We start from the raw sequence: 408,056 nt of genomic DNA, 5'->3' as shown, positions 1-408,056 counted from the left end.
CGTCGTGACTGCGTGCCTTTTGAAGAATGAGCCTGCGAGTTTGCGGTGTGTTGCGAGGTTAACCCGTGTGGGGAAGCCGTAGCGAAAGCGAGTCCGAATAGGGCGACATAGTAGCGCGCTCAAGACCCGAAGCGGAGTGATCTAGCCATGGGCAGGTTGAAGCGGCTGTAAGAGGTCGTGGAGGACCGAACCCACCAGGGTTGAAAACCTGGGGGATGACCTGTGGTTAGGGGTGAAAGGCCAATCAAACTCCGTGATAGCTGGTTCTCCCCGAAATGCATTTAGGTGCAGCGTCGTGTGTTTCTTGCCGGAGGTAGAGCACTGGATAGGCGATGGGCCCTACCGGGTTACTGACCTTAGCCAAACTCCGAATGCCGGTAAGTGAGAGCGCGGCAGTGAGACTGTGGGGGATAAGCTCCATGGTCGAGAGGGAAACAGCCCAGAGCATCGACTAAGGCCCCTAAGCGTACGCTAAGTGGGAAAGGATGTGGAGTCGCAGAGACAACCAGGAGGTTGGCTTAGAAGCAGCCACCCTTGAAAGAGTGCGTAATAGCTCACTGGTCAAGTGATTCCGCGCCGACAATGTAGCGGGGCTCAAGCGTACCGCCGAAGTCGTGTCATTCCAGCATGAGGGCCAACGCCCGTTGGGATGGGTAGGGGAGCGTCGTGTGCCGGGTGAAGCCTCCGCGGAAGCGAGGGGTGGACGGTTCACGAGTGAGAATGCAGGCATGAGTAGCGATACACACGTGGGAAACGTGTGCGCCGATTGACTAAGGGTTCCTGGGTCAAGCTGATCTGCCCAGGGTAAGTCGGGACCTAAGGCGAGGCCGACAGGCGTAGTCGATGGATAACCGGTTGATATTCCGGTACCCGCTTTGAAACGCCCAGTACTGAACCCATTAATGCTAAGGCCGTGAAGCCGTCCTGGAGCCTTCGGGCAAAGGGGAGTGGTGGAGCCGCCGGTCCAAGGTGGTAGTAGGTAAGCGATGGGGTGACGCAGGAAGGTAGTCCAGCCCGGGCGGTGGTTGTCCCGGGGTAAGGGTGTAGGGCGTTGTGTAGGTAAATCCGCACAACATTAAGTCTGAGACCTGATGCCGAGCCGATTGTGGTGAAGTGGATGATCCTATGCTGTCGAGAAAAGCCTCTAGCGAGTTTCATGGCGGCCCGTACCCTAAACCGACTCAGGTGGTCAGGTAGAGAATACCGAGGCGTTCGGGTGAACTATGGTTAAGGAACTCGGCAAAATGCCCCCGTAACTTCGGGAGAAGGGGGGCCATTCCTGGTGATCATCTTTACGGTGTGAGCTTGGGGTGGCCGCAGAGACCAGCGAGAAGCGACTGTTTACTAAAAACACAGGTCCGTGCGAAGCCGTAAGGCGATGTATACGGACTGACGCCTGCCCGGTGCTGGAACGTTAAGGGGACCGGTTAGTCACATTTCGGTGTGGCGAAGCTGAGAACTTAAGCGCCAGTAAACGGCGGTGGTAACTATAACCATCCTAAGGTAGCGAAATTCCTTGTCGGGTAAGTTCCGACCTGCACGAATGGCGTAACGACTTCTCGACTGTCTCAACCATAGGCCCGGTGAAATTGCACTACGAGTAAAGATGCTCGTTTCGCGCAGCAGGACGGAAAGACCCCGGGACCTTTACTACAGTTTGATATTGGTGTTCGGTTCGGCTTGTGTAGGATAGGTGGGAGACTGTGAAGCTTGGACGCCAGTTCAGGTGGAGTCGTCGTTGAAATACCACTCTGGTCGTGCTGGATGTCTAACCTGGGTCCGTGATCCGGATCAGGGACAGTGTCTGATGGGTAGTTTAACTGGGGCGGTTGCCTCCTAAAGAGTAACGGAGGCGCCCAAAGGTTCCCTCAGCCTGGTTGGTAATCAGGTGTTGAGTGTAAGTGCACAAGGGAGCTTGACTGTGAGACCGACGGGTCGAGCAGGGACGAAAGTCGGGACTAGTGATCCGGCGGTGGCTTGTGGAAGCGCCGTCGCTCAACGGATAAAAGGTACCCCGGGGATAACAGGCTGATCTTCCCCAAGAGTCCATATCGACGGGATGGTTTGGCACCTCGATGTCGGCTCGTCGCATCCTGGGGCTGGAGTCGGTCCCAAGGGTTGGGCTGTTCGCCCATTAAAGCGGTACGCGAGCTGGGTTTAGAACGTCGTGAGACAGTTCGGTCCCTATCCGCTGTGCGCGTAGGAGTCTTGAGAAGGGCTGTCCCTAGTACGAGAGGACCGGGACGGACGAACCTCTGGTGTGCCAGTTGTCCTGCCAAGGGCATGGCTGGTTGGCTACGTTCGGGAGGGATAACCGCTGAAAGCATCTAAGCGGGAAGCCTGCTTCGAGATGAGGACTCCCACCCCCTTTGAGGGGTTAAGGCTCCCAGTAGACGACTGGGTTGATAGGCCAGATGTGGAAGACCGGTAACGGTTGGAGCTGACTGGTACTAATAGGCCGAGGGCTTGTCCTCAGTTGCTCGCGTCCACTGTGTTAGTTCTGAAGTAACGAACAGCTGTGTTCATATCCGGTGGTTCAACTTCATAGTGTTTCGGTGGTCATTGCGTGAGGGAAACGCCCGGTTACATTCCGAACCCGGAAGCTAAGCCTCATTGCGCCGATGGTACTGCAGGGGGGACCCTGTGGGAGAGTAGGACGCCGCCGAACAATCTTTAGATAAATCAGGGAAGCCCCTGCACCTTCACGGTGCGGGGGCTTTTCTGCGTTCAAAAACAAGTTGTCCAGCCCGGCCCGGCCCTTTCGGGCCTAGGGCCCGCTACAGCCGACCCGCCGCCTTCAATGCCAGGTATGCATCCGCCAGCGCCGGGGCCAGCTTCTCCGGTGTGGCGTCAACGACCGTCACGCCGTATCGCTGCAACTGCTCCGCTGTGCGGCGTCGGCCGGCCTGGGCCTGGCTGCCTGCTGCTGCTTCGTAGACCGTGTCCACTGTTCCGCGTCCGCCGGCCATTTCCTCTACGTGCGGGTCGGCCACCGACGCCACGACGACCGTGTGCCGCTGGGTGAGTTGGGGGAGTACGGGCAGCAGGCCTTCCTCGATCGCTGCCGCGTCGAGTGTCGTCAGCAGTACGACCAGCGAACCTCGCCTGGCGTTTCTCAGTACCGCTGACGTGAGGCCGCGGGCATCCGTCTCCACCAGTTCGGGTTCGAGCGTGGCCATCGCGGCCACCAGGGCGGGCAGCACGTCACCCCCCGACCTGCGGGCCACCTGGGCCCGGATCCTGCGGTCGTAGGCCAGCAGGTCCACCCTGTCGCCCGCGCGTGACGCGAGTGCGGCCAGCAGGAGTGTCGCGTCCATCGAGGCGTCCAGGCGCGGGATGTCGCCGACGCGGCCGGCCGACGTCCGGCCGGTGTCGAGGACGACGAGGATGTGCCGGTCGCGTTCGGGGCGCCAGGTGCGTACGGCGACCGCTGACTGGCGTGCGGTGGCCCGCCAGTCGATGGAGCGGGTGTCGTCCCCGGGTACGTACGAGCGCAGGCTGTCGAATTCGGTGCCCTCGCCGCGGGTGAGGACGCTGGTGCGGCCGTCGAGTTCGCGGAGCCTGGCCAGTCGTGACGGCAGGTGCTTGCGGCTGGTGAAGGGCGGCAGCACGCGGACCGTCCACGGCACCTGGTGGTTGCCCTGCCGGGCCGCGAGGCCGAGCGGTCCTACCGAGCGCACCGTGACGCGGTCCGCGCGCCGGTCGCCGCGGCGGTTGGGGCGCAGCAGTGTGGTGAGTCTGCGGCGTTCGCCTGCCGGCACGGTCAAGGTGTGGCGGGACGCGGCCTGTTCGGTGCCTGCCTGCCAGCTGCTCGGCGGCCAGGCGTCGCGGAGTTGGGCGCGGAGAGGGCGGCGGGAGGGGTTGGTGACGGTGAGCTGTACCTCGGCGCCGTCACCGAGTCGAACTGAGGTGTCACCGCTTCGGGTGAATTGGAGCTTTTGCACTGGCGCGGCCAGGGCGTAGTCGCACAGAATTGCGAGGGACAGGGGGGCTTCGACGGCAAGGATCCCGGTCCAGCTGGGGGCGAAGAGGCCCACGGGGATGGAGCCGAGGGCCGCCAGTAGCGCGGTTCGTCCGGTGAGGGCCATGGGTCATCGCCTCATCGGGGGACGGGGACATGGGCGAGGAGCGCGGTGATGACGGAGTCCGCTGTGACTCCCTCCATCTCGGCCTCAGGGCGGAGTTGGACGCGGTGGCGCAGCGTGGGGAGGGCGAGGGCTTTCACGTCGTCGGGGGTGACGTAGTCCCGGCCGGTGAGCCAGGCCCAGGCCCTGGCGGTGGAGAGCAGGGCGGTGGCGCCTCGGGGCGAGACGCCGAGTGTGAGTGAGGGGGATTCACGGGTGGCACGGCAGATATCGACCACATAGCCGGCGATCTCGGGTGAGACCGATGTCTTGGCGACGGCGGCGCGGGCTGCTTCCAGGTCTGCGGGGCCTGCGACGGGGCCTATCCCGGCGGCTTTGAGATCGCGCGGGTTGAAGCCGTCCGCATGGCGGGTGAGGACGTTGATCTCGTCCTCGCGGCCCGGCAGCGGGACGGTGAGCTTGAGGAGGAAGCGGTCCAGTTGGGCTTCCGGGAGGGGGTAGGTGCCTTCGTACTCGACGGGGTTCTGGGTCGCCGCGACGAGGAACGGGTCGGGCAGCGGGCGCGGGGTGCCGTCGACGGTGACCTGCCGCTCCTCCATTGCCTCCAGCAGTGACGACTGGGTCTTGGGCGGGGTGCGGTTGATCTCGTCGGCCAGCAGCAGATTGGTGAAGACGGGACCGGGCTGGAAGGAGAACTCTGCGGTCCTGGAGTCGTAGATGAGCGAGCCGGTGACGTCGCTGGGCATCAGATCGGGGGTGAACTGGACGCGCTTCGTGTCGAGTTCGAGGGAGGCTGCGAGTGCTCGTACCAGGAGGGTCTTCGCGACTCCGGGGACTCCTTCGAGCAGGACGTGACCCCGACACAGGAGAGCGACGACAAGACCGGTGACGGCGGAGTCCTGGCCGACCACCGCCTTCGCGATCTCGGTGCGCAGGGCCTCCAGGGAAGCGCGGGCGCTGTCCGAGTTCACAGCGGTCTCAGGGGTCGGGGCACTCATGAGGTGCGTACCTCTCTTTCGAGGGCGTCGAGTTGGTCGGCCAGGCGGACGAGAGCGGCGTCCTCGGCCGGTGCCTGGCCGAACAGCAGAGCTGACGGGTTCACGGAGGCGTGGGGGAGCCGCGCGGAGACGGCGGCTGTCAGGACGTGGGGGGAGTGGGCGTCCGCAGGCGGGACGCCGAGAAGAGAGGCGAGCCGTTCCCTGGTCGCCGAGCGCAGTGCCGTTGCCGCGCGGTCCCTGGCGTTGGTCTTGCGGTAGAGGCGGGCGCGGCCCTCGGTGGCTTCCGAGGCGCGGATCGCTACGGGGAGCCGTTCCGGGACGAGCGGGCCCAGCCTGCGTGCTCGCCAGACGGCGGCGAGTATCGCGGCGAAGAAGAGCTGGAGGGTGCCCCAGAGCCAGCCGGAAGGGATGAGGTCGATGAAGCTCTTTTCGCCGTCATCGCCGTTGCTGTTTGCCGAGGGATCAGTGAGCGAGGGGAGGTACCAGACGAGATGAGGCCGGGAGCCGAGGAGTTGAAGGGCCAGCGACGCGTTGCCCTGCTTGTCGAGGCGTTCGTTGTAGAGGAGGTCGGGCGAGCCGAGCAGCACGGTGTCGGCTGTGCCGGCGTCGGTGTCCGTCCCCGTGCCGGTGATGAGCAGGCTGGGCAGTCCGTCGCTCGGGTAGCAGGCGTTCGTCCTGCTGGTGTCGTCGGTTGTGCTGTCCGTCGTGTAGCGCTCGCCGCCGATGTCGACGGTGCCCGCGCGGCGGGCGGCGGGGAGGGCGCAGCGGGGGGCGCGGGCGGAGACCTGGGCGGGAGCGTCCGTGCGGACGCCGGGGGCGAGTATGCCGACCGAGGCGGGTCCGGCGCCGAGGAGGACGGTGCGGCCTCCGGAGGACGCTGTCGCGTTGTGCAGCGACCGTTGCTGAGCGGGAGTCAGCAGGTCGGGTGTGGTCACCAGGAGTGTGGTGTCCGGGCCGGTGGCCGCTGTGGCTTCGCGGAGTGTGGTGGCGACATCGACGGAGACGCCACTGGCCTTGAGGAGTTCGGCGGTGGCGCGGCTGCCGAACTGGTCGGCGGAGCGTGGGTCGAGCCGGCCGTGCTTCTCACCGGAGTTCAGGGCGGCCAAGGTGATGCCGGCGATCAGGAGGATGACGAGGGCCAGCAGGAGTCCGCGGCCTCGGGTCCAGATCTGCCGGGCCGTCGGGGAGATGGATGTGGCCGGGGGCGCGGCGACGGGGGGAGCGGGGTCGGTCAGGGAGGTCATGGGGCGGTTCCCCCCGCTCCGGCGGCTGCCGGGCTCAGTTGGGGCTTTGCCCGTTGCAGAGCGAGGTCGAGTTCCCGCATCCGCAGGTATGCGTCCTGGTCGGCTGTGCGGCCGCCGTATGTGACGGCGTCGAACTCGCGGGCTGCGGTTCGGAGTCGGTCGGCGTGTGCGGGGAGCGGGTGTCCGGCGTCGAGGGCTGCTTCGACGGCGGTGCGGCCGGGACGCGGGTCGAGCAGGGCCCGTTCCTCCAGGGAGCGGACGACGGCTCGCATCCGTTCCTGGAGGGCCTGGTTCCAGCGTCCGGCCGCCGCGTGTGCTTCCGCCGCGGTGCGGTGCTCGGCGGCGCTGCGGGGGCCCTCGTCGAAGAGCGTCCCCGCAGTGCCGGGTATGCGGCGGGGGGTGCCGAGGCGCCACCAGAGGGCGGCTGCCAGCGCGAGGACGAGTACGGCGACGGCGATGAGTCCGAGTGTGCCGCCGGGGGTCGCGCCGGAGGCGGAGTTGAAGAGGTCGTCGACCCAGTCCCAGAACCGGTCCAGTGCGCGGCGGAGGAGGCTGGGGTCGTTCTGGTGGTACAGCGGCTTGGACAGTTCGCGTCTGGCAGCTTCACGGGCCGGGTCGCGCGGGGTGTCCACCGGGATGTCGCCCCGCGCGCCCGCCATGAGCCATGCCGCTGCCGTCTCCCCCGTGATGGACACCGTGTCAGTACCCCGAAGGACCCTGGTCCGGACGGCCGTTGCCGTCCGGTGTGAGGCCGGCGGCGCGGGCCAGCTCCAGGTCGAGGGCCTCGCGCCGGATGCGCTGGTCCACGTAGAGGAGCACGGTCACGCCGGCGGAGATGGGGTAGGTGATCGCGGCGGCGATCACGGATCCGATACCGGTGATGATCATGAAGGGCCAGCCGAAGTCGGGCGTGGTGCTGCTGAACAGCCCGTCGAGGCTCTCACCGTCCACGGCCGAGGCGATCAGGCTGAACGGCACGGCGATGATCATGGAGACCATGAAGGTCAGCACCAGGGTGAGCAGCAGGATGCCGAAGGTGCGCCACCAGGCTCCGCGTACGAGCTTGGCGGAGCGGCGCAGCGACGGCAGGATGCCTTGGCGCTCCAGCATCAGGGCGGGGGACGCGAGGGTGAGGCGCACCCAGAGCCATACGACCACGACCGAGGCGGCGAGTCCGCCGAGGACGGCGAGCGCGGCTGCTCCGCCGCCGCCTCCGGCCAGTGTGCCCACCAGCACCCCGGGCAGGATGCCGACGCCGAGGATGGCGGCGTACATCACCGGCAGCAGCACGGTCAGCCCGAGCAGTTGCGGGATCCGGGGCCTGGCCTCGTGCCAGGCTTCGGAGAGCGACACGGAGCGGCCCAGTACGGACCGGCTGATCACCACGGTCAGCACGGCCGTGGTGAAGAGCGTGCCGATCAGGGTGATGACAACGGAGGGTACGAGGGCGAGCAGGCTCGACTGCATGGAGTCGACGGCCTGGTTCAGCGCCTCGGACGGCGAGGCGTTCGGGTCGATCTCGGTCGGGTCGGGCAGCAGGTAGTGCTGGGCGAGCAGGTCGCAGATCTGGGTGACCACGGCGACGGCGATGGTCACGCCGAGCACGATGCGCCAGTGGGCGCGCGCCGTGGAGACGGCTCCGTCGAGGAGTTCGCCGACGCCGAGCGGGCGGAGCGGGATCACGCCGGGCTTGGCCGCCGGCGGCCGTCCCCAGAAGGGGCCGGGGCCGCCAGGGCCGCCGGGGCCCGGGGCGCCGCCCCAGCCCGGTGCGGGCCTGGGCTGCGGGACGGGACCCGCGCCCTGCTGGCTCGGCGGGGCCCACTGTCCTGGTGGCGGCTGGGTCGCGGACCAGCCAGGAGGCGAACCGGCCTCGTCGGTGGGGCCGGCGGGGCGGGGCACGCCGCTGTTCTGGCCGTCGGACGGGGCAGATCCGGGCGATGCCCAGCCCGGAGTGTCGTTCACGGTCGTCCACCTCGTGGATTGGTTGCGGGGCCGGCTCGGCGATCGGGCGCTGCGGGAGCGTCCTTTCGCGTACCGGGCGGCGGGCTGGCAGCCATCGTGCCACGCGTGGGTGCCTGGTGGGCCGGGCGCGGTATCTCCTTATCACCCTGTTCCCCGCCACTCGTTGCCTTCAATGTCGGTGCCGGAGCGGGCAGACTGGGCGGATGGCTGATCAGTACGTACAGAAGCCCGTCGGCGCAGAGCCGTCCATGCTCCCCACGCTTCGCTGGGACGAGCCGCCGGAGGGGCCCGTGCTGGTCCTCCTCGACCAGACGAGACTGCCGGTCGAAGAAGCGGAGTTCGTCTGTACGGACGTGCCTGCCTTGGTGCAGGCGATCCGGACGCTCGTCGTGCGGGGTGCGCCGGTGCTGGGGATCGCCGGTGCCTACGGGGTGGCGCTCGCGGCGGCGCGGGGCTTCGACGTGGAGGACGCAGCGGAGATCCTGGCGCAGGCGCGGCCCACCGCGGTCAATCTCGGCCTCGGCGTACGGCGGGCCCGCGACGCGTACCGGGCCGCTGCGGACAAGGGCGCGGATCTGGAGCAGGCGGCGGCTGCCGCGCTCGCCGAGGCGAGGCTGCTGCACCAGGAGGACGCGCAGGCCAGCGCCCAGATGGCGGAGGCCGGGCTGACGCTGCTTGACGAGCTGCTGCCGGGCGGCAACCACCGGATCCTGACGCACTGCAACACCGGGGCGCTCGTCTCGGGCGGGGACGGTACGGCGTTCGCCGTCGCGCTGTCCGCGCACCGGGCGGGCCGGCTGCGGCGGCTGTGGGTGGACGAGACGCGTCCGCTGCTCCAGGGCTCCCGGCTGACGGCGTACGAGGCGGCGCGCAGCGGGATGGCGTACACGCTGCTCACGGACAACGCCGCCGGTTCGCTGTTCGCGGCGGGGGAGGTCGACGCGGTCCTGGTGGGCGCGGACCGGATCGCGGCCGACGGTTCGGTGGCGAACAAGGTGGGGAGCTATCCGCTCGCCGTGCTCGCCAAGTACCACAATGTGCCGTTCGTCGTGGTCGCCCCGACCACGACGATCGACCTGGAGACGCCGGACGGGGCGTCGATCGAGGTGGAGCAGCGGCCTGGGCAGGAGGTGACGGAGCTCACGGCGCCGCAGCTCGCGTCGGCGGGGGCGGAGGCGACCGGGATGCCGGTCGCGCCGCTGGGGACGCAGGCGTACAACCCGGCGTTCGACATCACGCCGCCGGAGTTGGTGACGGCGATCGTGACCGAGCACGGGGTGCTCTCGCCGGTGACGGGGGCCGCGCTCGTCGAGCTGGCGGCCAGGTCACGTCGAGTGACGACCGGTTGACGGGGCTGCCCGCAGGCGTCCCGTTTGCGGTCCGAACATCCATAAACCCTGTTCACTCCACTACCGTGTGGGGGCGATGGGGAGTGAGCCCCGTTCATCGGTGCACGTCGTCGCTGTTCAGTGAGACAAATCACGCATGTCTACGCAACGGAAATGAAAATGGGATGATGTCGATATGAAGGGACGCGTCCTCGTCGTCGATGACGACACCGCACTGGCCGAGATGCTCGGGATTGTGCTGCGTGGTGAAGGGTTCGAGCCGTCGTTCGTGGCGGACGGCGACAAAGCGCTTGCCGCATTCCGTGAGGCGAAGCCTGATCTGGTGCTGCTGGATCTCATGCTTCCCGGCCGGGACGGCATCGAGGTGTGCCGGCTCATCCGGGCCGAGTCCGGGGTGCCGATCGTCATGCTGACGGCCAAGAGCGACACCGTCGACGTGGTTGTCGGTCTTGAGTCCGGCGCCGATGACTACATCGTCAAGCCGTTCAAGCCCAAGGAGCTGGTGGCGCGCATCAGGGCGCGGCTGCGCAGGTCCGAGGAGCCGGCTCCGGAGCAGCTGACCATCGGCGATCTGGTCATCGATGTGGCAGGGCACTCGGTGAAGCGGGAGGGGCAGTCCATCGCTCTGACGCCGCTGGAGTTCGACCTGCTCGTCGCGCTGGCCCGTAAGCCGTGGCAGGTGTTCACCCGTGAGGTGCTGCTGGAGCAGGTGTGGGGGTACCGGCACGCCGCGGACACCCGACTGGTCAATGTCCATGTGCAGCGGCTGCGTTCCAAGGTCGAGAAGGACCCGGAGCGGCCCGAGATCGTGGTGACCGTCCGTGGTGTCGGCTACAAGGCAGGACCGAGCTGACATGTCCGGCGGCAGCGCTGCTCCGAAGCCCGGGGGGCCGGGAGTCCGTACGGGGCGGACTGCCGGTTCCGGACGGGTGTCCGCCTGGTTCGGCCGGCCCGGCAGGCTGCTCCAGGACGGTGCGCCCGGCGGGCCCGTCGTGCGGCTCCTGGTGCGCTGGGTGAGGCGGCCGCTGCTGCCCGCCGTGCGGCTGTGGCGGCGCAACATCCAGCTGCGGGTCGTCGCGGCGACGCTGCTGATGTCGCTCGGTGTGGTGCTGCTGCTCGGGTTCGTGGTCATCGGGCAGGTGCGCAACGGCCTGCTGGAGGCCAAGGAGAAGGCGGCGCAGAGCCAGGCGGCCGGTGGTTTCACCGTGGCGCAGGAGAAGGCCGACGCGCCCGCTGCGCCGGGTACCAGGGGCGACAGCGGCTCGGGCGGTACGCCGGGCCGTAACTCCTGGCGGACCGAGCTGGTCGAGCAGCTCGCCAGCGGTGGCCCCGGTGCCTTCAACGTGGTGGCGCTCAGCGGCGACGCGACGGACCCCGGATCCACCAACCGTGCGCCGCGCGCCTCGGGCGGGGTGGACTTCGGCAGCATCCCGGCGGATCTGCGGGCCCAGGTCGGCGGCGGCAAGGGCGAGTTCGAGCGGTACGCCCAGATCAAGTACACGGACGCGTCCGACGCGCGGAAGCCGGAGCCCGGCCTGATCATCGGCAAGCGGCTCAACGACGTCGACCGCAATTCCTACGAGCTGTACTACCTCTTCCCGCTGAACCAGGAGGAGCAGTCCCTCAACCTGGTCAAGGGCACCCTCGCGACGGCGGGTCTGTTCGTCGTCGTGCTGCTCGGTGCCATCGCCTGGCTGGTGGTCCGGCAGGTCGTCACCCCCGTACGGATGGCAGCCGGCATCGCCGAGCGGCTTTCCGCGGGGCGCCTCCAGGAGCGGATGAAGGTCACCGGCGAGGACGACATCGCGCGGCTCGGCGAGGCGTTCAACAAGATGGCGCAGAACCTCCAGCTCAAGATCCAGCAGCTGGAGGAGCTGTCCAGGATGCAGCGGCGCTTCGTCTCCGACGTCTCGCACGAGCTGCGGACGCCGCTGACGACGGTGCGGATGGCGGCCGACGTCATCCATGACGCGCGGATGGACTTCGACCCGGTGACGGCCCGCTCCGCGGAGCTGCTCGGGGACCAGCTCGACCGTTTCGAGTCGCTGCTGTCGGACCTGCTGGAGATCAGCCGCTTCGACGCGGGCGCGGCGGCGCTGGAGGCCGAGCCGATAGATCTGCGCGAGGTCGTACGGCGGGTCATCGGCGGCGCCGAGCCGCTGGCCGAGCGCAAGGGCACCCGGATCCGGGTCGTCGGTGACGAGCAGCCCGTGGTCGCCGAGGCTGATGCCCGCCGGGTCGAGCGGGTGCTGCGCAATCTCGTCGTCAACGCCGTGGAGCACGGCGAGGGCAGGGACGTCGTGGTCAGGATGGCCGTCGCGGGCGGGGCGGTCGCCGTCGCCGTACGCGACTACGGCGTGGGCCTGAAGCCCGGTGAGGCGACCCGGGTGTTCAACCGCTTCTGGCGCGCCGACCCGGCCAGGGCGCGCACCACGGGCGGCACCGGACTCGGTCTGTCCATCGCCGTCGAGGACGCGCGGCTGCACGGCGGCTGGCTCCAGGCGTGGGGGGAGCCGGGCGGCGGTTCGCAGTTCCGGCTGACCCTGCCGCGCACGGCGGACGAGTCGCTGCGCGGCTCACCCATACCCCTGGAACCCGAGGACTCGCGGCGCAACCGCGAGCGGTCGGCGGTCGGCGACGCCCAGGAGAACCCGCACCGGCTGGCGAGCGTGCCGGCCCAGCCGAGGCTGGACCGCTCGGCGCTGCCGGTGCCGCCCCAGCCGGACCGCAACGCGACGTCGGTCGACCCGGCGGCGCTGCCCGGCAACGGCTCGCGGGTGGTCGCGCGGCCGACGGGCGAGCGGGCGGGCGACGGGTCCGCCGACGACTCCGTGCGCGATGCTGTAGGTGAACGTGACACTGCACGCCGGGCATCGGAGCGGGAGGACACGACTCGTGGGCGCTGACCGCCGCCGGGGAGGCACAAGGGGCGTGCCGCGCCTGCCGGTTCTGCTGGCGGCGGTGTCCCTGACACTGGCCGGCTGCGCCACGATCCCGCACAGCGGTGACGTGGAGCCGGTCACGCAGTCCCCGCACGGGGAGTCCCAGGTGCGGGTGTACGCGGTGCCGCCCAAGGAGAAGGCGGGTCCCGACGAGATCGTGGACGGCTTCCTGGAGGCGATGACGAGTGACGACCCCGACTTCGCGATGGCCAGGAAGTATCTGACGAAGCAGGCGTCGAAGGACTGGCGTCCCGAGGACAGCACGACGGTGCTGCAGGACGCACCCGACCGCGCGGACGCGGACGGGACGGGGCAGGGCGGTGGTTCGGGGCTGAAGTACCCGCTGTACGGCGAGCGGATCGCCGAGGTGGACTCCGCGCACTCGTACCAGCCGGTCACACCGACCTCGTACAAGGGCACCATCCATCTCGTGCAGCAGAAGACGGGCGACACCAAGGAGTGGCGCATCGACCAACTGCCGCCGGGGCTGGTGCTCGGTGAGTACGACTTCCAGCGCAACTACCGCTCCGTGGACAAGTACTACTTCGCCTCCGGCCGTAAGCAGCTGGTCGCCGATCCGGTCTACATCCGGCAGCGGATAGATCCCACGACCCGGATGGACCCGTTCACGCAGGCCGTCAAGTCGCTGCTCGACGGGCCGACGAACTGGCTGAAGCCGGTGGTCGATTCGCCGTTCCCGACGGGTACGCAGCTGGCGCGCGGCACCAGATCGCTGGAGTTCGACGACCGGAACGCGCTGAAGGTGCCGCTCAACGAGAGCGCGGCGAAGGCGGGCCGGGCGCAGTGCCGGAAGATGGCGGCGCAACTGTTCTTCACCCTGCGGGACCTGACGTCGACCCGGGTCGGGCAGATCGAACTGCTCGCGGGCGGTTCGTCGTTGTGCGTGCTGAGCGAGGACCAGGCCGCGGAGTTCGCGCCCGACCAGGGCACGGGCGGCGAGGACCCGTACTTCGTCAACGCCCAGGGGCGGTTGGCGCAGCTGAAGATCGACGGTTCCGACCCGGTCGTCCCCGACCCGGTGGCCGGGCCGTTCGGTGACGGCAGGACGAAGCTGGACACGGTCGCCGTCGCACGCGACGAGCGGCGCGCCGCCGGGGTGGGCGGCGGCGGCAAATCGCTGTACGTGACGTCGATCGTCAACGACGGCGATCCGGTGGAGCCGCTGCTGAGCAGCGCGGCCAAGCAGCCCAAGGACCGGCTCTCCGCGCCGAGCTGGGACGGCGGCGGTGACCTGTGGGTCGCCGACCGGGATCCGGCGAAGCCGCGGCTGCTGCGGTTCGCCGGGGGCGTGGCACCGCCGAAGGAGGTCCCGGTCGACGGGCTCGACGGGCGGCGGATCGAGGCGCTGCGGGTGTCGGCCGACGGGGTGCGGATCGCGCTGCTGCTGACGCAGGAGGGCCGGACGAGCCTGGAGATCGGCCGGGTGGAGCGGCACGGCTCGGGCGCGGACGAGACGGTGTCCGTGGTGGAACTGCAGTCCGCGGCGCCGCAGATGGAGACGGTGACCGCGGTGTCCTGGGCGGGTCCCAGCCGGCTGGTCGTCGTCGGCAAGGAGTCCGGCGGTGTGCAGCAGGTGCGTTACATGCAGACCGACGGGTCGACGTCGGCGGCCGGGGTGCTGCCGGGGCTGAACCAGGTGACGGCCATCGCCGCCGCCGACAACGACGAGCAGCCGGTGATGGCCGACTCGCAGGACGCGGGGATCGTCCAGCTGCCGTCGGGCGCCAATTGGCAGACCATGGTGGAGACGGGCTCCTCGCCTGTCTATCCCGGGTGAGCCGGGCTGTTCACGGGGTCGTCGAGAGGGTTGTCCACAGGGCTGGCCGGATCCTCCCGGGGTTGGCACAGTGAATGCCATGCGGGGCTGGTGGCGAGAGATCAGCGGTCTGGTGCTCCCGGTCGCCTGTGGGGGCTGCGGCAGTCCCCGGACGGCGCTGTGCGAGGACTGCGGCCGGGCGCTGTACGGGATGTGGCCGTGCCGGGTGCGGCCGGTGCCGGAGCCGGCCGGGCTGCCGGCGGTCCACGCAGCGGCGCCGTACGAGGACGCGGTACGGGCGGTGCTGCTCGCGCACAAGGAGCGCGGCGCGCTCGGCCTCGCGGGGCCGCTGGGCAGGGCTCTGGCCGGGGCCGTGGAGGCCGCTGTGCCGCCGGGTACGGGCGTGGGGCCGCTGCTGCTGGTCCCGATGCCTTCGACGCGGCGCGCGGTGGCGGCGCGCGGGCATGACGCGGCGCGCCGGATCGCGCTGGCGGCCGCGGGTGAGCTGCGGCGGGCCGGCCGGGACGCCCGGGTGCTTCCGGTGCTGCGGCAGCGCCGGGTGGTGGCCGATCAGGCGGGCCTCGGTGCCCGTCAGAGGCAGGCGAACCTGTCCGGGGCGCTGGAGGTCGCCGTGGGCGGCGCGAGGCTCCTGGAGAGCGGCAGAGCGGTCCTCGTGGACGACGTCATGACGACCGGCGCGTCACTGGCCGAGGCGGCCCGCGCCCTGCATTCCGCGATACGGCCGGGCATTCCGGGATTCGGTCAGGTGAGCGCCGCGGTGATCGCCGCACCGCCCCTGTCCTTCGAAATAAACCGGAACTGATCAGTATTTTGCATCTCCGCAGGTAAACCGGGCAGAGAAACACCTGAACGGGCGTACGCGCTGGTAGCGGGTGCCGACACCCCTCCAGGAGGGCTATGTTCGGTTGTAAGGCTTGGCGAAAGCCGGTACAGCCGTCATTAACGGAGTTCCTCGCTTCTTGGGGTGGAGACCTTGCCGATGGGGAAGGGGAGGTGAAAGTCACCAAGTCCGAGACTCCGGTGACAACTGGGGTCTGGTGCAACAGTGGGGACGCCCCGCAGCGAAGCGGGGCGATCCGGGAACGGAGTTCTGCGTGGACATCGTCGTCAAGGGCCGCAAGACAGAGGTGCCTGAGCGGTTCCGCAAGCACGTGGCCGAGAAGCTGAAGCTGGAGAAGATCCAGAAGCTCGACGGCAAGGTGATCAGCCTGGACGTCGAGGTGTCCAAGGAACACAACCCCCGTCAGGCGGACCGCTGTGACCGGGTGGAGATCACCCTGCGCTCGCGTGGTCCGGTGATCCGGGCGGAGGCCGCGGCAGGCGACCCGTACGCGGCTTTGGACCTGGCCACCGGCAAGCTGGAGGCGCGGCTGCGCAAGCAGAACGAGAAGCGCCACAACCGTCGCGGCGCCGGCCGGCTGTCCGCCGCCGAGGTCGTCGATGTCGTCCCCGGCGTGGCCGAGTTGAACAGCGACGGCGAGACCGCGGCCGAAGAGGCGGCGCACGCCGTCCCGACCACGATGGTCGGTTCCCTGCAGGTGCAGGGCGAAGGTCCCCTGGTGGTACGGGAGAAGAACCATGTCGCGGCGCCGATGACGCTCGACCAGGCCCTTGAGGAGATGGAGCTGGTCGGACACGACTTCTACCTCTTCGTCGATTCCGACACCAAGGAACCCAGCGTCGTCTACCGGCGCCACGCGTACGACTACGGCGTGATCCACCTCAGGACCGACCCGCTGGCCGGTTCCGACGCGGAGGGCGCCGGCGGCCATCTCGGCGGCTGAGAAGGGCGTGTGAACGGCTGAGACACGGCTGAGACACGGCGGGGAATCGGCTGAGATCTGCCGGTTCCGAAGGTGCCCCTGAGTGCTCATTACGACCTCGGGGGCACCTCTGTGCGAGCGAGGCACCAATAACCGCCGCCCAGGCATGAAATCATGGCGTCGCAAGACAACAGGTGGTCTGCGAACAGCGGTTGGCCGGCTCATCCGAATGCGGACCACGACCTTCAGGTGGAGGAACGATGGCGGACAGCTTCGGGCCGGTGCACGCGCACAGTGCCGACGAGACGGTCGTTGGTACGGGGCCCGACGCCGACGCGGAACGGGAAGGGTCCCGCAAGGAACCCATCCGGGTCCTCGTCGTCGACGACCACGCGCTGTTCCGCCGTGGTCTGGAGATCGTCCTCGCCCAGGAGGAGGACATCCAGGTCGTGGGCGAGGCGGGCGACGGGGCGGAGGCCGTCGACAAGGCCGCCGACCTGCTGCCGGACATCGTGCTGATGGACGTGCGGATGCCCAAGCGCGGCGGTATCGAGGCCTGCACCTCCATCAAGGAGGTGGCCCCCAGCGCCAAGATCATCATGCTGACGATCAGCGACGAGGAGGCCGACCTCTACGACGCGATCAAGGCTGGCGCCACCGGCTATCTCCTGAAGGAGATCTCCACCGACGAGGTGGCCACCGCGATCCGGGCCGTCGCCGACGGCCAGTCGCAGATCAGCCCGTCCATGGCGTCCAAGCTGCTGACCGAGTTCAAGTCGATGATCCAGCGCACCGACGAGCGCAGACTCGTGCCCGCGCCGCGGCTGACCGAGCGGGAGCTGGAAGTCCTCAAACTCGTCGCCACGGGCATGAACAACCGGGACATCGCCAAACAGCTGTTCATCTCCGAGAACACCGTGAAGAACCACGTGCGCAACATCCTGGAGAAGCTGCAACTGCACTCCCGCATGGAGGCCGTGGTCTACGCGATGCGGGAGAAGATCCTCGAAATCCGGTGAGGGCCGCCGCGGTCATGTGACGGCCGGCGGGGTCAGGCGACCGCGCGGACCAGCTCCGCCGTCAGCTCCGAGCGGTCGACCCGCTCGATCCGTACCGCGTCGCACCCCACCCACCGGGCGGCCTCCAGCAGCGCCTGCGCCATCGGCGCGACCGCCTTGGGGCCCTCCAGCGAGACCTGCTTCGCCACCAGCGTGCTGCCCTCACGGGCCGGGTCGACCCGGCCGAGCAGCCGGCCGCCCGCCAGCAGCGGCATGGCGAAGTAGCCGTAGATCCGCTTCGGCTTGGGCACATACGCCTCCAGCCGGTGCGTGAAGCCGAAGATCCGCTCGGTACGGGCCCGCTCCCAGATCAGCGAGTCGAACGGCGACAGCAGTGTCGTACGGTGCCGTCCGCGCGGGACGCTCGCCAGCGCCTCCGGATCGGCCCAGGCCGGCTTCCCCCAACCCTCGACGGTCACCGGCACCAGACCGCAGTCGGCGATCACCGCGTCGACCCACTCACCCTTCAGCCGGTGGTAGTCGGCGATGTCCGCGCGCGTCCCCACACCGAGCGAGCGGCCGGCGAGCCGCACCAGCCGGCGCACGCACTCCGCGTCGTCCAGGTCGTCGTGCAGGAGCGCGTCCGGCACGGCGCGCTCCGCGAGGTCGTACACCCGCTTCCAGCCGCGCCGGCCCGTGCACACGACCTCACCGAACATCAGCGCGCGCTCGACGGCGACCTTCGACTCCGACCAGTCCCACCACAGGCCGCCGTTCTTGGCGCCGCCCAGTTCCGTCGCCGTCAGCGGGCCCTCGTCGCGCAGCTGCTTGATCACCGTCTCGTACACCCCGTCCGTCAGGGCGTGGTTCCAGTGCGGACGGGAGCGGTAGGAGCGGCGCCGGAAGGCGAAGTGGGGCCACTCCTCGATGGGCAGCACACAGGCCGCGTGCGACCAGTACTCGAACGCGTGCGGCGGGGTGGGCGCCGCCGTCCAGTACGCGTCCTCGACCGGTTTGCGGCCGACGGCGCCCAGGCGCGCGTAAGGCACCAGCTCGTGCGAGCGCGCCAGCACCGAGATCGTGTCCAGCTGGACGGCGCCGAGATGGCGCAGCACTCCCCGCACGCCGCCACGGCGGTCGGGGGCGCCGATGAATCCCTGCGCGCGCAGCGCGATTCGGCGGGCCTCGTCGGCGGACAGCTCGGCGGCGGCGGGCGGCACAGTCGTCATGATGGGCACGATAGACGCCGCCACTGACAACGGGCCTGGCGGTTACGCCGCGTCCGACGGCAGGTACGGGTGCGGGCCCGGCAGTCCCAGGTCGGACGGGAGCAGCGAGCCTATCCGGACGTCCCGCAGCGTCCCCCGGTTGAGCAGGGCGGCCCGCAGCACGCCCTCCATCACGAAGCCGGCCTTCTCGGCGACGGCACGCGAGCCGGTGTTGCCGACCTCGGCCCGCCACTCCAGGCGCTCGGCGGCCAGCGCGGTGAAGACCCAGCGGGCCACGGCGGTCACGGCCTCCGTGGTGAAGCCGCGCCCCCGGTACTCCTTCGCCGTCCAGTAGCCGGTCTCCCAGATACCGGACTGGCTGTGCGCGTTCACCGCGCCCATCAGCGGCCCCCCGCCTATGGGAAATACCCCGAAGGTGCACATCGTCCCGGTCTGCCAGCCGTCCGGGACGAGCTGCTCGACGAAGTACTGCGCGTGCTGCCGTTCGTACGGTGAGGGAATCGTCACCCAGCGCTGGATCTCCGGGTCCTGGCAGATCGTGTGGACCGCGTCGACGTCGTCCGGTGTCAGCGTGCGCAACAGCAGTCGGGGGCTGGTGAGGGTGAGGGGTTCCATACTCGGATTCTGCTGTCGGAGATCGCCGGATGCGAGCACTTTTCGTATCTCACCGGCACCTTCCGTGCGTTCCGCGCGTTCTTGATACGGGTAACAGCAGGCCCCTTCGACGGCGGCCCTCCCGGCGCAGCCCGGTCCTCGCTTACGATGGCCGATGCGGTGGGGTCCGCCTGCCGTGCCCGTGCCCGTGTCCATACACGATCCAGTGCCAGGCCCGACCGGCAAGGAGACCAACCTCAGTGTCCGTCTTCAACAAGCTCATGCGTGCAGGCGAAGGCAAGATCCTGCGCAAACTGCACCGCATCGCGGACCAGGTCAACTCCATCGAAGAGGACTTCGTCAACCTCTCCGACGCCGAGTTGAGGGCGCTCACCGACGAGTACAAAGAGCGCTACGCCGACGGTGAGAGTCTGGACGATCTGCTTCCCGAGGCGTTCGCGACCGTCCGTGAGGCGTCCAAGCGAGTCCTCGGCCAGCGTCATTACGACGTCCAGCTGGCCGGTGGCGCCGCGCTGCACTTCGGCCATGTCGCCGAGATGAAGACCGGCGAGGGCAAGACCCTCGTCAGTACGCTCCCCGCCTACCTCAACGCGCTCACCGGCAAGGGCGTCCACCTGATCACGGTGAACGACTACCTGGCCGAGCGTGACTCCGAGCTGATGGGCCGCGTCCACAAGTTCCTGGGACTTGAGGTCGGCTGCATCCTCGCCAACATGTCGCCCGCGCAGCGCCGCGAGCAGTATGCCTGTGACATCACGTACGGGACGAACAACGAATTCGGCTTCGACTACCTCCGCGACAACATGGCGTGGTCGCAGGACGAGCTGGTCCAGCGCGGTCACAACTACGCGATCGTGGACGAGGTCGACTCGATCCTCGTGGACGAGGCCCGTACGCCGCTGATCATCTCCGGCCCCGCCGACCAGGCCACGAAGTGGTACGGCGACTTCGCCAAGCTCGTCACCCGGCTGTCCAGGGGCGAGGCGGGCAACCAGCTCAAGGGCATCGAGGAGACCGGCGACTACGAGGTCGACGAGAAGAAGCGCACCGTCGCCATCCACGAGCCCGGTGTGTCGAAGGTCGAGGACTGGCTGGGCATCGACAACCTGTACGAGTCGGTGAACACCCCGCTCGTCGGTTATCTGAACAACGCCATCAAGGCCAAGGAACTCTTCAAGAACGACAAGGACTACGTCGTCATCGACGGCGAAGTCATGATCGTCGACGAGCACACCGGCCGTATCCTCGCGGGCCGCCGCTACAACGAGGGCATGCACCAGGCGATCGAGGCGAAGGAAGGGGTGGACATCAAGGACGAGAACCAGACCCTCGCCACGATCACCCTGCAGAACTTCTTCCGCCTCTACGGCAAGCTCTCCGGCATGACCGGTACGGCCATGACGGAGGCCGCGGAGTTCCACCAGATCTACAAGCTGGGCGTGGTGCCGATCCAGACGAACCGGCCCATGGTCCGCATGGACCAGTCCGACCTGATCTACCGCACCGAGGTCGCCAAGTTCGCCGCCGTCGTCGACGACATCGCCGAGAAGCACGAGAAGGGCCAGCCGATCCTGGTCGGCACCACCTCGGTCGAGAAGTCCGAGTACCTCTCGCAGCAGCTCAGCAAGCGCGGTGTGCAGCACGAGGTGCTCAACGCCAAGCAGCACGACCGGGAGGCGACGATCATCGCCCAGGCCGGCCGCAAGGGCGCTGTCACGGTCGCCACGAACATGGCCGGCCGTGGTACGGACATCAAACTCGGCGGCAACCCCGACGACCTCGCCGAGGCGGAGCTGCGCCAGCGCGGCCTCGACCCCGTCGAGCACGTCGAGGAGTGGGCGGCCGCCCTGCCGGCGGCGCTGGAGCGGGCCGAGGGCGCGGTCAAGGCCGAGTTCGAAGAGGTCAAGGACCTCGGCGGGCTCTACGTCCTCGGTACGGAGCGGCACGAGTCGCGGCGTATCGACAACCAGCTGCGCGGCCGTTCCGGACGTCAGGGCGACCCCGGCGAGTCCCGGTTCTACCTGTCGCTCGGCGACGACCTGATGCGGCTGTTCAAGGCGCAGATGGTCGAGCGCGTGATGTCGATGGCCAACGTCCCCGACGACGTCCCCATCGAGAACAAGATGGTGACCCGCGCCATCGCTTCCGCGCAGTCGCAGGTCGAGCAGCAGAACTTCGAAACGCGTAAGAACGTCCTCAAGTACGACGAGGTGCTGAACCGCCAGCGCGAGGTCATCTACGGCGAGCGCCGCCGCGTCCTGGAGGGCGAGGACCTGCACGAGCAGGTCAGGCACTTCATGGACGACACGATCGACGCGTACATCCAGGCGGAGACCGTCGAGGGCTTCGCCGAGGAGTGGGACCTCGACCGGCTGTGGGGCGCGTTCAAGCAGCTCTACCCGGTGAAGGTCACGGTCGACGAGCTGGAGGACGCGGCGGGCGACCGCGCGGGCATCACCTCCGAGTTCATCGCCGAGTCCATCAAGGACGACTGCCACGAGCAGTACGAGGAGCGCGAGGCGCAGCTCGGCTCGGACATCATGCGTGAGCTGGAGCGGCGTGTGGTGCTCTCCGTGCTGGACCGCAAGTGGCGCGAGCACCTCTACGAGATGGACTATCTCCAGGAGGGCATCGGCCTGCGGGCGATGGCCCAGAAGGACCCGCTGGTCGAGTACCAGCGCGAGGGCTTCGACATGTTCAACGCCATGATGGACGGCATCAAGGAAGAGTCCGTCGGCTACCTGTTCAACCTGGAGGTCCAGGTCGAGCAGCAGGTCGAGGAGGTGCCGGTGCAGGACGAGGCCGAGCGCACCTCGCTGGTCAAGGAGGACGCCGTACCGGCGGGCTCCGGCCGTCCCGAGATCCGCGCCAAGGGTCTCGACGCGCCGCAGCGCCCCGACCGGCTGCACTTCTCCGCCCCCACGGTGGACGGTGAGGGCGGCGTCGTCGAGGGCGACTTCCAGAGCGCCGAGGCCGGCGGTCCGACGCGGTCCACGTCGGACGGTCTGACGCGCGCCGAGCGGCGCAAGGCGCAGAAGACGACCGGTGGCCGCCGCCGCAAGAAGTAGCCGGCAGCGAGCTGGGTCCACAGGGCCGGGCGCACGTCCTTCGGGGCGTGTCCCGGCCCTGTGGTCTGTTCCCGGGCCCTCGGGCGCCGGCCCGACCGGTCCGAGCCGGTCGGGCCGGATCAGACCCGTACGCCGCCGATCTCCACCGCCGCGCAGCGCCAGCGCAGATCGGCGCCCTGTTCCAGCCGGAAGGCCATGGCCCGCACCTGCTCGCCCGCCGCGATGCTGGCGGCCGCCTCGATGACGCCGTCGCGTGGCGAGAAGCCCCGGCAGGCCCTGACCACCGGCAGGGTGCCGGTCGCCCTGAGCGGGGTGCCGGGTGCGAGCAGGACAAGCTGCTCGTACGCTTCGCCGACCGTCTGGCCGAGCATCCAGTGCACCGGCTTCCGGCCGCTGAGGACGGCGAGCAGCCGCTCGGCGAACAGCTGGTGCGGCGGGAGGTGCGGGCGCCGCCGCGGGGATCCGGTGCCGGGCCTGCGCGGATCGCGCCGGCCCGGGGGCCGCGCTCCCGCGACCACCCGCGCCGCCGTGGCGTCGGCGCCGCCGGTGCGGGTGCCGGGTCGGTTGTCGGACCGGTTGTCGGTTCGGTTGTTGGTGCCTGTCGTGCTCACGCAGATCGCCCCCGTTCTGCCCGCCCGGCCGAATACCGGGCGGTAACTTGTGTGGGCATCTTCTACGGGGCGCGGAGGGAGCATCGCAAGGCCGGTGCGCGCACGGAGCAAGGCCGGGCAGTATCACCTATCCGAGTGGCGGGACCGCCGTATCGGGCCAGGCCCGAGGGCCGGACGCGGCACCCGGTGGACGCCGGGGTGCTCCGTCCGCGTCACCCCGAAGAGGGACCGTCGCACGTATCCTTAGACGTTCTTCCGGCGTTCCACCCGGCCACGAAAGACTACGAAAGCGGTCCGCTCATGCGCGTCTACGTCCCCCTGACGCTTCCCGGCCTCGCCGAGGCGCACAAGACGGGCGAGCTGGGCCCCGGACCGCTGACCGCCTACGCCGTGACCCCGGGACTGCGCGAGTGGTACGTCTCCGACGACATCGAGGAGCTGGAGTACGCGGCCCTCAACCGGGCCGCGGCGGCCTCGCTGCGCCGGCTCGCCGCCGCCCCCGACATCGCGCGCCGGCGCGTGGTCGTCGCCGTCGACGTACCGGACAGGGAAGCGGTCTCCGACCCCGACCGGGGGCTGGACGCAGCCGCGCTCGGCGAGGTGCGGATCGCCGCCGCCGTGTCGATGACGGCCGCGGCCGCCGTGCACGTCGACGCGGACGAGGCGGACGCGGACGTGACAGCGGCCGCTGCGGCGCTCGGCGCCGCGGACCACGGCGACGACGACGCCCGCTTCACCGTCGACGGCGCCGAGGACCACGAACTGCTCTGGTACGGCGTCCAGGAGATCCCCAACCTCATCGCCTGACCCGCCCGCCCGGGTGCCCGCTGTCAGACCCTGCCGGTACCGTTTTCGGCATGGGGACGCACACCACACATCTGGTCTGGGACTGGAACGGCACGCTGTTCGACGACATGCAGGCGATCATCGGCGCGACCAACGCCGCGTTCGCCGAGATCGGTCTGGAGACGATCACCCTCGACCGCTACCGCGAGCTGTACTGCGTACCGGTGCCGGTCTTCTACGAGCGGCTGATGGGCCGCCGTCCCACGGCGGCCGAATGGCTGCTCATGGACGAGACCTTCCATCGCCACTACACGGAGCGGCGCGCCGCCTGCGGGCTCACCCAGGGTGTCGAGGAGCTGCTGACACAGTGGCGGGCGGCGGGCCGCAGCCAGTCGCTGCTGAGCATGTACGGGCACGAGGAGCTGGTGCCGGTGGTCCGGGGCCACGGGATCGAGGGGCACTTCGTCCGGGTCGACGGGCGTACGGGACCGTCGGGCGGCAGCAAGGCCGAGCACATGGAGCGCCATCTGGCCGCGCTCGCCGAGGGCGGCGCCATATCGGCCACGCGGACGGTCGTGATCGGGGACGCGCTGGACGACGCGCTGGCCGCCGAGCACGTGGGCGCGCGCGCCGTCCTGTACACCGGGGGCTCGAACAGCAGGGCGAGCCTGGAGGCCGCGGGGGTGCCGGTCGTGGACAGCCTGAGGGAAGCCGTGGACACGGCCCTGCGCCTGGCGAGCTGAGCCGTTCGCCTCGACCGGCCGGCGGGAGCCGCCGGCCGGTCGCCGGTCGACCGCCTCCGGGCGGTGTGCCGGACGGGACGCGCCCGACTCCGTGTCGCTGTCCAGAGTGTCAAAGTTCGGGCCCGCTTTTGTACACATGCGGCTCGTGACCGCGCCCCTGTGAAGAGGGATAGCCTTGGGGCCGTGATCAGCGCGATACGCCGAGGGGGCAGCGAAGCCCCCGGTGCACGCCCGGAGCGCCACAGCGTCCGGGTGATCGCTGGTCCCCCGGATCCGGACCCGAAGCCAAAATTGGCCAATAACGTCCCGGACATCTCTCATCGCGGCATAACGTCGTCCCCGACCGGAAACCCCGCGTCGTGGCGTCGTGCCGCTTCTTTCACCGACGTCACGCAACGGCGCGCGACAGGAGCCAGAGAAGAACATGCAGACCAAGCTGGACGAAGCCAAGGCCGAACTGCTCACCCGGGCGGCCCGGGTCGCTGAGAACAGCCCGGCGGGGGGAACCGACAGCGGGGGCGGACCCGGCGAGGACACGCTGTTCGCCTACCTCCAGCGCTACTACCTGCACACGGCCCAGGAGGACCTGGCCGACCGCGACCCGGTCGACGTCTTCGGGGCCGCGCTCTCCCACTACCGACTGGCCGAGAATCGCCCCCAGGGCACGGCCAACGTACGGGTGCACACGCCGACCGTCGAGGAGGACGGCTGGCTCTGCTCGCACTCCGTCGTCGAGGTCGTGACCGACGACATGCCCTTCCTCGTGGACTCCGTCACCAACGAACTCTCCCGCCAGGGCCGAGGCATCCACGCCGTCGTGCACCCGCAGATCACCGTGCGCCGCGACATCACCGGCAAGCTGCTGGAGGTGCTGCCCGGCGGTCTGCCGCCCGGGACACAGCGCCCGCACGACACCCACGTCGAGTCCTGGATCCATGTCGAGGTCGACCGCGAGACCGACCGCGCCGACCTCAAGCAGATGACCGCCGATCTGCTGCGCGTCCTGTCCGACGTCCGCGAGGCCGTCGAGGACTGGGAGAAGATGCGCGAAGCCGCGCTGCGCGTCGCCGAGGAGCTGCCCGGCGAGCCGATGGCCGACGATCTGCGCGCGGAAGAGGTCGAGGAGGCGGGCGAACTGCTCCGCTGGCTCGCCGCCGACCACTTCACCTTCCTCGGCTACCGCGAGTACGAGCTGACCGAGGCCGACGCGCTGACCGCGGTGGCGGGCACCGGCCTCGGCATCCTGCGCGCCGACCCGCAGCACGGCGACGACGAGGACCACCCGGCCAGCCACTCCTTCAGCAGGCTGCCCGCCGACGCCCGTGCCAAGGCCCGCGAGCACAATCTGCTCATCCTCACCAAGGCCAACAGCCGCGCCACCGTGCACCGCCCCAGCTACCTCGACTACGTGGGCGTCAAGAAGTTCGACTCCAAGGGCAACGTCATCGGGGAGCGCCGGTTCCTCGGGCTGTTCTCGTCCGCCGCGTACATCGAGTCCGTACGCCGGGTGCCGGTGGTCCGCCGCAAGGTCGCCGAGGTGCTGGAAGGCGCGGGGTTCTCCCCGAACAGCCATGATGGCCGCGACCTGATGCAGATCATGGAGACGTACCCGCGCGACGAGCTGTTCCAGACGCCCGCCGACCAGCTGCGGACCATCGCCACGAGCGTGCTGTACCTCCAGGAGCGCAGGCGGCTGCGGCTCTTCCTCCGCCAGGACGAGTACGGGCGCTACTACTCCGCCCTGATCTATCTGCCGCGCGACCGCTACACCACCGGGGTCCGGCTGCGGCTCATCGACATCCTCAAGGACGAACTCGGCGGCACCAGCGTCGACTTCACCGCCTGGAACACCGAGTCGATCCTCTCCCGGCTGCACTTCGTCGTGCGCGTACCGACCGGCACCGAGCTGACGGAACTGACCGAGGCCGACGCCGACCGCATCGAGGCCAGGCTCGTCGAGGCCGCCCGCTCCTGGGCCGACGCCTTCGCCGACGCGCTGAACGCCGAATGCGGCGAGGAGCGCGCGGCGGGGCTGCTGCGCAGCTACGGGAACGCGTTCCCCGAGGGGTACAAGGCCGACCACTCGCCGCGCTCGGCCGTCGCCGACCTCGTCCATCTCGAAGCGCTCGCCAGGACCGAGAAGGACTTCGCCCTCTCGCTGTACGAGCCCGTCGGCGCCGCCGCCGACGAGCGCCGCTTCAAGATCTACCGGACGGGTGAGCAGGTCTCGCTCTCCGCCGTCCTGCCGGTCCTCCAGCGCCTCGGTGTCGAGGTCGTCGACGAGCGCCCGTACGAGCTGCGCTGCACCGACCGCTCCCTCGCCTGGATCTACGACTTCGGTCTGCGGCTGCCCAAGAGCGCGGCGGGCAGCGCCCATCTCGCCGAGGACGCGCGCGAGCGGTTCCAGGACGCCTTCGCGGCCGTGTGGACCGGCGCCGCGGAGAACGACGGCTTCAACTCCCTCGTCCTGCGGGCGGGCCTCAACTGGCGCCAGGCGATGGTCCTGCGGGCCTACGCGAAGTACCTGCGCCAGTCCGGGTCCACGTTCAGCCAGGACTACATGGAGGACACCCTCTGCAACAACGTCCACACCGCCCGGCTGCTCGTCTCGCTCTTCGAGGCCCGGATGTCGCCGGGCCGCCAGCGCGCCGGCACGGAGCTGATCGACGGTGTGATGGAGGAGCTGGACGGAGCCCTCGACCAGGTCGCGAGCCTGGACGAGGACCGGATCCTGCGCTCGTTCCTCACCCTCATCAAGGCCACGCTGCGGACCAACTTCTTCCAGCTCAGGGACGACGGCAAGCAGCACAGCTACGTCTCGGTGAAGTTCGACCCGCAGGCCATCCCCGACCTGCCGGCGCCGCGTCCCGCGTACGAGATCTGGGTGTACTCGCCGCGCGTCGAGGGCGTCCATCTGCGCTTCGGCAAGGTCGCCCGTGGCGGGCTGCGCTGGTCCGACCGGCGTGAGGACTTCCGTACGGAGATCCTTGGCCTGGTCAAGGCCCAGATGGTGAAGAACACCGTGATCGTGCCGGTCGGCGCCAAGGGCGGCTTCGTCGCCAAGCAGCTGCCCGACCCGGCCGAGGACCGGGACGCCTGGCTGGCCGAGGGCATCGCCTCGTACAAGATCTTCATCTCGGCGCTGCTCGACATCACGGACAATCTCGTGGCGGGCGAGGTCGTGCCGCCGACCGACGTGGTCCGGCACGACGAGGACGACACCTATCTGGTCGTCGCCGCCGACAAGGGCACGGCCAGCTTCTCCGACATCGCCAACGAAGTCGCCGTCGCGTACAACTTCTGGCTCGGTGACGCCTTCGCCTCCGGCGGCAGCGCCGGCTACGACCACAAGGGCATGGGCATCACGGCCCGCGGCGCCTGGGAGTCCGTCGAGCGGCACTTCCGCGAGCTGGGCCACGACGTGCAGTCCGAGGACTTCACGGTCGTCGGCGTCGGCGACATGTCCGGTGACGTGTTCGGCAACGGGATGCTGCTCTCCGAGCACATCCGGCTGGTCGCCGCCTTCGACCACCGGCACATCTTCATCGACCCGAAGCCGGACGCCGCGACGTCGTACGCGGAGCGCCGCCGGCTCTTCGAGCTGCCGCGCTCGTCCTGGGCCGACTACGACAAGAAGCTGCTGTCGCAGGGCGGCGGTATCCATCCCCGTACGGCCAAGTCGATCCCGGTCAACGCGCAGGTGCGTGAGGCCCTCGGTATCGACGAAGGGGTCACGAAGCTGACGCCGGCCGACCTGATGAAGGCGATCTTCCAGGCCCCGGTCGACCTGCTGTGGAACGGCGGCATCGGTACGTATGTGAAGGCCACGACCGAGACCCACGCGGACGTCGGCGACAAGGCCAACGACGCGATCCGGGTCAACGGCGAGGACCTGCGGGCGAAGGTCGTCGGCGAGGGCGGCAACCTCGGTCTGACCCAGCTCGGCCGGATCGAGTTCGCCCGGCGCGGGGCGGGCGGCGAGGGCGGCAAGGTCAACACCGACGCCATCGACAACAGCGCGGGCGTGGACACCTCCGACCACGAGGTGAACATCAAGATCCTGCTCAACGGCCTGGTCACCAGCGGTGACATGACCGTCAAGCAGCGCAACAAGCTGCTCGCGGCGATGACCGACGAGGTCGGCGGGCTCGTGCTGCGCAACAACTACGCGCAGAACACGGCCCTCGCCAACGCCGTCGCCCAGTCGCCCTCGCTCCTCCACGCCCACCAGCGCTACATGCGCCGGCTGAGCAGGGACGGACACCTCAACAGGGCGCTGGAGTTCCTGCCCACCGACCGGCAGGTGCGCGAACTGCTCAGCGCGGGCAAGGGGCTCTCCCAGCCCGAGCTGGCGGTGCTGCTCGCCTACACCAAGATCACCGTCGCGGACGAGCTGATCCACACCGGGCTCCCCGACGACCCGTACCTGCGCAAGCTGCTGCACGCGTACTTCCCGGTGCCGCTCCAGGAGCGGTACGCCGAGCAGATCGACGCGCACGCGCTGCGCCGCGAGATCGTCACGACGGTGCTCGTCAACGACACCGTCAACTCCGGCGGTTCGACCTTCCTGCACCGGCTGCGGGAGGAGACGGGCGCCTCGATCGAGGAGATCGTCAGGGCCCAGACGGCGGCCAGGGAGATCTTCGGTCTGAGCGGGGTCTGGGACGAGGTCGAGGCGCTGGACAACAAGGTCGACGCCGGCGTCCAGACCCGGATCAGGCTGCACTCGCGCCGGCTCGTCGAGCGCGGTACGCGCTGGCTGCTGGGCAACAGGCCGCAGCCGCTGGAGATCGCAGGGACGATCGAGTTCTTCGCCGAGGGCGTCGCGCGGGTCTGGGCGAAGCTGCCCACGCTGCTGCTCGGTGCCGAGCTGGAGTGGTACCAGAAGCTCCTGGAGGAGCTGACAGGGGCCGGGGTCCCGGAGGAACTGGCCCTGCGGGTGGCCGGGTTCTCCTCGGCCTTCCCGACGCTCGACATCGTCGCCATCGCCGAGCGCACCGAGCAGGACCCGCTGGATGTCGCCGAGGTGTACTACGACCTCGGGGACCGGCTGCGGATCAGTCAGCTGATGGACAGGATCATCGAGCTGCCGCGCGCGGACCGCTGGCAGTCCATGGCCCGCGCCTCCATCCGCGAGGACCTGTACTCGGCGCACGCCGCGCTGACGGCGGACGTGCTGTCGGCCGGTGACGCGAGTGCCAGCCCCGAGGAGCGGTTCAAGGCCTGGGAGGAGAAGAACGCGGCGATCCTGGGCCGTTCGCGTTCGACGCTGGAGGAGATCCAGAGCTCGGACTCGTTCGACCTGGCGAACCTGTCGGTCGCGATGCGCACGATGCGGACGCTGCTGCGCACCCACAGCTGACGCGAGGGGAGGCGCCCGGCACACCGCCGGGCGCCTTCCGCTTTTCCCCTGTCGGTGCTGCTCCGTCAGCGCAGGTGCAGGCCCAGTTCCTTACGCGGGCGACCGCCCGCCCACAGCCGGCGGCAGGACAGTGCCGTCGCGGCCAGCAGGAGTGCGTTCCTGGTCGCCACGACCGCGCAGCCGAGCGGGGTGACCGCCATGACGTCCCCGTAGAGCAGCGGGAAGGCGAGTGCGCTCAGCGCCGAGGCGGGCAGCAGGAGCAGGGCCACCGGGCGCTGGGTGGTGTGCCGTGAGGTGAGGCAGACCGCTGCCAGGCCCAGCAGCCAGATCAGATACTGCGGGCTGATCACCCGGCTGGTGACGGTGAACAGCAGTACGGCGGTCAGTGCCGCGTCGAAGGGCGTGGCCGCCGTCCAGCGCGCCGCCCGCACCCGCCACAGCAGCAGCCAGCAGAAGGCGAGCGCGGTCAGCAGCAGCGCAGCCCTGGCCACGTCCGGCACCTGGGGTCCGGTGAACTCGAAGGCCCCGTACCGGTAGGAGACCGTGCCGGACCAGCCGGCCAGCTTCGCCAGCGACAGGGCCGTGCCGCCGACCGACTCGATCTGCACGCCGCGGCCGTCCTGCTGCCGCAGGAAGTCCAGCGGGTGCGAGAAGAAGAGCGCCAGCACCGCGAACAGCGCGCCCGCGCTGACCGCCGCCGATGTCCACACCGCCCGGGTGGTGCGGCCGGGGGCCGTGCCCAGCAGGGTCAGCACCGGCCAGACCTTCGCCAGCGCGCCGATCCCGGCGAGCGTGCCGCCGAGCCGCGGCCGGCGGCGCTGCGCCAGCAGGGCGAGGACGGCGAGCGCGGTGACCTGCACGTCGTACCGGGCGAGCGGGATGTGCAGCAGCAGCGGCAGCCCGCACACCCACAGCCAGGCCCCCGCGGCGCCGGCGCCCGCGCCCGCCTGGTCGGCCCAGGCCCCGTCGAGCGGTGATCCCGAGCCGCGGCCCGCACGGGCGAGCGCGCAGGTGACGACCGCGTCGGCGAGCAGCGTCAGCGCGACGAACGCCTGGAAGTACGTGAACCACGGCAGCAGCGCGGGCGACAGGAGCACGGCGCCCGCCCCCGGCGGGTACTGCCAACTGGCGTCGCCCGAAGGGAAAGCGCCGTGGCTGAGCTGCCCGTACCAGCCCCGGTAGAGGTCGTACACCTCGGCGCTGACCCCGCCACCGCCGAGGTCGTCCTGGACGAGCAGGACGGCCATCGCCGCCCTGGTCACCGCCCAGACCCCGCCGAGCGCGAGCCAGGGGCGCGCGCCTGCGGCGGCCGGCCTGCCGTCGAAACCGACGGTCAGCAGCGGCCCGAAGCCGGGCGGCGGCGCTACGGAAACGGGGACTGGGATGCCGGTCGTGCCGGTCCGACGGTTTGTCATCGACCGGCAGCCTAGACCGTTTTGTCGCTATTTCTTCTTCTTGCCCGCTGCGGCGGGCCCGCCGGTGAACTGCTCGTACGCCGCGACGACGTCCGCCGCCGGGCCGTCCATGCGCAGCGTCCCCGACTCCAGCCACAGGGCGCGGTCACACGTCTCGGTGATCGTCTTGTTGCTGTGGCTGACGAGGAAGACCGTGCCGGCCTCCTCGCGCAGTTCCTCGATCCGCTCCTTGCTGCGCTTCTGGAACCTGGCGTCGCCGGTCGACAGGGCCTCGTCGATGAGCAGCACCTCGTGGTTCTTGGCCGCGGCGATGGAGAACCGCAGCCGGGCGCCCATGCCCGAGGAGTAGGTGCGCATCGGCAGCGAGATGAAGTCGCCCTTGTCGTTGATCCCGGAGAACTCCACGATGTCGTCGTAGCGTTCGCGCACCTGCTGGCGCGACATGCCCATCGCGAGCCCGCCGAGCACCACGTTTCGTTCGCCGGTCAGATCGCCCATGAGCGCCGCGTTGACGCCGAGGAGCGAGGGCTGGCCCTGGGTGTAGATCTTGCCCCGCGACGGCGGCAGCAGTCCGGCCACCGCCTTGAGCAGGGTCGACTTGCCCGAGCCGTTGGAGCCGATGAGCCCGATGGCCTCGCCCTTGTACGCGGCGAAGCTCACCCCGCGTACCGCCAGCACCTCCCGCACGCCGGGGGCGCCGCGCCGCGAGACGATCCGGCTGAGGGCGGAGGTCGCGGCCCCTCTGCCGCCCCGGGTGCCGTGCACCTTGTACGTGATGTGGACGTCGTCCACGATGACGGTGGGGACCCGGTCGGCCGGGAACGTGTCGTTGGGCGTCGTCTCAGCCACGTCCGTACTCCTCCTCGGCCTTCCAGAAGAACAGGAACCCGCCGAATCCCAGCAGCACCGCCCAGCCGAAGGCCAGCGGCCACACGTGCGGCGGCAGCTTGTCGGGGCCGAAGCTGCTGATCAGCGCGTAGCGCATCAGGTCGATGTAGATCGCTGTCGGGTTGCAGTCCAGGGCCACGCCGACCGCGTGCGGCACCTTGTCGATCACGTTGTCGATGCTGTACATCACGCCGGAGATGTACATCCACGTGCGCAGCACGAACGGCGTGAGCTGCGCGATGTCCGGCGTCTTCGCGCCGAGCCGCGCCACGATCATCGACAGGCCCGTCGCGAACATCGACATGAACAGCAGCGCCGGCACGGCAAGCAGCCAGCTGAAGGTCGGGTACTGCCCGAAGGCGAGCAGGATCGCGAACAGCGCGCAGAGCGAGAAGAGCAGCTGCTGGAGCTGTTGCAGCGCCAGCGAGATCGGCAGCGCGGCGCGCGGGAAGTGCAGGGCCCGTACGAGCCCGGTGTTGGACGAGATCGCCCGGGTGCCGGCGGTGACGGCGCTGGAGATGAAGCTCCAGATGAACACGCCCGTCACCAGGAACGGGATGAAGTCCTCGACGCCCTTCTTGGTGCCGAGCAGCACCCCGAAGATGAAGTAGTAGACCAGCGCGTTGAGCAGCGGCGTCATGATCTGCCAGATCTGGCCGAGCTTCGCCTGGCTGTACTGCGCCGTCAGCTTCGCCGTGGCGAAGGCGGTGATGAAGTGCCGCCGTGACCACAGCTGCCGTGCGTAGCTGGTCAGCGTCGGGCGGGCCCCGCTGACGGACAGACCGTACTTCGCGGCCAGCGCCGCCGGGTCCAGTTCCTCGTCGGCCGTTGCGGGCCGTGGCGGGGTGGGGGGATGGGTCCGTGCGATCGTCTCGCTCACTGGAGTCGCTTTCGACGTAGCTGAGTCTTCGCGGGCGACGGCCGGGAGTGACGGATGTTGCGATGGAACGGATCCGTATCGTCGCAACGCTGAGAGTAGGACGGTTTTACGTCGCAACGCAACCGTTCCGTCGTCAAGGTATGCTCAAGTCCTATGAGCCCGGACCCGCGCACCTCACGCCGCGTCCCCGCAGGAGCAGCCGTGCTCCGGGAAGACGTGACCGACGCCATCCGCGCCGCCGTCTTCGAGGAGCTGGCAGCCGTCGGATTCGCCCGGATGTCGATCGAGGGCATCGCGCGCAGGGCGGGTGTCGGCAAGACGGCCGTCTACCGCCGCTGGAAGTCCAAACTGGCGCTGGTCCTCGACCTGATGTCCGTCTTCGCCGACCAGGGGTTGCCCGCCCCGGCGACCGGATCGCTCTACGGGGACGTGCGCGCGCTGCTGGAAGTGGGCTCGCACGCGCTGCGCCACCCGGTGGCCTCGCAGGTCATTCCCGATCTGCTGGTGGAGTCGGCCCGGCACCCCGAGATCGCCGACACCATCAAGGCGGCCCTCACGGACGGCCAGCGCGGCATCGCCGCCGTCATCGTCCGTGAGGCGGTCGAGCGCGGCGAGCTGCCCGCGGCCACGGAGCCCGACCGGCTGCTGGACCTGACGGTCGGGCCGCTGTACTGGCGGCTCGTGGTGGTGCGCAACAAGCTGCCCAAGGGCTATCTCGACGACCTGGCGTCGTCGGCGGTGGCCGCGCTCAGTCGAGGCTGAGCGCCTCGCGGCTCTCCCCGTAGGCCGTCGCCGCACGGGCCGGCGCCGGGTGCGTCTGGTGCGGCAGGAACACCGGCCGAGGCGCCGGCCTGCGCTCCTCCTGCGGCAGCGGTACGGGCAGCCCGGCCGTCTCGCCCAGGAAGACATGGCGCACCACGCGCTCGGCGGCCTGCCCGTCGTCGTACGGACAGAAGCGGGTGCGGAACGCCGTCCGCAGCTGGCTGGAGCGCGAGCCGCGCCAGTGGTCGCTGGTGAAGATGTCGATCAGCTCGTCCTCGGTGCGGGCGACCGCGCCCGGCGGGAACGCCCGCAGGTCGAAGTAGGTGCCCCGGGCCGCCTCGTAGGCCGGCTGGTCGTCGCAGTGGATGACGATGGGCCGGTCCAGGTTGGCGTAGTCGAACATCAGCGACGAGTAGTCCGTGACCAGCGCGTCCGACGCCAGGCACAGCGTCTCGACGGACGGGTGCGCCGAGACGTCGATGATCCTCGGGTGCGGCGCGTGCGGCAGCGGCTCGCCGTAGCCGGGGTGCGCCCGGGTCAGCAGCACGAAGCGCGGGCCGAGGCACCGGACGACGCGCTCCAGGGCGAGCGGCAGGTAGTGGCTGCGCCGGTAGTCGCGCCGGGTGGGCGCGTACAGCACGGCGGTGTACCCCTCCGGGATGCCCAGCGTCTCGCGCAGCCGCGCCACGTCGGCGGCGGTCGCCCGCTGGAAGACGTCGTTGCGCGGGTGGCCGTATTCGAGCGTCGTGAAGCCCGCCGGGAAAGCCTTCTCCCGCACCAGGGTGGAGTGGCGGTTGGCCGAGAGGGAGAAGTCCCAGGTGTCCGCGTCGTCCAGGAGCCGCGCGATGTCGGCCGGCCCGGCCGCAGCGGGCCGGTCCAGCAGGTCGAGGCCGACGGACTTGAGCGGGGTGCCCGGATGCGTCTGGAGCAGGAGCTGTCCGGGCCGCTTGGCCAGCGGCAGGGCGGTGTTGGTGACGAGGTAGCGGGAGCGCGCCAGCGCCGTCCAGTAGCCGAAGGTGCCGGGGCGCAGCCGCCGCGTCCCGGTGGGGACGGTGTGCTGGAGCGCCGGTTCCACCAGCCAGGCGGTACGCACGCGCGGCACCAGCTCGCGCACCTTCTCCTCGATGGCCGCCGGATCACCGGCGTAACCGCCGTGCGCCGCGAACACGGCTCGGTCGGAGCGTACGGGAAGCTGCCGCTGTACGCGGTAGTGCAGCCGCAGCGCCGCCGTACGGGCCAGCCGGCCGAGCCCGGCGGTCAACCGCCCGGCGTGGCCGCGCAGTTGGCGTGCGGCCCGGAGCGTCAGATACGTCCGGTGCGCACCGAGCCGCAGCAGCGCGTGGCGCAGCCGGGCGGCGCCGGGGGTGCGGTAGCGGCGGTGGTGGGCGCGGGCCCTGCGGAAGAACTCGGCACGGCGTGACATCTGGCCCTCCGTCGCGGCCAGCGCCGCGAAGTGGTCGAGCATGCGGCGGTGCAGGACCGGGCGCCAGCGGGCGAGTTCGGGCCGCTCGTCGAGGAAGGCGAAGACCCGGTCGTACTGGGCGAAGAGGTCCAGATGCGTGCGCTCGCGCGCGGTGCGGTGCCTGCGGTCCCGTACGCAGACGCGGTCCAGCGTCGCGATCGTGCCGGCCGTCATCAGCACGGGGTAGGCCCAGGCGATGTCCGCGTGCCGGCCCGGCGGGAAGGTGACGCCCTCGCGCTCGATGAACTCCCGCCGGTACGCCTTGTTCCAGGCGGCGAGCAGCGTGGTCAGCAGGGCGGGCCGGTTCGCGAGCTGGAAGGCGGCGGGGCCCTCCTCGGTGAGCGGTGCGACGACACCGCCCCGTACGCTCTCGCCCGTCCAGTACGTACGGGCGTGGTCGTGGACCAGGACGTCGGGCCCGCCCGTCTCCTTGAGCCGGTCCGTGATCGCCTGGAGCGCGCCGGGCACGAGCGTGTCGTCGCCGTCGAGGAAGATCAGATAGTCACCGGTCGCCCGCGCGATCCCGGCGTTGCGCGCGGGCCCGAGACCGCCGTTGGCGGGGAGGTGGACCGCGACGACCCGGCGGTCCTCCGCTGCGAACTCGTCGACGATCGCACCGCACGCGTCGGGCGAGCAGTCGTCCACGGCGATGAGTTCGAGATCGTCGTAGGACTGGGTCAGTACCGACCGGAGGGACTCCGTGAGGTACGCCTGGACCTGGTAGGCGGGGACGATGACACTGAACCGGGGCATGGCTCTGGAACGGCGCGGGCGGCGGCCTGGTTACGCGGGCCATGGCATACGGGGGACCGGTCGCCCTGACCGGCCCCCCGTACTGTCACCCGCAGGTGTGAGCCCTCACCTGTATGTGTGAGGGCGCGTCCGCTACTTGACGGCGCCCGCCATCACACCGGAGACGAACTGGCGCTGGAACGCGAAGAACACGATCAGCGGGATCACCATCGACAGGAAGGCGCCGGGCGCCAGCACGTCGACGTTGTTGCCGAACTGCCGTACCTGCTGCTGCAGCGCCACGGTGATCGGCGGGTTCTTCGAGTCGGCGAAGACCAGCGCGACCAGCATGTCGTTCCAGACCCAGAGGAACTGGAAGATGCCGAGCGAGGCGATGGCCGGACCGCCGAGCGGCATCACGACCCGGGTGAACAGCCGGATCTCACCTGCCCCGTCGAGCCGCGCCGCCTCCAGCAGCTCCCGCGGGATCTCCGCGAAGAAGTTACGCAGCAGGAAGATCGCGAAGGGCAGGCCGAAGGCGACGTGGAAGATCACGACACCGAAGGTCGTCTCGAAGATGCCTATCTCGCCGAACAGTTTGGAGACCGGGACCAGCGCCACCTGGACCGGGACCACCAGCAGTCCGACGACCACCAGGAACCACCAGTCGCGGCCCGGGAAGTCCATCCACGCGAAGGCGTAGCCGGCGAGCGACCCGATCACCACGACGAGGAGCGTCGCGGGGACCGTGATCAGCACGGTGGAGAGCAGCGAGTTGGTGATGATGTCGTTGTCGAGGAGGTGTGAGTAGTTCTCGGTGGTCAGCTGACTGGGTGCGGTGAAGACCTTCCACCAGCCGCTCGCGTTGATGTCCTTGGAGTCACGCAGCGAGGAGATCAGCAGCCCGATCGTCGGCATCAGCCAGAACAGGCCGACCAGGATCAGGACCACGCGCACCGCACCACCGCCCAGCCGGGCGGCTATCCGGGCCGGGAGGGACTGTTCCGCCTTGACCACACCGTCGGCCGCGGTCATCGGCGCGTCTCCCTTCTCATGCGTCGTACGTTGAAGAGCATCACCGGGATGACCAGCAGGAGCAGCAGGACGGCGATGGCGCTGCCCACGCCGAGATCGGCGTCCGTGCCGAACGACGAGCGGTAGAGCTGGAGGGCCAGCACGTTCGCGTCGTCCTGCGAGGAGCCCGGCGCGATGATGAAGACCAGGTCGAAGATCTTCAGCACGTTGATCATCAGGGTGACCATGACGACGGCGAGCACCGGCGCCAGCAGCGGCACGGTGATCCGGCGGAACACCTGCCACTCGTTGGCCCCGTCGACCCGCGCCGCCTCCAGCAGCTCACGGGGCATGCCCGCGAGACCGGCGGCGATCAGGACCATCGCGAACCCGGCCCACATCCACAGATAGCTGCCGATGATGGCGGGGGTGACCAGATTGGGCCCCAGCCAGTCGACGCCGTTGTAGGGCTCGCGGAAGTTGGAGGCGGGCAGCCGCAGTTGGGCGCCCGCCGCCGAGTCGGGGAGGCTGAAGGTGCCGTTGTCGGCGGCCGTGGCCGTCGCGACGACCTTGCCGTTCTTGACGGCCTCCACCTTGATGCCCTTGAGGCCGAGTTCCTTGTTGTCGATGATGTTGGGCTTGCCGCCGCCACCGGGGGTGAAGTCCAGCCACGCCGTACCGGTGATCTTGCCGTCGGCCGGCTTGGCCGCCTCGGCGGGCTTCGCGTCGGACGGCATCTTCCCGGGTGCCACGCCGACGAGCGGCAGCTGGACGGGGCTGCCGGCCTCGACCGGCTGTTTGGTGACGAATGATCCGCCGCCGCCCGCCTTCAGCGGATGGACCGGCAGCGGATGCGCCTTGGGGTAGCCGGCCGACTCGGCGAACGTGTCGTGCACGCCCACCCAGACGGCGTTGGCGACACCGCGCGCCGGGTCCTGCTCGTAGACCAGCCGGAAGATGATGCCCGATGCGAGCATCGAGATCGCCATCGGCATGAAGATGACCAGCTTGAAGGCCGTTCCCCAGCGCACCCGTTCGGTGAGCACGGCGAAGATGAGACCGAGGGCGGTGGCCACGACGGGCGCCACGATCACCCAGATCACATTGTTCTTGACCGCGGTCAGGATCGTGTCGTCGGTGAATATCTCCACGTAGTTGTCGAAGCCCGCGAAACCGCTGCCGGACTTGTCGAAGAAGGACCGGTAGACCGAGAACCCGATCGGGTAGACCACGAGCGCGCCGAGCAGCACCAGCGCGGGCAGCAGGAAGCCGACCGCGATCGTTTTACGTGTGCCTGTCACGCTCTTACGTTTGCCTCCGCCGGAAGGCGCCGGCTTCTCGCCGACGCCTTCCGTGACCACAGCAGTCATGCCGTCAGCTCTTGAACGCCTTGGCCGCGTCGGACTCCAGCTGCTGCTGGGTCCCCGCGACGTCCTTCGGGTTCTTCAGGAAGTCCTGCAGGTCCTTCCACTCGCCCTTGCCGGGCGTACCGCCGAACGACTGCGGCATCTGGTCGGACATGTCGAAGCGGAAGTCGTCACCCGCGTCGATGAGGGCCTTCGCGATGCCCCGCTGGACGTCGTTGGGGTAGGCGGCGCCGTCCAGCGCCTTGTTCGGCGACACGAAACCGCCGGCCTCGGCCCAGATCTTCGCCGCGTCGGTCGAGGCGAGGAAGGTCAGCAGCGCCTGCGCGCCCTTGGAGTCCTTCAGGACCACGGCCGCGTCACCGCCGGTGACCACGGGCGGCGTGGTGCCGGCAGCGGGGAACGGGAAGATCTTCGCGTCCGTACCGACCTTGGCGTCCGTCTCGGCGACGTTCGCCCCGGCGAAGTCGGCGGCGGCGACCATGGCCGCCTTCGGCGCGTCACCACCGGTGAAGGTCTGGGTGACCGAGGCGGGGAACTCCGTCTGCAGCGCGCCGTCGGCGCCGCCGGAGATCAGGCTCGGCTTGCCGAAGAGCTGGCCGAGCGTCGTCAGCGCGTCCTTGACGGAAGGATCGGTCCACTTGATCTTGTGCTGGGCGAGCTGGTCGTATTTCTCGGGACCCGCCTGGGAGAGGTAGACGTTCTCGAACCAGTCGGTGAGGGTCCAGCCGTCGGCGCCCGCCACCGAGACCGGGGTGACACCGGAGGCAGAGATCGTCTCGGCGGTCGAGAGGAACTCCTTCCAGGTCTTCGGGACCGTGGCGCCCGCGTTCTGGAAGGCCGCGTTGTTGTACCAGACGAGCGACTTGTTGGCGGCCTTGAAGTACACGCCGTACTGCGTGCCGTCCACGGCGCCGAGGTCCTGCCAGCCCTTGCTGTAGTTCTTCGCCAGCTCCGCCTTGGCCTCGGGGCCCGCGGGCTTGACCCACTTCTTCTCCACGGCCTGCTGGATCGCGCCGACCTGCGGGAGCATCGCCAGATCGGGCGGGCTGCCGCCGGCGATCTTCGTACCGAGGAAGTTCACGATCGGGTCCTGCGCGGGCACGAAGGTGACCGTCGCGCCTGTCCTGTTCTGGAACTCCTTGAGGACCTTGGTGAAGTTCGCCTGCTCGGGCCCTGTCCAGACCGCGGCGATCTCCAGCTTCACGCCGTCCAGCTTCGGCAGTTGGACGCCCGCGGCCGACGGCTCCTTGCTCGCGCTGTCGCCCGACGCCTTGCCACCTCCTCCGTCGTCGTCCGAGCCACCGCATCCGGTCAGCGCCACAGCGCCTGCGGCCACCAGTGCCACTGCCGCTCTGCGGGTGCCAAGAGCCCTGCGTGCCTTACGAGTTGTGCGCATTACTTCCCCGTCTCTCCCGTGCGCGTACGAATCTACGCATGCGGAACCGGCGTTGCCGTCGGTCCGTGCCGACAGTCCTACGCCGGGTACCCAGGGGCCGCAATACTGTGCCCGCGGTCAACTCGTTGATCGTAATGGGCTCGTGACGTGGCTCGACGCGCCGTTCGACCGCGAATACTGCGGTGGACGACGGCCTTACCCGGCGATCTTCACGGATGGGCCGGTGTCAGCGGTGCGACCGGCACCGCGTCGACCGAGCGGGCCGCGCGCTCCAACGCGCTGGCCAGCAGGGCCAGATCGGTCGGCCCGTTGCCCAACTCCCTTACCGGGCGCCGGGTCGGCGGGTCGCCCATGCGCTCCCACTCCAGCGGCAGCACCGTCGGCCGCAGGGTGGCCGTACGGGGGATCCGGCCGGTGACCCGGCCGCCCTGGAACGGGACCACCCGGCCGTCCGGATAGCCGAGCCTGCCCCGGCCGGGCGCCGGGTCGTCCGGTCCCGGAGCGGTGGGCGGCGCGTCCAGCACGGCCCGCAGCCGGGTGCGCTGCGCGAGGTCCGTGTCGCTCGTCCGGTCCGGGGAAGCGGAAGCCGCCACCAGATGCACCCCGAGCCGCTCGCCGTCCCTGGCGACCGCCTCAAGAGCCCGTACGACGGAGCCCGCCGCCGGGCGGCCGGGGCTGCCGAGCGCGGGCGCCACCAGCGCGTCGAAATCGTCCACCAGGACCACGAGCCGGGGGAGCGGGGTGGGTGAGCCCGCGGCGCCGGGCTGCGCGGGCGCCGTCCGGCCGGAGGTCGTCCTGAGCCGCATCGTGCTGCCCGAGCCCGGCGTCTCGATGTCGCCGCGCTGGTCGCTCGGCGGGCGCTGGCCGATCATCCGGTCGGAGACCTCCCGCCCGGTGTGCCACTCGGCGAAGTCGAGGTGGCCCAACAGCTCGGCCCTGCGCTTCAGTTCGGCGCCGAGCGCCTGCGCGAACTCCCGCATCCGCAGCGGGTCGGAGGCGATCAGGTGCTCGGTGACATGGGGGAGTTCGGTACAGACCCCGAGGCCTTCCCCGCCGCGCTGGCCGCCCGCGCCGTCCACCAGCAGCAGACCGAGCCGGTCGGGCCGCCCGGCAGCCGCCAGCGAGGCGGCGACCGAGCGGAGCAGTTCCGTACGGCCGCTGCCCGCCGGGCCCTCGATCAGCAGATGCGGGCCCTCCACGGTCAGATCCACGCTCACCGGGCCGCGCGGCCCGGCGCCCAGCACCGCGGTGCAGTCGCCCGTGCTGTCGGCGGCCGAGGCCCAACGCGCCATCAGCGAGGCGGGGGTGGCCCTCGCGAGCCCCAACTCGTCCAGCAGCCTGGCTGATTGAGGCAGCGCGGCGGCCGGACTCCGGTCGTGCGGCCCCGCGGTCGTACGCAGCGGGGCCAGCGCGCGGCCGAAGCGCTCGGCCCAGGCCGGCGAGACCGCGTCCACCACCGCGACCGTCCCCTCGCCGCCGCCCCGGCCCACGGCGGCCGTACGCAGCAGCCGCAGCGCCGTCGCCACATCACCGCTCAGCAGCGCGACCGTGCCGCACTCGCGGAAGGGCAGCGAGGCAGCGCACGCCGCCTCGTAGGCCGCCGCGATCGGGAAGAGGGACGAGGCGGCCGGGGTCTCGGCGAGGCAGAGCAGATGGATACCGACGGCCGAACCGGCGCCGGCCAGCCGGGCCGTCGCCTCGCGCAGCGCGGCGGAGCCGGGATCGCCGTCGACGATCAGGACCGTACGGGGCCCGGTGTGCGCGGCGGCGGCCTCGGCCACAGCGGCGGGCGACGCCGATGCCCAGCCGGGGCCCAGCGGTCCGTCGTCGAGACGCCGGGACAGCTCGGCCGTCCTGGCGGCGGCCTGGTCCCGGTCGTAGGCCAGCAGCAGCCGGCAGTCCTGGCCGTGGGCGGGCCGCAGATGCGGCAGCCAGCCGAGCCAGCCCCACTCATCGCGATGCTGCTCCACGCTCCTGGCCCGGTCCGTGCTGATCAGGACGATCTCCAGATCGGACGGTGAGTGCAGGGCCGCGAGCTGGGCCACCACCGACCGCGCGAGGCCGGTCAGCCGCTCCCTCGGCCCGGCAAGACCGAGCGACCCGGCGGCGCGCAGCCCGGCCGTCACCGGCACGGCTGCCGCCGCGCCCTGGTCCCGTCCGTCGGCCGTGCCGAGCCGGACGACAAGCGCCTCCGGGTGCCGGCTGTCGCGCTCCCAGAGCCGGGGCCCGGGGCCGAGCGCCGTCAGCAGGATCTCGGCCGGATCCGGCCACAGCTCCGCCCGGCGCACCGGGCCTTCGGACACGGCCCGCCGGGGTCCCGGCACCGCTTCCGGTACGTCGTCACGGCCGCCGGCCAGCCGCCGCGCCCAGGCGCCGAGACCGCCGCGCCGCCTGGCCGCCGCTTCCGACAGCTCCGTGCCGCGCGTGGGCGTGCCCTGGCGGCGCGAGCCCGGGTCCCTGCTGTGCGACTGCGCGCCGTCGGCGGGATCCGCCGGGTCGGCCGCCGCCGCTCTGCTGTGCGCCGGTGTGCCGTCGCCCGCCCGTGGGTCGGGGATACGCGGCTCCGGCACCCGGGGGGAGCCCGGCGCGCTGCCGTACTGCCCGGTGTGCGGCCCGGTGTCCCTGCTGCCGGTGTCCCACCCGGACGTGTCCCTGGCCGCCGCTTCCCTGGCTGCCGCGTCTCTAACGGCGGCGTCCCTGGCCGCCGACGAGAAGTCGGTGCCGCTGCCGTGGGTCTCGGTGGGGGAGCCGGGGTTGAACGCCGGGACCGTACGCCCCCCGCCGTGGCCGCCCGGCACCGGCGCGGCACCCGGGCCCGCGTCGGACCCGTACGGCGGGCGGCCCTGCCGGGCCTCCTCCTCGGCCGCGGGGCGCGCGACGCGCAGATGTCCCTCGCCGTCCGGGGCGGTCGGCAGCGCGACCGCGCGCTCGCCCCTGGTGAGCCGCAGCGCGGACTCGCCGAGCCGCAGCAGCGCGCCGGGCGGCAGCGGGACGGGCAGCCGGCCCACCTCGACGCCGTCCAGCGCCGTGCCGTTCGTGGAGCCGAGGTCGGCGACCGAGATCGTGCCGTCGTCGGCGACCGTCACCGCGCAGTGCAGCCGCGAGACGTCCGGGTCGTCCAGCGGGACGTCTGCGTCGGCCGAGCGGCCGATCCGGATCTGCCCGCCGTGCAGCAGATGGACACCGCCCGCGTCGGGCCCCGCCACCACATGGAGCTGGGCGGGCGCGGACTCCGTCGGGATGTCGTCGTCACCGGGGACCTGGAGCGACAGCACGGCCCCGTCGATCAGCGGCGGCTCACCCAGGGCGCAGCGCTGCCCGTCGAGCCGCTCACGGCCCGCGTAGAGAATGACCGAATTTGATGCGTCAGGACCCGAGACCGCGGTGGCGAGAGCGGACGCGACGGCGGCGAGCGCCGTACCTGCGGGGGCGGTGACGAGCACGTCACACACCTGCCCGACAGCGTGGCCGCTGCGCGGCGCGAGGACGGTCAGCCGGATCTGCATCGCCGTCAGCGGTCCCTTCTGCGCGGGGTGCGCGGCAGGGGAACTGCCCTGTGATTCCCCCCACCACGCACGGACGCGTCGTCCGGTACAGGTCGGCACGTCCGGTGTGATCCCCAACTCCACCCGTCACGTGCTGGGGGCATCCTCGCACCTGCCACTGACAACACGCCCGGGGGCCACAATTAAGTGATCTTGATTGGTCGGCTGTGGGTGCAAAAGTGCCTGCTTGGGATCATCCCTGTCACCCTGGGAACGGCCGTTCGGCAACCATCCGGGCGGCCCCGGCGTCTTTCCGACCTACGAACGACACGTTCGGCGGCACTAAAGTGGGCCGGACACCCTGGACGACGGGGACCATGGAGCGATCACGATCAGCAGGGAGCGCATGACGTGCGGCCGGTAGGCAGCAAGTACCTGCTCGAGGAACCGCTGGGACGCGGCGCCACGGGCACCGTCTGGCGGGCCAGCCAGCGGGAGACCGCGGGCGCCGAGGCGGCCGTCGCGGGCCAGCCCGGCGAGACCGTCGCGATCAAGGTCCTCAAGGAGGAGCTGGCGAACGACGCGGACGTGGTGATGCGGTTCCTGCGCGAGCGCTCCGTCCTGCTGCGGCTCACCCACCCCAACATCGTGCGCACCCGCGACCTGGTCGTGGAGGGCGATCTGCTCGCCCTGGTCATGGACCTCGTCGACGGCCCCGACCTGCACCGCTACCTCAGGGACAACGGCCCCTTCAGCCCGGTCGCCGCCTCGCTGCTCACCGCGCAGATCGCCGACGCGCTCGGCGCCAGCCACGCGCAGGGCGTCGTGCACCGGGACCTGAAACCGGCCAACGTACTGCTCAAAATAGACGGCGAGCAGATGCACCCGATGCTGACCGACTTCGGCATCGCGCGCCTCGCCGACTCCCCGGGGCTGACCCGGACCCACGAATTCGTCGGCACGCCCGCCTACGTCGCACCGGAATCGGCCGAAGGCCGGCCGCAGACCTCGGCCGTCGACATCTACGGCGCCGGCATCCTGCTCTACGAACTGGTCACCGGACGCCCGCCGTTCTCCGGCGCGACCGCGCTCGAAGTGCTCCACCGCCATCTCAGCGAGGAGCCGCGCCGCCCCAGCACCGTGCCCGAACCGCTGTGGACCGTCATCGAGCGCTGCCTGCGCAAGGACCCCGACCAGCGGCCCAGCGCCACCAACCTCGCCACGGCCCTGCGCACCGTCGCCTCCGGCATCGGGGTGCACTCCACCCCGGCCCAGATCGACGCCGCCCTCGGCGTGGCCGCGCTGCTCGCCCCCGACCCGTCACCCGCGACGGTGCCCGAGATGCCGGGCGCCGCCGACCCGACGCAGGTCCTGCCGAGCAACGCCGGTTCGTACGACCCCAACGGCGCGACGAGCGTCATGCCGTCCACCGGGGCCGGCGCACCGCCCGGAAACCCGCCGGGGATGCCCCCGGTGCCCGCGGAGCCCGAGGGCCCGCACCCCTGGCAGAGCCAGCTCCAGGCGGCACGCGACCGCAACGAGCAGACGCAGGTCCAGTACCTCGACCCGAGCCAGGACCCGCTGCGCCACCGCCCGCACCGCCAGCAGCCGCCGCAGGGCGGCCAGGGCCAGGGCTACCAAGGCCAGGGCCAGGGGCAGGGCGGCAGGGGCCAGCAGCAGCGACCGCCGCAGCGGCAGCAGCAGTACCCGCCGCAGCAGCAGTACGCGCCGCAGGCGCAGCCCCAGCAGCAGCGGTACGCACCGCCCCCGCAGCAACAGCAGTACGCGCCGCCGCAGCAGCAACGGCCCCAGCAGCCGGCCCCCCGCCCGCCGCGCGAGTCCCGGCAGCGCAGCGCCAACCCGATGCGGATCCCCGGCCTCGGCTGCCTCAAGGGCTGTCTGGTCGTGATCGTGCTGATCGTGGTCGCCGGCTGGCTCGTCTGGGAACTGACCCCCCTCCAGGACTGGGTCGACCAGGGCGAGGGCTACTGGCAGGCGATCGGCGACGGCATCTCGAAGGTGTCGGGCTGGATCTCCGACCTCGGCAGTGCGAGCGGGACGAACTGACGTCCCGGCCATGCACTGACGCTGTAGCTATGTCGACTTCTGCGGGGGTAATTCGCCCGTAGAAGTGAAGGTTGGCGCCGTCGTGGGCACGGAACACCCCGATACACGCGTACTTTGATGGCAAAGCCAGCCGCTGAGGGAGCAGTCTTGGCACGGAATATCGGCAGCCGGTACACCGCACACCAGATTCTGGGACGCGGCAGCGCCGGCACGGTGTGGCTGGGCGAGGGGCCCGAGGGCGCCGTCGCCATCAAGCTGTTGCGCGAGGACCTCGCGTCCGACCAGGAGCTGGTCGGCCGCTTCGTCCAGGAGCGCACCGCCCTGCTGGGCCTCGACCACCCCCGGGTGGTCGCCGTACGCGATCTCGTCGTGGACGGCAACGACCTCGCGCTCGTCATGGAACTCGTACGCGGCACCGACCTGCGCACCCGTCTCGACCGGGAGCGCAGGCTGGCGCCCGAGGCGGCGGTCGCGATCGTCGCCGACGTCGCCGACGGCCTCGCCGCCGCCCACGCGGCCGGGATCGTCCACCGTGACGTCAAGCCCGAGAACATCCTGCTCGACATGGAAGGCCCGCTGGGCCCCGGCGGCGCACACCCCGCGCTGCTCACCGACTTCGGTGTCGCCAAGCTGATCGACACCCCCCGGCGCACCAAGGCGTCCCGGATCATCGGCACCCCCGACTATCTGGCGCCCGAGATCGTCGAGGGGCTGCCGCCGCGCGCCGCCGTCGACATCTACGCCCTGGCCACCGTCCTGTACGAACTCCTCGCCGGATTCACGCCGTTCGGCGGCGGCCACCCCGGCGCCGTCCTGCGCCGCCATGTGACGGAGTCCGTCGTCCCGCTGCCCGGCATCCCCGAGGAGCTGTGGCAGCTCCTCGTCCAGTGCCTGGCCAAGGCCCCCGCATCCCGGCTGCGCGCCTCGGAACTCGGCGCCCGGCTGCGCGAACTGCAGCCGCTGCTCACCGGCATCCCGCCGCTGGACGTGGACGAGCCCGACGCGGAGCCCACCGAGCAGCCGCACGAGGAGCCGCGTCCCGGTACCGCCGAGACCGGCGAACCGCGCCGCAGGGGCGCCGTACCGCTGGTCCCCGGCGCCTCTCCCGACTCCAACCGGGACACCCACACGAGCATGCGCGTGCCGGGCCCCGACGAGCTGGCGGGCGGCGCGCGCGGTACGGCCCGCGCGCCGCGCAGCAGCAGCCAGCGCCGTCCCGGCTCGGCCCGGCACAAGGCGGGAGCCGTGCGCAAGCGCCGGATCACCCTCGGCGCCGCAGCCGTCCTGGTGGTCGCGGCGCTCGGCGTGGGCGGCTGGCTGGCGACGAGCGACGACGGCGGCGGGAGCCCGCAGGACTCCAAGCAGACGACCTCGCCGGCGCCGTAGTACGGCCCTGCGGTAAGGGGTGCCGGACGGCCCGTCGTACGGGCCGGGGACAGCGGTGGGGCAGCGGGGGGAGGGGTTCTTCCGCTCAGCCGTTACGCTGGACCCGTGGCAGTCGTCGATGTATCCGAAGAGCTGAAGTCCCTCTCCTCGACCATGGGGTCGATCGAGGCCGTCCTTGACCTGGACCGGTTGCGGGCCGAGATCGCCGTGCTCGAGGAGCAGGCGGCCGTTCCTTCCCTGTGGGACGACCCCGATGCGGCGCAGAAGATCACCAGCAAGCTGTCCCATCTGCAGGCCGAGGTCCGCAAGACGGAGACGCTGCGCGGGCGCATCGACGACCTGGAGATCCTTTTCGAGCTCGCCGACTCAGAGCACGACGCGGACGCCCGCGCCGAGGCCGAGTCCGAGCTGGAGGCGGTGCGCAAGGCGCTGGACGAGATGGAGGTCCGCACCCTCCTCTCCGGCCAGTACGACGAGCGCGAGGCGCTGGTCAACATCCGCGCCGAGGCGGGCGGCGTGGACGCCGCCGACTTCGCCGAGCAGCTGCAGCGGATGTATCTGCGCTGGGCCGAGCGGCACAACTACGGCACCGAGGTCTACGAGACGTCGTTCGCCGAAGAGGCCGGCATCAAGTCGACCACCTTCGTGGTCAAGGCGCCCTACGCGTACGGCACGCTCTCCGTCGAGCAGGGCACCCACCGGCTGGTGCGCATCTCGCCGTTCGACAACCAGGGCCGCAGGCAGACCTCCTTCGCCGGCGTCGAGGTGCTGCCCGTCGTCGAGTCCAGCGACCATGTCGAGGTCGACGAGTCCGAACTGCGCGTGGACGTCTACCGCGCCTCGGGCCCCGGCGGACAGGGCGTCAACACCACCGACTCGGCGGTGCGGATCACCCACATCCCGACCGGCATCGTCGTCTCCTGCCAGAACGAGCGCTCGCAGATCCAGAACAAGGCGAGTGCGATGAACGTCCTCCAGGCGAAGCTGCTCGAAAGGCGCCGTCAGGAGGAGCAGGCCGAGATGGACGCCCTCAAGGGCGACGGCGGCAACTCCTGGGGAAACCAGATGCGTTCGTACGTCCTGCACCCGTACCAGATGGTCAAGGACCTGCGCACGGACTTCGAAGTGGGCAACCCGCAGGCGGTACTTGACGGCGAGATCGACGGCTTCCTCGAAGCCGGAATTCGCTGGCGCAAGCAGCACGACCGCTGATCTCCCCGCCGGCCGACATCGGCCGGCCACCAAGTCGACCGAGGAACTGCCGCTCTGGAAGCGGCAGTTCCTCTTTGTGTCACAGTTACATCAGGGCCTGCCGGACAACCGTCGCGATTCGGGTCATCGCGCGCGCAACCGCCTTGACGCGTATATGAAAACTGGGAAAGCTGGCGCGTGGCATGCGTATTCCTGGGGCGCGTGCGGGCGGGGGAGACCAGTGAACAGACCCCCAGCAGCCGCTGCCCCGGACGCTGCACCAATGACGAATGAAGCTACTGGGGGTACCAGGCAGATGACCAAGAAGACGCGGATCCGCGTGGCGCGCGTAGCGGCCGGCGCAGTGATCGCCGCGGGTGCTTCGCTGACAGCGGCGGGCGCGGCGTCGGCCGCCGGCCTCGTCGACCTCGGCGCCTCCGCCAAGGTGGGCGCCACGACCGTACAGCTGGGCGCCGGTGGCGCGCTGGCGGACGACGACCCGACCGGCCCGCCGACCACGATTCCCGACCCGCCCACCGAGGAGCCTCCGACCGAGGAGCCGCCGACCGAGGAGCCTCCCACCGAGGAGCCCCCGACGGAGGAGCCTCCCACCGAGGAGCCCCCGACCGAGGAGCCGCCCACGGAGGAGCCGCCGACCGAGGAGCCGCCCACCGGCTCCCCGACCGACGAGCCGACCAAGCCGTCCGAGCCCAGCACCTCGCCCACCCAGGGCGCGGGTACCGGTGGCGGCGGCAACAGCGCGGACCCGGGCACCTGCACCGTCTCGCTGGACGGCGTGGAGTGCGCGGACAACACCGACACCGACTCCGTGGGCTCCAAGCCCGTGCAGCAGGGTGCGGCCAAGGACGAGCTGGCCGAGACCGGTGCCGGCGAGACCTCGTTCCTGCTCATCGGCGCCGCGGTGATGATCGCCGGCGGCGTGGGCTTCCGTTTCCTGCCCCGCATGAACCGCGGTGGCGGCACGGCCGCCTGAGTGGAGACGTAACTCACAGCGAGCGGTACAGCTGACAGAAGGGCCCGGACGCGAGGCGTCCGGGCCCTTCTGCGAAATCCGGCAGTGCGCGGCAGTGCGCGCGGCGCGCAGGCAGCGCTCAGGCGGTCTGGTGCGTCGCCACCAGTGCCACGGCGGCCAGCAGAAGCAGCAGCATGCTCAGCAGCGCCACCGGGCTCAGCCCGCTCAACGGCCCGCCTTCCTGCTGGAGCCGCTCCCTGCTGGCACGGCAAACGCGGCAGCGGCCCTCGCTCACGGGCCCCGCGCAGTTGGCGCACACCAATCTGTCGTAGGTCATGCGCTTTCCTCCTCACCGCGCGGCGTCAGCCGCAGACAGTGTTCCTTCTCCGCACAACGCTCCGGGAAACGCGACCGTTCCCCTTACCACTGTGCCAGTTCCCGCCGGATTCGGCGCGGCCGACCCGATTCCGTACGGTCCGCCAGGGGTGGCGGGCGCCCCACATTCGTGATAATCCGCCCAACTCCGGTCGCGGACTGCGCGGGCCAGTCCGGGTCGCGTAAGGTCACGCTCACCTACTCCCGGCCGACCGTGGTGCATCTCGTGATCCGATTCGACAACGTCTCCAAGACTTACCCGAAGCAGAACCGTCCCGCGTTGCGCGATGTCTCCCTTGAGATCGAGAAGGGGGAGTTCGTCTTCCTGGTCGGTTCGTCCGGTTCCGGCAAGTCGACCTTCCTCAGACTCGTCCTGCGCGAGGAGCGCACGAGTCACGGCATGGTCCATGTGCTCGGCAAGGACCTCGCGCGGCTGTCCAACTGGAAGGTGCCGCAGATGCGCCGCCAGCTCGGCACCGTCTTCCAGGACTTCCGGCTGCTGCCCAACAAGACCGTCGCCGAGAACGTGGCGTTCGCGCAGGAGGTCATCGGCAAGCCGCGCGGGGAGACCCGCAAGGCCGTGCCCCAGGTCCTCGACCTGGTCGGCCTCGGCGGCAAGGAAGACCGGATGCCCGGTGAGCTGTCCGGTGGTGAGCAGCAGCGCGTCGCCATCGCGCGGGCCTTCGTCAACCGCCCCATGCTGCTGATCGCGGACGAGCCCACCGGCAACCTGGACCCGCAGACCTCCGTCGGCATCATGAAGCTGCTGGACCGGATCAACCGCACCGGTACGACCGTCGTGATGGCCACCCACGACCAGAACATCGTCGACCAGATGCGCAAGCGTGTGATCGAGCTCGAAGGCGGCCGGCTCGTGCGCGACCAGGTACGCGGCGTCTACGGCTACCAGCACTGACGCTGCCCGTCGAGCACTGACCGTCCAAAGCTGAAAGGACGCCATGCGCGCCCAGTTCGTCCTGTCGGAGATCGGTGTAGGTCTCCGCCGTAACCTCACGATGACCTTCGCAGTCGTCATCTCCGTAGCCCTCTCGCTCGCCCTGTTCGGCGGCGCGCTGCTCATGCGCGAGCAGGTCAGCACGATGAAGGACTACTGGTACGACAAGGTCAACGTCTCCATCTTCCTGTGCAACAAGGGCGATGCGGCGAGCGATCCCGCGTGCACCAAGGGCGCGGTCACAGGCGAGCAGAAGGCCCAGATCGAGGCCGATCTGAAGAAGATGAGCAACATCGTCGAGTCCGTCCACCACGAGGACTCCGACGAGGCGTACAAGCACTACCGGGAGCAGTACGGCGACACGGCCTTCGCCAGCACGATCACCCCGGACCAGATGGAGGAGTCCTTCCGCGTCAAGCTCAAGGACCCCGAGAAGTACAAGGTGGTGGCGACCGCCTTCGCCGGCCGGGACGGCGTGCAGTCCGTCCAGGACCAGCGCGACATCCTGCAGAACCTCTTCTCGCTGATGAACGGCATGAACATCGCCGCGCTCTGTGTCATGGCGCTGATGCTGGTGATCGCGCTGATGCTGATCGTCAACACCGTGCGGGTGTCGGCGTTCAGCAGACGGCGCGAGACCGGCATCATGCGGCTCGTCGGCGCCTCCAGCTTCTACATCCAGACGCCGTTCATCATGGAGGCCGCGTTCGCCGGACTGATCGGCGGTGTGGTCGCGTGCGGAATGCTCATGCTGGGGCGGTACTTCCTGATCGACAGCGGTCTCGACCTGTCCCACAAGATGGAGCTCGTCAGGTTCATCGGCTGGGACGCGGTGTTCTCGAAGCTGCCGCTGGTGCTCGCGATCGGTCTGCTGATGCCGGCAGTTGCGGCTCTCGTCGCACTGCGCAAGTACCTCAGGGTGTGACAAGCGCCCCTGGCGTGGTGTCGCCAAGCTCCGGTCCGTCGCGCTGCGTTGTCCTAGACTCAACGCCATGTCCGGATCGGAGTCACCCCATTTCGGGCCCCGCGGAGTCCGCCGCGGGGCGGTCCTGACATTGGTGTTCGCGAGTGCGCTCGCCACCGCCGCCGCGACCAACTCCCTGCCGCAGGCCGATTCGACGCCGCCCGTCATCCCGACGCGCGCCGTCGCCTCGACGGTCGACAGCGGCGAGGTCGCCGCGGCTGCGGCCAAGGCGATGGCCGACGGCAAGTCGGGCACGGAAGCGGCCGAGGAGGTCGTCAGCCGCAGCGGGGACCGCTGGGGCGCCGTGTACGACAAGGGCGAGTACGAGGAGTTCGAGCAGGCCCTCGACGGTGAGTACACCGGAGTGGGCCTCAGCGCCCGGCGTACGGCCGGGGGGCTGATGGAAGTCACCCGGGTGCACCCCGGCGGCCCCGCCGCGGGAGCCGGTATCAGGGCGGGCGACACGGTCAGGGACATCGACGGCGCGGATGTGGCCAGCCGGCCCGTCACGGACGTGATGGCGCTGCTGCGCGGCGACGCGCTGGGGGAGGGCGGGGCGGGCAAGAGCGCCGGCGCCGGTACTCCCGTCGTCCTCGGTCTTGAGCGCGCGGGACACCGCTGGACCCGTACGCTGCGCCGCGCCCGGCTGTCGACCGAGTCCGTCACGGTCGGCAAGCTGACCGGCGGGGCCCGGATGATCAAGGTCGACGCGTTCACGAAGGGCTCGGGCGAGCAGGTGCGCGACGCCGTACGGGACGCGCCGCGCGGCGCCGGCATACTGCTCGACCTGCGGGGCAACGGCGGCGGGCTGGTCTCGGAGGCGGTCAAGGCCGCTTCGGCCTTCCTCGACGGCGGCCTCGTCGCGACGTACGACATAAAAGGCGCCCAGCGGGCGTTGTACGCGGACCCGGGCGGCGACACCGGACGCCCCGTGGTGGTGCTGGTCGACAGCGGCACGATGAGCGCGGCCGAGCTGGTCACCGGCGCCCTCCAGGACCGCGGACGATCCATCACCGTCGGCTCGCGTACGTTCGGCAAGGGCTCGGTCCAGATGCCGAGCACGCTGCCGGACGGCTCGGTCGCCGAGCTGACCGTCGGCCATTACCGCACGCCCGCGGGGCATACGGTCGACGGCAGGGGAATCACCCCGGATCTCGCGGCGAGCGACCATGCCGGACAGCAGGCGCAGACGGTCCTCAGCGGCCTCGGCGGCACGGCGTAAAGAAGTTGCGCCGTAGTGAGAAAATGGCAGGACTATGGCAAAGGAAAAAGGGCGCAAAATCATCGCCCAGAACAAGAAGGCGCGGCACGACTACCTGATTCTCGACACCTACGAGTGCGGTCTCGTGCTCACGGGCACGGAAGTGAAGTCGCTGCGTCAGGGGCGGGCGTCGTTGACGGACGGGTTCGTCCAGATTGACGGACATGAGGCATGGCTCCACCATGTCCATGTTCCTGAGTACAGCCAGGGAACGTGGACGAACCACACCGCACGGCGTAAGCGCAAGCTGCTGATGCACCGGGCCGAGATCGACAAGCTGGAGTCCAAGTCGCAGGAATCGGGTCACACGATCGTGCCCCTCGCCCTGTACTTCAAGGACGGCCGGGCCAAGGTCGAGATCGCGCTGGCCAAGGGCAAGAAGGAGTACGACAAGCGCCAGACGCTGCGGGAGCGGCAGGACCGGCGCGAGACGGACCGGGCCGTCTCGGCGGTCAAGCGCAAGCAGCAGGCCTGACGCCGCGCGCCCCTGGTGGGAATACGGTGGCCCTCGGCCCTGTTGATCACGTACGATGGGTCGTGCACCTCGTAGCGGGTGCACGAGTTGAAAACAAAACATGGGGATGATCGGTTTCGACAGCGGATGTCGAAGCAGGGGAAGCGAGCCGAGAAAGCGGCAATGATCTCGTTAACCATATGTCGCAAAAAACAATCGCCAATTCTAAGCGCGATTCCTCCGCCTTCGCACTTGCTGCCTAATTAGCAGCTAGCGAAGACTCCGCGGAGTGTCAGCCCGGGAGTGTTCCCGACCCGGATCCTGGCATCAGCTAGGGGACTAAACCTGTAGGCCCGGTCACGGGACTTGCAGGGAAATCAAACAGTGACTGAGCCCGTCGGAGACTTGTCCGCGTGATCTCCGGGGCCGAGAAAATCGCAGCGGACTGCGCTCGGAGAAGTCCTGATTCCGCACCGTTGGACGCGGGTTCGATTCCCGCCATCTCCACAAACCCCATGTGAGGCCGAGGCCCCGCTGCCCACCCGGCAGCGGGGCCTCAGTCGTGTCCGGGCCTCCGGGGCCGGCCCGACGGCGACATCACGCACAGTGCGCCCCGAGTGCGGTACGTCATCACTACATGGCTGGACGTGTGCGAGACGTCCCGCCTATCGTGGTGTCGTCTCGTGACGTCTTGAGGTTGATGCATGCAGAATGAGCGCCTCCGTGCCGCGTTACTCGAACGCGGGCTCACCCTGGACGAGTTGGCGACCACGATCGACGTGGACGCCAAGACCGTCGAGCGTTGGGTCACGACCGGCCGTACGCCGTACCGGCGGCATCGGTACGCCGTCGCCGCGCAGCTTGGCCTGGACGAGACCTATCTGTGGCCGGACGCGCTGACGCCTGATCAGATCGCGGGCGCGTCCGAGAGTGAGATCGTCACTGTCTATCCGCACCGCTGGTCAGTGCCGTCCGACCTGTGGCGGCGCATGTTCGAGACGGCGGAGCACGAGATCGGTGTCCTGGTCTTCAGCGGCCTCTTCCTGTCCGAGGACTCCGGTATCCACAGGGTCTTACGCGCCAAGGCCGATACGGGCGTACGGGTGCGGATACTGCTCGGTGACCCCAACAGCGCCGCCGTGGCCCAGCGAGGCACGGACGAGGGCCTTGAAGACGCCATGGCCGCGAAGATCAGAAACGCTCTCGTGATGTACAGGCGGTTACGGAACGTCGAGGGCATCGACTTCCGGCTGCACGAGACGATCCTGTACAACTCGATCTATCGGGCGGACGATCAACTGCTCGTCAACACCCACATCTACGGCTTCCCGGCGGCGCAGGCCCCGGTGATCCATCTGCGCAAGGTCGCCGGGGGCAGCATGGTCACCAACTACGTGGAGAGTTTCGAGCAGGTCTGGGGTCGAGCGCAGGAAATGGAGTGACGAGGGAAATGCCGACGCGATTCGACTACTTCGACGATCCGAGCGCGCCTACGGCCAACAGCATCGTCCCGTCAGCGAATGTCGTCGTGACCGACGACGCGGGACACATTCTCATGATCCGCCGTAGCGACAACGGAAACTGGGCTGTGCCCGGCGGCGCAATGGATTTTGGAGAATCCATCACGCAAACTGCGGTGCGCGAAACCCTCGAAGAGACCGGAATTCACTGCCAGATCAACGGACTGGTCGGGATCTACACCGATCCGCGGCATGTCATCCACTACACCAGTAATGACGAGGTACGGCAGGAATTCTCCATCGTCTTCACCGCGCGGTACCTCAGTGGTGATCCGACCCCGAGCGACGAGTCTCGCGAAGTGGCGTGGGTGCCACGCCACAAGGTGGACGAACTGAAGATGGACCGCTCCATGCGCCGGCGCGTCGAGGCGTACGTGCAAGGCGAGGGGCTTCCCCAGCTTGGGTGACGACTGGCTCAACACGGCAGCCGACGTCTTCTCCTCCATCGGCACCGTCGGTGCCTTCGGCACGGGATTCGTTCTTCTCCGGCGTGAACACCGCCGCGAGGCAGAGCGCGACGAAGAAGCCCGCCGCGCTCAGGCGGCGCGAGTCAGCGCGTGGGTCGAGGCGTACCGTCGGGACGACGGCACCCGAGACCTGGCGCTGCACGTCCACAATGCGAGTGACATGCCCATATACGAGGTCGACCTCCCGCTGCCCGCGCCGGCCGGAGAAGAGTCCCGCACCGAGTTCATCGGTCTCGTTCCGCCCGGCCAGACCGTACGCCGTCCCGCACCGAGCGAATGGCTGCGCTCGTACGTCGAGCCTGAGCCGGTGGAGATCGAGTTTCTCGATAGTGCCGGCTGCCACTGGAACCGCGACGAACAGGGGAAACTGGTCCGTTCGCGGCGTGCGGTCATCTGACGAGGAGAGTCTCGACGCGCCGTGCTGAATCCACGATGTGTGAGGTCGCCTCGGTGATGGATTCGGCGACGACATCCGTGGGGCCGTAGCGCGTCAGGATCTCGGACAGTCGTTTCTCGACGTTGACCGGCTCGCCGTCCGGTGTTGTGGTCATGTCGCAATAGATCAGGGCGTCGGCGAGCAGCCCTTCGACAGGTTCGAACTCCGCGGCGAGTTCACCGCCGAGGCTGCGGTTGCGGGCCTCGATATGGGCGCAGGAATGATAGGCGACCAGCGAGCACACGCGGAGGTCGGCGTGTTCGGTGTCACGGAGGAAGCGGGCTCCGTCGAGAGGGTGAAAACCTGTCGCTACGAGCTTGGGAGCGTAGCCAATGTCGTGCAGCCATGCGGAAGCGATCAGCAGATCGGCCTCATCGCCCACGATGTGTGCGATGGTCTCGGCTTTACGGCCGACGCCTTGAGTGTGCGCCCAGCGGCGCGGAAGCGGCTCTGCGAGCAGGTGCTCGGCGAGTTGTTGCCACCATGGGACAGATTTCACGCGTCGAGGCTACCGTTGTCGGGTCACTTCACGAAGCGTCCTCTCCCCTGACGCGTCTCGATCAGTCCTGCGTCCTCCAACACGGTGAAGGCTTGCCGGGCGGTCCAGCGAGAGACGCCGTAGTCCTTCGTCAGATCGGCCTCGCTGGGAAGCACGTCGCCTCGTCGTAGCTCACCGCGCTCGATCGTGGCGCGCAGGTCCGTCGATATACGGCGGAAAGCCGGTGCCGGGGACTGCGGACTGTCCGGCGACGAGGCGAGGCGTCCGCGTCCGGGCATGGTGACGAGTAAGCCTTCGTTCTCAAGGTCTGCGAGCGCTCTCCGCACCGTGTTGCGCGCGACTCCGTACTCCGACCCGAGTTCGGCCTCACTGAGCAGTTGGGTACCCGGTGGGAACTCTCCCTCGGTGATGCGGCGGCGCAAGGCGTCTGTGATGGTCTTGTACGCGCCCCACGGTGTTGCCCGCGAGCCCACTCGTACCGTCCTCTTCTCGTCGGGCAGTCGCCCGACAACGGTGTATGCCGCGATGCTCATCAGTCCACTCATTGCGGATGATCACTGAGAGCTCTCTGGCGCGTTGTTGTCAGTGCACATCGCCCAGACCGATTTGCCGGGCCCATTCCGGTCACTCACTCCCCATTGCCCATCGGTGAGTGCATCCACCAAAGCCAAACCCCGCCCGGATTCGGCGTCCGTGGACGCTTCTCGAAGCTCCGGCTTGCTGTCGTTGGCGTCGTGCACCTCGATCCGTACACCGGCCCGAAGCCGTTGGAACTGCGTCGCGATCAAACGCCCGTTGGGCGGGTGCGCGTGATTGACAGCGTTCGTGACCAACTCGGAGACGATCAACTCGGCAGTCTCCGTGAGCTGCGGTAGTCCCCATGCGTCAAGGTGTTCGGCGACGAACTGACGTGCTTTGCCTACTGATCGAGGGCTGCGCGGCCACATTTTAGTGACAACGGACGGACGTTCTTCGCGGACCGTGGTCGGACCTTCGGCGGTCATCGCCGTGCCCCCGTCCAGCTGTTCGGGCAACAGTTGGAATCCATCAAGATCGGTGCTCCTTCGCGGCATTGAACCTGTGCCACGAGGGTCTGCTCGATGTCGAGTCGCGGACACCGCGTCTTGAGGGACGTCTAGGGATTTCTTGGCTACGCTGAGGTCGTTCGCATCCTGAACAAGGGGGACAGCGTGAACGACGTGCTCCGTCGTGCCCTGATGTCCGCCGGCCTCGACTACGCCGATGTCGCCGCGCGACTCCTGGTTGATCCCAAGACCGTGGAGCGGTGGTGTGCGGGGCGCCTCCCCTACTCGCGTAACCGCGTCGCGCTCGCCGCCCTGGTCGGCCGCAACGAGCACGAACTGTGGCCCACCGCCGGGCGCCTCCGCCCCCGCGTCCCCCTTGGCGGCGAGATTCGTACGGTCTATCCCCACCGCTGGGCCGTGCCGCGTGAAACCTGGCTCAGACACTTCTCGTGCGCCGAACGCGAAATCGGCATCCTCGCCCACAGCGCACTGTTCCTTGCCGAAGACCTCGGGATCACCCGCACTCTCGCCGGCAAAGCGAGTGAAGGGGTCAAGGTCCGATTACTGCTCGGTGACCCCGACAACCCCGAGGCGGCCTCGCGCGGTGACAACGACGGAAACGGCGATGCCATGGCGGCCCGCATCCGCAAGGCACTTGTCCTCCTTCGACCGGTCACTGCCCTGGTCGGCGTCGAACTCCGCCTACACCGTGCCGCGTTGTACAACTCCATCTATCGTGCGGACGACGAATTACTTATCACTCCCCATATCTATGGTCAGCCTGCGGTGAATGCGCCTGTCCTGCATGTCCGCCCCACTGCGGACGGCATGCTTGCCACGCCCTACGTGGAGAGCTTCGAACGCACATGGCTCGGGGCTCGGGTCGTCAAGTGCTCAAGCTGATCGGGGGAGTGTTCAGTCAGATCGCTGAACCTGGAATTTCAATCGGAATTTCCGAATTTCGATTTCTCGATTTTTGGCGAGTGATTCCCGAGCCTGGGCTGTTTGCGGAACGATGACCGCTCTGCCGGTGTACGGGTGGAATCATCCGCAACTCCCGCTGAGGGCAAGACGGGACGCCGGGAGCGGTCCACCGCGTTGTGCGGGCTGCTGCACGTGCCTGGGCCCTGGATCGTCGCGAGTGTCGCCGTGCCACTGTGACGTCGGGTAACACCGTGAACAATGATCGACTGCCGGTCGAATAGCCGGTGACCTCGACCACAGTGAACGGAAGGGACAGAAGTGGTCCGAAGAAACCAATTCCTGTCACCACGGCCGCAGTTGAGATAAATACTTGTCAGTAAGAAGTCGCCCCCGGATGGTTGCACGCATCCTTGTCACAGCATTGATGCACAGCAACCTGTCAAGCAGAACTACCGGCATCACTGGCGTGCGCTACATTCGTGGTCCGGGTGCAGTGTGGTAGGGGGCGGTCGGTCAGGTGGGGGCCTGATCGTCGGCATTTCCGGTCAGCCGTGCACGCACCCATGGGACATTAAGTGGGGGATGTGCACACCTGTGGAAAACTGGCGAGAGAATGCCCGCACGGGGCATATGCATGAGCCGAGCGATGTCACCATCGAACTCGACGGTCTGGGGCGTCAGCTCTCCGAGCTGCCTTCGGGCCCGAAGCACCCGCAGAAATCAGGTTCTGCGGAAGATGTAGATCAGGAAAGCTCCGACGGGCCCGTTTTTGTCGACGCTTCCGGGCGTCGGAGCAAGAAGTTCCGCCGGGCCGGCTGGATCCTGGCAGCGGTCTGCGCCTGCTACGCGGTGACGCTGGTCGTCGCGCTGATGGGCGGCAACTCGAGCGCGCCGTGGCTGAACATACCCGGGGTCAAGGTCGACAAGAAGTCGGACTCCGTCAAGGTCGAGAAGCCCGCTCCCTCGGGCAGCGCGGCCGACGGCGTGCTGCCGGGCGGTCCTTCGCTGCCGGTGCCGACGGACTCCAACGGCTCCCCGATCCCGGGGTCTTCGGCCAGCGCGACGACCGGGGCCTCGGGTATTCCCGCCCCCGGCGCGTCGGGTTCGGCGAAGCCGCCGAAGCAGACCGCCGGAGCGCCGGGGAAGCCCGATCCGGGCAACTCCGTGCCGGCGGGCGGTTCCGACCCGGGTGGTCCGACGACGACGGACGCTCCGCCGGAGACCACACCGCCGGTCGAGACGCCGCCGGACACCCCGACACCGCCTGTCGAGACGACGGACGCGGGTACCGAACCCGCGGGCCCGCCGGCCGGCGACCCCCAGGCCATGGCCGCGGAAGGCGCTCAGTAGATGACTTCAACCGGCACGCGGGGCCGTAAGCGCAGCGGCGGCCCCGTCAGGAGACGCAGGCTGCCCATGAGGTACCTGCTTCCGACCTTTCTGCTCGTCGGCCTGGTGGCGATGATGTTGCTGCGCGGCTACGTGCACAACGAGATCATCCCGGACCACCGGGTGCGGCCACCTGCCTCCATCAGCCAGGTGCCCGACGACATCATCGAAGGCGGCCCCGTCATCGATTCGCGCGACAAGACGGCCAAGCCCAAGTCGCTGACCATACCGAAGCACAAACTTGTCCTCACCTTCGACGACGGCCCGGACCCGACCTGGTCGCCCCAGGTCCTCGACGTGCTGAAGAAGTACGGCGCGCACGCGACCTTCTTCGTCACGGGCACGATGACCTCGCAACACCCCGAGCTGGTCAGGCGCATGGTGGCCGAGGGGCACGAGGTCGGGGTGCACACCTTCGACCATCCCGACCTCTCCTACCAGTCGGCGTCCCGTATCAAGTGGGAGCTGTCGCAGACGCAGCTGGCGCTCGCCGGCGCCGCCGGGATCCGCTCCTCGCTCTTCCGGCCGCCGTACTCCTCGTTCGCCGACGCCATGGACAACAAGTCCTGGCCGGTGACGCAGTACATCGGCACCCTGGGCTACATCACGGTGCTCGACAGCACCGACAGTGAGGACTGGCAGCGCCCCGGCGTCTCGAAGATCATCGAGAACGCGACGCCGAAGCACGGCGACGGCGCCGTCGTCCTGATGCACGACTCCGGCGGTGACAGGTCCCAGACCGTCAAGGCGCTCGAGACGTTCCTGCCGCAGATGCAGAAGGACGGCTACTCCTTCGACACGGTGACCCAGGCGCTCGGCGCGCCCAGCGCCCACACGCCGGTCACCGGCATCGACAAGTGGAAGGGCCGCGCGTTCATCGGCGCCGTCAGCTTCGCCGACCGGGGCACCGACGTCCTGATCGCCGGGCTCTCGGTGGTCGGCTTCCTGGTCATCCTGCGCTTCGGGCTGATGCTGGTGCTGTCCTTCGCGCACTCGCGCAAGGTGCGCCGCCGCAGGTTCCGCTGGGGCGCCCGCATCACCGAACCCGTCTCGGTCCTCGTCCCCGCGTACAACGAGCGGGAATGCATAGCCAAGACGGTCAACTCGCTGATGCAGAGCGACCATCCGATCGAGGTCATCGTCATCGACGACGGCTCAACGGACGGTACGGCGGACATCGTCGAGGCGATGTGGCTGCCGAACGTACACGTCGTACGCCAGGAGAACGCGGGCAAGCCGGCCGCGCTCAACAACGGCATCGCGCACGCCAGTTACGACCTGGTCGTGATGATGGACGGCGACACCGTCTTCGAACCTGCCACCGTGCGTGAGCTGGTGCAGCCCTTCGGCGACCCGCGCGTCGGCGCCGTCGCCGGCAACGCCAAGGTCGGCAACCGCAACTCGCTCATCGGGGCCTGGCAGCACATCGAGTACGTGATGGGCTTCAACCTCGACCGCCGCATGTACGACCTGCTGCAGATCATGCCCACCATCCCGGGCGCGATCGGCGCCTTCCGGCGCACCGCGCTGGAGCGGGTCGGCGGGATGAGCGAGGACACCCTCGCCGAGGACACCGACATCACCATCGCCATGCACCGCGACGGCTGGCGTGTCGTCTACGCCGAGAAGGCGCGTGCCTGGACCGAGGCGCCGGAGTCCGTACAGCAGCTGTGGTCCCAGCGGTACCGCTGGAGTTACGGCACGATGCAGGCGATCTGGAAGCACCGCCGCTCCTTCATCGAGCGGGGGCCTTCGGGACGCTTCGGCCGGGTCGGCCTGCCACTGATCGCGCTGTTCATGATCGTGGCGCCGCTGCTCGCGCCGCTGATCGACCTCTTCCTGATCTACGGCCTGATCTTCGGGCCCACGGAGAAGACCATCATCGCCTGGCTCGGCGTCCTGGCGTTCCAGGCGATCTGCGCCGCGTACGCGTTCCGGCTCGACAAGGAACGTATGGTGCATCTGATCTCGCTGCCGCTCCAACAGGTCCTGTACCGCCAGCTCATGTACGTCGTGCTGGTGCAGTCCTGGATCACCGCGCTCACCGGCGGCCGGCTGCGCTGGCAGAAGCTCCGCCGTACCGGCGCCGTCCAGGCCCCCGGCTCGATCCCCACCCAGCGCGGTCACAGTGCGGGCGCCGACAGGAGGCCGGTGGGATGACCACCCCCTACGAAGCAGGCGGCACGGCCGCGCCCTACCCGAGCGCCGGGGCGCCCGCGCCCTATCCGACCGCCGGGCCGACGGCGCCGTACGTCCAGCGGCCGGGGCCCGTGCCGCACGCGCGGCACAAGGCGGGGCCCAGGGGCCCCGACCCGACGCTCGCGCAGCCACCCGTGGCCGCCGAGGGCGAGGCGCCCAAGGCGTCGGGCCGTGACCGCTACCTGGATCTGCTGCGGGCCGTCGCGCTGGTGCGGGTCGTCGTCTTCCACATCTTCGGCTGGGCCTGGCTGACGATCCTCTTCCCCTCCATGGGCGTGATGTTCGCGCTGGCCGGCTCGCTGATGGCCAGGTCGCTCTCGCAGCGCACCTCGTGGAGCGTCATCCGGGGCCGACTGCGCAGGCTGCTGCCGCCGATGTGGGCGTTCGCCCTGCTGATCGTGCCGCTGCTCTTCGTCTCCGGCTTCAAGCCGGCCAGGGACGAGGGCATCTGGGGCCTGATCAAGCTCGCCAACTGGATCTTCCCGCTGGGCGCGCCGCCGTATCCGGACCCGGCCGGGTCCCCGGTGAGCTGGATGGACTCCAGCTGGGCCGACCAGGCGGCCGGACCGCTCTGGTACATCCGGGCCTATCTCTGGTTCGTGCTGGCGTCCCCGCTCCTGCTGTGGGCCTTCCGCAAGGTGCCGTGGGCGGCGCTGGCCTTCCCGATCGCCCTCACGGCCGTGATCACCACGGGTGTGGTGAACATCCCCGGTGAAACCGGTCTGGCGCTCACGGACTTCGGGGTCTACGGCAGCTGCTGGGTGCTCGGCTTCGCCCACAACGACGGCCTGTTCAAGAAGGTCCCGCGCTACATCACGGTCTCGCTCGCCGCCTTCGCGATGGCCTTCGCCCTCTGGTGGGCGCAGGGGCATCTGGGCGACGAGGGGTGGAACTTCGACGAGATGCCGCTGGTGCAGGCGATCTGGTCGCTCGGGTTCGTCGCCATCCTGCTCCAGTACTCGCCGTCCTGGCAGAAACTCCCGGGCAGGCTGGCCTCGTACGACTCGGTGATCACCCTCGCCAACAACCGGGCCGTGACGATCTATCTCTGGCACAACCTGCTGATCATGGCGACGTTCCCGCTGCTGGACCAGCTCTACAACGTGCCGGGCATGGACCGGTTCAACGGCGCGCTGGACGCCTCGTACTCCACGCTGCCGCTGATCCTGATCTGGCCGATGATAGGGATCATGATCATCGCCGTCGGGTGGGTGGAGGACCTGGCGGCCAAGCGCAGACCGCGGCTGTGGCCGAACGGCGTCAAGTCCGGCAGGGCGAAGGGCGGCGGCAAGCCGCCCGCCCCCCGGGAGCCGCAGCCGGCCGCCGGCGGCTCGCACACGCACAAACGCTGACGGGCCGCGCGGGGCGGGCCGTACGAGGCGGGCGGGCCGCTCCGGTGGGCTGTACGGGCATCCGTACGGCCCGCCGCTCGGGCGCCAGGTCCGCAGTAACCCACCCGAAACACCCGTACCGCGAGCGGGACGGGAAAATGGTCATCATGAACGACCAGCCGCACGGCCCCCTCGCCGGATTCACCATCGGAGTCACCGCAGCCAGACGCGCCGAGGAGTTCGGCGCGCTCATCGAACGCCGTGGCGGCGCCGTGCTCCACGCACCCGCCCTGCGGATCCTGCCGCTCGCCGACGACACGGAGCTGCGCGCCGCCACCGAGGAGCTGATCGCCAAGACGCCCGACGTGGTCGTGGCGACCACGGCGATCGGCTTCCGCGGCTGGCTGGAAGCGGCCGGCGGCTGGGGCGACAGGCAGGAGCTGCTGGACTGTCTCGGCGGCGTCGAACTGCTCGCCCGCGGGCCCAAGGTGAAGGGCGCCATCCGGGCCGCGGGACTCACCGAGACCTGGTCACCCGCCTCCGAGTCGATGGCCGAGGTACTGGACCGGCTGCTCGACGAGGGCGTCGCGCACCGCCGGATCGCGCTCCAACTGCACGGCGTACCGCTGCCCGGGTTCGTCGAGGCGCTGGAGGCCGGGGGCGCCGATGTCGTCGTCGTCCCCGTCTACCGCTGGATGCCCCCGGAGGATCTGGCCCCGGTCGACCGGCTCATCGAGGCGACCGTGGCGCGCGCCCTGGACGCTGTCACCTTCACCAGCGCGCCCGCCGCCACCGCGCTGCTCTCGCGCGCCGAGGAACGGGGCCAACTGGCCGGACTGCTCGACGCGCTGAAGGGGGACGTACTGCCGGCGTGCGTCGGGTCCGTCACCGCCACGCCGCTGCGGGAGCGGGGCATCGGAACCGTCCAGCCGGAACGTTTCCGCTTGGGCCCGCTCGTCCAGGTGCTCTGCGACGAACTGCCGGGCCGCGCCCGTACGCTCCAGGTCGCCGCGCGGCGGCTGGAGATCCGCGGGCACGCCGTGCTGCTCGACGGCGAGCTGCGCCCCGTACCGCCCGCGGGGATGGCGCTGCTCGGGGCGCTGGCCCGGCGGCCCGGCTGGGTCGTCCCGCGCGCCGAGCTGCTGCGTGCGCTGCCCGGCGCCGGCCGCGACGAGCACGCAGTCGAGACCGCGATGGCCCGGCTGCGCACCTCGCTCGGCGACCCGCGGCTGATCCAGACGGTCGTCAAACGCGGCTACCGGCTGGCCGTTTCGGACGAGTAGGGCCGCTTGCCGCTTCGGGTGGCGGGGTACCGGCCGTGCCACGGGGAAGGCACTCTGAGAGTGAACGGGCCGGCACCACAGGTGAACCCGAGGCGGTGGCAGGGACATGGCGGCGGGCATGAGCTCGTACGAATGGCGGTTCGACTCCGGGCGGATCTGCCTCGATCTGGTGGCCACCGAGGAACCGACGGCCAAGGGACACTCACAGCTCACCGACGCCGACCAGCTCGCCCACTGGCTGACAGCCTCGGGGCTCGTGCCGGCGGGCACCGCCCTCACGGGCGTCGACGCCCGCTGGGTCGGCCGGTTCGCCGAGCTGCGCGACAGCGTCGGGCAGCTCGTACGCGCCGAGATCGACGGCAGGCAGGCGCCGCAGGCCCTGGAGCGGATCAACGAGCTGGCCGCGGGGGCGCCGCCGGGGATCAGGGCGGTACGGGACACCGGCGGCGCGCTCGTACGGGCGCTGAGCGCCGCACCGGCCTGTGAGGCGCTGCTCGCCGCCGTGGCGAGGGACGCGGTGGAGCTGCTGACCGATCCGGAGGCCGGAGCGGGGCTGCGGGAGTGCGAGGGCGACAGCTGCCGGCGTGTGTATCTGGACACATCGCGCGGCCGGCGCAGGCGCTGGTGCTCCAGCGAGGTGTGCGGAAACCGCGAGCGGGTCGCCCGGCACCGGCGCAGGGCCGCACTGGCCCGTACCTGACCGGCGTACCTGTCGGGGCGTCCGACGGGGGCGTCGCGCCGTCAAGAACCTGAAAAGTTTTCCGCCCGCCGTTGAGTGCTACTTGATGTTCCTCCGTAGTGATGGGGGAGAAGCAGTCAAGAAGGTCTCGACCGGGAGGTTCAGGTGCGCAAGGATGCGGCCGTGGCCGATGACCGTCCTCAACGGGCCCGACACCGGAGCGAGGCACCGCGCACCGACCTCTCCGTCCCTGACGAAGAGCTGATGCGCGCCCTGTACCGGGAACATGCCGGACCGTTGCTGGCTTATGTGCTGCGTCTCGTGGCGGGCGACCGCCAGCGTGCCGAGGACGTCGTGCAGGAGACGCTCATCCGTGCCTGGAAGAACGCCGGTCAGCTCAATCGGGCTACCGGCTCTGTCCGCCCCTGGCTGGTGACGGTAGCTCGACGTATCGTCATCGACGGCCACCGCAGCCGGCAGGCCCGGCCGCAGGAGGTCGATCCGTCGCCGCTGGAGGTCATGCCCGCGGAGGACGAGATCGACAAGGCGTTGTGGCTGATGACGCTCTCAGATGCGCTCGAAGATTTGACCCCGGCGCACAGGGAAGTGCTCGTAGAGACGTACTTCAAGGGGCGCACGGTCAACGAGGCTGCCGAGACGCTCGGCATTCCCAGCGGGACCGTGCGTTCACGGGTGTTCTACGCACTGCGTTCCATGAAGCTCGCTCTGGAGGAGAGGGGGGTCTCGGCATGACCACGCACGATCAGTACGGACTGGACGGCGAGGGCACTGTGCACGACGCGGTCGCCTCCTACGTGCTCGGCATTCTTGACGAGGCCGATGCCGTCGCCTTCGAAGCGCATCTCGCGGCGTGCGAACTGTGCACGGCGAACATGGCCGAGTTCTCGGGCATGGAACCGATGCTGGCCATGCTCGCCGACACCCCGGAAACCTTCGCCACCGCCGAGCCGCAGGCCCCGGCCGCCGACCCGTTCCCGCGGCAGGGCGGCTTCCCGCCGCGGGCCGTGCCGCTGCCGCCGACCCCGTCCGTCTCGGTGAAGCCCAGCGACCAGCTGCTGAACCGGCTGGTCGACGAGGTCGCCGTCAAGCGGGCGCAGCGCAAGAGGCGCGGGTTCTACCTGATCGCCGCCGCCGCCGCGCTGATCATCGGCGGTCCGACGATCGCGATCGTCGCGACCTCGGGCGACGACCCGGTCCGCAACGAGGCCGTGGTCCAGCCGTCCGGTGGTCCCACCGACGCCGAGGCCTTCGCCAAGATGCCGGACAAGGTCTCGGGCACCGACCCGGCGACCAAGGTCAGCGCCACCATCGGGTTCGAGGAGCGCGGCTGGGGCACCAACGCCGTTCTTGAGCTGAAGAACGTCAAAGGACCGCTCAAGTGCAGTCTGGTGGCCGTCTCCAAGTCGGGCGACGAGCAGGTCGTCTCCTCCTGGTCGGTGCCGCAGTGGGGGTACGGCATCCCCAGCAGCCCGCACGAGGTGGCGCAGAAGCCGCTGTACATCCACGGCGGTGCGGCCATCCAGCCCAACGACATCGACCACTTCGACGTACGGACATTCGACGGCAAGCGTTTGGTCCAGGTCGGCGCCTGACATACCCGCCCCCTTCGCGTACGGTTGACGGCTGCCCGACGCACGTCACGAAGGGGGCCTCGGTGGCCGCGCAGGATGCCGCTGTTGAATCCGCAGGACCCGCCTCCGATCCCGGACGCGACACGGGGAACGACTCCGTGCGCGACCGCGAGATCGGTGTCGAACAGGACCATCTGGATCAGGTCTACCGCCGCCTCGAGGAGAAGATCCACGAGGCGGAGTTCCTGATGAAGGACGCAGCCAAGCGTGGCCAGGTCGGCACGCCCGGCGCACTCGCCGAAAGGGACGCCCAGGTCTTCAGGGCCGGTATCCACCTGAGCCGGCTCAACAACGAGTTCGAGGACTTCCTCTTCGGCCGGATCGACCTGCTCCCGGGCAAGGACGGCGACAAGGGCCCCGACGGCGCGTACACCTCGGTCGAGCCGGCCGACGAAGCCGTACGCCCCGACAACACGGCGGACATCGCCGAGACGCTGCACATCGGCCGGATCGGGGTCCTCGACTCCGACTACTCACCGCTGGTCATCGACTGGCGCGCGCCGGCGGCGGCCCCGTTCTACCGCTCCACGCCCGTCGACCCCGGCCGTGTCGTACGGCGCAGGGTCATCCGCTCCAAGGGCCGCAAGGTCCTCGGCGTCGAGGACGACCTGATGCGGCCCGAGCTGACCGCCTCGCTGGACGGCGGCGCGCTGCCCGTCATCGGGGACGGCGCGCTGATGGCCGCGCTCGGCCAGGCCCGCAGCCACACCATGCGGGACATCGTCTCCTCGATCCAGGCCGAGCAGGACCTGGTGATCAGGGCCCCCGCCGCTTCCGTGACCGAGGTCGCGGGCGGCCCCGGCACCGGCAAGACCGCCGTCGCGCTGCACCGCGCCGCGTATCTGCTCTACCAGGACAGGCGCAGGTACGCGGGCGGCATCCTCGTCGTCTCACCGACGCCGCTGCTCGTCGCGTACACCGAAGGCGTGCTGCCCTCGCTCGGCGAGGAGGGGCAGGTCGCGATCCGCGCGGTCGGCTCGCTGGTGGACGGCGCGGAGGCCACGGCGTACGACGATCCGGCCGTGGCCCGGATCAAGGGCTCCGCGAACATGCTGAAGGTGCTGCGCAAGGCCGCCAGGGGCGCGCTGGAGCCCGCGCCGCACGCCGGTGACCAGGGAGGCCGGGGCGCGCGTGGCCGGGGCAGGGGCGGCGCCCAGGGGCGTCAGCAGGCGCCCGGGGCGGGACAGCTGGCCTTCGGTGAGACCGAGGCGTCCGGCGCGGCCGGTGACGACGGCGACGAGACGCCCGGCAGGCCCGTGGCCAGCGACCGGCTCAGGGTCGTCGCGTTCGGCCGCAGGCTGGAGCTGGAGGCCGACGAGCTGAACCGCATCCGGCAGTCCGTGCTCGGCGGCACGGCCCCCGTCAACCTGCTACGGCCGCGCGCCCGCAAGCTGCTGCTCGACGCCCTGTGGGCGAAGTCGGGCGCCGCCGCCCGGGCCGGCGAGTACGCGTCGCGCGGCGACGCGGAGCTGGCGGCGGAGCTGCGCGGCGGCTTCGACGACGACGTCACGTCCGAGGACAGCTTCCTGGAGTTCGTGGACGCCTGGTGGCCCGAGCTGACCCCGCGCGGGGTGCTCGCCGCCATGGCCGACGAGCGGCGGCTCGGCCGCTGGGCCCGGCGCATCCTGGGCCAGGGCGAGATCCGCCGGCTCGCGCGCTCGCTGCGGCGGGTGGGCCCGGACGGCACCGGACCGCTCTCCGTGCACGACGTGGCGATCCTGGACGAGCTGGAGACGCTGCTGGGCGCACCGCCCAGACTGCGCAAGCAGCGCAGGGAACTCGACCCGCTGGACCAGCTCACCGGGCTCGAGGAGCTGATGCCCCAGCGCGAGGAGTCGCAGCGCGAGCGCGCCGAGCGGCTGGCGGCGGAGCGCACCGAATACGCGCATGTCATCGTCGACGAGGCTCAGGACCTCACCCCCATGCAGTGGCGGATGGTCGGCCGCAGGGGCAGGCACGCCACCTGGACGGTGGTCGGCGACGCCGCCCAGTCGTCCTGGTCGGACCCCGAGGAGGCGGCCGAGGCGCGCGACGAGGCGCTCGGCACCCGGCCGCGCCGCAAGTTCACCCTGACCGTCAACTACCGCAACCCCGCCGAGATCGCCGAACTGGCCGCGAAGGTGCTGGCGCTCGCCATGCCGGGGATGGAGTCGCCGACCGCCGTGCGCTCCACCGGCGTACAGCCGCGCTTCAGCGTCGTGCGGGACGACGACCTCGCCTCGGCCGTACGGGACGAGGCGGCCCGGCTGCTGGAGCGGGTCGACGGCACGGTGGGTGTCGTCGTCGCGATGCACCGGCGCGAACAGGCGGCGCGCTGGCTCGCCGGGCTCGGCGGACGGGTCGTCGCCCTGGGCAGCCTGGAGGCCAAGGGGCTGGAGTACGACGCGACGGTGGTGGTCTCGCCGGCCGAGATCGCGGACGAGTCACCGGCGGGGCTGCGGGTGCTCTATGTGGCGCTGACCAGGGCGACGCAGCAGCTCACGGTCGTTTCGGCGGCCCGCGACGAACCCGACGCGGAGGGAGTACCCGACCTCCTGCGGGATTGACTTCGAGTCAACTCGCGCGGAGGGGATCACTTCCCGGAGTGTTTTGTTAGATTGGTAGTGGCACCGACTCGATCCAAGCCCCCGGGCCCAACCTTCGTCGCTTCGAGCGACCACTTGCCGCGAGGCGAGCATGGCGGGTCGGTGCCACCTTCTTCTTCACCGGTACGACAGTTCTTCACCAGCACGACAACGGGCCCTCACCGCGAAGCGGTGGGGGCCTGCTTCTGTTGGAGGCGCCGCTGTTACGCTCTCTCGCCTGACGGAAAATGCTTTCCGAAAAAGTTGGACTTTACCGATTACCGGGTGGTAGGTGCGACGATCGGAAGGCTCCGCGCGACGTCGGTCGGGCGGAGTGGCAATGAGGCTCAGGGAAAGCAGAGGAACTCGGCATGGCAACGGCGCCAAGCGTCTCGTACTCGATGACGGTCCGTCTGGAAGTGCCCGCTAGCGGTACAGCGGTGTCGCAGCTCACCACAGCCGTGGAGTCCTCCGGCGGCTCGGTGACCGGCCTCGACGTGACGGCGTCCGGGCACGAGAAGCTCCGGATCGACGTCACGATCGCCGCGAGCTCCACCGGGCACGCGGACCAGATCGTGGAGCAGCTGCGGGGCATCGAGGGGGTCGTGCTCGGCAAGGTCTCCGACCGTACGTTCCTGATGCACCTCGGCGGCAAGATCGAGATGCAGTCCAAGCACCCCATCCGCAACCGTGACGATCTCTCGATGATCTACACGCCGGGAGTGGCCCGGGTCTGCATGGCGATCGCGCAGAACCCCGAGGACGCCAGACGCCTCACCATCAAGCGCAACTCCGTCGCCGTCGTCACCGACGGCTCGGCCGTGCTGGGCCTCGGCAACATCGGCCCCATGGCGGCGCTGCCCGTCATGGAGGGCAAGGCGGCCCTGTTCAAGCGCTTCGCCGGCATCGACGCCTGGCCGATCTGCCTGGACACCCAGGACACCGACGCCATCGTCGAGATCGTCAAGGCCATCGCCCCCGGCTTCGCCGGCATCAACCTCGAAGACATCTCGGCGCCCCGTTGCTTCGAGATCGAGGCGAGACTCCGCGAGGCCCTGGACATCCCGGTCTTCCATGACGACCAGCACGGCACGGCCATCGTGGTGCTCGCCGCCCTGACCAACGCGCTGCGCGTGGTCGGCAAGGAGTTCGGTGACGTACGGGTCGTCATGTCCGGCGCGGGCGCGGCGGGTACGGCCATCCTGAAGCTGCTCATCGCGGCGGGCGTCAAGCACGCCGTCGTCGCCGACATCCACGGTGTCGTGCACGCGGGCCGCGCCGACCTCGTCGAGGCGGCCCCCGAGTCGCCGCTGCGCTGGGTGGCGGACAACACCAACCCCGAGGGCATCACCGGCACCCTGAAGGAGGCCGTGGTCGGCGCTGACGTCTTCATCGGCGTCTCGGCCCCCAACGTGCTGGACGGCGCCGACGTGGCCGCCATGGCCGAAGGGGCGATCGTCTTCGCGCTGGCCAACCCGGACCCCGAGGTGGACCCCGGGATCGCCCGCGAGACGGCCGCTGTCGTGGCCACGGGCCGCTCCGACTTCCCCAACCAGATCAACAACGTGCTGGTCTTCCCCGGCGTCTTCCGCGGCCTGCTGGACGCCCAGTCGCGTACGGTCAACACCGAAATGATGCTGGCCGCTGCCAAGGCCCTCGCCGATGTCGTCACCGAGGGCGAACTGAACCCCAACTACATCGTTCCCTCGGTCTTCAACGACAAGGTCGCGGGAGCGGTCGCGGGTGCCGTTCGGGAAGCCGCGAAAGCGGCAGGTGTGACGGTGGCCACCTCGGTGTCCGCCTGACACGTCCGCTCTGCCCGATCTGTCCGGCGCGTCGCGATTCGCGGGGCCGCTGGGCCCCGTCTAGGGTGGCGGACCATGAGCCCGCCACTCCTCGGAGGTTTCAGGGCCTTCAGGGGGCTAAGGGGTTCCCAAGGTGTCTCCACAGGAGTGACGCCGGTGGGTGCCGGATTGGCTTTCCCGCCGCTGGTGGGGGCAGGATGCGTATTCGGGCGCGAGGGTCTGTCAGCAGACCCGGGTCCGGGGACTGTCCGAGGGCCCTGGCAGCATCGGCTTCGATCTCACGCCTCACAGGCAAGAAGAACACGGGAGTAACAACATGAACCGCAGTGAGCTGGTGGCCGCCCTGGCCGACCGCGCCGAGGTGACTCGCAAGGACGCCGACGCCGTGCTGGCCGCCCTCGCCGAGACCGTGGGCGAAATCGTCGCCAAGGGCGACGAGAAGGTCACCATCCCCGGCTTCCTGACCTTCGAGCGCACCCACCGTGCCGCTCGCACCGCTCGTAACCCGCAGACCGGCGACCCGATCCAGATCCCGGCCGGCTACAGCGTGAAGGTCTCCGCGGGCTCCAAGCTCAAGGAAGCCGCCAAGGGGAAGTAACCCAAGGCAGTACCGGCCAGTACGGCCGGTACGCAGTAAAAGCACCACAGCAGTACGCAGGGGCGGCCACCTTCTCAGGTGGCCGCCCCTGTGTCGTTCGCCCGTCAGAAAGCCGTACACCGGCCGTGACGGACGGTCATACCAGCGCGCCGCCCGGCAGCTCGACCTTCGCGCCCAGCTCGATGAGCTTGTCCATGAAGTTCTCGTAGCCGCGGTTGATCAGGTCGATGCCGTGCACCCGTGACGTGCCCTGCGCCGCCAGCGCGGCGATCAGGTACGAGAAACCGCCGCGCAGGTCGGGGATGACCAGATCCGCGCCCTGCAGCCGGGTCGGCCCCGAGACGACCGCCGAGTGCAGGAAGTTGCGCTGCCCGAAGCGGCAGTGCGAACCGCCGAGGCACTCCCGGTAGAGCTGGATGTGCGCACCCATCTGGTTCAGCGCCGACGTGAAGCCCAGCCGCGACTCGTAGACCGTCTCGTGGATGATCGACAGCCCCGACGCCTGGGTCAGCGCCACCACCAGCGGCTGCTGCCAGTCGGTCTGGAACCCCGGATGGACGTCCGTCTCCAGCGCGATGGCGTTGAGCGAGCCGCCCGGATGCCAGAAGCGGATGCCCTTGTCGTCGATCTCGAAGGCGCCGCCGACCTTGCGGTACGTGTTGAGGAACGTCATCATCGACCGCTGCTGCGCGCCGTGGACGTAGATGTTGCCCTCGGTGGCCAGCGCGGCCGAGGCCCAGGACGCGGCTTCCAGCCGGTCCGGGATGGCCCGGTGGTTGTAGCCCTCCAGCCGGTCGACCCCGGTGATCCGGATCGTCCGGTCGGTGTCCATGGAGATGATCGCGCCCATCTTCTGCAGGACGCAGATGAGGTCCTCGATCTCCGGCTCCACCGCCGCGTTCGACAGCTCCGTGACACCCTCCGCCAGCACGGCGGTCAGCAGCACCTGCTCCGTCGAACCCACCGACGGGTACGGCAGCCGGATCTTGGTGCCGCGCAACCGCTGCGGGGCCTCCAGATACTGGCCGTCGGCCCGCTTCTCGATCGTCGCGCCGAACTGGCGCAGCACGTCGAAGTGGAAGTCGATCGGCCGGCCGCCGATGTCACAGCCGCCGAGACCGGGGATGAAGGCGTGTCCCAGCCGGTGCAGCAGCGGCCCGCAGAACAGGATCGGGATACGCGAGGAGCCCGCGTGCGCGTCGATGTCGGCGACATTGGCGCTCTCGACATGGGTGGGGTCGAGGATCAGCTCGCCGGGCTCGTCACCCGGGCGGACCGTCACCCCGTGCAGCTGCAGCAGCCCCCGTACGACACGCACGTCGCGGATGTCGGGCACGTTGCGCAGCCGGCTCGGACCGCTCCCGAGCAGCGCGGCCACCATGGCCTTCGGCACCAGGTTCTTCGCGCCGCGGACGCGGATCTCGCCCTCCAGCGGGGTCCCACCGTGGACAAGCATTACATCGTCTGTGCCGGTCATGAATCTCGCGTTCCGGAGTGGGCGGGCGGGTGGCCAAGGAAAAGGGTAAGGGGCCAAGGCCCCTGTCCCGTAAGGCCGAGGAGGCCCCAAAGGTGTAATGAATTGGGCATAACACGTTCTGTTCGTGATCACTGGCTGACAGTGACCGGGCGGTTCCGGGAGCGGCTGTGCGCTCCCGGTGCGACGGTGCGCCCTGAGCTGCGCGCACGCACACTCTGCATCTCGTGCCCCGGATAAGGCCAATGTGCGAGATCATGGCTCGCATGACGGAGGTGTCCTCGCTCACAGGGCGGCTGCTCGTTGCCGCACCCGCCCTCGCCGACCCGAATTTCGACCGCGCCGTCGTCCTCCTGCTCGACCACGACGGCAAGGGCTCGCTCGGCGTGGTCCTCAACCGGCCCACCCCCGTGGACGTCGGGGACATCCTGGAGAGCTGGGCCGACCACGCGGGTGAACCGGGTGTCGTCTTCCAGGGCGGTCCCGTCTCGCTCGACTCGGCGCTCGGCCTCGCCGTGATCCCCGGCGACGAGGGGCCGCTCGGCTGGCGCAGGGTGTACGGCGCGATCGGTCTCGTCGATCTGGAGACCCCGCCGGAGCTGCTGGTGAAGGCGCTCGGCTCGCTGCGGATCTTCGCCGGGTACGCGGGCTGGGGCCCCGGCCAGCTGGAGGACGAACTGAAGCGGGGCGCCTGGTACGTCGTGGAGTCGGAGCCCGGCGACGTGTCGTCCCCGCGCCCCGAGGGGCTGTGGCGCGCGGTGCTGCGCAGGCAGCGCGGCGAACTGGCCATGATCGCGACGTATCCCGACGACCCGTCGCTCAACTGACCTGAGCGATGGGTGAGCGGCCGGCTGCGGAGAGCACGGCCCCGGAGAGGCCGGGTCGGCTCATGCGTGGGTACCCTTGACGACTATGAGCACTCTTGAGCCCGAGCGCGGGGCAGGTACGGGCACCCTCGTGGAGCCGACACCACAGGTGTCGCACGGCGACGGCGACCACGAGCGCTTCGCCCACTACGTTCAGAAGGACAAGATCATGGCGAGCGCCCTGGAGGGCACTCCCGTGGTGGCACTGTGCGGCAAGGTCTGGGTACCGGGGCGCGACCCCAAGAAGTACCCGGTCTGCCCCATGTGCAAGGAGATCTACGAGTCCATGGGCCCCGGCGGGGACAAGGACAAGGGCAAGGGCGGCAAGGACAGCAGCAAGAAGTAGTGACGTAGCTGTTGCTCTTCCGTCTGGTGACGGCCCTCGGGGACGCGTGTGTCTGCGCGTCCCCGAGGGCCGTGCGCATGCGTATCTCGCGTCCGTACCTCGGGTGAAGGACTGATGAACATGACCGCCGTGACCTCTTCCGGGACTTCTGCCGCGACAGCGGCGGATCTCATACCGGCCGCCCGCACCGTCCGTACGGAGGGGACCGGACGGCTGGCCGTCGACGCGGGGACGCGGCTCACGGCCGGGCCCGGCACCGAGGGCGTCGCGCGCTGGCTGCGGGCGAGCGTCGGCGCGGCGACGGGACTGCCGCTGGAGCCCGAAGAAGCCGGCGGCGCGGGCGGGGTGGATGGCGCGGGCGGGGTGGACGGCGCGGTCGGGGTGGGCGGCGCGGTCGGGGTGGACGGCGCGGTCGGGGCCGCCCGGATCGTACTGAGCATCAGCCCGGACGTCGAGCGGGCGTCAGGCCCCGAGGGCTACCGCCTCACCGTCCCCGCAGCGGACGGGACCGGCCCGGCGCGGGACGTCACGATCGAGGGCGGCAGCGCGGCCGGTGTCTTCTGGGGCGCCCAGACGCTCCGTCAACTGCTGGGCCCCGAGGCGTACCGGAGCGCGCCCGTCACCCCCGGGCGTGGCTGGGAACTGCCGGTGGGCACCGTCGAGGACAGCCCCCGCTTCGCCTGGCGCGGCCTGATGCTCGACGTGGCACGGCACTTCATGCCCAAGGACGGCGTGCTGCGCTATCTCGATCTGCTCGCCGCCCACAAACTGAATGTCTTTCACTTCCACCTCTCCGACGACCAGGGGTGGCGGATAGAGATCAGGAGCAAGCCCAGGCTGACGGAGACCGCGGCCTGGCGCTCACGCACCAAATGGGGCCACCGCGCTTCCGACTTGTGGGACGAGAAGCCGCACGGCGGTTATTACACGCAGGACGACATCCGCGAGATCGTCGCCTACGCGGCCGAACGGCATATCGCCGTCGTCCCCGAAATCGACATCCCCGGGCACTCGCAGGCAGCCATCGCCGCGTATCCGGAACTGGGCAACACCGACGTCATCGACACGACCTCCCTCACCGTCTGGGACAACTGGGGCGTGACTCCGAACGTACTCGCCCCCACTGACATCACCCTCCGGTTCTACGAGGACGTGTTCGAGGAAATCCTGGAGCTGTTCCCTTCGACCTTCATCCACGTCGGCGGCGACGAATGCCCCAAGGAGCAGTGGAAGGACTCACCGACCGCCCAGGAGCGGATTCAGGAACAGGGCCTCGCGAACGAGGACGAGTTGCAGTCCTGGTTCATCCGGCACTTCGACAGCTGGCTCGGCGTCAGGGGCCGGCGGCTCATCGGCTGGGACGAGATCCTGGAAGGCGGACTCGCACCGGGCGCCGCCGTTTCCTCGTGGCGCGGATACTCCGGCGGCATCGCGGCGGCCAGGGCGGGCCACGACGTCGTCATGTGCCCGGAGCAGCACGTCTACCTGGACCACCGGCAGGCGGCGGGCGACGACGAGCCGATTCCCATCGGGTACGTCCGCACGCTGGAGGACGTCTACCGCTTCGAGCCCGTACCTGCCGAACTCACCGATGCCGAGGCCGCGCACGTCCTCGGTACCCAGGCCAACGTCTGGACCGAGGTGATGCAGGACCGCTCCCGCGTCGACTACCAGGTCTTCCCGCGGCTCGCCGCGTTCGCCGAGGTCGCCTGGTCGGCGCTGCCCGCGTCCGCCGACCGCGACTTCGCCGGGTTCGAGCGGCGGATGGCCACGCACTACGCGCGGTTGGACGTCCTCGGCGTCGGATACCGGCCGCCCGGCGGTCCGTTGCCGTGGCAGCGGCGGCCCGGTGTGCTCGGCCGTCCGCGCGAGGGACAGCCCCCGCGCGGCTGACGAAGTCCGCGCCGGAACCGTGAGGATAAGTCGTACAAGGACTGCCGAAGGGTGGCATTCCGGGTGTGCCGCCGAAGGCGGGCGAAAGCGGACCTACACCCTGGTCCGGGACGGATACGCCCTTCGTGGACCCTCGCGTCGGGCGGCCCTCAACATGTGCCAGAGTTGCCACGTCCGGCCTGTGAGCACGTACGGTACGGCACACAGGCGGGACAGCCGGGACACCGGAAAGGGGCAGCTGGGTTGACCACGCACGCACCGCAGACGGCGCAGTCCGTGACGCTGCCGGCCTCGCTCGACGAGGCCGTGGCGGCGCTGACTGCCATGCCTGCCGCCGTACCCGTCGCGGGTGGCACGGACCTGATGGCATCGGTCAACAAGGGCCTGCTGCGGCCCGCGGGACTCGTCGGCCTCGGCAGGATCAGCGAGCTGCGCGGCTGGCACTACCAGGACGGCCACGCCCTCCTCGGGGCCGGGCTCACCCACGCGCGCATGGGCAGGCCCGACTTCGCCGCCCTCATCCCCGCGCTCGCCGCGTCCGCGCGCGCCGCGGGGCCGCCCCAGATCCGTAACGCGGGCACCCTCGGCGGCAACATCGCCACCGCGGCCCCCACCGGCGACGCCCTGCCGGTCCTGGCCGCCCTGGAGGCCGATCTCGTCGTCGCCGGCCCCGGCGGCTCCCGGCGCGAGATCCCGGCGACCCATCTGCTGGCGGGCCGCGAGATGCTGGAGCCGGCCGAACTCATCGGCTTCGTACGCGTCCCGCTGCTGCACGCCCCCCAAGTCTTCCTCAAGGCCACCGGCCGCACGGGCCCCGGCCGCGCCACCGCCTCGGTGGCCGTCGTGCTCGACCCGGCGCGCCGCGGAGTGCGCTGCGCCGTCGGCGCGATCGCACCGATGCCCCTGCGCCCCCTTGAGGCGGAGCGCTGGATCGCTTCACTGATCGACTGGGACGGCGCACGCGGGCTCGCCCAGGAGGCCCTGGTGGCCTTCGGCGAGTACGTGGCGGCGGCCTGCATCCCGGACCCGGCGCCGCCGGCCGACGGCGGAGAGCCCCCCGCCCCGGCGCCCGCCGTACTGCATCTGCGGCGTACCGTCGCAGCCCTGGCCCGACGAGCACTGGGGAGGGCGCTGTCGTGACCACCGAAGAGAATTCCGGCTCCGGTCCCAGGTCGGGCCCGGGCCCCGGGCAGGGCCCCGACGAACAGGGCGGCTGGCGGCCCGTACCGCACGGCGGCGAGTACGACGCCGAGGCGACCGCGTTCGTGCAGCTGCCGCCCGAGGACGCCATGGACGCCCCGCTGGCGGCGCCGGGCCACGGATACGTACCCCCGCAGATCGTGCCCCTGACGCCCGACCCGTCGGTGGCGGGCAGCTGGGCCCAGCAGCCCCTGGACCAGGGCGACACGGGCGGTGTGCGCTGGCCCGAGCCGGGCGCCGAGCACCACCCGGCGGCCGGCCACCACCCGGCGCAGGCCGTGCACGACGGCTATGTGACGGGGCAGTGGGACTTCGGCGCGGCGGGCGCAGGACAGGACACCGGCGAGCGGCCCGCCGACGTCACGGGACAGTGGCGGATCCCGGTCGCCGAGGGCGACCTGCTGGACGAATCGGGCGAGTACAGCTCCGGGTTGCACACGTCCCCCTGGAGCGCGGGCTCGGCGCCCGCGACCCTGCCGGGCGGCGCTCCCGCCCCGTGGGCGACGCAGCCGGAGCCGGAGCCGCAGCCCGAGGCGGCCGAGCCCGGCGTCGAGGAAGCCGTACCCGACCAGGAGGCGGGCCCCGAACCCGAATCCCTCCAGGAGCCGGTTCAGGAGCCCCTCCAGGAGCCGCTCCAGGAGCCGCTTCCGGAACCCGAGCCCGAGGCCGCCCCCCTCACCAGCAGCAACGACAGCGCCGAACACGCCGCGAACTCCTACGTCCTGCGGGTCAACGGCGCCGACCGGCCCGTCACCGACGCCTGGATCGGCGAATCGCTGCTGTACGTACTGCGCGAGCGCCTCGGCCTCGCCGGCGCCAAGGACGGCTGCTCGCAGGGCGAATGCGGCGCGTGCAACGTCCAGGTGGACGGCAGGCTCGTCGCCTCCTGCCTCGTACCCGCCGCCACCGCGGCGGGCTCCGAAGTGCGTACGGTCGAAGGCCTCGCCGTGGACGGCGAACCGTCCGACGTCCAGCGGGCGCTGGCCAACTGCGGCGCCGTCCAGTGCGGCTTCTGCATCCCCGGCATGGCCATGACCGTCCACGACCTGCTGGAAGGCAACCACGCCCCCAGCGAGCTGGAGACCCGCCAGGCCCTCTGCGGCAACCTCTGCCGCTGCTCCGGCTACCGCGGGGTGCTCGACGCGGTGAACGAGGTCGTCGCGGAACGCGCGGCGAGCTCCGAAGCCGCTGCCGCCGCCTCCGAGGAAGCCCGCATCCCGCACCAGGCACCGGCAGGGGCGGGCAGCGCCCAGGCACCGCACCCGAACTCGCACGACGGAGGCATGGCGTGAGCAACGACGCGGCCACCGAGGCCCCGACGCTCGAAGGTCCCCAGCAGGAACCGCCGGCGCACGGCCTCGGCGCCTCGCTGCCGCCCGCCGACGCCCGCGCCAAGACCGAGGGCACCTTCCCCTACGCCGCCGACCTGTGGGCCGAGGGCCTGCTGTGGGCCGCCATCCTGCGCTCCCCGCACCCGCACGCGCGCATCGTGTCGATCGACACGGCCGCCGCGGCCGAAATGCCCGGCGTACGGGCCGTGGTGACCCACGAGGACGTCCTCGGCGACCCGGCGTACGGCAGACACGTCGTCGACCGCCCCGTCTTCGCCTCCGAGGTCGTACGCCACCACGGCGAGGCCATCGCCGCCGTCGCCGCCGACCACCCCGACACCGCGCGGCTCGCCGCCGCGGCCATCGCCGTCGAGTACGAAGTACTCGACCCGGTCACCGACCCGGAGAAGGCGTTCGCCGCCGAACCGCTGCACCCCGACGGCAATCTGATCCGGCACATCCCGCTGCGCTACGGCGACCCCGACATCCAGGGCGAGGTCGTCGTCGAGGGCCTGTACCGCATCGGCCGCCAGGACCCCGCGCCCATCGGCGCCGAGGCCGGCCTCGCCGTACCGCGCCCCGACGGCGGCGTGGAGATCTACACCGCCTCCACCGACCCGCACACCGACCGCGACCTCGCCGCCGCCTGCTTCGGCCTCGACCAGGACCGGGTGAAGCTCGTCGTGACCGGCGTCCCCGGCGCCACCGGCGACCGCGAGGACCCCGGCTTCCAGATCCCGCTCGGCCTGCTCGCCCTGCGCACCGGCTGCCCCGTCAAACTCGCCGCCACCCGCGAGGAGTCCTTCCTCGGCCACGCGCACCGCCACCCCACCCTGCTGCGCTACCGCCACCACGCGGACACCGAGGGCCGGCTGGTCAAGGTCGAGGCCCAGATCCTGCTCGACGCGGGCGCCTACGCCGACTCGTCGTCCGAATCCCTGGCCGCGGCCGTCGCGTTCGCCTGCGGTCCGTACGTCGTACCGCACGCCTTCATCGAAGGCTGGGCCGTACGCACCAACAACCCGCCCTCCGGTCACGTACGCGGCGAAGGCGCCATGCAGGTCTGCGCGGCCTACGAGGGCCAGATGGACAAGCTGGCCGCCAAACTCGGCATCGACCCCGCCGAGTTGCGGCTGCGCAACGCCCTCGCCACCGGCGACATCCTCCCCACCAGCCAGACGGTGACCTGCCCGGCGCCCGTCGCCGAACTGCTGCGCGCCGTACGCGACTACCCGCTGCCGCCGCTGCCCAAGGACACCCCGGAAGCGGCCTGGCTGCTGCCCGGCGGCCCGGAGGGCGCGGGCGAACCGGGTGCGGTACGGCGCGGCGTCGGCTACGCGCTCGGCATGGTCCACATGCTCGGCGCCGAAGGCGCCGACGAGGTCTCCACGGCCACGGTCAAGGTCCACGACGGCATCGCCACCGTCATCTGCGCCGCCGTCGAGACGGGCCAGGGCTTCTCCACGCTGGCCCGGCAGATCGTGCAGGAGACGCTCGGCATCGACGAGGTCCACGTCGCGTCGGTCGACACCGACCAGCCCCCGGCGGGCGCCGCCGCGCACGGCAGACACACCTGGGTGTCGGGCGGTGCGGTGGAGCGGGCGGCCAAGATGGTCCGTACGCAGCTGCTCCAGCCGCTGGCCCACAAGTTCGGCATGTCGACCGAACTGCTGCAGATCACCGACGGCAAGATCACCTCGTACGACGGCGTGCTGTCCACCACCGTCATGGAGGCGATGGACGGCAAGGAATTGTGGGCGACGGCCCAGTGCCGCCCCCACCCCACCGAACCCCTCGACGGCTCGGGCCAGGGCGACGCGTTCGTGGGCCTGGCGTTCTGCGCGATCCGCGCGGTCGTGGACGTCGACATCGAACTCGGCTCGATCCGGGTGGTGGAGATGGCGGTCGCGCAGGACGTCGGCCGCGTACTCAACCCGGCGCAGCTCGCCACCCGTATCGAGGCGGGCATCACCCAGGGCATCGGCACGGCCCTGACGGAGAACCTCCGCACCACCCGCGGCCTGGTCCGCCGCCCGGACCTGACGGGCTACGCCCTGCCGACGTCGCTGGACGCCCCGGACATTCGCATCGTCAAACTGGTCGAAGAACGCGACGTGGTGGCCCCCTTCGGCGCCAAACCGGCGAGCGCGGCCCCGGTGGTCACATCCCCGGCAGCGGTCGCCTCCGCCGTCCGCGCCGCAACGGGCCGCCCGGTCAGCAGACTCCCGATCCGCCCGCAGGCAGCGGTGGCTGTTCCCAACTCGTGACCGTATGAATCCCGTTGCATCTGCAATGTTGGGATGCGCGTTGTCGCCGGTGCTCGCTACAGTGATCGATGCAGCGGTCGGGCAACGGGGAGGAAGCGCAGTGCTGGACAACGGGGCAGGCGGAGGAGCGCCGGCGGGACCGGGTGGCATCTTCGGGATGGTCGAGTCGATGGCGCAGAACGCCATGGACATGATGGTCGACCTCACGGCGATGGACTCGTTCAAGAGCCGCGTCGACGAACTACTGAACATCCTGAACGACTCGCAGGCGGCCCCCACCAAGATGGGCCAGGACCGCATCGCGCGCGCCAAGTTGGGCGGCGATTTCGCGGAGGCGGAGTTCTTGTACGCGGCCTACAGCACGGTCCATGACCAACTGGAGACTCTGTCGAAGGTATTGGGCCTGCAGATCGAGAGCATGCACCTCGCGGTACTGGCGTCGCAGGCGAGTTACGACAACCTCGACGACGACGTCAAGCAGAAGATGCAGGCGCTGAACACACAGATCGACGCGCACTATGACCAGTCGCGTGATCCGTATGCCAAACACCACGGTGGCAGCGAATTCAGATCAGCCAGTGGGCACACAGGGGGATGACGAGACATGCCTGAGGCACCAGACGGAGGGAAGTCAGGACCGGGAAGCACGCCCTTCGAGTCCATGACGCATGAACAGCTGAGGGCCCTGTTGTCCTCGGCCGACATGAGTACGGCGATGAGCCTCGCGGGGAAGCTGACGGCGGCGGCGAAGACCATCTACGACATCGGTGACGAGCTCAAGACCCGGGTCCAGCTGGTCAATTGGGAAGGCACGGGAGCCGAGGCCTTCAAGGACTGGGGCGACCAGACGGCCAGCGCCACCTTGAACCTGTCGGAGTACGCGAGCAACGCCGGCAAGTGGATGGAAGACGTCTCCCAGGCCATCGCCGAGGCGCACGCCAACATGCCGCCGCAGTCGGACACGGACGACGCCAAGGCGGCCCTCAAGACGGCCAACACCAACTTGGACGCCCTGAAGGACCCGGCGAACCGGCACGACCCGGACAGACAGACGCTGACCGCGACGTACCACACCAAGGCGACGGGTGCGGAGGCGCAGTTGGAGTCGACACGGCTCCAGGCGGCGCAGCAGATGCAGAAGCTGGCGCAGACGTACGTACAGTCGGGTACGCAGATAAACAGGTTCGAACCGCCGACGTTTCCGCCGCCGGCGGGTTACTTGGGCGACGATTGGCGCCAGCCCGAGAGCTATGTGGGTGCTGAGCGTTCCGCATACACGGGTGGAGGCATGGGAGGCGCGGTCGGCAACGCCATGTACTCCGACGGTGGTTCTTCCGGCGGGTCGAAGCACTACCAGCCTCCTGGCAGCGACAGTGCACTTGGCGTGCCCGTAGGCGGCAGCCACGGCGGCTCGCACGACGTCCCGAACAAGGGGCATGTGCCGCAGGATCCACCTGTGCACCTGGGCATCGACAGTGTGGACACAGCGCCTCCCGGGACGCTGCCGTCGGCGCACTCGACGACGCCTCCACCCAACATGAACCAGGTGGCTCCCCGCCCGGAGGGTCCGCCGCTGCCGCCGCCCGGAGCCATACCACCCGCCTTCGGCGGCTCGTACGGCCAGCAGGGCGGCGGGAGGCCCGGGGCGATGGCCCCGGGACGAACGTTTCCCGGCGGTGCCGGTGGCCGGCCGCCGGCGCTCGGTACCGGTGGGCTCAACTCGCGTACGCCGCTGGGACGTGAGTCCGGAATCGTCGGCGGACGCCCGGTGCAGTCTCCTTCCGGCCGCCCGCCGAACAGGATCCCGCGCGGCATGGTGATCGGCGGCGAAGAGGGCAACGGCCGACAGATGATGGGCCGTGGCATGGCCGGTGGCGGTATGGGCCACGGTGGCGCCGGCGGCGCCGGCAGCGGTATGGCGGGCGGGCGTCGGCTCGCCTCCGAGACCGGCGGTGTGGTCGGCGGCCGTCCCCAGGCGGGCGGAAGGAACAGTGCGCGGCCGTTCACTCCTGGTGGGTCAGGACTGGTCCGCGGTGCGACATCAGGATCGGGTACGGGCACAGGCTCGGGATCCGGAGCGATGGGGCGCGGCGGCATGGCCGGAGCGGGCCGTGGTCGAGGCGGGCACGGCGAGGAGGAGCACGGCGAGCGTCCCGACTACCTGACAGAGGACGAAGAGACCTGGCAGCAGGGCGACCGTCGGATTGTGCCACCTGTCATCGACTGATCTCGTCCGTACCGAGTGGGTTGAGGGGAAATGCGTAGTAGTCGCGGGCGGTCGCTCGGATCCAAGTCTGCTGTCGCGTCCGCCCTGGGGCTGTTGCTGTTCGCTACGGCAGCAGCCCCCGCGCATGCGGACACGGTGCGTCAGCGGCAATGGCATCTGGACGCCATGGAAGCCTCCGCTGTGTGGAAAATCAGCACGGGCCGTGGGGTCACAGTCGCGGTGCTGGACTCGGGTGTGGATGACTCCATCGCCGACCTTCGCGGACAGGTCCTGAAGGGAGAGGACCTGTCCGGGCTCCCGGGAGATGAGAGCAACGACATCGACAACCACGGCACCGGAATGGCCGCGCTGATTGCGGCCACGGGTGAGCGGGGGGCGTTGAACGGGTCCTACGGTCTCGCGCCGGGTGCCAAGATTCTGCCCGTCCGCGTGCCTTACGCAAAGGAGCGCTTCGGCAAGGGGGGAATCAAGGACAACTTCGCGCAGAGCATGAGCAAGGCGATCCGGTTCGCCGTCGACCATCATGCGAAAGTCATCAATGTTTCGGTCGGAAATGTCGCAGGCGGCCCTGAACTTGATGACGCCGTGAAGTACGCCCTCGGCCATGATGCGCTCGTTTTTGCCGCAGCAGGTAATGGCGCAAAAACGGGCAACCGCCCGGAATTCCCCGCAGCGACGCCGGGCGTTGTCGGCGTCGGCGGCCTCACTAAGAAGGCCGCGCATCTCCCGGTGTCCAACTTTGGTCCCCAGGTGGACATTTCGGCGCCCGGTGAGGACATCTTCAATGCCTGTGCGGGCGGTAGCGAGATCTGCGAGGGCAGCGGCACCAGCTCCGCAACGGCCCTCACCTCCGCCTCTGCCGCTGTCATCTGGTCCAAGCATCCGGACTGGACGAACAACCAAGTACTTCGCGTCATGCTCAACACCGCCGGTGGCGCCGAAGACGGCGCCAAGCGCAGTGACGGGCTCGGCTACGGCGCCGTACGCCCCCTCCAGGCCCTGAACGATCCCGGCGACCCCGGTCCCGCCGACGAGTACCCTCTCCCCGACCTCGCCGCCGCCGCGTCCAAGTCGCCCTCCGCGCCCGCCTCCCAGCCCGCAGCCGGGCCCAAGGGCGACAGCACGACGCAGCCGGCCGCCGTCGCGGCGTCCGACAGTGGCGGGAACACCGGTCTGTGGGTGGGCATCGGTATCGGCGTGGTCGTCGTCATCGCCGCCGCGGCCGTGGCCCTGCGGGTCAACTCGCGCCGCCAGGCCGCCGCCACGCCTCCGCCCCCGCCGCCGTACGCCTCGTACCCGCCGCCCCAGGGCCCGTCCCCGTACGGCTACGGCCCGCCCCAGCAGGGCAGCCCGCCGCAGTACGGGAGCGCACCCCAATACGGCGGCGGCGCACCTCAATACGGCCCCCCGCCGGCCGGACCCCCCACCTCACCACCCACGCCACCGCCACCGCGGCAGTAGCAGTGCCCGTGCCTGTCGAGGGAACCGACAGACACGGTGCGACCAGTTCGATTCTCACCAACGGGGAAATCATGTCGTTCGACGAAGAATGGGCGTCTGTCCGAAGCGCTGCCGCCGACAACACCAAGATGCGGCTCGACAGCGCGGCCCGTGGCGACGGGGGCGGGGGAGGCGGTGGGGGAGCCGCCGACTACAAGGTCACCTCGCCTGATCTGCGGTCCATCGGGAATGACGCCCAAGGGCTCTTCCACAGCTTCGAGACCGACGCGTTCCACGCGGGCGCGAAGACGGACACCGCAGCCAACGCGCTCAACTCGGACGGCTTCGCCACCGGTTCCGCCCTCTGGGCCGCCTGGGACACCTGGCGGAGCCAAGCGGAGACCCTGCTGAGCGCCTGCGCCCATATCCACAATCATCTCGAAGACACCGTGGTCAGCCACAAGAACCACGAAGAGACCCTGATCAGCAACTTTTCCATGTCCCAGATCAACAAGCACTTCAAGTGAGGGCCGCGCATGTTGAAATTTGAGCAGGTCCTTCATGCGAACCTGAGCGGTCTCGACGGAGCGGTGAAAGACTGGGACGCGACGATCACGAAGCTTGCCACGATCGAGGAATCGGCAGGCGACATGAAGGCGAAGGCCGACAAAGCTGATTGGGCAGGGGAGAACGCCGGCGTCACCCGCGATTTCGTGCGGAAGACGGCCAAGGAATTCGGTGACGCGAAGACGGAAGCGAGCAGCATCCGCAACATTCTTCGGGATGCGCACACCGAGTTCGCGGAGGCCAAGAAGAGCCTCGGCACGGTCGTGGACGAGGCTCCCGCCAAGGGGATACGAATAGACCCCGACGGTGTCGTCAGCTATCTGATCCACCCGGACCGCAGGCCCAAGGACTACGACGGTCCCAAGCCCACGCAAGAGCAGTTCGAGGCCACCAGGTCCGCCATCAAGTCGGCCGTCGACCGGGCCAACGACGCGGACGAGATCGCGTCGCGTGCGCTGCGTACGCTCGTGGGCAAGGACAAGAACGACTTCTCGGGGACCGACTACAACTCCCTGAAGGCGGCGTCCAAGGCGCAGGACGCCGAGGACGCCAAAGCGGCGGCGGCGATCGTGGCCAAGGGGGATGACGCGACTCCCGCCGAGATCCAGCGGCTCAACAAGTTCCTCACGGACAACAAGGGCGACCAGTACTTCGCCGAGCAGTTCGCGCTGGATGTCGGTGCGAAGGGAAACCTGGAGTTCTGGGCCGACATGGGCGACCCGAGTGACGGCTCGCGGCTCGGCGCCGACCACCAGGACATGCTCAAGGAACTCCAGAAGAACTGGAGCCTGACGCTGGCCAGTGCCACGCACTCGGACAGCCCGGCGATGAACCAGTGGAAGACCGACATCATCAACGCGGGGGACGACCCGATCCGCACGCGGGCGACGTCGCCGTACGGCTTCCAGGTCATGAGCAACCTGATGCGGTACGGGAACTTCGACTCCAAGTTCCTCCACGACTACGGCGACGCGCTGGTGGTCACGGAGAACAAGATGACGAAGAACGGCATGGGCAAGCCCAGCATGTTCTGGACGTCCAGCCTCGGCGGCATGACACATCTGAATTGGAGCGGGACCGACATCGGGCGCGACCCGATGGAAGGGTTCATGGAGTCACTCGGCCACAACCCCAAGGCGTCCGCCGACTTCTTCAACAGCAGTATCGACCTGACGCCCGGTGACACGACGGACGACAAGAAGCTCGATGCCTTCGACTACTTCACGAAGGACCGGGACTGGCCGAAGGACGTCGTCGACGGCGGCGAGAGCAACAAGTTCGGCTACGACAGCCTCGGCCACGCCCTGGAGTCGGCAACCCTGGGCCACTCGTACGACGACCCGAACGCCGCGCTGATACGGACCGACGACGGCGCCAAGGTGATGGAGAAAGTCGTGGCGCAGTACGGCGGCGACGCCGAACTGCTCAAGAAGCAGGAGTCGTTGTCCGACAGCCTCGGCAACATGGGGGCCGGATACATCGACGACTTGGACTGGGGACTCGACAAGAACGCCGACGACAGCGTCTTCGCACCGGGCAAGAACACCGGCTCGCACGCCGAGTTCGGTCGCGCCGACGCCCGCGGGTTCCTGAGTTCGCTCGGCCAGCATCCCGACGCCTACGCCTCTGTCACCGACGCCCAGCGGATCTACACCACTTCGGTGCTTGAGGCACAAGTGAATCCGGACGGCACGATCACCAACGAGGGTCTCGCGCGGCACGCGGTGAACATCGGTGCGCAGACGCAGGGCATCCTCGACCAGTCCCGCGCGGACCAGATCGGGGCCGAGTACGGCAAGACCGCCGAGGACTACTCGAAGGCCATGGAGAAGAAGTCGGGCTGGATCGATCTGGGCGTCGGCGCGGCCGTGGGGGCAGGCGCCGCGTTCCTGCCGATCTCGGCGCCGGCCGCCGGCGCGGCGGCGGTCCTCGTTCCGCTCGCTGTGGAGAACGGCCAGGGAGTCATCGAGCAGTACGCGGGTCAGATGATGGGCGACTGGTCGGACGCTTCGCAGGACAAGTACACGGACGGTCTCGGCGACAAGGCCCACCAGGAGCGCGCCGCGGTCTTCAAGGCGGGCGAGGAGAACGTCGAGGTCCCCGCCAGCGTCTTCATCGACCGGCACAACCTCAACCATGTCGGCAACGGCAACTTCGCAGAGGATCTGCGGCAGAGCGCCCAGGACGGATACAACACCGGAAATCTCCGGGAGGTTCAGCAGGGAAATCAGTCCCAGACCGGCTGAGGCTGATGGTGGCAGGCGATGGTTCAAGCTGATCGATAGGAATTGACGTGCGCGCACGGAGGGCAGTCGGGGCCGCCGGGCTGGTTGTCGGTCTCGGGGCAGGCGTTCTCGGCTGCAGCGGTGACGACGACGGTTCGCAGAAGACGATTTCGGCGTCCAAGGTCTGCGGCGGGGCGCTTTCGCCGCAGGCCGCGAAGTCGCTGGATTTCCTGACGGGTTCGAAGGAGTACCTGCCGTCCAGCGGCAGCGAGGCCGACCTCTCGGGGAGTGCCGCCGATCTGGCGGACGGATACGTTGCCGGGGTCGACGCCGACGACCTTCATGTGCGGACGACAACCGCGTGTGCCGTCCCCAACCTCAAGACGGTCGGCACTTCCGACGTACGCGTGCAGTTCAACTTCGCCACGGCCGAGGAAGCCGACAGGCAGACTTTCTCGGAACACACCCGGTACGAACTAGGCCGTGCCGCGTTCGTCAACTCTGACTGGGCGTACCTCTATTTCGACTGCGTGAGCCCCAAGTTCAAGGGCAGTACGGCGAAGCAGCCGGCCATCGTGAACTCGATCCTGTCGAACGCAGCGCTCAGTCAGCACCGGAACGAGCCGAAGGGCACTCAGCGTCAGATAAACGAGGCCAACCTGACGGTGCTCAACTCGGTGGCCCTCAAGGTCGCGACCAAACTCCAATGCGAGAACAACGCGGGCCTCACCGCCAACCCGCCCCTCCGACCCGCCCCGGACGCCGGGTAACGGCGTTGGAACATCCGGCGGGCCGCAGGCGTCGCCCTGTGGGTCGACGCGAACTCACTTACGGGGGAACGAACGCATGTCGTTCGACAAAGAGTGGGCGTCTGCCCGCAGCACAGCCACGGACAACGTCAGCATGCGACTGAACAGCGCCCCGGCCGATTCCGGCGGGGGCGGCGTCAGCAACGCGAACCTGGATGTGAATCAGGACAAGCTCGGCACGCTCGGGTCTGCCGCGTACAAGCTCTACGACGAGCTCAAGGTCGTCGGCAATGTGGCGGAGCAGTCCACCGCTGAAGCGGCGCAGATGATGACGGTCAGTGCGTTTCTGACCGGTGCCGCCATGAGTACCGTGCACGACACCTGGGACTCGCAGCTCCGCACGCTGCTCGACGCCTGTGCCAACATCTCCAACCATCTTGACTACAGTGCCTCGTCGCATGAAAAGCAGGAGAAGAAGATTCAGGCGGCACTCGGTGTCTCCAAGATAGACGAATACTTCAAATAGAGAGCGGGGAAGCCGTGTTGTCGTACAACGATGTGTATCTCGCCCCGCTCGACAAGATGAAGGCGGCGGCGGACGACTGGTCGGAGATGAGTACCCGGCTCGAGACGCTGGCCAAAGAAGCCCATTCAACGATGGGCGACAAGGCCAAGGACGAGTACTGGCGTGGAATCAACGCCGATGTGACGAAGCCGTTCATCGACAAGACGGCCAAGGAGTTCGACGACGCGGCGAAGGCAGCCAAGGGGATCATGCAGATCCTCAACGACGGCTATGCGGCGTTCAAGAAGGCCAAGGACGATCTCAGGCACCTCGCCGAGACCGAAGCCGGGTCACAGGATCTGATCGTCGGTCCCCACGGGAAGGTCAGGGCGGTCGATCCGGTGGAGAACCAGCCCGGAGCCGGACTGAGCCCGGGTTACTTCGCCTCCCTCAAGGAGCAGGACGCCAAGATCGCCGCGTTCCAGAAGCGCGTCGATGCCATCGTGGAGACCTGTGACGACGCGGACGTGTCGACGGCCAACGCGCTCAAGGCCAACATCACCGGGGACCAGCACAACTTCAGCGGGCCCAAGTTCACCAGCCTGGACGCAGAGGAGGCGCAGCGCGCCGTCGATCTGGCGAAGAAGGGCCGCGACCTCAGTCACACCGAACTGCTGCAGCTCAACGAGCTGCTGGCCGACAACAACAAGTCTGTGGTGTTCTCCAGGAACTTCTACGACGGTGTCGGCGGGCCCAAGAAGGCGCTGGAGTTCTTCGGGCAGCTGTCGGGTGATACGTATCCCGACGGGAAGCTGGACAAGCAACGGCTGAAGGACGTCCAGGCGTTGCAGAAGAACATGGGGCTCAACCTCGCCACGGCCACGTCCGTGCCGAAGGGTGACGACGGCAAGTGGGGTCAGCGCTGGTCAGACGAGCTGCGGAAGCTCGGCACCCAGCACATACCGCTGACCCCCAACTCCATGTACAACAACACCAGCCCGTACGGGTACCAGCTGCTCAGCGGACTTCTCCGGTACGGGAACTACGACGCGAAGTTCCTCGACCCGATCGCCGAGCATGTGGTGGCGCTGCACGCCAAGGACCCCATGATGTTCGCCGACAACAAGATGCTGAACGGTCTGGTGACGAATCCGTACAACCCGTCAGGCCTGAACGGTGCCGGGTACGACCCGGTGAACGGGGTGCTGGAGGCGCTCGGGCACAGCCCGGAGGCGTCAAAGCAGTTCTTCATGGATTCACCGCAGGCGTACAACGAGGACGGCACGGTAGCGACTGGCGGTCTCAAGGACTCCGACGGCAAGCCGGTCAACAGCTATCTCGACTTCTTCGCCGACAAGGACTACGAGTCGTTCAACGACTCGGCCAGCACCGACCCGGACGTCATGAAAAAGTACATGAACGCGACGACCGACTCGTTCGGTCACGCGCTGGAGTCGGCGACGCTGGGCCACGCCTACGACGACCCGCACGCCACGCTTGTACGGAGCGACGACGCAGCCACGATCATGGAACAGGTTGTCGTGAAGTACGGCGGCGACGCAGGACTGTTGAAGTCGCAGGAGGCGCTGTCGGACAGCCTGGGCCGCATGGGCGCTGCGTACATCGACGACATCGACTGGGGTCTCGCCGACAGGGCGGACGGCAGCAGTTTTGAGCCGCCTCCGGGCAGCCATGGTCACGCCGAGTTCGAGAAGGTCGACGCCCGTAAATTCCTCAGCTCGCTCGGCCAGCACCCGGATGCATATGCCGACGTCAGTCACGCCCAAAGCGTCTACACCAGTTCGGTGCTCGAAGCGCAGACGGGGCCGCACGGCCTGGACGCCGGAGCGGCGCGCGAAGCGGTGCGGATCGGGGCGGAGACGCAGGGGGTCCTTGATCACTCCCGGGTGGCACAGATCGCGGCGGAGGGTGCCAAGGAGGCCGACGACTACTCCAAGGCGGTGGATCAGCGGTCCGGCTGGGTCGATCTGGGGGTGGGGGCGGCGGTCGGGGTAGGCGCGGCGTTCCTGCCGATCACGGCGCCCGCAGCCGGAGTTGCCGCGGTTCTGGTGCCTCTCGCCCTGGACAACGGCCAAGGAGTGGTCGAGCAGTACGCCAGCCAGATCACGGGCGGCTGGCTCGACGCCTCCGCCGACCACTACAGCGACGAGCACGACGCCCGCCTCCACGAGGCGGAGACCGACGTCTACATAGCCGGAGAAGTGAATTCCCAGGCCGCGATGGGGGCTTACGTCCAACGCCACGGGATTGATGTGAATGGGACGCTCGGTGAGGACCTCGTTCAGGCGGCGACTCTGGGCTACAACACCGGAAACCAGCGCGGAGGACAACAGGGGAACAGTCCTGAGGTGGGTTGAGATCTCTGGCGCGACGTGGACGGGTATCGAGTGCGAGGGATGAGTGTGAACGTGCGGCGAGTGATTCGGACCGGCGCCTTGACGTGTGCTTTGAGCGCTGTTCTTCTCGGCTGTGGAGGGGGCGATGACGAGGACGATTCGCCCAGGACGATCGCCGCGACGAAGGTGTGCGACGGTCGCTTGTCGTCGTCGGCGGCCACCTCGGTGGAGTTCCTGACGGGGGAGAAGCGGTTGTCCCCGATCGGCAACGGTCGTGCCGACGCGTCACTCGCCAAGGCGGCCTCGGCACTGTCTGATGGCTATGTGCCCGGCGAGGGTAGTGAGACCGACACCAAACCAGCGTGCTTGATCGTCAATCCGGAGGGTGGCAGCCCGGATCTCCAGATCGGCTTCGGCATCACGTCTGCCAAGGCCGCAGACGGACCGGCGGCAGACACGTTCGCGACGTACGAAGTGGGGCGGACCGCTCTTATCGGTATTGCGCGTTCATACCTCTATTTCGACTGCGTAAGCCCCAAGTTGGACGGCAGTACGCACGAGAAGCCGGCAATTGTGTTCGGGAAGCTGACCAACCATGCGGAAGGACTGGGCCGTTACGAGCCGGCGGGCGGACCTGACCAGGTGCGTGCGGCAAATCTGACGCTGCTGCACTCCCTCTCCCTGAGCATGGCCGAGGAACTTGGTTGCGCGGGCGGTGCGGGTCTCGACGCCAGGCTGCCTCCGAAGCCCGCCACTGCCGCGAAGGAAGAGGAGTGAACTGTGCGTGCATGGAGGGCGGTCGGGGCGGGTGGGCTGATTGTGGGTCTGGGGGCGGGTGTTCTCGGCTGCGGCGGTGACAAGCCTGCTGAGCCCAAGACGATCGCGGCCGGTGCCGCGTGCCACGGTGCCGTTTCCCCGGAGGCGGCGAAGTCGGTCGAGTTCCTGACCGGCGTCAGGAAGTTCGCGCCGGATTCCCCGGGAGACGATCCCGCCAAGGCGGCTTCCGCTTTGGCTGACACGTATGTGCCGGGGAAGGCGGGCAGTTCGGCCGAGCAGGCGTGTTCGATCGACGATGCGACGCGGGTCGGGAATGCGTACCTCAGCATCGATCTGCGCTTCGGGTCCGAGGACGAGTCGAACGGGGTGGGTGCCTCCGCCGATCTTGTGCGGTACGCGGTGGGCCGGAGCGCCTATACCAAGCCCGGTTTCGCCGACCTGTACTTCGACTGTGTCAGCGGCAAGCTGCCCGGAAGTACGAAGAAGAAGCCGGCGATCGTCGCGGCGGCGTTGCAAACCGGTCCTACGGTGCGGGGCAAGTATCAGCCGAAGAGTGCGTCAAAGGCGCTGGGCGAGGCCAATCTGGTCGTGGTGAACTCCGTCGCGCTCAAGGTGGCGCAGGAACTCGGCTGCGCCGGCAATGGCGGGCTCGAAGCGAAGTTGACCCTCAAACCCGCCGAGGGCGAGTGATCGTGCCTGGCGGAGCCAGGCGGCTGGTGGCGGCCGTCGGGGGCGGGGTTCTTGTTGTGGCGCTTGTGGCGTGCGGTGGGGGTGGTGGGGGCTCGGCCGGGGTGGCGTCCGGCCTGTACGGCGACGTCGTGGCGTGAGGCCTGAGGGGGGAGCCTTGACGCGGCTGCCGTCGCGGGTATTCGGGAGTACGCGCACGACGCGGTCGTGTACGAAGTCTCCGGCAAGGGCGGCGCAGAGGCGGCCCTGGTTTCGGTGGGGGTGGGGGGGGGGCTCGGCGCGACTATGGCGTCCCGGCACCGGAAAGGTCGGCAGCTCGTGAAGGTCGATTACGCGTGGGACCGGCTTCCGTTCCCTGAGCGGGTGCCCGAGGCGGCCGAGGCGGGCACGTCCGTCGCGCACGAGACCGACGAGCCCCGCACACTCCAGTACGTCGACTGCCGGCGTCCCGACCTTGTGGAGCCGGGTTAGCCGATGGCCGCTCTGCGGGGGAGCGTCGATGCCGTCGGGGGTATCGATGTGCGGTCCGGGAGCAAGGTGCTCCAGACCGTTGCCGCGAAGCTGCCGCCCGCCCTGCACTGCGCGAACAAGATCGTCTTTCCGCCGCTGCCCACGGTGGATCCCGATCTGGTCTGAGGCCGCGGGCCGCGACAGTCGGCAGTCCGCTCCGAATGCCCTATTTGAGGCTTATCTCTATATTGGTAACGGGATTGATCGGGTCCGGTCCTCGCCGGGTCCCCCGCCGTGTCCGATGAGGAGAGCCAGCCCCCATGAGCAATCTGTTTGTCGTCGCCTACGACGACCTCGCCACCGCCCAGCAGGTCCGGGACAAGCTCCTGTCCATGAACCGGGAGTACCTGGTCGAGCTGGACGACATCGTCGTCGTCGAGCGCCGGGCCAAGGACGGCAAGGTCAAGCTGCACCAGACCGTCAACCACGCCGCCACCGGGGCCGTGGGCGGGGCGCTGTGGGGGAGTGTCATCGGGCTGCTCTTCCTCGTGCCGCTCCTCGGCGCGGCCGTGGGCGCAGCGGCAGGGGCCGCGGGTGGGGCCGCCACCGACACCGGGGTCAACGACGACTTCATGCGGGAGCTCAGCGAGAACCTGCGCCCCGGCGCCGCCGCCGTCTTCGTGCTCGTCAAGCAGGCGGCCCGCGACAAGGTCGTGCCCGAGCTCGCGCAGTTCGGCGGTCAGCTCGTCCAGACCTCGCTCAGCCATGACGAAGAGAACCAGCTCATCGACATGGCCAAGGCCGCCCGCGCCGGTGCGGCCGCCCACACCGCAGTGACGGGATGACGCCCCTGCGCCATGCGGAAAACGCCGAACGACCGGACCCCCGAGCGGTCAGGTCGTTCGGCGTGGTGGAGGCCGTGGCGGGAATCGAACCCGCGTAACTCGCTTTGCAGACGAGCCCCTGAGCCATTCGGGCACACGGCCGAGCGCTTCACTTCCTTGACCGTACGGCCGTCGTGCCGTCCGGCTCAAGGGTGACCGGCGCCCTGCCATACGACCGCCATACGCCGTTCACAGTGCGGCGGCTCCGGTCGTACGACCAAGGGACCAGCCGTGCTCCGACTCGCGACAGGGGTCACCGGCCGCTGAGCCCCTTACGCTGACTCCATGACCGCCCTGGAACCGCGCGACGCCGATGTCGTGCACGCCGATGTGATCCGCGCCAACGCCGTCGAGGGATTCGCTCCCCCGGCCGAGCGGCGCGAGTACGTCGACGACACCGGCGGGGTGCTGGGGAAGACCCATCGGGCCCTGAGCATCGGCATCGTCTCGGTCGTCCTGCTGATCGCCTTCGAGGCGACCGCCGTCGGTACGGCGATGCCGGTGGCCGCGCGGGAGCTGCACGGCATTCCGCTGTACGCGTTCGCCTTCTCCGCGTACTTCACCACCAGCCTCTTCGCGATGGTCTTCTCCGGCCAGTGGGCCGACAGGAACGGCCCGCTCGCGCCGCTGGCCACCGGGATCAGCGCCTTCGCGGCCGGGCTGGTCATCTCGGGGACGGCGTCCTCGATGTGGCTGTTCATCCTCGGCCGCGCCGTCCAGGGGCTCGGCGGCGGGCTCGTCATCGTCGCGCTGTACGTCGTCGTCAGCCGGGCCTACTCCGAGCGGCTGCGGCCCTCGATCATGGCGGCCTTCGCCGCGAGCTGGGTGGTCCCGTCCGTCGTCGGGCCGCTCGCCGCCGGGACGATCACCGAGCACCTCGGCTGGCGGTGGGTCTTCCTCGCCATCCCCGTCCTGATCGTCGCGCCGCTGGTCCTCGCCCTGCCCGCGATCCGCCGGATGGCGGCCGGCCCCGCCGACCTCGCCGCCCCCGTACGCGCCTTCGACCGGCCCAGGATCCGGCTCGCCCTTGGCATCTCGCTCGGCGCCGGGCTCCTCCAGTACGCCGGGCAGGATCTGCGCTGGCTCTCGCTGCTCCCGGCCGCCGCGGGGGTGGCGCTGCTCGTGCCCGCCGTCCTCGGCCTGCTGCCGGCCGGCACCTGGCGGGCGGCCCGCGGGCTGCCGTCCGTGATCCTGCTGCGCGGCGTGGCGGCCGGGTCGTTCATCGCCGCCGAGAGCTTCGTACCGCTGATGCTGGTCACCCAGCGCGGTCTGTCGCCGACGATGGCGGGCTTCTCGCTCGCGGCCGGCGGCGCGACGTGGGCGCTCGGCTCGTACCTCCAGTCACGACCGCGCATGGAGCGGCACCGCGAGCGGATGATGGCGGCCGGCATGGTGCTGGTCGCCGCGGCCGTCGCCGCGGCGCCGAGCGTGCTGATCGAGTCCGTACCGGTCTGGACACTCGCGGTCGCGTGGGGCGTCGGCTGCCTCGGCATGGGCGCGGTGACCGCGTCGACGAGCGTGCTGATGCTCAAGCTGTCGGCGCCGGAGGAGGCGGGCGCCAACTCCGCGTCCCTGCAGATCTCCGACGGCCTGTCGAACGTCCTCCTGCTGGTGGTCGGCGGCGTGGCCTTCGCGGCCCTCGGCGGCGGCGCGGTCGGGGAAGCCACGGTGCACGCGTCGGACGCGACGGCCGCGCACCCGGCCGCCTTCGTCGGGGTGTTCCTGCCGATGGCGGCGGTCGCGCTCGCGGGGGTGTGGGTCGCCACTCGGGTACGGACGCTCCAGCCGCAGGACGAGGCGTAGGGTCCTGCGGCGCCGGTGTGACTCCGGTCGCGGGGCGGCGGGTCGCGCCGGCTGGGGTCCGGGTGCCACTCCGGGCTTCTCGGGGACGGACCCGGCAACCGCACGCGCAGGCCGTCGCGGGTGCCGGTGGGACTCCGGCCGCCCGGCCGGGTGCGGGTCGCTGTCCGGGCAGCCGCAGGTGGAGGGCCTGGTGGTGGTCGCGCCGGCCGGGGGCCGGTCTCCGCCCGCCGGTGTGACTCCGGTCGCATCCCGGGCCCCGTCCGCGTTCCTACGAGGTCCGCGCCGCGCCCCCGGTAGGGTGGCCCGGTTGTCGTACGCAGTAATCCCCGCCCGCGCCACCCACGTCCGAACCGGAGACCGTGACTACTTCCGCCTCCCCCTCCCATCACCTCTCACCCGCCTTCCCCGGCCGGGCCCCCTGGGGTACCGCCAACAAGTTGCGCGCCTGGCAGGAGACGGCGCTGGGGCGGTATCTCGAGGAGCAGCCGCGTGACTTCCTCGCCGTCGCCACCCCCGGCGCCGGGAAGACGACCTTCGCGCTGACCCTCGCCTCCTGGCTGCTGCACCACCACGTCGTGCAGCAGGTGACCGTCGTCGCGCCGACCGAGCATCTGAAGACGCAGTGGGCCGATGCCGCGGCGCGGATAGGGATCAAGCTCGACCCCGACTACAGCGCCGGGCCGGTGAGCAAGGAGTACCAGGGCGTCGCCGTCACCTACGCGGGCGTCGGCGTGCGGCCCATGCTGCACCGCAACCGCTGCGAGCAGCGCAAGACCCTCGTCATCCTCGACGAGATCCACCACGCGGGGGACTCCAAGTCCTGGGGCGAGGCCTGCCTGGAAGCGTTCGAGCCCGCCACCCGCCGGCTCGCCCTGACCGGTACGCCGTTCAGGTCCGACACCAACCCCATCCCCTTCGTGGCGTACGAGGAAGGCAACGACGGCATCCGCCGCTCGGCCGCCGACTACACGTACGGATACGGCAACGCCCTCGGCGACGGCGTCGTCCGGCCGGTCATCTTCCTCAGCTACAGCGGCAACATGCGCTGGCGCACCAAGGCGGGCGACGAGATCGAGGCCAGGCTCGGCGAGCCGATGACGAAGGACGCCATCTCGCAGGCGTGGCGCACCGCGCTCGACCCGCGCGGCGACTGGATGCCCAATGTGCTGCGCGCCGCCGACCAGCGGCTCACCGAGGTGCGCAAGGGCATTCCGGACGCCGGTGGCCTGGTCATCGCGAGCGATCAGGAATCGGCGCGCGCCTACGCCAAGCTGATCAAGGAGATCACCGGTACGAAGGCGACGGTCGTCCTCTCCGACGACACGGGTTCGTCCAAGCGGATCGAGGACTTCGACGCGAACGAGGACCGCTGGATGGTCGCCGTCCGCATGGTGTCCGAGGGCGTCGACATCCCGCGGCTCGCCGTGGGCGTGTACGCGACGACGATCTCGACGCCGCTGTTCTTCGCGCAGGCCGTCGGCCGTTTCGTACGGTCCAGGCGGCGCGGCGAGACCGCGTCCGTCTTCCTGCCGACCATCCCGAACCTGCTCGGCTTCGCGGGCGAGATGGAGGTCGAGCGCGACCACGTGCTCGACAAGCCCAAGAAGGCCGGCGAGGACGACCTGTACGCCGAGTCCGAGAAGGAGATGGCGGAGGCCGAGAAGGAGCAGGACGAGGACACCGGCGAGGACGACCAGATGTCGTTCGAGGCGCTGGAGTCCGACGCCGTCTTCGACCGGGTCATGTACGACGGCGCCGAGTTCGGCATGCAGGCGCATCCGGGCAGCGCCGAGGAGCAGGACTACCTCGGCATCCCCGGGCTGCTCGAACCCGACCAGGTGCAGATACTGCTCCAGAAGCGGCAGGCGCGGCAGATCGCGCACAGCCGCAAGAAGCCGGACGACGAGGCGGATCTGCTGGAACTGCCCGCCGAGCGGCGGCCCGTCGTCTCCCACCGTGAACTGCTGGAGTTGCGCAAGCAGCTGAACACCATGGTCGGGGCGTACGTCCACCAGAGCGGCAAGCCGCACGGGGTGATCCACACGGAGCTGCGCCGGGTGTGCGGCGGGCCGCCGAGCGCCGAGGCGACGGCGGGGCAGCTGGGGGAGCGGATCAAGAAGGTCCAGGAGTGGGCCACCCGGATGCGGTGAGCGGGACGGTCGGCGGCGCGCCGCCGTCGTCCTGTGGCGCTGCGCCCGCCGTCGCCCTGCGGCGGTGACCCGTTGTCATCCTCCATGCTGTGAATTGTCACGAAACATCGGCATTCGGTCGGACTCGAAGCCCGAATAGCCACCAACTGCCCTTCGATGCCCGGATTCTGGACGAGGTCTTCCGGTGAGCGGTGCCGGTCGATAATCTCGCGGAAATGTAAACGCGCCGTGGCAACGCAGCCTCGGAGCGCAGCCGGTGTGCCAGATTTTGTCGGCGGCCTCTCGCGTGCGTCGCCGTGGGACCGGTGCCGCCACCTCGCGGGAAGGCCGCCGTCACACACTCCGAAGGGGGAGGGCGTCGTGACCGCGGAGACATCTCAGACGCTCGACAGAGGACTGCGTGTCCTCAAACTGCTCGCTGACACCGACCACGGCCTGACCGTCACCGAGCTGTCCAACAAGCTCGGCGTCAACAGGACCGTCGTCTACCGACTTCTCGCCACACTGGAACAACACACGCTGGTACGCCGCGACTTGGGCGGCCGGGCCAGGGTCGGCCTGGGTGTGCTGCGGCTGGGCAGGCAGGTGCATCCGCTGGTACGGGAAGCCGCCCTGCCCGCGTTGCGCTCGCTCGCCGAGGACATCGGCGCCACCGCGCATCTGACGCTCGTCGACGGTACGGAGGCGCTGGCCGTCGCCGTCGTCGAACCCACCTGGACCGACTACCACGTCGCCTACCGGGCCGGCTTCCGGCACGCGCTGGAGCGGGGCGCCGCGGGCAAGGCCATCCTCGCCGCCCGTGGCAGCACCCTCACCGAGCCGAGCTGCACCCTCACCCACGGCGAGCTGGAGGCGGGCGCCAGCGGCGCCGCGGCCGCGCTGATCGGGGTGACCGGCATAGAGGGCAGCGTGGGGGTGGTGATGCTCGCCGACGCCGTACCGGAACGGGTCGGTCCGCGGGTGGTCGACGCCGCCCGCGAAGTGGCCGACGCACTGCGCTGATCGGGGGACCGGCGGCGGCCGATAGATTGGCACCGTGTTCTCTCGTCTCTCGCGCCCCCTCGGCCTCACCCTGTGTGCCCTCCCGGTCGCCGCGCTGCTCGTCGTCGTCGGTCTCGCGCCGCTGCCGTACGCCGTGGCGGGACCCGGGCTGACCGCCGACGTGCTCGGCGCGGACAAGGGGCAGCAGGTCATCACGATCACGAAGTCGCCCACCCGTAAGACCAAGGGGCAGCTGCGGATGACGACGATCGTGGCGACCGGGCCCTCGGAGGACGTCGACTTCGGAGACGTGCTCGACGGCTGGTTCCGTACGGACCGCGCCGTGCTGCCGCGCGACTCCGTCTATCCGGCGGGCCAGTCGGACAAGCAGATCCTGAAGCACAACACCAACGACATGGTCGAGTCGCAGAACGACGCGGTCGACGCGGCGCTCGGCTATCTCGGCCGGAGCCCGAAGAGCGTCGACATCAGCCTCCATCTCGCCGATGTCGGCGGCCCCAGCGCCGGACTGCTCTTCGCCCTCGGCATCGTCGACAAGCTCGACGGCAACGGCTCGGGCGGCGATCTGACCGGCGGCCGCACCATCGCCGGTACGGGCACGATCGACAGCTCCGGCAGGGTCGGCGCGGTCGGCGGTGTCTCCCTGAAGACTCAGGCGGCGTCCCGCGACGGGGCGACGGTCTTCGTCGTCCCGAAGGCGGAGTGCGGGGAAGCGGGCTCCGAGCTGCCGAAGGGAATGCGGCTGATCCCCGTCACGACGCTGAAGGGCGCGGTGTCCGCGCTGCGGGCGCTCGGCCGGGGAGCGCACGTCCCGAGCTGCTGACCTCGGCGTCGCCGCCCCTGCCGTCGCCGTTCTCGGTGGCGCCGGTCGGACCGTCGCCGCTGCCGCGCCCGCCGAGGCCGCGCCACACCGGGAACACCAGCGGGCTCAGGGTCGCCAGCAGATACGCGCCGCCCATCACCAGCAGTGCCGGACCGAGCCCGGCGCCCGAGACCAACAGCCCCGCCGTGAGGCCGCCGAGCGGCATGGTCAGCTCGCCGCCCGCCGTCAGCGCGCCCGACACCCGGCTGCGCAGCGCCTGCGGCACCCGCTCGTACGTCACGGTCGTCAGGATCGGGTTCAGCGCCCCCGCGGCCAGACCGGCGGCGCCCATCGTGACGGCCAGTGCGATCGTGGAGTCCGTGAGACCGGCCGTCGCGTACCGGGGCGCGCCGCACAGCACCACGCACACCGCGAAGACCGCGTAGCGCGAGAAGCGGTGCCCGAACGCCCCGTACAGCAGCGCCCCGAGCAGTCCGCCCGCGCCCCACACCGCCGAGACGACACCGAGCGCCGTCGGGCCGCCGAGATCCTGCTCGGCGTGGACGGGCAGCAGTACGGCGACCCAGCCCTGGTCGAGGCCGTTCATCACCATCACCATCAGGACGACGGCCAGCAGCAGCCGTGCCTTGAGCAAGTAGGCGTAGCCCTCGCGCAGTTCGGTGCCGTACGTCCGCAACGAGACCGGTGCGGCGGCTTTGACGGGTTCGGCGGAACGTATCCCCCGTAGCCCGGCGGCGACCAGCAGCGCCGAGACGCCGAAGGACGCGGCGTCGACGAGCAGCGCCCACTGCGCGCCCAGGACCGCGATCAGCACACCGGCCACGGCCGCGCCGATCATCCGGGCCCCGCGCTCGACGGCGTCGAAGAGGCTGGCGGCGCGGGGGAGTGTGGTGCCGGCGTGGGCCGCCAGGTCGGGCACGAGCACATAGCGGGCGGTCTTGCCCGGTGTGTGGACCAGGCCGACGATGCCGACCAGCGCGCACAGCGCCCAGAACGGCAGCATCCCGGCCCGGTGGAGCAGCGGTACGGCCGCCACGGCGACGGCGCAGATCGCGTCCGTACCGATCGAGACCCGCCGCCGTCCGATGCGGTCGATCACCGGGCCGCCGATCACCGCGGAGACGACGATCGGGAGGGTGGCGCAGAAGGCCACGACGCCCGCGCGGCCCGCGCTGCCGGTGGTCTGCAGGACGAACCAGGGAATGCCGACCGCGCTCACCGCGGTACCCGCGGCGGAGACGGCGTTGGCGCCCAGCACCGTGGTCAGCGGTACGCGTGACGCCCTCGGCTCAGTTTCGCGTCCCCCCGGCGCGCTCATGCCGTTCGGACCAACTGGCTCGCCGCTCCCGGGTTGTTGACGAGGCGCAGCCCCAACTCGACCAGCGCCCAGCCCAGTCGGGGGCGGATCAGCCGGGCCGGCTGCCGGTCGCCGACCACCTGGCGGTACGTGGCGTACGCGGCGGCATCGGCGCGCAGTTCGGCGGAGCGTACGGCGTGCAGCTGGAGTGTGGTGTGCGGATTCATGGCGGTGGTCCCTTCAGTTCTTCTTCAGCGGAAAGGCGTGCACGTGGAGGCGGACCTGCGCGGTGTTCTCGTCCGCTTCCCGCAGGGCGCGGTCGCGGTAGCTGTCGATGAGCGCGTGGATCTTGCCGTCCAGCTCGCCCAGGAGTCCGGGCGTCATGCGCAGGGTGAAGTCGCTGAGATCGGCCTTGCTGGACCACTCCTCGGACCAGTCGTGCCGGGTGCCGAGGAAGGTGCCGATCTCCTGGCCGTGCATGGTGGCGACCGAATGGACGAGCACGTCCAGGGCGCCGCGCACCTCGGGGCTCGGGTTCTGGTACAGCGCGGCGTCGACCATGACGCCGCTGTGGGCCGCCTTCCACCAGCGCTCCCTGCCCTTGCCGCGCTCCGGATCGTCCTCTACGAAGCCGTGGGCGGCGAGCTGGCGCAGGTGGTAGCTGGTGGATCCGCTGGACTCGCCCATTTCCTCGGCCAGTTGGGAGGCGGTCGCCGATCCGTTGTGGCGCAGGCTGGTGAGCATGCGCATCCGCAGCGGGTGGGCGAGGCCCCGCAGGGAGCGCGGATCCAGCTTGTGCAGCTCGGGCTCCTGCGTGCTGTCGGGGCGGGCGCTGTCGTCGTCGGGACTGTCGGCGGGGGTGCTGTCGTCGGGCATGGCTCAACAGTAGAGTTGCAAAGACATCATTGCAAGGATTCTTTGCAGAGATTCTTTGTAACTTTCCCCGGCTCACCCGTTCGGCTCACCCGTTCGGCTCAGCCCGCCTTGATGAACCCCGCCTTGATCAGCCACTCCTTCGCCACGTCGTGCGGATCCCGCCCCGCCACGTCCACCTGCGCGTTCAGCTCCTGCGCCAGCGGTGTCGTCAGCCGCTTCGACAGCGGATCGAGCAGCTGGGCGATCTCCGGGTGCTTCTTGAAGGTGGCCGTGTGCAGCGCGGGCGCCGCGTCGTAGATGGGGAAGAAGTGCTTGTCGTCGTCCAGGGTGTCCAGGTGCATGGCCTTGATCCGGCCGTCCGTCGTGTACACCTCGCCCAGCAGGCACGAGCCGCCCTTGGACACCTGGGTGTAGATGATTCCGGCGTCCATCTTCTTGATGTTGCCGGCCGGCAGCTTCATGCCGTACGCCTTCTCCATGCCGACCAGGCCGTCGTCGCGCGCCGCGAACTCGTTCTCCACACAGATCGTCACGGCCGACGGGTTCTTCTTCGCCAGCGCCGCCACCTGGGAGAGCGTCCTGAGTTTGTACTTCTTGTTGTTGGCCTGGCTGATCCCGAGCGAATAGGTGTTGTTCAGCGTGGACTTCGGCAGCCAGGTCACGCCGTGGGCGACGTCGGCGTTCCGTACCGCCTCCCACTGCCTCTGCGGGTTCTGGACGGGCTTCGCGTTACCCAGATAGGTGATCCAGGCCGTGCCCGTGTACTCGTACATGGCGTCCGCGTCGCCCTTCACGATCGCCTCGCGCGCGCTGATCGAGCCCGGCAGGTTCGTCCGGTCGAGTACCTCGGCGCCCGCCGCCTTGAAGATCAGGCCGATCATCTCGCCGAGGATGATGTTCTCGCTGAAGTTCTTCGACGTGACGGTCAGCGACGCGCCCTTCAGCGGCCGGCCGATGCCCAGCCTGCCCGGCACCACGTCGTCGACCAGCGGCGAACCGCTCTTCAGACCGCACCCGGACAGCAACGGCCCGCTCAGCAGCGCCCCGGCCAGCACCGGCCCGGCGAACCGGATCAGCCGGCGCCGCATCACTCGTCCTCCAGGCCGCGCGGGGTGAGGACGACCTCGACCAGCGAAGCCAGCCAGTCGATGATCAGCGCCAGCGTCACCGTCAGCACCGAGCCGATGATCAGGACCGGCATCCGCTGGGTCTGGATCCCGGACGTGATCAGGTCACCGAGGCCGCCGCCACCGCCGAACGTCGCCAGCGTCGCCGTACCGACGTTCAGCACCAGCGCCGTCCGCACGCCCGCGAGGATCAGCGGCACCGCCAGCGGCAGCTCGACCCGGCCGAGCGTCCCCGCCGCCGACATGCCGATGCCGCGCGCGGCTTCCACCAGATCCGGGTCGATGGCGCGCAGCCCGGCCACCGTGTTGGAGAGCACCGGCAGCACGGCGTAGATCACCATGCCGGTGATCGCCGTCGAAGGGCCGATGCCCAGCCAGATCACCAGCAGCGCCAGCAGCCCGATCGCCGGGGTCGCCTGGCCGATGTTGGCGAGGGCCGTCACCGCGGGCGCCGCCTTGGTCAGCCTGCGCCGGGTCAGCGCGATGCCCACCGGCAGCGCGATGAGCAGCACCCAGAAGGTGGAGATCGCGGTGAGCCGGACGCTCTGCCACAGCCGCAGCTGGACGTTGCCGCCCGACAGCGAGTTCTCGGCGATGGAGTCCAGCTGGATGTTGGTGATCCACAGGATCGTCGCCGCCAGCACGACAGCGACCACCAGCGGTACGGCGACCAGCTTCTGCCAGGTGATCCGCCGCTTCGGCGCCGTCGGCACGTACGCGGTCGGCTCCGCCTCGTCGTTGAAGCGCTCGGGCCGCTCAGGCCCCTCCGGCCGCTCGGGGACCTTGGCCGGGGCGCTCATCCGACACCGCCGTCTACCAGCCCCTGCTGCTCGTGCTGGTGCTCGAAGGCGGCGCGGCGGTCCGCCTCCAGCATCTCCTGCACGGAGGCCATCAGCGTCTCCATGTCCACGACGCCGATGTACTCGCCGCGCCGCCCGGTGACCGCGACCCGCCCGCCGCTGTCGGTGAGCACCGCCTCCAGCGCGTCGCGCAACGTCGCGTCCCTGGTCACCGTGTCACCCACCAGCTGTCCCGCCCGCGCGAGCGATCCCTTGGCGCGCGCCAGATCGCCGCGCCGCAGCCATTTGTACGGGCGGTTCGCCCCGTCCAGCATCAGCAGCTCGTTGTGCGGTCCGGCGCGCAGCGTGGCCGAGACCGCTTCGAGCGGGTCGTCGACCGACACCGTCGGGAACTCGGCGACGCCGACCTCCCGTACCCGGGTCAGATTGAGCCGCTTCAGCGCCGCCCCCGCCCCCACGAAGCCCGAGACGAAGTCGTCGGCCGGGTTGGTGAGGATCGCCTCGGGGGTGTCGAACTGCGCGATGTGCGAATGCTCGCGCAGCACGGCGATCCGGTCGCCGAGTTTGATCGCCTCGTCGAAGTCATGGGTGACGAACACGATCGTCTTGTGCAGCTCGTGCTGAAGCCTGATCAGCTCGTCCTGCAGATGGTCACGGGTGATCGGGTCGACGGCGCCGAACGGCTCGTCCATCAGCAGCACCGGCGGATCGGCGGCGAGGGCCCGCGCCACCCCGACCCGCTGCTGCTGGCCGCCGGAGAGCTGGCGCGGATACCGGCCGTGGAACTCCCGCGCGTCGAGCCCGACCAGATCGAGCATCTCCTCGACCCGGGCGCGCACCTTCGCCTTGGACCAGCCGACCATCTTCGGTACGAGGGCGATGTTCTCCGCGACGGTCATGTGCGGGAAGAGACCGGACGACTGGATGGCGTAGCCGACCTTGCGGCGCAGCTTCACCGGGTCGATCGACGTGACGTCCTCGTCGCCGATCGTGATCCGGCCGGACGTCGGCTCGATCAGCCGGTTGATCATCTTCAGGGTGGTGGACTTGCCGCACCCCGAGGGGCCGACCAGGATCACCGTCTCGCCGGGCTTGATGTCCATGGTGACGGCGTCGACGGCCGGCTCGGGGGTGCCCGGATACCGCTTGGTGAGGGCGTCCAGTTGAATCCCGGCGCCGGCCATCGAGGAACGGGACGCCTCGGAACCGCCGGAGGCGGAACCGGTGGAAGCAGAACCGGTGGAAGCAGAACCGCCGGAGGCAGACCCGCCAGCGGCAGAACCGGTGGAGGCAGAAGGGCCGGAGGCGGAACCGGTCGTGTCAGGCACGGATCCCCCTGGGAATGGTCAGCCGGCCGAGCAGGATGTACGCGGCGTCGAACAGCAGCGCGAGAATGACGATCCCGATCGTCCCCGCGAGCACCTGGTTGATCGCGTTGGCGCTGCCCAGCGAGGCGATCCCGCGGAAGATCTCGTTGCCGAGGCCGGGGCCCGACGCGTACGCGGCGATGGCCGCGATCCCCATCAGCATCTGGGTGGAGACCCTGATCCCGGTGAGGATCGGCGGCCAGGCGAGCGGCAGTTCCACCCGGAGCATCCGGGCGGCGCGGGACATCCCGATGCCCTTCGCCGCGTCCACCAGCGCCGGATCGACACCCCGCAGCCCGACGACGGCGTTACGGACGATGGGCAGCAGCCCGTACAGCGTCAGCGTGATGACCGTGGGCGGTACGCCGAGCCCGACCAGCGGGATCAGCAGACCGATCGCGGCGAGCGAGGGGATCGTGAGCAGGGAGGCGGTGGAGAGGATCGCGAGGTTGCCCGCCCAGGGGCTGCGGTAGCTGACCACCCCGATGAGCACCCCGAGCGCCGTCGCGATGACCATGCACTGGAAGACCGCGCTGACATGCTGCAGAGCGTCGGTGATCAGCTGCTGGTGCCGGTTGCCCAGGTACGCCCAGAAGCTCACGCGCTCTCCTCGCCTCGGGGCCCGGTCGGTCAGTCCCCGTCCGCCGCTGCCTGTTCCACCAGCGGGATGATCCGCAGCGGTACGGGGTTCTCCATGACGATCGCCGTGGAGGCCCGCACGATGCCATCAAAACCGACAACCAGATCGATCACCCGCTGAAGATCGGCGTTGGAGCGCGCCACGAGCCGGCAGAGCATGTCCCCCTGCCCCGTCGTGGTGTGCAGTTCGAGCACCTCGGGCACGGTGTCCAAGTGGGCCCGTACGTCCGTGCCTTGACCCTGCTTGATCTCCAGCGTGGCGAAGGCCGTGACGGGATAGCCGAGCGCCGCCGGGTCGACGTTCGGCCCGAACCCCCTGATGACGCCATTCGACTGAAGCCGGTCGAGCCGCGCCTGTACGGTCCCGCGCGCTACCCCCAGCCGGCGCGAGGCCTCCAGCACGCCGATGCGCGGCTCGCGTGCCAGCAGCACGATGAGCCTGCCGTCCAGCGCGTCGATACCGGAACCGCTGTCCATACCCGCCGCCTCCCTCGAAAACCCGTGGCCAGCTCTGCGCAGGGCACCCTGTGCAGATAGCCCGGCCATTGTCGCTATCCGCTGTACAAAGTGCCCAGCGAATACGAGAACTGTTGCGCACCTTGTAAAACGGGGAGACGCTGAGCCCATGGCAGACACCTCGATGCACACCGACACCGCTTCTGTCCCCACCCCCGACACCGCCCCTGAGACCGCGCGCGAGGCCGATCCCTTCCCGGTCAAGGGCATGGACGCGGTCGTCTTCGCCGTCGGAAACGCCAAGCAGGCCGCGCACTACTACTCCACCGCCTTCGGCATGAAGCTCGTCGCCTACGCGGGCCCGGAGAACGGCAGCCGCGAGACCGCGAGTTATGTCCTGACCAACGGTTCGGCCCGCTTCGTCTTCACGTCCGTCGTCAGGCCCTCCTCCGACTGGGGCCGGTTCCTCGACGGCCATGTCGCCGAGCACGGCGACGGCGTGGTCGACCTGGCCATCGAGGTCCCCGACGCGCGCGCCGCGTACGCGTACGCCACGGAGCACGGCGCCACCGGGCTGCAGGAGCCGTACGAGATCAAGGACGACCACGGCACGGTCGTGCTCGCCGCGATCGCCACGTACGGCACCACCCGGCACACCCTCGTCCAGCGCACCGGCTACGACGGCCCGTACCTGCCCGGGTACGCGGCGGCCGACCCGATCGTCGAGCCCGCCGCCAAGCGCACCTTCCAGGCCATCGACCACTGCGTGGGCAACGTCGAACTCGGCCGGATGAACGAGTGGGTCGGCTTCTACAACAAGGTCATGGGCTTCACCAACATGAAGGAGTTCGTGGGCGACGACATCGCCACCGAGTACTCCGCGCTCATGTCGAAGGTCGTCGCCGACGGCACGCTCAAGGTGAAGTTCCCGATCAACGAGCCGGCTGCGGGCAAGAAGAAGTCGCAGATCGACGAGTACCTGGAGTTCTACGGCGGCGCCGGCGTCCAGCACATCGCGCTCGCCACGAACGACATCGTCGCTTCCGTACGCGCGATGCGCGCGGCGGGCGTCCAGTTCCTGGACACCCCCGACTCGTACTACGAGACGCTCGGCGAGTGGGCGGGCGAGACCCGGGTGCCGATCGAGACGCTGCGCGAGCTGAAACTGCTCGTCGACCGCGACGAGGACGGCTACCTCCTGCAGATCTTCACGAAGCCCGTTCAGGATCGCCCGACAGTCTTCTTCGAAATGATCGAAAGGCACGGTTCCATGGGCTTCGGCAAGGGCAACTTCAAGGCGCTCTTCGAGGCGATCGAACGTGAGCAGGAGAAGCGCGGCAATCTCTGACGCGCCCCACCCTCGCGAACGGCCACCGGCGGCCCCCCACGGAAACTGACCTGTGGGGGGCCGCGCTGTCGATTAGGGTGCGACCCATGGCCAGGATGAACGACGTGGGCGGCATGCAGGGCTTCGGCCCGATCGACACCACCGACGACACCGAACCCTTCCACGCGGACTGGGAGGCGCGGGTGTTCGCCCTCAACAGGGCCCTCATCGCCGAAAAGGTCTTCAACCTCGACGAGTTCCGCGACGCCGTCGAATCCATGCCGCCCGCCGCGTACTTGGCCGCCTCGTACTACGAGCGCTGGTTCTACGGCATCCGTACGCTGCTGGAGCGCAAGGGCGTCGTCGCGGCCGGGGAACTCGATGAGTGACCCGGGCGGCCGTGGCCCCGCCGGCACCCCCGACCGCTACCCGCCCGGTACGGCCGTACGCACCAGCCGCCACGACCCGCCGCACCACACCCGCCTGCCGCGCTACGCCCGGGGCAAGCGGGGCACGGTGGTCGAGCCGGAGGGCCGGTCGCCGCTCTCCGACGTCAACTCCCAGGGGCGCGCGGACCCGCCGCTGGAGCAGGTGTACGCCGTGAGCTTCGCGGCGAGCGAGCTGTGGGGCCGGGGCGAACACCACGTCGTGCTCGACCTGTTCGAGAGCTATCTGGAGGACGATCCGCAGTGAGCGGTACGCACGACGACGCACTGATCTCCCGTCAGGTACGGCGCATGGAAACCCTGTTGGAGGAGCGCGGGATCGTCTCGGGCGAAGCCCTGGACGAGGTCATCGACGGCTTCCTGGCCGGTGCTTCCCCCGCCAACGGCTTCCGGGTGGTGGCCAGGGCCTGGACCGACGACGCCTTCCGCGCCCGGCTGCTCGCCGACGGGACGGCGGCCGTCGCCGAACTCGGCATGTCGGCCGGGGGAGTGAACCCGCAGCGGCTGCGGGTCGTCGAGAACACCCCCGACACCCACAACGTCATCGTCTGCACGCTGTGCTCGTGCTACCCGCTGCGGCTGCTCGGCCCGTCCCCGAGCTGGTACAAGAGCGAGGCCTACCGCTCGCGCGTGGTCCGCGAACCCCGGGCGGTCCTGGGCGAGTTCGGGCTGACGCTCCCCGACGCCACGGAGATCACGGTCTGGGACTCCACGTCGGAGACCCGCTACATGGTGCTGCCCCGCAGGCCCGAGGGCACGGCGGGGCTGGGCGAGGAGGCGCTGGCGGGACTGGTCACCCGCAACGCGCTGATCGGCACCGCCGCGCTCTGAGCAGCCCGCTCCCTCAGAACCGCCGCTCTCTGAGAACCGCCGTGCGTGCACCGGCGGTTGAGGGGTACTCGGTCTCTACGGCAAAAGAACGCGAACCGTAGAAGACCTGACTCTGAAGGGGGTTTTTGTCATCGCGAAGAAGACAAGCCAGACCGGAGAAAAGGCCGCTACCGCTGCCGGTAAGTCGCTGAAGGACAAGAAGGCGACCAAGGCCAAGAAGACCGCGTCAGCCAGTGCGGTCTCCCAGGCGCCCAAGAGCAAGGGCACGACCGGCAAGAAGGCAGCCACGGCCGCCGCGAAGGTCCTGAACAGCAAGAAGGCGACCAAGTCGGAGAAATCCGCCGCGGCGAGCACGCTTGCGCAGGTCGCTTCGAGCGGCAAGAAGAAGTGACCTGCGGCTGACCGGGCTGCACGCCTGGCCGGACCGACAGCGCCGAAGCCTCCGACGGGATTCCCGTCGGAGGCTCGTCGTGTGCCGGGCCGCGCCGTGCCGCTGGGCCGGTGCGGCGGCTAGCGGAGGGCCGACGCCGGGGCCGGTGGTCCCGCCGGTCCCGCCGCGCCGGACTTGGGGGCCGGTACGTCCGGCTGTGGTGCGACCGGCGCCACGAACCCCGGCCCTTCCGTCAGCGGATCGGCCTGCGGTGAGGCGGCGGCGCCGGGCGGGGCCGCGTTGCCCGGGGCGCCGCCGGTACCCGTGTCCGCCGTACCCGCCGAAGTGTCGCCGCTGTCACCCGACATGTCGGCCGGACCGCCCGCCGCCGGCTGCCCCAGCGCTTCCCTCGCCTCCCGCGCTCTCGGTGCCAGCAGCGGCGAGAAGTGCGGGTTGGTGCGCAGCGCCTGGTCGATGTGGCGGCGCGCGGGGCCCGTCATGCCCAGGGTCCGCTCGATCTCACCCCGGTGGTACGCGAAGAGCGCGCTCTGCGGCCCCTTGTCCGTCGCCTTCGTCGCGTACGGCAGCGCCTGCGTCGCGTCGCCCGCCCGGAACAGCGCCCAGCCCAGCGCGTCCGCCATCTCCACGCTGTGGTGGCCGCGGCCCCACTCCGCCGTCAGCCGGTCCACCGCGGCCTGCGGGTCGCCGTGGTCGGACTCGTACCGGCCCAGGACCAACTCCTCGTCCACGCCGTTCCGCTGGGCACGCGCCACTTGGGACCGCAGCGCCGCGTACTGGCTCCGCGCGTCGCCGTCCAGCCCCGCCGCGTCGTACAACTCGCCCAGCTCCAGCGAGTATTCGGGCAGCGGCAGCCGCGCGATGGCCGACTGGTACGCGCCGTACGCCTCGTCCGTCCTGCCCAGCGCGGCCAGCGCCCGCGCCCGGCCGGCCAGGGACGGGTAGTGGTCCTTGGCCGCCTGGAGCGCCGCGTCGTAGTGGGCCAGAGCCTCCTTCGGCTCGCCGCGCTCCCAGGCGAGTTCACCCAGCTCGTGCAGGGCCGCGGCCTTCTCCGTCGGGGTCGTGGCGCGCTCCATCGCCTCGGTCGCCTTCGCCGCCGCGTCCTCGCGCCAGCCGCGCGTGCGGAAGACGTCGGCGGAACGGGCCAGCACCTGCGTGCCCGACCGCAGCTTCGTGAGCTTGTCCAGCGCCTTGCCGGCCGCCGGATAGTCGCCGAGACCGTCGTACGCGTCGATCAGCACCGGATACGCGTCCCACTGCTTCGGCTGCCGCGCGCCTACCTGCTCGCCCCACTTCTTGGCGGTGGCGAAGTCGTTGCGGGCATTGGCGAGCGCGCCGAGCCCGACCAGCGCCTCCGTGTTCCCCCGCGCGGCCGTCCGCACCTTCAGCGAGCGCCGGAGCGCCTGCTCGGCCTTCGGGTAGAACGCCGGGTCCGCCCGCCGCTTCCCGCTCTCCACGTACGCCGAGCCGAGCACTGCCCACGCCTGGTCGTCCGCGGGATGCTCGCGCACCCGGGTCTCCTTGTCGTGGACGAGGGCCGTCAGATCCGCCGGCGAGGCGGGCGCCCCGGCGTCCGCCGCCGCCAGCGCCCTGGCCTCGGGGCCGGCCGCCGGTGGCGACCCCTCGTCCTTGTCGGGGACGAACACGAGGACGCCGACGACCAGCACAGCGCCCACCCCCGCTGCCAGCGCCGCCCTTCGGACCTGCCTGACCTGCTCCGTCTTCATGGCGTTCATACGGATTACTGTGCGTCAATACGACGAACACACCCGGTGTTGTGCTGTGGATCGCTTTCGGGTTCACACCGATGGCCCCGGGTGCGACTCTTGGATCATGGACAATCCTGACGATCTGCTCACCCGACTCCGGTCGGCCCTGCCCGAAGAGGCCCTGATCACCGATCCGGACGTCATGGCCTCGTACGCGCACGACATGGCGAGCTTCTGCGCGGCGGGCGCCCCCGCCGTGGTCGTCCTGCCCCGTACGGTCGAACAGGTCCAGCACGTCATGCGCACCGCGACCGCCCTGCGCGTCCCGGTCGTCCCGCAGGGCGCGCGTACCGGTCTGTCCGGCGCGGCGAACGCGTCCGACGGATGCGTCGTCCTGTCCCTGGTGAAGATGGACCGGATCCTGGAGATCAACGCGGTCGACCGGATCGCCGTGGTCGAGCCGGGCGTCGTCAACGCCACGCTCTCGCGCGCGGCCGGCGAGCTGGGGCTGTGCTACCCGCCCGACCCGTCGAGCTGGGAGACCTGCACGATCGGCGGCAACATCGGCACCGCGTCCGGCGGGCTGTGCTGCGTCAAGTACGGCGTGACCGCCGAGTACGTCCTCGGCCTGGACGTCGTCCTCGCCGACGGCCGCCTCCTCAGCACGGGTCGGCGCACCGCCAAGGGCGTGGCGGGGTACGACCTGACGCGGCTTTTCGTCGGCTCGGAAGGCAGCCTCGGCGTCGTGGTCAAGGCCGTCCTGGCCCTGAAGCCGGCCCCGCCGCGGCAACTGGCCCTCGCGGCGGAGTTCCCCTCGGCCGCTGCCGCCTGCGACGCGATCTGCCGGATCATGGAGGGCGGCCACACGCCGTCCCTGCTGGAGCTGATGGACCGTACGACGGTCCGCGCCGTCAACGCGCTGGCCGGTATGGGCCTGCCGGAGACCACCGAGGCCCTGCTCCTCGCGGCCTTCGACACCACGGACCCGGCGGCCGACCTGGCGGCCGTGGGCGCACTGTGCACGGCGGCAGGCGCGACGGAAGTGGTCCCGGCCGACAACGCAGCCGAGTCGGACCTGCTCCTCCAGGCGCGGCGGCTCGCCCTGCCGGCCCTGGAGGCCGTGACCGGCACGACCATGATCGACGACGTGTGCGTACCGCGCTCACGCCTCGGCGACATGCTGGAGGGCATCGACGCCGTCGCCCGCAAATACGGGCTGACCATCGGCGTCTGCGCCCACGCGGGCGACGGCAACACCCACCCCACCGTCTGCTTCGACCCCACCGACCCGGACGAGTCCCGCCGCGCACGCGAGTCGTTCGACGAGATCATGGCCCTCGGCCTGGCGCTGGGCGGCACGATCACGGGCGAACACGGCGTCGGCGTCCTGAAGAAGGAGTGGCTGTCCCGCGAACTGGGCCCGGTGGGGCTGGAGATGCAACGAGGCATCAAGCAGACCTTCGACCCGCTGGGCCTGCTGAACCCGGGCAAACTCTTCTGAACGGCCCGGTGTCCCGCCGGGTTATTCGGTGGCCCGTGTTTTCGGCCGCCCGGTAGGTTCCTGCCGTGGCTGACGACGGCATGACAGAGATCAGCCCCGCGGACGCGGCAGACGCGGCGGTGATCGCCCGCATCCACCTGACGTCCCGGGTGGCGACCATGCCGTATCTGCCCCCGCAGACGCGCGGTCACGACGAGGTCGCCCGGTGGATCGAGGATGTCGTGCTCCCGTCGTGCCGCACATGGGTGGCGGTGCGCGCCGGCGAGGTCGTCGGCTACGCCGCCCTTGAGGGGGACATGCTTGAACACCTCTACCTACGACCGGAAGCCCGCCGCAGGGGCATCGGCACGCTCCTGCTCGACCAGGTCAGACGGCACAGCCCCGACGGGGTGTCGCTGAGGGTCTTCCAGCAGAACACCGATGCCCGCGCGTTCTACGAACTCCACGGCTTCACGGTCCTCGACACCAACGACGGCCGCCGGAACATGGAGAACCTGCCCGACATGACGCTGCGCTGGAGCCCGGACGGCGCCCGCTGACCCGCGTCAGCGCCGCGGCGGGCCGAGCCCGTACGAGTGGTCGCGGGCGCGTCCGGCTTCGCCGCGGTCGGTGTCTGGCTACGTTGCTGGCGACCGGAGCCGGCTTTCGTGAAGGACACCCATGACCATTCCAGCGCTGGACCACGCGACGACCCGTTACTCTCTCGCGCACGCCTACTGGATGAGCCGGGCGGCCGGGCTGGCCACGCTGGACGAGGACGGCATCGAGGCCCAGGCGCACGCGTGGGGATTCAGCCGGGTGCGGTACTTCGAGTCGACGCACACGATGCCGTTCCCGATCGAGGACACCCAGGCGTACGTGATGGCCAGTGACCGGATGATCGTCACGGGGTTCCGCGGTACCGAGGTGGCGAAGATCCGCGACTGGCTCACCGACGTCAACACCCCGCCCGTGCCGGGACCGGGGAACAAGGGCTTCGTCCACTACGGCTTCCACCAGGCCCTGCAGTCCGTCTATCCCCAGGTCCGGGACAGCATCCTGGAGTTCCGGGACCAGGGGCAGAGCGTCTGGTTCACCGGTCACAGCCTCGGCGCGGCGCTGGCGATGCTGGCGGGTGCCCGGCTGTACTTCGAGCAGCCGCGGCTGCTCGCCGACGGCGTGTACACCTTCGGCCAGCCCCGCACCTGCGAACGGCTCCTGGCCGGCGCGCACAACAAGGCGTTCGCCGACCGGTGTTACCGCTTCGTCAACAACAACGACATCGTCCCCCACCTGCCGCCCGAGCCCGCGTACACGCACGTCGACGCGCTGCGCTACTTCGACGCGACCGGCCGCCTCCACCAGACCATGCCGCTGGTCGCTGCGCTCCAGGACCGGGTCAAGGGAGTCGCCACCGACCTGTTCGCCCCGGAGACCGACGCGGTCAAGGACCACCACCTGCCGAACTACATCGCGGCGTTCGAGAAGAACCTCACGACATGAGGCGGCGCCCTAAAGCCAGTTCGCCCAGCCGAAGGTGAACAGGTAGGCCCGGCGCAGCGCCTGGGTGCGGGGGAGGGCTCTGAGGAGCATGACCGCCAAAGTCACGACGAACAGCGCGGCGAAGGCTCCCGCCACCAGAAGACCGGTCGCGGGAGCCACGAGGAAACCGGCCAGCACACTGACCAGTAGGACGACCCCGGCGCCGAAGTGCGCGGTGCGGAGGTCGGCGCGTAGTGCCTCGCGGGCTGCTGCGCGGCCCGACGCCAGGTCGGCGTCGTACCGTTCGCGCGCCGCTCGCGGGTCCGCGTCCGGGCCCTCGGGCCACTCCCGCACCGTCGCCCCGCGGCTCAGCGCAGGCGGGACGACGACAGGATCGAGGTCAGGTGGGCGACCACCATGAGCCAGGTGATCGCCGTGATGGCCAGGACCGCGATGCGGGTCGGTTCCAGGCCGCCGATCATCGCGTCGGCCACCGCGACCACCAGGAGCAGCAGGGACGCCTCGATGCCGTTCGTGATGCGGTGGATCTTGAAGGCCGAGGCCAGGCGGCGGGCCGAGGCGAGGCCCTCCGAGCGGGGGCGGGTCGACTCGTCGTCCGCCACCGGCAGGCCGCGGCGCGCGCGGGCCACGTCGACCAGGTCCGTGGACGCCTTCAGCAGGACGATGCCGAGTGCGGCGGCGAGGCCGACCGAGATCCACAGGTTCGAACCACCGTGCGCCGCGCGGAAACCCGCGCCGATCAGCAGCGCCGCGTCGGCCAAGTACGCGCCCAGGCGGTCGACATAGATGCCCGCCGCGCTGTTCTGCCCCTTCCAGCGGGCGACTTCGCCGTCCACGCAGTCGAACAGCAGGAAGAGCTGGAACAGCACAGCGGCGAGCACGGCGCCCCACAGCCCGGGGATGGCGAGGGCGAAGCCCGCCGCGACACCGCACACCACCATCGTCCACGTCAGGGCATCGGGCGTCACCCGCGTACGCACGAGCTGTCGCGTGGCGTGCAGCGAGATACGCCTCATGTACAGGCGGCCCGCCCAGTGTTCGCCGTTGCGGCTCTGAAGCTTTGCGTTCGGCTGGCAGACCTCGCGGAGCTCTGTCAACGCAGGGGCGATCGCCATGGCTGTTTCCTCTTCACCTGCGGTTCGGCAAACGGTCGCCCCAGGTTAGAGGAACCGCCCCGCCGCCTCTCCGCTGCCCCTGGCTCCCGAACAGCGGCTCGCTCCCGAACACCCCCCGCACCCGCGCCCCTTCACACCTCACCGTCCGCCGACTCGTCCGACGGCCACGGGTCCCGCAGCCACAGGTCGTCCGCCGGCATCGGCGTCAGCAGCCGGGACAACCCCTCGTCGATGCCGAGCTGCGCCGTCTCCGTACCCGGTGGCACGATCCGCAGCGTCCGCTCCACCCACGCCGAGACCGCCGCCGACGACGCTTCGAGCAGCGCGTCGCCGTCCGGCGACGTCAGCGCCAGGGACAGCACGCCCCGGCCGCTCACCTTCGTCGGCCAGATCCGTACGTCGCCGTGGCCGCACGGCCGGAACACGCCCTCCACGAGCAGCTCACGCGCGAACGTCCAGTGCACCGGATTCTCGCTGCCGATGTGGAAGGTGATGTGCACGGCGTACGGATCGCCCGTGCGATAGGTCAGCCTCGCGGGTACGGGGATACTGCGCTCGGGTGACAGCACCAGGTCGACTTCCAGCTCGCGTTCCACCACGGTGTCCATGCGAGGCACTTCCTCTCCAGATACTCCCGTTACTCCGGGCGAAGGCCCAGTGGCGGGCCGTATCTACTTAGAGGGCGTACCCCCGCCGCTATGACGCGACTTTCGGCATGAAATTCTCTGCCGGTGCCTCCGCTGCTGTTCAACGATGACGATGTCCGCGCCCGGCTCGACGCGGCGACCGCCGTACGCGCCGTACGGGCGGCGATACTGGCCGGACACGAAGGCACCCTCCACGCGCCACCGCGCGTGCGCGCCGACATCGGCGGAGGCCATCTGGTCTTCACCGCCGGACGCCTCCGTGAGCAGGGCGTCCTCGGTTTCCGTGCGTACGTCACCCGCGCCGACGCCGAACAGCTCGTGGCCGTGTGGGGCTCCGACGACGGCGATCTGCGCGCCCTGGTGCACGGCTCGGAGCTGGGCTCGCGGCGGACGGGCGCCATCGGCGCCGTGGCCGTCGACACCCTCGCCAGACCCGAACCCGTCGCGCTCGGCATGGTGGGCGCCGGTACCCAGGCGTGGGCCCAGCTGTGGGCGGTGCGCGAGGTCCGGCAGATCACGGACGTCGTCGTGACGGCCCGTCATATCGAGCGCGCCGAGAGCTTCGCCCGCAGGGCTGCCGACGAACTGGGCCTCACCGCACGCGCCGTCGCCGGGGTCGAGGAGGCCGTACGCGACCGTGACGTGGTCGTCGTCGCCACCGACAGCCGCGTGCCCGTCCTCGAAGCGGACTGGATCGCGCCCGGCACGCATGTCACGACGCTCGGCCCCAAGACCCTCTCGCGCCACGAGGTGCCCGCCGCGCTGGCCGACCGGGCCGCGGTGCTCGTCACGGACTCGGTCGCCCAGGCCGCCGGCTACCCCGAGCCGCACGTCCTGCCGGTCGACCGGATGGTGGACCTCGGCGCCGTCCTGGCGGGGGCCACCCCGGGCAGGACGGACGCCGAGCAGATCACGCTGTTCTCGTCGGTAGGTCTCGCCGGTACGGAGGTGGCGGTGGCCGCCGCCCTGTGGGAGACGGCGCGGCACCACTGACCCGCCACCTCACCCCACCCGGCCGCGACAGCCCGCCGACCCCCGCGACCGCGCTACGACTGGCTGACGTTGACGGCGAACCAGTCCACGCTCATGCCCGCGCCCGAGCTGATGTCGGCCGACGGCGAGGTGCAGCCGCAGACCTTGTTCGGGTACGAGCCGCCGATCGCGACGTCGAAGATGGCGAAGAAGCCGTGGTCGACGGCGGCCTGCCAGGTCGCGGTCGAGACCTCGCTCTGGTTCACGGCGAACGTCTGGACCCCGTCCAGGTAGAACCGCAGCTGCTCGGCAGCGGCGTTCGTGCGGTCCACGATGACGGAGTACGTGTGGTAGCCCGTCTGGCAGCCGTCGCACGGCTGCAGACCGCTGCTGATGCCGTCGGGGTCGTGGCACTCACCGGCCCACTGTCCGCAGTGGAAGGTCGTCGAGTGCTGGCTGAGCCCGTTGACGTCCTCCATGATGTCCAGCTCGCCGATGCTCGGCCAGTTGGTCGCGCTGACCGGCCGCGCGTCCGCCCCCATCGCCCAGAAGGCGGGCCAGTAACCCAGCCCGCTCGCCGGGTTGGGCTGCTGGAGCGAGGCGCTGATCTCGACCTGGCCGCCGGCCGGTGCGCCGAAGTCGGTGCGTTGCGTCTCGACACGGCCGGAGGTCCACTGCCCGGCGGCGTCCTTGATCGGCTTGATCACCATATGACCGTCGCCGTCCTGGTAGACGTTGTCGGTCGAGTCGGTGGAGACCTCGATCTCGCCCGTACCCCAGTTACCGGCGCCGCCGGGGTAGCTGGTGCCGAGGTCGTACAGCCAGTCCGCCCGGTTCAGGCCGGTGCCGGCCGCGCCGTTGAAGTCGTCCCGGAAGACGGTGGTCCAGTCGGCCGCCGCCGAACCGGCCGTGTCGGCCGAAACGACGGGGGCGGTGCCGGCGGACGCCGAGGTGGCCGTGAGGCCGACGAGTCCGGTCAGGGCGAGGGACAGGGCGGCGAGGAACGCCGGCAGACGACGGCGGGGAGTTCGTGCCAAGGGGGCCATGGGGGGCTGCCTTCGGTTGTGGGGGGAGTGGAGCGGGGGGTGGGGGAGGAGAGGGGGTCGGGAGTGGGGGAGTTGGTCTTGAGAGCGCTCTCACCATCGACTGTCATGCACCTGATACAAAGGGGTCAAGGGGTCGGACCGGCTTTTGCGGGGAAGTACTGACGTCGGTGGATAGCACACCCTGGCGAGCCAACCCCCGAATGCGGTCGATGTGTTGGTCTCTTTCTTCCGCCTGGTGCGTTCTTCGTTAATGTCTCCCTTGGACACGGCGCTTGGTGAGTGGAACGGAGTTGGGGTCAGTGGCTACTCCCCCTGGTGACGGTGGGACCGCACCCCGGGAAGGGTTTTATCCGGACCCGTCGATCCCCGGGTACGTCCGGTACTGGAACGGCGCCGCCTGGGTGCCCGGTACGAGCCGGCCCGCCCCCGAGGGCAGCGGCGCAGCCCCGCAGCAGCCGGATCCCGCGGCCCAGGGCCAGCCGGGGCGGGGACCTGCCACCCCTGCGGTCGAGGAGACCGGGCCCGTCTTCTTCGACGAGGACCCGCCCGAGGACCCCCGCCAGGAGCCCGCTTCCGTGTGGCAGGCCGACGTCTCCCGGCAGACCGGCTTCGGCGGCGAGCGCGACCACCGCGTCTCCTGGGGTGCGCCGGACCCCCGCGTGCCCGGCCCGGCGCAGAGGGCCGCCGACACGCCCCGTACACCCCACACGCCTCATACGCCCCGTGCCATCGCGCCGCCGGCGTCCGGCGACGGCGAAGGCGAGCCGCCGAGTGACGGTACGGTCGCGATCCGCGCCATGCGACGCGGCATCAGCCCCGGGCGCGGCGCCGGGATCGGCGCCGGCCGGCCGGAGGCGAACCGCCCGCAGAACGCGGACCCGGATCAGAACCCGGACCAGGCCCCGGGCCGGAACCAGCCGCCCGCCGTGGACAGCACCATGGCCATCCGGGCCCTGCGCGCCGCCCGCCGGGCGAAGGGCGAGGAGGAAGCGCCCCCGGCCTCCGCGGCGTCACCCGCGCCGGACCGGCCGCAGCTCCCCGCACAGTCCCAGCAGCCTCGCCGGCCGCAGGAAGCGTCCGCCCCCTGGGCCCGGCAGGTGCGCGAACTGGCGCAGCCGCCCGCCACCCCGGCGCTCCCGGCCGCCTCGTCGGGCCCCGCCGTCTCGTCGGGTCCGGCCGGACCGGCCGCCGCGCGGGGACCGGCCGGCGCCGAGCCGCCCGTCGTCCCGTGGAAGCCGCCGGCCGCCGACCCGTTCCTGCAGATGGCGCAGGCCCAGGCCGCGTCCCGCCCCGCGGGCCTCGGCAAGCGGTTCCTGGCGCGGCTGATCGACACGGTCGTGCTGGGCGCGATCGTCGGCGCCGTCGCCGTACCGCTCGCGGCCAAGGCCAAGACCCATGTCGACGAGAAGATCGACGCGGCCAGGCAGACCGGCCGTACGGTCACGGTCTGGCTGCTCGACGGCACGACCGGCGGCTACCTCGGCGCTCTGGTCGGCGCGCTGCTGGTCGTCGGGATCCTCTACGAGGCGCTGCCGACCGGGAAGTGGGGCCGCACGCTCGGCAAGAAGCTCTGCGGTCTGCGGGTCTGCGGCATCGAGTCGCACGAGGCCCCGGGCTTCGGCGCCGCGCTGCGCCGCTGGCTGGTCTACAGCGTGCTGGGGGTGCTCGTCGTGGGCGTCTTCAACGTGCTGTGGTGCCTGTTCGACCGCCCGTGGCGGCAGTGCTGGCACGACAAGGCGGCCCGCACCTTCGTGGCCAGGTGACTCCCCGGTGACCTCGCGCTGACGACCGTTCGTCCGAACGGCGGGTGCTGCCGTTGCGGGCGCCTTCCGCGCGCGGTGCACTGCCCTCATGAGCAACGATCAGCCGACGCCCGGTCAGTCGCCGGATGACGACCCGTTCCGGAAGAGGCCGCAGCCCCCGCACGAGCCGACGCCCGGGTCGCCGTACGGCGGTGACTCACCCCCGCCGTACAACCCGAACGAGTTCGGCGGCGGCGGCCCGTACGCGGGCGGTCCCTACGGCGGCGGAGACCCCGCCGGCGGTGGCGGCCCCTACGGCGGCGGTCCGTACGGCGGCGACGGTTCGGATCCGCTCAGCGGGATGCCGCCGCTCGCGCCCTTCGGCAGGCGGCTGCTCGCCCGGATCATCGACGCGCTGATCATCCTGATCCCGCTGGCGATCATCTCGCTGGCGGTCGGCGGCTTCCATGTGTCGACGTCGAACGGCAACAGCGAGTGGGACAACTTCAACGACCAGGTCAACACCGGCAGGCAGTGGCTCTGGTCGCTGATCTCGATCATCGCGTACGTCGGCTACGACACGCTGATGATCAGCAGGTCGGGGCAGACCCTCGGCAAGCGCTGGCTGGGACTGCGGGTGGGCATGCTCAACGACGGCACGCTGCCGAAGACGAACGCCTCGCTGCTGCGCGCCGCCGTGCTGTGGCTGCCCGCGCTGCTCTGCTGCTACTGCATCTGGTGGCTCGTCATCATCGTCACGATCCTGGCGAGCCGGCCCTACAAACAGGGCTGGCACGACAAGGCGGCGAGAACGGTGGTCGTCGTAGCGAACACCTAGAGCTGGGGGAGTCGGAGAACCGGAGCGAAGAGGGGCCTACCGGCGCACGGAGTGCGGCCGGCCGACCGCGGCGACCTGGGTGCGCCGCGAAGAAGGCGCCGGAGCCGCCGAGGCAGGGGCCCCCATGGACGTCTGGGCGCTGTCGGCGGTCGCCGACTCCTGCGCCGCCGCCTCCGTACGGCGTGGCATCGGTACGGTCACCGCGACGAGCAGGCCGAGCGCGAGCGCGGCCAGTGCGATGACGGCCACGCCGATGCCGGACGTCGTACCGGAGAGAAGCAGCATGGCCAGCGTCGAACAGATGACAGTGGCGGAACCGTAGGCGAGCTGTGCGGCATTCGGACGCGGCATGGCTGTATCCGTCCCTCGGAACGTCTGTATGGGTGTCTCGCGTATCTCGGCACCAGGTCGCACTACGAAGCGACTCTACGACGGTGGATGCCCGACTGGCACGTGTAGTAAGCGTGACCTAACCCACGGTGCCGGTGCACGGGGGGCGCATCGATTCACGCGACCCCCCAACTTCGGGGGACAGTGCGCCCGTGTCGGACATGGTGGACGTCCGGATAGCGGAAATGGACTACTACATAGTGCACTTGCTGTGCACAAGTCAAGACTGTCTTTTCTCCGCCAACTCCGGTCGAATAGCGCCACTTATGTCGCGCATACGCGCGCGGATCCCCCAACTCCCGGTCCGCGAGCAGCGAGCGCGGGGGAGGATCAACCATCAAGTGATCAGCAATCGACGGGCGAGACGTTTCGGGGCGGTGTTCGTGGCCCTTGCCGCGACCGCGGCGACGGCGTCAGCCTTCTCACCGGCCCAGGCCGAGGCGAACCCCACCTCCGGATCGGCCCAGATCGAACGGCACGACCCCCAGCCCCAGAAGGGCCTGGTCGACCACGATCTCGACGGACCCTTCAGCAAGAAGCAGGCGGCCGAGCGCAAGGCCGCGATGGACAAGGTCCTGTCCGGCCGCGCGAAGCTGGAGAAGCACGGCGGCTCGCAGGTCGTGAAGCTCGGCAGCAAGAAGTACGTCGAGCTGGGCCGCGAGAAGACCGACAAGATCTTCACCATCCTCGTGGAGTTCGGCGACCAGGTCGACGACACCACGATGTACGACCCGGACGGCGCCGGGCCCGAGGCGCCGGTCAAGAAGTACGGCGGCACCCCCGGCCCGCAGCACAACGAGATAGCCGAGCCTGACCGCAAGGTGGACAACTCCACCGACTGGCAGGCCGACTACAACCAGCAGCACTTCCAGGACCTCTACTTCGGTGAGGGCAAGGACAAGAAGACCGGCAAGCAGAAGAACTCGCTGAAGACGTACTACGAGAAGACGTCCTCCGGGCGCTACTCGGTCGACGGTGAGGTCACCGCCTGGGTCAAGGTCCCCTACAACGAGGCCCGTTACGGCTCGAACTACTGCGGCGACACCAACTGCAACAACGTCTGGGACACCGTCCGCGACGGCGTCACCGCCTTCGCGGCGCAGCAGAAGGCCGCGGGCAAGACCGACGCCCAGATCAAGGCGGACCTCGCCCAGTACGACCAGTGGGACCGGTACGACTACGACGGCGACGGCAACTTCAACGAGCCCGACGGTTACATCGACCACTTCCAGATCGTGCACGCCGGTGAGGACGAGTCGGCGGGCGGCGGCGCCGAGGGCACCAACGCCCTGTGGGCGCACCGCTGGTACGCGTACGGCACGGACGCGGGCGCCACTGGTCCGGCGGACAACAAGTCCGGCGGTACCCAGATCGGCAACTCCGGCATCTGGGTCGGCGACTACACCATGCAGCCGGAGAACGGCGGACTCGGGGTCTTCGCCCACGAGTACGGCCACGACCTCGGCCTGCCCGACAACTACGACACCGCGGGCGGCGAGAACTCCACGTCGTTCTGGGACCTGATGTCGTCGGGTTCCTGGCTGGGCACCGGCAAGAACGCGATCGGTGACCTGCCGGGCGACATGACCGCGTGGGACAAGCTGCAGCTCGGCTGGCTCAACTACGCCGAGGGCAAGGCGGCCACCAAGTCGACCGCCAAGCTGGGTGTTTCGGAGTACAACACGAAGAACCCCCAGGCGCTCGTCGTCGAGCTGCCCAAGAAGTCGGAGACCACGACCGTGGTGAAGCCCGCCGAGGGCGCCACCCAGTGGTGGAGCGACTCGGGCGACAACCTCAAGAACACCTTGACGCGTGTCGTCGACCTGACCGGCAAGTCGACCGCGTCCCTGGACCTCCAGGGCTGGTGGGACATCGAAGAGGGCTACGACTACCTGTACGCCGAGGCGTCCACGGACGGCGGCGCCAACTGGACCGTGCTCGACGGCACCGCCGACGGTGCGCCCATCGGGCGTGACGGCAGCGACAAGCCGGCGCTGAGCGGTACTTCGGGCACGTACAAGCCGCTGTCGTACTCGCTCGACGCCTACGCGGGCAAGAAGTTCGACCTGCGCTTCCGCTACCAGACGGACGGTGGGGTGGCCCTGAAGGGCTTCGCCGCCGACACGATCAGCGTCAACGCCGACGGCGCCGCGCTGTTCACCGACAACGCGGAGACCGCGGACCCGGCGTGGACCGCGGCGGGCTTCTCGCGTATCGGCGAGTCCTTCAGCAAGGAGTACGACCAGTACTACATCGCTGAGAACCGTCAGTACGTCTCGTACGACACCACGCTGAAGACCGGCCCGTACAACTTCGGCTTCACCGCGCCGAAGGACGGCTGGGTCGAGCACTACCCGTACCAGAACGGCCTGTTGATCTGGTACTGGGACACCTCGCAGAAGGACAACAACACCAGCGTCCACCCGGGTTCGGGTCTCATCCTGCCGGTCGACGCCCACCCGAAGCCGCTGAAGTGGTCCAACGGCACGGTGATGCGCAACAGGATCCAGGCGTACGACTCGGCCTTCAGCTGGTGGCCGACGCCGGGCTTCACGCTGCACAACGCCAACGTCCCGACCAAGATCAAGCCGCTCGGCGGGCTCACCGCCTTCGATGATCACAAGGGCACCTACTGGGACAAGGGCAACCCGGGCGGCAGCGTCCAGGTTCCTGACACCAACACCAAGATCAGCATTGTCGACCAGCCGATCAGCGGGTCGACCATAACGGTCAAGGTCGGTCCCTCCACCCGATAATCCGTATCACCGCAGGTCAGAGCATGATCGGCCGTCGCCCTCTAGCGGGCGGCGGCCGTTCGTGTTTAGGTGCGTCTACGGATCTCTTATTGACACGGCGTCTCACGGCGCCTCCCGGGGGAGAGGAAAACCATGGCAGGTGGAGGCTTCAGCAAGCTTCCGAACGGCAGCGTGGTGGTGGCACTGACCCTGCCGAGACCCGCGGCCGATGGCGGCACCGTACGGGTGCTCGTCCATGCCGGAAATCGCGCCCGCGCCCTGACCAGGCTGCGGAATCTCGGCTTGCGCGCGGTGTATCTGCGCGGTAACGCGGAGCCACCGACGCTGGACGAGATCACGGCCGTCCTGCACCATCCGGACGGCCTGCTGTGGCGGGGCACCCCGGAGTGCCAGGAGGAGCTGTGGCAGCCGATACGGGCCCTGCTGCGGCCCCGGGCGGCCGTGGCCAGGGCAGGCCACTGAGACCCACCGACAAGGCCCCCGGCGGCGGCGGAGCGACCTGGGCGGGGCGCCCCTAGGCCGGGCGGACCACCGGCTTGCCGCTCAGTTCGACACCGGCCTCGGCCAGCTCCTCAAGGGCGCGCTCGGTCGTCGCCTCGGCGACACCCGCCGTCAGGTCCAGCAGCACATGCGTACCGAAGCCCTCGCGGGCCGCGTCCAGTGCCGTGGCCCGTACGCAGTGATCCGTCGCGATGCCGACCACGTCGACCGCCGTGACATGGTGCGACCGCAGCCACTCCGCCAGGCCCAGACCGTTCTCGTCGGCGCCCTCGAAGCCGCTGTACGCGGCCGAGTACGCGCCCTTGTCGAAGACCGCGTCGATCGCGCCGGACGCGACGGCCGGGGCGAAGTTGGGATGGAAGCCCACGCCCTCCGTGCCGGCCACGCAGTGGACCGGCCAGGTGTGGACGTAGTCCGGCGTGGCCGGGGGCTTGGCGAAGTGGTTGCCGGGGTTGATGTGGTGGTCGCGGGTGGCCACCACATGGCGGTAGCCGGCCGTCGACTGACCTATCAGGTCGGTGACCGCGGCGGCGACATCGGCGCCCCCGGCCACCGCGAGGCTGCCGCCCTCGCAGAAGTCGTTCTGCACGTCGACGACGATCAGTGCGCGATGCATGGCGGAAATGTCCTCACGTGGGGTTCGGCCTTGACCGGTGGTTTCGAGCCTAGAGTTCGCGACCGCCTTGCGGGAGGGGGATCGACCTCTCTTCAACGTCTCGATGCCTGCCCCGGAAGCGGGTGCCCATGCCGCAACCGGCGCACATCGTACGTATTGTGCTCAGACACGGCCGGTCACCCACCTCGGGCATATGCGCTCGTCAGATGTATTCCGTCGGGATGACCGGCTCGCCCCTGGAGAGCTGGATCGCCGACATCGGCAGTCCCGCGCGGGCCGCGATGTGCCGCTCGCGCACCGCGTCCAGCGGCTCGCGCGCGACGACTTCGCCGCCCTTGACCAGCTCGACCAGCAGCTGCCTGTCCAGCAGGTCGGCGGGGACAGGGCCGGTGCCGAGGACCTCCGCCTCCGCGTACCCCTCGGCGTCCAGCCGGCGCGCCGCCCACTTGCGCCCGCCGATCGAGGTCTTCCCGCCGGTGGACTTCTTCGCCACGGGCTGCAGCGGCGCCTTCGGGTCGGCGGACTGCGCGCGGGCGACGATCTTGTAGACCATCGAGCAGGTGGGCTGCCCGCTGCCGGTGACCAGCTGCGTACCGACGCCGTACGCGTCGACCGGGGCCGCCGCCAGTGAGGCGATGGCGTACTCGTCCAGGTCGGAGGTGACCACGATCTTGGTGTTGACGGCGCCCAGCTCGTCCAGCTGCTGGCGCACCCGGTGCGCGACCAGCAGCAGGTCGCCCGAGTCGATCCGTACCGCGCCCAGTTCGGGCCCGGCGATCTCGACGGCCGTCCGCACCGCCTCGGTCACGTCGTACGTGTCGACCAGCAGCGTCGTGCCACGGCCGAGCGAGTCGACCTGCGCCTGGAACGCGTCGCGCTCGCTGTCGTGCAGCAGGGTGAAGGCGTGCGCGCTCGTGCCGACGGTGGGGATGCCGTAGCGGAAGCCCGCGGCGAGGTCGGACGTGGTGTCGAAGCCGCCCACGTACGCGGCGCGCGAGGCGGCGACGGCCGCCAGCTCGTGCGTACGCCGGGCGCCCATCTCGATCAGCCCGCGTCCGCCGGCCGCCGCCGACATCCGGGAGGCCGCGGCGGCGATGGCCGAGTCGTGGTTGAGGATCGACAGGATCACGGTCTCCAGCAGGACGCACTCGGCGAAGGAACCCTCGACCCGCAGGATCGGCGAGCCGGGGAAGTACACCTCGCCCTCCGGGTAGCCCCAGATGTCGCCGCTGAAGCGGTAGGAGGCCAGCCATTCGAGTGTCGGTTCGTCGACGATCCGCTGCTCCCGCAGGAAGCCCAGCACGTCCGCGTCGAACCGGAAGTTCTCCACGGCGTCCAGGACCCGGCCGGTGCCCGCGACGACCCCGTAGCGGCGCCCCTCGGGCAGCCGCCGGGTGAAGGCCTCGAAGACCGAGCGGCGGTCGGCCGTACCCGCTCGCAGTGCCGCCTGCAGCATCGTCAGCTCGTACTGGTCGGTGAAGAGCGCGGTCGACGGCACGTCCACCGGGAGCCCTAGGTCCGGAGTGTTCATATTTTGATGCTACCCCCAATACTCGTCAGAGTGACGATTTCGATGGTCCGTTTGTGCGACAGGGGCTCCTGGGTGGCAGCATGGACCTGTGGGCGCCCGCGGCGCCGCGAAGATCCGGCAGGACCGGCGAGAGAAGAAGGTCGTCCCGAACCGTGAGTGTTGCTCCGACTGAGATCGAACTCCCTGAATCCGCACAGGAGACCTCCGTCGTCCCGGAGCCGGACGTCCCCTGGCTGACGATCGTCCACAACGACCCGGTCAATCTCATGAGTTACGTGGCGTACGTCTTCCAGACCTACTTCGGCTACTCCAAGGACAAGGCGAACAAGCTGATGCTCGACGTCCATCACAAGGGCAGGGCCGTCGTGTCCAGCGGCAGCCGCGAGGAGATGGAACGCGACGTGCAGGCGATGCACGGCTTCGGCCTGTGGGCGACCCTCACGCAGGACCGCGACTGATGGCCGGGCACTTCGAGGCCGTACCCGGCGGCGGCGCCGCCGTCGCGCTCGACGAGGTCGAGATCTCCATCCTGCGCTCGCTCGCCGTCCAGCTGCTGGAGCTGATCGGCCCCGCCGACGAGCCGGCCGAGGGCACGGACCCGCTCGCCGCGCTGTTCACCGAAGGCCCCAGCGAACCGCCCGCCGACCCGGCGCTGGCCCGGCTGTTTCCCGACGCCTACGGGGACGACGACGAGGAACTGCGGGAGTTCTCCTCCGAGTTCAGGCGCTTCACGGAGAACGACCTGCGCGACCGCAAGCGCGCCGACGGGGTCGCCGTCGTCCGCTCCCTGGACGCGCTCACCGCGTCCGGCGCCGGTGACGCCGTACTGAAACTGACCCCCGACGAGTGCGCCCACTGGCTCGGCGCCCTCAACGACCTGCGGCTGACGATCGGCACCCGGCTCGACGTCACGGACGAGGACGAGGGCGGCGAGCTGTACCGGCTGCCCGACTCCGACCCGCGCAAGCCGATGGTCATGGCGTATCTGTGGCTCGGCGCGCTCCAGGAGACGCTCGTGGAGACGATGATGCCCTGACGGGCCGCGCGGTTGCCCGAAATGAACCCTTCGCCATGATAGGTCCTGAGTGCTGACCGCACGGCGAAAGGGCACTCCACGATGACCACACCCGTCGAGAGCGACGAGACCGGCCGGCCGGGCGAGGACGACGAGGGCTACGCACGCGGGCTCGGCAGCCGGCAGATCCAGATGATCGCGATCGGCGGCGCGATCGGCGTCGGTCTGTTCATGGGCGCGGGCGCCAACATCGCCAAGGCGGGGCCGAGCATCATCCTGATGTACGCCCTCGCCGGCGTCGTCATCTTCTTCATCATGCGGGCGCTGGGCGAACTGCTGCTCTACCGCCCGGTGTCCGGCTCGTTCGCCGAGTACGCGCGCGAGTTCCTCGGCCCGTTCTTCGGCTACGCCACCGCCTGGACGTACTGGCTGATGTGGGTGGTCACCGGCATGGCCGAGCTGACGGCCGCCGCGATCTACATCCACTTCTGGTTCCCGCAGATCCCGCAGTGGGTCAGCTCGCTCGTCTTCCTGCTGGTGCTCTTCGGGGTGAATCTGATCTCGGTGAAGATCTTCGGCGAGGTCGAGTTCTGGTTCTCGATGATCAAGGTCACCGCCATCATCGGCATGATCGTCATCGGGCTCGGCGTCCTCACCCTCGGCTTCTCCGACGCCGGTGCCACCGCGGCCCCCGGCAATCTCGTCTCGCAGGGCGGGGTCTTCCCGCACGGCATCGGCTCCAGCCTGATGACCCTGCAAGGCGTGATGTTCGCCTACCTCGCCGTCGAGGTCGTCGGCGTCACGGCAGGCGAATCGCAGAACCCGGAGAAGACCCTCCCCAAGGCCATCAACACGCTGCCCTGGCGGATCATCATCTTCTACGTCGGCTCGCTGACCGTCCTGCTCGCCGTGGTCCGCTGGACCGAGTTCTCCGCCGGCGTCAGCCCCTTCGTCTACGCCTTCGAGAAGATCGGCATCCCGCTCGCCGCCGGCATCGTCAACTTCGTCGTCCTCACGGCGGCCCTGTCGTCCTGCAACTCCGGCATGTACTCGACGGGCCGGATGCTGCGCGCGCTCGCCGTCAACAGCGAGGCGCCCAAGGCGTTCGGCAGACTCAACTCGCGCCGCACCCCCGCCTTCGGCATCAGCGTCTCCGTCGCCCTGATGGGCATCGGCGTCATCCTCAACTACCTCGTCCCCGAGAAGGCGTTCGGGTACGTGACGTCGGTGGGCACCGCCGCCGGCATCTGGACCTGGATGATGATCCTCGCCAGCCACATCCGCTACCGCCGCGCCGTCGAAGCGGGCCGGCTGCCCGCCTCCGCGTTCCCGGCCCCCGGCGGCGCGGTGCTGAGCTGGGTCGCCCTCGCCTTCCTCGCCTTCGTCACCTGCCTGATCGCCTACGACCACGAAGCGCGCGTCTGCCTGTACGTGGGCGCCCTGTGGGCCGTGGGTCTGGTGGGCGGCTGGCAGCTGCTCAAGCGCCGCACCGTCACCACCGGGGAAGAGGCGGGCGCCTACGCACCCGTCGAGTAGGGCCTACCCGGTGGCCCGGCCCTCGGCCGTCCTATATTTCACTCATGCTGACCATCACCCAGGCTCTGTACGACCAGATCGTCGCGCACGCACGCCGCGATCATCCCGACGAAGCCTGCGGCGTGGTCGCGGGACCCGAGGGCTCCGACCGGCCCGAGCGGTTCGTCCCCATGCTCAACGCGGCACGCTCGCCCACCTTCTACGAATTCGACTCGGCGGACCTGCTGAAGCTCTACCGCGACCTGGACGACCGCGACGAGACCCCGGTGATCGTCTACCACTCGCACACCGCGACCGAGGCGTACCCGTCCCGTACGGACATCAGCTACGCCAACGAGCCCGAGGCGCACTACGTGCTGGTCTCGACCGCCGACAGCGACGGTCTCGGCCCGTTCCAGTTCCGCTCCTACCGGATCGTGGACGGCAAGGTCACCGAAGAGGACGTCACGGTCGTCTGAGAGACTGACCCCCTACCCGAGGCGGCAGGAGCCAGGAAGCCGGTGCGAGTCCGGCGCGGTCCCGCCACTGTGACCAAGCGAATCCGCTTGGCAGCCAGGAACTGACCTGCCGCCCTTCTTCCACCAGCCAGGGGACGCGGAAATCCCCCCGGAGGAGTGCTCAGCCATGCCGTCAGTCCCGCCCACGCTCCGCCGCGCGCTCATAGCCGCCGCGCTCCCCGCCCTGCTGGTACCGGTCGCCGCGTGCGGCTCGACGGACAAGCCGGCGGCGAGCGCCGCGAAGGCAGCCGCCCCCGGCTTCCCCTACACCGTCACCAACTGCGGTGTGAAGACGACCTACCAGGCACCGCCCCGGCGCGTCGTCACCATGAACCAGCACGCCACCGAGGTCATGCTCGCGCTCGGCCTGCGAAAATCCCTGGTCGGCACCGCCTACCTGGACGACACGATCTCGCCCGCCTACGCCGCCGCGTACAAGAGCGTGCCGGTGCTCGCCAAGGAGTACCCCTCCAAGGAGAAGCTGCTCGCCGCCGATCCCGACTTCGTCTACGGCGGCTACGCCAGCGCCTTCGACGCCAAGGACGGCCGCGCGCGCGACGACCTGAAGGGCGCGGGCATCGACACCCGGCTCAACATCGAGAGCTGCACCAAGGGCGCCGTCACCATGGACGACGTCTACCAGGAGGTACGGGAGGTCGGCCGGACCTTCGGCGTCCCCGACCGCGCGGACAAGTGGATCGCGCGGGCCCGCGCCACCGTCGCGGGGACGGCCGCCAAGCTCAAGGGCGTCAAGCCCGTCTCCGTCTTCGTCTACGACAGCGGCGACAAGACCGCCTTCACCGCGGGCGGCGCCGGCATCGGCAACGAACTCATCACCCGCGCGGGCGGCGCCAACGTCTTCGCCGACCTGGACAAGTCGTTCGGCGACGCCACCTGGGAACAGGTGGTCGCCCGCAAGCCGCAGGCCGTCGTCATCTACGACTACGGCTCGACGACGGTCGCCCAGAAGGAGAAGCGGCTCACCGACGACCCGGTGCTCGCCGACGTACCCGCGATCAAGAACAAGCGGTTCGCCGTGATGCCGCTGTCCAGCGTCGTCCTCGGCGTACGCGCCCCCGACGCCGTCGCGAAACTCGCGGCCCAGCTCCACCCCGGAACTGTGAAGTAGCGCCGTGCCCCGCACCACCCCGCCAGGCCCGTCCGGCATATCGGGCGCACCGGTCACGCCCGGCCCGCGAGGGCACGGGCGGCTGCGCTACCCGCTCGTGCTCGGCTGTCTCGTCGCCGCGCTCGCCGTCGCCGTCGTCGCCGGGCTCGCGCTCGGCTCCGTACGGATCGGGCCCGGCGAGGTCGTCGCCGCCCTCACCGGGCGGGCCGCACCGAGCCCGTACCGGACCATCGTCCTCGACGTACGGCTGCCCAGGGTGCTGCTCGGCGCGATCGTCGGCGCGGGGCTCGCCGTCGTCGGGACGGTCCTCCAGGCGCTGGTGCGCAACAAGCTCGCCGACCCGTTCCTGCTCGGCATCTCCTCCGGCGCGTCGACCGGCGCCGTGGCCGTGCTCGTCCTCGGCATCGGCGGGGGAGTGACCACCACCGTCGCCATGCCGGCCGCCGCCTTCGCCGGCTCGCTCGTCGCCCTCGCCCTCGTCTACAGCCTCGCCCGCAGGGGCGGCGCCATGACCGGCGGCAGGCTCGTCCTGGCCGGGGTGACCGTCTCGTACATCCTCTCCGCGCTCACCACCCTCCTGCTGGTCGTCGCCGCCCGGCCCGAGCAGTTCCAGGAGGCCCTGTACTGGACACTCGGCGGTCTGGGCAGCGCCCGCTGGGGCACGCTCGTCCTGCCCGGCGTCGTCCTGCTCGCCGGGACGGCGCTGCTGATGACCCTGGCCCGGCCCCTCGACCTGCTGCTGGTGGGGGAGGAGGGCGCGAGCGTGCTCGGTCTGAACGCCGGGGCGTTCCGGGCGGCCGTCTTCGTCGTCGCCTCGCTCGTGACCGGCGTCATGGTCGCGGCGAGCGGCGCCGTCGGCTTCATCGGACTGCTCGTACCGCACGCGGCCCGCGCGGTCGTCGGCGCCGGACACCGCGGCCTGCTGCCGGTCGCCGCGCTCGGCGGGGCCGTGGTGCTGGTCGTCGCCGACCTCGCCGCCCGTACCGTCGCAGCGCCGCAGGACGTCCCCGTCGGTGTCCTCACCGCGCTCATCGGCGGCCCGTTCTTCCTGTGGCTGATGCGCCGCCGTCCCGAAGGAGCCCCCGCATGAGCGCCGAGCTGCGGGTGGAAGGGCTGTCCTACTCCGTGGACGGCCGTGAACTCGTCCATGCCGTCGACCTGACGGCGGCCCCCGGCGAGACGATCGGGCTCGTCGGGCCCAACGGGAGCGGCAAGACCACCCTCCTGCGCTGCGTCTACGGCACGTTGCGGCCCACCGCGGGACACGCCCTTCTCGACGGCGCCGATCTGCACACCATGACCCACAAGGCCCGCGCCCAGCGGCTCGCGACCGTCCCGCAGGACGGACAGACCGACTTCGAACTCACCGTCCGTGAAGTCGTCGCCATGGGCCGCTCCCCGCACAAGCGCTTCTGGGAGGCGGACAACGCGGCGGACGCCGCCCTGGCCGACGCGGCGCTCGACCGGGTCGGCATCCGCCCGCTCGCCGACCGCACCTTCCCGTCCCTGTCCGGCGGCGAACGCCAGCGCGCGCTCGTCGCCCGCGCCCTGGTCCAGCAGCCGGCCCTGCTCGTGCTGGACGAGCCGACCAACCACCTCGACATCCGCTACCAGCTCGACATCCTCACGCTGATCAGCCGGTCGGGGACCACCAACCTGCTCGCCCTGCACGACCTGAACCTCGCCGCGTACTACTGCGACCGGCTCTACGTCCTCCAGGCGGGCCGCGTCGTGGCGTCCGGCACACCCCGCGACGTCCTCACCCCCGGGCTGCTGGCCGCCGTCTACGAGGTGTCGGCCGAGGTCAGCACCCACCCCACGACCGGCGCGCCGACCGTCACATATCTGCCGTAACCGGGACAGCTTCCAGCAATCCGTCCAACTGGCGAACGTGCCTCGTCCACCAGTCGAGATCGCTTACCTGGATGCGAACCGGGAATCGATACGATGACCTCATGGTTCCCCAGGACGTGAGCGACAAGACGCCGAGCACACCGCTGCTCGTGGCGCGGCTGCACGTCGACCTGTGCCGCCTCGCCAGCGCCATCTGTCCCGGCGGCGCGACCGCCGGCTGACCGGCCCCGCCCGGCTTCCCGCCGCTCCAGGCACCAGCCGCACCCGCACCACCCCGAACTCGCCCCACCCCCGCGCGCGGGGGCCCGAGCCGCGCGCCACCCTTCCCGGACAGTGCACCGTCCCCCTGACAGGAGCCGAACGCCATGGCCATCGAGGTCCGCATCCCGACCATCCTCCGCACCTACACCGACGGAGCCAAGGCCGTCCAGGGCAGCGGCGCCACCCTCGCCGAGCTGTTCGCCGATCTCGACACCCGCCACGCCGGCATCCGCGGCCGCCTCATCGACCCTGCCGCCGACAACCAGCTCCGCCGCTTCGTGAACGTCTACCTGAACGACGAGGACGTCCGCTTCCTCGACGGCGTCTCCACCCCCGTCTCCGACGGCGACAGCGTGACGATCCTGCCCGCCGTGGCCGGCGGCGCCCTCGAAGCGCACGCGGTCTGATGCGGTACGACACCCCGCTGGCCGCCGTCGGCAACACACCCCTGGTGCGGCTGCCGCGGCTGTCGCCCTCGGACGACGTGCGGATCTGGGCCAAGCTGGAGGACCGCAATCCGACCGGCTCCGTCAAGGACCGGCCCGCGCTCCACATGGTCGAACAGGCCGAGAAGGACGGCAGGCTCACCCCGGGCTGCACGATCCTGGAGCCGACCAGCGGGAACACCGGCATCTCGCTCGCCATGGCGGCCAAGCTCAAGGGCTACCGCATCGTCTGCGTCATGCCGGAGAACACCTCCCAGGAGCGGCGCGACCTGCTCGCCATGTGGGGCGCCGAGATCGTCTTCTCACCGGCGGCGGGCGGCTCCAACACGGCGGTGCGCGTGGCCAAGGAGCTGGCGGCCGAGAACCCGTCCTGGGTGATGCTCTACCAGTACGGCAACCCCGACAACGCGGGCGCGCACTACGCGACCACGGGCCCCGAGATCCTCGCCGACCTGCCCTCCATCACGCACTTCGTGGCCGGACTCGGCACGACGGGCACGCTGATGGGCGTCGGCCGCTTCCTGCGCGAACAGCGCCCCGGCATCCAGATCGTGGCGGCCGAACCGCGCTACGACGACATCGTCTACGGGCTGCGCAACCTCGACGAGGGCTTCGTCCCCGAGCTGTACGACGCGTCGGTCCTCACCACCCGCTTCTCCGTCGGCTCGGCCGACGCGGTCACCCGTACCCGCGAACTCCTCCAGCTGGAGGGCATCTTCGCCGGCGTCTCCACGGGCGCAGCGCTGCACGCCGCGATCGGTGTCGGCAAGAAGGCCGTGAAGGCGGGCGAGAGCGCGGACATCGCGTTCATCGTCGCCGACGGCGGCTGGAAGTACCTGTCGACGGGGGTCTACACGGCAGCGACGACGGAGGAAGCGATCGAGACGCTGCACGGGCAGCTCTGGGCGTAGCCGCCGTGTCGCCTCCGGCGGGGGTGCGGGTCTGGGTTGCGGGTTCGCCGTCGGGCGCGGTTTCTTGGTTGCGGGTCTTGGTTGCGGGGTTGCCGTCGGGCGCGGGTTCGGGTGCGGGTTGCGTTGCGGGGTTGCCGTCCGGTGCGGGTTCGGGGTTGTGGTTGCTGTCTGTGCCGGGTGTCGTTCCGGGGTCGTGTCCTGCGCTGCATGATTTACGGCGCGTACTCGTCTGACGCGGAGCCACCGCCGAGATGCGCCACAAATCACGCTCTACGCTCCGGACACCACCCCTGCACGACCCCCTTCACTCAGCCGTCCGGATGGGGTGCTCCCGGCCACCGGCGGGCGTCCCACGCTCAGCCCGCCAGGCGCTGGATCCGCTTCCACAGTTCCCCGTCCGCCTCGCCCGCGCGGCGGCGGAAGTCCTTCAGCCGTACGTCGCGCAGCTCGTCCATCTCCAGGAAGCTGGCGCGGCCCTGCGCGTCCTGCACCATGCCCGGCGGCAGCGCGATGACGCCGGGCCGTTCCGTATGACCCTTCGTCGTGATCTTCGCGACCTGCGCCGACCGGCCGCGTACCGACAGGACCAGGCACGGCCGGTCCTTGGACCCCGGGCCGTCCTCGAACGGGACCATGGCCCACCAGATCTCACCCGGCCGCGGTGCGCGCGGGCCCGTACGGCCGGGGCGGCCCGGTGGGCGGGTGCGGCCGCCGGGGCGGCGCGGGCTGCGGGCCCTGCCGTCCACGACCGACGCGATCGCCCCCAGCAGCAGTACGGCGATCAGTGCGAGCCACCACCACGTATTCATGTCACCGAAGGTACCCGCGCCCGAGCCCGTCACCCGCGTGCGCGCCGTCCATCCGAACCGGTGACACAGCAGGTGAGTTCCCCCACAACGCGGGGTCCTGGGGAAGCGACCAGCCGTTTCGCGCCTTACGCTCGACAAACTGAACGACCCCCGTCGCCCACCGTCCACGCACGGAGGTTCACGCTCCATGAAGCTCACCGTCGTCGGCTGCTCGGGCTCCTTTCCCGCCGTGGGATCGGCCTGCTCCAGCTACCTCGTAGAGGCCGACGGCTTCCGGCTGCTCCTCGACATGGGCAACGGCGCCCTGGGCGAGTTGCAGCGCCATGTCGGTCTCTACGACCTCGATGCCATCTTCCTCAGTCATCTGCACGCGGACCACTGCATAGACATGTGCGGCTACTTCGTCGCCCGCTACTACCGGTTCGAGGGCGGGCGTTGCGACGCGATCCCCGTCTACGGACCCGAGGGCACCGAGGAACGCCTCACCACCGCGTACGCCGACACCCCGACCGACAAGTCCATGAGCGAGGTCTTCGACTTCCACACGCTCAAGCCGGGCTCGTTCGAGATCGGGCCGCTGTCCGTGCGTACGGAGAAGGTCGCGCACCCCGTCGAGACCTTCGGCATCCGCGTCGAGCACAACGGACGCTCCCTCACGTACTCGGGCGACACCGGCGTGTGCGAACCGCTGGTCGAGTTGGCCGAGGACACCGATCTCTTCCTGTGCGAAGCCGCCTTCACCCATGGCAAGGAAGACATCACGGGACTCCACCTCAACGGACGCGAGGCCGGCGCACACGCCGCCCGCGCCCGCGCCGCCCGGCTCGTCCTCACGCACATCCCGCCGTGGACCGACGCCCAGCGGAACCTCAACGACGCACGCGCGGTCTACGAAGGTCCGGTCGAACTGGCCGCGCCCGGCGCGGTGTACGAGATCTGACGCTCACACAGCGCGAGAAGCCCCGCGTCCCCCAAAGGGGAGCGGGGCTTCAACGTGTGCGCTGCGGCTACGCCTTGGTGAGGTCCTCGACCTCTTCCTCGGGCTCGCGGCCCGGGGTCTTGAGGTCGAACTTGACGATGACGAACCGGAAGACGACGTAGTAGATCGCCGCGAAGACCAGGCCGATCGGGATGATCAGCCAGGGTTTCGTCGCGAGGTTCCAGTTCAGGGCGTAGTCGATGGCTCCTGCGGAGAAGTTGAAGCCGTCATGGACGCCGAGCCCCCAGGTGACCGCCATGGAAGCGGCGGTGAGCACCGCGTGCAGGACGTAGAGCAGCGGCGCGATGAACATGAACGAGAATTCGATCGGCTCGGTCACACCGGTGACGAAGGACGTCAGGGCCAGCGAGAGCATCATGCCCGTCACGGCCTTGCGGCGCTCGGGGCGCGCGGTGTGCGCCATGGCCAGCGCGGCGGCCGGCAGGCCGAACATCATGATCGGGAAGAAGCCCGCCTGGAACATGCCGGCGGACGGGTCACCGGCGAGGAACCGGGTGATGTCGCCGTGGACGACCTCGCCCGCCGAGTTGGTGAAGTCACCGAGCTGGAACCAGGCGACGGTGTTGACGAACTGGTGCATCCCGATCGGGATCAGGCCGCGGTTGACCAGACCGAACAGCGCGGAGCCGCCCGAGCCCAGGCCGGTCATCCACTCGCCGAAGTTGGTGATGCCGTCGCCTATCGGCTCCCAGACCAGACCGAAGAAGACACCCATGACCACGCCGACGAAGGCCATGATGATCGGCACGAGCCGGCGGCCGTTGAAGAAGCCCAGCCAGTCGACCAGCTTGGTGCGGTGGAAGCGCTGCCAGAGCACGGCCGACAGCAGGCCCATGATGATGCCGCCGAGCACCCCGGGGTCGTTGTAGACGGCGGGGGTGTCGGCGCCCTTGTTGATCACCGCGTCGGCGACCGGGAACGCCTGCAGCACCTTCTGGTACACGAGGAAGCCGACGACCGCGGCGAGCGCGGTCGAGCCGTCCGCCTTCTTGGCGAAGCCGATCGCCACGCCTATGCAGAACAGCAGGGGCAGGGCGCCGGTGAGGGAGCTGCCCGCCTTGTCGAAGACGTCGGCGACCCGGTCCCAGCCGAGACCGTCCTTGCCGAAGATGTCGGGCTGGCCGAGACGGACCATGATGCCCGCGGCCGGCAGGACCGCGATCGGCAGCTGAAGGCTCCTGCCGATTTTCTGCAGTCCCTGGAACAGACCGGAGCCGCGCTTTTTGGCGGGCGCCGGGGCCGCTTGCGCGGTGGCCGTACTCATCAACTTCCTCCAGCGAAAAGGAACGCGGCGCCGCGGCCACGTGGTCTACACCAATCAGTGGTGTAGACCAGTTGTAACACGGTAGGGGTTGCATAAGGAACCGTCGAAAACCTCTGTTCCCGACATCGCGTCCAACTCGTGACCAAGGCCCCCCGACCGATGTCGGGGGGCCTTGACGGCAGTGCTGAACTGGGGTTATTCCTTGGTGTTCGCCTGCTCGATATCGTCCTCGACCTCGTCCGGATCGCGGCCCGGGGTTTGCAGATCGAGCTTCACGATCACGAAGCGGAAGATCGCGTAGTACACCACGGCGAAGCACAGCCCGATCGGAATCAGCAGCCAAGGCTTCGTCGCCAGGCTCCAGTTGATGACGTAGTCGATCAGTCCCGCCGAGAAACTGAAGCCGTCCTTGGCGCCCAGGCCCCAGCTCACGAACATCGAGACACCGGTCAGCACCGCGTGGATCGCGTACAGCAGCGGGGCGACGAAGAGGAACGAGTACTCGATCGGCTCCGTGATGCCCGTCACGAACGAGGTGAGGGCGACCGAGAGCATCAGGCCGCCGACCGCCTTCTTCCGATGCGGCTTGGCGCAGTGGTAGATCGCCAGCGCGGCGGCCGGCAGCGCGAACATCATGATCGGGAAGAAGCCCGTGGTGAACTGGCCCGCCGTCGGGTCGCCCGCGAGGAAGCGGTTGATGTCGCCGTGCACGACCGTGCCGTCGGGCTTGGTGAAGTCGCCGAACTGGAACCAGACGAAGGTGTTCAGGAACTGGTGCAGCCCGAACACCAGCAGCGCGCGGTTGGCGATACCGAAGATCCCCGAGCCCCACGCCCCCAGGTCGACCAGCCACTTCGAGAAGCTGGTCAGCCCGTCGCCGACCGGCTCCCAGGCCCAGACGGAGAGCGAGGCGACGAGCAGGCCGACGAAGGCCATGATGATCGGGACGAGCCGGCGGCCGTTGAAGAAGCCCAGCCAGTCCACCAGCTTGGTGCGGTGGAACCGCCGCCACAGCCACGCCGTCAGCAGGCCCATCACGATGCCGCCGAAGACGCCCGGGTTCTGGTACCCGGCCTGCGTCACCGTCGTACCGTCCGGGGTCACGCACACCCCGCTCCAGATGCCGGCGCCGGTGAACTTCGAGCCGCCGTCGCAGTCGACGGGGAACGCGTGCAGCACCGCGTAGTAGACGAGGAAGCCGGTGACGGCGGCCAGGGCCGTCGAGCCGTCGGCCTTCTTCGCCATCCCGATCGCCACGCCGATGCAGAAGAGCAGCGGCAGGCCGAGCGAGGAGTCCAGCAGGGCGCCGCCGGCGGACGCGAAGACCTTCGCGACGTTGTCCCAGCCGAGCCCGTCGGAGCCGAAGACGTCCGGCTGGCCGAGCCGGTTCAGGATGCCGGCCGCAGGGAGCACGGCGATCGGCAGCTGGAGGCTGCGGCCCATTTTCTGCAGCCCCTGGAACAGCACGTTCCACCACCGCTTGCCCCGTGCGGCGGCGCCGGTCGTGCTGTCGGAACTCATCGGCGTCCTCCCCGGACGTGCGAGCGAGACGAAGTGGTGTAGACCAGTTGCGGTAGGCTCCCGGTGCTCGTCATCTTCAGCTACGCGACGATGACCCGCCCGCGAAGATGGGCCAACCGTGAGTTAACGTGACAAAACGGGCCATCGCTGGGCCGCGACAGAGCTTTTCGAGAGTCAGGGAGAAAGACATGGCCACCAAGGCTGAGAAGATCGTCGCCGGACTCGGCGGGCTGGACAACATCGAAGAAGTCGAGGGCTGCATCACCCGGCTGCGCACCGAGGTCATCGACCCCTCCCTCGTCGACGACGCGGCGCTCAAGGCCGCCGGGGCCCACGGAGTGGTCAAGATGGGCACGGCGATCCAGGTCGTCATCGGCACCGACGCCGACCCGATCGCCTCCGACATCGAAGACATGATGTAGCCGCACGCACCGGCCGGGAGTCACCCGCAGGGGGCCTGTTCCGAACCGAGGAACAGGCCCCGACGCATGTCCCGATAGGGTCGGAGCCATGTCTCGAATCGACGGCCGCACCCCCGACCAGCTCCGCCCCGTGACCATCGAACGCGGATGGAGCAAGCACGCCGAGGGCTCCGTCCTCATCTCCTTCGGCGACACCCGCGTCTTCTGCACCGCCTCCGTCACCGAAGGCGTACCCCGCTGGCGCAAGGGCAGCGGCGAAGGCTGGGTCACCGCCGAGTACTCCATGCTGCCCCGCGCCACCAACACCCGCGGCGACCGCGAATCCGTACGCGGCAAGATCGGCGGCCGCACCCACGAGATCAGCCGGCTCATCGGCCGCTCGCTGCGCGCCGTCATCGACTACAAGGCGCTCGGCGAGAACACCGTCGTCCTCGACTGCGACGTACTCCAGGCCGACGGCGGCACCCGCACCGCCGCCATCACCGGCGCGTACGTCGCCCTCGCCGACGCCGTCAGCTGGGCCCAGGGCAAGAAGATCATCAAGGCCGGCCGCAAACCGCTCACCGGAACCGTCGCCGCCGTCAGCGTCGGCATCGTCGACGGCGCGCCGCTCCTCGACCTCTGCTACGAGGAAGACGTGCGCGCCGACACCGACATGAACGTCGTCTGCACCGGCGACGGCCGCTTCGTCGAGGTCCAGGGCACGGCCGAGGCCGAGCCGTTCGACCGCGCCGAACTGAACCTGCTGCTCGACCTCGCCACCGCCGGCTGCGTCGACCTGGCGGCCCTGCAGACCAAGGCACTCGAAGAAACCCTCGGCAACTGACACGGTCCGAAGGTAAAGAGGGAACCAAGAGAAGCCCTCGGGCGTCATTACAGGTACGGGCGTACGGGTTGAACCGTGCGCCCGTCCACACACCCGGGGGAGACCAACCACCATGCCAACGCGCCGCCGAGTCGCAGCAGTTGTCACCGCCACCCTGCTCACCATGGGCACGGCGGCCGGCTGCGGAGCCCTCGACAAGGCCCTGGACTGCGTCCAGACAGCCGACTCCATAGCGAACAGCGTCGACAGCCTCCAGACGGCCGTCGCCAACGCGGGCAACGACCCCCAGCAGGCCGACCAGGCCCTCGACAACATCGAGAGCGAACTGTCGAGCCTCAAGGACAAGACCGACAACGCCGACCTCAGCAAAGCGGTCGACGACCTCGACAAGAGCGTCGACAACGTCCGCAAGGCGATAGCCGACGGCGACAACACCCCCGACCTCACCCCCGTCACCGACGCGGCCGGTGAAATCGGCAAGGTCTGCACACCCGGATAATCGAGGCATGACCCGCCTGATCCTCGCCACCCGCAACGCCGGGAAAATCGTCGAACTCCGAGCCATCCTCGCCGAAGCGGGGCTGCCCCACGACCTCGTCGGCGCCGAGACGTACCCCGAGATCCCCGACGTCAAGGAAACCGGCGTCACCTTCGCCGAGAACGCCCTGCTCAAAGCCCACGCCCTCGCCCAAGCCACCGGCCACCCCGCGGTCGCCGACGACTCAGGACTCTGCGTGGACGTCCTCGGCGGCGCCCCCGGCATCTTCTCCGCCCGCTGGTCTGGCACCCACGGCAACGACCAGGCCAACCTGGACCTGCTCCTCGCCCAACTGTCCGACATCGCAGCCCCCCACCGCACGGCCCACTTCGCCTGCGCGGCAGCCCTGGCCCTCCCGAACGGCACGGAACGCGTGGTCGAAGGCCAACTCCGCGGCACCCTGCGCCCGGCCCCGTCCGGCACGAACGGCTTCGGCTACGACCCGATCCTCCAACCGGACGGCGAGACGCGCACCTGCGCGGAGCTGTCCCCGGCGGAGAAGAACGAGATCAGCCACCGCGGAAAGGCATTCCGCGCGCTGGTCCCGGTGGTACGCGAACTGCTGGGCTGAGCAGCAGGAAAGGCCGCCCCGCTGGTGCGCCGGGGCGGCCTTCCGTCTGTGCGGCCGGTGGGATTCGAACCCACACGGGATTTCTCCCACTGGGACCTAAACCCAGCTCGGCTGCCAGTTACGACACGGCCGCGTGCCGCCTACCATGCTAACGGGCAGGTGGCGGCGAAGGCACGTGGCTAACCGGCGTCCGCCGAACGGGCGCGCCGGTTACGGCACCAGGTGTCCGTGAGCGCGTGGCAGTTGGGACACAGATACCGCAGGTTCTCGGCGCGGTTGTCGAGCCAGTCGCCGTTGATGTGGTCGATCTGGAGGGTGATCGGCCGGTCCAGCCAGCTCCCGGTGTTCCCGCAGGACTCACAGCGGTACGGGACTCCTACCTCCTGCAGGGCCTGATGGAGCCGGTCGCGGTTCGTACGGGGCGAGCCCTCGGGGAGAACGACGAGCGTGCGAGTGGCGACCGGCCTCGGTTCGCGGTGACGTACCGTCGCCCAGCCGCGCCGCTTGAAGTGGCTCGTGTCGAGTGCGAGCCGGCGGGCGGCCTCGCGAACCCGACGATGGTTCGTGGCGCGGACCGGGAGGCCGAGCGCCCGCATCACATCGGCGTAGCTGCCGGCCCGCGGGACCGCTTCGCGCAGCGCTGCCTCCGGGATCGCGAGCCGCGCGTGGCGGAAGTGCGCCGTGTCGATCCCGTACTCCTTGAGCATGCGGCCGAGCGCCGCGCGGGACCGGCCGTCGTCGGGGACGCCGAGTGCGCGTGCGACACCCCGGATGCTGTCGGCGGTAGCGGCGGCTGCCGTGAGTTCCGCGGCGCTGAACGGCAGTTGGAGCCCCGCCCGGTGCATGCCCGCGAAGTGGCTGACGTCGATGCCCGCCGCCGCTATCCGCCGCGATATGTGCGACAGCGTGCCGGACGCGGGGCGCGCGCCCAGTTTCAGCGCCACTTCACGCAGCGTCGACGAGTCGGCTGCCGCTGCCGCGATGGCCTCGTCGGGGTACGTCCGCCCCGGGCTCCGCCGTCGGAAGTGGCTCGTGTCGAGGCCGAGCGCGGCCACGTGGCGCTGGAGCGTACGGCGCCGGCCGCCGCTCTCCCGCAGGCCGAGGCGGCGGGTCAGCTCCGCCCAGCTCACCGACGCGGCGACAGCGGCGCTCAGCCTGTTCCGTTCGTCCTGCCCGGACATGGCGCTCCGTTCCGGCCGTACGTTCGCGGCCCCGTACGGAGTAACGAATCCCCCGTCCCGCCGTCACGTGTCAGAACTTCGGTTCCACCACCTGTGCGTGGGCCAGTTCCGCTGCTTCTTCCTTCGACTCCACCGACGGGGGCGAGCCCGCCAGGGGCTGGCGGGCCGTCTCCTTCATCACCGCCACCGCGATCACCCCGACCAGCGCCGCCGCCATCGCGTAGAACGCCGGCATCAGGTTCGTGTCGGCCAGGGCGATCAGGCCTGTGATCACGAAGGGGGTCGTGCCGCCGAAGAGGGACGCCGAGATGTTGTAGCCGACCGAGAGGCCGCCGTACCTCGCCTCCGTGGGGAACAGGGCCGGGAGCGCCGCCGACATGGTGCCCAGGAGGCAGACCAGGGAGAGGCCCAGCATGGCCAGGCCGACGATGATCGCCCAGACCGCGCCGTCGCGGATCAGCAGGAACGCCGGCAGCGACAGGACGAGGAAGCCGAGCATGCCCGCCATCAGCAGCGGTTTCCTGCCGTAGTGGTCGCTCAGCCGGCCGACCTGGTTGATGACCAGCATCTGCGCGACCATGACGCCGAGCAGGATCAGCAGCCCGTGGGTGTCGCCGTAGCCCAGCTCGTCGGTGAGGTACGTCGGCATGTACGACAGCAGCATGTAGTCGGTGACGTTGTACGCGCCGACCAGCGCGATGCACAGGATCAGCGTCGGCCAGTAGCGCCGGAAGATGTTCGCCAGGTCGCCCTTGGCGCTGGTCTCGACCGGGTCGGCCGCCTCCGACGCGCGGACGTTCTCCGCCTCCAGCTTCTGGAAGGCGGGCGTCTCGTCGAGCCTCAGCCGCAGGTAGAGGCCGACCATGCCCAGCGGGCCGCCGACCAGGTACGGGATCCGCCAGCCCCAGGAGTCCAGGCTGCCGTCGCCGAGCACGGCGGTCAGCAGCGTGACGAGGCCCGCCGCGCCGACGTACCCCGCGAGCGTGCCCATCTCCAGGAAGCTGCCGAAGTAGCCGCGCCGCTTGTCGGGGGCGTACTCGGCGATGAAGGTGGACGCGCCGCCGTACTCACCGCCGGTCGAGAAGCCCTGCACCATCCGGAGCACGATCAGCAGCACGGGGGACCAGAAGCCGATCGAGTGGTACGACGGGATCAGTCCGATGCAGAAGGTGCCCGCCGCCATCATCAGCATGGTGAGCGAGAGGATCTTCTTGCGGCCGATCTTGTCGCCCAGCGGTCCGAGGACCATGCCGCCGATCGGCCGTACGAGGAACGCCACGGCGAAGGTGGCGAAGGACGACAGCAGCTCCGTGGTGTCGTTCCCCGACGGGAAGAACACCCGGCCGATCGTGGACGCCAGATAGGCGTAGATGCCGAAGTCGTACCACTCCATGGCGTTGCCGAGGGCCGCCGCCTTGACCGCGCGCTTGACCGCCGCGTCGTCGGTGACGGTGATGTCCGACCGCCGCAGCTTGGGGTTCTTGCGCTGCTTGATCGTACGGAAGAGCGTGGGGTGGCGCCTGACCGCCGCTGGGTCGGCCATCTCCTCGTCGTCCGGGCCGGCCATGGTGTGGTTCCTTCCCTCGGCTGTCGCACGTCCAAAGGAACCTTCTGCGCGGCCTGAGCGATCGCAAACCGGAAGAGTGCCGACCGGAGCCCCGCCGGGGCGGGGCTCCGGCCGCAGAAGGTGTCAGATCCCGAGGTCCTTGATGATCTTCGCTACGTGGCCGGTGGCCCGCACGTTGTACAGCGCGCGCTCGACCTTCCCTTCCTCGTCGACGATCACGGTGGACCGGATGACGCCGGTCACGGTCTTTCCGTACATCTTCTTCTCGCCGAACGCTCCGTACGAGTCGAGGACGCCTTTCGAGGGATCCCCGACCAGCGTCACCTTCAGGTTCTCCTTGTCCCGGAACTTGGCGAGCTTCTCGGGCTTGTCGGGGGAGACCCCGATGACGTCGTAGCCCGCGCCCGTGAGCAGGTTGAGGTTGTCGGTGAAGTCGCAGGCCTGCTTCGTGCAGCCGGGGGTAAGCGCAGCCGGGTAGAAGTAAACGATGACTTTGCGCCCCTTGTGGTCGGCGAGCGACACGTCGTTGCCGTCCGCGTCGGGCAGGGTGAATGCGGGGGCGGTGTCGCCGGGGTTGAGTCGCTCGCTCATGGTTCTCCGTAAGTTGTCCGGTGGTGTGTCCGGTGGAGGTACCGGTACGCGGCCGAGCGTAATAGGGGGTGCCGTCAGGTGCGGTGGCCGCTGAGCTGACAGACTGTCGGCGAAGAACTACAGGACACGACGACGGAGGCAGCGCGGTGTCGGAATCCAGGACCCCGGCGCAGATCGAGGCGGACATTGTCCGCAGGCGCGGGAAGCTTGCCGAAACGCTCGACGAGATCGGGGTGCGGGTGCACCCGAAGACGATCGTGGGCGACGCCAGGGCCAAGGTGGCTTCGACGGTGGATCAGACGGCCGGGCGGGCGTTCGTGGCCGTGAACAAGACGGTGTCGGACGTGCGGGCACAGTTCGTTTCGGACGACGGTGCGCCGCGTCTTGAGCGAATCGTTCCTGTGGTGTTGCTGACGGTGGGTGTGGTGGGGCTGTTGACGTTCGCGTCGGTGCGCCGCCGCCGCTGATGACCCCTCTGGCGTATCGGGTCGTCGCGGACAGGTAGGTTCGTGGACGTGAGCGACAACACCCACGACACCTCCCGTGACGACAAGCTGCCCATCCGGATGCTCCATGACCGTGTGCTGGTCAGGACCGACATCCCGGAGGGCGAGCGGCGTTCGTCCGGCGGCATCGTCATTCCCGCGACGGCGGCCGTGGGCAGAAGGCTGGCCTGGGCGGGAGTGGTGGCCGTCGGACAGAACGTGCGCACGGTGGAGCCGGGGGACCGGGTGCTGTACGACCCGGAGGACCGCGCCGAGGTCGAGGTGCGCGGCGTGGCGTACGTACTGATGCGGGAGCGGGATCTGCACGCCGTGGCCGCCGACCGCTTCGAGGGCACCCAGGACTCCACCGGGCTGTATCTGTAGTTTGCTACGGTTGAGGGACCCCGACGAGACGCGCCGTACCGGGTGAACCGAAAGACGACGCACCTGTTGTCCGCGTCGTTCTGTCGGAGGTGGCCGTCATGGCCTGGGTTCTGCTTGTTGTCGCCGGTGCGCTGGAAATCGCCTGGTCGATCGGGATGAAGTACACGGACGGGTTCACCCGGCTGTGGCCGAGCGTGTTCACCGCCGGCGGGATCGTCGCGAGCATGCTGTTGCTGTCGCAGGCCGCGAAGACGCTGCCGATCGGTACGGCGTACGGGGTGTGGGTGGGCATCGGGGCCGCGGGTGCGGCGGTGCTCGGCATGGTGGTGCTGCACGAACCGGTGACCGCGGCCCGGATCTTCTTCGTCTGTCTGCTGCTGGTGGCGGTGGTGGGGCTGAAAGCGACCTCGGGTCACTGACAGCCCCGCCTTCGCGTGCGGGTCAGAAGGTCAGCCCCGGCAGGCCGCCGGTGCCGCCTCCCGTGCTCGGTCCCTCGTTGGCGTTGCCGCCGCTCCCGTCACCCCCGGAGCCGTTCCCGCCGTTGCCCCCGCCGCCGGTGTCGCCGCCCCCGTCGCCTCCGGTGCCGCCGTCCCCCGTACCGCCGTCGGCCGTACCGCCGCCCGTCGGGTCGGTGCCGCCGGTGGTGGGGCTGCCGGTCTGGCCGCCGTCGGGGCTTCCTGTCTGGCCCTGGGTCGGGGTTCCGGTGTCGCCGCCGCCCGTCTGGCCCTGTGTCTGGTCGCCGGTGTCACCGCCGGTCCGGCCTCCGGTCCCCGGGTCCTGCGACTGCGTCTGGCCGGGGTCGGACGGCTCGTCCGACGCGTTGTCCGGGGGCGGCTGGGTCGCCTGGGCGCCCTTCTGGAGCTTCAGGTGGAACGTGCTCGCCGGCGTGCCCTTGAGCGCGTCGGCCGTGTACTGGCCCCAGATCTGGGCGGGCGGGCCGCCGCCGTTGATCCGCTCCTGGCCGAGCGCCCCGTACAGCGGCTTCTGCTTGGCGGTCTCCGGGTCGGCGCCCATGATGGCGACGACGGTCGCGAGGTCCGGGGTGTACCCGGCGAACCAGGCGGCCTTGTCGTCCTCGGCCGTGCCGGTCTTGCCGGCGGCGGGCCGCCCGGCGCTCTGCGCCGCCGTACCCGTACCGCCGGAGCTCTCGACGACGCTGCGCAGGATCGACGTCGTCGTGTCGGCGGCCTGCCTGCTGACCGCCTGCCGCGTCTTCTGCTCGGGGAGCTTGAGCGCGCTGCCGTTCTTGCTGATCCGGGTGACCAGGGTGTACGTGCCGTGCTTGCCGTGGTTGGCGAGCGTCGCGTACGCCTCGGACATGTCGAGGACGCTCGCCGTGGCCGGGCCGAGCGCGATGGACGGGGTGGCCGACAGGTCGGGGGTGGTCGCCGGGATCCCGAGGGCGACTGCGGTGTCCTTGACCGTGCGCGGGCCCACGTCCTCGGCCATCTGCGCGTAGACGGCGTTGACGGACTTGTCGGTGGCCTTGCTGACGGTGATGTCGCCGTACGACACGTCGTCCTCGTTGGACGGCGCGTAGCCGGTCGGTCCGTCCGGGCCCTGCACCATGCGCTGATTGGTGCCGTCGTAGCGGGTGTTGGGGGTGATGCGGGCGCCGTCCTGGGTCTCGGACCGGTTCTGCACGGCCGAGGCGAAGACGAACGGCTTGAAGGTGGAGCCGACTTGGAAGTCGCGGCGGGTGGCGTTGTTGACGTACTGCTTGGTGTAGTCGATGCCCCCGTACATGGCGACGACCTTGCCGGTCGCCGGGTCGACGGAGGCGCCGCCGACGCGGACGTTGCGGTCGGCCTTGCGCTTCTTCGGGTCGAGTTTCGAGGTGACCTGGTCGGTGACGGCCTGGGTGAAGGCGTCCTGCTTCTTGCGCTCCAGCGTGGTGACGATCCGGTATCCGCCGCTGGCCAGGGTGTTCTCGTCGATGATCTTGTTGGTGGTGAGGTAGTCCTTGACCGCTTGGACGATGTAGCCGCGCTGTCCGGAGAGTCCGGCCGTCGACGGCTTGAACTTGCCGGGGGTCGGGAAGGTCAGCGTCGCCCGGTCGGCCTGGGTGAGCCAGTCCTCCTTCACCATGCCGTCGAGCACGTAGTTCCAGCGGGCGAGCGCCGCGGCCTTGTTCTCCGGGTGGGCGACGACGTCGTACTCGCTGGGCGCGTTGAGCAGTGACGCGAGATACGCGCCCTGCGCTGTGCTGATGTCCTCGACGTCCTTGCCGTAGTACGCCTGGGCCGCCGCCTGGATGCCGTAGGCGTTGCGGCCGAAGTAGCTGGTGTTCAGATAGCCCTGGAGGATCTCCGCCTTCGACTGCTCGCGGTTGAGCTTGATCGAGATGAAGAATTCCTTGAACTTCCGCAGGACGGTCTGTTCCTGGCCGAGGTAGTAGTTCTTCACGTACTGCTGCGTGATGGTGGAGCCGCCCTGGGTGCCCTTGCCGGTCACGGTGTTCCAGGCGGCGCGTGCCATGCCCTGCGGGTCGACGGCCGGTTCGTTGTAGAAGTCCCGGTCCTCGGCGGCGAGTACGGCGCGCTGGACGTGCTTGGGGATCTGCGCGAGCTGGACGTTCTCGCGGTTGATCTCGCCGTCACGGGCGATCTGGGTGCCGTCCTCGTAGAGGTAGACGTTGGACTGGGCGGTGGCTGCGGCGTTGGCCGACGGGATGTCGACGGTCTTGTAGCCCACGATGAAGCCGATGACGAGGATCACGGCGAGGGTGACGATCCCGCCGAGCCACATGCGCCAGGTCGGGAAGAGCCGGCGCCAGCCGGTGCGCTTCGGCCGTTTGCCCTTCTTGCCGGCCTTGCCGGACGGGTCCGGCGCCGGCCCGCCCTCGGTGGGGTCCCGGGGGGCCCACCCCTGTTGCTGTGGCTCGTCGCTCATATGTGGGAAGACTCCTCGGCCGCCGCCGGCGGTTCACTCTCCGGCGTAACGGTGTCGTATCAGGCGAATCGCGTTACACCCTGAAGAAACGCTGCCGAGTGCGATGAAACACGGGCAGCGGGGAGGAATCAGCTCCGGGTGAGCAGGAGTCCGCCCCGGCTGAGCACGAATCCGCCCCGGGTGAGCAGGAATCCGCCCCGGGCCGCACCGCATTCCCGTACGGGTGACCTGGCGGATAATCCCTCGCGCCGCTCGGCTCCGCCGGACTAGGCTCGTGCGCTTTGGTGCCTGGACGGGCGCTTTTCGCTGTCCGCAGGGGCCTCGACCGGGGGAGGAAGCGCCGTGCGGCTGTACTGGCTGGTGGCCAGGGGCGGGTTCCGCCGCTACGCGACGTACCGGATGGCCACGGTCGCGGGCGTGTTCACGAACACCGTCTTCGGTTTCATCATCACCTACACCTACATCGCGCTGTGGCACGAGCGGCCGCGACTCGGCGGATACGACCTGTCACAGGCGATCACCTTCGTCTGGCTCGGCCAGGCCCTGCTGATGACCTGCGAGATGATGGGCGGCGGCTTCGCCGACGAACTGATCGAGCGGATCCGCACCGGCAACATCGCCGTCGATCTGTACCGGCCCGCCGATCTCCAACTGTGGTGGCTGGCGGGCGATCTGGGCCGAGCCGCGTTCCATCTGATCGGCCGGGGCGTGGCACCGATGGTGCTCGGCTCGCTCGCCTTCGAGCTGGCGCTGCCGGTGAACCCGCTGACCTGGCTGGCGTTCCTGCTGTCCGTGGCCCTCGGTGTGGTGGTGAGCTTCGCGATCCGCTACCTCGTCGCGCTGTCCGCGTTCTGGCTGCTGGACGGGGCCGGCGCGGCGCAGATCGCCGGTCTCGCCGGGATGTTCTTCTCCGGGATGCTGCTGCCGCTGACGCTCTTTCCGGGGCTGCTGGGCGAGGTGTCGCGCGCCCTGCCCTGGGCCTCGATGCTCCAGATCCCCGCCGATGTCTTCCTCGGCAAGAGCACCGGGTGGGAGCTGGTCCGGGCGTACGCGTTCCAGGCGGGGTGGGCGGCGGCGCTGCTGGCGGCCGGGCGCGCGCTGCAAGGAGTCGCGACGAGGAGAGTGGTGGTCCAGGGTGGCTGAGTCCGGAGTGGCTGGAACGACCGAGTGGGTCGCGGGGGCGGCGGGGCCCGCCGGTGAGGTGTGGGTTCCCCGGTCGACGCGGTGGGCCGCGCTGCGGGACGGCCTCGGCGCCTACCTGCTGATCGTCAGGATGTGGCTGCGGTCGACGATGGCGTACCGCGCGTCGTTCGTGATGACCGCGTTCGGCAACTTCGCCGCGACGGCCTTCGACTTCGTGACGATCCTGCTGATGTTCAACCACGTGGACACGCTGGGCGGTTACTCGCTGCAGGAGGTCGCCTTCCTCTACGGCACGTCGACGGTGGCGTTCGGTCTCACCGACCTGACGGTGGGCTCGATGGACCGGCTCGGGTCGCGGGTGCGGGACGGCACGCTCGACACACTGCTGCTGCGCCCGGTGCCGGTGCTCGCGCAGATGGCGGCCGACCGGTTCGCCCTGCGGCGGTTCGGCCGGGTGCTCCAGGGCGCGCTGGTGCTGGGCTACTCGCTCGCCGTGCTGGACGTCGACTGGACGCCGCTGCGGGTGCTGATGGTGCCGATGATGGTGGTGTGCGGCGCGGTGATCTTCGGTGCGGTGTTCGTCGCCGGCGCGGCCTTCCAGTTCTGGGCGCAGGACGCCTCGCAGGTGCAGAACGCCTTCACGTACGGCGGGACGACGCTGCTCCAGTACCCGCCGGGACTGTTCGCGAAGGACCTGGTGCGCGGGGTGACGTTCCTGGTGCCGCTGGCCTTCGTCAACTGGCTGCCGGCGCTGTATGTGCTCGACAGGCAGGACCCGTTGGGGCTGCCGGAGTTCGTGGCGTTCCTGCCCCCGGTGGTGGCGGTGGTGTGCTGCGCGCTGGCCGGTGTGCTGTGGCGGGCGGGGCTGCGGGCGTACCGCAGCACCGGCAGCTGAAGACGGATCGAACGGCGACGGCGAGGAGGAGTGGGCATGGGTACGAGCGGTGCGGAATTCATCGAACTCGACGGGATCGAGAAGGTCTTCGACGTCCGGCGCAAGGTCGGCCGGCTGCGCCGCGAGAAGCACCAGGTGCGGGCGGTCGACGGCATCAGCTTCCGGGTGCCGCGCGGCGAGATGGTCGGCTACATCGGCCCGAACGGGGCCGGCAAGTCGACCACCATCAAGATGCTCACCGGCATTCTGACCCCGAGCGCGGGCCGGCTGCGGGTCGCCGGCATCGATCCGTCCCGGGAGCGTACGAGGCTCGCGCAGCGCATCGGTGTGGTCTTCGGCCAGCGGACGACGCTCTGGTGGGACCTGCCGCTGATCGACTCGTACCGGCTGATGCACCGGATGTACCGCGTCCCGGACGCGCGGTTCCGGGCCAATCTGGAGCGCTGTGTCGAACTGCTCGACCTGGCCGACCTGTTGGACGTACCGGTACGACAGCTCTCCCTGGGCCAGCGGATGCGCGGCGACATCGCGGCGGCCCTGCTGCACGATCCTGAGGTGCTGTACCTGGACGAGCCGACGATCGGGCTCGATGTGATCTCCAAGGCCAAGGTGCGGGAGTTCCTGCGGGAGTTGAACGCCGAGCGCGGCACGACGGTGCTGCTCACGACACACGACCTGACGGACATCGAGATGCTCTGCAAGCGGGTGATGGTCATCGACCACGGCCGGCTGCTGTACGACGGTTCGCTGGCCGGGCTGCACGAAGTCGGTGAGAGCGAGCGGACGTTGGTGGTGGACCTGGAGCGCGAGCTGCCGCCGATCGAGGCGCCGGGGGCCCGGGTCGTACGGGTGGACGGGCCGCGGCAGTGGCTGGCGTTCCCCGCGACGCAGTCGGCGGCGCCGCTCGTGGCGCGGGTGGCGGCCGCGTATCCGCTGGTCGACCTGTCGGTGCGGGAGCCGGACATCGAGGCCGTGATCGCCAAGATGTACGCGGACCGATCGGCTGTGTGACGTGCGCCTCGTCGGCTACTAGTCTGCTGACATGACCGATGAACGGGGCGAGACGCGCGCTTCTGATGCCGAGCGGGAACAGGTCGCCGAGCGCTTGCGCGAGGCCGTGGCCGAGGGCCGGCTCGACATGGAGGAGTTCGACGAACGCCTCGGTGCGGCCTACCAGGCCCGTACACACGGTGAGTTGACGCCGCTGGTGCGCGACCTGCCCGCCCCGGGGACGACGACGGACCTGGCCCGCAGGCCGGGCGGGGACGCGGCCCGGCACGAGGGCGGCGACCGCTGGGCGGGTCTGGTCGGGCGGGGAAAGGCCACCTCCGGCGGGGCGTTCGCGTTCTGGGGCGGCTTCGGCCGCAAGGGCGGCTGGACCGTGGGCCGCAAGTTCACCGCGGCCGTGTTCATGGGCGGCGGCGAGATCGATCTGCGCGAGGCCCGGTTCGAGGACCGGGTGACCGTGATCCGCTGCTTCGCCCTCATGGGCGGTGTCGGTGTCGTCGTACCGCCGGACATGGACGTCGAGGTCACCGGCTGGGGCTTCATGGGCGGCTTCGGCGAGTCGGGGAGCAGCGCCGAGGGCGGCATCAGCGCCGGTTCGCCGAAGGTGATCGTGACCGGGTTCGCGCTGATGGGCGGGGTCGGGGTGGACCGCAAACTGCGGCAGGCGGACAAGCGGCGGCTCAAGGAGCAGCGGGAGCGGGACCGGCTGGAGAAGAAGAGGTCGCCCCGCAAGGAGTTGTAGCCGGTACGTGGCCGGTGGCCGGTAGGTGGCCCGTGGCCGGTGCGCGGCCTGTAGTCGGCACGGGCCTGTGGCCGGTACGTGGACGGTGGCCGGTGCGCGCGGGCCTGTGGCCGGTACGTGGTCCGTGGCCGGTGCGCTGTCCGTCGTAACCGCCGTCAGAGCTGTGTGGCCGCCGCCTTGCCCGTGAGCTGCGCCAGGTCGACGGTGTGCGCCATCGCCTCGTACCCGGCGTCGTTGGGGTGCAGCCCGTCGCCCGAGTCGTAGCGGGGCGCGAGCCGGTCGGGGGCGTACGGGTCGCGCAGCGCCTTGTCGAAGTCGACGACGGAGTCGAAGATCCCGCCCGCCCGGATCGCGGCGTTCACCTGGTCCCGTACGGCCCTCTGGCCGGCGTCGAAACCGATGTGGCCGCCCATCGGGGTCAGCGTGGAGCCCACCACGCGCAGCCCGTGGGCGTGTGCGCGCCGGGTGAGCGCGCGGAGACCCGCGGTGATCCTGGACGGGTCGCGCTGCTGCCCGCGCAGGATGTCGTTGATGCCGAGGTCGATGACGACGGTCCTGACGCCGGCCCGGTCGAGCACGTCGCTGTCGAAGCGGGCGAGGCCGCTCTGGCCCGCGCCCCTGGCGAGTCCGTCGTTCAGCAGCTGGTTGCCGCCGATGCCTTCGTTGAGCACGCCGTAGCGGCTCTCGCGCAGCCGGTCGGCGAGCACGTCGGGCCAGCGGTGGTTGCGGCCCTGCGCCGAGCCCTGGCCGTCGGTGATCGAGTCGCCGAAGGTGACGACGGCGCCCCGCGCGCGCTGGTTCAGGACGTCGACGCCGGTGACGTAGCGCCAGTGGGTGGTCGGCCGGGTGTACGCGGCGCCGCCGGCGTCCTCCGTACGGTCGCCGGTCGCGAGGTACGAGGTCTGCTGGGCGTGCGCGTGGTAGGTGACGGAGCCACCCGCGACCGGTGTGTACAGCGTCACCAGCAGGTCGCTGTCGTCAGGGACGCGCAGCCGCACCGGGTCGCTGACGATCTGCCGGCCGGGGGCGACCGTCACGACCGCGTGGCGGCCGAAGGTCAGCCGCCGCATGGTGCCGGTGAGGGCCTGGGCGCCGCCGCTGCGGCTGCCGGGGTCGGACCGCTGCGACTGCTGCGCCACGGAGGCGTGGCCGATCATGAGGGGCGCGGAGCCGAAACGGTTGGAGAAGGTGATCCGGGCGCCGGTGCCGCCGATGCTGGTGTGCACCACGTTGCGGATGGAGCGGCCGGGGAGCCCGTTCGGCAGCCCCGGCTCGGCCCCCGCGGGCGCCGCCGCCCAGGAGCCGACCCAGGCGCCGGACGCCGCGGGCGCCGCCCTGCTCAGCCGGTTATGGGTCTCGCCGGGGTTCTTCGACTGGTCGGTGGCGCGCAGGGGCGAGGGGCCGAGGAAGGTGAACCCGGCGAATATGGCTGCACACACCAGGGTCACTACCCCGACGAGCGACCCGAACAGGGCATATCCGTGTCTTCTGGTCATACCCCCGGCTCCCCTCACTCTTCACTGCTCTGACAATCATCCGACATGACGAGGGAACTCGTCGTGCGCCCCGGGAGTACCTCAAGAGGGACAATGCGTACGGGCAGGTCTTACGGGCAGGTCTGAGGAACGAATGCGTACGCGGACGGGTGGAGCGCATGGAACGTACGAATCCGGTCGAGGCGTCAAGAGACGGCGCCCCGGCGGACGCGGGCACAGGGGAAGAGGCCGCGGAGGCCCCGGAGGTTCCCGGCGCGCCGAATTCCGCGGGGCCGGGCTCGGTGGGGCCGGGGTCCGGAGGGTCAGGGTCTGGTGGCTCGGGGCCCGGTTCAGGACGGTCGGGGCCCGGTTCAGGAGGGCCGGGGCCCGGGGGGCGGTCGCCGCTGCCGGCGTTCTCGTACACGGCGGCGGACGAGGAGAAGCGCCGCGGTGTGCGCCGGATGAAGACCACCGCCACCGGCCTGTTGCTGCTGGTCGCCGTGGTCTACGTACTCGCGACCTGGGCGAAGAACTCGGGCGTGGGCGGCTGGCCCGGCTACGTCGCTGCGGCGGCCGAGGCGGGCATGGTCGGCGCGCTGGCCGACTGGTTCGCCGTGACGGCGCTCTTCCGCTACCCCTTGGGCGTGCGCATCCCGCATACCGCGATCATCCCGAACAAGAAAGACCAGCTCGGGACGTCGCTCGGCGCGTTCGTCGGGGAGAATTTCCTCTCCGCCGACGTCGTACGGGCCCGGCTGCGCGCCCTCGGCATCGGCGGCAGGCTCGGCGCCTGGCTCGCGGAGCCCGACCACGCCGACCGGGTCACCGCCGAGCTCTCCACGGCGCTGCGCGGCGCCCTGACCGTGCTGCGCGACTCCGACGTCCAGGCGGTCGTCGGCGAGGCGATCACCCGCAGGGCGAACGCGGCCGAGGTCGCGCCCGGCATCGGCAAGACCCTCGACAAGGTCGTGGCGGACGGGGCGCACCACCGCGCCGTCGACCTGATCTGCTCGCGCGCGCACGACTGGCTGGTCATGCACGGCGACTCGGTGATGGACGCGGTGCAGGGCGGCGCGCCCGGCTGGACGCCGCGGTTCGTGGACCGCAAGATCGGCGACCGCGTCTACAAGGAGCTGCTGCGCTTCCTCACCGAGATGCGCGACATGCCCGCCCACCCGGCGCGCGGCGCCATCGACCGCTTCCTGGTGGACTTCGCGGCGGACCTGCAGTCGGACGCCGAGACGAAGGAGCGCGTCGAGCGGCTGAAGTCGGATCTGCTGTCGCGGCCCGAGGTACAGGACGTCATCGCCTCGGCCTGGTCCTCCGTACGCGCCATGATCATCTCGGCGGCGGACGACGACCACAGCGAACTGCGCCTGCGGGCGCGCGCCTCGCTGCTCTCGCTGGGCGCGCGGCTGGCGACGGACAGCAGGCTCCAGGGGAAGCTGGAGGGCTGGATCGAGGACGCCGCCGCGTATGTCGTCTCCACGTACCGCTCGGAGATCACGTCGCTGATCTCGGACACGGTCGCGAGCTGGGACGCGGACGACACGTCGAAGAAGATCGAGGCGCACATCGGTCGTGACCTGCAGTTCATCCGGATCAACGGCACGGTGGTCGGTGCGCTGGCGGGGCTGGTCATCTACTCGGTCACGCAGGCGCTGGGTGCGTGAGAGTCGCGGGTGAGAGCACCGGGCGTGAAAGCACCGGGCGCGTGAGCGGATCCTCTTGATCCGCTCACGCGCCCGATCACCATGGGGGAGTTGCTCTTAGATACGGAGCGGACCCCATGGGCGTTCAGCGGCGGTCAGGAATTCTGCGCGCGCCGGGTGACGGCCCAGGAGGCGGCGGCGACGGTGCCGGCGGAGGCGAAGACCGCGGGCCAGGCGCCGAGCTTCTTCGCGAGCGGGTGCGACCCGGCGAAGGCGGCGACGTACGCGCTGCTCAGGGCGACGGTCGCCTTCGTTCCCGCGGCCTGCTGCCACTGGGTCGCAGCGACGGCGCCGGCGGCGAGCAGCGCCACGCCGCCGAGGGGGCGCTTCTTCGTCCAGCGTGCGACGGCGTAGCCGCCGACGAGCCCGCCTGCCGCGACGGCTGCGGCCGGAATCTTGGCCATGTTGTTTCCCACCCTTGTCTGGCTGTCTGTTCTTGGTCGCTGTCGAGCGTAACGAGGAGCGGAAGGTGCGGAACGCAACGGGGGACGCAAAAGAACGTAACAGTGAGTGACGGTTGGTTACCCGTCCATGACGGCCGGGCACGGAACCGGCATGCCAAGAACCACTGCCGCGGACGCGGCCGTCAATCGTCTGGCCCGTAGCCAATTACGGCTGGCCACCACCCGCCAGTTGCGGGCCACCGGGCTGAGCCCGAGCACCGCCGCCCGCCGCTGCGCGAGCGGCGGGCCCTGGCAGCGGCTGCTGCCGGGGGTGGTGCTGATACAGACCGGCGACCCGGACGCGCGGCAGCGGCTGCTGGGCGCGGTCCTGTACGCGGTGACGGCGCGCGGCGCGGGCGCCTGCCCGGTGGAGGGGGCGGAGGCCGGACCGAGCGCCGGACCGAGCGTTGGGCCGAGCGCCGGGCCGGGCGCCGGGCCGGGCGCGATGTCCGGGGCGACGGCGGTGCTGACGGGCGAGGCGGCGCTCGCGCTGTACGGGGTGCGGGGAGTGGCGACGGACCGCGCCGAGGTGCTGGTCGCGTCCCGCCGCAGCCTGCGCGACACCTCGTACGTCCGGCTGCGCCGCACCACCCGCTGGCCGCCCACGCTCCTCGTCAACGGCATCCCGTGCGTACGCCCGGTCCGTGCCGCGTCCGACTTCGCGCGCCACGAACCATCGGCGGACCGGGTGCGCGCGGTGCTCGCCAACACCGTCCAGAGGGCCAGCTGTCATCCGGAGGATCTACGTGCCGAACTCCGCGCGTCCCACGCCCTGCGCAACCCGGCGCTGCGCGCCGTCATCCACGAACTGCGCGTGGGCGTACGGTCGATCGCCGAAGGCGAGACCCGCGACGTCCTCACCGCTGCCCGCGTCCCGCCTGCGCTGTGGAACCCCACCCTCCTCACCGCCTCGGGCGCGTTCCTGGCGAGACCCGACGCGTACTGGCCGTACGCGGGGGTGGCGTTGGAGGTCGACTCGGAGGAGTACCACCTGGGCATCACCGCGTACCGCGCGACGCTCCGCCGCCGACTGCTCCTGGAATCCCACGGCGTGGACGTGGTGAGCGCGGTCCCGGCCCTGGTCCGCGACCACCCGCAGGAGCTGGTGGCGGCGGTCCTCACCAAACTCCGCCTGGCGGAAGCCCGCAAGGACCGCCCGTCGGTGGTGGTACGCCCGCACCCCTGACCGGAACCGCCGCCCGCGCCGCCCCCCGAACCTCAGCCCTCGGCGGGCATTCGTGGCGGGTCCGGCCGGAACCGGCCCATGGCGATGTCGATGAGCTTCGAGGTCGACTCCTTGTCGAAAATCAACCCTCGCGCCCCGTCAGGGAGAACGATCCCGTCGACCCGCAACTCGGGTGTCCCGCCGGCGCCGTCCGCCTCGTAGGCCTTTTCCGACGCTTCGACGAAGTCCCGGTAACGCATCGTCCTGACCGCCGAGTCGAACCTCTCGCTCCGCAGACCCGGCACCTTCGAGGCGAGCGCGAGCAACTCGCCGTCGGTGAACCCGTCGACTTCCTCAGGGGGCTGGTTCGCGTAGAGCACGTCGTGGTACTCCGCGAATTTCCCCTGTTCCAGAGCGGCGCGCAGCGCGTTCACCGCCTTGACCGACCCGTGTCCCCCCAGTCTGTCGTCCAGGAAGGAAGCCAAGGTGTACTGGACCCTCAGTTCGCCCTTCCGCACGGACGCCATGATCGTCTTGGCACCCCCGGTCAATTCGAACTCCTGGCAGACCGGACAACGGGGATCTTCGTACAGCATGAACGCATGCTCGGCGGCCGAATCGCCCACGGTGATGGTGGTCCCGTCCCGCTCCAGCCGCTCAGCCGACCCCTCCGCCGAGACAGCAGCCGCCCCACGCCCGCCGCGCCCCTCACCAGACCGCGCCCTGTCGGGGTCACGCGCCCCGCACCCCGCGACACAGACCAACGCCAGGACCCCCGCCAGCAACGCGGCGCCACGTACCGGTCTTCGTCTTCCCACCTGCATCAACGATGCCCTCCCCATGAGTAGTTCGCGTACCGTACCGGCTCGCGGGGATCACCGACGAACCGATTACAGCGGCGGATGATCACCCGTGGCGCCGTCGACGAGCTCACGCAAAATATCCATATGCCCGGCGTGCCGCGCGGTCTCCTCGATCATGTGAATCAGCGCCCACCGCATCGACACGGTCTCGCCCCGCCAGGACGTCCCGACATCGTCGAGCGCCAGCTCCGAGATCACCTTGTCGGCCTCGGTCCGCGAACGCCCGTAGAAGTGCACGATCTTCGCGGTGCTCTCGTCGGGCTCGACGCTCATGTCCTCCCCGGCCTCGGGATCGAACCACAGCGTCTCGATGCCGCGCCCGAACGTCTCGCAGAACCACCCGTACTCGTTGCACGCCAGATGCTTCACCAACCCGAGCAACGACGTCCCCGACGGCGTCATCCGCCGCCGCACCTGCTCCTCGTCAAGCCCGTCGAGCTTCCACAACACCGCGTCACGATGCCGGTCGAGACTGACGTACAGACTTTCCTTCTCGTCGCCGGTAGCCGGCACACGTCGCATCATGCGGGGGAAGCTAACAGCCCCACCCCCCACCCAACGCCACCCGCCCCCACCTGCCAGCCCTCACACCCGCGGATGCCTCCCCGAGAGACCAGTCGGGGGACCTGTCGATCTCCGGACCCACGGGTTAGTTCTGTTCCTGCTGCGCCTCCGTGGCGGTGGTCAGTATGAGGCTGGCGTCGGCATAGAGCTGCCTGTCGTGGAAGGCGGATGCGATGTTAAGGACGGCTTGCGCGTCGCGCCTGCCGGCACTGGTGAGGACGGTGTTCGCTTCCTCGTCCAGTCCTGCTGAGCGACACGCTGAGACGACAATTGGGACGTCAGCCGATGGGAGTCTTGTAGCGGCACTCCACAGCATGATGAATGCGTCCCTGTCACGGCCCTCGGAAAGATAGCGCCGCAAGGTGCCGAGCTCAGCCCACTGTTCTTCAAGCTGCGTTTCAGGGTGCCGGTCCCCCGCGGGGAGGGGGACCGGCACCCTTGCCCGTGCCGTGAGGGCAGAAAAAGAGCGCCCGGACGCATAGCGAACGGTCCGTGGCTTACGGGGAGAGCGCCGAACGCGCCGCGAAGCCGGCTCTGGCGGAGGCTGCGGAGCGACAACGGTGGTGACCGCCGGTACGTCGGAGGGAAACCCGACCGTGCAGCAGGCGCAGTGCTTCTCCAGTGCGTGAACCCGCATCTCAAGGAGAGCGTCGAGAGTGTGCGGCACCGTGTGCCCAGACGCGAGCGCGTCCTCCCTGACCACCTTGTAGAAGCTGGTGAGTAGCTGGATCTCCGGCACTCGCCCGCCATTCAGGTGGTTGGAGAGGGTCGAGTACGACTGATTGGCGCGGTGGGCGATCATCTCCTGCGTCTCTTCGCTGCACTCCCGCAGGGCACGGAGGGCCGTGACGAACCGTCGGTGTGCCTCGGTGCAGTGGGCAGGAAGCTCTTTCCACTTCCGGGGTGGTCTGTGCGGCAAGAGAGCTCCTCCAGGCATGCAGGGGACGCAACACTAAACACTTCTGATTGTCCGTCAGCATGCCTTGAGCGGGAAGACATTCAACTTTTCCATTACCCCTCGAAACTCCCCAGAGACTGGCGCAAGGGCCTTACGCCAGGCAAGGCTTGAGCTCTCGCTGGAACCGTCATGGCTCAGGTCTTCTCTGGTTCTAGTGCGGTGTTCACGCAGGTCTCGACACTGAGGTAAGGGGAACGTGATGGCTTTGCCCTCCTGGACAGATAAGAGCTACGGCACGATGAAGCGCGCCGCCCTGTGGCTGCTCGCTGAGATCGGTGAGGGCAACGTCTTCACCAAGGAAGACATCAACGTGGCCTTCCCCGGCATCAGTCAGGCGGACCGCCGGGTACGGGATCTGCGCGATCATGACTGGCAGATCGATACCCACCGCGAAGATCTGTCACTTGGACAGCACGAGCTGAGGTTCGTAAAGCAGGGAGCGCCCGTCTGGGAGCCGGGGAAGGCCACCAAGTCAGGACTCTCGGTGACTCAGACCCAGCGTCGTGAGGTGCTGGCAAAAGACGGGCATCTCTGCCGGTCCTGTGGCATCGCCCCAGGGCAGACCTATGCCGGCTCTTACGAGACGGCGCAGCTGGACATTGCCCGTCGGAGGGTGAAGCAGCCGTCGGGTCCCGACACGGTCGAGCTTGTGGCTGAATGCAACCGTTGCCGTGTGGGTGGGCGGGGACAGGCTGTGGACCTTGGAGCGCTGCTGAACGGCATCCAGGGGCTGGGTGCTCTTGAGCGGAAGATGCTCACCGGGTGGGTGTCGGCCGATCAGCGCGAGTTCAGCTCCGTGGAGAAGTTCTGGGCCGACTACCGTTCCCTGCCGGCCGAGTCCAGGACCAAGGTCCGTGAGGCGCTCTTGCGCCCTGCCGACTGACTTTTACTCCTGGTGGGAGGTACGTCTGATTCCTCCCACCAGGAGCGTCAACTGAGCCGTCTAAAGCCCGATATGAGGAGAATGCAGAGTGAGTAACGACTTCGGCCGGCCGCCCCGCGCCACCGAGAACCAGGACCTGGTGGAGCAGCGGCTCAAGGAGCTCGCCTCCGGTTCCGGTCTCCAGGAGACCTTGACGATCGAGTGGCGTACCAAGCCGCACGTTGTCCAGGTCATTGATATGCCGGTTGAGTCGCTCTACTACAATCCCGGCACCCATCGCATCCGTGCCCAGCGGAGTTTCGACGCGGCACGCGACCGGGCGCTGGACGCCGATCCGTGGACTCCAGAGAGCCAGGACTACCTTGAGTACCTGCTCCAGGCGGAGCCGTCCGACCCGGCGAAGCGGGACAAGGACTTTGAGGATCTCAAGGAAAGCCTGAAGGACTTCCGGCAGAACGAGCCGGGACTCATCACCCGTGACGGTGTACTCGTCAACGGCAACACCCGTGCGGCGGCGCTGCGCGAACTGAGTGTTGCTCACATCCGTGTTGGCGTACTGCCCGAGTCCTGCACCTGGGCGGACATCAATGCCGTGGAGCTGTCTCTGCAGCTCCGGCATGACACACGGCGTCCGTACTCCTACATCAACCGTCTGCTGACCATTGATGAGGAAGTATCAGCCGGCCGTCCACTTGCTGACGTTGCCAAGGAGTTCAGAATCCGCCCGGCGACGGCGGAACAGGACCTCTGGGTGCTGTCGTGCCTGCGAGACCTGACCGAGCGCTCCAAGTCGGATCAGGCCCAGCTGCGGCTGATGGACTTCGAAGACGCCCAGGAGAAGCTCCGAGAACTCCACCGTGCCTACAGCAAAGAGTCCAAGGGCGACCGGGAAAAGGCAGATCTCCTCAAGGAAAACCGCCTCGCCGCGATCGTGATGGATTTCTCCAAGACTGACGTCCGGCTTATTGAAACGGACTTCAGGCGCCGTTACCTGGAACACCGTCTGCCGGAGGATCTCAAGGCGGCGCCGGCCGAGACGGTCGAGCGCAGAATCCCTGGAATCAACCGGCCAGTACGGTCTGCGTCACCGGATGTATCCGCTGCCCGTTCGTTCACCGACGCCGTGCTGCGTGCCAAGGCGGTCGAACGGGCGGTAGACAGCGTTTCCACGGCGGAGCACGAGCAGGCTGCGGCTGTGTACAAGCAGGCGAAGCGTGCCCTTGAAGATGCGCTGGAACCTGCGGGCAAGGACGCCAGGGTTCGTAAGCGTAAGCAGGCTGCCCCTGACCGTCTCCACGATGCCTGCCAGGACATCGACCAGTGCATCACGGACATGGCGCTGGCCCGGGCCTCTCGCAGTCTCGATGAAGAAACCTTTGATGAAGCCGTCCTCGCTCTGCGGACCAGTCTCGACAGGCTCGCCCGCGCGGCCTCTCAGAGCATCGAGGTGCCGGGCGACGGTGTGGCATGGCTGGTCGATGCCCTGCGTCCGGAGGCGTCGTGACGGAGTTGGCAGAACCGTCTCTGCGGATCGGTTTCGACGTATCGCGCACCAAGGCAGTGCTGCGCGCAGCTGAGACGTATCGTGCTGAGCTAACGCGCTTGGCGGCTCATTTCCCCTCGGGCAGCCAGCGCGGGCCCGTCACCCTTGAACTGCCCCTCGATGATTTCCTGGTGGGCATTGACGTCCTCGCTGACTGGTCAGACGGGGAGTCAGTCCAGTGGGATGACGATCTTCTCTCCCTGGTCAGCAGCGTTCTTGAGGACGCGGACCAGGCCGAGCAGCAGCTTCACCGGCCGTTCGACGCCGTGCCGCCGTTGGCTGGTCAAGCACTGGACGAGGCGATCGGCCCAGACTGGCGCGCGGACCTTACCGACTTTCAGCGAAGGGACATCGCACGCTTGCTCTCGATGCAGCACGGCGCCAATTTCAGTGTGCCGGGGGCGGGGAAGACCCGTGTCGGCCTGGCGCTGTATGCCGCGATGCGCGAGCGGAGAGAGGTCCGTCGGCTGCTCGTCGTCAGCCCCAAGTCTGCTTATGAGTCCTGGCTGTTTGAGAGTTCTCATTGCTTTGAAGAGCCGCCGCTCACGGTCGTCATGGAGCGGAGCCCTGACCCCAGCGCGGAGATCCTCATTGTCAACTACGAGCGTCTGGACCGGTCCCTCACCGCGCTCGCCGTCTGGCTCCGGGCGGCGCCTTCGATGGTGATCCTGGATGAAGCGCACCGAATGAAGCTCGGTGCTCGGGGGATCTACGGCGGTGCCTGCATGGCTCTTGGCCCACTGAGCAGGCGGCGGCTCATCCTCACTGGGACACCCGCTCCGAACGGGGCACGGGACTTGGAGAACCTGCTGTCGTTTGTGTGGCCTGGACACGGTCGCCGTGTTGTCACGCAGGCGGTTGCGGGAGGCGACCTCGCCTATGCAAGTTCCGTGTTGAGACCGCTGTTCACCAGAACTACCAAGAACGAGCTGGGACTGCCGCCCTTCGAGACCCGTATCAGGTACCTGCAGATGCCTGTCCTGCACCGGGAGGTGTACGACGCGCTCGTAGGCCGGTTCACGGCTCGGGCGGAGGCATCGCGCTCTGATTTTGATGCTCTCGGCAAGGCGATGCTGCGGCTGCTCATGGCAGCGACGAGTCCTGCGTTGTTGGTTGAGGGCGGTAGCAGGTATGAGCCGCTGACGTATCAAGTACCGCCGCTGGAGGTGCCGGAGAATGAATCTCTGTACTCACTCATGCGGATGCTTCCGCAGCACGAACTCTCTCCGAAGTACAAGGAAGCGGTAAAGATCGTCGGAGAGAACGCAGCGGCCGGCCGCAAGACTCTGGTGTGGACAACGTTTGTCCGGAGCCTCACCACGATGGAGCGCATGTTCGCGGCGTACCAGCCCGCGGTTGTCCACGGAGGTACGCCCGACCGTGAGGAGCAGCTCCGTCGCTTCCGCGACGACCCTGACTGCCACGTCCTGCTCTCCAACCCGGCGACTTTGGGTGAAGGCATCAGCCTGCATCAGGTATGCCACGACGCGGTCTATGTGGACCGCGACTTCATGGCTGGCCGGTTCCTGCAGAGCCTGGACCGTATCCACCGGCTGGGGCTGGCACCCGGCACGGAAACGCGGGTGACCGTACTAGCCGTTGAAGGAACGATTGACGAGATCGTAGCGATGAGGCTCGAAGAGAAGCTGAAATTCATGGGCCAGATCCTTGATGACCCGTCCGTTCAGCAACTGGCGGACTTGGAGGAAGAACCGTCCGCCGCCGCCGGCATGGATATGGCAGACGTTCGCGCGCTTCTGAGCCATGTCGATGCTGTCGCCGCTCGGTGAGGACACCCGCCGTGCGGCGCCGCCTTGGCTGGTGAGGAGGGGGGCTGGACCTGCTCAGACGCGGCAACTCTGATCAGGTCCAGCACCTGGCATCGATTTCTGACGCCTACGGATACGCCGTCGGAACTGTCTGGGGTATGCCGTCAGTCGTCGAGGTCTCAGCCTGAAGCAGCGCATGAGCGAGGCTTCGGCCCACAGCTTCGGCCACGGGCGGCGGAAAGGCATTGCCTACCTGCCGGTAAGCAGACGTCTTTCCGCCTGAGAATATCCAGTCAGCCGGGAAACTCTGGAGAAGTGCCAGCTGCACGACGGTGAGCTTCACGGGCAGGGTTGCTCCTGGGAGTGGCGGGTCATCGGCGACGCTGGATCCGTTCACCCCCATCCTCGACCAGGCGTGGCGTGCGCGAGACGGACCGAGGTCGGCGCCGCCATGCTTACGTGAACCGCCGCATAGCGTGGGGGCGATACGCGTCGCACTGTCAGCCCACTGGCGGGCGAGTTCCCAGCCGCGTGACGCCATCGACTCGTAGAGCACCGAGCCGACCGTCGGGGCTGTCTCAGCACAGCTAGCGGGCTCTGGCCAGCTGAAGTGGGGGAAGGTGTCGGTACGCAGGGCGACGAGTACTGCCCGGGGCCGGAGTTGAGGTACTCCGTAGTCGCAAGACCGGAGGAGGCGCCAGCTTGCTTGGTATCCGTGAGCTGCGAGCTCCCGCAGGACGCCTGACCGGTATGAGCTGAACTTGGCCTGCAGGATGCCTTTGACGTTCTCCACCATCACTGCTTTGGGCTTCAGTGCTGCGGTGAGCTTCAGCAGGGCAGGGAAGAGATCACGTTCGTCGTGGGCGCCAAGCTGCCTGCCGGCCAGCGAGAATGGTGGGCAGGGCACCCCAGCGGCAAGCAGTCCGACGTCTTCGCCGCCTGTCCGCAGTTGGCTTGGTTCGAGAGACCGCACGTCCGCGTGCAGCACGTTCCAACTAGGCCTGTTTCTGCGGAGAGTGGCGACCGCGTCTCCATCAAGCTCGATCAACGCTGTGTGTGCGAAACCGGCGCGCTCCAGTCCGAGGGCCTGCCCTCCTGCCCCTGCACAGATTTCTACGCATCTGAGGTCGACGTCGGCTGGCCTGCCGTTTGTCTGAGTCATGCGGGAAGTCCCCTTCGCTGCGCCGCACCGAGCGGCGGATGCCGTGGTCTGTTCGCAGCTTGCCGCCACTTGCCGCGGCAAGTGGCGGCAAGCTAAGATCATCACTCGAAGGGTGCATCGTTGGAGAATTTGTTCGACCTAAGGCTGTGTGTTTGATGCCAACTGGCGATCTGGACTGGCGCAATGTGGAGCTGGGCACGCGGGTTCGGGTCGCGCTCTGGCTGCGCGACGAGATCGGCGTGCGGGGGACGTTCTCGAAAGCGGCGCTGCGTGCTGCGATCACTGGCGCTGAACAGGTAGACCGGCGCATGCGTGATCTGCGGCCGGCGGGCTGGGTGATCAGAACGAACAGGGATATGCCGAGTCTCCAGCCCGACCAGCTGTACCTGGAAGAGATTGGGCTGCCGGTCTGGGAGCAGGAGCACCGGGCGGCGGGCTTGCGTCAGATCAGTGCCAAGACGCGTCGCTATGTGTACGAGCGGGACGGGCACATGTGCCGCCGATGTGGGATTGCGGCGGCCGAGGCGTACCCGGAAGAGCCCGGCTCTCATGCCCGGCTCACGCTTGGCCATGTGAATCCACATGCGTCAGGGAGTGCTGCGAATGCTGAGGATCTGATCACGGAGTGCGCTCGCTGTAATGAGGCGGTGCGAAATCTCACCGGCGTCCAGATGGGGCGTGACCAGGTCTGGGACCGGGTCGGGCAGCTCCCCCTCAAGTACAAGAGGGAGCTGCTGGCGTGGATGGCAGGCGATGTGCGGCCGTTGAGCCCGGCTGAACGCGCGTGGGGGATGTACCGACAGCTTCCCGCCGCGGTCCGGGAGCAGATGCAGCAGGATCTTCGGGACCTGCTGCGGTCGTGACGGGGAAAGTTGTTCAAAGCGGATGAAATCGGTTGAAGGGCTCAGTTGCTGAGTGGTGCCCTGGCTGTCAGTGGTGCCTGTGATACTTCCTGGTCGTAGTGTGTGCCGAGACCCACCCTTTGGCTGGTCTCCAGCACCTCTGCGAGACTTGCACGTTCGTATTGAGTCAAGCCAGGAGAAGTCGATGAGCCCCAGTGATCGCGATCTGACCGTGATCGAGATCTGTGCCGGAGCAGGCGGCCAGGCACTTGGACTGGAGAAGGCGGGCTTTGAGCATCGCCTCGCAGTCGAGATCGACTCAAACGCGGTGAAGACGCTGAAGCTGAACCGCAGCCACTGGGACGTGAAGACGGGGGACGTAGCCGATCTGGCTACCTGGAATCCTCAACTGCCCGAGTACAAGGGTATTGATCTGCTGGCTGGCGGCGTGCCCTGCCCGCCGTTCTCCATCGCGGGTAAACAGCTTGGTGCGACTGACGAGCGCGACCTGTTCGCCTGGGCCGTTGAGCTTGCCGGCACGATGCAGCCAAACGCACTGATGCTGGAGAATGTCCGTGGCCTTTCCGCCCAGCGGTTCTCCGCCTATCGGCAGCATATGAAGGATCGACTTGAGGAACTCGGCTACTGGTCCGACTGGCGTCTCCTCCACGCGGCGGACTTCGGCGTTCCCCAACTACGGCCCCGCTTCGTGCTTGTGGCTCTGCGAGATGCGGACGTTCCGTGGTTTCACTGGCCTACGGAGGAGCGTACAAGCAAGACGGTTGGTTCCGTACTCCGCAATTTGATGGCAGAGAATGGATGGCCGGGGGCTGATGCCTGGGCGGCACGAGCTAACGACATCGCCCCCACTATCGTCGGTGGATCAAAAAAGCACGGTGGTGCTGACCTCGGACCGACGCGAGCCAAGCGAGCATGGGCGGAGCTAGGGGTGGATGCCATGGGAGTCTGGGATGAGGCGCCTGACGCGACGTTCCCCGTGGACGAGAGCCCGAGGCTTACGGCGGACATGGTTGCCGTGCTGCAAGGTTGGGATCCGAAAGAGGGTTACGAGTGGGACTTCAGCGGACGTAAGACGAGCAAATACCGGCAGATCGGCAATGCGTTTCCTCCGCCGGTCGCCCGCGCGGTTGGTACGAGTATCGCCAGGGCTCTGAGGCATGAAGGCGTGAAGCGCGACAGGGAAACAGTCGCGTCTGAGGTTCTGCACGACCCTCTGTACAGGGCGTTGCATAGCGCGGACGGGTTTGCCACGGTTGCTCAGCTTCAGAAGGCTATCGGTGGAAAGTTCGAACCTGGTGAGTTCGAGCGCTCCATCGCCCATCTGGCACGTGATTTCATCATTGAACATCAGGAGCTGGAGGACGTCCGGTCGTACCGGCTTGCAGGATTCAAGGGCTTTGTGGGCCAGGCTGACCACGAACGGCATCTTAAGTTTGCCGAGATGCGAGCAAAAATCAGCTAGCGGTGACGGCCACTTTCACGTTGAGTGTTTGTTGCGCCGGACAGCGGCTCCGATCGCGGACGCGCATTCGCCGGGTGACTCGTGCTCCCAGAACCGGAGCACGGTCCATCCCGCCTCTCCAAGGCGTCTGTTGGTGTCGCGGTCACGGGCCATATTGCGAGCTACCTTGTCCGACCAGTACCCCACGTTTGTCTTCGGGGGCACATAGTGGTCGGGGCAGCCGTGCCAGTAACAGCCGTCGATGAACACCGCTACCTTCGCCGGGCGGAAGACCATGTCAGCTGTCCGGCGTAGGTCTGGCAGCGGTTTGGCAGCTACTCGGTACCGCAGTCCCTGGGCATGAACGAGGCGTCGGACGACCTGTTCTGGCTTGGTGTCCCGGCTCTTGATCGCCTGCATGTTCCGGCGTCGCGCTGCGGACGAAGCCCATGATCCGTCGGGCGGGGTCCATGGTTCGGGATCCGGCACTGTCGTCTGCTCTCCTCGGAGTCGTGCGGCCTCAGACCGAGCCGGTCCCGCCGCCCACACTGCCCGCCTCATCTTGCTTGTCACTCAGGGCGATCCACTCGCCAGGCCGCAATGAGATACCACGAGCGGCTGCCTGGTCGCGCGACTCTACCCAGTCGCCGCACAGCAACGTCAGCCCCTCCTCGGCTGCTTCGTCCCGTGCTTGCCTGGCACGGCGCATTGGGTCGCCATTGCCTGCACCTACGGTGAGAATGACATTCCGGGGAATGATCCGTCCCTCGAGAAAACGGAACATCATCAGCAGACGCTTCACCTGTCCAGGCTTTTCTGCGAGTACCTGGTCCGCTTGTTCCTCAGTAAGAAATGTGAGGGGATTGACAGGAAGAGCTGTCCAGTCGTAGAGGGGGACTGACCATTGGTCACGTGCTTGTGCGGCGAGACCACGCTTGCCGTCATTGTTGCCTGCCCCTCGGTACAGCCAAGAGCGGTGGGTGCGGACAAGCCAAGTGCGGTGCCGGTTCCTGGTGAGATCTATCTGAGTACAGATACAAAGCTGACAGTGAGCCTCGGTGGGAATCGTCCAGTTTTTTCCGATGGTGGCTTTGATGTCCACGGGAATCTCGGAAACCAACGTATCGAGCGGCTTGCTCTTCGGGAGGCTGAATACCCGCAGGACTTCGTACTCCAGCTTCGCACCGACGGAGGCCCGTTCTCCGGGATGCACCTTAGGGGACCGCAGATCGAAGCGGCCGGTTCGCGCTCCGTCGAGCACGTAGTCGATGGAGTTGCGGATTGCCTCGGTGTAGAGCTCCGCGACGTGGTGATCTAAAAACCAGGCGAGGACAGCCTGTAGTTGCACGTCAGCCACCGGACTCAGGAGTGGGTGCTCCCCATTCTCGGTATTTGTGCATGTTTCGCCTAGTTGCTGCAGGACTAGTGACGCCATCGGGGAAGTTGTGCTCCCGCTCTGCTTGTTGCCGGTGTATGGAGCTCAGATAGCTTCGATGATTGCTTTGCCTTGCTGAGCCGAGTCAATGGTACGGAAGCGCACCATGGGCTGGCGTAGGGCGGTCGGAGCGGCCGCTGGGATAAATGACGCCGCCACGATGATCTTGGCTGGATCTGCGGTGCCGGCCGGGAGGACTTCTCCGGGCGCACCGAGCCCGGGTTCTGCTACTAGGTAGAGCAACACGGCCCCGCGCCGAGGCTGGTGGAACTGTGTGGCGAAAGGGTCGTCATCGGTAGGCAAGCGAAGCCCGGCGATTCGCTCCGCTGACTGTCGATGAGCGACGCCGGACACCCGGTTGAAGACACCACGGCCGTTTCGGCTTCGCTCCACCAGAGTGAGTGGCTGCGAAGCTCCGAATTTGGCTGCCACGCTTGTCTTGCCGGAAGTCTGAGGAAGGATTAGCGCCCAGTCATCAGTGGCGCAGCCGGCGTCACTGGCGTCTTTGAGATAGGCGAGATGAGGCGCGAACAAGTCTGGGCGGCCCCAGGTGAGGGCGCTCATGACGGCCAGCAGCTTGTCGTGGTTGAGGACCGTGGCCCGCGCGGGGTAGCTGGTGAAGTTACCGCGGTCTGTATCGCTCAGCGTGACGAATGCGATCACGTCCGCGCTGAGGGACTCAAGGCTGGGCAGCCAGGTCTCCGTGTTATGACGGAGATCATCAGCGCTGGTCGGATAGGCCGTAGGCTCTACCCACTGGCCGGGTGACCTGATCTCAACGACCTCTGCGTTGTACATCTTGTTGCTGCCGCTCGGCTTGAGCCACTGAAGGTGCTGTGAGACCAGCGGAGGGATCTGGGCGGGTGTCACTTGAGGTTCACCGTCGACCAGTTCGGCGTACTGCGACAGTTGCGAGCGGAAGTTCTCTTCGTCTCGGCAGATCGCCTCGAACGCCTCGTACAGGTCGACCGTTTTTGTTTTGGTCAAAAGCTCTTCACGACCGACGTACAGGCGCACCAAATCTCGGTACCCCGGGCGGAAGCCGAACCACCGGCCCATCTGCATGAGGGTGTCGGCCTGCCGCGTCGTACGGCGGTAGTAGGTGATGGTGAGTCCCTCAACAGTGAAACCGCGGGAGAGTTTGGTTCCGCCGACAAGGATCTTCCATACGTTGGGAGTCCGATCGAAATCCAGACCCACTGAGCTGAAGTAGCTGTCAGTGTCGCCGTTGACGACGATAACTGGGTGGCCGCCTCGATTGATGAGCTGGCGAGCCCGGGAGACATATGGCTTCAGGCCGGCGTATGAGTCCGGTGTGGGGAGGGCCTTCGAGACGTAGCGCGAGAAGTCTGTGGCAAGTAGAGCGGCAAGCCGGTCGTGCCCCTCTTGGCCCGTGTAAGCAGCCTGATGCCACATAGTGGTGATTCGCTGGGCGAGTTCCGCATGGTCATCCATTTTTACCGACTCGTGCACGAGCATCGTGTGGTGCCGGAAGGGACCGTCGTCGACGTCGCGCTCAGCACGGTAGAGCTTGAGGGCGCCACTCAGAACGTAGGCGTCCATGGCTTCCTGCAGGAGATCGCCTGTGTCTTCGCAGATGCTCCGAACATGGGTCTCCTCGGCGGTGCCGCCGGGGTTCAGGTCGTGAAAGTCCTGGACACCCATATAATTGGTCGGCCGTGGTAGCGAGATAAGGAAGTCTCGCGGGAAAATGTCCTCGGCGTCGCTAGGGTCAATGAATACGTTAGCGAAGGGCGTAGCGGTGTAGCCAACATACTGAGCACGCGGCAGAAGCCGGAGAAGCTGGGAAATCAAGCCGTTAATGGTGGTTCGGTTTGTCTGGCCTGACTCCCACTTGGTGGGGTTTGAAGTGTTAACTGATGCCTGATCGGATTCATCGTCGATAATTAGTACCGGAATCTCTCCAAGAAGACTCTGGATTTGCTTCAGATCTGTCACTAGTTTAGCCAGGACTGACTTGTTTTTCTTGACGACCATGACTCGGGCGGCGGCTCGGTGGAGGTTGCGTGGATCGTATAGGGGAATCTTCGGCTCGCGCTTCTCAAATTCCAGTGCGCGAATTCCCTGGAAGAGGCTCTTGTAGTCGTCGCTGCGAGTAGTGAGACGTTCAATATCGAAGGCACCGAGAGCTGAGGGGCGGCCCCCGTGAGAAACGAACTTCGGCCAGTCCTCGTCGTCCCCGACGTAGTCGATGCCGACCAGGGTGTCCAGGTCGCCAGGGTCCGCGCCCCGCAGAATGTTTTCCTGACCGATCAATTCCATGTCAAGGCGGCGCTGCGTCTGGGCTCGCAGGAGATTCAGGGTGCCTGCAAGAACAATCACCAGGCGGTAGCCGGCGTCAATGGCTTTAGCCGTCACGCCGGTGAAGTTGGCGGTCTTGCCCGACTGTACGTATCCGACGACCAGCCCCTTGGCTTGCCTTTGCTCTTCCTGTTCTGGATCGGTCAGGCGCTCCACCACGGCACTGCTTGCCTGATCAAGCCCTGCGATCGCTGCCGCGCTCCAGCCTTTGGCGCGGAGCGTGTGTTCGTAGGCAGGCCAGTAGAAGGAGCGCGCTGCAGCGCGTTCTTTCGTATACCAGTGTGTAAATTTCTCAGAGACGACTGCCGGTCTAGGTTCTTTTGAGATTTCAATCGTGTGTGTCAATGTTTTGCATAGAGCTTCCCCGAACCCAAGCAATCGATATTGATCAGAGCGCCGCTCCTCGGTGCGTGCGGCACTCGATGACCAGGTAGGTCGCTCCTCGAAATCCCATTCCGTAAGTTTTCTTTCCCAGAGTGCGGTCAGGCCGCTCTCAGGCTTAGCGATCTGTGATTCGAAGGATTGTTCGCTCAGATCGGCTCCGGGAAAGTCATCTTCGGCGGCCAGTTGAATCCATTTCGCGAAGGTCTTGGGGCCGCGAAGCATTCCGCTGAGCGCCGCTGTATGGATCTCGACCAGGTTGTCGGTCATAAGGCACGCCTCTTCAGTTGGTGTACCGGTCACGCTGTACGTTGACAGCGGAGAGCAAGATACTGTTCCAGTAATCAACCTGATCGCTTCGCTTCTTCTCCCAGCGGGCGAAGCCGAACAGTTCCTCCAGCATTAGATAAAGGAGGGTCTTGAGTACAGGAGCATCGTTAGATCCGCCATGCTGGCCGACGTTGAAGACATCGCGGTGATCTCTGTTGAGCTGGATAATCCGGTTTTCGCGGTCTAGCTCGAAGAAACGGTGGGCGGGAAGAGTATCCCAACTGATTGAGATTGCATCCTCGCCGCGTTTTTCGGGCAATTCTTTGCGGATCGCATCTTTGATGCGCGGATCGAATCCCTTGCCCGGCGGAATCACCGGTCTGCGAGTGATCTCGGTACGAGAGGAGCCTTCACGATAGACGGACTGTGCGTCTTCCAGATATGTATGGAAGCTCCGCCCCTCGGTGTCTACCGCCTTCTCGATACCTCGCGCAAACGCCTGTGTGGCTGTGACGCCCTCCTTTTTCACGTCGAGGCTGAAGACGCTGTTACGCCGGGGAGGGAGGTCGAGTTCAATCCGCGCGAGGTTGAGGCGGGTGTCCTTGCTGCCTCGTTGGCCGTTCCAGCCGCCGGCTTGGACCAAGCGGTTGTTGCGGTAGAAGTAGAAGCCCTGGCGCTCAGCCAGCGGACCGATCAGCTTGTACTCAGCGCGTGGTGATTTGGCTGGCCAGATATGGGCCCTCAGCCGCAGTTCGCCGATGCCCTCGACCGGCGCGGTGAACTCGCTTGGGTAACCCCTCTTGCCTGGCACCCGGTAGTTGAACGGGTCGAGGGGCTCCACCCCGGTGTGGTCCAGTTCGTCGCCTGTGTGGACATCTTCGATCACGATATCGATGTTCAGGGCGCCCCTGTCGAGGAAGCGGTGGAGGTACAGACCGAGATGTGTTTCCAGCTTCTGGATGGCCTCGGACAGGAAGCGGTCGGTCTGGCTGCTCTCTACTGTTTCAAAGGCTCGCACCTTGTCCCAGCGGACGATCGTTCCGTGCCACTGGATGATGCCGTCGTAGCGGTCGATGAGCGTCTGCGCGTAACGAGGCGTGACGGTGTCACAGCGATAGCCGTCGGCGAGGGAAGCTGAGGTCAGCTGCCGTCCAGCGGCTCGGCTTGTCTTCGTCGTACTGACGACGGTGAGCGCATCCGAGTGAGATAACGACGCTGCTTTCAGTCCAGTGCCGTACATGCCAAGAGCCTGGTCGTCGTACGCCCTGCGCCTGCCAACGGTCATTGCCGCGTCAAGGTCGGCATCCTTCATTCCGTGGCCGTCATCGACAATCAGAAGACTCAGCAGTCGATTGTCGTCGCGGAGGAAGTGCACGACGATGTTCTGGGCGCCGGCGTCAAGTGAGTTGTCGATGAGGTCGGCGACCGCCACCTCAAAGCCGTAACCCTGGTTCTTTAGGGCGTCCACGTACCCCGAGTCGGGCGGGAGCCGTTTACTCCCGCTCGTAGGGACCTCGTACTCCCAGTCGGCAGCAGGCTCTTGGCGCATGACTCTCCTCCCACACAGGAGACTGGGCCTGCGTGGGGGGAGTTGCAGCCCGTCAATTGTTCAGCGTTGACCTGAAGTTACTGTAAGGCGCGTACTGAGGACAGGCAGTCGACGGAATCTGCCGCTACTACGTCTTAGACGGCGCCGTGGCATTCGCGGTAGGGGTGGCCTGAGCCGCACCAGCAGGCGGCGTTTCTGGCTGGGGGCCAGGGGGTGGCTCGGCCTCGGGCTGCCAGGGTTGTGGCGTACTGGGGGAGGAGGTACGGGTCCGAGGGGGGCGTGGCTTCCGAGGCGGCGAAGGCCTCGTACGAGGGGACCGTGCCCGTGACGATGCCGAGGTTGGGGGTGCCTGCCGCTGCCAGTTCGCGGAGGGACGTCTCCAGGGCCGACAGGTGGGCCTCGCGGGACGGGTATTCCGCGGAGAGGGTCGGGTACGCGGCGAGGAGTTCGGTGAGTTCCGGGGCCGGCCAGTGCAGGACCGCCACCGGGAAGGGCCGGGACAGGGCCGTGCGGTAGGAGCCCAGTTCGGCGCGGAGGCGGGTGATCTCGGCCTGGAGTTCGGCGGGGTTGTCGGAGCCCAGGGTCCACAGGCGCTTGGGGTCGTGGAGTTCGTCCAGGGTGACGGACGCCGGGTTGACGCGGTCGGCGAGGCCGTCCCAGTCGTCGTGGGCCAGGCCCAGCATTCTGCGCACCCGGTGGCGGCCGATCAGCAGCGAGTGAGTGGGGTACGGGACCTCCTCGCCCGGGGTGAGGAGCAGGTTCAGGGCCGTGGTGAACGAGTCGTGGGCCGCTTCCAGCTCGTCGTGCTTCTCCAGCGTCTCGGCCAGGATCTCCCAGGGTGCCGGGTCCAGCGGCTCCGCGGCGCGCAGTCCGTCGATGATCACCCGGGCCTCGGCGTCGTGGCCGTACTCCCAGAGGTTGGCGGCCTGGAGCGCCTTCACCAGCTGGGGGTGTTCGGGGGAGGCCGCAAGGAGGGTGTCGTACAGGCCGGTGGCACGGTCACGGGCGTCGGCCAGCTCCAGATGGGCGGCGGCCTGGAGGAGCAGGGGCTCGTGGTCCTCGGGGTACCGGGCCGCCGTGCGCAGCAGGCGCTCGGCTTCCGTGATGTGGTCGGCAGACATGTCGGGGCGCATGGTCAACACGGTACTGCTGCCCGAGGGCCGGGGCAGGTGTTGTTCCCGTCCGGGGCGTTACCTGTCGGTCCGCCGGGGTGAGGTGAGGTGAGGGGAGGTGGGGAGGAGGTGGCGGTGTGGTGGGGGGCATATTCGGGTGGGGGGTCGTTCGTCCTGTCCCCGTAGTGTGCTGCCGTGTTCCTACAACGTCCCCATCTGCTCTGGCTGCTCGTCCCCTTCGTGCTCTTCCTCGTGGCCGTCCCCTGGGTCAACCGCGTCGACCCCGTCATCGCCGGCGTTCCCTTCCTGCCCTTCTGGCTGTTCGTGTCCACGCTCCTCACCCCCTTCGCCGTCTGGCGCGCCTACCGCGGCGATCAGCGGCTGATCGAGCAGCGCGAGCACCAGCACCGGCACCAACCGCAGTCGCCGGAGGACGGCGAGTGAACGCCGCCGTCGCCACCTCGATCTTCGGGGTCTTCATGGTCGCGACCGTCGTGCTCGGCCTGCTCGCCGTACGCGGCCGGGGCGGGAAGACCGGCGGGATCGCCGAGTGGTCCGTGGGCGGGCGCAGCCTCGGGGCCGTGTTCATCTGGGTGCTGATGGCCGGCGAGGGCTACACCAGTTTCAGCTATCTGGGTGGCGCCGGCTGGGGGTACGACTTCGGCGCGCCGGTGCTGTACGTGGTCGCGTACATGTCCTGCGGGTACGCCGTCGGTTACGTCGTCGGGCCCATGCTCTGGAGCTACGCCCGCCGCCACCAGCTGGTCGGCATCACCGACATGATCGCCCACCGCTTCGGCCGGCCCTGGCTGGGCGCGCTGACCGCGGTGCTGGCCACCGTCTTCCTGCTGCCGTACATCCAGCTCCAGATCACCGGCATGGGCGTGGTCGTCTCGACCATCTCGTACGGCGCGATCAGCCTCAACTGGGCCTATTTCATCGCCTTCGCCGTGACCACCGGCTTCGTCGTCGTGAGCGGGCTGCGCGGCAGCGCGTGGGTGTCCGTGCTCAAGGACGTCATGGTGATCGGGACGCTCGCGTTCCTCGCCGTCTACGTCCCGCTGCACTACTTCGACGGGTACGGGCCGCTCCTCGACCGCGTCGTCGCGGAGAAGCGCCAGTGGCTGACGCTGCCGGGGCACGGGCACAGCGGGATGGGCAGCGCGTGGTTCGTCACCACGTCCCTGATGAACGCGCTCACCGTGGTGATCTTCCCGACCACCGTCGCCGGCTACCTGGGCGCGCGCAGCGCCGACGCGCTGCGGCGCAACGCGATCTGGCTGCCCGCCTACAACGTGCTGCTGTTCGTCCCGATGCTGCTCGGACTCGCCGCGCTGTTCGTCGTCCCCGGCCTGGCCGGCGCCGAATCGAACCTCGCGCTCTTCAAGCTGGTCGTCGACTCGCTGCCCGCCTGGGTGGTGGGGGTGGTCGGGGTCGCGGCCGCACTGTCGTCGGTCGTGCCGATGGCCGTGTTCATGCTGGTCATCGGGACGATGTGGGGACGCAGCGTGCTGTCGCTCGTACCGCGCTGGCAGGCCAGGCAGAAGGGCGCCGCACAGGTCGTCGTGGTGGTCGCCGGTGTGGTCGCGCTCGTCATGACGTACGCCGTACCGAACACGCTGGTGCGGCTCTCGCTCATCTCGTACGAGGGGATGGCGCAGCTGCTGCCGATGCTGCTGCTCGCGCTGGTGTGGCGGCGGCTGACCCTGACCGGCGCGCTGAGCGGGCTCACGGTCGGGGTGGCGCTGGTGTGCGCCCTGGTCTTCACCGACCACGATCCGGTCCGGGGCCTGAACGCGGGGATCGTGGGGCTCGCCCTGAACCTGGTGGTGGCGGTGGCCGTGACGTACGCGGGGCCCGCCGATCGTCGGGGCCCCCGGCCGGACGGTGACGTGCTCGCCGACACCGGCGCCGGCGTGCTGCGGGACGAGGCGGGGGCGGCTGCGCGCGGGTAGCCGTCCGCACCCGTTGCGCGCGGGTAGCCGTGCCCACCGGCCGGGCGACTCCTCCGGGCGACTCCTCCTGGCAACTCCTTCGGGGTACGCGAGGGCCGTCGTGTATAACGGCTGGAGGACACCTGAGCACACCTGAGGACACCCACGAAGCGAGAGGGGGGCACCCACCATGGCCGGCAGCGCAGCGCTACCGACACGGCCCCGGCTGCCCCGGCGGCTGCCCAACCCCACCGGGCTGCTGCTCTTCGTCCTCACCGAGGTCCTGCTCGTCGACGCCGGCAGCCTCTCCGCCGCCGTCGCCCTCGCCGCCACCGCGGCGGTCGGCAGCGCGCTCGTCGTGTGCGCCGTCATCTCCGCCCGCGCTGTGCCCGCCGTACCGCGTCAGCGGGTACGTACGGCCATGCGCGACCGCGAGCAGCGCACCGCCTTCCTGCCGCAGCGGGATCCCGACGCCCGGGGGCGTACGAGGCCCCGAGCGCCCGGCCGTCGTCTTCCGACGGCCGCGTAGGGGCAGTGCGACCAGCTAGCTGAGCTGCCTGACCCCCCGCGGGTCGTCATGCCGAGTTGTCTGTCCATCCGGCACGACGAGACCCCTCGGAGGGCTCCCATGTCCTGGCTCATGTCTGTGTTCGCCAGTCTGGTCACCAATTTCGCCGATCTGCTCCAGCCGCTGTTCCACGCCTCGTCGGCCGCGGCGGCGATCGTCATCTTCACCGCCTGTGTACGCCTCGCCATCCACCCGCTCTCCCGCGCCTCCGCCCGTGGCCAGAAGGAGCGCGCCAGGCTCCAGCCGCAGCTCGCCGAACTGCGCAAGAAGCACGGCAAGGACCGTGAGCGGCTGCAGAAGGCGATCATGGAACTGCACGCGGAGGAGAAGGTCTCCCCGCTCTCCGGCTGCCTGCCGGGGCTCTTCCAGATGCCGGCGTTCTTCCTGATGTACCACCTCTTCTCGCGCAAGCAGATCGGTGACGGGCCCAACGGGCTGCTCGACCACCACCTCTTCGCCGCCCCGCTCGGCGACCGCTGGAGCGACGCGCTGGCGCACGGCGGGCTGTTCGGCGGGGCGGGGCTCGTGTATCTGGCGCTCTTCGCGATCGTCGCGGGTGTCGCCACGTTCAACTACCGGCGGATGAAGATCCAGCTCGCCAAGTCGCCCGCCCCGGCGGCCGCCGGACCCGACGGGGCGCCCGTCGCCGGGCTCGGGGCCATGACGAAGCTGATGCCGCTGATGTCCTTCGCGACGCTGTTCACCGTCGGCTTCGTACCGCTGGCCGCCGCGCTGTACGTCGTGACGAGCACCACATGGACGGCTTGCGAGCGGTACTTCCTCTACCGCGACATGCCCGCCGTCGGAGCCCTGTCGCCCGCCGTCTGACACCGGCCGGGCGGGTGGCCCGGTTCCGGCCGGGGCTGCGGTCGCTCACCGGCCGGGGGTGCGGACCCGGTCCACGGTGTGAATCGGCCCTTGCACAGTGATCGGATGTCTTGGACGATCGGACGATCCCGCCGACGGCCGCACCCGTCGGCCGGGGCACGTGCGACCAGAGGGAGTCAGATACATGAAGCTGCTGCGTGTCGGTACGGCAGGCGCCGAACGGCCGGCGCTGCTCGACCAGGACGGTACGACCCTGCGCGACCTGTCGGGCCAGGTCACGGACATCGAAGGGGCGCTGCTCGCCGACGGCGACGCGCTCGACCGGATCAGGGCGGCCGCGGCGGCGGGCGAACTGCCCGTGCTGGAGGGCGGCGCCGGGCAGCGGGTGGGCCCGCCGCTCGGCCGGATCGGAAAGATCGTATGCATCGGGCTGAACTACCACGACCACGCCCGGGAGACCGGCGCGGAGGCCCCGCCCGAGCCGATCATCTTCTTCAAGGCGCCGGACACAGTCGTCGGACCTGATGACACCGTGCTCGTACCGCGCAAGAGCGTCAAGACCGACTGGGAGGTCGAGCTGGCGGTCGTCATCGGCCGCACGGCCCGCTATCTGGACTCGGCGGAGGACGGGCTCGCGCACGTCGGCGCGTACGCCGTGTCCAACGACGTCTCCGAGCGCGAGTTCCAGATCGAGCGCGGCGGCACGTGGGACAAGGGCAAGAACTGCGAGACGTTCAACCCGCTCGGCCCGTGGCTGGTCACGGCCGACGAGGTGCCCGACCCGCAGGCACTGGCCATGAAGCTCAGCGTCAACGGCCAGGTCCGGCAGGACGGTACGACGGCCGACCAGATCTTCCCGGTGGGGGAGGTCGTGCGGTACGTCAGCCAGTTCATGACGCTCTACCCGGGCGACGTCATCAACACCGGTACGCCGGCGGGTGTGGCGATGGGACAGCCGGAGCCGAAGCCGTATCTGCGGGCCGGTGACGTGGTGGAGCTGGAGATCGAGGGCCTTGGCCGGCAGCGCCAGGAGTTCAAGGACGCGTAGCGCCCTTGGCGGGGGCGGCGGCAGGTCCGGGGGCGGCGGTCTCGTCCCCGCCGCCCCCGGACCTGCCGGACCTGCCGGTTCCGTCGCCCCCGTCCGCCCCCAGGCTCTCGCTGCTCCACGCCGCCAGCAGCCGCAGCGCCTGCTCCGACGGTGAGCCCGCCTCCGCCGTGTGGATGCCGAGCGTCTGCTCCGGGTCGTCGTTCGGGGTGAACGCCTCGTAGTTCAGCGTGAGATCACCGACCACCGGGTGGTGGTACACCTTCACCCCGTGCGAGTGGCGCAGTACGTCGTGGTCCGCCCACCAGTGCCGGAAGTCCTCGCTGCGCAGGGACAGTTCGCCGATCAGCTCGGCGAGCTGCGGATCGTCCGGGTGCCGGCCCGCGTACAGGTGCAGGGAAGCGACCATGCTGCGGCCCGCCTGGTCCCAGTCGCCGTACATCGCGCGGGCGCCCTCGTCGAGGAACGCGAAGCGCGCCATGTTGCGCTCGCGGTGCGGCAGCGCGTCGAAGTCGGTGTACAGCGCGCGGGCCATCCGGTTGGCTGCGAGTACGTCGAGCCGGCGGCCGAGCACCAGCGCCGGGGTCTCGGTGATCGTCTCCAGGACCCGGTACAGGCCGGGGCGCACCCGCTGCGGCGGCAGCGGCCTGCGGCGGGTACGGGTGGGCCTGGCGAGGGTGAAGAGATGGCCGCGCTCGGTCTCGTTCAGCCGCAGCGCGCGGGCGACGGCGTCCAGCACGCTCTCGGAGACATGCAGATTGCGGCCGCGCTCAAGACGTACGTAGTAGTCCATGCTCACGCCCGCGAGCTGCGCGACCTCCTCGCGGCGCAGCCCCGGCACCCGGCGGCTGCCGGGCTGCGGGGGCAGGCCCGCTTCCTCGGGGGTGATCCGGGCGCGGCGCGAGCGCAGGAATTCCCGCAGCTCGGAGTTGCCGCCGCCCGCCGCCGCGCTGCCGTTCGCCGTGCCGCCCGTCCCGTTGTCGCCGCCCATGGTCCCAGCGTAGGCACGGCCCCCGGCCGGCGCGCCTCACGAGAGGGGTTCTGCCGGACCCCCGGTACGCCGGGCCCGGGGCACGGGCAGGTCACTCTCCGCCGTGGCTGAGGGGGCCGTCGCGTGGTTGCCTGGAAGCACGGGCCGAGCTCTTCGGACGTGACAGACAGGACATCCCATGACTGAGTTCAATCTCATCACCACGTCGTTCAACGCGAAGTCCACGGCGGCCGACGTCGTGGCAGGCGTCGACCTCACCGGCCGCCGCGCCGTCGTCACCGGCGGTGCCTCCGGCATCGGTGTCGAGACGGTACGGGCCCTCGCAGGGGCGGGCGCCGAGGTGACGCTCGCGGTGCGTGACGTCGAGGCGGGGCGGCGCACCGCCGACGACGTCACGGCGACCACTGGCAGCAAGCAGCTCCACGTCGCACCGCTGGACCTCTCCGACCAGGCGTCGGTCGCCGCGTTCGTCGCCGGCTGGGAGGGGCCGCTGCACATCCTCGTCAACAACGCGGGCGTGATGTACACACCCGAGCGCCGGACCCGGGAGGGCTGGGAGCTGCAGCTCGCCACCAACCACCTCGGCCACTTCGCCCTGACCACCGGGCTGCACGCGGCGCTCGCCGCCGCAGGACGGGCCCGTGTCGTGTCGCTCAGCTCCGTCGGGCATGTGGAGACACCGGTCGACTTCGACGACATCAACTTCCGTCGGCGCCCGTACGACCCGGCGGTCGCCTACGGCCAGTCGAAGACGGCCAACGCCCTGTTCGCCGTGGAGGCGAACCGGCGCTGGTCGGACGAGGGGATCACGGTCAACGCCGCACACCCGGGCGCCGTCCTGACGAACCTGACGCGTCACATGAGCACGGAGGAGCTGGACGCGGCCGTCGCCTCGGGCTACGAGTTCAAGACGCCCGAGCAGGGCGCGGCCACATCCGTGCTGCTGGCGACCTCGCCCCGGCTCGAAGGCGTGGGCGGCCGGTACTTCGACGACTGCAACGAGGCCGCCCGTTACGTACCGGGCGGCCCGCGCAAGGGTGTGGCCGACCACGCCCGCGACCCGGAGGCGGCGGCGCGGCTGTGGCAGGTGTCGCTGGACCTGCTCGCCGCGGCCTGAACCGGCGGCGTGAACTCGCGGCGTGAACCGGCGCGCTGTACTGGCGGCGTGAACCGGCAGCCTGAACTGTCAGTCGTTCAGCAGCTGCGTCAGGGCCGCTACGACCATCGCGTGGTCCGCCGTCTGGGGCAGTCCGGAGACGGTCACGGTGCCGATGACACCGGCGCCACGGACCGCGATCGGGAACGAACCGCCGTGCGCCGCGTACGCGTCGGGGTCGAGCCGGGACGACTCCTCGAACGTCGAGCCCTTCGCGCGGAAACGGCTGCCGACCAGCAGCGAACTCTCGCCGTAGCGCTCGACCACCCGGCGCTTGCGGTCGATCCAGGCGTCGTTGTCCGCGCTGGAGCCGGGCAGGGCGCAGTGGAAAAGCTGCTGGGCGCCGCGCCGGATGTCGATCGCGACGGGGGCTTCGGCGGCGCGCGCCGCTTCGGCCAGCAGGCCGCCGAGCCGCCAGGCGTCCTCGTACGTGAAGTGGGGGAGCACCAACTCCCGCTCCTGCGCTTCGATTTCTTCGACCGAGAAGGTGGGTGCGGTGTTCATGAGCGGGCCTCCAGGGTGACGGTGATGCCTTCGCGCGCCGAGCGGCGGGCCGCCTCCAGGACGTCGAGCGTCGCCGCCGCCTCGTACGCGGTCACCGGCGGTGCGGCGCCGTCGCGCAGCGCCGTGGCGACCGCCGCGTAGTACGCCGGGTAGTCCCCGGCCTCTGTCCTTACGGGAGTGCCGCCGCCCGTCAGCGGCGACTCGCCGGCGCCGAGCCGGCCCCAGGCCGATTCGGGCTCCTCGCCCCAGCTCTCCCCGGCCACCGGGCGCCTGCCCTCGCGCAGCTCCGCCTCCTGCGGGTCGAGGCCGTACTTCACATAGCCGGCCGCCGAGCCCAGCACCCGGAAGCGCGGGCCGAGTTGGGCGGTCGTCGCGCTCGCGTACAGATGCGAGCGGACCCCGCTCGCGTGCGTGATCGCGATGAACGTGTCGTCGTCGGCCTCGGCCCCCGGCCGGCGTACGTCCGACTCCGCGTAGACCCGTACCGCCGGGCCGAACAGCGTCAGCGCCTGGTCGACGACATGGCTGCCGAGGTCGTACAGCAGTCCGCCGATCTCCTCGGGCGCACCCGACTCGCGCCAGCCGCCCTTCAGTTGGGGCCGCCAGCGCTCGAAACGGGACTCGAAGCGCTGGACGTCACCGAGCTGACCGGTCTCGATCAGCCGGGCGACCGTACGGAAGTCGTTGTCCCAGCGGCGGTTCTGGAAGACCGAGAGCAGCAGTCCGCGCTCCTCGGCGATGCCTGCCAACTCCCGCGCCTCGGCGGCCGTTCCGGCGATCGGCTTGTCCACGACGACCGGCAGTCCCGCCTTGAGCGCGGCGGTCGCGATCGGCACATGGGTCTTGTTGGGGGAAGCGATGACGGTCAGGTCCAACTCGTCCGCGCGCGACCACAGTTCGTCGGGCGATCCGGCGAAGCGGACGTCGGGGAACTCGGCGCGTGCCTGCGCCCTGCGCTCCTCGCTCGACGTGACGATCGTGTCGAGGACGAGTCCGTCCGTCGCGGTGATCAGCGGGGCGTGGAAGACGGACCCCGCGAGGCCGTAGCCCACGAGTCCGACGCGCAGCGGGGCGCGGGTGTCAGTCCCTGTCTCAGTCATGCCTCCACTTAAGCAACGCTGTTGCCAAAGTGCAAGAGCGGGGGACAATGGCCGGGTGGAGAGCGCGGAGAGAAGCGACGGGGTGGCCGGGAAGGACAGCGCCGCAATCGGCGGGAAGGGCGGTACGGCAGCGGCCGGGACGAGCGGCGCGGCAGCCGGCGAGTGGGCCGGGCCCGGGGCCAATCTCCCGGTGCTGCGCGGGCACAACGCGGCGCTCGTGCTCGACCTGCTCCGTGCGGCGGGGGCCGCCGGTATCAGCAGGCTGGAGCTGGCCGAGCGCACCGGGCTCACCCCGCAGGCGGTCAGCAAGATCACCGCGAGACTGCGCGCCGACGGGCTGGCCGCCGAGGCCGGCCGCCGGGCCTCCACCGGCGGTAAGCCCCGTACGGTGCTGCGCCTCGTGCCTTCGGCCGCGCACGCCGTGGGGCTGCACCTGGACCGCGACGAGCTGACCGCCGTCCTGGTCGACCTGGCGGGCACCCGGGTCGCGGTCAGGACGAGCCCGCTCGACCTCGGCGCGGGCGCCGAGCGGGTGGTGGCGGAGGTCGCAGCGCAGGTCGCGGCGGTACGGGCGGACGCGGTACGGGCGGACGCGGTACGGGCCGACGCCGCACCGGCTGACGCGGCGGGGGCAGGGGTGGCGCGGCCGGCGCCCGCGTCCAGTGGCGTGGGGGAGCCGCTCGGCGTCGGGGTCGCCATGCCGGGCCCCCTCGACCACACCACCGGCGTCACCCGCCGGATCACCGGCTTCCCGCAGTGGGCGGGCTTCCCGCTGCGCGCCACCCTCGCCGACCGGCTCGGCCTGCCGGTCGTCCTCGACAAGGACACCAACGCGGCGGCCCTGGGCCTCGCCCCGCGCGGCCCCGGCGACTCCTTCGCCTACCTGCACCTCGGTACGGGGCTCGGCGCGGGACTCGTGCTCGACGGCGTACTGCACCGGGGCGACCACACCGGCGCGGGCGAGTTCGGTCACCAGGTCGTCCAGCTCGACGGGCCGCTGTGCCACTGCGGGAACCACGGCTGTATCGAGGCGCTGTGCCTGGCCGCTGTGGCGCGCGGCGAGCCCGCGGAGGCGGCGCGGGTGCTCGGGCACGGGGCGGCGAACCTCGTCGAACTGCTCGGCATCCACCGGGTGCTGCTCGGCGGCAGGACGGTCGACGCGCACCAGGAGGACTTCGTACGGGGCGTGGCGGCCGTCCTCGCCGCTCGCGCCAGGGACGGCGCCCCCGTGCCCGTCGCCGCGGCGGGCGGCGGCCCGCATCAGGTGGCCGAGGGTGCGGCGCAGCTCGTCCTGGCGCCGGTGTTCGGGCGGAGCAACGGGACGAGACTGGGCCGTTAGGACGTATTCGTATGACTGTCTGACCCCTTGCTGGTCGTGGCTGCGGGGGCGGTCCGCACGGGCGTGGCAGCGTCGGGGGCTGACACCCGTCCAGGGCCCGCTGCCGACCGCCCGCGATCAGCAAAGGCGACTCCCCATGCGACTGCGTCACGCCGCTCTGACCATCGGAATCACCGCCGCCGTCCTCGCGCCGCCCGTCGTGGCCGCGCAGGCGCAGGCACACGCGCCGGAACAGGCACGGGCGCAGGCCCACGCACCCGCGCCGGGCTGCGGCAAGGAGTCGGACCGCGCGTTCCCCATCAAGACCCGGATCCACGGCGGCCCGGACAGCTACCGGGCCGGCGGCGGCCCCGGCACCTGGTACCTCGACCTCACCAACACCACCCACGCGCTGTGCCGCGACATCCACCCCGTCGTCGTGCTCACCGACCGGGAGCGGGCCCTCACCACGGCGCAGGTACGGCTGGAACTCACCGACCCGAAGGGGCACTGGCGTCCGCTGGCGCTGGAGAAGTCCGACGAGGACGAGACGATCGGCGTCCTCGACGCCCGTACCGCCGGATTCGTCGTACCGCCCGGCGGGACGGTCACGGTCCGCGCCCGATTCGTCTTCACCGGCGCCGCGCGGCCGAACGAGATCGCCGTCAGCGCGGCGACCGTGCAGCGCCGGGGTGACGACGGTGACTGGGTCGGTGAGTCCAACGCCTACCGCTTCGCGGTGGTGGAGAAGGGCGACGAGCCCGAGGACAGCACGGCATCGGGCGACACGGACACCGGAACAGGCACCGACACCGGAACAGGCACCGACACCGGGACGCCCCGAGGCACGGACGAGACCGCCGGTCCGACGAACGACAGCACGAACGACAGCACGGCCGACGGCTCCGCCGCCCCCACCCGCCCCGGCACCCAGGAACCCGGCACCCAAGCGCCAGGCAGCCACGAGCCGTCCGGCCGCCCCTCGGGCGACACCGCCTCGCACGCCCCCGGCCTCCCCGAACTCGCCAGCACGGGCCTCGGCGGCCTGCTCGGCCGTACCGCGGCGGGCGCGGCGCTGCTCGTCGCGGGCGTCGCGCTGTTCGTAGGCATCCGCCGCCTGCGTACCGTACGGCGCTGACCTGGCCCGCTCCGGCCCGTCCCACCGCCACGTGCGAACATCCCCCCGTGGACTACCCCTACGACCAGGCACCTGGCGCACCCGTTCGCTCCGGGATCCCTGAGCACGGCCGGATCCCCAAGTACTACGCGGTCAAGGCGCATGTCGCGCTGCTGATCGACGAGTTGGGCGAAGGGGGCCTGCTGCCCACCGAGCGCGACCTCGCCGTGCGGTACGAGGTGTCACGCGAGACCGTGCGGCAGGCGCTGCGCGAACTGCTCCTGGAGGGACGGCTCCGCCGCCAGGGCCGGGGCACGGTCGTCGCGGGACCGAAGCTGGAGCAGCCGCTGTCGCTCGCCAGCTACACCGAGGGGGTCCGCCGCCAGGGCCGCACCCCGGGCCGTGCGCTGATCTCCCTCGACCGCTTCCCCTGCACCCCCGCACTGGCGGCCGAGACCGGCGCCGCGCTCGGTGAACCCGTCTGGCACATGGAGCGGGTGCTGCTCGCCGACGACGAGCGGGTCGGCCTGGAGAGCACGTACGTCTCGGTGGCCCGGGTGCCGTCCCTCGACACGGACTTCGATCCGGACTCGTCCTTCTACGGCTATCTGAGCGACCGGCTCGGCGTCGCCTTCGGGGACGCCGACGAACGCATCGAAACGGTCCTCGCCACCCCGCGCGAAGCCCTGCTCATCGGCACGCCGCCCGCTCTCCCCATGCTGCTGATCCACCGGGTCTCGCGGGACACCGACGGGCTCCCCCTGGAGCGGGTGCGCACCCTCTTCCGGGGCGACCGGTTCAGCTTCTCCGCCCACCTGGGCACGCCCCGCCAGGCCTGACGCCAGGCCTGACGCAAGACCTGACGCCGGGGTCCCACGACGGTTCCTCAGGAGCCGCCGTGTATAACGAGAACGTAACGGGTCTGGTCCAAGCTTGGGGCGTCGTTCACCGTCCCGTCGCCGACCGGACCGCCGTGAGCCACCCGTCGCGAGGAGCGTTGCCGCCGTGAGAGTCATCGTCGTAGGAGCCGGCGTGGTGGGAACCATGCACGCCTGGCACGCAATCAGCCGTGGTCACGAGGTCGTACAGATCGAGCGCGAGAGTGAGGCGCGCGGGGCTTCGCTGCGTAATTTCGGGCAGATCTGGGTCAGTGGCCGTGCGGGCGGCGAGGAGCTGGAGACGGCCCTGCGCGCCCGTGAGCTGTGGGAGGAGATCGGCGGCCGGGTGCCCGGCGTCGGCTTCCGGGCCAACGGCTCGCTCACCCCCGTACGCACCGAGCTGGAGCTGGCCGTCGCCGAGGCGGTGACCGCACGTGCCGACGCCGGTCCGCGCGGCCACAAGCTGCTCGGCGCCGACGAGGCGCGCGCACTCAACCCCGCCCTGCGCGGCGACTTCACCGCGGCGCTGTGGTGCGAGCGGGACGCGGCCGTCGAGCCGCGCACCGCCCAACTCGCCCTGAAGGAAGCCCTGCTGGCATCCGGGCGGTACAGCTACCTCGGCGGGCGCGAGGTCCGCGAGGTCATCGAGCCCGGCCGTACGGGGTCCGGCGCGGGCAGCGGTCCGGCCGTACGGGACGACCACGGCGATGTGCACACCGGCGACGCCGTCGTGCTGTGCACGGGCGCCTGGCTCGGCGGGCTCGTCCGCGAACTCGCCCCCGAACTGCCCGTACGGCGCGTCCGGTTGCAGATGATGCAGACCGACCCGCTCGGCGAGGAGCTGACCACGTCGGTGGCCGACGCCGACAGCTTCCGCTACTACCCCGCGTACGCCGGAGAGGCGCTCGACGCGCTCAACTCCGGTCAGCCGCAGACCCCCGTCGCCGACGAACACCGGATGCAACTGCTCATGGTGCAGCGCCTCGACGGCGGGCTGACCATCGGCGACACCCACGCCTACGACCACCCCTTCGACTTCGACCTGCTGGCCGATCCGTACGAACACCTCACGACCGTCGTCGAGTCGTTCGTCGGACGGCCGCTGCCGAGGATCCGGCGGCGCTGGGCCGGGGTGTACGCGCAGTGCGTCGACACCAGCCGGGTCGTCCACCGCGAGCAGGTACGCGACGGGGTGTGGCTGGTGACGGGGCCCGGCGGACGCGGGATGACCTGCGCGCCCGCCATCGCCGAGACAACCGCGAACGAACTGGGCTGGTGAGGAAGTTGACCGACACGATCTCGTTGGTCGTGCTCGACATGGCGGGCACGACCGTCGCCGACGGCGGACTGGTGGAGCGCGCGTTCTCCACCGCCGCACAGAAGCTCGGCGTCGAGCCCGGCTCGCCCGACCACGACGACAAACTGGCCTACGTACGCGCCACGATGGGCGAATCGAAGATCTCCGTCTTCCGCCATCTGTTCGGTACGGAGACACTGGCCCAGCAGGCCAACGCCGCCTTCGAGGAGGCCTACGGCTCCCTCGTCGACGACGGTCTGATCGAGCCGGTACCGGGCGCGGCCGACGCCGTGGCGCGACTGCGGGAGGCCGGCCGTACGGTCGTGCTGACCACCGGGTTCGCCCGCGTCACCCAGGACGCGATCCTCACGGCGCTCGGCTGGCAGGACCTCGCGGCGCTGACCCTGTGCCCGGCCGACGCCGGGGGCCGTGGCCGCCCGTACCCGGACATGGTGCTCGCCGCGTTCCTGCGGACGGCGGCGGCCGACGGGGTGCGCCAGGTCGCCGTCGTCGGCGACACCTCGTACGACATGCTCAGCGGTGTCCGCGCGGGCGCCGGGGTCGTCGCGGGGGTGCTGACCGGGGCGCACGACGAGGACGCGCTGCGCGGCGCGGGCGCCACGGACGTCCTGGCGTCGGTCGCCGACCTGCCCGCGCTGCTCGACCGCAGGGACGGCACGCGATGACCGCCGCCGCGGTGACCACCGACCCGACGAACGCCGACAGCGGCATCCGCTTCGAGCGGGTGAGCGTCACGTACGGCACGCAGACCGTGCTCGACGGGTTCGACCTGAGCGTGGAGCCGGGCGAGGTGATGGCGCTGCTCGGCCCGTCGGGATCGGGCAAGACCACCGCGCTGCGGGCCGTCGCCGGGTTCGTCAGGCCGGCCGCCGGGCGGGTGTTCATCGGCGGCCGGGACGTCACGGCGCTGCCGCCGTACCGCAGGGGCATCGGCATGGTCGTCCAGCAGTACGCGCTGTTCCCGCACATGAAGGTCGAGGCCAACGTCGCCTTCGGACTGAAGGCGCGGCGCGACCCGAAGGTGCCGAGGTCCGAGATACCCGGGCGGGTCGCCGAAGCGCTGGAGCTGACCGGCATGGCGGCGTACGCGCAGCGCTACCCGCGCGAGCTGTCGGGCGGCCAGCAGCAGCGCGTCGCCATCGCGCGTGCGCTGGCGATCCGGCCGCGGGTGCTGCTGCTCGACGAGCCCCTGTCGGCGCTCGACGCCCGGCTCCGCTCCGGCATGCTCGGCGAACTGGCCCGACTGCACCGGGAGTTGCCGGACGTCTCGATCCTGTACGTCACCCATGACCAGGTCGAGGCGCTGACCCTCGCCGACCGGATCGCCGTCATGGACCAGGCCCGGCTGCGGGACTGCGGCACACCGCAGGAGCTGTACCGCACGCCCCGCACGGAGTTCACCGCGTCCTTCGTCGGCAACGCGAACCTGCTGCCGGTACGGGTGGCGGTGGGCGGCTCCGCCGTCACCTTCGCCGGCACCCGGATCGAGCTGCCGACGGGCACGGCGGCCGAGGGCGCCGCTGCGACCCTGTGCGTACGGCCGCATCTGGTCGGCCTCGGGGAGGGCCCCAACGCGCTGCGGGGCACGCTCGCCGAAGTGCAGTGGCGCGGCTCGACGCACCGGCTGTACGTGGACGTCGCCGGGCACCAGGTGAAGGCGGACGTACGGGAGCTGCGGGTCACCCCGGAGCTGGGGGACGACGTCACGGTGCACTTCGCCGCCGAGGACGCGGTGCTGCTCCCGATGGGCGAGGCCGCCGACGCGTCCAGGGGCGCGGCGGCCGCAGTCGCCGAAAGCGCGGCGGCGAGCGTCGGCGCGGGCGCGGGAGGCGGGCGCGATGTCTGACGTCACGTCCGCCGTCGTACCGCCCCCGCTCACCGACGTGTCACCGCCTGCCGCGCCACCGCCCGCCGCCCCGCCGCCTCCGGTCCGCGCCACCGAAAAAGCCCGGCGTCTGCTCTGGGCGCTGCCGCCCGTCCTCGTCCTCGGGCTGTTCTTCCTCTATCCGCTCGCCCTCGTCGTCCAGCAGTCCTTCACCCTCGACGAAGGCGGCCACTCCCTCCAGCCGTACGCCGACGTCTTCGCCTCCACGGCCTTCCGCGACGCGCTCACCACCACCGTGTGGCTGGCCGTGGGGTCCACCGCCGGCTGTCTTGTCCTCGGCTTCGTCCTCGCGCTCGTCATCGCCTTCGTGCCGTTCCGCGGCAGCCGCGCCGTCGCGCGCTTCATCGACGTCTTCCTCTCCTTCCCCTCCTTCCTGATCACGCTCGCGCTGCTGTTCGTCTACGGCACCGTCGGCATGGTCAACGGCGTCTGGACCGATGTCACCGGCGCCGCGTCGGGACCCGTCCAGTTCCTCACCACCCCCTGGGGTGTGCTGCTCGCCGAGATCACCTACTTCACCCCGTTCGTGATGCGGCCGCTGCTCGCCGCCTTCTCCCAACTCGACACCGCACAGCTCGAAGTGGCCTCCTCGCTCGGCGCGCGGCCCGCCAGGATCGTGCGCCGGGTGATCCTCCCCGAGGCGCTGCCCGCGCTCGCGGCCGGCGGGAGTCTGGTGCTGGTGCTGTGCCTGAACGAGTTCGGCATCGTCCTGTTCACCGGCGCCAAGGGCGTCACGACGCTGCCGATGCTCGTCTACAGCAAGGCCATCCTCGAATCCGACTATCCGGCCGCCTGTGTGGTCGCCGTCGTCAACGTCGCGATCTCGGTCGGTCTCTACTCCCTCTACCGAATGGTGAGCCGCCGTGTTGGTGCATAGCCGCGGCGGCCGGTGGACCGCCTGGGCCGTGTTCTTCGTCCTCTTCCTGCCCCTGTTCGCGCTGCCGCTGCTCGTCGTACTCGCGGCCTCGCTCGCCACCCACTGGTCCGGTGCCTTCCCCTCGGGGCCGACCGCCGCCAACTACAGCTCCGCCGTGCGCGGCGACTCGCTCCAGGCGCTCACCACCAGCCTGGTCACCGCCGTCGCCGCGAGCCTGCTCGCGCTCACCTTCGGGAGCTGGGCGGCGCTCGCGGGAGCCGCGCTCAAGGAGCGCGGCCGGCGGACGCTCGACGCGCTGTTCATGCTGCCGGTCGCCGTGCCGTCGGTGGTCGTCGGACTCGCGGTGCTCGTCGCGTTCAGCAAGCCGCCGGTCCTGCTCAACGGCACCCGGTGGATCGTGATCCTCGCGCACACCGTCCTCGTCACGGCCTTCGCCCACCAGTCGGTGTCCGCCGCCGTCACCCGGCTCGACCCGATGTACGAACAGGCCGCGGCCTCGCTCGGCGCGCGGCCCTCGTACGTGCTGTGGCGGGTCAGGCTGCCGCTGCTGCTGCCCGCTCTCAACGCGGCGGCCGGGCTCTGCTTCGCCCTGTCCATGGGCGAGTTGAGCGCCACGATGACGCTCTACCCGCCCGACTGGATGCCCCTGCCGGTGCGGATCTTCACAGCGACCGACCGCGGCTCCCTCTTCACCGGATCGGCCGTCGCCGTGGTGCTGATGGCCACCACGCTGCTCGTCCTCCTCGGCCTGTCCCGGATCAGAACCAGAGCCACGTTCCGCTGAAACCACGTACCGCTGAAATCACGTACCGCCGAGGCGGCTTCTCGCCGCTCGCACTCATGGGAGAACACAACGTCATGCGCACCTTTATCAAGCCGCTCGCCGCCGTCAGCGGCGGACTCGTCGTGGCCGCCTCGCTCACCGCCTGCGGCGGTTCGTCGGCCGCGTCCGACGCGAAGACCGTCACCGTCTACAGCGCCGACGGCCTCAAGGGCGAGAACGGCGACGGCTGGTACGACCAGCTGTTCAAGGACTTCGAGAAGAAGACCGGCATCAAGGTCAAGTACGTCGAGGGCGGTTCGGGCGAGGTCGTGCAGCGCGCCGTGCGCGAGAAGACCAACACCCAGGCCGATGTCCTGGTCACCCTCCCGCCGTTCATCCAGCAGGCCGACAGCAAGGGGCTGCTCCAGTCGTACGAGCCGGCCGGCGTCGACAAGGTCGGGGCGGGCGACAAGTCGGCCGACGGCAGGTGGACCTCGGTCGTCAACAACTACTTCGGCTTCGTGCTCAACAAGAAGGAGCTGACCACGCCGCCCACCACCTGGGAGGAGCTGCTCGACGCGAAGTACAAGAACAAGCTCCAATACTCGACCCCCGGGGTCGCGGGTGACGGCACCGCCGTCGTCATCCAGACCATGCACGACTTCGGCGGCAAGGCGCCGGCCATGGACTATCTCAAGAAGCTCCAGGCCAACAACGTCGGCCCGTCGTCCTCGACCTCCAAGCTGGCGCCCAAGGTCGACAAGGGCGAGATCCTGGTCGCCAACGGTGACGTCCAGATGAACTTCGCCCAGGCCACGTCCATGCCGAACCTCGCCATCTGGTTCCCGAAGAAGCAGGGGGCGGCCCGGCCGTCCACCTTCGCGCTGCCCTACGCGGCCGGACTGGTCAGCAAGGCCCCGCACACCGCCAACGGCAAGAAGCTCCTCGACTTCATGCTCAGTGAGCAGGAGCAGCGGCAGGTCACCTCGATCGGCGGCGGCTTCCCCGCACGCTCCGACATCAGGCCCACCGACGCCAACGCCACCGCGCTGGGCAAGCTCCTCGACGGCGTCGACGTCTTCCAGCCCGACTGGACCGACATCGACAAGAACCTCGACTCGTACATCGACGCCTGGAAGTCCGCCACCGGCAGCTGAGCCGCGGCTGTCCGCGCTGGTTAGGCTGGGCGTGTCGCACATGGTCGTCGCAGAGCGGAGAACACTTCAGTGGCAGAGCGCAAGCCGGTCGAATCCTGGCTCACCGACATGGACGGTGTCCTCATTCACGAAGGGGTTCCGATCCCGGGCGCAGCCGAGTTCATCAAGCGACTGCGCGAGTCGGGCAAGCCCTTCCTCGTGCTGACCAACAACTCCATCTACACCCCGCGCGACCTTCAGGCGAGGCTGTCGCGGATGGGGCTCAGTGTGCCCGTCGAGAACATCTGGACGTCGGCGCTCGCGACCGCGAAGTTCCTCGACGACCAGCGTCCCGGCGGCACCGCGTACGTGATCGGCGAGGCCGGGATGACCACGGCGCTGCACGACATCGGGTACATCCTCACCGATCACGAGCCCGACTACGTCGTGCTCGGCGAGACACGTACGTACAGCTTCGAGGCGCTGACCAGGGCGATCCGGCTGATCAACGGCGGGGCGCGGTTCATCTGCACCAACCCCGACGAGACGGGTCCCTCGGCCGAGGGACCGCTCCCCGCGACCGGCGCCGTGGCCGCGCTGATCACGAAGGCGACCGGCAAGGAGCCGTACTTCGCGGGCAAGCCGAACCCGCTGATGATGCGTACGGGGCTCAACGCCATCGGTGCCCACTCGGAGACCAGCGCCATGATCGGTGACCGGATGGACACGGACGTACTGGCGGGTCTTGAGGCCGGCATGGAGACGTTCCTCGTGCTGACCGGGGTCACGACGCCGGCCGACATCGACCGGTATCCGTTCCGGCCTTCGACCGTCGTTGACTCGATCGCCGATCTGGTCGATCGCATCTGAGCACGTCAGAGGCGCTTTTACGCTCCTGGGCCGATCCCTGCGGATGCGGAAACGGGCGGCGCGGGTGAATCTTCCTCTATCAGGAGGTTCACCATGCGTTCAAGATTGCTCGCTCTCCGTGCCGCAGGGATGATCGCCATACTCGTGGCGGCCCCCGCGATAAGCGTCACGGCCGCCCAGGCTCACGACGGTGTGAGCGTCACGGTCACCCCCTCGACCATCGCCCCCGGCGGCGAGGTCCAGCTCAAGGTCGACGGCTGCAAGAAGAACTGGGCGAACGTCTCGTCCGACGCGTTCGTCGCCGATGTGGATCTGTCCGGTGGCAAGAACCACGACAGGGACCACGGATCGCGGCTGCCGCTCTACGGCTCCGCCACCATCAGGTCTTCTGCCGACAAGGGCAGCTACGAGATCAACGTCAACTGTGACGGCCACGACCATTCCGGCGTCGGCAACGTCCAGATCGTGCACAAGTCGGACCATCACAACGATCACTCCGGGGACCACTCGTACCCGCAGCCCGTCGCTCCGGTCGGGGCAGGCGGTGGCGGTACGGCGACGCTGGCGTCCGGTGACCAGTCTGACAGCCGGTCCGACGCCCAGAATTCCGCCCAGGCGAGCGGTGCCGGGACCCAGCACGCCCTGATCGGTCTGGTGCTCGCGGGTGTGGCCGCGGTCGCCGTCGCCTTCAGGAGTGCGCGTCGCGAGCGTGCCGCCGGCCGGAACACGGACTGACGTGTCCGCCGGGAAGGGTGTGGCGGGATCCGGCCGGCTGATCACCGGTGTGGCCTGGGCCGTGCTGCTGCTGGGTCTGTGGCTGTGGGGACGCGGTGTCGCCGACGGCTCGGGCTTCGGCAGCTCGGCGCCGACCACGGGCGACGTGGCCGCTGTCGGCCGGCCGCTCGGGGTGCCGATGCCGCCGGCCAGGGCGCCGCTCGATCCCGCGAAGCCGGAGCGCGTGGACGTCCCGTCCATCGGGATCACCGCGCCTGTCGTCTCCCGCGGGCTCGACGCCGCGGGAGCCGTCGACCCGCCGCCGTTCTCGGCGCCGGGCACGGTGGGCTGGTACGGCCGGGGTGTGCAGCCCGGCGCCAAGGGCGCCGCACTGTTCGTCGGCCATGTCGACACCGAGACCCGGCCCGCGGTCTTCTACGGCCTGAGCGCCGCCAAGGCCGGCGAGAAGGTCCGGGTGACCAGGACAGACGGTTCCGTCGCCGAGTTCACCATCGACGACGTCAAGGTCTTCAGCCGTAAGCACTTCGACGCGAAGAAGGTCTACGGGTCGCACGACAAGTCGCGGGCCGAGCTGCGGCTGATCACGTGCGGTGGCACCTTCGACCGCAAGACGAACGAGTACACGGCGAACGTCGTGGTGTCCGCCTATCTGACGGCGGCGAAGACGTGACCCGCGAAGAGTAACTGCCCGCCCTTTCCGGGTGAGAGACCGTCCGTGCGGGGAATCCGATCCCCCGCACGGGCGGTTTTCGCCGCGCTCGGCCGCCCGGCGGGTGTGCCAGGATGAATGCGCCCGGTCCTGTCCCCGGGTGTCGAAGCGCCGAGGGGGAGTGGATGTACCGCAGGAATCCCGGTCGCCGCAGTGGGCGGACCGTCGCCCGGGTGGGGGCGGCCGTCGCCGCCGCCTCGGTGGTGCTGGTCTCCGGGTGTTCGTCGGGCGGCGACGACGGCGGTGACGGCGGAGAGCGGCCGCAGATCGGCCAGCGGCCCAAGGCGGACGATCCGTACTGGGTCAACCCGGACGGCAGCGCGGCCCGGCAGGTCGCCGCGTACAGCAAGAAGGACACCGACGACAGCGCCAAGAACGCGGAGCTGATCAGAAAGATCGCGGACCAGCCGGCCGCCGAGTGGATCGGCCCCGACAACCCCCAGGGCCAGGCCAAGGGGTTCACCGAAGCGGCGGCCAAGGCCGGCCGCGACGCGCTGCTGGTGCTCTACAACATCCCGCACCGCGACTGCGGCCAGTTCTCCCAGGGCGGCGCGTCGGACGGTGACGCGTACCGGAAGTGGGTCGACGAGGTCGCGAACGGCATCGGCGACCGGCGGGCGACCGTCGTCCTCGAACCGGACGCCGTGCTGCACCTGGTGGACGGCTGCACCCCCGACCAGTTCGGCGAGGAGCGCTACGACCTGCTCAAGGGGGCCGTCGAGCGGCTCAAGAAGCAGCCGGCCACAACGGTCTACCTGGACGCGGGGAACGCGGGCTGGCAGAGCCCCGACGCCCTGTACCAGCCGCTCCAGCGGGCCGGTATCGCGGAGGCGGACGGCTTCTCCGTCAATGTGTCGAACTTCTACCCGACGCAGGCCAGCCGCGACTTCGGCAAGAGCCTGTCGGCGAAGGTGAACAACAAACCGTTCGTCATCGACACCAGCCGCAACGGCAACGGCCCCTACTCCGGCGGCGATCCGAACGAGAACTGGTGCAACCCGCCGGGCCGCGCCCTCGGCGAGCCGCCCACGACGAAGACCGGCGACCCGCTGGTCAAGGCGTATCTGTGGATCAAGCGTCCGGGGGAGTCGGACGGCACCTGCAAGGGCGGTCCGAAGGCAGGCGAGTGGTATCCGCGGTACGCGCTGGAGCTGGCGCGCAACTCCGAATAGCGCTGCGCCCCAGTGAGTTGCCCCTGGGGCGCACCGCGAAGTCCGGCTTACGGCACGTTGACCCAGACGCCCTTCGACGGCGTCCCCTTGGCGTCCGTCACGAAGAGCATGTACCAACCGGACGGCACCAGCGCGCTGTTGTCCGGGACGGTCACCTCGATGCCCTCCGCCGTCTTCTTCATGTCCAGCGCGACCGAGCGCTGTTCGACGTCCGTCACGTGTGTGACGGCGCCGGGGCGCATCAGCCTGGCCGTCTTCACGGACGACGGGTCCTTGACCGTGAAGAGACCCGAGTCGCCGCGCTTGACCGTCTGCGGACCGCCCGTCACCTCGGGGCGTGCGCCCTGGAAGAGATACGGCGGGGTGTAGATCTCGATCCGCTGCTCGAAGACGCCCGGCTTGGTGTCGGCCTTGTCGGCGTAGAGCGAGTCCCCGCCGAAGACCAGCACCCGGCCGTCCGGCAGCAGCAGCGAGCCCGAGTGGTAGTTGCGGCCCACGGCTGGATCGGCGACCCGGGTGTACTTGTTGGTCTTCGGGTCGTACACCCGCGCCTGGAGGACGTTGGAGCCGCCGCGCCCGCGGTAGTCCGCCGAGCCGCCGGTGACCAGGACCGTGTCGTCGGGGAGCAGGGACGCGCTCGGGTAGCGGGTGCCCTTCTCCAGGGAAGGCCCGTCCGTGAACTTCGGATCCGCGTCCTTGAGGTCCACCAGCCGGGACTTGTCACTGGACTTGGCCGACTCGCCGACCCCGCCGCCGCCGATGACCATGAACTTCTGGTCCTGGGCGGGCGGCAGCATGACCGTGGCCGACGTCTCCATCCGGTCGGCGTCGCCGAGGCCCGGGATCTTGTCGAACTTGTTCGTCTTCAGATCCCAGATGCCGGGGTCGCGGCCGACCTTCGCCGGGCCGTAGCCGGCGTTCGAGCCGCTGTAGAAGAGTTTGCCGTTGTCCATCAGGAAGATCGCCGGGTAGGTGGGGAACTTCCTGATGATCCCGGTGTACTTCCACTTCCGGGTCTTCGGGTCGAAGATCTCGTCCTTGCCCGGCACGATCTGGCCGATCTCGTCCAGGCCGGAGAGGGCGAGGACCTTGCCGTCCTTGAGCGTGGTCAGCGTCGGGTACCAGCGGGCCTCGTTCATCGGGTCGACGGTGATGTACTTCTCCGCCAGCGGGTCGAACTCGTAGGCCTCCCTGATGCCTTGGAAGTCCTTCTTGTCCAGGGCGAGCTTCTGCGCGATGCCGTAGACGTTCCGCGCGTCGGAGCCCTTGAGGCCCTGGACGCGGTAGTTGTCCTCGGTGCCGGTCTCGTACTTCGTCCCTGACTTGCGGGCCTCGACGTAAATGCGGCCGAGACCCGGGTCGTTGCGGACGAAGGCGCCGGTCGTCTTGTCGAAGACCTTGGTGGCCTTCTCCACGAGGACGGGGTCCTTGGAGACGAACGTCTTGCCGTTCTCCTTGCCGGTGAACACGGTTCCCGCCGGGAGGGTGATCGGCTTGTCCGGGTCCTCGTTGTGGACGACCATCAGGCCGCCCGCCTTGGTGACGTCGCCCTTGAGCTTCTCGTACCGCTTGGTGCCGCCCGCCACCAGCAGGTTGCCGTTGGCCAGTTGGACATGGCCCGAGCAGAACATGTCCTTGGGCGTGGGGATCATCTTGTACGTGTTGGCCGCCGGGTCGTAGAGCACCGACTGGAACTTGCCCGCGTCGAAGTTCTGCTGGTTGTTGCCCGAGCCCGCGATCAGCAGCACCTTGCCGGTGTGCAGCAGTGAGGCGTGGATCGTATTGATCTTGAACTTGGCGGGGACGTCCAGGAAGTCCCAGTGGCCGTTTGCCTCCTTGTAGGAGGCCTGGTTGATCTTGTAGTGGTGGTACTGGTCCGAGCCGAAGCGGTACATCGCCGGGCCGTTGAACCCGGCCACGACCAGGACCACCGCCGAGACGATGGCTATCCGACGGGCGCGGATCTTACGGTGGTCGCGCCGGACGGGAGTCGCGCTCATTTCTTACGTCCCCCAAGGGAGATCTGGATCGTCTGTTCGTCGATGGATGCCGCAGGACTGCGCTCGTACCGCTCCCACGGATAAGCCTGCTGCGGGACGCGCGGCCCGGGATCCGGCTCGGCGGCATCCGGCGCCGGGGGTGGGAGCGCTGCCTTCGGCCGCTTGCGGTCCTGCCGCATGCTCCAGCGCCAGATCAGGATCGGTACGGCCGTGATCAGCAGGGCGAGCGAGGCCCAGGTGATCATGGCCGGGTGGCTGTGGCCGTTGAAGAACGACGCGGTCAGCGACCCGCCGAAGACCAGGATGAAGAAGAGGTGGATCCGGAACGTGCCGAAGAGGGTGTCCGGGCTGGACGAGTCGCCCTTCGGCGTCACCACGAACTTGCTCTTGCGGCGCAGGACTGCGTCCAGCAGCGAGCGGGCGTAGATCGGCGCCGACAGCGCCGACATCGCCATACCGGCGAGGCCGCCCGAGCCCTCGGGTTCGTGCGGGGAGACGTTGTGCCGGCGGTTCCAGATGTACAGGCCGATCTGGAGCGCCGTCGCGTTGCCGTACAGCATCATCCAGATCGCCGGGTCGATCTCGACACCCGAAGCGCCCATGCCCAGGAACAGCGCGCAACTCAGCGCGGCCAGGATCCAGTTGAGCGCCGACATCGGATAGAAGATGATCATCATCGTGTAGTTGAAGAGCTTGCCGACGGGCAGCGAGTAGAAGCCCTTCCAGTACTGCTTGATGATCGTCTCGTACGTGCCGCGCGACCAGCGCAGCTGCTGGGTGAAGAAGTCGGTCCAGGCGGACGGCCCTTCACCGACGGCCAGCACGTCGGGCGTGTAGACCGAGCGCCATTTGCGGCCCGACGCCGGGTTGGTGGCGCGGTGCATCTCGAAGCCCGTCGCCATGTCCTCGGTGATCGAGTCGTAGAGCCCGCCGATCTGCTGGAGCGCCTTGATCCGGACGGCGTTGCTCGTGCCGACGAACATGGGCGCGCCGTAGCGGTTGCCGGCCCGCTGGATCAGGGCGTGGAAGAGAAACTGCTGCGACTCGGCCGCCTTGGTGACGAACGAGTCGTAATTCCCGTACACCTGCGGTCCGATGACAAAGCCGACGTCCGGGTCGCGGAAGTAACCGAGCATCCGCTCCAGGTAGTTGGGCGCCGGTACGTGGTCGGTGTCGACGGAGGCGAAGAAGTCGTACGCCGAACCGTGCGCGTCGAGCCAGGCGTTGTAGTTGCCGTGCTTCGTCTTCGCGCGGTGCGCGCCCTTGGCCTGGTTCCAGTGCGCGACGCCCTTGCGGGTGAAGTGGTGCACGCCGAGCCGGGCGCAGACCTCTTTGACCGCCGGGTCGTCGCCCTCGTCCAGCAGCCAGACGTGCAGCAGACCGCGGTGCCGGATCCTGACCGCGGCCTCCAGCGTCTTCGTCACCATCTCCAGCGGTTCCTTGCCCGGCACGAAGGAGGTGAGGAAGGCGACGCGGGTGCCGGTCTCCGGCACGACGGGGATCGGATCGCGCGCGACCAGGGTCGCGTGCGCGTTCGACAGCACGTTCAGCGTTCGAAAGAGTTCGATCAGGCCGATCGAGACCAGCATGACGATGTCGAGCACCAGCAGCGTCGGGTTGTGCAGGTTCGGGTCGCGCTTCGTCCAGTGCTGAGGCTGCATCAGCCAGGCGAACAGGCCGAGCGAGAGCAGCGGCGCGGCGCCGAGCAGCAGGGCGGCGCGTATCCGGTGCGACTCCTGCGAGAGCAGCGAGCGGTACTGCACGGTGTACGGCTTGGCCGGGTCGGGCGTGGTCAGCGGCCCGGCGAGGCGGCTGTAGTGCTCGTAGTCGTACCGGGGGAGTGCGTCGGACTTCCGCTGCCGGTGCCGCGAACCGCCGTGTCCGAGCTGTGAGGGTATTCGGAGCTGGGTGGTCCGGGAAGAGTCGTTGTCCTGCCGGGCGCCCTTGGGCGTCGACGTCATGAGCAGTCCCCCTGCACGCATACGCGCTGCGTGATGGTCGGTCGGTTCACCCGGGTACGGCCCCCCTCAGCCACCGGCCCGGACGTCTCGGTGGCGGAGCCACCCCCGTTGAAGATAACGAAACGCGCGCCTCCGGTTGCATGACTCGCGTCACTTTGCCGGTCCGGCCGCGCTGCCGGCCGCAACGGACGAGGCCCCCTCACATCCCGTGAAGGGGCCTCGACTGTGCGTGCGCCGCCAGGGACTCGAACCCCGGACCCGCTGATTAAGAGTCAGCTGCTCTAACCAACTGAGCTAGCGGCGCCTGCTGACCTGGACAACTCTACCCGATCGGCAGGGGTGATCCAGCCGGTAAATGCTTGATGATGCCTGTTGGATGGTCTTTTATTACCTTTGATCCGTCAAAATGCAACTTGTCAGGACAGTTGAGACAATTACCCCGTGCAGCAGCTGTGGCAAAGGATCTTGATGAGTGGAGGGGATCGCATGACCGTCCCGGTCTTCGAAGAGTACGAGCCCGCTCTCGACTGCCCCTGCGCCGGATGCGCCGAACAGCGGCGCGATCCGGCCCGGGGCCTGTCCGCGCGTACCGGAGGCCGTGCCGCGCACAGCGCCCGGCAGGCGCTGGTGCTGGTCACCGCCGCCGGTATCGTCCTGGGCGGTACGGGAGCGGGCGCCGCGCAGGCGGCAGGACCGGGTCATGTCCCCGCACTCGGCAGAGCCGACGAATCGACGGCCGACGGTACGACGGCGGCCGGCAGGCCGGCCGCCGAGCCTGATCCCTCGACCCCGCAGGGCGACAGCGGTCCGCTGCACGGCCCGCCGACCTCGGGCCCCGGCGCGGGCCAGCCGGGCACGCTGCGCAAGAGCACCCGCGCCGAGATCATCAACCGCGCCAAGCGGTGGGTGAGCGCGAAGGTGCCGTACAGCATGAACAGGTTCTGGTCCGACGGATACCGGCAGGACTGCTCGGGCTTCGTCTCGATGGCCTGGAACCTGACGGGCAACGAGTGGACGGGCAGCCTCGCGAAGTTCGGGGTGAAGATCGCGCGGGCCGACCTGGAGCCCGGCGACATGCTGCTCTTCCACAACCCGGCCGACCCGAGCAAGGGCTCGCACGTCACGATCTTCGGCGGCTGGACCGACTACACGCACTCGACCTACATGGCGTACGAGCAGACCACGCCGTACACCCGGGTGCAGCCGACCCCGATGGCGTACTGGAGCAACTCCGACCGCTACGTGCCCTACCGGTACAAGGGGCTGACCGAGGGGAACGCGGGCGCGGCGAGCAGTACGAAGGGAACGCCGTTCCCCGGCGCGAAGTCCTTCGGGCCAGGCGCCGACAACAAGTACGTCACCCAGCTCGGCAAGATGCTGATCGACCGCGGCGCCAAGCGCTACTACAAGACGGGCCCCGGGCCACGCTGGAGCACGGCGGACAAGAACGCGACGAAGGCGTTCCAGCTCGCCCAGGGCTGGCGCGGCGCCGAGGCGGACGGGCTGCCGGGCATCGACACCTGGCGGTATCTGGTCGACCACCTGGGCAAGGACATCGCGCCCGCCGGCGCGGGCGGCAGCCCCGGCAAGAGCGCGGCGGGCGGTACGGGAACGAGCGCGGGCGGCAAGGGCGGTTCGGCCGGTACGAAGGCGCCGGCGTTCCCCGGTGCTCGCTATTTCCGGCCCGGACAGTCCAACAAGTACGTCGAGCAGCTCGGCAAGCAGCTCGTGAAGAAGGGCTTCGGCAAGTACTACGTCTCCGGACCGACCCAGCGCTGGGGTGAGGCGGACCGGCGCAATGTCCAGGCGTTCCAACGCGCCCAGGGCTGGGGCGGCAGCTCGGCGGACGGCTACCCCGGAGCCGAGACCTGGCGACGACTCTTCGCATGACGGAGGCAAGGATGACAACGATGACCTCGCGCCCGAGCGGTGACGGGAGCGAGCCGCTCGGCGCGATGCCGCTCGGCACCGGGCCGGACGTGACGGACGTGACGGACGTGACACAGGCGACGGCCGCGACCCCGGTGGCCGGGGAGCCGGCGGCCGAGGCGGACGTGCCCGCTGCTCCGGCCGCCGCGCCGGTCGCCGAACCGTTCGTACCGGACCAGCAGAGCGAGACGCCGACTCCGGAGCCCGTGGTGGCCGAGGCGCCCGCCGAGGAGCGCCCGCCGGTGAGCGAGCCGGTGGTGCGCGAACTGGTGTCGGGCGAGCCGGTGACGGGCGAGCTGGTCGTGAGTGAGCCGGTGGTCGGTGAGCCCGCGGTGGACGAGCCGGTGCTGACCGAGCCGGCCCCGCGTGAGCCGGCGCTGAGCGACACCGCGGTGATCGAGGCCGTCGTCGACGAAGCGCCGGTGGCTGAACTCCCCTTCGGTGACGCCCCGGTGCACGTCGTGCCGGTCAGCGAGAGCCGGGTCAACGACACCCGCGCCGCCGACGGGCGTACCACCCGCTGGAGCCCGCTCATCGTCGGCGAGAGCACCCACGAGATCCCGGTGCACCTGCTGTTCAGGGACGAGGCGCGGGCCGTCGCCGGGCAGCGGCAGGGCACCGGCGAGCAGCCGAGGGTCCGCCGGGTGCCCGCGCCCGCCGGGGTCGGCGCCGTGCCCGCGCGCCCCGCGACACCCGTCGACACCCGGCTCGTGGAGCGGGCGGGGCCCGTACTGCCGGGCTGGGCCGCCGCGTTCGTCGGTCTGTGCGCGCTCGTCGGCTGCGCGGCCGTGCTGTGGTGGGCCGGGGCTGTCCCCGCCGAGCTGGTCCGGATGGCGCGGCTGTCGTCGCATCCGTACCACGGCATCGGGATCGGGCAGTGGGTGCTGCTCACGCTCGGTGTGCTCGTCGTGCTGTTCACCTTCGGCGGGCTCGGCCGCGGCCGGGTGGGGCACGCCTGGGTGCTGACGCTGTTCGGCGAGTACCGGGGGAGTGTGCGCCGTACGGGGCTGCTCTGGGTCAGCCCGTTGCTGCTGCGCCGCCGGGTGGACGTACGGCTGCGGCATTGGCGGAGCGAGCCGATGCCGGCCGTGGACGCGAACGGCACGGCGCTGCGGGTCGTCGTGCTGGTGGTGTGGCGGGTCATGGACACCGTGCAGGCGACGCTCGGCGTCCGGGACCACGAGGAGTATCTGCGCGAGCAGGTCGAGGCGGCCATGGCGCGGGTGCTCTCGCAGCTCCCCGCCGACGCGTTCCACGAGACGGTGCCGACCCTGCGTGACGCCGAGGCCGTCGGCGCCGCGCTGACCAGGATGCTGTCGGCCGAGTGCCGGTCGGTCGGGGTCGACGTCTTCTCGGCGCAGCCGACGCGGATCGAGTACGCGCCGGAGATCGCCGAGGCGATGCAGCGCAGCCGGATCGCGGCGCTGGACGCCCGGCACCGGGACAGCGTGCTGACGGCGGTGGTGGACGCCGTGGACGACACGGTGCACCGGCTGACCTCGCGCGGCCTGGTCGAGCTGGACGACTACGAGCGCAAGGCGCTCGTCAAGGACCTGACGGTGGCCTTCTACACGGGGCGGCACGCGGGCGCCGACCGATTCTGACAACGGACCGCAGTTGTTATGGACATGGTCAAGGTTCGTTAATACTCTGAGGGTTGGTCTAGACCGCAGAATCGGGTCTGCGGTCGGGCTGCTCCACCGTTCCGCCGTTCAACCGTTCCATCGCTCGAAGGTCCCACTGCACGCGTGCAAGACGGCTCACCGAACTCCCCACGTTCTCTGGAGCGAAGCATGCGAAGAAGCAAGATAGGCGCGGCCCTCGTGGGCCTCGCGGTCACCGGTGTCACCCTGCTCGCCACCGGCAGCGCAAGCAGCCACGGCTACACCGACTCACCCATCAGCCGCCAGAAGCTCTGTGCCAACGGCACGGTGCAGAACTGCGGCAACATCCAGTGGGAGCCGCAGAGCGTCGAGGGGCCCAAGGGCTTCCCGGCGGCGGGTCCCGCCGACGGCAAGATCTGCGCGGGCGGGCTCAGCCAGTTCGCCGAGCTCAACGACCCGCGTGGCGGCACCGGATGGCCCACCACCAAGGTCACGGCGGGCCAGAGCTACAACTTCCGCTGGCAGTTCACCGCACGGCACGCCACGACCGACTTCAAGTACTACATCACCAAGAACGGTTGGAACCCGTCGCAGCCGCTCACCCGGGCGGCCCTCGACACCCAGCCGTTCCTGACGGTGCCGTACAACAACCAGCAGCCGCCGGCGACGCTCTCGCACTCGGGAGTGCTGCCGCAGCGTACGGGCCGGCACATCATCCTGGCCGTCTGGACGATCGCCGACACGGCGAACGCCTTCTACGCCTGCTCGGACGTGCAGTTCTGACGTCCGGGCCGGGTGCCTGGCGGCTCAGGAAGCGTGACAGCTGACGAAGCGTGACGGCTTCCGACGCGTGACCGAACGGCCTCGGGGAGTGCGGCGACGGTGCCGCGCTCCCCGAGCGCCGTTCACCCTGCGGCGCCTGCCAGTTCGGCCGGGCGGCGGCGCAGCGCCAGGGCCGCCGGGACCACGGCGGCGACCACGGCGATCAGCCCGCAGGCGGCCACCACCTCGCCCAGCGCGGCCCACGGCAGTACGGGCCCCGACGGCACCCGCAGCACGGCAAGCGCCGCCCACATCCCGGCCAGGTTGACCCCGGCCACCAGCAGTCCGAGCACGGCCCCCACCACCACGACCGTCAGCGCCTCGGCCGCGACCAGCCGCAGCACCTGCCGGTCGGTCGCGCCCGCCAGGCGCAGTACGGCGAGGTCGCGGACCCGGTCGGCGGTCGCCATGACCAGGGTGTTGGCCAGCGCGATGGCCGTATAGAGGAGTGCGATGCCGAGGACCAGCAGAAAGCCGATCCGGGTCCGGGCGTTCGTCTCCGGGTAACTGGCCCTGATCCATTCCTCCTTGCTGAAGACCCGGCCCTCGAACGGCGGGAGCGCGCGGCGCAGTCCTGCCGCCACGGCGGCGGGATCTCCGGTGACCCGGACATCGACCCGGTCGACCGGTGCGCCCGCCGCGTTGCGCGGGGTGACATAGACGCCGTTGCCACCCGTGCCCGTGCGCAGGACGGCGGCGATCCGCAGCGTCGTCCGCGTACCGTCCGCGCGCCAGATCGCGACGTGCTGCCCGACCGTGTGCCGGGCCCACTCCTCGTTGACGATGATCGAGCCGTCGTCCAGATCGCTCACCCGGCCTGCGGCGACCGGCAGTCGGGCGGTGTCGGCCAGGGCCGCAGGATCGGCGGTGGCACGCGCGTCGGATTCGATGAGCGCCACTCCGTCCTCCAGTACGTAGACGGCCGTGGCCGCCGTGGGGGAGACCTCGGCGCCCGGCACGGCGCGCAGCCGTTCGACGGTCCGCGCGGCCAGACCCGTCCCGCTCGTGCTGGCCGGGGAGTCCGTCGCCGCGACCACGAAGTCGGCCGTCGTCCGCGCGCGGGTCTCCGACGCCTTCGCCGCGTTCAGCGTCGCCGTCGCGCCGAGCAGCGAGCCGGTCAGCCCGACCATGACGAGCACGGGCGCCGCGACCGCCGCCGTACGGCGCAGGCCGGCCGCCGCGTTCTCCCGTACGAGCATGCCCAGCGCGCCCGGCAGCCTGGCGGGCAGCCAGGCCACGAGCCGGGTCAACGGCCCTACCAGCAGCGGGGAGAGCAGGGCCAGCGCGGTGATCAGCAGCATCGGTCTGCTGGTGTACGTCTTGCGGTGCAACAGCTCGCCGGGGCCGGTCAGCAGCGTGCAGGCCAGCAACCCGACGCCCGTGAGCAGCAGCCCGCCGCCGAGCACCCAGCGGCCCCACGTCATGGTCCCGCTGTCCACGGACGCCTCACGCAACGCCTCGGCGGGAGCGACCCGGCCCGCGCGCCAGGACGCGGCGACCACTCCGCACAGCGCCACGGCCACCCCGCTCCAGAAGGCCACGTGATACGGCCAGCCGGCGTCGCCGACAGCGAACCAGGGCGGCGCGATCCCCTCGTCCACCAGCCACTTCGCGAGCAGCGGCGCGGCCCGGCCGCCGAGCAGACAGCCGGTGGCCGAAGCGGCGACGCCCACCAGCAGCGCCTCGGCGGCCACCGTCCGCCGGAGCTGGCCGGGCGTCGCCCCCGCCGTACGCAGCAGCCCGAACTCGCGGCGCCGCTGGGCCACGGCGAAGGCGAACGTCGAGGCGACGACGAAGACGGAGACGAAACCGGTGACCCCCGCGGCGGTGCCGAGCATCACGTTCACCGTGACGAGCGCCTCGCTGTCGCGGTCCGGGTCGGGGTCCGCGTACGTCCGCTCGTCACCGGTCAGCACCCGTACCCCGGGACTGCCCGCGACCTTCGCCCGTACCGCTCCGGCATCTGCGGCGACGGTCAACTGATACACGGACGGAGCCAGTTCGGCGGCGCGTGCGTCGGTGAAGAAGAGCGCCCGCTCGATACCGAGGTCCCCTACGGTGCCCACGATCCGTACCGTGCCCTGGTCGGTCCGTACCCGCTGCCCCGGCCGGGCCCAACTGCCGGTGGCCACCGCCTCGTCGGCGCTCACCGGGGCCCTGCCCCGGTCGACGCGGTACGGCGCGAAGGCGGCCGTCGACCACGGACGGCCGACCAGACCGGCCGGGCCGCCGACCGCGCGTACGGGGAACGACCGGTCCTCGACCGTACGGCCCAGGCCCGCCAACTCCCGCACCAGCCCGGCCGGTACGGGCCGTGGCCTGGCCAGCGGGCGTACCCGCTCGCCGGCCGGGGTCGGCACCCGCAGGGTGTCGGGGCCCTTCACCACCACGGGGGCCTCGGCGAACCGCTCCGGATGGCGCGCCGGCGCCGCAAGACTGGCGGCGAGGGCCAGGCCCGTCGTGGCGATGAGCCCGACGCCCAGGGCGAGGGCGACGAAGGAGCCTGCGAAGCTGGTCCACCGGCCCCGCAGGGTCCGCAGCGCGACGCTCAGCACGCGACGGCCTCGGCTTCCTGTCCGGCCATCCGCGCGGCGACGGACTCGGCGGTCGGAGCGAGCAGTTCGCCGCCGAGCCGGCCGTCGACGAGGAAGACCACGCGGTCCGCGTACGAGGCGGCGACCGGGTCATGGGTGACCATGACGACCGTCCGCCCTTCGCCGTCCACCATGTCCCGCAGCAGCGCCAGCACGTCACGGCCGCTGCGGGAATCCAGCGCGCCCGTCGGCTCGTCGGCGAACAGCACCTCCGGGCGGGTAATCAACGCACGTGCCAGCGCGACGCGTTGCTGCTGCCCGCCGGACAGCTCGGAGGGCCGGTGCCCGGCCCGGTCGGCGAGCCCCACCTGGTCGAGTGCTGCCCGTACGGCGGCCCTCGGCACGCGGCGGCCCGCCAGCTTCAGCGGCAGCGCGACGTTCTGCGCCGCGGTCAGCGCGGGCAGCAGGTTCAGGGCCTGGAAGACGAAGCCGACCCGGCCCCGGCGCAGCAGCGTCAGCTTGGTCTGGGACAGGCCGGTCAGCTCCGTACCGCCGATGGTCACCGAGCCCGAGGTCGGCCGGTCGAGCCCGGCCGCGCACTGCAGAAGCGTCGACTTGCCGGACCCGGACGGGCCCATCACGGCGGTGAACGTGCCGGTGGGGAAGGACAGCGAGACGTCGTCGAGCGTGGTGACCGCACTGTCTCCCGAGCCGTACACCCTGCTCACCGCCCGGAGTTGGATCGCGTCGTTTGCCATGGCTCCACTCCACAGGCCCGGACCGCCGGGCACACCAGGGCAGGGCCGAGTCCTGGGGTAGGGCAGGCCCTACCCCGGCCGCACCGTCCAGTGGGATGGCCCGCGCGCCGACCCGCCTTCTACGGTGCTGGTATGCGCTCCCGAACCGTGTGGCAGGCCCTGGCCAGGCCGGACTTCCTGCTCTCGCCGTGGCCATGGCGCTGCGCCGGCTATCTGCTGAGCGGAGTCCCCGCCGGGGTCGTCGTGCTGGTCGTCGCGGTGGTGCTCGGGGTGGTGGGCGGCGTGCTCGCGCCGGTGCTGATCGGGCTGCCGCTGCTCGCCGCGCTCGCGCTCGGCGGGCTGCCGGTCGCCGCGCTGGAGCGGCGCAGGACCCGGCTGGTCGACGCACGGCCGCTGACCGATCCGCACCGCAGGCCCGCCGAGGCGGGGCTGTGGCCCTGGGTACGCACCCGCTGCCAGGAGCGGGCGACCTGGCGGGAGTTGGGGTACGCGCTGCTGTTCGCGCTCGTGCTGTGGCCGCTGGACGCGCTGGCCTTCGCCTTCGGCGCCGGGCTGCCGGTCGTCCTGATCGGCACGCCCGTCGCCCTGGCCACCTGGGGGGACGGACAGGAGGTGCGGGTGGCCAAACTGTGGACGGTCACCACTTGGCCCGCGGCGGCCGGCAGCGCCGTGCTCGGTGTGCTGCTGCTCGCCGTCTGCTGCTACGGGCTCGGTGTGATCGCCGGTGCGCGCGCCGAGCTGGCCCGGGTCCTGCTGGCGGAGCGCGCGTCGCCCCTCGACCGGCGGGTGACCGAACTGGCCAGCTCCCGGGTGCGGTTGGTCGACGCGTTCGAGGCGGAGCGGCGCAGGATCGAACGCGATCTGCACGACGGCGCGCAGCAGCGGCTGGTGGCGCTCACCATGACGCTGGGGCTCGCCCGGCTCGACGCGCCGCCCGGTCCGGTCGCCGACCGGCTGGACACGGCGCACCGGGAGGCGTCCCTGGCGCTGGAGTCGCTGCGTGAGCTGATCCAGGGCATCCACCCCAGGGTCCTCACCGACTACGGTCTCGCCGCCGCCGTGACGGACGCGGCCGACCGGTCCGCCGTACCGGTCGACGTGACACTGGAGTTGGCCGGGCGGCTGCCGGAAGCGGTGGAGGCGGCGGCGTACTTCGTGGTGTGCGAGGCGCTGGCCAATGTCGCCAGGCACAGCGGTGCGAACCGGGCTTCGGTGGACGGCGGTTACCGCGCGGGCCGGCTCGTGGTGGAGATCGAGGACGACGGCGTGGGCGGCGCGCGTAGCGACGGCGGGAGCGGACTGACGGGTCTGGCCGACCGGGTGTCCGTACTCGGCGGCAGGCTGGCCCTGTTCAGCCCCCAGGGCGGCCCCACCCGACTGCGTGTGGAGATTCCGTGCACACCGTACGAACCTCCTGGTAACTCGTATGGAAAATAGCTCCGTTCGGGTGCGAGTTGGGGTCCGGGGGGTTTGCCCGCGGCGTGAAATGGGGGACGATTCCGGAGCCGGTCACCGCGCGTAGACCCGTACGGCGAACGGTTCGGCAAGGCTGAGGGCGCCCCGTGTCACAGCACGGGGCGCCGCCCCGTCCCCCACCGGAGGAATCGAATGCACAGACGTCTCGCGCTTCCGCTCGCCGCAGCCGTACTCGCCCTTCCCGCAGCGCTGTTGTCCACCGGCCAGGCATCGGCCGCGCCGGCCGACAAGCCGCAGGTGCTCAGCAATCTGACCCAGCCGACCGCCGCCAGCCGTAACGCCTGGGTCGCCGCGAACAACGACAAGGGCGCCTGGTCCGCGTACGCCTTCGACTGGTCGACGGACTACTGCTCGACCTCTCCCGACAACCCGTTCGGCTTCCCCTTCGCGACGTCGTGTGCGCGGCACGACTTCGGGTACCGCAACTACAAGGCGGCCGGCCAGTTCGACGCCAACAAGGCGCGGCTCGACACCATGCTCTACACGGATCTGAAGCAGGTCTGCACGGCCTACAGCGGTGCGACGAAGGCGACGTGCGACGCGACCGCCTGGACGTACTACCACGCGGTCGACATCTTCGGTTCGACCCCCGCGGTGGACGGCAACCGCTCGGTCGTCTGACACGGCCCCACCCGTGGCCGTGAGGAAAGGGCCCCGCACCGTCACCGGTGCGGGGCCCTTTCGTCGCGTGCGCCGCCAGGGACTCGAACCCCGGACCCGCTGATTAAGAGTCAGCTGCTCTAACCAACTGAGCTAGCGGCGCTTGCCGACCCGGAAATAATACCCTCAGAAAGTGAGTGACAACGCCACGGGCGCCGCCCTGCGGTTCAGGGTCTCGGCGGCGGCGCGCAGCCGGTGGGCGTGTTCCACCGGGAGGGAGAGCGCGAGGCAGCCGACAGCGGCGCCCGCCGACAGCGGGACCGCGGCGCAGACGGTGCCGACCGCGTACTCCTGGAGGTCGAGCACCGGGACCGTGGCGGGCTGGGCGTCGAGCCGGGAGAAGAGCTGGCGCTCGTTGGTGACGGTCCGCGAGGTGAGCCGGGCGATCTTGTGCCGGGCCAGATGGTCCCTGCGACCGTTCTGGTCGAGCTGGTTCAGCAGGCACTTGCCCGCCGCGCTGGCATGGGCCGCTGAGCGGAAGTCCACCCACTCCCGGACGGCCGGGGTCCTCGGCCCCGCGGCGAACTGGGTGACCCTGACCTCGCCGTCGATGTACCGGCTGACGTAGACGGCCGCCCCGACGGTGTCGCGCAGCGCCGACAGGGTCTCCTGGAGCTTGGCTTCGAGCGCCTGCCGGCGGGTGGCGTCCGAACCGAGCAGCACCAGCGAGGCACCGGCGGCGTACGCGCCGTCCGGCAGCCGTTCGACATAGCCCTCGCGGCGCAGCATGCGCAATATGGGGGCCAGATGGAGCGGCGGCAGTCCCGATTCGCGGGCGATCACGGTTTCCGTGACCCCGCCGCCGTGCTGGGAGACCGTTTCGAGAACGCGCAGGATGTAGCGGACCGAGTGGAACGACGCGGTCGGCTCCCGTTTCAGCACCACGGCTCCCCCTCGGGGCTCTCGGTTGCCCGTCTCTCACGATAACGGCCAATCCCGTGCGGTGGGGCGGCTGTTGGGGAAAGAATGACGCGGCCCCGCACCGTATGCGGGGCCGCGTCGTCGTGGCATATGCCACACGGTAATTCGCGAGCGCTGTTTTACAGAACGGCGCTGAGGAATTCCCTGGTGCGTTCGTTCTCCGGGTCGGAGAATATTTTCTCCGGGGTTCCCGACTCGACGATCCGCCCCGAGTCGAACATCAGCACCTGGTCCGAGACGTCCCGCGCGAAATTCATTTCGTGCGTCACGCAGAGCATGGTGATATTCGTCGTCCGCGCGATCTCGCGCAGCAGATCCAGCACCCCCGCGACCAGTTCCGGGTCGAGCGCCGACGTCACCTCGTCCAGCAGCAGGATCTCCGGCCGCATCGCCAGCGCGCGGGCGATGGCCACCCGCTGCTGCTGGCCGCCGGAGAGCTGCGAGGGGTGCGCGTCGACCTTGTCGGCGAGACCGACCATGTCGAGCAGTTCACGCGCCCGGGTCTCGGCCTCCTCCTTGCTGACGCCGAGGACGTTGACCGGCGCCTCGGTGATGTTCTGCAGCACCTTCATGTTCGGGAAGAGGTTGAACTGCTGGAAGACCATGCCGATCTTCTTGCGGGACTCGCGCAGCTGCTTCTCGCCCGCCGGCTTCAGCCCGCCGCCGGAGGTGCGCATGTGGGACAGCGGCTCGCCGTCCACCCAGATCACCCCGTCGCTGACCTTCTCCAGCGTCATCAGCAGCCGCAGGATCGTGGTCTTGCCCGAGCCGCTGGGGCCGATGAGCGTGACGTGCTCGCCGCGCCGCACGGCGAAGTCCAGCTGGTCGAGGACCACATGGTCGCCGTAGCGCTTGACGACCTGGTCGAAGTGGACGAGCGGCCCCCCGGGAGCCGCGTCCTGCGGGGACGAGGTTTTCTGCAGCGGCAGAGGGTCAGTGGCCAAGGCTCTTCTCCAGCTTTCTCATCAGCAGCGAGGTCGGGTAGCTCGCGATCAGGAAGATCAGTCCGGCGAGGGTGAACGCCTCCGTGTACTGGAAGTGGTCACCCGCGTACTTCCGCGCCTCGAAGACCATCTCCTGGACCGTGATGACCGCCAGGAAAGGGGTCTCCTTGAACATGGAGATCGCGTAGTTGCCGAGGGCGGGCAGTACGTTGCGCACCGCCTGCGGCAGGATCACGGCCTGCCAGGTCCGCCGTGGTGACATCGACAGCGCGCGGCAGGCCTCCCACTGGCCCTTCGGCACACCGTCGATCCCGGCCCGGTACACCTCGGAGGTGTACGTCGCGTAGTGGATGCCCAGCACGATCACCCCGATGACCAGGGGTTCCGTGGAGGCGAACACCGCTGCCGCGCCGACCAGTTGCACCAGCAGCGGGGTGGAGCGGATGAACTCCATCACCGCGCGGACCGGCACCGTCACCCACCGGGAAGGGGCGCGTCCCGCCACCGCGATGGCGAGGCCCAGTACGGCGGCGACCAGGGTGCCGAGCACCGTCGCCAGCAGGGTGATCTTGAACCCGTTGAGCAGCAGGGGCAGTGCGTCCCATGCCGCGTTCCAGTCGAACTTGCTCATTGGGCCGCACCTCCGGTGAGCGCCGGGTCGCCGGCGCTGCGGCTGCGCAGCAGACTGCGCTTGTCCGGCCGCTGGCCGAGCCTGGCCCTGGCCGTCCGTTCGAGCAGGTTCATCAGCATCGTGAGGATGTAGGCGAGGACGAAGTAGAAGACCAGCAAGGTCGCGTACGAGGTGAGGGACTCACCCGTGCGGTCCCTGATCTGCTGGATCACGGTCATCAGGTCGGCCGCCGAGATCAGCCACAGCAGCGGGGTCGCCTTGAGCAGCTGGATCAGCAGGTTGGTGAAGGACGGGATCATCTGGGCCCACGCCTGCGGCATGATCACCCGCGTCATCCGTTTGTACGGGCTCATGTTGAGCGCGATCGCCGCCTCCCACTGCGCGCGCGGTACGGCGTTGACGCCGCCGCGTACGACCTCGGAGCCGTAGGCGCCGAAGTTCAGCCCGAAGGCCACGACACCGCAGATCATCGAGGTGAGTTGATATCCCGTCAGCTGGGGCATCGCGTAGTAGAGCCAGAACAGCTGGACATACAGCGACGTGCCGCGGAAGAACTCGACGACGATGCGCGAGACCACCCGTACGACCGCCAGCCGGCTGCCCGCCATCAGGCCCAGCAGCAGCGACAGGACGAAGGCGAGGGCCGCGCCGAGCAGCGTGGCCTGGACCGTCACCCAGAGTCCTGAGCGCACCTGGGGAAGGTCGTTGGAGAATGTGGTGAAGAAGTCGCCCATACCGGCTCGGTCCCGTCATCCCTTGCAGAGGTCGGCGGTCTTCAGGGTCGCCGGTGGGATCTCCGTGGCGCCGAAGCCGTACGGCGTCAGCAGCTCCACATAACGGGACTTGTCCGTGACGATCTTCTTCAGTTCCCTGTTGAAGGCGTCCCGCAGGTCCTCGTTGCCCTTCTGGAAGACGGCGCCGCCCGGGCTGTACTGGGGCTTGCCCTTCAGCTCCGGCACGAAGGCCTTGGTGACCTCCGTCTCCGGGTTGGTCTTGGCGAGCCAGCGCAGCGAGATGCCGGTGAGCAGGAACGCGTCGATCCGGCCGCTCTTGACGGCGTCCGCGCCGTCCTGCGGCTTCTGCAGCGTCTTGATCTTGCCCGAGTCGATGCCCGCGCCCTCCGCGTACGAGGACTCGACGGCGCCCGCCATCACACCGATCGTGATGCCGGCCTGCTTGGCGGACGGCAGGTCGGTGACGTTCTTCGGGTTGCCCTTCTTCACCATCATCGCGGTGGGGGAGATGAACTCCGGCTCCGAGAACAGGGCGTTGGCGCAGCGCTCGGGCGTGATCGCCATACCCGCGCTGACGACGTCGTACTTGCCCGCCTGCAACCCCGGGATCAGACCGTCGAAGTCGGAGAGCGTGGGCTTCAGTGTGTCGACACCGAGGGCCTTGAATATCTGCTGGTGCAGCGCGGGGGCCTCGCCCTTGAGCTTGCCCCCCTCGGTATAGCCGTACGGCGCCTCGTTGGCGTACGCCACCCGGACGAACCCCTGTTTACGAAGCTTGTCGAGCGCTCCTGAGCCGGTGCTCGCGCCGCTGTCGGTCTTGCTGCACGCGGCCAGCGCACCAGGTACGACGAGCAGTCCACCGACGGCCGCGGAGCGGCTGAGGAAGCCCCGGCGGGACAGGTTCGGGAAGTCAGCCATGGATCGAAATCTCCTCGGATCGGGACAACGTGGTCAGACGCTGCGGACAATGGGGGGCACCTGCCCGACTCCGGATTTCTAAGCGTGACCCCTGGGGGGTGTAACCAAACAGTGCCCGGAAGGAGACCTTCCTGTGGCCTGATCCGATCGGTCCGCGTGGTGGCGTGTGCGATCAGCCGGGGCCGGGCAAGCTGCGAGGATGTCAGAGCGCTATGTGCAGGTATCACTCGACAAGCGCGGGGTCCAGTGCACCGCGAAGCTCCTCGACGACCGGGCGCCGGTCACATGCGCCGCCGTGTGGGAGGCGCTGCCGCTCGGTTCGGACGTCTACCACGCGAAGTACGCGCGCAACGAGATCTACGCCCTGTTCCCGGCGTTCGCCGCCGAGGAACCGCCGCTGGAGAACCCCACCATCACCCCCATCCCGGGCGATCTGTGCTACTTCACCTTCTCGGAGGCGGAGCTGGGCGCCGCCTCGTACGGATACGACGAGCAGGCCGTACGGGGCCGCCGTACGGTCGTGGACCTCGCGCTGTTCTACGAGCGGAACAATCTCCTGATCAACGGCGACGTGGGCTGGGTCCCCGGCATCGTCTGGGGCTCCGTGGTCGAAGGGCTCGACGCGATGGCGGAGGCCTGCCAGGACCTCTGGCGGGCCGGCGCCGTGGACGAGACGCTCAGCTTCCGGCGGGCGTAGGGGCCCCGGCGGGCGCGGGGATCCGGGCGGCGCCCGACTCGTACAGCGCGTGCGCGGCGCGCAGCACCAGCGCGTCCGCGTGCCGTGCGGCGACCAGTTGCAGACCGATCGGCAGCCCGTCCTCGTCCACCCCGCAGGGCACGGTCGCGGCCGGCTGCTGCGTCAGGTTGAACGGGTACGTGAACGGCGTCCAGGACGTCCAGCGGCCACCCCTGCCCCCGGGCGTCTCGGCCCCCGCCTCGAAGGCGGTGATCGGCAGCGTCGGCGTGACCAGCAGGTCGTACGTCTCGTGGAACCGGCCGAGCCGCCTGCCGAGATCCATCCGCGCGTCCACCGCCGTCAGATAGTCGAGCGCGCTCGCCCGCTCCCCCTCGGCGACGATCTCCCGCAGCCCCGGATCCAGCAGCTCGCGCTGGTCGGCGCCGAGCGGCTGCGCCACCCTGGCCGCCCCGCTGAACCACAGCGTGTGGAACGCCGCCACCTGGTCCGTGCTGTCCGGATCGGCCTCTTCGACGTACGCGCCGAGCTCGGCGAGCCGGCCGACGGCGCGCCGTACCGCGTGCGCCACGGCGGGGCGTACCGCGACCTGCCCGCCGAAGGTGGGCGAATACGCGATCCGCAGCCCCCGCACCCCGCTGTCCAGGGCGCCGCTGACGCCGGGCGCCGGGGCCAGCTGCGACCAGTCGCGCCAGTCGGCCCCGCTGATCACGTCGAGCAGCAGCGCCGCGTCGGCCGCGTCCCGCGTCATCGGACCCGCGTGCGCGAGCGTGCCGAACGGGCTCGACGGATACAGCGGCACCCGCCCGTACGTCGGCTTCAGCCCGAAGATCCCGCAGAACGAGGCCGGGATCCGCACCGAACCTCCGCCGTCCGTACCGATCGACAGTGGCGCTGCGCCCAGCGCCACCGCGGCGGCGCTGCCCCCGCTGGAGCCGCCCGAGGTGCGCAGCAGGTCGTACGGATTGCGGGTGACGCCGGTCAGCGGCGAGTCCGTGACGCCCTTCCAGCCGAACTCGGGCGTCGTCGTCTTGCCGACGAACACGGCGCCGTGCTCCCGCAGCCGCGCCACCGACGGCGCGTCCTCGTCCCACGCGCCGGCCGCCGAGACGGTCCTCGACCCGCGCAGGGTGGGGCCGCCGCGCTGGAGGATCAGGTCCTTCACCGAGACCGGCACCCCGTCCAGCAGCCCCTGCGGCTCCTTTCTGAGCCACCGCGCGGTGGACGCCTCCGCCTGCGCGAGCGCCGCGTCGGCGTCGACCCTGGTGAACGCGTTGACCAGCGGCTGTACCGTCTCGATACGGTCCAGCACGGCGCGCGTCGCGTCCACGGGCGAGAAGTCGCCCCTCTCGTAGCCGGCGACGAGCTGCCGCGCCGTGAGGTCGGTCAGGAACGTCGGATCAGTCATGGCCGGTCACGTACCCACGTTTCTTGTCGACCACGTTCGTGAGGGGCTTTCCGGCGGACCAAAGTTCGTACAATTCGATGAACTGCTCTCCCAGCCGGTCGCGCCAGCCGACGGTGTCGCCGCTCATGTGCGGGGAGACGATCAGCCCCGGCACGTCCCACAGCGCGCTCGCCGCGTCCAGCGGCTCGTGCTCGAACACGTCGAGCGCCGCGCCCGCGATCCACCGGCTGGTGAGCGCCGCGACCAGGTCGTCCTCGACCACGAGCTGCCCCCGCCCCACGTTGATGAAGCGCGCCGACGGCTGCATCAGCCCGAAGAGGCGCGCGTCGAACATGCCGCGGGTGTCGTCGGTGAGCGGCGCCGCGCAGATCACCCAGTCCGCACCGGCGAGCAGCCGGGGCAGCTGCTCCGGACCGTGGATGCCGCGCCGCGCCGTCCGTCCGGTGACGGCCGTGGTCACCCCGAGCGCCTTCAGCGTCGCGGCGACGGCGAGCCCGATGGGGCCCGAGCCGACGACGGTCGCGCGGCTGCCGCTGACCCGTATCCCCTCGCGGTGCCGCCACCGGTGCCGGCGCTGCAGCTCCAGGGTCCCGGGGAGATCCTTCGCCATGGCGAGGACGAGCCCCGCGACGTACTCGGCGATGGGTTCCTCGAAGATGCCGCGCGCGTTGGTGACGATCGTGTCGGACGCGATCAGCTCGGGGCACATCAGCTTGTCCACACCCGCGCTCGCGGTGTGCACCCAGCGCGGCCTCGGCCCGTCGCCCGGCCACGCGTCACGGACCGCTCCGGAGCTGAAGTCCCAGACCAACAGGGCGTCCGCATAAGGGAGTTGTTCGGCGAGATTGGACTCGTCCGCGTACCGGACGGTGGCCCGCCCGGTGAGCCGACCGAGCCGCGGCGGCGGGTCGGTCTCCAGGACGAGGAGGGTCGGATCAGCCATCGGGTCGAACCCCTTCGGTGCGGTGTGGGGGAGCCGGAGCCGGCGCTGCGGCGGGTGCGCAGATTTCGCTCGGGAAAATTCGATGCAACGTCTGACTTGTACGGATTGACCACGCTCGCACCGTGCTCCTACCTTCGTCAACAAGACCCGATGACCGGCTGCTCCGCGACCGGTCCGTAAGGGGGCCAGTGTTGAATGTCTCCTTTCTTGGCGGGCCGCAGCCGCAGCGTGGTGTGGGTGTGGTCGCTCCTTTCGACTTCGCCCTCGACCGCGAACTGTGGCGCTGGGTACCCGACAACATCTCGCTGCGGCTGACCAGAACCCCGTACGTGCCCGTCGAGGTGTCCCTGGACCTCGCCAGGCTGGTCAGCGAGCACGAAACCCTCGACGAGGCGGTACGGGCGCTCGGCGCCTCCGAACCCGAAGTCATCGCCTACGCCTGCGCTTCGGGCAGCTTCGTCGGCGGCCCGGCCGGCGAGCGCGCCATGTGCGAGGCGATGACCCGGGCGGGCGACGTCCCGTCGGTCACCACCTCCGGCGCCCTCGTCGAGGCGCTGGCCGAGCTGGGCGCCACCCGGATCGCGCTGGTCACGCCCTATACGGAGTCGGTCACCCGCTCGCTTGAGGAGTACCTGGCAGAGGTGGGGGTAGCCGTCACTGGTCGCGCTTTTCTGGGGCTGACCCGGGACATCTGGAAGGTCCCGTACCGCTCGGTCATGGATATGGCGCGGCAGGCCGTCGTAGGGGCGGCCGACGCGCTCTTCATCAGCTGCACCAACCTTGCGACGTACGACGTGATACCGCAGCTGGAGGCCGAACTGCGCATACCCGTGCTGTCGGCCAACCAGGTCACCATGTGGTCCGCACTGCGCAAGCTCGGCGCACACGCCGTCGGTCCGTACCAGCGACTGCTGCTCGACCCGCCTCCGGCGCGGCCGGTGCTGTCGGAGCCCGTGCTCCAGGTACAGGAACCGGTGCTGCCCAAGCAGATCCAGCCGCCGGAGCAGCCGCCGGACGAACAGGAAGGCTGGACATGACGACCGTCGGACTCCTCTATCCCGGGTACTCCGCGGAGGACGACTATCCGCGCATCGAGATGCTCTTCGACAGCGACATCAGGCTGCCGCTGTTCCACACGGAGATCGGCGAGGACGCCCACCGCGTCGACGCGCTGATCCGGATGGGGGCCGACGAGCGGCTCGCCGAGGGCGTCGAGGAGCTGCGGCTGGCAGGCGCCGACTCGGTGGTCTGGGCCTGCACGAGCGGAAGCTTCGTGTACGGCTGGGACGGCGCGCACGAGCAGGTGCGCACGCTGGCCCTGGCGGCCGGACTCCCCGCGTCCAGCACGTCGTTCGCCTTCGCCCACGCGATCACCGCGCTCGGCGCCGAACGGGTCGCCGTCGCCGCCACGTACCCCGAGGACGTCACCGGCTACTTCACCGACTTCCTGAAGGCGTCGGGCGCCGAGGTCGTGTCCGACCGGGCCAGCGGCATCATCACCGCGGCCGAGGTCGGCACCTGGGGCCGCGACGAGGTGCTGGAGCTGGCCAGGGCGGGCGACCACCCGGACGCCGAGGTCGTGCTCCTGCCGGACACCGCGCTGCACACGGCGGCGTACCTGCCCGAGCTGGAGGAGATCCTCGGGAAGCCGGTCCTCACCGCGAACCAGGTCACGGTCTGGGAGGGTCTGCGGCTCGCTGAGCGGCAGGCCTGGGCCCCCAAGCTGGGCACGCTGTTCGCGAAGCGGGTGTCGTAGGCCCTCCCAGCGGTCCGGCGGTCCTCCTGTCGCCTCGCCTCACGTCGCCTCACCTCGCCTCGCCGGGGAATAACCGGAGCACCCCTCCTGTTACGCGGGAGTTATCCGTAATTCCCGCGCAGGAAGGCTTCACCCGTGGACGACGCGATCAGTGGCACGGACATCCGCGGCACGGCACTGGGGACCGCACCCGTACCGCTGTCCGTACTGGACCTGGCCACGGTGGGCAGCGGCACCACAGCGACGGAGGCCCTGCGCAACAGCGTCGCGCTCGCGCAGCTGGCCGAGCGCAGGGGCTACCACCGGCACTGGCTCGCCGAGCACCACTCGATGCCCGGCATCGCCTCCTCGTCCCCCGCGGTGATCCTCGCCCATCTCGCCGCCCACACCGAGCGCATCCGGCTCGGCTCGGGCGGCGTGATGCTGCCCAACCACGCGCCGCTGGTGATCGCCGAGCAGTTCGGCACGCTCGAAGCGCTCGCGCCGGGCCGTATCGATCTCGGCCTCGGCCGCGCCCCCGGTACCGACGGCGCCACGGCCGCGGCGCTGCGCCGCACGGACCGGCCCGACGCGGGGGCCGACGACTTCCCGCAGCAGGTCGCCGAGCTGACCCGGTTCCTGGACGACGACTTCCCCGACGGCCACCCGTACTCCCGTATCCACGCCGTGCCCGGACCGGTGCAGGGGCCGACGGGACGGCCGCCGATCTGGCTGCTCGGCTCCTCAGGGTTCAGCGCCCAGCTGTCCGGGATGCTCGGACTGCCCTTCGCCTTCGCGCACCACTTCTCCGCGCAGAACACCATCCCCGCGCTGGACCTCTACCGCGAGTCCTTCCGCCCTTCGGTCTTCCTCGACGCGCCGTACGCGATGATCGGCGTCGGCGCCTTCGCCTCCGAGACCGAGAAGGAGGCGCGCCGCCAGGTGATGACCGGCGCCCTGTCGATGGTCCGGCTGCGCACCGGCCGCCCCGGGCTCGTGCCGACGCCCGAAGAGGCCGAGGCGCACCCGTGGAGCCCGATGGAGGAGGAGTTCGTCAACAGCTGGCTCGGCAACCTCATCCACGGCACGGCCGACGAGGTCAGGGCGGGCCTTGACGGGCTGCAGAAGCGAACGGGCGCGGACGAGATGATGATCACGGCCAACGCGCACGGGGTCGAGGCGCGGCTGCGGAGCTACGAGCTGATCGCGGACGAGTACGGGCTGCCGACGGCCTGACGGGTCGGCCGCTTCCGCTGCTGGCGGTGCTGGCGGTGCTGGCGGTGCTGGCGGTGCTTGCGATGCTGGCGGAACCGCGATCTGCCCTCGGCAGACTGCGGTTCCGCTCGCGGCAGCCGTCGCCCACACTCGGGCACATGAGACTTCTGGTGATCGGCGGATCGGTATTCCTCGGACGGGCGTTCGTCGAGGAGGGACTGCGACGTGGTTGGGACGTGACCACTTTCAACCGGGGGAAGACGCAGTCCGACCCGGCGGGCGCGCGGAGCGTACGCGGCGACCGGGAGAGTGAAGAGGACCTGGCGCGGCTGGCCGAAGCCGGCCCGTGGGACGCGGTCGTGGACGTCTGCGGCTATGTCCCCAAGGTCGTCGGAGCCTCGGTCGCCGCGCTCGCCTCCGCCGCCGCCACCTACCTGTTCGTCTCCTCCATCAACGCGCGCCCCGGCTGGCCCTCCGAGCCGGTGGACGAGAACTCGCCCCAGCACGGGGGCGATCCGCAGGCGGGACCCGACGACGGCGACTACGGCAAGCTCAAGGTCGGCTGCCAACTGGCCGTCGAACAGGGCTTCCCCGGCCGCTCGTTGATCCTCGAACCCGGCCTGATCATGGGCCCGCATGACCGCGCGCAGCGGCTCACCTGGTGGCTGTCGCGCACCGCACAGGGCGGCCGGGTGGCCGCGCCCGGCGCGCCGGACAACGAGATGCAGCTGATCGACGCACGGGACATCGCGATCTTCGGCCTCGACCGGATCGAGGCCGAGGACTCGGGGACGTACCTGGTCAGCGGTACGCCCGCGAACACGACGTGGGGCGAGTTCCTCGACCTCTGCCTCGCCGAGACCGGCCGCAAGGCCGAACTGGTGTGGGTGCCCGACGAGATCCTGACCGAGCACGAGATCGCGGTGTGGACCGAACTGCCCTTGTGGGCACCGCGCGAGGGCGAATTCACGGCCGTCTGGCGGCCCAGCTCGGCGAAGGCGATCGGGGCGGGTCTGCGCTGCCGCCCGGTCGCCGAGTCCGTACGGGACACGGCGAGTTGGCTGTTCGGGCCGGGCGGCATGGACGAGGCGTTCGGTCCGTCCCGTACGGGCCGCGAGGCGAAGGGCATCAGCCCGGAGCGCGAAGAGGCGCTGCTCCGGGCGGCTGCGGTGGTCGGTGACCAGCGGTGAGGGGGCGTCCCTCAGAAAATGTTGGCCCACCTGTGGGATGAGATGTTGTTGTTGAGCGCCTGGCCCGAGCCGGAGCCCGTGTTCGCGTCGAACGCGTAGAGACGCAGATCCGACAGACCTACACCGTTGGCGACGCCTCTCCGGGCGCCCGTGTAGTTCAGCCCCCAGTACACCCATACGTCATCCAGGGCGCCGGGGTAGCCGTCGTTGTGGAGCGAGCTGACCTGGTTGCGGCACGAGCCCCAGTCCGGAGCCTCGCCGGACCAGTCGTCGCACCAGTTGGTGTATCCGGTGTCGTAGTAGACATGGAGGAACCCGGTGGCGGCCGGGGCCGGGGGAGCGGATTCGGAGGCCTGTGCGGTGAGGGGCGCGACGCCCACGGCCAGTGCCGCGATCGCCGTGCCGATCAGGAGGGTGTGTACCTTGCGCATGTCTTCTCCTCGTTGGGTCCTCGTTGCGGTTGTCCCGCAGCTGTCGCGCGGTTTTCTCGCGGTTACGAATCCGTGCCGGCTGCCGAGGTGACGGCGCGGGCGCGGGGCAGTGCGGCGTGCTGGAGGCGGAGCCTGGTCTCGACGGCGGAACGGTGCTGCCGCCGGAGCTTGTCGGCGTACTGCCGGTCCAGCTCATCCGCCGTCCTGGCCAGACCCGAAGTGATCGCGCACCGGGCTTCGGCGACGGCGAGCCTGACCTCCTCCGTCCGGGGCAACGGGTGCTCCGGCGGAGGCAGTTGAGCCCGCAGCCGGGCCGGGCTCGGGTAGGGGTGGCCGGCCTTGCGCATACAGGCGGCCCAGGGCTTCACGGCCTCGGCGAACCGGGGGTCGCCGTTGACGTCGGACTGTCGCATCCCGGTCAGGCTGTCCTCGGTGAACTCTGCCTGGAACCACTCCTGGAGGTTTCCGTACAGGGTCCGGTCGGCATCCGACTGGCAGCCCCCGGAGCTGCGCTGGGCGACCATGCCGTCCGGGGCCTTCGCCGTCACGCCCTCCATTCGTTCGCCGTTGGCCGCTTTGAGTGCTGCGGCCCTGCGTCCGGACGGCAGAGCGCGGAAGTAGAGCTGGTTGGGATCGGTCGCCCGCACCCGGGCGAGCGCGCGTTGGATGTCGCTTCCGTATCCGTGCTCACGGGCCCAGGCCACGTCGTCGATGACGTAGGGGAATTCCCGGGCGTCCGGGACCGGGTTCTCCTTCACCGGCAGATAGACGAATCCGTGCCTCGCCATACAGTCGCGGAGCAGGATCTGGTCCGCCGTGAACAGCAGACTCTTCTCGCGCGAGGTCGGTTCGCGCGCCGGTTGCCGCCCGGAGCCGGCGGACGAGTGAGAGGCGGTGGAGTGGGACGGTGGGTCGGAGACCGCGTGGACGACCGCCGGCACCGCCAGGGCCGCGCAGGCCACGACAGCGCCGACAGCGACAAGCCGGCGTCCCCCGCCCGCACTTCGCAACAGTGCCATGACCGCTCCCCCGTGACGTTTCCCTGGTTGGGCCGGTGCCGTACGGCCGTCTCCCCACCAGGGTGCGGTCCGGCCGACCGGAGCACGAGGCGTTTCAGCGAGGCCTGAAAAGCTCAGGTCAGCGCCTTGCCGGCGGGGATGCGGCCGTGCAGCAGGGCGGCGCCCAGCGGGGTGAGGGAGTGCAGGACGTGATTGCCGATGCGCCGGCTGTGGACCAGGTTGGCGGCGGCGAGCGCGTGCACATGCTGGCTGGCGGACGCGGGGGAGACACGGAGTCTGCGGGCGAGTTCGCCGGTGGTGGCGGTGTCGTGCAGGGCGGCGAGCGTACGGGCGCGGGTACGGCCGAGGATGGCGTGCAGAGCCTGCGGGGTGGTCCCGGTCACGCTGTCGGAGGTGTCGTGCCCGACGGGGTAGACCAGGACCGGTGGTAACTCCGGGTCGGCCAGGGACACGGGCGTACGCCAGCAGAAGTACGAAGGGACGAGCCGCAGTCCCCGCCCGGCGAGCCGCAGGTCGCGGTCGAGTGGATAGTCCGCGTGCAGCACCGGCGGCTCCCAGCGCATGCCGGGGCCGAAGGAGCTGAGCAGTCCGTGCACGCCGCCGTCCCGCAGGGCCCGTGCGCGCAGGGCGCGGTCGCCCTCGGCCAGGGTCTGGGCGTCCGTCCAGTCCGGGGCGATCACCGCGTGGTGGACGGTACGGACGGCGGCGGCCAGGTCGGCCATCCGGTCGTGGTCGCCGCCCGCGAGATCCCGCAGCCAGGGCCGGGGCGGGGTGCGGCGCGCGGTCACCCCGCCGCCCAGTTGGCGCAGTTCACGCCGCAGCCGCCCCGGGCGGGTGGCCCGTATCGCGTCGAGGCCGCAGTCGAAGCCCGCAGCCGCCGCGGCGGGGGTCAGAAAGTCGGGCGTGTAGCCCCTGTTCGGGGTCAGCGCTGCCAACAGCCACACCGATCGGGTCAGTTGCCGTTGTGCGACCACGTCGAGGGCGCGGCGGCGCCAGGTGCGGAAGACAGGTGCGCCCCGCCCCGGACAGTGCAGCTGCTGCAGGCCGAGCACCGTCTCCCATAACGGATCGAGTTCCGTGGCGACCTGGACGCGTGCCAGATCCTCGGCGGTGAAGTGAAGACGTAACACAGCCTTGTTCCCCCCAATGCGCTGCGTGTCATTACTGCGGCGCTCGCGCCGACCGTCACGACATGTGTAGCGCGAAAAGTTTGTTCAGTGTCCTGGAAGGGACGGTGAACAAACGGATCGGAACAATCGGCCACCCCCGCAGGTGCCGACCGCGGTACGGGACTGCCGCTCAGCGCACGCCGGCCGGGGCCGCCTCGATGCCCTGGGCGTAGCGGAAGAGACCCGTCGGGTCGTAACGCCGCTTGACCTCGGTCAGCCGCCGGTAGTTCGCGCCGTAGTACGCGGACCGCCACGGCCGCAGATCGGGGTCGGGGAAGTTCACATAGGCCGCGTCCGTGCCCAGTTGGCGGCTCAGGGTGTGGTGCGCCGCCCGCGTCTGGTTCACCAGCTCGGCCGCCTCGCCGTCCGGCGTACCGGCCTTCCAGTGCGCGCCGATGTCGATGACGAACGTCGCGTCCCGGTGCGGGAACGCGGTCTCGCCGGGGCCGGGCGCGTCGCTCCGTACGCCCATGGCGAAGAGGGTGATGTAGCCGGTGCCGCCGGACGGTCCGGGGCGCCAGTCGCGTACCCACCCGATGACGGACTCGACCGTGTGCGGCTCCAGCCACCGGTCGGGGACCAGCGACTTCGAGGCCATCGCGCCCACCTCGGGCGCCGCCATCAGAAAGTCCTGGGCCGCCCAGAACTGCCGCTCCTCGATGACCAGCCGGTCCATCTCCAGGTCCAGCACCCCGGCCAGAGCGCGGCGCAACTCGTCCTCCGTGCCGAGCCGTTGACCGAGCACATTGAGTACGGGCGCGCCGCTGCCCGGGTGCGAGAAGCCGACCCGTACGTCGAAGTCGCCCGCCACGTCGGCCCGCAGGGCATCCTGCAGCTCGGCCATGACGCGGACCCCGGCGTCGAGCCCGAAGGTCAGGTCGAAGACCGTGGCCCGCAGCTCACCGACGGGGACGGCGTCGAAGGTGAAGCCGGTGTTGATACCGAAGTTGCCGCCCGCGCCGCCCCGGCAGGCCCAGAACAGATCGGCGTTCTCCCGCTCGCTCGCCCGCACGACACTGCCGTCGGCCAGCACCACCCGGGTCGACAGCAGCCGGTCGCATGTCATGCCCCACTTACGGTCGTTGAAGCCGAGCCCGCCGCCGAGCGTCAGCCCGGCGACCCCGACGCCCGGACAACGGCCGCCCGGAAAGTACAGGTTGGCCGCCCTGGCCGCGTACACGTCCGAGTTGGTCGCCCCGCCGGCCACCGTCAGCGTCCGGCCCCCGGTCACCGCCACCTGCCGCATCCGCCGCAGCTGGATCAGCAGCCCGCGCGTGGTCGAGTACCCGGCGTAATTGTGCCCACCGGCCCGCGTCGCCAACGGCACCCCGTGCTCCCCGGCCCACCGCACGGCGCTGCGCACATCCCCCTCGGTCGCACAGGCCACGATCCCGGCGGGCCACACGTCGGCGTACCGCAGATTGTCGGGGACGGCGAGCAGGCCGTACTCGTCCTGGCCGGGCCGGTAGAGTCCGGCCGCCGGACTGAGCTGCTTGCGCAGCGCGCTCCAGGCGGCGGCGCCGGGCACGGCGGACCGCGCCACGGCCGCCCCCGCACCCCGGGCGGCAACCCCACCCACGATCCCCACGGCCGCGGCCCGGGCCCCCAGCCGCAGCACGTCACGTCGACCGGTCACAGAAACCCCTCTCACGATGACCGCGCACGATACGCAGTGTCACCATGATGGCGAACTCCAGTGACGGACCGTCAGTGCCGCACCGCCCAGCTACTTCGCGGTCTCAGCGGCGCGCGCCGAGAGCGCCGAGACCTCGGCCGCCGCACGCCGGTCCCGCCCGGTGAGCTTCCAGGCGGCGAGCCGCGCGGCCATGGCGGGCGTCGGCGGGAAGACGCCGAGCTGCCCGAGCATGGTCATGTCGTCCCGCACGGCCTCGTGCCCGACCACCTTCCCGTCGCGCACCGTCAGTACGTGGATCTGCTCGTAGTCGATCTCACGGCCGGTCGGCGGGACGATCTTGTCCAGCTTCTCGTCACGAAAGAGCACGAACGGCCCGGTCTGCCGCCCCTGCATCCGCACCCGGACGAACACCTGACCGCGCTCGGCGTCGACACCCGTGTCGAGAACGGGGAACCGCAGACCGTCGAAGGCCGAACGCATCCACGCCCCGGAGGCAAGCACCCCGGCAGGACCGGGGATCGCACAGGCGACGGGCGAGTTGAAAGACTCCCGATTACGAAAGTCAGCGCCGACAACCTCGGCGGCAAGCGCCGCGTCGCCGGTCTCGATGACCTTGAAGAGGGAATGCGCGCTACCGATGGCACTGTCGGCCATGGGAACTCCTGCGGTGAGGTGCGATGAGTGGGGGTGACCTCGTCAACTCAGGCCAACGAGAGCCCCATTGAATCACCGCACCAAGCGCGAAGCGGTCAGACGCGTAGTCGAGCCTTACGTCAAGGAGATGACGCACCAGACGACCTTTCCGCCCGTGGGCAGAAGGCAGTAGTCCCATTCCTTTGAGATCTCGCCCACGATCAGCAGCCCTCGGCCGCTCTCCGCGTCCTCGGAGGGGCGGGCGTTGGCGATGGGCGGACGATCGCTGGGGTCGGCCACTTCGGCGATGAGCTGGGATTCGTCATGGCGCAGGGTCAGTGTGAGGGATCCAGCCGGCGTCTCCGGAGGAACGTGCTGTACGGCGTTGGACACCAGTTCGCAGACGGCCAGTTCGGTCGTGTCGATCTTCTCGTCGGCCACCTGCCAAGCACGAAGGACGTCACGCACATGCCGCCTGGCCCACGGCGCCGCCTCGGCTTTGGCGTCGAGTACGAGCGTGCTGACATGGGGCTCAGCCATCATGGTCTGCCTCGCCGCGCGTCGTGGTGGCGACGAACACGCTGCCCTTGATCCTCGCGGCCAGCTCGTCGCGCATGAACGCCGCCAGCTCGGGTTCGGGGTGGAAGCTGTCCATGCTCACGGACACGACCGCGGGCGCCGCTTCCGACCGGCAGGTTTCCACCATGTCGTGCCACACCTGCAAGCGATGGCCGGGGCCGTCCTCCTCGAAGATGTCCGCCAGTTCGAACCCGCCCTGCCCGGCGAAGTCCGCAAGCGTCTGGCGGGCTCTCCGCACGGTCGCCTCGTCCATGGTGTCGAGGACGCGGAAGTAGCCGTACAAGCGGGGCCGGGGCGTTGCTGTCTCCATGCCGTTGCTCCTGTGCTTCGAGGGGCTGAGGACACACGCAGCATGGGCGGCGCAGCGAGCGGATCGTCATGGCGGCGCCGCATGCGAAGTTATGCGTGAGCTGCATGGACAGCCGGACATCAGCTGCTTACCGTCCGTAGGCTTGGCATCGCACATCGCACATCGCTCCGCGCCGCCTTGGGGTACGAAATGGCACAGCAACAGATTCGGATCTGCCCGTGCGGCACACGACTGGCCCGCGACAACCGAGGCACGCTGTGCGGCGCGTGCGGGCGGCGGCAGACGAGCGCGGATGTCAGCCAAGCGCCCGATGTGCCTGCGGATTTCTGGCAGGACGAACGGTTACGTGAGGCGCTGGAGGCCTGGCACATCGGCCGTGTCTTCTACGCCTACCGCACACACCCTTGGCATGGCCGAGCGGTGTCGCAAGAGGTTCTTGCCGGATGGCTGGGGCTGACGCAAGCGCAACTGAGCCGCATGGAGAGCGCCGACAGTCCGCCGCACGACCTTCGTAAGCTCATGAGATGGGCGCATGGCTTGGGTGTGCCTGCCGACCTACTGTGGTTCAAGCTGCCCGGCGATGCTCAAGCCCGGAGCGTCAACGTGTCCGGCAGCCTGTCCGACCCATCGGCGGCATTCGCTGACCAGCCGAGCGACACCGCGAGCAGCACGGAGCACGAAGCCATGAGCCCACTCAATCGCCGGTCGGTACTGAAAGGCGGCATTGCCGCCGCAGCCCTGTCGGGCCTCGGCCGGGAGGAACTCCAGCGCGTCACCGCCGCGCTCGCGGATGCCCGGCGCCACCTGGACAAGCCGGTCGTCGATTACTTCCGTGGCCAACTCGACGCCGCCAAGCGGGACGACGGCGCACGCGGCCCACGCCGGACGCTGCCGGTGGTACTCGGCCTGCTCGCTGTGATCGACCACCACGCGCGCGATGTGAAGCCTGCCGTGCGGCGGGAACTGCTGTCGGTCGGTGCGGACGGGGCCGAGTTCGCCGGATGGCTCTATCGCGACGTGCATGAGCCGACCAGCGCCGGGTTCTGGTACGACCGAGCGATGGAATGGGCGCAGGAAGCGGACGACCCCGCGCTGCAAGGGTACGTACTGCTGAAGAAGTCGCAGATGGCATACGACAGCCGCGACGCGGTACGGGTCCTGACCCTCGCCCAAGCCGCCCGGCACGCTCGCTGGCAACTGCCGCTGCGCGTCCAGGCCGAGGCCACGCAGCAAGAAGCACTCGGGGCAGCCATGGTGGGAGAGCCCTTGACGGCTGTCCAGGACAGACTCGCGGCGGCCGAGGCGCTGCTCTCGCAGGCAGCCGACGACCCATCAAGTCTTGGTGCTTACTACACCGAGCACACTTTGCTGCTTCGCAACGCTGTGAGCTACACAGAGGCCGGCAAGCCAGGCATGGCTGTCGAAGTGTTCAACGAAGCCATGCGCGCCGGGACGCTCTCGGTGCGGGACGGTGGCTTCTTCAACGCACGGCGCGCATCCGCCTTGGCACTGAGCGGTGAACCTGACGAAGCGGCCCGCGTGGGTGCCGTATCCGCCACGGTCGCTCGTGCGATGAAGTCGGAACGCACGGTGCGCGTACTCAACGAAACGCTGCAAGCCCTGGCGCGGTGGGACAGCCGGCCGACGGTACGTGAGTTCCGAGCGTCGTTGCGGGCGGCTTAGGCCGTCAGCCAGTCGGTGACGGTGCGGATGACGAATGCCTGATACTCCCGGCTCTTGGGGTCGAGGTACTGCGGATCGTCGTGCATGGCGAAGCCATGTTGCGAACCGGGTACTTCGACGAGCTCGCACGGCGCGTTGAAACGGGGGACCGCCGCGCGGGACGACTCGACGGGTACGAGCGTGTCGGCGTCGCCGTGCACGATGAGTGTCGGTGCCTGCACGTCGCCGAGGGCTTCCTGGGGCTTGAGCCAGAACACCTCGTTGAGCAGCGGGCGACCGTGCTTGAGGGTCGGCGTGAACTGGATCGCGCCCTGCTTGTTCAGCTCTGCGGCCATCTCGTCGCTGATGTTGTCGTCCATCCAGTACGAGCGGCTGTCGATGGTGCGCTGCTTGTAGTCCAGCTGCGGATTGAACAACACCAGGCGGGAGACCTCGGCCGGTCGCCGGGCGGCGTAGTACGCGCAGATCCCGCCGCCGAAGCTTGCCCCGAGGAGCGTCACGTTCGGAGTGTCGACGCGGGCGCGGGCGAATGCCAGCATGACGCGGATGTCGTTGAGGACGGCCGCGAGGGTCAACTCCTCCTGTCGGCCTTCGCTCTCACCATGCGCGCGGAGGTCGAAACGCACCGAGGCGAGGCCTGCGGCGGCCAGACCGTCGGCGAGGCGCCCGAAGAAGCCGCCCTCTTCGCGTGTGACACCGCCACCGTGCACGAGCACGACGGCCCCGCCGGGATGCTCGCGGGGCATCACCAGGGTGCCTGCCAGGTGCAGACCGTCGAGGGTGCGAACCGTGACGCTGGATGTCGGCATGAGCAGCAGCGTACGGCGCGTGAGGGAAGGCCGACAGGACGCCCGGAGCGTCACGCGCCAGCGTCTGTTGCGGGCGTGGCTCCCCATGCGGTCAGGAGATCCGCCGTTTCGGGGTGGGGGTCGTGGTTTGCCCACCTCAATGGGGTCCAGCCTGTGCCGTGGTCCTCGGGGAGGTTCGGGTCGGCGCCGTGGGTCAGCAGGGTGCGGACCGTTTCTGTGTGGCCCCAGGAGGCGGCCGCGCACAGTGGGGTGCCTTCCGCGCCCGGGCCGGTGCTTTCGGTGTTCGGGGTGGCGCCGGCCAGGAGGAGCAGGTGGGCGATCTCGGGTTTGCCGTTCACGGACGCCTCGTACAGCGGGGTGGTGCCCTGGCTGTCCGGTCGGTTCGGGTCGATCCCGGCGCGGAGGAGTGTCTTCACAGCGGTGGTGTCGCCCTCCAGGATCGCTGCGAAGAGACGTCGGGTGAGCTTCTTTCGCCGCCGTTGGTTCATGGGAGCCGAGGCTAACGATCGGGCATGCGGTCGGGCCACTCATATCCCGACGGCGACGACGGCGGTGGTCAGACGCGTTGGGGGGTGATGACGGGTGTCCGTGCGGTGTCTCTCGTGCGGTCTGTCAGGAGGCGGGTGATGCGGTCCGGGGACACCGCGCGGGAGTAGAGCCAGCCCTGGCCCGTGTCGCAGCCGATGCCGCGCAGGCGTTCCGCCTGGCCTGCCGTTTCGACGCATTCGGCGGTGACCGTCAGGCCCAGGCGGTGGGCGAGTTGGACCAGGGCCTCGACGATCATCTCGTCCGCCGGGCTCGGGTGGGCGCCCTCGTCGTAGCGGAAGCCGCGGACGAAGGAGCCGTCCAGTTTCAGGACGGAGACCGGGAGACGGCTGAGGTAGGCCAGGTTCGAGTAGCCCGTGCCGAAGTCGTCGATGGCGATCCGTACGCCCATCTCGCTGAGCGCTTGCAGTGCTTGGAGCGGGCGGCCCGCCGAGCCCATCACCGCCGACTCCGTCAGCTCCAGTTGGAGCAGGGCCGGTGACAGGCCCGTCTCGGCCAGGATCTCCGCCACGTCGGACACCAGGTCGGAGTCCCACACCTGCCGTACGGCGACGTTGACGCTCACGAACAGGGGCTCGTCGTCCGGGTGTTCCTGTTGCCACTGTCTGGCCTGGCGGCAGGCCGTACGCAGCACCCAGCCACCGAGCTGCACGATCGAGCCGTCCTCCTCGGCGATGCCGATGAAGCGGTTCGGCGCGAGGGTGCCGAACTGGGGGTGGTTCCAGCGGACCAGGGCCTCCACGCCCCGTACGGTCCCGTCGGCCATGCCCACCAGCGGCTGGTACTCCAGTACGAACTCCTCCCGCTCGACCGCGGGACGCAGGGTGGAGGAGAGCGCCTGACGGGTCATCCGGTGGGCGTTGCGCTCCGGGTCGAAGAGCGTCCAGCGGGCCTTGCCGTCCGCCTTCGCCCAGTACAGCGTGGTGTCGGCGGCCTGCATCAGGGCGGTCGGTGTCGTGCCGGCCGCGGTGCGTTCGACGACGCCGATCGAGGCGGAGACGGAGAGCCGCTGTCCGGCGAGGTCGAACGGGAGCTGGAGCGCGGCCAGTACGGAGCGGGCGAGGGCGGTCAGCTGTTCCGTGCCGGTGGAGTCCTCGACGAGGATGCCGAACTCGTCGCCGCCGAGGCGCGCGACCAGGTGGTTACCGCTGCGGGTGCGGCTGTCGTGGTCGGCGCACTCGGTGAGCCGGCCCGCCACGGCGGCCAGCAGCCGGTCGCCGACGCGGTGTCCGAGGGTGTCGTTGACGGCCTTGAAGCCGTCCAGGTCCAGGTAGCAGAGACCGATCCGCCCTGTTCTGCCATCGGCGCCGCCCTCGCCGAAATCGCCGAACTCACCGGCCGTCTCGTCGTTCTCGTACGGCGAGGCGCCCAGCGTCGAGGACAGCCGTTCGAAGAACAGCGCCCGGTTGGGCAGCCGCGTGACCGGGTCGTGCATCTGCAAGTGGCGCAGCCGCGCCTGGAGTTCGCGCCGGTCGCTGATGTCGGCGATCGACAGCAGCACGCTCTCGCTCTCGGGTACGGGCGCGACGGTGACCTCGGCCCACAGCGCGCGGCCCTCCGCGTGCTTCAGCCGCCGGGTGCAGCGGAAGCGGGCCCGCCGGCCGCCCAGCACCTCGTGGTACGCGTGCCACGTACGGGCGTCCGACGCCAGGTCGACCAGGTCGGCGGCCGGCTGCTCGCGCAGCGCGGCCGGCTCGGTGCCGAGCAGTTCGCCGAGCGCTTCGTTGGCGCTGACGACGGCGCCGTCGTGGTCCAGCACTGCCATCGCGAGCTGGGCGGCCTGGAACGCGGCGCGGTAGTCGCGCAGCTCGGACGGTGTTCGGGCTGCCGCCGATCCGCCTGCCGTCGCTCTGGCCGTGGCTGTTCTCCCTACCGGGTGACGCTCCGTAACGGACGGGGGTGTGTCACCGACGGACGGCTGGGTGTCACCGGGCGCTGCGACTGCCGCTGATCGCGGCCCTTCGGAGGTTGCGCTCACGGCTCGCTCCCGCGGTGCAGTCGTGTCGTACAGGGGTGGTCGGGCCTTTCGGGGCCGGGAAAGTGTGCCGATCATAGAGGTTTTGAGGGGGCCCGTTCCAGCTCCGTCGTGATGAACGGGATAACGGAGCGCCGACGATCTGTCATCGGACGATCGTTTCTGCGCGGCTGTGGCCCAGGCCGGCCGCCTCGTGATCGGTTGTGACTTTCCGTGTAACCCCGGGGTGTCGGGCTCCCCACTCGATTGGGGCATTGGAACAGGGCATTCCATCCGAAACCAGAACAAGGTGGGTGAGGTGTCCCGCATTCCGTAGCCGGAGGTCGACGTGGAGCGTCAGCAGACACCCGGGGGAGTGGACCGGCCGCGGCTGCGCAGCGTCGCGGCCGCCCTGACCTCCCTCATGGCGCTCGCCGCCACCTCGCTGGTCGCCGGGCCGACCGTGGCCGCGACGCCCACGTCGATGGGTGCCTGCGCGCTGCCCAGGACCCCCGTGCACCACTCGGCGGGGCTCGACACCTGGAACAACGCCTACCCCCGCCCCGACCACGCGCTCGACGCCGTGATGATCTTCCTGTCCTTCCCCGACTCCCGGCCGCTGACCGAGCCGCGCGACCTGGTCGCCGACCACTTCCCCGCCACCAGCCAGTTCTACGAGCGGGCCTCGTACGGGAAGTTCGCGCTGCGCGTACACCCGGGGAAGCGCTGGCTGACGATGCCGCACCCGTCGACCTCGTACCGCATAACGCGTGACTGGGACCCGGTGGACCGCGCCGCGTATCTGCGCGACGCGCTGCGCGTGTCCGACCCCGGCGTCGACTTCTCCAAGTACGACCTGGTCTATCTGGTCGCCGACCCGGACGCGCCGGGGGTCGACTCGGACGCCACGAAGGTCGTCAACTTCGACGCGCCGATGCGGGCGGACGGTACGGACATCAAGCGCGCCGTCACCGTCTTCGAACGGCATCCGCCGGACCGCAATGTGCTGGCCCACGAGACCGGGCATGTCTTCGACCTGGCCGACCTCTACCACCGGCCGGCCGACGGCAAGGGCGACTGGGACACGTACGTCGGCGACTGGGACGTGATGGGCAGCCAGTTCGGCCTCGCGCCCGACTTCTTCGGCTGGCACAAGTGGAAGATGGGCTGGCTGGACCCGCGCCAGGTGCGCTGCGTCCGGCCGACCGGCACCACCCTGCTGACGCTGGAGCCGATCGCGGCGGCGCCGGCTGTCGGCGGGCGCGCCGGGACCCGGCTCGCGGTGGTCAGGACCGGCGCGGAGAGTGCGGTGGCGATCGAGGCGCGGGCGGCGACCGGCAACGACGCGCACACCTGCACCGAGGGCGTGCTGATCTACAAGGTGCGCGGCGGTACGGCGTCGGGCGGCGGGCCCATCGAGGTGGTGGACACGCATCCGCACAGCGAGGCGTGCTGGGACCGGTCGGTGTATCCGCCGCTGGCCGACGCGCCGCTGGGGGTGGGCGAGACCTTCACCGTCCCGGGGAACGGCGAGCGGATCACGGTGGAGGTGGCGGACCGGACGTCGACCGGCGCGTACACGGTGAAGATCACGACGAGCCCGCCGGAGTAAGCGATGGCAGGACGGGAGAAGGCCCCTCGCCGGAGCGAGAGGCCTTCTCCCTGTCTGTGCGCCGCCAGGGACTCGAACCCCGGACCCGCTGATTAAGAGTCAGCTGCTCTAACCAACTGAGCTAGCGGCGCTTGCTGACGTCGTAGACCTTAGCACCCGGATCGGCCGGAAGAAAAATCGGTTACGGAGGCCGCATCCGAGGCCGTATGCCGTGGTCAGGGCGGGTCCGGCGGAACGGTCACGAGCAGGAGCGCGGCAGCCGCCCCGCCGTTGTGGCGAGCGTCGCACGGGCCGCCGAGCGGACCGCCCGCACACAGGCCCACAGCAGCACCTCGGGCCCCGGCAGCCAGGGGTGCCGGGTGTCCGGCGCCACCACCCAGCGGGGTCCCGCGGCGGCCCCGGTCGCGCCCGGGGTGAGCGGGGGTACGGTCACGGCGTCGCCGGTGCCGTGGCACAGCAGCGGCGGTACGCCGGCCTCCTGGCCCTCGTCGTCGGCCGCGCAGCCCCACTCCTCCCAGGACAGCAGGGCGGGTAACCGCTGGGCGGTGCCGGGGGCGGCGAAGAGCAGCGTCCTGCCCCGGTGCACCGCGACGGGCCCCGACCCGGGGCCCTCGCCCCAGAGCCGGTCCAGCATCCGGCGGCCGAACATCGCGGGGGTGTTCACCACGTCGAAGGCGGAGCCGCAGGGCAGCACGCCGGGTGCGGTCGGCCGGGCCGCCCAGAGGGAGAGGGTGGACCGGGGACAGGGACCGGCCGAGGCGAGCCAGTCCGCACCGGCAGGGGTGACCTGACCGGTCTGGTGGGAGCCCTCGTCGCGGAGGAGGCCGAAGATGTCGGTCCGGCGCTCGTCGTCACTCGTGCCGGGGCTCAGCGGGGATTCATCTCGTAGCCATGCGGTCATGGCAACAAGATCTACCGGCAGTAACGGTTCTGTATCTGAGAGTTTCCCGAAGCCGGGACAGAGCGCGGTGCCCGGGGGTAACCTACGTCCCGGCATATGCCATATGAGTGGTTGGCGGGCCGGTCAGGGCCCGCCACGAGACCTGTCACAGGCGGCCACGGGGCCGCTCGGAGGCAGTCGCCGTGCCGGTGACGGGTGACGGCCGGGTCGCCCGGCCGGTCACTTCTCCGCGAGACCCTCGCCGCGCAGCAGGTCACGGCCGAATTCGACCATCCGCTTCGCGTAGTCCTCCGTCCACTCCGCGCGCTCGGCGATGTCCGCGGCCGTCAGCCGGTCGAACCGCCGCGGATCGGCGAGCTGGGCCGCCGCGACCGCCTGGAACTCGACGGCCCGGTCGGTGGCCGCGCGGAACGCGAGCGTCAGCTCCGTGGCCCGGGTGAGCAGGGCGGCGGGGTCGTCGATGGACTCCAGGTCGAAGAAGTGCTCCGCGTCGGCCACCGCCTCGGAGGGCTCGAAGAGGAGAGGCGCGGGCCGCAGCCGCCGCCGCTCGCTCCGCTCGGGATCCCGCATGTGTTTTCCTCCTGCTCGTGCCTGCCGATGTCGGTCAGGTGCTGCTCGGCCACCGTCCATTGTCCAACCCGGCGCAAGTACGCCTCATGGGGTCCAGTTCACCCGGTGTGCGGAAAGGTGCGCCAGCACCGCGTGGTTCGCTTCCCAGCCGTCCGGGAATTTGACCGTCACGCCCAGCTGGACCGGTTCCGTCGAGGGGTGTTCGTCCAGCAGTTCGGGGACGCCGGCGCGGCAGACCACGATGCAGGCGTGGCGGTGGCGGGAGGCGAGGACGCAGAGGCGGCCGGTCTCCAGGTGGAAGGCCGTGGCGTCCGGGCGGCCCGACAGCGGGTGCAGGACGACCGTGACGTCGAACTCGCGGCCCTGCAGACGGTTCGCCGTGTCCACGGCGACGCCGGTCACGCCCAGCTCGGCGAGGGCGGCGCGGACCGCCGCCGCCTGGTCGCGGTGGGCCGTGCCGACCGCGATACGGTCCGCCGTCAGCGGGACCGGTTCGTCGGAGCGTTCGCTGGTCGCCGCGCCGCCGCGGTCCAGCAGGCGGCGGACGACCGTCGCCACCGCCCGTACCGCCTCGGGGTCCGTACGGGGTGTGCGGCGGGCGGGCAGCTCCAGCAGGCCCCAGCCGGAGGCCGCCGCCTCGTCCAGCACCCGGTCGGGGCCCGAGCCGTCGGACGGGACGGTGAAACCCAGCAGCCGGTCGCCGTCGCCGGTGCCGCTGCGGAACGGGGTGTACGGGTAGAACGCGGCCGACACCAGCGGCGCCGCCGACGCGGGCAGCCGCCAGGAGACCGGCAGCCGGTGCTGCGGCAGCTCCGGGTTGTGCGCGAGGAGCGTCGAGACCGCGCTCGCCGAGGGGTCGTACGACAGGCCCGCCCACTGCTCGGCGCCCACCACGCTGAACGGGTCCAGCTGGCCGGGATCGCCGACGAACAGGGCCCGCTCGAACAGCCCGGCGACGGCCAGCAGCGCGTCGGACCGCATCTGGTACGCCTCGTCCACGATCGCGTGCCGCCACGGCTCGACGCCCTGCACATGCGCCCACTTCGCGGCCGTGGAGACGACGACGTCGAGCCCGGCGAGATCGGCGGCCTTGGCCGACTTGCGGACGCCCGGCAGCTCGTCCAGCACCTTGTCGTACGGATCGGGGTCGTTGCTGTGCAGCCGGCCGACCGGCAGCTCGGGGTCCTTCTCGGCGAGCCGCGTCACCAAGTCGTCCACCTGCGCGTTCGTCTGCGCGACGATCATCAGCGGCCGGCCCGCCGCGGCCAGCTCCAGCGCCGCGCGCACGACGAGCGTCGACTTGCCGGCGCCCGGCGGGGAGTCCACGACGATCCCGCGATGCGCGCTGTGCAGCGTGTCGTACAGGATCGCGTCGGTGGCGCGGGTGGCTTCGGCGCTGGGGTCGAACGTCAGGGGCGGGGCCGTCACAGCAGATCCTCCTCCGTTACCGGATCAGGCTCCGGCAGGGTCGGGGTCCGGTCGGTGTCCGGAGGGCCGCCGTGGGTCCACGGCGTGTCCTCGGGGTCGGGCAGCTTCGCGCCGCCGCGCTGGTCGTGCTCGAACAGCGTCCAGGCGATCAGATCGCCCTTCTCCGGCACGGATCCCGGCGCGGGCTCCTTGCTGCGGCCCATCCGGTCGGTCAGCCGCAGCACCACCTGCGCGTCCGGGGCCGGCGGGGACTCGACGAACTCCGCCGACTGCGGTTTGCCGTCCAGCGAGCGGTACACCTTCGTCCGCTCACCGAGCCGCGGCGCGTCGTCCGTCCGCACCGTCACCAGCGGACGCGGCGCGGGGCGTTTGCTCTCGCTGTACGCCATCACCACCTCCGTCACCTCCCCGACGAACGCCTCGCCCGCCAGCCGGCGGCCCGCCAGCACCAGCGGGTCGTCCAGCGCCTCCTGCGCCTCCAGCTGGGCCTGGGCGCTCTCGCGCGCCGCCAGCTTGCGCGCCGCCGTCACCGCGTCGTCGCGCCGGGGCTGCGGCGGCTCGCCCGCGCGCACCCGGTCCCGGTGGCCGGTGAACGACCAGCGGTCGCGGGTCCAGCGGTCGGTGACACGGGCGCCCTCCGGCAGCTCGCGCAGCAGGTCGAGGCCGTGCCACACCGCGTCCCAGGTCGGCCGCATGACACCGGCCAGCAGCTCGCGGATGTCGCGCTCGGCAGCCGTCAGCCGGCCCAACTGCTCGTCGGCGTACGCGCCCTCCTCGGCGGACGCCAGCGCCTGGCGCGCACGGTCGTAGCGGTCGATCGCCGGGGCCAGCAGCCGGTTGTCGAACGCCGGGTCCGTGGCGGGCCCGGCCGGCGGGCAGAGCAGCTGCCCCGTCGCGTCCCGCCGCAGCTCGGCCCGGAGCGCCGCCTCGGCGCCCGTGAGACCGTCCGGCGGGTCGATCCACGCGAGCAGCGCGCCCAGGTGCTGGTCCTCCAGATTCGACTGGCCCGTCGCCCAGTGCCGGTTCAGCAGATCCGTCATGGCGGGCAGCAGCGAAGAGCCCGGCACCCGGGCGCGCTCGCCGTAGTGCGTCAGCCAGCGGCCGAGCAGCGGCACCCGCGCCGGCGCCGGGTACGGGGTGTCCGGGTCGTCCTCCGCCGTGCGCCGGAACCGCATCGAACGGCCCAGCAGCCGTACGAAGTCGACCCCCGGCCTGTTCGGCACGATCAGCTGCGGCGCGTCGGCGCACAGCTCCACCTCGACCTTGACCCGCTTCCCCGTCTCCGGGTCGCTCTCGCTGCGCTCGGCCGGCTCCACGTCGTCCGCGTACGACTCCAGATACGGCAGTACGGCGTCGGCCAGCTCGGCGAGGAACGCGAACCGCAGGTCGCGGTCGCGCGGCTGGGCCACCGTCAGCAGCCGTGGCGCCGTGCGGTCCGTGCCGACGAGCGCGCCGAGCGGCGCGCCCGCCTCGCCCGCTGTGGTGAGCGGTACGAGGACCAGCGGCGCAGGGGAGATCCTGCGGTGCCGGACGGTCGTCAGCGGCCTGGCCCGGCCGCTCTCCACCGCCTCCAGCCGGGCGAGCGTACTGATCAGCGACATCAGCGGCCCGCCCGCGCCTGCTCCAGAACCTGGGCCTGTTCCAGGGCCTGCCCTCGCGTCGGCGCCTCGGCCTGCCTCGGCACCTGCGCCTGGGCCAGCGCCTCGGCCCGCAGCGCCGCCGCCCTGCGCAGCGCGGCCACCGTCGGATCGGCGGGGTCGCCCGCCTCCCCGTGCGCCGCCGCCAGCACGGCGCCGACCGTGGTCAGGCCGCCCAGCTCGCCCCGTACCCCACGGCCCAGCGACTCGACGGCGCCCGCCGTACGGGCCCGGTCCCGGCAGTGGAACGCCAGCTCGCAGGCGGCCAGGCACTCCGGCGCGTACGCGGCGGGCACCGACTCGACGGCGCTGGTCAGCTCCTCGCCCGAGCGCAGCTCGACGTCGAACGTCGTGCCGTCGGGGAGCGTGGCGGCGATGTCCTCGATCCGGGTCAGCCGCGCCAGCTGCCGGCGGGTCACCGCCAGTTGCTTGCGGACGTCCACGACCGAGGCCGTCGGCAGGTTGGAGAAGTCCTTGGGGCAGACCAGCAGGACCCGGTGGTCCACCGAGGCGCCCGGGGCGTGGGCGGCGACCTGCTCCAGCGCCAGCACGTACACGGCCGACTGGCGCGCGGCGGCGCCCACCTTCGCCGCGTCGGCCGAACCGTCGATCATCGGGAACGACTTGATCTCCACGACCGTCCAGCGGCCGTCGGGATGCACCACCACGGCGTCCGGCTCCAGATACGCCGGTGAGCCCGCCACTTCGAGCGCGAGCAGCGGATGGTCCAGCAACGTCCACCCGCCCGCCACGGTCGCCTCACGCAGCGCCAGCGCCGTACGGGCCGTGCGGCCCTCGGGCCCCGCGGCCGACAGGTCCGGTACGAGCGAGTCGCCCGGCACGGGGGCCGGTGACGGCACCGGGCTGCGGGTGCCGAGCCGCTCGTGCACCAGCCGCAGCAGTTCCGTACCGCCGTCGCCCTTCACCTTCGCCTCGAACGCGTTCCCGCGCATGAAGGCGAACTGGGACTGGCCGAAGGGGGCGGGTGAGCCGAGCGCGGTGGCGAGCGCCGCCTTGTCCACACCCGCGCCGTCCAGCAGGGCGCGTCTGCGGCAGCCGGGGTTCGCCGCGAGAGCGGCCAGCGCGCGTGCGTCCAGCGGGTGCGGTGCGACGGCGGGGCCGCGCAGCTCAGCGAGCCGCTGCCTGAGTGTCGTCCGGGACGCCTGCGGCGTCGCCTTCGGGACCTTCGTCGTCGGGATCGACGGCGGCTGCGCCGGAGGTACTGGTGCGGGCCCGCTGCCCGGGGAATCGCTCACCCGCCGAAGTCTCGCACCCACCGCTGACAATCGCGGTCCTGCGGGGGGCGGCTGCGGGGTGTGACAGCAGAGTCAGCACGGCATGCGTGAGGCGGGAGCTGGTGGTCGACGCCGTCTCGTCCATCCGGTCGCGCAGCCGGTCGGCCAGCGCGAGCGCGGGCTTGGTGAGCAGCGCGCCGACCGCCATCACGGCGGCGCCGGCCACGGCGTCGAGCAGGTAGTGGTTGGCCGTGCCCATCACGACCACGGCGATCAGCAGCGGGTAGGCCACGCCCAGCCACTTCATCAGCGGGGTGCGCGCGTGCCGCCACAACAGCACCCCGCACCACAGCGCCCAGCCGACGTGCAGGCTCGGCATCGCCGCGTACTGGTTGGTCATCCCGCCAAGCCCGCGCGGCGCGCTCGCCTGCGCGCCCCACCAGCCGTACGAGCTGTACTGCGCCATGGTGTCGACGAAGCCGTGTCCGGCGCTGAGCAGCCGGGGCGGACAGGTGGGCAGCAGGGTGAAGCCGACCAGCCCGAGCAGGGTGGAGAGCATCAGCCAGGTGCGCGCCGCCCGGTACACGGCGGGGCCGCGCCGGAAGACCCAGATCAGTACGGCGGGGGTCACGAGGTAGTGCAGCGACGCGTAGGCGAAGTCGGCGGGTATGCCGAGGGCCGGGGTGCTGGTGAACAGCCGGTTGAGCGGGTGCTCGGCGTTGAGGAAGAGCGTCTGCTCTATGCGCAGGATCGTCAGTCCGTGGTCGACCGCCGTCGAGACGTCACCGCGCGCCAGGAGTCTGCCGCCCGAGTAGGCGGCGTAGACGACGACTATCAGCAACAGCTCCGCCCACCAGCGAGGCCGGGGGCGCGGCCGCCTTTGCGGCTCGCTGGTGCTGTACGACATCCGGACGATCTCCATCATGTTGTAATGCAGCTTTTGGCCGACGTTCAACCGTACGGTGCCGTACGCCTGGCCTTCTCGGCGGGTGTCCTTCGGATCAACGTACGAAACATCATCACCCCAATGGTGAGGGACGCGAAGATCCGCCCGGAGGTTGCCCTGAGGTCAGGTGCGCGATGATGGACCGGCACTTGTCTGTGACACCTCCAGGGAGAGCCTCCATGGCACCGCGCATCCTGCTCGTCCGGCACGGTCAGACGGCCTGGTCGCTGTCCGGCCGGCATACCGGCAGGACGGACATCCCGCTGCTCGACGAGGGCCGCAGGGGCGCCAAGCTGCTCGGCGAACGGCTGCAGCGCGCACCGTGGTCGGGGCTCGCGGGCGCCGAGGTGCGCACCAGCCCGCTGGTGCGGGCGGCCGAGACCTGTGAGCTGGCCGGGTTCGGGGACCGGGCCCAGCCGTGGGACGCGCTGCTGGAGTTCGACTACGGCGGCTACGAGGGACTGACCCCCGCGCAGATCAAGTCGGACCGCCCCGACTGGTTCATCTGGCGCGACGGCGTGCCGGACGGGGAGACCCTGGCGGACGTCTCGGCCCGCGCCGACGAGGTCGTGGAGTGGGCCAGGTCGGCCGACCGGGACGTGCTGGTCTTCGCGCACGGCCACATCCTGCGCGCGATCGGGGCGCGCTGGCTGGGGGAGGACGTGTCGTTCGCGGCGCGGATCAGGCTCGACCCGGCGTCGGTCTCGGTGCTGGGCTGGGCGTACGAAGCGCCGGCGGTCGAGGTCTGGAACGACTCGGCGCATCTGGAGGGCTGACCGGAGGTTCTACGGCAGCGGGTCCGGCGCGCGGAGGTATGAGGGCGGCGCACGGGTACCGGGACGGCGCTCGAAGTGCCGGGGCGGCGTGCGGGTACGGGTCCGGCGCGCGGCCTCACATCGCGCGCGGGTCCGTCACCGCGTGGCGGTCCAGGAACGCGCTCACCTCGGGCAGCCGCCGCTGCGGCCGCAGCACCCGCGCCGTCGTCGCGAGCATCCGCTGGATCCGGGCCGACTGGACCTCGTCCAGCAGGTCGAGCACCTGCTGCCCGGCGGCAGCCGCCTCGTCCGGCGCTCCCGCCCGCGCCAGGTCGGTGGCCAACTCGGCGCGGTAGAGCGCGAGGTTACGGGTGAAGCGCGGGTCCTGGAGCACCGTCGCCCGGTACGCGTGCCCCGCCGCGGCGGCCCAGTCGCCGAGCGTCGCGTGGCACTGCGCCTCCAGCCACTCCAGCTCCGGTTCGCCGAAGAAGGACATCCACTCGGGGTCGGCGTCCGAGGGGCCCGCGGCGAACAGGTCGTGTGCCTGCCGCAGCGCCTGTTCGCAGCCCGTACGGTCGCCGAGCCCGGCCCAGCCGCTCGCCTCGCGCAGCGCGAGCAGCGACAGCAGCCGGGCCGACGACAGATGCCGCGCGGCCCGCCGGCCGGCCTGGGCCGCGCGTACCGCCTCGCGGTGCCGGCCCGCGTCCTTGGCGAGGAACGCCGTGTTGCAGAACGCGTGCGCCTCAAGCGCCGGGTCGTCGGCGACCCGCGCGGTCGCCAGCGCCTCGGCGTAGTGCGAGCGCGCCTCGTCGAAGCGGCCCGAGTCGTGCGCCAGCCAGCCGACCGAGATGGCGAGTTCGCCGGCGCCCGAATGCAGCCGGTCGGTGGTGGATCTGCTGGCGGCCGCGCCCGCGTCGAGCAGCGCGTACGCGTTGCGCAGCGGCAGCGCGGCCCTGCGGTAGAGCCCGTCGGCGCCGTGCCGGTCGTCGAGCAGCCGGATCCGGCGTACCTCTTCCTCGACGGCGCGGACCTCGGCCTCGCCGACCCGCCGGGGTGCGGGCAGGGCGGCGGTGGGTACGGCGACGGCGGGCGCGGTGCCGAGACCGAAGGCGGCAGCCGCCACCGTGGCGGTGCCGCTCGTCATGAATGCGCGACGCAGCACGTCGCTCTCCTCGCTGGTATGGCTGTGGTCCGGCCTGTCCACGACGGGCCGCGCCGCCCGGCCGCGTACGGTTTCGCGTGCCGAGAAGCCCAGGTCCGCCAGGGCGAGCCCGGGGAACATATGGAGAAATACGCGCTCGTACGCGTAGTTGGGACAGCGGATCTCGCCTGCCTCCACCCGACCGATATAACGGGCGTCGCACGCGACGTGTTCACCGATCTCCCGTGCGGCCCTGCGCACGGCGGCCGCGAACTCGCCCGGCGAGCGGTTGCCCCGCAGCCGACGGAAGACGAGGTTGGGAACTGCCCGTGACGACGCCATGGCGGAGCCCTCTCTTGGTCCGGCGGGGCAAGAACGTACCTGCTGTGACGACCCACTTACGCAGGGTTTGCCTACAAACCGGATATCTCACCCATGATCTGCCATGAAGTGCCATCCTTTGCGGCGGTGTGCCGCCGTAGCTGTTGACGTTGTTCCGCGTTGAACCATCTGGAGACGCAGAACGTGTTCTTCAGCGACGAGGAGGTTGTTTCCCTTGTTGGATGTGGAGGTCGGCATGGAAGCCAGCCCTGGCTCAGGAACGACTGTTCAGCACACGCCCAACCAGGAGTACGGCGCACCTCCCGGGGATGCGACGGAGCCCTGTGACCTCGTAACGGTTCCGGCCCGGCAGGGACTTGAGGCGGTGGACATCCTGCGCCGCGGCACCACGCCGGAGGTGGGCCCCGTCCTGCACGACGGATCCTGCGACACCCTCGGCTTTCTGGTCCCGCCCGGCACCGCAGAGGCCTGGGACGTCCCCGGCAGCGCGTGTACGAGGACCGACGGGCGCGGACTGCGGATCCCCGCCGAGGAACCGCCGGTCGTCGGGACCGGCTGGCTGCTGCCGCCGGACACGGCGGGTCCCGTCACCGACCCGGCCGTCCTGCGGAAGGCGCTCGGCGAGGCGGCCCGGATGATCGAGGCCGCCGACCGCTGCCGGTAGCAGGCAGCTGCCGACCGCTGCCGGTAGCCGGGCTGACCCGTGGCCCGATAATGGGTCCGTGGCGAAGAAGACGCGGCGTACCCGCGACACGGCCGAGTCCGTGGCCGAGACCGTCGCCGGCGGGCTCGCCGAGCTGAGGCCCGACCGGGAGCGGCCGCGCGCCTGGACGCTGCTGATCGACGGCGCTCCGCAGTCGTACGTGGACCTCGAAGACCCGGCCCATCTCTCGTTCGCCTACCAGCGCAGAATCGGTCATGCGGCCGATCTCGTCATGCCGCAGGACCGGCCCCCGCAGGTCGTGCATCTCGGGGGCGGCGCCTTCACCCTCGCCCGCTACATCGCGGCCTCCCGGCCGCGTGCCACCCAGCAGATCGTCGAATCCGACGCCGCGCTGGTCCAACTCGTACGGCGCGAGCTGCCGTTGGACCCGAACGCGCGGATACGGGTCCGGTCGGCCGACGCGCGCGCCGGACTCGCCAAGCTGCCGGACGGCTGGGCCGACCTGCTGATCGCCGACGTGTTCGACGGCGCGCGTACCCCGGCGCATCTCACCAGCGCCGAATTCCTGGCGGACGTACGGCGCGTGCTGCGCCCCGACGGCTGTTACGCGGCCAACCTCGCCGACGGTCCGCCGCTCGCCCACCTGCGCGGCCAGATCGCCACCGCGGCCACCGTCTTCCCGCATCTCGCGCTGGCCGCCGACCCGGCCGTGCTGCGCGGGCGCCGCTTCGGCAACGCCGTACTGCTCGGCTCGGCACGCGAACTGCCGGTCACCGAGCTGACCCGGCGGGTCGCGACAGATCCGCACCCGGGTCGGGTCGAACACGGTCGCGCGCTGGCCGACTTCACCGGCGGCGCCGCGCCCGTCACGGACGTGAAGGCCAAGGCGTCACCGGCGCCGCCGCCGGGGACCTTCGACTGAACTGCCGCGTGTGTCACCGGTCGTCGAACTGGACCACCGGCGGATGGTCGTTCCAGGTGCAGAACACCGACACCTCGCGGCCGTTGCGGGTGAACGTCGCCCGGATCCAGGTCGGCTCCGTCCAGACCTGCATCTGCCAGCCCGCGTTCGGGGTCGCCGAGACCAACTCCGCCGAGGCGGTGCCGATGTCGAAGACGACCCGGCCGCCGTCGACCTGGTAGCTCTTCACATTGCCCGCGTCCGGCGCCGGCGCGCTCTTCGACGGTTTGCCCTGCGACCCGCTGTCCGATCCGCCGCCCGACGTGCCGTGCGACGGCGAAGGTGATGTGGACGGCTGCGCGTGCTTCTCCGGCGCCGAGCGTGACGGTGACGGCGAAGGGGGCGCGGGCCGCTGGGTGGAGGCGGGCAGCGGCGGCGGCTGCGTCGCCGAGGTGGCAGCCGTGATCGGCAGGGCGCGCGGCGGGTCGTACGCCGTGCCCGCCATGACCGTGTGCACGCCCCACCAGGAGAGCGTGACCGCCGCCCCTGTGGCGAACAGCCACGCGACCGCGTGGACGAGTCCTCTGCTACGCATCGGGGCCATAGTGCCCTACGGGCTCACCCGAATGGCGTACGGTGCGGCCCATGGCAAGTGTGCTCGTCGTCGAGGACGACCAGTTCGTGCGCTCCGCCCTCATCAGGCACTTGACCGAGGCCGCGCACACCGTACGGAGTGTCGGTACGGCTCTGGAAGCGCTGCGCGAAGTGGCCCATTTCCGCTTCGACGTGGTGATCCTCGATCTCGGCCTGCCCGATCTCGACGGGTCGGAGGCGCTCAAGATGCTGCGGGGCATCACGGACGTGCCGGTGATCATCGCCACGGCGCGTGACGACGAGACGGAGATCGTCCGGCTGCTCAACGACGGCGCCGACGACTACCTCACCAAACCGTTCTCCGTCGAGCACCTGTCGGCGCGGATGGCGGCCGTGCTGCGCCGCTCACGGGCCACCCCTGACGAGGTCGCCCCCTCGCGCGTCATCCAGGTCGGCGGGCTCTCCATCGACCCGCTGCGCCGCCAGGCGGAGCTGGACGGGACCCGGCTCGACCTGACCCGGCGGGAGTTCGACCTGCTGACGTTCCTGGCGGGCCGGCCGGGGGTGGTCGTCGCCCGCAAGGAACTCCTCGCCGAGGTGTGGCAGCAGGCGTACGGCGACGACCAGACCATCGACGTCCATCTGTCCTGGCTGCGCAGGAAACTGGGCGAGACCGCCGCGCGGCCCCGCTACCTGCACACCCTGCGCGGCGTCGGCGTCAAACTGGAGCCACCGCAATGAAGCCGAAGCCACCGCAATGAGACGGGAGCCACCGCGATGAGATGGGCCCTGGTCAAGGTCTCCCTGGCGGTGACCGTGATGGTCGTCGTCGCCTTCGCCGTTCCGCTCGGACTCGTCGTCAAGGAACTCGCCAGGGACCGGGCGTTCAGCAACGCCGAGCGGCAGGCCGCCACCATCGCCCCGACCCTCACCATCACCGACGACCGCGAACAGCTGGAGCGGGCCGTCTACTCCACCTCCGCCGGGTCGGACCGGAAGATGGCCGTGCATATCCCCGCCTCCCGGGCGGCCGGCAGCCGGCCGCTGGAGCTGGGTACGCGCCGGGCGGCCGAGAAGGACGTACGGACCGTGCAGCGGCTCGGCCGCGCCTCCATCACCGACGTACCCGGCGGGTCCGTGCTGCTCCAGCCGACCGGGCTCGGCAGCGGTGTGATCGCCGTCGTCGAGGTGTACGTCCCGGAGAGGGACGTCTCCAACGGGGTCACCACCGCCTGGCTGGTCCTCGCGGGGGTCGGCGCCGCCCTCGTCGTCGGGTCGGTCGCCGTGGCCGACCGGCTCGGCGTACGGATGGTCGAGCCCGCCCAGCGGCTCGCGGGCGCCGCGCACGCGCTGGGGGAGGGGAAGCTCGGCGCGCGCGTCCCCGAGGAGGGGCCGCCCGAACTGCGTTCCGCCGCCGTCGCGTTCAACTCCATGGCCGACCAGGTCGTCCAACTCCTCGCCAACGAACGGGAGCTGGCAGCCGACCTCTCGCACCGGCTGCGCACCCCGCTCACCGTGCTGCGCCTCAACGCCGCCTCGCTCGGGGACGGTCCGGCCGCCGACCAGACCAGGGCGGCCGTCGCGCAGTTGGAGCGCGAGGTCGACACCATCATCCGTACGGCCAGGGACGCCAAGCCGCAGACGGCGGCTGCCGGATTCGGCGTCGGCTGCGACGTCTCCGAAGTGGTGCGCGACCGGATGGACTTCTGGTCGGCGCTGGCCGAGGACGAGGGCCGCAAGGTGCGGCTGGCGGGCGTCGACAAGACCGTACGTATCCCGGTGGGCCGCCCGGAGTTGGTCGCCGCGCTCGACGCGCTGCTGGGCAACGTCTTCCGGCACACGCCGGAGGGCACCGCCTTCTCCGTGGACGTGCACAACGGCGACGACGCCGTGATCCTGCTGATCTCGGACGCGGGACCCGGTATCGCCGACCCGGGCGCCGCGCTGGTACGCGGCAACAGCGGCGGCGGCGAGGGCTCGACCGGACTCGGCCTGGACATCGTGCGCCGGGTGGCCGAGTCGACCGGCGGTGACGTGCGGATCGGACGGTCCGTGCTGGGCGGCACCGAGGTGCGGATCTGGATCGGCCTTGACGGCAGGCGCTCTCCCGACCGCACCCGGGGTCACCGGTTGCGCAGGCGGGGACGCGGTGCGTCAGGTCGCACTCCGGCAGAGGTCTGAACCTTTAATCAGCCCCCATGCGTTCCTTAAGCGCACCCTAAGAACATCAACGGCCTTCCATTACGGGCACTTTGTCGGATCTGCTGGGGCTAGCGTGCTGCCCACCACCCCCCACACACCGCAACACTGAGGCAGGAACGCGATGGGCAGCAGTACGCACCGCCGCTTGGCGAAGCGCAGGACCAAGGCGATCGGAGCGGTGGTCGCGGCCGTCGTCGGCGGCGGAGCGGCCTTCGCCCTCACCGGCACGGCGCAGGCGGCGGCGGTCGGGGCCGCCTACACGAAGACCAGCTCCTGGACCGGCGGTTACACCGGCCAGTACGTCATCACGAACGACACGGGCAAGGCGAAGTCCGGCTGGGTCCTCGAATTCGACCTGCCGGCCGGTACCACCATCAGCTCGCTGTGGAACGGCGTGCGGAGCGTCGACGGCCGGCACGTCACCGTCAAGCCCGAGGACTGGAACAAGGACCTGGCGCCCGGCGCCTCAGCCACCGTCGGCTTCGTCACCGAGGCGGCGGGCAACGCGACCACGGCGGCCGACCCGGCCTCGTGCCTCATCGACGGCGTCAAGTGCTCGGTCGACGACGGCGCGACGCCCCAGCCCAGCGGCCGCCCCACGGAGGAGCAGCCCGGCACGGAGCCCACCACCGGGCCGACCGAGGAGCCGACCACCGAGCCGACGAAGGACGCCGACCCCACCGACGTCCCCTCGGATCCCGCGACGTCGCAGCCCCCCACGTCCGGCAGCGGCACGGCGGCGAGCGCCGGCTTCGCACCGTACGTCGACACCTCGCTCTACCCCGCCTACAACCTCGCGGACACGGCGGCCAAGACCGGCGTCAAGCAGTTCACCCTCGCCTTCATCACGTCGGGCGGCGGCTGCGTCCCGAAGTGGGGCGGCGTCAGCGACCTCGCGAGCGACGCGGTCGCCGCGCAGATCGGCGGCCTGCGCGCCGACGGCGGTGACGTACGGGTCTCCTTCGGCGGTGCCTCGGGCACCGAACTGGCCGGCGCCTGCTCCTCGGCCGCCGACCTGGCCGCCGCCTACGGCAAGGCCGTCGACGCCTACAAGCTCACCAAGGTCGACTTCGACATCGAGGGCGCGGCCCTGCCGGACACGGCGGCCAACACCCGCCGCGCCCAGGCCATCGCGCAGCTCCAGAAGGCCCACCCCGGCCTCGACGTCTCCTTCACCCTGCCGGTGATGCCCGAGGGGCTGACCCAGCCCGGCGTGGACCTGATCGGCAACGCCAAGCAGAACGGCGTGAAGGTCGGCCAGGTCAACATCATGGCGATGGACTACGGAGCCTCGTACAGCGGTGACATGGGCGGCTACGCCATCCAGGCGGCGACCGCGACCCAGGCCCAGATCAAGGGCGTGCTGGGCCTCTCGGACGCCGCGGCCTGGCAGGCCGTCGCCGTCACACCGATGATCGGCGTCAACGACGTCAGCACCGAGGTCTTCAAGGTCGACGACGCGACGCAGCTCGTCGACTTCGCGAAGTCCAAGGGCATCGGCTGGCTGGCGATGTGGTCGGGCACCCGCGACAAGGCCTGCCCGGGCGGGCCGAAGAACAGCGCGGACGCCTCGTGCAGCTCGATCGACCAGCAGCCGCTGGCCTTCACCAAGGCGTTCGGCGCCTACAAGTAGCCGATCGCCCCATGTAGCCATCACCCCAGGCCGACCACAGGTCGGCCAACCCCCCACGCGCGTCCCGGCCGGATCCCCACCCCCCACCCGGCCGGGGCGCGCCTCGTCATTCCTGCGGCGCCTGCGGCAGCGCGTTGCCACGGATCACGTCCGCGTACCAGTGCGCGCTCGCCTTGGGGATACGGCGCTGCGACGCGTAGTCGACGTAGACGGCGCCGAAGCGCTTCGAATAGCCGTAACCCCACTCGAAGTTGTCCATCAGCGACCAGAGGAAGTAACCGCGGACATCGGCGCCGGCGGCCACCGCCCGCTGTACGGCGGCGAGATGGCCGTGCAGATACGCGATCCGCTCGGGGTCCTCGACGCGGCCCTCGGGCGAGACGTAGTCGTCGAACGCCGCGCCGTTCTCGGTGACCATCAGCGGCAGCCCGGGGTGGTCGTGGGTGAGGCGCAGCAGCAGGTCGTGCAGACCGCTGGGGTCGATCGCCCAGTTCATCGCCGTCCGCTTGCCCTCGGTGAGGTGGAAGGCGACGTGCTCGGAGCCCGGCCACGGCGAGTGCTGGCTGTTGCCGTGCCCGTCGTCGCGTGAATCGCCCACGCCCGTACCGGGGTTGGAGACCACCGTCGGCGTGTAGTAGTTGACGCCCAGGACGTCGATGGGGCGGGAGATGGCGGCCAGGTCGCCGTCGTGCACCAGCTCCGACCAGTCGACGTACCGCGAGGTGTCGGCGATCAGGTCCTCGGGGTAGGCGCCGCCGAGGATGGGCCCGGTGAAGACGCGGTTGCCGACGGCGTCGATCCGGCGGACGGCGTCCGCGTCGGCCTCGCTGTCGGTCAGCGCCCTGACCTGGTGCAGGTTGAGGGTGATCGAGGTCTGCGCAGTCGAGGGGAGCTGGGCGCGCAGCGCCTCCATCGCCCTGCCGTGCGCGAGGTTGAGGTGGTGGGCAGCGCGCAGCGCCGCCGCGGGCTCGGTGCGGCCCGGCGCGTGCACGCCGGAGCCGTACCCCAGGAACGCGGAGCACCACGGCTCGTTGAGCGTGGTCCACATGCCGACGCGGTCGCCGAGGGCGCCCGCCATGATCGACGCGTAGTCGGCGAACCGCTCGGCGGTCTGCCGGGCCGGCCAGCCGCCCGCGCTCTCCAACTCCTGCGGCAGGTCCCAGTGGTAGAGGGTGGCGACGGGCGCGATGCCCGCTTCGAGCAGCTCGTCGACGAGGCTGCGGTAGAAGTCCAGGCCGCGTTCGACGGCGGGGCCGCGGCCGGTCGGCTGCACCCGCGACCAGGAGATGGAGAAGCGGTAGGCCTTCAGGCCCAGCTCCTTCATCAGCCGGACGTCGTCGCGGAACCGGTGGTAGTGGTCGGCCGCGATGTCGCCGGTGTCGCCGTTGCGTACCTTGCCGGGCGTACGGCTGAAGGTGTCCCAGATCGAAGGCGTGCGGCCGTCCTCGGCGGCGGCGCCCTCGACCTGATAGGCGGCGGTGGCCGCTCCCCAGACGAAGCCCGTCGGGAAGTCCGTCGCGGCGGCCGCTGCTTGCAGGGTGGTCTCGGTTCGTACGGCGGTCATTGTGAGAGCGCTCCCAAGGTGGGCGTACAGGGGCAGGGCGTAAGCGTAAGGGGCCCGGGTTTCCGGGCCCCTCGGACGATCAGGGACGACAGGACGTCATCCCTTGACCGCGCCCGACATGATGCCTCCGACGATCTGCTTGCCGAAGAGCACGAACACCAGGAGCAGCGGAAGAGTGCTGATCAGGGCGCCCGCCATGACGATGGACTGGTCGGGGGTGTACGAGGCGCTCAGCTGGCCGAGGGCCACCTGGAGCGTCGGATTCTGCTGGTTGAGTGCGAGATAGGGCCAGAAGAAGTCATTCCACGCCTGCACGAACGTAAGCATTCCGAGCACCATCATCGCGGGCCGGGCCACCGGCAGGACGATGCTGCGCACGATCCGGAAGTTGTTCGCGCCGTCCACCTTCGCCGCCTCGATCAGCTCGTACGGCAGCGCCTCGATCAGGTACTGCCGCATGAAGAACACACCGAAGGCGCTCACCAGGGTCGGGAAGATCACCGACTCCAGATCACCGCCCCAGCCGATCTTCGACATCAGCATGAAGAGCGGGACGACACTGAGCTGCGGCGGGATCGTCAGCGTCGCGATGACGGACGTCATCAGCCAACCCCGGCCCCGGAAACGCATCTTGGCGAACGCGTAACCGGCGAGGGTGCAGAAGAACAGTGTCGCCGCCGTGATGCAGCCCGACACGATCACGCTGTTGACGATGGCCTTGCCGAGGTGCGCCTGGGTCCAGGCGGCGTCCAGGTTGTGGAAGAGGTGCGAGCCGGGCAGGAACGGCGGTGTGGTGGCGAGGACTTCGTCCTGCGTGTGGGACGCGGCCACCAGCGTCCAGTACAGCGGCAGGATCGAGCCGATGCCGACGACTATCAGCGCGATGTAGGCGAAGGGGCCGCCGTGCAACTGCCGTCCCGCGCCGGGCTTGAACCGGCCGGGACGGCGCGCGGCCGCGGTGTCGGCCCGTGCCGGCGGGGCGAGTTGCCGTGCGGTGGTGGGGCTGGTCAGGGTCATGGGGTATCGCTCCCGGTCGGGCGGGTCAGGCCGCGGACTTGCGCACGAAGCGGCTGAAGAGCCAGTTGATCGCCGCGATGATCAGCAGCAGGGCGAGCATCGCCCAGGCCACCGCTGCGGCCGGACCGAGATGTCCCAGATTCCAGCCGTAGTTGTAGAGGTAAATGCTCAGCGTCTCGTACTGGTTCTCGTTGCCGCCGGTCTGGCCGAGCGTGCCGCCTTCGAGCAGCAGGGGCTCACCGAACAACTGCATGGAGCCGATGGTCGAGATGACGATGGTGAAGAGGATCGTCGGTCGCAGCGAGGGGATCGTCACCTTGCGGAACTGCTGCCAGCGCGAGGCGCCGTCGAGGGAGGCCGCCTCGTAGAGATCGGTCGGCACCGCCTGCATGGCCGCCAGATAGATCAGTGTGTTGTAGCCCGTCCAGCGCCAGATCACGATGACCGAGATGGCGATCTTCGAAGTCCAGTGGCCGTTGGTCCAGTTGGTGTGCCCGAGGCCGATGAAATGCAGCAGCCAGTTCAGCAGACCGCCGTCGGCCCGGAAGACCAGGGCGAAGACGAGCGCCGCGGATGCCACCGAGGTGGCGTACGGGGTGAGGATCAGCGTCCGGAAGAACGTGCTGGCCCGCAGCTTGTAGTTGAGCAGATGCGCCAGACCGAGCGCGACGAGGAGCTGCGGGACGGTCGAAATGACCCCGATCAGGAAGGTGTTGGAGACGGCCGTCCAGAACTCGGAGTCGTGCAGGATCTTGCCGAAGTTCTCCCAGCCGACCCACTCCATCTGGTCGAGACCGGTCATCTCCACCCGGTGCAGGGCGATCCAGCCGGTGTAGATCAGCGGGAAGAGCCCGAAGGCGGCGAAGACGAGGAAGAACGGGGCGATGTACGCGTACGGCGAGGCCTTGTCGTCGAACCGCCACAGCCGGCTGCGCCACGCCAGGCGTTCGGTGGACACGGGCTTCGGGGGGCCGGGCGGCGGGGTGGCGGCGTCCCGGGCCGGGATCGTGGTTGCCACGGGTGGGAGTCCTTCCCTGGGGCGGGGGGTGGGCGGTACGGCGGGACCGGTGCGGGCGGCGGGGGGCCGCCCGCACCGGCGAGGATCGAACGGTCAGCCGGTGCGGGGGCTGAGTGGCAGCCGGCGCGGAGGCTGATGGTCAGCCGGTGCGCGGGGCCGAGGGTCAGCCGATGCGCGGGCCGAGGGTCAGCCGATGGCCTTGTCGATCGTCTTCGTGGCCGCGTCCCAGGCGTCGTCCGGGCTGGTGCCGCGCTGCTCCATGTTGTTGATCTGGGTGGAGATGGTGTCCTTGATCACGCCGTCCTTCTGGCCGAGCACGGCCTCCGGGATGGCCTTGGCCTCGTCGGCGTAGATCTTGCCGATCGGCGCGTCGTTGAAGTACGGAAGCTTGGCGTTCTGCACCTCGGGCAGGTCGTACGCGCCCTTGTTGGACGGGAACACCCCGATGGCCTTGAACACGGCGGCCTGCTGCTCGGGCGCCGTCAGCCACTTGACCAGCTCGCCGGCCTCCTTCACGTGCTTGCCGCCCTTCGGCACGGACAGGAACGAACCGCCCCAGTTGGCAGCGGTCGAGCCGGGCGCGCGGGTGATGTCCCACTTGCCCTTGTAGGCGTTGCCCGAGTTGGTGGAGATCTGGCCCGCCATCCAGGCGGGGCAGGCCACGGTGGCGACCGAGCCCTTGCGCAGCGCCGCCACCCACGGGTCGCTGAACTGCGCGAGTCCCTGGGTCAGCTTCTTCGCGGCGGCCTCGCCGGCCAGGCTCCAGCCCTGCTTGACGCTGGGGCTGTCCTTGTAGATCGGCTTGCCGTCCTTGTCGTAGTACTGCTCGGTGTTCGAGCTGACCACGGCGTTGTACATGGCGCTCGCCGAGTCCATGAAGTACGTGCCGGCGGGGGCCTTCGCCTTGTACTGCTCGCCGAGCTTGAGGTAGTCCTCCCAGCCGCCGGCGATCTTCTGCGCCACGGCCTCGCGGTCGGTCGGCAAGCCCGCCTTCTTGAACAGGTCGGGGCGGTAGCAGAGCGACATCGGACCGATGTCGGTACCGGCACCGATCACGGCGCCGTCGGACGTCGTCGCCTGCTTCTCCTTCCAGGAGACCCAGTCGTCGACGTTGATGACCTTGCTGAGGTCGGCGAACTGGTCACCCTTGGTGTCCACGACCTCCTTGATCCGGCCGACCTCGATGCCCTGGACATCGGCGAGACCGCTGCCGGAATTCAACTCCTGGAGCAGCTTGGGGTAGTAGACCTTCTCGTCGGCCGTGACGTCTTCCTTGACGGTGATGTCCGGGTGGAGCTGGTGGTACTTGGCGAACAGCCCCGCCTCCTTGTAGCCGAACTGACCGAAGTCGGCGACGGTCAGCGTGATCGGCCCGCTCGCGTCCGACCCCTTGGCCGAGTCGGAGCTGTCCGAGTCGCTGCTACAGCCGGTCAGCAGCAGGGCCGATGCCGTCAGCACCGTGGTGGCGACGGCCGCCGCTCTGCGGCTGTGCCCGCCGGTGGTACGGGTGATGCGCATGCGCATTCGCTTGCTCCTTGTTCCAGGTGGGACGGACGTTCCGGGCGGGGCCGGTGCGCACCACGCCGGGCCGATGAGGAAATCCGGCATACGCTACGGCTGTGGGAGCGCTCCCAAATCGCGCTGCCGGAAGGTTGCTTCCTCGGAGGGGCGGGTGTCAAGAGTCGAAGGCGGTTATGTTTCCCGAACGTGTCCTGAGCATCACGCGGCCCTGCTTCGGAGCCCGCGTTGGGATAGCGCTCTCCCGGCGTTCTCCCGGCCCTCGTTCACAAGTCGAACGGAGCGGTCGCCGGGGACGGCCTCGCGTCAGCGATGTACGGCGGGTGGCGCGGTCGGCAGCGCGCCGCGCAGCGCGGACTCCACCAGCGTTGCCCAGCCCAGCAGTTGCTCGTCGGCGGCCGGGCGGGCGACGCACTGCAACCCGAGCGGCAGCCCGTTCGGCGCGTGCCCGGCGGGCACGGTCAGCGACGGCATCCCCGCGTTGCTCCAGGGCAGGCACATGATCGAACTGCCGGTGGAACCGAGCCCGAGCGGGGCGGGCCCCGTCGCCGCCGGGGTGATCCACAGATCGATCCCGGCGTCGTCCATGGCGGCGAGTGTCCGCGCCCGGAAGCCGTCCCGCTCGCGCAGGGCACGCGCGTGAGCGGCGTCGTCGACCGCCTGCCCCTCGCGGATCGCCGCCGCGGTCTCGGGCCGGTACAGCTCCTCGTACCGGACGAACCAGTCGGCGTGCACCCGCGCGGTCTCGTAGCGGTTGAGCACGAACAACTGCCGCTCGGTCGCGGCGAAGTCCGCCATCACCGGCACCTCGCGCACCGTGAACCCGGCGTCGCGCAGCACCCGCGTCTGCGCCTCGAAAGCGGCGAGCGCCACCGGCTCGGCCCGCTCCAGGTACGGTCCCGTCGGTACGCCCAGTACGGCACGACGCGTAGCGCCCGCACCCCCGCCGCCCGTATCCGGCCGCCATCCGTCGCACAGCACCCCGGCCGCCGGCAAGAGTCCGGCCACCTCACGGGCGAAGATCCCGACGGTGTCCAGACTGGGCGCGTTGGCGATCACCCCGGCCACCGGGATCCGCCCGTACGTCGGCTTGAACCCGACGATCCCGCAGTACGCGGCGGGCCGGATCATCGACCCGACCGTCTGCGTACCGATCGCGAGCGGCACCATCCCGGCCGCGACGGCGGCGGCGGAGCCGCTGCTCGAACCACCGGGCGTGTGCGCGGGGTCGTACGGGTTACGGGTGGGCCCCGGCGCGAGCACGGCGAACTCCGCCGTCACGGTCTTCCCCGCCACCACGGCCCCCGCCGCCCGCAACCGGTCCACCACCGCCGCCTGCGCCCCGTCCAGCACCCGCGCGGGCACCGCGGACCCGGCCCGCGTGGGCAGCCCGTCGACCCGCACGACATCCTTGACCCCAACGGCAACTCCGAACAAAGCGGGCCGCCCAACACCACTCGGCCACCGCGCCTCGACCTCGCCGGCCTCCCTCCGCAGCCGCGCCCGCCGCCCGAGTTCGGGAACGAAGGCGTCGACGGCCGGATCCAGCTGCTCGATGAGATCGGCGGTGTCCATGAAAGATCAGCCTATGACAAAGGGCCGATCCGCTTCCACGGATCGGTCCTTCGCCCTTCATGGTGAGTGAAGGCGAATGCCGGAGTGTCAGGTCGTGTAATCCAGCACATCGTTGCGCGCAATGGCATCAGACCGCCGCCCCTTGCCGACCCGTGCGAAAATCCGGGATGTCGTCGTTCGACGGCGCGGACCTGTCAGGCGAGGCGGTAGTCGGCGTGCGGTACGGCACGATCCCAGACCGCCTCGAAAGCGGACGCACACAGTTCGACCGCTGCCGGATCGACGCTGACTTCCTCGTCGTCCGGTGGTAGTTCGCCATTGCCGTCGAAGTGCAGGAACACCACCAGTTGGCCGTCGAACAGCCAGAAATCGTTTCCCGGGAGCGCAAGCTTTGAGGCGCGTCTGCGCGGCAGCCAGCGCACCTGTTCACCCGCCGCGATGTTGCCCGCGGTGAGGTGATGCTCGAACCGGATGTAGTCGGAGACCGGCTCGGACACGATCCGCGCGCGACGCACATCCACCCCACGGCCCGCCGTCTCCCGGACCAGGTCCAGCCATGGCCGCGCCTGCGGATCCTCGTGCGCCGGATCGGCCCGTACACCGCTCTGCCAGGCGATGAAGCGTGGGTCGGACCGCATGTAGCCGTCCCGCATTTCCAGGTGAAGCGCGGAGCGGTGACAGGCACGCAGGCGGTCAGCGAGTGTCGGGATCGGCACGGGTCACCTCGGGAGAGAAGGGCGTCATCCGCTTTTGGCCCTCGACGGTCTCATGGCCGGGGTGCGGCTCGCCCGCGTCCGTGCAGACCGCCCAGACGAGCTTGCCGACTCCCGTGCGGGCGCTCACCCCCCATTGCCCGTCGGTGAGTGCGTCCACCAGTGTCAGGCCGCGTCCGGAGTCGTCGTCGGCGGACGGTTCGCGGCGTTCCGGTTTGGTGTCCCCGGCGTCGTGCACTTCGATCCGTACCCCGTTGGTGAGGCGTTCGTAGCGCGTCTCGATGAGACGTCCGGGGATGTGGGCGTGCCGTACGGCGTTGGTTGCCAGCTCGGAGAGGACCAGCTCGGCGGAGTCGGCGAGGCGGCTCATGCCCCACGCGTCCACATGCCGGCGCAGTAGATGCCGCGCCTTGTGTACCGAGCGGGGATGTCTTGGCCAGCGCTTGACGACGAGTGGGGGCGAGTCTTCGACAAGGGGGACCCGGATGGTGGTGGTCTCGGTCATGATCGGGTCTTCCTCGCCTTGAGCCACAGTTGGTGCCCGGTGTGGCACATGGAACCGTCGTGGGACAGCCGGCACTTGGTGCAGCCCTTGGTGTGGTCGCCGAGGTCGTCCAGGTCCCCGTCGACGTGGTCCAGGAGTTCCGCGTATGAGGCCCAGAGATCAGGGGCGACCACCGAGTCGGACACGCGTTGGAGGTGGCCTTGTGCTCCCCGTGGGCTGTCCTGGTACTGCCATTCCTCGCTCACAGCGCCTCCCGCAAGGGCGACCCGTCGGCATGGCGGACCGGGCCGAGGCTCTCCAGCGGGGGTGCGGAGTACGGCATCAGGCGGCGGAACCGTACGCGGGCGGCTTCGGCCGTCTCGGACTCCGTGGCGGCGCGGACCGTGTTCGCCATCACCGTCCACATGGCAGGGACCCGCGACAGCCGCAGGTACAGCGCGCCGTCGGCCTCGAAGACCACACGGCCGCCCCGGCCCTGATCGTCCACGACGACCCGCGTGCCAGGGGATCCGGATTGGTCAGTGGCATCCGCCTGCGGAGTGGTGGACTCGGCGGCGTCCGATGCGTAGTGCTCGGCTGCGTCCATGGCGTGACCGTAGGAAGACGCCGATCGCGGACGCCAGCGATGTGCAGAAATGTCTATGCAACGAGCCCGAACGGGGTTGTCCGGAGGCGGCCTTGACCGCTCGTTAGGGTGCGGAGGACGGTGGTGCACAGACTGCACATGACGTTGGAAGAGGTGGATCATGACACTAAGGTTCATCGGGATCGACCCGAACACCGGGGACAACGAGAGCCCCACGGTGTGGGTCGACGAGGGGAACAGAGAACTCGTCTTTCAGGGATGGGAGCCGGGCGAACAACTGTCAGATGAATGCGCTGCGTTCGAGTTGCCCGGACACGGCAAAGGCATCCCTGCGGGCGAAGCCGTGGTCCGTATGCCCGCTCGCATGGCGCAGATGATCAGGGAGGCGTGTGATGCCGTCGAGTCGGCAGACGTTCGATGAGCTGATCGCCAACTGCACCCGCTCCGCCGTCCACCTGGAGATGCGGGACACCTACGGCGTCGACTACGAGAGCGGTCCCTTCGCCCAATGGCGCGGCGGCTTCCGCCACGACCCGGCTGACCGGGCGTCCTGGTGGCGGCCGTGGCTGTCGCTCGTCGAGGAAGCCGTGGCGCGAGGCATCGTCATACGCCGCGCACGGATCGTGTCGGAGCCGGTCAGCGACTACACCCGCTTCCTGTACGACGGGACGTTCACGAACGTTGCCGCCGGCGAACTGGTGCGGTGGCTGCCCCGGCGCCGGGCATCCGACATCCCGCTGCCAGGAAACGACTTCTGGCTGTTCGATGACGACGTCGTCCTGTTCAATCACTTCACAGGTGAAGGCGCTTCGGCAGGCCCGGAGGTTGAGCACCGCGGCGACGTGGTGAAACTCTGCTCCGCCGCGTTCGAAACGGTCTGGGAGCGTGGCATCCCGCACGACGAGTACAAGCCCCAGTAAGCACACGCACCGACAGGCCACTTCATGCCCGCGTCCCCGTCGTCCTCCGCACAAGCAGCACGCGAAACAGTCGCTCACCGGCTACGTGACATGCGGAAGGCGGCGGGGCTCACCGTCGTCGACCTCGCCCGCCGATGCGGATGGCAGCACTCGAAGACCAGCCGCATCGAGAACGCCCGGACAGCGCCGTCAGCGACGGACATACGGCTCTGGTGCACGGCATGCGAGCAGGACGGCCAGGCCGAGGACCTCGTCGCGCAGTCCTTGAACGCCGAGTCCATGTACCGCGAATGGCGCGACCAGATGCGCAGCGGGCTCCGGGCCTTGCAGACCAGCCTCGTGCAGTTCTTCCACGACACGAGTCTGTTCCGGGTGTACTCCTCGACGCTGATCCCGGGGTTGCTCCAGACCGAGGGATACGCCGCCGCCGTCCTCGCCGGCGCAGCGGCATTCAGGTCCCTGCCGGTTGACGACAGTGCCGAGGCCGCGCAGGCACGGGTCGAACGCTCGCGGATCATCCACGAAGCCGGACACCGGTTCGTTCTCCTCATCGAGGAGTCCGCGCTGCGCTACCAGGTGGCTGAGGCGGACGCCATGGCGGCCCAGCTGGGCTACCTGCTGACCGTGGGCGAACTGCCTGCCGTATCCCTCGGCATCGTCCCGACGGGCAGCCCTGGGCGCGCGCACTGGCCGCGAGAGACCTTCCACATGTACGACGACGCCCTTGTCTCGGTTGAACTCATCTCAGCGACGGTGCGCGTCACCCAGCCCTCGGAGATCGCCCTGTATCTGAAGGCGTTCGAGGAGCTGCGGAGCATGGCCGTGTACGGGGCCGGCGCGCGGGCGCTGATCGTGAAGGCCATTGACGCGCTGGCCTGATCTTGGGCGCACGCAGGCGCCCTCTGCTCGGCCCAGGAGGTCCAGTGCAGGCCGCCCCGGCGGGGACGGCGATCGTGGGCAGCGGCCGGCGTGCGTATGACGAAGGGCTGACCCGTTTCCACAGGTCAGCCCTCGATCAATCAGGGTGAGTAACGGGACTCGAACCCGCGACATCCTGGACCACAACCAGGTGCTCTACCAGCTGAGCTATACCCACCACGACCGGCTTCGTGCTGCCCTACCGGCCGAGAAAAAGTGTACAGGGTCCCCGAGGGTGCTCGCGCCCGGATTGATGCGGGTCAGGCGCGGCCCTCGGTGGCCTGCGGGGGCGGCTCCGAGGGGGTGGGCCGGGGCGGTCTACTCGGCGGGCAGGACGTACTTCGCCGCGATCTGCTTCGCCGTGTCGGAGTCCGGGCCCGGCTGCGGTACGAAGACCGCCTCGCGGTAGTAGCGCAGCTCGGCGATGGACTCGCGGATGTCGGCCAGGGCGCGGTGGTTGCCGTTCTTGTCCGGGCTGTTGAAGTACGCCCGGGGGTACCAGCGGCGGGCCAGCTCCTTGACCGAGGAGACGTCCACGATGCGGTAGTGGAGGTAGCCCTCCAGCGACTGCATGTCGCGGGCGAGGAAGCCGCGGTCGGTGGAGACCGAGTTGCCGCACAGCGGCGCCTTGCCCGGCTCCTTCACGTGCTCGCGCACGTACGCCAGGACCTCCTCCTCGGCGGCGGCCAGCGTCGTACCCGCCGCCAGCTCGTCGAGGAGGCCCGAGGTGGTGTGCATCTTGCGCACCACCTCGGGCATCGTCTCCAGCGCGGCGTCCGGCGGGCGGATGACGATGTCCACCCCGTCCCCGAGCACGTTCAGCTCCGAGTCGGTGACCAGGGCCGCCACCTCGATGAGTGCGTCCTGCGCCAGCGAGAGCCCGGTCATCTCGCAGTCGATCCACACCATTCGATCGTTCATGCGCCTTACCCTACGGTGCGCTGCGCTGACCTGGCAGACTCGGTCGGCCCAGACCTGTCGCGTACGTGTCGGAACCGGGTTTGTCGGACTCCGCGACGGCCGAGGTGGCCGCCACCGGACCCGAGGCGCTGGCCGCCGCCGCCGTCCGCCGGGACTGCGTGGACGCCTGCGCCGGTACGACCGGCTCCATGACCCCCTGCGCCGCGGGATCGCCCTGCGGGCGGCGCGCCCGGTAGGCCGAGCGGTAGGCGGCCGGGGACGAGCCCAGCTGACGCCGGAAGTGACCGCGCAGCGCCACCGGCGAGCGGAAGCCGCAGCGGCCCGCGACCTCGTCGACGGAGTAGTCGGAGGTCTCCAGCAGCCGCTGCGCCTGGAGCACCCGCTGGGTGATCAGCCACTGCAGCGGCGCGCTGCCGGTCAGCGAGCGGAACCGGCGGTCGAACGTCCTGCGGCTCATGTACGCGCGGGCGGCGAGCGTCTCCACGTCGAACTGCTCGTGCAGATGCTCCAGCGCCCAGGCGACGACCTCGGCGAGCGGGTCGGAGCCGATCTCCTCTGGTAAAGACCTGTCGAGATAGCGCTCCTGACCGCCGCTGCGCCGGGGCGGGACCACCAGCCTGCGGGCGAGCGCGCCCGCCGCCTCGGCGCCGTGGTCCGTCCGGACTATGTGCAGGCACAGGTCGATTCCGGCCGCTGTGCCGGCCGAAGTGAGTACGTCCCCGTCGTCGACGAACAGCTCCCGCGGGTCCACATGGACCGACGGGTAGCGTTTGGCGAGCGTCGGCGCGTACATCCAGTGCGTGGTCGCCGGGCGGCCGTCCAGCAGCCCCGCTGCGGCGAGCACGAAGGCGCCGGTGCACAGCCCGACGATCCTGGCCCCCTCCTCATGCGCTCTGCGCAGCGCGTCCAGCGCCTCCAGCGGCGGCGGCGAGGTGATCGACCGCCAGGCGGGCACCACCACCGTGCCGGCCCTGCTGATCGCCTCCAGTCCGTACGGCGCGGTGAGTTCGAGACCGCCCGTGGTCCGCAGCGGTCCCTCCTCGCCGGCACAGACGAGCAGGCGGTAGCGGGGAACGCCGGCGTCCTGGCGGTCGATGCCGAACACGGAGAGCGGGATCGAGCTCTCGAAGATGGGCCCACCACTGAAGAGCAGCACGGCGACGACTTCCCGGCGGCGACGCCCGGAAAGCTTCCGTACTGACTCCGGTGCGGCAGTGGAGTCCTGGCTCATGGCGCTAAGCCCCCCTCGGTGTTCGCGTCTCCCCGTTCTTGTCGGGCCTCTCGCTCCTGCACGATTCCCCTCGGTTTTGCACGGGTCCCCAGCCTTCGATGCTCATGATCGAATCTACTGTGTTCCGTGGTGCCGGCGTGACAGAGTTCTTCATCCGGCGTTATGTCGACAAGGCAACTTGGCGCGAAGCATTCGATCACGAAGCGTTCCACTCACAAGCCGTGCAGGGAAGTACGCCTCACGCGCATGGCCCATCCCCGTAGGGTGCGGGAGACCGTAGCGGTCCTTTCTTCCCTGGTGACAAGGGGGTTGACAGGCCATTTCGCCAAGGGTTCGGCACGCAGGTGAAGTTGGCCGAAAAGAGCCGGGTGTGGGCGAACGGCGGCTTCAATGACCCGGCGCACTTTCCTCCCGCGCGCGTGAGCCCCAGTGCGCCCCCCGTGCTTCCGTTCGCCCGTCCCCGGCGGCCGTCAAGGCCGCCGCGGCCGCCGACTCGGCCTCGGCGGCGCGCACCTGGGCGGCGGCCCGCTCGGACTGGCGCAGCAACAGCCGGCATCCGGTCGTGACGGCGGCGAGACCGAGGGCCGCGACGGCCGCGCCGCCGACCGACGTTCCGTACACCACGAGCACCACGGGTACCAGCAGACAGCTGAACACGGCCCAGCGGATCACCTCGCCCGCCGCGTCGGCCGGAACGGCTGGAACGGCCGGTACGGCCGCGTTCCCGGCCGTACGCGGCGCGGCTTCGGCGCCGCTGTCCTGAACCGGCGGGTGTGTACGGCGCGGACGGGGCGTGACAGGGGGCGTGCCGGTCTGGGCGGGGTACGAGGCTGTCGAAGGCGCGGGCACGGGAGCTCCTTGTAGGCGGCGACGTGGCCGATGGGCAACGACGGGCGGCGCCGTACGGTCACTGCGCATTGCTCCGGCTGGCCGCCGCACCGTACCGGAACGGCTCGCGCACCGTACCGGGACCGGCGTCCGCACCGTACCGGTGCCGGTATCCGGACCGTGCCGGCACCGGCATCCGGACCGTCCCCGGCCTCGGCCCCCGGGCGTCAACGGCTGTAGACGCCACCGGGCATTGCGATCCTGGGCGGGCTCGTGCATGCTCCCTGGAACGCCGCGTGTGGGGCGGCCAGCACTGGGCAGGAGAGGAGTGCCGCCGTACCCTTGGGGGTATGGGCTTGGGAAGATGATTCCCGGACACGGCTCAGACCGTTACGCTGCCACGCCAATTGTTGCTCCTTCTCAAGAGGATCTCTTTCGCCGAGACGCCAATGGCCGGTCACGAAATCCCCGAACCCGCTGACCGCAAGCAGGTAGCCGACCCACTGTCGGACCTGCGAGCGGCGGAACAGACGCGCGCATCCTGCGACCCGGCCTTCCGGCACGGAGTGGTGGTCGGCTTCGACGGCTCCACCTCCAGCGAGAGGGCCCTGTCCTACGCCATCGGCATGGCCACCAGGCTCGCCTCGGGCCTGATCATCGTCCATGTGGCGAACCGGCTGCCGACCACCGTATGGGCCGGCTGCGAACCTCCCGTCTTCGTCGACGTCCCGGACCACCGCACGGAAGTGCTCGGCCTCGAACTGGCCTGTGCGGACTATCTGAGCGACGTCCCCTGGATCCTCGTGGAGCGCGGCGGCGACATCTGCCACGAACTCGAAGAGGTCGGCCAGGAGTACTCCGCCGACGCGATCGTCGTCGGCTCCACGCACGGCATCGTCGGACGGATCTTCGGCTCCGTGGCCGGCCGGCTCGCGCGCCGCGCGCAGCGTCCGGTCGTCGTCGTCCCGTAACGGCGGACAATCCGTAACTCCTGACCACTTCCTGATCAGGCGTCACATCAGTGACGACGCAGCGTCAACTTCCTTGCGCCCAGCGTGAATTTGCTCACGCGCAGAGGTGGATTGTGTCCTTGTGAAGGGTAGATAAAGAGTCGCTGGGACACAGCAGAACAGCACCTCAGAAGGGAGCCCGCCGTGGACAACGACGTCTCTGCGGGAAGCAACACATCCACTTCGGTTCTCGGCCATCTCGCCCTCGGACTCACCCTGCTCGCCTTCGGCGTGGGCCACACCGGCGTCATCGACGGCGTCACGGCGGCGAGCGCCGTCTCGCTCGCCCTGTACGTGGGCGGAGTCGCCCTCTTCGTCGCGGGCCTCCTCGAATTCCGCGCCGGCAACGCGTTCACCGGCACGGCCTTCGCCGGCCTCGGCGCCTTCTGGTTCACCTGGGGGACCGGAGCGGGCGATGCCGTCACCTCCGAGACGGCCGGACTCTTCCTGATCCTGTGGGCGCTCCTCGCCCTCAGCCTCACCATCGGCGCCTCCGGCTACGGACCGCTCCTCCAGGGCACGTACGGCCTGCTCTTCGTGGGGCTGCTGCTGCTCGGCATCGCCCAGTTCGCGGACAGCGGCGGTCTCACCAAGGTGGGCGGCTGGGTCGCCGCCGTGGCGGGCGTCGCCTCCTGGTACGTGGCGACGGCGGCGCTCGCCCACTGGCCGACCGCCCTGCCGCGCCACCGTGCTGCCGGCCGGGGAGTGACGGCCACCGGCTAGTGCCGTGCCCGGCAATGCTCGCGCGACAGGCAGAGCTTGCCGGGAGGGGCACTGGGCCGTTCCGGGGTGACCCCGTGAACCCCGTACGGCCAGGCAGCCGCGGGCCGGCGTTCGGGCAAGCGCCGGCCCCGTCCGAGAGAGCGCCCCCGGTACGGCGGATGCCGTGCCGGGGGCGCTCTCGCCCGTGCGGGGCCAGATCGGCCCGTGCGGGGCCGGCCGTCCCGTGCGGGGCAGGCCGTGCGGGGCGGGTCGGAAGGGGGCGGCTACTCGACCGTCACGGACTTCGCCAGGTTGCGGGGCTTGTCGATGTCCCGGCCCAGCGCCAGCGCCGTGTGGTACGCCAGCAGTTGGAGCGGAATGCCCAGCAGGATCGGGTCCAGCTCCGTCTCGTTCTTCGGCACCAGAATGGTGTGGTCCGCCTTCGGCTGCGGCTGGTGCGCCACCGCCAGGATCCGCCCGCTGCGGGCCTTGATCTCCTCCATCGCCGCGCGGTTCTTCTCCAGCAGATCGTCGTCCGGCACGATCGCCACCGTCGGCATCGCCGGCTCGATCAGCGCCAGCGGACCGTGCTTCAGCTCCGACGCCGGGTACGCCTCCGCGTGGATGTAGGAGACCTCCTTGAGCTTCAGCGACGCCTCACGCGCCACCGGATAGCCGCGCACCCTGCCGATGAACATCATCGACTTGGCCTGCGCGTATTCACCCGCGAGCGCCTTGATGTCGTCCTCGGTCGCCATGATCTCGTCGATCTGCGCGGGCAGTCGGCGCAGCCCGTCGATGATCCGCTTGCCGTCGGCGACCGACAGGTCCCTGATCCGGCCCAGATGCAGCGCGAGCAGCGCGAAGGCGACCACGGTGTTGGTGAAGCACTTCGTGGACACCACGCAGACCTCGGGCCCGGCGTGCACGTACACACCGCCGTCCGTCTCCCTGGCGATCGCCGAACCGACGACGTTGACCACACCCAGCACCCGCGCGCCCTTGCGCTTCAGCTCCTGCACGGCCGCCAGCACGTCGTACGTCTCACCGGACTGCGAAACGGCCACGTACAGCGTGTCGGGGTCCACCACGGGGTTGCGGTAGCGGAATTCGGACGCCGGCTCCGCGTCGGCGGGGATGCGCGCCACCTCCTCGATCAGCTGGGCGCCGATCATGCCCGCGTGGTACGAGGTCCCGCAGCCGAGGATCTTGATCCGGCGCACCCCGCGCGCCGCGCGGGCGTCCAGGTTGAGACCGCCGAGGTGCACGGTGGAGAAGCGGTCGTCGATCCGGCCGCGCAGCACCCGGTCGACGGCCTCGGCCTGCTCCGAGATCTCCTTGTGCATGTACGTGTCGTGGCCGCCCATGTCGTACGACTCGGCCTCCCACTCCACGGTGGTCGGCGTCGCCGACGTGGTCGAGCCCTCCGTCGTGTACGTACGGAAGTCGTCGGCCTTGAGGGTGGCCATCTCGCCGTCGTCGAGGGTGACGACCTGGCGGGTGTGGGAGACGAGCGCGGCGACGTCCGAAGCGACGAACATCTCCTTCTCGCCGATGCCGAGCACTACGGGCGAGCCGTTGCGGGCGACGACGATCCGGTCGGGGAAGTCGGCGTGCAGCACGGCGATCCCGTACGTGCCCTCGATCAGCTGGAGCGCCTGGCGGACCTTCTCCTCCAGGGTCGGCGCCTGCGAGCGGGCGACGAGGTGGACGAGCACCTCGGTGTCGGTCTCGGAGAGGAACACCACCCCGTCGGCCTCAAGCTTCACCCGCAGCTCGGACGCGTTGTCGATGATGCCGTTGTGCACGACGGCGACCTTCGACTCGGCGTCCAGATGCGGATGCGCGTTCGCGTCGCTGGGGGTGCCGTGGGTGGCCCAGCGGGTGTGCGCGATACCGGTGGTGCCGGCGAACCGCTTGGGTACACGGGCCTCCAGCTCGCGGACCCGGCCCTTGGCCTTGACCATCTTGAGGGCCGCCGCCTTGCCCGCGGCCGGCTTTCCCGTGATGACGATGCCGGCGGAGTCGTACCCCCGGTACTCCAGCCGCTGCAGCCCTTCGAGCAGCAGCGGAGCCACGTCCCGCCTGCCGATGTATCCCACGATTCCGCACATACGGTTCTTGCCCCTCCTGATTTACGGGTGCGTGCTCCAGGTGGTGACCCGCCCTGACCGGGTCACCGGGTTCCGGCTCCAGAACCGGTTCTGGCTCCGGCTTCGGTTCCGGCTCAGCCGTAGACGATGCGCCGCAGCTGCCGGAGCGAGAGCTCCGGCGGCGCCACGGCGCGATGCGGCAGCTCGGCCGCTATCCGCTCGAAGATGTCCGCGTTGGTGGCGCCGCCGGACTGGAGCTCCCGGTGTCTGCGCCGTACGAACTCCTCGGCCGTCTCGTCGAAGTACGCCAGCACGTCGAGGACCACCCGGGCGGCTTCGCCGCGCCGTAGCGCGGTGCTGCCGACCAGATGGTCGATGAGGTCGTCATGCGACGGGCGTCGTTCGAGCACCCGTTGATATTGCGGGTCGGTCAGGCCGTTTGCAAGAATCCTGCCCGATTTCGGGCAGGAGGGGGAGGGAATCTACGCTCGCCCGCTCCTACAGATGTCTGAGAAGGGCCTGTTTCGCGGTGGTGAACTCGTCGGCCGTGAGTATCCCGGCCTGGTGCAGCTCGCCCAGTTCCCGCAACCGCCGCAGCAGCGCGTCGTGGTCGCCGGCGGACGGCTCCTTCACCGTGTCCACCGGCTGCTCGCCGCTGTCGAGGGCGGCCGGCGGGCGTGCGGCGCGCGGGTGGGGCAGCCTGGCCACCACCGCGGCGCCGACGAGCGCCATCAGCGGGTCCTTCTTGAAGCCCCACAGCTCCGCCGCGTACGGGTCGTGCTTCGGCGGGGTGGCGGACGGCGCCGCCCCGGCGACCCGGAAGCGCAGATAGCCGTTGTCGAGGCCCGCGCTCGGCAGCCACTCCACACTGTCGAGATCGCCGATCTCGATGGTCCGCGGGCCGCCCGACGACTTGGAGTCCTCGGTCTTCCAGTTCCATTCGAGCCGGACCCGCTCGCCGTCGAACGTGACGGTCGCGTCGCCCGCGCCCACGGTCAGCGGCAGGGCGGGCCCCGGCAGCAGATAGCGGTCGACGGGGCCCGACTCCACCCCGTCGAGCAGCAGGGCCGTACGCACCTCGTCCACGATGTACTCGGCGACGCCGGAGCGGTCGCTCTCCACCGTCAGCCGGTACGGGTCGGACGCGTCGTCCAGCTTGCCGCCCGTCACCTGGAGCAGCGGATCGGCGCCGTCCCGCAGGCGCAGCCGCAGCCGCCCCGAGCGGCGGCCGGACTCGAAGGCGATGCCGGCCAACGCCTCCAGCGGCACGGCGACTTCGCCGAGCGTGCTGCGGAGCAGACCCACCCCCTTGTCATGACCGGGCACGATGCGGACCGTGTCCCCGTCGAAGGCCCAGGTGCCGTCCTTCTGGATGATTTCCGCCATGCGGTAATTCTTCCATCGGATTCCCGGGGGCCCGCGGAACGGTCTTTTCTACGAGACCTTTTTGGCCGTCCGGACCGCCTTCGCCAGATCGTCCAGGATCGGCGCGCACTTGTCGTAGGAGAAGATCGGCTCGGCCACGCGCGGTACGACCTGTCCTGCCTTGACGGCCGGCAGTTGGAGCCAGGTCGGCTTGGAGGTCAGCGACGACGGCTGCAACGCCGACGAGCGGTTGTCCATCATGATGATGTCGGCCGCGTACTTGCCCGCGTTCTCCCAGCTCAGATCCTCGAAGAAGCCCTGCGAGTCGACCTTGGGCGTGATGAACTCCACGCCGAGCTGCTGGAAGTAGAGGGTGTCGGCGGCCATTTTCGCCAGCGAGACGTAGAAGAGGTCCTGACTGGCCGAACCGATCAGCACCTTGATGCCCGGGTTCGACTTGGCGGCTTCGCGCAGCCGGCCGGCGGCCTGTTCGAAGCGGGCCTTGGCGTCGACGACCTTGGCCGCCGTGAGGTCGGCGCCGAGGGAGCCGGCGATGTCGGCGTGGCGCTGGATCGCCTTCGGGATCGTGGTCTGCGCGGCCCACAGGGCGGCGGTCGGGGCGAGCTTGGCGATCTTGTCCTTGGACTGGTCCGGCACGTACCAGAGCGCGTCCTTGACCCACATCTCGGTGACGAGCAGATCGGGGCTGAGCGCCGCGTACTTCTCGACGTTGAACTCGCCGAAGACGTTGCCGAGGACCGTCACCTTGCCGACGTCGAGATCACCGGCCTGCGGGTCGGGCTTGCCGCCCTTCGTGGTCGTGGGGCCGAAGACGCCGACGGCCTCGATGCCGAAGTCGAGCAGGGCCGCGGCGGTCCCGGTGAAGGCGACGACGCGCTTGGGCGTGCTGTCGGCCTTCACCCGCTGCCCGCGGTCGTCGGTGAACGCCCACGGGCCCGCCGTGTCGCCGTCCGCGCCCTTCGCGCCGCCGTCTTCCTTGCCGCCCTTTCCGCCCCCGCAGGCGGCCAGCGTGGCGCCGAGCCCGACGGCGCCTCCGGCGGCGAGCAGGCCACGGCGGGTGAGGGGGATGGTGCGGGTGCTGGGCATGGTGGTTCGCTTCCGTACGGTGGGGCGGTTCGGGCAGTCCGAGGAAGGTTAGCCTACCCTTGCTTACCCTCCGGTATGGAGGGCTCCCGTTACCTCAGGGCTGCCGTTACCGCAGGCCGCGGAAGAACTCGGTGAGGTCGTGCGCGAGGAGTCCGGGCTCCTCGTGGGCGGCGAAGTGCCCGCCCCGGGGCATGCGGGTGTACCTCGTCACGTGGTAGGTGCGCTCGGCCCAACTGCGGGGCGGCTGCGTGAGATCGGCAGGGAACAGCGCGACGGCCGTGGGCACGTCGACCCGCTCGACCCGGCGCGTCAGCCCCTGCGCGTACTCGTAGTACGGCCGGAACGAGGTCGAGACGGTGCCGGTGAACCAGTAGAGCGACGCCTGCGTGAGCAGGAAGTCGTCGCTGAACCGGGACGACAGGTCGCCGCCGCAGTCGCTCCACGCCCGGTACTTCTCGACGATCCAGGCGAGCAGCCCGGTCGGCGAGTCGGCCAGACCGTAGCTGAGCGTCAGCGGGCGGGTGCTCTGCTCGTGCTGGTACCCGCCCTCCTCGGCGGACCACGCGGCGACGGAGTCGAGGTACGCCCGCTCCTCGGGGGTGACGCCGGCGGGGTCGTACGAGACCGGTGCGGCGACCGCCATCAGATGGATGCCCACCACGGCCTCGGGATGTGCCTCGCCGAGCCGGGAGGTGATGCCGGCGCCCAGGTCGCCGCCGTGCGCCGCGTAGCGCTCGAAGCCGAGTTCGTCGCGCATGAGCCGGTGCCAGAGCTCGTGCGTCTGCGGCGCCGGGTCGGTGAGCGAGGGCCGCTGCGGCGAGAAGGCGTACCCGGGCAGCGAGGGGACGACGACGGTGAACGCGTCGGCCGCTTCGCCCCCGTACCGCGAAGGCGTGGCCAGCCGGCGGGCGAGCGCGGTCAGTTCGAGGAAGGAGCTGGGCCACCCGTTGGTCAGGACGATCGGCAGGGCGCCGGGATGCTCGCCGTCGAAGCGCAGGTAGTGGACGGGCGTTCCGTCGATGTCGGCGAACCGGGACGGCAGCGCGTTGACGGCGGCCTCTTGCGCACGCCAGTCGTAGTCGGAGGCCCAATAGGCGACGAGCCGGCGCAGCTCGCCCGCGTCGGTGCCGGCCTCCCAGCCGGTGCCTGGTGCGGGCTCGGTGCCGGCCGCGGTCGTGGGCCAGGGGGTCGGCCAGCGGGTGTTGCGCAGCCGTGCGCGCAGATCGGCCAGCTCGGCGTCGGGGACGGCGAGCAGGGGCGGCTGGGAGGTCATAGGGGTCTCCGGGATGTCGTTCTCACAGGGCTGCGGTCCGGTGCGGCTGGTGCCGGTACAGCACCACCGCCATGACCAGTACGAGGGGGATCGTGAGGGTGGGCACGGTCCACCAGGGGATGCCGGTCCACACGGCCGGGAGCCCCACCCCGAAGCAGACGGCGGCGCTCGTGACGAGCAGCCGCCTGCCGTACGGGTTCCAGGTGAAGGGCCCGTGGCGGCGCGGCCGGACGAGGCGTACCGCGCCGAACACGAACGCCTGCGCGGCGACGAACGCGCCGAACAGACCGAGGGCGGCGTTCATCTGGAGTTCGTCGCGGGGCGCGTCGGAGCTGTCCTGGCGGACCCCGTCCTTGCCGAGCACCACGATGTCGCGGCGCCAGACGGTCGCGGTGACCCGGTCGTCCGGCTTCAGCCGGTCGAGGAGCGGTCCCGGGTCGCCGAAGTTCACCCGGCCCCGCCAGGAGCCCTCGTCCTTCAGGTTCGCGTACAGGTGGCCGCCCTTCCCGGTCTTGACGACCGTGTTCACGACGGTGAAGTGCCAGGTGCTCAGGCAGTCTGCCGCCACCTGCTCCGCCGGGTGGGCGGGACACGGTCCGGCCGCCCGGTAGTCCTGGTACCGGTCCCGGTCGGCGGGCAGCCACGCGGTGAACGCGTAAAAGCAGAGCGCCGCCGATATCAGGGCCAGCAGGATCAGCAGCACGCCCGTGAACCGCACCCGGCCCGGCGACCGCCGTCCCGCACCGGTCCTGCCCGGCGCTCTGCCCGAGCCGTGCGCCCGCGCCCGCCCGTTCGCCATCTCCTGGTCCCCCTCCGCCCGCGCTTACCTCGGTCAGGGACAGGCATACACCCAGGTCGCACCGGACACCGGGGGAGGGGGCGCGAGGGTCGCCGCAGGCCTTTCAGGAGAGCAGCCGCGCCGCTTCCTCGTCCGAGAGGCGCAGCGCGCCCGCCGCTATGTTCTCGGCCAGGTGGCCGGGGTTCCCGGTCCCCGGGATGGCCAGTACGTGCGGGCCCTGGTGCAGCGTCCACGCCAGCCGGACCTGGGCCGGTGTCGCGCCGTGGGCGCGTGCGACGGTGTGGACCGCGTCGGGTTCGGCCGTGACGTTTCCCGCCTCCTGTCCGCTTCCGGCGATCGCGAAGAACGGCACGTACGCGACGCCCTGTTCGCCGCAGGCCCGGACGAACCGCGTCTCCTCGGCCGGCGACCCCACGCCGTACGGGTTCTGTACGCAGACCACCGGCGCGACGGACTGCGCCTCGGCCAGCTGGCCGGGTGTGACGTTGGAGATGCCCAGGTGGCGGATGAGCCCCGCGTCGCGCAGGGCGGCCAGCGCGCCGAAGTGCTCGGCGACCGGGCCGGTCGGCCGGCCACGCGGGACGCGCAGGTTCACCAGGTCCAGGTGGTCACGGCCCAGTTGGCGCAGATTCTCCTCGACCTGTCCGCGCAGCTGGTCGGGGGAGGCCCACCACCACTCGCCGGAGGGATGGCGGCCCGGCCAGACCTTGGTGGCGATGACCAGATCGTCCGGGTAGGGCGCCAGCGCGGTGTCGATCAGCTCGTTGGCCGACCGCAGCGGTGAGAAGTAGAACGACGCCGTGTCGATGTGGTTCACGCCCAGCTCGACGGCGCGCCGCAGCACACCGATCGACCGCTCCCGGTCGGCCGATGGCCCGTCGCTGAAGGCGACACCGCCGGCCAGCCGCATCGCGCCGAAGCCGATGCGGTTGACCGTCAGATCGCCGAGGGTCCAGGTACCCGCCGCCGCGGCCGCGTTCGTCTCTGTGGTCATGGAGTGGCACGTCCTTGTCCAGGGCTTGTCGTGGGAGTGGGGAGTGCGCGTCGGAGCACGCGAAAAAGCCTCCCCGGCGGTGTGGATCCGCGCCGGGAAGGCTGAAGTGCTGATCGTGATCATACCATTCGCACGTTTTTGCCAAGTGCTATGCCGTGCGGGGTGGTTGACCCGGGCGATTCGCTCCTATTCTTCGCGCTACACAGCACTGGGGGGACCATGCGTAGATCAAGAGCCCTGTCCGCGGCTCTCGTCCTGTCGTTCGCCACCGTCGGCCTGGGGGTGATCGCGGCGCCCGAGGCGGTCGCGGTCACGCCGCCGGTGGGGTTCACCGCCGACGACCTGCCGACATGGCAGACCAACGGGATCGTCTGGGCGCTCGCCCAGACCGACGGTGTCGTCTTCGCCGGAGGTACGTTCTCCGCGCTGCGACCGCCCGACGGCGCGGCCGGCGCCGCCCAACCCGCCGTGAACTTCGCCGCGTTCGACGCCGCGACCGGCGCGCCCACCGGATGCAAGCTGTCCTTCACGCTCAGCAGCGGTACGGCGACCGTGCGCGCGCTCGCCGTCTCGCCGGACAAGAAGACGCTCTACGCGGGCGGTTACTTCGGCGCGGTCAACGGCACACCGGTCAGCAGCCTCGCCGCCATCGACATCGCCACCTGCACACCCAAGACGTCGTTCCGCCCCGTCTTCTCCGCCACCGTGCGGACGCTGGCGGTCACCGACGACACCCTGTACGCCGGGGGCGACTTCAGCACGGTCAGCGGTGTGACGCGGCAGCGCTACGCGGCCGTCGGGCTCGCCGACGCCGCCGTACTGCCCTTCACCGCCAACGCCGACGAGCCGGGCCGCGCCCTCGCGGTGACCTCCGACGGCGCGAACGTGGTGCTCGGCGGGGACTTCAACACCGTCAACGGGACCGCCTCGCACGCCCTGGCCGTGGTGAACGCCACGTCCGGCGCGGTGACGAAGGCGTACCCGGGATTCATCCCGCCGACCTCCGTGGTCAAGGCCGTCGAGACCGACGCGTCCGGCATCTACACCGGCAACGAGGGCACCGGCGGCGGTGTCTTCGACGGCCGAATAGCCCTCAACGCCGACACGCTGGAACAGCGTTGGCGCGACACCTGCCTGGGGGCCACGCAGGCGCTGAAGGCGTACCAGCGGGTGCTCTACAGCGCCTCGCACGCCCATGACTGCTCCAGCGTCGGGGAGTTCCCCGACGGCGCGCGGCACCACTTCCTGGCGCAGCCCACCACGGCCATCGGCAAGCTGGGCTGGTTCCCGAACACCAACGACGGCATCGGTGAGCAGATCGGCCCGCGCGCCCTCACCATCGCGACGTCGGGGAGCACCCAGTACCTCTGGTCGGGCGGGGAGTTCACCACCGTCAACGGCGCACCCGCGCAGGGGCTCACCCGGTTCGCCTCGACCGGCGACAAGGGCGCGCCGACCGTACCGATCGTCTCGGCGACCAGCGTCAAGCCGGGCGAGGTGCAGGTGCGCTGGCGCTCCAGCTACGACACGGACGACTCGCGGCTGACGTACAAGGTCTACCGCAACGGCTCCACCACACCGCTGGCGACCGTGCAGGGCGACTCGCTGATGTGGGCGCGGCCCCAGGTCACCGTCAAGGACACCGCGGTCACGGCCGGCACGAGCTACACCTACCGGGTCACCGCGTCCGACGCGGCCGGCAACACCAGCGCCCTGTCGGCGACCGCGTCCGTGACGGCGGCCTCGGCGACGCAGAACTACCCGGCCACCGTCATCGCCGACGGCGCGCAGCTCTACTGGCGCTACGACGACCCGGCGACCCCGTTCGTCGCCGATCTGTCCGGCGCGAACAACTCGGGCGTGCACGTCAACTCCCCCGCGCTGCGCCAGACTCCGGGCGCCACGACGGGTCCGTCCACCGCGATCGGCTTCAACGGCACGACCCAGTGGCTCTACGCCGACCGGCGCATCGCGCAGCCGAGCACGTACGCCCTGGAGACGTGGTTCAAGACGACCACCAAGACCGGCGGCATGCTGATCGGGTTCGGCGACAACACGACCGCGGCCAGCAAGCGCCACGACGAAAACGTGTACATGGCCAACAACGGCAAGCTCGTCTTCGGTGTGAACAGCGGCGGCGTCAAGACGCTGGTCAGCCCGGCGGCGTACAACAACGGCGCCTGGCACCAGGTCGTGGCGGCGCAGGGCACCGGCGGCATGCGGTTCTACGTCGACGGCAAGATCGTCGGCAACAACACCGTCACCACCTCGGCGGTGGCCACCGGCTACTGGCGGGTCGGCGCCGACACGCTGACCGGCTGGCCCTCGGCGCCCACCAGTAATTTCTTCAACGGGCAGCTCGACGAGACGGCCGTGTACCCGAGCGCGCTCGGCGCCGCGAGGGTGGCCAACCACTACGCGGTGGCCAAGGCGGCGGCTCTCCGCTGACGGCGATGAGCCTGCGCGCGCCGGACAGCCGGCGTGCGCAGGCTCACTCTGGACACCCGTACGAACCGCCCGGTAACTTGTACTGAGCAAGCGCTTAGACAAACACCCGTGGCGGCGGTCAGCCGCAGAGGAGGCCCGTACCGTGCGGCGTACCGTCTACAACGAGGACCACGAGGCGTTCCGCGAGACCATCCGCGCCTTCATCGAGGCCGAGGTCGTCCCTGTCTACGACGAGTGGTACGCGGCGGGTGCCGCGCCGCGTGACTTCTACTACAAGCTCGGCGAGCTGGGCGTCTTCGGCATAGAGGTGCCCGAGGAGTACGACGGCGCCGGCGAGGATTCGTTCAAGTTCCAGGCGATCATCTCCGAGGAGACCGCCCGCGCCGGTGTCTCCTTCGGCGGCTCCGGCGTGCATGTGGCGCTCTGCCTGCCGTACCTGAAGGCGTACGCCACCGACGAGCAGAAGAAGCGCTGGCTGCCCGACTTCGTCAGCGGCCGGACGATGTTCGCCATCGCGATGACCGAGCCGGGCACCGGATCCGACCTGGCCGGCATGAAGACCACGGCCAAGCTCTCCGCCGACGGCACGCACTACGTGCTCAACGGCGCCAAGACGTTCATCACCGGCGGGGTGCACGCGGACCGCGTCATCGTCTGCGCCCGTACGTCCCCCGCCACCCCCGAGGACCGGCGGTTCGGCATCTCGCTGCTGGTCGTGGACACGAAGTCCGCGGGGTACGCGGTCGGCCGCAAGCTCGACAAGCTCGGCCTGAAGACCTCCGACACCGCCGAGCTGTCCTTCACCGACGTCAAGGTCCCGGTCGAGGATCTGCTGGGCGAGGAGAACAAGGGCTTCTCGTACCTCGGCCAGAACCTCCCGCAGGAGCGCCTCGGCATCGCCGTCGGCGCCTACGCGCAGGCGGCGGCGGCCGTCAGGTTCGCGCAGAACTACGTCCAGGAGCGGACCGTCTTCGGCAAGACCGTGGCGTCCTTCCAGAACACCAAGTTCGAGCTGGCCGCCTGCAAGGCCGAGGTGGACGCGGCCGAGGCCGTCGTGGACCGCGCGCTCGAAGCGCACGACCTGGGTGAGCTGACGGCGGCCGAGGCCGCTTCGGCGAAGCTCTTCACCACCGAGGTGGCGCACCGCGTCATCGACAAGTGCCTCCAGCTGCACGGCGGCTACGGCTACATGAACGAGTACCCGATCGCCCGGCTGTACGCGGACAACCGCGTCAACCGCATCTACGGCGGGACCAGCGAGGTCATGAAGATGATCATCGCGAAGTCCATGGGCCTGTAACCCGCACGGAAACCGGCTGAGTCAGACTCGTACCCATGAATCAAGCACTGGATTCCCTGCTCGCTCTGCTCGACCTGGAGCGGATCGAGCAGGACATCTTCCGCGGCCAGAGCCACCCGTCGGTCGTGCCGCGCGTCTTCGGCGGCCAGGTCGCGGCCCAGGCGCTCGTCGCCGCGGGCCGTACGGTCCCCGACGACCGTACGGCGCACTCGCTGCACGCGTACTTCCTGCGCCCGGGGGACCCGGGCGCGCCGATCGTCTACACCGTCGACCGGATCAGGGACGGGCGCTCGTTCACCACCCGCCGGGTGGTGGCCGTCCAGCACGGCCAGCCGATCTTCCACCTCTCGACGTCCTTCCAGACGTACGAGGAGGGGCTGGACCACCAGGCGCGGATGCCGCAGGCGCCGGACCCGGAGACCCTGCCGTCCGCCGCCGAGCTGCTGCCGCGCTACGCGGACCGGTTCGTGGACCCGGCCGTCGTCGACCGGCTGCTGGAGACACGTGCCGCCGTCGACCTGCGGTACGTGGACGGGCCGCCGTACGCGAGCGTCGGGGAGCCGCGCGAGCCGCGCTCGCAGGTGTGGTTCCGCACGGACGGCAAGCTGGCCGACGACCCGCTGCTGCACGTGTGCCTCGCGACGTACGTCTCCGACATGACGTTGCTCGACTCGGTACTGCTGGCACACGGCAGGGGCGGCTGGGCGGTCGGTGACATCGTCGGCGCGAGCCTGGACCACGCGATGTGGTTCCACCGGCCGTTCCGCGCCGACGAGTGGCTGCTGTACGACCAGGAGTCCCCTTCGTCGTCCGGCGGCCGCGGGCTCGGGCAGGCGCGGATCTTCACGCAGGACGGGCGGCTGGCGATCTCGGTGATCCAGGAAGGCGTGATGCGCGTCCCGCGCGGCTGAGGCGCCTGAGGCGGGCCGGGGCGGCTGCCGGGGTCGGCGCGTGCCGGCGGCGGCGCGGGCCGGGGGCGGGGGCGGCTGCCGGGGGTGGTCCGCCCGTCCGCCCGTCAGACGAGACCGGCCTCGTTCAGCAGGTACGCCGTCATCGGGTCGTAGAAGCGCGGGTCGGTGACGTGGTCGTCCAGCGGGACCGTGACCTCCAGCGTGCCCTCGGCCTCGCCGATGAACAGTGCCGGGTCGTTGCAGTCCGCGTACCCCATCGAGTCCAGCCCGCGCTGGCCCGCACAGCCCGCCCAGCCGTGGTCGGCGACGACCAGGTCGGGCTGCGGCCTGCCGTCCCGTTCGAGACCGTCCAGGATGGCGCGCATCGGCTCCGGCGAGTGGGTGTGCCACAGGGTCGCGCCCCGCTCCAGCATCGCGACGTCCGCGAACTGGAAGACCATGCCCTCGTCGGCCGTGAGCCCGCCGGGGATCCGGACGATCTCGCAGCCCGCCGCGCGCAGCGCGTCGGCCGTCTGCCGGTGGACGTCGAGCAGCCCGCCCGGGTGTCCGGTGGCGAACAGCACCCGCTCACGGCCCGCCACCGCCTTGCGCAGCCGCGCCGCCATCCGCTCCAGGGCGTCGATGGTCAGCTCGGGATCGATGGTGTCCTGACCGTGCCGGAACTGCGGGTCGTCGTTGACACCGCACCGCTCGGCCATCACGGCGAGCACGTCCTGCTCGTCGGTCCAGCGGTCGCCCAGTTCAAGACCCAGCCAGTAGTGGCGGTCGCCGTTGGCGAGCTTGCGGTAATGGGAGAGGTTGTTGTCACGGGGTGTCGCGACGTCTCCGGCGATACGGGTACGGACGAGATGGTCGGCGAGCGCGACTCGGCTGGGTATCGGCATGCGTCCATTGTGCCGTCAGCGGCCCCCGGCCCGCCTCTGGTCCCGATCCCTGGACGAGTCGCTGTACCGTACCGCTACCGGTGGGTACCGCCGGGGTCGAGCGGCGAGGAGCGTCCCATGGCAGCAGGACCGGGTATCGGCAGCGCGGTGGAGAATTTCACCCTCCCCGGCGGTGTGCTCGAAGGCGACAGTTTCGTACGGCGCGACTACCGCCTCGACGAGCGGCGTGGGCATCCGCTGGTCCTCGCCTTCTACCCGGGCGACGACACGAGCGTCTGCACCAAGCAGCTGTGCTCGTACTCGACGGGTCTTGAGCGGTTCACGGAGCTGGGGGCCGAGGTCTGGGGCATCAGCCCGCAGGACGTCGACAGCCATGAGGCGTTCGCGCGCAAGAACGACCTGCGGTTCCCGCTGCTCGCCGACACCGACCGGACGGTGGTCAAGGCCTTCGGCATCGGGGCGCCCGGGATCGGACTGCGCAGGTCGGTGTTCCTGATCGCGCCGGACGGCACGCTGTCCTGGAAGCACGTGGCGCTGCTGGGAGCGACGTTCCAGCCGGTCGACAAGCTGGCGGCGGAGCTGGCCGCGCTCAAGGCGTCCTAGTCACATCGAGGACGGGCCGGCGGCGGTGCCGGCGCTCGCGCCGAGGGCCGCGAACGCGCCGTGCGCCAGCGTGCGCAGCAGGGCCTGGGTGCCCGCGCGGCTCGGCAGCCCGCCTCGGTACGAGGAGAAGTGCGGCGTCGAGTTCAGCAGCCCGAAGACGGCGTGCACGGCGCCGCGCGCCTGCGCCTCCGGCACGCCCGGGTAGACCTCCCGTACGACGCCGACCCACAGCTCCACGTACTGCCGCTGGAGCTGGCGGACCAGCTTGCGGTCGCTGTCCCTGAGCCGGTCCAGCTCACGGTCGTGCAGCGTGATCAGCGGGCGGTCGTCGAGGGCGAAGTCGATATGGCCGTCGATCAGCGAGGCGAGGACCGCCGCGGGGTCGGCGGGTGTGCCCGGCGTTGCGGCGGGGCCGACGCGCCGCCGGCCGCCGTCGAGCAGGCGGTGGCTGATGCCGACGAGCAGTTCGGCGAGCATGGCGTCCTTGCCCGCGAAATGCCGGTAGAGGCCGGGGCCGCTGATGCCCACGGCCGCCCCTATCTCGTCCACGCCGACGCCGTGGAAACCACGCTCGGCGAAGAGGCGCGCCGCCTCGCTGAGGATCTGCTCGCGGCGGGTGGGGGCCGCGGTCCTGGTGCTCATGGGAATTCATTCTAGACAGAGGTGTTAGCGGTCGTTAACCTGAAGGCGTACGTTAACGGTCATTAACACGCGCCGGTCCTGCCGATCGGCCGTCGATCAGTGTGGGGGCGCGAGGGAATGCAGCAGGCACCGGTGCTGGCGAGCGCCGCCGATCCGGCGTCGGAGACGTGGCGGGCCAACGAGAAAGCGCATGCCGAGCTGGTCGGCGATCTGCGCGCGCGGCTGGCGGCGGCCCGGCTCGGCGGCGGTGAGAAGGCCCGCGCCCGGCACACGGCGCGCGGCAAGCTGCTGCCGCGCGAGCGGGTGGACACCCTCCTCGACCCCGGCTCGCCCTTCCTCGAACTGGCGCCGCTGGCGGCCGAGGGGCTGTACGGCGGCGCGGCGCCCGCCGCCGGCGTGATCGCCGGGGTGGGCCGGGTCAGCGGCCGTGAGGTGGTGGTGATCGCCAACGACGCCACGGTCAAGGGCGGCACGTACTACCCGATGACGGTGAAGAAGCACCTCCGCGCCCAGGAGGTCGCCCTGGAGAACCGCCTCCCGTGCGTGTATCTCGTCGACTCGGGCGGCGCCTTCCTGCCGATGCAGGACGAGGTCTTCCCCGACCGCGACCACTTCGGCCGAATCTTCTACAACCAGGCCCGGATGTCCGGCGCCGGCATCCCGCAGATCGCGGCCGTGCTCGGCTCGTGCACGGCGGGCGGCGCCTACGTCCCGGCGATGAGCGACGAGGCCGTGATCGTGCGCGGCCAGGGCACGATCTTCCTGGGCGGCCCGCCGCTGGTGAAGGCGGCGACGGGCGAGGTCGTCACGGCGGAGGAGCTGGGCGGCGGCGAGGTCCACTCCCGTACGTCGGGCGTCACGGACCATCTCGCGGAGGACGACGCGCACGCGCTGCGGATCGTCCGGACCATCGTCTCCACGCTCCCCGGGCGCGGGGCGCTGCCCTGGTCCGTCGAGCCGGCCGAGGAGCCGAAGGCGGATCCCGCCGGGCTCTACGGGGCGGTGCCGGTCGACTCCCGTACGCCCTACGACGTGCGCGAGGTCATCGCCCGGCTCGTGGACGGCTCGCGGTTCGCGGAGTTCAAGTCCGAGTTCGGTACGACGCTGGTGACCGGCTTCGCGCGCATCCATGGCCATCAGGTCGGCATCGTCGCCAACAACGGCATCCTGTTCTCGGAGTCGGCCCAGAAGGGCGCGCATTTCATCGAGCTGTGCGACCAGCGCGGTATCCCGCTGCTCTTCCTGCAGAACATCTCGGGGTTCATGGTCGGCCGCTCCTACGAGGCGGGCGGCATCGCCAAGCACGGCGCGAAGATGGTCACCGCCGTGGCCTGCACCCGCGTTCCGAAGCTGACGGTCGTCATCGGCGGCTCGTACGGCGCGGGGAACTACTCGATGTGCGGCAGGGCGTACTCGCCCCGCTTCCTGTGGATGTGGCCCAACGCCAAGATCTCCGTGATGGGCGGCGAGCAGGCGGCCTCGGTGCTCGCGACGGTCAAGCGCGACCAGATCGAGGGGCGCGGCGAGGAGTGGCCCGCCGACGAGGAAGCCGCGTTCAAGGACCCGATCCGCGCCCAGTACGAGACCCAGGGCAACGCGTACTACGCCACGGCCCGGCTGTGGGACGACGGCGTGATCGACCCGCTGGAGACCCGCCAGGTGGTGGGCCTGGCGCTGACCGCCTGCGCCAACGCGCCGCTGGGTGAGCCCGGCTTCGGCGTCTTCCGGATGTGAGGGCGGACGTGACGGGTCTGACGGGTCTGACGGCGGCAATGGTGAGGGCGGAATGAGGGTGGGCATGTTCGACACGGTCCTGGTCGCCAACCGCGGCGAGATCGCGGTGCGCGTCATCCGTACCCTGCGCGCGCTGGGGGTCCGCTCGGTCGCGGTCTTCAGCGACGCGGACGCGGACGCCCGGCATGTACGGGAGGCGGACACGGCGGTACGGCTCGGCCCAGCGGCGGCGGCGGAGAGCTATCTCTCCGTCGAGCGGCTGCTGGCCGCGGCGGCCCGCACGGGCGCGCAGGCGGTGCACCCGGGCTACGGCTTCCTCGCGGAGAACGGGGCGTTCGCCCGCGCCTGCGCCCAGGCGGGGCTGGTCTTCATCGGCCCGCCCGCGCCCGCCATCGAGCTGATGGGCGACAAGATCCGCGCCAAGGAGACGGTGTCGGCGGCCGGGGTGCCGGTCGTACCGGGCTCGTCGGGCAGCGGACTGACCGACGCCGAGCTGGTCGTGGCGGCCACGGACATCGGCATGCCGGTGCTGCTGAAGCCGTCGGCGGGCGGCGGCGGCAAGGGCATGCGGCTGGTGCGCGAGCAGGGGGCGCTGGCCGAGGAGATCGCTGCGGCCCGCAGGGAGGCGCGCGCCTCGTTCGGTGACGACACCCTGCTGGTGGAGCGCTGGATCGACCGCCCGCGCCATATCGAGATCCAGGTCCTGGCGGACGGCCACGGGAACGTGGTGCATCTGGGCGAGCGTGAGTGCTCCCTCCAGCGCCGCCATCAGAAGATCATCGAGGAGGCGCCCTCCGTCCTGCTGGACGAGGCGACCCGCGCGGCGATGGGCGAAGCCGCGGTCTCGGCGGCGCGCTCCTGCGGCTACACCGGCGCGGGGACGGTCGAGTTCATCGTCCCCGGCAGCGACCCGTCCGCGTACTTCTTCATGGAGATGAACACCCGGCTCCAGGTCGAGCATCCGGTGACCGAGTTCGTCACGGGCCTCGATCTGGTCGAGTGGCAGCTGCGGGTGGCGGCGGGCGAAAAGCTGCCCTTCGCACAGCCGGACATCACGCTGACCGGACATGCCGTGGAGGCCCGGCTCTCCGCCGAGGACCCGGCCCGTGGCTTCCTGCCCACCGGTGGCCGGGTGCTGGCCCTGCGCGAGGCGCGCGGCGACGGGGTGCGGACCGACTCGGGCCTGGTCGAGGGCGCCGAGGTCGGCAGTGCCTACGACCCGATGCTCTCGAAGGTCATCGCCTACGGACCCGACCGGGCGACGGCGCTGCGCAAGCTGCGCGCCGCCCTGGCCGCGACGGTCACCCTGGGCGTCCCGACGAACGCGGGCTTCCTGCGCAGACTGCTGGCCCACCCCTCGGTGGTCGCCGGCGATCTGGACACCGGTCTCGTGGAGCGCGAGGTGGACGGCCTGGTGGACACGGAGGTGCCGCCCGAGGTGTACGCGGCAGCGGCGGCCGTCCGGCAGGCGGAGCTGGCGCCGGGCGCCGGTACCGGCTGGGTGGACCCCTTCTCCGTACCGAACGGCTGGCGGATGGGCGGCACCCCGCTGCCCGTGACGCACCCGCTGCGCATCGCGGGACTCGAACCCGTTGCTCAGGAAGCACCGCCCGCCGACCGGAGTCACGTGGAGCCCGGCCGGGTCACGGTGACCGTGGACGGGATGACGTACACCTTCGACCGGGCGGGCGACTGGCTCGGCAGGGACGGCGACAGCTGGCACGTCCAGGACCATGACCCGGTCGAGGCAGCGCTGCGCGAGGCGGCGGGGGCGGGCGCCACGGACTCGCTGACGGCGCCCATGCCCGGCACGGTCACGGTCGTGAAGGTGGCCGTCGGCGACGACGTGGCGGCGGGCCAGAGTCTGCTCGTGGTCGAGGCGATGAAGATGGAGCACGTCATCTCCGCCCCGCACGCCGGCACCGTCACCGCACTCGACGTGACGCCGGGCTCGACCGTCGCCATGGACCAGGTACTGGCCGTGGTCACACCGCAGGAGGAGTCATGACCGCTGGACTGCCGATGCCCGTGGCGGCGCAGGGCCTGCCGCCGCGCGTGCGGATCCACGAAGTGGGCGCCCGTGACGGCCTGCAGAACGAGAGCACGGTCGTACCGACCGCCGTCAAGGCGGAGTTCATCCACCGGCTCGCCGACGCCGGGCTGACCACGGTCGAGGCGACCAGCTTCGTCCACCCCAAGTGGGTGCCCCAACTGGCCGACGCGGAAGAGCTGTTCCCCCTGCTGGCCGACCTCGGGGACGTCCGGCTGCCGGTCCTCGTACCGAACGCGCGCGGGCTCGACCGCGCGGTCGCCCTCGGCGCCCGCCGGATCGCCGTGTTCGGCAGCGTCACCGAGTCGTTCGCCAAGGCCAACCTCAACCGCACGGTGGACGAGTCGCTGGCGATGTTCGCGCCGGTCGTCACCCGGGCGCGGGAGGCGAAGGTCCATGTCCGCGGCTATCTGTCGATGTGCTTCGGCGACCCCTGGGAGGGCCCGGTCCCGGTCCACCAGGTGGTCAGGGTCGCCAAGGCCCTGCTGGACATGGGGTGCGAGGAGCTGAGCCTCGGCGACACCATCGGCGTCGCCACACCCGGCCACGTACAGACCTTGCTCGCCCAGCTCAACGAGGAGGGCGTGCCGACGAACGTCATCGGCGTGCACTTCCACGACACGTACGGCCAAGCACTGGCCAACACCTTCGCCGCGCTCCAGCACGGCGTGACCACCGTGGACGCCTCGGCGGGCGGCCTCGGCGGCTGCCCGTTCGCGAAGAGCGCCACCGGCAATCTCGCCACCGAGGATCTCGTGTGGATGCTCGAAGGCCTGGGCGTCGAATCGGGCGTCGATCTCGGCAAGCTCACCGCCACCAGCCTCTGGATGGCCGACCAGTTGGGCCGCCCGAGCCCGTCCCGCACCGTCCGCGCCCTCTCGCCCAAGGAGTGACCTTCGATGTCCCTGGACCACCGTCTCTCGACCGAGCACGAAGAACTCCGCCGTACGGTCGAGGAGTTCGCCCACGAGGTCGTCGCACCCAAGATCGGCGACCTGTACGAGCGCCATGAGTTCCCTTACGAGATCGTGCGCGAGATGGGCCGGATGGGCCTGTTCGGGCTGCCGTTCCCCGAGGAGTACGGCGGCATGGGCGGCGACTATCTGGCCCTCGGCATCGCCCTGGAGGAGCTGGCCCGTGTCGACTCCTCGGTGGCGATCACCCTGGAGGCCGGCGTCTCGCTCGGCGCGATGCCCGTCTTCCGCTTCGGCACGGAGGAGCAGAAGCAGGAATGGCTTCCCCGGCTCTGCGCCGGCGAACTGCTCGGCGCCTTCGGCCTGACCGAGCCGGACTGCGGCTCGGACGCGGGCGGCACCCGCACGACGGCCGTGCGCGACGGCGACGAGTGGGTGATCAACGGCACGAAGTGCTTCATCACCAACTCGGGCACGGACATCACAGGCCTGGTCACGGTCACCGCCGTCACCGGCCGCAAGCCGGACGGCCGCCCGGAGATCTCCTCGATCATCGTCCCCTCCGGCACCCCCGGCTTCACGGTCGCACCCCCGTACTCGAAGGTCGGCTGGAACGCCTCGGACACCCGCGAACTGTCCTTCGCCGACGTACGGGTCCCGCTGACGAACCTCCTCGGCGAGGAGGGCCGCGGCTACGCCCAGTTCCTGCGCATCCTCGACGAGGGCCGGATCGCGATCTCCGCCCTGGCGACGGGCCTCGCCCAGGGCTGTGTGGACGAGTCGGTGACCTACGCCAAGGAACGCCACGCCTTCGGCCGCCCGATCGGCGCCAACCAGGCCATCGCCTTCAAACTGGCCGACATGGAGATGCGCGCCCACATGGCCCGCATCGGCTGGCGCGACGCGGCGTCCCGCCTGGTCCACGGCGAACCGTTCAAGAAGGAAGCGGCCCTCGCGAAGCTCTACTCCTCGACGGTCGCGGTCGACAACGCCCGCGAGGCCACCCAGATCCACGGCGGCTACGGCTTCATGAACGAGTACCCGGTGGCCAGGATGTGGCGCGACTCCAAGATCCTGGAGATCGGCGAGGGCACGAGCGAGGTCCAGCGCATGCTGATCGCCAGGGAACTGGGCCTGCCCAGCTGAACGGCTCATTCGAACAGGCCAAATGCCCTACTTGACAAGGACTTTGGCGAGCGAGCGCTGGTAGGTTGACCCGCAGTGGAGCGGGAGGGCGGCAGCATGAGCAGACCGTGGGAAGCGGACCCGGAAACAGATTTCAAAAGACGCCTCGGAAAGTCGGCCCTGGAGCTGGGTGCTACCAACTCCGGCCCCGAATGCCCGGACATCTGGGAGTTGGAGAACGGCGACATCGCTGTGATCGGACGCGACCTCACCGCTTCCCTCGGGAGCCGCCTGCCGGACGGAGTCTCCGTCGGCCTCGATGAGCGTCTCGTCGTCATTCCCAGAAACATGCTCATCGCGGCGAAGGCGGATATTCCTAATGTTTGACTGCTTCCGCGACGGTGCCGGCGAGCTCCTCAAGAGGCCTGACTATCTCGCCGACTTCGGCCGGGTCTACGAGAGTGACATCAGCCTCCTTGCCAAGATCGAGCGCGGCCAGACCTTCAGAGAACAGGGCTCGCCGAGTTGGGACGCCTTCGCTTCCGGGGACTGGGCAGGGGCGTTGCGGCTGATCGAGAGCGAGCGGGATTCGGTTGCCGCCTATTTCCGGGATGCCGCGCGACGGAGTCTGGCATTCCGCAGGATTCGTGTCGTTGAGTTCCCGGTTTCCCCTTACCTGCAATGGGAGATGAACTCCTTCCGGCTCCGGTCGGAACTGGGCGAACAGATCCGGGTCTTGGATGCCCGGGAAATCGCTGATCTGGAGCGCGAAACGCAGGTGCCTGAGATCGTCATCCTCGGAAGTTCGGTGATGTACGCCGTGATCTACGACGACGATCTGAAGGGAGCAGGGGCGCTTCGGTTCACCGAACCTGACGAGATCAAGACAACGACCTCGGAGTTCGAATCCCTGTATGCCAAGGGCGAGGATTTTTCTGAGTTCTTCGAGCGGGAGATCGCCCCGCTCGGGCCGCCCACCGTTCACTGACGGTGGGAAGGAGACCGCAGCGGCAGGAGCATGCGCCATGGATTCGGAGTTGACCATGCTTGCCCAGAGCGCGAGCGCGACTCTCGTCGCTCTGATGGCGACGGACGCCTGGGAGCGCACCAGGGACGGGGTCGTCGCCCTGTGGCAGCGGGCTCGGCCCGAGCGTGCCGACGCGGTGGCCGACGAACTCCAGAGCACCCGGGAGGACCTGGCCGCAGATCCGACCGCCGAGCAGGAATTGGCCGCTGAGTGGCAGGGCCGGATTCGGCGGCTGCTGACTGAACAGCCCCAGCTCGCGGTGGAGCTGCGGAAGCTGCTGAACGATCTGGCGCCCGGTACCGACGCCGATGTGACCTTCTCACAGCGCGCCAGCGCCGCCGGCAACGCCAGGATCTACCAGGCAGGTCGCGACCTGCGTATCACCGAACGGTGAGCGGATCGACCGAGGGACGGGCTGAGGGCGACGGCCGGGTCTATCAGAGCCGTGGGGATCAGCACATCACCGAGCACCATCATCACGGTCACGGTGCCTTCACGGTCGGTGCCGCGCCCGATTCCGTCAGACAACCGGCGGTGGGGCGCGCACCGGTGGTCCTGCGCGATCGGCTGGAGCTGATGACGCAGCTACGGACCGCCCTCGAAGACGGCGGGGCTCATCAGGTCTACGTCCTGCACGGGCTGGGCGGCTGCGGTAAGACCGCCGTCGCCTCGGAAGTTTTTCGTCTCGCAACTGCCGAGGGCGGTCGGGTCGGACTGTGGGTGAACGCCCCCGATCTGGCCTCACTACGCGCGGGAATGCTCGCCGTCGCCGCTGACCGTGGCGCGAGCGAGGGGGAGCTCACCGCCGCGCGCAACGGCCTGCGCGCGGCTGCCGACCTGGTGTGGGACCGGCTGGACCGGTCCGACCAGCCGTGGCTCCTGGTGATGGACAACGCCGATGACCCGGCCATACTCCGCGACGGCAGTTGGCTGCGCACCAGTCCGCGCGGCATCACACTGGTCACCACCCGGCAGGTCGCCCCCCATTGGTGGCCCGGGGCGACGCTGCACCACGTCGGTGTCCTGCCACGGGAGGACGCGGCGCAACTGCTGTGCGACCTGGCACCGGAGAGCGGCACAGTGGAGGAGGCGGCCGAGATCGCGGATCGGCTGGGCCGACTGCCACTGGCACTCACCCTTGCCGGCGGCTATCTGGCACATCAGGTGATCAGCCCGTGGAGCATGGCGGAGTACGGCCGGGCCCTGGACCGAGGCGACGGGACTGATCCCATCGACCTCCTGGACCAAGGGGCTACGTACCGCGGTGACCACCAGTCCCGCCATCTCGCCAGCAGTACGTGGGAATTGTCACTGGACGCACTGCGCGCCCAAGGCCTGCCCGAAGCCACGCGGTTGATGCAGCTGCTCGGCTGCTGGTCCCACGACCCGTTGCCGCTCACCCTGCTGACAGGAACGGGTATCGGCGCGCTGCTGCCTCGCGCTCGGGTGGAAACGGCGCTCCGAGGTCTGCTCGACCACTCGCTCACCCGCCTGGTACCCGGTCCGCCCCGCTGCCTGCGGACCCACGGTGTACTGCTGGAAAGCATCGCTCGGGGCACCCCGGCCGAGCAGCGAGACCTGCTCGTGGGCGTAGCCGCAGAGCTGCTGAGCGCAGTGCTGCCGGATGTGACGCAACCGTGGGCGCGTGAGGATCCGCCCATCGCTCCGTTCGTGCCGCACACCCTGGCGTTGCTGCGGCGGGCGGCTCAGTGGACCGAGGTGGAACAGGCGGCGGCGACACGGGTGCTGGAGTGCGCGTTGCGGCTCGCGGTCGCACTTCACCGGGCGGGAGATTTCGCCTCCGCCCTGTCGGTAGGACAGGACGCGGTGGCGCGCGGGACGCGGCTGCTCGGGCCGAACCACCCCGCGGTGATCGCACTCCGCCGGCGTGTGGGGCGGTCCCTCTACCGGCTCGGGCGGTACGAGGAGGCGGAGGCGGTCCATCGCCTCGCTCTCGCGGACTGCACCGCAGCTTTTGGCGCGAGTGCCGTCGAAACGCTGGAGTGCTGTGTGGGGCTCTCTCCGGTGCTCGCCTGGGCGCTTGACCGGAAGGCTGAGGCAGCGTCGATGTTGCGACAGGCGATTGACGGCCTGGCCGCCGCGCTTGGCGCGAGCCACCCGTCGACGCTGATCGCGCGGACATACCTGCTGGAGTTTGCTGCCGAGGCCGAGCTGGACCCGGTCGGCGGAGCCAAGTTGCTGTCCGACTGCCACAGCGTGATCGGCCCGGCGCACCCGATCACCTTGAGCGCTGAGCTGAATTACGGCTTCGCGCTGATCGTCGCCGGACGGCAAACCCGGGCGCTGCCCCTCGTCCGCGACGTGGTCGTAGCTTTTGAGCGCACCTACGGACCGGAGCACCCGAAGACCCTCGCCGCTCGCGCGTTACTAAGCCGGGTGCTCGGCGAGCTTGGTCTGCTCGACGAGGCAGTGGCACAGGCTGAGCTGGTGGCGCACACGCGGGCGCGCGTCCTGGGGACCGAACATCCTTGGACCTCATGGTCCCTGGAGCGGCTCGAAAGACTGCAGCGTGCCTGGGGGAGACGTGACTCTGACAGCGAGTGACCCGAGGTAGCGGGGCCTGGACTCCGCAGGTCGTCAGAGCCAGCGCAGGTCGAACCACAGCTCCATGCGGACGTCCGCGTCGTCCAGGTCCGTCTCCAGGAGTGTCGCGCAGCGGGCGATGCGCTGGCGGACCGTGTTGCGGTGGATGGTCAGGGCCACCGCTGTGCGGTCCCAGCTGCCGTGCAGGGACAGCCAGGTGCGCAGGGTGTCCAGCAGGGCGGGGGAGTCGGTCAGGGGGGCCAGCCGGGTGCGGGCGTGGGCCGTGGCTTCCTCCGGGGCCACCAGGCCGGTCAGGCCCGTCTCGTGGTGGCGTACCAGGGCGGTACGGGTGGCCTCGGCGCGGTGCAGGGCGCGTTCGGCGCGCAGGGCGGCTGTCGGCAGGTCGGGCGGGGTGACCGGATCGCTCACGCCCAGGGTCCAGCCGGGCTGGGGGGTGACCTCGCGGTCGGTGACGACGCGGACGGCGGTCCCGGCCGTCTCGTACAGGGCGCTGCCCAGCGCGGCGGCCAGCGCGCCTGCGGCGAACGGGGTGGCGCCGCCGCGGGCGTGGACCACCGTCCAGGGGCCCGGGCCCAGCAGGGGCGCCGCCTCGGCGGGTGGCGCGCCCAGCAGCAGGCGGACGAGCGCCGCCGAGCGGCCGGCTTCGGCCGCGCCCTGGTGGGGGGCGGTCAGCAGCGACAGCAGGACGACGGCGACCCCCGCGACGGTGTGGTCGCCGGGGTCGCGCCGCGCCGCCGCGATGCCGAGGACGGGCCCCTCGCTGTCACCCAGGGCGTACGCCGTGAGGTGGGTGCTGTCCGCGGTGTCCGTCGCCGAGGTGGGGGCGGAGGGCGCGGTGGTCTGCGGGGTCACCACCGTCGCCAGGCGGCGCAGCGCCTCGCGCGTCGCCGGCGACTGGGCCCTGCCCGTCGCGTGCAGCTCCGTGCCGTCCGGCGCGAACAGGACGGCGCTGCCGTCGAGCCGTACCGCGAGCTGGCGCAGGACGGCCGGTACCGGGTCGGGGCGCGCGGCGGCGGCCGCCAGGCCCTGCTGGGCCTCGGTCACCCGGCGCAGTTCGCGGTGGCGCGCCTCCGCCATCAGCCGCCACACCCCGCGCGCCACCGAGGTGAACGGGGTGTGCGGCGGTACTTCCAGCAGCGGCAGCGCGTGCCGCTCGCACGCCTCGACGAGGAAGGGCGGCACCGTGTCGTACACCGGTGTCACCCCGAAGCCGAGCGCCGCGGCGCCCGCCTCGACGACCCGCGCCACATAGCGGTCGGCGTTCGCGCCGGTGAGCTGCACGCCCGCGGTCAGCAGCAGCTCACCGCCGAGGAGATACGGGTACGGGTCGGCCATCTCCGACGTGTGCACCCAGTGCACCGGTACGTCGATGTCGACGCCGGCGGCGGCCGACGGGCCCGCCACCAGCCTCAGGTCCAGTTTCCGGTCCGCGAGCATCGCGCTCAGCGGGATCGGCGGGGTGGGCGGGGACGCTGTGGGGTCCGGCATGGATGATCCATCCAGCTGCGGCGGTGAGAACAGAGGAAACGTACACTTCTTCGTTTGCCGGTGGCCACCTAGCGTCTTCTCGCAAGGCAGCCGACGAGACGGAGGACAACCATGGGTGTCGACTACGCGGTGATCGTGGTCTATCTCCTCGGCATGCTCGCCATGGGCTGGTGGGGCATGCGCCGCGCCAAGTCCAAGAGCGAGTTCCTGGTGGCGGGCCGCAGGCTCGGTCCGTGGATGTACTCCGGCACGATGTCGGCCATCGTCCTCGGCGGCGCCTCCACCATCGGCGGTGTCGGCCTCGGCTACACGCACGGCCTGTCGGGCGCCTGGATGGTCTTCACCATCGGCCTCGGCATCCTGGCGTTGTCGATCTTCTTCTCCGCGCGCATCGCCCGGCTCCGGGTCTACACCGTCTCCGAGATGCTCGACCTGCGCTACGGCGGCCGGGCGGGGCTCATCTCCGGCGTCGTGATGTGGGCCTACACGCTGATGCTCGCCGTCACCTCGACCATCGCGTACGCCACGATCTTCGACGTGCTGTTCGACATGAACAGGACCGTCGCGATCATCCTCGGCGGTGCGATCGTCGTCGCGTACTCGACGCTCGGCGGCATGTGGTCGATCACCCTCACCGACATGGTGCAGTTCGTCGTCAAGACGCTCGGCGTGCTGCTGCTCCTGCTGCCGATCGCCGTGGCCAAGGCGGGCGGTTTCGCCGAGATGAAGGACCGGCTGCCGCACACGTACTTCTCACCGTTCGGGATCGGCGGCGAGACGATCTTCACCTATGTGCTGATCTACACCTTCGGCATGCTCATCGGACAGGACATCTGGCAGCGGGTGTTCACCGCGCGCGGCGACAAGGTCGCCCGCTGGGGCGGCACCGTCGCCGGGACGTACTGCCTGGTGTACGCGCTGGCCGGCGCGGTCATCGGGACCGCCGCCAAGGTGCTGTACCCGAACCTGGGCAGCGCGGACGACGCGTTCGCGACCATCGTCAAGGACGAACTGCCGGTGGGCGTACGGGGTCTGGTGCTGGCCGCCGCGCTCGCCGCCGTCATGTCGACGTCGTCGGGCGCGCTGATCGCCTGTGCCACCGTCGCCAACAACGACATCTGGTCCCGGCTGCGGGGGAGGGTCCGCGACGAGGACGGGAGCGACCGCGACGAGGTCAGGGGCAACCGCGCCTTCATCCTGCTCATGGGTGTCGGCGTGATCGCCATCGCCATCGCGCTCAACGACGTCGTCCAGGCGCTGACCGTCGCCTACAACCTCCTCGTCGGCGGGCTGCTCGTACCGATCCTCGGCGGCCTGCTCTGGCGGCGCGGCAACGTCAACGGCGCGCTGGCCGGGGTGAGTGTGGGCGGCGTGGTGGTCGTCGCGCTGATGGCGGGCTACGGCGTCCTCGCCAACGAGCCGATCTACTACGGGCTGCTCTCCTCGCTCGCTTCCTACGTCGCCGTCAGCCTGGCGACCAAGCCCACCGACCCCGCCGTACTGGCCGCCTGGCGCGAGCGCCTGGCCGGCCGTCCCGACCCGGCGCCGGAACACCCGAAAACCGAAGAAAGCAGGCAGCACGCATGAGCGCCACCGCGCAGCCACGAGGCCCCGTCGACTCCTCCCGCGTCCCCCGCTACGCAGGACCCGCCACCTTCGCCCGGCTGCCCAGGCTGGACGAGGTCGGCAGCGCCGATGTCGCCGTCGTCGGCGTCCCCTTCGACGCGGGCGTTTCCTACCGGCCGGGCGCCCGCTTCGGCGGCAACGCGATCCGCGAGGCGTCCCGGCTGCTGCGCCCCTACAACCCGGCGCAGGACGCTTCGCCGTTCGCACTCGCGCAGGTCGCCGACGCCGGCGACATCGCGGCGAACCCGTTCGACATCGGTGAGGCCGTCGAGACCATCGAGGGCGCAGCCGACGCGCTGCTCGCCACCGGCGCCCGGCTGATGACGCTCGGCGGCGACCACACCGTCGCGCTGCCGCTCCTGCGGTCCGTCGCCAAGAAGCACGGCCCGGTCGCGCTGCTCCACTTCGACGCCCATCTGGACACCTGGGACACCTACTTCGGCGCCGCCTACACCCACGGCACCCCGTTCCGCCGGGCCGTCGAGGAGGGCATCCTCGACACCGAGGCGCTGTCCCACGTCGGCACGCGCGGACCGCTCTACGGCAAGAGCGATCTGGACGACGACGCCAAGATGGGCTTCGGCATCGTCACATCGGCCGACGTCATGCGGCGCGGTGTGGCCGAAGTCACGGACCAGTTGCGCCAGCGCATCGGCGAGCGGCCGCTGTACATCTCCGTCGACATCGACGTACTGGACCCGGCCCACGCGCCGGGCACCGGAACGCCCGAGGCGGGCGGTCTCACCTCGCGCGAACTGCTGGAGATCATCCGTGGTCTGGCCTCCTGCCGGCTGGTCTCGGCCGACGTGGTCGAGGTGGCCCCCGCGTACGATCATGCGGAGATCACGTCCGTGGCCGCATCGCACACCGCGTACGAGCTGACGACGATCATGTCCCGGCAGATTGCGGACGCGAAGGCTTTGGAGGCTGCTGCGCAGTGACACACGACCACCACGACGAACCGGTCCGGCTGACCCCCGAGCAGACGGCGGCGGCCCTCGCGCCGCCCGCCGGGCGCACCGGCGGCGACCTCGTCGTCGAGTCGCTGTACGGCCTCGGCGCCACCACCGTCTTCGGGCTGCCGGGCCAGCACGCGCTCGGCATGTTCGACGCGCTGCGCCGCTCCGACCTGACGTACATCGGGCTGCGCGTCGAGAACAACGCGGGCTTCGCCGCCGACGCGTACGGCCGGGTCACCGGCGAGGTCGCCCCGCTGATGCTGTCCACCGGGCCCGGCGCGCTGACCTCGCTCGCCGCGCTCCAGGAGGCGGCGGCGGCCTCCGCGCCCGTCCTGGCCATCTCCAGCCAGGTGCCGTCGGCCGGGCTCGGCGGCGGCCGGCACGGCTATCTGCACGAGTTGCGCGACCAGCAGGCGTCGTTCCGCGACATCGTGAAGTCCGTGCACACCGTGCGCACCGCCTCGCAGATCCCCTCGGCGATCGCCGCCGCCTGGGAGTCGGCGCTGACCGCCCCGCACGGCCCGGTCTGGGTGGAGATCCCGCAGGACGTGCTGCTCGCCGAGACGACGCTCCCGGTGGTCTCCGCGATGGACGCCACCCCGCGCGACCTCGACCCGCGCCCGGAGCTGACGGCCGTCGCCGCGCATCTGCTGTCGCAGGCGGCCCGCCCCGCGATCATCGCGGGCGGCGGGGTCGTACGGGCCGACGCGGCGGGCAAGCTCCGCGCGCTCGCCGAGAAGCTGGCTGCGCCGGTCGTCACCACCTGCGGCGGCAAGGGCGCCTTCCCCTGGGAGCACCCGCTGTCGCTCCAGTCCTGGCTGGAGGACCGGCACACCACCGACTTCCTCGAAGACGCCGACGTGCTGCTGGTCGTCGGCTCCGGACTGGGCGAACTGACCTCGAACTACCACACGTTCCGGCCGCGCGGCCGGGTGATCCACATCGAGGCCGACCTCGGCAAGCTGGAGTCCAACCACCCGGCGCTCGGCATCCACGCGGACGCCAGGACCGCCCTCGCGGCCCTGCTGGACTCGGTGCCCGAGCGCACCGACCTCCAGGTCGCGTCGGCGGCGGCCACGGCGTCGGTCCGTACCGTCCTGGAGCGGGTACGGACGCGGCTCGCCGCACAGGACCTGAGCGTGGAGCAGCGGATCCTCGCCTCCGTGCGCGACGCGCTGCCCATGACCTCGCCGAGCTTCTGGGACATGACGATCCTGGCGTACTGGGCCTGGTCGGCCTGGCCGGGCCCGATGCACTCGGGCCAGGGCGCCGGCGGCCTCGGCTACGGCTTCCCGGCCGCGCTGGGCGCCGCTGTCGCCGACCGTACGAAGCCGGTGCTGGCCGTGTCGGGGGACGGCGGCGCGATGTACTCCATCGCCGAACTGGCCACCGCACGCCAGTACGACCTGTCAGTCACCTGGCTGATTGTGGACGACGGCGGGTACGGCATCCTGCGCGAGTACATGACGGACGCGTACGGCGAGACGACGGGCACCGAACTGGCCCGCCCCGACTTCGTCGCGCTGGCCGAGTCCTTCGGCGTCCCGGCGACCCGTACCAGCATCGACGCGCTCCGCGACGACCTGGCGAAGGCCCTGGCGACGCCAGGTCCCTCGGTGGTCGTGCTCCCGGCTCTGCTCAAGATGTTCGCGCCCTCACACCTCCCCGAAGGGTCCTAGGACCAAGGGCCCGTATTTATTACGGCGGGATGAAACGCGAGGTCGCCTACGTTGGAGCCTTCCGGCAGAACAGCACAGCGGGAGGCGGCATCGGTGGCGGCAGGACAGGCGGAGGACAGGACAGCGGCGGAGGAACCGACGGCGGGGGAAGGCCGGGCGGGGGGCGCGGCGCAGGGCGGGGCGGGCGACCGTGAGGCCCCCGCGCGGAGCTGGGTGCGGCGGCTCGCCGGATACGCCTGGCGCTACCGCACCAAGGTGCTGATCTCCCTCGGCGCCTCGCTCGTCGCCATGGCCGTCACCGCCTTCATCCCGCTGATCACCAAGATCGTCATCGACGACGTGATCGGCTCGGGCACCCGCTCCCTCGCCGTCTGGACCTCCCTGCTGATCGCCTCGGCGGTCGTCGTCTACTTCATGACGTACCTCCGCCGCTACCACGGCGGCCGGGTCGCCCTCGACGTCCAGCACGATCTGCGGACCGAGATCTACCGCACCATCACCCGGCTCGACGGGCGGCGCCAGGACAAGCTCTCCACCGGCCAGGTCATCGGGCGCGCCACGAGTGACCTCCAGCTCATCCAGGGCCTGCTCTTCATGCTGCCGATGACGATCGGCAACCTCCTCCTCTTCGTGGTCTCGCTGGTGATCATGGCGTGGCTCTCGCTGCCGCTCACGCTGATCGCGCTGGCCGTCGCCCCCGCCATCTACGTCATCGCCCGCCGCAGCCGCACCAAGCTGCACCCCGCCACCTGGTACGCCCAGTCGCAGGCCGCCGCCGTCGCGGGGGTCGTCGAAGGCGCGGTCACCGGGGTGCGCGTCGTCAAGGGCTTCGGCCAGGAGGACCAGGAGACCGGCAAGCTTCGTGCGGTCGGCAGGCGGCTGTTCGCCGGGCGGCTGCGCGCCATCCGGCTCAACGCCCGCTACACGCCCGCGCTCCAGGCCGTACCCGCCCTCGGCCAGGTCGCGATGCTGGCCCTCGGCGGCTGGCTCGCCACCCGTGGCCACATCAGCCTCGGCACCTTCGTCGCCTTCTCCACGTATCTCTCCCAGCTCGTCGGCCCGGTCAGGAGCCTCGCCGTCGTGCTGACCATCGGGCAGCAGGCCAGGGCGGGCGTCGAGCGGGTCCTCGAACTCATCGACACCGAACCGACCATGTCCGAGGGCACGAAGGAACTGCCCGCCGACGCCGAGACGTCCGTCGAGTTCGACGACGTGTCCTTCGCGTACGAGGAAGGCCGGCCGGTACTCGACGGCTTCTCCCTGGAGATGCGGGCCGGCGAGACCGTGGCCGTCGTCGGCTCGTCGGGCAGCGGCAAGTCCACCATCTCGCTGCTCGTACCGCGCTTCTACGACGTGACGCACGGCGCCGTCCTCGTCGGCGGCCACGACGTGCGCGAGCTGACGTACGACTCGCTGCGCGGCGCGATCGGGCTCGTGCCCGAGGACAGCTTCCTGTTCTCCGACACCGTCCGCTCCAACATCGCCCAGGGCAAGCCGGACGCCACGGACGAGGAGATCTACGCCGCCACCCGCGCCGCGCAGGCCCACGGCTTCATCAGCGCGCTGCCCGACGGCTACGACACGAAGGTCGGCGAACAGGGGCTGACCCTCTCCGGCGGCCAGCGCCAGCGCGTGGCGCTGGCCCGCGCGATCATCTCCGACCCGCGGCTGCTGCTCCTCGACGACGCCACGTCGGCGGTCGACGCCCGGGTGGAGCACGAGATCCACGAGGCGCTGCGCGGGGTGATGGCCGGGCGGACGACGCTGCTCATCGCCCACCGCCGCTCCACGCTCAACCTCGCCGACCGGATCGCCGTCCTTGAGGCGGGCAGGCTCGCCGCCATCGGCACGCACGAGGAGCTGCAGCGCGACTCGGCCCTCTACCGGCGGCTGTTGACCGACCCCGAGGAGCTGGGCGAGGTCTCGCCGGGCCATGTGGCGCTCCCCGACGCGGAGGCGCTCGCCGAGGCGGCACTGGCGGACGAGCACACCGTACGGGAGGAACTGGACGCCGAGTTCGACGCCGAGCGCGGCATCACGTCGGCGCTGTGGGAGCGCGACGAGACCCCGCACCCGGACTCGGCCGCGCCCGGCGCGACACCCGAACTGCTCGCCCAGGTCGAGGCGTTGCCGCCGGCCACGGACCTCCCCGAGGTGGACGAGGCACGCGCGGTCGCCGCCGAGGAGTCGTACGGTCTGCGCCGGCTGCTGCGCGGCTTCGGGCTGCCGCTGCTGGTGAGCCTGTCGCTCGTCGCCGTGGACGCGGGGATGAGCCTGCTGCTGCCGATCCTGATCCGGCACGGCATCGACGAGGGCGTGAACAAGCTGGCGCTCGGCGCGGTGTGGGCGGCCTCCGCGCTCGGTCTGCTCGTGGTCGCCGTCCAGTGGGCCGCGCAGATCGGCGAGACCCGCAAGACCGGCCGCACCGGCGAACGCGTGCTGTACGCACTGCGGTTGAAGATCTTCGCGCAGCTCCAGCGGCTCGGCCTCGACTACTACGAGCGCGAGCTGACCGGCCGGATCATGACCCGGATCACCACGGACGTGGACGCGCTGTCCACGTTCCTGCAGACCGGACTCGTCACCGCCTTCGTCTCCGTCGTCACCTTCTTCGGCATCCTCGCGGTGCTGATGGTCATCGACATCCAGCTGGCGCTGGTGGTCTTCGCGACCCTGCCCGTGATGTTCGCCGGTACTTTCTTCTTCCGCCGCAAGAGCGTCAAGGCGTACCAGCTGGCGCGTGAGCGCATCAGCGTCGTCAACGCCGACCTCCAGGAGATGGTCTCTGGACTGCGCGTCGTGCAGGCGTTCCGGCGCGAGAGGGATGGCGACGCGCGGTTCACGGCCCGCAGCGAGCACTACCGCGAGGCCCGGGTCCGGGGCCAGTTCCTGATCTCGGTCTACTTCCCCTTCGTCCAGCTGCTGTCGTCGGTGGCCGCCGCCGCCGTGATGATCGTCGGCGCAGGGCGGGTCGAGGCGGGCACGCTGACCACCGGGGCGCTGGTCGCCTACCTGCTCTACATCGACCTGTTCTTCGCGCCGGTGCAGCAGCTGTCGCAGGTCTTCGACGGCTACCAGCAGGCGACGGTCTCGCTGGGCCGGATCCAGGAACTGCTCCAGGAGCCCACCTCGACGGTCGCCGCGGGGAAGCCGGTGGTGGTCACCTCGCTGCGCGGCGAGATCGCCTTCGAGGACGTCGACTTCACGTACACGAGCGAGAGCGCGGGCAAGGAGGAGGCGGCGCTGCGCGGGGTCGATCTGCGGATCCCGGCGGGCCAGACCGTCGCCTTCGTCGGCGAGACGGGCGCCGGCAAGTCGACGCTGGTCAAGATGGTCGCCCGGTTCTACGACCCGACCGGCGGCCGGGTCACGGCCGACGGCGTCGACCTGCGCGACCTGGACCTGACGGCCTACCGCCACCGGCTCGGCGTCGTCCCGCAGGAGGCGTACCTGTTCGCCGGTACGGTCCGTGACGCCATCGCGTACGGGCGGCCCGAGGCGACCGACGCCGAGGTCGAGGCGGCGGCCCGCGCCGTCGGCGCGCACGAGATGATCGCGACGCTGGACGGCGGCTATCTGCACGAGGTCGCCGAGCGCGGCCGCAACCTGTCGGCGGGCCAGCGGCAGCTCATGGCGCTGGCCCGCGCCGAACTCGTCGACCCGGACATCCTGTTGCTCGACGAGGCGACGGCGGCGCTGGACCTCGCGAGCGAGGCCCTGGTCAACCAGGCGACCGACCGGCTCAGCGGACGCCGTACGACGCTGGTGGTCGCCCACCGGCTGACCACGGCGGCGCGCGCCGACCGGGTGGTCGTGATGGACCACGGCCGGGTCGTGGAGGACGGCACCCACAGCGAACTGCTGGCGCTGGACGGGCGGTACGCGCGGCTGTGGGCGAGCTTCATCGGCGAGGGATTCGTGGGCGAGGGCGAGCCCGCCGTGGTGTGAGGGCCCCCGCGGTGCGGGTGGGGGTCTGGCGGTGCGGGTCGGGGACGGGTTAGGTTCGCGGCGTCTGACATGAACACAGGGAGTGTGAATGCGCAAGGCGCTGAGATGGCTGTTGTCCCTCGTGCTGCTCATAGGCGCGGCGAGCACAGCCGGTGCGGCCACCGCCGCCGAACGTGACAGTGCGGCCCACCAGACCGCCGGGGCCGCCACGGCCTCCCAGGACATCAAGGACCGTATCCTCGCCATCCCGGGGATGAGCCTGATCCAGGAGAAGCCGTACGCCGGTTACCGCTTCTTCGTCCTCAACTACACCCAGCCGATCGACCACCGCCACCCGTCCAAGGGCACCTTCCAGCAGCGGCTGACGCTGCTGCACAAGGACACCAGCCGGCCGACGGTCTTCTTCACCGGCGGCTACAACGTCTCCACCAACGCGAGCCGCAGCGAGCCGACGCAGATCGTGGACGGCAACCAGGTCTCGCTGGAGTACCGCTACTTCACCCCGTCCCGGCCGCAGCCCGCCGACTGGTCCAAGCTGGACATCTGGCAGGCGGCCAGCGACCAGCACCGGATCTTCAGCGCGCTGAAGAAGATCTACCGGGCCAACTGGCTGGCCACGGGCGGCTCGAAGGGCGGGATGACCGCCACGTACTACGAGCGCTACTACCCGCGTGACATGGACGGTGTCGTCGCGTACGTCGCGCCCAACGACGTGGTGAACAAGGAGGATTCGGCGTACGACCGGTTCTTCACCCAGGTCGGTACCAAGGAGTGCCGCGACAAGCTCGACGCGGTGCAGCGCGAGGCACTGCTCCGGCGGGCGCCGCTGGAGAAGCTGTACAAGGAGTGGGCGGAGGCCAACGGCGCCACGTTCACCACCGTCGGCACGCTCGACAAGGCGTACGAGGCCGTCGTCCTCGACTTCGTCTGGGCGTTCTGGCAGTACAGCCTGGTGTCCGACTGCGCGGAGATCCCGGCCGCCACCGCGTCCGACCAGGAGATCTACGACATCGTCGACCAGATCTCCGGCGCCTCCGCCTACACGGACCAGGGTCTTGAGCAGTACACGCCGTACTACTACCAGGCGGGCACGCAGCTCGGCTCGCCCGACATCAAGCAGCCGTACCTGGGCAACCTGAGCCGCTACGGCTACCAGCCGCCGCGCAACTTCGTGCCGCGCGACATCCCGATGAAGTTCGACCCGCGGGTGATGCCGGACGTCGACAACTGGGTCCGGCACCACGCGGACCACATGCTGTTCGTGTACGGGCAGAACGACCCGTGGGGCTCCGAGCGCTTCCGGGTCGGCCACGGGGCGCGTGACAGCTACGTGTTCACGGCGCCGGGTGCCAACCACGGTGCGAACGTGGCGGGTCTGGTCGCCGACCAGAAGGCGAAGGCCACGGCCAGGATCCTGGACTGGGCGGGCGTCGCACCGGCCGCCGTCCAGCAGGACGAGGCGAAGGCGAAGCCGCTGGCGCGCTTCGACGCGAAGCTCGACGCACGGAACATCGAGCGGGAGCCGGCGCTGAGGCCGTAACTCGCCGGTGCTGAGGGCGGGAGAGGAATCCTCTCCCGCCCTCAGCCATGCCGGGGTCCAGGCCGGACGGCCCTAGTAACCGAGCCCGTACCCGATGGGATACAGCTCCCGCGCCGGGTCGTCGGCGCGCTGTACGGGGACGGGCAGCCGGCCGCGCGGGCGCGCCTTGCCCGCGATCACCCGTGCCGCCGCCCGAAGTTCGACGTCGGTCCAGGCGTAGGCGGCGACCGAGGCGCGTACGTCCGGCAGTTGGGCGATGTCGTACGGATTGCGGATGGAGAGCGTGACCACCGGTACGCCGGTCGCGATCAGTGAACTGACCAGCGTGCGCTGCGAGCTGGTCGCCGAGACGTTGTACGTGGCGACGACCACCACGTCCTTGCCCTCGGCCGCGGCGACCGCCGCGTCGATCTGCGCCGCCGTCGGGGCCGTACCGGTGGACAGGGCGGTGGCGTCGAAGCCCAGCTCGGTCAGGGCGCCCGCGACGACCTTGGTGGGCGGTCCGTCCGAGAGCGAGGGCGAGGCCGGATCGGCGCCGACGACGAGCACTTCGCGCTGTTTGCGGCGGCTCAGCGGCAGCAGCCCGTCCTTGTTGACGAGCAGCGTGGTGGTCCGCTCGGCGATCCGGTCGGCCGCCGCCAGATGCGCGCGGGTGCCGACGACCCGGTCCACCTCCCGCTCCGCGACGTACGGAGCGTCGAACAGGCCCAGCCGGTCCTTGAGTTCGAAGATGCGCAGGACGGACTCCTCGACGCGCTCCTCGCTGATCTCACCGCTCTTGACCGCCGCCAGCACGGAGTTGTAGGCGAGCGGGAAGTCCGGCGGGTTCAGCAGCTGGTCGATGCCGGCCTTGACGGCGAGGACCGGCACCCGGTCGTCGCCGTATTTCTCCCGTACGCCGGCCATGTCGAGCGCGTCGGTGATCACGACACCGTCGTAGCCGAGCTGCTCGCGCAGCACGCCGGTCACGATGGGGTGCGAGAGCGTCGCCGGGTCACCGCTCGGGTCGAGGGCGGGGACGATGATGTGCGCCGTCATGATCGCCGTGATGCCTGCGTCGATCGCGGCCTTGAACGGCGGGGCGTCGATCTCCGTCCACTGCTCGACGGTGTGGTTGATGGTCGGGATGGCGAAGTGACTGTCGTCCTTCGTGTCGCCGTGCCCAGGGAAGTGCTTGACCGTGGAGGCGATCCCGGCGCTCTGGTACCCGCTGACCTGGGCGGCGACCAGGCCGGCGACGGCCTGCGGGTCCGCGCCGAAGGAGCGTACGCCGATGACGGGGTTGGCCGGGTTGACGTTCACGTCGGCGTCCGGCGCGTAGTCCTGCCGGACGCCCATCGCCGCCAGCTCGGCACCGGCGATCCGGCCCGCCGTACGGGCGTCGTCGTGCGAGCGCCCGGCCCCGTACGCCATCGCGCCCGGCAGCAGCGTCGCGGGCTTGCCGATGCGGCAGACGATGCCGTGCTCCTGGTCGGTGGCCACCAGCAGCGGTACGGGGGTCTCCTTGGCGAGACCGGCCTTCTGGATGCCGTTGGAGAGCGCGGCGATCTGGTGCGGGTCGCGGGTGTTGTGCGCCCAGGCGAAGTAGATGATCCCGCCGACGTGGTACTTCTCGATCAGCTCGGCCGCCGTGCGGACGCCGATCTCGGTGAGGTTGGCGTCGATGTCCGCCTGGTCGGGAGCGGTCGCCGAGTGCCCGTACACCCGCATGACGAAGAGCTGCCCGACCTTCTCCTCCAGGCTCATCCGGGCGATGACGCGGCGGAGACGGGCGCGCGCACGCGCACTGTCCCGTCGCCCCGGCACCGCCGCCGTGGCGGTCGTGGTGACGGCGGCAGTCGAGGCAACGGCTGCCGCCGCTACGGCGGTTGAGCTGAGGAGGGTGCGTCTGGAGATGTTCCGGTCGTGCACAGGTGCTCCTTCCGGCCGTGCGCTGTGAGGGGTGAAGGAAACTTTCAGGGGTTCACCGTTATCCAGAAAGTAACTACCAGTCAAGGGGTGCGCGGCTGAAAGGAGGACGCGCGGGGCCCGCCACGACAGCGCCGCGCGGCGCCTCGCGGGGCAGGCGGCGTGCGGCCGGCGTCCGGCCGGGCCTCAGGCGCGCAGCGACGCCAGGTACTCGCGGCCCGCGCGCAGCTGGGGCGGGAGGGCGGCTGCCGCGGGGTACCAGCGCTTTTCGTACTCCCAGCAGACCCACGCGTCGTCGGCCAGCAGCGACAGGCACTCTGCCAGCGGCAGCACGCCCGCGCCCAGGGCCAGGGGAGTGGTGTCGTCGGCAGACGCGATGTCCTTCACCTGGACGTAGCCGAGGTACGGGCCGAGAGCCGCGTGGGTGACGGTGGGGGACTCGCCGCCCAGCCAGGTGTGCATCAGGTCCCAGAGGACGCCCACCTGCGGGTGGCCCACCGGGCCCACCACCCGGGCCGCCGCCGCGCCCGTGCGGTGCGAGTCGTGGGTCTCCAGCAGGATTCGTACGCCGAGGTCGGCCGCCACCTCGGCCGCCGCGCCCAGCCGGCGCGCCGCAGCGGCGTCCGCTTCGGACGGCTCCGCCGCGTCCTCGCCGCCGGGGAAGACGCGGACGAAGGGCGCGCCCAGATCCGCCGCCAGGCGCAGCAGGCCCTCCAGCTCGGCGCGCAGCGCCTCGTCGTCGGCTGCCGGGTCCGCGACCCGCGCGTATCCGGCGATCCCCAGGATCTCCACCCCCGCGCGCTTGAACTCGTCGGCCACGGCGGCCCGCTCCCGGGGCCCGATGCCGGGATGCACGGGCTCCTCGGGGTGGGCCCGCAGCTCCACGCCCTGGTAGCCGGCGGTGGTGGCGAGTCCCAGCACGTCCGAGACGGGCAGCCCCGGCACTCCCAGGGTGGAGAACGCGAACTTCACGTGATGGTTCCTTTCCGAAGGGCGAGGGCCGCGTACACGTCGGCTCCGGTTCTCACCTCTGCCCACTCAGCGGGCGCGGACGCCTCACGCCCCCCGGGGCGGCGCCGTCGACGCGCGTGCCATCAGCTCCGCCGAGATCGTCGCGATACCGCCCGGCGGGGGTGTCTCCCGGCCCATCGCCAGCCGGCCGGCCCGCGCGCCCGCCTCGTACAGCGGCAGCCGTACGGTCGTGAGCGCCGGGACCGCGTCCACCGAGAACGGCAGGTCGTCGAAGCCCGCGACCGAGACGTCCTGCGGGATGCGCAGCCCCTTGTCGCGTATGGCGGCGCAGGCGCCCAGCGCGACCGTGTCGTTGGCGGCGACCACGGCGGTCAGGTCGGGGGCGCGGCGCAGCAGTTCCACCGTCGCCTCGTACCCGGAGCGCCTGGTGTACGGGCCGTGGAACGTCAGCAGGTCCTGGTCGACCGTCAGGTCCTCGGGCACGTCGGCGGCCCGCAGCGCTTCGCGGTGGCCCTCCAGGCGGTGCCGGGTCGTGGTGCGCTCCTGCGGGCCCGCCACATAGCCGATCCTGCGGTGGCCGAGCGCGAGCAGATGCTCCGTCAGCCGCCGTCCGCCGCCCCGGTTGTCGAAGGCGAGCGACGCCACGATCGCCTCGCTGTCCGGCAGCGGCGGCCGGCCGCACAGCACGACCGCCGTGCCCGCGTCGGCGAGCCTCGCCAGCTTCGCCGCCATCGCCGCGATGTGCGCCGGGTCCTCCAGGGCGCCGCCGGTGAGGATGACGGCCGCCGCGCGCTGGCGCTGGAGCAGGGTGAGATAGGTCAGTTCGCGCTCGGGCGAGCCGCCGGTGTTGCAGACGACGGCGAGCTTCTCGCCGCCCGCGCGGCCCCCGCTCTCCAGACCGCCGATCTCCGCCTGCGCGGCCCCCGCCATGATCCCGAAGAACGGGTCGGCGATGTCGTTGACGAGGATGCCCACCAGGTCGGAGGTGGCGGCGGCGAGCGAGCTGGCCGGGCCGTTGAGTACGTAGTCGAGGTCGTCCACCGCCCGCAGCACCCGGTCCCGGGTGGCGGCGGCGACGGGGTAGTTGCCGTTCAGCACACGCGAGACGGTGGCGGGCGACACCCGGGCGCGGGCCGCCACATCCGCCAGGGTGACTGTCATCGCGGTTCCTCCGTCGGGGCTCGGTCCATGGGTGATACAGCGGATCGCGGTGGGGCTCTTGTCCCCGACCGTGGTCGCAGGCTAGCTTCATACCGTATAGAAAGCGCTTGCTAGGGTCGTATGGAGGGAACTTCGTGACACGCAGGACAGTGCGGATCGCCATGAACGGCGTCACGGGGCGGATGGGATACCGGCAGCATCTGCTGCGGTCCGTCCTCGCGATCCGCGATCAGGGCGGCCTCGGCCTCGGGGACGGCGACGTCCTGTGGCCCGAGCCGGTTCTCGTGGGCCGCAGGGAGCACGCACTCAAGGAGATCGCCGAGCGGCACGGTCTGACCGAATGGTCCACCGACCTGGACGCCGTCCTCGCCGACGAGACCGTGGAGATCTACTTCGACGCGCAGGTCACGTCGGCCCGCGTCGAAGCCGTCAGGAAGGCCATCGCGGCGGGCAAGCACATCTACGCCGAGAAGCCGACGGCGACGGATCTCGACGGCGCGCTCGACCTGGCGCGCCTCGCGCGGAGCGCCGGCATCAAGCACGGCGTCGTCCAGGACAAGATCTTCCTGCCGGGTCTGCTGAAGCTCAAGCGGCTGATCGACGCCGGCTTCTTCGGCCAGATCCTCTCCGTACGCGGTGAGTTCGGCTACTGGGTCTTCGAGGGCGACTGGCAGGAGTCGCAGCGCCCCTCCTGGAACTACCGTGCGCAGGACGGCGGCGGCATCACCGTCGACATGTTCCCGCACTGGGAGTACGTGCTGCATGAGCTGTTCGGCCGTGTCACCACGGTCCAGGCGCAGGTCACGACCCACATCCCGCAGCGCTGGGACGAGCGCGGCAAGCCGTACGCGGCCACCGCCGACGACGCCGCCTACGGAATCTTCCAGCTGGCAGGCGGAGCCGTCGCCCAGATCAACTCCTCCTGGGCGGTACGGGTCAACCGCGACGAACTCGTCGAGTTCCAGGTCGACGGCACCCACGGCTCGGCCGTCGCCGGGCTGCGCCGCTGCCGCGTCCAGCACCGCAGCGCCACCCCCAAGCCGGTGTGGAACCCGGACCTGCCCGCCACCGAGCCGTTCAGGGACCAGTGGCAGGAGGTCCCGGACAACACCGAGTTCGACAACGGGTTCAAGACACAGTGGGAGCTGTTCCTGCGCCACGTCGCGCTCGACGAGCCGTTCCCCTGGGACCTGCTGGCAGGGGCGCGCGGGGTGCAACTCGCCGAGCTGGGCCTGCGCTCGTCGGCCGAGGGCCGCCGCTTCGAGGTGCCGGAGCTGACGCTGTGACGCTCCGGCTGCCCGCACCCGACGGCGGGGTGCGCACGTACGAACCCCGCGCCGAACCGGCCCGTTTCACCGTGGGCGGGCCGCCCCTGACGTCCCGTACGGTCTTCTCCGCCGCGCATGTCGTGGCCGACCCGTACGCCGACACCAGCCCCGACGGGGCGGCGGCCGTCGACTGGGACGCCACCCTCGCCTTCCGGCGCCATCTCTGGTCGCACGGCCTGGGTGTCGCCGAGGCGATGGACACCGCCCAGCGCGGTATGGGCCTGGACTGGGCGGGCGCCGCCGAGCTGATCCGCCGCTCGGCCGCCGAGGCGAAGGCCACCGGCGGCCGGCTCGCCTGCGGCGTCGGCACCGACCAACTCCCCCCGGGGGAGCACACTTTGGCGCGCGTGCGTGCCGCGTACGAGGAACAGCTCGCGCTCGTCGAGGAGACGGGGTCGCAGGCCATCCTGATGGCCTCCCGCGCCCTCGCCGCCGCCGCGAAGTCTCCCGACGACTACTGCGCCATCTACGGGCAGTTGCTGCGCCAGGCGGCCGAGCCCGTCGTCCTGCACTGGCTCGGGCCGATGTTCGACCCCGCGCTGGCCGGCTACTGGGGCAGCGCCGATCTGGACGCCGCCACCGAGACGTTCCTGCGGGTCATCGCCGAACACCCCGACAAGGTCGACGGGATCAAGGTCTCGCTGCTCGACGCGCGGCGCGAGGTGGAGCTGCGCCGCCGGCTGCCGGACGGGGTCCGCTGCTACACCGGCGACGACTTCAACTATCCCGAGCTGATCGCGGGCGACGAACGCGGCTTCAGCCACGCGCTGCTGGGCATCTTCGATCCGCTCGGACCGCTGGCGGCCGGGGCCGTACGCGTCCTGGACACCGGCGACAGCAAGGGCTTCCGCGAACTGCTCGACCCCACGGTCGCGTTGTCGCGGCACCTCTTCCAGCCGCCGACCCGCTACTACAAGACCGGGGTCGTCCTGCTCGCCTGGCTGGCCGGGCACCAGGACCACTTCGCGATGGTCGGCGGGCTGCAGTCGGCGCGTTCGCTGCCGCATCTGGCACGCGCGTACGAACTGGCCGACGGGCTCGGCCTGTTCCCCGACCCGGCATTGGCCGAGACCCGGATGGCGACCCTGCTCGGGGTGTACGGGGTGGACCAGTGAGCGACACGGTGAGCGAACTGTCCGCCGCGGACCTGGCCCGCTTCAGCATCAACCAGATGACGGTCAAGCAGCTGTCGCTGCCCGAGCTGACCGAGGCGTGCGTTCGGCTCGGCGTCCCGGCCGTCGGACTGTGGCGCGAGCCCGTCCAGGCGTACGGCGTCCAGGCCGCGGCCCGACTCGTGCGCGACGCCGGGCTCGTCGTCACCTCGCTGTGCCGTGGCGGCTTCCTCACCGCGACCGACCCCGGGCAGCGGGCGGCGGCGCTGGCCGACAACCGCGCGGCCGTGGACGAGGCCGCGGCTCTGGGCACCGACACGCTCGTCCTGGTGTCCGGCGGGCTGCCGCCCGGCAGCCGGGACCTGCCCGCCGCCCGGGAGCGGGTGGCCGACGCGCTGGCCGAACTCGCCCCGTACGCGGGCGAACGCGGCGTACGGCTCGCGATCGAACCGCTGCACCCGATGTTCGCCTCCGACCGCTGTGTGGTCTCCACCCTGGACCAGGCGCTGGAGCTGGCGGAACGCTTCCCCGCCGACCAGGTCGGCGTGGTCGTGGACACGTACCACCTGTGGTGGGACGACCGGGCGCCCGCCGCCGTTGCGCGCGCGGGGGCCGCCGGACGGATCCACTCCTTCCAGCTCGCCGACTGGGTCACGCCGCTGCCCGCCGGGGTGCTGAACGGCCGCGGCCAGCTCGGCGAGGGGGCGGTCGACCTGCGCGAGTGGCGCGAGCGGGTCGACGCGACGGGCTACCGGGGGCTGATCGAGGTCGAGTTGTTCAACGACGAGCTGTGGGCGCGTGACGGCGTCGACCTGCTCACCGAGGTCGCGGAACGGTTCGTGACGCACGCGCTGCGGTCCGGAGAGTAGCCCCGGGAAAATAACCGACGAAGTCGTGCAACCCTTCGGCACGGACGCGTGTCGTACATGGCATCAGGGCTTCCGGGGAGGGATCTGGGGGGATTCGGGAAGGCCTGATGGGTGGGGGGAACACGTGGGGCCTGGTCCGTGAGGACCGGGCCCCTTGTTCGTCTGTTCGTCGGTCCCGCCCCCGGACGGCCGGTTGTCCACAGGCGGTTGTCCACAGGCCGGTCGCGTTGTCGGACGGCGGCGGTAGCGTCGGATCATGTCCAACGCACCCGTCTCGCTCGCCGTTCTCGAAGCCGTTCTCGAGCGGATCACCTACGCCAACGAGGAGAACGGCTACACGGTCGCGCGGGTCGACACGGGCCGGGGCGGCGATCTGCTCACGGTCGTCGGCGCGCTGCTCGGCGCCCAGCCCGGCGAGTCGCTGCGGATGGAGGGCCGTTGGGGCTCGCATCCGCAGTTCGGCAAGCAGTTCACCGTGGAGAACTACACAACGATCCTTCCGGCGACGATCCAGGGCATCCGCCGCTATCTCGGATCCGGACTGATCAAGGGCATCGGGCCGGTCATGGCCGACCGGATCGTCGGCCATTTCGGCGTGGACACCCTGCGGATCATCGAGGAGGAGCCCAGGCGGCTCGTCGAGGTGCCCGGCCTCGGCCCCAAGCGGACGAAGATGATCGCCGTCGCCTGGGAGGAGCAGAAGGTCATCAAGGAGGTCATGATCTTCCTCCAGGGCGTCGGCGTCTCCACCTCGATCGCCGTGCGGATCTACAAGAAGTACGGCGACGCGTCGATCTCCGTCGTCAAGAACGAGCCGTACCGCCTCGCGGCCGACGTCTGGGGCATCGGGTTCCTCACCGCGGACCGGATCGCGCAGGCCGTCGGCATCCCGCACGACAGCCCGGAGCGGGTGAAGGCCGGCCTGCAGTACGCGCTGTCCCAGTCCAGCGACCAGGGGCACTGCTTCCTGCCCGAGGAGCAGCTGATCACGGACGCGGTGAAGCTCCTCCAGGTGGACACAGGGCTGGTCATCGAGTGCCTCGCCGAGCTGGCGGCGGACGAGGAGGGCGTCGTCAGGGAGACGGTGCCGGGGCCCGACGGCGGCGAGCCGGTCACCGCCGTCTATCTGATCCCCTTCCACCGCGCCGAGCTGTCCCTCTCCGCCCAGCTGCGCAGGCTGCTGCGGACCGGGGACGACCGGATGCCGGCCTTCCGTGACGTGGCCTGGGACAAGGCGCTGAGCTGGCTCGCCACGCGCACGGGCGCGAAGCTGGCGCCCGAGCAGGAGCAGGCGGTGCGGCTCGCGCTCACGGAGAAGGTCGCCGTGCTGACCGGCGGCCCCGGCTGCGGCAAGTCCTTCACCGTCCGCTCGATCGTGGAGCTGGCGCGGGCCAAGAAGGCCAAGGTCGTGCTGGCCGCGCCGACCGGGCGGGCGGCCAAGCGGCTGGCGGAGCTGACCGGCGCCGAGGCGTCCACGGTGCACCGGCTGCTCGAACTGAAACCGGGCGGGGACGCCGCGTACGACAGGGACCGGCCGCTGGACGCCGATCTGGTGGTGGTCGACGAGGCGTCGATGCTGGATCTGCTGCTCGCCAACAAGCTGGTCAAGGCGGTGGCACCGGGTGCCCATCTGCTGCTGGTCGGCGATGTGGACCAGCTCCCCTCGGTGGGCGCCGGCGAGGTGCTGCGGGATCTGCTCGCCGAGGGCGGCCCGGTGCCCCGGGTGCGGCTCACCCGGATCTTCCGGCAGGCCCAGCAGTCGGGTGTGGTCACCAACGCGCACCGCATCAACTCGGGCGTGCCGCCGATCACCCAGGGGCTCGCCGACTTCTTCCTGTTCGTCGAGGACGAGACGGAGGACGCGGGCCGGGTCACGGTCGATGTGGCGGCCCGGCGGATTCCGGCCAGGTTCGGTCTCGATCCGCGCAGGGACGTGCAGGTGCTGGCGCCGATGCACCGGGGCCCTGCGGGGGCCGGGGCGCTCAACGGGCTGCTCCAGCAGGCCATCACGCCCGCCAGACCCGAGCTGCCGGAGAAGCGGCTGGGCGGCCGGGTCTTCCGCGTGGGGGACAAAGTGACCCAGATCAGAAACAATTACGATAAAGGGGAGAACGGGATCTTCAACGGCACGGTCGGCGTGGTCACCTCGCTCAGCCTGGACGACCAGCGGCTGACGGTGCTGACGGACGAGGACGAGGAGGTGCCGTACGACTTCGACGAGCTGGACGAGCTGACGCACGCGTACGCGGTCACGATCCACCGCTCGCAGGGCAGCGAGTATCCGGCCGTGGTCATCCCGGTGACCAACAGTGCCTGGATGATGCTCCAGCGCAATCTGCTCTACACGGCGGTCACCCGGGCCAAGAAGCTGGTCGTGCTGGTCGGCTCCCGCAAGGCCATAGGGCAGGCGGTGCGCACGGTCTCGGCAGGCAGACGGTTCACCGCGCTGGACCACCGGCTCGCCGGCACCGGATGAGCGTGCGAAACATCATCGGGGACTTCCGGAACCAGGGCGAAGGGGGCAGGATGAACAGGTTGGCGGCACTCAGTGCCGCCAATAGGCCCAATGGTCGACCCCGAGTGCACTCTCCTGCGCCAAATGGGGGATGGTAGAGACAGTCAGGGCACCTCGAAGAAGAGGCACTACGTCGGTGAGGGATGACGTGAGCGAGAAACGCGACAACGACGCGGTAGTACTGCGGTACGGCGACGGCGAGTACACCTATCCGGTGATCAACAGCACCGTCGGCGACATGGGCTTCGACATCGGGAAGCTCCGTTCGCAGACCGGTCTTGTGACGCTGGACAGCGGGTACGGCAATACCGCCGCCTACAAGTCCGGCATCACCTACCTCGACGGCGAGCAGGGCATCCTGCGGTACCGCGGCTACCCGATCGAGCAGCTGGCCGAAGGGTCGAGCTTCGTCGAGGTGGCGTATCTGCTGATCAACGGCGAGCTGCCGACCGTGGACGAGCTTGCGTCGTTCAAGAACGAGATCACCCAGCACACGCTGCTGCACGAGGACGTCAAGCGGTTCTACGACGGCTTCCCGCGTGACGCGCATCCGATGGCGATGCTGTCCTCCGTGGTCAGCGCGCTGTCCACGTTCTACCAGGACAGCCACAACCCGTTCGACGAGCGGCAGCGCAACCTCTCCACGATCCGGCTGCTCGCCAAGCTGCCGACGATCGCGGCGTACGCGTACAAGAAGTCGATCGGTCACCCCTTCGTCTACCCGCGCAACGACCTCGGGTACGTCGAGAACTTCCTGCGGATGACCTTCTCGGTCCCCGCGCAGGAGTACGAGCCGGACCCGGTCGTGGTCTCGGCGCTGGACAAGCTGTTCATCCTGCACGCGGACCACGAGCAGAACTGTTCGACCTCCACCGTGCGGCTGGTCGGCTCCTCGCAGGCGAACATGTTCGCCTCGATCTCCGCCGGCATCAGCGCCCTGTGGGGCCCGCTGCACGGTGGCGCCAACGCGTCGGTGCTGGAGATGCTCGAAGGCATCCAGGCCGCGGGCGGCGACGTCGACTCCTTCATCCGCAAGGTGAAGAACAAGGAAGACGGCGTGAAGCTCATGGGCTTCGGGCACCGCGTCTACAAGAACTTCGACCCCCGGGCGAAGATCATCAAGGCTGCCGCGCACGACGTGCTGTCGGCGCTCGGCAAGACCGACGAGCTGCTCGACATCGCGCTGAAGCTCGAAGAGCACGCCCTGGCCGACGACTACTTCGTGGAGCGCAAGCTCTACCCGAACGTCGACTTCTACACCGGCCTCATCTACCGCGCGATGGGCTTCCCGACCGAGATGTTCACCGTGCTCTTCGCGATCGGCCGGCTGCCCGGCTGGATCGCCCAGTGGCACGAGATGATCAAGGAGCCGGGCTCGCGTATCGGCCGTCCGCGGCAGATCTACACCGGCGAGGTCCTGCGCGACTTCGTGCCGGTCGAAGGTCGCTGACGGGCCCGTACAACCGCGCCGCTCAAGCGAAAAGCGCCCCGCCGCCAATCCCCCCACGGGTTGACGAACGGGGCGCTTTCCATATCCCCGGAGCGGATTCCCCCCACGGGATCCGGGCCGGGCGCTGTGCGGGTGACCACCTGCGGTCACCCGGGTGCGGTCGGACCGGGGTACGTACGCACGGGAGGGCCGCTCAAGCTCCCCGGTGCACGTGCCCCGGCCAATCGCTTGCCTGGGACGTCCCCCAAGACATCCCATGAACGTCCCCCAAGACGTTCTCTCTGGCATCGTCCTCTTAGACACGCCAGGTCCCTGAATGGTTACCCATAAATCTATGTGATCTAGGTCTCTTTGTGAAGGACTTGTGCCCCATGTGAAGGCGGCACCGCGGCAAAGAGTTGGTCAGGCCAGCCCGGCCAGTTCGTACCCCGCCTCGTCCACCGCCGCCCGTACGGCGGCCTCGTCCGGCGCCGTGGTCGAGACGACCGTGACGCGCCCCGTGGCGGCCTCGGCCTTGACCGAGACCACGTCGGCGAGCGCGGAGATCTCGCCGCTGACGGCCCCCTCGCAGTGCCCGCAGCTCATCCCGGTGACCTGGTAGACGGTGGTGAAGGAGCCGGTGGCCGGGGTGGTGCCGGCCGGTGCCTCGGCAGTCATGACAATCTCCTCTTCGGGGCCTTGCTGACAGAGTCAGCTGAAATGCTACCCCTAGGGGGTATGGGCTCGTGTCAGCGCCCGCCCCGGTTGCCGGGACGGTTGGCGACCCAGGTGCGGACGGTGTCCGCGTACCAGTACGGCTTGCCGTTCTCCACGTGGTCGGGGGGCGGGAGCAGCCCGTGCTTGCGGTACGAGCGGACCGTGTCCGGCTGTACGGAGATGTGCGCCGCGATGTCCTTGTAGGACCAGAGCCGCTTGTCCGTCATTGAATGGCACCTCTCGCCGATGATCAACCCAGCCTGTGCCCAATCAGGCACGCAGAGTAATGGCGCGAGGGCGCTTGTCGCCTTCCTGGAACGGGATACCCGCGTAACGGAGACATGTGTGACAGAACATCAATAACGGTGACGCATGCGGCACATGGGGCGGTGTGCCGTCAGGCGCCGCAGCTCCGCAGGAAGCGGCGGGTGCGCTCGGCGATCGGGAACGGCTTGTCCGGCGGGCACGGGTACATGTCCTGCTCGACGATGGCGAAGAGATCGACGCCGAGCCCCTCGGCGGCGCTCAGGACGGGTCCGAGCGCGGGGATCCCGGTGGGCGGCTCGACCATCACGCCGCGGGCCACGGCGGGGCCGAACGGCACCTCGCCCGCGACGACTTCGGCGAGGATCATCGGATCCACCTGCTTGAGGTGGAGATAGCCGATCCGCTCCCCGTACGTCTCGATCAGCCGGACGCTGTCGCCGCCGCAGTACGCGTAGTGCCCGGTGTCCAGGCACAGCGAGACCAGCTCCGGATCGGTCGCGTCGAGGAACCGCGCGACGTTCTCCTCGGTGTCCACGTGGGTGTCCGCGTGCGGATGGACGACGATCCGCAGTCCGTAACGGTCCCGTACCTCGCGGCCCAGCCGCTCGGTCTGCTCGGTCAGATCGCGCCACTGCCCGGCGGTGAGCGTGCGGTCCTCCAGCACCTGGCCGGTCTTGTCGTCGCGCCAGAAGGCCGGGATCACCACCAGGTGCTCCGCGCCCGTCGCGCGGGTCAGCTCCGCGATGTCCGCGACATGGGCCCAGGTCTTCTCCCAGACGGCGGGGCCGTGGTGCAGCCCGGTGAAGACCGTGCCGGCCGACACCTTGAGGCCGCGTCTGCCGGTCTCCTCGCGCAACCGGGCGGGGTCGCTGGGCAGGTAGCCGTACGGGCCGAGCTCGATCCACTCGTAGCCCGCGCCGGCGACCTCGTCCAGGAAGCGCTGCCAGGGGACCTGCTGGGGGTCGTCGGGAAACCACACCCCCCACGAGTCGGGTGCCGACCCGACGCGGATGCGGTTCAGTGTGGGTGAGGAAGAGGTCATACCGGTCAGCTTTCCGGCCATGAGGAAAAGGTGTCAAGGGTTCGTCCGAATGTAAGGACAAACTGTTGACAGCACTGCCGGCCGGGGCATTAGATCGGGGGCATCGGTCGCGCCGTCGAGCTGAAGGGACGCCCATGTCCGCACCGTACGACGTGATCACGATGGGCCGGATCGGGGTGGACCTCTACCCGCTGCGGACCGGGGTCCCGCTGGCCCAGGTGGACAGGTTCGGCAAGTTCCTCGGCGGTTCCGCGACCAATGTCGCCGTCGCCGCCGCCCGGCTGGGGCGCCGCGTCGCCGTCGTCACCCGCACCGGGCAGGACCCCTTCGGGGACTACCTCCACCAGGAGCTGCGCGGCTTCGGCGTCGACGACCGCTGGGTGACGGCGGTCGAGCGGTACCCGACCCCGGTGACCTTCTGCGAGATCTTCCCGCCGGACAACTTCCCGCTGTACTTCTACCGGCAGCCGAAGGCACCCGATCTGGAGATCCACCCGGACGAGCTGGATCTCGACGCCATCAGGGCCGGCAGGATCTTCTGGATGACCGGCACGGGACTCTGCGCCGAACCCAGCCGCGCCGCGACCCTCGCCGCCCTTGAGGCGCGTGACAGGTCGGGGACGACGGTCTTCGACCTCGACTGGCGCCCCATGTTCTGGCCGGAGGGCGCCGAGGCCCGCGAGGTGTACGGGGCCGCCCTGCGCCATGCCACCGTCGCCGTCGGCAATCTCGACGAGTGCGAGATCGCCGTGGGCGAGCGCGAACCCCACGCCGCCGCACGGGCGCTGCTCGCCGCCGGTGTCGAACTCGCCGTCGTCAAACAAGGACCCAAGGGCGTGCTCGCCGTCCACCGCGACGGCGCCGTGGCCGAACTCCCGCCCGTCCCCGTCGAGGTCGTCAACGGACTCGGCGCCGGTGACGCGTTCGGCGGCGCGCTCTGCCACGGACTGCTGTCCGGCTGGGACCTGGAGCGCACCATCAGCTACGCGAACGCCGCGGGCGCCATCGTCGCCGCCCGCCTCGCCTGTTCGTCGGCGATGCCGTACGACAGCGAGGTCACCCACGTACTCGCCGGCGGCCCGGTCCCCGACCAGGGCCCCCTGCCCACCCCCGGAGCCGCTTCGTGACCCGCGTCGATGTGTCCGAGATCGTCCAGCTGCGCGCGCACCGCCCGGAAGCCGTCGCCGAGGCGGCCGCCCGGCGCGTGCGCCGGCCGCTGCTGCGCCCGCCGGGCCGGCTGATGATCATCGCGGCCGACCACCCCGCCCGGGGCGCGCTCGGCGTCGGCGACCGGCGGCTCGCCATGGCCAACCGCGCCGACCTGCTGGAGCGGCTGTGCCTCGCCCTCTCCCGGCCCGGTGTGGACGGGGTGCTCGGCAGCGCCGACGTCCTGGACGACCTGCTCCTCATAGGCGCGCTCGACGACCGCGTCGTCATCGGCTCGATGAACCGCGGCGGACTCGCGGGCGCCGCGTTCGAACTCGACGACCGCTTCACCGGACACCGCCCCGAGGACATCGCCGGGCACGGCTTCGACGCCGGCAAGATGCTGCTGCGCATCGACTACGACGACCCGGGCTCCCTCGACACGATCCACTCGGCGGCGCGCGCCGTCGACGCCATGGCGGAGCGCAAGCTGCCCGTCTTCGTCGAGCCGTTCGTCTGCCGCCGGGTCGACGGACGGCTCCGTACCGACCTGAGCGCCGACGCGGTGACCCGCTCCATCGCCATCGCGTCGGGTCTCGCCGGCAGCTCCGCGTACACCTGGCTGAAGGTTCCCGTTACCGAGGACCCCGACGATATGGCCCGGGTCATGGAGACCTCGACGCTGCCCGCTGTCCTGCTGGGCGGCGAGATCGGCGGCGACCAGGAGGGCGCGTACGAGAAATGGCGCAAGGCCCTGCGGCTGCCCACCGTGCAGGGTCTCGTGGTGGGGCGCTCGCTGCTCTATCCGGCCGACGGGGACGTGGCGGGAGCCGTCGACACGGCCGTAGGACTGCTCTGACGGTCATGGGACTGCCCAGGCGGGCGGTTGAAGGGTAGGAAACAGGTATGACGACCGAGCAGGACAAGGCGCGGCTGTACGTGCCGGCGGGCAGCGCGGCGGCCGGGCCGTACGCGCTCGACATCGGCCCCGAGCGGGCCGGCTGGACCCACAGCGCGCTGCGCGTCGTCGAGCTCGCGCCCGGCGCCACCCACGCGTTCGCCACCGGAGACAGCGAATGGATCGTCATTCCGCTGAACGGCGGTTGTACGGTGCGTACCGAGGGTGAGGTCATGGAACTGCTGGGCAGAGAAAGCGTGTTCAGCGGCGTCACGGACTTCGGCTACGTACCGCGCGACGCCGATGCCCAGATCTCCTCCGATGCGGGAGGCCGCTTCGCCCTGGCAGGAGCGAAGTGCGAGCGACGACTCCCCGCTCGCTACGGCCCCGCATCGGAGGTTCCGGTCGAACTGCGCGGCGCGGGCGGCTGCTCCCGCCAGGTCAACAACTTCGCGGCCGCCGGCGTCTTCGCGTGCGACCGGCTCATCGCCGTCGAGGTGCTGACCCCCGGCGGCAACTGGTCGTCGTACCCGCCGCACAAGCACGACGAACCGCTCCCCGGCGCCGAGTCGGTGCTGGAGGAGATCTACTACTTCGAGATCGACCCGGGCGCGCACGGCGCCGGATCCGCGCTCGGCTACCACCGTGTCTCACCCTCGCGGCCCGGCGGCAGTGACGTACTGGCCGAGGTCCGCAGCGGTGACACGGTGCTCATCCCGGACGGCTGGCACGGCCCGTCCGTCGCGGCGCCGGGACACGACATGTACTACCTGAACGTGATGGCAGGTCCCGGCGAGACCAGGGAGTGGCTGATCAGCGACCACCCCGACCACGGCTGGATCCGGGACACCTGGCCCGGCCAGGACGTCGACCCGCGGCTGCCGCTGTACACGGCGCCGCGGCCCAACCCAGCGGAGGCAACGTCATGACCACCGCCAACGGCCCGCGCACCGGCGACGCACCGGGCGCGGACGGCAACGTGCCGGGCACCGGCACCCGCCGCCTGACCGTCGCGCAGGCGCTGATCACCTTCCTCTCCCGGCAGTACACGGAGCGGGACGGCCGCAGGCAGCGGCTGATCAACGCCACCTGGGGCATCTTCGGCCACGGCAACGTGGCGGGCATCGGACAGGCGCTCGTCGAGTCCGGCGCCGACATGCGGTACGTGCAGGGGCGCAACGAACAGGCGATGGTCCATGCCGCCGTCGGCTACGCCCGGCAGAGCAACCGCCTCTCCGCCCATGCCGTGACCACCTCCATCGGCCCCGGCGCGACCAACCTCGTCACCGGCGCCGCCCTCGCCACCATCAACCGGCTGCCGGTGCTGCTGCTGCCCGGTGACACCTTCGCCACCCGCCCCGCCGAGCCGGTGCTCCAGCAGCTCGAAGACCCCTCCCAGGGCGACGTCTCCGTCAACGACGCGCTGCGGCCCGTCTCCCGCTACTTCGACCGGATCTCCCGGCCCGAGGCGCTGATCCCGGCGGCGCTCGCCGCGATGCGGGTGCTCAGCGACCCGGCCGAGACCGGAGCCGTCACCCTCGCGCTGCCCCAGGACGTGCAGGCGGAGGCGTGGGACTGGCCGGAGGAGTTCTTCGCCGAGCGGATCTGGCGGGTCCGCCGCCAGGCGCCCGACCCGGCCGAACTGGACGCGGCCCTCGCGCTCGTACGGCAGTCCCGGCGCCCGCTGCTCGTCGCCGGCGGCGGAGTCCACCACAGCGCCGCCGAGGACGCGCTCGCCGCTTTCGCCGACGCGACGGGCATCCCCGTCGCCGCCACCCAGGCGGGCAAGGGCGCGCTGCGCCACGACCACCCGAGCGACATCGGCGGCATCGGCCACACCGGCACCGCCACCGCCGACGAACTGGCCCGCACCGCCGACCTGGTGATCGGCGTCGGCACCCGCTGGTCGGACTTCTCCACCGCGTCGGCCACCCTCTTCGCCAACCCGGCCGTCCGGTTCCTCAACGTCAACGTGACGAGTTTCGACGCGCACAAGCTCGCCGCGCACCCGCTCGTCGCCGACGCGCGTACGGCCCTGGAACTGCTCACCGCCGGGCTCGGCGAGACCGCCTACGCCGCCGACGCCTCTTATGTCGCCGAATACAGCGAGGACAAGGAGTGGTGGGAGGAACGGGTCGACGCGGCGCTGGCCACCGACGAGGACCTGCTGCGCCCCACCCAGTCGCAGATCCTCGGCGTGCTCGACGAACTCGTCACCGAGGAGGACATCCTCGTCAACGCGGCCGGCTCGCTCCCCGGCGATCTGCACAAGCTGTGGCGGACCCGTTCCCGCGACCAGTACCACGTCGAGTACGGCTACTCCTGCATGGGTTACGAGATTCCGGCGGCCATCGGCGTCCAGCTCGCCGCGCCGGGCAGGCCCGTCTGGGCGCTGGTCGGCGACGGCACGTACCTGATGAACCCGACCGAGATCGTGACCGCCGTCCAGGAGCGGCTGCCGCTGAAGGTCGTGATCATCCAGAACCACGGCTACGCCTCCATCGGCGGTCTGTCCGCCTCGGTCGGCGCCGAGTCCTTCGGCACCGCCTACCGCTTCCGGGCCGACGACGGGACGTACACCGGGGCCCCGCTGCCGGTGGATCTCGCGGCCAACGCCGCGTCCCTCGGGATGCGGGTGATCCGTGCCAAGACCATTCGCGACCTGCGGGAAGCCCTCGCCGAAGCGCGTGCGGCCGACGGCCCCACATGTGTCTATGTGGAGACCGAAACGGCAGACACTGTGTCCGGGGTGCCGCCGGCCCAGGCGTGGTGGGATGTTCCCGTGGCCGAGACCGCGACGCGCCCGGCGGCGGTCGAGGCCCGCGAGGTGTACGACAGGCATGTCGCAGCCCGGCGCCGTCATCTGTGAAGGAGCAACGCATGAAGAGCGTCAACCACTGGATCGGTGGCAAGACCGTCGAGGGTGCTTCGGGCAACTGGGGTCCCGTCACCGACCCGGCGACCGGCGCCGTCACCACCCAGGTGGCGCTGGCGTCCACGGAAGAGGTGGACGCCGCCGTCGCGGCGGCGAAGGCCGCGTACGCGACGTGGGGCACCTCGTCCCTCTCCGCGCGCACCAGCGTGCTGTTCCGCTACCGCGCGCTGCTCGACGAGCACCGTGACGAGATCGCGGCGCTGATCACGGCCGAGCACGGCAAGGTGCACTCGGACGCGCTCGGCGAGGTCGCCCGCGGCCTTGAGATCGTCGAACTGGCCTGCGGGATCACCACCCAGCTCAAGGGCGAGCTGTCCACCCAGGTCTCCAGCCGGGTCGACGTGGCGTCGATCCGCCAGTCGCTGGGCGTCGTCGCCGGCATCACCCCCTTCAACTTCCCCGCCATGGTGCCGATGTGGATGTTCCCGCTGGCCGTCGCCTGCGGAAACACCTTCGTACTCAAGCCCAGCGAGAAGGACCCGTCCGCCGCCAACCTGCTGGCGGAGCTGGCCTCCGAGGCCGGACTGCCGGACGGTGTGCTCAACGTGCTGCACGGCGACAAGGTCGCCGTGGACGCACTGCTCGCCCACCCGGACGTGGCCGCCGTCTCCTTCGTCGGCTCCACCCCGATCGCCCGCCACATCCACGCCACCGCCTCCGCCAACGGCAAGCGCGTCCAGGCACTCGGCGGCGCCAAGAACCACATGCTGGTCCTGCCGGACGCCGACATCGACGCGGCGGCCGACGCCGCCGTCTCCGCCGCGTACGGCTCGGCGGGGGAGCGCTGCATGGCGATCTCCGCCGTCGTCGCCGTCGGCGCGATCGGTGACGAACTCGTCGCCAAGATCCGCGAACGCGCCGAGAAGATCACCATCGGCCCCGGCACCGACCCGGCCTCCGAGATGGGCCCGCTCATCACCAAGGCCCACCGCGACAAGGTCGCCTCGTACGTCACCGGCGCCGCCGCCCAGGGCGCCGAGGTCGTCCTGGACGGCACGGGCCACACCGTCGAAGGGTTCGAGGACGGCCACTGGATCGGGCTTTCCCTGCTCGACAAGGTCTCCACCGACTCGGACGCCTACCGCGACGAGATCTTCGGCCCGGTCCTGGTCGTGCTGCGCGCGGCGACCTACGAAGAGGGCATCGCCCTCGTCAACGCCTCGCCCTACGGCAACGGCACCGCGATCTTCACCCGCGACGGCGGCGCCGCCCGCCGCTTCCAACTGGAGGTCGAGGCAGGCATGGTCGGCGTGAACGTGCCGATCCCGGTGCCCGTCGGCTACCACTCCTTCGGTGGCTGGAAGGACTCGCTCTTCGGCGACCACCACATCTACGGCAACGACGGCGTGCACTTCTACACCCGGGGCAAGGTCGTCACGACCCGCTGGCCCGACCCGTCCGAGGCCCCCGCCGGCGTCGACCTCGGCTTCCCCCGCAACCACTGAGTTCTGCCGCGCGGCTTCCACCGCCACGTACCGCAGCTGGTGTACGGCGGGGCGCGGCCGTACTGCCTGAGGAGGCCGACGGGTTCAGACCGGCGCGGGTAGGGACGGCCCGCCGGTCCGCTTAGGGTTCAAGTATGGACATCCCCACCCCCCGTCGGCTCGGGCTGCGCGCGCGATGGCTCGCCGCGCTCGCCGCAGCCGCCGTACTCGTCGGCGCGGGCACCTGGACCGCCGTCGCCTCGGACGGCGCGCCCACCGTGCACCGCCAGGACCAGGTGATGCGGATGCCCGGGGCGCGGATCGACACGTCGTACTTCACGGCGGGCAGCGGACGCAGGCCGGCCGTGCTGATCGGGCACGGCTTCGGCGGCAGCAAGGACGACGTACGCGGCCAGGCCGAGAAGCTGGCCCGCGACGGCTACGCCGTGCTGACCTGGTCGGCCCGCGGCTTCGGCAGGTCCACCGGGAAGATCGGGCTCAACGACCCCGCCTACGAGGTCAAGGACGTCTCCCGGCTGATCGACTGGCTGGCGAAGCGCCCCGAGGTACGGCTCGACAAGGCGGGCGACCCGCGCGTCGGCGTCACCGGCGGATCGTACGGGGGCGCCATCTCGCTGCTCGCCGCCGGCTACGACAAGCGGGTCGACGCCATCGCCCCCGAGATCACCTACTGGAATCTCGCCGACGCGCTGATGCCCGACGGGGTGTTCAAGAAGCTCTGGGCCGGGATCTTCTTCTCCACCGGCGGTGGGTGCTCGACCTTCGAGAAGCAGCTCTGCGACATGTACCAGCGGGTCGCCGTCTCCGGGAAACCGGACGCGGCGGCGCGTCAACTGCTCGCCACCCGCAGCCCCTCCGCGATCGGCGACCGGATCGACGTGCCCGCGCTGATCGTCCAGGGCCAGACCGACTCGCTCTTCCCGCTCGGCCAGGCCGACACCATGGCGAAGACGATCAGTGCCAACGGTGCCCCCGTCGACGTCGACTGGATCGCGGGCGGCCACGACGGCGGGGATCTGGAGGCGAACCGGATCGAGGGCCGGATCAGCTCCTGGTTCGACCGCTATCTCAAGGACGACGCGGGCGCCGACACCGGGCCCGCCTTCCGGGTCAGCCGCTCCGGCGGCGTCGACTCCACCGACGGCCAGACCCTGCTGCGCGGCGCCAGCGCCGACCACTACCCGGGGCTTGGCGGCGGGACTGTGTCCGTGCCGCTCAGCGGCGGCGCGCAGTCCGTCCAGAACCCGGCGGGCGGCAGCCCGCCCGCCATCTCCTCCGTGCCGGGCCTCGGCGGCCTCGGCGGCGGTCTGTCCCAGCTGTCGAGCGCGGGACTCGGTCTGTCGCTGGACTTCCCGGGCCAGTTCGCCCACTTCGACTCACCTCCTTTCGCACACTCGCTGCGGATCACCGGCTCACCCACCGTCCGGGCCACGGTCACCGCGAACGGCGACGCGGTGCTCTTCGGCAAGGTCTACGACGTCGGCCCCGACGGCACACAGCAGGTGCTGCCCTCCCAACTCGTCACCCCCCTGCGGATCGAGGACGCCCGGCAGGGCCGGACGGTCACGGTGACGATGCCCGCCATCGACCGCCAGGTGCAGGCAGGTCACCGGCTGCGGGTCGTCTTCGCCGCCACCGACCTCGCCTACGCCTCACCGACCGCCCCTGCCGGCTACCGCGTCTCCGTGGACGGCCCCCTGGCCGTGCCGACCGTCCCCGCCCTGACCACCGGGGCGGCCACGGTGCCCTGGTGGGTCTGGGGACTCCCGGCGGCCGGGCTGCTGATCGCGACCGCGCTGCTGCTGACCGCCCGGCGCCGGGGCGCGACCCCGCCGCCCGACCCGGCGCTCGCCGGCGTACCGCTGCAGATCACCGATCTCGCCAAGCGCTACGCCAAGTCCGCCGACCGGTATGCCGTTCGTGATCTCTCCTTCCGGGTGGAGAAGGGGCAGGTGCTGGGACTGCTCGGGCCGAACGGCGCGGGCAAGACCACCACGCTGCGCATGCTGATGGGACTGATCACCCCCGACGAGGGGGAGATCCGGGTCTTCGGCCAGGCGATCCGGCCGGGTGCTCCCGTGCTGTCGCGGGTCGGTTCGTTCGTCGAAGGCGCGGGCTTCCTGCCGCATCTGTCGGGGCGGGCCAATCTGGAGCTGTACTGGGCCGCGACCGGCCGTCCCCCCGAGGACTCCCAGCTGGACGAGGCGCTGGAGATCGCCGGTCTCGGCGACGCGCTCGCCCGCGCCGTCCGCACCTACTCGCAGGGCATGCGGCAGCGGCTCGCCATCGCCCAGGCGATGCTCGGTATGCCCGATCTGCTGATCCTGGACGAGCCGACCAACGGTCTCGACCCGCCGCAGATCCGCGAGATGCGGGACGTGATGATCCGCTACGCGGCCGCAGGACGCACGGTCATCGTCTCCAGCCACCTCCTCTCCGAGGTCGAACAGACCTGTACACATCTGGTGGTCATGCACCGGGGCCAACTCGTCCAGACCGGCCCGGTCGCCGAGATCGTCGGCTCCGGCGACACCCTGCTCGTCACCACCGAAGGCGAGGTGCCCGAACCGGTCGTGGAGAAGATCGCCGCGCTGCCCGGGATCGGCTCCGCCGTCCGCACGGACGACGGGGTGCTCGTACGGCTGGAAGGCGCTTCCACCAACAGCCTGGTGACCGAGCTGGTCCGGCTGGATGTCGCGATCACCGGGGTCGGACCCCACCGCCGCCTGGAGGACGCTTTCCTCACCCTGATCTCCGGAGGCTCCGCATGAGCGTGCTGACCGACTCCGCCCCCGGCTACCGCGCCCGGCACACCCTGCCGCTCCGGGTCGAGCTGAAGCGGCAGTTGAAGCGCCGGCGGACCCTGGCCATGGGGATCGTGCTCGCCGTCCTGCCCTTCGTGCTGATCGTCGCTTTCGCCGTCGGCGGCACCCCCGGCGGGGCGAACGGACGCGTGACGCTGATGGACACGGCGACCGCTTCCGGCGCCAACTTCGCCGCCACCTCCCTCTTCGTGTCGGCCGGTTTTCTGCTGGTGGTGCCCGTCGCGCTGTTCTGCGGGGACACGGTGGCCTCCGAGGCGAGCTGGTCCTCGCTGCGCTATCTCCTGGCCGCGCCCGTGCCGCGCGCCCGGCTGCTCGGGAGCAAGCTGGCGGTCGCGCTCCTGATGAGTGCGGCGGCGATGGTGCTGCTGCCGCTGGTCGCCCTGGCGGCCGGGACGGCCGCCTACGGCTGGGGTCCGCTGGAGCTGCCGACCGGTGGCTCCCTGGCCGCCGGCGACACCGTGCCACGGCTGGCGCTCGTCGTCGCCTTCATCTTCGTCTCCCAACTGGTCACCGCCGGACTGGCGTTCTGGCTGTCCACCAAGACCGACGCTCCGCTCGGCGCGGTCGGCGGCGCGGTCGGACTCACGATCATCGGCAATGTGCTGGACGCCGTGACCGCACTCGGCTCCTGGCGTGACTTCCTGCCCGCGCACTGGCAGTTCGCCTGGGTGGACGCGCTCCAGCCGCAACTGGAACGGACCGGCATGGCGAAGGGCGCGGCTGTCTCCGTCGCCTATGCGCTGGTGCTGTTCGCGCTGGCCTTCCGGGGCTTCGCCCGCAAGGACATCGTTTCGTAGCGGTCGGCCCCGCCGGGGCGCCGCCGGCCGGTCAGATCCAGCCCCGGCGGGCCGCCTCCGCCCCTGCCCGGAAGCGGCTCGCCGTACCGAGCGCGGCCAGCAACTCGCACACCCGGCGGCTGTATGTGCGGTTCGACATACCGAGACGCGACGCCGCCGCCTCGTCCGTGAGCCCCGCGAGCAGCGCCTCCAGCACCGGGCGCAGCCCGCGCGGCACCGGCTGCACCGGTGTCTGCGCCGCCTCCCACCAGGTCTGGTGGATACGGACCAGGGCCCGCACCACCACCGGATCGCGGATCAACAGCAGCCCGTCCTGCGGATACTGGAGATCGAGCGGCACGGCGGCCACCGAGCGGTCCACCAGCACCATCCGGAACGGGACGGCATCGGACTCCCGCGCCTCACCCGCCCCGCCCGGGCCACCGGACACCGCTCCCAGTGCACCGGACGCCCCGCCCAGCACACCCGACGCCGCTCCCAGCGCACCGGACGGCCCGCCCTGCGGTGGAACCACCAGCCCGCCGGGGTCGGTTCGCGGCACGATCCTGCGTATCGCCACGGTCGACGCCGGTTCGGCCCACCGGCCCGCGGCGTCCGCGAGCGACTCACCCTCCGGCTCGTCGAAACTCAGAAGTTCCTGCCGGGCGGAACGGATCAGCGCGGTCAACGCCGCCGCCACCTGACGGACCCCCACCACCGGCTCCAACGTCGGTTCCAGTGTCATTCGCCCCACCGGCATCGACCTGTTGAGCACCGAGCCTGAAACATCTGCCACGGCTGACCACCCCCGTCGTCCCCTCGAAGCCGCGCCACTCCATGTACTCACACGATCGCATTCCGTGACAAGACCCAGTTCAGCGAGTGGCGACTCCTTGCCAAACCCGTGCGGACCCGAGGGGCGATATTTCCCGGCAGCCCCGCCCGGCCATGGGCGATGATGTGCGCCATGGCCACCCTGCTGATCGCGCTCGCCGTGATGTCCACCGGACTGTATGCGGGCATGATGCTGATCTTCCTGACCGGCATCATGCCCGCGTTGGCCCGGCTGACCGACGAACAGTTCGTCGTGACCGCGCGCAGGATCAACGAATACGTACCGCGCCCGGTCTTCCTTCTCGTGTTCCTCGCCGAGGTGGCGTTCCCGGCCGCCGCCCTGTTCGTACCGGTCGACGGGCGTACGGACACCCAGCGGTGGCTGGTACTCGCCGGGCTGGTGTGCGCCGTCCTCAACCACCTGGTCACGGTCGCCGGCAACGTACCGCTGAACAACGCGCTGGCCGCGGGGTCACCGGCCGGCCGCTCCGACGGCGAGACACGCGCCGCGTTCGAGACGCGCTGGAACCGCTTCCATCTCGTCCGTACGCTGCTGGCCGTCGCCGCCTTCGCCCTCCTGGTCGCTGCGGCTGTCTGACCAGCCGTCAAAGGCCTCAGGCCGACGCGCGGTTCGACTGGCGCAGCCGGATCTCGGTCAGCGCCCGCTGCTCCGCCGCCATCGTCCGCAGCCCGACCGCCAGGCGCCTGTCGTCGACACCTTCCGGGTCCAGCAGCGGATACGGCCGGCCCAGCGGGGTGTAACGGGTCCCGTACGACTGCGGCCTGCCCAGCGCGACCGCGCAGTGGTCGGCGGCATAGGCGCCGTGGATCGGCGAGCAGAGCCCCGCCTCCACGGCTTCGGCGATCAGATCGCGGCAGGTGAGCTGGAACGCGAGATCGTCGGAGTGCAGCAGGATCATCAGGGCCGCCGTCGAGGCGTCGGCCCCCACCAGCGCCGCCGTCGGCCAGCCGTGCGCCGTGACGACGGAGCGCAGCGCCTCCGCGTTCTCGGCCCTGCACCGGGCGAGCGCCCTGCGCAGATGGGTCGCGGGCAGCCGCTGCGCCTCGGCCGTGGCGCTGTTGTCCTCGGCGGCGCGGCGCAGCAACTCGGCGGCGAGGGCCTGAGCGAGGGCCTGTCTTTCCTGCTCCTCGGCTGCCCCGGTCCCCGTCATCTCGCGCATCGTGGCTGCGTACCCCTGCTCCGGGGAGTCGTCGGCGTACGGAAGTCGGCGGGGCGGAAGGGGAGTGTCGCCCAGACCGCGCGCCCCGCGCCGTCCTTGGCCGGCCTGGCGCCGCACGCCTCGGCGATCCGGTCCACCAGGAGGAGTCCGTGTCCGCCGGCGGAGACCTGGCCCCCGTCGCGCACTTCGAGATGCACACAGCCGGCCAGTACCCGGGCCTCACAGCTGACCGTGGCGCCGGTGGCGTGCAGGACGGCATGGGTGACCAGTTCGGAGATCACCAGTACGGCGTCGTCCCGTACGTCCTGCGGCAGGTCGTGGTGGCGCAGCTCGTCGCGCACCCAGCTCCTGGCCCTGGCCGCCGCTTCGGGCCGGCGCGGCAGCGTTCGGGCTCCGCTCCGTAACTCCCCAGCGCCGAACGAGGGTTGCCTGTGTGCACGGTGTGCCGTGATGTGAGCCACCCGTTCACTATGCGCGTTGTCACTCTCAGCTCGCAACCGATCTATCTGATAATTTCAGAATGCTTGTCATCGCTCTGGATGGAGCAGTAACTACCTGACAGACTTCGGACGGTGAGATGCCGTCAGGAGGTGGGGTGAGCCGTGGCTGATGTCCGGCCGGGAAGTGCGGGGAGCGGGAGCGGGGGAAGCGCCGGAGGCGCGGCGAGTGCCCCGACGGTTCTCCGTATGGTGCTGGGCAAACGGCTCGGGGCGTTGCGCGAGCGGGCGCGGGTGTCGCGGGAAGCGGCGGCCGGGGTCCTCGACGTGACGCCGTTGACGATCCGGCGGATGGAGAATTCCGAGGTCGGTCTGAAGCCTCCCTACGTACGGGCGCTGTTGGAGAAGTACGGGGTGGCGCAGGCCGAGGCCGACGAGTTCATGGAGCTGGTGCGGGACGCCAACCGCCCCGGCTGGTGGCATCGTTACCGCGACGCGGTGCCTGCCTGGTTCAGTGCCTACGTCAGCCTTGAGGACGAGGCGAGCCTGATCAGGACGTACGAGCCGCACTATGTGCCGGGTCTGCTGCAGACGGAGGAGTACGCCCGCGGGGTGCTCGGGGCCGGTTCGCACGGCGGCGTCGACGAGCTGGAGCGCAGGGTCGCGCTGCGGATCAAGCGGCAGCAGCTGCTGACCAAGCCCGAGGCGCCGGTGCTGTGGATCCTGATGGAGGAGGCCGTGCTGCGCAGGCCGGTCGGCGAGCCCGCGGTGATGCGGGCGCAGATCGGCCGGCTGATCGAGGCGACGGAACTGCCCAATGTGACGCTGCAGATCATGCCGTTCGCCGTCGGGCCGCATCTGGGCGCCTTCGGCCCGTTCCATCTCTTCCGCTTCGACATCACCGAACTCCCCGACATCGTCTACACCGAGAATCTCACCGGCGCCGTCTATCTCGACAGGCGTCCGGACAGCGCCGCCTATCTCCAGGTGCTGGACAGCCTTTCCGCGCGGGCGGCTTCGGTCTCCGATTCGCGCGATTTTCTCCAGAACATACGCAAGGAGCTCTAATGCGGGACATCTACAACGGCATGCCGGCCGACGACCTGGGCACCGAGGGCTGGGAGAAGCCCTGGAGCGGTCCCAACGGCGGCAGTTGCGTCGAGGCGAAGAAGCTCGGCGGCGAACACGTGGCGGTCCGCCAGTCCACCGATCCGACGGGTCCCGCGCTGATTTGCTCGGCCGACGCCATGGCCAGTTTCGTCGAAGGCGCGAAGAATGGCCTTGCCGACTTCCTGCTGTAGTTTCGCGACCCGAGAAACGGACGGACCAGCATGACGGATCTCGATCACCCGTCGCTCGACGAGATCGACACGACAAAGCCGCACCCCGCGCGGATGTACGACTTCTACTTGCAGGGCAAGGATTACTACGAGGTCGACGAAGCGGCGGCGGCCAATGTCGAGTCGGTGTTCCCGACGATCAAGATCTGCGCGCGGGTGAACCGCCGGTTCATGCACCGGGCGACCCGCTGGCTCGCCGAGGAGGCGGGCATCCGCCAGTTCCTGGACATCGGTACGGGCATCCCGACCCGGCCCAATCTCCACCAGATAGCGCAGCAGGCGGCCCCGGACGCCCATGTCGTCTACGTCGACTACGACCCGGTGGTGCTGCGGCACGCCGAGGCGCTGATGCGCAGCACGCCCGAGGGGCGCACCGCCTACATCCAGGCGGACGTCCGGGACCCGGAGACCATCCTCACCGCCGGCCGGCTGCACGAGACGATCGACCTGGAGCGTCCGGTCGCGCTGTCGCTCAACGCGCTGCTGCATTTCGTACCCGACGAGGACAAGCCGTTCGAGACGGTGGGGCGGCTGCTCGACGCGCTGCCTTCGGGCAGCTATCTCGTGCTGTCCCACTGCACGCCGGACTTCGCGCCCGAGATGTGGGAACGGGTCATCGAGGTCTACCGCAGCGGCGGCATTCCCGCGCAGGTGCGGCCGCGCGCCGATGTGCTGCGCTTCTTCGAAGGGCTGGAGTTCGTGGAGCCCGGCCTCGTCGTCCCGCAGGACTGGCGGCCGGACGGCTCGTCGGTCGAGGGCGCGACCGAGGCGGCGGTCTCGATCTACGCGGGAGTGGCCCGCAAACCCTGAGTCGCCGACGCGCACCGCACACCCGAGGCCCGGAGTTCCGACTCCGGGCCTTGGGTGTGTGCGGGGTGTGAACCGATTCAACGCATCCCCGGTATACACCGCGAGTGTCTGTCGCCGTCCCGTCAAGGAAGATTACGGACAGACAAGGTCCGTCTGGTACCGGTTCTGGCCGGATTGCTTGACCTTCGTCAGGTGCCGAGTTAACGTCACGCAGATCACATCGCATACAACGAGCATGCAGTCTTTTCCCGTCACGCACTACCAGGGAGTGAAGTCGGAGATGACCAGAAACATCAGCTCGGCCAGCCGTCCGTACGCGCGGAGGCCGCACCTCCGCTGGGCCGCTGTCGCCGTGGGCGTCGCCCTCGTGGCCACCGGGTGTTCGTCAGGTTCGGGCTCGGACGGCGGCAGCAAGAAGGTCACCAGCGGCGACGGTCCGGAGAAGAGCGACCTCACCGTCACCTACGGAACATCATCACCCAGCGAGGCGCCACTGTGGCTGGCGGCGGACGAGGGTATTTTCGCCAAGCACGGGCTGAAGGTGAAGATGGTGCAGGCGACGAGCAACGTCGGCGCCCTCGCCGTGATCTCCGGCGGCGCCGACCTCTACATCGGTGAGGCCACGACCACGTTCCAGGCGGTCGCGTCGAACTCTCCCGTACAGATCGTCGGAAACCTGCGCATCCTGAACAACTTCAAGTTCTTCACGCCGCCCAGCATCAAGAACGTCAAGGACCTGGCGGGCAAGTCCCTCTCCATCTCGGCCGCCGGTGACTCGACGGAGCTGTCCACCCGGCTGGCGCTCGACAAGCTGGGGGTGGACGCGAAGAAGGTCACGCTGCTGCCGACCGGGACGTCGTCGGCGCGCCTCGCCTCGCTGATCACCGGCAAGGTCGCGGGTACGGTGCTCACCGAGCCCACGGCGACGGCGGCCAAGAAGCAGGGCATGAAGATGGTGCTCGACCAGACGAAGGAACCGCTCACCGGCAGCGCCGTCACCATTTCGAAGAGCTTCGGCGAGCAGAACCCCAAGACGGTCGTGGCCTTCCTCGAAGCCATCACCGAGGCCGTGAAGTACCTCCAGGACCCCGCCAACAAGCAGACCTCGCTGAACGTCATCGCGAAGTACACCGGCTCGAAGGCCGACGCTGACGACACCATCCTCGGCTACACCAACTACGCGACGCCCGGCGGTCTGGTCATGGACCCGACGCCGAACGTGCCCGCGGGTACGGCGATCCTCGAAGGTCTCAAGGACGAGGACTCGGCCCGGTTCGGCAGCCTCACCCTCGACAAGGTCTTCAACACGAAGTTCACGACGGAGCTCAAGGACTCCGGGTTCCTGAAGAAGACCTGGGGCGCGAAGCTGGACGCGGCGGCCCCCGCCTCCTGACCCCGCGCACCCGGTCGACGACCCGGCCGGCCCGCCCCGCTGATCAGGTCAGCAGCCGGACCGGCGCGCCGCCCAGCCAGGCGGCGATGTCCTCGGCGGCCTCGCGGTAGAACCGCGCGTACGTCTCCCGCTCGACGTAACCGATGTGCGGCGTGATCACGGTGTTCGGTGACGTACGCAGCGGATGGTCGGACGGCAGCGGCTCGGTGTCGAACACATCGAGGGCCGCGCCGCCGATACGGCCCGTACGCAGGGCCTCGACCAGTGCCTTCTCCTCGACGATCGGCCCGCGCGAGGTGTTCACCAGCAACCCGTCGGGGCCGAGCAGATCCAGTTCGGGGGCGCCCACCAGATGGCGGGTGCGCTCGGACAGCTGCAGATGGACCGAGACGACGTCCGCCTCGCGGAACAGCTCGTCCTTGGTCACCAGCCGGACCCCGGAGTCGGCGGCGCGCTCGGCCGTCAGGTTCTGGCTCCAGGCGATGCGTTCCATACCGAAGGCCTCGGCGTAGCCGGCGATCTGCCGGCCGATCCTGCCCAGACCGAGAATGCCGATCGTCGACCCCGCCAGCGCGCGGCCGACGGTCGACTGCCAGCCGCCCGCGCGTACGCCGGCGTCCTCGGCGGGGATGGCACGGGCGAGTGCGAGGAGCAGCCCCCAGGTCAGTTCGGGCGTGGGGGCGCCGGACCCGCCCGTGCCGCACACCGTCACCCCCTGGGCCGCTGCCGCCGCCAGGTCGATCGACGCGTTACGCGCCCCGGTGGTGACGAGCAGCCGCAACCGGGGCAGCCGGCGCAGCAACTCGGCGGGGAACGGGGTGCGTTCGCGCATCGCGACCACCACGTCGAAATCCGCCAGTCGGTGGACGAGCGCCTCTTGGCCGGCGAGATGGTCGGCGAAGGCGGTGATCTCGGCGGCGCCGTCGAGCGCGGACCAGTCGGCGCTGGTGAGGGCGACGCTCTGATAGTCGTCGAGGATCGCGACGGTGATCACGGTGGAACTCTCCCGGGGCAGAAATCGGACAACGGACTCTTGACGTCTGTAGGTGGCACTCATATTGTGTACAAGTCACATACAATCACAGACGGCCTCGATCGGAGGGCGTGAAGTGCGGCGACTCACAGCACTTGCGGATCTCGTCCCGTTGGAGCCGGTCCTCGTGACCGTCGAGGGACGCGATGTGGCAGTCGTACTCATCACGGACGAGGTGTACGCATTCTCTCCCATCTGCACCCATAGAGCAGCCCCCTTGATCGAGGGAGCTGTGACCTGGAAGCGCACCGTGCTGTGTCCCTGGCATCTGGGGACCTTCAGTCTGCGCTCCGGCGCGGCCCTCGCGGGGCCCTGCCGGGTGCCGCTGGCCACGTACCCGGTGACCGTGCTCGACGGTGAGGTCTTCCTCGACGCCGAACCGTCCCACGACACGAAGGGACCTGACGATGCGCAGGGAGATCTCCGTCCGGATGCAGGACGTCGAGCCCACCCGGGGCAGGGAGGGCCTGACCTACGTACTGATGGGGCTCAAGGGTGAGGGCCACTGGGTCCATGTGCTCGACGTGCCCGCCGGCTATCAGTCCGAGGCGCATTTCCACGACTACGACCAGTTCCAGGTGGTGATCGCCGGGACGGTGGACATGGCGGGGGAGATCCTCACCCCCGGCAGCGTCCACTTCACCGACGCGAGAACCCCCTACGGCCCGTTCACCGCGGGCCCCGAAGGTCTCACGATGATGATCATCCGGCCCGGCGCCGACCAGAAGGGCGCCCGCACACCGGTGCGCACCGTCATCGACAAGGTGAAGGAAGCGCAGCGGCGCCAGGCGCAGACCGAGACACCGAGGAAGGCGTGATCATGAACAGCGCGGACGGCCCGAACAGCGCGGAAGGACCGCTCGCCGGGCTGCGGGTCCTGGAGGTGGCAGGACCGCTCGGTGCCTACACCGGGAAGCTGCTGGGCGACTTCGGGGCCGAGGTGGTCCTGGTGGAGCCGCCCGGCGGCGCGCCGGAGCGCGGCCGGGGGCCGTTCGTGGCCGGTGAGCCGGGCCTGGAGCGCAGCCTGGAGTTCGCGTACCTCAACACCAGCAAGCGCGGGCTCACCCTCGACCTCGACTCGGCCGAGGGGCAGGACACCTTCCGCAGGCTCGCCACCACGTACGACGTGGTCCTCGACGGCAGCGGTGCGGCGTCGGCGATGACCGGGCGCGGCCTCGGACACGAGCAGCTCTCCGCGCTCAACCCGCGGCTGGTCTACACGGCCGTGACGCCCTTCGGCCTCGACGGTCCTTACGTCGATTACCGCGCCACCGACATCGTCCTGATGGCGATGGGCGGCCTGCTGTCGCTGGGCGGTTACGCCGACGGGCCGCCGGTACGGGCCTTCGGCGACCAGGCGTGCCTCGCGGCCGGCCAGTTCGCCGCCGTCGGCACGATGCTCGCCGTACTGGAGGCCGAACAGTCCGGTACGGGACAGCTCGTCGACGTGTCGGCGCAGGAGTGCGTGGTCATGGCACACGAGAACGCCGTGCAGTTCTACGACCTGGAGAAGGTCGTCAAGCACCGCAACGGCGTCGACCAGCGGCAGGCCGGCGTCGGGGTCTACCCGTGCGCGGACGGCCATGTCTATCTGCTGGCCAAGGGCCTCGGGGTGTTCTGGGACGAGCTCGTCGGCTGGCTGGAGGGCGAGGGCGTCGAGGGCGCGGCGGGACTGCGCGACCCGAAGTGGAAGTCCGACGAGTTCGCCATGAGCGCCGAGGGCAAGGCGGAGTTCCTGACGATCTTCAACCGGCTCGCGCTGCGCTCCACCAAGGCCGAGCTGTACGAGGCGGCCAAGCGCATCCGGCTGCCGCTGTGCCCCGTCAACACCCCCGCCGACCTGGTCGCCAGCCCGCAGCTCGCCGCCCGCGACTACTTCGTGGACGTACCGCACCCGGCCACCGGGACCACCCTGCGGATGCCGGGCGCCCCCTACAAACTCGCCGCATCCCCGGCCCGGGTGCACCGCCCGGCGCCGCGCCTCGGCGAGCACACCGCCGAGATATACGCCGAACTCGCCGCAGCCGGCGGCCCGGCCGGTGCGACAACAGACCCCACCACGGACCCCACCACAGCGGGAGCGAAGCGATGACGGGATTGCCACTGCGCGGGGTCCGCGTCGTCGACTTCACCTGGCTCGGCGCCGGGCCCTACACGACCCGTACGCTCGCCGACCACGGCGCCGAGGTGATCCGCGTCGAGTCGTCCAAGCGGATGGACCGGCTGCGCGTCCTGCCGCCGTTCCGCGACGGTGACCGCGCCGGGAGCGTCAACCGCAGCGGGTACTACGCCGACCGCAACAGCAACAAGCTCAGCGTGACGTTCAACCTCAAACACCCCGAGGCGGTCGCGCTGGTACTGCGGCTGATCGCCCAGAGCGACATCGTCACCAGCAACTTCACCCCCGGCACGATGCGGGGCCTCGGCCTCGGCTACGACGAGGCACGGGCCGTCAAGGACGACATCATCTACATCGAGATGGGCATGCAGGGCGCGTACGGGCCCGACGCCTCGCTCGTCGGCTACGGCCAGACCGTGAGCGCGCTCACCGGCCTCTACCACCTGTCCGGGCTGCCCGGCCGGCTGCCCGTCGGTACGGGCACCAACTACCCCGACCATGTCGCGGCCCCGGCCCACTCGGCGTTCGCGCTGCTCGCGGCGCTGCGGCACCGCAGGCGTACCGGCGAGGGCCAGTACATCGACCTCTCGCAGGCCGAGACGATGGTCTCGCTGCTCGGGCCGACGATCCTCGACCACACCGTCAACGGCGTCGACCAGGGCCCCCGGGGGAACCGGTCGGCCGAGGCGGCCCCGCACGGGGTCTACCCCTGCGCCGGCGACGACCGCTGGCTCGCGCTCGCCGTCGCCACCGACGAGGAGTGGAAGCGGCTCGTCGGTGAACTCGACGCCGACGAACTCGCCGCCGACCCGCGCTTCACCAGCCTCGCCGAGCGGCACCGCAACCACGACGCGCTGGACGCCGAACTCGCCGAACGTACCCGCACCCGGGACGCCTTCGAGCTGATGAGACGCCTCCAGGAGCGCGGCGTCCCCGCCGCCGTCATGCAGACGTACCAGGACCTGGTGGACGACGACCCGCAGCTGCGCCACCGCGGCCACTTCGCCGTCCTCGACCACCCCGAGATGGGTCCCAGCGTGTACAACGCACCGCCGTTCCGGCTGCCGGCGCTCGAAGAGCCGGTGATGCGCACGCCCGCGCCGCTGTTCGGCCAGCACACCCGCGAGGTCTGCGGGCGGCTGCTCGACCTGGACGGCGCCGAGATCGACCGGCTCGTCGAGGACGGGGTTCTCAAGTGAGCGCCCCTGGCGGCGGCGCGGCCATCGTCGGCGTCGGGCTCACCCCGCAGGGCAAGCTGCCGGGCTCCACCAACCTCTCGCTCCAGACCGACGCCTTCACGCTCGCGCTGGCCGACGCCGGACTGCGCAAGTCCGACATCGACGGGCTGGTCTCCGAGCCCGGTACGACGGACATGCACTGGGCGCTGGACTATCTGCGGCTCGGCCGCGCGCTGGGCATCAACCCCGCGTACACCGGCAGCTTCGCGATGGGCGGCGCCACGGCGGGCAACCTCGTCCAGCTGGCGGCGATGGCGGTGAACGCGGGCATGGCCGACTATGTCGCCTGCTGCTTCGGCGACGCGGCGAAGACCGGCAAGAAGCGCCCCCTCCAGGCGGCGGGCGGCTATCTCGGCGTCGAGACCGCCAACAACTCCGCCTGGGGCGCGTTCGGCGCGGCGACCTGGAGCGCGCTCACCGCCGACCGGCACATGGCGCTGTACGGCACGACGAGCGAACAGCTCGGCGAGGTCGCCGTGGCGGCCCGCTCGCACGCGGCGCTGAACCCGGCGGCGATGATGCGGAAACCGATCACCCTCGCCGACCACCAGGAGTCGCGGATGATCGTCGAGCCGTTCCATCTGCTCGACTGCTGCCTGGTCAGCGACGGCGGGGCGTGTGTGATCGTCACGTCGGCCGAGCGCGCCAAGGACCTCGCCCAGCCGTCCGTCACCGTCGCCGGGATGGGCCAGGGCTTCATCACCCAGGACCACGAGTGCGAGGACTGGTGGTACGGCCCGCACCAGAAGGCGGCGATGGACCGCGCCTACGCCATGGCGGGGCTCGGGCCCTCGGACGTCGATGTGGCCGAGCTGTACGACAACTTCACCATCAGCGTCATCCTCTGGCTGGAGCACGCCGGGTTCTGCGGGGTCGGCGAGGGCGGCGCCTTCGTCGAGAACGGCCGGATCACCCTCGGCGGCGAGCTGCCGGTGAACACCCACGGCGGCCATCTCTCGGCCGGGCACCCACAGGGCTGGTGGACGCTGATCGAGGCGGTGGAACAGCTGCGCGGCGCCTCAGGACCGCGGCAGGTCCCCGACGCCGAGGTGGCGCTGGTCGGCGGGCGCGGCCTGGTCCTGAACACCGCCAGCGCGCTGGTTCTGACGAAGGGCTGACGGACATGGCCGACTCGCACACCACCCCCGAACGCGAATCCGCGCCCGAGCCCGCGCCCGAGCCCGGACTTCCGCCGAAGCCGCTGCCCACCGTGGACGAGCACAACGAACCGTTCTGGACGGGCGCGGCACACGGCACCCTGCGGATGCAGCGCTGCCTGGACTGCGGTCACATCCGCTTCCCGATCCAGCCGCTCTGCCCGCGCTGCATCTCCGGGCGCCTGGAGTGGACGGACCTGTCGGGGCGCGGCGAGGTCTTCTCGAAGGCCGTCTACCGGCGCGCCTTCCACCCCGCCTACCGGGCGGACGTCCCCTACAACCTGGTCATCGTCCAACTGGCCGAAGGGCCACGGATGTTCAGCAATGTCGTCGGCGAGGGCCACGAGACGGCAGCCGTCGGGGACCCGCTCCAGGTCGTCTTCGACCGGGTCGCCGACGGGATCCACATCCCGCGCTTCCGACGGCTGCCGGCGGCCGACTGACCTCAGCGGGCGGGGCGACCCGTACCGACCGCACGACGAACAGGAGCCTTTCGTGGACAGGACGACCGGACGGATCGTCGACTATGCCCGCGCCTTCACCAAGGACGATCTCGCCGAACCGGTGCTGACCTCGGCGCGCAACCACCTCTTCGACACGATCGCCGTCGCCATCGCGGGGACGAAGGCCGAGCCCGCCCGGATCGCCGCCAAGCTGGCCGCCACCTCGCGCGGCGAGCCGGGGGCCACGCTCATCGGACACGGCCACGGCGTCGCACCGGACATGGCTGCCTTCGCCAACGCCGTCATGGTGCGGACGTACGACTGGAACGACGGCATGCAGGCCAAGGCGGGCGGCCATCCCAGCGACATGATCCCCGGCATCCTCGCGGCGGGCGAGATCGCCCACTCCAGCGGGACGGACGTGCTCATCGCGATCACCCTCGCCTATGAACTCCTCGGCGGGCTCGGCGCCTCGACCGACCGGGTCAACTTCGACCAGGGCCTGTTCATGGGCGCCGCCACGGCGCTCGCGGCCGGCCGGCTGCTCGGCCTCGACCGCGAACAGCTCGGCCACGCCGCTTCGCTGGCGCTGACCACGGCGCTGCCGCTCGGTGTCCACCGGTGGGGCGCGCTGTCGATGACCAAGGGCGCCTCCACCGCCTTCGCCGTACGCAACGGCTTGTTCAGCGCGCAGTTGGCGCGGGACGGCTTCACCTCGGCGCCCGACCCGGTCGAGGGGTACTACGGACTCTGGTCGGTGACCGGGGAGTTCGAGCCCAAACTGCCGGTGCTGCCCGGCGGGCCCAGCGTCATGGAGATGGCGCACCAGAAGACGGTGCCCGCCGAGAGCCAGGTGCTCGGGCTGCTCGACCTCGTGCCGGAGCTGCGGGCCTGGTGTCCGGTCGAGGACATCGAGTCGATCGAGATCACCATGTCCGAGCGGGCGACCCGGCATGTCGCCGACCCGCCCAAGTACGACCCGCGGACCCGCGAGACCGCCGACCACAGCCTGCCGTACATGCTCGCCGTCGCCCTCGTGGACGGCGGGATCACCCTCGACTCGTACGTCCCGGAGCGGTTCCTCGACCCGGCGCTGCGTCCCGTCATGCGGAAGATCACGGTCAAGGCGAGCGACGAGTTCAGCCACATCAGGTCCCAGGTCGACGGGGTGACCAGGGCCCATCCGGTGCGCGCCGTGTTCCGTACCCGCTCGGGCGAGGAGCGCGTCGAGGAACTGCGCTACCACAAGGGCCACTTCCGCGATCCGATGACGCGGGAGGACATCGACGTCAAGTTCGACAAGACCTGCCTGGGCGTGGTCGGGGGCGCGCAGAAGGAACTCATCCGCACCGCGTGGTGGGACGTCGAGAACGCCGCGGACATCGGCGAACCCATCGCCCTGCTCGCCCACTTCGAGGAGTCGTAGATGCGCATCACCGTACGGATATCGGCGCCGCCCACCGAGCGGGACGGGCAGTTCGACGCGTCCGCGTTCACCGAGCGCGTCGAGCGCGCCGACGGCTACGGCTTCGACCGTATCTCCGTCGGCGACACCCAGCTGAACAACCTGGAGTGCTTCTCGGCGCTCGGTCTCGCCGCCACGCGTACGAAGCGGGCGCTGCTCGGCCCCGGCGTTACCAACGCCGTCACCCGCGACGTCGGGGTGATGGCGAACGCGCTGGCCAGCCTCGACGTGATCAGCGGCGGCCGGGCGTTCTGCCTGATCGCGCGGGGCGACGGCGCGGTACGCAACGCCGGGCTGAAGCCCGCGACGGTCGCCGAGATGCGGGAGTACTTCCTGGCCCTGCGCGACCTGCTGCACACCGGCAGGGCCGACTTCGGCGACCGGCACGTGCGGCTGCCGTGGGCGGGCAAGCTCGGCCACAAGGTGCCGCTCTACCTCGTCGCGGAGGGGCCGCGGATGCTGCGGATGGCGGGCGAGATCGCCGACGGGGTCTTCGTCGGCTCGGGCCTGACCCCCGAGGTGGTGCGCGAGACGCTCGACACCATCCACGCCGGCGCCAGGTCGGCGGGGCGCGACCCCGCCGAGCTCGACATCTGGTGGGACACCCGCAGCGGTATCGCGCTGACCCACGAGGACGCGCTGTACCGCGCCAAGGAGAGCCTGGCGTCCGTCGGCAACCACGCGTTCCGCGCCGGTTTCGAAGGCAAGCACGTCCCGGCGGAGCTGTATCCCCAACTCCGGCTCTACCAGCAGCGCTTCGACTACTCGGAGAAGGGGACATCGGCGCAGAACGGCCCGCTGATGGACGAGCTGGGGCTGACCGAGTACTTCACCGAGCGGTTCGGCGTCGTCGGCACACCCGAGGAAGTGGTGCGCAGGCTGCGGGAGTTGCAGGCCATGGGAGTGACCCAGATCAGCATGGCCAGCCACAACAGAGGGCTCAAGGGCGTACCGGACAGCGTCGAGCTGCTGGGCGAACACGTGCTGCCCGCCCTGGTGTGAATCCCGGCCCGGTGGCGGGGCGACGAGCGAGGAGTGCGAAGTGAGCATCAAACGCAAGGCGTTCATCGTCGGGGCCTACGAGCACCCCGGGCGCCGACTGCCGGACACGTCCGTGCCGCAGATCCACGCGGAGGTGGCGCTCGGCGCCGTCGCCGACGCGGGGCTGACCCTGGACGACGTGGACGGTCTGTTCACCGGCCGGGACACCCCCGGCGCCGGCGGCCTGTCCCTGGCCGACTACCTCGGCCTGCGGAACCTGACCTATCTGGACTCCACGGAGAGCGGCGGCGCATCCCCGCTCTACCACGTGGGCCACGCGGCGGCGGCCATCGCGATGGGCAAGTGCAGCGTCGCGCTGGTGACGCTGGCGGGCAAGGCCCGCAGCGGCGCCGGCGGCGGGGCGGCCCCACCCGAGGACCCGTTCGAGCTGATCTTCGGCGCCCGGCCGCCCCTGGCCAGTTACGCGCTCGCCGCGCGCCGCCACATGTACGAATTCGGCACGACCAGCGCGCAGCTGGCGGAGGTCAAGGTCGCCGCGTCGCTGCACGCCCAGCACAACCCGAACGCCTTCCTGCGCAAGCGGCTCACGGTTGATGACGTGCTCAACTCGCCGCTGGTGAGCGACCCGTTGCACCGGGGGGACTGCTGTGTCGTCACCGACGGCGGCGGCGCGATCGTGCTCGTCTCCCCGGAGATCGCCCGGGACCTGCCGCGCCGCTCGGTCGCCGTACTCGGCCACGGCGAGGCGGCCAAGCACAGCGACGGCGGGAAGGTCGACGTCACCTACACCGGCGCCGCTTCCGCCGGGCCACGGGCCTTCGCCGAGGCGGGCGTGACACCCGCCGACATCGACTACGCGTCGCTGTACGACTCGTTCACCATCGCCGTCGTCGAGCAGCTGGAAGACCTCGGCTTCTGCGCCAAGGGGGAGGGCGGCGCCTTCGTCCAGGACGGCGGTCTCGTCGCACCCTTCGGGAAGCTGCCGTTCAACACCGACGGCGGCGGCCTCGCCAACAACCACCCCACCAACCGGGGCGGCATCACCAAAATCATCGAAGCCGTACGGCAGTTGCGCGAGGAGGCCAACGCCCCTGTGCAGGTTCCCGACTGCGCACTGGCCCTCGTCAGCGGCATCGGCGGCGACCTGGCAGCGCGGATGCGCAGCGCCGTACTCGTGCTCGGAAGGCAGGACGCATGACGTACCCGGCGAGTGAAGTCGTCGAGGAACCGGCGCTGTTCGCACCCGCGCCGGAGGTCGCGCCCGAGCTGCGGGAGTTCTGGGACGCGACGTCCGAAGGGCGGCTGCTGCTGCGCCGCTGCACCGTCTGCGACGAGGCGATCTGGTACCCGCGCCCGGTCTGCCCGTTCTGCCATTCGACCAGGACGGTGTGGGAACAGGCGTCGGGTCGCGGTCACATCTACACGTACTCGGTCGTCCGGCGCGGCACGGGCGGTTACGCCGACGCTCCGTACGTCCTCGCCTATGTCGAACTCGCCGAAGGGCCAAGGGTGATGACGAACATCGTGGACTGCGACACCGACGCGGTCGAGATCGGCCAGGCCGTCGAACTCGTCTTCCACCGCACGGCGGAGGGTACGGCCCTGCCGCGCTTCCGCCCGGCGAGGTGAGCGCTCCGATGACCATCGACAAACGCGTCGCCTCGGCGGCCGAGGCCGTCGCCGGCATCGCCGACGGAGCGAGCCTCGGCATCGGCGGCTTCGGCCCGTCCCGCACCTACGCGGCGCTGATCCCGGCCCTGCTGGAGCGGGGTACGAAAGACCTGCGTGTCGTCGCCAACTCGGTCGGCGGGAACCCCAACTCGATCTGGACGCTGCTGGAGAACCACCGGATCCGGCACATCACCGTCTCCATCTCGCGCGGCGCCGACGAGTACATCCGCTCGGGGGAGATCGGCATCGAGCTGGTGCCGCAGGGCACGCTGGTGGAGCGGCTGCGGGCCGGCGGCAGCGGAATCGCCGCCTTCTACACCCGTACCGGATACGGCACGAAGGTCGCCGAGGGCAAGGACGTCCGGTGGTTCGACGGCGCACCGCACTTGCTGGAGCGGGCGATCAGCCTCGACTTCGCGTTCATCAGGGCCGACCGCGCCGACCGGTACGGCAACGTGTCCTTCCGGGGCGTCGGCGCCAACCTCAACCCGAGCATGGCCAAGAGCGCCAAGGTGGTCGTGGTCGAGGCGCGCGAGGTGGTGGACGGCTGGCTCGACCCGGACGAGGTCGACCTGCCCGGCACCTTCGTGACCCGGGTGCTCCAACAGGCCCCGGAGACGGTCCCGTTCCCGAAGCAGCGCCGGGGCGGCGTCGACATCGACACGCCTGTCCGGTACGGCGGCAAGCCCGGCTGGACCCGGCGCGAGATGGGGCGGGTGGCGGCAGGGCTGCTGCCGTCCGGCGCGTACGTCAACCTCGGTCTCGGCATCCCGACCGTCGTCTCCAACTTCACCGAGGGCCGGGGCGTCGTCACCCACGCGGAGAACGGGATGCTCGGGGCCGGGCCTGACGCCACCGCCGCCGACTACGACCAGGACATCTACAACGCGGCCAGCGGCTACGTCCGACTCGACCCGGGCGCGGCCTTCTTCGACAGCCTCACCTCGTTCGAGATGGTGCGCGGCGGGAAGATCGACGTGGTGATCCTCGGCGCCCTCCAGGTCGACGCGCTGGGCAACCTCGCCAACTGGGCGACCGCCGACCGGCAGGGCGGCACGATCGGCGGGGCGATGGACCTGGCGGCGGGCGACGCGACGCTGATCGTGATGATGCCGCACCTCGCCAACGACGGCTCCCAGAAGCTGGTCGAGCGCTGCACCTTCCCGCTGACCGGCACCGGCTGTGTCGATCTCGTCGTCACCGATCTGTGTGTGCTGCGCAGAACCGCCGGCCGTTTCCACCTCGAAGCGACCGCACCGGGCTTCACGGCGGGTGAGATCGCGGACCTCACCGAGCTGACCTTCGACGTGCCCGGATGAGCCCCGCCGACCATGCCCTGTCCGCCGGTCACTCACTGACGGCCGGTGTCGCCGGCCTCGTCCACGACACCACGGACCAGGACATCCCGCCCGAGGCCAGGGAGGCGGCGCGGCGGGCGCTGCTCGACACCGTCGGTGTCGCGCTGGCCGGCAGCGGCGAGGAGTGCGTACGGATCCTGCGCGACGTACTCGCCCCGGACACCCCGCCCGACGGCGGTGCCACCCTGCTCGGTTCGGGCCGGTGCGGCAGCGCGCTCGACGCGGCGCAGCTCAACGCGACGGCGGCGCACGCCCTGGACTTCGACGACACGCACGCCGCGATCCGTGGTCATCCGTCGGCGACGATCGTCCCCGCGGCGCTGGCGGCCGCCGAACTCGTCGGCGCCGGTGGTGCCGAGCTGATCACCGCGTATGTCCTCGGTCTCGAAGCCGCCGCCCGGGTCGGCGCCAGCCTCGGCCCCTCGCACGCCCGCCAGGGCTTCCACTCCACGGCGACCCTCGGCGTGCTCGGCGCGGCAGCGGCGAGCGCCCGGCTGCTGCGGCTCGGCCCGGCGCGGACGGCGACGGCGCTCGGCATCGCCGCTTCGAGCGCGGCGGGACTCCGGCTGAACTTCGGCTACATGACCAAGCCGCTGCACGCGGGCAACGCGGCACGCGCCGGACTGCTGGCGGCGCTGCTCGCCCGGCGCGGGTTCACCGCGACGCCGTCCGTGCTCGACGGTGAGCGCGGCTTCACCGCCGTCTTCTCGCCGGGCGACGGCGACCCGGCCGCCATCGGGAGCCCGCGCGCCACCGGCGGCTGGCAGGTGCTCGACCCCGGTATCGCGGTGAAGAAGTACCCCTGCTGCAACCGGGGCCACCGCGCGGCCGACGCGATCCTCACCCTCGTACGCCGGCACGGCTTCGGCGCGGCGGACGTGGACCGGATCGAGGTCCGGATGCCGGCCGGTGAGGTCGACGCCGCGGGGCGGGTCGGGCCCATGACGTATCCGGCGCCGGTGACCGGGCTCCAGGCGAAGTTCAGCATGCAGTACGTGCTGGCCGCCGCCGTCCTCGACGGCGGCCTCGGCATCGATGCCTTCACCGACGGGCAGGTGGCCCGGCCGCGGGCGCGCCGGCTGCTCGCGCGGGTACGGCCCGTCGCCGACCCGGACCGGCCCGCCGCCGACCCCGAGTTGAACTACGTCGAGGTGGTGGTCCGGTTGGTGGACGGGCCCGAGCTGACCGAGCGCGTCCACTTCTCGCGCGGCGACCCGCGCGGCGGGCTCCCGCTGAGCGCGGCCGATCTCGCGGAGAAGTACCGCGACTGCGCCGGGACCGTACTGCCCGCAGGGCAGGTGGCGCGTTCGCTGGAACTCTTCGGCGTACTGGACGGACTGCCCGACGTCAGGCCGCTGACCGGCCTCCTCGGCGGCAGCCTGTGACCTCGGCCTTCCGGGCGCTGCGCACCCGCAACTACCGCCTGTGGGTCTCCGGGACCGTCCTGTCCAACACCGGCACGTGGATGCAGCGCACGGCGCAGGACTGGCTGGTGCTGACCGTGCTGACGCATCACTCGGGGCTCGCGGCCGGCATCACCACCGGGCTCCAGTTCGCGCCGCTGCTGCTGCTCTCGGCGCACGCCGGGGTGCTGGCCGACCGGTTCCCCAAGCGCCGGGTGCTGATGTGCACCCAGACGGTCATGGGGCTGAGCGCGCTCACCCTCGGCCTGCTGGTGGTGACCGGCGCCGTCGAGCTGTGGGAAGTGTTCGTCTGCGCCTTCGGGCTCGGGCTCGCCGCCGCCTTCGACAACCCGGCGCGCCAGGCGTTCGCCTCCGAGGTGGTCGCCCGGCAGGACGTCACGAGCGCCATCGGCATGAACAGCGCGTCCATGAACATCGCCCGGCTGATCGGCCCCGGCGTCGCGGGCGTGCTGATCGCCGACTTCGGCACGGGGCCCGCCTTCCTGATCAACGCGGGCAGTTTCGTCGCCGTACTGACCGCGCTGATCCGGATGCGGCCCGCCGAGATGTTCCTGGGCGAGCGGCTGCCGCGCGGCCGTGGTCAGGTGCGGGAGGGGGTGCGCTATCTGCGCTCACGGCCCGACCTGCTGCTGATCTTCTTCATCGCCGGGATGGTCGGCACGTTCGGCCTCAACTTCCAGATCACCAACGCCCTGATGGCCACCGGGGCCTTCCACCGGGGTGCGCGGGAGTACGGGCTGCTCGGCTCCGTGATGGCGATCGGTTCGCTGAGCGCCGCGCTGCTGGCGGGCCGCCGTGAGCGGCCACGGCTGCGACTGCTGATCTTCGCGGGGCTCGCCTTCGGCACGTGCATGACGGCGGGGGCGCTGATGCCCAGCTATCCGCTCTACGCGGTCATGCTCGTCCCCATCGGGCTCTGCTCGATCACGCTCATGAACAGCTGCAACACCGCCGTGCAGATGTCGACCCCGCGGCACATGCGCGGCCGGGTCATCGCGCTGTACGTCATCGTCTTCCAGGGCACGACCCCCCTCGGCGCGCCGATCGTGGGGTGGCTGGGCAGCACCTTCGGGGCGCGCTGGTCGGTGCTGGTCGGCGGCTTCGCCGCGCTGCTCGCCATCGGGGTCGCGATGGCGGTACTGGCCCGCCGCCCCGCCATCGGAGCCCGCTTCGCCGCCGCGCTGCGCGAGGAGTCGGACGGCGACGCGGACCGCGGCGGCGCCGTGGCCGAGCGCGAGCCCGAGCGCTGACCCCTCTTGCTCTCGCACTGCCCCGAGCGTACGCTGCGATTGCATGCAATGCTTCCTGCGTGTTTCCGAACAGGGTCTCCGCAGTTGAGTTAGCGCACCATATGTCCGCGCAAACCAGGGTATTCAGTCACCTGTATTTGCATAGTTGACGCATGCAATCGGCGCATGTCATCTGTCCGGCGCGAGATGGGATCGGGTTTGTGATCATCGGTCAGCAAGTAGCAGAGACGCTCCACGGCCTGGGGCTGCGGCGCGTGTACGGCCTGCCGGGCGAGGACCACATGGCCCTGCTCGACTCCTTCGCCGCCGTGGGTCTTGAGTACTGCACCGCGTTCAACGAGTCGTCCGCCGTCATCATGGCCGCGACCGACGCCCAGCTGACCGGGCTGCCGGGCGTCGTCGTCCTCTCGCTGGCGCCCGGTGTGAGCAACGGCGTCAACGGCCTGCTCAACACCTATCTCGAAGAGGTCCCGCTGCTGCTGATCTCGGGCCAGCACCCGGCGGGCCGGCTGCCGTTCGTCGTCCGGCAGGGCTTCAACATCGAGCAGTTGGTGACGCCCTCGACCAAGTGGCAGGCGAAGCTCACCGCCGACATGGACGTGCCCGCCGTGATCGGCCGGGCGGTCGACGAGGCCATGACCGGCCGGCAGGGCCCGGTGTATCTGGAGATACCCGACGCCGTCGCCACGGCCGAGTCCACGGCCGACGACGCGGCGGCCGCGCTCGCCGTCTCCCGGCTGCGGGCGCACTGGACAGCGGCGAGCCGGCCGTCCGGCGCCCCCGCCGACGGCGCGGCGCTCGAAGGACTCGCCGCACGGCTCGATCGCGCCGAGCGACCCGCCCTGGTCCTCGGCGGCAGGCACCGCCGGGTCAGCCCCGAGACGGTGGCGGCCTTCGCGGAAGCCTTCCGGATTCCGGTGTTCACCACCTCCCGGCAGAAGGGTGTCCTGCACGGCGGCTCGCCGTACTTCGCGGGCACCTTCCTCAACGGACGGCTGGAGAAGGAACTCCTCGACCGAAGCGACCTGGTGCTGATGATCGACCCGGAGTCCTTCGACTACTACAACAAGGCGTGGTGCTTCGGCGCCGAAGCCGTCGCGATCACCGACTCCCTCTTCACCGAGTGGGGCAACCCCTTCGCCGAGCAGTACGTCGTCGACCCCGAACCGGTACTGACCGCGCTGCTCGCGCGCGGCGGCGGCGCCTCGCGGTGGACTCCGGCCGACGTCGCCGCGTACCGCTTCACCCTGCGCGCCAGTCTGCTGCCCACGGGCTCCGCCGGTCTGTCGGTCGCGCACGCGGTCGACGCCGCGCTGGACGCCTGGCCCGCTGACGGTTATCTCGTCGCCGACGCGGGATTCAGCAAGCCGCTGATCGCCATGCTGAGCGAGCCGACCGTGCCCGACCACTACCTGGCCTCCAACGCCCTCTCCACGATGGGGTATTCGATCCCGGCGGCGGTGGCGGCCCGCAGGGCGGGCGCCCGGCCCGTGCTGTCCTTCCTCGGCGACGGCTCGCTGCTCATGCGAGCCACCGAACTGATGGTGTCGGCGCAGGACGGCGCGCCCGCGGTCTTCGTCGCGATCATCGACCGCGCGCTGACCCAGATCGAGGTGAAGCAGGAGCGGCGGAAGCTGACACCGGTCGGGGTGAAGCTCCCGTCGTTCTCCTGCGCCAAGCTCGCCGACGCCTTCGGCATCGAAGGGCTCGACGTCGACAACGCCGACGATCTGCGCGCCGCCGTCGCCAAGGGGATCCAGGGCGACCGGCCCGTACTGATCGGCGCCCATGTCGACCCGGCCCCCTCCCGGGTCCTCTTCGAACTGCTGCGTGGGTGAAGGGAAGATGACCATGCCTACCGTCGCCGTACTCGACTTCATGCCGCCCGCCTCCCGTGACGTCATCACGGAGCTGTTCGGGACCGACTTCGAGATCGTCTTCGTCCCCGACAACTCGGCCGCCGCCAAACGCACCGCCGCCGCCGACGCCACCGTGCTGCTGACCATGTGGGGCGCGGTGGACGCGGACACCCTCGCCGCCGCTCCCAAGGCGCGGCTCGTCCAGAAGCTGGGCGTCGGCGTCGACAAGATCGACAGCGAGGCGGCTGCCGCGCGCGGGGTCGTCGTACTGAAAGCGGCGGGGATCAACGCCGAAGCCGTCGCCGAACTCGCCGTCCTGCTCACCCTCGCCGTCGGGCGGAATCTGCCCAAGGCCACCGAGGCGGCCAGGACCGGGCAGGTGGTGAAGGAGGCGCTGCGCGCCGAGTCCTTCCAGCTGCTCGGCAAGACCGTGGGACTGCTCGGCCTCGGCCATATCGGCCAGGCCGTCGCCCGCAGACTCGGCGGCTTCGGGGTCGAGTTGATCTACCACGACCTGCGCAGGGCGGCGCCCGAGGTGGAGGCGGAGTGCGCCATCCGGTACGTGTCCGTGGACGAACTCGTCGCCACGGCCGACGTGTTGTCGCTGCATCTGCCGAGCACCCCGGCGACCGACCGGATCATCGGCGCCGATGTGCTCAGCAGGACCAAGCCGGGGCTGATCCTGATCAACACCGCGCGCGGCTCGCTCGTGGACGAACACGCCCTGGCCCAGGCGATCAAGGACGGCCGGGTGCTGGGCGCGGGACTCGACGTCACGGAGACCGAGCCGATCCCCGCCGACTCGCCGCTGCTCGGCCTGGAGCGCGTCGTGCTCACCCCGCACGTCGGGGGAGCGGTCGCGAACAACTTCCCCCGGGTGATCGGCCGCGCCCACCGCAACGCGCGCGCCGTGCTCGACGGCGGCACGGTCGAACCCGCCGACATCGTCGTCTGGCCGGCGGAGGTGAAGTGATGCGGTCCGAACCGGAGATGCGGCCCGAACTGGCCCTCTTCTTTCCCGAAGGCCCCCTGCCGAGCGCCTTCGTCGACGGCGAGTGGCACCACAGCGGCGGCCCGGCGCTGAGCGTCGAGAACCCCGCCGACCGCGCACAGCTGGCCACCCTCGCCGACGCCACGGACGACGACGTCGACCTGGCGGTCGTATCGGCGCGCGCCGCGTACGTCCGGACCTGGCGCGACCTCGGCGGCGTGGCGCGCGGCCGGATCCTCGCCGACATCGCGGCCGGTATCCGGCGCGCCGCCCCCGAACTGGCCCGGCTGGAGACCCTCGACACCGGGAAGCCGCTGCGCCAGGCGCGCTCGGACGTCGAAACGGCCGCCCGTTACTTCGAGTTCTACGCGGGCGCCGCCGACAAGCTGTACGGGCAGACCATCCCCGGTGAGGGCGACTACTGGTCGTACACCCTGCGTGAGCCGTACGGCGTCGTCGGCCACATCACGCCCTGGAACTCCCCGGTCAGTCAGCTGTGCCGGGGCGTCGCGCCCTGTCTCGCGGCGGGCAACACCGTCGTCGTCAAGCCGTCCGAGGTCACCCCGCTGTCGAGTCTGGCGGTGGCCCGGCTGTTCACCGAGGCGGGACTGCCCGCCGGGGTGTGCAACATCGTGGCGGGCCGCGGCGGTACGGCGGGGGCGAGTCTCGTCCGGCACCCGGACGTCGCGCATGTCGGCTTCACCGGCTCTGTCGCCACCGGCAAGCAGATCCTGCGGATGGCCGCCGAGAAGATCATCGGCGTCAATCTGGAGCTGGGCGGCAAGTCCCCGACGATCGTGCTGCCCGACGCGGACCTCGAAGCCGCCGTGCAGGCGGGCGCCATGGCCGTCGTTCGCAACGCGGGCCAGTCCTGCTTCGCCACGACCCGGCTGCTGGTGCACCGTTCGGTCGCGGAGGAGTACGCCGAGCGCCTCGCCGAGGCCGTCGCCCATCTGACGGTCGGACCGGGCCTCGACGACCCGGACCTCGGGCCCCTCGCCTCGGCGCAGCAGCTGGAGAAGGTGCTCGACGCCATCGCTTCCGGTGTCGCCGAGGGGGCCGTACTGGCCGTGGGCGGCACCCGCCCGGAGGGCCTTGCCGGGCACTTCGTCACCCCGGCCGTACTGACCGGGGTCGGCAACGGCATGCGGGTGGCGCGGGACGAGATCTTCGGCCCCGTACAGACCGTGCTGACCTTCGACGACCTCGACGAGGCGGTCGCCCTCGCCAACGACTCGGTGTACGGCCTGGCGGCCGGTGTCTTCACCCGGGACATCGGCACGGCGCACCGGCTGGCCCGGCGGCTCGAAGCCGGTCAGATCCAGATCAACCGCTATCCGATGGGCGGGGTCGAGACCCCCTTCGGCGGCTACAAGCACAGCGGCCTCGGCCGGGAGAAGGGGCTCGCGGCGCTTGAGCACTACTCCCAGCTCAAGACCGTGATCGTCAGCAACTGAAGGCTCCTGGCAGACACATGAAGAGGTGCGATCGAACGTGAGCAGTGAGCAGACCAAGAAGCATGTGGTGGTCGTGGGCGGCGGCAACGCCGGCTTCTGCGCGGCCCTTTCGGCGGCCGAGAAGGGCGCCAGGGTCACCCTGCTGGAGCGGGCGCCGTTCGCGAGGAGCGGGGGCAACACCGCCTTCACCGCGGGGGCGATGCGGGTGGCGTACGAAGGCGTGGACGACATCCTGAGCCTCGTGCCCGACCTCAGCGACGAACTGCGCGAGGTCACCGACTTCGGGCGCTACGACGAGTCGGCGTTCTTCGACGACCTGGCCAGGGTGACCAAGTACCGCGCCGATCCCGACCTGGCGCAGACCCTGGTCTCGCGCAGCCTGCCCACCCTCCAGTGGATGCGGTCCCAGGGCGTGCGCTTCATCCCGATCTACGGCCGGCAGGCGTTCAAGGTCGAAGGCCGCTACACCTTCTGGGGCGGGCTGACGATCGAGGCCGTCGGCGGTGGCCAGGGGCTGATGGAGTTCCTGGTCAAGGCGGCGAAGAACGCGGGCGTCACGGTCCGCTACGACACCCGCGCCATCGATCTGAAGACCGGCCCGAACGGGGTGCGCGGCGTCGCCGTACGGTCGGGCTGGCAGGACGAGACGATCGACTGCGACGCCGTCGTGCTCGCGGCCGGCGGCTTCCAGGCCAACACCGAGTGGCGGACCCGCTACCTCGGCCCCGGCTGGGACCTCGCGCGGGTGCGCGGCAGCTCGTACAACACCGGCGACGGCATCCGGATGGCGCTCGACATCGGTGCGAGCCCGGCGGGCAACTGGTCGGGCTGCCACGCGGTGCAGTGGGACCTGAACGCCCCCGAGTTCGGTGATCTCGCGGTGGGGGACGGCTTCCAGAAGCACAGCTATCCGTGGGGCGTCGTGTTCAACGCCGAAGGGAAGCGGTTCATCGACGAGGGCGCCGACTTCCGTAACTACACGTACGCGATGTACGGCCGCCGTGTCCTGGAGCAGCCGAACCAGGTCGCCTGGCAGGTCTTCGACGGCAAGGTGCAGCATCTGCTGCGCGACGAGTACCACATCAAGGAAGCCACCCGGGTCACCGCGAATTCGCTCGAAGAGCTGGCGAAGAAGCTGGACGGCATCGACGTGGACGCGTTCCTGCGGGAGGCGAAGGCGTACAACGCGGCCGTCGACCAGTCGGTGCCGTTCGACCCCAACGTGAAGGACGGCCGCTCGGCGACCGGCCTCGACGTACCGAAGTCGAACTGGGCGAACACCCTCGACACCGCGCCGTTCTCCGCGTATGCCGTGACCTGCGGGGTGACGTACACCTTCGGCGGGCTGCGCATCGACCAGCAGGCGCGCGTCCTCGACACGGGCCTCGAACCGATCCCCGGACTCTTCGCCGCGGGTGAACTCGTGGGCGGGCTCTTCTACTTCAACTATCCGGGCGGTTCGGGGCTGACCAACGGCGCCGTCTTCGGCCGGATGGCCGGCGCGGGAGCCGCCGCGGCTTGACCCGCACGACCCTTGACGCCACGGGAACACGAGAATACCGTCACGTATACACGCGGTATGCAATTCAGGGACAGGGTGGTGACGCGACCACGCGATCACTATCCGCCCCTGAACCCGTTCCGGCAAGAAGCCGGTCAAAACGGGTCTCCCATTTCGGCAGCGAATGCAAGCGAATTCAAGCGAACTCCGCGAAAGCGAGGAGGTTCAGCGCGTGGACAAAACAACCGACCAGCTGGTCAGCTATGCGAGGTCATTCGGCGCCGACCAGCTGACCGGGCCCGTACGCACGGCAGCGGTCGACCGGATCGTCGACTCGGTCGCCTGCGCCGTCGTCGGTTCGCTGGCCGAATCGGCCCGTATCGCTGTCGAGTCCGTACGCGGTGTACACAGTGACCGGCCGGCGACCGTCTTCGGCGCGGGGCTCAGCACCACACCCGAGCTGGCGGCCTTCGCCAACACCAGCATGGTCCGCGCGTACGACTGGAACGACGGGATGCTCGCCCAGGGCGGCGGCCACCCCAGCGACATGATCCCGGCGGTCATCGCCGCGGGCGAGACGGTCCACGCGAACGGCGAACAGATCCTGCTCGGCGTCACCCTCGCCTACGAACTGCTCGGCGCCCTCGGCAATGTCGCGCCGACCCGGGCGCGCGGCTGGGACCAGGGCACCTTCATGGGAGTCGCGGCGGCGCTCGCCGTCGGCCGGATGCTCGACCTCACCGAGGACCAGCTGGCCAACGCGGTCTCGCTCGCGCTGGTCCCGCACATACCGCTGCGGGTGAACAGGACAGGGCTGCTCTCCATGTGGAAGGGGTGCGCCTCGGCCTCCGCCATGCAGAGCGCGCTGTTCGCGGTCCGGCTCGCCCGGCACGGCATGACCGGGCCCGACGAGCCCTTCGAGGGCAAGTCGGGCCTGTTCGAGCAGGTCACCGGCGCCTTCGAGCTGACGCTCCCGGCCGATCCCGGCGGCCGGATGGTCGTGCAGATCTCGCATCTCAAGCAGTACCCCGCCGAGACGCACAGCCAGGCGCTGCTGGGGCTGATCCCGGCCGTACGGGCCTGGCGGCCGGTGGAGCGGATCGAGTCGATCGAGATCGAGACGTACTGGCAGGCGTACCACGAGATCGCGATGCACCCCTCGAAGTGGGACCCGACGACCCGCGAGACCGCCGACCACAGCCTGCCGTACCTGCTGGCCCTCGCCCTGGTCGACGGGCACATCGACACCCAGACCTCCTTCACCCCGGAGCGGATCGCCGATCCCGCGCTGCGGCCCGTGATGCGCAAGATCTCCGTCACCGAGGACAAGGAATTCACCGCCGGATTCCGGCCGCCGGGAAAGGGGATCTCCGGAGCGCCGCGCGCCCGGCTGATCGTCACGGCGACCGACGGCGAGCGGTTCAGCGAAGAAGTCGGATTCCACCGGGGGCATTTCAGGAACCCGATGTCCCGGGCCGACATCGACGCGAAATTCGACGCGGCGAGCGCGCGCCGGCTGTCCGGGCCGGACCGCGACCGGATCCGCCAGGCCTGGTGGGCCGTCGCCGACACCCCGGACATCACCGAACTGATGGCCCTGACCGGCACCTTCGACGGGAGCAGCTGAATGGATACCGACCAGGGCTTCCGTCATGTCCGGCAGCTCGACTTCGACCGGCTCGCCCAGCTCACGGACACCGACCGGTTCTCCCAGAAACTCATCGACCACACCAGCGGCGGCGACCATCTCGCCGTGGGCTACATCCGTACCCCGCCGGGCGGCGGGTCGCCGCGCGGTCTGCACACCCACGCGTGGGAGCAGATCTTCTACATCCTTGAGGGAACGATGGAGATCGAAGTCGAGGGGGAACGTTTCTCCGCCACCCCCGGCACGCTCGTCGTCTTCCCGGCAGGGACCCCGCATCGCAACTGGAACGCGTCGCAAGCGCCGACGGTGCACCTCGCGATGAACAGCCCCCTGCCCGTCCCGAACGCCCCTTCGGCGCATACCAGCTGATTGGCAGTCCCATGATCGAGATCAATGAGAAATTCAGCGTCGCGGCCGTTCCCGACGAGGTCTACGCCGTCCTGTCCGACCCGCACGCGGTCGTCGAGTGCGTCTCCGGGGCCGAACTGGGCGAGCAGCGGGAGGACGGCAGCTACCACGGCACCATGACGGTGAAGTTCAGCGCGCTGCGCGTGAAGTTCGCCGGCAAGATCCTCCTCGAACTGGACAGGGAGGCCCGCTGGGGCAAGGTCGTGGCCAGCGGCCGTGACGGCCAGGGCGGTACGAAGTTCCAGGCCACCGCCGAGTTCACGGTGGTCGAGGGCGACGACGGCAGCGCCGTCGGCACCGTGTCGGGGCAGGTCGAGCTGAACGGCAAGCTCGCCTCCGTCATCGAGAACGCGGCGACGGCGGTCGTCCGCCGGATGACCGCCGACTTCGTCGAGGCCCTGTCGATGCGCTGCGCCAGCAGCTCGACCACGCTCGGCCCCGCGGTCGTCGCCCCCGCACCGGCCGCGGTGCCCGCAGCCGAGCAGGCCGTGGCGTCGCCGGGAAAAGCTGACGAGCGGCCGCCGGCCCCGGCAGCCGCGCCCGCCGCTGCGGCCGCGACCGTCGGCGTGCTGCTGCTGCACGACTTCGGCAGTTCACCGAGCGGACTGCGGCCGTGGGGCGAGGCGTTCGCCGCCGCCGGCATGGCGGCGAGCATCCCGCGCCTCGCCGGACACGGCACCCGCTGGACCGACCTGCACCGCACCACCTGGCAGGACTGGTACGACGGCGCCGAGCGCGCCCTGTCCGAGCTGAAGGGCGCGCACGACCAGGTGTTCGTGATGGGCCTCGGCCTCGGCGCCACCCTCGCGCTGCGCCTGGCAGAGCAGCGCGCCGGCGACATCGCCGGGGTCGTCGCCGTCAACCCCATGTTCTCGCCGCCGCAGGGGACGCCGAAGGCACTGGGCCTCATGCGGTACATCAGACGCTCCGTACCGGCGGCCGTCGGCGACATCAGGAAGCCGGGTGTGAAAGACGTGGGCTACGACAGGACGTCGCTGCGGGCCGCCCATTCGCTGGCCGCCTTCGGCGCATTGGTACGGGCCGGGCTGCGCACCGTCAAGCTGCCGGTGCTGGCCGTCACCAGCGGCGTCGACCATGTCGTCGCCGCCGCCGATCTCGCGATGCTCGTGGACGCCTTCTCGGCGGAGCAGCACCGCCATGTGGTGCTCCCGGACAGCTATCACGTCGCCACGCTGGACAACGACGCACCCACGCTGTTCAGCGAGAGCGTCGCCTTCGTCAATTCCCACGCACTAGTGAGCCGGCCGTGAAGTCGGGGGAGGAACGGGTCAGCGTCATGGAGACGACTTCAGTGACCGAGGCCGCCACACTGCCCGCGGAGCCGATACCCCCGGTGGACGGGCCGAAGAAGACGGACCCGTCCGACAAGGGGTTCTCGGGATTCCTCAAGCGCCGTTCCATGACGCTGATCGGGATCGCCTCCGTGCTGGTGTTCCTGGCGCTGTGGGAGTGGGTCAGCGACCAGGGGATCGTCAACCCGCTGTTCTGCAGCTCGCCCCACCGCATCTGGAACACCCTCTCCAACCTGGCCACCACGGGCCAGTTGTGGCCGAACCTGTCGGTCAGCCTCCAGGAGTTCGGCTGGGGCTTCCTGCTGGCGATCGTCGTGGCCATCCCGGCCGGCATCCTGATCGGCTGGTACCGGCCGGTCGAGGCGATCTTCGACCCGTTCGTGACGTTCCTGAACGCCGTGCCGCGCGTCGCGCTGCTGCCGCTGCTGATCATCTGGATCGGCATCGGCATCAACCTCAAGATCGCCGTGGTCTTCCTGGGCGCGCTGATCGCGATCCTGATCAACACGATCACCGGCATCAAGGCGCTGGACCCTCAACTGCTCACCATGGCCAAGTCGTTCGGCGCCAGCGACTTCAAGATCTTCCGGACGATCGCGCTGCCGGGGTCCGTGCCGTACATCCTCAGCGGTATCAGGTCGGGGCTCGGCCACGCGCTGACCGGCGTCGTCGTCGGTGAGCTGTACGCGTCGACCACCGGTGTCGGGCACCTGATCGCGGTCGCGGGCAACACCTTCCAGACCGACCTGGTCTTCGCCGGCGTGGTCATCATCGCCGTGCTCGGCCTGGTGTCGACCTGGATCCTCGGGCTGATCGAGCGGAGGTTCCAGTCCTGGCGGCAGCCCGCCGTCCGGTGAAGCGGTCCGCAGGAGCGCTTCGTCCCGTGCCCGCCGCCCCGGCGGGCACGATCGGTCCGACAGAGGGAGCAGGACAGATGGTCTCCACCCGTACCCCGGTCTCCAAGCCCGGCTCCGCCGAGCCGGGCGACAGCCGCGGGGTCGGCCTCAGCATCCGTGATGTCTCGGTCGAGTACACCACGGCGCGGGCCGGCACCAAGCGTGCGCTGCACGACATCAACCTCACCGTCGAGAAAGGTGAGTTCATCTGCATCGTCGGCACCAGCGGCTGCGGCAAGACGACGCTGCTCAAGGCGATCGACGGACTCGTACCGATCACCGGCGGGGTGATCGAGGTCAACGGCAAGGCCATCAAGGGCCCGGGGCACGACCGGGCGGTGGTCTTCCAGGCGCCCTCGCTGCTGCCCTGGCGCTCGGTCGAGGGGAACATCACCTACGGCCTGGAGATGCGCGGCGGTACGAAGTCCAAGGAGGCCAAGAAGACGGTGCGCGACCTGATCCGTCTCGTCGGTCTCGAAGGCTTCGAGCACTCCTTCGCCGGCGAGCTGTCGGGTGGTATGCAACAGCGGGTGAATCTGGCCCGCGCACTCGCCGTCGACCCCGAACTGCTGCTGCTGGACGAGCCGTTCGCGGCGCTCGACGCGCAGACCCGCGAGGCGATGCAGACGGAACTGCTCAACATCTGGGAGCGCACGCACAAGACGGCGGCGTTCATCACGCACCAGATCGACGAGGCGGTCTATCTCGCCGACCGGGTGGTCGTCATGACCGCGCGGCCCGGCCGGATCCGCGAGACGATCGAGATCGACATCCCGCGCCCGCGCAGGCCCGAACTCCGCCGTGACCCGCAGTTCGTGGCGTACTGCGACCGGATCAGGGCCATGATCGAAGAGGAGGGGCTGTCCACCGCCCCGACGGCCGCCGTGTCGTAACCCCCGGCACGACGGCCGTCTCACCTCGCAGCTTCCCGCGATCAGTTGTGCAGCAGCATCCGGATGCGCAGTTCGGACAGGTGGTGCATGTGCTCGCTGGCCAGCTTCTCCGCCTTGGCCGCGTCGCCCTGGCTGATCGCGTCGGCCAGCGCGACATGCTCGCTGATCGACTCGGTCACCCGGCCCGGCAGTCCGAGGGTCGGGTCGGGGAACCGGCGGGCCGCGTTCTGCACCTGGGTCAGGGCGCGCTCCAGATACCGGTTGCCTGCCGCGTCCCTGATGATCGCGTGGAACTGGAAGTTCAGCTTGGACAGTTCGCGGAAGTCACCGCTCTCGCCGACCTCCTTCATCGTGGGGATCAGCGTGGAGAACTCGTCGAAGCAGCGCTGCGGGGCCCGCCGGGCCGCGAGCCGGGCGGCGAGGGCTTCGAGCGCCTCGCGCATCACATACAACTCCAGAACGTCGTCGCTGGTCATGGGCGTGACGAGGGCGCCCTGGTTGGCGTTGATGTTCACCAGGCCCTCCGAGGCGAGGATCCGGAACGCGTCGCGCACCGGCGTCCTGCTCACCTTCAACTCACGTGCCACCTCGGCCTCGCGCAGCCAGGACCCCGGCGCGAGACCGCCGTCCAAAATGGCCTCCCGCAAGGCGGCGGCGACCGTTTCGGGCATGCTGCCCCGGGCCGGTGCCTGGCCGTCGCCGGCGAGAATCAGACGCGCGAGCACGGGGTTGTGCTCACCGTCGGGTCCGGTCGAGCGAACAGTCACGGTGTTGATCCTTAGCTAGAGGGAGACGGCCGGCCGGTCGAGCCGATCAGACCATTTTAATCGTATACACGCATCGTTGCACAGCCCGCGGTGGCGGTGAGCAAGAGGTGCGTACCCCTGGCGAACCTGCCGATCTTCGCAGTCAGCTTCTACTGCAGAGGCTATCCCAGGCTCAAACTCATGTTGTATGCTAACAGCATACAATCTCGTAGTGCGCTGGAACGTGGCGCCGAGAAAGGACCGTTCGATGAAGGTATACGAGGCTCTGGCGCGCGCCTTCGCGGCCGAGGGAACCACTGCCGTCTTCGGCATGATGGGCGACGCCAACATGTACTGGATGAACGAGCTGGACAGGCTCGGCGTCCAGCTTTTCGAGGCGCGGCACGAAGGCGGTGCCCTGGCGATGGCCGACGGCTGGGGCCGTACCGACGGAGCCCCCGGCGTCGCCACCACCACATCGGGCCCGGGGGTGGCCCAGCTCGCGACGACCCTGCTCGTCGCCTCCCGGGCGCGCACCCCGCTGGTCGCCTTCGTCGGCGAGGCGCCCTCGGGCGACGACTCGTACGTCCAGCGCCTTGACCAGGGCCGCTTCGCCGAGGCGTGCGAGTCCGGGTTCGTCCACCTGACCACGCCGGACAACGCGTACGAGGCGGTGCAGCAGGCGTTCTACCGCGCCAAGACCGAGTCACGGCCGATCCTGCTGAGCGCGCCGATGGACATCCAGCAGAAGCCGTTCGACGACGAGGAGGTCTACGTACCGTCGGCGGACCTGCTCAACGCCGACCCGGTCTTCCCCAACCCGGTCTCGATCGCCAAGGCGGCCGACGTGCTCGCCAACAGCGAGCGGCCCGTCCTCATCGTGGGCCGCGGCGCCCAGCGCTCCGGCGCCGGCCCGGCCATCCTGGAGCTGGCCGAGTCCACCGGCGCGATCATCTCGACCACGCTCATGGCGAAGACCTGGCTGAACGAGGACGACTTCCACGTCGGCATCTCGGGGCTGTACTCCACCAAGACGGCCATGGAGCTGTTCCAGGAGGCCGACGCGGTCATCGCCGTCGGCGCCGGGCTGAACAAGTACACGACCGAGCACGGCTATCTGTACCCGGGCGCCAAGTTCATCCACATCGACTCCAAGCCCCAGGTCGTCATGGGCGACGGCCGCTCCGCCGACGTCTACGTGCAGTCCGACGCGAAGGCCGGCATCACCGAACTCAAGCGCGTCCTCGACGAGAGAGGTGTCCGCCAGTCGGGATACCGCACCCCCGACGTCAAGGAGCGGCTGGTCACGGCGTTCGAGGACAAGCAGCACTACGACCTGGAGCCGGACACCGTCGACCCGCGTGACGTGTGCCGCATCCTGGACGAGCAGATCCCCGCCGAGGTCGGCCTGGTCATCGGCGGCGGGCAGAACATCTGCTTCTCCACGATCCTGATGACCAAGCAGCGCCGGATGATCCTGATGAACCAGCACTTCGGCTGCATCGGGCAGGGCCTGACCACCGCCATGGGCGCCATGGTCGCGACGGAGAACAAGCCCACCTTCCTGATGGAGGGCGACGCGGGCTTCATGATGCATCTGCCCGAGTTCGAGACGGCGGTGCGTTACGGGCTGCCGCTCCTCGTCGTCATCATGAACGACCAGCTGCTCGGCGCCGAGTACCACAAGGCCGTCGCGAAGGGCCTCAACGCCGACCTGGCCCGGGTCACCACACCGAACCTGGGCGACGTCGGCCGCGCGCTCGGCGGCCGTGGCGCGCTCGTGACGAAGATCGAGGACCTGGCGCCCGCGGTCGCCGAGTACCTGGCCGACCCGGTCGCCACCATCATCGACGTACGGATATCGACGTCCGTCATCAGCATCCCGTACCGCCGCCTGCACTTCGGGCAGGACGCGTGAGCGCCGTGCCGGACGCGACGGAGTCCGGCGGGCAGCCGGACCGGGCAGCGGCGGCGCGTGCCCTGTACGCGATCTCGCGCGGTGAGCTGGTCGAGGGCCGGGCTCCGGCCGAACTGCTCGCCTACGAGGGGCAGCCGGTGGAGAGCGGACTGCCGCTGCAGCTCGCGGTCCTCGATCTCTGGCGCGCGGCCGGCGAGGAACAGGGCGGCTGGAAGGTCGCCTGGACCTCGCGCGGCGCACGCGACAGGGGCGGCAAGGACTTCCGGCCGTTCGGCTTCATCCTGGCCGGCCGTATCCACGCGTCGGGGGAGCGGCTGGACGCCTCGGCCATCCCGAACGGGGCCGTCGAGGCGGAGATCTGTCTGACGATCGGGGAGCACATCGGCGGTGCGGGCGTCACCCCCGAACAGGCCCGCGCCGCCGTGCGCGCGGTGGCTCCCTCGTTCGAGATCATCTCGCGCCGGCTGCCGGAGGGCGTGTCCATGCCGGTGCGGATCGGCAACGGCATGAACAACTGGGGCCTCGTGGTCGGTGAGGAGCACAGCCCGGACAGCCTCGACCTCGACGCCCTGTCGGTCGAGCTGCGCAAGGACGGCGAGCTGCTGGGCACCGGCACGGCCGGTCCCGACGTACTCGACGACCCGTACGTGTCGCTGGCGCGGGTGTGCGCGGTCCTGCACCGGCAGGGGCTCGCGCTGGAGCCGGGGCAGCGGATCATCACCGGGTCCCTGCTGCCGGGCGAGAAGATCGGGCAGGCGAAGTCCTTCGAGGCCCGCTTCGGCGGACTGGGCAGCGTCGTCGTCGACTTCGGCTGAGCCCGTGCGGTCCCTCCTCCCGGGCTGTGGCGACGGAGATCACAGCTCGGGCACGGGGCAGCGCCGCTCCGGTCCTATATAGTTGCAGTATGCACGTATTTCCGGTCCGGGACGGACCGGCGACCCCCCACGGCCCGGAGACCACTTGACCACCGCCTCACCGACCCTGCCCGTGACCACCCGCGAGGACGCCCTGGCGCCGCGCCGCGTCGAGGGGCCGAGACGCTGGTGGGACTGGGTGCTCGCCGCCGACCCGGGTCTGGGCCAGCTCCAGGCGGGATGGCGTTCGCTGGTCTCGATGGTCACCGCGCTCGCCGTCGGCTACGGCCTGGCGGCGGCCCTCGACGTGCCCGCCATGCTCGGCATGATGGTCGGCGGGATGATGGGGCTGATGAGCGCCTTCGCGGTCGCCGAGAACACGGTGCCCCGGCTGGCGCGCTCCATCATGTGGATGCCGTTCCCGTTCTCCGCGGTCCTGCCGCTCGCCGCGTGGCTGAGCCACGACAGGGGCCTGGAACTCTCCCTGATGGTGGTGGGGCTCGGCGTCACGTTCTTCCTCGCCCGGTTCGGGGCGCTGGCGCTGCTCACCGGCATGATGCTGTTCAACTCCCTGATGGTCGGCATGATGGCGGCCGTCCCCCTGAACCTCTGCGGCGAGCTGTTCGTCGTCGCCGTGGCGACAGCGGCGGCTGTCCTCGCCGCCCGGCTGCTGCTCTGCTACCCGATGCCGCGCGAGGATCTGCTCCGTACCCAGCGGGCGTTCGTCATCGAGGCGCGCCGCGTGGCGGGGTCCGCCGCCGAGGCGCTGGCCCCCGCGGCCCACCGGGCGGGGGACCGGGGCGGGGACCGGGCCGCCGCCCAGGCCGCCGCCGTGCAGAAGATGCGGCGCGGCCTGCGGCGGCTGAACGCGACCACGCTCACCATCGACGGCCGGCTCGCCCAGCCCGAGGTCGCGGCCAACCCGGACTCCGCCGAGCTGCTGCACCGCTACCTCTTCGACGCCGAACTCGCCCTTCAGGGCATCGGCCGGGCCACGGGCCGGCTCACCCAGCTCCCGATCCCGCCGTCACTGCGCCGGACGGTCCTGGCCGGGCTCCGCGTCGCCAGGGACACCCCGCTCGGCAGCGCCGACACGCTCAGGACGGCGGCCCTGCGCATCAGGGACGAGGCGACGGCTCTCCGGTACGAGGCCGTCGGCGCCGACGAGGCCGAGGCGGTCGCGCTGGCCGACCGGATCGGCCGTCTGCTGGACTCCCTCGCCGACTCGCTCGGTCACTGGCTCAGCCTCGGCTGGAACTCACCCACCGCGCCGGCGAAGGTCCCGTTCCAGCCCAGCGTCCTGCTGGAGCAGAACCGGCCGGCCGGCACGGGCGCCGTCGCCCGGCGGGTGTCGGCCGCCCAGAGCGTCCACGGCTGGCGGCGCGCCGTCCCCTATCTACGGCTGCCGCTGCACGCGGTGGTCGCCGCCGCCATCGTCTGCCCGATCACCGACGCCATCGACCCGCGGCGCTTCTACTGGGGCCTGGTCGGCGTGATGATCACGCTGTTCGGTACGAGCACCACGCACGAGCGGCTGCGCAAGTTCGCGCACCGGATGGCGGGCACCGTCGTCGGCGCGGTGGTCGGCATCGCCCTGCTGCGGCTCATCGGCCCCGGGCACGTCTATCTGACGCTGCTGGTCATCGTGGCCGGGCTCGCGATCGGCGCGTGGGGCATCGGGCGCCAGTACGCGTACTGGGTCGTCGGACTCGTCGTCGCCCTGATCCAGCTGTACGGCATGACCACGCCGTACAGCGGCATGGACCACCTGCTGGCCGAGCGGCTGCTCGACAACGGCCTCGGCATCCTCGTCGCGACCGGCTGCGCCGCGCTGATCTTCCCCGTGTCCAGCAGGAAGATCAGGCGCGAGGCGGAACGCGGATACACCGCCGCCGTCGAGCAGTTGCTGTCCCAGCTGGTGCTGCGCTGGACGGAGCCGGCGGCGCCGGTACGGCTGCGCGGCGCCGCCCGCGGGGTGGACGCGGCCCTGTTCCAGGTGACCGGCGCCGCCAGGCCGCTGATCCGGATGCCGCTCGGCGGCCGCGCACGCGGCGCCGAGAACCGCCTCGCGCTCCTCACCACCGCCACCGGCCACGCCCGCTCGCTCGCGGCGGCGGCGGACATCGACATCGACCTGCCGCCGCACGTCACGGACGGCGTGGAGCGGATCACCGAAGCGTTCGTGCAGTCCCTCCGGGCCCTGGACCGCCGCTTCGCGACGGGGGAGCCCGAAGGCGCCTGGACCCGGGTGAGCCCGCTCGTACAGAACCTGCGGTCCGAACTGCACGCCCCCACGGGCCCGCGCGCCGAGCGCCTGCACACGGCGCTGCGCGAACTGGCCGCGCTGGACGAGACGTTGGCCCGCTACGCCGAGGAGAACGGCCTGCGGACGGCCGACGCGCGGATCTCGGTCTGACGCCCGCGTCAGGAGGGCTGAGACCCGCCCGGGGTGTCGCTGAGCCCCCTTTCGCACCGGGGTCGGCACCTGGGTGCGGGGCGCGCCCTCGATCGGGTGTGTTGCGTGGTGGTGCGGGCCGGACGGGTTATGTCTTGGGTTTCGTGCCAGTTTTCGTGCCAGGTCCGTGCCGGGCGACGCGGCGGTGCCGCGTGTTCTGTGGAGAGGAGTGAGCGGCCTTGACTCCGGGGAAGGTTGGGCGGGATCCGTTCGATACAGGGGTGGCTCACTCGGCCCGGGTGTACGACTACATCCTGGGCGGCCGGACGAACTATCCGGCGGACCGGGAGGCCGGGGACGCGATGTGCCGGGAGTGGGCGGCGCTGCCGGTGCACATGCGGGCCAACCGCCGTTTCATGGAGCGTGCTTCGCGCTATCTGGCGGCGGAGGCGGGGGTCCGGCAGTTCCTCGACATCGGCAGCGGCCTGCCCACGGCGCCCAACGTCCACCAGGTCGTGCAGGAGGTGGCGCCGGCCTCGCGGATCGTCTACGTCGACAACGACCCGATCGTCCTGGCCCACGCCCGCAACCTGCTGACCAGCACCTCGCAGGGCCGCACCGCGTACGTCGACGCCGACATGCGCGACCCGGCCAGGATCCTCACCAACGCCCAGTTCCAGGGGCTGCTCGATCTGCAGGAGCCCATCGGGCTGCTGGTCATCGGCATGCTGCACTTCATCCTCGACACCGACGACGCCCACGGCCTGGTCCGGCGGCTGCTGGACCCGCTGCCCACCGGAAGCTATCTGGCGATGACGATCGGCACCGCCGACTTCGCGCCCGAGGAAGTGGGGCGCGTCGCGGCCGAGTACAAGCGCCAGGGCATGCCCATGCAACTGCGCACCTACGAACAGGCGTTGGCCTTCTTCGACGGCCTGGCCCTCGTCGAACCCGGGCTCACCCAGGTGCACCGCTGGCGGCCGGTCCCCGGCCAGGAGGCCGTGGACGACCGCGACATCGCGATGTACGGAGCGGTCGCCCGCAAGATCGGCTGAGCCGTGGCCGGCGAGCTGCCGCGGCTCACCGCCCGGCGGCGCTCCTGCCCGTGACGCCCCTGCCCATGGCGCCCTTGCCCGTGACGCTCCTGTCGGCTGCGTCCTTGTTCCGGCAGGAGCGGCCCGTACGCAGATGGGTGCCGGCGCCTTCGATGACGGAGTCGAGCCGGTTCCTGGCGCCGACCAGCTCGGCGATATGGCCGTCGATACGGTCCCGTTCCACCGACAGGCGGGCCAGCAGTTCCGGTGTGGCGTTGCCGTCCACGACGCACGGCATCAGTTCCACGATGCCCTTGCTCGTCAGACCGGCCGCGTAGAGCTGCTGGATCAGCTCGATACGTTCGACGGCGCTCTCCGGGTAGTGCCGCTGGCCGGAGGGGCTGCGGTCCGAGGCCAGCAGGTCCTGCTCCTCGTAATAGCGCAGGGCCCGGACGCTGACGCCTGTCCGGGCGGCGAGTTCACCGATACGCATCGTGCACCCCTTAGGTCGTGTCGTCGAAGTCCCGTCTGGGTGGCGGGCTCTGGTACGCACGCTCGCGGCGTTGTCGTCGGTCGCGATGGCTCCGCCATCCCTCCCTCCTCCGCCTTGCGACCGCACGCACCAGAGCCCGCCACCCCCGCCCTGCGGGCGGACGACGCTACTTCGACGACACTCCCCAGGTCACAGCGGCTTGCCCCTGACGTCGGCGGCAGGTTTTAGCGTAACGCGTGAAAGCTCGCCCAAGGAAAGAAGTGCCCCGCCATGACCAGCACCGCATCCACGCCCGCCCCTGGCACCGTCGTCACCGTCAAGCCGATCGTGCTGCCCGCGCCACCCGCGCGCGGCGCTGATCTGCGCGTCCGTGTCTCCGCCCCGGTGGCCGGACATGACCTGCCGATCGTGCTGCTCGCCCACGGTTTCGGCTCGTCGCTGGACGGCTACAGCCCGCTGGCCGACCACTGGGCCGCCCACGGCTTCGTGGTGATCCAGCCCACCCACCTCGACTCGAAGACGCTGGGCGTACCCGAAGGCGATCCGCGCCGGCCGCGGTTCTGGCGCTTCCGCGTCGAGGACATGAAGAACGTCCTCGACAACCTGGACGTGCTGGAGGCGGCCGTCCCCGGTCTGGCGGGCCGCACGGACCGGACCCGTGTCGCGGCGGCCGGCCACTCCTTCGGCGGCCAGACGGCGGGCGTCCTGCTGGGGCTGCGCGTCGGTGACCCGCAGACCGGGCAGGCGGACGACCTGTCCGACCCGAGGGTCAAGGCGGGCGTGCTGCTGGCCACGGCGGGCAACGGCGGCGACGATCTGACGCCCTTCGCCGCCGAGAACCTTCCCTGGCTGCGGCACCCGGACTTCGGGCACATGAGCGCCCCGGCGCTCGTGGTCGCCGGGGACAAGGACATCCTGCCGCTGACCGTCAGGGGAGCGGACTGGACAACCGATCCGTACGTCCTGGCCCCCGGCGACAAGAGCCTGCTCACCCTGTTCGGGGCCGAGCACTTCCTCGGCGGCATCTCCGGCTACCGGGCCGCCGAGACCACCGACGAGAGCCCCGAGCGCGTCGCCCTGCTCCAGCAGGTCACCGTGGCCTATCTGCGCCACGCGCTCGGCATCGACAGCGCCGGCTGGACGGCGGTGAAGGAGTCCTTGGCCGGCCCCCACCCGCTGGGGCGGCTCGAGTCGAAGTGACGGCGGCCGGCCACAACCATCCGTTGGGGTAGGCCACAACCATCGGTTGGGCGCGCATACGATCGGGCGATGGATACCGAGGCGGTGCGCTCGTTCGTCCGCGCGGCCGAGCTGGGACAGCTCCAGCAGGCGGCCGACGAACTGGGCGTGACACAGCAGGCCGTGTCGAAGCGGATCGCGACCCTGGAGCGCGGGCTCGGCGTCAGCCTGTTCACCCGTACCGCCCGGGGCGTCGAGCTGACCGTCGACGGCCAGGCCTTCCTGCCGCACGCCCGGAACATCGTCACGGGTGTCGACCGCGCCGTCTCCGCGATCAGACCGGGCTCGCGGGCCCTGCGGATCGACGTACTCGGCCTGCGGTCGGCGCAGGCCGTCATCCTGCACGACTACTGGCGGGCGCATCCCGGGACCGACCTCGATGTCGTGACGCTCAGGGTCAACGACCCGCGGCTGGCCGTCGCCGCGGTCCAGGCGGGCGATGTCGACGCCTCGTTCCGCTCGGTCACCGACCCGGCCGCGCTGCCGGGCGACGTGCGGATGATCCACACCTTCGACTCCCCGCTGGAATTCCTCGTCGGCCCCCGGCACCCGCTCGCCTCCGCGCGCACCCTGACCCCGTCCCGGCTGCGCGGGCATCGGATCTGGGTGCCGGGGATCGCGCCGCAGACCGAATGGGGCGAGTTCTACGACGAGTTGGCGACCCGCTTCGATCTGCGCATCGACGCGGCGGGTCCCAACTTCGGTAACGAGGTACTGCTGGACATCCTCGCGGACTCCGCCGACATGGCGACCTTCGTGGGCTCGCGCGACCGGTACATCTGGCCGCCCCACTACGACCTGCGGCGCATCCCGGTGGTGAATCCGACGCTCGCCTATCCGCTCTCGCTGATCATCCCGAGGGTGAACCCCCACCCCGGACTCCGGCCCGTCATGAAGCACTTCCGAAGCCTGGCACCGCTCGCCGAGCCGGTCTGGCGTCCGTCCTGGAAGACGATCGAGGACACCGAGCGCTGATCACGTGCCCGTCGAACCAGCGGGGCGGACGAGGGGCAGGAAGACCGTGTCGACGATCTCCACGATGCCCTCGTCCGGCATCGGCTGGAGCGTCATGAAGACCTGGTGGCGCAGCAGGTCCATGGGCAGCGACCGGATGCGCGCCGTCAGCCGACCGGGGTCCGCATCGCCGCGGTCGACCGCCGCCGCGAGGATCGTGTCGACCACCGGCTCCTGCGCGTCGACCATCATGTCGCGCACGTCGGCGAGGGTCCGGCCGGTCTCCTGGTAGTAGCCGCCGAGCTGCACGCCCAACACCGTCGCGAAGTCGAGCCGGTCGTCGTTCATCTCGCGCATGAGGGCGATCAGATCCTCGCGCAGGCTGCCGGTGTCCGGCAGCGAGGGCGACCTGGCCGTGCCGGCGTGCGCGATGGTCGCGTGCAGCAGGTCGTTGCGGGTCGCCCAGCGGCGGGCGATGACCGGACGGCTGGTGTCCGCGCGGTTGGCCACCGCTTCGAGGGTGAACCCGGCATAGCCGTTCTCGCGCAGCACCGCCCACGCGGCGGCCAGCAGCGCTTCTTCCAGTGCCGCGCCGCGACGGCGTTGCGGCGGCGCGGGCTCCGTCGGCGCGGGCTCCGTCGGCTCTGCGGCTTTCTTTGGATGCACTTGCGCATCTTATCAGGCTGCCGTAGCGTGAAATTAGATGCAGCACCGCATCTAAAGACTTGACGGAAGAGGGAATCATGGCTGGAAGCGGCATGCCCGGAACCGACGTCCTCATCGTCGGCGCGGGACCGGTAGGGCTCACGCTGGCCTGCGATCTCGTCCGGCGGGGCGTCGACTGCCGCGTCGTGGAACGCGAAACCACACCCAACAGGGCCTCCAAGGCGAAGACCGTCCAGCCCAGGACGCTGGAGGTGCTGGACGACCTCGGCGCCGTCGATCACGTCGTACGGCACGGCGTGGCCGATCTCCCGGTACGGCTGCACGAACCGTCCGGCGGGGTCGTCGAGCAGCCCTCGATCACGGCCCGTGCCAGGGACAGCTTCCACACGCCGTACCCCGACCCGCTGTGGATCGGGCAGTTCGACGTCGAACACGCGCTGCGCGAGCGGCTGTACGAGCTGGGCGGCGCGGTGGAGTGGGGTGTGACGGCTCTCGATCTCGTCCAGGACGAGGACGGGGCCACGGTCAGCCTGCGGACGCCACAGGGTGACAGTGCCGTGCGGGCGCGGTACGTCGTCGCGGCCGACGGCGGGAAGAGCGCGGTCCGGCAGCTGATCGGCGTCCCGCTGGAGGGCGAGACCAACGAGGAGCAGCGCTGGTACATCGGGGACGTCACCGCCGGAGGACTCGACCGCACCCGGATGCACGTCTGGCCTTCCGACGGCGGGATGCTGATCCTCACGCCGCTGCCCCACAGTGACCTGTGGCAGATACAGACCCCCGCCGACCCCGCCACCCAACCGGCCACCCTGACAAGGGAGTTCTACCAGCGGCTGGTCGACGAGCGAGCCGGCGCGGGCGCCGTCACGCTGACGAGTGCCGACTGGCTGTCGGTCTACCGCGTCAACGTCCGGATGGCCGAGGACTACCGCAAGGGACGTGTGCTGCTCGCGGGCGACGCGGCGCACGTCCACTCACCGGCCGGCGGCCAGGGCATGAACACCGGGATCCAGGACGCGTACAACCTCGGCTGGAAACTGGCCGCCGTCACGCGGGGCGCGTCGCCCGTGCTGCTGGACAGCTACGGCGCCGAGCGGATCCCCGTCGCCCGCAAGGTGCTTGCGCTGAGCACGGAGAAGATTGACCGGACGACCGAACAGGCCACCGGCGACGTCGCGTCGCTGAGCGCGACCCTCGGCGAGATCACCGACGACGCGACCACCACCGGCCTGGCCGTGCGCTACGGCAGCGCCGGCTACCGCGCGCCCAACGTCACCGGCCTGCACGGCTCCGCGCTCGGCAGCGACCTCTTCGACCTGCTCCGGGGCCCGCAGTGGAACCTGATCGCGTTCGACAGCGACGACCCGGCCCTGCCCGCCCTCGCCACCCCGGACCATCTGCACGTCCACCGGATCACCAGCGCCGGGCGGGCCAGGGGCGGCGACGACATCGTGGACAGCCAGGGCGAGTTCCAGCGGATCTACGCGCCCCGCCCCGGCGAACTCGTCCTCGTCCGCCCGGACGGCTACCTCGCGGCCCGCACCTGACGCCGCTCGCCGGACGGGACGCCAACTCCGCCGCCTACCAGGGCACTTCCCCGTTCTCGTCCTGGAACGTCCCGGTCGGCCCGTCCGCGCCGAGCGTGGCCAGCCGTACGACGACCCTGGCGCTCTCCTCGGGCGCCCTCCCTATGCCGAACGCCGCGGTCAGATCGGTCGCTGTGGTGCCGGGCTCGACCGCGTTGAACTTGATGCCCGGCTGGGACTTGGCGTACTGGACGGTGAGCATGGTGGCCGCCGACTTGGACGCGGAGTACAGCGCCAACGGCAGGTTGAACTCGGGCCGTTCCGGATTGGTCACCGCCCAGAAGGACCCGGCGCTGCTCGACACGGTCACCACGGTCGGGTTCGCGGACTCGCGCAGCAGCGGAAGCGCCGCCTCCGTGACGCGCACCATGCCCACCGCGTTGGTGTCGAAGGCCCGCAGCGCCGTGGGGCCGTCGGTGACTCCGGCCCCCAGGATGCCGGCGTTGTGCACCAGTACGTCGAGCCGGCCCTCGGCAGCGCCGATCGTCGCCAGCGCGCTGTTCACCGACGCGTCGTCGGTCACGTCGAGCTGGACGAATCGCGCGCCGAGCGTCGCCGCCGCCTTCTCGCCGCGCTCGGTGTCACGCGCGCCGATGTAGACGTCGTGGCCCAGCTCCAGGAGCTGTCGTGCTGTCTCGAAGCCGATGCCCTTGTTGGCCCCGGTGATCAGTGTGACGGTCATGCGTGTTCCTCTCGAAATAAGCTGGTCAGCTGGTGAGTTGCCGGCGCATCTCGCCGGCGTCGTGCAGGGCCGTCATATGGACGAACCGCCCGTCACGGACCTGGTAGATGGCGTACTCGACAATCTCGAACGAGCCGCCGGTGGGCGGCACGCCGAGCCACTCCCGCACCGGAGTACCGGTGTTGACGAGACGGGCCGCCAACCGGTCCCCGTCGAAGAGCAGTTCCTTGAGCTCCCAGTGCAGATCGGGCACCGCGGCCACGTCCTGCCGCTGCACCGCGAGGAGGTCGTCGCGGGTGGCCGGCTCACCGTTGAGCGTGGTCCGGTCGTTGATGAACTCGTCCATGTGGTCGAACTCATGGGCGTTGAGGGCCTTGACGTAGCGCAGGTAGAACGCGCGCAGGTCGTCGTCGGACATGGGCTGGCTGTCGGGCATCGGCCGACCGTCCTCTCAGATCTGGTTCAGGCCGCCGTCGACGTACAGGCTCGAACCGGTGATGAAGCTGCTCTGCCCGGAGGCGAGGAAGGCCACGGCGGCGGCGACCTCCTCGGGGTGCCCGAGCCGGCCCAGCGGCACGCGCGCGGACAGTTCCCGCCGGAACCGCTCCGCGTCGGGGGTGAGCGCGGCCAGGGCGGGGGTTTCGGTGGGGCCCGGTGTGACCGTGTTGATCCGGATGCCGCGGCCCTTGAGCTCGTTGGCCCAGGTACGGGAGAACGACCGGACGGCGGCCTTGGTCGCCGCGTACACGCCGAGCCCCGCGTCACCGACGTCCCCGTTGGTGGAGCCGTTCAGGATCACCGACGCACCCTCGTTGAGCAGCGGCAGCGCCTTCTGGACGGTGAACAGCGTGCCCCGGACGTTGACGGCGAAGAGGGCGTCGAAGTGCTCCTCGGTGATCTCGTCGAGTGTCGCGAGCGAGGCGACGGCGGCGTTCGCGAACAGCACGTCCAGGCCGTGTCCCCGGCCGCTGACCGCCTCGTACAGCCGGTCCAGATCGGCCAGGTCCGCGATGTCGCCGGTCACTCCGGTGGCCGCCGGACCGATCGCCTCGACGGCCGCTTCGAGTTCCGCCTCGCGCCGGCCGGTGATGAACACGTGTGCGCCCTCGGCCGCCAGCCTTACGGCGGTGGCCAGGCCGATGCCCGCGCTGCCTCCGGTGACGAGTGCGGTCTTACCGGCGAGTAGTCCCACGGGGACAACCTCCTTCGATTTCCGCATCGCTCGATGCAGAACTCGAACGTAGCACTTCCGTAGCGATCGATGCGGAAGAGGTAACCTGGGGGCGTGGAGACAACAGGCGTGGAGACGAAACAGACCGGCCCGATCGGCCGACCGCGGGGGTTCGACACCGACGAGGCCCTGGAGCGCGCCATGCTCGTGTTCTGGGAGCACGGCTACGAGGGGGCCAGCCTGGCCAATCTGACCGGCGCGATGGGCATCTCCACCACCAGCATGTACGCGGCCTTCGGCAACAAGGAGGGGCTGTTCCGCAAGGCCCTGGAGCGCTACACCGAAGGCCCGAGCGCCTATCTGACCCGCGCCCTGGAGGAGCCGACCGCCCACGGCGTCGCCACGGCGATCCTGGCCGGCACCATCAGGACCACCACCCGCCCGGCCCAGCCCCACGGTTGCATGGGCGTCCAGGGCGCCCTGACCGTCAGCGACTCGGGCCGTGAGGTCCGCGACCTGCTCGTTGCCTGGCGCAACAACAGCTACTCCAGCGTCCACGAGCGCTTCCAGCGGGCCGTGGACGAGGGCGACCTGCCGCCCGAGGCCGACCCGGGCCTGCTGGCCCGCTACGTCACGACGCTGGCCTTCGGCATCGCCGTCCAGGCCGCGAGCGGCGTCGACCGCGCCGAACTCCAGGAGATGACCGACGCCGCGCTCCACAACTGGCCGCTGTCCTGAGACACGTCCCTCACCGATCGGCGGCGCCCAGCGCCCGGTAGACGGCGGTGATGTAGGCCGCGGCCCGCTGCGAGCCCAGGATGTCGGCCCCCATCCGGTTCATGACGTAACTGATGGTCATGTGCCGGTCGAGGTCAAGGACGGCCATCGAGCCGCCCCAGCCGCCCCAGAACGCGATCCGGCCGTCGGGGATCCAGGGCAGGGTGCGCCGGTCGGGCAGCGCGTATCCGATGCCCCACCTCAGATGCAGCCCGTTGACGAGGTCCGTGCCCCTGGACTGTTCGTCGAAGACGCGGCCGATGGTGGCCGGTTTGAGGAGTCGGCCGTGGCCGGCGGCTCCCTCGCGGGCGACGGGGGCGAGAATCTCGGCCACCGACCGGGCGTTCCCGTGTCCGTTGGCCGCGCCCAGCTCGGCGGCGCGCCAGGCAGGGGTGTTGGCCGCGCCCGCACCGAACGAGGGGCCGGTGAAGGTCTTGTACGCGACGGTGTCGCGGCCGAGCGCCGAGGGATCGACGTCGATCGCCGGGGGGATGACGTCGGCGACCCGCGCCAGGTCGGCGTCGCGCAGTCCGATCCCGAAGTCGGCGCCGCTCGGCCGGACAAGGTGCTGGTGCGTGAAGTCGCGCAGCGACCGGCCGGTCAGCCGGTGCACCAGTTCGCCGACCAGATGGCCGTAGCTCAGGACGTGATAGCCGGAGGCCGAGCCGGGCTGCCACCAGGGCGCCTGGGAGGCCATCCGGGCGGCCGCGGCGCGCACGTCGTACAGGTCGTCGAGCCGCGCGGGGCGGTCGAGGCCGGACACCCCCGAGGTGTGTGACAGCAGATGCCGCACCTCGACGTGCTCTTTCCCGTTCGCGGCGAACTCGGGCCAGTAGCGGGCGACCGGTGCGTACAGGTCCAGCTCGCCGGCGTCGACGAGCAGCAGGGCGGCGAGGCTGGTCACGCTCTTCGTGATCGACCACACATTGGTGATCGTGTCGCGCTCCCAGGGGCGCGTGCGCGCCGCGTCACTGTGGCCGCCCCACAGGTCCACCTCCGGCCTGCCGTCGATGTCGACGAACAGCGACAGGCCGACCTCGGCGCCGCTGCGCAGCTGGTCCGCCACGGCGTCGCGGACGGGTTCGAATCGTGGGCCGACGGTTCCGTTCAGTTGAGTCATAGGGACAGCGTCAAACCTTGACGCCGGTGTCAAGGTCAAGCGGTACGCTGCCGGTGTGCGTATCGGTGAGCTGGCGGCACGGGCGGGCGCCTCGGCGCGGCAAGTGCGGTTCTACGAGGCCAAGGGCCTGATCACGTCGGCCCGCGGGCCCAACAACTACCGCGACTACGACGAGAGCGCCCTGGGCCGCGTCCAGCAGATCCGCGAACTGCTGGACGCCGGCCTGTCGACGCAGGTGATCCGCGGGATTCTGCCCTGCCTGGAGTCACCGCGCGATCCGATCGTCTTCGAAGGCGTCACCCCCGAGACGGTGGCGGCACTCGAACAGGAACGCGACCGGCTGACCGGACGTATCGACGTCCTGACCCGCAACCGCGACGCGGTCGTCGGCTACCTCACCGAACTCCGCCGGGGCGAGTCCGCCACGGGCCGCCGCCGGACGCGGGCCGACTGACTCGGTCGCCCGGTCCGCCGGCGACGACCCGGCCCCGGCATTGGGGTCAAACGCCTGAGAGGTTGCCCCCGCCCGCCGTCATCTGCGGTCAGGGACGGGGGTTCAATCTCAGGAGCTGCGGGGCTGGCTGTCGTCGTCAGTGCATACGGCCCACACGAGCTTGCCGACCCCTACGCGGGCGCTCACTCCCCAGTGGCCTGCGGTGAGGGCATCAACGAGTGTCAAGCCGCGCCCGGAGTCGGCGTCCAGGGTCGGTGCTTGGAGCTGCGGCTTGGTGTCGGCGGCGTCATGCACTTCGATCCGCACGCCGTTCGTCAGACGCTCGTACCGCGTCTCGATGAGTCGGCCCGGGACATGTGCGTGCCGCACCGCGTTGGTCATCAGCTCCGAGAGAACGAGCTGGGCCGAGTCGGCGAGGCCGACAAGGTTCCAGGCCTCCAGGTGCCGGTGCAGAAGATGCCGAGCTTTGCCCACCGAGCGGTCGCTACTCGGCCACCGTTTCACCACGAGCGGGGAGCTGTCTTCGAGGAGGGGCGCCTGGATGTTGATGGCTTCGGTCATGATCGGGCCGCCGTTGTTGCGCACCCCAGAGTGCGACCAGTGCCGGCGCTGTGCCGATAGCGTTGGTCGCCGCCCACGTGGGTCAAGTGCTCGCTGAGTGTTTTTGCCTTGTCGCATCGGGTGAGCGTGTCGTGAGTCACGGGTGTGCCTTTCTGACTCATGCGCCCACCTCGGCCCGAAGCTGAGCCCAGAGTCCGCAGCCGTCGATGGAGACGCCGGAGGAGTGGGTCAGCTGGTCGATGATGAGGGCGCCGGGGCCATGGATTTGCAGGATGGGCAGCGGCAGGAATCCGGTCGCGCTTATGCGGGCGCGGTTGCCGGAGGTGGAGATGGTCATCTCGATGGCGTCGGGACGCCGAGAGGGGAGGCTGCCGAGGATCGCGACGAACAACTCGTTCGCGATGGCGGGGGCATCGCCGTTCGTCAGTCGGCCGCGGGTCCACTGTCGGACGCGGACCGCCTCGGCGGGGTGGCCCTTGAAGACCATGCGCCAGGTGTGCCCCGTTTCGGGCATAACTGTCCCCTCGGATCCCGTGGTTATCTGAGTACGGATAGTTGTTATCTGTACTCAGATTGTCGTGCGAGTTGGCACAGGTCAAGCGGGTCGGGAGAGTATGTGTGTACAGATTGACGCGATCATGAGGGACGGTGGTGTGGCGGTGGCACAGCCTGAGTACCTACGGATCGCCGCTGACCTGCGGCGCCGCATCTCCTCCGGCGAATGGCGGCCGGGTGACCAGCTGCCCACCCTCCCGGAGCTGTGCCAGGAGTACCGGGTTTCCGGAACGACGATCCGTAACGCGATCGGGCTACTCCGCAATGAAGGCGCCGTCGAATCCCGGGCCCGCGCTGGAACCCGGGTGCGTGCCAGGCCGCCCGTGCACCGCATGGCCGCCGACCGGTATCGCGCCAAGTCCGGCGCGCCGGTCACTCCGTACACTCGGGATCAGGGCATCGGTTGGTCCGAGTACCGGCTCGACAAGCGATTCGAGAAAGTCCAGGCCGGACCCGAACTGGCTGCCTTGTTCGAGTGCGAGGCGGGCGAGCGGCTCCTGGCGCGGCACTTCGTGTTCCACGACAACGATCAGCCCACGCAGATGTCCACCAGCTATGTTCGCTGGTCCGACGTTGCCGGCACACCGGTTGCCGACCCGATCCACGAGCCCTGGCCCGGGGGCACCCGGGCACAACTGCTCACCCTTGGCATCAACGTGACACGCGTTACGGAGTCGTTCACTGCGGCGATGCCCACAGATGCGGAAGCGGCGACGCTGAAGATTGGCGCGGGCGTGCCCGTCCTCCGTTACACGCGGCGACACATCGCCGACACGGGCCGCATCGTTGAGGTAGCACATCCGATCGTGCGCCGTGGAGACACGACGATCGTCGATTTCGCCATCGACCTGGACGACTGATCCCGGACGGGGGAAATCATCTCCTCCGTCCAGCTGAAGGCCGCCAGAGAAGGTGAAGCAGTGTGCGGCTTCGACCAGGCCGCGGCCGACGCCGTACGGCGGTTCCGGCACGCTCAAGGCGCTCGACCACCACGATCCGCATAGAGGCAGGGTGTGACGGTCAGGTTGCGGCCGGACAAGTGAAGCTTCGATCCGTTCGCCGAAGGCGACCGGGAATACGACTCCCGCATCGGCCCGGCACAGTCGCGCGTTGCTGACGAGGAGGGTGACCATGGCAGGTGCCGGGGAACTCGTCACCGGGACTCTGGGCTACGACGGCGGTCGGCACGTCACGGCGTACGTACCGCCGAGTGCGGTCGAGGCGGTCGTGTTCGCCGGTGACGGTCAGTTGGTGCCACAGTGGGGCGCGGTGCTGGAGGCGGCAGTTGACGTGCCGGCCACGATGATCGTCGGCGCACACCGGTCGACCGACGAGACGCTGCGGCTCCATGAGTACTCACCGGACTTCGACCCGGAACGGTTCGCGGCGCACGAGGAGTTCTTCGTCAACGACGTCCGCCGATGGGCGCGCTCGCGCTTCGGACTCGCGCTGCCCGCCGGGCGCACCGCCGTGTTCGGTGTTTCCGCCGGCGCGGAACTGGCGCTCGCTGTCGGGCTGCGCCACCCGGAGCTGTACGGCGCGGTCCTCTGCGCGTCGCCGGGCGCCGGCTACCGGCCCTCCGGCCTGCTGCCGGCCTCGCTTCCGCGCGCGTACTTCGTCGCCGGCACGTCGGAGCCGTTCTTCCGCGAAAACGCGACGCGCTGGGCGGACGCGCTGCGCGAGGCGGGCGGGGACGTCGTGCTGACCGAACGGGCCGGGGCGCACGGCGGCGCGTTCTGGCAGGAGGAGTTCCCGCTGATGGTGGCCTGGGCGTTCGGGCGATGAGCACCGCCCCGCCGTCCCGCACCGCGCACGACGTGAAGTGACACGACGTCAGTGCTGGCGCCCCCGGCAGGACTCGAACCTGCGGCCAAGTGCTTAGAAGGCACCTGCTCTATCCACTGAGCTACGGGGGCCGGATCGTGGCCTCGGTGACCTGGAGTCCGGTTGTGTCGTCCGTGACCTTGCCGGGACAAGGATAGGGCTCCGATCACCTAGACCCGGTTGCTTCACGTGCGTGGCACGATGTGGAGGTTCAGTGAAGCGAACCGATAATCGCAGGCAGGTGCGATTCCCGCACCGCTTTTTCGGCCATGCGGCCCGGGTGTTGTGCACTCGTTATGCCTGCGCCCCACTCGTCCGGTCTGTCCCGTTGGTGCTGACGCCGCGCAGGAGATTGCCATACGCTTCAAAAAGCTGCCAAAATTGGGCATTCTTCACATGTGGTGACCTTGGACGTACGGCCTGAGCTGATCGACGCACTCTCCGCACTGCGCGACCGTGTCGCTGCCGTGCGTCTTCCACTGCCTCTGCCGGGGGCCCCGCGCGCCCGGCAGACGCGGGCCGAGCTGCTGGCGCAGCTCGACGACTACCTGCTGCCACGGCTCAAGGATCCGGACGCGCCGCTGCTCGCCGTGGTCGGCGGGTCCACCGGGGCCGGCAAGTCCACGCTCGTCAACTCGCTGGTGGGGCGCCGGGTCAGCGAGGCCGGGGTGCTGCGGCCCACCACCCGTACCCCCGTGCTGGTGTGTCACCCCGAGGACCACCACTGGTTCGCGGGGGTGCGGGTGCTGCCGCAACTCACCCGCGTATGGCTGCCCCAGCGGGCCGAGAACGGCGCGGACGGCGGGGCCGACGAGGCGGACGACATCGGCGACGGCGACGTGGAGAGCCTGGAGGCCAACGCGCTGCGCATCGACACCGCGCCCTCGCTGCCCCGCGGGCTCGCGCTCCTCGACGCCCCCGACATCGACTCGCTCGTGGTGGAGAACCGGCTGCTGGCCGCCGAACTGATCTGCGCGGCCGACGTGTGGGTGATGGTGACGACCGCTTCCCGGTACGCGGACGCCGTCCCCTGGCATCTGCTCCGTACCGCGAAGGAGTACGACGCGTCCCTGGTGAGTGTCCTCGATCGGGTGCCTCATCAGGTCGTTGACGAGGTGTCACGGCAGTACGGCGCGCTGATGACGAGGGCGGGGCTCGGCGACGTACCCCGCTTCACCATCCCCGAGCTGCCGGAGTCGGCGGGCGGCGGCAGCGGGCTGCTGCCGACCACCGCCGTCGCGCCGCTGCTCGCCTGGCTCGCGCACCGGGTGCAGGACCCGGCGGCCCGTCAGCAGGCCGTGGTGCGTACGGCGTCGGGCGTGGTCGACTCGCTCAATGTGCGGATGCCGGAGCTGGCCGGAGCGGTCGCCGCGCAGTACGCGGCGTCCGTACGGCTGATGGGCGCCGTCGAGGACGCGTACACCACCGAGGGCGACCGGGTGCGCCGGCAGACCCAGCGCGGCGCCGTCCTCGCCGGGGACGCGCGGACCCGCTGGCGCAGCTACCCGAGGGACAGCTCGGCGCGGGAACTGCTGGACTCGCTCGTGGAGAGCCTGGGCGCGCTGCTCCAGTGCGCCGTGGCGGCGGCCGACGAGCGGGTGGAGGAAGCGTGGCGGCGCGAGCCGGCCGCCGCGGCGCTCGAAGCGCCGGGCCACCGGGACGCCGAGACCTCCGAGCGCATCGGGATGGCCGTACGCCGCTGGCGCAGGGAGCTGGAGGAGCTGGCCGAGGAGGAGGTGCGCCAGTTGGAGCGCAACGCGGCGCCCGAGTCCGACACGGTCGCCGCGCTGCTCGCGGCGGCGCTGCTCGGCGGCCGCAGGGCCCGGCTCGCCGGCGAACGGCTCGCCGAACTCATCGGCGCGCAAGCCGCGTTGCGGCTGCGGGACCGGGGCGGCGAGCTGGTGACGGCGTACGTCGACCGGGTACTGCGCGGGGAGCGCGAACGGCGGCTCGCGCCCCTGGACGCCCTCGGGGTGACCCCGGAGCCGCAGGCCGAACTGATCGCCGCCCTGTCCGTACTGCAGAAGGAGAAGTGACCGACGTGACCGCTGTGACGGACGAGAACAGTGAGCAGACCGGCGGCTGGGACGACGGGTTCATCGCCCGGCGGGTGGGGGAGAAGGGCGCCCAGGGCGGTGTGGCGGGCATCGACGCGCTGACCGGGCTCGACGGGCTGAGCGGAGTGGAGGGCCTTGACGGCGGGCAGGACGGCGCCACCATGCCGCACACCCCCATCGGCGGCGCGTACGAAGGCCCCCTGCGGGTACGGCTCGACGCCCTGGGCGAGCTGATCGGCCTGTCCAGGACCCGGGTGGACGGGCCCACGCTCGCCGAGGCCGGACGCGTCCTGGACGAGGCGTCGGCCCGCCAGCGGCTGTCGTCGCGGCACACGGTCGTCGCCATCGCGGGCGCCACGGGCAGCGGCAAGTCCACGCTGTTCAACGCGCTGGCCGAGGTGCCCATCTCGGAGACGGGGCTGCGCAGGCCCACCACATCCGCGCCCATCGCCTGCACCTGGTCGGACGGGGCAGCGGGGCTGCTCGACCGGCTCGCCATCCCCGGCAGGCTGCGGCGCAGGCCGCTCGCGGGCGGCGACGGCGACGAGGAGCTGCACGGCCTGGTCCTGGTCGACCTGCCCGACCACGACTCGGCCGTCACCCGCCACCGTGAACAGGTGGACCGGGTGCTGGCGCTGGTGGACGCGGTGATCTGGGTGGTGGACCCGGAGAAGTACGCGGACGCCGCGCTGCACGAGCGCTACCTGCGCCCGCTCGCCGGGCACGCCGAGGTCACGTTCGTGGTGCTCAACCAGGTCGACCGGCTGCCGGGCGACGCCGCCGACCAGGTGCTGGACGATCTGCGCCGGCTGCTGGACGAGGACGGCATGGCGCTCGGCGAACACGGCGAGCCGGGCGCGACGGTGCTCGCCGTCTCCGCGCTCGGCGGCCAGGGCGTCGGCGAACTGCGCGAACTGCTCGGCCGGTTCGTCCAGGAACGCAACGCCGCCGCGCGCCGCCTCTCCGCCGATGTGACGGCGGCGGCCGGACGGCTGCGCTCCGCGTACGTCGCCGAGGGCCGGGCCGGGCTCGACGAGCGCTGCCGCGACCAGTTCGCCGACCGGCTCGCCTGGGCCGTGGGCGCGGTGGCCGCGGGCGAGGCGGCCGAGCGGGAGTGGCGCAGGAACGCGAGCCGGGCGTGCGGGACGCCGTGGCTGCGGCTGTGGCGCTGGTACGAGGGCAAGCGCACGCCCGGCGGCGAGACCCCGCAGCCGGCGGCCGTCGTGCTGGAGGAGGAACTGACCGCGCGGCAGCGGGTCGAACAGGCGGTACGTACGGTCGCTGACGAGGCGTCCGACGGGCTGCCGGCGCCGTGGGCGCTCGCGGTGCGCGAGGCGGCCGTACGTGGCGCGGAAGGTCTGCCGGAGGCGCTGGACGTGCTCGCGGCGCCCCCGGGCGCGGCAGGCACGCCGGGTACGTCCGGCGGGTCCGGCGGGTCCGGTGGGTCGGGCGGGTCCGGCGGGTCGGGTGCCGCCGGGGCGACCGGCCGGCCCCCGCGCCCGGCGTGGTGGCCCGCGGCCGTGCTGACCCAGGCGTCCATGACGCTGTTGCAGATCTTCGGCGCGCTGTGGCTGGTCGGCCAGATCGTGGGCGTACTGGAACCGGGGCTGCTGCCGCCCGTGTTGGTGATGCTCGCCGGGATCATCGGCGGGCCGCTGGTGGAGTGGGCGTGCGCCGCCGCCGCCAAGGGGCCGGCCAGGCGGTACGGGCAGGACACCGAACGGCGGCTGCGCGAGGCGGCCGCCGGCTGCGGCCGGGTGAAGGTGCTCGACCCGATCTCGGCGGAGCTGATGCGCTACCGCGAGGTGCGGGAGCAGTACGTGACGGTGTCCGGCGCCACGGGCGGGTGACGGGCGTTTCCCCCGTCGCGGGTTTGTCCACAGGCCCCAGCGGGTTCCGGCGGTCCGGTCCAGCATGGAGACACGGCGGATCGGACCGGACGGACCGGGCCCGGAGCCGGGTGGACCGCCGCTGGGCGAGAGGGGGCTGTCATGTACGACACCGTGGTGACGGTGGTGGGGAACGCGGCGACGGGCGTGGAGTTCAGGGAGTCGGCGACGGGCGCGACGGCGCGCTTCCGGTTCGCGGCGAGCGCGCGCCGCTTCGACCGGCGTAACGAGGTCTGGACCGACGGGCCGACGAGCTTCTACACGGTGTGGGCGTGGCGGAGCCTCGCGGCGAATCTGGCCGCGTCGGTCGCCGTCGGTGAACCGCTCGTGGTGCACGGCCGGTTGCGGGTGCGCGAGGAGGAGCGGGAGGGGCAGCGCCGGACATCCGTGGAGATCGACGCCGTGGCGGTCGGACATGATCTGACGCGCGGAACGGCCGCGTTCCGCCGGGTCGTCAAGGCGGCGCCGCCACCGGCACCCCCACCGGCCTCCCCGTCCGCGTCCCCGCCGGGCGGGCCGACCGGGCCGCCCTGAGCGGCAGTTGGGGGTCCCGAACGGGCACCCGGCGGTCGATAACGATTCCGAGTCGGTACGGTTATCTGATCGCATGACCGGGAATCTCGTCGGACCCCCTCCATAGGATCTTCGAGTACTTCACGGGGCACTGGCCCTCGCCCGGAGGGGAATCTGTGTTTTCTGCGATATCTGTGTCATCCGTACGACGGCGGCTCACCAGCCGCCTCGCCGCGGCGCTCCTCGTCTCGGGTCTGGTGGCCATGGGCACCGCGGCCGGTGCCGGTACGGCGGCCGCCGACGACGAGACACCCCAGTACCAGGGCGGCGCCTCCGCCACCCTCGACGGGCTGACCACCTACGACGGTGCTGTGCTCCACACGGACGGCAAGGACCAGCCGCTCTCCGCCGGACTGTTCGAGATGACCGTCGACGGCGGCGGCAGACTCAAGACGTACTGCGTGGACATCCACAACCCGACGCAGAGCGAGGCGAAGTACCAGGAGACGCCGTGGGACCAGACGTCCCTCGGCGCCAACAAGAACTCCGGCAAGATCCGCTGGATCCTCCAGCACTCCTACCCGCAGGTGGACGACCTCTCCGGCCTCGCCAAGACCGCCGGCACCGGACCGCTCACGGAGAAGACGGCAGCCGCCGGCACGCAGGTCGCGATCTGGCGGTACTCGGACGGGGCCGACGTCGACGCGACCGACCCGCAGGCCGAGAAGCTCGCGGACTACCTCCAGCGCTCGGCGCGTGACGCCGCCGAGCCGAAGGCGTCGCTGACGCTGCAGCCCGCGGCGGTCTCCGGCAAGGCCGGTGACCTGCTCGGCCCGGTCACGGTCCGCACCACCGACACCGACAGCGTCACGGTCGTACCGCCCGCCGACGCCGCCGCCAGCGGCGTCCGGGTCACCGACAAGCACGGCAAGCCGGTGACCTCGGCCAAGGACGGCTCGCAGCTCTACTTCGACGTGCCGGACAAGGCGGCGGACGGTACGGCGCAGCTCGGCGTGCAGGCCACGACGTCACTCCCGGTCGGCCGGGCCTTCGCCGGGGTGACCAAGAGCCAGACGCAGATCCTGGCCGGCTCCAGCGATTCGACCGTCTCGGCGACGGCCACGGCGAACTGGGCGAAGCGAGGGCCGATACCGGCGCTGACGGCGACCAAGAACTGCGCCAGGGGCGGGGTGGACGTCACGGCGGTCAACGAGGGCGACGCCGCTTTCACCTTCCAGCTGGCGGGTCAGCGGCACACGGTCGCGGCGGGGGAGACCCGGACCATCACCGTCCCGGTCGACGAGGACCAGACGTACGACTTCACCGTCGAAGGACCCGGCGGGCTGCAGGAGACCTTCAAGGGGCTGCTGGACTGCGCGGTCTCCGGCGCCCCGGTCACCACGCTCGACCAGCCGGGATCCGGGCCCAGCCCCGCTTCGGCCGGTGAGGTGCCCACCGACGGCGTCACGGCCTACTCGGGCGGCGAGGGGCTGGCGGAGACCGGCTCGTCCAACGCCACACCGGTCATCGCCGGCATCGCGATCGTGCTCGTGCTCGTGGGCGGCGGCGCGGTCTTCTTCCTCCGCAGGAAGAACTCCACCGGCGGAAAGTGACCGTACGGTCACCGGCTGCCGGGCAGTGGCCCCGGCAGCCACCGGTACCCGTTTCCGTTGGGGTACCGAGGTGCTGCAAGATGGGTGTATCTGCCCTCACGCGGCGGAGCCGCACATTGGCCCTTCTCGATCTGCCGGACGGTTTCTCTTGGCTGAGTACATCTACACGATGCGCAAGACGCGTAAGGCGCACGGCGACAAGGTCATCCTCGATGACGTGACGCTGAGTTTCCTGCCGGGCGCGAAGATCGGTGTGGTGGGTCCGAACGGCGCCGGAAAGTCCACCGTGCTGAAGATCATGGCCGGCATCGAGCAGCCGTCCAACGGCGACGCCTTCCTGTCGCCCGGCTACTCGGTGGGCATGCTCCTCCAGGAGCCGCCGCTCGACGAGTCGAAGACCGTGCTGGAGAACGTCCAGGACGGCGCCGCCGAGCTGATGGGCAAGCTCAAGCGCTTCAACGAAGTGGCCGAGCTGATGGCGACCGACTACTCGGACGCCCTCATGGAGGAGATGGGGCAGCTCCAGGAGGACCTGGACCACGCCAACGCGTGGGACCTGGACACCCAGCTGGAGCAGGCCATGGACGCGCTGGGCTGCCCGCCCGGCGACTGGCCCGTCACCAACCTCTCCGGCGGTGAGCGGCGCCGGGTCGCGCTGTGCAAGCTGCTGCTCGAAGCGCCCGACCTGCTGCTGCTCGACGAGCCCACCAACCACCTGGACGCCGAGTCCGTCGCCTGGCTGGAACAGCATCTGGCGAAGTACCCCGGCACCGTCGTCGCCGTCACCCACGACCGGTACTTCCTCGACAACGTGGCCGGCTGGATCCTGGAGCTGGACCGCGGCCGCGCCATCGGCTACGAGGGCAACTACTCGACGTACCTGGAGTCCAAGCAGGCGCGGCTCAAGGTCGAGGGCCAGAAGGACGTCAAGCGCGCCAAGCGGCTCAAGGAAGAGCTGGAGTGGGTCCGCTCCAACGCGAAGGGGCGCCAGGTCAAGTCCAAGGCCAGGCTCGCCCGTTACGAGGAGATGGCGGCCGAGGCCGACAAGATGCGCAAGCTGGACTTCGACGAGATCCAGATCCCGCCGGGCCCGCGGCTCGGCAGCATCGTCGTCGAGGTGCAGAACCTGTCCAAGGGCTTCGGCGACAAGATGCTGATCGACGACCTGTCGTTCACGCTGCCGCGCATGGGCATCGTCGGCGTGATCGGACCGAACGGCGCGGGCAAGACCACGCTGTTCAAGATGATCCAGGGCTTCGAGCAGCCGGACTCGGGCTCCATCAAGGTCGGCGAGACGGTCAAGATCAGCTACGTCGACCAGGGCCGGTCCAACATCGACCCGAAGAAGTCGCTGTGGGCGGTCGTCTCCGACGAGCTGGACTACATCAACGTGGGCCAGGTCGAAATGCCCTCCCGCGCCTATGTGTCCGCCTTCGGCTTCAAGGGCCCCGACCAGCAGAAGCCGGCCGGCGTGCTGTCCGGCGGTGAGCGCAACCGTCTCAACCTGGCGCTGACCCTCAAGCAGGGCGGCAATCTGCTGCTCCTCGACGAACCGACCAACGACCTCGACGTGGAAACGCTGTCGTCGCTGGAGAACGCGCTGCTGGAGTTCCCCGGCGCCGCGGTGGTCGTCTCCCACGACCGGTGGTTCCTGGACCGCGTCGCGACGCACATCCTGGCGTACGAGGGCGACTCCAAGTGGTTCTGGTTCGAGGGCAACTTCGAGTCGTACGAGAAGAACAAGATCGAGCGGCTCGGCGCCGACGCGGCCCGTCCGCACCGCGCCACCTACAAGAAGCTGACCCGGGACTGACGATGGCGCGCCACATCTACCGCTGCCCGATGCGCTGGTCGGACATGGACGCCTTCGGGCACGTCAACAATGTGGTCTTCCTCCGCTATCTGGAGGAGGCCCGCATCGACTTCATGTTCCGGCTGGCGCCGGGGGACGGCTCGCCGTCGTTCTCCGGGGGGTCCGTGGTGGCCCGCCACGAGATCGACTACAAGCGGCCGCTGGTCCACCGGCACGAACCGGTGACCATCGAGTCGTGGGTGACGAAGCTGAACGCGGCGTCGCTGACGATCGCGTACGAGATCAAGGACACCGCGGACGACGGCAGCACGGAGGTCTACGTGCAGGCGGCGACCGTCGTCGTGCCGTACGACCTCGCGGCGGGCCGGCCCCGGCGGATCACCCAGGAGGAGAAGTCCTTCCTCATGAAGTACCTGGACGACGACGACACGAACGACAAGGACCCGAAGGACGCGCTCGCGGCATGACGGCCCCGGTGCAGACCCTGCGGTTCGCCGACTCGGGAGAGGCGGCGGATCTCGCCGCCTTCCTCGGCCGGCTGATCCACTACGACCGCGCCGCCGCCGTCCGGCTCCAGGGCGGCGGAGCGGCGGTCGCTGTCTTCGGCAGGCCGCCGTCCTTCGACGTGCTCGCCATCCGTACGGTGCGGCTCGGCGAACCCGCCGAGCTGGACGTCACGGTCTCGGCCGGCGAACTGCTCGAAGGCATCGGGGAGGGGCGGCAGTTCGCCGTACCGGCCCCGGTGACCGGCCCCCCGTGGGCCGGGGTGCTGCCGCCGCGCGGCGGCTGGCGCCAGCTCGACGGACTGCCGGGGACCGCCCAGATGCGGGCCGCCGTTGCGGCGGCCGTCGCCGAGTTCCGCAGCCGCGACGAGGCACTGCCGGAGGCACACCGCACCCGCGCCGAGCGGGACCGGATCGGCAACGAGATCTGGTCCAGAACCCTCGGCACCACGGACCTGCCGCTGCGCGCCGTGCACGCGGCCCAGTCGGTGGGCTTCCTGAGGCCGACGGCCGACGAGGCCCCGGCCGCGCTGTTCGGCGCGGGAAGCTGGCTACGGCTACGCACCCCGTTCGGCTCGACGGCGGTCCGCCTGGCGGGCACCGGCGGCCTCGGCTCCCTACCGGGCCTCAGCGTGACCCCGGCATAACGCCTGCCCCGACGCCAGGCCCGGCGCCCCGGCCCACCCCGTGGCGAGTGAGCCGAAGGGGCGCGCCGCTGTCGAAAGGGAGAGCGCGCGCAGGTCCGTGAGGAACGAGCGGACCGAGCACGGTCGACCGTCGACAGTGGCTTAAAGCGCCCCGGAGGCGAACCGAGCCTGAAAAAAAGGGGGTGTGCGCGCCGCTGTCGAAAGGGAGAGTCCACGCAGGCCTGCGAGGAACGAGCGGACCGAGCACGGTCGACCGTCGACAGTGGCACAAGGCGCCCCGGAGGCGAACCGAGCCCCCCAAAAAAGAGGGCGAACCGAGCCCTCCGACTAAGGTGTTTCGTCCGGCCAGATGCCTATGTGGTCCTGTTCCAGTTCCAGCATCACCCGGTGCTCCATGCGCAGCGCCTCCGTGTACTCGGCCGGCAGCTGGAGGCGGCCCGCGCGGTCGAGCATCGCGTATTCCCTTGCCACCAGCGACTCCTGGCCGGTCGTCGCGTCGACCTCGGTGCGTCGCAGCACCTCCGAGGAGGTGCGGCCGTCGCGGATCGCGACCGTGCGGCGGACCTCGCTCGCGACCGTCTGGTCGTGCGTGACGATCACGATGGTCGTGCCCAGTTCCTCGTTGGCCGTGCGGAACGCGGCGAAGATCTGTTCCGCCGTCGCCGAGTCCAGCTCACCGGTCGGCTCGTCCGCCAGCAGCACGGACGGCTCGTTGGCGAGGGCGACGGCGATCGCGACCCGCTGCTGCTGGCCGCCCGACATCTGGTGCGGGCGCCGGTCGCGGCAGTCGGCGACCTCCAGGATCGACAGCAGCATCTCGGCGCGCTCGGCCTTCTTCCCCGCCGAGACCCGGCTGCCCCGGCCGCCCCGGCCGCCCGAGCCGCCCCGGCCGCGCAGCTGCATCGGCAGCGCGACGTTCTGCACCGCCGTCAGGTACGGCAGCAGATTGCGCGCCGTCTGCTGCCAGACGAACCCGACGACCTCACGCCGGTAGCGCAGCCGCTCGCGCGCGCCCATCGCCAGCAGGTCGCGGCCCGCGACCCGCGCCGCGCCCGCCGTCGGCTCGTCGAGACCGGCGAGGATGTTCATCAGCGTCGACTTGCCGCTGCCCGAAGCGCCGACCAGAGCCATCAACTCGCCTTCCCTGACCAGCAGATCGAGGCCCTGCAGGGCTTGGACCTCGACACCGTCGGTGGAGAAGATCCGCACCAGCCGGTCGCAGGTGATCAGCGCGTCGTGCCCGTACTCGGGCCGGTCCCTGCGGGCCGCCGCGCGCTGTTCGAGTTCGGCGAGCGAGATTTCGGTCATCGCGGGTCTCCTGCCCTGAGTTCGGTCGTTGTCGTGCGCCGGGTCGCCAGCCACGCCTGGACGACGGCCACCCCCGCGGCGAGCACCACCACGCCGACGGCGGGCAGCAGCAGCGACAGGGGGTCGGCGCGCAGATGTACGGCGGTCAGGCCGGGGAACTGCTGGTCGGACAGGGCCAGTCGGGCCAGGTCGAGGCCCGGCGCCAGCAGCCGGATCGCCGCCCAGCCGACCAGCGCCCCGCCGCAGGCGGCCAGCAGGGCCTGCGGCATCGACTCCATGACCAGCAGCCGTCTGCCCTGGGGCCGGGTCAGCCCCATCGTGCGCAGTCTGGCCAGCAGCGCGGTGCGTTCGGGGGCGGCCTGGAGCAGTGCGAGCAGCAGCGCCAGGACCGCGAAGCCCGCGCCGGCGGCGACGGCCACCGTGTAGATGCGTTCGGCGCCGCTCTGGGCCGGTGAGTCGGTCAGCGCGTCCCGTGTCTCGGACCGCAGTCGCACATCGAGCCCGGCGCCCGCGGCGTGCGCGGTGGCCCGCAGCGCCGAGCCGCGTACCGAAGGCCCGGTCACCAGCAGGGTGTTGTCCTGGTGCTCGGGCAGGTCGGCCGCGTTGACGACGAGGAAGTCGCCGTCGGACATGGCGGGCGTCGCGTCCCGTACGGCGGCCACCCGGACGCTGAACATCCGGAACGAGTTGCCGACCCGCGCGCTCCCGTCGCCCAGCCGTGCGGCGACACCGGGCGACGCGATACCGCGCAGCGGCCCCGACGCCCCGGGACGCTTCAGCTCGTCGGCGGGGAAGGCGCCCCGGCCGGTGGTACGGGCGAGGCGCGCGTACGAGTCGGGGTCGACGGCGAGCAGCGTGACGACCCCGCTGACGGCGCCGCCCTGGACGTCGCCGAGGTCCAGGTTGTCGTCGCGTTCGAGCGACGTCACGTCACGCACGCCGTCGGTCTTCCGTACGGCGCCGGCCAGCGAGGCCGGCAGCTGTCCCACCGCCTCGACGGAGGCGTCGGCGCCCACCGACAGCAGCGAGGCCCGGTCACGGGCGTCGCTGATCCCGGCGAGCACGGAGCCGCCGAACGCCGCCGTCGTCAGCGCGATCAGCAGCGCGAGCAGCGGCAGCGCGGCCGTGGTGGTGGAGCGGCCCGCCCTGGCCAGCGACAGGAACCCGGTCGCGCCGCGCCTGCGGGCCATCGGCCGGGCGGCGAACCGCAGCGGCAGCGGGTAGAGCCTGCCGAGCACCAGCGCGGCGATCACCCCGACCAGCACCGGCGCCGCGCTGACCAGCTGGTCCACGCCGCCCTCCGACGTACCCCGGCGGCGCAGCGCGACCACGGCGCCGACCGTGACCACGAGCAGGGTCAGCTCGGCGACGGTACGCCGCCGCGACGGCCTGGCCCGTACGAGATCGTCGCGCTCGCCGTGCAGCCGGGGCCTGCGGTGCAGGATGGCGGCCCGCACCGGCAGTGCCCCGCAGCCGAGCACGGCGACGCCCACGGCGGCCAGCACCGAGGCGGGCAGCCGGCCCTCCGGCGTCAGCAGGACGGCGAGCCCCCAGCCGGCGGCCGTCGCGGGCAGCACCGGCACCGCGGTCTCGGCGAGCAGCCGCCCTGCGATGCCGCGCACCGAGGCGCCGCGCGCCCGCAGCAGGGTCAGTTCGGCCCCGCGCCGGCCGGCGGCGAGCCCGGCGGCCATGAGCAGGACGACACCGGCGACCGTACCGGCGCCGAAGGCGGCGACGGCGACCACCGGGCGTACGGCGCCGAGCAGGGAGCTGAGTCCGGTGACGATGTCGTCGAGCCCGGAGTCCGCCTCGGCGTCCTGCGCGACGGACGTGCGCAGCTCCGTCTGGAGCGGGCCGTGTTCGAGCGAGGCGACGGCGTCGTCGATCCGGCCGATGTCGGCGCCCCTGAGCCCGGCCGTCTCGGGCGCCACGCGCCAGTACGACTCGGCCTTGTCGGTGGCGCCGAGCAGCGCGGGCCCCGCCTCGGGCGGCAGCAGCAGCCCGCCCGCCCAGTAGTGCCTGACCAGACCGCCGTTGCCGGGCGCCGCCGTCAGGACGGCCCTGCGCAGTGATGACTCCGCCGACCAGTAGCTCAGTGAGGGCCGCAGCGGCTCGACGATGCCGGTGATCCGCACGGCCAGTGTCTGCCGGCCGACCGTCGACGGCAGATGGATCGTGGAGCCGACCTTGATGCCGAGCGGCCCGGCGTTCTCGGTGGTGACCGCGGCCTCGACCTGCGTGGTCGTCGCGGTCACCGAGCCCGCCGCGGCCCTCGGCAGCCGTCCCTCGCGCAGCCGGGAGTGCCCGGCGAGGTCCGACTGGGTGCTCAGGGTGAAGACGCTGGCAAGCCCCTCGGGCCGGGGCAACCACGGGTCGGCCGCCTTCAGCCCCTCCAGCGTGTGCACCCCGTACGACGACTGCCCGGGGTCGGCGCGCAGCGGTTCCGGCAGCGTGGCGACGACCCGGTCGTAGCGCGGGCCGAGGAAGCCGGGGCGCAGCTCCTGCTCGATCTGGCCGGGCGTCCCGGTGAGACCGGCCGAATCCAGCGGGCGGGTCACCTCGACGACGGTGTGGTCGGGCGACGCCACACCCAGCTCGTGGCGCAGCGCGGCGCCCTCGTACGTGTCGACGGCGCGCGGGAAGGCCGCCGCGAGAAACGCGGTGATCAGCGCGAGCAGCGCCAGCGCGACGGCGGGTCCCGGCGCTGCGCGCAGCCGGGTGCGTACCCAGGGGGCGACGGCTCTCATGTCATTCACCTCCCTGGACGCGCAAGGAACTCGCCGGGTCGCCCCGGCGCAGCGCGAGCGCGGCGACGATCAGCAGCGGACCGATCGCCACCCCGGCCAGCAGCAGCAACACGGAGTGGACCGGCAGTCGTACGAGCACGTCCGGTACGGGCTGGGTGGCCTGTCCCGTCAGCACGATCAGCGGGACGACGGCGCGGGTCAGCACGGCGCCCAGCGCGAGCCCCACGGCCAGCGCGATGCCGACGAGCAGACAGTGTTCGACGGCGAGCAGCCGGGCCAGCTGGCGGCGCGGTGCGCCGAGCGCGCGCAGCACGGCGAACTCCGCCGAGCGTTCGCGCAGCGCGCCGACCGTGCTCACCCCGAAGCCGACGGCGGCCAGCAGGGCGGCGACGACGGCCACCGCGAGCAGCGCCGACTGCGGCCCGGCGCCCAGCGGATCGTTGTGCAGCCGCTCGGCCGTCTCGCCCCGGACCAGGACCTGTTCGGGGTCGATGTCGCCGCGTGCGCGCAGCGTGGCGGCGACCTTCGCCGCCGTGCCTGGCGCGGGGTACAGCCACCACTCGGTGGCCTGGAGCGTGTCGGCGGCCCGGCCGGCGAGCACGTCGTTGACGGCCCGCAGATCGACCAGCAGCGAGCCGCCGTCGCTCGCCGGGTCCGGTGCCCGGCCCGCCGTGCCGGCGCCGGGCCCGGTCGTGGGCAGCGCCCGTACGACGCCGGCGATCCGCACGTCGATCTTCCCGCCCGCGGTCGGCACTTGGATCACGGAGCCCTTCGCGGCGCCGCTGGACGACAGGAACCGGTCGGTGGCGAGGGCGGCGGGCACGGCGGCCTTCGGCGTACGGGCGCTGATCCGCAGCGTGACGATGCGCGGATTGGCGTACTGGGCGGTGTTCTCGCCGGTGGCGAACGTGACATGGAACGGCGCGGCGGCGGACGACCCCAGTGCTTCGGTGATCCGGGGCGCCACCACGTCCGGATCCAGCGGGTCGTCGTTGGCCGACGGCTTCGCCTGCCAGTCGCCGCTGTCGGGCGCGCCGAGCGTGCGGCGGGCGCCGTTCGTGGCGTACGCGGCGATGCGGCCGACGGTGACCCGCAGCCGGTCCGAGCCCAGCGGGCCCCGGACGCCGTCGAACTGGAGCGAGACCAGCGTCAGCGGCCCTGCGGGCCTGCCCTCCGGGGCGTTCGCGGCGGCCGCGAGATCGGCGGTGCGCTCGTACGTGTGCCCGTCGGGCTTCACCGAGCCGAGCTGGAGTGTGGAGCGCATCCCGTACCGGTCCTGGACGGTGGCGGAGACGCTCAGCGCCGTGCCGTTCTGCACGGGGTCCTTCGAGCCCGGTCCCACGGTGACCGGGAGGACGACCCGTGCGGTGTCCTCGGGGATCGCGAGACCCACGGCGGCCCCGGACGTCGCCGGGCGCAGCGCGGCGACCTGGGCAGCGGCGTCGCCGTCCGACTGGTCGGCGCGCAGCCCGATGCCCCCGGCCGCTCCTCGGGTGTCGAGTCCCCGGGTGTCGAGGGCCAGCACGGTCGCCTGGCGGTTGCCCGACAGCGTCATGGCGCTGCGGGCCGCCGGAGCCGCCGACCGTACGTCGGGGACCGCGGCGTACGCGCCGCCCTGGCCGAACGGGGCGGTGCGGCTGCCCAGCACGCGCAGCGGCGCGCCCGCCTGGAAGTCGGCCTGGTCGCTCTGCGAGCGGTCCCATGAGGCGCCCTGGCCGATCGCCAGCATGCCCATGGCGACGGCCAGGACCAGCAGCAGCACCGGGCCCGCGCCGCGCAGCGGTCTGCGGCTGAGCTGCCACCCGGCGAGCGCGGCGGGCAGCCCCCGGCCCTTCGCGGCCCGCCGTTCGGCGAGCCGGGCGGCGGGCGGCAGCAGCCGCAGTGTCAGTACCGTCCCGGCGAGCAGCGCCAGCGCGGGCGCGACGACCAGCAGCGGGTCGATGCCGATCGAGCCGCCCCGGTCACCGCTCAGCGCGCCGCTGCCCGAGGTCTGCCGGTCCAGCTGCCAGTACGCGACCCCCGCGACGGCCAGCAGCCCGACGTCGGCCCCCGCCCGCAGCGGCGCGGGCAGCGCGCGGGCCCGGCCCGCCTTCGCTGTGCTCGCGGTCAGCGCGGGCGTGACCACGGCCGCCGCGCAGGCCAGCGCCGCCACCACCCCGACCAGCCACACCGAGGCGGTCAGACCGGTGTCCACGCGCAGCCCGATCCTGGCCAGCAGCCCCTGCCCGGCGAGCAGCCGGGTCAGCGGCCCCGCCAGCAGCGGCGCTGCCACAGCCGCCGGCAGCGCCAGCAGCAGCGCCTCCAGGGACGCCAGCGCGACGACCCGGCGGCGCGAGGCGCCGCGCGCCATCAACAGCTGGGTCTCGCCGACGCGTTCGCTGGACAGCAGCCGGGCCACAAGCAGCAGCGAGTACGCGGCGAGCAGCACCAGCTGGAGCGAGACGATCAGCAGCGTCGAGCGGGCCACCAGCAGGGCACGCTCCGACTGGTCGAGCAGATCGGGCAGCGCCGTACGGGTGGTGATGTCACCGGCGAAGACCTTCTGGGCGCCGAGGAACTTCTGGGCGCCCTTCACGCTCGTACGCAGCGACCCGATCCGGCCGGAGGTGAATGTGGACCAGTCGGCTGTCGCGAGCCAGGACCGGTCGCCCTGGGTGACCTTGCCGCCCGCCAGCACGGCGGGGTCGGCGATCAGCGGGCCGTACGTGGTGAAGGAGACCCGGCGCACCCCGCGCCCGCCCAGCTCGTCCAACTGCCAGTAGGGATCGGTCAGATCGGCCGGCCGGTAGGTCCCGGTGACCCGGATCCGCAGCGGCGGTCCGCCGAACCGGTCGGTGAGGGTCAGCGGCGGGGCGCCGGGCCGCAGCCTCAACTGTTCGGCCGCCGCCTCCGGTACGGCCACGTCGGCGACGCCCCCGGCGCCGGCCCGGCCCGTGGCGGGCCAGCTCCCCGAGACCAGCCGTACCCGTGAGCGGTCGACGGCGGCGAGCTGGGTGAGATACGGGTCGCCGCTCTTGCGGTCGGCGGCCGGCTCCACCGCGCGCGGCAGGGCGTAGGGGCCTGTGCGGTCGAACGAGCGCAGGCTCACCGGCAGCCCGTCGAAGGACCGCCGGGCACCGGTCAGCGCCGCCCGGTCGGCGGCCTTCTTGTCGGGGCCAGCGCTGTGCGAGGTGATGACCAGCGAGGCGGCCTCGGCGTTCGAGGTGCGCAGCGCGTACCGCAGTCCCGCGTCGCCGATCGAACCGGAGAACGCGGCGAGCGTCGCGAGGACGGCCGTGGTCAGCAGGACGGCGAGCAGCGCGGCCGTGAGCAGCAGTCGGTGCGCGCGCACGCGCAGAAACACGAACCCCGTCAAGCCGTTCCCCCGTGAGGTACCTGATCACTTCCCCCGAACATTCCCCCGAACGTCCATTCGGGATGCTGTCAGAGAGGAGGGCCGAGGGAAACCTTTTCCAGCCATGGTTTGACGAGATCGTGACCGGAAGCCGCTGTTCAGCCCTCTGTGTTCACCATGGAGGCGGCGGCGTAGACGAAGTAGTCCCACAGCTGCCGCTCGTGCTCGGGGGAGAGGGCCAGCTCGTCCACCGCCACCCGCATATGGCCCAGCCACGCGTCCCGCGCCGCGCTGTCCACCGGGAACGGGGCGTGCCGCATCCGCAGCCTCGGGTGGCCCCGCCGGTCGCTGTAGGTGCGCGGGCCGCCCCAGTACTGCATCAGGAAGAGCGTGAAGCGCTCCTCGGCCGGACCCAGATCCTCCTCCGGGTACATCGGCCGCAGCAGCGGGTCCTCGGCGATGCCCTGGTAGAAGCGGTGGACCAGGCGCCGGAAGGTCTCCTCGCCGCCGACCTGCTCGTAGAAGGTCTGCTCCTGAAGCGTGCCGCGCGGAATATCGTTCACCCGTCCATGGTCGCAGACGCCCACTCGCTTCTGGCAGGCCCAGCCAGGACAGTGGGGGTATGGGCGCAGACCGGCACGAGGCGTACGGACCCGGCGACACCGTCGCCGCCGAGGCGCGGGCCGCGCTGGTGCGGGAGATCGCCGCCGACGGAGCGCTGGACGATCCGGCCTGGCGGGCCGCCTTCCAGGAGGTGCCCCGCCATGTCTTCGTGCCGTACTACTTCGTCAGCAGGCCCGGCGGCTTCGACCGGCTGTGGGGCGAGGACGCCGACCCCGCGCGCCGCGCCCGCTGGCTGAAGGGGGCGTACGCGGACGGCGCGCTCGCCACCCGGGTGCGCGACGGGGAGCTGATCTCGTCGAGCAGCCAGCCGTCCCTGATGGCCCGGATGCTGACCGAGCTGGACGTGCGCGACGGCGACCGGGTACTGGAGATCGGCGCCGGCACCGGCTACAACGCCGCGCTGCTGGCCCACCGGCTGGGCGACGAACGGGTCACCACCATCGATCTCGACCCGGAGATCACCGAGTCGGCCCGCCGGCATCTGGCCGCGGCCGGCTACCGGGCCGCCGTCGTGACGGGCGACGGGGCGCGCGGCTGCCCCGAGCGGGCGCCGTTCGACCGGATCATCGCGACCTGCGCCCTGCCGTCGGTGCCGCTGAGCTGGCTCGCGCAGTGCGCCCCCGGCGCCCGGATCCTCGCGCCGCTCGCCACGGGCCTGATCGCGCTGACGGTGGAGGGCCCCGCCGGCACGGAAGCGGCCAGGGCCGAGGGCCGCTTCCTGCACACCGCCGCCTACTTCGTACCGCTGCGGGGCACCCCGAGCGGCGAGGCCGCCGAGCGGCGCAGGCTCGGCGGACTGCCGCGCCGCGCGGTCGAGAACGACCTCTTCCGCTTCATGCTCACGCTGACCTCGGGCACGCTCGACCCGCACGAGGCGTACTCGCTCTGGCAGCGCGAGCACCGCCCCGGGCGCGAGCGGTTCGGCGTCACCATCGGCCACGGCGGCCAGTGGGCCTGGCTGGACGACCCGTCGGGGCCCTACGTCTGGCCGCTCAGCCGCGATGGATCGTGATCGTCGTCCAGGCACCGACATGCACCCGGTCGCCGTCCTCCAACTGGACGGGGACATAAGGCTGTATCGGGTCCTCGCCGCCGTTGATGGTCGTGCCGTTGGTGGAGTTCTGGTCGACCACCGCCCAGCTGCCGTCCGGCTGGTGGACCAGGACCGCGTGCTGGTGCGAGACGCCCGGGTCCTCCGGCGGCACGGACAGATCGACGTCGGGGGACTCGCCGGTCGAGTGCCGGCGGCGGCCGATGGTGATCTGCTGGCCGGCCAGCGGCAGATGCTGCTCCGGGGAGTACGCGGGCAGATTGAGCCCGGTCGCCTCGGGACCGCTGCGCTGCATCATCGCCATGAAGTAGTCACGGTCGGGCCCGATGACGGCGGTCCAGCCCAGCGACGGCGGCTGGTACTGCTGCTGCATCTGCTGGGGCGGCTGCTGTTGCAGCTGCTGCGGGGGCTGTTGCTGTTGCTGCTGCCCCTGTTGCTGTTGCCCCTGCGCGGGCTGCTGCTGGTACGACGGCTGTGACTGCGAGGGCGGCGGCAGCATCCAGTCGTCGTCGGCCTGGGTCCGCTGCGGCGCCTGCGGCTGCGGCGGCGCGGGCGGCCCCGCCTGCTGCTGGTAGGAGGGCGGCGCGGGCGGCCCCTGCTGGTGACTCTGCTGCTGGCCCTGCTGCTGGAACGACGGCGGGACGGGCGGTCGCGGTCCCTGCGGCGGCTGCTCGGACGCCAGCGGCTCGGCCGGCCGGTTGATCTGCGAGGGCCGCGAGCGCTGGTACTCGTACGGATCGGGTTCCTGCGGACGCGGCGGCTGCTGCGCCTGGAAGCCCGGCGGCAGGTTCAGCCCGGCCGGGGCCAGCGGGGTGTACGACGTCGCCGTGTTGGTCAGGAAGTTCCAGCGGCACTCCTCGCAGAACGGCGCTCCCGGCTCACGCGGGGTGCGGCACTGCGGGCAGTACTCCTGCTGGACGGTACCGGGGCCCCCGCCCTGCGGGTAGCCGTAGCCACCGGCGGCGGGCGGCGGTGGAGGAGGCGGCGGAACGGCGCCTGTGGTGGGGCCAGGACCGGCCATGCGATGGCCGCAGACCTCGCACCAGTCTTCGGAACCCGACTGGTGTCCGTTCGGGCAGGTCGGCATGTCGGCTCTTCCCCCTTCCTTCGTCCGGCCCGCAGGCCGTCACTCGACGCTACTTGTTGACGCTACTTCTTGACGCGAACGGTTTTGGTGGACCGCGTCTCGAGGGTCATCTCGTCCGCATCCGTTACCTTCGCCTTCAGTCGCACAGTACCTGTCGCCGCGTCGACCACGTCCACCACCTTCGAAAGCAGTTTCGCCGTATCGGCGTTCCCCGAAGAGGCGGCGAGCTGCACGGCGCGGCCCAGTTTCGACGTCGCGCCGTCGAAGTCGCCCGACTTACGGGCGTCGAGGCCCTGCTGGATGACCTGCGCCAGCTCCGCCTGCCCGGTGTAGTGGGCGACCTGGGGGTTGATGGAGGTGGACGCGACCATGTCGTCGGTCCACACCGCTCGTATCAGTCCTTGAGACAGCACCTCGGGGGCGCCGCCCTGCGCCGCCGGCAGGATCAGCGAGACCCGGGCCGCCAGCATCTCCTGGCCGATACCGGCCTCGGGGACGACCACACACACGTGGTAGTCGCGGGACTCGTCGCCCCAGGAGCCCGTCGGGTAGTCCCCGGCGCGCGGCCCGGCCTCCGTACGGCGGCCGGTCAGGTCCTCGACCGTAGGCGCCACCTGCTTCACGAAGCGGATCTCCACGCCGACCGGGGTCCAGAGCCGCAGCGCCACGTCCGCGACCTCCTTGCCCATCGCGTTCTCCATCATCTGCGTGAAGTCGGCGGCCAGGCCCGCCGGGTCGGCGACGATGTCGGCGGTGCCGAGCAGCGCGGACGAGACGGCGGTGACCTCCTTGACCTCCCAGTCCGTCCCCACCCCGCGCGCGTCACAGGTGAAGCGGCCGGCGCAGGAGTCGAGCGCCGCCCGCAGGTCCTCCGGCGCCTCGTGCTCGTTGCGGCCGTCGGTGAGCAGGATGCCGTGCCGGATCGGCACGTCGGCCGACGAGAGCAGCCGGTCGGCCAGCCGCAGCCAGGTGCCGATGGCGGTGCCGCCGCCCGCGCTCAGCCGGCGCAGGGCGTCCTTGGCCTGGGCCCTGGTGTTCGCGTCGGCGACCGCCAGCGCGCCGTTGCCGGGGAAGACCTCCTTGGCCACATGCGTACCGGCGACCACGGCGAACGCGACCCCGTCGCGCAGGGTGTCGACGGCGGCGGCCGTGGCGTCGCGCGCGTTGCGCATCTTCGTCGGCGGGTAGTCCATCGAACCCGAGCAGTCGACCATGATCACCACGGCCGCGTTCGGGCTGTGCCCCGGCGGCGTCGTGGGCGAAGCCGAAGCGCCCGCCAGCGGTATGCCGCCGGTGGTGCCGCCGCCGGTCGAGGTGACCGTGACGATCCCGTTCACCTCACGGCCGCCCTCGGGCAGGTACTCGTTCTGGTACACGTCGACGCTGAACTGCGGCACGTTCGACTTGGAGAAGTTCGCCATTCGTATCTGCTCCTTGGCGCCCCGGCGCACCGTAAGGACAAGTAGGACAACGGAACACGGCATAGGGGGCAATGAATGATCTATGGGGTCTTTGGCGGGCAGAGACGGGCTCAAGCCTTGTTGTAGGCGGATCCTGCCCCTTGTCGTGGCATGGCGAACGGCACGACGGCCACTGTTACGTTGTCGTGGCCACCGCCGTCGAGCGCATGCCCCACCAGTACTTGGGCGGCGTGCAGCGGCCGAGCCGCCGCGTCGGCGGGCACGACCCTGGCCAACTCGTCGGCGCCTTCCGCGTAGTTCCACAGGCCGTCCGTGCAGACCACGACGACACCGGCCCTGTCGGGCTTGAACGAGGCGGTGTGCGGGTCCAGTTCGTACGCGTCCGCGCCGAGCCAGCCGGTGATGGCGTGCGCCCGCTCGTCCGCGTACGCCTCCGCCTCGTTCATCAGCCCCGCCGAGACCATCTGCGCCGCCCACGAGTCGTCCTCGGTGAGCCGGGCGGTCGGGCCGCCGCGGTCGTCCGGGATCCAGTACGCCCTGCTGTCGCCGATCCAGCCGACGACCAGCAGCTCGCCCGCGACGACCGAACCGACGATCGTGCAGGCGGGGGCGTTCTGATGGCGGTGCTGGTCGTGCTCCATGGCGCCGCCGGGCTCGGGGGCGAGCCGGTTGACCGCCTCGGCCGCCGCGACGATCGCCTCGTGCATCGCCTGCTGCGGGTGCGTACCGAGCGGCAGCGCCGCCAGCAGCGACTCGTTGGCCGCGACCGCGGCGGCGGCCGACGCCTCGTCGGGCCGGGTCGCCGACGACACCCCGTCGCAGACGATCGCGACGACGGCGGGCGAGCCGTCCGGCAGGGCGGCCGAGGAGACGGCGAACGCGTCCTCGTTGCGGTGGTGGCGCAGCCCCCGGTCGCTGACGGCCGCGACGGCGTCCAGCTCCTGCTCGACGTGGTCGCGTTCGCGCGGCTGGGCATGGCCGCAGTTCTCGCAGTAGCCGTCGGGGTCGACATGGCCGCTGCGGCAGGCCACGCAGAGCTTGCCGCCGCCGGCCGCAGCGCCGGGGCCGGCGGCGCGCGGGTCGGCCGAAGCGGGGTCGCCCGCCGGGTCGCCCGCCGGGTCGGGTGTCGTACGCGGTGAGTCGTCGCGCGTCGCGACGGCGGGCTGCGCCGCGTCCGGCCCCGCTCCGGCCGGTGGCCCGGCGGGGGCGGGCAGTACGAAGTCGCCCGAGTGCGTGGACAGCTGTACGCCCGCCGAGTCGAGGCCCGGCAGTTCGCCGGGGTGCTGGACGGGTGTCTCCGCCGCCGCGCTGTCCGTACCCGCGGCCGCGGGCCAGGCGACAGCGTTGTCGGCGCCAGGACGGTCAGGGGCGGTCCGGCCGGGGGCGGGGGTGTCCGGGGCGGCCTGGCCCGCCGCGCCGTGCAACGCGACGGTGGGGTGGTCGCCCCGGGCCTGCGGTTCGGCCGTCAAGTCGTATCCGCACGCACCACAGAACCGGTCGCCGGACTCCACCGGCTCCGTGCAGCTGGGGCATGTCGACCAAGCAGCCAAATGGGGCTTCTGCGCCATCAATCACACCCACGTCCGGGGGCGGAAACGGTTGGCCCGTTCCACCAGTTCGATCCTCTCCTCGCCGCGCTGAGCGAGCCGGGCGAGCACCCGGTACGAACGTTCCAGTCCGAGCCGCAGGCCACGTTCGTCGAGCGCGGTGCCGAGCAGGGTGGTGGACTGCACCACCTGTCCGCCCCGGCCCCCGGAGAGTATCCAGTCCAGGGCCGTGCCGAGTACTTCCGTGGACAATTGCTCCCGCCGTACGGCGTCGAGTCCGAGTCCCTGAAGGGCCTCCACCTGCCCGCCCGCCGCTCGCAGATCGTCCAGCAGCGGGTCGGCGGCGGCGCGCTTGCGCAGCCGGGCCCGCACGGCGGCCACCCGGGCCGCCGTGTAGTGGATGGACGCCTCGGGCACCGATTCCAGGGTCTGTACGGCGCCGCCGCGGTCCCCCGCGGCGAGCTGGACCCGCGCCAGCGCGAAGGCGGCGCTGACATAGCTGGGGTCGGTCGTCCAGATGAGCCGGTAGTACTCGGCCGCGTTGTCGAGCTGGCCCAGGACCTCGGCGCAGATGCCGAGCGCGAGCTTCGGCGCCGGCTCGCCGGGGAACGCGTCGTAGATCGCGTCGAAGGCGAGCGCCGCCGTCTCGTGGTCGCCGGTGACGAGGGAGGCGAGCCCCCGGTACCAGACCACCCGCCAGTCGTCCGGGTGCCGCGACTCCAGCGTGTGCAGGGCCTCGACCGCCGTGTACGAGTCGCCGTTCTCCAGCCAGGCGCGGACCTGGCGCAGCCGCCGCTCCAGCGAGTCGGCGGGAGCGGCCTCCAGCGCGGCGATCAGCTCGCCGGGCGCAGCCGCCATCAGCCCGGCGAGGAAGCCGGCGTTCGCGTCGTTCGGATCGACCCGGGGCACCGGCAGCGCGAGCGCGACGGCGCGGGTGTCGAGCCGCGCGAGCCGGGGACCGGCCGCGCCGTTCAGGGACGCGGGCGCACCGCCGACGCGGGGCGCGGGCACGCCTGCGAGCACGGCGCCCGGGGCCGGTGCCAGGGCTGTGGATGCCGGCGCTGCGGGGGCCGGTGCGGCGGGCGCCGCCGGATCCAGCCCTCCGGCGCCCTGGACGCCCGGCCGGGCACCGGGCGCGGGCAGCACCCCGGCGCCGACTCCCGGCGGAAGCTGACCGCCGGAGGCCGCGCCGGGGGAGGGCGGCAGCCCGGGCAGCGCGGCGGGCGCGGCGGCGGCCCTCGCGCGGCGCCCGTTGCGCCGGCCGGCGGAGGCCGCGACGCGCGCCCCGAGGGCGGAGACGTCATCGGTCAGCTCGGCGAACAGTTCCGTGTCCGTGACGCGCAGCTCCGGCCCGAAGAGCGTCGACAGCGCGGGCCTCGGCCGGCCCGTCTGGACGGCGACGACCTCGCGCAGCACACCGGTCAGCTGCTCGGCCATCTCCTGGGCCGAGGAGAAGCGCCGCGCCGGGTCCGGGTCGGTGGCCCGCACCAGCAGCCGGTAGAACGACTCGTACGACCGGAAGACCTCGATGTGGTCCGGGTCGGGCAGCGAGTCCACGAAGACGTTCGTGTAGCCCTGGAAGTCGAAGGTGAGCACGGCGAGGGTGCGGGCGACGGTGTAGAGGTCGGAGGCGACCGACGGGCCCACCTCTCCCACCTCGGGCGCCTGGTAGCCGACCGTGCCGTAGATCGCCGACTCGTCGTCGTCCATCCGACGGACCGCGCCCATGTCGATGAGCTTGAGCTGGTCCTCGGTCTGGATCGCGTTGTCGACCTTGAAGTCGCAGTACAGCAGGTTGCGGCTGTGCAGATGGCCAAGGGCCTCCAGCGCCTCGATGCCGTACGCGCAGGCCTGCTCGACGGGCAGCGGATCGCGCTTCCCGGCGGGCCCGCGCCGGTCGTTGGCGATCTCCTTGAGCGACTTGCCGCCGACGTACTCCATGACGATGTAGCCGTCCAGGGAGCCGGTCCGCTGGTCGAGGTGTTCCACGAAGTTGTAGATGCGGACGATGTTCGAATGCTCGATCTCGGCGAGGAAGCGGCGCTCGGAGATCGCGGCCTCCATCGCGTCGGCGTCACCGGTGTCGAGCAGGCCCTTGAGGACGACCCAGCGGTCGGAGACCGCGCGGTCGACGGCGAGATAGACCCAGCCGAGCCCGCCGTGCGCCAGACAGCCCGCGACCTCGTACTGGCCGTGCACGATGTCGCCCCCGGCGAGCTTCGGCACGAACGAGTACGGGTGGCCGCACTTGGTGCAGAACCCTTCGGTACGCCCCGGCAGGTCACCCCTGCTGCGACCCACCGCCGCCCCGCAGTCGGAGCGGGAGCAGAACCGCTTGCGCTCCGGCACCTCCGGACGCTCCATCACGGCCGACCGGGGGTCGGGGCGCGGCACGTCCGGTACGGAGACCAGGCCCGCGCCGAGCCGGTTGCGCCCCGACGAGGAGGCGGAGCCGCCGGAGGCGCGGACCGAGACCGAGGGACCGGACGCGGAGCCCGACAGCCGCCCCGACACGGAGCGCCGCGACGTCGACGAGCGCGAGGAGCGTGACGAGCGCGCCGAGCCCGCCGTGGACGAGCGCGACGACGCCGGGGAGGAGCTGCCGCTCTTGCCGCTCTTCCCGCCGCCCGCGATACCGGTCGGCGGTGAGGACACCTGCCCGGTGGGCGAGACCACCGGGGCGAGACCGCAGGTGTCGCAGTACAGCTCACCGCCGCCCATGTCCTCGTACGAGCCCTCGCACCCCGGGCGCTGGCACGCGTCCGTCCCGCTCATCGGTCCCCCCGTTCGCCTTCTGTTCCTGATGTCCCGCGGTCGGTCGGCTGCTGCTGGCGCTGCTGCCGTGGCACCAGGACCTCGGCGGTCGCCTGCTGGTAGCGCAGCACGGCCTGTTCGGCGACGCGCAGGTCGCACGGCGCGCTCCACAGCATCCGGCGGGCCGCGTCGTACCGCTCGATCAGCAGCGGGTCCTCGGCCATGCCGTGCCTGGCGACCTTCGCCTTGTACGCGTCGAGCCGGCCGCGCAGCTCGGCGCGGACCGCGAGCGGCGCCGTGACCGCGGTCAACGACTCACGGGCGCGCAGCAGTTCGTCCTCGGCGTCGCGCTCCAGGGACTCCAGGAGCGGCGAAAGCCGGTGCCATTGGGCATGTCTGCGGTACTCGGCGGCGGTCGAGAGCCGCTCGTGCAGCACCGCCGACGGGCCGCTGACGGCGGGCACCTCGGAAGCGGCGATCTTCGCCAGCACCTCACCGCGCGCCGACCTGGCCTCGTCCAGCGTGCGGTCGGCGCGTGACAGCACGTCACGCAGGCGCAGCAGCCGCTCCTCGGAGTCCTTGCGGACGGCGAGCACGGCCTCGATCTCGCGCCGTACCTCTTCGAGCGCGCGGGCCGCCCTGTCGTAGCGCCCGGTGTCGGGACGGCCGCCGCCCGGGGCCGAACTGCCGGGCGCCGCACGCCAGAAGGCCAGCGGGTCGGAGACCACCTGGGCGCGCAGCGCGGTCAGCTCGTCGGTGATCGAGTCCAGGTCGTCACCGGCCGGATGCTCGCCGGGCCGCACCCCCACCGAGTGCGCGAGCGAGAGCGTGCGCCGCAGCTCGGTGGAGAGCAGGTCGATCCGCGCGGGCAGCGCCGACCAGACGGCGTCGGCGGCGACGACCATGTCGAGCGAGCGCGCGTACAGGTCGTTCATCCGCGTCACCAGCTGGGCGAGCGTGAACCGTTCGGCGAGCTTGGCCGGTCCGGTGATGCTCGTCGGCATGCCGTGCTCGGCGGCGGGCGCCGCTACCGTCACCGCCTGGCCGCGCAGCTTCTCGGTCAGCTCCTCAAGATCCTCGCGATTGGGCCAGCGCCGCTTGGCGCGCAGCTCACGCGCCTCGGTCAGGGTGTCGCTGTACCGGTCGAAGTACGCCCAGAGCAGGGTGATCGTGGGCTCGACGGAGGTCCAGCGGTCCTTGGTGACGCCGGTGAGCGCCGCCCCTTCGAGCAGTCTGCGGCCCGCGTGGTCCTGGAGGGCGAGCAGTGACGTCTCGATCGCCTCGTGCTCGGCTTCGAGGCGCGCGAGGGCCCGGTCCACCTCGTCCCGGTCCATGACCGGTACCGGTGGCGTCCCCGACGATCCGGGAAAGGAGCCCGTGGCGCCCATCGATCACCTCTCCGCTTCGCCCTGTGGGGGGACTCGTTGGCCTTGGTCCGGTCGGTCCAGTCGGTCTAGTTGGTCTTGTAGGTAGGCGCGGGCGGCCCGGCTATCCCCGGCAGCCCGGTCTTGAGCCATTTGTTGTACGACCGCATCCAGGGGCTGTTGGCCCCGCCCGCCCGGTACTCCTCCAGGACCTTGTTGATCCGGCGCACCAGGTCGTTGTCGCCGGTCTTGCTCAGCTTGGTCGCGACACCGTAGTACTCGGTCGTGAACGGCGGGCCCTTCAGCATGACCGACGGGTCCTGGGCGGCCTGGCCGGCGGCGAGCGAATTGTCCGTGACGATCGCGTCGACCAGCCCGAGCTGGAGCCTGACCAGGCAGTCCAGCTGGTTCGGCACGCTCAGGTCGGCGGCGCTCTGCCCGGCCGGCTTGTTGCCCTCGTTGTTGGCGCTGTCCCAGTAGATCGCGCCGAACGCGCCGTTCGTCTTGTCGCCCTCCAGCGCCTGCACGGCCGACGAACCGGTCGCCGTGCAGACCCGCTTGCCCTTCAGCGTCTCGTTGTAGCCGGTGATGTCCGACGACTTGGGGGCGAGGACCTGCTGGCCGGCTTTGAAGTACGCGCTGGAGAAGTCGATGTCCTCGCGCCGGTCGCAGGAGATCGTCATCGTCCGGACGATGATGTCGACCGTGCCGTTCTGCAGGGCGGGGATCCGCTGCGCCGTGGAGACGGGCTGGAACTTGACCGCCGTCTCACTGCCGTAGATGTTCTTGGCGATCGCGCGGGCGATGTCGATGTCGAAGCCCTCGAACTCGTTGGACTCCGGGTCGAGATAGCCCCAGTCGTAGCTGTTCTGGTCGACGCCGACGATCAGTCGCCCGTCCTTGCGCCGCTGCATGTCGGCGACGATCGGTCCGGTGGCGGCCGAGGCGGGCAGACTCGCCTCCGGCGCGTCCCCGTCCTGGCACTTCTCGGCCTTGGCGGGCACGGCTGTCGTGCCGTGCGGCGCCACCAGCCGCCCTCCGTCGGCGCTGTCGGCCCCGCCGTGTGCCAGCGGCAGCAAGGTGAGTGCGGCCGTCACAGCGCAGGCCACGCCCATGGCGGTGACCCCGCCCCAGCCGCGGAGCCTGTCGGACACAGGACTCATCGCTCCCCTTCTCACCGGTACTCCGAAAGCCTGCGGCCCACGCCCAGCAGCGCGCCCAGCGCCCCGAGGACGGCCAGCACACCCGCGCCGGCCGCCAGCCAGGTCAGCGCACCGCGCCCCGCGTCGGCCGACGCGTCGAATTCGCTCTGCTCCTGGCCGATCGCCTCGTTCAGGGCGCTCTCCACCTGGTTGAACGACTCCTCGGCCGTGTCGCCCGCGCCGTTGATCTTCTTCAGCGCGCGCTCGAAGTCACCGCTCTTGTTGGCCGCGTCGGCCTCGTCGTTCCGCTTCTCCCACACCGAGATCGACGTGATCGCGGAGGTCACCGGATCGCGCCCCTTGGCGTCGTCGGCGAGCCCCTTGGCCCGGCCGAGCTCGGATTCGAGGTCCTTCATGCGCGCGTTGAAGTCGACCTCGTACTTGTCGTTGATGCCGTCGGCGGCGAGGATCGAACCGCGGGAGACCAGCGTCAGATTCTCGTTGGCCCGCGCCTTCAGCGCGTTGATCCGGGCCTCGTTGAGCACCGCGAGCGAACTCTGTCCGTGGGTGTTCGCGTCACCCAGATGCGAGCTGCTCAGCGCCTGTCCGGCGATCAGCCACAGCAGCACGGCCGTGGTCGCGGCGGTCGCGCCGAGCAGGCCCTGGTTGAACACCCGGTTGGTGCTGCGGTAGTTACGGCGCTGCGCCCAGACCAGCACGGCCAGGGTGAGCACCCCGAGGCCGAGCGCGGCGAAGGGCCATATCCGGGCCTGGTCCGAATCCTCCTGCAGCCGCTTCGTCTCCGCGTTGTACAGGGCCTCGGCGTTCGGCAGCAGACCGTGATCCTTGGTCATCTGCTCGTTCGCGTACCGCAGATAAGCGCCGCCGAGCGGCTGGTCCTGCCGGTTGGCGGCCCTGGCCCGCTCGATCAGCCCCGTGTAGACGGGCAGTTGGCTGTTGATGTCCGCGATCAGCCGCGCGGCGCCGCTGTTCGCCTCCGTGCTCTTCGCGACCCGCACCAGCAGCTCGGAAGCGGTGGCGATGTCCTTCCGGTACGCCGCCTGCACGTCGGGGGGTTCGGTCGCGCCCGCGAGGAAACCGGTCGCCGCGTCCGTGTCGGCGGCGGCCAGCGAACGGTAGATGTTCGCCGCGTCCTTGACCGGCTGACTGCGGTTCACCACGTCGTCGGCCGACGCGTACCGGTCGGAGGCCTGCCAGGCCGTCACCGCGCCGAACACCAGCACCAGCAGCGCCAGCGCGGCGCCGATGATGCGCAGCCTGCCGGGTTCGGTCGTCGCCGCCGAGCCCAGCCGCTCCCTGGTCTCCGACCAGGCGCTGCGCCGCGCCGGCGGTACGCCGGGCGGCGCCGGCGGCCTGGGCGGCTGCGCGGGCGCGGGCGGTCGCGCCGACGGTGGCGCTGTGCGCACATTCTGCGGGTATGTCACGTGACCTCCCCCTCGGTCAGTAGACGACGGCCGGCCGGCCCCCGGTGGGTCGGGGGACAGCTCCCGGCCAGCAGTATGGCCGCAGGGACCGACAATCACACCACGCTTGACTGATCTTGTACGTATCGCGCCACCTCAGCGGCGCGCTCTCCCCACCATGAATACGTCACAGCCCGCTGATCGGTTCCCCTTCCCGGCGGAATGATCACGCGTAATGCGTGTGCAGCCGCACGTGTTCGGCGGCGCTCGCGCCGATGTGGTCGAGGCCGAGCAGCCCGGCGCCGAGCACCGGTGGCGCCGTCACCACGCCGATCACCGCCTTCGGCGCCTTGGCGGCCAGCAGCTCCGCGATCCGGTCGTCGAGCCGCGGATGACGGGCCGCCAGCACACCCCCGCCCAGCAGCACCGGCGCCTCCTCGTCCAGCAGGTCGAGCCGGCCGAGCGCGACCGTCGACATCGCGACGACCTCCTCGGCCAGCCGGTCGACCACCGCTCTCGCCACCGGGTCGCCCGCCGCGCTCGTCGCGAACAGCACCGGCGTCAGCTCGTGCTTGCGCAGCGCTGGGATGTGCTTCAGGTGCAGGGCCTCGATCAGCTCGTACATCGTGGTCAGCCCGAAGTGCGCGGGCAGCGTCCGCATCAGCTCCGTCGGCTCGCCGCGGCCGTCCTCGGCGCGCGCGGCGAACCACAGCGCCTCCTCGGCGAGCCCCGAACCGCCGCCCCAGTCACCGGAGATGCGGCCGATGGCCGGGAAGCGCGCGGTCCTGCCGTCGGGCCGCATGCCCACGCAGTTGATGCCGGCGCCGCAGACCACGGCGACCCCCAGCGGCTCGGCGCCGCTGGGCAGCCCGGCCCGCAGTATCGCGAAGGTGTCGTTGCGCACCTCCGTCGTCAGACCCCAGCCGCGCGCCTGCACGGCCTGCGCCAACTCCCGCTCCTCGACGGGCAGATCAGCGTTGGCCAGACACGCGGACACATGGCTGACCAGGTTCTTCGCCGGCAGTCCCGCCGCCGCCGCGGCCTCGGCGACCGCCGCGGCCACCACATCGACGGCCTGCTCGATGCCCACGATCGGCGGCTGGAAGCCGCCGCCGCGGCCGGTGCCGAGCACCGAGCCGTCGGCGCCGATCACGGCCACATCGGTCTTGCTGTTCCCGGCGTCGACGGCCAGGACGCTCGCGCGTCCCGCCGCCTGGCCGGCAGTGCTCACGCCCACGCGAGGTGCTCCCGGTTGTGCGCGATCAGCTCGTCGGTGAGCTTCTCGGCATACTCGTACTGGCCGACCAGCGGGTGCGCCAGCAGGGTCTTGAACACCGCGTCGCGGCTGCCGTTCAGCGCCGTCCGCAGCGCCAGGTCCTCGTACGCGGTCACGTTGGCGATGAGCCCCGCGTACAGCGGGTCGAGCTTCGGCACGGCGAGCGGCGTCGCGCCGTCCGTACCGACCCGTGCCTGCACCTCGATCACCGCGTCGTCCGCGAGGAACGGCAGGGTGCCGTTGTTGAGCGTGTTGACGACCTGGATCGGGCTGCCGCCGCCGCGCAGCAGCGAGGCCGCCAGGTCGACGGCCGCCTCCGAGTAGTAGGCACCGCCGCGCTTGGCGAGCAGCGCGGGCTTCTCGTCCAGCGCCGGGTCCCCGTACATCGCCAGCAGCTGCTTCTCCATCTCGGCCACCTCGGAGGCGCGCGAGGGCTTGGTCCGCAGCTCCCTTACGACCTCGTCGTGCGCGTAGTAGTAGCGCAGGTAGTACGAGGGCACGACGCCGAGCCGGTCCAGCACCGGACGGGGCATGTGCAGGTCGGCCGCGATCTCGTCGCCGAACTCGGCGAGCAGCTTGGGCAGCATGTCCTCGCCGTCCGGGCCGCCGATCCGTACGCCCCGCTCCCACGTCAGGTGGTTGAGGCCGACATGCTCCAGGTACACCTCGGACGGGGTGACCCCGAGCCGGTCGGCGAACTTGCGCTGGAAGCCGATCGCGACGTTGCACAGGCCGACGGCCTTGTGTCCGGCCTGGAGCAGCGCGCGCGTCACGATCCCCACCGGGTTGGTGAAGTCGATGATCCAGGCGTCCGGGTTGGTACGCCGGACCCGCTCCGCGATGTCCAGGACGACCGGGACCGTGCGCAGCGCCTTGGCGAGACCGCCGGCGCCCGTCGTCTCCTGGCCGACGCAGCCGCACTCCAGCGGCCATGTCTCGTCCTGGTTGCGGGCCGCCTGGCCGCCGACGCGGAGCTGGAGCAGCACGGCGTCGGCGCCCTCGACACCCGCGTCGAGGTCGGACGTGGTGGTGATCCGGCCGGGGTGGCCGAGCTTGGCGAAGATCCGCCGGGCGAGACCCCCGACCAGGTCGAGCCGGTCGGCCGCCGGGTCGACCAGGACGAGTTCCTCGATGGGCAGGGTGTCCCGCAGCCTCGCGAATCCGTCTATCAGTTCAGGTGTGTAGGTCGATCCGCCGCCTACAACTGCGAGCTTCATGGTTCTCAGCCCTTTACTCCGGTGAGGGTGACGCCTTCTACGAAGGCCTTTTGCGCGAAGAAGAAGACGATGACGACCGGGGCCATGACCAGCAGGGTCGCGGCCATCGTCAGATTCCAGTTCACGCTGTGCGCGCTTTTGAATGATTCCAGGCCGTAGCTCAGGGTCCACGCGCCGGGGTTCTGGGCCGCGTAGATCTGCGGCCCGAAGTAGTCGTTCCAGCAGTAGAAGAACTGGAAGAGGGCGACGGCCGCGATGCCGGGCTTGGCCATCGGCACGACGATCTTCAGCAGTGTGCGGAACTCGCCGCAGCCGTCGACCTTCGCCGACTCGATGTACTCGTTGGGGATGGTCAGCAGGAACTGCCGCAGCAGGAAGATGGAGTACGCGTCACCGAACGCCATCGGGATGATCAGCGGCCACAGCGAGCCCGACAGGTGGAACTGCTGCGACCAGACCAGGTACATCGGGATGATGATGACCTGGGGCGGCAGCATCATCGTCGAGATGACGAGCACCATGGCCGTCCGGCGGCCGCGGAAGCGGAACTTGGCGAGCGCGTAGGCGACGGGCACGGACGAACAGACGGTGAAGACCGTGCCGAGCACCGCGTACATCAGCGAGTTGCGCCACCAGGTCAGGAAGCCCGGGGTGTGGAACACCGTCGAGTAGTTCGACCAGTGCCAGGACGTCGGCCACAGATCGCCGCTCAGCGCCTGCCCGTCGCTCATCACCGAGGTGAGGAAGACGAAGACGAACGGCAGGACGAAGAACAGGGCCATCGCGATCGCCAGGGCGTGCACGGCGATCCAGTTCAGGGCGCGCTTGCGGCGGAAGCGCGCGGTGTCGGGTCCCGAGGGGCGGGTCTGCGGGACGGCCGCCGGTGGGTTCAGGGTCGTGGTGGTCATCTCAGTCCTCCGCCGGGATGAGGCCGACGCTCTTGCGCATCAGCAGAAGGGTGACGGCCATGGCGATGGCGAAGAGCACGAGCGAGAGCACGCAGGCCGCGCCGGTGTTGAAGTTCTGGAAGCCCAGCGAGTAGATGAGCTGCGGGACGGTCAGCGTGGAGTGGTCCGGGTAGCCGGGCTGGATCACCGTGCCGGGCCCGATCGAGACACCGGAGGCGAGCTTCCCCGCGACCAGGGCCTGTGTGTAGTACTGCATCGTCTGGACGACACCGGTGACGACGGCGAACAGCACGATCGGCGTGATGGCCGGCCAGGTGATGTAGCGGAACTTGGCGACGGAGCCCGCGCCGTCCAGGTCGGCGGCCTCGTACTGGTCCTTGGGGACGTCGAGCAGCGAGGCCATGAAGATGACCATCAGGTCGCCGATGCCCCACAGCGAGAGCAGGACGAGCGAGGGCTTCGACCAGTTGGGGTCGTTGAACCAGTTCGGGCCGTGCAGACCGACCCAGCCGAGGATCTTGTTGACCGGGCCCGTCGACGGGTTGAGCAGGAAGACGAAGGCGACGGTCGCGGCCACCGGAGGGGCCAGGTAGGGGATGTAGAAGGCCGTACGGAACAGCCCGACCCCCGTCTTGATCTTCGTGACGAGCATGCCGACGCCGAGGCCGAAGACCACGCGCAGCGCGACCATCACCACGACGAGCCACATCGTGTTCCACAGCGCGGGACCGAACAGCGGCATCTGGTCGAGCACGTACTTCCAGTTGCGCAGGCCCACGAAGGTCGGCGACTTGATCTGGTTGTAGTGCATGAACGAGAAGTAGACGGTCGCGATCAGCGGATATCCGAAGAAGACCGAGAAGCCGATCAGCCAGGGCGAGAGAAAACCCAGGGTGCGCAGCCGGCTGCGATTCTGCTTGCGCCGCAGCGGGCTGTTGCCCGGTGACTTCGCGGCGGCGGGCTCGGCTGCCTTCGCCGAGGTGGAGAGTGACATTGCCATGACCCGGCTCCTCAGTTTTCCGACTGGACGTTGTCGGCGTCGATCTGGTCGTCGAGTTTCGTCAGGGCCGAGTGCAGATTCTTCGTCCTGCCCGCCTCGACGGACTGCGAGAAGTCACCGAACGAGTTGATGTACTGGCCGCCGTTGTTGGACGGCGGGATCGCCTCGCTGTGCGGGTTCTGCGCGATCTTGATGAATTCCTGGAACGTCGGGTCCTGGTCCAGCGTCGGCGACTTGAGCGCGGCGAAGGTGGAGGGCACGTTGTGGATCGCGTTGGCGAAGTGCACCACGGAACCGGTGTCGATCGTCAGGTACTTCATCAGTTCCCAGGCGGCGTTCTGATGCTTGCTGCTGTGCGAGATACCGGCGACGGTGCCCGTCAGATAGCCGCGCCCGTAGGTGTCGGCCTGGTCGTCGGGGACCGGGAGCGGTGCCACGCCCCACGTGAACTTCGCCTTGGCGTCCTTGAGCATCAGCCCGCGCCACTCACCGTCGAGGTGCATGGCGAGCTTGCCGGTCAGGAAGCCGTTCTGGGAGGACATCTCCTCACCGAAGGTGGCGCGCAGCTTCTCCATCGCGCCGTAGCCGCCCTGCGCGTCCGAGAGGGACTTCATGGTGTCGAAGAACGCCTTGGTCTTCGGCTCGTCGGCGAGCTGGGCCTTGCCGTCCTTGTTGAAGTACTCCGGGCCCCACTGCGCGAACATCCGGTCCGGGCTGTTCTGGTAGAGCTGGAAGTTCGGCATGAAGCCGGCGCGCTTGAGCGATCCGTCCTTGTTCTTCTCGGTCAGCTTGACCGCGTCGGCCTTCATCTCCGACATGGTGTGCGGCGGCCGGGTGATGCCCGCCGCGTCGAAGGCGTCCTTGTTGTAGTACATGCCGAACGCGTCGGCGAGCAGCGGCATGGCGCACTGCACGCCCTGGTACTGGGTGTAGTCCAGCAGGGTCTGCGGGAACGTCTTCGTCTTGTCGATCCCGGACTTCTTCAGGAACGGGTCGAGATCCGCCCACATGCCGGACGAGCAGTACTGGCCGACGTTGTTGGTGGTGAACGACGTGACCACGTCCGGGGCGTCGCCGCCGCCGGCGCGCAGCGCCTGGTTGATCGTCTCGTCGCTGACGTTGCCGGTCGAGACGACCTTGATGTTCGGATGCAGCTTCTCGAAGTTGGCGATGTTCTCGTTGATCGCCTTGACCTCGCTGGGCGCCGACCAGCCGTGCCAGAACTTCAGCGTGACCGGTTTGGTCGGATCGTCGGTGTTGCTGCCGGTGCTCGGATTGGCACATCCCGAGAGCAGCAGGGCCGCGGCCGCACCGAGCGCCACGGGCACGCAAGTGCGTATACGCCATCGCGCCATGTCGGACTTCCTTTGCAGAAGAAGGGGGACGGAGGAGGGGGAGGACGAGGGAGGGGGAGTAATGATGACAAAACGCTTAAGTGGGGTGTAGGGGGCCGATGTTGGGGGTGCGGGTGCTGTCGGCGGTTCGGAGGGGTGGTTCAGGTGGTGTCGAAGACCGCGTCGCGCGCCTGGGAGAGCGCGATGCGCAACGCCCCGGTCAGGATCGGGTCACCGGTGATGTCGCTGATCCGCAGCAGCGGTCTGGGCAGGGCGAGACCCGTCAGCTCGGCCTCGACCCGCTCCCGCAGCGCCTCGCCGCCCGCCTCGGCCACCGAGCCGGACAGGACGACCAGTTCGGGGTCGACGACGGCCACCACGGCGGCGAGCCCGGTGGCCAGCCGGTGGGCGACCTCCGCCCGTACGGACTCGTCGGCCAGGGCCTCGGCCAGCGGCAGGCCGCCGGCCAGATTCCGTACGGCCGCGCTGGCGACCTGGCTCTGGAAGCCGCCGCCCGCGTCGTCCGCCGCCCACTTCTCGTCGCCGCCACGGGCCAGCGGAGCGCCCGGCAGCGGCATGTAGCCGATCTCGCCCGCGCCGCCGGTCGCGCCGCGCAGCAGGGTGCCGCCCAGCACGATCGCCGCGCCGACACCCCGGTCGACCCAGGCGAGCACGAAGTCGTCGTAGTCCTGCGCCGCGCCCTCGTGCTGCTCGGCTATCGCCGCGAGATTGACGTCGTTCTCGATGACGACCGGGGTGCCGAGCACATCGGCGAGGTCGCCCAGCAGGGTCCGCGACTGCCAGCCCGGCAGATGCGGTGCGTAGCGCAGCTCGCCCGTGTGCGGGTCTATCGCGCCGGGCGTGCCTATCACCACGCAGTGCAGATCGCCGTGGTCGAGACCCGCCTGGCCGAGCGCGCCGTCGACGGCCTCGGCGACGAGCTGGGCCGTCCGGCCCCGTACGTCGTCGGCGACCGCCTCGGCCTCGACCCGGCTCTCGCCGACGACGGCGCCCGTTATGTCGGAGACCCGGGCGCTGATGCCGGTGTGCCCGACGGCCAGCGCCGCGACATGGGCGGCGTCGGGACGGATCTCGTAGAGCACCGCGTTGGGTCCGGGACGGCCGCTCTGGCTGCCCGTCGTACGGACCAGGCCCGCCGTCTCCAGCCGGGTCAGCAGCTGGGAGGCGGTCGGCTTGGAGAGGCCGGTCAGCTCACCGATCCGGGTCCGGGTCAGCGGACCGTGCGCGATCAGCAGGTCGAGCGCCGTGCGGTCGTTCATGGCCCGCAGCACGCTCGGCGTACCCGGCGACGGTGTGGCTGTCCCGCTCACGGCGTACACCTGCCCCTCGGCTTCCCGGCTCTCCCGACCACATTGTTAGGAAAGTTTCCTATTCCGGTTCCGAGGAAAGTAGGCCGCGTGTAAGCGACGCGTCAATACCCGACGAGCAGCGTCTTCCCCGAGGCAACCAAAGCGTTACCTCCGGGGCGGTTTCGTACGCGGCGGAGGATGACCGCCGAAACGGTGCCGTTACGGGGCGGACGGCGGGTTGGCGAGCGAGGACGGCGGCGCGGTGCCGGCCGCCCGGTCCTCCGCCTCGGCCTCCTGCGGCGCCGGCTCGGCGCCGAGCATCCGGATCTCCGCGGCGTCCAGGGCGCGCTTCACCCGCCAGCGCAGTTCGCGCTCCACACCGAGCGCCTGGCCCGGCATCGTCTTCGCCGCGAGCCGGATCGTCATCGAGTCCATCAGGACGGAGTCCAGGCCGAGCACCTGCACCGGGCCCCACAGCCGCTCGTTCCACGGGTCGTCCTTGGCCATCTGCTCGGCGACCGCGGTGACGACCGTACGCACCTGCTCCAGGTCCTCCGTGGGGCGCACGACGACATCGACCCCCGCCGTGGCCCAGCCCTGGCTCAGGTTGCCGATCCGCTTCACCTCGCCGTTGCGCACGTACCAGATCTCGCCGCCGTCGCCGCGCAGCTTCGTCACACGCAGCCCGACCTCGATCACCTCGCCCGAGGCGACCCCCGCGTCGATGGTGTCCCCGACGCCGTACTGGTCCTCCAGGATCATGAAGACGCCGGACAGGAAGTCCGTGACGAGATTGCGCGCCCCGAAACCGAGCGCCACACCCGCGACCCCCGCGGAGGCCAGCAGCGGGGCCAGATTGATGTTCAGCGCGCCCAGCGCCATCAGCGCGGCCGTGCCGAGAATCAGGAACGAGGCCACCGAACGGAGTACCGAGCCGATCGCCTCCGAGCGCTGTCTGCGCCGCTCCGCGTTGACCAGCAGCCCGCCGAGCGCCGTGCCCTCGACCGCCTGCACGCTGCGGTTCATCCGGGCTATCAGCCGGGTCAGCGCCCGCCGGATCAGATGGCGCAGCACCAGCGCTATCACCAGGATCAGCAGGATCCGCAGGCAGATGCTCAGCCAGGTGGACCAGTTCTCACCGACCCAGCTCGCCGCGTCGGTCGCCCGTTCCGTCGCCTCGCCGATCGTGACGGGGCGCGACGACGGGGCAGGGGCCGGCGGGGCGGACCAGAACACGAGCAGAACCTCCAGGCTTGCCGGACAGGCCAACCAGACTAACGGCGCCGTGCGGCCCGCTCCCCGCTCACAGCGGTGGAGAGACCGGGCTCACGCGCTCCCGCGCACCGGATGCGGGGGCCGCCGCGGCGTGCTGTGGTCGAAAACACTCCGAGCCCGTTACCTGGTCGTGGTGGCGTTTCGACCAGGCATGAGGAGAGACTGAGAGCAGATCGTCCCGGCGCGAGCCACGCGCCGCCGGCGTAATAGGAGGCATCCGTGCCGCATGTCCTGGTCCTCAACGCGTCGTACGAGCCGCTCGGCGTCGTACCGCTCCGCCGCGCGCTCGTCCTCGTCCTGGAGAACAAGGCAGTCTCTCTGGAAGAGTCCGGCGCCTTCATGCACAGCGCTTCCCGTGTCATGCCAGCACCCAGCGTCGTACGGCTCAAGCGCTTCGTGCGGGTCCCCTACCGGGGTCCCGTGCCGCTCACGCGCCGTGCGCTCTTCGCCCGAGACGGCGGTCGCTGCATGTACTGCGGTGGCGTCGCAACCAGCGTCGACCACGTCATTCCGCGCAGTCGCGGCGGACAGCACGTGTGGGACAACGTGGTGGCCGCCTGCCGCCGCTGCAACCACGTCAAGGCGGACCGGCATCTGCGGGAGCTGGGGTGGAGACTCCACCAACAGCCGGCCCCGCCGTCCGGACTCGCCTGGCGGATCATCGGGACCGGACACAGGGACCCGCGCTGGATGCCGTACCTGCAACCGTACGGCGCGCAGGACGCGATGGCCCGGATCGACGGCGTTTCAGCCTGAGGATCCGGGCCTTTGTCGTGCCCGGCACAAAACCCCACGTCAGTGGGGCGCCGGGCACGGCTTTCGCGCGCCTTCGCCGTCCCGGCGCGGGTTCGTGGTTGCGGGTCTGGGTTGCTGTCCGTGCCGGGGGCCGTTCCGGGGTCGTGTCCTGCGCTGCATGATTTACGGCGCGTACTCCCGTGACGCGGAGCCACCGCAAAGATGCGCCACAAATCACGCTCTACGCTCCGGACACCACCCCTGCACGACCCCCTTCAGGCCGGCCGTCGGCACACGGGCGTGCCTGACCACCGGGGGACGGCGGCCGGGCGTTCACGCCTGGGACGCGGCCCCGACCCGCACGCACCCACATACCCGCCGCCCACGTGGGACAGAGACCCGCCGGGCGCAGGAGGGGGTGTCGTCGGTCGGGGGGCGCGTTACTTCGCCACCGCGTACGCCTCGACCGAGAACAGCGAGTAGCC

General features: G+C 70.3%; 364 protein-coding genes, 7 tRNA genes, 2 rRNA genes, 1 other RNA gene and 2 riboswitches (2 of these 376 running past the window's edge). Of the genes, 219 read left to right on the top strand and 155 right to left on the bottom strand.

Features of this window, described 5'->3' with window-relative positions; all coding sequences use genetic code 11:
- Together OHS57_RS14670 and rrf are read left to right on the top strand one after the other, a co-directional pair.
- Window positions 1-2,474: ribosomal RNA gene (locus OHS57_RS14670) — 23S ribosomal RNA — on the top strand; it begins 650 nt to the left of the window's first position.
- Window positions 2,475-2,551: 77 nt separating this feature from the next.
- Window positions 2,552-2,668: ribosomal RNA gene (gene rrf / locus OHS57_RS14665) — 5S ribosomal RNA — on the top strand.
- A gap of 109 nt (window positions 2,669-2,777) precedes the next feature.
- Here the strand turns inward: rrf and OHS57_RS14660 are convergent.
- The 5 genes from OHS57_RS14660 to OHS57_RS14640 are packed head-to-tail and all read right to left on the bottom strand — an operon-like array spanning window position 2,778 to window position 8,289.
- Window positions 2,778-4,088, bottom strand: a complete 1,311-nt coding sequence (locus OHS57_RS14660; protein ID WP_328582224.1) for a DUF58 domain-containing protein — start codon at window positions 4,086-4,088, stop codon at window positions 2,778-2,780.
- An 11-nt stretch (window positions 4,089-4,099) separates the two neighbouring features.
- Window positions 4,100-5,083, bottom strand: a complete 984-nt coding sequence (locus tag OHS57_RS14655; protein ID WP_041989064.1) for an AAA family ATPase — start codon at window positions 5,081-5,083, stop codon at window positions 4,100-4,102.
- Complete coding sequence (locus tag OHS57_RS14650; protein ID WP_328582223.1) at window positions 5,080-6,327, bottom strand: DUF4350 domain-containing protein; 1,248 nt, start codon at window positions 6,325-6,327, stop codon at window positions 5,080-5,082. Before OHS57_RS14650 ends, OHS57_RS14655 begins: the two co-directional genes overlap by 4 nt.
- Window positions 6,324-6,986, bottom strand: a complete 663-nt coding sequence (locus OHS57_RS14645; protein ID WP_328585063.1) for a DUF4129 domain-containing protein — start codon at window positions 6,984-6,986, stop codon at window positions 6,324-6,326. The genes OHS57_RS14650 and OHS57_RS14645 overlap by 4 nt, the downstream gene beginning before the upstream one ends.
- 40 nt (window positions 6,987-7,026) lie before the next feature.
- Window positions 7,027-8,289: a DUF7544 domain-containing protein gene (locus OHS57_RS14640; RefSeq protein ID WP_328582222.1), complete on the bottom strand. Its 1,263-nt coding sequence runs from the start codon at window positions 8,287-8,289 to the stop codon at window positions 7,027-7,029.
- Between the two features lie 203 nt (window positions 8,290-8,492).
- On the opposite strand from OHS57_RS14640, the gene mtnA reads away from it, so the two are divergent.
- From mtnA to OHS57_RS14605, 7 genes are all read left to right on the top strand, one after another.
- Entirely contained in the window at window positions 8,493-9,638 is a 1,146-nt protein-coding gene (mtnA, locus tag OHS57_RS14635) for an S-methyl-5-thioribose-1-phosphate isomerase (RefSeq protein WP_041989071.1), read from the top strand.
- Window positions 9,639-9,813: 175 nt separating this feature from the next.
- Window positions 9,814-10,491 carry a two-component system response regulator MtrA gene (mtrA, locus tag OHS57_RS14630; RefSeq protein ID WP_003968748.1) on the top strand — a complete coding sequence of 226 codons (678 nt, stop codon included), beginning with the start codon at window positions 9,814-9,816 and terminating at the stop codon, window positions 10,489-10,491.
- A 1-nt stretch (window position 10,492) separates the two neighbouring features.
- Entirely contained in the window at window positions 10,493-12,544 is a 2,052-nt protein-coding gene (mtrB, locus tag OHS57_RS14625) for an MtrAB system histidine kinase MtrB (protein WP_328582221.1), read from the top strand.
- Window positions 12,534-14,378, top strand: coding sequence for an LpqB family beta-propeller domain-containing protein (locus OHS57_RS14620; RefSeq protein WP_443042890.1), 1,845 nt, complete (start codon window positions 12,534-12,536; stop codon window positions 14,376-14,378). The genes mtrB and OHS57_RS14620 overlap by 11 nt, the downstream gene beginning before the upstream one ends.
- 79 nt (window positions 14,379-14,457) lie before the next feature.
- A complete protein-coding gene (locus OHS57_RS14615; protein WP_328582219.1) occupies window positions 14,458-15,180 on the top strand; it encodes a ComF family protein in 723 nt (240 codons plus the stop codon).
- 292 nt (window positions 15,181-15,472) lie between these two features.
- Window positions 15,473-16,162: a ribosome hibernation-promoting factor, HPF/YfiA family gene (hpf, locus tag OHS57_RS14610; RefSeq protein WP_041989080.1), complete on the top strand. Its 690-nt coding sequence runs from the start codon at window positions 15,473-15,475 to the stop codon at window positions 16,160-16,162.
- Window positions 16,163-16,401: 239 nt separating this feature from the next.
- Complete coding sequence (locus OHS57_RS14605) at window positions 16,402-17,160, top strand: response regulator (RefSeq protein WP_041989081.1); 759 nt, start codon at window positions 16,402-16,404, stop codon at window positions 17,158-17,160.
- A 32-nt stretch (window positions 17,161-17,192) separates the two neighbouring features.
- On the opposite strand, the gene OHS57_RS14600 is transcribed toward OHS57_RS14605, so the two are convergent.
- Together OHS57_RS14600 and OHS57_RS14595 are read right to left on the bottom strand one after the other, a co-directional pair.
- Window positions 17,193-18,368 carry a winged helix-turn-helix domain-containing protein gene (locus OHS57_RS14600; protein ID WP_041989082.1) on the bottom strand — a complete coding sequence of 392 codons (1,176 nt, stop codon included), beginning with the start codon at window positions 18,366-18,368 and terminating at the stop codon, window positions 17,193-17,195.
- Window positions 18,369-18,410: 42 nt separating this feature from the next.
- A complete protein-coding gene (locus OHS57_RS14595; protein WP_041989083.1) occupies window positions 18,411-18,983 on the bottom strand; it encodes a GNAT family N-acetyltransferase in 573 nt (190 codons plus the stop codon).
- A gap of 239 nt (window positions 18,984-19,222) precedes the next feature.
- On the opposite strand from OHS57_RS14595, the gene secA reads away from it, so the two are divergent.
- Window positions 19,223-22,051: a preprotein translocase subunit SecA gene (gene secA, locus OHS57_RS14590; protein ID WP_041989084.1), complete on the top strand. Its 2,829-nt coding sequence runs from the start codon at window positions 19,223-19,225 to the stop codon at window positions 22,049-22,051.
- 119 nt (window positions 22,052-22,170) lie between these two features.
- Here the strand turns inward: secA and OHS57_RS14585 are convergent, their stop codons facing one another.
- Window positions 22,171-22,569, bottom strand: a complete 399-nt coding sequence (locus OHS57_RS14585) for an Rv3235 family protein (RefSeq protein ID WP_328585062.1) — start codon at window positions 22,567-22,569, stop codon at window positions 22,171-22,173.
- A gap of 393 nt (window positions 22,570-22,962) precedes the next feature.
- On the opposite strand from OHS57_RS14585, the gene OHS57_RS14580 reads away from it, so the two are divergent.
- The 3 genes from OHS57_RS14580 (at window position 22,963) to OHS57_RS14570 (ending at window position 29,553) form a co-directional block, all read left to right on the top strand.
- Window positions 22,963-23,469, top strand: coding sequence for a DUF6912 family protein (locus OHS57_RS14580; protein ID WP_328582218.1), 507 nt, complete (start codon window positions 22,963-22,965; stop codon window positions 23,467-23,469).
- A 50-nt stretch (window positions 23,470-23,519) separates the two neighbouring features.
- Window positions 23,520-24,191, top strand: coding sequence for an HAD family hydrolase (locus OHS57_RS14575; RefSeq protein ID WP_041989088.1), 672 nt, complete (start codon window positions 23,520-23,522; stop codon window positions 24,189-24,191).
- 424 nt (window positions 24,192-24,615) lie between these two features.
- Entirely contained in the window at window positions 24,616-29,553 is a 4,938-nt protein-coding gene (locus tag OHS57_RS14570; protein WP_328582217.1) for an NAD-glutamate dehydrogenase, read from the top strand.
- A 65-nt stretch (window positions 29,554-29,618) separates the two neighbouring features.
- Here OHS57_RS14570 and OHS57_RS14565 read toward each other — a convergent pair whose 3' ends face one another.
- Genes OHS57_RS14565 through OHS57_RS14555 form a run of 3 tightly spaced genes read right to left on the bottom strand, consistent with a single transcriptional unit; the run spans window position 29,619 to window position 32,736 of the window.
- Window positions 29,619-30,968, bottom strand: coding sequence for a glycosyltransferase family 87 protein (locus OHS57_RS14565; protein ID WP_328582216.1), 1,350 nt, complete (start codon window positions 30,966-30,968; stop codon window positions 29,619-29,621).
- Window positions 30,969-30,995: 27 nt separating this feature from the next.
- Window positions 30,996-31,817, bottom strand: coding sequence for an ABC transporter ATP-binding protein (locus tag OHS57_RS14560; RefSeq protein ID WP_328582215.1), 822 nt, complete (start codon window positions 31,815-31,817; stop codon window positions 30,996-30,998).
- Complete coding sequence (locus OHS57_RS14555) at window positions 31,810-32,736, bottom strand: ABC transporter permease (RefSeq protein WP_041989092.1); 927 nt, start codon at window positions 32,734-32,736, stop codon at window positions 31,810-31,812. The genes OHS57_RS14560 and OHS57_RS14555 overlap by 8 nt, the downstream gene beginning before the upstream one ends.
- A gap of 153 nt (window positions 32,737-32,889) precedes the next feature.
- On the opposite strand from OHS57_RS14555, the gene OHS57_RS14550 reads away from it, so the two are divergent.
- Window positions 32,890-33,498 (top strand): TetR/AcrR family transcriptional regulator, encoded by a 609-nt coding sequence (locus tag OHS57_RS14550; RefSeq protein ID WP_328582214.1) that lies wholly within the window; start codon window positions 32,890-32,892, stop codon window positions 33,496-33,498.
- Here the strand turns inward: OHS57_RS14550 and OHS57_RS14545 are convergent.
- The 5 genes from OHS57_RS14545 to OHS57_RS14525 all read right to left on the bottom strand — a co-directional run bounded on the left by OHS57_RS14545 (window position 33,485) and on the right by OHS57_RS14525 (window position 42,975).
- Window positions 33,485-35,713, bottom strand: coding sequence for a bifunctional glycosyltransferase/CDP-glycerol:glycerophosphate glycerophosphotransferase (locus tag OHS57_RS14545; RefSeq protein WP_328582213.1), 2,229 nt, complete (start codon window positions 35,711-35,713; stop codon window positions 33,485-33,487). The two genes, OHS57_RS14550 and OHS57_RS14545, sit on opposite strands and share 14 nt — an antisense overlap.
- A 132-nt stretch (window positions 35,714-35,845) precedes the next feature.
- Entirely contained in the window at window positions 35,846-36,727 is an 882-nt protein-coding gene (locus OHS57_RS14540) for a carbohydrate ABC transporter permease (protein ID WP_328582212.1), read from the bottom strand.
- A complete protein-coding gene (locus tag OHS57_RS14535) occupies window positions 36,724-38,076 on the bottom strand; it encodes a carbohydrate ABC transporter permease (RefSeq protein ID WP_328582211.1) in 1,353 nt (450 codons plus the stop codon). Before OHS57_RS14535 ends, OHS57_RS14540 begins: the two co-directional genes overlap by 4 nt.
- A 4-nt stretch (window positions 38,077-38,080) precedes the next feature.
- Window positions 38,081-39,469: an ABC transporter substrate-binding protein gene (locus OHS57_RS14530; protein WP_328582210.1), complete on the bottom strand. Its 1,389-nt coding sequence runs from the start codon at window positions 39,467-39,469 to the stop codon at window positions 38,081-38,083.
- Between the two features lie 209 nt (window positions 39,470-39,678).
- On the bottom strand, window positions 39,679-42,975 hold the full coding sequence (locus OHS57_RS14525; RefSeq protein ID WP_328582209.1) for an FtsK/SpoIIIE domain-containing protein: 3,297 nt from the start codon (window positions 42,973-42,975) through the stop codon (window positions 39,679-39,681).
- 390 nt (window positions 42,976-43,365) lie between these two features.
- Between OHS57_RS14525 and OHS57_RS14520 the strand changes: the two genes are divergently transcribed.
- The 4 genes from OHS57_RS14520 to OHS57_RS14505 all read left to right on the top strand — a co-directional run bounded on the left by OHS57_RS14520 (window position 43,366) and on the right by OHS57_RS14505 (window position 48,592).
- Window positions 43,366-45,021: a serine/threonine-protein kinase gene (locus tag OHS57_RS14520; protein WP_328582208.1), complete on the top strand. Its 1,656-nt coding sequence runs from the start codon at window positions 43,366-43,368 to the stop codon at window positions 45,019-45,021.
- A gap of 147 nt (window positions 45,022-45,168) precedes the next feature.
- On the top strand, window positions 45,169-46,407 hold the full coding sequence (locus tag OHS57_RS14515; RefSeq protein WP_328582207.1) for a serine/threonine-protein kinase: 1,239 nt from the start codon (window positions 45,169-45,171) through the stop codon (window positions 46,405-46,407).
- A 105-nt stretch (window positions 46,408-46,512) separates the two neighbouring features.
- A complete protein-coding gene (gene prfB / locus OHS57_RS14510) occupies window positions 46,513-47,619 on the top strand; it encodes a peptide chain release factor 2 (RefSeq protein ID WP_041989104.1) in 1,107 nt (368 codons plus the stop codon).
- Window positions 47,620-47,914: 295 nt separating this feature from the next.
- On the top strand, window positions 47,915-48,592 hold the full coding sequence (locus tag OHS57_RS14505; protein ID WP_328582206.1) for a hypothetical protein: 678 nt from the start codon (window positions 47,915-47,917) through the stop codon (window positions 48,590-48,592).
- Between the two features lie 118 nt (window positions 48,593-48,710).
- Here OHS57_RS14505 and OHS57_RS14500 read toward each other — a convergent pair whose 3' ends face one another.
- The gene (locus OHS57_RS14500) at window positions 48,711-48,908 is read right to left on the bottom strand and encodes a hypothetical protein (protein ID WP_328582205.1); all 198 of its coding nucleotides are present in this window, start codon (window positions 48,906-48,908) and stop codon (window positions 48,711-48,713) included.
- A 264-nt stretch (window positions 48,909-49,172) separates the two neighbouring features.
- Here OHS57_RS14500 and ftsE point away from each other — a divergent pair, with 264 nt between their 5' ends.
- The 8 genes from ftsE to OHS57_RS14460 all read left to right on the top strand — a co-directional run bounded on the left by ftsE (window position 49,173) and on the right by OHS57_RS14460 (window position 54,964).
- Window positions 49,173-49,862 carry a cell division ATP-binding protein FtsE gene (ftsE, locus tag OHS57_RS14495; protein ID WP_041996136.1) on the top strand — a complete coding sequence of 230 codons (690 nt, stop codon included), beginning with the start codon at window positions 49,173-49,175 and terminating at the stop codon, window positions 49,860-49,862.
- Between the two features lie 43 nt (window positions 49,863-49,905).
- A complete protein-coding gene (gene ftsX / locus OHS57_RS14490) occupies window positions 49,906-50,826 on the top strand; it encodes a permease-like cell division protein FtsX (RefSeq protein ID WP_041989109.1) in 921 nt (306 codons plus the stop codon).
- 67 nt (window positions 50,827-50,893) lie between these two features.
- Window positions 50,894-52,087 carry a S41 family peptidase gene (locus OHS57_RS14485; RefSeq protein WP_328582204.1) on the top strand — a complete coding sequence of 398 codons (1,194 nt, stop codon included), beginning with the start codon at window positions 50,894-50,896 and terminating at the stop codon, window positions 52,085-52,087.
- A 34-nt stretch (window positions 52,088-52,121) separates the two neighbouring features.
- Window positions 52,122-52,601 carry an SsrA-binding protein SmpB gene (gene smpB / locus OHS57_RS14480; RefSeq protein WP_041989112.1) on the top strand — a complete coding sequence of 160 codons (480 nt, stop codon included), beginning with the start codon at window positions 52,122-52,124 and terminating at the stop codon, window positions 52,599-52,601.
- Window positions 52,602-52,703: 102 nt separating this feature from the next.
- Window positions 52,704-53,090: a transfer-messenger RNA gene (ssrA, locus tag OHS57_RS14475) on the top strand.
- 194 nt (window positions 53,091-53,284) lie between these two features.
- On the top strand, window positions 53,285-54,022 hold the full coding sequence (locus OHS57_RS14470; protein ID WP_328582203.1) for a DUF5919 domain-containing protein: 738 nt from the start codon (window positions 53,285-53,287) through the stop codon (window positions 54,020-54,022).
- Between the two features lie 8 nt (window positions 54,023-54,030).
- Complete coding sequence (locus tag OHS57_RS14465) at window positions 54,031-54,507, top strand: NUDIX domain-containing protein (protein WP_328582202.1); 477 nt, start codon at window positions 54,031-54,033, stop codon at window positions 54,505-54,507.
- A complete protein-coding gene (locus OHS57_RS14460) occupies window positions 54,500-54,964 on the top strand; it encodes a hypothetical protein (RefSeq protein ID WP_328582201.1) in 465 nt (154 codons plus the stop codon). The genes OHS57_RS14465 and OHS57_RS14460 overlap by 8 nt, the downstream gene beginning before the upstream one ends.
- Here OHS57_RS14460 and OHS57_RS14455 read toward each other — a convergent pair.
- From OHS57_RS14455 to OHS57_RS14445, 3 genes are read right to left on the bottom strand one after another with little or no spacing between them, the layout of a single operon-like run.
- Entirely contained in the window at window positions 54,957-55,502 is a 546-nt protein-coding gene (locus OHS57_RS14455; protein ID WP_328582200.1) for an HD domain-containing protein, read from the bottom strand. The two genes, OHS57_RS14460 and OHS57_RS14455, sit on opposite strands and share 8 nt — an antisense overlap.
- A gap of 23 nt (window positions 55,503-55,525) precedes the next feature.
- The gene (locus OHS57_RS14450) at window positions 55,526-56,035 is read right to left on the bottom strand and encodes a GntR family transcriptional regulator (protein ID WP_328582199.1); all 510 of its coding nucleotides are present in this window, start codon (window positions 56,033-56,035) and stop codon (window positions 55,526-55,528) included.
- A 21-nt stretch (window positions 56,036-56,056) separates the two neighbouring features.
- Window positions 56,057-56,536: an ATP-binding protein gene (locus tag OHS57_RS14445; RefSeq protein WP_328582198.1), complete on the bottom strand. Its 480-nt coding sequence runs from the start codon at window positions 56,534-56,536 to the stop codon at window positions 56,057-56,059.
- A gap of 156 nt (window positions 56,537-56,692) precedes the next feature.
- On the opposite strand from OHS57_RS14445, the gene OHS57_RS14440 reads away from it, so the two are divergent.
- The 11 genes from OHS57_RS14440 (at window position 56,693) to OHS57_RS14390 (ending at window position 70,951) form a co-directional block, all read left to right on the top strand.
- Window positions 56,693-57,430: an XRE family transcriptional regulator gene (locus OHS57_RS14440; protein WP_328582197.1), complete on the top strand. Its 738-nt coding sequence runs from the start codon at window positions 56,693-56,695 to the stop codon at window positions 57,428-57,430.
- Window positions 57,431-58,081: 651 nt separating this feature from the next.
- Window positions 58,082-58,801 (top strand): hypothetical protein, encoded by a 720-nt coding sequence (locus OHS57_RS14435; RefSeq protein WP_328582196.1) that lies wholly within the window; start codon window positions 58,082-58,084, stop codon window positions 58,799-58,801.
- 66 nt (window positions 58,802-58,867) lie between these two features.
- On the top strand, window positions 58,868-61,000 hold the full coding sequence (locus tag OHS57_RS14430; protein ID WP_328582195.1) for a bifunctional polysaccharide deacetylase/glycosyltransferase family 2 protein: 2,133 nt from the start codon (window positions 58,868-58,870) through the stop codon (window positions 60,998-61,000).
- Window positions 60,997-62,391, top strand: a complete 1,395-nt coding sequence (locus OHS57_RS14425; protein ID WP_328582194.1) for an acyltransferase family protein — start codon at window positions 60,997-60,999, stop codon at window positions 62,389-62,391. Before OHS57_RS14430 ends, OHS57_RS14425 begins: the two co-directional genes overlap by 4 nt.
- A gap of 146 nt (window positions 62,392-62,537) precedes the next feature.
- The gene (locus OHS57_RS14420) at window positions 62,538-63,653 is read left to right on the top strand and encodes a uroporphyrinogen-III synthase (RefSeq protein WP_328582193.1); all 1,116 of its coding nucleotides are present in this window, start codon (window positions 62,538-62,540) and stop codon (window positions 63,651-63,653) included.
- A 106-nt stretch (window positions 63,654-63,759) separates the two neighbouring features.
- Window positions 63,760-64,353 (top strand): CGNR zinc finger domain-containing protein, encoded by a 594-nt coding sequence (locus OHS57_RS14415; protein ID WP_328582192.1) that lies wholly within the window; start codon window positions 63,760-63,762, stop codon window positions 64,351-64,353.
- Between the two features lie 144 nt (window positions 64,354-64,497).
- Window positions 64,498-65,085: a sigma-70 family RNA polymerase sigma factor gene (locus OHS57_RS14410; protein ID WP_078863621.1), complete on the top strand. Its 588-nt coding sequence runs from the start codon at window positions 64,498-64,500 to the stop codon at window positions 65,083-65,085.
- The gene (locus OHS57_RS14405; RefSeq protein ID WP_041989119.1) at window positions 65,082-65,945 is read left to right on the top strand and encodes a zf-HC2 domain-containing protein; all 864 of its coding nucleotides are present in this window, start codon (window positions 65,082-65,084) and stop codon (window positions 65,943-65,945) included. Before OHS57_RS14410 ends, OHS57_RS14405 begins: the two co-directional genes overlap by 4 nt.
- A 62-nt stretch (window positions 65,946-66,007) precedes the next feature.
- Window positions 66,008-68,530 (top strand): HelD family protein, encoded by a 2,523-nt coding sequence (locus OHS57_RS14400; protein WP_443042889.1) that lies wholly within the window; start codon window positions 66,008-66,010, stop codon window positions 68,528-68,530.
- A gap of 389 nt (window positions 68,531-68,919) precedes the next feature.
- Window positions 68,920-70,353 carry an NAD-dependent malic enzyme gene (locus OHS57_RS14395; RefSeq protein WP_041989121.1) on the top strand — a complete coding sequence of 478 codons (1,434 nt, stop codon included), beginning with the start codon at window positions 68,920-68,922 and terminating at the stop codon, window positions 70,351-70,353.
- Window positions 70,354-70,669: 316 nt separating this feature from the next.
- Window positions 70,670-70,951 (top strand): HU family DNA-binding protein, encoded by a 282-nt coding sequence (locus OHS57_RS14390; RefSeq protein ID WP_003954777.1) that lies wholly within the window; start codon window positions 70,670-70,672, stop codon window positions 70,949-70,951.
- 136 nt (window positions 70,952-71,087) lie between these two features.
- Here the strand turns inward: OHS57_RS14390 and murA are convergent, their stop codons facing one another.
- Complete coding sequence (gene murA / locus OHS57_RS14385; RefSeq protein ID WP_041989126.1) at window positions 71,088-72,428, bottom strand: UDP-N-acetylglucosamine 1-carboxyvinyltransferase; 1,341 nt, start codon at window positions 72,426-72,428, stop codon at window positions 71,088-71,090.
- A gap of 263 nt (window positions 72,429-72,691) precedes the next feature.
- Between murA and OHS57_RS14380 the strand changes: the two genes are divergently transcribed.
- From OHS57_RS14380 to OHS57_RS14290, 19 genes are all read left to right on the top strand, one after another.
- Window positions 72,692-73,252 carry a YqgE/AlgH family protein gene (locus OHS57_RS14380; protein ID WP_328582191.1) on the top strand — a complete coding sequence of 187 codons (561 nt, stop codon included), beginning with the start codon at window positions 72,692-72,694 and terminating at the stop codon, window positions 73,250-73,252.
- 85 nt (window positions 73,253-73,337) lie between these two features.
- Window positions 73,338-73,637, top strand: coding sequence for a DUF3039 domain-containing protein (locus OHS57_RS14375; RefSeq protein ID WP_041989128.1), 300 nt, complete (start codon window positions 73,338-73,340; stop codon window positions 73,635-73,637).
- 120 nt (window positions 73,638-73,757) lie between these two features.
- On the top strand, window positions 73,758-75,530 hold the full coding sequence (locus tag OHS57_RS14370) for a beta-N-acetylhexosaminidase (protein WP_328582190.1): 1,773 nt from the start codon (window positions 73,758-73,760) through the stop codon (window positions 75,528-75,530).
- Window positions 75,531-75,773: 243 nt separating this feature from the next.
- A complete protein-coding gene (locus OHS57_RS14365; protein WP_041989130.1) occupies window positions 75,774-76,670 on the top strand; it encodes an FAD binding domain-containing protein in 897 nt (298 codons plus the stop codon).
- On the top strand, window positions 76,667-78,022 hold the full coding sequence (locus OHS57_RS14360; RefSeq protein ID WP_328582189.1) for a 2Fe-2S iron-sulfur cluster-binding protein: 1,356 nt from the start codon (window positions 76,667-76,669) through the stop codon (window positions 78,020-78,022). The genes OHS57_RS14365 and OHS57_RS14360 overlap by 4 nt, the downstream gene beginning before the upstream one ends.
- Complete coding sequence (locus OHS57_RS14355; protein WP_328582188.1) at window positions 78,019-80,328, top strand: xanthine dehydrogenase family protein molybdopterin-binding subunit; 2,310 nt, start codon at window positions 78,019-78,021, stop codon at window positions 80,326-80,328. Before OHS57_RS14360 ends, OHS57_RS14355 begins: the two co-directional genes overlap by 4 nt.
- A 100-nt stretch (window positions 80,329-80,428) precedes the next feature.
- Window positions 80,429-80,926 (top strand): hypothetical protein, encoded by a 498-nt coding sequence (locus tag OHS57_RS14350; RefSeq protein WP_241778585.1) that lies wholly within the window; start codon window positions 80,429-80,431, stop codon window positions 80,924-80,926.
- A 63-nt stretch (window positions 80,927-80,989) separates the two neighbouring features.
- Window positions 80,990-82,555, top strand: coding sequence for a WXG100 family type VII secretion target (locus OHS57_RS14345; RefSeq protein WP_328582187.1), 1,566 nt, complete (start codon window positions 80,990-80,992; stop codon window positions 82,553-82,555).
- A 30-nt stretch (window positions 82,556-82,585) separates the two neighbouring features.
- Entirely contained in the window at window positions 82,586-84,016 is a 1,431-nt protein-coding gene (gene mycP, locus OHS57_RS14340) for a type VII secretion-associated serine protease mycosin (protein WP_328582186.1), read from the top strand.
- A gap of 71 nt (window positions 84,017-84,087) precedes the next feature.
- Complete coding sequence (locus OHS57_RS14335; protein WP_328582185.1) at window positions 84,088-84,522, top strand: hypothetical protein; 435 nt, start codon at window positions 84,088-84,090, stop codon at window positions 84,520-84,522.
- Between the two features lie 9 nt (window positions 84,523-84,531).
- Window positions 84,532-86,808, top strand: coding sequence for a hypothetical protein (locus OHS57_RS14330; protein WP_041989139.1), 2,277 nt, complete (start codon window positions 84,532-84,534; stop codon window positions 86,806-86,808).
- 47 nt (window positions 86,809-86,855) lie between these two features.
- Complete coding sequence (locus OHS57_RS14325; RefSeq protein WP_328582184.1) at window positions 86,856-87,557, top strand: hypothetical protein; 702 nt, start codon at window positions 86,856-86,858, stop codon at window positions 87,555-87,557.
- A 76-nt stretch (window positions 87,558-87,633) separates the two neighbouring features.
- Window positions 87,634-88,062 (top strand): hypothetical protein, encoded by a 429-nt coding sequence (locus OHS57_RS14320; RefSeq protein WP_328582183.1) that lies wholly within the window; start codon window positions 87,634-87,636, stop codon window positions 88,060-88,062.
- Window positions 88,063-88,076: 14 nt separating this feature from the next.
- On the top strand, window positions 88,077-90,419 hold the full coding sequence (locus OHS57_RS14315; RefSeq protein WP_328582182.1) for a hypothetical protein: 2,343 nt from the start codon (window positions 88,077-88,079) through the stop codon (window positions 90,417-90,419).
- Window positions 90,420-90,458: 39 nt separating this feature from the next.
- The gene (locus OHS57_RS14310) at window positions 90,459-91,175 is read left to right on the top strand and encodes a hypothetical protein (RefSeq protein ID WP_328582181.1); all 717 of its coding nucleotides are present in this window, start codon (window positions 90,459-90,461) and stop codon (window positions 91,173-91,175) included.
- A 3-nt stretch (window positions 91,176-91,178) separates the two neighbouring features.
- Window positions 91,179-91,865 (top strand): hypothetical protein, encoded by a 687-nt coding sequence (locus OHS57_RS14305; RefSeq protein ID WP_328582180.1) that lies wholly within the window; start codon window positions 91,179-91,181, stop codon window positions 91,863-91,865.
- A gap of 315 nt (window positions 91,866-92,180) precedes the next feature.
- Window positions 92,181-92,333: a hypothetical protein gene (locus OHS57_RS14300; protein ID WP_328582179.1), complete on the top strand. Its 153-nt coding sequence runs from the start codon at window positions 92,181-92,183 to the stop codon at window positions 92,331-92,333.
- Window positions 92,334-92,336: 3 nt separating this feature from the next.
- Entirely contained in the window at window positions 92,337-92,498 is a 162-nt protein-coding gene (locus OHS57_RS14295; protein WP_328582178.1) for a hypothetical protein, read from the top strand.
- A 134-nt stretch (window positions 92,499-92,632) separates the two neighbouring features.
- Entirely contained in the window at window positions 92,633-93,157 is a 525-nt protein-coding gene (locus OHS57_RS14290; RefSeq protein WP_328582177.1) for a DUF1269 domain-containing protein, read from the top strand.
- Between the two features lie 66 nt (window positions 93,158-93,223).
- On the opposite strand, the gene OHS57_RS14285 is transcribed toward OHS57_RS14290, so the two are convergent.
- Window positions 93,224-93,298, bottom strand: a tRNA-Cys gene (locus OHS57_RS14285).
- Window positions 93,299-93,481: 183 nt separating this feature from the next.
- On the opposite strand from OHS57_RS14285, the gene OHS57_RS14280 reads away from it, so the two are divergent.
- From OHS57_RS14280 to OHS57_RS14265, 4 genes are all read left to right on the top strand, one after another.
- A complete protein-coding gene (locus OHS57_RS14280; protein WP_041989151.1) occupies window positions 93,482-94,999 on the top strand; it encodes an MFS transporter in 1,518 nt (505 codons plus the stop codon).
- Between the two features lie 359 nt (window positions 95,000-95,358).
- Complete coding sequence (locus OHS57_RS14275; RefSeq protein WP_041989153.1) at window positions 95,359-97,149, top strand: DEAD/DEAH box helicase; 1,791 nt, start codon at window positions 95,359-95,361, stop codon at window positions 97,147-97,149.
- A gap of 360 nt (window positions 97,150-97,509) precedes the next feature.
- Entirely contained in the window at window positions 97,510-98,151 is a 642-nt protein-coding gene (locus OHS57_RS14270) for an IclR family transcriptional regulator (RefSeq protein WP_041989155.1), read from the top strand.
- 34 nt (window positions 98,152-98,185) lie between these two features.
- Entirely contained in the window at window positions 98,186-98,974 is a 789-nt protein-coding gene (locus OHS57_RS14265) for a S16 family serine protease (RefSeq protein WP_328582176.1), read from the top strand.
- Here OHS57_RS14265 and OHS57_RS14260 read toward each other — a convergent pair.
- The 8 genes from OHS57_RS14260 to OHS57_RS14225 form a co-directional block, all read right to left on the bottom strand.
- Complete coding sequence (locus tag OHS57_RS14260) at window positions 98,904-100,292, bottom strand: MFS transporter (RefSeq protein WP_328582175.1); 1,389 nt, start codon at window positions 100,290-100,292, stop codon at window positions 98,904-98,906. The two genes, OHS57_RS14265 and OHS57_RS14260, sit on opposite strands and share 71 nt — an antisense overlap.
- Window positions 100,289-100,498 (bottom strand): hypothetical protein, encoded by a 210-nt coding sequence (locus OHS57_RS14255; RefSeq protein ID WP_328582174.1) that lies wholly within the window; start codon window positions 100,496-100,498, stop codon window positions 100,289-100,291. The genes OHS57_RS14260 and OHS57_RS14255 overlap by 4 nt, the downstream gene beginning before the upstream one ends.
- Before the next feature lie 13 nt (window positions 100,499-100,511).
- Window positions 100,512-101,147, bottom strand: coding sequence for an ArsR/SmtB family transcription factor (locus OHS57_RS14250; protein ID WP_328582173.1), 636 nt, complete (start codon window positions 101,145-101,147; stop codon window positions 100,512-100,514).
- Between the two features lie 98 nt (window positions 101,148-101,245).
- Entirely contained in the window at window positions 101,246-102,235 is a 990-nt protein-coding gene (locus OHS57_RS14245) for a glycine betaine ABC transporter substrate-binding protein (RefSeq protein ID WP_328582172.1), read from the bottom strand.
- Window positions 102,235-103,074: an ABC transporter permease gene (locus OHS57_RS14240; RefSeq protein WP_328582171.1), complete on the bottom strand. Its 840-nt coding sequence runs from the start codon at window positions 103,072-103,074 to the stop codon at window positions 102,235-102,237. The genes OHS57_RS14245 and OHS57_RS14240 overlap by 1 nt, the downstream gene beginning before the upstream one ends.
- Window positions 103,071-104,258: a betaine/proline/choline family ABC transporter ATP-binding protein gene (locus tag OHS57_RS14235; RefSeq protein ID WP_328582170.1), complete on the bottom strand. Its 1,188-nt coding sequence runs from the start codon at window positions 104,256-104,258 to the stop codon at window positions 103,071-103,073. Before OHS57_RS14235 ends, OHS57_RS14240 begins: the two co-directional genes overlap by 4 nt.
- 136 nt (window positions 104,259-104,394) lie before the next feature.
- Entirely contained in the window at window positions 104,395-105,042 is a 648-nt protein-coding gene (locus OHS57_RS14230; RefSeq protein ID WP_041989167.1) for an ABC transporter permease, read from the bottom strand.
- A 29-nt stretch (window positions 105,043-105,071) separates the two neighbouring features.
- Window positions 105,072-105,557, bottom strand: a complete 486-nt coding sequence (locus tag OHS57_RS14225) for an Lrp/AsnC family transcriptional regulator (RefSeq protein WP_328582169.1) — start codon at window positions 105,555-105,557, stop codon at window positions 105,072-105,074.
- 148 nt (window positions 105,558-105,705) lie between these two features.
- On the opposite strand from OHS57_RS14225, the gene hppD reads away from it, so the two are divergent.
- The 4 genes from hppD to nthA all read left to right on the top strand — a co-directional run bounded on the left by hppD (window position 105,706) and on the right by nthA (window position 108,140).
- Window positions 105,706-106,884 (top strand): 4-hydroxyphenylpyruvate dioxygenase, encoded by a 1,179-nt coding sequence (hppD, locus tag OHS57_RS14220; RefSeq protein WP_443042888.1) that lies wholly within the window; start codon window positions 105,706-105,708, stop codon window positions 106,882-106,884.
- Between the two features lie 86 nt (window positions 106,885-106,970).
- Window positions 106,971-107,252 carry an SH3-like domain-containing protein gene (locus OHS57_RS14215; protein WP_041989171.1) on the top strand — a complete coding sequence of 94 codons (282 nt, stop codon included), beginning with the start codon at window positions 106,971-106,973 and terminating at the stop codon, window positions 107,250-107,252.
- Entirely contained in the window at window positions 107,245-107,556 is a 312-nt protein-coding gene (locus tag OHS57_RS14210; protein WP_328582168.1) for an SH3-like domain-containing protein, read from the top strand. The genes OHS57_RS14215 and OHS57_RS14210 overlap by 8 nt, the downstream gene beginning before the upstream one ends.
- On the top strand, window positions 107,553-108,140 hold the full coding sequence (gene nthA, locus OHS57_RS14205) for a nitrile hydratase subunit alpha (RefSeq protein ID WP_328582167.1): 588 nt from the start codon (window positions 107,553-107,555) through the stop codon (window positions 108,138-108,140). Before OHS57_RS14210 ends, nthA begins: the two co-directional genes overlap by 4 nt.
- A 75-nt stretch (window positions 108,141-108,215) precedes the next feature.
- Here the strand turns inward: nthA and OHS57_RS14200 are convergent, their stop codons facing one another.
- Together OHS57_RS14200 and OHS57_RS14195 are read right to left on the bottom strand one after the other, a co-directional pair.
- Entirely contained in the window at window positions 108,216-108,521 is a 306-nt protein-coding gene (locus tag OHS57_RS14200) for a hypothetical protein (protein ID WP_328582166.1), read from the bottom strand.
- A gap of 129 nt (window positions 108,522-108,650) precedes the next feature.
- Window positions 108,651-110,264 carry a tetratricopeptide repeat protein gene (locus OHS57_RS14195; RefSeq protein WP_328582165.1) on the bottom strand — a complete coding sequence of 538 codons (1,614 nt, stop codon included), beginning with the start codon at window positions 110,262-110,264 and terminating at the stop codon, window positions 108,651-108,653.
- Between the two features lie 97 nt (window positions 110,265-110,361).
- On the opposite strand from OHS57_RS14195, the gene OHS57_RS14190 reads away from it, so the two are divergent.
- From OHS57_RS14190 to OHS57_RS14180, 3 genes are all read left to right on the top strand, one after another.
- A complete protein-coding gene (locus OHS57_RS14190; RefSeq protein WP_328582164.1) occupies window positions 110,362-111,738 on the top strand; it encodes an FAD-binding oxidoreductase in 1,377 nt (458 codons plus the stop codon).
- Between the two features lie 65 nt (window positions 111,739-111,803).
- Window positions 111,804-112,277, top strand: coding sequence for a GNAT family N-acetyltransferase (locus tag OHS57_RS14185; protein WP_328582163.1), 474 nt, complete (start codon window positions 111,804-111,806; stop codon window positions 112,275-112,277).
- Window positions 112,278-112,398: 121 nt separating this feature from the next.
- Window positions 112,399-113,220, top strand: coding sequence for a lipase family protein (locus OHS57_RS14180; RefSeq protein WP_328582162.1), 822 nt, complete (start codon window positions 112,399-112,401; stop codon window positions 113,218-113,220).
- 9 nt (window positions 113,221-113,229) lie between these two features.
- Here OHS57_RS14180 and OHS57_RS14175 read toward each other — a convergent pair whose 3' ends face one another.
- The 3 genes from OHS57_RS14175 to OHS57_RS14165 form a co-directional block, all read right to left on the bottom strand.
- Window positions 113,230-113,553 carry a hypothetical protein gene (locus OHS57_RS14175; RefSeq protein ID WP_328582161.1) on the bottom strand — a complete coding sequence of 108 codons (324 nt, stop codon included), beginning with the start codon at window positions 113,551-113,553 and terminating at the stop codon, window positions 113,230-113,232.
- A 14-nt stretch (window positions 113,554-113,567) separates the two neighbouring features.
- Window positions 113,568-114,335 carry a CDP-alcohol phosphatidyltransferase family protein gene (locus tag OHS57_RS14170; RefSeq protein ID WP_041989176.1) on the bottom strand — a complete coding sequence of 256 codons (768 nt, stop codon included), beginning with the start codon at window positions 114,333-114,335 and terminating at the stop codon, window positions 113,568-113,570.
- A 131-nt stretch (window positions 114,336-114,466) separates the two neighbouring features.
- Window positions 114,467-114,943 (bottom strand): SsgA family sporulation/cell division regulator, encoded by a 477-nt coding sequence (locus OHS57_RS14165; protein ID WP_041989177.1) that lies wholly within the window; start codon window positions 114,941-114,943, stop codon window positions 114,467-114,469.
- A gap of 123 nt (window positions 114,944-115,066) precedes the next feature.
- Between OHS57_RS14165 and OHS57_RS14160 the strand changes: the two genes are divergently transcribed.
- Window positions 115,067-115,975 carry an ornithine cyclodeaminase family protein gene (locus OHS57_RS14160; RefSeq protein ID WP_328582160.1) on the top strand — a complete coding sequence of 303 codons (909 nt, stop codon included), beginning with the start codon at window positions 115,067-115,069 and terminating at the stop codon, window positions 115,973-115,975.
- A 53-nt stretch (window positions 115,976-116,028) separates the two neighbouring features.
- Here OHS57_RS14160 and OHS57_RS14155 read toward each other — a convergent pair whose 3' ends face one another.
- Window positions 116,029-116,991 (bottom strand): glycoside hydrolase family 16 protein, encoded by a 963-nt coding sequence (locus OHS57_RS14155; RefSeq protein ID WP_241778587.1) that lies wholly within the window; start codon window positions 116,989-116,991, stop codon window positions 116,029-116,031.
- A 308-nt stretch (window positions 116,992-117,299) separates the two neighbouring features.
- On the opposite strand from OHS57_RS14155, the gene OHS57_RS14150 reads away from it, so the two are divergent.
- Window positions 117,300-118,763 (top strand): RDD family protein, encoded by a 1,464-nt coding sequence (locus OHS57_RS14150; RefSeq protein ID WP_328582159.1) that lies wholly within the window; start codon window positions 117,300-117,302, stop codon window positions 118,761-118,763.
- Between the two features lie 88 nt (window positions 118,764-118,851).
- Window positions 118,852-119,580 carry an RDD family protein gene (locus OHS57_RS14145; protein ID WP_041989181.1) on the top strand — a complete coding sequence of 243 codons (729 nt, stop codon included), beginning with the start codon at window positions 118,852-118,854 and terminating at the stop codon, window positions 119,578-119,580.
- Window positions 119,581-119,616: 36 nt separating this feature from the next.
- Here OHS57_RS14145 and OHS57_RS14140 read toward each other — a convergent pair whose 3' ends face one another.
- Window positions 119,617-119,931 carry a hypothetical protein gene (locus OHS57_RS14140; RefSeq protein WP_041989182.1) on the bottom strand — a complete coding sequence of 105 codons (315 nt, stop codon included), beginning with the start codon at window positions 119,929-119,931 and terminating at the stop codon, window positions 119,617-119,619.
- A 380-nt stretch (window positions 119,932-120,311) separates the two neighbouring features.
- On the opposite strand from OHS57_RS14140, the gene OHS57_RS14135 reads away from it, so the two are divergent.
- Both OHS57_RS14135 and OHS57_RS14130 read left to right on the top strand, forming a co-directional pair.
- Complete coding sequence (locus OHS57_RS14135) at window positions 120,312-122,726, top strand: immune inhibitor A domain-containing protein (RefSeq protein WP_041989183.1); 2,415 nt, start codon at window positions 120,312-120,314, stop codon at window positions 122,724-122,726.
- 132 nt (window positions 122,727-122,858) lie between these two features.
- The gene (locus OHS57_RS14130; protein WP_328582158.1) at window positions 122,859-123,188 is read left to right on the top strand and encodes a hypothetical protein; all 330 of its coding nucleotides are present in this window, start codon (window positions 122,859-122,861) and stop codon (window positions 123,186-123,188) included.
- 52 nt (window positions 123,189-123,240) lie between these two features.
- On the opposite strand, the gene OHS57_RS14125 is transcribed toward OHS57_RS14130, so the two are convergent.
- Both OHS57_RS14125 and OHS57_RS14120 read right to left on the bottom strand, forming a co-directional pair.
- The gene (locus OHS57_RS14125; RefSeq protein WP_328582157.1) at window positions 123,241-123,843 is read right to left on the bottom strand and encodes an isochorismatase family protein; all 603 of its coding nucleotides are present in this window, start codon (window positions 123,841-123,843) and stop codon (window positions 123,241-123,243) included.
- Between the two features lie 202 nt (window positions 123,844-124,045).
- Window positions 124,046-125,374, bottom strand: coding sequence for a nicotinate phosphoribosyltransferase (locus OHS57_RS14120; RefSeq protein WP_328582156.1), 1,329 nt, complete (start codon window positions 125,372-125,374; stop codon window positions 124,046-124,048).
- Between the two features lie 152 nt (window positions 125,375-125,526).
- On the opposite strand from OHS57_RS14120, the gene clpS reads away from it, so the two are divergent.
- The 10 genes from clpS to OHS57_RS14070 all read left to right on the top strand — a co-directional run bounded on the left by clpS (window position 125,527) and on the right by OHS57_RS14070 (window position 133,023).
- The gene (clpS, locus tag OHS57_RS14115; protein ID WP_041989190.1) at window positions 125,527-125,832 is read left to right on the top strand and encodes an ATP-dependent Clp protease adapter ClpS; all 306 of its coding nucleotides are present in this window, start codon (window positions 125,527-125,529) and stop codon (window positions 125,830-125,832) included.
- The gene (locus OHS57_RS14110) at window positions 125,832-126,410 is read left to right on the top strand and encodes a DUF2017 domain-containing protein (RefSeq protein WP_041989192.1); all 579 of its coding nucleotides are present in this window, start codon (window positions 125,832-125,834) and stop codon (window positions 126,408-126,410) included. Before clpS ends, OHS57_RS14110 begins: the two co-directional genes overlap by 1 nt.
- 81 nt (window positions 126,411-126,491) lie before the next feature.
- Window positions 126,492-127,925 carry an amino acid permease gene (locus OHS57_RS14105; RefSeq protein WP_328582155.1) on the top strand — a complete coding sequence of 478 codons (1,434 nt, stop codon included), beginning with the start codon at window positions 126,492-126,494 and terminating at the stop codon, window positions 127,923-127,925.
- 44 nt (window positions 127,926-127,969) lie between these two features.
- Complete coding sequence (locus OHS57_RS14100; RefSeq protein ID WP_041989196.1) at window positions 127,970-128,383, top strand: Mov34/MPN/PAD-1 family protein; 414 nt, start codon at window positions 127,970-127,972, stop codon at window positions 128,381-128,383.
- Window positions 128,355-128,507, top strand: a riboswitch (cobalamin riboswitch). It overlaps the preceding gene by 29 nt.
- Window positions 128,508-128,549: 42 nt before the next feature.
- Window positions 128,550-129,551 (top strand): ABC transporter substrate-binding protein, encoded by a 1,002-nt coding sequence (locus tag OHS57_RS14095; RefSeq protein ID WP_328582154.1) that lies wholly within the window; start codon window positions 128,550-128,552, stop codon window positions 129,549-129,551.
- Between the two features lie 37 nt (window positions 129,552-129,588).
- Window positions 129,589-130,641, top strand: coding sequence for an iron ABC transporter permease (locus OHS57_RS14090; RefSeq protein ID WP_041996182.1), 1,053 nt, complete (start codon window positions 129,589-129,591; stop codon window positions 130,639-130,641).
- Complete coding sequence (locus OHS57_RS14085) at window positions 130,638-131,405, top strand: ABC transporter ATP-binding protein (protein ID WP_328582153.1); 768 nt, start codon at window positions 130,638-130,640, stop codon at window positions 131,403-131,405. Before OHS57_RS14090 ends, OHS57_RS14085 begins: the two co-directional genes overlap by 4 nt.
- A gap of 101 nt (window positions 131,406-131,506) precedes the next feature.
- Window positions 131,507-131,626 (top strand): putative leader peptide, encoded by a 120-nt coding sequence (locus OHS57_RS14080; protein WP_328582152.1) that lies wholly within the window; start codon window positions 131,507-131,509, stop codon window positions 131,624-131,626.
- A 144-nt stretch (window positions 131,627-131,770) separates the two neighbouring features.
- On the top strand, window positions 131,771-132,073 hold the full coding sequence (locus OHS57_RS14075) for a MoaD/ThiS family protein (RefSeq protein ID WP_041989202.1): 303 nt from the start codon (window positions 131,771-131,773) through the stop codon (window positions 132,071-132,073).
- Window positions 132,073-133,023 carry a PLP-dependent cysteine synthase family protein gene (locus OHS57_RS14070; RefSeq protein WP_328582151.1) on the top strand — a complete coding sequence of 317 codons (951 nt, stop codon included), beginning with the start codon at window positions 132,073-132,075 and terminating at the stop codon, window positions 133,021-133,023. Before OHS57_RS14075 ends, OHS57_RS14070 begins: the two co-directional genes overlap by 1 nt.
- Window positions 133,024-133,379: 356 nt before the next feature.
- On the opposite strand, the gene OHS57_RS14065 is transcribed toward OHS57_RS14070, so the two are convergent.
- The gene (locus OHS57_RS14065) at window positions 133,380-133,832 is read right to left on the bottom strand and encodes a type II toxin-antitoxin system PemK/MazF family toxin (RefSeq protein WP_041996184.1); all 453 of its coding nucleotides are present in this window, start codon (window positions 133,830-133,832) and stop codon (window positions 133,380-133,382) included.
- Between the two features lie 187 nt (window positions 133,833-134,019).
- Between OHS57_RS14065 and OHS57_RS14060 the strand changes: the two genes are divergently transcribed.
- Window positions 134,020-134,772, top strand: a complete 753-nt coding sequence (locus tag OHS57_RS14060; RefSeq protein ID WP_041989205.1) for an MBL fold metallo-hydrolase — start codon at window positions 134,020-134,022, stop codon at window positions 134,770-134,772.
- A 67-nt stretch (window positions 134,773-134,839) separates the two neighbouring features.
- On the opposite strand, the gene OHS57_RS14055 is transcribed toward OHS57_RS14060, so the two are convergent.
- On the bottom strand, window positions 134,840-136,096 hold the full coding sequence (locus tag OHS57_RS14055) for a PTS transporter subunit EIIC (RefSeq protein WP_328582150.1): 1,257 nt from the start codon (window positions 136,094-136,096) through the stop codon (window positions 134,840-134,842).
- 195 nt (window positions 136,097-136,291) lie between these two features.
- On the bottom strand, window positions 136,292-137,617 hold the full coding sequence (locus tag OHS57_RS14050; protein ID WP_328582149.1) for a PTS transporter subunit EIIC: 1,326 nt from the start codon (window positions 137,615-137,617) through the stop codon (window positions 136,292-136,294).
- A 143-nt stretch (window positions 137,618-137,760) separates the two neighbouring features.
- Here OHS57_RS14050 and OHS57_RS14045 point away from each other — a divergent pair, with 143 nt between their 5' ends.
- From OHS57_RS14045 to rdgB, 4 genes are all read left to right on the top strand, one after another.
- Window positions 137,761-138,039: a PTS glucose/sucrose transporter subunit IIB gene (locus tag OHS57_RS14045; RefSeq protein WP_277816777.1), complete on the top strand. Its 279-nt coding sequence runs from the start codon at window positions 137,761-137,763 to the stop codon at window positions 138,037-138,039.
- Window positions 138,040-138,127: 88 nt separating this feature from the next.
- Window positions 138,128-138,865, top strand: a complete 738-nt coding sequence (gene rph, locus OHS57_RS14040; RefSeq protein ID WP_041989209.1) for a ribonuclease PH — start codon at window positions 138,128-138,130, stop codon at window positions 138,863-138,865.
- A 112-nt stretch (window positions 138,866-138,977) separates the two neighbouring features.
- Window positions 138,978-139,364, top strand: a complete 387-nt coding sequence (locus tag OHS57_RS14035) for a hypothetical protein (RefSeq protein ID WP_328582148.1) — start codon at window positions 138,978-138,980, stop codon at window positions 139,362-139,364.
- A 7-nt stretch (window positions 139,365-139,371) separates the two neighbouring features.
- Entirely contained in the window at window positions 139,372-139,974 is a 603-nt protein-coding gene (rdgB, locus tag OHS57_RS14030) for an RdgB/HAM1 family non-canonical purine NTP pyrophosphatase (RefSeq protein ID WP_328582147.1), read from the top strand.
- Window positions 139,975-140,023: 49 nt separating this feature from the next.
- On the opposite strand, the gene OHS57_RS14025 is transcribed toward rdgB, so the two are convergent.
- The 4 genes from OHS57_RS14025 to bcp form a co-directional block, all read right to left on the bottom strand.
- A tRNA-Leu gene (locus OHS57_RS14025) sits at window positions 140,024-140,107 on the bottom strand.
- A 46-nt stretch (window positions 140,108-140,153) separates the two neighbouring features.
- Complete coding sequence (locus OHS57_RS14020; RefSeq protein WP_328582146.1) at window positions 140,154-141,155, bottom strand: HNH endonuclease signature motif containing protein; 1,002 nt, start codon at window positions 141,153-141,155, stop codon at window positions 140,154-140,156.
- Window positions 141,156-141,225: 70 nt separating this feature from the next.
- The gene (locus OHS57_RS14015; RefSeq protein WP_328582145.1) at window positions 141,226-142,722 is read right to left on the bottom strand and encodes an MFS transporter; all 1,497 of its coding nucleotides are present in this window, start codon (window positions 142,720-142,722) and stop codon (window positions 141,226-141,228) included.
- Between the two features lie 123 nt (window positions 142,723-142,845).
- Entirely contained in the window at window positions 142,846-143,313 is a 468-nt protein-coding gene (gene bcp / locus OHS57_RS14010; RefSeq protein WP_328582144.1) for a thioredoxin-dependent thiol peroxidase, read from the bottom strand.
- A 146-nt stretch (window positions 143,314-143,459) separates the two neighbouring features.
- On the opposite strand from bcp, the gene OHS57_RS14005 reads away from it, so the two are divergent.
- The 3 genes from OHS57_RS14005 to OHS57_RS13995 all read left to right on the top strand — a co-directional run bounded on the left by OHS57_RS14005 (window position 143,460) and on the right by OHS57_RS13995 (window position 144,601).
- Window positions 143,460-143,780: a DUF3618 domain-containing protein gene (locus tag OHS57_RS14005; RefSeq protein WP_041989219.1), complete on the top strand. Its 321-nt coding sequence runs from the start codon at window positions 143,460-143,462 to the stop codon at window positions 143,778-143,780.
- 48 nt (window positions 143,781-143,828) lie between these two features.
- Complete coding sequence (locus tag OHS57_RS14000; protein ID WP_041996186.1) at window positions 143,829-144,182, top strand: GroES family chaperonin; 354 nt, start codon at window positions 143,829-143,831, stop codon at window positions 144,180-144,182.
- Window positions 144,181-144,246, top strand: a riboswitch (guanidine-III (ykkC-III) riboswitch). (Overlaps the previous gene by 2 nt.)
- A 34-nt stretch (window positions 144,247-144,280) precedes the next feature.
- Entirely contained in the window at window positions 144,281-144,601 is a 321-nt protein-coding gene (locus tag OHS57_RS13995; RefSeq protein WP_041996189.1) for a DMT family transporter, read from the top strand.
- A 22-nt stretch (window positions 144,602-144,623) separates the two neighbouring features.
- Here the strand turns inward: OHS57_RS13995 and OHS57_RS13990 are convergent, their stop codons facing one another.
- A complete protein-coding gene (locus OHS57_RS13990) occupies window positions 144,624-147,074 on the bottom strand; it encodes a transglycosylase domain-containing protein (RefSeq protein ID WP_328582143.1) in 2,451 nt (816 codons plus the stop codon).
- Between the two features lie 342 nt (window positions 147,075-147,416).
- On the opposite strand from OHS57_RS13990, the gene OHS57_RS13985 reads away from it, so the two are divergent.
- From OHS57_RS13985 to OHS57_RS13970, 4 genes are read left to right on the top strand one after another with little or no spacing between them, the layout of a single operon-like run.
- Window positions 147,417-148,217, top strand: coding sequence for an ABC transporter permease (locus OHS57_RS13985; RefSeq protein ID WP_328582142.1), 801 nt, complete (start codon window positions 147,417-147,419; stop codon window positions 148,215-148,217).
- 7 nt (window positions 148,218-148,224) lie between these two features.
- Entirely contained in the window at window positions 148,225-149,112 is an 888-nt protein-coding gene (locus OHS57_RS13980) for an ABC transporter permease (protein ID WP_443042886.1), read from the top strand.
- Between the two features lie 36 nt (window positions 149,113-149,148).
- On the top strand, window positions 149,149-150,123 hold the full coding sequence (locus OHS57_RS13975) for an ABC transporter ATP-binding protein (protein WP_328582141.1): 975 nt from the start codon (window positions 149,149-149,151) through the stop codon (window positions 150,121-150,123).
- A 31-nt stretch (window positions 150,124-150,154) separates the two neighbouring features.
- Window positions 150,155-150,862 (top strand): DUF1707 SHOCT-like domain-containing protein, encoded by a 708-nt coding sequence (locus tag OHS57_RS13970; protein ID WP_328582140.1) that lies wholly within the window; start codon window positions 150,155-150,157, stop codon window positions 150,860-150,862.
- Window positions 150,863-151,017: 155 nt separating this feature from the next.
- Here the strand turns inward: OHS57_RS13970 and OHS57_RS13965 are convergent, their stop codons facing one another.
- On the bottom strand, window positions 151,018-152,358 hold the full coding sequence (locus OHS57_RS13965) for an SGNH/GDSL hydrolase family protein (RefSeq protein WP_328582139.1): 1,341 nt from the start codon (window positions 152,356-152,358) through the stop codon (window positions 151,018-151,020).
- A 158-nt stretch (window positions 152,359-152,516) separates the two neighbouring features.
- On the opposite strand from OHS57_RS13965, the gene OHS57_RS13960 reads away from it, so the two are divergent.
- Entirely contained in the window at window positions 152,517-154,010 is a 1,494-nt protein-coding gene (locus OHS57_RS13960; protein WP_328582138.1) for a DUF445 domain-containing protein, read from the top strand.
- A 134-nt stretch (window positions 154,011-154,144) separates the two neighbouring features.
- Here OHS57_RS13960 and OHS57_RS13955 read toward each other — a convergent pair whose 3' ends face one another.
- Window positions 154,145-154,453: a hypothetical protein gene (locus tag OHS57_RS13955; protein ID WP_328582137.1), complete on the bottom strand. Its 309-nt coding sequence runs from the start codon at window positions 154,451-154,453 to the stop codon at window positions 154,145-154,147.
- A 151-nt stretch (window positions 154,454-154,604) separates the two neighbouring features.
- On the opposite strand from OHS57_RS13955, the gene OHS57_RS13950 reads away from it, so the two are divergent.
- On the top strand, window positions 154,605-155,678 hold the full coding sequence (locus OHS57_RS13950) for a hypothetical protein (protein WP_328582136.1): 1,074 nt from the start codon (window positions 154,605-154,607) through the stop codon (window positions 155,676-155,678).
- A gap of 32 nt (window positions 155,679-155,710) precedes the next feature.
- On the opposite strand, the gene OHS57_RS13945 is transcribed toward OHS57_RS13950, so the two are convergent.
- The 3 genes from OHS57_RS13945 to OHS57_RS13935 form a co-directional block, all read right to left on the bottom strand.
- On the bottom strand, window positions 155,711-156,481 hold the full coding sequence (locus OHS57_RS13945; RefSeq protein ID WP_041996195.1) for a DsbA family protein: 771 nt from the start codon (window positions 156,479-156,481) through the stop codon (window positions 155,711-155,713).
- Window positions 156,482-156,547: 66 nt separating this feature from the next.
- Window positions 156,548-157,042 carry a DinB family protein gene (locus OHS57_RS13940; RefSeq protein WP_328582135.1) on the bottom strand — a complete coding sequence of 165 codons (495 nt, stop codon included), beginning with the start codon at window positions 157,040-157,042 and terminating at the stop codon, window positions 156,548-156,550.
- Window positions 157,043-157,169: 127 nt separating this feature from the next.
- A complete protein-coding gene (locus tag OHS57_RS13935) occupies window positions 157,170-157,886 on the bottom strand; it encodes a hypothetical protein (RefSeq protein WP_328582134.1) in 717 nt (238 codons plus the stop codon).
- Window positions 157,887-158,241: 355 nt separating this feature from the next.
- On the opposite strand from OHS57_RS13935, the gene OHS57_RS13930 reads away from it, so the two are divergent.
- From OHS57_RS13930 to OHS57_RS13920, 3 genes are all read left to right on the top strand, one after another.
- Entirely contained in the window at window positions 158,242-158,925 is a 684-nt protein-coding gene (locus tag OHS57_RS13930; protein WP_328582133.1) for an HNH endonuclease, read from the top strand.
- Window positions 158,926-159,013: 88 nt separating this feature from the next.
- Entirely contained in the window at window positions 159,014-160,429 is a 1,416-nt protein-coding gene (locus OHS57_RS13925; RefSeq protein ID WP_328582132.1) for a transcriptional regulator, read from the top strand.
- Complete coding sequence (locus OHS57_RS13920) at window positions 160,426-162,258, top strand: DEAD/DEAH box helicase (RefSeq protein ID WP_328582131.1); 1,833 nt, start codon at window positions 160,426-160,428, stop codon at window positions 162,256-162,258. Before OHS57_RS13925 ends, OHS57_RS13920 begins: the two co-directional genes overlap by 4 nt.
- Before the next feature lie 106 nt (window positions 162,259-162,364).
- On the opposite strand, the gene OHS57_RS13915 is transcribed toward OHS57_RS13920, so the two are convergent.
- Entirely contained in the window at window positions 162,365-163,399 is a 1,035-nt protein-coding gene (locus OHS57_RS13915; protein WP_328582130.1) for a DNA cytosine methyltransferase, read from the bottom strand.
- Window positions 163,400-163,554: 155 nt separating this feature from the next.
- Here OHS57_RS13915 and OHS57_RS13910 point away from each other — a divergent pair, with 155 nt between their 5' ends.
- Both OHS57_RS13910 and OHS57_RS13905 read left to right on the top strand, forming a co-directional pair.
- Window positions 163,555-164,262: an HNH endonuclease gene (locus OHS57_RS13910; protein WP_328582129.1), complete on the top strand. Its 708-nt coding sequence runs from the start codon at window positions 163,555-163,557 to the stop codon at window positions 164,260-164,262.
- Window positions 164,263-164,446: 184 nt separating this feature from the next.
- Window positions 164,447-165,724 carry a DNA cytosine methyltransferase gene (locus OHS57_RS13905; protein WP_328582128.1) on the top strand — a complete coding sequence of 426 codons (1,278 nt, stop codon included), beginning with the start codon at window positions 164,447-164,449 and terminating at the stop codon, window positions 165,722-165,724.
- 15 nt (window positions 165,725-165,739) lie between these two features.
- On the opposite strand, the gene OHS57_RS13900 is transcribed toward OHS57_RS13905, so the two are convergent.
- The 5 genes from OHS57_RS13900 to OHS57_RS13880 all read right to left on the bottom strand — a co-directional run bounded on the left by OHS57_RS13900 (window position 165,740) and on the right by OHS57_RS13880 (window position 172,793).
- Window positions 165,740-166,192 (bottom strand): very short patch repair endonuclease, encoded by a 453-nt coding sequence (locus tag OHS57_RS13900; RefSeq protein ID WP_328582127.1) that lies wholly within the window; start codon window positions 166,190-166,192, stop codon window positions 165,740-165,742.
- A gap of 31 nt (window positions 166,193-166,223) precedes the next feature.
- Complete coding sequence (locus OHS57_RS13895) at window positions 166,224-167,060, bottom strand: NaeI family type II restriction endonuclease (RefSeq protein WP_328582126.1); 837 nt, start codon at window positions 167,058-167,060, stop codon at window positions 166,224-166,226.
- A 123-nt stretch (window positions 167,061-167,183) separates the two neighbouring features.
- Window positions 167,184-170,111, bottom strand: a complete 2,928-nt coding sequence (locus OHS57_RS13890; RefSeq protein WP_328582125.1) for a Z1 domain-containing protein — start codon at window positions 170,109-170,111, stop codon at window positions 167,184-167,186.
- A gap of 13 nt (window positions 170,112-170,124) precedes the next feature.
- The gene (locus tag OHS57_RS13885) at window positions 170,125-171,660 is read right to left on the bottom strand and encodes an ATP-binding protein (protein WP_328582124.1); all 1,536 of its coding nucleotides are present in this window, start codon (window positions 171,658-171,660) and stop codon (window positions 170,125-170,127) included.
- Window positions 171,661-171,794: 134 nt separating this feature from the next.
- Window positions 171,795-172,793 (bottom strand): SEC-C domain-containing protein, encoded by a 999-nt coding sequence (locus OHS57_RS13880; RefSeq protein WP_041996200.1) that lies wholly within the window; start codon window positions 172,791-172,793, stop codon window positions 171,795-171,797.
- Window positions 172,794-172,967: 174 nt separating this feature from the next.
- On the opposite strand from OHS57_RS13880, the gene OHS57_RS13875 reads away from it, so the two are divergent.
- The 5 genes from OHS57_RS13875 (at window position 172,968) to OHS57_RS13855 (ending at window position 177,150) form a co-directional block, all read left to right on the top strand.
- Window positions 172,968-173,216: a DUF3311 domain-containing protein gene (locus OHS57_RS13875; protein ID WP_063779649.1), complete on the top strand. Its 249-nt coding sequence runs from the start codon at window positions 172,968-172,970 to the stop codon at window positions 173,214-173,216.
- The gene (locus OHS57_RS13870; RefSeq protein WP_328582123.1) at window positions 173,213-174,727 is read left to right on the top strand and encodes a sodium:solute symporter family protein; all 1,515 of its coding nucleotides are present in this window, start codon (window positions 173,213-173,215) and stop codon (window positions 174,725-174,727) included. The genes OHS57_RS13875 and OHS57_RS13870 overlap by 4 nt, the downstream gene beginning before the upstream one ends.
- A gap of 169 nt (window positions 174,728-174,896) precedes the next feature.
- Entirely contained in the window at window positions 174,897-175,235 is a 339-nt protein-coding gene (locus tag OHS57_RS13865) for a DUF6412 domain-containing protein (RefSeq protein ID WP_328582122.1), read from the top strand.
- A 99-nt stretch (window positions 175,236-175,334) separates the two neighbouring features.
- The gene (locus OHS57_RS13860; protein ID WP_041989244.1) at window positions 175,335-176,102 is read left to right on the top strand and encodes a YidC/Oxa1 family membrane protein insertase; all 768 of its coding nucleotides are present in this window, start codon (window positions 175,335-175,337) and stop codon (window positions 176,100-176,102) included.
- 184 nt (window positions 176,103-176,286) lie between these two features.
- The gene (locus OHS57_RS13855) at window positions 176,287-177,150 is read left to right on the top strand and encodes a fumarylacetoacetate hydrolase family protein (protein WP_328582121.1); all 864 of its coding nucleotides are present in this window, start codon (window positions 176,287-176,289) and stop codon (window positions 177,148-177,150) included.
- Here OHS57_RS13855 and OHS57_RS13850 read toward each other — a convergent pair.
- Entirely contained in the window at window positions 177,137-178,138 is a 1,002-nt protein-coding gene (locus OHS57_RS13850; RefSeq protein WP_328582120.1) for a helix-turn-helix transcriptional regulator, read from the bottom strand. The genes OHS57_RS13855 and OHS57_RS13850 overlap by 14 nt on opposite strands.
- A gap of 178 nt (window positions 178,139-178,316) precedes the next feature.
- Between OHS57_RS13850 and OHS57_RS13845 the strand changes: the two genes are divergently transcribed.
- Complete coding sequence (locus OHS57_RS13845; protein ID WP_328582119.1) at window positions 178,317-179,255, top strand: SDR family NAD(P)-dependent oxidoreductase; 939 nt, start codon at window positions 178,317-178,319, stop codon at window positions 179,253-179,255.
- A 69-nt stretch (window positions 179,256-179,324) separates the two neighbouring features.
- Here OHS57_RS13845 and OHS57_RS13840 read toward each other — a convergent pair whose 3' ends face one another.
- The gene (locus OHS57_RS13840) at window positions 179,325-179,798 is read right to left on the bottom strand and encodes a heme-degrading domain-containing protein (protein WP_328582118.1); all 474 of its coding nucleotides are present in this window, start codon (window positions 179,796-179,798) and stop codon (window positions 179,325-179,327) included.
- Entirely contained in the window at window positions 179,795-180,898 is a 1,104-nt protein-coding gene (locus OHS57_RS13835) for a Gfo/Idh/MocA family oxidoreductase (protein WP_328582117.1), read from the bottom strand. The genes OHS57_RS13840 and OHS57_RS13835 overlap by 4 nt, the downstream gene beginning before the upstream one ends.
- A 55-nt stretch (window positions 180,899-180,953) precedes the next feature.
- Between OHS57_RS13835 and OHS57_RS13830 the strand changes: the two genes are divergently transcribed.
- The 13 genes from OHS57_RS13830 (at window position 180,954) to OHS57_RS13770 (ending at window position 193,676) form a co-directional block, all read left to right on the top strand.
- Window positions 180,954-182,237 (top strand): ROK family transcriptional regulator, encoded by a 1,284-nt coding sequence (locus OHS57_RS13830; protein ID WP_328582116.1) that lies wholly within the window; start codon window positions 180,954-180,956, stop codon window positions 182,235-182,237.
- 136 nt (window positions 182,238-182,373) lie between these two features.
- Window positions 182,374-183,354 (top strand): hypothetical protein, encoded by a 981-nt coding sequence (locus tag OHS57_RS13825; protein WP_328582115.1) that lies wholly within the window; start codon window positions 182,374-182,376, stop codon window positions 183,352-183,354.
- A gap of 47 nt (window positions 183,355-183,401) precedes the next feature.
- The gene (locus OHS57_RS13820; RefSeq protein WP_328582114.1) at window positions 183,402-184,172 is read left to right on the top strand and encodes a GntR family transcriptional regulator; all 771 of its coding nucleotides are present in this window, start codon (window positions 183,402-183,404) and stop codon (window positions 184,170-184,172) included.
- A gap of 166 nt (window positions 184,173-184,338) precedes the next feature.
- On the top strand, window positions 184,339-185,490 hold the full coding sequence (locus OHS57_RS13815; RefSeq protein WP_328582113.1) for a TIGR03364 family FAD-dependent oxidoreductase: 1,152 nt from the start codon (window positions 184,339-184,341) through the stop codon (window positions 185,488-185,490).
- A 5-nt stretch (window positions 185,491-185,495) separates the two neighbouring features.
- A complete protein-coding gene (locus tag OHS57_RS13810; RefSeq protein ID WP_328582112.1) occupies window positions 185,496-186,194 on the top strand; it encodes a phosphonatase-like hydrolase in 699 nt (232 codons plus the stop codon).
- Complete coding sequence (locus OHS57_RS13805) at window positions 186,191-187,375, top strand: ABC transporter ATP-binding protein (protein WP_328582111.1); 1,185 nt, start codon at window positions 186,191-186,193, stop codon at window positions 187,373-187,375. The genes OHS57_RS13810 and OHS57_RS13805 overlap by 4 nt, the downstream gene beginning before the upstream one ends.
- The gene (locus OHS57_RS13800; protein ID WP_328582110.1) at window positions 187,368-188,291 is read left to right on the top strand and encodes a 2-aminoethylphosphonate ABC transporter permease subunit; all 924 of its coding nucleotides are present in this window, start codon (window positions 187,368-187,370) and stop codon (window positions 188,289-188,291) included. Before OHS57_RS13805 ends, OHS57_RS13800 begins: the two co-directional genes overlap by 8 nt.
- The gene (locus OHS57_RS13795) at window positions 188,278-189,075 is read left to right on the top strand and encodes an ABC transporter permease (RefSeq protein ID WP_328582109.1); all 798 of its coding nucleotides are present in this window, start codon (window positions 188,278-188,280) and stop codon (window positions 189,073-189,075) included. The genes OHS57_RS13800 and OHS57_RS13795 overlap by 14 nt, the downstream gene beginning before the upstream one ends.
- Before the next feature lie 74 nt (window positions 189,076-189,149).
- Entirely contained in the window at window positions 189,150-190,211 is a 1,062-nt protein-coding gene (locus OHS57_RS13790) for a 2-aminoethylphosphonate ABC transporter substrate-binding protein (protein ID WP_328582108.1), read from the top strand.
- 69 nt (window positions 190,212-190,280) lie between these two features.
- Window positions 190,281-191,060 carry an HAD-IIA family hydrolase gene (locus tag OHS57_RS13785; RefSeq protein ID WP_328582107.1) on the top strand — a complete coding sequence of 260 codons (780 nt, stop codon included), beginning with the start codon at window positions 190,281-190,283 and terminating at the stop codon, window positions 191,058-191,060.
- 93 nt (window positions 191,061-191,153) lie between these two features.
- Entirely contained in the window at window positions 191,154-191,795 is a 642-nt protein-coding gene (locus OHS57_RS13780) for a hypothetical protein (RefSeq protein WP_328582106.1), read from the top strand.
- A 1-nt stretch (window position 191,796) separates the two neighbouring features.
- Window positions 191,797-192,465, top strand: a complete 669-nt coding sequence (locus OHS57_RS13775; protein ID WP_328582105.1) for a class F sortase — start codon at window positions 191,797-191,799, stop codon at window positions 192,463-192,465.
- Between the two features lie 164 nt (window positions 192,466-192,629).
- Window positions 192,630-193,676 (top strand): glycoside hydrolase family 6 protein, encoded by a 1,047-nt coding sequence (locus OHS57_RS13770; protein WP_328582104.1) that lies wholly within the window; start codon window positions 192,630-192,632, stop codon window positions 193,674-193,676.
- A gap of 47 nt (window positions 193,677-193,723) precedes the next feature.
- Here the strand turns inward: OHS57_RS13770 and OHS57_RS13765 are convergent, their stop codons facing one another.
- The 3 genes from OHS57_RS13765 to OHS57_RS13755 all read right to left on the bottom strand — a co-directional run bounded on the left by OHS57_RS13765 (window position 193,724) and on the right by OHS57_RS13755 (window position 197,941).
- The gene (locus OHS57_RS13765) at window positions 193,724-195,676 is read right to left on the bottom strand and encodes a galactose oxidase-like domain-containing protein (RefSeq protein WP_328582103.1); all 1,953 of its coding nucleotides are present in this window, start codon (window positions 195,674-195,676) and stop codon (window positions 193,724-193,726) included.
- Window positions 195,673-197,637 (bottom strand): glycosyltransferase family 2 protein, encoded by a 1,965-nt coding sequence (locus OHS57_RS13760; RefSeq protein WP_328582102.1) that lies wholly within the window; start codon window positions 197,635-197,637, stop codon window positions 195,673-195,675. The genes OHS57_RS13765 and OHS57_RS13760 overlap by 4 nt, the downstream gene beginning before the upstream one ends.
- A gap of 230 nt (window positions 197,638-197,867) precedes the next feature.
- Window positions 197,868-197,941 (bottom strand) — tRNA-Lys (locus tag OHS57_RS13755).
- Window positions 197,942-198,123: 182 nt separating this feature from the next.
- On the opposite strand from OHS57_RS13755, the gene OHS57_RS13750 reads away from it, so the two are divergent.
- The 3 genes from OHS57_RS13750 (at window position 198,124) to OHS57_RS13740 (ending at window position 201,953) form a co-directional block, all read left to right on the top strand.
- Window positions 198,124-199,527 carry a peptidoglycan-binding protein gene (locus tag OHS57_RS13750; protein WP_328582101.1) on the top strand — a complete coding sequence of 468 codons (1,404 nt, stop codon included), beginning with the start codon at window positions 198,124-198,126 and terminating at the stop codon, window positions 199,525-199,527.
- Window positions 199,528-199,538: 11 nt separating this feature from the next.
- Complete coding sequence (locus OHS57_RS13745) at window positions 199,539-201,170, top strand: SPFH domain-containing protein (protein WP_443042885.1); 1,632 nt, start codon at window positions 199,539-199,541, stop codon at window positions 201,168-201,170.
- 189 nt (window positions 201,171-201,359) lie between these two features.
- Window positions 201,360-201,953 carry a lytic polysaccharide monooxygenase auxiliary activity family 9 protein gene (locus OHS57_RS13740; RefSeq protein WP_041989279.1) on the top strand — a complete coding sequence of 198 codons (594 nt, stop codon included), beginning with the start codon at window positions 201,360-201,362 and terminating at the stop codon, window positions 201,951-201,953.
- Between the two features lie 122 nt (window positions 201,954-202,075).
- On the opposite strand, the gene OHS57_RS13735 is transcribed toward OHS57_RS13740, so the two are convergent.
- The gene (locus OHS57_RS13735; RefSeq protein ID WP_328582099.1) at window positions 202,076-204,547 is read right to left on the bottom strand and encodes an ABC transporter permease; all 2,472 of its coding nucleotides are present in this window, start codon (window positions 204,545-204,547) and stop codon (window positions 202,076-202,078) included.
- Entirely contained in the window at window positions 204,541-205,284 is a 744-nt protein-coding gene (locus OHS57_RS13730; protein ID WP_328582098.1) for an ABC transporter ATP-binding protein, read from the bottom strand. Before OHS57_RS13730 ends, OHS57_RS13735 begins: the two co-directional genes overlap by 7 nt.
- Before the next feature lie 132 nt (window positions 205,285-205,416).
- Between OHS57_RS13730 and OHS57_RS13725 the strand changes: the two genes are divergently transcribed.
- Both OHS57_RS13725 and OHS57_RS13720 read left to right on the top strand, forming a co-directional pair.
- Window positions 205,417-206,721 carry a sensor histidine kinase gene (locus OHS57_RS13725; protein WP_328582097.1) on the top strand — a complete coding sequence of 435 codons (1,305 nt, stop codon included), beginning with the start codon at window positions 205,417-205,419 and terminating at the stop codon, window positions 206,719-206,721.
- Between the two features lie 171 nt (window positions 206,722-206,892).
- A complete protein-coding gene (locus OHS57_RS13720; protein ID WP_328582096.1) occupies window positions 206,893-207,381 on the top strand; it encodes a phospholipase in 489 nt (162 codons plus the stop codon).
- 68 nt (window positions 207,382-207,449) lie between these two features.
- Here the strand turns inward: OHS57_RS13720 and OHS57_RS13715 are convergent.
- From OHS57_RS13715 to ehuB, 6 genes are all read right to left on the bottom strand, one after another.
- Window positions 207,450-207,523: transfer RNA gene (locus OHS57_RS13715), tRNA-Lys, on the bottom strand.
- Between the two features lie 23 nt (window positions 207,524-207,546).
- Complete coding sequence (locus OHS57_RS13710) at window positions 207,547-208,305, bottom strand: IclR family transcriptional regulator (protein WP_328582095.1); 759 nt, start codon at window positions 208,303-208,305, stop codon at window positions 207,547-207,549.
- Window positions 208,306-208,460: 155 nt separating this feature from the next.
- On the bottom strand, window positions 208,461-209,285 hold the full coding sequence (gene ehuA, locus OHS57_RS13705; RefSeq protein ID WP_328582094.1) for an ectoine/hydroxyectoine ABC transporter ATP-binding protein EhuA: 825 nt from the start codon (window positions 209,283-209,285) through the stop codon (window positions 208,461-208,463).
- Complete coding sequence (gene ehuD, locus OHS57_RS13700; protein WP_041989298.1) at window positions 209,275-209,916, bottom strand: ectoine/hydroxyectoine ABC transporter permease subunit EhuD; 642 nt, start codon at window positions 209,914-209,916, stop codon at window positions 209,275-209,277. Before ehuD ends, ehuA begins: the two co-directional genes overlap by 11 nt.
- Window positions 209,913-210,650, bottom strand: a complete 738-nt coding sequence (gene ehuC, locus OHS57_RS13695; protein ID WP_328582093.1) for an ectoine/hydroxyectoine ABC transporter permease subunit EhuC — start codon at window positions 210,648-210,650, stop codon at window positions 209,913-209,915. Before ehuC ends, ehuD begins: the two co-directional genes overlap by 4 nt.
- A gap of 15 nt (window positions 210,651-210,665) precedes the next feature.
- Entirely contained in the window at window positions 210,666-211,568 is a 903-nt protein-coding gene (gene ehuB, locus OHS57_RS13690; protein WP_328582092.1) for an ectoine/hydroxyectoine ABC transporter substrate-binding protein EhuB, read from the bottom strand.
- 199 nt (window positions 211,569-211,767) lie between these two features.
- Here ehuB and OHS57_RS13685 point away from each other — a divergent pair, with 199 nt between their 5' ends.
- A complete protein-coding gene (locus OHS57_RS13685) occupies window positions 211,768-212,265 on the top strand; it encodes a DUF3830 family protein (RefSeq protein ID WP_328582091.1) in 498 nt (165 codons plus the stop codon).
- On the opposite strand, the gene OHS57_RS13680 is transcribed toward OHS57_RS13685, so the two are convergent.
- Window positions 212,246-213,670 carry an amidase gene (locus tag OHS57_RS13680; RefSeq protein WP_328582090.1) on the bottom strand — a complete coding sequence of 475 codons (1,425 nt, stop codon included), beginning with the start codon at window positions 213,668-213,670 and terminating at the stop codon, window positions 212,246-212,248. The two genes, OHS57_RS13685 and OHS57_RS13680, sit on opposite strands and share 20 nt — an antisense overlap.
- Window positions 213,663-214,613 (bottom strand): D-2-hydroxyacid dehydrogenase, encoded by a 951-nt coding sequence (locus OHS57_RS13675; protein ID WP_328582089.1) that lies wholly within the window; start codon window positions 214,611-214,613, stop codon window positions 213,663-213,665. The genes OHS57_RS13680 and OHS57_RS13675 overlap by 8 nt, the downstream gene beginning before the upstream one ends.
- Window positions 214,614-214,804: 191 nt before the next feature.
- Between OHS57_RS13675 and OHS57_RS13670 the strand changes: the two genes are divergently transcribed.
- The 4 genes from OHS57_RS13670 to OHS57_RS13655 all read left to right on the top strand — a co-directional run bounded on the left by OHS57_RS13670 (window position 214,805) and on the right by OHS57_RS13655 (window position 218,753).
- The gene (locus OHS57_RS13670) at window positions 214,805-215,650 is read left to right on the top strand and encodes a maleate cis-trans isomerase family protein (RefSeq protein ID WP_041996217.1); all 846 of its coding nucleotides are present in this window, start codon (window positions 214,805-214,807) and stop codon (window positions 215,648-215,650) included.
- Window positions 215,647-216,369 carry a maleate cis-trans isomerase family protein gene (locus tag OHS57_RS13665; RefSeq protein WP_041989315.1) on the top strand — a complete coding sequence of 241 codons (723 nt, stop codon included), beginning with the start codon at window positions 215,647-215,649 and terminating at the stop codon, window positions 216,367-216,369. The genes OHS57_RS13670 and OHS57_RS13665 overlap by 4 nt, the downstream gene beginning before the upstream one ends.
- Window positions 216,370-216,504: 135 nt before the next feature.
- Window positions 216,505-217,584 (top strand): LLM class flavin-dependent oxidoreductase, encoded by a 1,080-nt coding sequence (locus tag OHS57_RS13660; RefSeq protein WP_041989318.1) that lies wholly within the window; start codon window positions 216,505-216,507, stop codon window positions 217,582-217,584.
- A 137-nt stretch (window positions 217,585-217,721) separates the two neighbouring features.
- The gene (locus OHS57_RS13655; protein WP_328582088.1) at window positions 217,722-218,753 is read left to right on the top strand and encodes an NAD-dependent epimerase/dehydratase family protein; all 1,032 of its coding nucleotides are present in this window, start codon (window positions 217,722-217,724) and stop codon (window positions 218,751-218,753) included.
- Window positions 218,754-218,764: 11 nt separating this feature from the next.
- Here the strand turns inward: OHS57_RS13655 and OHS57_RS13650 are convergent, their stop codons facing one another.
- The 7 genes from OHS57_RS13650 to OHS57_RS13620 form a co-directional block, all read right to left on the bottom strand.
- Entirely contained in the window at window positions 218,765-219,184 is a 420-nt protein-coding gene (locus tag OHS57_RS13650) for a hypothetical protein (protein WP_328582087.1), read from the bottom strand.
- A gap of 62 nt (window positions 219,185-219,246) precedes the next feature.
- Window positions 219,247-220,203 (bottom strand): hypothetical protein, encoded by a 957-nt coding sequence (locus OHS57_RS13645; protein ID WP_328582086.1) that lies wholly within the window; start codon window positions 220,201-220,203, stop codon window positions 219,247-219,249.
- 113 nt (window positions 220,204-220,316) lie between these two features.
- A complete protein-coding gene (locus tag OHS57_RS13640; RefSeq protein WP_328582085.1) occupies window positions 220,317-221,333 on the bottom strand; it encodes an ArsR/SmtB family transcription factor in 1,017 nt (338 codons plus the stop codon).
- Window positions 221,334-221,502: 169 nt separating this feature from the next.
- Window positions 221,503-223,008 carry an FAD-binding oxidoreductase gene (locus OHS57_RS13635; protein WP_328582084.1) on the bottom strand — a complete coding sequence of 502 codons (1,506 nt, stop codon included), beginning with the start codon at window positions 223,006-223,008 and terminating at the stop codon, window positions 221,503-221,505.
- Between the two features lie 90 nt (window positions 223,009-223,098).
- Complete coding sequence (locus OHS57_RS13630; RefSeq protein ID WP_328582083.1) at window positions 223,099-223,662, bottom strand: ester cyclase; 564 nt, start codon at window positions 223,660-223,662, stop codon at window positions 223,099-223,101.
- A 114-nt stretch (window positions 223,663-223,776) separates the two neighbouring features.
- Window positions 223,777-224,181 carry an ATP-binding protein gene (locus tag OHS57_RS13625; protein ID WP_241778591.1) on the bottom strand — a complete coding sequence of 135 codons (405 nt, stop codon included), beginning with the start codon at window positions 224,179-224,181 and terminating at the stop codon, window positions 223,777-223,779.
- The gene (locus OHS57_RS13620) at window positions 224,174-224,530 is read right to left on the bottom strand and encodes a hypothetical protein (RefSeq protein ID WP_328582082.1); all 357 of its coding nucleotides are present in this window, start codon (window positions 224,528-224,530) and stop codon (window positions 224,174-224,176) included. Before OHS57_RS13620 ends, OHS57_RS13625 begins: the two co-directional genes overlap by 8 nt.
- Window positions 224,531-224,719: 189 nt before the next feature.
- Here OHS57_RS13620 and OHS57_RS13615 point away from each other — a divergent pair, with 189 nt between their 5' ends.
- Window positions 224,720-226,213: a helix-turn-helix domain-containing protein gene (locus tag OHS57_RS13615; RefSeq protein WP_241778592.1), complete on the top strand. Its 1,494-nt coding sequence runs from the start codon at window positions 224,720-224,722 to the stop codon at window positions 226,211-226,213.
- Here OHS57_RS13615 and OHS57_RS13610 read toward each other — a convergent pair.
- The 3 genes from OHS57_RS13610 to OHS57_RS13600 all read right to left on the bottom strand — a co-directional run bounded on the left by OHS57_RS13610 (window position 226,210) and on the right by OHS57_RS13600 (window position 229,546).
- Window positions 226,210-227,022 carry an alpha/beta hydrolase gene (locus tag OHS57_RS13610; RefSeq protein ID WP_328582081.1) on the bottom strand — a complete coding sequence of 271 codons (813 nt, stop codon included), beginning with the start codon at window positions 227,020-227,022 and terminating at the stop codon, window positions 226,210-226,212. The genes OHS57_RS13615 and OHS57_RS13610 overlap by 4 nt on opposite strands.
- Before the next feature lie 50 nt (window positions 227,023-227,072).
- The gene (locus OHS57_RS13605; protein ID WP_328582080.1) at window positions 227,073-227,510 is read right to left on the bottom strand and encodes an ankyrin repeat domain-containing protein; all 438 of its coding nucleotides are present in this window, start codon (window positions 227,508-227,510) and stop codon (window positions 227,073-227,075) included.
- 68 nt (window positions 227,511-227,578) lie between these two features.
- Window positions 227,579-229,546 (bottom strand): putative bifunctional diguanylate cyclase/phosphodiesterase, encoded by a 1,968-nt coding sequence (locus tag OHS57_RS13600; protein ID WP_328582079.1) that lies wholly within the window; start codon window positions 229,544-229,546, stop codon window positions 227,579-227,581.
- A 325-nt stretch (window positions 229,547-229,871) separates the two neighbouring features.
- Here OHS57_RS13600 and OHS57_RS13595 point away from each other — a divergent pair, with 325 nt between their 5' ends.
- Window positions 229,872-231,134, top strand: a complete 1,263-nt coding sequence (locus tag OHS57_RS13595; protein ID WP_328582078.1) for a M6 family metalloprotease domain-containing protein — start codon at window positions 229,872-229,874, stop codon at window positions 231,132-231,134.
- Window positions 231,135-231,191: 57 nt separating this feature from the next.
- On the opposite strand, the gene OHS57_RS13590 is transcribed toward OHS57_RS13595, so the two are convergent.
- The 7 genes from OHS57_RS13590 to OHS57_RS13560 form a co-directional block, all read right to left on the bottom strand.
- A tRNA-Lys gene (locus OHS57_RS13590) sits at window positions 231,192-231,265 on the bottom strand.
- 107 nt (window positions 231,266-231,372) lie between these two features.
- The gene (locus tag OHS57_RS13585; RefSeq protein WP_041989356.1) at window positions 231,373-232,035 is read right to left on the bottom strand and encodes a bifunctional DNA primase/polymerase; all 663 of its coding nucleotides are present in this window, start codon (window positions 232,033-232,035) and stop codon (window positions 231,373-231,375) included.
- A 219-nt stretch (window positions 232,036-232,254) separates the two neighbouring features.
- Window positions 232,255-232,605, bottom strand: a complete 351-nt coding sequence (locus tag OHS57_RS13580) for a hypothetical protein (protein WP_041989359.1) — start codon at window positions 232,603-232,605, stop codon at window positions 232,255-232,257.
- A gap of 84 nt (window positions 232,606-232,689) precedes the next feature.
- On the bottom strand, window positions 232,690-234,033 hold the full coding sequence (locus OHS57_RS13575; protein ID WP_328582077.1) for an AAA domain-containing protein: 1,344 nt from the start codon (window positions 234,031-234,033) through the stop codon (window positions 232,690-232,692).
- Complete coding sequence (locus OHS57_RS13570; protein ID WP_328582076.1) at window positions 234,030-235,634, bottom strand: hypothetical protein; 1,605 nt, start codon at window positions 235,632-235,634, stop codon at window positions 234,030-234,032. The genes OHS57_RS13575 and OHS57_RS13570 overlap by 4 nt, the downstream gene beginning before the upstream one ends.
- On the bottom strand, window positions 235,634-236,869 hold the full coding sequence (locus OHS57_RS13565) for a hypothetical protein (protein ID WP_328585059.1): 1,236 nt from the start codon (window positions 236,867-236,869) through the stop codon (window positions 235,634-235,636). The genes OHS57_RS13570 and OHS57_RS13565 overlap by 1 nt, the downstream gene beginning before the upstream one ends.
- Complete coding sequence (locus tag OHS57_RS13560) at window positions 236,799-237,827, bottom strand: phosphatase PAP2 family protein (protein WP_041996226.1); 1,029 nt, start codon at window positions 237,825-237,827, stop codon at window positions 236,799-236,801. The genes OHS57_RS13565 and OHS57_RS13560 overlap by 71 nt, the downstream gene beginning before the upstream one ends.
- A gap of 203 nt (window positions 237,828-238,030) precedes the next feature.
- Between OHS57_RS13560 and OHS57_RS13555 the strand changes: the two genes are divergently transcribed.
- Window positions 238,031-238,627, top strand: coding sequence for a histidine phosphatase family protein (locus OHS57_RS13555; protein WP_328582075.1), 597 nt, complete (start codon window positions 238,031-238,033; stop codon window positions 238,625-238,627).
- A gap of 115 nt (window positions 238,628-238,742) precedes the next feature.
- Here the strand turns inward: OHS57_RS13555 and OHS57_RS13550 are convergent, their stop codons facing one another.
- Window positions 238,743-240,089: a tetratricopeptide repeat protein gene (locus OHS57_RS13550; protein ID WP_328582074.1), complete on the bottom strand. Its 1,347-nt coding sequence runs from the start codon at window positions 240,087-240,089 to the stop codon at window positions 238,743-238,745.
- A gap of 235 nt (window positions 240,090-240,324) precedes the next feature.
- Between OHS57_RS13550 and OHS57_RS13545 the strand changes: the two genes are divergently transcribed.
- Both OHS57_RS13545 and OHS57_RS13540 read left to right on the top strand, forming a co-directional pair.
- Window positions 240,325-240,753: a hypothetical protein gene (locus OHS57_RS13545; protein WP_041996229.1), complete on the top strand. Its 429-nt coding sequence runs from the start codon at window positions 240,325-240,327 to the stop codon at window positions 240,751-240,753.
- Window positions 240,754-240,811: 58 nt separating this feature from the next.
- Window positions 240,812-241,675, top strand: coding sequence for a spermidine synthase (locus tag OHS57_RS13540; protein WP_328582073.1), 864 nt, complete (start codon window positions 240,812-240,814; stop codon window positions 241,673-241,675).
- A gap of 13 nt (window positions 241,676-241,688) precedes the next feature.
- Here the strand turns inward: OHS57_RS13540 and OHS57_RS13535 are convergent, their stop codons facing one another.
- Window positions 241,689-242,258 (bottom strand): hypothetical protein, encoded by a 570-nt coding sequence (locus tag OHS57_RS13535; RefSeq protein ID WP_328582072.1) that lies wholly within the window; start codon window positions 242,256-242,258, stop codon window positions 241,689-241,691.
- 41 nt (window positions 242,259-242,299) lie between these two features.
- Between OHS57_RS13535 and OHS57_RS13530 the strand changes: the two genes are divergently transcribed.
- From OHS57_RS13530 to OHS57_RS13520, 3 genes are all read left to right on the top strand, one after another.
- Window positions 242,300-242,989, top strand: a complete 690-nt coding sequence (locus tag OHS57_RS13530; RefSeq protein ID WP_041996232.1) for a response regulator transcription factor — start codon at window positions 242,300-242,302, stop codon at window positions 242,987-242,989.
- A 36-nt stretch (window positions 242,990-243,025) separates the two neighbouring features.
- The gene (locus OHS57_RS13525; protein ID WP_328582071.1) at window positions 243,026-244,429 is read left to right on the top strand and encodes a sensor histidine kinase; all 1,404 of its coding nucleotides are present in this window, start codon (window positions 243,026-243,028) and stop codon (window positions 244,427-244,429) included.
- A 142-nt stretch (window positions 244,430-244,571) separates the two neighbouring features.
- Window positions 244,572-246,083, top strand: coding sequence for a glycoside hydrolase family 18 protein (locus tag OHS57_RS13520; RefSeq protein WP_328582070.1), 1,512 nt, complete (start codon window positions 244,572-244,574; stop codon window positions 246,081-246,083).
- Between the two features lie 106 nt (window positions 246,084-246,189).
- Here OHS57_RS13520 and OHS57_RS13515 read toward each other — a convergent pair whose 3' ends face one another.
- The 9 genes from OHS57_RS13515 to OHS57_RS13475 form a co-directional block, all read right to left on the bottom strand.
- Entirely contained in the window at window positions 246,190-247,647 is a 1,458-nt protein-coding gene (locus OHS57_RS13515) for a GH1 family beta-glucosidase (RefSeq protein ID WP_041989392.1), read from the bottom strand.
- 96 nt (window positions 247,648-247,743) lie between these two features.
- Window positions 247,744-248,664 carry a carbohydrate ABC transporter permease gene (locus tag OHS57_RS13510; RefSeq protein ID WP_041989395.1) on the bottom strand — a complete coding sequence of 307 codons (921 nt, stop codon included), beginning with the start codon at window positions 248,662-248,664 and terminating at the stop codon, window positions 247,744-247,746.
- Between the two features lie 25 nt (window positions 248,665-248,689).
- Window positions 248,690-249,682, bottom strand: coding sequence for a carbohydrate ABC transporter permease (locus OHS57_RS13505; protein ID WP_041989397.1), 993 nt, complete (start codon window positions 249,680-249,682; stop codon window positions 248,690-248,692).
- A 186-nt stretch (window positions 249,683-249,868) separates the two neighbouring features.
- Entirely contained in the window at window positions 249,869-251,200 is a 1,332-nt protein-coding gene (locus OHS57_RS13500) for an ABC transporter substrate-binding protein (protein WP_041996235.1), read from the bottom strand.
- Window positions 251,201-251,506: 306 nt separating this feature from the next.
- A complete protein-coding gene (locus OHS57_RS13495; protein ID WP_328582069.1) occupies window positions 251,507-252,775 on the bottom strand; it encodes an amidase in 1,269 nt (422 codons plus the stop codon).
- Window positions 252,776-252,969: 194 nt separating this feature from the next.
- Complete coding sequence (locus tag OHS57_RS13490) at window positions 252,970-253,485, bottom strand: DUF6879 family protein (protein WP_328585058.1); 516 nt, start codon at window positions 253,483-253,485, stop codon at window positions 252,970-252,972.
- On the bottom strand, window positions 253,469-253,993 hold the full coding sequence (locus tag OHS57_RS13485; protein ID WP_328582068.1) for an ATP-binding protein: 525 nt from the start codon (window positions 253,991-253,993) through the stop codon (window positions 253,469-253,471). Before OHS57_RS13485 ends, OHS57_RS13490 begins: the two co-directional genes overlap by 17 nt.
- A complete protein-coding gene (locus OHS57_RS13480) occupies window positions 253,990-254,238 on the bottom strand; it encodes a hypothetical protein (RefSeq protein WP_328582067.1) in 249 nt (82 codons plus the stop codon). Before OHS57_RS13480 ends, OHS57_RS13485 begins: the two co-directional genes overlap by 4 nt.
- A complete protein-coding gene (locus tag OHS57_RS13475; RefSeq protein WP_328582066.1) occupies window positions 254,235-254,579 on the bottom strand; it encodes a hypothetical protein in 345 nt (114 codons plus the stop codon). The genes OHS57_RS13480 and OHS57_RS13475 overlap by 4 nt, the downstream gene beginning before the upstream one ends.
- Before the next feature lie 160 nt (window positions 254,580-254,739).
- On the opposite strand from OHS57_RS13475, the gene OHS57_RS13470 reads away from it, so the two are divergent.
- Genes OHS57_RS13470 through OHS57_RS13460 form a run of 3 tightly spaced genes read left to right on the top strand, consistent with a single transcriptional unit; the run spans window position 254,740 to window position 256,378 of the window.
- Window positions 254,740-255,000 (top strand): hypothetical protein, encoded by a 261-nt coding sequence (locus OHS57_RS13470; protein WP_328582065.1) that lies wholly within the window; start codon window positions 254,740-254,742, stop codon window positions 254,998-255,000.
- Window positions 254,972-255,499, top strand: coding sequence for a DUF6879 family protein (locus OHS57_RS13465; protein ID WP_328582064.1), 528 nt, complete (start codon window positions 254,972-254,974; stop codon window positions 255,497-255,499). Before OHS57_RS13470 ends, OHS57_RS13465 begins: the two co-directional genes overlap by 29 nt.
- 24 nt (window positions 255,500-255,523) lie before the next feature.
- Entirely contained in the window at window positions 255,524-256,378 is an 855-nt protein-coding gene (locus tag OHS57_RS13460) for a helix-turn-helix domain-containing protein (RefSeq protein WP_328582063.1), read from the top strand.
- Window positions 256,379-256,522: 144 nt separating this feature from the next.
- Here OHS57_RS13460 and OHS57_RS13455 read toward each other — a convergent pair.
- The 4 genes from OHS57_RS13455 to OHS57_RS13440 form a co-directional block, all read right to left on the bottom strand.
- A tRNA-His gene (locus OHS57_RS13455) sits at window positions 256,523-256,595 on the bottom strand.
- 140 nt (window positions 256,596-256,735) lie between these two features.
- Entirely contained in the window at window positions 256,736-257,338 is a 603-nt protein-coding gene (gene orn / locus OHS57_RS13450) for an oligoribonuclease (protein ID WP_328582062.1), read from the bottom strand.
- A gap of 10 nt (window positions 257,339-257,348) precedes the next feature.
- Window positions 257,349-258,569 (bottom strand): GlxA family transcriptional regulator, encoded by a 1,221-nt coding sequence (locus OHS57_RS13445; protein ID WP_328582061.1) that lies wholly within the window; start codon window positions 258,567-258,569, stop codon window positions 257,349-257,351.
- A 387-nt stretch (window positions 258,570-258,956) separates the two neighbouring features.
- Window positions 258,957-259,418, bottom strand: a complete 462-nt coding sequence (locus tag OHS57_RS13440; protein WP_328582060.1) for a hypothetical protein — start codon at window positions 259,416-259,418, stop codon at window positions 258,957-258,959.
- A 428-nt stretch (window positions 259,419-259,846) separates the two neighbouring features.
- Here OHS57_RS13440 and OHS57_RS13435 point away from each other — a divergent pair, with 428 nt between their 5' ends.
- A complete protein-coding gene (locus OHS57_RS13435) occupies window positions 259,847-260,368 on the top strand; it encodes a universal stress protein (RefSeq protein ID WP_041989420.1) in 522 nt (173 codons plus the stop codon).
- Window positions 260,369-260,551: 183 nt separating this feature from the next.
- Window positions 260,552-261,130 (top strand): acetate uptake transporter, encoded by a 579-nt coding sequence (locus OHS57_RS13430; protein WP_041989423.1) that lies wholly within the window; start codon window positions 260,552-260,554, stop codon window positions 261,128-261,130.
- A gap of 263 nt (window positions 261,131-261,393) precedes the next feature.
- Here OHS57_RS13430 and glmS read toward each other — a convergent pair whose 3' ends face one another.
- From glmS to OHS57_RS13395, 7 genes are all read right to left on the bottom strand, one after another.
- The gene (glmS, locus tag OHS57_RS13425; RefSeq protein ID WP_041989426.1) at window positions 261,394-263,223 is read right to left on the bottom strand and encodes a glutamine--fructose-6-phosphate transaminase (isomerizing); all 1,830 of its coding nucleotides are present in this window, start codon (window positions 263,221-263,223) and stop codon (window positions 261,394-261,396) included.
- Between the two features lie 113 nt (window positions 263,224-263,336).
- Window positions 263,337-263,612, bottom strand: a complete 276-nt coding sequence (locus tag OHS57_RS13420; protein ID WP_041989428.1) for a hypothetical protein — start codon at window positions 263,610-263,612, stop codon at window positions 263,337-263,339.
- An 88-nt stretch (window positions 263,613-263,700) separates the two neighbouring features.
- Window positions 263,701-264,588 carry a DUF4429 domain-containing protein gene (locus tag OHS57_RS13415; protein ID WP_328582059.1) on the bottom strand — a complete coding sequence of 296 codons (888 nt, stop codon included), beginning with the start codon at window positions 264,586-264,588 and terminating at the stop codon, window positions 263,701-263,703.
- 48 nt (window positions 264,589-264,636) lie between these two features.
- Complete coding sequence (locus OHS57_RS13410; protein WP_328582058.1) at window positions 264,637-265,674, bottom strand: ABC transporter substrate-binding protein; 1,038 nt, start codon at window positions 265,672-265,674, stop codon at window positions 264,637-264,639.
- Between the two features lie 106 nt (window positions 265,675-265,780).
- A complete protein-coding gene (locus tag OHS57_RS13405; protein WP_328582057.1) occupies window positions 265,781-266,947 on the bottom strand; it encodes an epoxide hydrolase family protein in 1,167 nt (388 codons plus the stop codon).
- A gap of 22 nt (window positions 266,948-266,969) precedes the next feature.
- On the bottom strand, window positions 266,970-267,746 hold the full coding sequence (locus tag OHS57_RS13400) for a hypothetical protein (RefSeq protein ID WP_328582056.1): 777 nt from the start codon (window positions 267,744-267,746) through the stop codon (window positions 266,970-266,972).
- Between the two features lie 103 nt (window positions 267,747-267,849).
- The gene (locus OHS57_RS13395; RefSeq protein ID WP_328582055.1) at window positions 267,850-268,740 is read right to left on the bottom strand and encodes an aldo/keto reductase; all 891 of its coding nucleotides are present in this window, start codon (window positions 268,738-268,740) and stop codon (window positions 267,850-267,852) included.
- Window positions 268,741-268,959: 219 nt separating this feature from the next.
- Here OHS57_RS13395 and OHS57_RS13390 point away from each other — a divergent pair, with 219 nt between their 5' ends.
- From OHS57_RS13390 to tesB, 3 genes are all read left to right on the top strand, one after another.
- Window positions 268,960-271,188, top strand: coding sequence for a LamG domain-containing protein (locus OHS57_RS13390; RefSeq protein ID WP_328582054.1), 2,229 nt, complete (start codon window positions 268,960-268,962; stop codon window positions 271,186-271,188).
- A 142-nt stretch (window positions 271,189-271,330) separates the two neighbouring features.
- A complete protein-coding gene (locus tag OHS57_RS13385; RefSeq protein WP_328582053.1) occupies window positions 271,331-272,488 on the top strand; it encodes an acyl-CoA dehydrogenase family protein in 1,158 nt (385 codons plus the stop codon).
- Window positions 272,489-272,523: 35 nt separating this feature from the next.
- Window positions 272,524-273,399: an acyl-CoA thioesterase II gene (gene tesB, locus OHS57_RS13380; protein WP_041989446.1), complete on the top strand. Its 876-nt coding sequence runs from the start codon at window positions 272,524-272,526 to the stop codon at window positions 273,397-273,399.
- A gap of 104 nt (window positions 273,400-273,503) precedes the next feature.
- Here the strand turns inward: tesB and OHS57_RS13375 are convergent, their stop codons facing one another.
- Complete coding sequence (locus tag OHS57_RS13375) at window positions 273,504-274,283, bottom strand: phosphatase (RefSeq protein WP_041989448.1); 780 nt, start codon at window positions 274,281-274,283, stop codon at window positions 273,504-273,506.
- A gap of 117 nt (window positions 274,284-274,400) precedes the next feature.
- On the opposite strand from OHS57_RS13375, the gene OHS57_RS13370 reads away from it, so the two are divergent.
- A complete protein-coding gene (locus OHS57_RS13370; RefSeq protein WP_041989449.1) occupies window positions 274,401-274,886 on the top strand; it encodes a peroxiredoxin in 486 nt (161 codons plus the stop codon).
- On the opposite strand, the gene OHS57_RS13365 is transcribed toward OHS57_RS13370, so the two are convergent.
- The gene (locus OHS57_RS13365; protein ID WP_328582052.1) at window positions 274,887-275,528 is read right to left on the bottom strand and encodes an SACE_7040 family transcriptional regulator; all 642 of its coding nucleotides are present in this window, start codon (window positions 275,526-275,528) and stop codon (window positions 274,887-274,889) included.
- A gap of 117 nt (window positions 275,529-275,645) precedes the next feature.
- On the opposite strand from OHS57_RS13365, the gene OHS57_RS13360 reads away from it, so the two are divergent.
- The 8 genes from OHS57_RS13360 (at window position 275,646) to OHS57_RS13325 (ending at window position 284,943) form a co-directional block, all read left to right on the top strand.
- On the top strand, window positions 275,646-277,262 hold the full coding sequence (locus tag OHS57_RS13360; protein ID WP_328582051.1) for a carboxyl transferase domain-containing protein: 1,617 nt from the start codon (window positions 275,646-275,648) through the stop codon (window positions 277,260-277,262).
- A 64-nt stretch (window positions 277,263-277,326) separates the two neighbouring features.
- Window positions 277,327-279,270: an ATP-binding protein gene (locus tag OHS57_RS13355; RefSeq protein ID WP_328582050.1), complete on the top strand. Its 1,944-nt coding sequence runs from the start codon at window positions 277,327-277,329 to the stop codon at window positions 279,268-279,270.
- The gene (locus tag OHS57_RS13350) at window positions 279,267-280,205 is read left to right on the top strand and encodes a hydroxymethylglutaryl-CoA lyase (RefSeq protein WP_328582049.1); all 939 of its coding nucleotides are present in this window, start codon (window positions 279,267-279,269) and stop codon (window positions 280,203-280,205) included. Before OHS57_RS13355 ends, OHS57_RS13350 begins: the two co-directional genes overlap by 4 nt.
- A gap of 6 nt (window positions 280,206-280,211) precedes the next feature.
- Window positions 280,212-281,372 (top strand): acyl-CoA dehydrogenase family protein, encoded by a 1,161-nt coding sequence (locus tag OHS57_RS13345; protein ID WP_328582048.1) that lies wholly within the window; start codon window positions 280,212-280,214, stop codon window positions 281,370-281,372.
- A 96-nt stretch (window positions 281,373-281,468) separates the two neighbouring features.
- Window positions 281,469-281,738, top strand: a complete 270-nt coding sequence (locus OHS57_RS13340) for a hypothetical protein (RefSeq protein ID WP_328582047.1) — start codon at window positions 281,469-281,471, stop codon at window positions 281,736-281,738.
- Complete coding sequence (locus OHS57_RS13335) at window positions 281,731-282,339, top strand: DUF6879 family protein (protein WP_328582046.1); 609 nt, start codon at window positions 281,731-281,733, stop codon at window positions 282,337-282,339. Before OHS57_RS13340 ends, OHS57_RS13335 begins: the two co-directional genes overlap by 8 nt.
- 37 nt (window positions 282,340-282,376) lie before the next feature.
- Window positions 282,377-282,772 carry a hypothetical protein gene (locus OHS57_RS13330; RefSeq protein ID WP_328582045.1) on the top strand — a complete coding sequence of 132 codons (396 nt, stop codon included), beginning with the start codon at window positions 282,377-282,379 and terminating at the stop codon, window positions 282,770-282,772.
- Window positions 282,769-284,943: a tetratricopeptide repeat protein gene (locus tag OHS57_RS13325; protein ID WP_328582044.1), complete on the top strand. Its 2,175-nt coding sequence runs from the start codon at window positions 282,769-282,771 to the stop codon at window positions 284,941-284,943. Before OHS57_RS13330 ends, OHS57_RS13325 begins: the two co-directional genes overlap by 4 nt.
- Window positions 284,944-284,976: 33 nt before the next feature.
- Here OHS57_RS13325 and OHS57_RS13320 read toward each other — a convergent pair whose 3' ends face one another.
- Window positions 284,977-286,431: a PucR family transcriptional regulator gene (locus OHS57_RS13320; protein ID WP_328582043.1), complete on the bottom strand. Its 1,455-nt coding sequence runs from the start codon at window positions 286,429-286,431 to the stop codon at window positions 284,977-284,979.
- A gap of 111 nt (window positions 286,432-286,542) precedes the next feature.
- Here OHS57_RS13320 and OHS57_RS13315 point away from each other — a divergent pair, with 111 nt between their 5' ends.
- From OHS57_RS13315 to OHS57_RS13295, 5 genes are all read left to right on the top strand, one after another.
- Window positions 286,543-288,018, top strand: a complete 1,476-nt coding sequence (locus OHS57_RS13315) for a sodium:solute symporter (protein ID WP_328582042.1) — start codon at window positions 286,543-286,545, stop codon at window positions 288,016-288,018.
- On the top strand, window positions 288,015-288,998 hold the full coding sequence (gene speB, locus OHS57_RS13310; RefSeq protein WP_041989477.1) for an agmatinase: 984 nt from the start codon (window positions 288,015-288,017) through the stop codon (window positions 288,996-288,998). The genes OHS57_RS13315 and speB overlap by 4 nt, the downstream gene beginning before the upstream one ends.
- The gene (locus OHS57_RS13305) at window positions 288,995-290,695 is read left to right on the top strand and encodes a thiamine pyrophosphate-binding protein (RefSeq protein WP_328582041.1); all 1,701 of its coding nucleotides are present in this window, start codon (window positions 288,995-288,997) and stop codon (window positions 290,693-290,695) included. The genes speB and OHS57_RS13305 overlap by 4 nt, the downstream gene beginning before the upstream one ends.
- Before the next feature lie 213 nt (window positions 290,696-290,908).
- On the top strand, window positions 290,909-294,643 hold the full coding sequence (locus OHS57_RS13300; RefSeq protein WP_328585057.1) for an ABC transporter ATP-binding protein: 3,735 nt from the start codon (window positions 290,909-290,911) through the stop codon (window positions 294,641-294,643).
- A gap of 88 nt (window positions 294,644-294,731) precedes the next feature.
- On the top strand, window positions 294,732-296,183 hold the full coding sequence (locus tag OHS57_RS13295; protein WP_328582040.1) for a S28 family serine protease: 1,452 nt from the start codon (window positions 294,732-294,734) through the stop codon (window positions 296,181-296,183).
- Between the two features lie 72 nt (window positions 296,184-296,255).
- On the opposite strand, the gene OHS57_RS13290 is transcribed toward OHS57_RS13295, so the two are convergent.
- From OHS57_RS13290 to OHS57_RS13280, 3 genes are all read right to left on the bottom strand, one after another.
- Window positions 296,256-298,094 (bottom strand): glycoside hydrolase family 3 protein, encoded by a 1,839-nt coding sequence (locus tag OHS57_RS13290; protein WP_328582039.1) that lies wholly within the window; start codon window positions 298,092-298,094, stop codon window positions 296,256-296,258.
- A gap of 183 nt (window positions 298,095-298,277) precedes the next feature.
- The gene (locus tag OHS57_RS13285) at window positions 298,278-299,063 is read right to left on the bottom strand and encodes a sugar phosphate isomerase/epimerase family protein (protein ID WP_328582038.1); all 786 of its coding nucleotides are present in this window, start codon (window positions 299,061-299,063) and stop codon (window positions 298,278-298,280) included.
- 84 nt (window positions 299,064-299,147) lie between these two features.
- Window positions 299,148-300,224: a LacI family DNA-binding transcriptional regulator gene (locus tag OHS57_RS13280; RefSeq protein WP_041989492.1), complete on the bottom strand. Its 1,077-nt coding sequence runs from the start codon at window positions 300,222-300,224 to the stop codon at window positions 299,148-299,150.
- Between the two features lie 134 nt (window positions 300,225-300,358).
- On the opposite strand from OHS57_RS13280, the gene OHS57_RS13275 reads away from it, so the two are divergent.
- From OHS57_RS13275 to OHS57_RS13255, 5 genes are all read left to right on the top strand, one after another.
- Complete coding sequence (locus tag OHS57_RS13275; RefSeq protein ID WP_041989495.1) at window positions 300,359-301,510, top strand: Gfo/Idh/MocA family protein; 1,152 nt, start codon at window positions 300,359-300,361, stop codon at window positions 301,508-301,510.
- Window positions 301,507-302,667: a dihydrodipicolinate synthase family protein gene (locus tag OHS57_RS13270; RefSeq protein ID WP_328582037.1), complete on the top strand. Its 1,161-nt coding sequence runs from the start codon at window positions 301,507-301,509 to the stop codon at window positions 302,665-302,667. The genes OHS57_RS13275 and OHS57_RS13270 overlap by 4 nt, the downstream gene beginning before the upstream one ends.
- 56 nt (window positions 302,668-302,723) lie before the next feature.
- Complete coding sequence (locus tag OHS57_RS13265; protein WP_198533415.1) at window positions 302,724-303,533, top strand: sugar phosphate isomerase/epimerase family protein; 810 nt, start codon at window positions 302,724-302,726, stop codon at window positions 303,531-303,533.
- 256 nt (window positions 303,534-303,789) lie between these two features.
- The gene (recD2, locus tag OHS57_RS13260; RefSeq protein ID WP_041989501.1) at window positions 303,790-306,009 is read left to right on the top strand and encodes an SF1B family DNA helicase RecD2; all 2,220 of its coding nucleotides are present in this window, start codon (window positions 303,790-303,792) and stop codon (window positions 306,007-306,009) included.
- Window positions 306,010-306,184: 175 nt separating this feature from the next.
- The gene (locus OHS57_RS13255; RefSeq protein ID WP_198533281.1) at window positions 306,185-307,498 is read left to right on the top strand and encodes a citrate synthase; all 1,314 of its coding nucleotides are present in this window, start codon (window positions 306,185-306,187) and stop codon (window positions 307,496-307,498) included.
- A gap of 402 nt (window positions 307,499-307,900) precedes the next feature.
- Here the strand turns inward: OHS57_RS13255 and OHS57_RS13250 are convergent, their stop codons facing one another.
- The 3 genes from OHS57_RS13250 to OHS57_RS13240 all read right to left on the bottom strand — a co-directional run bounded on the left by OHS57_RS13250 (window position 307,901) and on the right by OHS57_RS13240 (window position 309,503).
- On the bottom strand, window positions 307,901-308,155 hold the full coding sequence (locus tag OHS57_RS13250; RefSeq protein ID WP_041989506.1) for a heavy-metal-associated domain-containing protein: 255 nt from the start codon (window positions 308,153-308,155) through the stop codon (window positions 307,901-307,903).
- 71 nt (window positions 308,156-308,226) lie between these two features.
- Entirely contained in the window at window positions 308,227-308,421 is a 195-nt protein-coding gene (locus tag OHS57_RS13245) for a helix-turn-helix transcriptional regulator (RefSeq protein ID WP_041989509.1), read from the bottom strand.
- Window positions 308,422-308,591: 170 nt separating this feature from the next.
- Window positions 308,592-309,503 (bottom strand): sugar phosphate isomerase/epimerase family protein, encoded by a 912-nt coding sequence (locus OHS57_RS13240; protein WP_328585056.1) that lies wholly within the window; start codon window positions 309,501-309,503, stop codon window positions 308,592-308,594.
- A 134-nt stretch (window positions 309,504-309,637) separates the two neighbouring features.
- On the opposite strand from OHS57_RS13240, the gene iolC reads away from it, so the two are divergent.
- The 7 genes from iolC to OHS57_RS13205 all read left to right on the top strand — a co-directional run bounded on the left by iolC (window position 309,638) and on the right by OHS57_RS13205 (window position 319,549).
- Window positions 309,638-310,630 (top strand): 5-dehydro-2-deoxygluconokinase, encoded by a 993-nt coding sequence (gene iolC / locus OHS57_RS13235; RefSeq protein ID WP_041989512.1) that lies wholly within the window; start codon window positions 309,638-309,640, stop codon window positions 310,628-310,630.
- Complete coding sequence (locus tag OHS57_RS13230) at window positions 310,627-311,508, top strand: Cgl0159 family (beta/alpha)8-fold protein (RefSeq protein WP_328582036.1); 882 nt, start codon at window positions 310,627-310,629, stop codon at window positions 311,506-311,508. Before iolC ends, OHS57_RS13230 begins: the two co-directional genes overlap by 4 nt.
- A gap of 47 nt (window positions 311,509-311,555) precedes the next feature.
- Window positions 311,556-312,476 carry a 5-deoxy-glucuronate isomerase gene (gene iolB, locus OHS57_RS13225; protein ID WP_328582035.1) on the top strand — a complete coding sequence of 307 codons (921 nt, stop codon included), beginning with the start codon at window positions 311,556-311,558 and terminating at the stop codon, window positions 312,474-312,476.
- Window positions 312,473-314,416 (top strand): 3D-(3,5/4)-trihydroxycyclohexane-1,2-dione acylhydrolase (decyclizing), encoded by a 1,944-nt coding sequence (iolD, locus tag OHS57_RS13220; RefSeq protein WP_328582034.1) that lies wholly within the window; start codon window positions 312,473-312,475, stop codon window positions 314,414-314,416. Before iolB ends, iolD begins: the two co-directional genes overlap by 4 nt.
- Window positions 314,417-314,427: 11 nt before the next feature.
- Window positions 314,428-315,927, top strand: coding sequence for a CoA-acylating methylmalonate-semialdehyde dehydrogenase (locus OHS57_RS13215; protein ID WP_041989519.1), 1,500 nt, complete (start codon window positions 314,428-314,430; stop codon window positions 315,925-315,927).
- 134 nt (window positions 315,928-316,061) lie between these two features.
- A complete protein-coding gene (locus OHS57_RS13210; RefSeq protein WP_328582033.1) occupies window positions 316,062-318,698 on the top strand; it encodes an alpha/beta fold hydrolase in 2,637 nt (878 codons plus the stop codon).
- Window positions 318,695-319,549, top strand: coding sequence for an ABC transporter permease (locus OHS57_RS13205; RefSeq protein ID WP_328582032.1), 855 nt, complete (start codon window positions 318,695-318,697; stop codon window positions 319,547-319,549). Before OHS57_RS13210 ends, OHS57_RS13205 begins: the two co-directional genes overlap by 4 nt.
- 31 nt (window positions 319,550-319,580) lie before the next feature.
- Here OHS57_RS13205 and OHS57_RS13200 read toward each other — a convergent pair whose 3' ends face one another.
- Window positions 319,581-320,324 carry a DNA-binding response regulator gene (locus OHS57_RS13200; RefSeq protein ID WP_328582031.1) on the bottom strand — a complete coding sequence of 248 codons (744 nt, stop codon included), beginning with the start codon at window positions 320,322-320,324 and terminating at the stop codon, window positions 319,581-319,583.
- Between the two features lie 171 nt (window positions 320,325-320,495).
- On the opposite strand from OHS57_RS13200, the gene OHS57_RS13195 reads away from it, so the two are divergent.
- The gene (locus OHS57_RS13195; protein WP_328582030.1) at window positions 320,496-320,960 is read left to right on the top strand and encodes an anthrone oxygenase family protein; all 465 of its coding nucleotides are present in this window, start codon (window positions 320,496-320,498) and stop codon (window positions 320,958-320,960) included.
- Window positions 320,961-320,976: 16 nt separating this feature from the next.
- On the opposite strand, the gene OHS57_RS13190 is transcribed toward OHS57_RS13195, so the two are convergent.
- Both OHS57_RS13190 and OHS57_RS13185 read right to left on the bottom strand, forming a co-directional pair.
- A complete protein-coding gene (locus OHS57_RS13190) occupies window positions 320,977-321,543 on the bottom strand; it encodes a DUF6624 domain-containing protein (protein ID WP_328582029.1) in 567 nt (188 codons plus the stop codon).
- A complete protein-coding gene (locus OHS57_RS13185; protein ID WP_277816762.1) occupies window positions 321,531-322,004 on the bottom strand; it encodes an ATP-binding protein in 474 nt (157 codons plus the stop codon). The genes OHS57_RS13190 and OHS57_RS13185 overlap by 13 nt, the downstream gene beginning before the upstream one ends.
- Before the next feature lie 225 nt (window positions 322,005-322,229).
- On the opposite strand from OHS57_RS13185, the gene OHS57_RS13180 reads away from it, so the two are divergent.
- The 4 genes from OHS57_RS13180 to OHS57_RS13165 all read left to right on the top strand — a co-directional run bounded on the left by OHS57_RS13180 (window position 322,230) and on the right by OHS57_RS13165 (window position 325,523).
- Window positions 322,230-323,048 (top strand): helix-turn-helix domain-containing protein, encoded by an 819-nt coding sequence (locus tag OHS57_RS13180; protein WP_041989539.1) that lies wholly within the window; start codon window positions 322,230-322,232, stop codon window positions 323,046-323,048.
- Complete coding sequence (locus tag OHS57_RS13175) at window positions 323,048-323,281, top strand: DUF397 domain-containing protein (protein WP_041989542.1); 234 nt, start codon at window positions 323,048-323,050, stop codon at window positions 323,279-323,281. Before OHS57_RS13180 ends, OHS57_RS13175 begins: the two co-directional genes overlap by 1 nt.
- 30 nt (window positions 323,282-323,311) lie before the next feature.
- A complete protein-coding gene (locus OHS57_RS13170; protein ID WP_328582028.1) occupies window positions 323,312-324,130 on the top strand; it encodes an SAM-dependent methyltransferase in 819 nt (272 codons plus the stop codon).
- Between the two features lie 280 nt (window positions 324,131-324,410).
- Entirely contained in the window at window positions 324,411-325,523 is a 1,113-nt protein-coding gene (locus tag OHS57_RS13165) for an ABC transporter substrate-binding protein (RefSeq protein WP_157874355.1), read from the top strand.
- A gap of 43 nt (window positions 325,524-325,566) precedes the next feature.
- Here the strand turns inward: OHS57_RS13165 and OHS57_RS13160 are convergent, their stop codons facing one another.
- The gene (locus OHS57_RS13160) at window positions 325,567-326,514 is read right to left on the bottom strand and encodes a D-2-hydroxyacid dehydrogenase family protein (RefSeq protein WP_328585055.1); all 948 of its coding nucleotides are present in this window, start codon (window positions 326,512-326,514) and stop codon (window positions 325,567-325,569) included.
- 55 nt (window positions 326,515-326,569) lie between these two features.
- Here OHS57_RS13160 and OHS57_RS37770 point away from each other — a divergent pair, with 55 nt between their 5' ends.
- From OHS57_RS37770 to OHS57_RS13055, 22 genes are all read left to right on the top strand, one after another.
- Window positions 326,570-327,055 carry a Rieske 2Fe-2S domain-containing protein gene (locus tag OHS57_RS37770; protein ID WP_078863641.1) on the top strand — a complete coding sequence of 162 codons (486 nt, stop codon included), beginning with the start codon at window positions 326,570-326,572 and terminating at the stop codon, window positions 327,053-327,055.
- Window positions 326,964-327,374, top strand: coding sequence for a cupin domain-containing protein (locus OHS57_RS13155; protein ID WP_041989550.1), 411 nt, complete (start codon window positions 326,964-326,966; stop codon window positions 327,372-327,374). The genes OHS57_RS37770 and OHS57_RS13155 overlap by 92 nt, the downstream gene beginning before the upstream one ends.
- 2 nt (window positions 327,375-327,376) lie before the next feature.
- Complete coding sequence (locus tag OHS57_RS13150; RefSeq protein ID WP_328582027.1) at window positions 327,377-328,648, top strand: CaiB/BaiF CoA transferase family protein; 1,272 nt, start codon at window positions 327,377-327,379, stop codon at window positions 328,646-328,648.
- Window positions 328,645-329,874, top strand: a complete 1,230-nt coding sequence (locus tag OHS57_RS13145; RefSeq protein ID WP_041989553.1) for a CaiB/BaiF CoA transferase family protein — start codon at window positions 328,645-328,647, stop codon at window positions 329,872-329,874. The genes OHS57_RS13150 and OHS57_RS13145 overlap by 4 nt, the downstream gene beginning before the upstream one ends.
- Entirely contained in the window at window positions 329,871-331,031 is a 1,161-nt protein-coding gene (locus OHS57_RS13140; protein ID WP_041989555.1) for a thiolase family protein, read from the top strand. The genes OHS57_RS13145 and OHS57_RS13140 overlap by 4 nt, the downstream gene beginning before the upstream one ends.
- Window positions 331,032-331,036: 5 nt before the next feature.
- Complete coding sequence (locus OHS57_RS13135; RefSeq protein WP_328582026.1) at window positions 331,037-331,513, top strand: Zn-ribbon domain-containing OB-fold protein; 477 nt, start codon at window positions 331,037-331,039, stop codon at window positions 331,511-331,513.
- Between the two features lie 52 nt (window positions 331,514-331,565).
- Window positions 331,566-332,939, top strand: a complete 1,374-nt coding sequence (locus OHS57_RS13130) for an MmgE/PrpD family protein (protein ID WP_041989557.1) — start codon at window positions 331,566-331,568, stop codon at window positions 332,937-332,939.
- The gene (locus OHS57_RS13125) at window positions 332,940-333,980 is read left to right on the top strand and encodes an LLM class flavin-dependent oxidoreductase (protein ID WP_041989560.1); all 1,041 of its coding nucleotides are present in this window, start codon (window positions 332,940-332,942) and stop codon (window positions 333,978-333,980) included.
- Window positions 333,981-334,020: 40 nt separating this feature from the next.
- A complete protein-coding gene (locus tag OHS57_RS13120; RefSeq protein WP_041989563.1) occupies window positions 334,021-335,178 on the top strand; it encodes a thiolase domain-containing protein in 1,158 nt (385 codons plus the stop codon).
- Window positions 335,175-335,609 carry a Zn-ribbon domain-containing OB-fold protein gene (locus OHS57_RS13115; RefSeq protein ID WP_041989565.1) on the top strand — a complete coding sequence of 145 codons (435 nt, stop codon included), beginning with the start codon at window positions 335,175-335,177 and terminating at the stop codon, window positions 335,607-335,609. Before OHS57_RS13120 ends, OHS57_RS13115 begins: the two co-directional genes overlap by 4 nt.
- A gap of 8 nt (window positions 335,610-335,617) precedes the next feature.
- Window positions 335,618-336,970 (top strand): 3-oxoacid CoA-transferase, encoded by a 1,353-nt coding sequence (locus tag OHS57_RS13110; protein ID WP_328582025.1) that lies wholly within the window; start codon window positions 335,618-335,620, stop codon window positions 336,968-336,970.
- Complete coding sequence (locus OHS57_RS13105) at window positions 336,967-338,394, top strand: MmgE/PrpD family protein (protein WP_328582024.1); 1,428 nt, start codon at window positions 336,967-336,969, stop codon at window positions 338,392-338,394. Before OHS57_RS13110 ends, OHS57_RS13105 begins: the two co-directional genes overlap by 4 nt.
- Window positions 338,391-339,683: an MFS transporter gene (locus tag OHS57_RS13100; RefSeq protein WP_041989571.1), complete on the top strand. Its 1,293-nt coding sequence runs from the start codon at window positions 338,391-338,393 to the stop codon at window positions 339,681-339,683. Before OHS57_RS13105 ends, OHS57_RS13100 begins: the two co-directional genes overlap by 4 nt.
- 200 nt (window positions 339,684-339,883) lie before the next feature.
- Window positions 339,884-341,521 (top strand): thiamine pyrophosphate-binding protein, encoded by a 1,638-nt coding sequence (locus OHS57_RS13095; protein ID WP_328582023.1) that lies wholly within the window; start codon window positions 339,884-339,886, stop codon window positions 341,519-341,521.
- A gap of 13 nt (window positions 341,522-341,534) precedes the next feature.
- Window positions 341,535-342,515 carry a 2-hydroxyacid dehydrogenase gene (locus OHS57_RS13090; protein WP_328582022.1) on the top strand — a complete coding sequence of 327 codons (981 nt, stop codon included), beginning with the start codon at window positions 341,535-341,537 and terminating at the stop codon, window positions 342,513-342,515.
- Complete coding sequence (locus tag OHS57_RS13085) at window positions 342,515-343,990, top strand: aldehyde dehydrogenase family protein (protein ID WP_328582021.1); 1,476 nt, start codon at window positions 342,515-342,517, stop codon at window positions 343,988-343,990. Before OHS57_RS13090 ends, OHS57_RS13085 begins: the two co-directional genes overlap by 1 nt.
- Window positions 343,991-344,027: 37 nt before the next feature.
- Window positions 344,028-345,512 carry an FAD-dependent tricarballylate dehydrogenase TcuA gene (gene tcuA / locus OHS57_RS13080; protein WP_198533285.1) on the top strand — a complete coding sequence of 495 codons (1,485 nt, stop codon included), beginning with the start codon at window positions 344,028-344,030 and terminating at the stop codon, window positions 345,510-345,512.
- A 211-nt stretch (window positions 345,513-345,723) separates the two neighbouring features.
- Window positions 345,724-347,118: an MmgE/PrpD family protein gene (locus OHS57_RS13075; RefSeq protein WP_052457108.1), complete on the top strand. Its 1,395-nt coding sequence runs from the start codon at window positions 345,724-345,726 to the stop codon at window positions 347,116-347,118.
- The gene (locus tag OHS57_RS13070) at window positions 347,119-347,508 is read left to right on the top strand and encodes a cupin domain-containing protein (protein ID WP_052457109.1); all 390 of its coding nucleotides are present in this window, start codon (window positions 347,119-347,121) and stop codon (window positions 347,506-347,508) included.
- A gap of 11 nt (window positions 347,509-347,519) precedes the next feature.
- The gene (locus OHS57_RS13065) at window positions 347,520-348,818 is read left to right on the top strand and encodes a serine aminopeptidase domain-containing protein (RefSeq protein ID WP_328582020.1); all 1,299 of its coding nucleotides are present in this window, start codon (window positions 347,520-347,522) and stop codon (window positions 348,816-348,818) included.
- Window positions 348,819-348,844: 26 nt separating this feature from the next.
- Window positions 348,845-349,717 (top strand): ABC transporter permease, encoded by an 873-nt coding sequence (locus tag OHS57_RS13060; RefSeq protein WP_157874358.1) that lies wholly within the window; start codon window positions 348,845-348,847, stop codon window positions 349,715-349,717.
- A gap of 77 nt (window positions 349,718-349,794) precedes the next feature.
- Window positions 349,795-350,649 (top strand): ABC transporter ATP-binding protein, encoded by an 855-nt coding sequence (locus tag OHS57_RS13055; RefSeq protein WP_078863647.1) that lies wholly within the window; start codon window positions 349,795-349,797, stop codon window positions 350,647-350,649.
- A gap of 41 nt (window positions 350,650-350,690) precedes the next feature.
- Here OHS57_RS13055 and OHS57_RS13050 read toward each other — a convergent pair whose 3' ends face one another.
- Window positions 350,691-351,416 (bottom strand): GntR family transcriptional regulator, encoded by a 726-nt coding sequence (locus OHS57_RS13050; RefSeq protein ID WP_052457112.1) that lies wholly within the window; start codon window positions 351,414-351,416, stop codon window positions 350,691-350,693.
- Window positions 351,417-351,663: 247 nt separating this feature from the next.
- Here OHS57_RS13050 and OHS57_RS13045 point away from each other — a divergent pair, with 247 nt between their 5' ends.
- The 4 genes from OHS57_RS13045 (at window position 351,664) to OHS57_RS13030 (ending at window position 357,617) form a co-directional block, all read left to right on the top strand.
- Window positions 351,664-353,313: a thiamine pyrophosphate-binding protein gene (locus tag OHS57_RS13045; protein WP_041989585.1), complete on the top strand. Its 1,650-nt coding sequence runs from the start codon at window positions 351,664-351,666 to the stop codon at window positions 353,311-353,313.
- On the top strand, window positions 353,310-354,128 hold the full coding sequence (locus OHS57_RS13040; protein ID WP_328582019.1) for a 2-keto-4-pentenoate hydratase: 819 nt from the start codon (window positions 353,310-353,312) through the stop codon (window positions 354,126-354,128). Before OHS57_RS13045 ends, OHS57_RS13040 begins: the two co-directional genes overlap by 4 nt.
- Before the next feature lie 145 nt (window positions 354,129-354,273).
- On the top strand, window positions 354,274-356,583 hold the full coding sequence (locus OHS57_RS13035; protein WP_328582018.1) for an FUSC family protein: 2,310 nt from the start codon (window positions 354,274-354,276) through the stop codon (window positions 356,581-356,583).
- 218 nt (window positions 356,584-356,801) lie between these two features.
- Entirely contained in the window at window positions 356,802-357,617 is an 816-nt protein-coding gene (locus OHS57_RS13030) for an SAM-dependent methyltransferase (RefSeq protein ID WP_041989592.1), read from the top strand.
- A gap of 25 nt (window positions 357,618-357,642) precedes the next feature.
- On the opposite strand, the gene OHS57_RS13025 is transcribed toward OHS57_RS13030, so the two are convergent.
- Window positions 357,643-358,089 (bottom strand): MerR family transcriptional regulator, encoded by a 447-nt coding sequence (locus OHS57_RS13025; protein ID WP_328582017.1) that lies wholly within the window; start codon window positions 358,087-358,089, stop codon window positions 357,643-357,645.
- Window positions 358,090-358,359: 270 nt separating this feature from the next.
- Between OHS57_RS13025 and OHS57_RS13020 the strand changes: the two genes are divergently transcribed.
- Window positions 358,360-359,289, top strand: coding sequence for an alpha/beta hydrolase family protein (locus OHS57_RS13020; RefSeq protein ID WP_328582016.1), 930 nt, complete (start codon window positions 358,360-358,362; stop codon window positions 359,287-359,289).
- Window positions 359,290-359,358: 69 nt separating this feature from the next.
- On the top strand, window positions 359,359-360,303 hold the full coding sequence (locus OHS57_RS13015) for a LysR family transcriptional regulator (protein ID WP_328582015.1): 945 nt from the start codon (window positions 359,359-359,361) through the stop codon (window positions 360,301-360,303).
- Here OHS57_RS13015 and OHS57_RS13010 read toward each other — a convergent pair whose 3' ends face one another.
- Window positions 360,304-360,948 (bottom strand): TetR/AcrR family transcriptional regulator, encoded by a 645-nt coding sequence (locus OHS57_RS13010; RefSeq protein WP_328582014.1) that lies wholly within the window; start codon window positions 360,946-360,948, stop codon window positions 360,304-360,306. It lies immediately after the preceding gene.
- 77 nt (window positions 360,949-361,025) lie between these two features.
- Between OHS57_RS13010 and OHS57_RS13005 the strand changes: the two genes are divergently transcribed.
- Window positions 361,026-362,495 (top strand): FAD-dependent monooxygenase, encoded by a 1,470-nt coding sequence (locus tag OHS57_RS13005; RefSeq protein WP_328582013.1) that lies wholly within the window; start codon window positions 361,026-361,028, stop codon window positions 362,493-362,495.
- A 34-nt stretch (window positions 362,496-362,529) separates the two neighbouring features.
- Here the strand turns inward: OHS57_RS13005 and OHS57_RS13000 are convergent, their stop codons facing one another.
- Genes OHS57_RS13000 through OHS57_RS12990 form a run of 3 tightly spaced genes read right to left on the bottom strand, consistent with a single transcriptional unit; the run spans window position 362,530 to window position 364,408 of the window.
- A complete protein-coding gene (locus OHS57_RS13000) occupies window positions 362,530-363,216 on the bottom strand; it encodes an SDR family NAD(P)-dependent oxidoreductase (protein WP_041989609.1) in 687 nt (228 codons plus the stop codon).
- Window positions 363,217-363,241: 25 nt separating this feature from the next.
- Window positions 363,242-363,652, bottom strand: a complete 411-nt coding sequence (locus tag OHS57_RS12995; protein ID WP_241778600.1) for an ester cyclase — start codon at window positions 363,650-363,652, stop codon at window positions 363,242-363,244.
- Between the two features lie 15 nt (window positions 363,653-363,667).
- Complete coding sequence (locus OHS57_RS12990; RefSeq protein WP_328582012.1) at window positions 363,668-364,408, bottom strand: SDR family NAD(P)-dependent oxidoreductase; 741 nt, start codon at window positions 364,406-364,408, stop codon at window positions 363,668-363,670.
- A 108-nt stretch (window positions 364,409-364,516) separates the two neighbouring features.
- On the opposite strand from OHS57_RS12990, the gene OHS57_RS12985 reads away from it, so the two are divergent.
- A complete protein-coding gene (locus tag OHS57_RS12985; RefSeq protein ID WP_328585054.1) occupies window positions 364,517-365,125 on the top strand; it encodes a TetR/AcrR family transcriptional regulator in 609 nt (202 codons plus the stop codon).
- 10 nt (window positions 365,126-365,135) lie between these two features.
- Here the strand turns inward: OHS57_RS12985 and OHS57_RS12980 are convergent, their stop codons facing one another.
- On the bottom strand, window positions 365,136-366,284 hold the full coding sequence (locus tag OHS57_RS12980; RefSeq protein ID WP_328582011.1) for a serine hydrolase domain-containing protein: 1,149 nt from the start codon (window positions 366,282-366,284) through the stop codon (window positions 365,136-365,138).
- A 55-nt stretch (window positions 366,285-366,339) separates the two neighbouring features.
- Here OHS57_RS12980 and OHS57_RS12975 point away from each other — a divergent pair, with 55 nt between their 5' ends.
- On the top strand, window positions 366,340-366,738 hold the full coding sequence (locus OHS57_RS12975; RefSeq protein WP_328582010.1) for a MerR family transcriptional regulator: 399 nt from the start codon (window positions 366,340-366,342) through the stop codon (window positions 366,736-366,738).
- Window positions 366,739-366,846: 108 nt separating this feature from the next.
- On the opposite strand, the gene OHS57_RS12970 is transcribed toward OHS57_RS12975, so the two are convergent.
- Both OHS57_RS12970 and OHS57_RS12965 read right to left on the bottom strand, forming a co-directional pair.
- Window positions 366,847-367,299: an ATP-binding protein gene (locus tag OHS57_RS12970; protein ID WP_328582009.1), complete on the bottom strand. Its 453-nt coding sequence runs from the start codon at window positions 367,297-367,299 to the stop codon at window positions 366,847-366,849.
- A 157-nt stretch (window positions 367,300-367,456) separates the two neighbouring features.
- Window positions 367,457-367,813, bottom strand: a complete 357-nt coding sequence (locus OHS57_RS12965) for a hypothetical protein (protein ID WP_328582008.1) — start codon at window positions 367,811-367,813, stop codon at window positions 367,457-367,459.
- Window positions 367,814-367,952: 139 nt separating this feature from the next.
- Here OHS57_RS12965 and OHS57_RS12960 point away from each other — a divergent pair, with 139 nt between their 5' ends.
- Both OHS57_RS12960 and OHS57_RS12955 read left to right on the top strand, forming a co-directional pair.
- Window positions 367,953-368,714 (top strand): GntR family transcriptional regulator, encoded by a 762-nt coding sequence (locus tag OHS57_RS12960; protein ID WP_328582007.1) that lies wholly within the window; start codon window positions 367,953-367,955, stop codon window positions 368,712-368,714.
- Between the two features lie 271 nt (window positions 368,715-368,985).
- The gene (locus tag OHS57_RS12955) at window positions 368,986-369,639 is read left to right on the top strand and encodes an alpha/beta hydrolase (protein WP_328582006.1); all 654 of its coding nucleotides are present in this window, start codon (window positions 368,986-368,988) and stop codon (window positions 369,637-369,639) included.
- 55 nt (window positions 369,640-369,694) lie between these two features.
- Here the strand turns inward: OHS57_RS12955 and OHS57_RS12950 are convergent.
- Window positions 369,695-369,770, bottom strand: a tRNA-Arg gene (locus OHS57_RS12950).
- A gap of 315 nt (window positions 369,771-370,085) precedes the next feature.
- Between OHS57_RS12950 and OHS57_RS12945 the strand changes: the two genes are divergently transcribed.
- From OHS57_RS12945 to OHS57_RS12915, 7 genes are all read left to right on the top strand, one after another.
- Entirely contained in the window at window positions 370,086-371,714 is a 1,629-nt protein-coding gene (locus OHS57_RS12945) for a dynamin family protein (RefSeq protein WP_328585053.1), read from the top strand.
- A gap of 5 nt (window positions 371,715-371,719) precedes the next feature.
- Window positions 371,720-373,585, top strand: a complete 1,866-nt coding sequence (locus OHS57_RS12940) for a GTPase (protein WP_328582005.1) — start codon at window positions 371,720-371,722, stop codon at window positions 373,583-373,585.
- Window positions 373,586-373,726: 141 nt separating this feature from the next.
- Entirely contained in the window at window positions 373,727-374,158 is a 432-nt protein-coding gene (locus OHS57_RS12935) for a single-stranded DNA-binding protein (RefSeq protein ID WP_328582004.1), read from the top strand.
- Window positions 374,159-374,331: 173 nt separating this feature from the next.
- On the top strand, window positions 374,332-375,750 hold the full coding sequence (locus tag OHS57_RS12930) for a Cys-Gln thioester bond-forming surface protein (protein WP_328582003.1): 1,419 nt from the start codon (window positions 374,332-374,334) through the stop codon (window positions 375,748-375,750).
- 148 nt (window positions 375,751-375,898) lie between these two features.
- Window positions 375,899-377,563 carry an energy-dependent translational throttle protein EttA gene (gene ettA, locus OHS57_RS12925; RefSeq protein WP_078863648.1) on the top strand — a complete coding sequence of 555 codons (1,665 nt, stop codon included), beginning with the start codon at window positions 375,899-375,901 and terminating at the stop codon, window positions 377,561-377,563.
- Between the two features lie 2 nt (window positions 377,564-377,565).
- The gene (locus tag OHS57_RS12920) at window positions 377,566-378,030 is read left to right on the top strand and encodes an acyl-CoA thioesterase (protein WP_041989623.1); all 465 of its coding nucleotides are present in this window, start codon (window positions 377,566-377,568) and stop codon (window positions 378,028-378,030) included.
- Entirely contained in the window at window positions 378,027-378,713 is a 687-nt protein-coding gene (locus tag OHS57_RS12915) for a hypothetical protein (RefSeq protein WP_328582002.1), read from the top strand. The genes OHS57_RS12920 and OHS57_RS12915 overlap by 4 nt, the downstream gene beginning before the upstream one ends.
- Before the next feature lie 327 nt (window positions 378,714-379,040).
- Here OHS57_RS12915 and OHS57_RS12910 read toward each other — a convergent pair whose 3' ends face one another.
- The 4 genes from OHS57_RS12910 to OHS57_RS12895 all read right to left on the bottom strand — a co-directional run bounded on the left by OHS57_RS12910 (window position 379,041) and on the right by OHS57_RS12895 (window position 386,665).
- Window positions 379,041-380,021 carry an ABC transporter ATP-binding protein gene (locus OHS57_RS12910; RefSeq protein ID WP_328582001.1) on the bottom strand — a complete coding sequence of 327 codons (981 nt, stop codon included), beginning with the start codon at window positions 380,019-380,021 and terminating at the stop codon, window positions 379,041-379,043.
- On the bottom strand, window positions 380,018-382,768 hold the full coding sequence (locus OHS57_RS12905; protein WP_328582000.1) for an FtsX-like permease family protein: 2,751 nt from the start codon (window positions 382,766-382,768) through the stop codon (window positions 380,018-380,020). Before OHS57_RS12905 ends, OHS57_RS12910 begins: the two co-directional genes overlap by 4 nt.
- A 1-nt stretch (window position 382,769) precedes the next feature.
- Window positions 382,770-386,099: an FtsX-like permease family protein gene (locus OHS57_RS12900; RefSeq protein ID WP_443042883.1), complete on the bottom strand. Its 3,330-nt coding sequence runs from the start codon at window positions 386,097-386,099 to the stop codon at window positions 382,770-382,772.
- 161 nt (window positions 386,100-386,260) lie between these two features.
- Window positions 386,261-386,665, bottom strand: coding sequence for a globin (locus tag OHS57_RS12895; protein ID WP_041989641.1), 405 nt, complete (start codon window positions 386,663-386,665; stop codon window positions 386,261-386,263).
- Between the two features lie 59 nt (window positions 386,666-386,724).
- Between OHS57_RS12895 and OHS57_RS12890 the strand changes: the two genes are divergently transcribed.
- Window positions 386,725-387,738 carry a methyltransferase domain-containing protein gene (locus OHS57_RS12890; protein ID WP_328581998.1) on the top strand — a complete coding sequence of 338 codons (1,014 nt, stop codon included), beginning with the start codon at window positions 386,725-386,727 and terminating at the stop codon, window positions 387,736-387,738.
- On the opposite strand, the gene OHS57_RS12885 is transcribed toward OHS57_RS12890, so the two are convergent.
- The 14 genes from OHS57_RS12885 to OHS57_RS12820 all read right to left on the bottom strand — a co-directional run bounded on the left by OHS57_RS12885 (window position 387,719) and on the right by OHS57_RS12820 (window position 406,797).
- Window positions 387,719-388,864, bottom strand: coding sequence for an FHA domain-containing protein (locus tag OHS57_RS12885; protein ID WP_041989647.1), 1,146 nt, complete (start codon window positions 388,862-388,864; stop codon window positions 387,719-387,721). The two genes, OHS57_RS12890 and OHS57_RS12885, sit on opposite strands and share 20 nt — an antisense overlap.
- Before the next feature lie 62 nt (window positions 388,865-388,926).
- Window positions 388,927-390,285, bottom strand: coding sequence for a vWA domain-containing protein (locus tag OHS57_RS12880; RefSeq protein ID WP_328581997.1), 1,359 nt, complete (start codon window positions 390,283-390,285; stop codon window positions 388,927-388,929).
- Between the two features lie 110 nt (window positions 390,286-390,395).
- On the bottom strand, window positions 390,396-391,853 hold the full coding sequence (locus OHS57_RS12875; protein WP_328581996.1) for a PP2C family serine/threonine-protein phosphatase: 1,458 nt from the start codon (window positions 391,851-391,853) through the stop codon (window positions 390,396-390,398).
- Between the two features lie 3 nt (window positions 391,854-391,856).
- Complete coding sequence (locus OHS57_RS12870; RefSeq protein ID WP_328581995.1) at window positions 391,857-394,607, bottom strand: serine/threonine-protein kinase; 2,751 nt, start codon at window positions 394,605-394,607, stop codon at window positions 391,857-391,859.
- Entirely contained in the window at window positions 394,604-395,974 is a 1,371-nt protein-coding gene (locus OHS57_RS12865; protein WP_241778601.1) for a hypothetical protein, read from the bottom strand. The genes OHS57_RS12870 and OHS57_RS12865 overlap by 4 nt, the downstream gene beginning before the upstream one ends.
- Window positions 395,975-396,039: 65 nt before the next feature.
- Window positions 396,040-397,113: a glutamate ABC transporter substrate-binding protein gene (locus OHS57_RS12860; protein ID WP_443042882.1), complete on the bottom strand. Its 1,074-nt coding sequence runs from the start codon at window positions 397,111-397,113 to the stop codon at window positions 396,040-396,042.
- Between the two features lie 11 nt (window positions 397,114-397,124).
- Entirely contained in the window at window positions 397,125-398,537 is a 1,413-nt protein-coding gene (locus tag OHS57_RS12855) for a hypothetical protein (RefSeq protein ID WP_328581994.1), read from the bottom strand.
- 205 nt (window positions 398,538-398,742) lie between these two features.
- Window positions 398,743-399,753: an N-acetylglucosamine kinase gene (locus OHS57_RS12850; RefSeq protein WP_328581993.1), complete on the bottom strand. Its 1,011-nt coding sequence runs from the start codon at window positions 399,751-399,753 to the stop codon at window positions 398,743-398,745.
- Window positions 399,744-401,009 carry a 6-phospho-beta-glucosidase gene (locus tag OHS57_RS12845; protein WP_041989670.1) on the bottom strand — a complete coding sequence of 422 codons (1,266 nt, stop codon included), beginning with the start codon at window positions 401,007-401,009 and terminating at the stop codon, window positions 399,744-399,746. The genes OHS57_RS12850 and OHS57_RS12845 overlap by 10 nt, the downstream gene beginning before the upstream one ends.
- 5 nt (window positions 401,010-401,014) lie before the next feature.
- Window positions 401,015-401,917 (bottom strand): carbohydrate ABC transporter permease, encoded by a 903-nt coding sequence (locus OHS57_RS12840; RefSeq protein ID WP_041989672.1) that lies wholly within the window; start codon window positions 401,915-401,917, stop codon window positions 401,015-401,017.
- Between the two features lies 1 nt (window position 401,918).
- Entirely contained in the window at window positions 401,919-402,911 is a 993-nt protein-coding gene (locus OHS57_RS12835) for a carbohydrate ABC transporter permease (RefSeq protein ID WP_041989675.1), read from the bottom strand.
- Window positions 402,912-402,928: 17 nt separating this feature from the next.
- On the bottom strand, window positions 402,929-404,272 hold the full coding sequence (locus tag OHS57_RS12830; protein WP_041989678.1) for an ABC transporter substrate-binding protein: 1,344 nt from the start codon (window positions 404,270-404,272) through the stop codon (window positions 402,929-402,931).
- Between the two features lie 140 nt (window positions 404,273-404,412).
- Window positions 404,413-405,531, bottom strand: a complete 1,119-nt coding sequence (locus OHS57_RS12825; protein ID WP_078863945.1) for an ROK family transcriptional regulator — start codon at window positions 405,529-405,531, stop codon at window positions 404,413-404,415.
- A 249-nt stretch (window positions 405,532-405,780) separates the two neighbouring features.
- Entirely contained in the window at window positions 405,781-406,797 is a 1,017-nt protein-coding gene (locus OHS57_RS12820; RefSeq protein ID WP_078863649.1) for a mechanosensitive ion channel family protein, read from the bottom strand.
- Between the two features lie 258 nt (window positions 406,798-407,055).
- Here OHS57_RS12820 and OHS57_RS12815 point away from each other — a divergent pair, with 258 nt between their 5' ends.
- Window positions 407,056-407,592, top strand: a complete 537-nt coding sequence (locus OHS57_RS12815) for an HNH endonuclease (RefSeq protein ID WP_041989686.1) — start codon at window positions 407,056-407,058, stop codon at window positions 407,590-407,592.
- 419 nt (window positions 407,593-408,011) lie between these two features.
- Here OHS57_RS12815 and OHS57_RS12810 read toward each other — a convergent pair whose 3' ends face one another.
- Window positions 408,012-408,056, bottom strand: the 3' portion of a protein-coding gene (locus OHS57_RS12810) for a beta-N-acetylglucosaminidase domain-containing protein (protein WP_328581992.1). The gene runs 2,955 nt beyond the window's last position; only the last 45 of its 3,000 coding nucleotides appear in the window; its start codon lies beyond the right edge, outside the window; it ends in the stop codon at window positions 408,012-408,014.

This window comes from Streptomyces sp. NBC_00370 (assembly GCF_036084755.1).
In the GTDB taxonomy this organism is placed as follows: Bacteria; Actinomycetota; Actinomycetes; order Streptomycetales; family Streptomycetaceae; genus Streptomyces.
This window is presented reverse-complemented; position numbering and strand designations above follow the sequence as displayed.

Excerpts from the sequence above, each read along its gene's own strand:
- OHS57_RS14660 (WP_328582224.1), bottom strand. The coding sequence starts at position 4,088 with ATGGCCCTCACCGGACGAACCGCGCTACTGGCGGCCCTCGGCTCCATC.
- OHS57_RS14655 (WP_041989064.1), bottom strand. The coding sequence starts at position 5,083 with ATGAGTGCCCCGACCCCTGAGACCGCTGTGAACTCGGACAGCGCCCGC.
- OHS57_RS14650 (WP_328582223.1), bottom strand. The coding sequence starts at position 6,327 with ATGACCTCCCTGACCGACCCCGCTCCCCCCGTCGCCGCGCCCCCGGCC.
- OHS57_RS14645 (WP_328585063.1), bottom strand. The coding sequence starts at position 6,986 with ATGGCGGGCGCGCGGGGCGACATCCCGGTGGACACCCCGCGCGACCCG.
- mtnA (WP_041989071.1), top strand. The coding sequence starts at position 8,493 with ATGGCTGATCAGTACGTACAGAAGCCCGTCGGCGCAGAGCCGTCCATG.
- mtrA (WP_003968748.1), top strand. The coding sequence starts at position 9,814 with ATGAAGGGACGCGTCCTCGTCGTCGATGACGACACCGCACTGGCCGAG.
- mtrB (WP_328582221.1), top strand. The coding sequence starts at position 10,493 with ATGTCCGGCGGCAGCGCTGCTCCGAAGCCCGGGGGGCCGGGAGTCCGT.
- OHS57_RS14615 (WP_328582219.1), top strand. The coding sequence starts at position 14,458 with ATGCGGGGCTGGTGGCGAGAGATCAGCGGTCTGGTGCTCCCGGTCGCC.
- OHS57_RS14605 (WP_041989081.1), top strand. The coding sequence starts at position 16,402 with ATGGCGGACAGCTTCGGGCCGGTGCACGCGCACAGTGCCGACGAGACG.
- OHS57_RS14600 (WP_041989082.1), bottom strand. The coding sequence starts at position 18,368 with ATGACGACTGTGCCGCCCGCCGCCGCCGAGCTGTCCGCCGACGAGGCC.
- OHS57_RS14595 (WP_041989083.1), bottom strand. The coding sequence starts at position 18,983 with ATGGAACCCCTCACCCTCACCAGCCCCCGACTGCTGTTGCGCACGCTG.
- OHS57_RS14580 (WP_328582218.1), top strand. The coding sequence starts at position 22,963 with ATGCGCGTCTACGTCCCCCTGACGCTTCCCGGCCTCGCCGAGGCGCAC.
- OHS57_RS14575 (WP_041989088.1), top strand. The coding sequence starts at position 23,520 with ATGGGGACGCACACCACACATCTGGTCTGGGACTGGAACGGCACGCTG.
- OHS57_RS14570 (WP_328582217.1), top strand. The coding sequence starts at position 24,616 with ATGCAGACCAAGCTGGACGAAGCCAAGGCCGAACTGCTCACCCGGGCG.
- OHS57_RS14565 (WP_328582216.1), bottom strand. The coding sequence starts at position 30,968 with ATGACAAACCGTCGGACCGGCACGACCGGCATCCCAGTCCCCGTTTCC.
- OHS57_RS14550 (WP_328582214.1), top strand. The coding sequence starts at position 32,890 with ATGAGCCCGGACCCGCGCACCTCACGCCGCGTCCCCGCAGGAGCAGCC.
- OHS57_RS14545 (WP_328582213.1), bottom strand. The coding sequence starts at position 35,713 with ATGCCCCGGTTCAGTGTCATCGTCCCCGCCTACCAGGTCCAGGCGTAC.
- OHS57_RS14540 (WP_328582212.1), bottom strand. The coding sequence starts at position 36,727 with ATGACCGCGGCCGACGGTGTGGTCAAGGCGGAACAGTCCCTCCCGGCC.
- OHS57_RS14535 (WP_328582211.1), bottom strand. The coding sequence starts at position 38,076 with ATGACTGCTGTGGTCACGGAAGGCGTCGGCGAGAAGCCGGCGCCTTCC.
- OHS57_RS14530 (WP_328582210.1), bottom strand. The coding sequence starts at position 39,469 with ATGCGCACAACTCGTAAGGCACGCAGGGCTCTTGGCACCCGCAGAGCG.
- OHS57_RS14525 (WP_328582209.1), bottom strand. The coding sequence starts at position 42,975 with ATGCAGATCCGGCTGACCGTCCTCGCGCCGCGCAGCGGCCACGCTGTC.
- OHS57_RS14505 (WP_328582206.1), top strand. The coding sequence starts at position 47,915 with ATGACCAAGAAGACGCGGATCCGCGTGGCGCGCGTAGCGGCCGGCGCA.
- OHS57_RS14500 (WP_328582205.1), bottom strand. The coding sequence starts at position 48,908 with ATGACCTACGACAGATTGGTGTGCGCCAACTGCGCGGGGCCCGTGAGC.
- ftsX (WP_041989109.1), top strand. The coding sequence starts at position 49,906 with ATGCGCGCCCAGTTCGTCCTGTCGGAGATCGGTGTAGGTCTCCGCCGT.
- OHS57_RS14485 (WP_328582204.1), top strand. The coding sequence starts at position 50,894 with ATGTCCGGATCGGAGTCACCCCATTTCGGGCCCCGCGGAGTCCGCCGC.
- smpB (WP_041989112.1), top strand. The coding sequence starts at position 52,122 with ATGGCAAAGGAAAAAGGGCGCAAAATCATCGCCCAGAACAAGAAGGCG.
- OHS57_RS14470 (WP_328582203.1), top strand. The coding sequence starts at position 53,285 with ATGCAGAATGAGCGCCTCCGTGCCGCGTTACTCGAACGCGGGCTCACC.
- OHS57_RS14465 (WP_328582202.1), top strand. The coding sequence starts at position 54,031 with ATGCCGACGCGATTCGACTACTTCGACGATCCGAGCGCGCCTACGGCC.
- OHS57_RS14450 (WP_328582199.1), bottom strand. The coding sequence starts at position 56,035 with ATGAGCATCGCGGCATACACCGTTGTCGGGCGACTGCCCGACGAGAAG.
- OHS57_RS14435 (WP_328582196.1), top strand. The coding sequence starts at position 58,082 with ATGCATGAGCCGAGCGATGTCACCATCGAACTCGACGGTCTGGGGCGT.
- OHS57_RS14430 (WP_328582195.1), top strand. The coding sequence starts at position 58,868 with ATGAGGTACCTGCTTCCGACCTTTCTGCTCGTCGGCCTGGTGGCGATG.
- OHS57_RS14425 (WP_328582194.1), top strand. The coding sequence starts at position 60,997 with ATGACCACCCCCTACGAAGCAGGCGGCACGGCCGCGCCCTACCCGAGC.
- OHS57_RS14420 (WP_328582193.1), top strand. The coding sequence starts at position 62,538 with ATGAACGACCAGCCGCACGGCCCCCTCGCCGGATTCACCATCGGAGTC.
- OHS57_RS14415 (WP_328582192.1), top strand. The coding sequence starts at position 63,760 with ATGGCGGCGGGCATGAGCTCGTACGAATGGCGGTTCGACTCCGGGCGG.
- OHS57_RS14405 (WP_041989119.1), top strand. The coding sequence starts at position 65,082 with ATGACCACGCACGATCAGTACGGACTGGACGGCGAGGGCACTGTGCAC.
- OHS57_RS14395 (WP_041989121.1), top strand. The coding sequence starts at position 68,920 with ATGGCAACGGCGCCAAGCGTCTCGTACTCGATGACGGTCCGTCTGGAA.
- OHS57_RS14390 (WP_003954777.1), top strand. The coding sequence starts at position 70,670 with ATGAACCGCAGTGAGCTGGTGGCCGCCCTGGCCGACCGCGCCGAGGTG.
- murA (WP_041989126.1), bottom strand. The coding sequence starts at position 72,428 with ATGACCGGCACAGACGATGTAATGCTTGTCCACGGTGGGACCCCGCTG.
- OHS57_RS14380 (WP_328582191.1), top strand. The coding sequence starts at position 72,692 with ATGACGGAGGTGTCCTCGCTCACAGGGCGGCTGCTCGTTGCCGCACCC.
- OHS57_RS14375 (WP_041989128.1), top strand. The coding sequence starts at position 73,338 with ATGAGCACTCTTGAGCCCGAGCGCGGGGCAGGTACGGGCACCCTCGTG.
- OHS57_RS14370 (WP_328582190.1), top strand. The coding sequence starts at position 73,758 with ATGACCGCCGTGACCTCTTCCGGGACTTCTGCCGCGACAGCGGCGGAT.
- OHS57_RS14345 (WP_328582187.1), top strand. The coding sequence starts at position 80,990 with ATGACGCATGAACAGCTGAGGGCCCTGTTGTCCTCGGCCGACATGAGT.
- mycP (WP_328582186.1), top strand. The coding sequence starts at position 82,586 with ATGCGTAGTAGTCGCGGGCGGTCGCTCGGATCCAAGTCTGCTGTCGCG.
- OHS57_RS14335 (WP_328582185.1), top strand. The coding sequence starts at position 84,088 with ATGTCGTTCGACGAAGAATGGGCGTCTGTCCGAAGCGCTGCCGCCGAC.
- OHS57_RS14330 (WP_041989139.1), top strand. The coding sequence starts at position 84,532 with ATGTTGAAATTTGAGCAGGTCCTTCATGCGAACCTGAGCGGTCTCGAC.
- OHS57_RS14320 (WP_328582183.1), top strand. The coding sequence starts at position 87,634 with ATGTCGTTCGACAAAGAGTGGGCGTCTGCCCGCAGCACAGCCACGGAC.
- OHS57_RS14310 (WP_328582181.1), top strand. The coding sequence starts at position 90,459 with ATGAGTGTGAACGTGCGGCGAGTGATTCGGACCGGCGCCTTGACGTGT.
- OHS57_RS14295 (WP_328582178.1), top strand. The coding sequence starts at position 92,337 with ATGGCCGCTCTGCGGGGGAGCGTCGATGCCGTCGGGGGTATCGATGTG.
- OHS57_RS14290 (WP_328582177.1), top strand. The coding sequence starts at position 92,633 with ATGAGCAATCTGTTTGTCGTCGCCTACGACGACCTCGCCACCGCCCAG.
- OHS57_RS14280 (WP_041989151.1), top strand. The coding sequence starts at position 93,482 with ATGACCGCCCTGGAACCGCGCGACGCCGATGTCGTGCACGCCGATGTG.
- OHS57_RS14260 (WP_328582175.1), bottom strand. The coding sequence starts at position 100,292 with ATGAGCGCGCCGGGGGGACGCGAAACTGAGCCGAGGGCGTCACGCGTA.
- OHS57_RS14255 (WP_328582174.1), bottom strand. The coding sequence starts at position 100,498 with ATGAATCCGCACACCACACTCCAGCTGCACGCCGTACGCTCCGCCGAA.
- OHS57_RS14250 (WP_328582173.1), bottom strand. The coding sequence starts at position 101,147 with ATGCCCGACGACAGCACCCCCGCCGACAGTCCCGACGACGACAGCGCC.
- OHS57_RS14245 (WP_328582172.1), bottom strand. The coding sequence starts at position 102,235 with ATGCGGCGCCGGCTGATCCGGTTCGCCGGGCCGGTGCTGGCCGGGGCG.
- OHS57_RS14240 (WP_328582171.1), bottom strand. The coding sequence starts at position 103,074 with ATGAGCGCCCCGGCCAAGGTCCCCGAGCGGCCGGAGGGGCCTGAGCGG.
- OHS57_RS14235 (WP_328582170.1), bottom strand. The coding sequence starts at position 104,258 with ATGGCCGGCGCCGGGATTCAACTGGACGCCCTCACCAAGCGGTATCCG.
- OHS57_RS14225 (WP_328582169.1), bottom strand. The coding sequence starts at position 105,557 with ATGGACAGCGGTTCCGGTATCGACGCGCTGGACGGCAGGCTCATCGTG.
- hppD (WP_443042888.1), top strand. The coding sequence starts at position 105,706 with ATGGCAGACACCTCGATGCACACCGACACCGCTTCTGTCCCCACCCCC.
- OHS57_RS14215 (WP_041989171.1), top strand. The coding sequence starts at position 106,971 with ATGGCCAGGATGAACGACGTGGGCGGCATGCAGGGCTTCGGCCCGATC.
- OHS57_RS14210 (WP_328582168.1), top strand. The coding sequence starts at position 107,245 with ATGAGTGACCCGGGCGGCCGTGGCCCCGCCGGCACCCCCGACCGCTAC.
- OHS57_RS14195 (WP_328582165.1), bottom strand. The coding sequence starts at position 110,264 with ATGAACGCCATGAAGACGGAGCAGGTCAGGCAGGTCCGAAGGGCGGCG.
- OHS57_RS14190 (WP_328582164.1), top strand. The coding sequence starts at position 110,362 with ATGGACAATCCTGACGATCTGCTCACCCGACTCCGGTCGGCCCTGCCC.
- OHS57_RS14180 (WP_328582162.1), top strand. The coding sequence starts at position 112,399 with ATGACCATTCCAGCGCTGGACCACGCGACGACCCGTTACTCTCTCGCG.
- OHS57_RS14170 (WP_041989176.1), bottom strand. The coding sequence starts at position 114,335 with ATGGCGATCGCCCCTGCGTTGACAGAGCTCCGCGAGGTCTGCCAGCCG.
- OHS57_RS14165 (WP_041989177.1), bottom strand. The coding sequence starts at position 114,943 with ATGGACACCGTGGTGGAACGCGAGCTGGAAGTCGACCTGGTGCTGTCA.
- OHS57_RS14145 (WP_041989181.1), top strand. The coding sequence starts at position 118,852 with ATGAGCAACGATCAGCCGACGCCCGGTCAGTCGCCGGATGACGACCCG.
- OHS57_RS14140 (WP_041989182.1), bottom strand. The coding sequence starts at position 119,931 with ATGCCGCGTCCGAATGCCGCACAGCTCGCCTACGGTTCCGCCACTGTC.
- OHS57_RS14130 (WP_328582158.1), top strand. The coding sequence starts at position 122,859 with ATGGCAGGTGGAGGCTTCAGCAAGCTTCCGAACGGCAGCGTGGTGGTG.
- OHS57_RS14125 (WP_328582157.1), bottom strand. The coding sequence starts at position 123,843 with ATGCATCGCGCACTGATCGTCGTCGACGTGCAGAACGACTTCTGCGAG.
- OHS57_RS14120 (WP_328582156.1), bottom strand. The coding sequence starts at position 125,374 with ATGAACACTCCGGACCTAGGGCTCCCGGTGGACGTGCCGTCGACCGCG.
- OHS57_RS14110 (WP_041989192.1), top strand. The coding sequence starts at position 125,832 with ATGGCCGGGCACTTCGAGGCCGTACCCGGCGGCGGCGCCGCCGTCGCG.
- OHS57_RS14105 (WP_328582155.1), top strand. The coding sequence starts at position 126,492 with ATGACCACACCCGTCGAGAGCGACGAGACCGGCCGGCCGGGCGAGGAC.
- OHS57_RS14100 (WP_041989196.1), top strand. The coding sequence starts at position 127,970 with ATGCTGACCATCACCCAGGCTCTGTACGACCAGATCGTCGCGCACGCA.
- OHS57_RS14095 (WP_328582154.1), top strand. The coding sequence starts at position 128,550 with ATGCCGTCAGTCCCGCCCACGCTCCGCCGCGCGCTCATAGCCGCCGCG.
- OHS57_RS14085 (WP_328582153.1), top strand. The coding sequence starts at position 130,638 with ATGAGCGCCGAGCTGCGGGTGGAAGGGCTGTCCTACTCCGTGGACGGC.
- OHS57_RS14080 (WP_328582152.1), top strand. The coding sequence starts at position 131,507 with ATGGTTCCCCAGGACGTGAGCGACAAGACGCCGAGCACACCGCTGCTC.
- OHS57_RS14075 (WP_041989202.1), top strand. The coding sequence starts at position 131,771 with ATGGCCATCGAGGTCCGCATCCCGACCATCCTCCGCACCTACACCGAC.
- OHS57_RS14070 (WP_328582151.1), top strand. The coding sequence starts at position 132,073 with ATGCGGTACGACACCCCGCTGGCCGCCGTCGGCAACACACCCCTGGTG.
- OHS57_RS14065 (WP_041996184.1), bottom strand. The coding sequence starts at position 133,832 with ATGAATACGTGGTGGTGGCTCGCACTGATCGCCGTACTGCTGCTGGGG.
- OHS57_RS14060 (WP_041989205.1), top strand. The coding sequence starts at position 134,020 with ATGAAGCTCACCGTCGTCGGCTGCTCGGGCTCCTTTCCCGCCGTGGGA.
- OHS57_RS14055 (WP_328582150.1), bottom strand. The coding sequence starts at position 136,096 with ATGAGTACGGCCACCGCGCAAGCGGCCCCGGCGCCCGCCAAAAAGCGC.
- OHS57_RS14050 (WP_328582149.1), bottom strand. The coding sequence starts at position 137,617 with ATGAGTTCCGACAGCACGACCGGCGCCGCCGCACGGGGCAAGCGGTGG.
- rph (WP_041989209.1), top strand. The coding sequence starts at position 138,128 with ATGTCTCGAATCGACGGCCGCACCCCCGACCAGCTCCGCCCCGTGACC.
- OHS57_RS14035 (WP_328582148.1), top strand. The coding sequence starts at position 138,978 with ATGCCAACGCGCCGCCGAGTCGCAGCAGTTGTCACCGCCACCCTGCTC.
- rdgB (WP_328582147.1), top strand. The coding sequence starts at position 139,372 with ATGACCCGCCTGATCCTCGCCACCCGCAACGCCGGGAAAATCGTCGAA.
- OHS57_RS14020 (WP_328582146.1), bottom strand. The coding sequence starts at position 141,155 with ATGTCCGGGCAGGACGAACGGAACAGGCTGAGCGCCGCTGTCGCCGCG.
- OHS57_RS14015 (WP_328582145.1), bottom strand. The coding sequence starts at position 142,722 with ATGGCCGGCCCGGACGACGAGGAGATGGCCGACCCAGCGGCGGTCAGG.
- bcp (WP_328582144.1), bottom strand. The coding sequence starts at position 143,313 with ATGAGCGAGCGACTCAACCCCGGCGACACCGCCCCCGCATTCACCCTG.
- OHS57_RS13995 (WP_041996189.1), top strand. The coding sequence starts at position 144,281 with ATGGCCTGGGTTCTGCTTGTTGTCGCCGGTGCGCTGGAAATCGCCTGG.
- OHS57_RS13990 (WP_328582143.1), bottom strand. The coding sequence starts at position 147,074 with ATGAGCGACGAGCCACAGCAACAGGGGTGGGCCCCCCGGGACCCCACC.
- OHS57_RS13975 (WP_328582141.1), top strand. The coding sequence starts at position 149,149 with ATGGGTACGAGCGGTGCGGAATTCATCGAACTCGACGGGATCGAGAAG.
- OHS57_RS13970 (WP_328582140.1), top strand. The coding sequence starts at position 150,155 with ATGACCGATGAACGGGGCGAGACGCGCGCTTCTGATGCCGAGCGGGAA.
- OHS57_RS13965 (WP_328582139.1), bottom strand. The coding sequence starts at position 152,358 with ATGACCAGAAGACACGGATATGCCCTGTTCGGGTCGCTCGTCGGGGTA.
- OHS57_RS13960 (WP_328582138.1), top strand. The coding sequence starts at position 152,517 with ATGGAACGTACGAATCCGGTCGAGGCGTCAAGAGACGGCGCCCCGGCG.
- OHS57_RS13955 (WP_328582137.1), bottom strand. The coding sequence starts at position 154,453 with ATGGCCAAGATTCCGGCCGCAGCCGTCGCGGCAGGCGGGCTCGTCGGC.
- OHS57_RS13950 (WP_328582136.1), top strand. The coding sequence starts at position 154,605 with ATGCCAAGAACCACTGCCGCGGACGCGGCCGTCAATCGTCTGGCCCGT.
- OHS57_RS13945 (WP_041996195.1), bottom strand. The coding sequence starts at position 156,481 with ATGCAGGTGGGAAGACGAAGACCGGTACGTGGCGCCGCGTTGCTGGCG.
- OHS57_RS13940 (WP_328582135.1), bottom strand. The coding sequence starts at position 157,042 with ATGCGACGTGTGCCGGCTACCGGCGACGAGAAGGAAAGTCTGTACGTC.
- OHS57_RS13935 (WP_328582134.1), bottom strand. The coding sequence starts at position 157,886 with ATGATCGCCCACCGCGCCAATCAGTCGTACTCGACCCTCTCCAACCAC.
- OHS57_RS13930 (WP_328582133.1), top strand. The coding sequence starts at position 158,242 with ATGGCTTTGCCCTCCTGGACAGATAAGAGCTACGGCACGATGAAGCGC.
- OHS57_RS13915 (WP_328582130.1), bottom strand. The coding sequence starts at position 163,399 with ATGACTCAGACAAACGGCAGGCCAGCCGACGTCGACCTCAGATGCGTA.
- OHS57_RS13910 (WP_328582129.1), top strand. The coding sequence starts at position 163,555 with ATGCCAACTGGCGATCTGGACTGGCGCAATGTGGAGCTGGGCACGCGG.
- OHS57_RS13905 (WP_328582128.1), top strand. The coding sequence starts at position 164,447 with ATGAGCCCCAGTGATCGCGATCTGACCGTGATCGAGATCTGTGCCGGA.
- OHS57_RS13890 (WP_328582125.1), bottom strand. The coding sequence starts at position 170,111 with ATGACCGACAACCTGGTCGAGATCCATACAGCGGCGCTCAGCGGAATG.
- OHS57_RS13885 (WP_328582124.1), bottom strand. The coding sequence starts at position 171,660 with ATGCGCCAAGAGCCTGCTGCCGACTGGGAGTACGAGGTCCCTACGAGC.
- OHS57_RS13880 (WP_041996200.1), bottom strand. The coding sequence starts at position 172,793 with ATGCGCCCCGACATGTCTGCCGACCACATCACGGAAGCCGAGCGCCTG.
- OHS57_RS13865 (WP_328582122.1), top strand. The coding sequence starts at position 174,897 with ATGGCCGGCAGCGCAGCGCTACCGACACGGCCCCGGCTGCCCCGGCGG.
- OHS57_RS13860 (WP_041989244.1), top strand. The coding sequence starts at position 175,335 with ATGTCCTGGCTCATGTCTGTGTTCGCCAGTCTGGTCACCAATTTCGCC.
- OHS57_RS13855 (WP_328582121.1), top strand. The coding sequence starts at position 176,287 with ATGAAGCTGCTGCGTGTCGGTACGGCAGGCGCCGAACGGCCGGCGCTG.
- OHS57_RS13850 (WP_328582120.1), bottom strand. The coding sequence starts at position 178,138 with ATGGGCGGCGACAACGGGACGGGCGGCACGGCGAACGGCAGCGCGGCG.
- OHS57_RS13845 (WP_328582119.1), top strand. The coding sequence starts at position 178,317 with ATGACTGAGTTCAATCTCATCACCACGTCGTTCAACGCGAAGTCCACG.
- OHS57_RS13840 (WP_328582118.1), bottom strand. The coding sequence starts at position 179,798 with ATGAACACCGCACCCACCTTCTCGGTCGAAGAAATCGAAGCGCAGGAG.
- OHS57_RS13835 (WP_328582117.1), bottom strand. The coding sequence starts at position 180,898 with ATGACTGAGACAGGGACTGACACCCGCGCCCCGCTGCGCGTCGGACTC.
- OHS57_RS13825 (WP_328582115.1), top strand. The coding sequence starts at position 182,374 with ATGCGACTGCGTCACGCCGCTCTGACCATCGGAATCACCGCCGCCGTC.
- OHS57_RS13805 (WP_328582111.1), top strand. The coding sequence starts at position 186,191 with ATGACCGCCGCCGCGGTGACCACCGACCCGACGAACGCCGACAGCGGC.
- OHS57_RS13800 (WP_328582110.1), top strand. The coding sequence starts at position 187,368 with ATGTCTGACGTCACGTCCGCCGTCGTACCGCCCCCGCTCACCGACGTG.
- OHS57_RS13790 (WP_328582108.1), top strand. The coding sequence starts at position 189,150 with ATGCGCACCTTTATCAAGCCGCTCGCCGCCGTCAGCGGCGGACTCGTC.
- OHS57_RS13780 (WP_328582106.1), top strand. The coding sequence starts at position 191,154 with ATGCGTTCAAGATTGCTCGCTCTCCGTGCCGCAGGGATGATCGCCATA.
- OHS57_RS13770 (WP_328582104.1), top strand. The coding sequence starts at position 192,630 with ATGTACCGCAGGAATCCCGGTCGCCGCAGTGGGCGGACCGTCGCCCGG.
- OHS57_RS13765 (WP_328582103.1), bottom strand. The coding sequence starts at position 195,676 with ATGAGCGCGACTCCCGTCCGGCGCGACCACCGTAAGATCCGCGCCCGT.
- OHS57_RS13760 (WP_328582102.1), bottom strand. The coding sequence starts at position 197,637 with ATGACGTCGACGCCCAAGGGCGCCCGGCAGGACAACGACTCTTCCCGG.
- OHS57_RS13750 (WP_328582101.1), top strand. The coding sequence starts at position 198,124 with ATGACCGTCCCGGTCTTCGAAGAGTACGAGCCCGCTCTCGACTGCCCC.
- OHS57_RS13745 (WP_443042885.1), top strand. The coding sequence starts at position 199,539 with ATGACAACGATGACCTCGCGCCCGAGCGGTGACGGGAGCGAGCCGCTC.
- OHS57_RS13740 (WP_041989279.1), top strand. The coding sequence starts at position 201,360 with ATGCGAAGAAGCAAGATAGGCGCGGCCCTCGTGGGCCTCGCGGTCACC.
- OHS57_RS13730 (WP_328582098.1), bottom strand. The coding sequence starts at position 205,284 with ATGGCAAACGACGCGATCCAACTCCGGGCGGTGAGCAGGGTGTACGGC.
- OHS57_RS13725 (WP_328582097.1), top strand. The coding sequence starts at position 205,417 with ATGCGCTCCCGAACCGTGTGGCAGGCCCTGGCCAGGCCGGACTTCCTG.
- OHS57_RS13720 (WP_328582096.1), top strand. The coding sequence starts at position 206,893 with ATGCACAGACGTCTCGCGCTTCCGCTCGCCGCAGCCGTACTCGCCCTT.
- ehuD (WP_041989298.1), bottom strand. The coding sequence starts at position 209,916 with ATGAGCAAGTTCGACTGGAACGCGGCATGGGACGCACTGCCCCTGCTG.
- ehuC (WP_328582093.1), bottom strand. The coding sequence starts at position 210,650 with ATGGGCGACTTCTTCACCACATTCTCCAACGACCTTCCCCAGGTGCGC.
- ehuB (WP_328582092.1), bottom strand. The coding sequence starts at position 211,568 with ATGGCTGACTTCCCGAACCTGTCCCGCCGGGGCTTCCTCAGCCGCTCC.
- OHS57_RS13685 (WP_328582091.1), top strand. The coding sequence starts at position 211,768 with ATGTCAGAGCGCTATGTGCAGGTATCACTCGACAAGCGCGGGGTCCAG.
- OHS57_RS13680 (WP_328582090.1), bottom strand. The coding sequence starts at position 213,670 with ATGACTGATCCGACGTTCCTGACCGACCTCACGGCGCGGCAGCTCGTC.
- OHS57_RS13675 (WP_328582089.1), bottom strand. The coding sequence starts at position 214,613 with ATGGCTGATCCGACCCTCCTCGTCCTGGAGACCGACCCGCCGCCGCGG.
- OHS57_RS13665 (WP_041989315.1), top strand. The coding sequence starts at position 215,647 with ATGACGACCGTCGGACTCCTCTATCCCGGGTACTCCGCGGAGGACGAC.
- OHS57_RS13655 (WP_328582088.1), top strand. The coding sequence starts at position 217,722 with ATGAGACTTCTGGTGATCGGCGGATCGGTATTCCTCGGACGGGCGTTC.
- OHS57_RS13650 (WP_328582087.1), bottom strand. The coding sequence starts at position 219,184 with ATGCGCAAGGTACACACCCTCCTGATCGGCACGGCGATCGCGGCACTG.
- OHS57_RS13645 (WP_328582086.1), bottom strand. The coding sequence starts at position 220,203 with ATGGCACTGTTGCGAAGTGCGGGCGGGGGACGCCGGCTTGTCGCTGTC.
- OHS57_RS13630 (WP_328582083.1), bottom strand. The coding sequence starts at position 223,662 with ATGGCCGACAGTGCCATCGGTAGCGCGCATTCCCTCTTCAAGGTCATC.
- OHS57_RS13625 (WP_241778591.1), bottom strand. The coding sequence starts at position 224,181 with ATGGCTGAGCCCCATGTCAGCACGCTCGTACTCGACGCCAAAGCCGAG.
- OHS57_RS13620 (WP_328582082.1), bottom strand. The coding sequence starts at position 224,530 with ATGGAGACAGCAACGCCCCGGCCCCGCTTGTACGGCTACTTCCGCGTC.
- OHS57_RS13615 (WP_241778592.1), top strand. The coding sequence starts at position 224,720 with ATGGCACAGCAACAGATTCGGATCTGCCCGTGCGGCACACGACTGGCC.
- OHS57_RS13610 (WP_328582081.1), bottom strand. The coding sequence starts at position 227,022 with ATGCCGACATCCAGCGTCACGGTTCGCACCCTCGACGGTCTGCACCTG.
- OHS57_RS13605 (WP_328582080.1), bottom strand. The coding sequence starts at position 227,510 with ATGAACCAACGGCGGCGAAAGAAGCTCACCCGACGTCTCTTCGCAGCG.
- OHS57_RS13585 (WP_041989356.1), bottom strand. The coding sequence starts at position 232,035 with ATGACCGCATGGCTACGAGATGAATCCCCGCTGAGCCCCGGCACGAGT.
- OHS57_RS13580 (WP_041989359.1), bottom strand. The coding sequence starts at position 232,605 with ATGCGGGATCCCGAGCGGAGCGAGCGGCGGCGGCTGCGGCCCGCGCCT.
- OHS57_RS13570 (WP_328582076.1), bottom strand. The coding sequence starts at position 235,634 with ATGTCGCTGATCAGTACGCTCGCCCGGCTGGAGGCGGTGGAGAGCGGC.
- OHS57_RS13560 (WP_041996226.1), bottom strand. The coding sequence starts at position 237,827 with ATGGAGATCGTCCGGATGTCGTACAGCACCAGCGAGCCGCAAAGGCGG.
- OHS57_RS13555 (WP_328582075.1), top strand. The coding sequence starts at position 238,031 with ATGGCACCGCGCATCCTGCTCGTCCGGCACGGTCAGACGGCCTGGTCG.
- OHS57_RS13550 (WP_328582074.1), bottom strand. The coding sequence starts at position 240,089 with ATGGCGTCGTCACGGGCAGTTCCCAACCTCGTCTTCCGTCGGCTGCGG.
- OHS57_RS13545 (WP_041996229.1), top strand. The coding sequence starts at position 240,325 with ATGGAAGCCAGCCCTGGCTCAGGAACGACTGTTCAGCACACGCCCAAC.
- OHS57_RS13535 (WP_328582072.1), bottom strand. The coding sequence starts at position 242,258 with ATGGCCCCGATGCGTAGCAGAGGACTCGTCCACGCGGTCGCGTGGCTG.
- OHS57_RS13530 (WP_041996232.1), top strand. The coding sequence starts at position 242,300 with ATGGCAAGTGTGCTCGTCGTCGAGGACGACCAGTTCGTGCGCTCCGCC.
- OHS57_RS13525 (WP_328582071.1), top strand. The coding sequence starts at position 243,026 with ATGAGATGGGCCCTGGTCAAGGTCTCCCTGGCGGTGACCGTGATGGTC.
- OHS57_RS13520 (WP_328582070.1), top strand. The coding sequence starts at position 244,572 with ATGGGCAGCAGTACGCACCGCCGCTTGGCGAAGCGCAGGACCAAGGCG.
- OHS57_RS13515 (WP_041989392.1), bottom strand. The coding sequence starts at position 247,647 with ATGACCGCCGTACGAACCGAGACCACCCTGCAAGCAGCGGCCGCCGCG.
- OHS57_RS13510 (WP_041989395.1), bottom strand. The coding sequence starts at position 248,664 with ATGACCCTGACCAGCCCCACCACCGCACGGCAACTCGCCCCGCCGGCA.
- OHS57_RS13500 (WP_041996235.1), bottom strand. The coding sequence starts at position 251,200 with ATGCGCATCACCCGTACCACCGGCGGGCACAGCCGCAGAGCGGCGGCC.
- OHS57_RS13495 (WP_328582069.1), bottom strand. The coding sequence starts at position 252,775 with ATGGACACCGCCGATCTCATCGAGCAGCTGGATCCGGCCGTCGACGCC.
- OHS57_RS13485 (WP_328582068.1), bottom strand. The coding sequence starts at position 253,993 with ATGACCGAGACCACCACCATCCGGGTCCCCCTTGTCGAAGACTCGCCC.
- OHS57_RS13475 (WP_328582066.1), bottom strand. The coding sequence starts at position 254,579 with ATGGACGCAGCCGAGCACTACGCATCGGACGCCGCCGAGTCCACCACT.
- OHS57_RS13470 (WP_328582065.1), top strand. The coding sequence starts at position 254,740 with ATGACACTAAGGTTCATCGGGATCGACCCGAACACCGGGGACAACGAG.
- OHS57_RS13465 (WP_328582064.1), top strand. The coding sequence starts at position 254,972 with ATGCCGTCGAGTCGGCAGACGTTCGATGAGCTGATCGCCAACTGCACC.
- OHS57_RS13460 (WP_328582063.1), top strand. The coding sequence starts at position 255,524 with ATGCCCGCGTCCCCGTCGTCCTCCGCACAAGCAGCACGCGAAACAGTC.
- orn (WP_328582062.1), bottom strand. The coding sequence starts at position 257,338 with ATGAACGATCGAATGGTGTGGATCGACTGCGAGATGACCGGGCTCTCG.
- OHS57_RS13445 (WP_328582061.1), bottom strand. The coding sequence starts at position 258,569 with ATGAGCCAGGACTCCACTGCCGCACCGGAGTCAGTACGGAAGCTTTCC.
- OHS57_RS13435 (WP_041989420.1), top strand. The coding sequence starts at position 259,847 with ATGGCCGGTCACGAAATCCCCGAACCCGCTGACCGCAAGCAGGTAGCC.
- glmS (WP_041989426.1), bottom strand. The coding sequence starts at position 263,223 with ATGTGCGGAATCGTGGGATACATCGGCAGGCGGGACGTGGCTCCGCTG.
- OHS57_RS13415 (WP_328582059.1), bottom strand. The coding sequence starts at position 264,588 with ATGGCGGAAATCATCCAGAAGGACGGCACCTGGGCCTTCGACGGGGAC.
- OHS57_RS13410 (WP_328582058.1), bottom strand. The coding sequence starts at position 265,674 with ATGCCCAGCACCCGCACCATCCCCCTCACCCGCCGTGGCCTGCTCGCC.
- OHS57_RS13405 (WP_328582057.1), bottom strand. The coding sequence starts at position 266,947 with ATGACCTCCCAGCCGCCCCTGCTCGCCGTCCCCGACGCCGAGCTGGCC.
- OHS57_RS13400 (WP_328582056.1), bottom strand. The coding sequence starts at position 267,746 with ATGGCGAACGGGCGGGCGCGGGCGCACGGCTCGGGCAGAGCGCCGGGC.
- OHS57_RS13395 (WP_328582055.1), bottom strand. The coding sequence starts at position 268,740 with ATGACCACAGAGACGAACGCGGCCGCGGCGGCGGGTACCTGGACCCTC.
- OHS57_RS13390 (WP_328582054.1), top strand. The coding sequence starts at position 268,960 with ATGCGTAGATCAAGAGCCCTGTCCGCGGCTCTCGTCCTGTCGTTCGCC.
- tesB (WP_041989446.1), top strand. The coding sequence starts at position 272,524 with ATGAATCAAGCACTGGATTCCCTGCTCGCTCTGCTCGACCTGGAGCGG.
- OHS57_RS13375 (WP_041989448.1), bottom strand. The coding sequence starts at position 274,283 with ATGCCGATACCCAGCCGAGTCGCGCTCGCCGACCATCTCGTCCGTACC.
- OHS57_RS13370 (WP_041989449.1), top strand. The coding sequence starts at position 274,401 with ATGGCAGCAGGACCGGGTATCGGCAGCGCGGTGGAGAATTTCACCCTC.
- OHS57_RS13365 (WP_328582052.1), bottom strand. The coding sequence starts at position 275,528 with ATGAGCACCAGGACCGCGGCCCCCACCCGCCGCGAGCAGATCCTCAGC.
- OHS57_RS13360 (WP_328582051.1), top strand. The coding sequence starts at position 275,646 with ATGCAGCAGGCACCGGTGCTGGCGAGCGCCGCCGATCCGGCGTCGGAG.
- OHS57_RS13355 (WP_328582050.1), top strand. The coding sequence starts at position 277,327 with ATGTTCGACACGGTCCTGGTCGCCAACCGCGGCGAGATCGCGGTGCGC.
- OHS57_RS13350 (WP_328582049.1), top strand. The coding sequence starts at position 279,267 with ATGACCGCTGGACTGCCGATGCCCGTGGCGGCGCAGGGCCTGCCGCCG.
- OHS57_RS13345 (WP_328582048.1), top strand. The coding sequence starts at position 280,212 with ATGTCCCTGGACCACCGTCTCTCGACCGAGCACGAAGAACTCCGCCGT.
- OHS57_RS13340 (WP_328582047.1), top strand. The coding sequence starts at position 281,469 with ATGAGCAGACCGTGGGAAGCGGACCCGGAAACAGATTTCAAAAGACGC.
- OHS57_RS13335 (WP_328582046.1), top strand. The coding sequence starts at position 281,731 with ATGTTTGACTGCTTCCGCGACGGTGCCGGCGAGCTCCTCAAGAGGCCT.
- OHS57_RS13330 (WP_328582045.1), top strand. The coding sequence starts at position 282,377 with ATGGATTCGGAGTTGACCATGCTTGCCCAGAGCGCGAGCGCGACTCTC.
- OHS57_RS13320 (WP_328582043.1), bottom strand. The coding sequence starts at position 286,431 with ATGCCGGACCCCACAGCGTCCCCGCCCACCCCGCCGATCCCGCTGAGC.
- OHS57_RS13315 (WP_328582042.1), top strand. The coding sequence starts at position 286,543 with ATGGGTGTCGACTACGCGGTGATCGTGGTCTATCTCCTCGGCATGCTC.
- speB (WP_041989477.1), top strand. The coding sequence starts at position 288,015 with ATGAGCGCCACCGCGCAGCCACGAGGCCCCGTCGACTCCTCCCGCGTC.
- OHS57_RS13295 (WP_328582040.1), top strand. The coding sequence starts at position 294,732 with ATGCGCAAGGCGCTGAGATGGCTGTTGTCCCTCGTGCTGCTCATAGGC.
- OHS57_RS13280 (WP_041989492.1), bottom strand. The coding sequence starts at position 300,224 with ATGACAGTCACCCTGGCGGATGTGGCGGCCCGCGCCCGGGTGTCGCCC.
- OHS57_RS13265 (WP_198533415.1), top strand. The coding sequence starts at position 302,724 with ATGACGGTCAAGCAGCTGTCGCTGCCCGAGCTGACCGAGGCGTGCGTT.
- recD2 (WP_041989501.1), top strand. The coding sequence starts at position 303,790 with ATGTCCAACGCACCCGTCTCGCTCGCCGTTCTCGAAGCCGTTCTCGAG.
- OHS57_RS13250 (WP_041989506.1), bottom strand. The coding sequence starts at position 308,155 with ATGACTGCCGAGGCACCGGCCGGCACCACCCCGGCCACCGGCTCCTTC.
- OHS57_RS13245 (WP_041989509.1), bottom strand. The coding sequence starts at position 308,421 with ATGACGGACAAGCGGCTCTGGTCCTACAAGGACATCGCGGCGCACATC.
- OHS57_RS13240 (WP_328585056.1), bottom strand. The coding sequence starts at position 309,503 with ATGACCTCTTCCTCACCCACACTGAACCGCATCCGCGTCGGGTCGGCA.
- iolC (WP_041989512.1), top strand. The coding sequence starts at position 309,638 with ATGTCCGCACCGTACGACGTGATCACGATGGGCCGGATCGGGGTGGAC.
- iolB (WP_328582035.1), top strand. The coding sequence starts at position 311,556 with ATGACGACCGAGCAGGACAAGGCGCGGCTGTACGTGCCGGCGGGCAGC.
- iolD (WP_328582034.1), top strand. The coding sequence starts at position 312,473 with ATGACCACCGCCAACGGCCCGCGCACCGGCGACGCACCGGGCGCGGAC.
- OHS57_RS13215 (WP_041989519.1), top strand. The coding sequence starts at position 314,428 with ATGAAGAGCGTCAACCACTGGATCGGTGGCAAGACCGTCGAGGGTGCT.
- OHS57_RS13210 (WP_328582033.1), top strand. The coding sequence starts at position 316,062 with ATGGACATCCCCACCCCCCGTCGGCTCGGGCTGCGCGCGCGATGGCTC.
- OHS57_RS13205 (WP_328582032.1), top strand. The coding sequence starts at position 318,695 with ATGAGCGTGCTGACCGACTCCGCCCCCGGCTACCGCGCCCGGCACACC.
- OHS57_RS13195 (WP_328582030.1), top strand. The coding sequence starts at position 320,496 with ATGGCCACCCTGCTGATCGCGCTCGCCGTGATGTCCACCGGACTGTAT.
- OHS57_RS13190 (WP_328582029.1), bottom strand. The coding sequence starts at position 321,543 with ATGCGCGAGATGACGGGGACCGGGGCAGCCGAGGAGCAGGAAAGACAG.
- OHS57_RS13180 (WP_041989539.1), top strand. The coding sequence starts at position 322,230 with ATGGTGCTGGGCAAACGGCTCGGGGCGTTGCGCGAGCGGGCGCGGGTG.
- OHS57_RS13175 (WP_041989542.1), top strand. The coding sequence starts at position 323,048 with ATGCGGGACATCTACAACGGCATGCCGGCCGACGACCTGGGCACCGAG.
- OHS57_RS13170 (WP_328582028.1), top strand. The coding sequence starts at position 323,312 with ATGACGGATCTCGATCACCCGTCGCTCGACGAGATCGACACGACAAAG.
- OHS57_RS13165 (WP_157874355.1), top strand. The coding sequence starts at position 324,411 with ATGACCAGAAACATCAGCTCGGCCAGCCGTCCGTACGCGCGGAGGCCG.
- OHS57_RS13155 (WP_041989550.1), top strand. The coding sequence starts at position 326,964 with ATGCGCAGGGAGATCTCCGTCCGGATGCAGGACGTCGAGCCCACCCGG.
- OHS57_RS13150 (WP_328582027.1), top strand. The coding sequence starts at position 327,377 with ATGAACAGCGCGGACGGCCCGAACAGCGCGGAAGGACCGCTCGCCGGG.
- OHS57_RS13145 (WP_041989553.1), top strand. The coding sequence starts at position 328,645 with ATGACGGGATTGCCACTGCGCGGGGTCCGCGTCGTCGACTTCACCTGG.
- OHS57_RS13135 (WP_328582026.1), top strand. The coding sequence starts at position 331,037 with ATGGCCGACTCGCACACCACCCCCGAACGCGAATCCGCGCCCGAGCCC.
- OHS57_RS13125 (WP_041989560.1), top strand. The coding sequence starts at position 332,940 with ATGCGCATCACCGTACGGATATCGGCGCCGCCCACCGAGCGGGACGGG.
- OHS57_RS13115 (WP_041989565.1), top strand. The coding sequence starts at position 335,175 with ATGACGTACCCGGCGAGTGAAGTCGTCGAGGAACCGGCGCTGTTCGCA.
- OHS57_RS13110 (WP_328582025.1), top strand. The coding sequence starts at position 335,618 with ATGACCATCGACAAACGCGTCGCCTCGGCGGCCGAGGCCGTCGCCGGC.
- OHS57_RS13105 (WP_328582024.1), top strand. The coding sequence starts at position 336,967 with ATGAGCCCCGCCGACCATGCCCTGTCCGCCGGTCACTCACTGACGGCC.
- OHS57_RS13090 (WP_328582022.1), top strand. The coding sequence starts at position 341,535 with ATGCCTACCGTCGCCGTACTCGACTTCATGCCGCCCGCCTCCCGTGAC.
- OHS57_RS13085 (WP_328582021.1), top strand. The coding sequence starts at position 342,515 with ATGCGGTCCGAACCGGAGATGCGGCCCGAACTGGCCCTCTTCTTTCCC.
- OHS57_RS13070 (WP_052457109.1), top strand. The coding sequence starts at position 347,119 with ATGGATACCGACCAGGGCTTCCGTCATGTCCGGCAGCTCGACTTCGAC.
- OHS57_RS13065 (WP_328582020.1), top strand. The coding sequence starts at position 347,520 with ATGATCGAGATCAATGAGAAATTCAGCGTCGCGGCCGTTCCCGACGAG.
- OHS57_RS13060 (WP_157874358.1), top strand. The coding sequence starts at position 348,845 with ATGGAGACGACTTCAGTGACCGAGGCCGCCACACTGCCCGCGGAGCCG.
- OHS57_RS13055 (WP_078863647.1), top strand. The coding sequence starts at position 349,795 with ATGGTCTCCACCCGTACCCCGGTCTCCAAGCCCGGCTCCGCCGAGCCG.
- OHS57_RS13045 (WP_041989585.1), top strand. The coding sequence starts at position 351,664 with ATGAAGGTATACGAGGCTCTGGCGCGCGCCTTCGCGGCCGAGGGAACC.
- OHS57_RS13025 (WP_328582017.1), bottom strand. The coding sequence starts at position 358,089 with ATGCGTATCGGTGAACTCGCCGCCCGGACAGGCGTCAGCGTCCGGGCC.
- OHS57_RS13020 (WP_328582016.1), top strand. The coding sequence starts at position 358,360 with ATGACCAGCACCGCATCCACGCCCGCCCCTGGCACCGTCGTCACCGTC.
- OHS57_RS13015 (WP_328582015.1), top strand. The coding sequence starts at position 359,359 with ATGGATACCGAGGCGGTGCGCTCGTTCGTCCGCGCGGCCGAGCTGGGA.
- OHS57_RS13005 (WP_328582013.1), top strand. The coding sequence starts at position 361,026 with ATGGCTGGAAGCGGCATGCCCGGAACCGACGTCCTCATCGTCGGCGCG.
- OHS57_RS13000 (WP_041989609.1), bottom strand. The coding sequence starts at position 363,216 with ATGACCGTCACACTGATCACCGGGGCCAACAAGGGCATCGGCTTCGAG.
- OHS57_RS12995 (WP_241778600.1), bottom strand. The coding sequence starts at position 363,652 with ATGCCCGACAGCCAGCCCATGTCCGACGACGACCTGCGCGCGTTCTAC.
- OHS57_RS12980 (WP_328582011.1), bottom strand. The coding sequence starts at position 366,284 with ATGACTCAACTGAACGGAACCGTCGGCCCACGATTCGAACCCGTCCGC.
- OHS57_RS12970 (WP_328582009.1), bottom strand. The coding sequence starts at position 367,299 with ATGACCGAAGCCATCAACATCCAGGCGCCCCTCCTCGAAGACAGCTCC.
- OHS57_RS12965 (WP_328582008.1), bottom strand. The coding sequence starts at position 367,813 with ATGCCCGAAACGGGGCACACCTGGCGCATGGTCTTCAAGGGCCACCCC.
- OHS57_RS12955 (WP_328582006.1), top strand. The coding sequence starts at position 368,986 with ATGGCAGGTGCCGGGGAACTCGTCACCGGGACTCTGGGCTACGACGGC.
- OHS57_RS12935 (WP_328582004.1), top strand. The coding sequence starts at position 373,727 with ATGTACGACACCGTGGTGACGGTGGTGGGGAACGCGGCGACGGGCGTG.
- OHS57_RS12920 (WP_041989623.1), top strand. The coding sequence starts at position 377,566 with ATGGCGCGCCACATCTACCGCTGCCCGATGCGCTGGTCGGACATGGAC.
- OHS57_RS12915 (WP_328582002.1), top strand. The coding sequence starts at position 378,027 with ATGACGGCCCCGGTGCAGACCCTGCGGTTCGCCGACTCGGGAGAGGCG.
- OHS57_RS12910 (WP_328582001.1), bottom strand. The coding sequence starts at position 380,021 with ATGACCGAAATCTCGCTCGCCGAACTCGAACAGCGCGCGGCGGCCCGC.
- OHS57_RS12905 (WP_328582000.1), bottom strand. The coding sequence starts at position 382,768 with ATGAGAGCCGTCGCCCCCTGGGTACGCACCCGGCTGCGCGCAGCGCCG.
- OHS57_RS12890 (WP_328581998.1), top strand. The coding sequence starts at position 386,725 with ATGGGCGCAGACCGGCACGAGGCGTACGGACCCGGCGACACCGTCGCC.
- OHS57_RS12885 (WP_041989647.1), bottom strand. The coding sequence starts at position 388,864 with ATGCCGACCTGCCCGAACGGACACCAGTCGGGTTCCGAAGACTGGTGC.
- OHS57_RS12880 (WP_328581997.1), bottom strand. The coding sequence starts at position 390,285 with ATGGCGAACTTCTCCAAGTCGAACGTGCCGCAGTTCAGCGTCGACGTG.
- OHS57_RS12875 (WP_328581996.1), bottom strand. The coding sequence starts at position 391,853 with ATGGCGCAGAAGCCCCATTTGGCTGCTTGGTCGACATGCCCCAGCTGC.
- OHS57_RS12870 (WP_328581995.1), bottom strand. The coding sequence starts at position 394,607 with ATGAGCGGGACGGACGCGTGCCAGCGCCCGGGGTGCGAGGGCTCGTAC.
- OHS57_RS12865 (WP_241778601.1), bottom strand. The coding sequence starts at position 395,974 with ATGGGCGCCACGGGCTCCTTTCCCGGATCGTCGGGGACGCCACCGGTA.
- OHS57_RS12860 (WP_443042882.1), bottom strand. The coding sequence starts at position 397,113 with ATGAGTCCTGTGTCCGACAGGCTCCGCGGCTGGGGCGGGGTCACCGCC.
- OHS57_RS12845 (WP_041989670.1), bottom strand. The coding sequence starts at position 401,009 with ATGAAGCTCGCAGTTGTAGGCGGCGGATCGACCTACACACCTGAACTG.
- OHS57_RS12840 (WP_041989672.1), bottom strand. The coding sequence starts at position 401,917 with ATGACCACCACGACCCTGAACCCACCGGCGGCCGTCCCGCAGACCCGC.
- OHS57_RS12835 (WP_041989675.1), bottom strand. The coding sequence starts at position 402,911 with ATGTCACTCTCCACCTCGGCGAAGGCAGCCGAGCCCGCCGCCGCGAAG.
- OHS57_RS12830 (WP_041989678.1), bottom strand. The coding sequence starts at position 404,272 with ATGGCGCGATGGCGTATACGCACTTGCGTGCCCGTGGCGCTCGGTGCG.
- OHS57_RS12825 (WP_078863945.1), bottom strand. The coding sequence starts at position 405,531 with ATGAACGACCGCACGGCGCTCGACCTGCTGATCGCGCACGGTCCGCTG.